This window comes from Streptomyces sp. NBC_00466, from assembly GCF_041433995.1.
Classification (GTDB): domain Bacteria; phylum Actinomycetota; class Actinomycetes; order Streptomycetales; family Streptomycetaceae; genus Streptomyces.
On sequence record NZ_CP107896.1, the window covers coordinates 3,144,053 to 3,497,500 of the forward strand.

Below are 353,448 nucleotides of genomic sequence, written 5' to 3' on the forward strand. Positions count from 1 at the left end.
CAGGTCGCGCTCGCCGAACGTCCCGGCAGCACCCGCGAAATCCTGAACGAGATCGGCGACCCCCGCACGATCGCCGCCACCGCCCTGCAGGAACTGGGCATGGGCTCCGACTCGAAGGCCCAGAAGCCCGGCCGCCGCCGGTCCCCCGCCTGGCTGCCGGTCGTGCTCCTGATCGTCGCCAACGTGCTGCCCTACGCCGGAGGCTTCAGCTTCCTGGCCATCATCGCCCTCGCCGCCGAGATCGCCGCCGTCGTCATGGTCATCCGCTCCAGCCACTGGACGTCGGCCCAGAAGCGCAACGGCCTCATCATGACCCCGATCATCCCGGTCGTCGCCCACCTCGTCTGGTACGCCGCCTTCGTCGTCCCCGACGGCAAGATCGCCGGATTCGACATCATCCGCTGGACCCTCGTCGCCCTGCTCTTCGTCCTCACCCTCATCGGCGCCAACTACCTCTGGCGCAACAAGCGCTCCTGAAAAGCAAGGCCGCGAATCACGCAGGCGAATCACTCAGCTGAACCACACAGGCGGATCAGACAGGCGCTGTCACTGTGCGGCGCCGCACAACAGCCAGCGCCGGACGGGGACTTGCAGCAGGACGCGTCCCCCGTCCGGACGGTCGGGAACCGTGACGTCCCAGGCGTACTTCGCCGCGAACGCGGCCGTCACCTCCTCGGGGAACCCGTCATGGTGGAGCTGGACCTCTCCCTCCGCGACGACGGGGACCCGGCCGTCCTCCAGCGCCAGGGACACCCGCGGGTCCTCCCGGAGAACGCGCACCTTGACCGACCCACACACGGCCGATCCGCAGCGTTTCCACGGATGTTCACTCGCAATCGTGAACATCCCATCCCTGGCCGGCATATTCCATTTGCGCCGCCCTACGTTCCGCGTGGTGGTGGTCCACATGGACGAACAGAACACACAGCCCGAAGTGCGCCGCATTGGACATCAACGACTTCGTCTACGGGGCGACGGGAACCCGCTTGCGAAGGCTGACCATGCCGGACGGAACTCATTGGTTCCCGGCGGTGGACGTGTGCCGGGAGCTCGGGTACAGCAACTCTCGGACGGCACTCCTGGATCACGTCCCAGAACAGCATCGAGACATTCTTGAGACCAGTCGAGTAGTTGACGGAATGGGTCTCGGGGGTTATCCAGACCATCCAGCGCACCGGCTCCTACAGTCTCCGGATCGCAGAGATTCAGCCACCCGAGCCCACGGCCCCAGTGGCGTACGCGATGCCGGAACAGATCGTGGAAATGATCGTCCGCCTAGAGGAGCGCAACATAAGGCTGGACGAAGAGTTCGCGGCCGCACAGCGTGAACGCCTCGCGATGGAACGGGAACACCTCGCTCTCCAGCGCGAATGCCTTGCGCTACAGCGGGAGATGCTCGCGGAGCAACAGACCGCGTCACGGTCCGCCGCGCGGATGGCGGACCGGTTCGACACCTTCCTCACCGACCCGGCCGTCACAGACGGCCGCGCCGCCCGCCCCACCGCAGAGTCCGTACTCGCCGACTGGAAGACCCGCATGTCGGTGACCGAGGACGTCTGGGCGGTGGCCGTCACCATCGCCCCCGTGCTGGTGGACAACGGCCACCCGGCGATGCCCCCGGGGCCGGGTCCCGCCGGACCCGGGATGTGCCCTCGCGGCCCTTCCATCGGGAGGCCCGCACCGGTAAGGCTGTGGTGTCGGCCATGAAAGGGAACGCCTTGCGCGCGCAGGAACAACGCAAAGACAACGCCAGCAGCCGTGGACAGGTGCGGCGCACCACCGCGCCGGGCGTACCCACCGGGCTGCAGGCCCTGCAGCGCTCGGCGGGGAACGCGGCCGTGGTCCGCGCCATGGAGGAGCGGCACACCCACGGTGCCGGCTGCGGCCACAGCCCGTCGGTGCAGCGGATGCCCGCGCCTCGGGTGCCTCCCAAGCCCGCGGAACTGGCGGGCAATCCAACCACTCCCGCGCACGGATACACGCTCACCGCCCCGGCGGGCACGATGGAGTTCTACCGCGCCGACTCCCGCGCGCCCGACGCCCTCCGGAAGACGGGCGGGATGCGGGCCTGGCGCCCGTCGTCCGCCAAGAGCGAGCTGAGCGCGTTCTTCGCCGACCCGGTCGGCTACGCCCAGGCCCATGTCAGGAGCCCCAACCAGCACCTGGTGTCCATGGCGAGCAACGAGGACTGCGGCGGATTCGCCAGCGCGGACCGGCACATCTACAAGATCTCGGTCTCCGGCCTGAACCGGTTCGACGGACCGCCCGCGCGAAGCAAGCTCCTGACCAAGCCGACCCTCTACGCCAACAGCACGACGCTGGAGTCGGCGACCGTGGTCGTCATGGGGCCGATCGGCCCGACCCAGGAGATGGACTTCTTCGGGGACATCCCGATGTCCCACATCGTCGGCTGCCGCAAGCCGGGCGAAAGCGGCTACAGCTCGCCGTGACGCCCCGGGGTCCTGGGCGGGCCGTTCTACGGCTCGCCCGTCACCCCGGACCGGAAAGCGGCCCAGGCAGCGGGTGAGACCTGGACGATGGGGCCGGCCGTGTCTTTCGAGTCCCGCACGGCTACAGCACCGGGGACGTTACGGGCCACCTCCACACAGTTGGCAGAATCGGCGCTGTAGCTGGACTTCATGAACCGGAAAACGTTCACTCGCTCATTTCCTTACTGAGACTGTCGATGAACCGGACTGAGTCGTAGGGCGACAGACCCGCCCGGGACGCCCGGTCGAAAAGGGTGGTGAAGAGGGCGCTCTCCTCAGCGTTCTCGATCCAGATCGTGGATCGTGGGGTATCCATGTGCACAACATCTACCGCCTCGTCCTCAGCGAAGGACAGAACGTGGAACGGGCCTCCGACGCAAGGGTGCGCTCCCGCCCTGAACGGCAGCACCTGAATCTGCACATTGGGCAGTTCCGCGAGGTGACTCAGATGGGCAAGCTGCCGCCCCATCACCTGGGGCCCGCCCATCAGTTGCCTGAGAGCCGCCTCCCAGATCACCGCGTGGATCTTCAGCGGATTGTCACCGTACAGTCGCGCCTGGCGCTTCGCCCGCCCGGCGACGACGTCCTCGATCTGGTCGATTTCTTCCCACATCAAATCCGCGATGCACATGGCCCTGGTGTACTCGGGTGTCTGGAACAGGCCGGGGATCAAGGCCATCTGCCACTGCTTGATCCTGAGCGCGACATCTTCCATGGAGATGTACTCAGCCTGCAGGGCCAGCGAAGGGGTGTCATTCCACCACCCCTTCACCTTGCGCCGCTCCCGGTCCGCCTTCGCCAGTTGTAGCAACTGGCGTACGACATCGGCGTCCTGCACGTCGTAGAACCGGCACAGCGCCGCGATGTCGGGGTCCCGCATCGGGACCCAGCCCCGCTCCATCTTGACGACCTTCGTCTGCGTCGCGCTCAGCGCTGCGGCAGCTTCTGCCTGGGTCTTCTCCGCCGCCACGCGCAGGCGCAGGAGTTCCCCACCCAGCTTCCGGCCCAACACCGTTGAAGCCCGACTGCCCGTTGCGCGTGCTCCGGATGTCTGCATATCGCCCTCCCGCCAACCTTGGACAGTGTGCCAGCCAGCCGCTTCCACAGGGGCCCGGTCACTCGTATGGGGAATATATGCCCCAGACGTCTTGCTCCCAGAGCTTCATGCCGTTACGTTCGTCACTCAATCGAGGGCAGAGAGTAACCAGTTGGGCGGAAGAGCACCGTTCCGAGCTCCACAAAAAGAGGAGCCGTCGCGGCATTGCCACCGCCGCACTCGCATGAGGAGGCACGTGTCATGACCGTTCGGCACGACAAGGTCAGCTACCCCCCGTACCCGCGCAGCGTCCCCCTGGCCCGCAGGCGCGTCGCCTCGCTCGTCGCCGACTGGGGGCATCCCGAACTCGCCGGTGACGCCGCCCTCGTGGCCGGTGAGCTCTGCGGCAACGCCGTGCTGCACGGGTGTCTGCGGGACCGGCTCTTCCGGGTCGACGTCACACTCAGTGGCAAGGACCTCCGGATCTCCGTAACCGATCCGCGGGGTGAACGGCTGCCCGTCCCCCGGAAGGCCGACCCGGACGACCAGTTCGGGCGCGGGCTGCTCATCGTTCAGGCGCTGGCTGCCCGTTGGGACGTACAGACCCTGACCGTGGGCAAGGCCGTCTGGGCCGAACTCGATGTGACGGCTCACACGGCCGGGACAGCCGCCTGTACTTCACCGAGGGCCTGCCGGGCGACGTAGCTGAACTCATCGGTGTTGCCCGGGTCGCTCCACCGCTCGTAGGCCATCTTGAAGGCGAGTGCGCCCAGTTGTGCTGCCACCCCGGCCGCGAGGCCGGGTACACCGCGGCGCGCGATGGCCTCCGCCATCGAAGCGGTGAGGCTCACCCCTTTCAGGGCTTCGCGCTCCTGGAGGTCGGGATGGGCATCGATCACCGCTCGCCTGCGGATCGTGAGTGCACGACGAGCGGGCGTGAAGACGTCCCGCCCGAGCACGTCGAAGCCGCACGCCAGCGCTTCGAGCGGGGTGGCCCCGGTGGGCGCCGCGGCGATTGCGGTGACGAGCTGCCCGAACAGCGCGTCCCCACCGAAGAGCACCCCGCGCTTGTCCTGGAAGTGCCGGAAGAAGGTGCTCTTGGCGAGCCCGGCCCGCTGCGCGATGTCGAGCACGGTCGTGTTCTCGTACCCGCGCTCCGCGAACAGTTCGAGGGCAGCGTCGGCGAGCCGTTGCGATGCGTTGAGTTCCCAGCGAGCCATGAGCACAGTTTACGGAACTTGGTCCTGTCACCGTGTACAGTGATGGGACCAAGTCTCATCACTGATCGTGGAGGCATGCTGTGAGTCGGGCCGTTGTGTACAAGACGTTCGGAACACCCGAGGTACTGGAGCTGTGCGAGGTCCCGGAGCCGCATGTGGGGCCGGGTGAGGTCCGCGTACGGGTGACTGCCGTCGGCCTCAACCCCATGGACTGGATCCTCGCCTCGAGGCCGGAGATGGCGGCACAGTTCGGTGTCTCCCTCCCGTCCGGCTTCGCCACCGACTTCGCCGGCGTCGTGGACGAGGTCGGCGAGGGCAGCTCCGGCTTCGCCGTGGGCGACCGCGTCTACGGAGGCGCGCTGAGCAGGGCTGCCGCCGACTTCGCGGTGGTCGATCCCTCGAAGGATTCGATCCTGCACACCCCGGCCGAGATCAGCGACGAGGTCGCCTGCACGCTCTCGGTGGCAGGAACGACCGCCTCGGCGGCGCTCACTGCGGCCGATGTGAAGGCTGACGACACCGTCCTGATCGGGGGCGCTGCCGGCGGTGTCGGGGTGCTCACCGTCCAGCTCGCCAGGCTCGCCGGTGCCCGGGTGATCGGGACCGCGTCGGAAGGCACCTTCGACTTCCTCCGGCAGTTCGGGGCCGAACCTGTCACCTACGGTCCCGGCTTGGAGGACCGGGTGCGCGCGATGGCACCCGACGGGGTGAGCGCGGCGACCGACCTGTTCGGCACGGAGACGGCCGAGGCAGCACTGGCGCTCGGTGTCCCGGCCGGAAGGATCTCCACGATCGCCGCCGGCCCCAATCCGCCCGGGGGCGTCCGCGCGACCGGCGGCTTCGATGCGGGGCCCGACGACCTGAAGCGGGTCACCGACGCCATCGTCGCGGGTGAGATCACGGTGCCGATCGCCGCTTCCTTCTCCGTCGAGCAGATCCGGGAGGCCGTCGAACTGCAGGCAGGGCGGCACGTCCACGGAAAGATCGTGGTCACCCTCTGAGTCGGACGACTCAGGCATGGAGGAGACGGCAGCCGAACGGCCCCCGGACGCACATCGCGTACCGGGGGCCGTTCAGTCGCTCGGGGCCGCTACGCCCAGGTGATCAGCCGCTTCGGCTGCTCCAGGATCGCCGCGACGTCGGCGAGCACCTTCGAGCCGAGTTCGCCGTCGACCAGGCGGTGGTCGAAGGAGAGTGCCAGCGTGGTGACGTGGCGGGGCTTGACCTTGCCCTTGTGGACCCACGGCTGGAGCTTGATCGCGCCGACCGCGAGGATCGCGGACTCGCCCGGGTTGAGGATCGGCGTACCGGTGTCGACGCCGAAGACGCCGACGTTGGTGATGGTCACCGTCCCGCCCTGCATCGCCGCCGGGGAGGTCTTGCCGTCCCGGGCCGTGGAGACCAGTTCGCCCAGTGCGGCGGCCAGTTCGGGCAGCGTCTTGGCGTGCGCGTCCTTGATGTTCGGGACGAGCAGGCCGCGCGGGGTCGCCGCCGCGATGCCCAGGTTGACGTAGTGCTTCTGGACGATCTCCTGGTTTGCCTCGTCCCAGGCGGAGTTGACCTCAGGGTTCCGCTTGATCGCGACCAGCAGCGCCTTGGCGATCAGGAGCAGCGGGTTGGCCCGCAGCCCCTCGAAGGCCCTGTCGGTCTTCAGCTCGGCGACGAGCTTCATCGTGCGCGTGACGTCCACCGTGATGAACTCGGTGACGTGCGGCGCGGTGAAGGCGCTGTCGACCATCGCCTGGGCGGTGACCTTCCGTACGCCCTTGACGGGGATACGGGTCTCCCGCGCGTCGGACGACGGGGCAGGGGCCTCGACGGCCACCTGCTCCGGGGCCACGGCCTGCGCCGGTTCCTGCGCCGCCGGGGCCACCGCCGCGTGGACGTCCTCGCGGGTGATGATCCCGTCCGGGCCCGACGGTGTGACCGTGGTCAGGTCGATGCCGAGGTCCTTGGCGAGCTTGCGGACCGGCGGCTTGGCCAGCGGACGGGACACCGTGTGGCCGTTGACCGGGGCTGTGACCGGCGCTTCGGCGGCGGGCGGCGCGTAGTACGTGCCCTCCGGCGCCGCGTCCGGCTCCGGGGCCGCGCTCTTGCGCGCCCGGCGCTTGGTCGACGCCTCCGAGACCCCGTACCCGACCAGGACCGGCTGGCGGGCGGCGGGCTTCGCCTCCTCCTGCGCGGGCTCCGGTACGGCGGGCTGCTCGGTCTGCTGCGGGGCGGCGGCCTGCTCCGGCTCCGAACCCGGTGCCCCGCCCACCGTGATGATCACCTGGCCGACATCGACCGTGGTGCCCTCCGGGAAGCGCAGCTCGCGCACCACTCCGTCGAACGGAATGGGCAGCTCCACAGCCGCCTTCGCCGTCTCGACCTCGCATACGACCTGGCCGTCGGTGACGGTGTCACCCGGCGCGACGTACCACTTGAGGATCTCCGCCTCGGTGAGTCCCTCGCCCACGTCGGGCATCTTGAACTCTCGTACCGGGCTCGCGATATCAGTCATGGTCACGGCGCTCCTCAGTACGCAAGCGAGCGGTCGACGGCGTCGAGCACCCGGTCCAGGCCCGGCAGGTACTCGTCCTCCAGGCGCGCCGGCGGGTACGGCACGTGGTATCCGCCGACCCGCAGCACGGGTGCCTCCAGGTGGTAGAAGCACCGCTCGGTGATCCGGGCGGCGATCTCCGCGCCCGTGCCGAGGAACACCGGCGCCTCGTGCACCACGACCAGCCTGCGCGTCTTCTCCACCGAGGTCTGCACGCCGTCGAAGTCGATCGGGGACATCGACCGCAGGTCCACGACCTCGACGGACTTGCCCTCCTCGGCCGCCGCCGCTGCCGCCTCCAGGCAGACCTTCACCATCGGGCCGTACGCGGCGAGCGTCAGGTCGGAGCCCTCGCGGGCCACCTTCGCCTTGTGCAGCGGGTACGGGATGGCGTCGATGTCGACCTCGCCCTTGTCCCAGTAACGCCGCTTCGGCTCGAAGAAGATGACGGGGTCGTCGCTCTGGATGGCCTGCTGCATCATCCAGTACGCGTCCGACGCGTTGGAGGGCGAGACGACCTTCAGGCCCGCCACGTGTGCGAAGAGCGCCTCGGGCGACTCGCTGTGGTGCTCGACCGCGCCGATGCCGCCGCCGTACGGGATACGGACGACGACCGGCAGCTTGATCTTGCCGAGCGCACGCGCGTACATCTTCGCCAGCTGCGTGACGATCTGGTCGTACGCGGGGAAGACGAAGCCGTCGAACTGGATCTCCACGACCGGCCGGTAGCCGCGCAGGGCCAGGCCGATCGCGGTGCCGACGATGCCGGACTCGGCGAGCGGGGTGTCGATGACCCGGCCCTCGCCGAAGTCCTTGTGCAGCCCGTCCGTGACCCGGAAGACGCCGCCGAGCTTGCCGACGTCCTCTCCCATGATGAGGACCTTGGGGTCGGTGTCGAGCGCCTTGCGCAGCGACTCGTTGAGCGCCTTCGCGATGCTCATGTTTTTGCCGGCCATGATCAGTTGCCCTCCTCGGCGGAGTCCGCGAAGGACGCCTGGTAGGCGGCGAACTGCGCGCGCTCCTCGTCGACGAGCGCATGGCCGTCGGCGTGGGTGTTCTCGAACATGGCCATCGAGTCCGGGTCGGGCATTGCCCGTACGACTTCCCGCACCCGCTTGCCGAGCGTCTCGCTCTCGCTCTCCAGGCCGGTGAAGAACGCCTCGTCGGCGAACTTCTGCTTCTCCAGGTACGTCTTCAGCCGCTGGATCGGGTCCTTGGCCTCCCACGCCTGCCGCTCGTCGTCCGTGCGGTACTTGGTGGGGTCGTCGGACGTGGTGTGGGCGCCCATCCGGTAGGTGTACGCCTCGACCAGCGTGGGGCCCTCGCCCCGGCGGGCGCGTTCGAGCGCCGACTTGGTGACGGCGAGACAGGCCAGTACGTCGTTGCCGTCGACCCGGACGCCGGGGAAGCCGAAGCCCTGGGCGCGCTGGTAGAGCGGCACCCGCATCTGCTTCTCGGTGGGCTCGGAGATCGCCCACTGGTTGTTCTGGCAGAAGAAGACCACCGGGGCGTTGTAGACCGCCGAGAAGGTGAACGCCTCGGCCACATCGCCCTGGCTGGACGCGCCGTCGCCGAAGTAGGCGACGACCGCGGAGTCCGCACCGTCCTTGACGATGCCCATCGCGTAACCGGTCGCGTGCAGCGTCTGCGAGCCGATGACGATGGTGTACAGGTGGAAGTTGTTGCTGTTGGGGTCCCAGCCGCCGTGGTTCACGCCGCGGAACATGCCCAGCAGATTGGTCGGGTCGACGCCGCGGCACCAGGCCACGCCGTGCTCCCGGTAGGTCGGGAAGACGTAGTCGTCGTCCCGCAGGGCCCGGCCCGATCCGATCTGGGCGGCCTCCTGGCCGAGCAGCGAGGCCCACAGGCCCAGCTCGCCCTGGCGCTGGAGTGAGGTGGCCTCGGCGTCGAAACGGCGGGTCAGGACCATGTCCCGGTACAGACCGCGCAGCTCTTCTGGCGTGAGATCCACTTCGTAGTCGGGGTGCTCGACGCGCTCGCCCTCGGGCGTCAGCAGCTGTACGAGCTGGGGCTCATCGGGCGCCTTGGGCGTCCGTGCGGCGCCGGCTCGCTTGCTGCTGCGTCGCGGCTTGCGCGTCGCGGCAGTGCTCTCCACGGTCACGTGCGTGCTCCTCCGTCGGTCCGGCCCCCGGGGTTGCCGGTAAAGGCCAGTGCGGCTCGCCCGAATCCGGATCCCCCGCACGGGGTGGGTGCGATGCGAACCGGGAACGGGCGTGACAGGTGCCCCGGCGAGCACCCTCCAAAAGGCACGTTACCCAGTGCGTCGCAGAACTGCGAAACCCCACTTGACCTGCGATTTTGCTTGGATTTCCAAGTAAATCGAGAAATGGGCGAACAATCACTGGTCACAGCCTTGCAGGCCGCCGGAACAGGGGCACGTTATACCGGGCACCCCGGGCACGGGAAGGGTTCATGTGTGAAACTGATTCCGTGCCCGAAGACGGAAAAATCAGCGTATTTCTCCTTGACGACCATGAAGTGGTGCGACGCGGAGTTCATGAGCTTCTGGCGATGGAGGACGACATCGAGATCGTCGGCGAGGCGGGTACCGCCGCCGACGCCCTCGCCAGGATCCCGGCCACCCGGCCCGATGTCGCGGTCCTGGACGTCCGGCTGCCGGACGGCAGCGGGGTCGAGGTCTGCCGGGAGATCCGCTCGGCCGACGAGAACATCAAGTGCCTCATGCTCACCTCGTTCTCCGACGACGAGGCGCTCTTCGAAGCGATCATGGCGGGCGCCTCGGGCTATGTGCTGAAGGCGATCCGCGGCAACGAGCTGCTTTCGGCCGTACGGGATGTCGCGGCCGGCAAGTCGCTGCTCGATCCGGTGGCCACGGCGCGTGTCCTGGAGCGGCTGCGCGACGGTGGCACCAGCAAACGCGATGCCCGCCTCGCGAGTCTCACCGATCAGGAACGGAAGATTCTCGACCTGATCGGCGAGGGTCTGACCAACCGCGTCATCGGCGAACGGCTGCATCTGGCCGAAAAGACGATCAAGAACTATGTCTCCAGCCTGCTCGCCAAACTGGGCATGGAGAGGCGCTCGCAGGCGGCTGCATATGTGGCCCGGATCCAGGCCGGACAGGAGCGGAGCGAGCACTGACCGAGCATTGACGGGGGCGCGTGGCGGGGACGCGTGGCGGGGGCGCTTGCCGACGGTGGGGAGCGCCCTGATCCGGGCGCGCGCCGGCCGGCGCACCGGTGGCCCCGGAAGGCCGGCCCGGATCGGGCGGCCTGAAATGGTTTGAAAAGGCTTCGAATGGTTTGTTCGGCCTTATTCGGGACCTACGTCCTCAATGCTCGGGCAGCTGTCCCCTTACCGGCACGGCGCCCGGGGCGGACAGTGGAAGCCATGCCCATCGAGGAACAGCGCGCCATCGCCCTGCTCAGCAGAGTGTCGTACGGCCGAGTCGCCGCCAGTATGCGCGCGCTCCCCTTCCTGGCCATCGCCCGGCACATCGTCTCGGACGGCTGCGTCGTCCTGCGGCTGCACGCGGGCCACGGACACCACGAGGCCTGCGCGGGCAGCGTCGTCGCCTACGCGGCGGACAACCTGGCCTCCGGAGAGGTACACCTCTGGTCGGTCCAGTTCACCGGGACCGCCGAGCTGACCGTCCCGGCCCCCGAAGAGGTCGCCCAGTTCGAAACGGCCCCGGCCCAGGTGAACGGCGAACCGTACGAGGCGGTCTACCTGCGCATCAAACCGCAGTTCGCCACGCTGGACCGGATGGAGTACACCGCTCCGGAAACAGCTGCCGCCTCCCGGTGATCTAACATCTGGCGAGTGCCGCGCTCATATGCACCACCGCCTGTTGCCACACCGCCTGTCGGGGAGCTGCTGCGCCGCTACCGGTCCACCGGTGACGCGCTCTCCTGCGAGCCCGTCGCCCAGGGGCTGCTCAACCGCGGCTACCGGCTCGCCACCACCCGCGGCGACTACTTCCTCAAACACCACCTCGACGGCGACCCGGCCGCGATCAGCCGCCAGCACCGCGCCACCCAGCGCCTCCAGGTGCTCGGGGTCCCCGTCGCACCGCCGCTGGCCGACACGGACGGCGACACCGTCACGGTCATCGGCGGCCGCTGCTATGCGCTGCACCCCTGGATCGACGGGCGGCACCGGGAAGGCGCCCAGCTCAGCACGGGGTGCTCCCGGCGGCTCGGCGCGCTCCTCGGGCTGGTCCACACCGGTCTTGAGCGGGTGATGGAGGCCGAGTCGGCGCCGCCCGAGCACGAGAGCGCCGACCCCGCCGACACCTTCGCGGTCATCGAGGAACTGCTCTCCAGGCTGGCCTGCCGGCAGTCCGGCCGCGACACCTTCGACGAGCTGGCCGAACACCGGCTGCGCGAGCGCCGCCGCCTCCTGGAACGCCATGCGCACCGGCGCCCGCCGCCGGGCACGGCGGGCGGCTGGGTGCACGGCGACTTCCATCCGCTGAACCTGCTGTACCGGGGCGCCGAACCGGCCGCGATCATCGACTGGGACCGGCTGGGCGTGAAGCCGCGCGCCGAGGAGGTGGTCAGGGCGGCGGTGATCTTCTTCGTGCAGCCCACGGGCGAGCTGGAGCTGGCGAAGGTACGCGCCTACGCGCGCGCGTACCGGCGGGCCGCCTCGGCGGGTCCCGCGGAGCTGGCCGCCGCGGTCCACCGGGTGTGGTGGGAGCGGCTCAACGACTTCTGGACGCTGCGCTGGCGCTACCAGCTGCACGACCGCAGGGCCGACCCGCTGTTTCCTGCGGCGTCGGCCCTGGTGGTGTGGTGGACCCGTGAGTACGAGGCGGTCTGCGAGGCGTTCTCGGGGTGAGGCGCCCGGCCGGGGCTCCTGAGCTCCCGGCCTTGCGCACCCCTCAGGCTCAGCCGCCCGACGCGCCCGCCGCTGCGTCGCCCGCGGTGCTCCCCGCCGCGGTGCCCGCCGTGGTCCCCCCGTCCGTGGTGGCGCCGCCGGCCGGGCTGCCGCCCGCGGTCGTCGAACCGCCGGTCGACGTACCGCCGTTGTCGGTGCCGCCGTCCGTCTTGCCACCGGTGGACGAGGTGCCGCCGTCCGTCGACGTACCGCCGTTGCTGGTGCCGCCGTTCGTCTTGCCGCCCGTGGACGACGAACCGCCGCTCGTCGACGTACCGCCCGAGGTGGACGGGGACGCCGGCGGTGGCGACGTGGGCGTGTCGTTGCTCGGGGTGCCCGACGGGGTGTCCGAAGGCTGCCGGGTGTACTGGCCGCCGCTGGACGTGCCGGGGTCGGTGCTGGTGTCAGGCGACGAGTCGTCCGACGGGGTGTCGCTCGGCTTGTCGACCTTGGAGTGCGAGGGCGCGGGCGACTTGTCGGTGGATGAACCACCGGAGCTGCCGCTGCCCGGCAGGCCCTGCGCGAGGACGATGCCCGCGCCGATGGCGACCACCGCGAGTACGGCGACCACCCAGATCCAGCCACGGCCGCCCCGGCTGCTGCCCCGGCCCCTGCCTCCGCCGTCGTACGAACCGTCGTCCGGGTTCATCGGCGGCAGGATCGGGCCCTGCGAGGTGTCACCGTGCTGCGGGTGGCCGAGCGCCGTGGTGGCCGCTGTGCTGCCCATCGCCGGGGTGGAGCCGCCCTCGTGCATCGCGACCGGGCCGGTGTTCCACGTACCCGTGTGACCGCCCTGCTGCTGGAGCATCTGCAGCGAGTACGCGACCAGCGCCCGCATCTCCTCGGCGCTCTGGAACCGGTCGTCCGGGTCCTTCGCGAGGGAGCGCATCACGAGCCCGTCGAGCTCCGGCGGCACCGCGTCCGACACCTGCGACGGCGGAATCGGCATGTCCTGAACGTGCTGGTAGACCACCGAGAGCGGGGTCTCCCCGGTGAACGGGGGCCGCATCGCGAGCAGCTCGTACAGCAGGCAGCCGGTCGCGTACAGGTCGGAGCGGTGGTCGACGGCCTTGCCGAGCGCCTGCTCGGGGGAGAGGTACTGGGGCGTGCCCATGACCATGCCGGTCTGGGTCATTGTCGACTGCGCGCCGTGCAGGGCGCGGGCGATACCGAAGTCCATCACCTTGACCGCGCCGCCGTCCGTGATGATCACGTTGGCGGGCTTGATGTCACGGTGCACGATGCCGTGCTGGTGCGAGTAGGCGAGCGCCTCCAGCACACCGGAGACGATGATCAGCGCCTGCTCGGGCGGCGGGGCCTCCGCGTTGATCAGCAGATCGCGGATGGTGCGGCCCTCGACCAGCTCCATCACGATGTAGGGGACGGTGTTGCCGCCCCAGTAGTCCTCGCCCGAGTCGTACACGGCGACCACGGCGTGGTGGTTGAGGCCCGCGACCGACTGTGCCTCGCGCGTGAACCGGGCCTTGGAGACCGGGTCCTCGGCGAGGTCGGATCTGAGCAGCTTGACGGCGACGGTGCGGCCGAGCCGCACGTCCTCGGCTGCGAACACCTCGGCCATGCCGCCACGGCCGAGACGGTGGGTCAGCCGGTAGCGGCCGTCGCCGACGAGTCCGCCGACGCCCCAGGACTCCGGCACGTCCGACACGCCGCCGCCTGCCTCGGATTCGGGTGCCATCAGTCCTCGCCGTCGTGTAGGTCCGCGTCAGCGGTGGATACGCGGGTGGTGCTCGGTGGTCCTCGCGGCCCAGTGCCACGCCACGCTACAGGCTCAGGGAAAGGGCCCGGTCCGGCAATGACCGGCTATCAAACCCGGAATCGCGTCACCCATGCAAATCCTGCGCCCTTCCGGTAACGCTTGCGAGACGCTTGGTACGCGTACGGTCACGGAACGGGCCCCCTGGCTTGACGTGTCAGTGGCCTCGGGCAGACTTTGCTGCGTGGGGCCGGGGTCAGCAGGCCGTCACCACATCAGTACGGGGAGCGCCGGATGAGTGCGCCATAGGGGGAGCCACGCCATGAGCCAGGACGGCGCGCAGGGGCGCTACGCGGGAGACTCGGTCGCCGGAGGGCGCTATCAGCTCCGTGACCTGCTCGGCGAGGGTGGTATGGCGTCGGTGTACCTGGCGTACGACCAGGCGCTGGACCGGCAGGTCGCCATCAAGACGCTCCACACGGAGCTGGGGCGCGAGCAGTCGTTCCGCGAGCGGTTCCGGCGTGAGGCGCAGGCGGTCGCCAAGCTGTCGCACACCAACATCGTCTCGGTCTTCGACACCGGCGAGGACACCCTCGGCGACGCGCTGATGCCGTACATCGTCATGGAGTACGTGGAGGGGCAGCCGCTCGGCTCCGTACTCCAGGCGGACATCGCGCAGTACGGCGCGATGCCGGCCGACAAGGCGCTGAAGATCACCGCCGATGTGCTGGCCGCGCTGGACACCAGCCATGAGATGGGCCTGGTCCACCGGGACATCAAGCCCGGCAACGTGATGATGACCAAGCGCAACATCGTGAAGGTCATGGACTTCGGCATCGCCCGCGCCATGCAGTCGGGCGTCACGTCGATGACGCAGACCGGCATGGTCGTGGGCACTCCGCAGTACCTCTCGCCCGAGCAGGCGCTGGGGCGCGGGGTGGACGCGCGCTCCGACCTCTACTCGGTCGGCATCATGCTGTTCCAGCTGCTGACGGGCCGGCTGCCGTTCGACGCGGACTCGCCGCTCGCGATCGCGTACGCGCACGTACAGGAGGAGCCGGTCGCTCCGTCCTCGATCAACCGCTCCATCACGCCGGCCGTCGACGCGCTGGTCGCCCGCGCGCTGAAGAAGAACCCGAACGAGCGGTTCCCCTCGGCCGAGTCCATGCGCGACGAGTGCCTGCGGGTCATGACGTCGGGGCACGCCGGCGCCGCCCCGATGGTCGTCGGAGGCGCGGCGCCGAACAGCGGCGCGGGCGTCGGCTCGGCGGTCTTCCCGCCGGTGGACTCCTCGATGCCGCAGAGCGGCCAGGTCCAGACGCCCTACCAGCCGGGCCCGTACGGCACACCGGCCCCGGCGCCTGCCCCGTCGTACGGCTACCCGCAGCAGGGCGGCTACCAGACCCCGCCGCCGCAGAACGGCTACCAGGCGCCCGCCGCCCAGCCGTACGCCGCACAGCAGTACGGGGCGCAGACCCCGCCGCCGTACGGTGCCCAGCCCGCCGCTCCGTCCTCTCCCGCCCCGCAGGGCGGCCCCGGCGGCGGGCGGCGGACGCCGATGCTCGTGGGCGCGGTCGTGGTGGTGCTGCTGGCGATCGGCGGGGTGGTGGCGGTGCTGCACTACAGCGGTTCGGACAACAACAACGCCGGCAGCTCGACGGACTCCAGCACCACGGACTCCAGTACGTCGACGAAGGCCGGGCACAAGGGGCCCGAGCGGGACCGGACGATGGAGACCACGGAGTGCTCGGGCGCGGACGCGGGCACCACGGATCCGAGCAAGATCATCCTGCCGGACTTCACCTACAAGGACATCCTGTCGGTGAAGGCGTGCGCCCAGGCGGCCGGCTGGCACATCACGACGAAGAAGGAGCCCAGCAGCCAGTGGGGCCAGGACGTCGTTCTCGACCAGTACCCGCTGGCGAACACGAACGTCAGCCCCAAGGACCTCACCATCACGCTGGGGATCTCGACGGGCGACGCGAACTGACGCACCGGCTCCGGGCGACAGGCCCAGAACGCGCATCAGGCCCAGAACGCGTATCAGGCCCAGTACACGTACGTCGTGTGCTGGGCCTTTTGCCGCTCCCGGGATGCCGGACTTGCCCTGAGATGTGACGCTTGGTCCGTCGTTCTTCTGCTTTCTGCTGCCGGCGGGCCCGGCGGGAATGAAAGGGCATCCAGTGATCGGTCTGGTGGCGCTTGCGGTGATGCTGTCCCCGGTATCGGTGGACACGGAGGCGCCACCACCGGCGGTCGGTGTCACCGCCACACAGGGCGCGTCCCCGGGGGCCGCTCCGAGCGATACGGCGAGCGCGGTCACGGCCCCACCGGGAGCGACGGCGGGCGCGGACGGCGCAGCCGCCGACGGGAGCACTGCCGCAATCACCGGTACGACCGGAATCACGGGCACGGCGGGCGATATGGGCACGGCGGGCGACGCGGACAGCGCGGGTGACTCGGGTGCGGAGACCGCCGGGGCCGGCGGCGGGCCGGGCACGGTCGGGCGGCCCGACGGCGGGGACACCGGAGGCGGCCGGGGCGGCGACAACGGGAGCGCCGGCCGCAAGGGCGACGGCGCCCCGGGAGCAGACCTCGGCGCGGGCGGTCCGAAACCGTCCGGAACCGCATCCGGCAGCACCTCCGCGCACCCTTCACCGCGCGACTCACTGGCGGGCAGCCCCGCCGGCCAGGGCCGCCCGCGGCCGGGCAGGACCTCGGGCGCCTCGCTCTCCCCCTCCGGCGTACCGAGCCTCCCCGCCCGCCCGAGCAACCCCGCCCATGTGGTCCGTCCGTCCGCCCCCATGCGGGCACCCCACCCGCCGGCCGCCCGGCACCAGCACGCCTGGACATCGGGCAACGACGAGAACACCGGGCGCGCGACGGATCCCACCGCGCCGGACAGCCCGGCCCCCAGCGCCAACGACATGGAAGCGGCAGGCCGGCACGCCACGCCGCAGGCCGATTCAGGCGCGGCGGCACTTCCGCTGAAGGTGGGGGCGATGGGCGCCGGACTTGCCCTGATCGGTCTCGGTCTGGGCTTCCTGGGACTGCGGCTGCGCCAGGCCCAGTAGCTTGCATTGATCGACATACTCGGTATACATACTGAGTATGTCGATCCGTCACGGGCTACTGGCCCTTCTGGAGCGTGGCCCCCGCTACGGCTCTCAGCTCCGTACCGAGTTCGAGTCCCGGACCGGTTCCACCTGGCCGCTCAACGTGGGGCAGGTCTATACGACGCTCGCCCGCCTGGAGCGCGACGGCATGGTGGCGCAGGACTCCGAGGACGGCGCGGGCCACGCGCTGTACGCCATCACCGACGAGGGCCGCGAGGAACTTCACAGCTGGTACGAGGCCCCGGTCGACCGCACCAGCCCGGCCCGCGACGAGCTGGCCATCAAGCTGGCGATGGCTGTCGGGGCGCCCGGCGTGGACATCCGCGCGGTGATCCAGTCGCAGCGCCACCACACGGTGAAGGCGATGCAGGACTACACGCGGCTGAAGGCACAGGCCCTGGACACCGCCCCGGCCAACCGCGACGAGGTCGCCTGGCTGCTCGTACTGGAACAGCTGATCTTCCAGGCGGAGGCCGAGGCCCGCTGGCTCGACCACTGCGAGTCCCGCCTGGTCCGCCTGGCGGCCGCGGCCCTGACGGACCCCGCCCCGGCCGCGGCGAGGAAGCCCCGCGCAAAGACACGCCGCTGACTCGGCGTTAAACCGCCGCCGGCTCGCTGCCGACCCTGGCCCGCCAGCGACCCCGCTGCTGAACCACCGCTGAACCGCCACTGACGGCCTGTTCGGGCACCCGCCACGCCCGTTCGGGAACGCTCCAAGTCCGTTCGGGCACCCGCGAAGTCCGTTTGGGAACGGGCAAGCCCGTTCGGGCAGCCGTCAGGTCCGTTCAGGAAGGCGACAGAACCGTTCGGGCACCGGACCGGGCCGACCGGGCACAGGAGCAGGCACAACCGGGCATGTACCCGACCCGTACAGCCACTTGCCATTCCGGTCCGGGCAACTGCCCGACCCGGGCGACCACTTGCCACCCAGCCGACCGATCACCCGTACCCAGGGGGGACACCCATGCCCGCGCAGTCCACCGCACCACCCGTACTGGAACTCAGGAACCTCACCCGTACCCACGGCACCGGAGTGGCCGAGGTGCACGCCCTCCGCGGTGTGAACCTCACCGTCCGGGCGGGTGAACTCGTCGCCGTCATGGGCCCGTCGGGCTCCGGCAAGTCCACCCTGCTCACGCTGGCCGGCGGCCTGGACACCGCGAGCACCGGGCAGGTGATCATCGAGGGCCAGGACATCGCCACCCTCAACCGCAGGCAGCTCGCCGCCCTGCGCCGCCGCAGCGTCGGGTACGTCTTCCAGGACTACAACCTCATCCCCGCGCTCACCGCCGCCGAGAACATCGCCCTGCCCCGCGAGCTGGACGGCATATCCGTACGCAAGGCCCGCAAGGAGGCCAGGGAGGCGCTCAGCGGGATGAAGCTGGCCGAGGTTGCCGACCGATTCCCGGACGAGATGTCAGGCGGCCAGCAGCAGCGCGTGGCCATCGCCCGCGCCCTGGTCGGCGACCGGCGGCTCGTACTCGCCGACGAACCGACCGGCGCCCTGGACTCCGAGACCGGCGAGGCGGTGCTGGCCCTGCTGCGCACCCGCTGCGACGCGGGCGCGGCCGGTGTCATGGTCACCCATGAACCCCGGTACGCGGCCTGGGCCGACCGGGTGGTGTTCCTGCGGGACGGTTCGGTCGTCGACCAGACGCTCAGCGCGGACGCCGATTCGCTGCTCGCCGCCGAGGGCGCCAAGTGAACGTGTTCACGGGCTGGCGCGCGGCCCTCCGTATCGCCCGCAGGGACGCCCTCCGCGCCAAGGGCCGCAGCGCCCTGGTCGTCGCCATGATCGCGCTGCCGGTGCTGGGCGTCACGGCGGCGGACATCACGTACCGCAGTTCGGTCCCGACGCGTGCGGAGAAATTGACCTCCGTGATGGGCGCGGCCGACGCGCTGTTCAGCGATGCGGGCATGGGTGGCGGCCCGATCGAGCAGATGCCGGAGGCCGACTCGTACCAGCAGGCCGACGCGGAGGGCAAGGGCGCATCCGGCGTGCAGGCCGGACAGCAGACCACTCCGCCGGACCTGAAAGCCGCGCTTCCCCACGGGGCGCGCGCCCTCACCCGGCAGACCGTGCTGTCAACCGTCACCACCAAGTACGGCATCAAGACCACTGATGTCACCGAACTGGACACATCGGACCCGCTGGTCAGCGGAATGATCAAGCTGGTGCGCGGCACGTACCCGAAGACGGACAGCGACATCGTCGCCAACGACGGCTTCCTCAAGTCGGCCGGGCTGCACGTCGGTTCGCACACCACGGTCCGGGGCGTCGACAAGACCTTCACGATCACCGGCGCCGTCGAGGTGCCCGCCAGTCTGAAGGACAGCTTCCTGTACGTGCGGCCGGGCGCCCTCATCAAGCCCTGGCAGCGGGCGGCTGCCGCCGACCACACCGTCACGCCGCCCAGCCCCGGCGGCCGGTCGCTGTTCGTCAAGGCCGCCGGAGCCTCGGGGGTGAGCTGGCAGGACGTCCTCGCGGCCAACAAGCACGGCGTACTGGTCGAGTCCCGCAGCGTCGTCCTCGACCCGCCGCCGGACTCCGAGGTCCCGATGGCGTCCCACATCAGGGGCACGGAGACGGGCCACGGACTCGAACTGACCGCGGCGCTCGCGACCGTCGTCGCCATGGCGATGCTGGAGATCGTGCTGCTGGCGGGTCCGGCCTTCGCGGTCGGTGCGCGCCGCTCACGCCGTCAGCTCGGCCTGGTCGGCACCTGCGGCGGCGACCGGCGGCACATCCGCGCCGTGGTGCTCGCCGGGGGAGCGGTGCTGGGCGGTGCGGGCGCGATCGCCGGTACCGCCGCGGGTCTCGCTCTGACGGTCGCGCTGCGCCCGGTGATCGAGGGGTGGTCGGGCAAGCGGTTCGGCAGCCTCGCGATCCACCCCGTGGATCTGGTGGGTATCGCGGCGATCGGCCTGGTCACCGGTGTACTGGCGGCGCTGGTACCGGCCGTCGTGGCGGGCCGGCAGCCGGTCATCGAATCGCTCACGGGCCGGCGCGGAGTGCGCCGCTCCTCACGGGTGATGCCGGTGCTCGGGACCGTCGCCATCGTGCTCGGGGGCGCGGTGGCCGTCGTGGGCGGGCTCAAGGGCCGCGCGGTGCCCGTCGCCGGCGGTTCGGTCGTCGCCGAACTGGGCGTCCTCGCCTGCATCCCGGTGATCGTGGGCTCGCTCGGGCGGCTGGGCCGCTTCCTCCCGCTCGCCCCGCGGCTCGCCCTGCGCGACGCGGCCCGCAACCGGGGCCGTACGGCACCCGCCGTCGCTGCGGTGATGGCCGCGGTCGCGGGCACCGTCGCCGTCGCGACGTACACCGCGAGCACTCAGGCTGAGCAGGCGTACAACGTCCATCTCTCGCTGCCGGCCGGCGTCGTAGCGATCAACGCCGACACCTACGCGGCGAACGCGGACCCGGCGAGGGCGCTGGAACTGGCCCGCGGGCTCGCCCGGCGCGACCTGCCGGTGCAGGGCGCGCCCGCGACCATCAGCCGGGTGTGGGCGGGCAGCGACTGCAACAGGTTCCCCGACGCGGACGCCGACGCCTGCGGCTCGTTCACCATGGCCAAGCCGAAGGCCAGCATCTGCCCGCTGCAGGCTCCCGGCGGCAAGGATCTGGCAGCCAGGCTCTCCCCGGCCGGGCACAAGCAGCTGATGAACTCGCCAAGGTGCAAGGACGCGGAGTACGCCGACGACAACTTCGGCAATGAGTCGCAGATCGTCGTCGGTGACAGCGCGACACTGCGTGTCTACGCCGGTCTGAAGGACCCGGCCGCCGCCAGGGCGCTGGCCGCAGGCACCCCTGTACTGCTCAACAACGCGTACGCCGGGCCGGACGGCAAGGTCACCCTGAGGGCAGTCCACCGCTACGCCGCCGAGGACAAGGCGAACCGCCGACGGCACCCGGGAAAGGCCAGGACGACCGTCAGCCACCTCACGGTCTACCGGGCTGCCGACCGGTACGCGGCCACCCCCGGGATCCGCATGATCATGCCGCAGGCCACCGCCGACCGCCTCGGACTGCACACGGGGCCGGTATCCGCCGTCTACCGGGTCGCGCACCCGCCGACCGACGCGGAGAAGCAGCGCTTCAACGACGGGATGTCGCAGGCCGGAAACGGTGCCTACTTCTGGCAGAACGAGAGGCCGGAACCCGACGACACCACCATGCTGATCCTCGCGCTGTTCTCGGGCGTGGTGACGCTGGGCGCGGCCGCCATCACCACGGGCCTGGCGAAGGCCGACGCGGAGGCCGACCTGACGACCCTGAGCGCGATCGGCGCCCCGCCCGGCGTACGGCGCACACTCAGCGGCTTCCAGTGCGCGGTGGTCGCGGGAACGGGCGTGCTGCTCGGGACCGCGGCGGGTGCGATGCCCGCGGTCGCGGTGCGGCTCACGGACCTCAAGCGGGCGCTGGACCAGATGCGGGCGCACCCGATGGACTCCGCGTACACACCGATCGTGCTGCCGTGGGAGACCATCGGCATCCTCGCCGTGGCGGTACCGGTCCTGGCCGGTCTGCTGGCCGCGGGATTCACCCGGTCCCGTCTGGTCCTGGCCCGGCGGGCAGGCTGACGTGGCGGGCAGGCTGACGTGGCGGGCAGGCTGACGTGGCGCGCGCGGTGGATCAACCCGGATCGGGGGTACAACCCCTCATGGAGTACGTGTGCGAGACAATGGCGGCATGGAGATGCCGAGGAGTGAACGGTCGGAACAGCCGGAGGAGCACCCCAAGGTCCTCATCGTGGGACAGGACGGGATGGCGCTCGGCGGCGGGGCCGCCGGTGACGACGAGTCGCGCGAGGTCCCAGTGACAGAAATGGTGGAACAGCCCGCCAAGGTCATGCGCATCGGCAGCATGATCAAACAGCTTCTGGAGGAGGTCAGGGCAGCCCCTCTCGACGAGGCGAGCCGGGTCCGTCTCAAGGACATCCACGCCTCGTCCGTGAAGGAGCTGGAGGACGGCCTGGCCCCTGAGCTGGTGGAAGAGCTGGAACGCCTCTCGCTGCCGTTCACCAACGAGGCCATCCCGTCGGAGGCGGAACTGCGCATCGCGCAGGCACAGTTGGTGGGCTGGCTGGAAGGTCTGTTCCACGGCATCCAGACGGCGCTGTTCGCCCAGCAGATGGCAGCGAGGGCCCAACTGGAGCAGATGCGCCGGGCGCTTCCCCCGGGCGCGGGCGGCCAGGAGGAAGAGGACACGGACGGCGGCCACGGAGCGATCCGCTCAGGCCCGTACCTCTGATCCGGTCCGCACCTCTTGCGATCGCCCTGCCCGCACCTCTCTGAATCCCGCTGTACGCCTCTTTGACCTTTCACCGAACCGAACAGCGTCACCGAACCGAACAGCCCCGAGGCCCGGCCCCCGCAGCAGTGAGCGGGGGGCCGGGCCTCGGGGCTGTGAACCTCTTTTCCGGTCCTGCGGGCGGTAGGAGACCGGAAGAGCCTTTCCGGGCCCCACACCCGCAGCAGACCAGCAGAACCATTCCGGGCCCTACACCCGCAGCAGACCAGCAGAACCTCTCCGGGCCCTACGCCTGCAGCAGGACCTTCCCCACGTGCACCCCGGAATCCAGCACCCGGTGTCCCTCCGCAGCGAGAGCCATCGGCAGCACCTGGTCCACCACGGGCTGCACCCGGCCGCCGGAAATCAGCGGCCAGACATGCTCACGGACCGCGGCCACGATCGCCGCCTTCTCGCCCAGTGGCCGTGCCCGCAACGACGTGGCAGTGACGGCGCCCCGCTTCCCCAGCAGCACCGCGAGGTTCAACTCGCCCTTCACACCGCCCTGCATACCGATCACCGCGAGCCGCCCGCTGGTCGCCAGCGCCTCCACGTTCCGGTCCAGGTACTTCGCGCCGACGATGTCGAGGATGACGTCGGCCCCGGCCCCGCCGGTCGCCTTCCGGATCTCCTCGACGAAGTCCTGCTCGCGGTAGTTGATCAGTACGTCGACGCCCAACTCCGCACAGCGGGCCAGCTTCTCGGGGCTGCCCGCGGTCACGGCGACCCGGGCGCCCACCGCCTTGCCCAACTGGATCGCCATCGTGCCGATCCCGCTGGACCCGCCGTGCACCAGAAGCATCTCGCCGGGCCGCAGATGGGCGACCATGAACACGTTCGACCAGACGGTGCAGGTGACTTCCGGCAGCCCCGCTGCCGTGACGAGATCGATCCCGTCCGGTACCGGCAGCAACTGCCCCACCGGTACGGCGACTCTCTCCGCGTATCCGCCGCCGCTCAGCAGCGCACACACCTCGTCGCCGACGGCCCACCCGGAGACCCCGGGCCCGAGGGCCGTGATCCGCCCGGAGCATTCCAGGCCGGGGTACGGCGACGCCCCGGGAGGCGGGTTGTAGAAGCCCTGGCGTTGCAGTACATCAGCGCGGTTGACGGCGGACGCCACGACCTCGACGAGGACTTCGCCCTCGCCGGGGACGGGGTCGGGCACTTCGGCCCAGACAAGCGCCTCGGGACCGCCGGGTTCGGGGATCGTGATCGCATGCATGATCGCGAGGCTACTCCGCACCGGCTCCGGCTGCCTTGGGGGAGACCCGGACAATCGCGATCACCCGGTCGGTGAGCTGAAGCGGACTGGCTTCGGGGTCGTCGTACCCGATCAGCCGGTGACCGCGCTTCACGGTGACGACCAGATCCTCCGCGTCCCGGACGCTCCGTCCCACCTCGGCCTTTATGACCGGCCGCTCGACCAGGTCGAGCCCGCTGCCCTGCTGGATCAGATCCTCCATCACGGTTCCCGCGCTCGGGCTGAGCACGGAGAGGCCGAGCAGCCGCCCCGCCGCACTGGCGCTCGTGATCACCGCGTCAGCCCCGGACTGGCGCAGCAGCGGAGCGTTCTCCTCCTCACGCACCGCGGCGACGATCTTCGCCCCGCGGTTGAGCTGCCGCGCGGTCAGCGTGACCAGTACGGCGGTGTCGTCACGCTGGGTGGCGATGACGATCTGCCGGGCGCGCTGCAACTCGGCGCGGAGCAGTACATCGCTGCGGGTCGCATCGCCGATAACGCCCGCGAAGCCCTCCGCGTTGGCGGCCTCGATGACCTTGTTGTTGGGGTCGACGACGACGATCTGCTCCCGCTTCAGGCCGGTCGCACACAGCGTCTGCATCGCGGAGCGGCCCTTCGTACCGAATCCGATGACGACGGTGTGGTCACGCAAGCGGAGCCTCCAGCGGTTCAGCCGCCACTCCTCCCGGGTGCGCTCGGTGAGCACTTCGAGAGTGGTGCCGACCAGGATGATCAGGAAGAGCACGCGCAGCGGCGTGACAACGAGGATGTTGGTGAGCCTGGCACCGTCGCTGTACGGGACGATGTCGCCGTAACCCGTGGTGGAGAGGGTGACTGTGGCGTAGTAGAAGGAGTCGAGCAGGTCGACCTTGCTGTCGGCGTTGTCGTGGTAACCATCGCGGTCGAACCAGACGATGAGCGCCGTCACCGCCAGCACCAGCAGCGCGATCAGGACCCGCCTGCCGACCTGCCGGAGGGGCCGCTCGACCACCCGGCGGGGCAGTTTCACCCGGCGGGTGACCAGCTTCTCCCCCACCTGCCGGTCGAGGGCATCATGACCGGGCAGTTTCACGTGAAACACTCCTCCGCCCACGGGAGATCGAGGATCTCCAGCAACTGGCCGACTCGCGCGCCTCCGGACGGTACGACGGCGAGCCCGTCCGCCGCGGCGATACCGCGGAGCATCGCCGGCCCATGGAAATGCAGCGGAACCACCTCGTCGGTCCGGTGCACCACTGGCACGAGCCGGGTGTCGTACGGGTGGCCGTGCACCTCTTCGCTCACGGGCATGGCATAAGCCTCCGGGGCGGCGCGGCCGGCGAGCCCGCGCAGCAGCGGATCGGCGAGCGTCAGCAGACCGGATACGGCGGCCAGCGGGTTCCCGGGCAGTCCGACGAGATGGCGTCCGTCGGCCAGCCGGGCAAGCAGCATCGGATGGCCGGGGCGCACGGCGACGCTGTCGACCAGCAGCTCGGCACCGAGCTTGTGGAGGATCGGATGGACATGGTCGACGGGCCCGGCGGCGGTGCCCCCGGTGGTGATGACCAGATCGGCCCCGGAGCCCGTGACGGCTTGCCGGAGAGCGTCGGCGTCGTCACCGAGACGCCGTGTGGCCAGGACATCGGCGCCGAGCGTCCGCAGCCAGGGGCCGATCATCGGCCCCAGAGCGTCCCGGATCAGCCCGTCGTGCGGGAGCCCGTCGGCCAGCAACTCGTCGCCGAGCACCAGTACTTCCACCCGGGGACGGGGGAGGACCGGCAGCTCGTCGTAGCCGGCCGCAGCCGCCAGACCGAGCACCGCGGGGGTCACCAGTCCCCCGGTCGGCAGAAGCTGGTCGCCGGTGCGGCACTCCTGCCCCCGGGGCCTGATGTCCTGCCCGGTGACGACTTGGCGCTGCGCGTGCAGCTGTCCGGTGCGGTCGTCCGTCCTGGCGTGTTCGGTTCGGACGACGGCGGTCGCGTCGCGCGGAATCCGGGCGCCGGTGGCGATCCGTACGGCATCGCCGTCGGCGAGCTGCCCCGTCCCGGCGTGACCGGCGAGGACATCGTCCCGGTCGCTGATCCGCCACGGCCCCGGCCCGGAGACCGCCCAGCCGTCCATGGCCGAGGTGTCGAAGGACGGCAGATCGGTGAGCGCGGTCAGCGGTCCGGCGAGGATCAGACCCAGCGCCCGGTCCAGCGGCGCCCGCCGCGCGGACACGGGGACCGCACGTCCCGCCCTCGCCGCACGGGCGCGGGCATCGGCCCAGGACGCGGCGCGGTGCTTCTCCGCTGCGGCGGGCGGCTGTCCGGGCTGCGTCCCCGACTGCTTCCCGGTCTGCTGTCCGGACTGGTTCCCGGTCTGCTGCCCCGTCTCGGCGTGGTGGTTCTCCGATGCGGCGGGCGGCGGCACGGCCGGTGGCTCCCTGCGGACCAGCGCCAGCGCTTCGTCGAGGTCGCGGTCCTGCTGTCCGGTCATCCGGCCTCGGTCCCCTTGGCCTCTCCGGCCTCGTCAGCCCACCGGTTGGCGAGCGCGGCGGCCTTGCGCGCGGCCGCGGCGACAGCCTCGGGCCCGTCCTGTTCCGCCTTCGCCGCGGCATAGCCGACGAGAAAGGTCGTCAGCGGCGCGGCCGGCCTGGCCACGCCGTGTGCGGCATCGCGGGCCAGGTCGAGGAGGACGCCGGTGTCGACATCCAGCTCGATGCCCAGCTCGGCCTTGACTGCGGTGATCCATTCATCAAGCACGTACCCATGCTCCCTGATGTGGGCCCGCGCCGACGCCACGGCCTGCCAGGTGTCGCAGTCGAACGAGGCCAGGGGGTCCGCCGTGATCCTGGCGAGGTCGAGTCCGGCGGTGAGCAGCCGCAGGGGCAGCCCGGCGAGCGAACCGTGCTCGGCGGCGAGAAGCGCGAGTCCGCGACGCAGTGCGTCGGTGCGGTAGGCGGCGACGAGCGGCTGGTCCCGGCCACCCGGATCGGTGAGCAACACCCCTTCGTGGGGCCCCGATTCGAGGGCACCGAGCAGCGCCGGCACCGTGGCCTCCCCCAGAAACGGCAGGTCGGCGGAGAGTACGAGCACGGCTCCGGCCGACACTCCGCGCACCCCGGCTCCCAGCGCCGCCAGCGGCCCGCCACCGGGCGGCTCCTCGCGGGCCCAGACCACGGGCCGTACGGTCTCCCGCCGCCCCCCGACCACAACGGTGGTCCCGGCCCCGCGGCAGGCCCCGAGCACCCGGTCGAGCAGCGTCAGCCCTCCGACGGTGAGGCCTGGCTTGTCGGCACCACCGAGCCGCTTGGCAGCCCCTCCGGCGAGCACCACGGCGTCATACAAGGTCATCCCGCGAGTATGGGCCGCGGCAGAGCTCTACGGAATGGCGCCGCTACATCCAGCAGAGACATCAAAGCCGAGACACCCAGCCAAGACATCCACCCGTGACACCCACACAACGATCGCGCAGGCGTGGCGGGGAGTCCGGTGCACCGGACTCCAGCGGCCACCGGGACCGCCGCAGTGCCCCGCCCAGGGGCTTGCCACACCGGGACCGCCGCAGTGCCCCGTCCAGGGGCTGCCACGCTGCCCACCATCCACCGCACGGCAGGCCGACCGGCTCCGCACCGGGTCCGCACCGGGTCCGCACCGGGTCCGCCACGGTGGCCCACCGGGCTCCGCCGCCCTGCCCGCCTAGACCCCCCGCAGCAGCACCGCCGGCTGCTCCACGCAGTCCGCCACGTACCGGAGGAAGCCTCCCGCCGTCCCGCCGTCGCACACCCTGTGGTCGAACGTGAGGGACAGCTGCACCACCTGCCGTACAGCAAGCTCCCCCTCGTGGACCCAGGGCTTGGGCACGATCCTGCCGACGCCCAGCATCGCGGCCTCGGGGTGGTTGATGATCGGTGTGGAGCCGTCGACTCCGAACACCCCGTAGTTGTTCAGCGTGAATGTGCCTCCCGCCAGCTCCGCCGGGGTCAGCGCCCCGCTCCTGGCCGCCTCCGTCAGCCGTATGAACTCCTCGTTGAGCGACTCCGTGGTGCGCCCGTCGGCCTCACGTACCACCGGCACCACCAGCCCGCGCTCCGTCTGCGCGGCGAAACCCAGATGGACCGACGGCAGGCGCACGATCTCCCGCGCCTCCATGTCCACCGTCGAGTTCAGCTCGGGAAAACGCGCCAGGGCCGCCGTGCAGACCCGGGCCAGCAGCGCCAGCACCGAGATCTTCGGAACGGCCGGTCCGGCCGCCGCATTCATAGCCGCCCGCGCGGCCATCAGCGCGGTGGCATCCGCGTCGACCCAGCACGTCGCATCGGGTATCTCGCGACGGCTGCGCGCGAGCTTTTCCGCGACGGCACCACGCATCCCCCGCAACGGAACCCGGCTCCCCGCCGCCGCAGCAGTCGCAGTCGCAGTCGCAGTCGCTGAGATCGGCGCAGCCACGGCCGTCACCGGTTCCGAGGCCCGGCCCGCATCCACCGGTGCGGCCCTGCCGGTCCCGTCGGCCGCAGGTGTACGTATCGCCTGCTCCACATCGGAGCGCAGAATCAGTCCGTCCGGCCCGCTGCCCGCCAGCTCCCTCAGATCCACCCCGTGTTCGCGCGCCAGCCGCCGCACCAGCGGAGAGATCACCGGAACAGGACCGGCCCGGAGCGCGGGCTGCGGGACCGGACCCGTGCGGGTGCCACCAGTCACCCGGACACGCCGCCGCCGCGCGACCACCGCACCGCCCGTCCCGTACCCCACGAGCACGTTCCCCGACGAGTCGTCATCAGCCCCCGAAGCCCCCGCGGAGTCGCCGGCACCGGCAGCACCCGTACCGCTGACACCACTGGCACCACTCGCGCTGCGCCCGGTATCCGCACCCACCTCCGGACCCACCGTCACCGTCAGCAGTGGGGAACCGACCGGCAGTTCGGCGCCCTCCTCGCCGAACCGGGCCGTCACCATGCCGGCGTACGGACACGGCACCTCTACCAGCGCCTTCGCCGTCTCGACCTCGACGACCGGCTGGTCGACGGCGACGACATCGCCGATCTCCACCAGCCACCGCACGATCTCGGCCTCGGTCAGCCCTTCCCCGAGGTCCGGCAGCTTGAATTCCAGGCAGTTCACATCAGAGGCACCAGAGGCACCAGAAGCAATGGCCATCAGCTCTGCGCCTCCCACTGCAATCGTGCGACCGCGTCCAACACCCGGTCCACACCGGGCAGATGGTGCCGCTCCAGCATGGGCGGCGGATACGGGATGTCGAACCCGGCGACCCGCAGCACCGGCGCCTCCAGGTGGTGGAAGCAGCGCTCCGTCACCCGGGCGGCGATCTCCCCGCCCGGCCCGCCGAATCCGGTCGACTCATGGACGACGACCGCCCGGCCAGTGCGCCGCACCGAAGCGCACACCGTCTCGTCGTCGAACGGCACCAGCGAGCGCAGATCCACGACCTCCAGGTCCCAGCCCTCGTCCCGAGCGGCCTCCGCCGCCTCCAGACAGACCGGAACCGAGGGCCCGTACGTCAGAAGAGTGGCGCTGCTGCCCGCGCGCCGGACCACGGCCCGGCCTATCGGCTCCACGGCGGCAGGCGCGTCCGGCGACCACTCGGCCTTCGACCAGTAGAGCCGCTTCGGCTCCAGGAAGATGACCGGGTCGTCGGAGGCGATGGCCGCGCGCAGCAGCCCGTAAGCGTCGGGGACCGTGGACGGTGTGACGACATGGAGCCCCGGAGTCGCCATGTAGTACGCCTCCGACGAGTCGCTGTGGTGCTCGACCCCGCCGATCCCGCCGCCGTACGGCACCCGCACCACGATCGGCATCGGCAGCGCGCCCCGGGTGCGGTTGCGCATCCGCGACACATGGCTGACGAGCTGCTCGAACGCCGGGTAGGCGAAGGCGTCGAACTGCATCTCCACCACAGGCCGCAGCCCGTACATCGCCATACCGACCGCCGCCCCGAGAATGCCTGCCTCGGCGAGCGGAGTGTCCGTACAGCGGTCCTCGCCGAACTCCTTCGCGAGTCCGTCGGTCACCCGGAACACCCCCCCGAGTGTCCCGACATCCTCCCCCATGACATGCACGGTGGGGTCCTCGGCCATCGCGTCGCGCATCGCCCTCTGCAGTGCCTGCGCCATCGTGGCCGGCTTCACCGCGACTGTGGTCACCGTCCGGCCTCCGCTTCCAGCTCGGCGCGCAGCTGCTCCGACTGCTCGCGCAGCTGCGGCGTCGGCGCGTCATAGATCTGCGCGAAGAGGTCCATGGGGTCGAGCAGCGGGTCGGCGTTCATCCGTCCGCGGAGATCCGCTGCCATCGACTCGGCGGCCTCGGTGGCCGCGTTCCTGCGCTCCTCGTCGAGCAGCCCGCGCCCGGTCAGCTCGCGCTCCAGGAGCCGGACCGGATCGTGTGCCCGCCAGGCCTCCACTTCGGCGTCCGCGCGATATCGGGTGGCGTCGTCGGCGTTCGTATGCGCCTCCACCCGGTAGGTCACCGCTTCGATCAGCGTCGGGCCACCGCCGGTCCGAGCCCGCCGGACCGCTTCGGAGAGCACCTGGTGCATGGCCGCCGCGTCGTTCCCGTCGACGAGCCGGCCCGGCATTCCGTATCCCACCGCCTTGTGGGCCAGGGAGGGGGCCGCGGTCTGCTTGGCGAGGGGCACGGAGATCGCGAAACCGTTGTTCTGCACGAGGAAGACGACGGGGGCGCGCCACACAGCGGCGAAGTTAAGTGCCTCGTGGAAGTCGCCCTCGCTGGTCCCTCCGTCACCGACCATCGCAAGCGCGACCACGTCATCCCCGGCCAGACGGGCGGCGTGCGCCAGGCCGACCGCGTGCGGAAGCTGGGTGGCGAGTGGTGTGGACAGCGGGGCGATACGGCGCTCACGCGGGTCGTACCCGGTGTGCCAGTCGCCGCGCAGCAGCGTCAGAGCGTCCACCGGGTCCAGTCCGCGCGCCACGGCCGCCAGGGTGTCCCGGTAGCTGGGGAAGAGCCAGTCCCGTTCCTCCAGGACCAGTGCGGCGGCCACCTCGGACGCCTCCTGACCGGTGGACGACGGGTAGACGGCGAGCCTGCCCTGCTTGGTGAGGGCCGTCGCCTGCGTGTTGAACCGCCTCCCGTGCACCAGGGCGTCGTACAGCCGGAGCAGCAGCTCCCTGTCGAACCCGGCGGCAGCTTCCGTACCGAGCACCCGGTACGGCTCCGGGTCCGGGAGCAGCGGCGCGGGGTCGGTACGGATCTTCCATGCCGGGTAGGCAGTAGCACCGGGCAGCTCTTGGACCGTCATGCCAGACACCTCCTCATGGGAGCGGGAGGGCGCACCGTCGAGTGATGCGCCTCACCTACCGATTGTTCGGTCGAAAGCGCATTTTGGCTACTGACCCCCTCAGCCTGTGGACAAACGGTTCTCCACAGCCTGGGATAGGAGCAAGCCGTCCATGGTAGAGAGGTGGGGGCAGGTGGCAGCTGAACAAATGGCCGACGAGGGCGGGCGTCCTCCCGCGCGCCCGCTGGACGCCATCGACCGCGACATCCTGCGGATCCTGCAGCAGGACGGCCGCGCGTCGATACGGTCCGTCTCCGACCGCGTCCATGTGTCGCGCGCCAATGCGTACGCCCGCATCAACCGGCTGATCGAGGACGGCGTCATCCGCGGGTTCAGCGCCCGGGTCGACCACGAGCGCGCAGGCCAGGGGTCGTCCGCCTACATCACGCTCAAGATCGTCCAGAACTCCTGGCGCACGGTCCGCCAGCAGCTCACCGAGCTGCCGGGCACCGCTCACATCGCGCTGGTCAGCGGCGATTTCGATGTGCTTCTGCTGGTGCACAGCGCCGACAACAGGGCACTGCGTGAGCTCGTGCTGACGAAGATCCAGGCGATCCCCGAAGTGCTCTCGACCCGGACTCTGCTGGTCTTCGAAGAGACGGATCTGGATCCGGCCAAGCCATCGGACGGGTGAAACCGGGCCCGGGAGCCGGGGCTCGACACGGCCGCCCCGCCCCGCCCCCGTCCCCGTTCTGCCCAGTCGCGCCCCGTCAGTGGGAGGGAGCCGTGCGCAGCCCTTCGAACGCCAGCTGTACGACGGTCTCCGCCAGCTGGTCCGCGTCCGGACCCGCGCCCGGTGCCGGGCGGACCCACTCGACCAGCGAGTTGATCATCCCGAAGAGCAGCCGGGTCGCCAGCCGGATGTCCACGTCGGAGCGGAGATCGCCCTCGGACACCGCCGCCTTCAGCAGATCGGCCACCCGCTGGTCGAACTCCCGGCGCCGTTCCATCGCCCAGCGCTCGGTCTTCGTGTTGCCGCGTACCCGCAACAGGAGCGTCACATAGGGGAGTTCCGCCATCAGCACGTCGACCGTACGGCGCGTGACGTACTCGACCTGCTGAATCGCGCGCCCCCGCGCCGCCCCCGGCTCGTCCAGAACGCCGAAGAGCCCGTCTATGGCGCGGCTGACCGCGCGCCGCAACAGCTCCTCCTTGCCCGTGACATGGTGGTAGATCGAGGACTTGGAGATGCCCGCGGCCCTGGAGAGGTGCTCCATGGACGTGCCGTCGTAGCCGCGCTCGTTGAAGATCCGCACGGCGACCGTCAACAGGGTCTCCGGTGTGTACGTGTCCCGCTTGGGGGTACTCATCAGACCGTCCCGCCCTTCTCCGGATGGACGTACGACTGCCGGTACAGCGCCAGCGACGGCGCATAGCGGCCGCTGGGCACGCGCGCGTGGAGCTCGTCGAGCAGTTCGTGCGCCCAGGCACGGCCGAGCCTGCGGCCCCATTCGACCGGTCCCAGCGGGTAGTTCACACCGAGCCGCATCGCCGTGTCGATGTCCTGCGCGGATGCGACGCCTCTGGCCAGGGCGTCCGCCGCCAGGTCCACCATCATCGCGACCGTACGGGCGACGATCATGCCGGGGACGTCCCCGATGACGCTGACCTTCTTACCGAGGCGCTGGAAGAGGCCGATGGACTGGCGCAGCGTCTCCCAACCGGTGACCTCGGACGCCGACAGCGCGATGCGAGTGGCGGACCGGTAGTCGAGCGCCAGGTCGAAGTAGACGACGTCGCGGAACTCGGCGGACGTCTGCCCGTCGGCGAGCACCAGCTGGCCCCCGCTGGGCAGCACGATCCTGCACCCCGCGTCCTCCTCGTCCTCGCGCACCGCGATCCCCGCCTCGCGGGCCATCGCGACCAGTTCGGCCGCGGGCCCGAGATCGCCTTCCACCGTGATCCCGGACGGGGCCTCGGTGGCCGGGGCCGTGTGCGGCTCGGGCCTGACCGCATCCTCCCCGTACGCGTACCAGCCGCGGCCGCTCTTCCTGCCCAGCCGCCCGGACTCCACCAGCCGCTGCTGCGCCAGCGAAGGACGGAATTTGGGGTCCTGGAAGAACGACTCCCAGACAGAGCGGGTGACCGCTTCGTTGACGTCCTGGCCGATCAGGTCGGTCAGCTCGAAGGGGCCCATCCGGAAGCCGCCCGACTCCCTGAGCACCGCGTCGATGGTGGCCGGGTCGGCGCCCCGCTCCTCGTGCACCGCGAAGGCCTCGGCGTAGAAGGGGCGGGCGATGCGGTTGACGATGAAGCCGGGGGTGTCGGTGCAGCGGACCGGGGTCTTGCCCCAGGCCTTCGCCGTCGCCGAGGCGCGTGCCGCGCTCGATTCGTCGGTGGCGAAGCCGCTGACGACCTCGACAAGAGGGAGCAGCGGCGCCGGGTTGAAGAAGTGCATCCCGACGAAACGGCCGGGGTGCCTCAGCGCGCCCGCGATGGCGGTCACCGAGAGGGACGAGGTGTTGGTCGCGAGCAGGCAGTCCTCGGTGACGATCTCCTCGAGAGTGGTGAAGAGTTCCTGTTTGACCGGGAGTTGTTCGAGGATCGCCTCGATCACGAGCGCGGCGTCGGCGAGCTCGGCCGGATCCGCGGCGGGCAGCAGCCGGCCCCGTGCGGCGTCCCGCTCCGGCGCGGCCATGCGCCCCTTCTCGACCAGCCGGTCCAGCCGGGCGGTGATGGCTTCGGCGGCCTTCTCCGCGCGGCCCGGCAGCGCGTCGTAGAGGCGCACCGGGTGCCCGGCGACCAGGGCGACCTGGGCTATGCCCTGGCCCATGGTGCCAGTGCCGACGACTGCGACGGTACGGCTCGGCGCCAGGGCGGGAAGGTGTGCGGTGGCGGTCATGGGGCGATCTTCCCGTACTGAGTTATCCACAGTCTGCGCGGACCCCCTTGTCCCGACCGATCGTTCGGTTACTCTAACTCTGTCCACCTGTCCTGCGCAGCTCGACGAGGAGTTGTCCCGCGATGCAGCTGACCGAGCTGTCCCAGACCCATCGGCCCACGCTCGACCAGGCCCTCGAAGCGATCCGTACGCGTGCGTACTGGACGCCCCACCCCGAGCACCCCAAGGCCTACAGCGGTGACGGCAAGGCCGCCTTCGACGCCCTGCTCGGCGGGCGCATCGATCTGGGCCAGCCAGGCACCGACGACTGGACGGGCGGCGAAGTATCGCCGTACGGAGTCGAGTTGGGCATCACCTATCCGCACCCCGACCTGGACGTCCTGCTGCCCGCGATGAGTGCGGGCACGGCGGCGTGGCGCGCGGCCGGCCCCGAGGCCAGAGCCGTGGTCTGCCTGGAGATCCTGGCGCGGATCAGCGCCCGTACTCCGGAATTCGCCCACGCGGTCATGCACACCAGTGGCCAGGCGTTCATGATGGCCTTCCAGGCGGGCGGGCCGCACGCCCAGGACCGCGGCCTGGAGGCCGTGGCATACGCCTACGCCGAGCAGGTCAGGACCCCGTCGTCGGCCGACTGGTCCAAGCCGCAGGGCAAGCGCGACCCACTGGAACTGCGGAAGTCCTTCACGGCGGTGGGCCGCGGTATCTCCTTGCTGATCGGCTGCAACACCTTCCCCACCTGGAACGGCTATCCGGGCCTGTTCGCCTCCCTGGCCACCGGGAACCCGGTCCTGGTGAAGCCGCACCCACGCGCGGTGCTGCCGCTCGCCCTCACCGTCCAGGTGGCCCGCGAAGTCCTCTCCGAGGCCGGGTTCGACGCCAATCTGGTCGCGCTGGCCGCCGAACGGCCCGGCGAGGGGATCGCCAAGTCCCTCGCTGTCCGCCCGGAGATCAGGATCATCGACTACACCGGTTCGACCGCCTTCGGCGACTGGCTGGAGGCCAACGCTTGCCAGGCGCAGGTCTACACGGAGAAGGCCGGGGTCAACACGGTCGTCGTCGACTCCACGGACGACTACAAGGGCATGCTCTCCAATCTGGCCTTCTCGCTCTCCCTGTACAGCGGCCAGATGTGCACCACCCCGCAGAACCTGCTGATCCCGGCCGACGGCATCACCACGGACGCGGGCCCCAAGACGTACGACGAGGTGGTCGCCGACCTCGCAGCGGCAGTGGGAGGGCTCCTCGGCGACGATGCCCGGGCGAACGCGTTGCTGGGCGCGCTGGTCAACCCTGATGTCCGGGACCGCCTCGAAGCGGCTGCGGATCTCGGTGAAGTGGCCCTCGCGTCACGGGAGATCACCCACCCCGACTTCCCGGACGCCGTGGTCCGTACGCCGGCGATCGTCAAGCTGGACGGCGCGCGGAAGCACTGGGACACGGCGGAGGCCGACGCGGCCTATCTCTCCGAGTGCTTCGGGCCTGTCTCGTTCGCGGTGGCCGTCGAATCGACCAGGTCCGCACTCGACCTGCTCCGCCGCACGGTCCGCGACAAGGGAGCGATGACGGTGGGCGCGTACACCACGTCGACCGAGGTGGAGCAGGCCGTGGAGGAGGTCTGCCTGGAGGAGTGCGCCCAGCTCTCGCTGAATCTGACGGGCGGCGTCTACGTCAACCAGACCGCGGCCTTCTCGGACTTCCACGGCTCCGGTGGTAATCCGGCGGCGAACGCGGCGCTGTGTGACGGGGCGTTCGTGGCCAACAGGTTCCGGATGGTGGAGGTCCGCCGCCAGGCGTGAGGCACCGGGGCAGCGCCGGCCCTGCGGCCCGGGGTCTCCGACGCGGGACTCCGGGCGTGCGGGCCGGGGCTTGCCCCGGGCCCGCGGCTGTCCGGGCCGTACGCGGCAGGCGGCAGGCGGCAGGCGGCAGGCGGCAGGCGGCTCGAGCCTGTCCCGGTACGCGGTGGGCGCGCTCAGTCGATCTGTGCGTACCGCTGCACCCAGGCATGCATGGCGATAGCGGCGGCCGCACCCGCGTTGATCGACCTCGTCGAGCCGAACTGCGCGATCGAGCACACCCGCTGCGCGTGCTTCCGTGCCTCTTCGGTGAGCCCGGGGCCCTCCTGCCCGAACAGCAGCACACACCGTCGCGGCAGCTCGGTCCGCTCCAGTGGCACCGCGCCCGGCAGGTTGTCGATCCCGATGATCGGCAGGCCCTCGGCCGCAGCCCACGCGGTGAGCGACTCCGTGTCCGGGTGGTGACGCACATGCTGGTAGCGGTCGGTCACCATGGCCCCCCGCCGGTTCCAGCGCCGCCGCCCCACGATGTGGATCTCCTTGGCGAGAAAGGCGTTGGCGGTACGGACGACGGATCCGATGTTGAAGTCGTGGCCCCAGTTCTCGACGGCGACATGGAAGTCGTGGCGCCTGGTGTCCAGGTCCGCGACGATCGCCTCTCGTGTCCAGTACCGGTAGGCGTCGACCACGTTGCGGCGGTCCCCTGCGGCGAGCAGTTCCTGGTCGTACTGCGCACCCTCCGGCCACGGCAGGGGGTGCGGCCCGACACCGATTTCGGGCGCGAAGGCGTCGTCGTACTGCGCCGGCTCACCGGAATGCGCCGACTGCGCGGGCGCATCCGGCGTTCCGGGCTCTCCGGGTACTTCAGGCGCTTCGCGCTCTACGCGTACTTCGGACGCTTCAGGTGCTTCGGGGGAGGGCTCGCTGGTCACCCCACGAGCGTACAGGGCTGCTCGCCCTGCTCCCCCTCGGCCGGACGCCGCCCGCCCGCCGGCCCCTTCCGCGCAGCTGCGCGCGTTCGGGCGGTCAGCATCGCCGCGCGGCCGCCCAGCCAGAGCAGAAAACCGGTCGGCAGGAAGACCGCGTCCGCCGTGATCATCGCCATCGAGAAGAACGGCAGCCCCAGCAGTACCGCGATACCGACGTGCTCCAGGATCATCGCGACCAGCAGTACGTTCTTGACGCGCCGGTTGAAGAGGGTGAAGGGGAAGGCCACCTGCACGATGACCGTGCCGTACGTCAGCAGCATCACCATCACGCCGCTGGTGGCGAGCAGCGAGGACAGTCCGGGCCAGGGCGAGAAGTAGTGCAGATGGAGCGGGTAGTACAGGGCCGTGCCGTCCTCCCAGCGGGAGCCCTGGATCTTGTACCAACCGGCCGTCGAGTAGATCAGACAGACCTCGGCCATGATCACGACGAGGCCGGCGTTGTGCGCGAGGTTGGCGACCACGTCGAGGAAGGTGCGGGGCTCACCCGACGCGTTCCGGCACACCACCCACCACAGGCCCTGGACCAGCCACATCGCCCAGAAGATCAGTTCCCAGCCGCCACTCGTCTTCCCGAGCAGTGTGACGACGACGAGTGCGATACCAAGCACGGACCAGAGCAGGGGGCCGACCCGGTCCCGGGACGGCTCGGGGGCGGAAGCGCTACTGGTGCCGTCAGCCTGCGCGGCGCGGGCCGCGCGGCGCGCATCCAGCGACCAGACCTGGGAACAGCGCGTCACCAGCAGATAGATCGCCATGATGTGGACGACGTTGTCACCGCCGTCGCCCACGAAGATGGACCGGTTCTGCAGTGACAACACACCGATCATGAACAGCGCGGAGGCGAAGCGCGTGTGCCAGCCGAGCAGCAGCAGCACGCTGGACAGCACGGCAACGGCGTAGACCACCTCGAACCACGCCGCGGAGTCCGACCACATCAGCACGGTAAACGCGTGATTGCCGGCGGTGAGCTGCTTCGCCATGCCCCAGTCCCACGGGGCGTGCGGCCCGTACAGCTCATGGCGGTGCGGCAGCTCCCGCAGAAGGAAGAGCAGCCAGGTGGTGGAGAACCCGATCCTGATCACGGCGCTCTGATAGCGGCCCAGCGGGGCTTCGGTGATGCGCTGGATTCCGCGCGCGATCTTGCTGCTGACGTCGCTGAGGTTGGGGGTGTTGCTGGCTGAGCTCACCGGTCTCCCTCTGTACGGTCCGCAGGGACAACCGCCCACCAGGGCAGGACCCGGTAGGAGACCCGTGTGTCGATCTTCTCCTGACTCCACGGGGGAGCCTTCACCGAAGACGTCGCCGAGCGGACCTGTATCCGCTCGACCGAGGAACCGCTCTGCTGCCCTTCGCTCATCCGCATGACGACGATGCGGCGGATGTACCGCTCGGACAGGTCGCCCCGCATCCCGATCGGCTGGTTGGCGTTGTTGTGCGAGCCGGTGAAGAAGTCCCAGGCGCGACGGAGCTCGTTCTGGTCGACGTGGCTGGGGAGGATGTTGTGGTGGAGGGATGCCCCGTCCTCGGCCGACAGATCGGTCCAGCCGGTGGTGGTGATTCCGCCGCTCTTCGTCCGTATCTCGGCACGGGCCTGAACGTCGATGTTCTGCTGTAGCGGATTGGGGGCGAAGAGCTTCCAGTTCTGCTCGAACTCGGGATAGATCCAGTCATTCACCGCCTTGCCGTACTGCTCGCTCACGGTGTTCGACGGCGCGACGTGCAGAAAGACCATCGAGAGGTGGACGGCGGTCAGCACCCCGATCAGCCCGAGCGCGATGGCAGCGGCCACCTGGTACGGAAAGGAGAGCGCGAGGATCCCGCGGGGTGCCCCGGCGGCTCCACGGGACTCGTGAGCCTCGCGGGGCCCGGGAGCGTCTGGGGGACCAGGTGCGTTCAGGGGGCCAGGTGCGTCCGGGGGACCAGGTACGTCCAAAAGCTCGGGAGCGTCCAGAGGCCCTCGTGGCGGGGGTGGTGCTCCTGGCCCGCTCGTTCCGGGCTCCCCACTGTCGTACGAATCCATCCCGCCCCGATCCCCTTTGGTGCCCGCCGGTCTTCAGGCCAGTTATCCACAGGGTTGACACCCTAAGGGCCCTCGCCTCACCATTGAAGTCCATGAACCGAACGATCGGTCGGTAGGGGGCACGCGATGGCGACAGTGGCGTACGGGACGGACGGGGCATCACGGCCCTCGGCGGCCTCGGGCCTTTCAGCGACGCCCGGGGCCGGGCCCGAGGAGACGAAGCAGGCCGCCTTCGACGCAGCTGTGGCCGCGGACGAGCGCATCGAGCCACGGGACTGGATGCCTGACGGGTACCGCGCCTCCCTCGTCCGCCAGATGGCCCAGCACGCCCACTCCGAAATCATCGGAATGCAGCCCGAGGCAAACTGGATCACCCGAGCCCCCTCTCTGCGCCGAAAAGCGATCCTGATGGCGAAGGTCCAGGACGAGGCAGGACACGGCCTGTATCTGTACAGCGCGGCCGAGACCCTCGGCACGGGCCGCGAAGAGCTGCTCGACAAGCTCCACTCCGGGCGGCAGAAATACTCGTCGATCTTCAACTACCCGACGCTGACCTGGGCTGATGTCGGCGCGGTCGGCTGGCTTGTGGACGGCGCGGCGATCACCAACCAGGTGCCGCTCTGCCGCTGCTCCTACGGTCCGTACGCCCGGGCCATGGTCCGGGTCTGCAAGGAGGAGTCCTTCCACCAGCGCCAGGGCTTCGAGCTGCTGCTCACCCTCAGCCGCGGCACACCGGAGCAGCACGCGATGGCCCAGGACGCCGTGGACCGCTGGTGGTGGCCGTCGCTGATGATGTTCGGCCCGCCGGACGACGAGTCCGCGCACTCCGCGCAGTCCATGGCCTGGAAGATCAAGCGGCACTCGAACGACGAGCTGCGCCAGCGTTTCGTGGACATCTGCGTACCCCAGGCCAAGGCCTTGGGGCTCACCCTTCCCGACCCCGATATCCGGTGGAACGAGGAGCGGGGCCAGCACGACTTCGGCAGCATCGACTGGACCGAGTTCAAGGAAATCCTCAAGGGCAACGGCCCCTGCAACGAACAGCGGATCACCCAGCGGCGCCGAGCCCACGAAGAGGGCGCCTGGGTCAGGGAGGCGGCGACCGCGTACGCCTCGAAGACGGCAGCCGGCTCGGCGAAGAGCGCCGGCGCAGCAGAGCAAGGGAAGGCGCGCGCATGACCGCCACATCCGAGAACAGCCCGGCTGCCGGGGACTGGCCGCTGTGGGAAGTGTTCGTGCGCTCGCGGCGCGGGCTGGCCCACACGCACTGCGGCAGCCTGCACGCTCCGGACGCGGAGATGGCCCTGCACCACGCCCGCGATCTCTACACCCGCCGGAACGAAGGCGTCTCGATCTGGGTGGTTCCCTCCACCGCTGTCACCGCATCTTCGCCCGACGAGAAGGACTCGTTCTTCGAACCGGCCGGCGACAAGCCCTACCGGCACCCCACGTTCTACGAGATCCCGGAAGGGGTGCAGCACCTATGACAGCGGCTCTCGCCCTCGGCGACGACGCACTGGTCCTCTCCCACCGGCTGGGCGAGTGGGCGGGTCACGCGCCGGTACTGGAGGAGGAGGTGGCCCTCGCCAATATCGCTCTCGACCTGCTGGGGCAGGCGCGGGTGCTGCTCTCCCTGGTGGGGGACGAGGACGATCTGGCGTATCTCCGCGAGGAGCGCGCCTTCCGCAACCTCCAGCTCGTCGAGCAGGAGAACGGCGACTTCGCGCACACCATCGCCCGCCAGCTCTTCTTCTCCACCTACCAGCACCTGCTGTACGACCGGCTGGCCGCCGGGGACGGGCCGCTCGCTCCGCTCGCCGCCAAGGCGGTCAAGGAGGTCGCCTACCACCAGGACCATGCCGAGCAGTGGACGCTGCGCCTCGGCGACGGGACAGCCGAGAGCCATGAGCGGATGCAGCGGGGGGTGGACGCGCTGTGGCGCTTCACCGGCGAGATGTTCCAGCCGGTCGAAGGCTTGGATATCGACTGGGCCGGCCTGGCGGACAGTTGGTCCAGCTCCGTGACGGAGCTGCTGGCGCGGGCCACGCTGTCCGTACCGACCGGGGCGCAGACCGGGGCCTGGTCGGCGGGGGCGGGCAGGCAGGGCCTGCACACCGAACCGTTCGGGCGGATGCTCGCCGAGATGCAGCACCTGCACCGCAGCCACCCGGGGGCGACATGGTGACCACCACACCTCTCGAAGCGGAACTGCGCCGGCTCGCCGGAGCCGTTCCCGACCCCGAACTCCCGGTCGTGACACTGGAGGAGCTCGGAGTGCTGCGCGGTCTGGAGATCGTCGGCCCCGGCCGGGTCGCGGTCGAGCTCACCCCGACCTACACGGGCTGCCCTGCCATCGAGTCGATGGCCTCCGACATCGAACGGGTCCTCCATGAACACGGCATACCCGACGTCTCGGTGCGCACAGTGCTGTCACCGGCCTGGTCGACGGACGACATCAGCGCGGAGGGCCGGCGCAAACTGGCCGAGTTCGGGGTAGCTCCCCCGCGCCCGACCGGTCCAGTCGCCCTTGCCCTGGCCATCCGCTGCCCCCACTGCGGATCGACCGACACCGAACTGCTGAGCCGGTTCTCCTCCACGGCCTGCAAGGCGCTGCGGCGCTGCGCCTCCTGCCACGAACCCTTCGACCACTTCAAGGAGTTGTAGATGTTCCATCCGCTCCGGGTCAGCGCGGTCGAACAGCTCACGGACGACGCCGTGGCCATCACCTTCGCCATCCTTCCTGAGCTGCGTGAGACGTTCCGCCACACACCTGGCCAGCATGTGGCCCTGCGCCGCATCGTGGGTGGTGCGGAGATCCGCCGTACGTACTCGATCTGCACCCCGGCAGCCGGAGCCACCGAACAACCGGTCGTGCGGGTGGGGGTGCGGCTGGTGGAGGGCGGCGAGTTCTCCACGTACGCGCTCAAGGAGCTGAGCGTCGGGGACACCGTCGAAGTCATGGAGCCGATGGGCCGCTTCTCCTTCGAGCCGCGCCCGGGCAGGTTCGTCGCGATCGTGGGAGGCAGCGGCATCACACCGGTGCTCTCCATCGCGGCGACACTGCTGGCCCGAGAACCGGATGCGCGGTTCTGTCTGATACGCAGCGACCGCACCGCGGCCTCCACGATGTTCCTCGACGAGGTCGCCGATCTGAAGGACCGCTGGCCGGACCGCTTCCAGCTGGTGACCGCGCTCTCCCGGGAGGAGCAGCAGTCCGGTCTGCCATCGGGCCGGCTCGACGAGGAGCGGCTGACGGGGCTACTGCCGGAACTTCTGCCGGTCGCGGACGTGGACGGCTGGTTTCTGTGCGGCCCGTTCGGTCTGGTCCAGGGCGCGGAACGTGCACTGCACGGGCTCGGGGTGGCCAGGACCCGTATCCATCAGGAAATCTTCCATGTCGATGACGGCACCTCCACCGCCACAGCACCCACCGGGCCGGCGTCGGCGGCCGCTCCGGCGCACAGCACGCTGACCGCGACTCTCGACGGCCGCTCTGGTACCTGGCCGGTGCGGGACGGGGATTCGCTTCTCGAAACGGTCCTGCGGAGCCGTTCCGACGCGCCGTATGCCTGCAAGGGCGGGGTGTGCGGGACGTGCAGGGCGTTCCTGGTCTCGGGTGAGGTGCGGATGGACCGCAACTACGCGCTGGAGCCGGAGGAGACCGAAGCGGGTTATGTGCTGGCCTGCCAGTCGCACCCGCTGACGCCGGAAGTGGAGCTGGATTTCGACCGCTGAAGCAATCCCGATCCCTGCGTCACCGGTGTTCCGCATCACGGCCCGTTGCCCTAATCTGACGCCGCATCAGAAATGCTTGGACAGGTTGAACAGGGCGGCGCGGGAGGACAGGGCTGTGGACTTCACCTTCACCGAGGAGCAGCAGGCGGCCGTAGAGGCGGCAAAGGCAGTCTTCTCGGGCGTCGCGCCCGACGGAGTACCCAGCCCGGCGCTCACCGCGGGCGCGGTGGCCGAGGACTTCGACCGGGCCCTGTGGGGCAAGTTGGCGGATGCGGACCTGCTGAGCCTGGTCGTGGCACCCGAGCACGGCGGGGCCGGGCTGGGGCCGATCGCGCTCTGTCTGGTCCTGCGCGAGTCCGCCCGCGTGCTGGCCCGGGTGCCGCTGCTGGAGACAAGCGCGGTGGCGATGGCCGTGCAGCGTTACGGCAGTGCGGAGTTGAGCGATGCGATCCTGCCAGCCGTGGGACGCGGCGAGCTGGTCCTCACCGTCGGCGCCAACGGCCGCACCGGCCACGATCCCGCCGAACTCGCTGTCACCGCACGGCGGGACGGGGACGGCTGGGTGCTCGACGGGCTACAGATGGCGGTGCCCTGGGCCCAGACCGCGGACCGGATCGCGGTACCGGCCCACACACCCACGGGAAGCTCCGTACTCGCACTGGTCCCCCGCGAGCAGCAGGGGCCCGCTGGGGTCACTCTGGCCGAGCAGATCTCCACCAGTGGGGAGCGCTTCGCGGAGGTACGGCTCGACTCTGTCCGCCTCGCGGACCGCGATGTCATCGAGGCCGACGGCGCCTGGGAGTTGCTGCGTGATCTGCTGACCACCGGGACCTGCGCGCTCGCGCTGGGTCTGGGCGAGGGGGTGCTGACCATGACCAGCGCCTACACGAGCAAGCGGGAGCAGTTCGGCTTCCCGGTAGCCACCTTCCAGTCGGTCGCCGTCCAGGCCGCCGACCGCTACATCGACCTGCGCGCCATGGAAGTGACGCTCTGGCAGGCAGCCTGGCGCCTCTCCACCAGCGCGGGCGGCCCACTTCCCGCGGCCGGGGACATCGCTGTGGCCAAGATCTGGGCCTCCGAGGGCGTACGCCGGGTCGTCCAGACCGCACAGCATCTGCACGGCGGCTTCGGGGCGGACACCGACTACCCGCTGCACCGGTACCACGCCTGGGCCAAGCAGCTGGAGCTCTCACTCGGCCCGGCCGCAGCCCACGAGGAAGCACTGGGCGACCTGCTGGCCACCCACCCACTCGGCTGAGCCCGCGCCTGCCGGCCCCGGCGGCGGGGCCAGCAGCGGGGCTCAGACAAACGCCAGGGGAGAGATCCCAGGCAGAGATGCCAAGTAGGGATCCCAGGGGAGATCCCAGGGGAGAACTCAGCGGGACGTCTGTCAGAGGACGTACGCCGGGTCCCCGCCGTCCGTCACCATCGGGCGCCCCGCGCCTTCCCAGGCGAGCATGCCGCCGTCGACGTTCACCGCGTCGATGCCCTGCTGCACCAGGTACTGGGTGACCTGGGCGGAACGGCCGCCGACCCGGCAGATCACAAACGCCTGCCCGCCCTCGGCCACCGCCTCGGTCACCTCACCGAAGCGCGCCACGAACTCGCTCATCGGAATGTGCAGCGCCCCCTCGGCATGCCCGGCCGCCCATTCGTTGTCCTCCCGGACATCGAGCAGCAGACCGTCGGCCGGTACCGCCGCGATATCCACCTGGGGCAGCGGGGCGAAATTCATGGATCTTGCCTTCTCTCGTACATACACGGCAGGGGTCACCGGGAACGCTACTGCACCATCTCCGCCAGCTCGGCCTCCCGCTCGGAGACCTGGGCGAGCAGCTGCTCCGCGATCTCCTCCAGCAGCCGGTCGGGGTCGTCGGGAGCCATCCGGAGCATCGCGCCGATCGCGCTCTCCTCCAGTTCGTGAGCGACCAGGGACAGCAGCTCCTTGCGCTGGGAGAGCCACTCCAGCCGGGCATAGAGCTCATCGCTCTCGCTGGGCTCAGCAGCCTCCTGGACCGGGCCGGCGGCCCACTCCTCGCCCAGCTCACGCAGCCCGGCCTCGTCCCCACGCGCATAGGCGGCGTTGACGCGCGTGATGAACTCGTCACGCCGGTCCCGTTCCGCGTCGTCCTGCGCCAGGTCGGGGTGCGCCTCCCGGACCAGCTCGCGGTAGAGCTTGCGGGCCTCCTCGCTGGGCCGTACCCGCTTCGGCGGCTGCACCGGCTGCTCGTTCAGCATCGCCTGCGCCTCGGGCGGCAGCCCCTCCGAGTCGATCCAGTCGTGGAACAGCTCGTCGACACCGGGCATGGGCAGCACCATGGCCCGTGCCTCCTGGGCCTTGGCCAGGTCCTCGGGGTCGCCACTGCGTGCGGCTCTGGCCTCGGCGAGCTGCGCGTCGAGCTCGTCCAGGCGCGCGTACATCGGGCCGAGTCTCTGGTGGTGCAGCCGGGAGAAGTTCTCCACCTCCACCCGGAAGGTCTCCACCGCGATCTCGAACTCGATCAGTGCCTGCTCGGCGGCGCGTACAGCCTTCTCCAGCCGCGCCTCCGGCCGCTGCTCGCCCATGGGCTGCCCGCTCTGGTCGTCGTCGTTCCGGGTGGTCGTGCCCCCGGTGGCATCCTCCGTCACCCGTCCAGCCTACGGGCGCCCCGGACCTACGGGTCACACTCCCGGCTCGGCGGCCATCCGCCCGCACCGCACCGCTGCCACCAGATCCGCGTGATCCGCCTCCGTACGGTCCGCGTAGGCCACGGCGAACGCGGCCACCGCCTCGTCCAGCTCCTCGTTCCTTCCGCAGTACCCGGCTATCAGCCGCGGATCAGCGCTGTGCGCATGGGCCCGGGCCAGCAGCGCTCCGGTCATCCGGCCGTAGTCGTCGACCTGGTCGGCCGCGAGGGCAGCCGGGTCCACACTGCCCTTGCGGTTTCTGAACTGCCGCACCTGGTACGGCCTCCCCTCCACCGTCGTCCAGCCCAGCAGGCTGTCACTGACCACCTGCATCCGCTGCTGGCCGAGCACGACCCGGCGCCCGTGGTGCTCCGCCCGCCCGGACGGGAAACCGGCCGCGGGCAGATACGGCAGCAGCGCCGAGGCCCGCGCCTCCTTCACCTGGAGCACCAGTGGCTCGCCCCGGTGATCGAGCAGCAGCACCACATACGAGCGGGTGCCCACGCTGCCGGTGCCCACCACTCGGAAAGCCACGTCGTGGATCGCGTACCGCGCCAGCAGCGGAAGCCGGTCATGCGGCAGGGATCCGAGGTACTCCGCGAGCGACCCCGCCACCGATGCCGCCTCCGCGTCCGGCACCCGGCGCAACACCGGGGGAGCGTCCACGAAGCGCCGGCTGCCGTCGCCGCACTCCTCCGTCGCCTTGGCGGCGAAGCGCGCACTGGTGTTGCTGCGGGCCTTTTCGGAGACCCGCTCCAGCGTCCCCGCGAGATCGTGCGCGTCCGCGTGCGAGACCAGTTCCTCGTCGGCTATCGCGTTCCACGCGTCGAGCACCGGCAGCTTCGCCAGCAGCCGCATGGTGCGCCGGTAGGCCCCCACCGTGTCGAAAGCCGCCGCCCGGCAGGTGTCCTCATCGGCTCCGGCCTGCCGTCCGGCCAGCACCATGGAAGCCGCCAGCCTCTTGAGATCCCACTCCCACGGGCCGGTCTCGGTCTCGTCGAAATCGTTCAGGTCGATGACGAGGCGCCCCCGCGCATCGCCGTAAAGGCCGAAGTTCGCCGCATGCGCGTCACCGCATATCTGCGCGGCCACACCCGTGACCGGCGTACCCGCGAGATCGTGCGCCATCAGCCCGGCCGCACCGCGCAGAAAGGCGAAGGGGGTGGCGCACATCCGGCCCACCCGTATCGGCACCAGGCCGGGGACCCGGCCCTGGTTCGACACCTCGACCGCCTGGACCGCGTCCGGGCGTCTCCCGCCCGGGGCCAGTTCACCGTGGGAGGACCTGGGGACACGGGCCCGCAACTCCTTGCCCACGCCCTTCGGTGAACGCGGCTGCCACGGCGGATGCGGGCCGGGCGGAGCACCGGCCGTGCGCCGCGCGAATCCGGCCACCGCCGGGATACGTACCTGGTCGTCCATGGAGCCCCCGCTCTCGATCAACACCGACTGCCGACGACCGTACCGCCGTCCGCCGGAACCCGTTCGAGCCTGTGGACAACTACCTGGTTGTGGACAACTCAGCTGTACAGCGGTGCGGTTCAGCACAGGAGGGGGGCGGTTCAGCGCGGGCGCAGACGCGGTTCAGCAGAGGAGAACGGGCCGTGCAGCACAGAGGAGGTGCCGTTCAGCGCGGGAGGAGGGGCTCCGGAGTCCACTTTCCACTCACACACCCACCGCTTCTTCCAGCTCCTCCTCTGCGGCTTCCTCTTCGGCTTGCTCAGCGGCCTCTTCTGCGGCCGCCCCCACTGCAGGGGCCGTCCACACGACGTCCCGCGCGGCCGACTTCCGGCGGCCCGCCTCGACCAGCCCCGCAACACCCATCACGACCAGCCCCGCCAGCAGCCAGAAGGCCAGGACCAGCAGATTGCCGCCGAGTGCGTGGCCACCGAAGTACACATGGCTGCGCACACCCTCCACAAAGCCCGCGCCGTTCCAGAAGGCGTGCAGCGCACCGAAGAATCCGGGCTGCAGCTCGGGCCGGAAGATCCCGCCGGAACTCGTGAAGTTGAGCATCACGAACAGCACCATCACGCCGAGCGTCGTCCACCGCTTCAGGAAGGTGTGCAGCCCCACACCGACGAGCAGGATGCCTGCCGAGTAGATCCACGCCATGGCCCAGACCCCGAGGAGCCCATGGTCGACCAGATGGAACACCGGCCCGGCGAAGGCGGCACCGATCGCGCTGACCACCAGTGAAGTCCCGAGCGCGAGCAGCGCCCTGATCCGCAGCGGAAGCACCCCGCCGGCCCCGCCGATCACAGCGACCGAGGCGTACGAGCCGATACTCAGGGCGACCAGCAGGAAGAAGATGCCCTGTCCGGTCGGGTCGCCGCTCGCTGTCGGCGCCACGTCGGTCACCTTGAGCGGCTCGCCCTGCTGGGCCGCGACCTGCGTGAACACCTTCTCCACCGCGGTGGCCGTGGTGTCGGACGACGCGGAGGCGACGACCAGTTCGGGGCTCGTACGGTTCGGCACAAAGGCGCCGTACACGTCCTGGTCCCTCAGCTGCTGGACCGCAGTGCCGCGGTCCGGGACGGTACGGACATCCAGCGCACCATTGCCCTTGTCGTGCAACGTCTGCGCCAGCACCTGGGCGCTCGGCCCGGAGCCGACGACCGCGACCCGCAGTTCATGCGGCTGCGGGGAGTGGAACGCCCCCAGATACGCGAGCCCCATCCCGATGCACATCAGCAGGGGCGTGACGAGATGGCCGAGGACATGGCGCAGTGCAGCCCCCGTACTGACGGCACCGTTCGTGGGACCTGCGGACATCGGACACCTCTCCTGCTGCGTGACTCGCCAGCCGGCCGCGACTAGTTGGCTTTTACAACTTCTATTTGAGTTGTACTATACAACTAATAACTAGGAGGGCGAACCATGACCGGCAAAGACCCCCGGGACCACGACGCGTCCGTCGACACCATCCAGCGCGAGCTGACGGCGTTCGCCCGGCGCGCCCGCGCTACGGCCGCCCGCCTCCACCCCGAACTGCCCCTGGTCTCCTACACGCTGCTCGCACACATCGACGACAGCCAGGGCTGCCGTGCGACCGACCTCGCGGCGCATTACATGCTGGACAAATCCACGGTCAGCCGCCAGCTCGCGGTGCTGGAGAAACTCGGCCTGGTCGAGCGGCGCCCCGCCGCCGACGACCAGCGGGTGCAGGTGCTCCACCCCACCGAAGCCGGCACGAGAAAGCTCGCCTCGTCGCAGGTCAGCCGACGCGCGGCCGTTCGCGACCGGCTGGCGGACTGGAGCGAGGAGGATCTCGACCGCTTCGCGACCTATCTACTGCGGTACAACTCGGCGGAGTTGAGCTGAGAGCCGCCCCACACCTCCGGATGAGAGACGTCCCATACCTCCCGATGAGAGACGTCCCACACCTCCGGCACGCCGTGCCGCATCTCTCACGCGACGTCCGGTACCCCTGCACGCCGGCCGCACCTTCCGCACCGGGGCCTTCGAAGAGCCCCGGTGCAGGGCCTGCCCCACAGGGCGGACCTGGTCACGACCTGATCAGCAGGGGCCGCCCGCACCCGGGAGATACGCCTCCGCCCACAGTCCGAGCTCCTTGAGAGCGGGCTCCAGCGCTCTGCCCGCCTCGGTCAGCCGGTAGGAGACGCGCAGCGGTGGCCCTTCGTCCACCTCGCGCACGAGCAGCCCCGCCGCCGCGAGCTCGGTCAGCCGGTCGGAGAGCATCCGCTCACTGATACCGGGAATGGCCCGCCGGAGATCCGCGAAGTACACCGGCTGCTGCATCAGCACAGCCACGATCAGCCCGGTCCAACGCTTGCCCAGCAGCTCGAAGACGCGCGTGATCGCCCCGCCGACCTGCTTGCACGCCCGCTCGCTGTGTTCCGCCATGCCCTCAGAGTACTGAGTGCGGACCCCCCCTGTGAGTAACTGCGAAAAAGTAAGGGACTATGCTTATTATAGGTACGCATGGTTTCCAGCCACGCCTCACTCACGCCCTACTCACGCTTTCCGCTTAATGGAGAACGACATGGCCACTCTTCTGCACATCGACTCCGCCGTCTTCCCGCAGGGCTCCGCGTCCCGTGACGTCACCGCCGTCTTCGTGAATGCCTGGCGTGAACAGCACCCCGACGGCGTGGTCGTTTACCGCGATCTCGCCTCTCACCCGCTGCCGCACCTGGACGCCGCCGCCGCGGCCGCGGGCGCCGAGTCCCCGCTCCGCGCCGAGCTCGCCAACGAACTCGCCGAGGCGGACGCCGTGCTGATCGGCGCCCCGATGTACAACTTCTCGATCCCCTCGACCCTCAAGGCCTGGCTCGATCACACGATCATCTCCGGCCACAACAGTGGCGGCGCGGAGAGCCCGCTGGCCGGTACCCCGTTCACGATCGTCGCCAGCCGCGGTGGCTCCTACGCTCCCGGAACCCCCCGGGAGACCTTCGAGTTCGTCCAGAACTACCTGGAGAAGCTCCTGACGGCGATGTTCGGCGCCGAGGTCGACTTCATCGTCCCCGAGCTGACCCTGGCCGCCTCGCAGCCCGCCATGGCCGAGCTCGTCCCGCTCGCCGAGACCTCTCGCGCCAAGGCGCTGGACGAGGCGGCGTCGAAGGCCAAGGCACTTGCCGCGCGTCTCGCGGCCTGACGGACGGCACCACCGGTCCGGCACGACAGAGGCCCCCCGGTCCAGCACGCACGGGAGCCGCACCCACAGGTCCCGGCACGCCCCAGAAGCCGTACCCCACAACAGCAGTACGCGCAGAAACCGTACGTACCAGAACGGCAGACGCAGAAACCCCCGCGCAGCTCCCATGGCCGCGCGGGGGTTTCACGTGAAACCCGAGCCTGAACGCCGAAGAGGCGGCAACTCCGATATGCCGCGGGCGCCGCGCCGGCCGGAGGTCTTGGACAGTTCCAGGCGTCCCTAGAAGGCCCCGGGCCGGGTAAGACCGAGGGCAGACCGGGAGCAGACCGGCATCAGCTCAGGTCAGACTCGGGAGCAGCTCAGCTCAGACCGGGATCAGGTCAGGTCAGACCGCCTTCGGCGCCGGCCGGACGCCGGAAGCCGTCGGCTCCGACGCCAGAGTCACGCCCGAGGGCTCCACCGACTCCACCAAGTGCGCCGCACTCGCGGCCGTTTCAGGCTCGGCGGCCGGAGCGGCGTGAGCAGTCGGCGAGGCCGCCCCCTCGTCCTTCATCGCCTTCGCCTCGCTCTTGAGGATGCGCATCGACTTGCCCAGCGCGCGGGCGGTGTCAGGCAGCTTCTTCGAGCCGAACATCACCATGACCACGATCGCCACGATGAGCAGGTGCCAGGGCTCCAGACCATTACGGAGCATGTCCACTCCACCCTTCTTCTAGTCGGCCGACGGTCCGTACCGCCGGAGGCATCTTCAGAAAAGCTTGCTACATTGCGCAACTGTACAACCATGGGGTGGGGCCGTTCGTCCCCTCTGTACGGACGGACGAATGAAAGCGCGCAGATGAAAACGAGCGATCGGACCACACGCGGCAACAAGCGGATCCCCCGGCCCACGAGCCGAGGGACGAGGAACGGCGAGAAGAACAGCGCCAACGGCCACGCGAACCACGGGACGACAGGCCACGGGACGGGTCACGGACCGCCCCACAGGGGACAGCGCGGCACCCACGGCACTCATGGCCCGGACCGGGGAGCCAATCGCCGGAAGCGCCAGAAACGCAGCCGCGTACGGCTCGTGATCGCCATAGCAGTGGCCCTTCTGGTGCTGGCCACCGCGGGCGCCGGATGGGTCTACCTCCGGCTGAACGGAAACATCAACTCCTTCAGCTCGGACGGAATCTCCGCCAACCGCCCCGCAGCCTCGACCAAGGGCCAGAACGTGCTGGTCATCGGCTCGGATGCGCGTACCGGCGGCAACAGCGCCCTGGGCGGCGGCGACAAGAACGACGTGGGCCGCTCCGACACGGCGTTCGTCCTGCACGTCTACGCCGACCACAAACACGCGCTCGCCGTCTCCATCCCCCGCGACACCCTCGTCACCATCCCGTCCTGCAAGCTGCCCGACGGCAGCTGGACGAAGCCGCAGCCCAACACCATGTTCAACGCGGCCTACTCCGTCGGCCAGACCGCCAAGGGCAACCCCGCCTGCACCCAGAACACGGTCGAGAAGCTCACCGGTCTGCGCATCGACCACACCGTCGTCGTCGACTTCGAGGGCTTCTCGAAGCTCACCAGCGTCGTCGGCGGCGTCCAGGTGTGCCTGCCGCAGAACATCTACCAGGGGGATCTCAACCCGAACCGCACCACCCGCGGCAAGCTCCTCTTCGCCAAGGGTGAGCAGAGCGTCTCCGGACAGAAGGCGCTCGACTACGTACGGATCAGGCACGGAATCGGTGACGGTTCCGACATCGGCCGGATCAAACGCCAGCAGGCCTTCGTCTCGTCCTTGATCAAGAAGGTGAAGGACGACGGATTCACGCCCACCAAACTGCTGCCGCTCGCCGACGCGGCCACCCACTCACTGACCGTCGATCCGGGGCTCTCGACCGCCGACAAGCTGCTCTCCTTCGTGATGTCGCTGAAGAGCATCGATCTGCACAACACCAAGTTCGTCACCATTCCCTGGCGTTACCAGGGAGCGCGCGTCGCCATGGTCGAACCGGCCGCGAGCGCCCTCTGGTCCGATCTCCGGGCCGACCGGACGATCGACGGCAAGGACGCCAGCGGCAAGGACCGCAAGAACGGCAAGAACCCGTCCCCCGCCCCCTCCTCGACACCGAGCCCCGAAGGGCCCGTCTCCGGCGCGGGGATCGCCGTCAGCGTCCAGAACGGCACCACGGTCCCCGGTCTCGCCGCCCGCGCCGCCCAGACCCTCACGGAGCACGGCTTCACCATCAACGGCACGGCGACGGCCGGCACCCAGGACCACACGTCCACCGTCATCACCTACGGGCCGGGCCAGCAGAGCAAGGCCGAGACCGTGGCGAGGCTCTTCGTGGGAGCGACCGTCCAGGAGGCGGGCACCGCGGCCGGTACGCCGAGCGCCGGGATCACCGTGACGCTGGGCCAGGTCTACGCCGACAACCCCTCGGCGACACCGAGCAGCGGCTCCGCACCGTCCCCCTCCTCTTCGCTGCCCTCCTCCGTGGCATCCGGCGCCCGTTCCGCGTCGGACGGACCGTGCAGCAACGTGTCCTACGGATGAAACGCGTCCCGCAGATGAGCAACCCGGCCGCGGGTACGGGAGGACCTCCGCCGTGAACCCTCAACTCACCTGCGTGTGGCGGCTGTCGTACCGGTGCCTGGTCACCCCGAGCCCCACCGCGTACAGACCGAGCACCACCAGGAGCAGGGGATAGGAGAGCGCGGGCAGCGCCGCCATGCCCAGCAGCGGCCCCAGGGGCGAGAGCGGGAGCAGAAGTCCGACGGTGGCGAGAGCGGCCGCCGCCCAGCGGACCGGACTGGTCCCGCCCCGCTCGGCGGCCCGGCGCCCCGCACGCAGCAGGAGCATCACCAGCGACTGCGTCAGCAGGTTCTCCACGAACCAGCCGGAGTGGAACACCGTCTCGCTGTCCGGGCCTCCGGGGCCGTGCACGGCGAGCGCCAGCACCCCGAACGTCGCGAGGTCGGCGACCGCGTTGAGCACGCCGAACCCGGTGATGAAACGGAGGAAGTCGCGCGACCGCAGAGTGGCGGGGCGGCTCAGCACCCCGGGGGCCGGCCGGTCGTAGGCGAACGCGAGCTGCGCGGCGTCGAAGCACAGGTTCTGCACCAGCACCTGCGCCGGAAGCATCGGCAGGAACGGCAGCAACAGACCGGCGCCGAGCATCGCGATGACGTTGCCGAGGTTGGACGAGAGCGTGATGCGCAGATACGTCGCGATGTTGCCGCTGCTGTGGCGTCCTGCCATCAGCGCGTGTTCGACGGCCGAGAGGTCCTTCGCGTGCTCGGCGAGCACCACGTCCGCGCCCTCCCGTGCCACGTCGACCGCGTCGCGCGGGCAGATCCCGACATCCGCCGCGTAGAGGGCGGGCAGATCGTTGACCCCGTCGCCGAGGAATCCGCAGACGCGGCCGTCCGCCCGGAGCGCGCGGACGATCCGCGCCTTGTGCTCGGGGGTGCAGCGGGCGAAGACGACCGTTTCACGTACCGCCGATGCCAGTTGGCCGTCCGTGAGGGCGTCCATGTCCCGGGCGGTGAGCACGGTCCCCGGTTCGAGCCCCAGTTCCTGGCAGGCACGGGCAGCGGTACCGGGGTGGTCGCCCGTGACGACCTTCACCGCCACCCCCATCCCGGCGAGCGCGGGCAGCGCGTCGGCGGCGCTCGGTACCAGCGCGTCGCGCAGGGTCACAAAGCCGCGGAAGCTGAGACCGCGCTCGTCGGCCGTGGTGTACGCCCGCTTGCGCGCCGGGCGCTCGGCGGTCGCGACAGCCAGCAGCCGGGCCCCGTTCCGTACGTGGTCCTCGGCCGCCGCGAGCAGCCGCTCCCGCTCCGCGCCCTCGAGCGCGCACCGCTCAAGTACGTTCTCGACGGCTCCCTTCACCACGAGGGTGTCGACTCCCAGCCGGCCGGGACGGCGTACGACGGCGGTCGCCATGCGCCGCACCGGATCGAAGGGCAGAGCGGCGATTCCCTCGTACGGCAGGAACTCCTCGCCGTCGGAGCCGCCTGGGCCGCCTGAGCCGGCGGACGCGTCGAGCAGCGCCTCGTCGAGCGGGTCCGGTGCGGGCAGGTCGGCCAGTTGGAGGGTCCACCAGGCGTTGACCGCGGCCCAGTGCAGCACGTCGCGGTCGTCCGCGCCGTCCGCGTCCAGCGCCCGGTCGACGACGGGCAGGTCCTGGGTGAGCGTTCCCGTCTTGTCCAGGCACAGCACGTCCACCGCGCCCAGATCGTGCAGCGCCGGCAGCCGTTTGACGATCACCCCGTGGTGGCGGGCGAGGAGGGAGGCGCCGCGCGCCAGACAGCTCGTGACGATCACCGGGAGCATCTCGGGGGTGAGCCCGACCGCCACCGCGACGGCGAACGGCAGCGTCTCAAGACCCCGCCCGCGCAGCGCCGCGTTCGCCATCAGCACCAGCGGTGGAGTGAGCAGCATGAACCGGATGAGGATCCACGAAATACCGTGCACCGACCGGTCGAAGGCGCTCGGCCCGCGCGGCCCGGCCGCACCGTGCCCGGCGGCGAACCTGGTCAGCGCCCCCGTCACCACCACGACGGCGCTGCCGCTGCCCGATACGACGCTGCTGCCCTGGAAGCAGAGATGCGCGCGGTCGAACCCGGTGTCGCCGGACGCCGGTTCGGGCAGACGCAGGGGGACGTCTGCAGCCGACTTGGCGACCGCGGCCGACTCACCGGTGAGCACCGCCTGGTTCACGCTCAGCCCGACGGCCCGCAGCAGCCGCACATCGGCGGGCACCAGGTCGCCGGGGCCCAGCCGGACCACATCGCCGGGCACCAGCTGATCGACCGGAACCTCACGGGCCACCGGAACCGCGTCCTCCGCGGACCGCCGCAGCACCGTCGCCGTACTGGCCACCAACTCCCGCAGCGCGCCCATCGAACGGTCGGCACGGTGCTCCCCCGCGGAGCGCAGCGCACAGCTCACCACCACGAGCGCGGTGATCACACAGGCGGTACCCCACGCCGCGACCAGCGACGACACCACACCGAGGCAGAGCAGCACGGCGGTGAAGGGGTCCCGGACACTGCGCAGGAACCGTACGAGCCACGGAACGGGCCGCCGGGCGGGCAGGGTGTTCTCGCCGAACTGCCGCAGCCGTGCGTCGGCCACCGCGTCCGTCAGCCCCCGCGGGCCGCTGTCCAGGGCACGCAGCACCTGGAGCGAGGTCAGCGCACCCAGATCCGGTACGGCGCCGCCGGCCGCCGGAACGCCGTCCGCCACCCGCACGGCCCGGACGGAGACCCCGCAACCGGGCTCCGGGGCCGCGGCGGCCTCAGGTGCCTGTCCCACGGAGGTGACCCACGCCGGGAGCCCCGTCACCGGCACGGTCGGCCAGCTGGCCGACCACGAGCCGTACGACGGTCACGACGTCGGGGTCGTCGACGAAGTACACCTGCCGCCGCCCCTCCCGCCGGGAGCGCACCAGACCGGCCAGTTTCAGTTTCGTCAGATGCTGGCTCACCGCGGGGAGCGCACCGCCCACCCGCTCGGCCAGGCCGCTGACATCGCTCTCGCCCTGTGCCAGCGCCCACACGATGTGCAGCCGGGCCGACGAGGCGAGCAGACCGAACGCGGCGGCCGCTTCTGCGAGTACCTCGGCGGAAGGATCCGGGAACCTCTCGACGCCTGCCGCCACTTCGCCTTCCCCCACCGCTGGACCACCTTCCGGACCGCACCAGTCTAGGTCGCCGCGAAGCTGAGCATTTGCGTACGGGCGCCGGGACCACCTAGCTTATCGGTACGAAACTGTTTCGTTTTACTGAAGCTTTGCTGGAGTGGGTATGCCGCAGCCCGAATCCCGAAGAACACGGCTGTCGCCCGAGCGGGAGGCGGAGATCTTCACCGTCACTCTCGACCTGATCCGCGAGGTCGGCTACGAAGCCGCCCGCCTCGACACCGTGGCGCAGCGCTCCCAGTGCAGCAAGGCCACGCTGTACCGGCGCTGGCAGGGCAAGCCCCGGCTGGTGTCGGAGGCACTGCGGCACGGCAAGCCGTTCACCCTGGCCGGGCTGGACACCGGCTCCCTGCGGGGAGATCTCTACGAGATGACCTCCCGCATCGGAAGGGCCAGGAAGGACCACGCCCTGATGCGCGGCATCGCCCTGGCCGTCCGGCAGGACAGCGCGCTCGCTGACGCGATGCACGAGACGCTGGTGCGGCCCGACCTGGAGGCCGCGCGCGGGATCGTGGACCGCGCCATCGCCCGCGGAGAGGTCGATCCGGCGAATCCGGCCCTCGCCTTCTTCCCCCACCTCATCCAGGGCGCGGGCTTCGCCCGGCTGTTCTTCGAACAGCGCGAGCCCGACGCCGACTACCTGCGCCGCTACGTCGACGCCGTCGCCCTCCCCGTGCTGCTCCGGGAGATCGACGGCAGCGCCACAGATACCACCTGAGAGGTACATGATGAGTTCCGCCCCCGCCGACGTGGCCGTCGGCACCATATCCCCGCCCGCCGCGCCACCGGCCCCATCGGCGACGCCGCCCCCGGCGCACCGCTGGTGGGCCCTCGTGGTCATCGGCCTCGCGCAGCTGATGGTGGTGCTGGACGCCACCATCGTGAACATCGCGCTCCCCTCGGCCCAGCAGGACCTGGGGTTCTCCAACGACGACCGGCAGTGGGTCGTCACCGCCTACTCACTGGCCTTCGGCAGTCTGCTGCTGCTCGGCGGGCGGCTGGCCGACCTCTTCGGCCGCAAGACCACCCTGCTGATCGGACTGATCGGTTTCGCCGCCTCCTCCGCACTGGCCGGAGCCGCGGGCGGTTTCACCATGCTGGTGGTGGGGCGTGCGCTCCAGGGCGCGTTCGGGGCGATGCTCGCGCCGTCGGCGCTGTCACTGCTGACGACGACCTTCACCGATCCCAGGGAACGCGGCCGTGCCTTCGGGGTGTTCGGGGCGATCGCCGGTTCCGGCGGCGCTGTGGGGCTGCTGCTCGGCGGGGTGCTCACCGAGCACCTGAACTGGCGCTGGACCCTGTACGTCAACCTCGCCATCGCCGTACTCGCGGTGGCCGGGGCGCTGCTGTTCATCCGGCGGCCCGCACCCGCCCAGCGCCCCAAGCTGGACCTGCTGGGCACCCTGCTGGTCTCCGGCGGGCTCTTCTGCATCGTCTACGGCTTCTCGAACGCGGAGACGTACGCCTGGAGCGACCGGATGTGCTGGGGCTTCCTGGCGGGCGGTGTCGTACTGCTGCTGGCCTTCATCGGCTGGCAGACCAAGGCCGTGCACCCGTTGCTGCCGCTGCGGGTCTTCGCCGACCGCAACCGCAGCGCGTCGTACCTGATGGTGTTCGCCACCGGCGCCGGAATGTTCGGGATCTTCCTCTTCCTGACCTACTACCTCCAGCAGATCCTGCATTACACACCGGTGAAGACCGGGCTCGCCTTCCTGCCGATGATCCTGATGCTGATGCTGCTGGCTCAGCTGTCCATCAACCTGCTCATGCCGAAGATCGGCCCCAAGATCATGGTGCCGATCGGCACCCTGTTCGCCGCGGGCGGCCTGGCCTGGCTGACCAGGATCGACCTGTCCAGCAGTTACAGCGCGGACATCCTGCCGCCCCTGCTGCTCATCGGCGCGGGGATCGGCATGGTGATGCCCCCGGCCATGTCGCTGGCGACGCTCGGCATCGCACCCGCCGACCAGGGGGTCGCGTCCGCGACCGTCAACACCATGCAGCAGGTGGGCGGTTCCATCGGCACCGCGCTGTTCTCCACCATGGCGACCACCGCGGCCGGCGACTACGTGAAGGACCACGGCACCTCCAAGCCGGCCCTCGCCGAAGCCGCCGTGCACAGCTACGCCACCGTCTACTGGTGGGCCGCCGGCCTGTTCGCGATCGGCTTCCTGATCGCGCTCTTCCTCTACCGCAAGGGCCGTCCGCTGGCGGCCGCACCGGCACCGGCAGTCACGAAGTCCCCCGAGGCCGCCGTGACTCCGCAGGACCGGCCGACCGCGGAGATGCCGGCCGCCGATGCGCCCGCGGGCCCGCGGGCGAGCGTGCGGGGACGGGTGCTGGGTGAGCACGGCGCTCCGGTGGCGTCGGCGGTGACGCTCATCGACCAGGCCGGCCGCCAGGTCGCGCGGGCCGTACCCGCGCCGGACGGCTCGTACGCACTGTCCGCCCCGTACGGCAGGTACGTCCTGGTCGCGTCGGCGCCGGACTGCCGTCCCAGGATCAGCGAACTCGTCCTGGGCGCGGAGACCGTCGACCACAACGTCCAGCTCACCGGGACCGGCGGACTCTTCGGCACCGTCAGCGGGACGGCCGGGCCCATCGAAGGCGCGCTGCTCGTCGTGACGGACGTGGAAGGCAGTGTGGTCGACTCCACCGTGTCGGCCGCGGACGGCGGCTACCGGCTGCCCGCGCTGCCGCCGGCCGCGTACACCCTCACCGCAGGTGCGGAGGGCCACCAGCCCTACGCCGCCCTGGTCACGGTGAACGGCTCCGCGCCCACCCGCCACGACGCGGCCCTCACGGCCGCGGCGACGGTGCGGGGCACGGTGCTCGGGCCGCAGGGGGCGCCGGTGAACGACGCCCTGGTCACCCTGCTCGACGCGGCGGGCAACGTCGTCGGACGGCACACCACAGGCCCGGACGGCGTCTACACGTTCACGGGTCTCACCGGTCTCGACTACACCCTGATCGCCGCGGGCTACCCGCCCGCCGCGTCCCAGGTCACCGTCTCGTCGGACCCCCAGGACGGCTTCGACATGCTGCTGGGGCACTCGGACTGAACCGGATCCGGGGCGGCGGCAATTCTCAGGGCCGCCGCCCCGGCCACCGGCCCTGAGACATACGGCACAAGACAGCAGAACGGCCCGCATCATGATGATGCGGGCCGTTCCGTTGGTGATACTGAACACCTTCACCGGTGTCCGATGATGGTGCGCGAGGGGGGATTTGAACCCCCACGTCCCTAAGGACACTGGCACCTGAAGCCAGCGCGTCTGCCGTTCCGCCACTCGCGCAAGTGGTGTATCCGAGGCTCTCTCACTGGTTTGTGCGAGCGCCTGGCGACATCCGGAAGATTAGCACGCTGGACAGGGTGGATTCACATCCGTTCCCCTGGGGAGACGACCGGTGCCCCGCCCGTGGAACGAGGCCCCGCTCCCCCCACTCCTCCTCAGTGCGCGCCGAGTGCGGGACACTGTTCAGGAGGCACCTCTACGATCCGTGTGAGAGGTGACACTTATCCACAGGGGAGACAAGGGGAACCAGCCGTTTTCCCCGTGCGTGGATACGATCAGTAAGCAGTACCAGGACGACAACGTCGGAGGAGGTGCCTCATGGGAGTCATGAAGAAGTTCGAGCAGCGTCTCGAAGGTCTGGTCAACGGCACCTTCGCGAAGGTGTTCAAGTCCGAGGTCCAGCCCGTCGAGATCGCCGGCGCGCTCCAGCGCGAATGCGACAACAACGCAACGATCTGGAACCGCGAGCGGACAGTCGTCCCCAACGACTTCATCGTCGAACTGAGCACACCGGACTACGAGCGCCTCAGTCCGTACTCGGGGCAGCTGGGCGACGAACTCTCCGGACTGGTCCGGGACTACGCCAAGCAGCAGCGGTACGCCTTCATGGGCCCGATCAAGGTCCACCTGGAGAAGGCCGACGACCTGGACACCGGTCTCTACCGCGTCCGCAGCCGCACCCTCGCGTCGAGCACCAGCCAGCAGGGCGCCGACCGCGGGCCCGCACCGGCCCCCCAGCGGGACGCCGGCGGTTACGGCTACCCGCCGGCCGCGGCCCCGCCCATGCCCGCCGCACCTCCGCCCGGAGGCCACCGTCCGGCAGCCGGCCGGGCGCCCTCTCCCGGGCCCATGCCGAGCACCCAGACCCGGCGCTGGATCGAGGTCAACGGCACCCGCCATCAGATCTCGCGCGCCACCCTGGTCCTCGGCCGCAGCACCGAAGCCGACGTGCGTATCGACGACCCCGGCGTATCCCGCCGGCACTGTGAGATCCGCGCCGGTTCCCCCTCGACGATCCAGGATCTCGGTTCCACCAACGGCATCGTGGTAGACGGACAGCACACCACCCGCGCTACGCTCCGCGACGGCTCGCGGATCGTCGTGGGCAATTCCACCATCGTTTACCGGCAAGCCGAAGGGTGAAGCGGGGGCAATGTCAGAGCTGACCCTGACGGTCATGCGGCTAGGTTTTCTAGCTGTTCTGTGGCTGTTCGTGATCGTGGCCGTCCAGGTCATCCGCAGCGATCTGTTCGGAACGCGCGTCACGCAGCGCGGCTCACGCCGCAACGCGGACTCCCGTCCTCCGCAGACCGCACGGCAGGCGGCCGCGCCGCCGCAACAGCGTCAGCAGCCGGCCGCCGGCCGCCAGCGCCGGGGCGCACCCACCAAACTCGTCGTATCCGAGGGATCCCTCACGGGCACCACGGTCGCCCTCCAGGGCCAGACCGTCACCCTCGGCCGGGCACATGATTCAACAATCGTGCTGGACGACGACTACGCGTCGAGCAGGCATGCCAGGATCTACCCCGACCGTGACGGCCAGTGGATCGTCGAGGATCTCGGGTCCACCAACGGCACGTATCTCGACCGGACCCGCCTGACCACCCCGACACCGATCCCGCTGGGCGCACCGATCCGCATCGGCAAGACCGTCATCGAGCTGCGGAAGTAGTCACGACAATGAGCGAGCGGAGCGAGCGAGCCGCAGCGGTTCCGGCAACGGGCCGGGGCGCGCTCCCGACCGGAGGGTGGGCAGTGTGGCTCGAGACCGGTTGTACCCGGAGCCGACAGGCGAGGTGCGCATGAGTCTGTCTCTGCGCTTCGCCGCCGGATCGCACAAGGGCATGATCCGCGAGGGGAACGAGGACTCCGGCTACGCCGGCCCCCGGCTCCTCGCCATCGCCGACGGAATGGGCGGCCAGGCCGCCGGCGAGGTCGCCAGCTCCGAGGTCATCTCCACGCTCGTCACCCTCGACGACGACGTCCCCGGTTCCGACATCCTGACCTCGCTCGGCATGGCCGTACAGCGTGCCAACGACCAGCTCCGCATGATGGTCGAGGAGGACCCCCAGCTCGAAGGCATGGGCACCACGCTCACCGCCCTCCTCTGGACCGGTCAGCGCCTCGGCCTCGTGCATGTCGGCGACTCCCGCGCCTATCTGCTGCGGGACGGTGTCCTGACGCAGATCACCCAGGACCACACCTGGGTGCAGCGCCTCGTCGACGAGGGCCGCATCACCGAGGAGGAAGCCACCACCCACCCGCAGCGCTCCCTGCTGATGCGCGCGCTGGGCAGTGGCGAACACGTCGAGCCCGACCTCTCCATCCGGGAGGTGCGGGCCGGCGACCGCTACATGATCTGTTCCGACGGGCTCTCCGGCGTCGTCTCCCACCAGACGATGGAAGAGACGCTCGCCAGCTACCAGGGCCCCCAGGAGACGATCCAGGAGCTGATCCAGCTCGCCCTGCGCGGCGGCGGCCCCGACAACATCACCTGCATCGTGGCCGACGTCCTCGACGTCGACTCCAACGACTCCCTGGCCGCGCAGCTCAACGACACCCCGGTCGTCGTCGGCGCGGTCGCCGAGAACCAGGCTGCCCAGCACGACGACGGGGCCATGCAGACCCCGGCGGGCCGGGCGTCCGGCCTCGGCCGCCAGGTGCCGCCGCCCGCGCCGGGCGGCTTCGGCCCGCCCGGAAGCGGCGACGGATACAGCGCGGCCCCCGACGGCACGTTCGGCGCGTACAGCGACGAGGACTTCCTCAAGCCGTCCGGCGGCCGCAAGTGGATCAAGCGGTCGCTGTTCGTCGTGCTCGCCCTCGCCGTCATCGCCGGCGGCCTCTACGGCGGCTACCGCTGGACCCAGACCCAGTACTACGTCGGGTCCAACAAGCAGAACGTCGCGCTCTACCAGGGCATCAGCCAGAATCTCGCCTGGGTCAAGCTCTCGAAGATCGAGACGGACCATCCCGAGATCGAACTCAAGTACCTCCCGCCGTACCAGCGCAAGCAGGTCGACTCGACGATCACCGCGGGCAGCCTCAGCGAGGCGAAGCTCAAGATCGGCGAACTCGCCCAGCAGGCCGACGCCTGCAAGAAGGACGCGGAGCGCCGCAAGATCGAGGATGCGAAGAAGCCGAAGACGGACACCGGCAAGACAACCGGAACCGCAAGCACACTCTCTTCCTCCAAGAGCGGACCGACCACGAAGCCCAAGCCCAGCGCCACACCCACGCCCGGCCCCAGCCTCTCGGAGGATGAGCAGAAGCTGGTCCCGCTGTGCGGTAAGCAGTAGAGCCGTAGGGGGCCTTTCACCACCATGAGCGTTGTCACCAACACGACCACCATCGGCGCGATCGAAGCACCGAGCCGTCGCAACACCGAGCTGCTGATGCTCGTATTCGCCGTCGCCATCTCGGTGTTCGCGTACGCCAACGTGGGCCTCGCGATCAACGGTTCGCTGCCGTCGGGCATCCTCGGCTACGGAACGGGCCTCGCGCTGCTCGCGGCAGTCGGCCACATCGTGGTCCGCAAGTTCGCACCGTACGCCGATCCGCTGCTGCTGCCGCTGGCCACCTTGCTGAACGGCATCGGGCTGGCCATCATCTGGCGGCTCGACCAGTCGCGGCTGCTCCAGCAGGCGGACCACTTCGCACCCGCCGCTCCCAACCAGCTGATGTACTCCGCGGTGGGCGTCGCCCTCTTCGTCGGTGTCCTCGTGCTGCTCAAGGACCACCGGATCCTCCAGCGGTACACCTACATCTCCATGGTGGTGGCCATGCTGCTGCTGGTCGCGCCGATGTTCTTCCCGGCCAAGTTCGGCGCCCGGATCTGGATCAACATCGCCGGTTTCTCCATCCAGCCCGGTGAGTTCGCCAAGATCGCCATCGCGGTCTTCTTCTCCGGCTACCTCATGGTGAAGCGCGACGCCCTGGCCCTGGCCAGCCGCCGCTTCATGGGGCTGTATCTGCCGCGCGGCCGTGACCTCGGACCGATCCTCGTCATCTGGGTGATGTCGATCCTCATCCTGGTCTTCGAGACGGACCTCGGGACCTCGCTGCTCTTCTTCGGCCTCTTCGTCGTCATGCTGTACGTGGCGACGGAGCGCACCAGCTGGATCGTCTTCGGTCTGATCATGTCCGCGGCCGGCGCCGTCGGCGTGGCCACGTTCGAACCCCACGTCCAGCAGCGTGTGGACGCCTGGCTCGCCCCCTTCTCCAAGGCGACCCTGGCGCAGAGCGACCAGGTCGCGAAGTCACTGATGTCCTTCGGCGCCGGCGGGACCATGGGCACCGGCCTCGGCCAGGGCCACTCGGACCTCATCGGCTTCGCCGCCAACTCCGACTTCATCCTCGCCACCGTCGGCGAAGAGCTCGGCCTCGCCGGCACCATGGCCATTCTGGTGATCTACGGGCTGATCGTGGAGCGTGGCGTACGTACCGCGCTCGCCGCCCGTGACCCCTTCGGCAAGCTCCTCGCCATCGGGCTCTCCGGGGCCTTCGCCATCCAGGTCTTCGTCGTCGCCGGCGGTGTGATGGGCCTCATCCCACTGACCGGTATGACCATGCCGTTCATGGCGCAGGGTGGTTCCTCCGTCATCGCCAACTGGGCCCTGATCGGCATCCTGATCCGGATCAGCGACACCGCACGGCGCCCCGCCCCGGCCCCCGCCCCGTCACCCGACGCCGAAATGACCCAGGTGGTCCGACCGTGAACAAGCCCCTGCGCCGAATCGCGATCTTCTGCGGTCTGCTCGTTGTCGCCCTGCTGCTGCGCGACAACTGGCTCCAGTACGTCGAAGCCGACAGCCTCAACTCCCGCACCGAGAACCGCCGCGTCGAGATCGAGCGCTACGCCCACCAGCGCGGCGACATCATCGTGGACGGCAAGGCCGTCACCGGCTCGACCGTGACGGCCGGCAGCATGTACAAGTACAAGCGCACCTGGAAGGACGGCCCCATGTGGGCGCCCGTCACCGGGTACGCCTCGCAGGCCTTCGGCGCGACGCAACTGGAGAATCTGAACGACTCCATCCTGACCGGCAACGACGACCGGCTCTTCTTCGACCGGACGCTCTCCATGTTCACGGGTGAGAAGAAGCAGGGCGGCAACGTCGTCACCACGCTGAACGCCGACGCCCAGAAGGCCGCCTTCAAGGGGCTCGGCGACAAGAAGGGCGCCGTGGCCGCCCTCGACCCGAAGACCGGCGCGATCCTCGCCATGGCCTCGACGCCCTCGTACGACCCCTCGACGTTCGCGGGCAACTCCACGACCACGGACTCGAAGAACTACACCAAGCTCAAGGACGACAAGAACGAGCCGCTGCTCAACCGGGCCCTGCGCCAGACGTATCCGCCCGGTTCTGCCTTCAAGGTGGTCACGGCGTCGGCCGCCCTGGAGGACGGCCTGTACGACAGCGTCGACACCCCGACCAGGTCCCCGCTGCCCTGGCGGCTGCCGCTCTCCACCCACGACCTGCCCAACGAGGGCAATCTGCCCTGCAAGAACGCCACGCTGGTCGAGGCCCTGCGGGTCTCCTGCAACACGGTCTTCGGCAAGATCGGCGCCGACCTCGGTGAGGACAAGATGCGTGCGGAGGCCGAGAAGTTCGGCTTCAACAGTGAGCAGTTCACGCCCACCCGCTCCAACGCCAGTGTCTTCTCCAAGAACATGGACAAGGCGCAGACCGCGCTCTCCTCGATCGGCCAGTTCAACACCTCGGCCACTCCGCTGCAGATGGCGATGGTCGCCTCCGCCGTGGCCAACGACGGCACGCTGATGAAGCCGTACATGGTCGACCGCCTCACCGCTCCGAACCTGGACACCGTCGCCAAGACCGACCCGGAGAAGCAGAGCGAGCCCCTGACCAAGGAGCACGCGCAGATGGTCCAGAAGATGATGGAGGCGGTGGTCGAGAGGGGCACCGGCGGGAATGCGAAGATCCCCGGCGTCACCGTCGGCGGCAAGACCGGTACGGCGCAGAACGGCGTCAACAACAGCGGCAATCCGTACGCCTGGTTCATCTCGTACGCCAAGACCGATCAGGGTTCGCCGGTAGCCGTCGCCGTCGTCGTCGAGGACTCCAACGCCTCCCGCCAGGACATCTCCGGTGGCGGTCTCGCCGCTCCGATCGCCAAGGACGTCATGGCCGCCGTCATCAACAGCAAGAAGTGACGACCGTGGCGGGAGGCGCACGATACCTGCCCGATACCGGTCCGATATCAGCTGGCGGTCGCGGGCTGATCATCGGTCCGTGGCCGGTAGCGTATCCGCGAACAGCACACCGCCGGACCACCCCAGGGTGCGGTCGGGACATACGGAGAGGGCTGGATTAGCTATGGAAGAGCCGCGTCGCCTCGGCGGCCGGTACGAGCTGGGCTCGGTGCTCGGCCGTGGTGGCATGGCCGAGGTCTACCTCGCGCATGACACCCGGCTCGGCCGCACCGTCGCCGTGAAGACGCTGCGGGCGGATCTCGCCCGCGACCCGTCCTTCCAGGCCCGGTTCCGCCGTGAGGCCCAGTCGGCCGCCTCGCTCAACCACCCAGCGATCGTCGCTGTCTACGACACCGGCGAAGACTACGTGGACAACATCTCCATCCCGTACATCGTGATGGAGTACGTCGACGGGTCCACGCTCAGGGAGCTCCTGCACTCCGGCCGCAAGCTGCTGCCCGAGCGCACCCTGGAGATGACCATCGGCATCCTCCAGGCGCTGGAGTACTCGCACCGCAACGGCATCGTCCACCGTGACATCAAACCGGCCAACGTCATGCTGACGCGCACCGGACAGGTCAAGGTCATGGACTTCGGCATCGCCCGCGCCATGGGCGACTCCGGCATGACGATGACGCAGACGTCCGCGGTGATCGGCACGGCCCAGTACCTCTCCCCCGAGCAGGCCAAGGGGGAGCAGGTCGACGCCCGCTCCGACCTGTACTCGACCGGCTGCCTGCTCTACGAGCTGCTGACGGTCCGGCCTCCGTTCATCGGGGACTCCCCGGTCGCGGTGGCCTATCAGCACGTACGCGAAGAACCGCAGTCCCCCAGCAACTTCGACGCCGAGATCACGCCCGAGATGGACGCCATCGTCCTCAAGGCCCTGGTCAAGGACCCCGACTACCGCTACCAGTCGGCCGACGAGATGCGCGCCGACATCGAGGCGTGCCTCGACGGCCAGCCGGTCGCCGCGACCGCGGCGATGGGCGCGGCCGGGTACGGCGGTTACGACGCGGAGCAGCCCACCACCGCCATACGGCAGCAGGACCAGGCCGACGGCCAGACGTCCATGATGCCCCCGGTCAACCCGGACGACGGCGGTTACGGCTACGACGACCGCCCCGACCGCCGGCGGGGCCGGGACCAGAAGAAGTCCAACACGTCGACGATCCTGCTCATCGTGGCGGGCGTCCTGGTGCTGGTCGGCGCGATCCTCATCGGGAAGTCGCTGTTCACCAACTCCGGCAGCGACTCCGGCAAGGTCAGCGTGCCGCAGCTGGTCGGCCAGTCCCTGGACAGGGCGAAGGAATCGGTCGCCAACTCGAAGCTGAAGCTGACCGTGGCGCAGCGCAAGCCCTGCGACAACGCGGCCAAGGGCGACGTCTGCAGCCAGGACCCGAAGTTCGGCGGCGCCACGCTCAACCAGGGCGAGACCATCTCGGTCGTCGTGTCCACCGGCGCCCCCAAGGTCGAGGTGCCCAACGTCAACGGCGAGACCGAGGACAGCGCCACCCAGATCCTTGAGGGCAAGGGCTTCAAGGTGAATCCTCAGCAGGTCGAGTCCAGCCAGGAAGAGGGCAAGGTCTTCGACCAGTCCCCGAAGGGCAACACCACGGCCCAGAAGGGCTCCGAGATCACGATCAAGATCGCGCAGTCGACCAAGATCCCGGTACCGGACGTCAAGGGCCGCACCTTCGAGGACGCCTCCAAGCAGCTGACCGACGCGGGCTTCCAGGTCTCCCGGGCCGCCGACCAGGAGTCGGACCAGACGGTCGGCACGGTGATCAGCCAGGACCCGGCCGGCGGCGAGGCCGCGAAGGGCGCGACGATCACGCTGACGGTCGCCAAGGCCAAGGCAACGCCTTCCCAGACGGCGGTCCCCGAGATCAGGGGCAAGAAACTGTCCGAGGCGAAGCAGATCCTCAACGGGGCCGGCTTCACGAACATCCAGGTCGCGGGCGGCAGCAACAACAACGACAACGCGATCGTCACCGGCTCCGACCCCGCGGTGGGAACCCAGGCCGACCCGAGCAGCACCACCGTCACGCTCACGACCATCGGCGGCGGTGGCGGCGGGGGTGGTGGCGGCGGTCACAACGGCGGCAACAACGGCGGCGGCGGCATCCTCGACGGCTGGGGCTAGTCACAGGCCACCGCAGTACTAGGCACGGGCGAAGGCCCCGGCCCCCTGGCAGGACTCCTCGGAGTCCAGCCGCTGGGGCCGGGGCCTTCGCCCGTGGTTCAGGTCTGTGCGTGGCCGGTCCGGCCGGGCGTCAGCGCAGCTCCGCCGGCGGGGTGCGCTTCGCGTCGACCTTCACCGTGCGCTCCAGCTCGCCCCACACGATGTACCGGTACCGCGACGTGTAGACGGGAGTGCAGGTCGTCAGCGTGATGTAGCGGCCCGGCTTCTTCTTGCCCGACTCCTTGGGCACCGGCTGGAGCACGTCGACGTTGTACTTCGACGTCTGCCGGAGCTCCTTGAACACCTTGTACACGTACCAGGTGTCCTTGGTCTCGAAGACGACCGGATCACCGGTCTTCACCTTGTCGATGTTGTGGAACTTCGCGCCGTGCCCGTCGCGGTGCGCGGCCAGCGCGAAGTTGCCCGTCTTGTCGGACGGGAGCCCCGCCTTGACCGGCTTCACGTAGTAGCCGGCGACGCCCTCGTTCAGGACGCTGGTGCTGGTGCCCCGCCTGACCAGGACCTCTCCGTTCTTCATCGACGGCACATGGAGGAAGCCGATGCCGTCCTTGGTGTCGAGGGCGCCGGGACCGGTGCTGCCGTGCGACCAGTTGTCGCGGATCCTGTGGCTCTGTTCCGCCGCGTGCTGGTCGGCCACGACGTTCGTCCACCACAGCGAGTAGACGACGAAGAGTCCGAGCACCAGCCCCGCTGTGATGAGCAGTTCACCGAAGACACTGACCGCGGTCGCGATCGGGCCCCGGGTGCCGCGGCGGACGCGGGGCGTGGTTGTCTGCTCGTCCTGCTCGGTCGTCGATGCCACCGCACCTGTCCCCTGTAGTCCGTAACCGTTCAGCCTCCGGTCAGGGCTTCGGGCATCCCCTTGCTCCGTGGCCGTTCATCAACCATCTTGCCCCACACGACCATTCGGTACGTACTGGTGAACTCGGGGGTGCACGTCGTCAGCGTGATGTAGCGGCCGGGCCGGGTGAAGCCGGATCCCACCGGCACCGGCTGGATCACCGACACGTTCGCCGGGGACGTCTGCGCCAGACGGCTCGTCACCTCGTAGGTGTAGTAGTCGTCCCGCGTCTCGACGACGACCTTGTCGCCGTCCTTGAGCTTGTTGATGTAGCGGAACGGCTCACCGTGGGTGTTGCGGTGGCCCGCCAGCGCGAAGTTACCCGTCTTCGCCGAGGGCATCGCCGTCTTGAGCTTGCCCTCGCTGTAGTGACCGACCATCCCGCGGTCGAGCACCTTGGTCTTGCTGACACCCTCCGCGATCGGCACGACCACGTCCAGCTTGGGGATGTGGATGATCGCGAACCCCTGTCCGGGCTCGAAAGCACCGGGCGCACCCTTCTTGTCGCCGCCCTTCGCCCAGTTGTCCTGGAGGCTGTGGGCCGTACCGTTGGCCTCCTGGTGAGCGCGTACGTTCGTCCACCAGAGCTGGTACGTGACGAACAGCAGCATCAGCACACCCAGGCTGATGAAGATCTCACCGATCGCCCGGCTGGCGATGACGGCGGGGCTGTCCTTGAGGGCACGTGCCGCGAGGCGCGCCTCCATCCGGGTGCGGGGGATGGCCGGGATGACGGGTTCGGCGGGCGCGGTGCTCTTGCGGCCCCGACCCTTGGCGGCCTTGCGGCGCTCGGCGCGGCCACCGGTCGGCGCGGGGGGCAGGTCCGCGGCGGCGGACGACACAGCTGCGGCCGACGAGGGTGCGGCTTCGGCGACCCGGAGGCCCACGGTCTCGTCGTCCCGTACGGCGGGGAAAACGGCCGTGCTCCGCTCCGGGGCCGGGCCCGGTTCCGGTTCCGGGAACGACTCCGGAGTCGCGGGCGCGGGCGCAGACCGGTGGGCCGGGGTCGCGGGGGTGGGCGTGGCTATGGGCTCGTACACCGCCTCCCGCCCGTACCAGTCCTGCGGCGGATCCTGTACGGCCCGCTCCGGCGCCGTGTCCTCCGACCGGAACCACGGCGAACCGTGTCTGCCGGTCGGCAGCGGATCCGTCAGCGGGTCGTACCCCGGGCCGGGGCGACCGGTGCCGGCGGCCCCGTCGTGCTGCCCGGCAGTCGGTCCCGCGGGTCCGGACCCTCCCGGTGGTTCCGGCGCCGCCGCTCCCGAGCCGTCCTGTTCGGGGCGCAGTGCCGTCACGCCGCGGCCTTGCCCACCACCGGCGCGAGCCCTGCCGACCGCCCGACCGCACCCTCGTCGCCGCACTGGACCAGCCAGTTGGCGAGCATCAGGTGGCCGTGCTCGGTGAGCACCGACTCGGGGTGGAACTGCACGCCCTCGACCGGCAGTTCCCGGTGGCGCAGGCCCATGATGATGCCGTCGGCGGTCCACGCGGTGACGGCGAGTTCGGGCGGCACCGTCCGGGGCTCGGCGGCCAGCGAGTGGTAGCGGGTCGCGGTGAAGGGCGAAGGCAGCCCGGCGAAGACACCGGCCCCCTCGTGTGTCACCGGGGACGTCTTGCCGTGCAGCAGCTCGGGCGCCCGGTCCACCACGCCGCCGTACGCCACAGCCATCGACTGCATGCCCAGGCAGACCCCGAAGACGGGGACCCCGGTGTCGGCGCAGTGCCGCACCATGTCCACGCAGACACCGGCGTGTTCGGGCGTCCCGGGTCCGGGGGAGAGCAGTACACCGTCGAAGCCGTCCTGCGCGTGCGCGAGGGTGACCTCGTCGTTCCGCACGACTTCGCACTCGGCGCCGAGCTGGTACAGGTACTGGACCAGGTTGAACACAAAGCTGTCGTAGTTGTCGACAACGAGGATGCGGGCGCTCAACGCACTGCCCCCATCCCCTGGTCGACCGTCACGTCGTTGAACGGAAGCAGCGGCTCCGCCCACGGGAAGACGTACTGGAAGAGCAGGTAGACGAGAACGAGCACGAGCGCGAGCGAGATGACCGCCCTGAGCCATACGTTGCCCGGCAGATGCCGCCAGATCCAGCCGTACATGCTGTCCCTTCCGTTCGTGGTACGGGCACCAGAGTAGAGGGCTGTGGCAGGCTCCCGTGGGTCACCCGCGCAAAGCGGCCGGCTTGCCCTTCGTCACGGGCTGCGTGGAGTCGAGGTGTCCCCAGGCGATGAGCCGGTGACTGCTGCCCCATTCCGGGTCGCACGTGGTGAGCGTCAGATAGCGGCCGGCCCCCTGAAAACCCGACTTCACCGGTACCGGAGCGATGACCCCGGTGTCGGACGGCACGGTCAGATAGGGCTTCTTGTCGATGCGGTACGTGAACCAGGTCGTCCCGTCCGTGAGCACCACCGCGTCGCCGGGCCGGAGCTTCGGGAAGTCCTTGAACGGGTCGCCGTACGTACGCCGGTGTCCCGCAACCGCGAAGTTTCCCGTCGCGCCGAGGCGCGCGGTCCCCGCGTAGTGGCCGAGGCCCCGCTGGAGCGTCCCTACGGCCGTGTTCTGCAGCACGGGCCTGCTCCAGTCCCGGCCGAGCCGGGGGATGTACATCACGGCGAAGGGCTTGCCCGCGCGGTACACGACGGGGACGGGGGTGGTGGCCGGCTTCGGTTTCGACGGTGCTGCGGTGCCGGAGCCGGCTGCGGGGGCGGCGGCCGCGCTGCGGGCCCACTGGTGGTGGAGGTCGTCGATCTGGTGGTCCGCGGCGTTGTCCGCTTTCACACCCGTCCAGAACAGCAGATACGCGACGAACAGCACGATCAACGCCCCCACGGTGATGCAGAGTTCGCTGAAGCTCCTGACGATCAGTCGCACCGTCACAGCCGTCCGCCTCCCTGGAACTACCCCACAGGTCCTGCGTAATGGAGATCCACTGTGCCCGAGTAACCGGGAAGAGTCATCGCCTGGTAGTCATCGACTTTCCAGCCGAGTCCGTACGCCTTCACGTACTGCAGGTAGTTCTGGATCGCCGAGGAGGCCGTGAGCGCCTTTTTCAGCTTGTCGGGGTTGCCGACGGCCGTCACCTTGTACGGGGGCGAGTAGACGCGGCCCTGGAGGAGCAGGGTGTTGCCGACGCAGCGCACCGCGCTGGTGGTGATCAGCCGCTGGTCCATGACTTTGATGCCCTTGGCACCGCCCTGCCACAGGGCGTTCACCACCGCCTGGAGGTCCTGCTGGTGGATGACCAGGTCGTTGGGCTGCGGTTCGGGGTAGCCGGGGTTGGCGGTGGTGTTCGGCGGGGCGTCGTCGAGCGTGACCGAGACAGCGGATCCGCTGAGCTTCTGCGTACCGGCGGACTTCTCCAGTGCCTTGAGTCCGGCGTCCTCCTTCTTCGTGGCGCCTCCGTCACGCTGGGCGAGCGCGTCGACATCACGGCGGACGGCGGCGGTGGAGTCGCCGAGCTCCTTGTTCTTGCCGTTGCGCTCCTGGATGAGGTCCGAGAGTTTCAGCATCGACGCATCGGTGCGGATATCGGTGCCCTTGGCGGTATTGAAGCTGGTCACGAAGATGAGCCCGGCGAGCGCGAAAACGGCGGCGGTGAGGACCCGGACCGGCCTCCAGTCGCGGTGGCGGGCGGCCCCTGTGGGAGAGTCGTCAGAATTACTCAACGTACCCTTATCTCCTTCCACACCCCGGAAGCACTACGCTAACGGACGCCCGGGGGAGGCAATGCGCCCCGTCGCATCCCGCTCCCGGCACTTCCTACACAGTTCCCCCTGCGCGGTCACGCAGCGCATCGACAGGAGAGCCCCTCGTGCCGAAGTCACGTATCCGCAAGAAGGCCGATTTCACGCCGCCGCCCGCGACGAAGCAGGCGACTGCCATAAAGCTGACCAATCGCAGCTGGGTGGCGCCTGTGATGCTGGCGTTCTTCTTGATCGGTCTCGCCTGGATCGTTGTCTTTTACGTAACGGACGGCAGTATGCCCATCAAGCCGTTCGGGAACTGGAACATCGTGGTCGGCTTCGGCTTCATCGCGGGCGGCTTCGGGGTCTCGACCCAGTGGAAGTAGCCCTGCGGGCTCCCACATCTCCTGGTGACCGTCAAGCCCTGCCCTGAGTTATCCACAGCGCTATCCACAGCCGGGGAAAACTCAGAAGATCTGTGGATAACTTTCGGGCGTTGACGCCGGTGTGACTACTCGGCGCCATACCACAACAGCGGTCGGCCCCTTGCCCTTCCTGGGGAAACCCAGGTCAGCGGCAAGGGGCACTGCTGTTCCCCACAGGATGCACAAGATCCGCCACTCGCTGTGGACAACCGGGTCCCGAACAGGTCTGCAACAGGTCTGCAGCTGGCCCACAGCGGCTCTGCAGCAGGCTCGCTGTGGCTCCGGGTAGCCATCGGGGAGGGGCCGCCTGGCCCGCTCAGTCGGCACCTGCCCAGAGGCGCGGCACCTGCCCAGGGGCGGCCCGCTCAAGTCGGCGCCGCCTCAGGGGTCGGCCGGCTCAGGTCCAGCCCGCTCAGGTCAGCATCGCGGTTCTCGCCAGCACCATGCCGATGATCGCCACCAGAATCAGCGCACAGGTCCCGAACTGCAGCAGCGTCCGCCGCTCGCGCGGGGCGTGCACCATCCCGATCGCGATGACGATCCCGGCGACGAAGCCGCCCAGATGCGCCTGCCAGGCGATTCCGCCGGTGAAAGTGAAGATCACGTTGACCACGAGTAGGCCCAAGAGCGGCCGCATGTCGTAGTTCATGCGCTTCATCAGGACGCCGGTGGCACCCAGCAGCCCGAAGATGGCGCCCGACGCACCGAGCGACGCCTCGGTCGGCGAGGCGATGAGATAGGTGAGGGCGCTGCCGGCCAGCCCGGAGAGCAGATACAGCGCGATGTAGCGGGCTCGGCCGAGCGCCGCCTCCAGCGGCCCGCCGATCCACCAGAGGCTGAGCATGTTGAACCCGATGTGCGCGTAGTTGGCGTGCATGAACATCGCCGTGACCAGCCGGTACCACTGCCCCTGGGCGACGCCCACCAGCGGCCCGAACGGCGTGGTCTGCGCCTGGCCCACCAGCTCGAAACTGGAGTCGAAGCTGTTGTTGTTCGCCACCTGCATGATGAACACCAGCACGTTGATCCCGATGAGGATCTTGGTGAGCAGGCGCGGGTCGGCGGTGACCGCCCCGCCCGCCACAGTGCGCGGCCGGCTCGCCGCGGCAGGGGTGCTCCCCGTACCCGACCCGCCGCGCACACACTCCGGGCACTGGAAGCCGACGGAGGCGCTGATCATGCACTGCGGACAGATCGGCCGCTCACAGCGGACGCAGCTGATGCCCGTCTCCACGCCGGGGTGGCGGTAGCAGTGGGGCAGACCGCCCGCCCTGGACTGCCGCTCCGGGCCTCCTGGCAACTCTTCCATCGGGTTCCCTCGTCTCGTACGGGTCGCGTACGCACTGCACCCGCCCCGCTCGTCATACGGACGAACGGTGCGGGTGGTTCCCGTACCGGATGAGGCAACGGGTTCTCTGCTCCCACCGCTCCCGCGCCCGCGGGATCCGGCGGCCGGCACCGGCCGCCGCGCGGTTCAGCTCTTGCGGGTCTCGACGCCGTCGCGGGTCTCGACGACCACCGTCTCGATGACTACGTCCTGGACCGGCCGGTCGGTGCGCGAGTTGGTCGGGGTGGCGATGATCTCGTCGATGACCCGCTGGCTCGCCGCGTCGGTGACCTCGCCGAAGATGCTGTGCTTGCGCGTCAGCCAGGTCGTCGGCTGCACCGTGATGAAGAACTGCGAGCCGTTGGTGCCCGGTCCCGCGTTGGCCATGGCGAGCAGGTACGGCTTGTCGAAGGACAGGTCCGGGTGGAACTCGTCACCGAACTCGTAGCCGGGACCGCCTGTGCCGTTGCCCAGCGGGTCGCCGCCCTGGATCATGAAGCCACTGATCACGCGGTGGAAGACGGTGCCGTCGTAGAGCCGGTCCGTGGACTTCTTACCGGTGGCCGGGTGGGTCCACTCCCGCTCTCCCTGAGCGAGCTCGACAAAGTTCCTGACCGTCTTCGGCGCGTGGTTCGGCAGCAGCCGAATCTCGATGTCGCCATGGTTGGTCTTCAGGGTGGCGTAAAGCTGCTCGGCCACGATGTGCCTTCCGTAAGTCTTCTCTGACGTTCACCGATCCTCGCACGGACGCGGAGCGCCGAGCCGCCACGCAGGGGAAAAGCACTCGGGTGACCGCCGAACCGGCGCACACCGTGCCGAACCATGGCAATGTCGGCCGCAGAACTCCCCCTTGCACCACAATGACGGATTACGTCTTTCCTGACCCGGATGCCTGATCTCACGTGCCGCGAAGGTGCAGGACGGGCATGATTTCGAAATGGGTGGACAGGCGAATGACAGAACGCCACCGATGAGGAGGAACCCGTGACCCGCATGGACAGCGTGCGCGCCGCGACCGGTACGGCGAAGGAGAACGTGCTGCACGCCGCGGAAGTGGTGGCGCCCTACGCCGGAACGGCCAAGGAACAGGCCACGCATTACGCCAACGAAGCTCGTGTTCGGCTGGCCCCGAAGGTCTCGCTGGCAGCACAGCAGGCCCGCACTCAGTACGACGCACGGCTCGCACCCCATGTCGACCAGGCCCTCACTCATGTACCGCCGAAGGTCGACGCGGCGGCGCAGCGTGCGGCCAAGGCGGCCCGGCAGGCGCAGTGCCAGCTCGCACCGAGGGTGGAGCAGGCCGTGGCAGCGGCCCAGCCCGTCCGCGAGGAGGCCGTGGCCCGCAGTGCGGCCGCCGTCGCGGCGCTGCGCGGTCAGGTCTCCGCGAAGCAGATCCAGAAGCTGGCCAGAAGGCAGCAACGATGCGCGAAGGCGGGTCGGCTGGCCAAGGGCGTCATCGTGCTCGGCGTCGTCGCCGGAGGTGCGTTCGCTGCCTGGAAGTGGTGGGACAAGCAGGCGAACCCCGACTGGCTGGTCGAGCCGCCCGCGCCGACCGAGGTCGCGGACCGGCGTCCGCCGCTCAGCGCAGTCGACGGCAGCGCCGACGCGCTGGACCCCGAGGTCAAGGCCAAGCAGGCCAAGGCCCAGGAGGCAGACCAGGAGCGTGACGACCCCCGGAACTGATCCGGCGGGCGGCGCCGCCACCGGGCCGGCAGACGCGAGCGTGCGGGGCGCCAGGAGACTCGTCTCTCCTGGCGCCCCGCACGCGTGCGCGGGCAGGACCGTGGGCGGGCAGGGCCCGTACCTGTACGTCGTCACCGTTTCACGTGAAACACCCATCCACAGCGGACCGACCATCGAGCCGTCTGCCCTGATTCACACCCCTACCGTGCCCCGAACGTCTCGGGCGGCCCCTTGAGCAAGGCATCTGCCAACGCCCAGCAGCCGCGCCGTCCTCGGCTTCTGCCCCCGTGCGGCCAGTACCGTCATCCGCCGTCATCCCGTCAGCGTGCCGAGGCAGCGTGGCCGGTGACAAGACCACGCGCCTTCGTCATGCTGAAGGCATGAGTGACATCGGGGATGCACTGTGGAACGTCGACATCGACGCCTCTGACTACTCCAGGGCCAAGGACCGGTATCAGCAAGCGATACTCGAACAGTACAAACTCTGCGTGGAGATGGCTGACCGCGTCAGCGCCCGGCGCAACCTCACCAACACCTTCTTCCTGTCACTCAACAGCGCCGTGGTGGCCGTAGTGGCCGCGCTCTCGGGCCACGCTCTGACCGGCACCTCCGTCTGGATACTGACGTCCGGGCTGCTGATCCTGTTCGCGCAGTGCGCGGCGTGGTGGGTGATGGTGCGCTCGTACCGACAGCTCAACACAGCCAAGTACGAGGTAATCGGGGCCCTGGAAGCGAGGCTGCCGGCCTTTGCGTACTCCCGGGCGGAGTGGGGGGCACTGGGCCAAGGGCTGGACTGGCGCAGATATCTGCCGCTGACACACGTCGAGCAGTGGGTGCCGGTCATCTTCGCGGTCTCCTACCTCATGGCCTTCGTCGCCGGCATCGCGATGTGACATGTTCATGAACCGTAGTTGCGCGAGTGCACTACGTTCGTCTCCATGCGGGGGCACAAGTTATGGCGCGGTATCCGTGGTGGCGGGGTGCTCATCCTCTTGGGTGTCGGCGTCCTCCTGGCCCTCGGGCTGAAACTGCTGTCCCTGCACCGGCAGTACGGCGGTTACTTCGATCCACTGACGTTCGTGCGGCCCCTGGTGTACGTCGCTCTGATCGCCATTCCCATCGCCCTCACCTGGGGGCGCTACCGGCGCACCACGCGGACGCAGATGTATCAGGAGGTACTCGGTCCGCTGGTCGGGTCCGAAGAGGAGTACTGCCTGATCCTGCGGCCGTTCGGCAGTGACGGCGAAGTCGCCCTGTCCCACGCCGGGTTCGGCGCCTCCACCATGGAGCAGGCGATCGCCCGCAGCGCCCGGAAGGCTCTCGGGCTCAAGACCTACGCGCTGGTCGACCAGGACCGCAGGCTCGCGCCACCGGGGCCGGTCTGGATGCGCTCGCCCCACGACCAGTGGCAGGGGGTCGTACGGACCCTCATCCGCCGCGCGCATTCCATCGTCCTCATCCTGCCTCCGGGGCAAGGGATCCGCGACGCTCTGAAATGGGAGATCGACCAGATCACCCAGCACGAGCTCCAGACGCGACTGGTGCTGGTCCTGCCACCGGCCCAGCTGTACAAGGCGGAATACCCGCGGGCGTTCGTGGACGCCTGCGTGATCACGGCCGCTCTCGAGGGTTTCGCGGGCTCAGTCAACGACGTCAGCACCCTCCTCGTCCACCAGTTGGAGCTGACGCTCCACGAGCGGACCCAGGTGGTGAAGTACTGCCGGACTCGCGCTGGAGACACCCCGGTGCTGCGCTGGTGGTACGTCAAGCGCAGACTGGGCCGAAGGGGGTCCGCGCGCTTCTTCCAGGGAGCGCTCACCGCCGCACTCCGCACGACCGAACAGGAACTCTCGGGTCGCAGCTTCCCGGCACGGTACCCGTGGCCGCTGTCGCCGTGACGCGGCTGTGCGGCTTACCGAGCGGGCTGAGCGGGCCAGCGGCGGGCCCGGGACAGGATCCGCCGCCCGCTGTCGAATACGGGCAGGGGTACGAGTACGGGTACGGGAGTGCAGCTGTGGCAGTGACGGTAATCGCGGTGACCGGGCACATGGACCTGACCGAGGACACCGTGCCCATGGTCCGTACCGCGCTGAAGGAACTGCTCCACTCCTACGCCGCGGCCGGCCCGCTTATCGGGGTCTCCTGCATCGCGGAGGGCTCCGACTCCCTGTTTGCCGAGGCCGTCCTGGCCACCGGCAGCCGGTTGACCGTCGTCATTCCCTCCCGGGACTACCGCCGGAAGACCGTACGTCCCGGCCATGCCCCTGTCTTCGACCGCCTCGTGGACGCGTCCGACGATGTCGTCGTCATCCCTGAGGAATCCGCCGGCCGTGCGGCCTACGCCGCCGCCAACGCACTGCTCCTGGACCGTGCCGACCGTCTCGTGGCGGTCTGGAACGGCGAACCCCCGAGCGGCAAGGGCGGCGGCACCGCCGACGTGGTCCTCGCGGCACGGGCGAGGGGAATCCCGGTGGAGATCGTCTGGCCCGATGGAGCCCGCCGGAAGGGCTGAACCGCACTTCCGGACACCGACGACCGCTGCAACGTCCGTACCAACGGCAACACCAACAAGCAAAGACCCCTCCTGACCAGCATTTCCGCAGGTCAGGAGGGGTTTTCTTGTGGAGCCTAGGGGAGTCGAACCCCTGACATCTGCCATGCAAAGACAGCGCTCTACCAACTGAGCTAAGGCCCCGTAACGGGTTGGTGCGAGAACAAGAGTAGCGGGTCACAGGGGTGATCTCACAAAAGGATTGGGACTCCCGGTCAGTGACCACTCTCCGTAGGATGCACGAGGAGGTTCGCGGCAGCGAAGCCGCCGCCTGGGGAAGCGATGGGGAGACGCAATGGACGCAGCACAACAAGAGGCAACCGCGAGAGCGAGAGACCTTCAGCGCAGTTGGTACGGAGAGCCGCTGGGGGCGCTCTTCCGTCGCCTCATCGATGACCTGGGCCTCAACCAGGCCCGTCTCGCCGCAGTGCTGGGGCTGTCCGCACCCATGCTCTCCCAGCTGATGAGCGGCCAGCGCGCCAAGATCGGAAACCCCGCCGTGGTCCAGCGGGTCCAGGCACTTCAGGAGCTTTCGGGCCTGGTCGCCGACGGGAGCGTCAGCGCGGGCGAGGCAACGGATCGGATGGAAGAGATCAAGAAGTCCCAGGGCGGCTCCGTCCTCTCCACCACAGGTCAGACCACCTCCACGACGGGCGCGCCGACCGTGCGCCGGGTAGTGCGCGAGATCCAGTCACTGCTGCGCTCCGTATCGGCTGCCGGGGACATCATCGACGCGGCGAACGCCCTCGCCCCGACCCATCCCGAACTGGCAGAGTTCCTCAGGGTGTACGGCGCCGGACGCACCGCAGAAGCGGTCTCGCACTACGAGGCGCACCAGAGCTGAAGCCGAGGCTCAGCTGGCTGAGGCGCAGCTGACAGGGGGGCGGGCACAGAGCATGGGTACAGCGCATGGGTGAGGTCTTCGCCGGGCGGTACGAACTGGTCGACCCGATCGGACGCGGGGGCGTCGGAGCGGTCTGGCGTGCGTGGGACCACCGCAGGCGTCGTTATGTGGCTGCCAAGGTCCTCCAGCAGAGCGATGCGCACACCCTGCTGCGCTTCGTGCGCGAACAGGCGCTGCGCATCGACCACCCTCATGTGCTCGCCCCCGCCAGCTGGGCCGCGGACGACGACCAGGTGCTGTTCACCATGGAACTGGTGAGTGGAGGTTCGCTCGTCCAAGTCATCGGTGACTACGGTCCGCTGCCGCCACGGTTCGTCTGCACACTGCTCGACCAACTGCTGGCCGGGCTTGCTGCCGTCCACGCGGAAGGCGTCGTACACCGCGACATCAAGCCGGCGAACATTCTGATGGAAGCCACCGGGGCCGGGCGGCCGCATCTGCGGCTGTCCGACTTCGGCATCTCGATGCGCAAGGGCGAGCCACGCCTCACTGAGAACAACTATGTGGTGGGCACGCCCGGCTACTTCGCACCGGAGCAGATGCTCGGTGCCGAACCTGACTTCACAGCCGACCTGTTCGCGGTCGGCCTGGTCGCGCTCTATCTGCTCCAGGGCGCCCGGCCCGACTCCCGGGCCCTGGTGGAGTACTTCGCGGCCCATGGCACGCCCGGCGCACCTCAGGGCATCCCCGAGCCGCTGTGGCAGGTACTTGCCGGACTGCTCCAGCCGGATCCCCAGGCACGGTTCCGCACGGCGAACGGTGCCCGCAAGGCGCTGGCCACGGCAGCGGAACTGCTGGCCGGACCAGGCCCCGCCGAGGAGCCCGTCGAGGTCTCCGACCAGATCGGCCCACTGCCCAGCGGATTCGGCCCCGAGGGCCCCGTCCGGGAACAGAACGACCCTTCTCACCAGCGCGGGTCTCAGCAAGGATCCGGGTCGCAGCACGAAACCGCGTCCCAGCCCCCGGTACCGCAGACGACGACGCAGCCAGGGGCACCGGCCCACCCCCAGACCGAACAGCAGCCCGTACCCCATCAGCAGCAGCCACAGCACCCTGCGATGTCGGAGACAGGCAGCTTCCACCTCGCCCCGCCTCCCGGGCCGGCTGCCGCCCCAGCACCGGCACCGATGCCCACAGCCACCCCCGCGGTCCCGCATGCGGCCTCCCCCCTCCCTGCTCAGGCCCTGCACGAACAACCCCACACTGCTATGTACACCGCTCAGCCGTCGCAGGTTCCCACCCAGTCGGTGCCGGTCCCGCGCACACGCCCTGGGCCGCCGCCGAAGGTGATGGTCCCGGTCCTGGTGATCGCGCTGATCTGCTTCGCGGTGGGCATCTGGGCACTGACGCAGAGCTGACCCGGAGCCGACGGAAGGCCCAGGTCCGCTGCCGCCCGCAGCACGGCACCGCACAGTCGGCTACCAGGCGGAAGGGGGCCCGTACTGCGCCGGGGACCGCCGTCCCGGCTCCTGGGCCGTCGTTCCCGCGCGCCGCCTCGCGATCAGGGTCCACACGCCGAGTCCCAGCACCAGCACTGTGCCCGCGCTGATCCCAGCGATACCCACCAGCTTCATGGCGCCGTGGCCCGCGTCCTCATCGGCCGATGTCCCGTAGTGGGGCACCGCGCCCGCGTACGCCGGCGGCGGCCCCTCCACGCCCTTGACGCCCATCCTCAGCGTCAGCCCGTACTCCTTCTCCCCGAAGCTCTTCGCGACGTCCGGGCTGAGGGTGACCGCGAAATAGTAGTCACCGGCCATCCGCATCCCGCTGACCTCGTCGCGCACGCTGTACCGATTCCGGTACGCCACCGGTGGCAACGGGTCCGACGCGGCCGATTTCGGCTTCCCGTCGTACACCGTGTAGCCCGTGGTGACCGCGGACCGGACCGGGTTGTACAGCTGCACGTCGAGGGCGCTCGCGACGAAGCCGCTGCCCGCGGAGCTACCGAGATCAGCGCTGGCGTAGAGCTGCTGCCCCCAGCCGACCGGCACCCGGTAGAAACGGGTCTGACCGGGCTTGATCCGGTCGTCCCACACACCGGGCTTCAGCACGGCAGCATCATTGAACCCTGTGCCGCCCTCGGTCCGCTGTGCCGTGCCCGCCGGCGGAACGGGCGATGCGGACGGCCAGCTGCTCGGTGCCTCCGTCGGGCCCACCGAGCCGGACTTCAGTCCGGGCTCCGCATCGACGCGGATCTCCAGCCCCCACTCGTCCTGGGCGGAGCTGCCCTTGGTGGTCCTCTCGATCAGCACGTAGTACGGTCCCGCGGACTGGCAGGAGATGCCGTCCTTCTTGACTGTGCGCGTGGCATGAGCAGCGATCGGCCGGGGGTATGCGGCAGAGCCGAACACCGCGTCGTTGTCATTCCCGCAGGAGTTCCCCTTGAGGTCCTGGAGGGACACCTTGATGCCGTCGGCGTAGTCGACCTTCTCCTGCGGCCCGAGCCTGGGCACAGCCACGGCGGAGACGTACGCGTCGGATGTGGCGTCCAGCTCGACCTGGTAATAGAGCTGGCCGCCCGGCTTGATCGAGGAGCGGTAGGTCGAGCCGGCCTTGAGCTGCTTCGCATCGGTGCTGGCCACGGCCCCCGCCACCGTCGTCGCATGCTGGTCGAAGGCGTACGGACCGGGCTCACCCCCAGCCGCCGCCTGACCCGGAAACGCCCCTACCGAGCACACCGCCGCCACTGCGGCCAGCGCGACCCGGCCGAAGCTGCGCTGCCTTTTCACCTGATTCCCCCCGTTGTCCGCCCAGCAGCCAGGCGCCGCTCCGCCCAATGACCAACCCCGAGATCACCAGCATCACGAGGGCAACACCACGACCGCGGCAACGAGCGCGGTCCCGGCCCATCCTGCCCGTCCGTCATCACGTTGTCTGCGTGCACAGCTGGATGGTCCTTGCCGTTCCTGCCCGCCGGCCGTCGTCGGCCAGCCCGTTGTTCCACGTGAAACATCAGCGCCAGGATCCGACAGCCGAGCCCGGAACAGCACCTCGCAGGAGTCAGGAGAAGGGCCCCTGACAGCGTTACCCCGCAAGGAGCCGCCACGAGGTCGAGAGAGGGTCCTCCTCGGCCCACACGGCCCTCACAGCGCCCTGATTGCGAGGCAGACCAGGGATCCGGCGTCACAGGGCGAACGCGACAGGGCCCCGGCCGCAAAAAGCGGCCGGGGCCCTGCATTCAAGACGCTGTGTCTCACACACCCGAACCTGCGGGCACGGAGTCAGTCGCCTCCGTCCACAGATCCTGCTCGGCGCGATCCGCCTGGATCTGGCGGTACACGAGGAGCCCGCCAATGGCGGCCAGTGCGACCAGGAGAAGCTTCTTCACCGCGCTACCTCGTCTTTCCTTGACGTAAGGGACTTCTGGCGCCCGACTATACACACCGGCCGATACCGATCGGTGACCTAGTTCCCGTCCAACTATCGGGCCCGGTAATGCAGTCGGCCCGGACAGAAAACTGTCCGGGCCGATCTTCGCGGTGGGGCTAACAGGATTTGAACCTGTGGCCTCATCCTTATCAGGGATGCGCTCTAACCAACTGAGCTATAGCCCCGCGCTGCCCCTGAAGATTAGCGCACTCCAGGGCCAGTCCCAAAATCGATAGCTGAGCCTCTACTCGTCCTCGGCGAGGGTCAGCTCGACACCGCCGACAAACCCGGCCGACAGGTTGTAGATGAAGGCGCCCAGCGTCGCCAGTGCTGTGGCCAGCACCACATCGATCACCGCGATGACCGACGTGAACAGCAGCACCCGCGGCAGCGAGAGGAACGACTGAAGATCGAAGCCGCTGCCGTCACTTGAGCCGGTGGCCTCGCTGATGGTCCCGCCCACGGTCGAGAAGACTCCCATGGCGTCCATGACCATCCACAGCACCGCGGCCGCCACGATGGTGCAGACGCCCAGCGCGATGGACAGCAGGAAGCTGACCTTCATGACCGACCACGGATCGGCCTTGGCTACCCGCAGCCGGGCCTTCCGCGTGCGGGGAGTCGTACGCGCCCCGGTCCGTGGCCGACGTACTCCTGGCTGCGTACCGCCGCCCGTACGCTGACCACCCTGCGTACCGCCTGCCGACGGCGACGGGTAGGCCTGCGGAGGCTGGTACGGCTGCGACTGGTACTGCGGCTGGGCCCCACGCGTGTCCGTCACCGTTCCCCCTTGAGAGTCCGCGGCAGGGCCACGGGCACTGCGTGCTCCGGCTCCGGAAGCGGCCGCTCCGTCGCCCGTGGCTCCACTCACGTTCTACTCCTCGTGCTCCCCTGTCGAAGGCTCGGTGCCTTCGACTACCGCTTCGACCGTGTCAGCGCCGACCGAACCACTGTCGACCGCATCCGCTTCGCCGTCGACCGCGTCAATCTCTTCGGCCTCTCGGCCGGCCTCGGCGTTGCGAGCGATACCGACCACGGCATCGCGCTTGCCCAGGTTGATCAGTTGGACGCCCATGGTGTCACGGCCCGTCTCCCTGACTTCATTGACTCGCGTACGAATCACACCGCCGCCGAGCGTGATGGCGAGGATTTCATCCGTGCTCTCGACCACCAGCGCGCCGACCAGCGAGCCCCGGTCCTCCACGATCTTGGCAGCCTTGATACCCAGACCGCCGCGGCCCTGGACGCGGTACTCGTCGACGGGGGTCCGCTTGGCGTACCCACCGTCAGTGGCAGTGAACACGAAAGTACCCGGCCTGACGACATTCATCGAGAGCAGTTCGTCGCCCTCTCGGAAACTCATGCCCTTCACACCGGATGTCGCGCGTCCCATGGGCCGCAGCGCGTCGTCCGTCGCCGTGAACCGGATCGACTGAGCCTTCCTGCTGACCAGCAGCAGATCGTCCTCGGCCGACACCAGCTCGGCGCCGATCAGCTCGTCGTCGCTGCCGTCAGGGGTCTCCCGCAGGTTGATCGCGATGACGCCGCCGGAACGGGGCGAGTCATAGTCCTTGAGCGGTGTCTTCTTCACCAGGCCGCCCTTGGTGGCGAGGATCAGATACGGCGCCGCGTCGTAGTCACGGATCGCCAGGATCTGCGCGATCTGCTCGTCCGGCTGGAACGCCAGCAGGTTGGCGACGTGCTGGCCGCGCGCGTCACGGCCCGCGTCCGGGAGTTCGTAGGCCTTCGCCCGGTACACCCGGCCCTTGTTCGTGAAGAACAACAGCCAGTGGTGGGTCGTGGAGACGAAGAAGTGGGCGACGATGTCGTCCTGCTTCAGCTTGGTGCCCCGCACGCCCTTGCCGCCGCGCTTCTGCGAGCGGTAGTCCTCGGTCTTGGTGCGCTTGACGTAACCACCGTTCGTGATGGTGACGACAATGTCCTCTTCGGCGATCAGGTCCTCGATGGACATGTCACCGTCGAAGGGCACCAGCTTCGACCGCCGGTCGTCGCCGAACTTGTCGACGATGACCGCCAGTTCCTCGCTGACGATCTGCCGCTGGCGCTCGGGCGAGACCAGGATCGCGTTGTACTCGTTGATCTTCGCCTGAAGCTCGTTGTGCTCGGCCGTGATCTTCTGGTGCTCCAGTGCGGCCAGTCGGCGCAGCTGCATCTCCAGGATCGCGTTCGCCTGGATCTCGTCGATCTCCAGCAGGCCCATCAGGCCCTCGCGGGCGACTTCGACCGTCTGGCTGCGCCGGATCAGCGCGATGACCTCGTCGATCGCGTCGAGCGCCTTGAGCAGACCGCGCAGGATGTGGGCGCGCTCCTCGGCCTTGCGCAACCGGAACCTGGTGCGCCGGACGATGACCTCGATCTGGTGCGTCACCCAGTGACGGATGAACGCGTCGATCGACAGGGTGCGCGGTACGCCGTCGACCAGCGCCAGCATGTTGGCGCTGAAGTTCGACTGGAGATCGGTGTGCTTGTAGAGGTTGTTCAGCACGACCTTGGCGACCGCGTCACGCTTCAGCACAACGACAAGGCGCTGCCCCGTACGCGAGGACGTCTCGTCCCGCACATCGGCGATCCCGCCGACCTTGCCGTCCTTCACCAGGTCGGCGATCTTCTGCGCGAGGTTGTCGGGGTTGGTCTGGTACGGAAGCTCCGTGACCACCAGGCACTGGCGGTTCTGGATCTCCTCGACCGCGACCACAGCGCGCATCGTGATGGATCCGCGCCCGGTGCGGTACGCCTCCTCGATGCCCTTGCGCCCCACGACCAGGGCGCCGGTCGGGAAGTCCGGGCCCTTGATCCGCTCCAGCAGAGCGTCCAGGAGGTCCTCGTGCGAGGCCTCCGGGTTCTCCAGATACCACTGGGCGCCGGCCGCCACCTCGCGCAGGTTGTGCGGAGGAATGTTGGTGGCCATGCCGACCGCGATACCCGCGGAACCGTTGACCAGCAGGTTCGGGAACCTGGCCGGGAGAACCACCGGCTCCTGGTTACGGCCGTCGTAGTTGTCCTGGTGGTCGACGGTCTCCTCGTCGATGTCCCTGACCATCTCCATGGACAGGGGCATCATCTTGCACTCGGTGTACCGCATCGCGGCCGCCGGGTCGTTGCCGGGAGAGCCGAAGTTCCCGTTCGAGTCCACCAGCGGCATACGCATCGACCAGTGCTGGGCCAGCCGGACCAGGGCGTCGTAGATCGAGGAGTCGCCGTGCGGGTGGTAGGTGCCCATGACGTCACCGACGACACGGGCGCACTTGTAGAAGCCCTTCTCGGGCCGGTAGCCGCCGTCATACATCGCGTACAGCACCCGGCGGTGGACGGGCTTCAGACCGTCCCGCACGTCCGGCAGCGCACGGGACACGATGACGGACATCGCGTAGTCGAGATACGAACGCTGCATCTCCGTTTCGAGCCCCACCGGCTCGACACGCATACCGATGCCGGGGACAGCGGGCGGCTGTTCGGGCATCACAGGGGAATTCTCGTCGGCCATTGCTGGTCAAAGTCCTTTCAGTGCGGTCAGCCGAGACCGACTCAGATGTCGAGGAACCGAACGTCCTTGGCGTTGCGCTGAATGAACGAGCGCCGTGCCTCGACGTCCTCGCCCATCAGCACCGAGAACAGATCGTCGGCCTGTGCCGCGTCGTCCAGAGTCACCTGGCCGAGCACTCGGTGGTCCACGTCCATCGTCGTGATGCGCAGTTCCTCGGCGTTCATCTCACCGAGACCCTTGAAGCGCTGGATCGAGTCGTCCCTGACCCGCTTGCCACTCTGCTTGCCGAGCTCGACCAGAGCGTCCCGCTCCGTGTCCGAGTACGCGTACTCGAAGTCGTCCCGACCCCACTTGATCTTGAACAGCGGCGGGCGCGACAGATACACGTGCCCGGCCTCGACCAGCGGCCGCATGAACCGGAAGAGGAACGTCAGGAGCAGCGTGTTGATGTGCTGACCGTCGACGTCGGCGTCCGCCATGAGAATGATCTTGTGATAGCGCAGCTTCTCGATGTCGAAGTCCTCGTGGACCCCGGTACCGAACGCTGAGATCAGCGCCTGGACCTCGGTGTTCTGGAGGATCTTGTCGATCCGCGCCTTCTCGACGTTCAGGATCTTGCCGCGGATCGGCAGGATCGCCTGGTACATCGGGTTGCGCCCGGACTTCGCCGAACCACCGGCGGAGTCACCCTCGACGATGAAGATCTCGCACTTCGTCGGGTCGTTCGACTGGCAGTCGCTGAGCTTGCCCGGCAGCGAGGCACTCTCCAGCAGGCCCTTGCGCCGGGTCAGGTCACGTGCCTTACGCGCCGCGACCCGTGCCGTCTGCGCCTGGATGGCCTTGCGGATGATGTCGACGGCCTCGTTCGGGTTCCGGTCGAACCAGTCCGTGAGGTGCTCGTAGACGACCTTCTGCACGAAGGTCTTCGCCTCCGTGTTGCCCAGCTTGGTCTTCGTCTGGCCCTCGAACTGCGGCTCACCCAGCTTCACCGAGATGATCGCCGTCAGACCCTCGCGGATGTCTTCGCCGGAGAGGTTGTCGTCCTTCTCGCGCAGCAGCTTCTTCTCGCGCGCGTAGCGGTTGACCAGGCCCGTCAGAGCGGCCCGGAAACCCTCCTCGTGGGTGCCGCCCTCATGCGTGTGGATCGTGTTCGCGAAGGAGTACACGCCCTCGCTGTACTGCGAGTTCCACTGCATCGCGATCTCGGCCGAGAGGAGGCGCTCCTTGTCCTCGGCCTCGACGTCGATCACGGTCGGGTGGATGAGATCACCCTTGCGTGAGTTGAGGTACTTCACGAAGTCGACGATGCCGCCCTCGTAGTGGTACGTGACGGTGCGGACCTGCTCTTCCTCCGCGATCTCTCCCACGGTGTCCGCGCCCGCGGTGGCCTTCGCCGACTCGCGCTCGTCGGTCAGCGTCAGGGTGAGGCCCTTGTTGAGGAACGCCATCTCCTGGAAACGCCTCGACAGCGTCTCGAAGGAGTACTCGGTCGTCTCGAAGATGTCCCCGTCGGCCCAGAAGGTGACGGTGGTGCCGCTCTCCTCCGTCGCCCCGTTACGGGCCAGCGGCGCCGTCGGGACACCGAGCTTGTAGTCCTGCGTCCAGCGGTAGCCGTCACGCTTGACGTCCACCGAGACCTTGGCGGAGAGGGCGTTGACGACGGACACACCCACACCGTGCAGACCACCGGAGACGGCATAACCGCCGCCGCCGAACTTGCCACCGGCGTGCAGCACGGTCAGGACGACCTCGACGGCCGGCTTGTTCTCCGAGGGAACGATGTCGACCGGGATACCGCGGCCGTTGTCGACCACGCGCACCCCGCCATCGGCGAGGATCGTGACATCGATGGTGTCCGCGTGCCCGGCCAGGGCCTCGTCGACCGAGTTGTCGACGACCTCGTACACCAGATGATGGAGTCCACGCTCACCGGTCGAGCCGATGTACATACCGGGCCGCTTGCGGACCGCGTCCAGCCCCTCAAGGACAGTGATCGCGCTGGCGTCGTACGAGGCGGTTACCTCGCCGTGCTCACCGACAGTGGACGGGGGGATCTCATTGGGGTTGCCGGAATCGGCCACGAAGCGCCCTTTCTGGCACAGCACAGGCCTCTCCAGGGCAGGCAGGAGCGGCTGCGTCGTTCGACTTGTTCCGCGAGTGGCGGGATTGTCTCTCAGTCTACCGGTAGCGCAGACATCAATGGGGGTTTGCCGGTACCTGAGTCCACATGTGCCGCCCTGAACCGGCGCCGAACGACTCCCCATATCCAGGAAGGGGCTCCAAGAGGCTCACACGGGCTTTCAGCGCCTCGGGCTGTCAACCTCCCGCTACGGTGAGGGACACCCTCCGAGCAGTGCCCCATCCGGCACAATCCGACTGTGTGCTGTTTCACGTGAAACAGCACACATTTCGGTCTGGATCACAGAGGCGACCGGTGCGGAAACGGCGCCAGGGACAGGCCTCGCCGGCATCAGCCGTAGGTATCGCCCGGGCCCTTACTCCCAGGCGCCCGCAGCGGTCCGAACCGGCGTGGCGGCCCACCCGGCCCAAGAACCTTCAGCAGCTTCACCGTGCCATGACCCAGATCCGCGTTCAGCCGGGCCACCAGTTGCGGTGCCAGCAGCCTCAGCTGCGTCGCCCATGCAGTCGAATCGCACTGCACGGTCAGCACCCGGGCGTCCTCGTCGTAGCGCTGGGGGACACAGTGGTTCGCGAGGTCCTCGCCCACGATCTGCGGCCAGCGGCCCATCACCCCGCCCACCGCGGCCGGTGTCTCCCAGCCGCGCTCAGTGATCAGCCGGTTGATGGCGGCGCCCAGCGGCAGAGGGTCGCGCCCGTCAGCCCGCGCACCCGAGCGCAGTCCACCGCGCTTGGCCTGCTTCTTCTGCTGCGCGGCCGCCCCTCGCGCTTTCGCCTGCTCCTTGGCCGCCCGCAACGCAACCCGTGCCAGGTCGATCCCCGAGGACTCCGGAACCTTCGCCGATTCAGGCCCTGGTGGGAGGACGGGGCCGGGGCCGCTCGGTTGCCCGCCGTCCTCGCCCGGAAGGGGAGATCCACTCATACCCGGTCCACCGCCCCGTCCGAGACCGCGAACCGCACTCCCGCCAGGACACCCGGCACATCGTCGTCCACTGCCGCCGTCACCAGCACCTGTTCTCCCGGCGCCACCAGCTCGGCAAGCCTTTCCCTGCGCCGTACGTCCAGCTCCGCGAAGACATCGTCGAGCACCAGCACCGGCTCGTTGCCCTCGGTCCGCAGCAAGTCGTACGAAGCCAGCCGCAGCGCCAGCGCATACGACCAGGACTCACCGTGGCTCGCGTATCCCTTGGCCGGCAGCCGGCCGAGCTTCAGCACCAGGTCGTCACGGTGCGGACCGACCAGGGTCACGCCGCGCTCGATCTCCTGTTTACGGACCCCCACCAGGGCGGCGATCAACTGCTCGTACAGCTCGTCCTTCGACTGGACCGGATCGATGCCCTCACCCAGCGAGCTCCGGTACTCCAGCACAACCGGCCCGCCACCGGGCGCCACCTGCTCGTACGCCTTGTCGGCCAGCGGCTGCAACGTCGAGATCAGGTCCAGCCGCTGCGCCAGCAACTCGGCGCCCACACGCCCCAGATGCTGGTCCCAGACGTCGAGTGTGGACATGTCCATGGACCTGCCGCCGTGCCTGCGGGCCATCGCCGCGGACTTCAGCAGCGTGTTGCGCTGCTTCAGTACCCGCTCGTAGTCGGAGCGCACACCGGCCATCCGCGGCGAACGCGTCGTGATCAGCTCATCCAGAAACCGGCGGCGCTCACCCGGATCGCCCTTGATCAGGGCTAGATCCTCGGGCGCGAAGAGCACAGTCCGGACGATCCCCAGGACATCGCGCGGCCTGACCTGCGAAGACCGGTTGATCCGGGCCCTGTTGGCACGGCCCGGGTTGAGTTCCAGCTCGACGAGCTGAGACCGCTCGCCCTGGGTGACCGCGGCACGGATCACAGCCCGGTCGGCCCCCATCCGTACCATCGGCGCGTCGGAGGAGACCCGGTGGCTGCCGAGCGTCGCCAGATAGCCGACCGCCTCGACGAGGTTCGTCTTGCCCTGGCCGTTGGCGCCCACAAACGCGGTGACGCCCGGATCGAGAGGCACCTCGACCCGGGCGTACGAGCGGAAGTCGGCCAGCGACAGATGCGTGACGTGCATGAACCTGCGCCGACCTTCCCTACTGCTGGCTTACTTCTTGTTCTCGACCGCGTGGCCACCGAACTGGTTGCGCAGTGCGGCGATCATCTTCATCTGCGGAGAGTCGTCCTGGCGCGAGGCGAAGCGGGCGAAGAGCGACGCGGTGATAGCGGGCAGCGGAACCGCGTTGTCGATGGCGGCCTCGACCGTCCAGCGTCCTTCGCCCGAATCGGCGGCGAAACCGCGGAGCTGGTCCAGGTGCTCGTCGTCGTCCAGTGCGTTCACGGCGAGGTCGAGCAGCCAGGAACGGATGACCGTGCCCTCCTGCCAGGAGCGGAAGACCTCGCGCACGTCGGTGACGGAGTCGACCTTCTCCAGGAGCTCCCAGCCCTCGGCGTACGCCTGCATCATGGCGTACTCGATGCCGTTGTGGACCATCTTGGCGAAGTGGCCGGCGCCGACCTTGCCCGCGTGGACCGAGCCGAACTCTCCTTCGGGCTTGAGCGCGTCGAAGACCGGCTGCACCTTCGCGACGTTCTCCGCGTCCCCGCCGTACATCAGCGCGTAGCCGTTCTCCAGGCCCCAGACGCCACCGGAGACACCGCAGTCCACGAAGCCGATGCCCTTGATGCCCAGCTCGACCGCGTGCTTCTCGTCGTCGGTCCAGCGAGAGTTGCCACCGTCCACGACGACGTCGCCCGGGGAGAGCAGGTCGGCCAGCTCGTCGACGGTGGATTGGGTCGCGGCACCTGCCGGGACCATGACCCACACGACGCGGGGGCCCTTGAGCTTGCCCACAAGCTCTTCCAGGCTGTGGACATCGGCTACGTCCGGGTTGCGGTCGTAACCGATGACGGTGTGACCAGCGCGGCGGATGCGCTCGCGCATGTTCCCGCCCATCTTGCCGAGGCCGACGAGACCGAGCTCCATCAGAAGATCCTTAGTGACGTGGTGGCGTTTCGTACCCGCGTCCGAGCGTACGCCGGGACACCGGTACACACCTGCGGGGTAAGCCGCTCAGACGTACGGCCGCGAACCGGCTCAGCCCGACAGCCGCACGGGCATGATCAGGTACTTGTAGGCGTCGTCCGCCTCGGCATCGAGAGCAGGCCGGCCGCTGAGCAGCGCGGGCTTGGTCGACGTCGTGAAGGAGAGCTGGGCGACGGGGGAGTCGATCGCGCTGAGACCGTCCAGCAGGAAGGTCGGGTTGAAGGCGATCGAGATGTCGTCGCCGTCGAGCTTGGCGTCCACCCGCTCCACAGCCTGTGCGTCGTCGCTCGATCCGGCCTCCAGGATCAGCACACCCTGCTCGAAGCTGAGCCGCACCGGGGTGTTCCGCTCGGCGACGAGGGAGACACGCTTGACGGCCTCGACGAACGCGGGCGTCTCGATCACGGCGATCGAGTTGAACTCGGTCGGGAAGAGCGTCCGGTACTTCGGCAGGTCGCCTTCGAGGAGCCGTGTGGTCGTACGCCGGCCCGCGCCCTCGAAACCGATCAGACCCTCACCGGCGCCGGACCCGGACAGCGCGAGCGTCACGGTGTCACCGCTGGTCAGCGACTTGGCGGTGTCCAGGAGCGTCTTGGCGGGCACCAGCGCGACCGCGGATGCCTCCGGGTCCTCCGGCTTCCACAGGAACTCACGGACCGCGAAGCGGTAGCGGTCGGTGGACGCCAGGGTGACCCGGTCGCCCTCGATCTCGATCCGTACACCGGTGAGAACGGGCAGCGTGTCGTCACGGCCCGCGGCGATGGCCACCTGGGCCGCGGCAGAGGCGAAGACCTCACCGGGGACGGTGCCCGTCGCGGTCGGCATCTGCGGCAGCGCCGGGTACTCCTCCACAGGAAGGGTGTGGAGGGTGAACCGGGAGGAGCCGCAGACCACGGTCGCCCTGACCCCGTCCGTGGAGATCTCCACCGGGCGGTTGGGGAGGGCACGGCAGATGTCGGCGAGGAGCCGGCCAGAAACGAGGACGGTGCCGTGCTCCTCGATCTCCGCGTCGACCGAGACCCGCGCCGAGACCTCGTAGTCGAAGCCGGAGAGGCTCAGCGTGCCTTCCTCGGCCTTGAGCAGCAGGCCCGCAAGAACGGGCACCGGCGGACGGGCCGGAAGGCTGCGGGCAGCCCAGGCCACCGCCTCCGCGAGTACATCGCGCTCCACCCGGATCTTCACCGGAACCGCCTCCTGCTGTTGCTCGCTCGCCCTGCTGGCCTTCGTCGTCGGCTTCTCGCCGGGGACCAGTCTGACGTACGCCGCCGACAGTCGGTGCGCGTCGGGGTCAAGTCGTGCCGGGCGGCACCTGGGGCCCCGGCGGCGAGTTGTGCACAGCGCCCACTTCGAAGCCAATTCCCCGGTAACTCCAGGGGGTAGTAGTAGTAGGTGCTGTGGAAACCGTGGATAACCTCGTTTGCACAGCTCAGAGGCGCTTTTTTGTCCACCGCGCCTGTGGGTGGAGCCGGTGGAAAAGTGCGCGGGTCTGTGGACGGCGAAAAGTTCTGCACACCCGGTGCACAGGGGAGGGGGACTTCTCCCCAGCTCCGTCCCCAGCTTTACCCACCTTGCCCACAGCCCAACCAACCACCTTGGTGTGACGGCTTTCACTCGACCCGGTGATCGGGGGTGTTTCGTTGCCGAACAGTGGACAAGGGTGTGGAGAAGCTGGGGACAACAGGGCCCTGCCTGTGGGCCGACAGTGGACAACGAATCCCCAGGCCTGTGGAAGAAAAATCTGTCCACAGGCTGTGGACAGGAGTTGGCCACAAATCCACAACTGTCTGACCTGGCCTGATGGAGTCTCAGGCACTTCTCCTGTGGACACAATCTGGACAACTGATCAGTCCCCAGGGTGTGGACGGCCCATCCCCCTCAATGCTGTGGAGAACATACGCGCGCAGCCCCGTATTCGAACACCGTCGGTGTGAGGAACATGCGGAGAACGCCGGGGAACGACGAAGGGCGCCCCGGGAATCGAGTCCCGGGGCGCCCTTCGGAGGTTCTGGAAGCTGCTCGGTCAGCCGTTCTTGATGCGGTTGGTGAGCTCCGTGACCTGGTTGTAGATGGAACGCCGCTCGGCCATCAGCGCACGGATCTTCCGGTCCGCGTGCATCACGGTCGTGTGGTCACGGCCGCCGAACTGCGCCCCGATCTTGGGCAGTGAGAGATCCGTGAGCTCACGGCAGAGGTACATGGCGATCTGGCGGGCCGTCACCAGGACGCGGCTGCGCGAGGATCCGCAGAGGTCCTCGATGGTCAGCCCGAAGTAATCGGCCGTCGCCGCCATGATGGCGCTCGCGGTGATCTCCGGGGCCGCGTCCTCACCACCGGGGATCAGATCCTTCAGAACGATCTCGGTGAGCCCGAGATCGACCGGCTGGCGGTTGAGCGAGGCGAACGCCGTCACCCGGATCAGCGCCCCCTCCAGCTCGCGGATGTTGCGCGAGATGCGGGAGGCGATGAACTCAAGTACCTCCGGCGGGGCGTTGAGCTGCTCCTGGACCGCCTTCTTGCGGAGGATCGCGATCCGCGTCTCCAGTTCCGGCGGCTGCACATCGGTGGTGAGGCCCCACTCGAAACGGTTGCGCAGCCGGTCCTCCAGGGTCACCAGCTGCTTGGGCGGCCGGTCGGAGGAGAGCACGATCTGCTTGTTGGCGTTGTGCAGCGTGTTGAAGGTGTGGAAGAACTCCTCCTGCGTCGATTCCTTGCTCGCCAGGAACTGGATGTCGTCGACGAGGAGGATGTCGACATCGCGGTAGCGCTTGCGGAAGGTGTCGCCCTTGCCGTCGCGGATCGAGTTGATGAACTCGTTGGTGAACTCCTCGGAGCTCACGTACCGCACCCGGGTCCCCGGATAGAGGCTCCGGGCGTAGTGGCCGATGGCATGGAGCAGGTGCGTCTTGCCGAGCCCGGACTCCCCGTAGATGAAGAGCGGGTTGTACGCCTTGGCCGGCGCCTCGGCGACAGCGACGGCGGCCGCGTGCGCGAAGCGGTTGGACGCGCCGATGACGAACGTGTCGAAGAGGTACTTGGGGTTCAGCCGCGCCTGCGGCTCCCCCGGGCCGGGCGCCGGAGCGGGCTGCGCCGCCAGCGGTCCGGGAGCTCCACTGGGGGCGGGCAGGTGGCGCTGTGAGGACTGCGGGTCGCGGAGGTCGTGGCGATCGGGCCGCTGCTGCTCGTACTGCTGGTGGTCGGGCTGCCTGTAGTCGTGCTGGGACTGGGAGCGCGGGCCGGTGTAGGGGTCGCGCTCCTGGAAGCCGCCGAGCCGGGGCTGCTGCCAGGAGAGGTCCTCCTGGATGCGGGGCCAGGCTCCGGGGTCGGGCCGCTGCTGCTGATAGTCCGGGTATGCGGGCCGGGCCGTCGGCATTCCGTCGTCCGCCGGGCGGTGGCCGTATCCGTCGTACGTGTCGCCGTGCCGGGGCTCGTCGTGCTGCGGGTGCTGGTAGCGGGGCTGCTGTTGCTGCTGGGACTGCTGCATTGGCGGGGCCGGCGGGGAAGGCTCACCGATGGTGTCGTCCACCGTGATGGCGATCCGGATCGGGCGGCCGCATTCATGACTCAGCGTCTCGCTGATGAGGGGGGCGAGGCGCCCTTCGAGGACCCGCTTGCCCCATTCATTGGGGACGGCGAGAAGAGCGGTGTCCGCCACGAGAGCCAGAGGCTGGCAGCGCTCGATCCACTGCTTGTCCTTCGGCTCGATGTTTTGCTGGCCCTCGCCGAGGAGACGTTCGAGGACTCGTGGCCACACTGCGGCAAGATCGGCAGGTACGTCAGCCACAGGGCACGCTCTCTCGCAGGTCCCACGAATGTGTGGTTCTCGGGACGGGGGGTGAAGACAGGCAGGAAAAAGACTTGGGAGTTCCGCCAAGGTAGTCAGGGCGACCCGCACGGTTCAAGTTGTTGTCCACAGCCTGTGCACAGTGGGGGCCGACGTAAGGGCCGGTTTGACCGGATGGCGTAGCCGCGCGTACCGTGACCAGGTCGAGTTGTCGATGGCTGCTGCCGCCTGCCTCCGATGGGCAATGATCACGATCTGTGGTCGTGAAGCGGTGCACACGGGCGTATTCGCGAGCTACTCGTGGGCGCACGGTGACAGCCAGGCGATGTCCCGCCATCACCCGATTCATTTCTGGAGCCCCCGAGTGAGCAAGCGCACCTTCCAGCCGAACAACCGTCGTCGCGCGAAGACCCACGGTTTCCGTCTCCGTATGCGTACGCGCGCCGGTCGCGCCATTCTGGCGACCCGCCGTGGCAAGGGTCGCTCCCGCCTGTCCGCCTGATCTCGTACAGGTCATGACGTGCTGCCTACCGAGAATCGGCTGAGGCGGCGCGAGGACTTCGCAGCCGCAGTACGACGAGGGCGCCGAGCCGGTCGCCCGTTGCTCGTCGTCCATCTACGCAGCGGTACAACGGACCCGCATGTGCCTGGGGAGAGCACTCCCCCGACACGTGCGGGTTTCGTCGTAAGCAAGGCAGTGGGCGGAGCAGTCGTCCGCACCGCCGTGAAGCGGAAGCTTCGCCATCTGGTGCGTGATCGGCTCTCTCAGCTGCCCCCCGGTAGCCTGGTTGTCGTACGGGCGCTGCCCGGCGCGGGCACCGCCGACCATGCACAGCTGGCCCGAGACCTGGATGCCGCCCTGGCGCGGCTACTGGGAGGGGGCGCGCGATGAAATACCCGCTGCTGGCTCTCATCAAGTTGTACCAGTGGACGATCAGCCCGCTTCTGGGGCCTGTCTGCAGGTACTACCCGTCGTGTTCCCACTACGGATATACGGCTATCGACCGGCACGGTGCGGTGAAGGGAACGGCACTGACGGCCTGGCGCATCCTCCGATGCAACCCCTGGTCGCCGGGTGGCGTGGACCACGTTCCGCCGCGCAAACGTCCGCGTTGGCACGAACTGCTGCGCAATGCGTGGCGGACAAGCAAGGGCGGGCACTCCGGCCAGGAGACCGGCCCGGCCGCAGAGACCTCGCCCAATGCTCAAGGAGCCTGATTAGTGGACACGATTGCCAGTCTGTTCAGTTTTATCACTACCCCAGTTTCGTGGGTCATCGTCCAGTTCCACTCGCTGTACGGAGCCATCTTCGGCCCTGACACCGGCTGGGCCTGGGGCCTGTCCATCGTGTCCCTGGTGGTTCTGATCCGGATCTGCCTGATCCCGCTCTTCGTGAAGCAGATCAAGTCGACCCGTGGCATGCAGGCGCTCCAGCCGAAGATGAAGGCGATCCAGGAGCGCTACAAGAGCGACAAGCAGCGTCAGTCCGAAGAGATGATGAAGCTGTACAAGGAGACGGGTACCAACCCGCTCTCCTCGTGCCTGCCGATCATCGCGCAGTCACCGTTCTTCTTTGCGCTCTACCACGTGCTCTCTGCCATCGCCAATGGGCAGACGAAGGGGTACATCGACAAGCCGCTCCTGGAGAGCGCGCAGAAGGCGCACATCTTCGGTGCCCCGCTGGCCGCGAAGTTCTTGGACAGTTCGGACAAGGTGGCGGCGCTCGGTGCCTCGCTGACCGACGTCAGGATCGTCACCGCGGTCATGATCATCATGATGTCGGCGTCACAGTTCTACACGCAGCGCCAGCTGATGACGAAGAACGTCGACATGTCCGTGAAGACGCCGTTCATGCAGCAGCAGAAGATGCTGATGTACGTCTTCCCGCTGATGTTCGCCGTGATGGGTGTCAACTTCCCCGTCGGTGTCCTCGTGTACTGGCTCACCACCAACGTGTGGACCATGGGGCAGCAGATGTTCGTGATCCACCGGAACCCGACGCCGGGCAGCCAGGCACAGTCCGGCCTGCTGGAGCGGATGCAGAAGCACCTGATCGCGCACGGTGCGACGCGGACGCGTCACCAGCGCAACATCATCAAGGGCATTGCGTCCAAGGAGACAAAGGACCGCAACGAAGCCGAGCGTAAGTTCATCACTACGCTGAGCAAGTCCGGCCTTGTGGCCCAGGCCGATGGCACGGTGGAGAAGAGCGACGCGGCTGTGGCTGCCGAGGCCGAAGGCGTCACCCTGGCAGAGGCCGCGCCGAAGCGTCAGCAGCCCAAGCGCCAGACCAAGGCGAAGCGCCAGACGGGTGCTACCCAGGCGGGCCATGCGCAGACCGGTGAGGCGAAAGCCTCGGAGAAGCCCGCTGGCACCAAGGCGGCCGATGCTTCTTCCGAGAAGACCTCGCTGGACAAGGGCGAGGCGCAGGCCGACTCCGAGCCGGACTCCAAGCCCGCTTCCCGTAATGCACGCCAAGCCAAGTCCGGGCAGCGCAAGGGCCAGCAGCGCCCCAAGCACCCGTCCAAGAAGTAAGAAGGAGTCCATCCCGTGACGGAAGGCACCACCACCTCCGCCGCCGCTGAGGGCGACACACTGAGCAGGCTGGAGCAGGAAGGCGAGATCGCGGCTGACTACCTCGAGGGCCTGCTCGACATCGCTGACCTCGACGGTGATATCGATATGGACGTCGAGGCCGACCGTGCTGCGGTCTCGATCATCAGTGATGCGAGCAGCCGCGATCTTCAGAAGCTCGTGGGACGCGATGGTGAGGTACTGGAGGCCCTCCAGGAGCTCACCAGGCTCGCGGTGCACCGGGAGACCGGGGACCGCAGCCGGCTGATGCTGGACATCGCGGGCTTCAGGGCCAAGAAGCGTGAGGAGCTCGCCGCGCTGGGCGCCAAGGCGGCCGATGAGGTGAAGGGCTCCGGTGAGCCGGTCAAGCTCGACCCGATGACGCCGTTCGAGCGCAAGGTAGTGCACGACGCGATCGCTGCTGCCGGGCTGCGCAGTGAGTCCGAGGGCGAGGAGCCGCAGCGCTTCGTCGTTGTGCTTCCGGCCTGACCGGAGCATTGTTCTGTCGGCCCCGTCTGTTCGCAGGCGGGGCCGATCTTTGTCAGCCTGTTGTCAGCCATCCATGCGGTATCGCGCGGTAAGGAAGGACGGTCCCCGTGACCGAGTCAGCGGAGCTCCCCCAGGCGCCGGCAGTGGCGCATGAGGTTTTCGGGGAGTTCTTCCCGGAAGTCGTTCGGTACGCGGAGTTGCTGGCAGACGCGGGGGTCAAGCGCGGGCTGATCGGACCGCGTGAGGTGCCGAGGCTCTGGGAGCGGCACCTGTTGAACTGCGCGGTGCTGTCCGAGGTGGTTCCTCAGGGAGTGACCGTCTGCGATGTGGGCTCCGGCGCCGGGCTGCCGGGCATCCCACTGGCCCTGGTGCGCAGGGATCTGAAGATCACGTTGCTGGAGCCCCTGCTGCGGCGGACCAATTTCCTGCAGGAGGTGGTGGAGCTGCTGGGGCTCGACCATGTGACGGTTGTCCGTGGCAGGGCAGAAGAGGTCCTGGGCAAGCTTCCGCCGGTCCATGTAGTGACGGCCCGCGCGGTAGCTCCGCTGGACCGGCTTGCCGGGTGGGGTGTGCCGCTGTTGCGTCCGTACGGGGAGATGTTGGCTCTCAAGGGCGATACCGCTGAAGAGGAGATCCAGGGCGCGCGGGCAGCACTGAGCAAGCTGGGTGTGGTCGAGACTTCGGTGCTTCAGGTCGGAGAGGGGATCGTCGATCCGCTATCCACGGTGGTGCGGGTCGAGGTGGGGGAGAGCCCCGGAGGTGTGCGCTTCGCTGCGAAGCGGGCGAAGGCGGCTCGCGTGAGCCGGACCCGCAGGCGCCGTTAGGCGGGTGTGATGCCAGCAATGCCGCTAAAGCTGCTAAATAGGCTCAATTCGGAGTGTCGTGACGCTGTGACGTGACGGCGAGGGCATCTTGTTTCACGTGAAACGTCGCTCTCTGCTGCATGGGATCATCAGTCGCAGTCGCGCGGCCTCCACGCCGCGTGACCGTAGGCCCTTCGGGGTCACAGAGTTGTCCACAAAGGTGGATTCATCCACAGAAGAACATGCCTCGCTGGTTCACAACCCCGAAAGCATGGCAGGCTCTGTGCATTGTGAGCCTGAAGTCGAGGAGAGTGAATCCTTGCGGTCCGACGCCAACATCGCGGGACCGATGACCGATCCGGTCCCCGGTCCCCGTACCGAGTCGGCGGCAGAAGATGTTTCACGTGAAACACCGCCGCCGATGGACGACACCCCTATTGGTCGCGCTGCCCAACTGGCTGTAGAAGCTCTCGGTCGTGCCGGAGAAGGTCTGCCCCGGCCGGAGCAGACGCGCGTCATGGTGGTCGCCAACCAGAAGGGCGGCGTCGGTAAGACCACAACAACGGTCAACCTCGCCGCCTCACTCGCGCTGCATGGCGCGCGTGTGCTGGTGATTGACCTGGATCCTCAGGGAAACGCCTCCACGGCACTGGGGATCGACCATCACTCCGAAGTTCCATCGATCTATGACGTCCTTGTAGACAGCCGGCCGCTCTCCGAGGTGGTCCAGCCCGTTCCCGACGTCGAGGGTCTCTTCTGTGCCCCGGCCACCATCGATCTCGCGGGCGCTGAGATCGAGTTGGTGTCCCTCGTGGCGCGGGAGAGTCGCCTCCAGCGAGCGCTCCAGGCGTATGAACAGCCACTGGACTACATCCTTATCGACTGCCCACCATCCTTGGGCCTGCTGACTGTCAACGCGATGGTGGCGGGCGCTGAGGTGCTGATCCCGATTCAGTGTGAGTACTACGCACTTGAGGGGCTGGGGCAGCTGCTGCGGAATGTCGATCTGGTCCGGGGGCATCTCAACCCCGAGCTTCATGTGTCGACGATTCTGCTCACCATGTACGACGGTAGAACTCGTCTTGCCTCGCAGGTGGCAGATGAGGTGCGCAGCCACTTCGTCCGCGAGGTCCTGAAGACCAGCATTCCGCGGTCGGTTCGTATCTCGGAGGCCCCGAGCTATGGGCAGACGGTCCTCACCTATGACCCCGGGTCCAGCGGTTCGCTGTCGTACCTTGAAGCGGCCCGTGAGATCGCACTGCGAGGCGTCGATGTGCACTACGACGGCCGGCACGCACAAACGGGCAGTCAGAACAGTCAGCAGAGCATCTCGGAGGGGATCCAGTGAGTGAGCGACGCAGGGGGTTGGGACGTGGACTCGGTGCGCTGATCCCCGCCGCACCGCAGGAGAAGGTGGGGCTCGCAGGTGGCGAGGCATCGTCCACTGCCGGGGCTGCACCGGTGATGACAGCAGAGCGGGGTGTGGCGGCAGCGAAACTGGCGGCCTTGCCTACCGGGGCTGTTTCACGGGAATCGATTGTTCCTGCGCAGGAGTCGGCGCCCGTAGCCGTGGCGGAACAGGTGGGCCCTGCCGGTGCTTACTTCGCCGAGCTTCCGCTTGACGCGATCACCCCCAACCCGCGCCAGCCGCGTGAGGTGTTCGACGACGACGCTCTTGCTGAGCTTGTCTCCTCCATCAGGGAGGTGGGCCTCCTGCAGCCTGTCGTTGTACGTCAGGCCGGCGCCGAGCGCTTCGAGCTCATCATGGGCGAGCGGCGTTGGCGGGCCTGTCGTGAGGCGGGTCTGGAGCGCATCCCGGCGATCGTCCGGGCCACGGATGACGAGAAGCTCCTTCTGGACGCGCTGCTGGAGAACCTCCACCGTTCTCAGTTGAACCCGCTTGAAGAGGCCGCGGCTTACGATCAGTTGCTCAAGGACTTCAGCTGCACACACGATCAGCTCGCTGACCGGATCGGTCGCTCCCGGCCTCAGGTGTCCAACACATTGCGGCTGTTGAGGCTCTCGCCCCCGGTGCAGCGCAGGGTGGCTGCCGGAGTCCTGTCCGCAGGACATGCCCGGGCGCTCCTGTCGGTGGACGACTCCGAGGAGCAGGACCGGTTGGCGCACCGCATTGTGGCGGAGGGGCTCTCAGTCCGTGCGGTCGAGGAGATCGTCACGCTGATGCAGTCGCGTCCGCAGAGCTCTCCGAAGGCCAAGGGGCCGCGGGCTGGAGGGCGGGTGTCGCCGGCGCTCTCCGACCTTGCTTCACGGCTGTCGGACCGTTTTGAGACGCGGGTGAAGGTCGATCTGGGACAGAAGAAGGGGAAGATCGTCGTCGAGTTCGCTTCGATGGATGATCTGGAACGGATCCTCGGTTCGCTCGCTCCCGGCGAAGGACGAGTCCTGGAGAAGCGGCTCGCAGACGAAGCCGAAGCCGTCGAAGAGGACGAGGGCTGAGTCTGCGGCTGGCATCTGTTCAGAGGGCGGGGCGTCTCCGGTAGGCCGGAACACGCTCCGCCCTTTGCTTTCTCACGGTATCCGTCTGATCGCCGGGATGGATACGATGCGTTCTGGTATGGCGCATCCACCTTGATCCATCGCGGAGGGAGGGCAGGGGCCCATGCGAACGGTGAACCGCAGCCGACTGGTGACTGCTGGACTGGGGCTGGGAGTGGTCGGCGGATTCGTCGGCAGCCTGCTCAGGGAGTGGAGCGTGCTGAGCGCCGCTTGCGAAGCGGCGGGTGAGAGAAGTGAGGAACACCGTTCATGGGGCGTCGGCTCGTACCGCTCACGCTGGACAACCTTCCGGACCTTCCCAAGCGTTGCCGTTCATGTGTCTTCTGGGAGCTCGACCCAGTCAGTGGGGAAGCCGCGATAGAGGCCGGCACGCCGGAGCTGGAGAAGGAAGCATGGATCTCGGCCGTGCTGCTGGAGTGGGGTTCCTGCGGCCGGGTCGTCTACGTCGATGACATGCCGGTGGGTTTCGTTCTCTATGCGCCGCCCGCCTATGTGCCGCGCTCGCTTGCTTTCCCAACGAGTCCCGTCTCTCCCGACGCCGTGCAGCTGATAACGGCATGGATCACGCCGGGGTATCAGGGCCAGGGACTGGGGCGGGTACTGGTGCAGACGGTAGCCAAGGATCTGCTGCGAAGAAACTTCAAGGCGATCGAGGTATTCGGCGATGCTCGGTGGAAGGAGCCCGCGTGTCTGCTTCCTGCGGATCATCTGCTGGCGGTCGGGTTCAAGACGGTCCGGCCGCATCCGAACTACCCGAGGCTGCGGCTTGAGTTGCGTACAACTCTGTCCTGGAAGGAAGACGTGGAGCTTGCGCTGGACCGCCTTTTGGGCGCAGTCAAGAAGGACCCAGTACTGCGTCCGTTGTGAGGATCGCTCTCACAGAAGCCACCACAGCGCGAAAACAGGGGCCGCCCTTGAGGGCGGCCCCTGTTTCACGTGAAACATAGATGATGTCAGGCCTTGGTGGCCTCGTCGCTGATGAAGCCCCCAAGGTCGCGAATGATCGCGGCCTTCGGCTTGGCGCCGACGATGGTCTTCGCCACCTCGCCGCCCTGGTAGACATTGAGCGTCGGGATGGACATCACGCCGTACTTTGCGGCAGTGCCCGGGTTCTCGTCGATGTTGAGCTTGACGACCTCGATCTGGTCACCGTACTCGGCTGCGATTGCCTCGAGAGACGGAGCGATCTGGCGGCACGGACCGCACCAGGCGGCCCAGAAGTCGACCAGTACGGGCTTGCCGCTCTTGAGTACATCCTGTTCGAAGGAGTCGTCAGTCACGTTCTTCAGGGTGCCGGCCACGGCGGGCTCCTCTTTCTTCACGGGGGTTCGGGTTGGGGAATGCGGTGATCAGATGCTGGCGATCTTCTCGGGCTCTGCGGCCTTCTTGCTGTCGGCCAGGGCCGCCAGGAAGCGCTCGGCGTCGAGGGCGGCGGAGCAGCCGGTCCCAGCAGCCGTGATGGCCTGCCGGTAGGTGTGGTCGACGACGTCACCAGCGCCGAAGACACCGGTGAGATTGGTCCGGGTCGAAGGCGCATCGACCTTCAGGTAGCCCTCGTCGTCCAGGTCCAGCTGGCCCTTGAACAGTTCGGTGCGCGGGTCGTGGCCGACGGCGATGAACAGGCCCGTCACCGGCAGCTCGGAGGTCTCTCCGGTCTTGGTGTTGCGCAACGTCAGGCTGGAGAGCTTCTGCTCGCCGTGGATCACAGCCACCTCGCTGTCCCAGGCGAACTTGATCTTCGGGTCGGCGATGGCCCGATCCTGCATGGCCTTCGAGGCGCGCAGGGTGTCCCGGCGGTGGACGATGGTGACGGACTTGGCGAACCGGGAGAGGAAGGTGGCTTCCTCCATCGCGGTGTCGCCGCCGCCGACGACGGCGATGTCCTGGTCCTTGAAGAAGAAGCCGTCGCAGGTAGCACACCAGGAGACGCCACGCCCGGAGAGGGCGTCCTCATTCGGCAGGCCCAGCTTGCGGTGCTGCGAGCCGGTCGTGACGATGACAGCCTTGGCCTGGTGCACAGTGCCGGCGGTGTCGGTGGCGGTCTTGATCTCGCCACTCAGGTCGACGGCCACGATGTCGTCAGGAACCAGCTCGGCACCGAAGCGCTCTGCCTGGGCACGCATGCTGTCCATCAGGTCGGGTCCCATGATGCCGTCCTGGAATCCGGGGAAGTTCTCCACCTCGGTGGTGTTCATGAGCGCACCACCAGCGGTGACTGCACCTTCGAAGACCAGCGGCTGCAGTGACGCGCGCGCGGTATAGAGCGCGGCGGTGTAACCGGCGGGCCCGGAGCCGATAATGATCACGTTACGGACGTCGCTCACGGGTTTCTTCCTCGTCTCTGCGGACTGCTTGCTGCCTACTGGGGCCAGGTCCAGCGGACTCTCACCCCACCCAACGGATCCTACGGGGCGTGCATTCCCGTCAGGGTCAGCCGCGAGGATAGACGTGGGTCAGGAGCACCTTGCCGCGAGTGGACGGCGTGGCATGGACGCATGCCGCGTCTACGACATACGCCTGGACCCGGGTGTTGTCAGTGGGGTGCGGCAGCACGACGAGGAAGGCGTCGGAACCCTTGTAGGTGCCCTTCTGGGCGGCGATCGGACCTTCAGCGCGTCCTATGCCCTTCTCGACACAGGGCGGTACGACCACGTCGAGCCCGCTCTTGAGCGTCGTCGGGCCGGAGTCCATGTGGACCGATGGAGCCTTTTTCTCCTGTGGGGAGACGGTGGACGCCGTGGCATTCGAGGCGAGCAGGGAGTGCACCTGGCCCTGCAGGGCGGCATCAACGAATACGGGAGTTCCCCCGCGCTTCGAGGTCTTTCCCGCGGCACTGGTGTCACCGCTCGACGCGGTGGGCGACGACTGCAGGAAGAACACACCGATACCGATGACAGCTGCCCCGAAGGCCGCGCTGAGAGCAGCGACGTGACGTCGTCGCCGCGCCGTACGGGTTCGGCCGGGGCCTGTAGCGGCACGGGGACGCCCTGACGGGCGGTTGCCGTGGACGGGTTCCGCGCTGCGGGACGGGAGTGATGTTTCACGTGAAACATGAGCCCCACCTTCGTGCGGGGTGGCTCCGATCAGGGACTCCGCGGCCAGAGCTGCGTCCATACGCTCAGCGATGTCGGCCGGCATGAGCGCCGGCCCGGGCGCGGTAGCGAGCAGCTCCTGAATCTCCTGGAGGGAACCGCTGACATCGGAACAGAGTGAGCAGGCGTCGATGTGCTGCTGCATCTCCACTGCGCGGGATGGCGCAAGGAGACCCTCAGCGAGATCGGCGATCTCCGAGACATCGGGATGCTGAGACGTGTCAGCTGTCGATGTCATGCGCGTCCACCTCCGCCCTTCACTGCAGCAGGATTCTGTGGTCCCGCGTCCTTCGGTCTCGACGCAGGTGGGACGGATGCTCCCGGCATCCGGTTCCTTCCCCTGTCGGCCGGGGTGTCGTTTCCTGTCTCTGCCGGTTGCGGGCGGAGGTGCGCGAGGAGTGGCAGGAGTCTCGCCCGCCCGCGTGCACACCGACTCTTCACGGTGCCTGTAGGCACATCAAGGATCTGCGCGGCCTCAGCCACGGGGTACCCCTGCATATCGACGAGGACGAGGGCGGCGCGCTGTTCCGCGGGGAGGGTGCCCATGGCTTTGATCAGTTCGCGGTGCAGGTCCTGGCGCTCTGCTGGTGCCTCGGCGGATTCATGAGGTTCGAGGAGCTGATCGAGGCGCTCCGTGTCATCGACGGGCGAGGTCTTCCGCGTCGCGGCTTTACGGGCCCGGTCGAGGCAGGCGTTGACCGTGATGCGGTGCAGCCAGGTGGTGACGGCGGACTGGCCGCGAAAGGTGTGTGCGGCACGGTAGGCGGAGACCAGGGCGTCCTGGACGGCGTCGGCAGCCTCCTCGCGGTCGCCGAGCGTACGCAGAGCGACGGCCCAGAGCCGGTCTCGATGGCGCCGTACCAGCTCACCGAAGGCGTCGGCGTCGCCGGCGACGTGGGCAGCCAACAGCTCCTGGTCGCCGGCGGTACCGAGCGCGGTGTCGTCCAACGGTGAGCCCCCTCCCCTGTCCCTGATCAGCCGGAGAACTTCACATCCGTAATGGCCTGCTTGTAACCCGCTTCGCTGTACTGGTCTCCGGGTGAATCCGGCATGGCCGTGATCCAGACCAGTACATAACGCGTGTTCACCGGTTTGTCTGCCTTGAAACGCGCTGAGGTGCCGTTGGTGCTCGTGGAAGTGATCTTCTTCATCGAGCTCAGGGACGCTGAGGAGGACAGCGAATCGGCTGCGTACAGGGAGATCGCGGTCTCGTTGCCCGAGTAACGCAGCCCTATGGAGGCAGCCGACACGTCCTTCGCGGAACCCAGGTCGTAGACGATCCCCACCCCCTGCTTGAAGGGGGCCAGCTGGGGGCCGTCCTTGAAGGAGTAGGTACGCCAGTACGTCGAGCTGTCACCGTCGTAGGTCTTCCCGACATCGCCGGGGTGCTGGGGCTTACCGTCCGGGTAGTACTCGGCTGCGTCCTTCACCGGGAGCGGCTGAAGAGCCTTCTGCTCGGCGGTGCCATTGTTGTTGCCGTTGTTGGTCTGGTTGGTGCCCGTACCGCCGGAGTCCTTGCCCCGGTCCAGGAGCGTATCGGCGAGCTGCCAGCTGCCCAGACCCAGCGCGGCGATCAGCAGCGCGGACACGGCCCACTTGAGTACCTTGCCGGTGCGGCCCTGGAGCGGCGGCGGAGGAGCGGCCACCGGCTGAGCCGGTGCCACCCTGGCGCCGGTGGCCGGACGGCCATAGGTGCCCTGCTGGTAGTTCGTGCGCTGATACTCGGGCGGCGGGGTGTAGGCGGGCTCCGGTGGCCGGATCCGCGGCATGGCGGCGACGGCCTTGGCGAGCTCGTCGGGGGTGGTGCAGGGCGGTTCCTGACGAGATGCGGTGGCGCCGTCATTGGCCAGGGCGCGCATGGCGATCTCTGCGAGGCCGCGGTTGACGCCGGCCCGTACCTGGTCCGGGGGGATCAGGCCGACGCCCTTGGGCAGGCCGGAGAGACCGTAGGCATCGGTGTCGTAGGGCCAGCGCTGGGTCAGCGCGGCATACAGCAGGGCGCCGATGGCCTCTGTGTCGGTCCGCTGCGGGGTGTCAGAGGTGATGCCGCGAAGGGCTGCGTTCACCGCGAGGCCGCGGATGCGGTACTGGCCGGATGAGGTACGCAGGACCGCGCCGGGCGTGAGCCTGAGGTGGGACAGGCCCTCGCGGTGCGCGGCGGCCATGGCTTGCGAGACCTGGCTGACCAGCTGGTAGGCGTCGTGCGCCTCCAGGGGGCCGGAAGCGAGCAGCGCGGTGATTTCTGTCGCGTCGGGCAGCCATTCGTGCACGACATAGACGAGATCGTTCTCCTCGACGGCATCCAGGACCTGCACGAAGCGGGGGTCGCCAAGGAGGGCCGAGGACCGAGCGGCCGCGAGGACGGCGCGCGCCCGGGCGTGATCAGCGGGAAGCAGATGCACACCGACAGCGCGCCTGAGCTTCTCGTCGACCGCACGCCAGCTGCTGAAACCGTCCAGACGGGTGACGCACTCCTCAAGCCGGTAGCGTCTGGCGAGCTTGTGCCCGCTGTGAAGCTCGGGCGCTGCCTCGGGCTCCGTCGGCTTCTTCGCGCTCTCCTCGTCCTGGGTGCCTTCACCGGCCGTGGTGTCAGCCGTTTCCTGAGGTTCCACCGTGCCGTCGGCCGTGGCCTTGTCCGCCTTGGCGGCCAGCGGCTTGTCGCCACTGTTGTCAGCCACGTCGACGGCAGCCGTGCTACGTTCCGCCACCGTCGTTCCTGCCTCCCCATCCGTTGCGCGCTGTCGGCCAGTCTGCAAAGCCATGCCAATTGTGCCCACAGTCCGACGCTATGCACGACACGCGGCGTCGGACGATGGTTGTGCGATCCGGTCGGCGCCTAGCGGCCGAGGCGACCGCGCACCATGGCAACCATTGAGTTGAGCTCGGCGATCCGCATGCGCTTCGCGGCGATGAAGAACACACCGAGAAGTACCGCGCTGCCGACGATCAGCGCTGCCAGCGAGCCCAGCACACCCACTCCGAGCACCCGGATGATGCCGAATCCGACGGCCCCGCCGACGACGGCTCCCGGGAGGGAGGCCAGCGCCAGGCGGGCGTACGTGCGAAGGATGTGCGTCCCGTCCAGGTCGCCGCCCAGACGGTTGCGCAGCCTCCGCCAGGCAATCCCGACACCGACCGCATAGGCCAGACCGTAGGAGGCGGCCATGCCGACCACCGCCCACTGTGCGGGGAGGACGACGTAGCAGAGTGCGGAGGCCGCGGCGTTGACTGCGGCGACGATCACCGTGTTGTAGAAGGGGGTGCGGGTGTCCTCGTACGCGTAGAAGCCACGCAGGACGACGTACTGCACCGAGTAGGGGATCAGGCCGAGGGCGAAGGCCATCAGGACGTAGCCCATGGACTCGGAGGCCTGTACGCCGCTGGAGGCGAACAGCAGGGTGCAGACCGGTACGCCCAGGGCCAGGAATACGAAGGAGACCGGAACGATCGCCACGGCGGAGTTCCGCAGTCCCTGTGAGATGTCGTCGCGGACCGCGCCGACATCGCCGTCGTTGGCGGCGCGGGAGATCCGAGGCAGCAGGGCGGCCATGACGGACACGGTGATGATGGCCTGGGGCATCCCCCAGATCAGCTGTGCGTTCGAGTAGGCCATGATCCCCGCTCCGGACCGCCCGGAGGCCTTGCCGGCCGCGGTGGCGAGCTGGGTGACCACCAGGACACCCGCCTGGTTGGCAAGGACGAACAGGACCGTCCACTTGGCGAGCTTCACGGCCTTGCCGAGACCGTGTCCGCGCCAGTCGAAGCGCGGGCGGAAGCGGAAACCGGCCTCACGCAGGTACGGGATCATCGACAGGGCCTGGACGGTCAGACCCAGCAAGGTGCCGATTCCGAGCAGCCGCACCCCGTCCGCAGGGATGGTCGTCACCTTCATGTGGGAGTCGGCGGAGGTGCCATAGACCCAGATGAACAGCCCGAAGGTGAAGATCATGACGATGTTGTTGAGGACCGGAGTCCACATCATCGCGCCGAACTTTCCGCGGGCGTTCAGGATCTGCCCCATCACGACGTGCACACCCATGAAGAAGATGGTGGGCAAGCAGTAGCGCGCGAAGGTGACAGCGACGTTGTTGGCTGCCGGATCGTCGGCGATCGGCAGGGACATCAGCCGGATCAGCAGCGGCGCCGCGAAGACCGCGATACCGACGATGATGCCGAGGGCCACCATGACGACGGTGAGCAGGCGGTTGGCGTAGGCCTCGCCGCCGTCGTCGTCCTCCTTCATCGAGCGCACGAGCTGCGGCACGAACACGGAGTTGAGTCCGCCACCCACGGTCAGGATGTAGATCATGGTGGGCAGCGTGTAGGCCACGGTGAAGGAGTCGCCGAGCGTCGCCGCACCGAGTGCGGCAGTGATCACCATGGTGCGTACAAAGCCGGTGAGGCGGGAGACCAGGGTTCCCGCGGCCATCACCGCGCTCGATTTCAGCAGGCCGGATGCTCCGCCCGACTTCTCGGGGGGAGCGGCTGGGGCGGGCTCCTGCGGGCCCCCGGGGGGCGGAACGGGGGCGGCCCCCTGCTGGTCCCGGAAGAGATGGGCGAACGCGTCCTGCTGTTCCGGTTCGTCGGCTGCCTGGGTCACCAGGTCGTCGACCCCGACGAACTGGGTCGTCGCGTCATCCCCGTACGGAAGGTAGCGGGACGGGCCGTCGGGCTCGGGGGCCGGTGTCTGTGCCCATACCCGGGGGTCCGGCGGGTACTGCGCTGCAGGCGGCTGCTGGTACATCGGCTGCGGCTCGGTGTAGGTACCGGGGGGAGGCGGGGGGTGGGACGCACGGTCGTAGAGCGCCTCCGCCACCGGGTCCTGGGCACCGAGACCGTTCGCCCCGTACGGGTCGTAGCTGTAGGCGTCCTGGACATACGGATCCGGGGCAGGCTGATTCTGGCCGGCTGCAGGGGGCTCGAGGGGCGTCCCACCGGAATACGCAGCCCCGCCCCCAGCACCCTGGTCACGGTCACCGTCGTACGGCGCGTTCATTGGTTACCCCACCTCATCGTCCCCGGCCGGCCGGCCACGACATCGCTCAACGGTCCACTTTCTCACCCGTGCCCGGCGGGTTACCGTTTTCCGCTCCGGTGTCCGTCTCCGGGTCACTCGGCTGCTCCGGGTCATCGCCCCCGGCAGCGGCCGCCCGTGCGGCGGCCCGCTTGCGATGCGTGTACATCCGGATTCCGGCGAGCACCAGAAGCAGTAGACCTCCGGCGATCACCAGCATGACCGTCAGTGTCATCTCCGAGACTGTCACTGTGAAGGGCATTGCCTTCGCAGTGCCGTACGGCGTGCCGTCCTCGGTGAAGAGCTGGGCGTACACCCTGACGGGACCGTTGGCGTTGATCGATGTCGTGAACTTCACGGTCTGGCTGTGACCGCCCGCGATCTCCAGGGGCTGCTCGGCGACCGCCGCCTTGTCGTCTCCGAGCTGCAGACGGTTGGGGCTGGTCGAGCGCAGCTTCAGCACCAGATGCTTGACGGGCTGAAGCAACTTGTTCTGCACAGTCACCGGGATCGTCGCACTGCGTCCGGACAGCGTCATGTCGGACTTCTGGACGATCTGCACCTCGCCGGTGAGGCTCAGCAGATAGGACTGGACCCCGCTTCGGTAGGCCCTTGCACCCTTGGCATCCCCGCGCCACGAGGTCGCCAAGGAGCGGTCCATGGCGTTACTGAACGGCGTCACCACCCGGTCCGGCTGACTGAGGATGATCTTGAAGTTGTCGAGCGTCGACTGCGTGGTCCTGACGTCCTGGAACGCCTTTACCGGCAGTTCCTGTCGGCGCAGGGACGACGGGTACGCCGATGAGCTCGGCACCGTCGTCGTGGCGCTGGGATCCGCCTTGGCTTTGGCCGCGTCGATGAGGTTGAGGGGCTGGGTCCAGCGGTCCTCGTCCAGAGTGCGCAGGGCGCTCGCCATCGACTGTGCCTGGCTGACGGAGGGCATCCGCTGGGGGGCGACGACGACGCTGCGCTGCTTGGACGGCTCCTGCAGGTTCAGAGCCAGGGACTGGGCGAGGTAGTTCTGCACCGCGAGCGTGGAGGCACCTGCCTCGGCCATGTCGCCCTGGAAGGCATTGGAGAGCCGGGAGTCGGAAACCACCGCCGTGGTGCCGCCGCCGATGGGCCGGGCCGATGTGGGGGTGTACGGCAGTCCGGCCGTCTCCTCCAGACTGTCGCTGCTGGTGATCACGTTGTGCGCTCCGGCAGAGGTGGCCACATCAACGATTGAAGGGTCGATCGCGCCACTGGCCGGCCAGGCGAAATCGGTGGACGCCTTCACATGCAGGATCGTCTGCACGGTCGTGCCGGCGATCTCGGTGGCCGACTGCAGATGGCTCAGCGCGCCGGGGACGTTCTTGCCGTGGTGGGCCAGGGAGGCAAGGTCGGGATCCGCGAACGGCAGCGCGACGACCTTCTGGCCCTTTACCGCGTTCTCCAGGTCGCTCAGCCATTTCTTGGCGACGGCCTGGTTCTTGCCCGCGACCTGGGTGTCTCCGACCTGGATCTGATAGTTCCGGGTCATCGCGTCGACGCTCGCCAGCAGATCCGGGTCGATGACCCAGGTGACCGGCAGGGAGCGGCCCAGCGAGACCATCTGCTCCAGTCGGCCGCCGGGCGCGAGCTCCTCCGCCAGGTCGTCGTTCTCGAAGACCGGCGTCTGCTGGGCGTCGGTGCTGGTCTCGGCCCGCAGATGGATCTTCGAGATGAGCGGCCACACCGAGGTGATCTGTGTCTTCATGCTCTGCGGTGTGGGCTGCCAGGGCAGGAAAGTCCGCTGGATGCCGAGCACCTGCTCGTACGGGGCGCCGGCCGTCTGCCCGGAGAGCGAGACGCCGAGCTGGTACACGCCGTCCGCGCCGAGATTCATCTTGCTCACGGGAACCGAGATCGAGAAGTCCTCGCTGATCCCCGGGGGCAGCTTCGCGAATTTCGCCGTGTACTTGCCGCCGACCTCCTGGGGGTCTGCACCCGTGAGGTCAGAGGAGTGCTTGGCCGCGTCATCGATGGCGGATCTGCTGGCCAGGCGAGGTCCCACGCGAACACCGACGTGGGCGTTGGTGACGGTCTCCTTGCGCTTGTTCGTCACCGTGCCCGTGATGGTGACGCTGTCGCCCTTCACCGGCGCGCTGGGTGACAGCGCATCGAGACTGACGGCTACGGCGCCGGTGCTCCGTGCGGTGACGGCGGCCTGTGCAGGGGCCGCTGCCGGGCCGTAGAAAAGGCCCGCCATGAGCGTTCCACCGGCGAGCAGCGACGCTGTGCGCCGCAGCCACCGGCGGGCAGGAGAGGTAGTCATCTCCTGGAAGTGTGCCGCCTCGGCCACGCGCTTGCCCGTCCCTCGTCTTCGTCAGCTGATTCGGTGGTTCTCGGTTCTGCGTCCACGCATGGTAACGATGTGCTCTGGGCCTAAGTGCCGCGGACTGCTCCACGTGATCAGAAGAGCGGTCACAGCTGCCGGGAAATCGGGACGCTCCGGTCGGCACGGGCACGTACCCTTTTCTGTTGTGCCGAACGCCAATGATGACAATCCCAGTGCACTGAGTCAGGTGCAGCACCGCGCGGTCACAGAACTGCTGCGGGTGTCCCCGGTCGCAGACGACCTCGCCCGCCGTTTCCAGGATGCCGGACACAGCCTCGCGCTGGTCGGAGGGTCGGTCAGGGATGCGCTGCTCGGCCGGCTCGGCAATGATCTGGACTTCACCACCGACGCCCGACCCGACGACGTACTGAAGATTGTCCGGCCCTGGGCCGATGCGGTGTGGGAAGTCGGAATTGCCTTCGGAACGGTCGGCTGCCAGAAGGACGGCTATCTGATCGAGGTCACGACGTACCGCTCCGAGGCGTACGACAGGACCTCGCGTAAGCCTGAGGTGTCCTACGGCGACTCCATCGAGGAAGACCTCCTGCGTCGCGATTTCACAGTCAATGCGATGGCAGTCGCTCTTCCGGAGAAGGCATTCATCGATCCGCACGGCGGTCTGGAAGACCTTGCCGGACGGATGCTGCGTACCCCCGGTACGCCGGAGGATTCATTCTCAGACGACCCGCTGCGCATGATGCGAGCTGCCCGGTTCGCGGCTCAGCTGGACTTCGAGGTCGCGCCCGAGGTTGTCGCCGCGATGACGGCGATGTCCGAGCGCATCGGGATCGTCTCGGCGGAGCGCGTACGTGACGAGCTCAACAAACTGCTGCTGTCCGCGAGCCCGCGCAAGGGCCTCGCGCTCCTTGTCGACACCGGCCTCGCCGAATGGGTGCTCCCTGAACTTCCCGCGCTGCGTCTGGAGAGTGATGAGCACCACCGGCACAAGGACGTCTACGAGCACTCGCTGACCGTGCTGGAGCAGGCCATCGACCTGGAGCAGGACGGTCCTGATCTGGTGCTCCGGCTGGCGGCCCTGCTCCATGACATCGGTAAGCCCAAGACGCGGCGCTTCGAGAAGGACGGCGGCGTCTCCTTCCATCACCACGAGGTGGTGGGCGCGAAGCTGACCAAGAAGCGTCTGACCGCACTCAAGTACTCCAATGACATGGTGAAAGACGTCACGAAGCTGGTGGAGCTCCACCTGCGGTTCCACGGCTACGGGACCGGGGAGTGGACCGACTCCGCTGTGCGGCGCTATGTGCGTGATGCCGGACCGCTGCTGGAGCGGCTGCACAAGCTCACGCGATCGGACTGCACCACACGTAACAAGCGCAAGGCCAATGCCCTCTCGCGTGCGTATGACGGGCTGGAGGAGCGCATCGCGCATCTGCAGGAGCAGGAAGAACTCGACTCCATCCGTCCAGACCTGGACGGCAACCAGATCATGGAGATCCTGGATGTCGGGCCGGGGCCTGTTATCGGCAACGCCTACAAGTTCCTGCTTGAGCTGCGGCTGGAGAACGGGCCGATGGAGCATGACGTAGCGGTGGCAGCGCTCAAGGAGTGGTGGGCCGCGCAGAACTGAGGTCATGTTTCACGTGAAACATGACGGACGGCACAGCGAAGGGGCGGTGTTTCACGTGAAACACCGCCCCTTCGCGACCTATCTGCGGCGGGCTACTTCTTGTAGTCCGTCAGGCAGAGAGTGAAGTCCTTGCTGCCGCCGGTCTCGGTGTACGAGTTGTACTTGGTGCGGTCGCAGGTCTCGTCGCCATCCTTCTTCTCGGCGACCTTGTACTGGGCCTTCGCGTCACTGCAGTCCACGACCTCAAGCTTGGGGTCGGTGTCGCTGGAGCTGCCTCGGTGCATGCAGTCGCCGACCTTGGCCGTGTCGGCGTCGTCCTGATGGCTGGAGTACCAACCGAAGGCCGCCACGCCGATAACGACCACGGCGATGACGATCCTCAGGATCTTCTTGCCATTGCCGGGAGGCGGTGCCACCGGAGCCATCGGTATCTGGCCACCGCCCTGGTTGAAGTACGGCGACGGCTGCTGCGGGACACCCGGCTGTCCCGGCTGTCCGTACGGGCCGGGCTGCTGCGGCTGCTGTCCGTATGGATTGCCGCCCTGGGGCTGTCCGTAGGGGGTATTGGGCTGCTGGGCGTATGGGTTCTGGCCCTGGGGCGGCGGAGTAGACATGGTTGGGGTCCCCCTTGAAGCGGTGCGCGTATGCGCAGTTGTCAACGCCCGTAAAATAGCGGGCCGCTCCGGTATTTCTGTCACCGAGCAGGAGTCTGTGGCTCTGATGTGACACATACGTGCATCGAAAACGGGCCATAGACGCAGCAAACGTTGCGCAGTTGAAGGTCGCTGTGCCAAAGGGCGGGGGCTGAGAGCGAGCTCCGCACGGGGGTCACGGGTCCTGCGCCAGGACATGGGAAGAGCCCCGGACAGGCTGTCCGGGGCTCTCAACGGTCAGTGGTCGACCGTTCTCAGAGTGCGCTTCAGCGCTCGACCTCACCCTTGATGAACTTCTCGACGTTCTCGTAGGCCTCGTCGTCGAAGTACTGCACCGGCGGCGACTTCATGAAGTACGAGGAGGCAGAGAGGATCGGGCCGCCGATACCGCGGTCCTTGGCGATCTTCGCGGCACGCACGGCGTCGATGATGACACCGGCGGAGTTCGGGGAGTCCCACACCTCGAGCTTGTACTCGAGGTTCAGCGGAACGTCACCGAAGGCGCGGCCCTCAAGGCGCACGTACGCCCACTTGCGGTCGTCCAGCCAGGCCACGTAGTCCGAGGGGCCGATGTGGACGTTGTCGGCGCCCAGGTCACGGTCACGGATCTGGGAGGTGACCGACTGCGTCTTGGAGATCTTCTTGGACTCCAGGCGGTCGCGCTCCAGCATGTTCTTGAAGTCCATGTTGCCGCCGACGTTCAGCTGCATGGTGCGCTCGAGGCGCACACCACGGTCTTCGAAGAGCTTGGCCATGACGCGGTGCGTGATGGTGGCGCCCACCTGCGACTTGATGTCGTCGCCGACGATCGGCACGCCCGCCTCGGTGAACTTGTCCGCCCACTCCTTGGTGCCGGCGATGAAGACCGGGAGAGCGTTGACGAACGCGACCTTCGCGTCGATGGCGCACTGCGCGTAGAACTTCGCAGCGACCTCGGACCCGACGGGCAGGTAGCAGACGAGGACGTCCACCTGCTTGTCCTTGAGGACCTGGACGATGTCGACCGGAGCCTCGTCCGACTCCTCGATCGTCTCGCGGTAGTACTTGCCGAGGCCGTCGTGGGTGTGGCCGCGCTGGACCTTCACGCCGGTGTTCGGCACGTCGGCGATCTTGATGGTGTTGTTCTCACTGGCGCCGATGGCATCCGCGAGGTCGAGGCCGACCTTCTTCGCGTCGACATCGAAGGCGGCGACGAACTCGACGTCACCTACGTGGTAGTCGCCGAACTGGACGTGCATCAGGCCGGGCACCTTGCCGGCCGGATCTGCGTCCTTGTAGTACTCGACGCCCTGCACCAGCGAGGCGGCGCAGTTGCCCACGCCGACGATGGCTACGCGAACCGAACCCATTCCGGTTGCTCCCTGTGTGTTCTCGACGAAACCCTGCGGACGCAGAGCTTCACTTAGCGATGTCCTCGGACGGATCCGGCGGGGTGGTACCCCGATGCCGGGGCAGGCCGCCCGTATCTCCTGTTATGTCCTGCTGAGCGGCGTCGGCGTCGGGGGATCGTCGCTGATCCCGGCCCGCACGCTCGCTCTCGATGAGCTCGTTCAGCCAGCGCACTTCGCGCTCCACGGACTCCATGCCGTGCCGCTGCAGCTCAAGCGTGTAGTCGTCCAGCCGCTCACGCGTCCGGACCAGAGAGGCGCGCATCTTCTCCAGGCGCTCCTCCAGCCGGCTGCGGCGGCCTTCCAGCACTCGCATCCGCACCTCGCGCTCCGTCTGCCCGAAGAAGGCGAAACGGGCAGCGAAATGCTCGTCCTCCCAGCTGTCGGGTCCGGTGTGCGAGAGGAGCTCTTCGAAATGCTCCTTACCGTCCGCGGTCAACCTGTAGACGATCTTGGCGCGGCGTCCTGCGAGTGAAGCCGCTACCGCGTCCTCCGGGGCGCTGCCCGGTTCCTCGATCAACCAGCCGCTGGTGACCAGCGTCTTGAGGCAGGGGTAGAGGGTCCCGTAACTGAAGGCCCTGAAGATCCCCAGTGAGGTGTTCAGACGTTTGCGCAGCTCATAGCCGTGCATGGGGGACTCTCGGAGCAGGCCGAGTACGGCGAATTCGAGGATGCCGGAGCGCCTGCTCAACCTTCGCCTCCTCTGTTGTCCGGGTCACTTATGCCGTGCTGATGTATCGAGTCGATACATCAGCACGATAGAACGACCTTGCGTTTGCGACAAGCGGAGCCATCGTGAGCGGCGTCACATCATCGATTCGCAAGCATCAACTTGCCTGATTTGAGCCGAACCTCGGCACTGGGAGGGTTTTGCGCGTGCGTAGTCTGTGCGGCATGCAGACCGCCGGGGACCGAGTGACACCTGGGGACGTCAGCCGTCTCGGTCCACGGAATGCAACGCGTACGGGCCCGGCCGAGGGTCTGTGCGTACTGCGGATGCGCCCTACCGAGGGGCTGTCCGCGCATCGGGGGGACCGGAACTCAACTGCCGTTTCCAGGCGTTAGTGCCTGCCCGAGGAGTAGTCGTTCGATGAGCGAGCACCGTCGCAAACCGCCACAGTCGCAGAGTGGTGGACGTGCCGCGGCCAGGCGAGACGCCCAGCAGCCTCCCGGCCGCCGCGCAGCTCCCCCGCGAACCACCACCGGGTCACCTTCTGGTTCCCAGGATGAGGAGGAACGCCCCTACGGCGGCCGCGCCGAAGCAAGACGGGCTGCCCAGCGCAGCGGTGGCGGACGCCGTCGTGCCGCTGAAGCAGGTGGCGGCCGCGGCGGGCGGCGCGGTGCCGGCGGCAGTGGCCGGGGCGGTCGCGGGGGTCACGGCAGTGGCCCGGAAGGCGGCGGTGGCCGGGGCCCGAACAAGAAGAGGTTCATCGACTACCCGCGGGCGAACCTGCACGGCTGGCGCCACTGGGTGCCGTCCTGGCGGCTCGTGACCGGGCTCTTCGTCGGCTTTGTCGGCAGCATTCTGGCCGCGGGCACCATCGCGTACGCCATGGTCGGCATCCCGGACGCCACTAAGACCTCGCAGGCGCAGAACAACGTCTACTACTGGTCCGACGGCAGCCAGATGGTCGCCACGGGCGGTGAGATCAACCGGCAGATCGTGCCGCTCGCGCAGATTCCCAGCGCGATGCAGAACTCGGTGGTCTCGGCCGAGAACAAGTCCTTCTACAAGGACAAGGGCATCGACCCCATGGGCATCGCGCGCGCCGTGTTCAACATGGCCAAGGGCGGTCAGACCCAGGGTGGCTCGACGATCACCCAGCAGTACGTGAAGAACTCACGGCTCGGCCAGGAGCAGACGCTCAGCCGAAAGTTCAAGGAACTGTTCATCTCCATCAAGGTCGGCGCCAAGATGAAGAAGAACGACATCATGAGCGACTACCTCAATACGTCGTACTACGGGCGGGGTGCCTACGGGATCCAGGCCGCGGCCCGTACGTACTTCGGGGTGGACTCCGAGAAGCTCAACCCGAGCCAGTGTGCGTTCCTCGCCACGCTGCTCAAGGGCGCCAGCTACTTCGACCCGGCGGGTGCCGTCGAGATCGACCCCGCGGCGACGCCGAAGGCCAATCTCCAGCGGGCCACCAACCGCTGGAGCTGGATCCTCGACCAGATGGTCAAGGACGGCCGCCTTCCCGCAGCGGAGCGGGCGAAGTACAAGACGTTCCCGAAGGTCGACCCACCGAAGAAGGACGCCCAGCTGGGCGGCCAGACCGGCTACCTCGTCGACCTCGCGAAGTCGTATTTCGTCAACAACAACAAGCAGGGCATCACGTCCGAGGACCTCGCCAAGGGCGGCTACCAGATCCACACGACCTTCGACAAGAAGAAGGTCAAGGAGCTGGAGTCGTCCGTCGAGAAGGTCCGCAAGGCGAAGATCAAGCCCGGCGTACGGCCGAAGACGGACACCCACGTCCAGTTCGGCGGAGCGTCGGTGAACGCGCAGACCGGCGCTATCGCTGCCATCTACGGCGGCGAGGACGCGACGAAGCACTACACGAACAACGCCGACTACACCGGCGCGCAGGTCGGGTCGACCTTCAAGCCCTTCGTGCTGGCAGCCGCCCTGGAGTACGGGAAGCGCAATCCGGCCCTCGGCGCGGACCAGTCCGAATCGGACCGCACGATCGTCTCGCCCAAGAGTCTCTACAGCGGCAAGAACGACCTGAAGATCAGGGACTTCGACGGTTCCGTGTGGAAGAACAAGGCGGGCAAGGAGTGGCTCCAGCAGAACGACGGCCAGGACAACGTCGGCCCGGCTCCGGACTACCGCATCGATCTGCGTGAGGCCATGCGGGAGTCCGTGAACTCCGCCTATGTTCAGCTCGGCATGGATGTCGGCACTGACAAGGTGCGCCAGGCGGCCATCGACGCCGGTCTGCGCGACGACAAGCAGAGCATGGCCAGTTCGAACTACCCCTCCTTCTCCATCGGTACCTCCAGCCCCAGCGCGATCCGGATGGCCGGCGCATACGCCACCTTCGCCAACAACGGCCGGCAGAACGAGCCGTTCTCGGTCACCAAGGTCACCAGCGAGGGCAGGACGGTCTACCAGCACAGTCAGGTGGAGAAGTCGGCGTTCTCGACGGCCATCGCCAGCAATGTCACCGATGTGCTGAAGACCGTGGTCGACAAGGGCACCGGCACCGCGGCCCGGATTCCCGGCCGGCAGGTCGCGGGCAAGACCGGAACCACTGACGGCAACAAGTCCGCCTGGTTCATCGGCTACACCCCGCAGCTCTCCACGGCCATCGACATGTACCGCTTCGACGACAACGCGAAGGGCCAGAACCGCCAGTTCGAGGAGATGTACGGTACCGGCGGCGAGAAGAAGATCCACGGCGCCTCGTTCCCGGCCCAGATCTGGCACAGCTACATGGCGCAGGCGCTCAACAACACACCTGCCACGGACTTCCCGGCGCCCGAGCCGATCGGGAAGGTCGTCTACGGCGGCGGCGTCGCGAGCCCGAAGCCGACGCCGGTCGATACGCCGACCCCGACCCCGTCGCCGTCCAGTCCGTCGCCCTCTCCGTCCGACACGCCCTCCCCGACGCCCTCCCCGACCGAGTCCTGCAACAAGTGGCAGGACTGGACCTGCGGAAACGACGGCGGGGCCAATGCGGGAACGGGCGGGGGAACCGGCGGCGGCGCCAGTCCCAGTCCCACCGACACCTCCGGCACCGGCGGACAGCACGGTGGAGGAGGCGGCGGCGGTGGCGGTGGTGGCGGCGGTCTGTTCGGCGGGCCGGGCGGATGACCGTCCTCTGAGCCCGGTCACCTGATCCGGGCTCCGTCCACACCCGAGGGCCGCCACCGCTCATCTGCTGTGGCGGCCCTCGGGCTGTGCGGCCCGGCTGTGGCGGCCCTCCCCGCGGGCACAGCCGCGTACGGCAGGATGTGCGCCATGACGAGCGCGCACGAGGACCGGCCCGCACCGAAGACCGCAGAACCCGTGGTGCGGCCCACTCAGCAGGACGAAACCGCCGCGGCGGGCAGCGAGCTGATCGGGGGCCCAGCCGGGCGCTGGGCCCGCGGCGTCAGCAGGCTCACACCTGTTCGCGTCATCGCCCTGGTCGCGATCGGCATGTTCGCTCTCGGCATGGTGCAGAAGATGCCCTGCTACGACTGGGCGTGGTTCCAGGGGGCAACATCCCAGTACAACCACGCCTGCTACTCGGACATCCCCCACCTCTACGTCGGACGCGGTTTCGCCGACGACCTCGTCCCGTACTTCGACCGCATCAACGGCGACATGTCGTACCTCGAATACCCGGTGCTCACCGGCCTGTTCATGGAGGTCGCCTCCTGGCTCACCCCGCACGGGGGCACCATCCAGCACCGCGAGCAGATCTACTGGATGGTCAACGCGGGCATGCTGCTGGTCTGCACAGCCGTCATCGCGGTCTGTGTCGCCCGCACCCATCGGCGCCGCCCCTGGGACGGCCTGCTGGTGGCCCTCGCACCCGCCTTCGCGCTCACCGCCACCATCAACTGGGACCTGTTCGCGGTCGCTCTCACCGCTGCGGCGATGCTGATGTGGTCGCGGGGGCGCGCGCTCGCCTTCGGTGTCCTGATCGGCCTCGCGACCGCCGCCAAGCTCTATCCGGTGCTGATCCTCGGCCCGCTCCTCGTCCTGTGCTGGCGTGCCGGAAAGTGGCGTGAGTACGGATGGGCGGTGTTCGGGGCGGCGGCGGCCTGGCTGGTCGTGAACCTGCCCGTCATGTTGCTCGCCCCCGAGGGGTGGAAGAAGTTCTACACGTTCAGCCAGGAACGGAACGTCGACTTCGGTTCCTTCTGGCTGATCATCACCCAGCGCACCGGCAAGCCTCTCGACGTGGGCAACGTCAACACCTGGGCGATGCTGCTGGTGATCCTGGCGTGCGCCGGGATCGGGGCCCTCACCCTGACCGCCCCGCGCCGCCCGCGGTTCGCACAGCTCGCCTTCCTGGTCATCGCCGCCTTCATCCTCACCAACAAGGTCTACTCGCCGCAGTACGTCCTGTGGCTGATCCCGCTCGCGGCCCTGGCCCGGCCGCGCTGGCGTGACTTCCTCATCTGGCAGGCCTGCGAAGTCATGTACTTCCTGGGTATCTGGCTGTACCTCGCGTACACGATGAGCGGCGACAAACCCAAGGGGCTGCCGCCCGAGGGCTACCAGTTCGCCATCGCCCTGCACCTGATCGGGACGCTCTACATCTGCGCGGTGATCGTGCGGGACATCCTGATGCCGGAACGCGACGGCGTACGCAAGGACGGCTCGGACGATCCGTCGGGGGGTGTGCTGGACGGCGCGGAGGACGTGTTCGTGCTCGGCGCGGCCGCCCATCCGGCGCGGCACGCCGCCCACCACTACGAGGGCCCGCAGGTCGAGTGGGGCAGCCGCTCGGTGCGCGAGTAGCCGGACGGGCGACCGCCGGCCGGTCGTACAGCGGAGGCGGGTACCGGTGTGCCGGTACCCGCCTCCGCTGTTCTGCCGTGCTCCTCCAGGTCTGCTGCTGCGGTCCGGAGGAGGTGTGCTGCCGGTGTGTTGCCGGTCCGGGCCGAGGGGTTCAGTGATCGACGAGACGGTCGAACTGTGTCGTCGTGTGCCGCAGATGGGCCACCAGCTCGTCGCCCACCCTCGGTTCCTGTGCGTCCGAGGGGACGAACAGGATCGACACCTGCATGTGCGGTGGCTCCGCGAACCAGCGCTGCTTGCCCGCCCACACGAAAGGCGACAGGTTCCGGTTCACCGTGGCCAGGCCCGCACGCGCGACGCCCTTCGCCCGCGGCATCATCCCGTGCAGCGCCTTCGGCGCCTCCAGGCCCACTCCGTGCGACGTACCGCCCGCGACCACGACCAGCCAGCCGTCCGAAGCGGTCTTCTGCTGCCGGTAGCCGAAACGGTCACCCTTCACGACCTGGGTGACATCCAGGACGGAGCCGCGGTACTGCGTCGCCTCGTGGTCGCCCAGCCACAGCCGGGTACCGATCCTGGCGCGGAAGCGGGTCTGCGGGAACTGCTGCTGCAGCCGCGCCAGTTCCTCCGCCTTCAGATGACTCACGAACATGGTGTGGAGAGGCAGCCGCGCGTTGCGGAGCCTGTCCATCCAGGCGATGACTTCCTCGACCGCGTCGGAACCGTCCATGCGGTCCAGCGGGAGGTGAAGTGCGAACCCTTCCAGGCGTACGTCGTCTATGGCGGCGTGGAGCCGGCCGAGGTCCGCCTCGGAGACGCCGTGGCGCTTCATCGAGCTCATGCACTCGATGACCACACGGGCGCCCACCAGGGCGTGCACGCCGTCGACCGACGAGACGGAGCGGATCACCCGGTCCGGCAGCGGTACGGGCTCCTCGCCGCGGCGGAACGGTGTGAGGACGAGCAGATCACCGCCGAAGGAGTCCTTCATCCGGGCGGCTTCATACGTGGTGCCGACCGCGATGATCTCGGAACCGAAGCGCGTCACCTCGTCCGCGAGCCGGCCGTGGCCGAAGCCGTAGCCATTGCCCTTGCAGACCGGAACGATCCCCGGGAACTGGTCGATCACGGACTTCTGGTGCGCCCGCCAGCGCGCGGTGTCGACATAGAGGGTCAGCGCCATGGCCGGACCGGAACCTTTCTCGGAGCTGCGGTGTATCAGAGGTATGAACGGAACGAGCGGAATGAATGGAACGATCGGATCCAACGGGTCTAACGGGACTGACTTGCCGGACAACGGGCCGGTACGAAGCCCCGTGATCCCGCCTGACGGAGTGCCGCCGGACGGGATGATGCCGAGCCGTTCGGCGCCGAACGGTACGGCGCCGAGCGGGACGACGGAACCATCATCACCCTTAACGGCGCGACATATAGATGTCGAGCGCCTTGTGCAGCAGCTTGTTGAGCGGGAAGTCCCACTCACCGATGTACTCCACGGCCTCGCCGCCGGTGCCCACCTTGAACTGGATCAGACCGAAGAGGTGGTCCGTTTCGTCCAGCGAATCGGAGATGCCTCGCAGGTCGTAGACGGTGGCGCCCATGGCGTAGGCGTCCCGCAGCATCCGCCACTGCATGGCGTTCGACGGCCGCACTTCGCGCTTGTGGTTGGCGGAGGCGCCGTAGGAGTACCAGACATGTCCGCCGACGATCAGCATGGTGGCAGCGGCGACGTTCTCACCGTCGTGGCGGGCGAAGTACAGCCGCATCCGGTTCGGGTCCTCGGTGTTGAGGACCGACCACATGCGCTGGAAGTACGAGAGCGGGCGCGGCCGGAAGTGATCGCGCTCAGCGGTGATCTCGTACAGCCGCTGCCACTCCGCCAGGTCTTCGTAGCTGCCCTGGACGACCTCGACACCGGCCTTCTCGGCCTTCTTGATGTTGCGCCGCCACAGCTGGTTGAAGCCCTTGAGGACGTCGTCGAGCGAGCGGTTGGCCAGCGGGACCTGGAAGACGTAGCGAGGCTGCACGTCACCGAAACCGGCGCCGCCGTCCTCGCCCTGCTGCCAGCCCATCTTCCGCAGCCGGTCGGACACCTCGAACGCCCGCGGCTCGATGTGTGTGGCCTCGACGTCGCGCAGCCGCTTTACGTCCGGGTCCTGGATACCCGACTTGATCGCCGCCGCGTTCCACCGGCGGATGACCACCGGCGGCCCCATCTTTACCGAGAACGCGCCCTGCTCCTTGAGATGGGCCAGCATCGGCTGGAGCCACTCGTTGAGATTCGGGGCGTACCAGTTGAGGACCGGCCCCTCCGGGAGGTAGGCGAGATAGCGCTTGATCTTGGGGAGCTGCCGGTAGAGCACCAGGCCCGCACCGACCATCTGGCCGTCCTTGTCGAACCAGCCGAGGCTCTCCGAGCGCCACTCCGTCTTCACTTCCGCCCATGCGGGGACCTGGCAGTGACTCGCCGCCGGCAGGCTCTGGATGTACGCCAGATGCTGCTCGCGGCTGATGGTCCTCAGGGTCAGGCTCATGCGGGGCGCTCCTCGGCAGGCGTGTCCCCATGGGTACAGGGGCGTCGGCTCTCCCGCCGAAGCCTACTGCTGCCGTGGAGCGCCCCGACTGGCCGTATCGGACAAGTAGCGCAGCGGCCCTCAGCCGCCCACCACCCCACCGAAGAGGCCGCCGTGCGCCATGCCGATGTAGAAGCCCACCGCAGAGGCACCGATCCCGAGGATCACGATGAACCGCTCACGTGTCGTGATCGAGATGAACATTCCGTAGGCGCCGACCAGGATCCCCACCAGCCCTGCCCAGGAACTCAGCAGATGCAGATTGTTGAACCCGGCCGCGACGAGCGCCAGCACACCCAGTACGAGGGCCACCACGCCCAGGCTGTCTTCCAGCGGGTGAGGCTTGCCGTCCGAGGCGAAGAGAGAGGTGACGGCGTTGTGTCGCGTCGAAGGGTTGTGTCGCGCTGCCTGAGACATCAGGCACCTCCTGGCATAAGGCGGCGTACTGTAACGCCGCTCACATCCCACACCTAGAGAGTCTGCCCTGTGACCGCCGGATTTCAACCGGAAGCGGGTGTGCAGGTAGTCTGTACGGTCTGCACCGGTGTCTGCCCAGTCCAGTGAACAATCCCTTTCTTCGCGAAAGTGGATTGTCAGTGGCTGCCGATACCGTTGCGTACGCATCACGACCCTCCTGCCACGGAACGACCGTGGCCGCTGAGTCCAAAGGAGGTGGGTTCCACATGCGTCACTACGAAGTGATGGTCATCCTCGACCCCGAACTCGAGGAGCGCGCTGTCTCCCCGCTGATCGAGACTTTCCTCTCCGTCGTCCGTGAGGGCGAAGGAAAGGTTGAGAAGGTCGACACCTGGGGCCGTCGTCGTCTCGCTTACGAGATCAAGAAGAAGCCCGAGGGCATCTACTCGGTCATCGACCTGCAGGCCGAGCCTGCGGTCGTCAAGGAGCTCGACCGCCAGATGAACCTGAACGAGTCGGTCCTCCGGACCAAGGTCCTCCGCCCCGAGACCCACTGAGCATCTAGCTCAGCAGTCATCGGGTCCGAGTAGCACCAAGCAGCCAAGCAATCCCCGCCGAGAGGTTCACCCATGGCAGGCGAGACCGTCATCACGGTCGTCGGCAATCTCGTCGACGACCCCGAGCTGCGCTTCACCCCGTCCGGTGCGGCGGTCGCGAAGTTCCGTGTCGCGTCCACTCCCCGCATCTTCGACAAGCAGACCAATGAGTGGAAGGACGGCGAAGGCCTGTTCCTCACCTGCTCGGTCTGGCGTCAGGCGGCGGAGAACGTCGCGGAATCGCTTCAGCGAGGCATGCGCGTCGTCGTGCAGGGCCGGCTGAAGCAGCGGTCCTACGAGGACCGTGAGGGCGTCAAGCGCACGGTCTACGAGCTGGACGTCGAGGAAGTCGGCCCCAGCCTCAAGACGGCCACGGCCAAGGTCACCAAGACCACTGGTCGAGGCGGTCAGGGCGGCCAGGGTGGTTACGGCGGCGGCGGTGGCCAGCAGCAGGGCGGCGGCAACTGGGGCGGAGCCCCCAGCGGAGGCCAGCAGGGCGGTGGCGGTGCACCCGCCGACGACCCGTGGGCCTCCAACGCGCCGGCCGGCGGTGGCCAGCAGCAGGGCGGGGGCGGCTGGGGCGGAAGCTCCGGCGGTTCCGGCTCCGGCGGTGGCTACTCGGACGAGCCGCCCTTCTAGGGCAGCTCGTACCCCACTTCTTGATCACACAGGAGAAACACCATGGCGAAGCCGCCTGTGCGCAAGCCTAAGAAGAAGGTCTGCGCTTTCTGCAAGGACAAGACCCAGTACGTGGACTACAAGGACACGAACATGCTGCGGAAGTTCATTTCCGACCGCGGCAAGATCCGTGCCCGCCGCGTTACCGGCAACTGCACGCAGCACCAGCGTGACGTCGCCACGGCTGTCAAGAACAGCCGTGAGATGGCGCTGCTGCCCTACACGTCCACTGCGCGATAAGGGAAGGGTGACCGAAAAATGAAGATCATCCTCACCCACGAGGTCGCTGGCCTCGGTTCCGCCGGCGACGTCGTTGACGTCAAGGACGGTTACGCCCGCAACTACCTGGTCCCGCGTGGTTTCGCGATCCGCTGGACCAAGGGTGGCGAGCAGGACGTGGCGCAGATTCGCCGCGCCCGCAAGATCCACGAGATCGCGACCATCGAGCAGGCCAATGAGGTCAAGGCCAAGCTCGAGGGCGTGAAGGTCCGTCTGGCCGTTCGCTCCGGCGACGCCGGCCGCCTCTTCGGTTCCGTCACCCCGGCCGACATCGCCTCGGCGATCAAGGCTGCCGGTGGCCCCGTGGTCGACAAGCGTCGTGTCGAGCTCGGTTCGCCGATCAAGACCCTGGGTGCCCACCAGGTGTCCGTGCGTCTGCACGCCGATGTTGCCGCACAGCTCGGCATCGAGGTCGTCGCCGCGTAACTGCTGCGCTCGGCAGAGCATGGAAAGGGCCGTCTCCTTCGGGAGGCGGCCCTTTCGCCGTTTCACGTGAAACACCCGGCGACCGCTCTGCTGCGCAGCCTGCCGCCGCGAGTCCGTTGCGTGAGCCCGCCGCGTGAGTCGGCCGACCGAGTCGGCCAACCGATTCGGCCGGCTGGGTCCCTAACCGAGCCCGCTAACCGAGTCCGCTAACCGAGTAGGCCAGCCGAGTTCGCTGGGTTCAGCCCGCGGGTCAGCGGGTGGCGCCCGTGACGATCCAGCGGCCCGAGCGGGCCCGGAGCCAGAGAGTCACCGTCCGGACCGCCATCATCAGAGCCATCGCCCACCACAGTGCGGTCAGTCCGCCGCCCAGTGTCGGCACCAGGAGGGCCACCGGGGTGAAGACGGCCAGAGTGACGACCATGGCCCAGGCCAGGTAACGGCCGTCGCCCGCGCCCATCAGTACACCGTCCAGGACGAAGACGACCCCGGAGATCGGCTGGGTGACCGCCACGACCAGCAGGGCCGGCAGCAGTACGTCCCGTACCGCCTGGTCGCCGGTGAACAGCGGGACGAACAGCGGTCGGGATGCCACGACCAGCGCGCCCAGTACCACTCCTGAGGCGATGCCCCACTGCACCATGCGGCGGCAGGCCTCCTTCGCCCCTTCGGCGTCACCTGCCCCCAGATAGCGGCCGATGATTGCCTGTCCGGCGATGGCGATGGCATCCAGGGCGAACGCCAGCAGGCTCCAGAGGGAGAGCACGATCTGGTGTGCGGCCACATCGGTGTCGCCCAGATGGGCCGCCACAGCGGTCGCTGTCATCAGGACGGCCCGCAGCGAGAGCGTACGGACCAGCAGGGGGACCCCGGCCTGGGCGCAGGCCCGTATCCCGGCTGTGTCCGGGAGCAGGGAAGCGCCATGCTTCCTCGCCCCCCGTACGACCACCACCAGATAGACGGCGACCATGGCGAACTGGGCGATCACCGTGCCCCAGGCGGATCCGGCGATACCCATGCCGACCCCGTAGACGAGCGTCACGTTGAGTGCGGCGTTGGCTGCGAAGCCTCCGATCGCTACGTACAGCGGAGTCCTGGTGTCCTGGAGCCCACGCAGCACACCGGTGGCCGCCAGCACCACCAGCATCGCGGGGATGCCGATGCTGGAGATCCGCAGATAGGTGACCGCGTACGGGGAGGCGTCGGCCGAAGCTCCGAAGAGGCCGACCAGCCAGGGGGCGGTGGGCAGGACGACAGCGATGACGAGAGCGCCGAGCAGCAGGGCGAGCCAGATGCCGTCCATGCCCTGTCGGATGGCGGCCTGCAGATCTCCCGCGCCCACCCGCCGCGCCACAGCGGCTGTCGTGGCATACGCGAGGAAGACGAAGACGCTGACTGCTGTGCTCAGCAGGGCTGCCGCGACCCCCAGCCCCGCCAGCTGACGGGTTCCGAGGTGGCCCACGATGGCGCTGTCGGCCATGACGAAGAGCGGCTCGGCGACCAGGGCGCCGAAGGCGGGCACGGCAAGCGAGATGATCTCTCGGTCGTGCCGTCGGCGGCTGGGGTTCGGTGCCGTGGAGGCCTGTGTCATGCGGGACAATCTAATCTTCCACAGGTAAGAGATGCAATAGGGCTGAGACCCTTACGATTCTTATCGTTCCGGCTTGGGCTGTGTGCTGTTTGTCGTGATCTTGGTCCAGTCGGAAAAGTTTTTCTCCCCCACAGCCGGTGGATGGCGAATGTGCAGGTCAGGTGGGTGGTGGTGGTGGTGTTATGAGTTTGTCCACAGCGCTGTCCCCCGACCCGTGCACAGGTTTTGGCGAGTTACCCACAGGCTGGGGTCCGTCACCCACAGGGCCTGTGGATAACAAGATTGGCTGACGGTGTCTGCGGGCCTACCGTGGACCGGCGCCCGACGCGCCGTTCGCGGAGTCGGGCCCCTTGTTTGTCGGTGCCGTGCCGTAAGAAAGAGTCGCACGGTTAGGTCCGCGGAGCGGACGGGAGGAGGTGGCCCGGTGAGCATTCCCGAGCCCTTGGACGACCCCTGGGCCGAGAGCAGTCCGGGTGACCGTCTGCCCGTCTCCCGCCAGCGCCGCGGTGACGGTGCCGGGGGCCGGGACCAGCACGACCGGGGCCGGGAGAACGGCTCCTGGGAGGGCGGATCGCCCGCGTTCGAGCGTGTCCCCCCGCAGGACATCGATGCGGAACAGTCCGTCCTGGGCGGCATGCTGCTCTCCAAGGACGCCATCGCCGACGTCGTCGAGGTCATCAAGGGCCAGGACTTCTACCGCCCCGCACACGAGACCGTCTACCAGGCCATTCTCGACCTCTATGCGAAGGGCGAGCCCGCCGACCCGATCACGGTCGCTGCCGAACTGGTCAAGCGCGGCGAGATCAAGAAGGTTGGCGGGGCGCCCTACCTGCACACACTCGTCCAGTCGGTTCCGACAGCCGCCAACGCCGAGTACTACGCCGAGATCGTCCATGAGCGCGCGGTACTGCGCAGGCTCGTCGAGGCCGGCACGAAGATCACGCAGATGGGATACGCGGCGGACGGTGACGTCGACGAGATCGTCAACTCGGCCCAGGCCGAGATCTACGCCGTAACCGAGCAGCGCACCTCCGAGGACTATCTGCCGCTGGGCGACATCATGGAGGGTGCCCTCGACGAGATCGAGGCGATCGGCTCGCGCAGCGGCCAGATGTCCGGGGTGCCGACCGGTTTCACGGACCTGGACGCGCTGACGAACGGTCTGCATCCCGGCCAGATGATCGTCATTGCGGCCCGTCCCGCTATGGGTAAGTCGACGCTGGCGCTGGACTTCGCCCGGGCCTGTTCCATCAAGGCCGCGCTGCCGAGCGTGATCTTCTCGCTCGAAATGGGCCGCAACGAGATCGCGATGCGTCTGCTGTCGGCGGAAGCGCGGGTAGCGCTTCACCACATGCGGTCGGGCTCCATGACGGACGAGGACTGGACCCGCCTGGCGCGGCGGATGCCGGACGTCACCGCCGCGCCGCTCTTCATCGACGACTCCCCGAACCTGTCGATGATGGAGATCCGGGCGAAGTGCCGGCGGCTCAAGCAGCGCCAGGACCTGAAGCTGGTCGTGATCGACTATCTGCAGCTGATGCAGTCCGGCGGTTCACGGCGCCCCGAGAGCCGCCAGCAGGAGGTGTCGGACATGTCGCGAAACCTCAAACTGCTGGCGAAGGAGCTCGAAGTCCCGGTCATCGCGCTCTCGCAGCTGAACCGTGGCCCCGAGCAGCGTACGGACAAGAAGCCGATGGTGTCCGACCTGCGTGAATCGGGCTCGATCGAGCAGGACGCGGACATGGTGATCCTGCTCCACCGAGAGGACGCGTACGAGAAGGAGTCCCCGCGTGCGGGCGAGGCCGACCTCATCGTGGCCAAGCATCGTAACGGTCCGACGGCGACGATCACCGTCGCGTTCCAGGGTCACTACTCGCGGTTCGTGGACATGGCGCAGACCTGATCCCGGTGGCTGTCTCAAATCCAGCTTCATAGTCTGAGCGCCGCGGCACTGCTGATCGGGACTGGCCCATCGAGCAGTACGTCCACCGACGACGAACCCTGCCGAACCCTGCCGGCCCTCGTACGCGAAACCGGCATGAGCACCGCGAACATGGCCCGCTGGGCCCACACCCACAACATCCCTAGATGATCAATTCCAAGGGGTCAGCGGATGCGCGGGGGAGATTTTGCGTCCGGCGACCCGTTTCGATCAGTCCGGTCCGGCGGCTACGCGTCGGCCCCGTACGTCCCGTACTTCGGAAGGCCCGTCGACTCGTAGACGTGCACCGCAATTCCGCTCGGCGTCGTCTCGTTGTGCAGCAGGCGCAGGCCGGCCGGGGTGCCGCCGTCCGGAAACAGGTGTCGTCCGCTGCCCACGACCACCGGGGCGATCGCGAGCCGCAGCTCGTCGATCAGGCCGGCGGCCAGCAGGGACTGGCCGAGCCGGGCGCTGCCGTGGATCTGGAGCTCACGGCCGGGCTGCCGCTTCAGTTCGGCGACCTGGGCGGGGATGTCGCCGGACAGGATCGTGGTCGGCTCCCACCCAGCCTTGGGCAGGCTCTGGGAAGCGACGTATTTCGGCAAGCCGTTCAGAACGCGGGCGTTCGGGTGGTCGGTCATCTCCGGCCAGTCTCGAGCGAAGTTCTCGTACGTACGGCGGCCGAACAGAAACGCGTCCGCCTTGCCGAGCCAGGTGGCGGCCACCCGGTCGAATACCTCGTCCAAGTGCGGCACGAACCAGCCGCCCTGGGCGAACCCGTCGCTGGTGTCCTCGTCTGGGGAACCGGGCCCCTGGGAGACGCCGTCCAGCGACAGAAACTCCTGCAGTACCAACCTCATCGCGCACCACTTCTCTCTCGGGCAAGGAGACATTCGTCCCCGCCCTTTCAGACTTCGTGACGTGCGGGAACTCATCGGTCACCCCGCGGCGCATCCTCGGACAATCAAAGGGTGTCTGCGGAGACGTGGACGAGGGTGTCCAAGATCGTTGTGTGACGAACAACCTGGACACCCTCGCGACAGCACTCTATGTGAGGACCGACGATCTGCTGAAGGAGCGACCGGAGTGGGCTCCGTGGCGGCCGACTGTAGGGATCGCGCCGCAGCTCACGCACGCCGAGCTGGTCACCCTCGCGATGATGCAGGCCATGCTCGGCTTCACCTCCGAGGCCAGGTGGCTCCGGCACGCCCGAGCCCACCTGCGGCACCTCTTCCCGTACCTGCCGCAGCAACCCGGCTACAACAAGCGGCTGCGCAAGGCCGCCGAACTGCTCCGCCGGGGGTCACCCGGATCCTGGCCACCAGCACCTCGGTATGGACCGACGACGTGTGGATCGTGGACTCCACGCCCGTGGAATGCGGCCGTTCGCGGGAGACCGTTAAACGCTCCGACCTGGCCGGATGGGCCGAGTACGGCTACTGCGCCAGCCACAGCCGCTTCTTCTGGGGCCTGTGCCTGCACCTGGTGTGCACCCTCCAGGGCCTGCCCGTCGCCTTCGCTCTGACCGGGGCCAAGGCCGACGAACGCGAAACCCTGCTGGACCTGCTCGCGGCCGAACCGCACCTTGCCGCCGGCCGGCCCGGCCAGACACTGATCGGCGACAAGAACTACTTCGGCCGCGACTTCGAACGCGAACTTGCCCAGCTGGACATCCAGTTGCTACGGCCGACCCGCAAGGGCGAACGGCAGCGGCCCGGCGGATCCCTGTTCAAGCCGTTGCGGCAGGTTATCGAGTCGGTCAACGAGACCTTCAAGGGACAGCTAGACCTCGAACAGCACCGAGGGCGCACACCCTGCGGTGTCATCGTCCGCGTCATGCAGCGCATTCTCGCGCTGACCGCTGTCATCTGGCACAACGACCGCACCGGACGAGCCACCCTCCGCTCGCTCACCTCGTACGATCAGTGACCCCTTGGAATTGATCATCTAGAGTCCAACAGCGAAGGAGGGAAGATGGCGCTGAACAAAAAAGGTTCACGGCGCATCACCGTTGACGGGATCGAGTACCGCTGGCGGATCTGCAGGAAGCCCTCCTACATGCAGGGTCTTTGCTGGACACCGATGACCTACGCGGTCGAAGCGGCAGGCGGCAGCCAGCCGGGCATGGTCTTGGTCGTCACCAGCGGCCAGGCTCATCCCAGTAACTGGGTGGGCGTCGAGACGGAGCCCATTCGCCCAGCCCACGTTGCTGCCAGCATTCGAGAGGCACGAGATCGAGGCTGGGAGCCAACCCGGGGGGTTCGCCTTTCCAGCTTGACCGATCCGCAGGATTCAACGCCCAGCCATGACACAAAGCGGAGGAGCGCAGCAGGCCCATGACGCCGGCCTCCTCGATGAGTACGACAACAGGTTCGGCATCACAGCTGAACTGCCCGTGTCAGAGTGGGAAGGGCATGATCCGGAGCAGCTCACCTCCGAGGAGTTCGAGGAGGTCTGGGACACGGCCCGTAGACAGATCTCAGCTCGGCCAGCCTGACTCCTGACCAGCTGACCAGAACCGCCCGCACGCCGGGGGGAGCTCAACCCCACATCAGCACGATGCCCTGGGACACGAGCCGCGAGATCCTGCAGTGATGCAGGAGCCCAGACTCTTCCGTGGCGCTCCGAGCGGTTGTCCGCTCTCACCCCATTGTGGTTGGGCAGGGGGCTTCGGCGGATCAAAATCCAGTGCTTATGAGCCGGTTCACACTCCTATACTCGTGCGAGCTCATGGAGGGGGAGGCGGAGACAGTGAAGCTTGCTGAGGCACTGGCAGAACGTGCGGAGGCGGCGCGCCGGGCAGAACAGCTGCGATCGCGCGTCGTCAGCAGTGCGCGGTACCAGGAGGGGGAGACACCCGCCGAGGATGCAGCTCAGCTGTTGGCGGAGGCCGGTGAGGTACTGGACGGTCTGGAGACGTTGATACGGCGGATCAACCGGACCAACGCCACCGTGGAGATGGGTCCCGACGGCACGCTCACCGATGCCCTTGCACGCCGGGATGTCCTGCGGTTGCGGCACTCCGTGGTCACCGCGGCGGCGGACGCGGCGGCGGGAAACGGCGAGCGGGGATATGGCCGACAGCTTCGGTCCGAGCTGATGATGCTGTCCGCGCTTCCGGTCGCGGAACTGCGCGGTCAGGCGGATGCACTCGCCCGGGAGATCCGAGAGGTCGATGTGCGGATCCAGCGTACGAACTGGGAGGTCGATCTGCTGGACTGAGTACTCCAGCAAGCTGGGGACGATGTGGAGCAGGTAGCAGCTCCGGAGGCGTGCACACACCGAGGGCCGGCGGTTTCCGGCCCACTCCTGGCGCGTGAAGAGCAACGCGGGGTTCGACTCCCCATCAACAGTGCAGCTCAGCACCGCGTACAGGTAATGGTGCACATCGCACAGCACATCACCACGTGCAGATCCGGGGCGGCGAGGGCGGGTTCGGGGCTTTCCACATCGCAGCACCATCGAGAACGGCGAATCTCCGGCGGGTACCGCTGGCGATTTTGCCGGCGCTCCTGCGTACATCGTGGACGGGACTTCCGCGGAAGTCAGGTCGTCGCAAGGTCGTCTCTCTGAGAACGCCGGCCGCCGGTGGTCTCGAACGGCCTGGCAACCGCGCAGGTCAGCAGCCCACCGCAGGCCAGACGCAGTGCGACAGGACGGTAGGTCGCTCGTACCTCGTCCGCGTTGAAACGCCGGCGCCTGGAAGGACAGGTGTCCGGAGCGGGAACAGCCGGTCCGGCCGGCGCGGTTGCACCGACCGGGGGACCGGCGCCGCACGGCGGGGAGCACGGAGACCACAAGGTCGTCCGCCCCACCAGGATCCGGCCCCCGGGATTCGCGGCACGCCCGCCGCGCACTCGGACCAAGACGTAACCCGGGCCAAGACGTAATCCGGACCCACACGTATCTCGGACCAAGACGTATTTCTGCAGGAGGACTGTTTCATGACTGACCGGCCCTTGACGCTCATGGCGGTACACGCACACCCCGATGACGAGGCCACCAGTACCGGAGGGGTCCTCGCCCGGTACGCGGCGGAAGGCATCCGCACGGTTCTCGTGACGTGTACCGACGGCGGTTGCGGTGACGGAGCGGGGGGTGTCAAGCCGGGCGATCCCGGGCACGACGCGGCGGCCGTCGCGTCGATGCGCCGTCAGGAACTGGAGGCGAGCTGTGACGTCCTGAAGGTCAGCGATCTGGAGATGCTGGACTATGCCGACTCCGGGATGACGGGCTGGCCGAGCAACGACGCCCCCGGATCCTTCTGGCAGACCCCCGTGGAGGAAGGCGCCGCCCGGCTCGCGGAACTCATGCGGCACTACCGGCCCGATGTGGTCGTCACCTACGACGAGAACGGCTTCTACGGCCACCCCGACCACATCCAGGCCAACCGCATCACGATGGCGGCGCTGGAGATGACCGAGCTGACACCGAAGGTGTACTGGACGACGATGCCCCACTCGGCGATGCAGCGGTTCGGGGAGACCATGCGCGAGTTCCAGGAGGACATGCCGGAGCCGGACCCTGCCGAGGCCGCCGCGCTGGCCGAGATCGGCCTCCCCGACGATGAGATCACCACGTGGGTGGACACCACCGCATTCCACGGTCAGAAGTTCGATGCGCTGGCCGCGCACGCCAGTCAGGGCGAGAACATCTTCTTCCTCAAGATGGGCAAGGAGAGGTTCGGCGAGTTGATGGGCATGGAGACCTTCGTACGCGTCAAGGACGCCACCGGCGCGGCCGTACCCGAGAACGATCTCTTCGCCGGTCTGCGCTGATCCGCCCGTCCGGCGCGGGGGCCCGGGGGTCCGCCGGCCCGAGGGTCCGGGGTCCGGGAAAGCTCACCGGCCGAAGGACGCGATCGAGCGGGTCATCCACCCGGAGGCTTGTCCGAGCGAGTTCTGCTGTCTGGCCGCCCCTCGTCGTCATTGGGCCGGCTTGTTCCCCCATGGCTCAGGGGCATTGATGGTGTTACGGGCTGTCGTACGGGCCGGAGCCGGTCCGCTGGCGGAAGGTGCGGCGGTAGGTGTTCGGGGGTACGCCGACCGTGCGGTGGAAGTTCCGGCGCAGCGTCGTGGCGGTGCCCATGCCGGTGGCCGCCGCGATGGTCTCGACACTGTCGTCGGTGGTCTCCAGCAACTCCTGGGCGTGGCGTATCCGTTGAGTCAGCAGCCATTGCAGTGGGCTGGTGCCGGTCACCGACCTGAAGTGGCGGCCCAGCTGGCGTGAGCTCATCCGCGCGTGGCGGGCCAGGTCCTCCACGGTCAGCGGGTGGTCCAGCCGTTCGATCACCCAGGGGAACAGTTCGGCGAGCGGGTGGTGGTCCCGGGCGGGCACCGGGGTGGTGACGAACTGGGCCTGGCCGCCGTCCCGGTGCGGCGGCACGACCAGGCGGCGGGCGACCGCGTTGGCGATGGACGAGCCGTGGTCGAGACGGACGAGGTGCAGGCACAGGTCCATGGCGGCGGCTTTGCCGGCGGAGGTGAGCACGCTGCCGTTGTCCACGTAGAGGACGTCCGGGTCCACCTTCACCTGGGGGTGGCGGGCCGCCAGGGCTCCGGTGTGCGCCCAGTGCGTGGTCGCGCGCCGTCCGTCCAGCAGGCCGGCCGCGGCCAGCACGAATGCGCCGGTGCACAGGGAGGCCACGCGCGCGCCGGCCGTGTGGGCCGCGCGCACCGCCTCGACCAGTTCGGCGGGTGGGTCCTCGTCGACGTCGGCCCAGCCCGGGACGATCACGGTGTCGGCGTGCGGGAGCCGGTCGAGTCCGTGATCGGGCTCCAGCCCGAACCGGCCGGCCCGCACGGCGCCCGGCCCGCAGACGACGAGGTCGTACCAGGGACCCGGTACACCGGCCGGGGCGGCGCCGAACACCTCGCACGCCATGGACAGTTCGAAGTGCAGCATCCCGTCGGTGATGGCCAGCGCGACAGTTTTCACGTCCGGAATTGTACGGGTCATGGCGTTCCGGACACTCGTGCAGAGCACCCTGCCGTCGACAAGATGTCCACGACAGATCGCAACGGATCATTTGTGTACGGGGGAGTCTCAATGACGAAGTCAAGCCGCTTGCGCGACCGGTGGGGCGGAGGTGAAGACCCGGTCGTCGCGCAGAAGGGCCCACAGGACACCGGCCCGTCGGCGGGCGAGAGCGATAACGGCCTGGACGTGTTTGCAGCCCTCGCCACGCTTCTTGAGGTAGAAGTCCCGGTTGGGTCCGTCGCGGATGATGCTGGTCTGCGCGGACATGTAGAACACCCGGCGCAGGCGTCGGCTGTATCGCTTGGGCCGGTGCAGGTTGCCGGTCCGGCGTCCGGAGTCGCGGGGTACGGGCACAAGCCCGGCGGCGGAGGCCAGGTGGCCGGCGTCCGCGTAGGCCGTCAGGTCGCCCGCGGCGACGACGAACTCGGCGCCGAGTATTGGTCCCATGCCGGGCAGGGATTCGGTGATCTCGGCCTGCGGGTGGCTGCGGAAAGTCTCACGGATCTGCTTGTCGACGCGTTTGAGCCGGTCGTCCAAGTCCAGAATCTGGGCGGCGAGATCGGCAGCGAGCTGGGCGGCGACTTCTTCTCCGGGCAGCACGGTGTGCTGGGCGTCGGCGGCTTCCAGCGCGGTGGCCGCGACCGCGTCGGCGCCTCGCACACTGCGGTGGGCCAGCCAGGCCGTCAGCCTCGCGCGGCCTCGGCGGCGGAGGGCGGCCGGGGTCCGGTAACCGGTCAGCAGCACCAGCGCGCCCTTGTGGGAGCTGTAGTCGAAGGCCCGCTCCAGAGCGGGAAAGACGCCGGTCAGCACATCCCTCATCCGGTTGATCATCCGCACCCGGTCGGCCACCAGGCCGGAGCGGTGAGCGGTCAGCAACGCGAGGTCGGCGGCGAGCTGGGCAGGCACACCGATCGTGGTGACGTCGCGCCGGTGACGCGCGGTTTCGGCGATGACGTAGGCATCGCGGGCGTCGGTCTTGGCCTCCCCTCGGTAAGCCCCGGACATGCGGTTGACCGTCCGTCCGGGCACGTAGACGGCCTGTTGGCTGTGGGCGGCGAGCAAGGCCAGCAGCAGCGCGGAGGACGTGCCGGAGATGTCCACCGCCCAGCTGACCTCGTCGGCCAGGTCCAGGATCTCGCCCAGTGCGGTCAGGATCGCTGTCTCATCGTTGTCGATCTTCTTCGACCACAGGGTGGCGCCGGTCTCGTCGACCACTGCCGCCCAATGGTGGCCCTTGCCTGCATCGACGCCAGCCCAGAGCCGGACGCGTCGGTTGCTCATCTGCCCCTCCTCGTTCCGCGCAGCCTGCTGCCAGCCGGAGGGACACCCCGCTGTCATCTCCGTAATCAGCGACCGAAGCGCACATCTCAATCAGCAGCCAGGGCGCCCAAGAGAGCCGGGCGACCACTCCTTCGAAGCCACTGAAGGCAAGAACCCATCAGCCACACCCGGCCCTCCCGGGCCGCCTAACAACTTACGGAGAACCCATGGGATCAGGTCTCAAGGTGGCGGTGTTCGGTGCGTACGGGCACACCGGGCGCTTTGTGGTGGCACAGCTGCGGGAGCGCGGGTTCGTCCCGGTTCTCTCCGGGCGGGATGCCGGCAAACTGAAGGTGCTGGCGTCCGAATACGGACTGGCCGACCGGCCGGCGTCGGTCGATGACCCGGCCTCGCTCGACCGCGCACTGGCCGGTGCGGCGGCCGTGATCAACTGCGCGGGACCGTTCGCGACGACGGCCGAGCCCCTGATCGAGGCGGCACTGCGCGCCGGGATCCCGTATGTGGATGTGGCGGCCGAGATCGAGGCCAACGTCGATACGTTCACGCACTTCACGGACCGCGCCCGCGCCGCAGGAGTGGTGATAGTCCCTGCGATGGCCTTCTACGGCGGCCTCGGTGACCTGATGACCACCGCGGCGATGGGTGACTGGACGGCGGCCGACGAGGCGCATATCGCGTACGGGCTGAGCAGTTGGCACCCCACCCCCGGGACGCGTAGCGCGGGCGCGGTCTCCCGGCAGCGGCGGGGCGGCGGACGTGTCGTGTACACGGACGGGCGGCTGCAGCACCGCCATGACACCCCGCCGGCCCTGGAGTGGCCCTTCCCCGAACCGCTGGGCCCCCGGGCCGTCATCGGGGAGTTCACGATGGCCGACGTCGTCACCGTTCCCAGCCACCTGTCCATCCCCGAAGTACGCACCTACATGACGACTGAGGCGGCCGGCGAGGTGTCGGCCCCGGACACCCCGGCACCGACTGCGGCCGACGGGAGCGGGCGGTCCGCGCAGACCTTCCTCGTCGATGTCGTCGTACGCTCCGGCGGCGCGGAACGGCGCGCCGTGGCGAAGGGCCAGGACATCTACGCCGTCACCGCGCCACTTGTGGTGGAGGCGGTCGACCGCATCCTCACGGGGCGGACCAAAACGGTCGGCGTCGCCTCCGCCGGCGAGATCTTCGACGCGCCCGACTTCCTCCGCGCGCTGTCCCCGCACCTCTCCGTCGACCTGCCGGCCTGATGTGGACTCCGTCGGGCTCCCCCAGAAGTCCGGCGCGCGGTCACCACGGTGATGTCCTCCACCGCGGCCACCACGGTGGAGGACACCACGACGTACAAGAACCTCCTTGTGGTGCGGCTGCGACCCGAACCGGCACGACCCGCCTGAACTGACCCGAGGTTCAGGGGGTGTTGTCCGGCCGGTCCAGGCCGGCTGCCTTGAGCGCGCGCCGGGCGAAGACGTCTTCGCTTCCGTCCGCCATCTGCCGCAGGGCGTCCTTGCGGTCCCGGCTGGAGAGCCGGTCGAGATACGTGTGGCCGAAGAGGTGGTCGGTCTCGTGCTGCAGACACCGTGCGAAGTACCCCGTCCCCTCGATGACGAGGGGGTTGCCGTCCTTGTCGAGCCCGCGAGCGACGGCGCGATCGGTCCGGGGTACGGCCATGGTGGCGCCGGGCACGGACAGACAGCCCTCGGAGTCGTCGACGAGCCGACGACTGCCCGGACTGGGCACGTCCAGAACCGGGTTGACGATGTGGCCGACATGCCGGACTCCGTGGTCGTCCGGGCAGTCGTACACGAACAACCGCAGATCGACACCCACCTGGTTCGCGGCAAGACCGGCGCCGTCGGCCGCGTACATCGTCAGGAACATGTCGTCGATCAGACTCGACAGCCCGGGGGAGCCGAACTGGGTCACGTCGCGGCACGGGCGGCTCAGGATCTCTTCGCCCACCACCGTGATCCGGCGCACCGCACCCCGTTCCGCCTCGCTCGGCAGCGCCGGATACGAGTCGACCGGGCGGCCTTGCACACGGACCCGCCGGTCGACGGGGCGGGAATCCTCGTGACGAACGGACATCGCTGTCCCCCCTTTCTGCGTCAGCGACTTGTGCCTCTACCTCTTCTGCGTACGTCACAGAGGCCACGGACGGAACTACGGACGGAAGTACGGGCCGAAGCACAGGCCGCTTGCCAAGTTCTTTGCAAACTAGCAGACTTTGCAAAGTGACCGAAGATGACCTCCACTCTCCGCAGGGCCGGCTCGACAGGCGCGAGCCGCAGCATCGGCTCGACGGCCACGACCGGTCGCGCGGTACCGGCGCGGGGCTGCGCCCGCACGAGGTCCGTACAGCCCTGCTGGCCCTGCTCGCCGAGGTCGGTGCCGTCACGGCCACCGAAGCGGCCACCCGGCTCGGGTACAGCTCCGGCCTCTGCTCGTTCCACCTGCGGCAGCTCGCGCGCCACGGATACATCGAGGAGGCCCCTCACAGCGGGGGCCGGGTGCGTCCCTGGCGTCTGAGGCGGCCCGCTTCCGATACCGGCGGGCCCGCGGACGAGCAGTTCGCCGACCTGGCAAGGGGGTTGGAGGACGAGAGCTGGCAGCGATGGCTGACCCAGCGGAACGTGGCGCCCCCCGCATGGCGCCACGACGATGCCTTCAGCGCCGTGGCCTACCTGACGCCCGAGGAGATGAACCGGGTGGCGGACGCGATCCGGCAGGCGCTCGCGCCCTACCAGGACCGTGAACAGCGGCCGCTGGCACGGCCCGACGGTGCTCTGCCGGTGGCCCTCGTCGCCCGGTTGTTCCCCCTGCTCCCCCACCCGCGGGGCGACGGGGACCAGGGCTGACGGGGAACTGATGGGGCGGGCGGCCACGACGGTGCCCCGGAGCGAGCTCGCCGGATCTGATCTGGAATCAGCGTGGTTGGCGGGTTGTGTCGTGGTTTCGTAACGGAGTCGGGCGGGTGCAACGGGCGGGGCGGACGGTCCATCTGGGTAGTCAGCAAGGCGCATTGGGCGTCTTCGCGCAGGGGTTGGGTCTCGCCATGAGGGGAGATCCACGGGAGGGAAGTCCATGACCAGGACGGAGAAGACCGGGATGAGGGTTCGGGGCGGCCGGGTGGCTGTGCTCGGTGCGCTGGGTCTGGCCTCGGTGGCGCTGGCCGCGGCGCCGGCGTTCGCCAAGGGCAGTGTGGAGATCACGGCGCCGCACACGGCCCATGTCGGCAAGACCATCACCGTCAAGGCGCACGGTGACGACGACAGCGCCGGCTTCCTGCATCAGCTGTGCCTGGAGGAGAACGGCTTCGGTGAGGGGTGGCACCAGGAGAACTGCAGCGCTGCGGTCAAGGGCGACGTGGCGGTCACCGCACACGGCACGTCCGCGCGCCGCGGCAACCTGGAGTTCCGTGCGGTGCTGTACGGCCTGACCAGCAAGCACGACCACCACCCCGTGCGGCTGCACGGCTCCAGCGTGGTGACCGTGCACGTTCGCTGATCCCAGCAACGCGGCCACGGCCGCACGTGTGTTCCTGACCTCACGTGCTGCCGTCGGCAGCGATTCGCCCCGCCGGGATGGTGTCCGGCGGGGCGAATCGCTGTCAGGTGGGGGTGCGGGTGTGAGCCCGCGACATCGACACGCTCGCCGTACGGCAACCCCCGTACGACAACGTCGGCCTTCAAGACCACGATCTGGTCCTGAAGGCCGACGTCACGCCAGGCCCCGCATCAGCCAACGGCAGCGCCCAGGGGCGCCGGGGCGCTGCCGGAGGGGCTCGCTGATCAGCGCACGGTCACGGTGAAGACGGGGGAGACCGTGTTCCCGCTGACGATGCGCAGCTGGTTCTTGCCCTTGATGCCGAGCTTGACGCCCAGCGAGTAGGAGCCGTTGTGGTTGACGGGCGCGGAGGCGGGCAGCGAGACCCACTTGCTGCCCTGCTTCTGCTGGAGGGTCACCTTGGCACCCGCCTTGAGGCCGGTCGTGGTGCCGGTGACCCGGAAGAGCTGCCAGGCCTTCACCGAGCTCACCGACGGCTTCGCCGTGATGGAGGCCTTGGCGGCGACGACCGTCTGCGCGACGGGGGTGCTGGGTGCGGTCGGGGCATCGGCCATCGCAGCGGTGCCTGCCAGCGCGACGGTCGCGGCGGCGAGCGTGCTGACGGCGGCAAGGCGCAGGGAGTGGCGCTTGGTGACGATCATGAGTGTCCCTTTCGGTGAGGATCTCTGATTTCACACAAAGGTGAGACAAATACTGTTGGTGTGGGTCTCACATGAAAAGACGATGGGTTGCCCGGATGCGTTGTTGGCTCTGTGTAACCGTCCTGTAACAGGCTCGCCGCCCTCGTCCTCCCCGCTCTCAGCCTCCCCCTCCTCACTCTGCTCCCTGTTCTTCCCGCTCGCCTCCTCGGAGCAGTGGCCCACCCCCGGAATGCCGTCGACGGGCTGGGGCCCATCTGGTAGGTCTCGGGCCATGACTTCTTCAGAATCCGTACCGGACTCCTTCGCGGAACTCCTCCCCGCCACCAGGCGGGCGCTGCTGCACCGCATCGCCGTCGCGCAGTCCGAGGGGCGAGTGCCGTCACTGGTCGCGGCGGTGACGCGGGACGGGCGGATGGTGTGGTCCGGGGCGCGCAGTTGCGTGGACGGCCATGCGCCGGACGCGAACACGCAGTACCGGATCGGCTCGATCACCAAGCCCTTCACCGCGGTCGCGGTGATGCGCCTGCGGGACGAGGGGCTGCTCGATCTGGCGGACCCGCTGGAGAAGTACGTTCCGGGCACCGGGGCCGGCGAGGTGACGATCGCTCAACTGCTCAGCCACACCGCGGGTCTGGCGGCGGAGACCCCAGGCGAATGGTGGGAGCGGTCGTCGGCCGCGCTGCGTCCCGGTCTTCCGGATCTGCTCGGTGAGCGGCCGCAACTGCATCCGGCCGGGCGGCGCCACCACTACTCCAACCCCGGATACGCCCTGCTCGGAGCGGTGGTGGAGGCGCTGCGCGGTGCGGCGTGGGCGGACGTGGTGCGGCGCGAGATCTGCGTACCGCTGGGAATGGACCGTACGAGCGCCCAGCCGGAGGCGCCCCATGCCGGCGCGTGGGCGGTTCATCCGTGGGCGGACGCGCTGCTGCCGGAGCCGGCCGAGGACCTGGGGCTGATGGCGCCTGCGGGACAACTGTGGTCGACGGCCGCCGACTTGTGCCGCTTCGCCGCCTTCCTGGCGGAGGGCGACGACCGGGTGCTCAGCGCGGAGACCGTACGGGAGATGCGCGCGCCGGCGGCCGCGCCGGAAGCGGGCGCGTGGGACGGCGGGTACGGGCTCGGCATCCAGCTCGCACAGCGCGACGGCCGGACGCTGGCCGGGCACACCGGATCGCTGCCGGGATTCGTGGCCGGACTGTGGGTCAGCGTGGCGGACGGGGTGGCTGCGGTGGCGCTCTCGAACAGCACATCGGGGGTCGGGCCACAGGTGGCCGCCGAGCTGATCCGGATCGTGGCGGACGCGGAACCCGCCATTCCGAAGCCCTGGCGTCCGCTGCCGGAGGTCGATCCCGGTCTGCTCGAACTGGCGGGCCCCTGGTACTGGGGCACATCGGTGAGCGGTCTGCGTCTTACGGCGGACGGCGGGATGGAGTTCGGGCCGCTGTCCGGCGGCGGGCGGAGTTCCCGGTTCCGCGCGGAGCGGGCCGGCAGCTGGACCGGGCTCGACGGCTACTTCGCCGGGGAGACGCTGCGGGTCGTACGGCGGGACGGCGAGGTGAGCCATCTGGATCTGGGCTCGTTCGTCTTCACGCGGCAGCCGTACGACCCGGGGGCGCCGGTGCCGGGCGGCGTGGACGAGGGGGGCTGGCGCGGGCTGCCGTAACGGACGGGGGCCACCGGACTCACTCACCGCCGTACGAACCGCCGTACGAACCGCCGTACGAACCGCCGTACGAACCGCCGTACGAACCGCCGTACGAACCGCCGGCCTTCCGCTGTGTCCGCTTCGCCGGTCCGTCCGCTTCGCCGGTCCGTCGGCTTCGTCAGCCCGACAGTTCCCGCTCCAGCGGAGTCCGGAACCGTGGGGTGATCCGTGCGTCCCCCACCCACTCGGTGAGCCGTGCGGCCTCCGCCCCGACCGCCTCGGTGGCCGCCTGCCCCGGATCGGTCAGCAGGCGCCACACCACTTCGCCGTTCGCGCGCTGCGCCCAGCCGCCGACGATCCGTCCGTTCCACCACACAGTCGGGCCGATGTTGCCCGAGCGGTCGAAGAGCGCCGGGCGGTGGCCGGCGTCGAGGTGGAAGGTGCGGTCGGCCCAGCCCATGGCGCTGGGGTCGAGGCCGGGGAGCAGGGCCGCCCACGGTTCCGTGGCCGGTTCGGGAGCGGTGTCGCCCGGGGCGACGAATCCGCGTGCCCCGTCGTCCAGTTGGACCTCCTCCGCGCCGATCGCCGCGAGTGCCCTGCGGGCGTCCGTCAGAGTCCACCCCGTCCACCACTTGAGGTCCGCATCGGTCGCGGGACCGTAGGAGAGCAGCCAGCGGCGGGCCAGCTCGGCCTTGGCCTCGGGGACCGGGAGGACGGGCCAGGGCGTTTCGGCCGTCCAGCGGAACTGGCTCGATGTCCAGGAGCCGCGTGGCCGGTCGCGGCGGATGCGGCCGTCGGCGGCCATCAGCCGGATGACCCGGGTGGCGACGCCCTGGATGGCCTCCCACTTCTTGCCCGGAAAGACCGTGATCTTCGTACGGAGAGCGGGAACCGCGGCGGAGAGTTCGCTGCCGGTGCAGGGGCCGCGTTCGGCGAGCGTGGCCAGCGTCGCCGCCTCGGCTTCGGCCAGCCAGCGTTCGTCCAGGCCGCCGCCGTCATCCACGAGGTGTTTGAGGAACGTCCTGCGCTCCTTGGCCGCGATGGCGCGGGCCGTGGACGCGTCGACGCAGGGGGCCACGTCCCGCGACATCGCGAAGAGCGTGTTGCGCAGGGAGAGCAGCCGGACCAGGGAGACGTCGTCGTACAGGGCGTGTTCGAGGGCGGCCGGACTTGCCTCGGCCAGTCGTGCGCAGACGGAGAGACAGAGCGTGGCCGCGTCGGTGGCATGGAGTGCGACGACGGCGTCGGACACCTCGACGGGGGTGGCGGCCCGCACGGAGGGTGCGAGGCGGTGGCGCCGGACCAGGCGGACGCGGCGCTGCTCGTTGCTGATCCGGTGCATGGCCGGCGTGCCTTCCCGTTCCGTGGGGCTCTCGCTGGTTCTGGCTTCGGCTTCTCTCGCGGTGCCGTTCTTCGCTCGCGCTGTTCTCCGTCCGGCGCTGCTGGGTCGGAGCTGGAGCGTGAAACGTCGGAGCTGGAGCTCGAAACGTCAGAGCTGGAGCTTGAAGCCGAGGTGGCTCGCGGTGAAGCCGAGCCTCTCGTAGAAGCGGTGGGCGTCGGTCCGGGTGGCGTCCGATGTCAGCTGGACCAACTGGCAGCCCTGGCTGCGGGATGTGTCGACGGCCCACTCGATGAGCCGGGTGCCGAGACCGCTGCCGCGCTCGTCGCCGTGGATGCGTACGCCTTCGATGATGGAGCGGGTGGCGCCCCGCCGGGAGAGTCCGGGGATGACGGTGAGCTGCAGGGTGCCGACGACCCGGTCCTCGCGCACCGCGACGACCAGGTGCTGTTGCGGGTCGGCGGCGATCCGCCGGTGCGCCGTGATGTACGGGGCGAGGTCGTCCGGGGACTCACGCCGGGCGCCGAGGGGGTCGTCGGCCAGCATCGCCACGATCGCGGGGATGTCGTTCTCGTGCGCGGGGCGGATCTCCAGGTCGCTCATGGTGCGCAGAGTACGCGGGCACGGGTGGCGGCAGGGCCCCCGGCCGGATCAGGCCGACTGGTTGAGCTCCTCGACCGCGCGTACGAGAGGTCCCAGTTCCGGGTCGGCCGCGGCTTCGTCGAGCGCCTCGCGCAGCGCGCGGGTGTTGGTGGGGCGGGCCTCCTCCAGGAGCGCGAGGCCGGCTTCGGTGACATCGGTGTAGATGCCGCGGCGGTCGGTGTCGCAGAGGTAGCGCGTGAGCAGTCCGCGGTTCTCCTGGCGGGTGACGAGGCGGGTGGTGGCGCTCTGGCTGAGGACCACGGCGTCGGCGACCTGCTTCATCTGGAGATGGCCGCCGGGGCCGTCGTGCTGACGGCTGAGGGTGTCGAGGAGCGAGTACTCGCGCACGCTGAGCCCGTGGCCCCGCTGGAGGGCCTTTTCGATATGCGCCTCGATGCGGCCGTGCAGCAGGGAGAGAGCGCACCAGCCCTGGGCGAGAGCGGTGAGCGCGGGGTCGGTCGCTGCCATGAGTGGTCTCCTCCGTCGTCCTGCACCGCCGCCTGCTGCTGAACCGGCCCGCCGCTGACCTGCCCCGTGCAGTGCTGCGGGGCGGTGCCCCGTGGCGGTGCCGCGGGGGTGCTCCGGGGTGGGTGGGCACCAGGATAGGCCACGGTCCGAGATAGTCCGCGCTTGCAAGTAATGCGCGCATGCAAGTATTGTCTCTGCGTGTAAGGCGCTCGTGCAAGCAAATCTCTTGCTTCGTCCCGGAAGGTGAACCCCATGCCACTCGCGCTCCTCGCCCTAGCCATTGGGGCGTTCGGGATCGGAACCACCGAGTTCGTGATCATGGGGCTGTTGCCGCAGGTCGCGGATTCCTTCCAGGTCTCGATCCCCACGGCCGGGTTCCTGGTCACCGGTTACGCGCTGGGGGTGGTCGCCGGAGCTCCGCTCATGACCGTCCTCGGCACCCGCGTGCCCCGCAAGAAGATGCTGATGCTGCTGATGGGGCTGTTCATCATCGGCAACGTGGTCTCCGCGACCGCCCCGGTGTTCGGCGTGATGCTCGCCGGGCGGATCGTCGCCTCGTTCGCCCACGGCGCGTTCTTCGGTATCGGTTCGGTCGTGGCCGCAGGTCTGGTGGCACCGCAGAAGAAGGCGGGTGCCATCGCGATGATGTTCACCGGGCTGACTCTGGCCAATGTCGTCGGTGTGCCGCTGGGCACCCTCATCGGCCAGGACATCGGCTGGCGGCTGACGTTCCTGCTCGTCGCCGGGCTCGGCGTCGTGGGACTGCTGGGTGTCGCCAGGCTCGTACCGGAGCAGCCCCGACCGGAGGGTGTCAGGCTGCGGCATGAGGTCGCCGCCTTCCGCAATGTGCAGGTGCTGCTCGCGATGGCGATGACGGTTCTCGGCTTCGGTGGGGTTTTCGCCGCGATCACCTACATCTCGCCGATGATGACCTCCGTCGCCGGATTCTCCGAGGGCGGTGTCACCTGGCTGCTGGTGCTCTTCGGCCTCGGCATGGTCAGCGGCAACCTGATCGGTGGCCGCTTCGCCGACCGCGCGCTGATGCCGATGCTGTACGTGTCGCTGGGCGGGCTGGCCCTGGTCCTGGCGCTGTTCACACTCACCGCGCACGACCGGATCGCTTCGGCGGTCACGATCTTCCTGATCGGCGGGCTCGGGTTCGCGACCGTTCCGCCGCTGCAGAAGAGGGTGCTCGACCAGGCGTCGGGGGCGCCGACGCTGGCCTCCGCCGTCAACATCGGAGCCTTCAACCTCGGTAACGCGCTCTCCGCGTGGCTCGGCGGGATCGTCATCGCCGCGGGTCTCGGCTACACCGCCCCCAACTGGGTGGGGGCTGTCCTCGCCGCGTCCGCGCTGGTCCTCGCGCTGGTCTCCAGCACGCTGGAGCGGCGGAGCGGGCCTGCGGTCCCGGCCGGGTCCGTGGGCCGGGTCGTGGCCGGCAGCGCGCCGGCCGAGCCGTCGCCTCAGACCGAACCGGCACCTCAGGCCGAGCCGTCGCCGCAGACCGGGCGGGTCCCGGAAGTGTCTGCGGACCGCTGAACGGCGCCCGGCTGCCGGCTGTCAGCCCGCCGCGACCGACAGGGGCGTGAAGCGGCGGGTCCAGTCGCCCGGCAGATCCGGGATCTCCCGCGTCATCACGGTGTTGAAGCTCACCGGCTCCATCCCGCAGGACTTGACCCAGCCGAGGAGTTCCGCATGGCGTACGTCGATGTCGGCGCGCAGCGGACGGTCGGTGCCCGCCGCGAGCGAGGCGATCAGGGCCTGTGCGGTCGCAGTGTCACGGGCGATCAGCGGTCCGACCACATGGCTGTCCGTGCTGGGCCAGGCTGCCGCGTAACCGGTGATGCCGTCGGCGTCCTCCACGACGCGCAGCTGGTCGGCGAAGGCGGGCAGTCGCGTGATCATGTGGGTGCGGTCCTCGCCGAAGACCTCGTGGTCGAGGCGCAGCATCGCGGGCAGATCGCCGGCCGTGGCCGGGCGGGTGGCCACGGCGGGTGCCGGGCCCCGGGGGTGGAAGCGGCCGCGGACCATCTCGGCCCGGCCCACGGCCCGGAAGCCGAGCTTCTCGTAGAGCGGCCGGCCGAGTTCGGTGGCGTGCAGAGTGAGCGGAATGCCGTCGAACTCTGCGATGGCATGGCGCATCATCCGCTGCCCGGCGCCCTGTCGTGCGTACTCATCGGCGACCAGGAGCATGCCGATGGCAGCCAGCCCTGGGCCGTACGAGGTGACGACACACGCGGTCGCCAGCCCCTTGCCCACGGGGTCGTCGATTCCGTAACCCGTCCCGGCTGCGAGCAGCAGCCCCCATTTGTGATCGTCGCGCGGCCAGCCGCGGTTCTCCGAGAGATCGGCGCAGGAGGTGAGATCGGCGATGGTCAGGCGGCGGATGGGCAGCTCGTTGAGGGATGAGGGCATGGTGGTCAGGCTCGCTGATGGGTGCGTACGCCGTCCACTGCTTTCCGGGATGTTTGCCGCTTGTTCCGGTACGCCCGTCCGCGTGCGGTCAGGCCCCACGGTTTCAGCACAGAGATAGCTGTCATGAAGAAGTACGCGGTGGAGGCGACAGTGGGAGCGGCGATCAGGCTCAGGTCGGGATGCCCGGCTGCGGCAGCCCCGTTGATCTGCGGGCGGAGCGCCAGGGCGGAGGCGGTGAGGGTGACGAGGGTCAGCCAGAACTTGATCCACACCCAGCGGTAGCGGGCCAGACCCCAGTGCGTACCGAGGGAGAGCACCACGCCGCTGATCAGCGTGAGCAGCCCGATCGGGATGACCAGCCAGTCGCCGAAGACCTTCATGGACCGGTATGCGGTCTCCGTCATGGATGCGTCGGCGCAGGTGTACGCGGTGACCCCGAGCGCGAGCAGCCCGACGGTCAGGCCCAGCCAGCCCACCGATACGGCGACATGGACCACGAGGACACCCCGGCGTACGGAGCGGGTCAGAGGTTTCACGTGAAACACGGTGCCGTGTATCCAGGTCCAGGGCGTCCGGCAGGGGGAGTAAGCGGCTGTACTAGCCTCGGCGTACATGGCGCGCTTGCATCTCTTCGACCTTGACGGAACCCTCATCCGTGGCTCGGCCGCGCCGGTGGAGATATCCCGCCAGTTGGGGCTGCTGGAGGAGATCGGCGTGCTGGAGCGGGATCTGGTCTCGGGGCGGATCGGCCCACCGGAGTACGCGGTGGAGGTGCATGCGCTCTGGTCCGGGCTCACCGCGGACCATGTGGCGGCCGCTTTCGACGCCGCGCCGTGGCTCGCCGGGATCAAGGAGGTCTGGCGGGACATCAGGGAGCGCGGCGACTACTGCGCGGTCATCTCGCTCTCGCCATCGTTCTTCGTGGAGCGGCTGCTCGGCTGGGGTGCCCATGCGGCGTACGGCTCACGCTTCCCGGAGGTGCCGTTCAGCCGGCCGGTGGACCCCTCGGGCATTCTCAGCGCGGCCGCGAAGGTCCGGATCGCGGACCGGCTCTGCACGGAGTTCGGCGTCGGACGGGCGGACTGCATCGCCTACGGGGACTCGATGTCGGACGTGGAACTCTTCGGAGCGGTATCCCGGTCGGTCGCGGTGAACGCGGACGGCCATCTGGCGGGACTGGCCACGCACAGCTACGCGGGCGGCGATCTGCGCGAGGCCTATGGGCTCGTTGCCGGGACCGACGGGAACTGACGCGGTACTGACGCTGTAGTGACCCGGAACTGACCGGTGCTGCCAGCACTGACCGGCACTCACCGAGACCGATGTGCAGGCCCGCCGATCGCTGCCTGCTCTGCCCTGCCCCGGCCCAGCAGCCAGGACTCATCCCAGGTCTGCGGCCTGGAGCGCCCGGACCCCTTCGATGTTCCCGTCGAGATAGTGCCGCAGTGAGAGCGGTACCAGATGGACGGCCGCGATCCCGACCCGGCTGAACGGGACCCGGACGATTTCGTACTCGCCGCAGGGCTCTTCCATCTCGGGCCCGTGCCGCAGGGCGGGATCCATCGACGCCAGCCGGCAGACGAAGAAGTGCTGCACCTTCACGCCCGCCACCCCGCCTTCGGGGATGTGCTCGACGGTGTCGACGAAGCAGGGCACCACATCGGTGATCTTGGCACCGAGTTCCTCGTCGACCTCACGGTGCAGGGCTTCGACCACGGTGGAGTCCTCGGCCTCCACCCCGCCCCCGGGTGTCACCCAGTACGGTTCCACGCCGGGCTTGGTCCGCTTGATGAGGATCAGGTGGTCGCCGTCGAGGAGCACGGCGCGGGCGGTGCGCTTGACCACTGGACGTTCGGTCATGGAAGGAGATTGGCCCGTGAAACCGGTTCCGAAACGCATCACCTGCCCCGGAACCCTCCCTCAGGACCAGTCGGAGGCCGCCCGCAGTAGCCACTCCTGGGCCCGTGCGATATGCGGAAGCGCCAGCGTGCCGGTGCGTACGGCGAGGAAGTAGGTGCGCAGCGGCGGCACCGGCGGATCCAGCAGCGCCACCACCTCGCCCCGCTCCAGGGCGTCCTGGCAGAGATAGCGCGGCAGTACGGCGAGCCCGGCGCCTGCCACCACCGCCTGCTGGACGGCCCGCAGATCGGGTGCGACGACCGCGCCCGTCTCGACGGGGCGTGCGTCGAAGACGGTGCTCCAGTAGCGGGAGACGAACGGCAGCGACTCATGGACCTCCACCACGGGCAGGTCCTTCAGTACGGATGGCCCCCGGTGCCGCAGTGTGCCCGGGCCGATCCGGGCGGCCCAGCGGGGAGAGGCGACCAGGACGTGTTCCTCGTCGCAGAGCGCGGTCGCGGTCAGGAGCTCACCGCGCGGCCGTGCCGTGGTGATGGCGAGGTCGTGGTGTCCGGCGCCGAGCCCGTCCAGGGCCTCCTCGGTGTTGCCGAACGAGGCTCGCAGCGCGATGCCCTGCGGAATCAGCGAGGTGAGCGCGGGCAGGGCGCGCACCGCGGTGAACTCCGGCGGCCCCGCCAGGTGCAGGGTGCGGCTGCCGGCCTCCTCGTCGATGCCCGTCTCGGCGATCTCCGCGAGCGCGTCCAGATGCGGTGCCGCACGGTGGGCGAGTTCGTCCCCGATGGAGGTGGGGGTGACGCCACGGGCCCTGCGCAGGAACAGCGGCCGCCCCAACTGCCGTTCCAGCGTGCGTATCTGGCTGGTCACCGCGGGCTGGGAGAGCCCGAGCAGTGCGGCGGCGCGGGTGAAGGACCCGGCCCGGTGCACGGCGACGAAAGTGCGGAGCAGGGCCAGATCCATGTCCGTACCGTCCCGTTCTGGCTGTGGTGAAGTGTCCCGGCCCCCGGCAAAAGTATAAATAAGTCGATAGGTCGCTGCCGCTACTGTGATTGGACACTGACGCAGAGTCAACTAGCCTTGTACAGGCGGTTCTTCGCGCGTCGACCGGGGAACCGGGACGGTCCGAGCCATGAGGGGGGAGGCTCGGACCGTCCGCAAGCACCGTCGCGGAGGCGCCCGCGCGGCCCGGGTGCCGCCAGGTGTCGCCCGCTACTGCTGCCGCGCCGCCTGGTCCAGGGCCCTCAGGACGTCCGCCACCAGATCGTGGGTGTCCTCGACGCCTGCGGAGAAGCGGATGAACCCCTCCGGTACGGCGTCGCCACCCCAGCGTCCGCGCCGCTCGGCGGTGGAGCGGACGCTGCCGAAACTGGTCGCGTCGTCGGCCAGCTCCAGTGCGTCGAGAAAGCGTTCCGCATGGTCGCGGTCCGGCAGTACGAACGAGACCACGCAGCCGAAGCGGCGCATCTGGCCGGCCGCCGTGGTGTGCGAGGGGTCCGAAGCCAGCCCGGGATGGCGCAGGCCCTCGATCTCCGCGCGTCCGGACAATGCCTCGGCGAGCGCCAGGGCGTTCGCGGACTGCCGGTCGGCGCGCAGCTGGATCGTGGCGAGCGAGCGGTGCGCGAGCCAGGCCTCCATCGGCCCGGGGATGGCTCCGACCACCTTGCGCCACTTCCGTACCCGCGCTGCGAGCTCCGCGTCACGGCAGGTGACATAGCCGAGCAGGATGTCGCCGTGCCCGGTGAGGCCCTTGGTGCCGCTGGCCACGGAGAAGTCCGCGCCGAGGTCGAGGGGCCGCTGTCCGAGCGGGGTCGCGAGAGTGTTGTCCACCGCGACCAGCGTCCCGCCGGCGTGCGCGGCCGCCGCGAGCCGCCGTACGTCGCAGACGTCCAGACCGGGATTGGACGGGGTCTCGATCCACAGCAGCCGGGCCCCGGCCAGGGCGCCCAGCTGTGCGTCACCACCGGTCGGCGCGGTCCGTACCTCGACGCCGTACGCATCGAGCTGCTCCCGTACGAGTGGCAGCGCCTGGTATCCGTCGTCGGGCAGCACCACCGTGTCGCCCGCGCGGGCCTGGGAGAGCAGGACGGCCGACACGGCCGCCATACCGGAGGCGAAGGTGACCGTCTCGGCCGGCTCGTCCGGTGACTCCAGCTCGCTGATGGCCGCTTCGAGGTGTGTCCAGGTCGGGTTGGTGTCGCGACCGTAGGTGTAAGGCCCGGTGGGCTCGCCCGGCAGGTGGTAGTGGGCGGCGAACACCGGCCCCGGCAGGGTCGGTTCGTACTTCACCGGCGCGGGCAGCCCGGCCCGTACCGCTCGTGTTCCGTCTCCGGGGCCCGTGGCGGGTGCGTTCATGGCGGATGCGTTCATGTCGGGGGTGCTCATACGGACTCAGTCCTCGTCGGGCAGGACGACGTTCATGGCCCACGAGACGACCGAGATGATCAGGCCGCCGAGTACAGCGGTCCAGAAGCCGTGCACATGGAAGGAGAGGTCGAGCTTCCCGGACAGCCAGGAAGTGAGCAGCAGCATCAGGGCGTTGATCACCAGAGTGATCAGCCCCAGTGTGAGGATGAACAGGGGGAAGGCGATCAGCTTCACGATCGGCTTGACGACGAAGTTCACCAGGCCGAAGACCACCGCGACGATGACCAGGGTGAGTGCCTTGCGTCCGGTGGAGTCGCCGCTGAGCGTGATGTCCTGAAGGAGCCAGATGGCTACGAAGAGTGCTGCGGCGTTGGCAATCGTCTTGACTACGAAATTCTTCATGTGTCTGATCGTGGCAGACACGATCGGTACGAGTGCAGGGGCTGACAAGCGATGAAAGCATTCCGGCTGGATGAACTGGAGGCGGAGCGTGCTGCCAACGACGGCGCGTATCTGCAGTTCCTGCGCGAACGGAACATGTCGGTAGGGCTCTACGCGCTGGACGCGGGAGCGACCGACCGCCAGCAGCCGCACGGCCAGGACGAGGTGTACTTCGTGGTGAGCGGCCGGGCTTCGATCACGGTCGGTACGGAGACGACCGAGGTGGCGCGGGGCGGGGTGGTGTACGTACCGGCCGGGGTGACGCACAAGTTCCACCACATCTCCGAGGACCTGCGGGTTCTTGTGGTCTTCTCGCCGCCCGAGAGCTGACCCCGGGGCCTGGACGCTGCCGTCCCGTAGGGGGCGCATCAGGGGATTCCAAGGGCTGCGTGGCCGCCGCCGAGCCCTCCGGCGCCTTTAGCATCGAAAGCAGAGCACCCGGAGTGGCCGGTGTGGTCCAGGAAGATCCAGGAAGAGGTAGGACGATGGCGGTCCGAGAGATTTTCGCGGGAATGCCGTGGTGGGTGAAGTGGGTAGCGGTGCCCGTTCTCGTGCTGATCGTGTTCGGCGGTCTCATCGCGACCGTGATCGGCTTTGTGATCGGGCTGCTCTTCAAGGCCCTGCTCCTGGTGGCGCTCGTCGCCGGACTGATCTACGTCGTAAGGAAGTTCACCTCGTCGTCCTCGCGGAACGACTGGTAGACCGGCGCGACCGGCCGGCGCGACCCGTAGTACGGCGCGACTGGCAGAAGGATGGGGGACCCGGGCTGGTGTACCCGTGCGGTCGTTAGCCCGGCTGAGGGACGGGGGCAGCGAATCCCCACGCCCGGACGGAGGCTGTGGCTACAGTGAGAAATCCCTGCCGCCTCCTCGGGAAACCGGCCTGAAGAAGGCGCTGACCAGCGGATTGTGCGCGGCGGGACCCACGGGGGAAGCCCTCGCGGGCAGTGATCCGCCGTCGGCATGCTGGGGGTGACCCTTTGGCCACAGCACCTCACACCGCTGCGCCGACACTGATCGGCTCGGTGCAGCGCGCGCTCAGACTGCTGGAGGCCGTCAGCTCCCACAGCGGCGGAGCCCCCGCGAAACAGCTCGCCAGGGAGGCAGGACTCCCCCTCCCGACCGCCTACCACCTGCTGCGCACCCTGGCCCACGAGGGCTATGTGCGGCGGGAGAACGGCGTGTTCATCCCCGGAGCCGCCGCCGAGCGGCTGGCCGGCCGCTGCGCCGCGCGGAACCGGCGCGCCGCGCTGGTCGAATCGCTCAACTCCTGGCGGGACGCGCTCGGGGTGCCGATCTATTTTGCGGCGTACCGCGAGGGTGAGATCGACCTCGTCGCGGTCGCCGACACACCCGCCGCGCCCGCCGTCGAGGAGTGGGCGGACTTCCGGGAAACCGGTCATGCACACGCCCTCGGCCAGTGCCTGCTGAGCCAGCTCGACGCAACCTCCCGCAGAGATCATCTGGACCGCCATCCGGTGCGTCCGCTGACCCGCTATTCGGTACGTGACCGGTGCGTCCTGCTGCGAAGACTGGCTGCGACGGAACGGATACAGCCGGTGGTCGAGCAGCAGGAGTACGCCCTCGGAACCGTCTGTGCGGCCACCCCGATCACGGTCGGTTCAGGCGCTGCGGCGATAGCTGTTTCAGGCCCGGTGCACCAGCAAGTGCGGTTGCTCTCCGCTGCTAAAACGTTACGTTCCGAGGCCGGAGCTTTGCTCGATTCGCTTGCGTTCTCTATCAGTATCTGAAATATCACTCCTTGTGATCTGTTTGCGCTTACAGCACGATTACGTCAAGAGGGTCCGGCGGTACATTTCCCGGCCATCTTGTGAACCAACACAGCGTCTACTGCGGGGTAGGGACATGAGCGAATCGGTCCAGGCAGAGGTCATGATGAGCTTCCTCGTCTCCGAGGAGCTCTCCTTCCGTATCCCGGTGGAGCTGTGCTACGAGGTGAGCGATCCGTACGCGGTCCGGATGACCTTCCACCTTCCCGGAGATGCCCCGGTGACCTGGACGTTCGGTCGTGAGCTGCTTCTCGACGGGATCAACGCCCCCACGGGGGACGGCGATGTGCACATCGCGCCCAGTGATCCGGCAGGGCTGTCCGCCGTCCATCTGCGCCTCCAGGTCGGGGCGGACCGCGCGCTGTTCCGGGCGGGCAGCGCCCCGTTGGTCGCCTTCCTGGACCGCACCGACAAGATCGTCCCGCTCGGCGAGGAGCGCAGTCTGGGCGACTTCGACGGGCATCTGGAGGCAGCTCTCGGCCGGATCCTCGCGGAGGAGAACGCGGGCTGAGGGGCGAGACCTGAGGCCCGGGAACTGAGGCCCGAGGCTGGGTCTGCGAACTGGGTCTGCGAACTGGGTCTGCGAACTGGGCCTGCGAACTGGGCCTGCGAACTGGGCCTGCGAACTGAAACCTGAGCGCTGAGGCCTGAGCGCTGAGGCCTGACCGAGCGCGGAGAGCCGACGGCTCAGTGCTTGCGACGGCGGCCCCCGCCGCCCCGCGCGAGGCCCCCTCCGGAGAGCGCCCAGCCCGTCCCGCGGCCCGGACGGTCGGTCCCGTGGCGGTCGGTCCCGTGGCGGTCGGTCCCTTGGCCCGGACGGTCGGCCGAGACCACGAGTGCGGCGAGCGCCGTGGTCACCGGCACCGAGGCGACCAGCCCGATCGAGCCCACCAGGGTCCGTACGATCTCCTCCGCGACCAGCTCGGAGTTGGCCACCGTCCCCACACTGCTCTGTGCGATGGAGAAGAGCAGCAGCAAGGGCAGCGCCGCACCCGCGTAGGCCAGGACGAGCGTGTTGACGACGGACGCGATGTGGTCGCGGCCGATCCTGATGCCTGCCCGGTAGAGCCCGCGGGCCCCCATTGTGGGATCGGCCTGGTGCAGTTCCCAGACGGCTGAGGTCTGCGTGACCGTCACGTCGTCCAGCACCCCGAGCGATCCGATGATGACGCTCGCCAGCAGCAGCCCGCTCATGTCGATGTGCGGGTAGAGGCCGTGGATCAGACCGGTGCTGTCGTCGGTATTGCCCGTCAGGCTCGCCCAGCCGATGAAGAGCGAACCGAGCAGCCCGATCAGCATCAGCGAGATCAGCGTGCCGATGACGGCCACCGAGGTCCGCGCGGTCAGGCCGTGGCAGGTGTAGAGCGCGATCAGCATGATGGCGCTCGCCCCGATCACCGCCACGACCAGCGGATTCGACCCGTGCAGGATCGCCGGCAGGATGAACAGCGTCAGCACGGCGAAACTGACGGCCAGCGCGACCAGTGCCATCAGCCCGCGCAGCCGGCCCACGGCGACCACCACCAGCGCGAAGATTCCGGCGAGCAGCACCATCGGGAACTTCCGGTCCACGTCGGACACCGAGTACTGCAGGTCACGAGGTGCGTCGGGGGCGTACGCCACGATCACGCCCTGTCCCCGGTGCAACTGGCGCGGGGAGTCCGGCTGGACGATCTCGGTGAAGGTGCGGCCTTTGTCCTTGCCGCTCGTCACCTCGATCTTCGCCTTCTTGCACGGGGTGCCCTGCGGGGACGCACCGGCGCCGGACTGCGGTTCCGGAGTGCCCCCGGCCGCGCTCCCGCCGGCCGTCGACGACTGACTCGCGTGCACGTCCTGGCAGTTGACCGGAGTGAGCTCCGCCACATTGCCCTGCTGCGTCTGCCGGTCGAACCCGACACCGCTGCGGGCATGGTGCGGCGCACCGCCCGGCCAGAAGACCGCGAGACCGACAACAACCGCCGCCGCGAAGGGAATCAGCACCGCCGCGATGACCTTGCGCAGATGCTTGGACACAGGCGCGGCGGGGCCGTGGCTGTGCGTGTGGCCGTGCCCGCCGGGAGGTGGTTCGGGGAGTGGGGTCACCGCCCGATCATCGCAAGAACGAGGAGGCCCTCTGTTCAGTGCGCGGCGAATGGCGTTAGCGTGGGGGCACCTTTGCACACGCGGGAGCTCGGAGCACCGGGCTGAGAGGGCGCTGACCAGCAGACTGCTGTGAGCTGCGCCGACCGCCGAACCTGTTACCGGGTAATGCCGGCGTAGGGAGTAGGTCTCATGACCACAGTGGATGCACGCACGCCTGCCACCGACCAGGACGAGCGCAAGCCGGGCTGGCACAAGGGATACGTAGCGGGCCCGGAGGGCTCGCGCGCGGATCTCAGGGTGCCCGTCAGGCAGGTGCACCTCACCAATGGGCAGGACGTGACGCTGTACGACACGTCAGGCCCGTACACCGATCCCACCGTCGAGACCGATGTACGGCGTGGGCTCGCCCCGCTCCGGGAGAACTGGATCATCGGTCGCGGCGACACCGAGGAGTACACGGGCCGCCCGGCCCGTCCCGAGGACGACGGGATCAAGCACACATCGCCGCGCGGGGGACTCCGTAACCTCGACGCGGTCTTCCCCGGCCGTCCCCGCCAGCCCAGAAGGGGGCGCGAGGGGCGCGCGGTGAGCCAGCTCGCGTACGCCGTGCGCGGGGAGATCACCCCGGAGATGGAGTACGTCGCGATCCGGGAGAACGTCTCCCCCGAGGTCGTACGGGAGGAGATCGCCGCGGGCCGGGCGGTCCTGCCGGCCAACGTCAACCACCCGGAGATCGAGCCGATGATCATCGGCAAGCGGTTCCTGGTGAAGGTCAACGCCAACATCGGTAATTCCGCCGTCACTTCCTCCATCGAGGAGGAGGTGGACAAGATGACCTGGGCCACCAAGTGGGGCGCGGACACGGTCATGGACCTGTCCACCGGGCGCAATATCCACACCACCCGCGAGTGGGTGCTGCGCAACTCCCCCGTCCCGATCGGCACGGTCCCGCTCTACCAGGCCCTGGAGAAGGTTGACGGCCAGGCCGAGGAGCTGACCTGGGAGATCTACAAGGACACGGTCATCGAGCAGGCCGAACAGGGCGTCGACTACATGACGGTGCACGCGGGGGTGCTGCTGCGGTACGTGCCGCTCACCGCACGCCGCAAGACCGGGATCGTCTCGCGCGGCGGTTCGATCATGGCCGCCTGGTGCCTGGCGCACCACAAGGAGTCGTTCCTGTACGAGAACTTCGAGGAGCTGTCGGACATTCTGGCCTCCTACGACGTCACCTACTCGCTGGGTGACGGGCTGCGGCCGGGGTCGATCGCGGACGCCAACGACGAAGCGCAGTTCGCGGAGTTGCGCACCCTCGGGGAACTCAACACGGTCGCCAAACGTCATGGTGTACAGACGATGATCGAAGGTCCCGGTCACGTCCCGATGCACAAGATCAAGGAGAACATCGACCTCCAGCAGGAAATCTGCGAGGAGGCCCCCTTCTATACGCTCGGCCCGCTCACCACGGACGTGGCCCCGGCGTATGACCACATCACCTCCGGCATCGGGGCGGCGATGATCGCCTGGTGGGGCACGGCCATGCTCTGCTACGTCACGCCCAAGGAGCACCTGGGGCTGCCCAACCGGGACGACGTGAAGACCGGCGTGATCACGTACAAGATCGCGGCCCATGCGGCGGATCTGGCCAAGGGGCACCAGGACGCGCAGAAGTGGGACGACGCGCTCTCGGACGCACGCTTCGAGTTCCGCTGGGAGGACCAGTTCAATCTGGCTCTCGACCCCGACACGGCAAGGGAGTTCCATGACGAGACGCTGCCGGCCGAGCCGGCCAAGACCGCGCATTTCTGTTCCATGTGCGGGCCGAAGTTCTGCTCGATGAAGATTAGTAAAAGCATCACAGAGCAATTCGCCCCTGACCTGCACTCTTCCGCTTCGGACGACGAGATTGAAGCGGGGATGTTGGAGAAGTCCAAGGAGTTCGCAGCGAGCGGTAACCGGGTGTACCTGCCGCTGGCGGACTAGCACAAGTAGGGCTACTCGCCTGTTCTGCCCGAAGCGCCCCGGCACTCTTGCTTGCCGGGGCGCCGTCTTCAAACCAGGAGACGGGACGGGCCCGAGCCATTTATGCGGCTGGTCAGAACGGAAGCTCTGGCGTGCTCGCGCCACGTGTGATGGTCAAGATCCGTTCGTGGAAGTCGCGCGTGGACGCCTCCCGGGGGAAGCGGGCGCGGAGTTCCTTGTCCAGCTCGTTGGCGACCAAGAGAAGGGAGGGGAGAGACTTCCGGTCGGCGAGTAGAGCCGCAGTGCCCATGCCTACGGCTTCTTCGATCTCGCCGGTCCGGGCGGCGGCGACTCCGAGTGTGAGTCGGGCTTCTGCGGCACGCATGGGGGAGATCTCGGTTCCGTCGGGGCCGGTGCTCATCCGGATTACCGACCGGGCGTGGACGGCAGCGCGCTCGTCGTCTCCGAGTAGCCGATAGGCGTCCATCTCGTAGAAGTCCCACTTGTCCGGGTCGATGATGAAGTGGTGTTCGGGGTGATCAGGACGGGCGAGGCGGTCCAGTCGGGCGCGCCCGGCGTCCAAGGAGTCGCGGACCATTCGGGCGTCTCCCATCCGGGCGGCGGCGCGAGCCTTGTGCGCGTACAGCTGCACGCCGACGGAGTGTGTCTGATCGGCGACGTGCCCGGCCTCCACTGCGTTGAGCATGTCCTGCCATCGGCTCTGCGTGAGGGCGAACCATGCCTCGATCTCCCACGCCCACGCTTTGATCTCGCCGTGCCCGGCTTCTTCGCCGATCCGGAGCGCGGCGGCCTTGCTGAGGTTGGCGGCCTCCCGCTGGCCCCGGTCGTACTGGACACAAGCGTTGAGCAGGAACAGCCATCCGGCGTCAACGAGTAGTTCCCGGTGCTGGCGCAGCGTCATCCGGCTCTCAAGCTGCTTGGTGACGAACTGCAAGCCGTTCCGCGTGCGCTGGTGCAGGTAGTCGGCATCGGCGTACGGGTAGGCGCGGGCCAACTGGTCGATGCCCTGCTCAATCGACTCCAGGGCGGCGCTGTTGATGCTGGACATTTCCGTTCGCCGCAGTAGCTCGGCTATGTCCCACAGTCCCGCACCCCCCTCAGCGAGCAAGGTGCTCGGGTCCTCTGGCTGGGCCGTGTTCGCCCTTCGCTCCAACTCCCACGGCCGTGGGGAGAGACCAGCGAGGTGGCCGGGAATGCGTAGCCCGTCCACCACTTCAAGGATCTTGTGGTACTGCGTGATCCGGGGCCGAACGCCCTTGCCCTCGGTCTCGTCCTTGGCCATCTTGCCGATGTGCTCGCGCTTGTAGCTGACGGCCTCGGCGATCTTGGCGTAGCTGATCTTGCCGTGCAGCCTGGCGAGTCTGAAGACCTCACCGAAATCGTGGCTGGCAATCGCAGAGCGGACGTCGGCGCGTTCCAGCACATGCGGCGGCAGTGCTGCTGGCGTCGGAGCAACTTCGGCCATCCCACTTCCCCTGGTGATTGACCTGACAACTCTTCGGGGTGCGCCTGATCGAGTGTACCCACGAGGGGGGTCCCCAAGAGGGGGGAGCGACAGCCGGTACAAGGGATGCATCCTCGGGCCACCCTGCCGGGAGCGACCCGGTAGACGTGACCGAGGACGGCGATCGTGTCGTGGAAACCGGAAAGATCGTACGAGGCTTACTCCCGGCAGCAGAGGCGGGAACCGTCGGGCGTGCTGAGGTAGCGGCAGCGGGCCGCTTCCGTGCGCTGACACTCTTCACGGACGCGGAAGACGCCCCACAAACCGCGCGGCGTATGGCGGTCGGGACTCTCACGAGCTGGGATCTGGGCGACCTGGCCGAAGACGTTGAACTGTGCGTCTCGGAGCTGGTTGGCAACGTGGTGCTTCACGTGATCGCCGACCGCTACTCGGCGGAGCCCGGTCACCGCCCGGTGGTCACGCTCACTCTGCGGTCTTGGCCTCGGTGGCTGTTCGTGGAGGTGACCGACGAAGACTCCGACCCGCCCACACTGCCGCTCGGCGACGGCTTCGGCCCGGAGTTGGCCGAGGACCTGCCGGAGGCGCTGCTGCCTGATCACGGGCGGGGGTTGCACATCGTGCGCACGCTGGCCGACGGCTTGTGGTGGACCCCTGGTGAGCGCGGCGGTAAGAGCGTCTTCTGCCGCTTCGATCTCGGTGGCGGCTCTGGCGGAGCGCTGCCCGTGGCTGCTGGTGAAGGGCGGTGGGCGTGATGGCGCGCTTTTTGGCGCTGCGGGTACGGCGCGGCGACGTGATCAGCGACCGGGGCCGACAGCGGGAGGTCAAGGCAGCGCGCACGGACCGGCGTGCCGCTGGGCGACCGGCGGTAGTGCTGGTCTTCAAGTCGGGGCCTGCCCGGCGGGTGAATGCGACAGACGTGGTGAGTGTGGAGCGCGGACGCGGTTCGGATCGGAGGGGACGGAGATGACGACGCGGGAGGTATGGCGCTTCGTGAACTGGGTCTTGAGCGCGGACACCTCTGGAAGCGGGCCGATCTACGTGGCTGAGTGCACGACGTGCGGGGACGGCTCGGAACCGGCTGACGGGACGGAAAGGCCAGAGATCTGGTGCATCAACCACGCCGGTCGGACAAGTCACACAGGCTTTCGGAACATCATCACCAGCTTCTCGCGGGCCTCCCTGGTGGAGGGGCCGCGCTGATGTCACCGGCGCCTGTCACGTAGGACCAGATCGCGTACGACAACCACATACGAGACCGGACCACCCCCGCGCCTGGCAGCAACTGGGGTGGTCCGGATGGGGACACTGCGGCCCCCGGTGCCTGATGGTACCGGGGCCGCAGTGCTGCGTTTCTGCCCTGGACCAAAAGAAGTTGATGACCCGTTATCTAGATCAGGGCAGAGGTGGGCAAGGTGACCGGCACAGGCGGGGACTGGCTGAGGGACGGCCTCGATGTCGCGGGCGCGGACTGCGGTCTGTGGGTGCCTGGAGTCGACTACGTGGCGGGCTGGCGCGAAGCCCGGGAGGCTGCGGACCGGCTGAACCGGGGGCTGCTCGGTGCCGGGTTCGAGCTGTCGGAGGTACGAGCAGTCGCCTCTACAAATGAGGACGGGCGCGGTGTGGTGCGGGTGACTGGCTGGCCGAATGCGGTGGGTCGGCTTGCCGGGCTTCTGGAAGCGGTCACGGGTAACGAGGGCGGTGCGGTATGAGATGCCTTTCGCCTGGTGAGCGCCGCGCGTGGGCACGTCGCCGGCCGCAGAGGCTTTGGGCGGTAGCTGCCATGGGGCGAGTGAACAGGGGGCCTTACGCTGGCCCGGCGAATCGGGCAGGTACTGAACCTGCCCGCTGTTGTGCCCGATTGGCCCCCTGTTCTTCGAGGCTCGCCCCATGGGAGCTGCCTAAAGCCTCGGAGGCCGTCGACCCCCAGCCCCGTGGACCCCGGCTCCAGCCGTCCGGTCGACGCCTCACGCGCCTCGGCGCGATGCGGCACAGGGCGCCGGGCGACCGGCCGGGACCGGCGGCCACGCCGCACGCCCGGCCGGGGCGGCCGGGCTGCCCGGCGCGCCGCAGGCGCGCCCTTGAGGAAGTGGAGAAAGTTTCGACCGATCTGCGGTTCTCAGGCACCGGCACGCCGCGCGGGCTCCTTGTCGGCGGTGATCCGGTAGGCGAGTTCGGCACAGTCCGCACCGACGCGGAACTCTTCGAGAATCAGCGGGCGATCGTCGGTGCCGTGAGTTACGCGGGCAAGGTCCAAAACTGGTGTTGCATCCGGGAGTCGGAGGGCGAGCCGTTCCTCAGGCAGAGGCATGCGGGCGCGTACCCGCTCGGACCACCACAGCTCGTGTCCGGCCTGCGTCAAGATCGCGAAGACTTCGGCGAGAGATACCTCAGGGCTCTCGGCCAGTGCGGGTACGGACTCGGCCAACTCGAATGGAATCAGCGTGCGATGCAATGCATGCGTACCGCTCGTCGGGTCGAACAGGAGCCGGTCGTCCACGAGAAGGGCCTCTTCCTCGCCGAGTTCGAGCAGTGCGCCTGTGGCCTTCGTCGTCCGAGAGCGGTACCTCTTGATCTCGACTACCCAGTTAGTGCCGTCAGGCATCCTGACTGTGGCATCGATGCCCATCTCGGGGGCGGCGGGGACAGCAGCGGGGGCATCGGGCGTTGTGTACTTGCCGCTGCGGGTGCGCTTCACCCAGCGCTCGAAGGTGACGGCTGGTTGGCCGTCGGATCGCACGTAGCTGCCCTTGCCGTGGCGGACCCCGATGAGCCCTTCCGCGCGCAGTGCCGCGATGGCGTTGCGGACCGTCGGACGAGAGACCTTGTACCGCTCAACGAGTTGAGCCTCGGAGGGGAGCGGAGAGCCGGGTTCGTACTCGCCCGAGAGGATCGCTTCCCGGACCGCAGCGGCAACCTGCTGGTAGAGCGCTCCTGGTCGTTGGATCTCCGCCATCTCGGCACCTTCGGGTTGAAGTCGTAGGCACGTCGCACGCGCGACATCACTCGTCAGCATAAGTACTTGACCTCTCGCCGTACAGCGCTTCATAGTCTCAACTCGTAAGGACAAGTGACGTCAGCATAAGAACTGACGTCCTCAAGTGGCCTTGGAGGCCCGAACCATGCAGTCCATCCCTGTGGACACGGCACGACTCGGCGTACTGCGGTGTGCCATCGCGCCCGAAGCGAAGATCAGCAACCCCGAGACCCAGGAGGTGAAGAAAGACCGGGACGGCAACACGATCTACACCGTGGCCGTCACCGTGCGGCAGGACCGGCGGCGAATCTCCGTGATCGAGATTTCTGTGACCGGTGAACCGAAGGGCATCGAAGAAGGCCAGATTCTCAAGATCACGGGTCTGACGGCGTTCGCCTGGTCGATGGGTGACAGGCACGGAATCAGCTTCCGGGCCGACGCGATCACCCCGGTTCCGTCGGTCACCGCGGCCCCGGTCAAGGGCGGTGGCGCGTGATGGGAGCAATCCTTATCGCCTTGGCCCTGGCCGTGCTCGCCTGGGTAGTCGTCGTGGCTGACCTGTTGCGGCGCCACCGCCCGGCCTGGCACTGGTACCTCACCGGCTACCCGCTGACCGTGTGGCGGGTGCTGGCCACCTGGCGCAGGGTCGCGATGCTCAACGATCTTGCGGTGTCCCGTCGTCCGCCGCGCGGGCTGGTCGGGGATGTGGTGGTCAAGGGTGATCCGCTGCGGCCGATCGCTCCGCGCATCTCGTTTCCCCGGGCTACCCGCATGGGCCTGACAGCGGTTGTACGGCTGCATGCGGGACATACCCCGGCGACGTACATGAAGGCGGCTGACGCGCTCGTACATGCGTGGAAGGTCCACGCCGTACGGGTCACCTCTCCTCAGCGCGGCTTCGTGCTCCTGACGGCGACGGCAAGCGACCCGTTGGAACGGCCCGGTTTGGTGACCGCTCCCGCCGTGCTGCTGTCGGCGCTCATCGGCGCTTTGGAGAGTGGCGGGGCCTGGGTGATGGATCTCAGGACGGTGCCGCACTGGCTCATCGTCGGGGCCACGCGCTCGGGCAAGTCCACCTTGCTTGCCCGGCTGATCACCCAACTCGGTCCGCAACCCGTCGCTTTGATCGGCATCGACTGCAAGGGCGGGATGGAGCTCGGTCTTTTCGCCGATCGCCTGAGCGCGCTTACGACGTGCCGACGTGAGGCGGTCGCCGTGCTCGCCGCGCTCGTCGTCGACATGCAGGACCGAATGCGCGCCTGTCGGACGGCGGGCGTCCGATCGATCTGGGAACTGCCCGACAAGCTTCGCCCCATACCGGTCGTCGTGATCGTGGACGAACTGGCGGAGCTGTACCTCTCCGACGGCACGCGCGAAAGCAAGGCAGAGGCGGAGCAGTGCTCCACGCTCCTCCTCCGCCTGGCCCAGCTCGGTGCCGCGCTCGGGGTGCACCTGGTCGTTGCCGGGCAACGCGTCGGCTCCGACCTTGGGCCCGGGGTCACCGCGCTGCGCGCCCAACTCGGCGGCCGGGTCTGCCACCGGGTCAACGACCCCGGAACGGCTGAAATGGCTCTCGGTGACCTCAACAAGGACGCCGTAGCCGTCGCCCAGTCGATCACCGCTGAGGAACAGGGCGTGGCGGTCTGCACAGGGGCGGACGGCGGTTGGAGCCGCGCCCGATCGCATCTGACAACGACCGAAGAAGCCATGGCGATGGCCCGGAAGCACTCGGCGATGACTCCGGAACTCCCCGTCATAGACCGCGTACTCGCGGCACTGGAAGGAGACGACAAGTGATCAGCGAAGGTACGGCGTTCGGGTTCGCGGTGATCTTCGGGATCATCACCGTCCTCCTCGTCCGCTCGCGCGACATGCGGGCCTGGGAAGCCGTCTGCGTCGGGCTCTTCGGGGTCTACCTCGGACAGACGCCCGTGGTCTTCACCATCCACGGTCTCGTCACCTGGGTCATCAGCGGCTTCTCCCACACCTGAACTGGAAGGACAGACATGCCCATGAGTCGCGTGAGGTGCCCCAACTGCAAGGGCGAAGGGGCCCGGAGGACCTGGACCGGAATGCGCCATCGCTGCCGCGTCTGCCGGGGTACCGGAACCATCCGCTGACCTGAGATCGACACGACCGACCACACACGCAAGGAGCACGAGCCATGGACGACAGCGCGCCACCACCCACCAACCCTGCCGCTTCGGCGGCCCACCCCGGAAGGCCCCCACCATCACACCCGACTTCACTCCGGCTGACAGGCGCGCCGCCCTCGACCGCGCGGCGCGCCTGCGTCAGCTCTCCGAAGCAGATCGCGACGCAATACGACTCGCCCAAGCACCCCAATTTCGGCGCTGGTTGGAGCAGGTCGCCGCTACGGGTGGCTGCGCTCACCCGGTCCATCTCTCTGGCTCGGCGACCACGCGAGACGCAGCCACGGGCGAGGTCCTGCACCACTACGACACCCGCGACGAACCAGGCGAACGGCTCTCAGTCCGCTGCCGCAACCGGCGCGCAACTGTCTGCGTACCGTGCTCCCGCCTTCACGCGGGAGACACCTTCCACCTGGTCCGCGCTGGCCTCCTCGGCGGCAAGACCGTACCCGCGACAGTCCGCGACCGCCCCCGGCTCTTCATCACGCTCACAGCCCCGTCCTTTGGGCCCGTGCACCGGGCCGGGGACCGCTGCCGACCGCGCCGTGTACGTGCAGAGTGCGAGCACAGTCGTCCCCTCGGCTGCGGCGCTGTTCATGGGACAAACGGCTCACTCGTCGGGCAACCCCTCTGCGTCGCCTGCTACGACTATCCGGCCCACGCGCTGTGGCACGCGCACGCGGGCAAGCTCTGGGACCGCTTTGCCGTTGGCGTCCGGCGCTACCTCGCCTCGGCGGTGGGCCTGGCGCAGTCCCGCTTCCCGGACCATGCGCGGCTGTCCTTCGCCCGGGTCGCCGAGTACCAGAAGCGCGCTGCCGTCCACGTGCATGCGGTTATGCGCCTCGACGGCCCGGCCGGACCGGACGACGAACCCCCGGCATGGGGCACCACGGAGCTGATGTCCGATGCCGTACGAGCCTCCGCGCACCGCGTCGTAGTACGTACCGCCTACAGCCCCGCTGTCGGGGAACTCGCCCTCCGCTGGGGTGTTCAGGTCGACGCCCGCCCTCTGCGCGCCGACGGCCTCGGCCCGGATGACGAAGCCGTGGCCGCGTACGTCGCGAAGTACGTCACCAAGGGAGCGGGCGAGACCGGCGCCGGCACGGATTACCGGCTCGCCACCTCGGACGACATCGACGCCGCTCCGGTCGCCGACCATGTGCGCGCACTCATGCGGACCTGCTGGAACCTCGGCGTATTGCCTGAGTACGGGCCCCTGCGCCTGCGGGCATGGGCTCACACCCTCGGATACCGGGGCCACATTCTGACCAAGTCCCGTGCCTACTCAACGACATACGCAGCTCTGCGCGCTGACCGAGCGGCGCACGTTGGGGTGGAGCCTGAGCCTGGCACGGTCACTGAGGCGCACTGGCGCTACATGGGCTCCGGTTACACCCCAGGCGCGGCACTAATTGCTTCGGGTATCGCTGACGACCTCGCCCTGAGTCGGGAGTTCGCGCGAGACGAGATGCGGCCTGCGGGCGGTGGTGCTGCCTGAGCAGGCCGGGAACCGATCACTTCGTCACGGAGCTCGACGAAGCGGCAGCCATCAGCGCATGGATCGAACGACATCTACGCGAATCTCCCCCACTCTCCGATGATCAGTTGCGGAGCGTGGGGGAGATCTTGGGGCTCCAGCTCATCCGCCGGAAGCCCGCCACACAGGCTTGAGGAGATCTGGATCGAAGGTCTTGTTGCCCTTCCCACCCGGCACTGCGACCACAGCACCCAGGACTTTCTTGATCGCATCGCGTTTTTGCGTGAGCGTCTTCGACTTCCACGACTTAGCGATGTCCTCTTGAGCAACCTCGGCCTCGGCCTTCAAAGCTTCGTGCTTGGCCTTGTCGACACGCAGTTCCTTGATCCGTCGCTCTAGGACCGGGAGGTTACGGAAGAACGTCTCATCGTCGATGTCTGTGTCTTCGTCGTCGTGCCACCGTCGCTCCAGCTCCTTGCGGCTCCTGATCACTCGCTCCAGCGACTCGGCCTTGTCCCAATCAGGCACCTCTTCGGCCTTGCTGGCGGCGTCCTTCTCCAGCTTCGCGATCACGAGCTGCTCGATGATGACGTCCGTCTTGTCGCCCCGCTTGTAGGTCTTGTTGCAGCCGCCGTCCACGGTCCTCTTGCACATGTAGGCGTGCTCATACTTGAGCCAGTCGTTCGCCTTGATCCCGATCATCTTGTTGTTGCAGGTGGTGCCGTCCTCAAGCACGTTGCCGCAGCGGAGAATCCCGGTGAGCAAGTACTTGTGGACCAAGCCACCGCGCGGCACGCCTGCCCCCCGCCCTCGCTCCCGGATCTTCGAGATGATGGCGTACCACTCTTTGGGCGTGACGATCGCGTCCCACTCGCCCTTGATCGGCTGGTCGTCGCCGTCACGGACCAACTCGCCCTTGATCTCCCGGTAGCCGCAGGTACGGGCATTCACAAGTACCTGCTTGACGGTCGCGTACTGGAAGGCGTTGCCGCGACTCGTGATGAACTCGGCTTCCTTCCACTGGCGCGTGATCTCGGAGATAGAGGCACCCGCGATCACGTCGTGCACAGCCGTTCGGATCGCGTCGGCTTCTACAGCGCGAAGGGTGATCTTGTCGTCCTCCCACCCGAACGGTCGCCAGGCCGAGACGGACTGACCTCGGATCGCCCGGCTGCGGTGGCTGTTCCGGGTGCGGCGCTGTTTCTTCCGCGTCTCGCTCAAGGACATGGCCACGCCCACGAGCCCTTTGATCTCGAACCCCTCGGCGTAAAGATCCTGTACGCCATTCGAATCGTGGTAGACGCGCCCCTCCTGGGACGTGAACGCCTTGAGATACCGCTCCCAGTCGCTGGGGCGGCGGTACAGGCGGTCGTCGTTCACCGCCATCACGCCGTGCACTGGGTAGCCCTCGGGGGTCACGCCCGTCATGAGGTCGGTGAGCAGCTGCTCGAAGTCGTCCCGGACTACGGTCTCTTTGCTGGCGCTCTTGTCGTTGTCCGTGTAGCGGTAGACGACCAGCCACCCGAGGCGACGGGCGGCGTCGGCCATATCGCGGTGTTGATCTTCAATGCCATGAGCGTCCTTCACCCGGCCATCGAACGAGATGCGCGCGTAGCAGATGACGCACTTGAGGCCAGGGTCTGCGGCCAGCATGGTCCGTACTTCCTCGACGGACGGTGTGTCCTCGGGGACTCCCCGCAGCTTGCTGATCGTTTCTTCGCGCTTGCCCACAGTGGCCCCCTCGGTCCGTGGAACGGCTTGTTGAGACGACCGTAGCGTATGGGGTATCTATTTATGTTCTGCTCGATGAAGATTTCCCAGGACATCCGCCGCGAACACGGCGGAAGCCAGGAGGAGATCGAGTCGGGGATGGCGGAGAAGTCGAAGGAGTTCGCGGCGAGCGGCAACCGGGTGTACCTGCCGATCGCCGACTGACCACGCCCCTTGCCGGGCCCGGGCCCCGTACCGGCCGGTCCCACCGCGGACCGGCCGGTGTCACCAGGGTTTTGACGTCAGGGTGGCGCCACCAGAGTGGTGTCACTCCGGCTGGTGGTCCGGGCCGCCGAAGTCCGGGCTCGTGAAGTCCGGGCTGGTGAAGCTGGGGCGCTCGTGGGCCGACGTCTCGCCCGCGTCCGGACTGGCGAAGTCCGGACGGCTGTACCCGAGGCTGGGTATCCGGCCCGTCGGCCGGTACGGGGCAGGCGCCGCCGGGTCCACGCTCGGGTCGGCCAGCGCAGCGCTCAGGAACGGGACGATGCCCCGTTCCAGCAGGGCGTGGCGCCAGGCGTCCCGGGCGCGGGCGACCTCTTCGGAGAGCTCGTCGTCTCCCTCCTCCGTCTCGGGGTGCACCTCGGTCGAGCCGTTGCGCAGCGCCGTCAGGAGGAGCCCGATCGCTGCGGCCAGGATGGCCGCGGCGGTGAGGGCCGCGAAGAACCAGCCCGCGGTGACCATGGTGTTGCCGAAGGCGGGTGCGGGATTGAGCGCCTTGAGCAGGTAGCCCACCAGCAGGAAGATCGCGGCGGCGGTGCCCGCAAGCACCGGCGCCAGTACGGCCAGTACGGCGGCGAGGCCCGCGCCCGCGTTGGGGCCGCCTCTGACGGGCGCGAGGACGGACGCGCGCACCGACTCCGGGGCGGGCCCGCGCAGTTCGGCGCGGACCGTCACGAAGTGGTCGTACTCGGCTGCCGCGGCCGATGTGACCAGGCTGTCGGCGTCGAGCACCATGGTGCGCAGCTGCTCGCTGTTGAGCCGCTGCCCCAGCTCGGCCAGGTCCGGTCGGTCGGGCGCGGTGCGCAGTGCGTCGTCGAGGAGCCGCTCGAACTCCGGACGGTCCTCTGTCAGCAGGTGCGAAGCGCTGTTCATGTGCATCCCCCGATGCTCCGTCGGGCCGTACCACCCACCGTCTGACGGGCAGTTGGGCGTAAACGGAGGAGAGCCTGCTACGGATAACCCGATGGTAGAGCTGTTATGGCACGGGGTAACAGAGGGTTTCCGGAAATCGCCTTCAGGTGCGCTGTTCAGTTCGGCAGCGGCAGCTGCACCACGAGCAGCTTTCCGGCCATGGTCACGCCGCCGTCCATGGCGACGGCGAGCCCGTCCGCGTACACGTGCGGGCCCTCGATAACGGTGCGCGGACCGTCCTCGCCGTCCTCGCCCCCGACCTCGCCCAGCAGGTACGGGATGGGGCTGTGACCGTGGACGATCCGGTGGCCGCCGAAGACTCCGAGGAGCTCCTGCACGGCCTGCGGTCCCGAATCGTCGCGGAACGCGAAGCGCTTGGTGAACTTGCGGAACAGGTCCCAGCATTCGTCGGCGTCGTTACGGGTGAGCGTCTCGCGGACGGTGTCGTTGACCGCTTCGAGCGAGTCGCCGTAGTCGAGATAGGCGGTGGTGTCGGAGTGCACCAGGAGGTGGTCGTCCTCGAGCTCCATGGCGTCGAGCCGCGACATCCACTGGAGGTGGACGTCCTGCAGCCGGTCCATGTCGGCCTTCTGGCCGCCGTTGAGCAGCCACGCCGCCTGGAAGGTCGCGGTACCCGCACCGGAGTTGACCGGGGTGTCCCCGAAGCGCTTGGCGCCGATGAGCAGCAGTTCGTGGTTGCCCATGAGGGCCTTGCAGTAGCCCCCGGCGGCCGCGGCCTCGGCGGACAGCCGCATCACGAGGTCGATGACGCCGATCCCGTCGGGACCGCGGTCGGTGAAGTCGCCGAGGAACCAGAGGCGGGCGTTGCCGGCGGCCCAGTTGCCCTCGGTGTCGATGAGCCCCTGGGCGCACAGGGCGGCCAGGAGTTCGTCGAGGTACCCGTGGACGTCCCCGACGACGTAGAGCGGCCCGAGCCCTCCCTCGCCTTCGGGAGAAGCGGGGAGGGGCTGGGGTTCGGGCACGATCGGTACGACGACCGTGTCACCGGGGCCGCCGCGGCTGATGACGGGCAGGTCCCGCTGGGTCGCCGTATACCCGTCCGGCTCCTCACCGGCGGCGTACCGCGGCGCCTTCCCGGCATCGTGGACGTGCTCGGACGCGGGCAGGGGCGGTACGCGGAAGCCCCGCACTGTCGCCGTCCGCATCGCGGGTTCCAGACCGGCCCCCTGAGTCATCGACCCCTCCACCACCGTCGCGCGCCGTGCACCGGTCGGACCTGCCTGTTCGGGGAGCCCGCGGTGTCGTGCGCCCATCATAGGAATGCGACTAGCACTCTGTGACGCACCAGGGGTGCTGAATCCGGACGGTCTGCCGCCCCACCGCCCGTTTCGCACCTATTGAGGTGGTCAGTCCGGCGCCGGGGAGCGGGGTGGGCTGACCGTGGTGCGCGGCGGGCGGCGCTGCGAGGAGGTCCGGACGATGAGTTCGGTCGGTATTACCTGCTCGACCGGGTGATCCTCATTGATCCCTTCGATGGCATCGATGAGTAACTGGATGACCGCCGTACCGATCCGGCGGGGCTTGAGCGAGAGGGTCGTGATGGGCGGCTCGGTGCTCGCGTACACGGTGGATTCGCTGCAGCAGACCAGCAGCAGGTCCTCCGGGACGCGCAGTCCGTACCGCCGTGCTGCCGCGAGCAGGTCGGTGCCGTTGGGGTCGAAGAGTCCGTAGACGGCATCCGGGCGGTCGGGGCGGGCGAGCAGGCGGTCAGCGGCGACGGCTCCCGCGCACGGGTCGTGGGCGGGGTAGGACTCGTACACCGGATCCTGTCCGACTCGCTCGCACCAGCGCAGATACGCGGTGGTGGAGAGCCGGGTGTAGGTGTCCGTGGTGGTGCCGGTGAGCAGTCCGATACGGCGGGCCCCGGCTGCGGCGAGATGGTCGAGCAGATCGAGGACCGCTGCCTCGTGGTCGTTGTCGACCCAGGCCGTGACGGGCAGGGTGCCCGCCGGGCGGCCGTCGGAGACGACGGGGAGACCCTGGCGTACGAGTTCGGTGACGACGGGGTCGTGGTCGGAGGGGTCGATGACGACGGTGCCGTCGAGGGCGACGTTCGACCAGACGTCGACCGCGCTGTGGCGCGAGGTCGCGGGGAGGATGACGAGTGCATAGCCGCGTGCGAGCGCGGCGGAGGTGGCGGCTCTGGCCATCTCGGCGAAGTACGCGAATTCGGTGAAGGTGAAAGGTTCATCCCCGTACGTGGTGACGGTCAGGCCGATGAGGCCGGACTTTCCGGTACGGAGGGTTCGGGCCGCGGCGGAAGGGCGGTAGCCCAGCCGGTCGGCGACCTCGCGGACATGGCGGCGAGTGGCGTCCGGGAGCCTGCCCTTGCCGTTGAGCGCGTCGGAGACGGTCGTGATGGACACACCGGCTGCGGCGGCCACGTCCCGGATGCCCGCTCGTCCCTGCCGGTTGGCCCTGCGAGGAGTCTCCGCCCGGCTCACCTGGTGCTTCCCTGCTGCTGTCATGGCGAGCCGATAGTAGGGCGATGAGGGGTGGTTGAGCTGAGCGCATATGCACGCGTTGACAGGCACGTTTCTGCATGATCATTTAGCATCAATCACCTTTGAATACAGGGGATTTGGGGGGCCTGTCAAAAGAGTCTCGGGTGTCGGTGGGTGTGTACCTGGCCCATGGCTGATGTTGCGATGAGGTCTCAACTCACCTCTTCGGGGGACGCGCGCCACGGCGCAAGCCATGGGCGCGTGGCATGTCCGGCAGCACGCCCCCCCGTCGGCGCCCGCCATTCGCACGGAGCTGCGCTCCTCATAGGGTGGGTTCATCCGAGTCGAGGAGGACCCGCTGTGAGCCAGAAGAGCCCCAAGCTGCGCGCCGCGCTGGACGGCATTCCCGCGTACGTTCCGGGCAGGCCGGCCGCCGCGGGCGGTCCGGTCGCCTACAAGCTGTCCTCCAACGAGAACCCGTATCCGCCGCTGCCGGGTGTGATGGAGAGCGCGATCGCCGCGGCCGGAAGCTTCAACCGGTACCCGGACATGGCCTGCACCGTCCTGGTCAACGAACTGGCCGAGCGCTTCGGGGTGCCGGTCTCGCATCTGGCGACGGGCACCGGGGCGGTCGGCGTCGCCCAGTCGCTGCTCCAGATCACCTCGGGCCCCGGCGACGAGGTGATCTACGCCTGGCGGTCGTTCGAGGCGTACCCGATCATCACGCGGATCAGCGGGGCGACCGCGGTGCAGGTGCCGCTGGACTCCGGCGATGTGCACGACCTGGACGCGATGGCGGACGCGATCACCGAGCGGACCCGGGCGATCTTCGTCTGCAACCCCAACAACCCGACCGGGACCGTGGTCCGCAGGGCTGCGCTGGAGCGCTTCCTGGACCGGGTTCCCTCCGACGTCCTGGTGGTCATCGACGAGGCGTACCGGGAGTTCAACCGGGACATCGAGATGCCCGACGGCGTCGAGCTGTACCGGGACCGCCCCAATGTGGCGGTGCTGCGGACCTTCTCCAAGGCGTACGGGCTGGCCGGGCTGCGGGTCGGCTTCGCCATCGCCCACGACCCGGTCGCGGCCGCGCTGCGCAAGACCGCGGTGCCCTTCGGGGTGAGCCAGCTGGCGCAGGACGCGGCGGTCGCGTCCCTGCGGGCCGAGGACGAGCTGCTGGGCCGGGTCGGCTCCCTGGTCGCCGAGCGGACCCGGGTGTACGAGGGGCTGGTCGGCCAGGGCTGGACGGTGCCGGAGACACAGGCGAACTTCGTATGGCTCCGGCTGGGCGACCGCACCGCCGACTTCACGGCGGCCTGTGAGAAGGCGGGGGTGGTCGTGCGTCCCTTCGCGGGCGAGGGCGTACGGGTCTCCATCGGTGAGACCGAGGGCAACGACCTCTTCCTCCAGGCGGCGGCGGCCTTCCGCAAGGAGCTGTAACCCCCTTCCGTACAGGGTTCGAACAGGGCGGGGTGCCATGGGGGCACCCCGCCTTCGTCATGCCTGAGGTGCTTTCGTAGTATTGCTTGTGAATGTGAACGCTTTCACAAGCGCGTCCTTTTTCTTCCGGGCTGTGTGGGATCAAAGGGACGGAACACCGCTGTGACCCCGGCCACGTAAGGAGAGTGACGACGTGGAACTAGCTCTGTCGCCGGATACCCTGGCGCGCTGGCAGTTCGGGCTGACCACCGTCTACCACTACCTGTTCGTCCCCCTCACGATCTCCCTCGCCGCGATCACCGCGGGCTTCGAGACCGCCTGGGTGCGGAAGGGTGCGGAGAAGTACTTCCACGCCACGAAGTTCTGGGGGAAGCTCCTGCTGATCAACCTGGCGATCGGTGTTGCCACCGGACTCGTCCAGGAGTTCCAGTTCGGGATGAACTGGTCGGACTACTCGAAGTTCGTCGGTGACGTCTTCGGGGCGCCGCTCGCGATGGAGGCGCTGATTGCCTTCTTCTTCGAGTCGACCTTCATCGGGCTGTGGATCTTCGGCTGGGACAAACTTCCCAAGAAGATCCACTGTGCCTGCATCTGGATGGTGGCGATCGGTACGACCTTCTCGGCGTACTTCATCCTGGCGGCCAACTCCTGGATGCAGCACCCGGTCGGGTACACCATCGACCGGGCCACCGGTGTCGCGCACCTCGACGACATCTGGCGCGTGCTCACCCAGAAGACCGCGCTGGTGGTCTTCACCCACACCATGACCTCGGCATTCCTCACCGGCGGCGCCTTCGTGGTCGGCATCGCCAGTTACCACCTGTGGAAGATCAGGCGGGCCAGGGCCGCGGGCACCAGTACCGACACCAAGCGCACCCGCGTGATGCGCACCTCACTGCGCATGGGCCTGGTGATGACGGTGACCGCCGGAATCCTCACCGCGCTCTCCGGCGACCAGCTGGGCAAGGTGATGTTCGAGCAGCAGCCCATGAAGATGGCCGCGGCCGAGGCGCTCTGGGAGACCCAGGCACCGGCGCCGTTCTCCGTCTTCGCGGTGGGCAACGTGGCGGCGGGCCACAACTCCGTCGAGCTGTCGATCCCGGGGATACTGTCCTTCCTCGCCCACGACGACTTCCACACCGCGGTGCCCGGCATCCACCAGACCGCGAAGGCCGAGGCCGCCAAGTACGGCGGCAGCCCCGACGACTACGTACCCAACATCTTCGTCACCTTCTGGGGATTCCGGCTCATGATCGGGATCGGGCTCACGGCTTCGGTGGCCGCGGCCGCCGGACTCTGGCTGACCCGGAAGAAGAAGTGGCTGCTGCCGGAGCACCGGACCGGCGACGACGAGGCGCCCAAACTGATGCTCACGGCGGGCCGGGAGCTGAACCCCTTCTTCACGAAGTGGGGCTGGCGCGTGGGGATGGCCTCCCTGGTCTTCCCGCTGATCGCCAACTCCATCGGCTGGGTCTTCACCGAGATGGGCCGGCAGCCCTGGGCCGTCTTCGGCCTCTTCAAGACCGCCGACTCCGTCTCCCCCGGTGTCTCCCAGACGGAGATGCTGATCTCGCTGATCGTCCTGGTCACGCTCTACGCGATTCTCGGCTGGATCAATGTCCGGCTGATGAAGAAGTACGCGGTGATGGGACCGGACACCGACGAGCAGCCGCCCGCCAAGGACCCGCGGCTGCGCGGCCCCTTCTCAGGGCCCGGCGGGCCCGGAGACCGGGACGACGACGCCGACAAACCCCTGACCTTCGCGTACTGAGAGGAGAGACGTCATGGGCCTCAACGACTTCTGGTTTCTGCTGATCGCCGTGCTGTGGACCGGGTACTTCTTCCTCGAAGGCTTCGACTTCGGGGTCGGTATCCTCACCCGGCTGCTGGCCAGGGACCGGCGCGAGCGCCGGGTGCTGATCAACATCATCGGTCCTGTCTGGGACGGGAACGAGGTGTGGCTGATCACCGCGGCGGGCGCGATGTTCGCGGCCTTCCCGGTCTGGTACGCCACCTTCTTCAGTGGCTTCTATCTGCTGCTCGTACTGATCCTGGTCCTGCTGATCGTGCGGGTCCTGTCCTTCGAGTACCGCCACAAGCGGCCCGAGGAGAGCTGGCAGCGCAACTGGGAGTGGGTGCTCTTCACCACCTCGCTGCTGCTGCCGTTCCTCTGGGGGCTGATCTTCGCCAACATGGTCCACGGGGTGCCGGTCAACAGCCACCAGGACTACGCCGGTTCGTTCGGGGACCTGCTGAACGGTTACGGGGTCCTCGGCGGGCTCGCCTTCACCGCGCTGTGCACCCTGCACGGGGCTGTCTTCACGGCGCTCAAGACGGTGGGCGACATCCGGGTGCGGGCCAGGGCGTTCGCGGCCAAGGCCGCTGTCGTCACGGCGGCTCTCGCTGCGGCCTTCCTGATCTGGCTGCAGGCGGACCGCGGCGACGCGTCCACACTGACGGCGCTCTGCGTGGCGCTGGCCGCGCTCGTCGCGGCGTTCGTGATGAACGCCCGGGCCCGGGAGGGCTGGGCCTTCGCCTTCACGGGGGTGGCCATCGCGGCCACGGTGGCCGCGCTGTTCCTCTCGCTGGCGCCGGATGTGATGCCGTCCTCGCTCAACGCCGCCTGGAATCTGACGATCGACAACGCTGCGTCCGGCCATTACACGCTCAAGGTCATGACCTGGGTGGCGGGCATCATGACGCCGCTGGTCCTGCTCTACCAGGGCTGGACGTACTGGGTGTTCCGCAAGCGGCTGGGCACCCAGCACATCGCCGATGCCCACTAGGGGAGGGTGTTTCACGTGAAACCGATCGACCCGCGTCTGCTCCGGTACGCCGGTGCCACCCGTCTCTTCCTGGGCGCCGTGGTGGTCCTCGGACTGGCCGGCGCGGGTCTGGTCGTGGCCCAGGCCATGCTGATCGCCGATGTGGTGGTGGGGGCGTTCCAGCACGGCCTGGACGGATCAGGGCTGCGGACCTCGCTGCTGCTGCTTGTGGCGGTGGCGCTGGGCCGGGGGCTGGTGGCCTGGCTGACCGAGCTGGCCGCGCACCGGGCCGGCGCCGCGGTCAAGTCCGAGCTGCGGCGGCGACTTCTGGAGAGGTCCGCGGAGCTGGGGCCGCAGTGGCTGACCGGCCAGCGGACCGGGTCGCTGGTCGCCCTCGCCACCCGGGGTGTCGACGCTCTGGACGACTACTTCTCGCGCTATCTCCCGCAGTTGGGGCTCGCGGTGGTGGTGCCGGTGGCGGTGCTGGCGCGGGTCGTCACCGAGGACTGGGTGTCGGCGGCCATCATCGTCGGGACGCTGCCGCTGATCCCGGTCTTCATGATGCTCATCGGCTGGGCCACCCAGGCCCGCATGGACCGTCAGTGGAGGCTGCTCTCCAGGCTGTCGGGGCACTTCCTCGACGTGGTGGCGGGACTGCCGACGCTGAAGGTGTTCGGACGGGCCAAGGCGCAGGCCGAGTCGATCAGGACCATCACGGACGAGTACCGGAAGGCGACGCTGCGGACGCTGCGGATCGCCTTCCTCTCGTCGTTCGCGCTGGAGCTGCTGGCGACCCTGTCGGTGGCGCTGGTCGCTGTCGGTATCGGGCTGCGGCTCGTCAAGGGGGAGCTGGACCTGTACACGGGGCTGGTGATCCTGGTGCTGGCGCCCGAGGCCTATCTGCCGCTGCGGCAGGTGGGAGCGCAGTACCACGCGGCGGCCGAGGGGCTGTCGGCCGCCGAGGAGATCTTCGCGGTGCTGGAGACACCACTGCCGACGGGAGGGACCCGCGAGGTCCCCGGCTCGCTCCGGCTGGAGTTGGACCGGGTGACGGTGCGCCATCCCGGCCGTACGGAACCGTCGCTGGAGTCCGCTTCGCTGGTCGTCGGGGCCGGAGAGACGGTCGCGGTCACCGGGCCGAGCGGGGTCGGGAAGTCGACGCTGCTCAATGTCCTGCTGGGCTTCGCGGCGCCGGACGAGGGGCGGGTCCTCGTCGGGCCGGCGGGACCGGTCCCGATGGCGTCCGGAGGGCCGGCCGGAGAGGGCCGGGAATCCGCTGTCGAGCTGGCCTCGCTCTCCCCCGAGCGGTGGCGCGAGCAGATCGCCTGGGTGCCGCAGCAGCCGTATCTGTTCGCGGGCACGATCGCGGAGAACGTACGGCTGGCGCGTCCGGACGCCGATGCGTCCGCGGTGCACGGCGCTCTGCGCGATGCCGGGGCGTACGACTTCGTCGCCGCGCTGCCGGACGGGGCTGACACGGTACTCGGCGAGGGCGGTGCGGGGCTTTCGGCCGGGCAGCGGCAACGGCTCGCGCTGGCCAGGGCGTTCCTCGCCGACCGGCCGCTGCTGCTGCTCGACGAGCCGACGGCGGCGCTGGACGGCGAGACGGAGGCAGGCATCGTCGACGCGGTACGGCGACTGGCGGCCGGCCGCACCGTGGTGCTCGTGGTGCACCGGCCGGCCCTGCTGGCTGTGGCCGACCGCGTGGTCGCGCTGGCGCCCGGCACATCGGCGGCTGCCCCGGCCGGTGGTGACGCTCTCGTGCCGCAGGCCGTTGCCGTGCCCGTACCGCGTGCGGAGCAGATGACGGCCCAGGAGACAGCGGCGACCGGCGTCGTCACGGCCGCCCGGCCCGGACGGCGGAACCCGCTGGCGCGGGTGCGGGAGACCGCCGGTGCGCTGCGGGGGCGGCTGTTGCTGGCCCTGCTGCTGGGAAGTCTCGCGCTGGGCTCGGCCATCGGGCTCATGGCGACATCGGGCTGGCTCATCTCACGGGCCTCGCAGGAGCCGCCCGTGCTCTATCTGATGGTCGCCGTCACGGCGACCCGGGCCTTCGGGACCGGGCGGGCCGTCTTCCGCTATGCCGAGCGGCTGGTGTCGCACGACGCGGTGCTGCGGATGCTCGCCGATCTGCGCGTGGCCGTCTACCGCAGGCTGGAGCGGATCGCACCCGCCGGGCTGAGCCGGGTCAGGCGCGGCGACCTGCTGTCGCGGCTGGTCGCCGATGTGGACGCGCTGCAGGACTACTGGCTGCGCTGGCTGCTTCCGGCCGCGGTCGCCGTGGTGGTGGGAGCGGTCACCATCGGGTTCACGGCCTGGCTGCTGCCCGCTGCAGGGGCGGTGCTCGCGGCAGGGCTGCTGATCGCCGGGGTCGGGGTGCCCGCGCTGAGCGGCCTCTGCGCCCGGCGGGCCGAGCGCCAACTGGCGCCCGCGCGCGGGGTGCTGGCCAGCCGGGTGGTCGATCTCCTCATGGGGACCGCCGAGCTGACGGTCGCCGGTGCGCTGCGCGGGCGGCTGCACAGCACCAGGGATGCGGACCGGACGCTGACCCGGATCGCCTCACGGGGTGCCACCGCCACCGCGCTCGGTGGCGGGCTGACCGCTCTCGTCTGCGGGCTGACCGTCGCCGCCGCGGCGTTCGTCGGCGTACCGGCGGTCCACGACGGCAGGCTCGCCGGTGTGGAGCTCGCGGTGGTGATGCTGACTCCGCTGGCGGCTTTCGAGGCGGTCACCGGTCTGCCGCTCGCCGTGCAGTACCGGCAGCGGGTCAGGAGGAGCGCGGAGCGGGTGTACGAGGTGCTGGACGCGCCCGTCCCCGTACAGGAGCCGGTACGTCCGGCAGCGGCGCCCCGGTCGCCGTTCCCGCTGGAGGCGCGGGGGCTGACCGCGCGCTATGCGGGGCAGTCGGGATACGCGCTCGAGGGGGTGGACCTCAGGCTCGAAGCGGGGCGCCGGGTCGCCGTCGTCGGTCCCTCCGGGTCCGGCAAGACGACGCTCGCGCAGGTGCTGCTGCGCTTCTTGGACCCGGAGGCGGGGACGTACACGCTCGGCGGGGCGGACACCGGCGCGCTGGAAGGGGACACGGTGCGCGGACATGTCGGGCTGTGCGCCCAGGACGCGCACATCTTCGACAGTTCCCTGCGGGAGAACCTCAGGCTGGCCCGTTCCGGTGCCTCGGACGGCGAACTGCGCGGGGCGCTCGCCGGGGCCCGGCTGTTGGACTGGGTGGACGGGCTGCCCGATGGGCTCGACACTCCGGTGGGGGAGCACGGTGCGAAGCTCTCCGGCGGGCAGCGCCAGCGGCTGGCACTGGCCCGCGCGCTCCTCGCCGACTTTCCCGTACTCGTCCTGGACGAGCCGGCGGAACACCTTGACCTGGCGACCGCCGACGCGCTCACGGAGGATCTCCTGACCGCCACCGAGGGGCGTACGACCCTACTCATCACCCACCGGCTCCGCGGGCTCGACGCCGTCGACGAGGTGCTCGTGCTGGACGGCGGGCGGGTCGTGCAGCGCGGACCTTACGCGGAGCTGGCAGCTCTGGAGGGGCCGTTGCGGCGGATGCTGGAGCGTGAGCGGGCGGGCGATCTGCTCGGCAGCCAACTGAATCCGACTTTCCAGTCTAAATAGGACTTACTAGGCTCTGGGGTATGTCAGCTCCGGACCCCACTGATCCCCCGGAAGACTCCCCCGCGGAGAACTCTCCGGAGGAGGACTTCGGCCGGCACGGGCTCTCCGCCGAGTTCACCGCGCGCGTACCGCAGCTGCTGGCGGCCATGCGCTCCATCGGTACGGGCCTCGAACTGCACGCGACCCTGAACAGGATCTGCGAGACCGCCGCCGGGCTGACCGGTGCGCGGTATGCCGCGATCGGCGTCGTGGACCAGGAGCGCGGCGGCCTCAGTGAATTCGTCACCCATGGTGTGCCGGACGATGTGGCCGCACGGATCGGCCACATCCCGGACGGGCACACCGGGCTCCTGGGCGCGCTGATCGAGGATGCCCGCGTCGTGCGGCTCGCGGATCTGACGACCGACCCGAGATTCGCCGGCTTCCCTCCGTACCATCCGCGGATGCGGACGTTCCTGGGCGCCCCCGTGCAGGTGCAGGGAGAGACCCTCGGCAATCTCTATGTCGCGGAGAAGACCGACGGCAGCCGGTTCACCGATGGTGATCTGCACATGGTGCAGGTCCTGGCCACCGAGGCCGGCATCGCGATCAACAACGCCCGGTTGTACGAGGCGGCCAGGCAGCGCGAGCGGTGGATCGACGGCTCGGTGGCTGTCACCACGGCGCTGCTGGCCGGCGGCGACGCGGACGAGGCGCTCACGGTGGTCGCCGAACAGGCACGCCACCTGGCGGAATCGGCCGCCGGAGTGGTCATGCTGCCTGCCGCGGAGGGCGGACTGGAGGTCGTCGCCGTCTCCTGCGACCAACCCAGTCAGGTTCTCGGGCTGATCGTCCCGCCGGAGAGCGGGGTCGTGGCGACACTGCTCTCCGGCGCTCCGGTGTTCGTGGACGACTCGGCATCCGATCCACGGATGATCACTGAAGTGGGCAAGCGGTTCGGGCCGAGCATGATGCTGCCGCTGCACAGCGGCGGCCGTCTGCTGGGCGTGCTGGCCACGCCGCGCGAACGCGGCGCCCGGCCCTTCACGGCGGCCGAACGCTTCCTGGCCTCGCGGTTCGCCTCGCAGGCCGCGCTGGCGCTGATGATGGCGGACGCCCAGCGCGACCGAGAGCGCCTCGCGGTCTTCGAGGACCGCGACCGGATCGCCCGTGACCTCCACGACCTGGTCATCCAGCGGCTGTTCGCCACCGGGATGATGCTGGAGGGCGCCCACCGGCAGTCGGCGGCGCCGGGGGTGCGCGAGGGTGTGGACAAGGCCGTCGGGGAGCTGGATGTGACGATCCAGGAGATCCGTACCGCGATCTTCGCGCTGCAGCAGGGGCCCGCCGAAGCGCCTTCGGGGCTGTGCAGACGGGTGCTGCGGGAGATCAACATGGCGGCCGTACCGCTGGGGTTCAAGCCCACGCACCGCTTCGTGGGCCCGGTCGACTCGGGGGTCGGTGAGCTGACGGGGAAGAACCTGATCGCGGCGCTGCGGGAAGCGCTCTCCAACGCGTTCCGGCATGCCGCTGCCTCCCGGATCCATGTGGAGGTCGATGCCGCGGCGCAGCTGGACGACGGCCGCCCGGCGGTACGCCTCACGGTCTCCGACGACGGGGTCGGCATCCCGGAGGGCGGCAGGCGCAGCGGGCTGCGCAATCTCAGCCGTCGCGCGGAGGCGCTGGGCGGATCGAGTGCCTACGGGCCGGGGCTGGGCGACGGGGGCGGTGGCACGGCGGTGGTGTGGGAGGCGCCGCTGTAGGTGTGCGGGTGTGCGGGTGTGCGGGTGTGCGGACGCGGTGGGCGGAGTGGATGTGCGGATGTGCCGGTGGGGCGGTCCGGGCCGGCCGGGGCGGCGGCCGGGGATGTGGCAGCGGCCTCGCCCGGTCAGCGGGCCTTCAGGATCTGCTCGATGACGACCGCGACGCCGTCGTCGTTGTTCGCGACCGTGCGCCCCGAAGCGGCGGCCACCGCTTCCGGATGCGCGTTGCCCATCGCGTACGAGGTGCCCGCCCACCGCAGCATCTCGACGTCGTTCGGCATGTCCCCGAGGGCGACGACTTCGGAGGGCGAGATGCCGCGCTCCGCACAGCACAGCGCCAGCGTCCCGGCCTTGGAGACACCGGGCCCGCTGATCTCCAGCAGGGCGGTCGGGCTGGACCGGGTGACCGAGGCGCGGCGGCCGACAGCTTCGCGGGCCAGGACGAGGAAGTCGTCGGGTGCCAGTTCCGGGTGGTGGGCCAGCACCTTCAGTACGGGCTGGTCCGCGAGGTCGGAGTCCGTCGCGAGCAGTTTCTCGGCGGGCGCGACGCACGATGCGGCGTCGAACTGCAGGGGCGGGTAGGCCGACTCGTGGTGGATGCCGCCGGTCCGTTCGACGGCGAAGGACGTGCCCGGGGCGGCGGCCCGCAGAATGGAGACCACGTCGAGGGCGTCGGTGCGCTCCAGCGGGAGGACCTTGACGAAGGTGTGCCCGCCCTCGTCGCCGCGGAGGTCGACCACAGCGGCGCCGTTGCCGCAGATGGCCAGGCCGTGGCCGTGGACATGGTCACTGACGACGTCCATCCAACGGGCCGGCCGGCCGGTGACGAAGAAGACGTCGATGCCCGCCTCCTCGGCGGCGGCGAGCGCCGCGATGGTGCGGGCCGAGACGGTTTTGTCGTCGCGCAGCAGGGTGCCGTCCAGGTCGGTGGCGATCAGCCGGGGCGGAAGGGGGGCGGCGGGGCCGTTAGCTGAGGTCACCCGGCCATTCTCCCGTACGGAGGGTCCGGAGCGCACGGGAGTGCGAAGAGCCGCACAGATGAGTACGCACGCGGGTGTGCCGGGGCGGCCGGCGGCGGCCGGATCCGGGCGGGGGCAGAAGCTCGGTGGGCGATCGCCCCGGTCCGGCGGTGACGAGAGCTACGGCCTGAGGGAGCGGGCACCCGTACGACGTAGGGTCGTGGTCATGCGTCTGAGTACCGTGATTCTTCCCGTTCGCCGGTGGAGCGAGGGTGGCCGTGAGCAGTGGGTGCGCGCCGAGGAGCTGGGCTTCCACACCGCGTACACCTACGACCACCTCTCCTGGAGGGTGCCGTTCCGCGACGGGCCCTGGTTCGGGGCGGTCCCGACGCTGACCGCGGCGGCCGCGGCCACCGCGCGCGTCCGGCTCGGCACACTGGTCACCTCGCCGAACTTCCGGCACCCCGTGACGCTCGCGAAGGATCTGCTGTCGCTGGACGACATCTCGGACGGCCGGATCACCCTGGGCATCGGCGCCGGAGGCACCGGCTTCGACGCCACCGCGCTCGGCCAGGAGCCGTGGACACCGCGCGAACGGGCCGACCGGTTCAGCGAGTTCGTCCCGCTCATCGACCGGCTGCTGACCGAGGACACGGTCTCCCACCGGGGCGCCCACTACTCCGCCGAAGAGGCCCGCAATATCCCGGGCTGTGTGCAGCGGCCGAGGCTCCCCTTCGCCGTCGCGGCGACCGGACCACGGGGGATGAAGATCGCCGCGCGGTACGGGCAGAGCTGGGTGACGACGGGCGATCCGAAGATCTTCGAGACGGGCACGCCGCAGGAGTCGGTCGAAGCCGTCCGCAGCCAGATCGGCAGGCTCGGCACGGCGTGCGAGGAGATCGGCAGGGATGCCGCCACGGTGGAGAAGATCCTGCTCACCGGCTTCACGCCCGACGAGGGCCGCCCCATGGAGTCCCTGGACGCCTTCGTCGACTTCGCTGGGAAGTACTTCGCGCTCGGTATCGACGAGATTGTGATCCACGCGCCGATCCCCGGCACCATCTTCGCCGCCGAAGAGAAGGTCTTCGAGCAGATCGCGACCGGGGCACTGGCGCAGCTCGGGCAGCACTAGGCAGTACAACCAGGGAATACAACCAGGACCTGTCGTTGGATCAGGGGCCTTTCGTTCGGTCAGCATGGGAGGCGGCCGGGGGCGCGTGCGCCGGTGTGCATCCGAATTACCTTTTGCGCCCCCTGAGTTAGGCATGATCCACAGGCAAGGTGACTTATCCACAGGCTATTTGGCGATTCTGTGGACAAAGGAAGGGTGATCTACGGCCTTTGGTCGCTTTGCCGGATTCCTTGCTGTGGAAGAGTCAGTGCGTCCAACGCCCTTGCCTGAAGCTCCCGTTCGGTGGCACCGGTGATGAACGCGGCGGCATTCTCCCGGCCCACCAGCCTCTCCACCGCGGTGAGCGTGGCCGCCGGGACCGGTACGGGCGAGGCACCTCCCGGTTGCGCCGGCGGGCTCTCGGGGCCGAAGTGCTGCTGGAGATGGCGGGTGGCGAACAGCCGCATGGCCCGGGCCAGTTCGGCATCGACGCTCTGCTGGGCCAGCGGGCGCAGCCGCCGCACCAGTGAGGCGGCCTCCGCCACATGCGCGTCGGTGGGCCGGGCGGAGGTCAGATAGCGCGCGAAGACGTGCTCCGTCGTGAACTCCAGGAAGCGCGAGGCGATGTGCTCGACCTGGCCGCGCAACTCCCGCAGATGGACCGAGATGGCCTTGAGCGGCACGCCGGCCGCGTGCAGTTCCACCGCCACGGCCAGCTCCTGCGGGCTCGGCACCAGGAACTCGTCGTCGCTGCCGGGCACCCGTTCCAGCACGCCCAGCGCCACCGCGTCGGCGACCGCCTCGTCGTCGGGCACCCCGCCGAACCGCGCGTCCAGCTCGGCACGGGAGATCCGGTCCGCTTCCTCGTCGGTCCACGGGCCGCTGACCTCGGCGACCAGCCCCAGCACCCCGCCGAGACCGCGCCCGGCGTCCCACGCCTCAAGGAGTTCCTTGATGGAGGCGAGGGTGTAGCCGCGGTCGAGCAGCTCGGCGATCTGGCGCAGCCTGGCCAGATGGCTGTCCCCGTAGACGTTCGACCGGCCGCGCCGCTCCGGTTTGGGCAGCAGGCCGCGGTCCTGGTACGCGCGGATCGTACGGACCGTGGCGCCGCTGTGGTGCGCCAGATCCTCGATCCGGTACTCAGGTCCGGCTTCCGCCGCGCGTACCTCTGCCGCCGGTGCTTCTGCCGCTGGTGCTTCTGGCGTCGGCACCTCTGACGTCGGCATTCCTGGCGCGGGTACCTCCGACGCTCTCACCCCGGACACGGCTGCCTCCTTCTGCTTTCTCGGCCTGGCAGGGCTACGGCATGGCCGCGCGGCCTATCGCGCCTGCGGCCGCGCGAGCGGCGGGCGAGGCTGCGAGGTACTCGACCGCCCTGCGCAGCGAGCCCTCCTGGGAGGGATGGTACGACCGCCTGAAGTAGCGGGGTATCGCCGAGCCCAGCTCGCCCCAGGTGGGCAGCAGCCCTCTGGCGACCGCCCGGTTGTGCTTGCGCAGCGAGTACCTCGGCCTGCCCGCCGGCCCGGGGCCCTGGCGCAGGAGAGCGGGGTCATGGCGCATGAGATACGAGCCACCCCACACCCACAGCCACAGCAGCACCGGAGTGACGACGGCCATGCCCTCGATCCGGCGGGCGTAGCGCGGCAGCCCTGCGCCGCCGCAGTGCTGGTACATGTCGAAGGCCACGGCCCGGTGTTCCACCTCCTCCGCGCCGTGCCAGCGCAGCAGGTCGAGCATGACGGCGTCTGACCCGGCCCTGTCGAGGTCGTCGGCGCCCAGCACCCAGTCCCCGAGGACCGCGGTGAACTGCTCGATCGCGGCGATCAGCGACAGCCGGAAGCGGAGCCACTCCCGCGCCGGGACCGGTATGCCGAGCGGCGGCTGCTCACCGAGCAGTTTCTCGAAGAGGAAGTCGACATGCCGGGTGTACGCCGCGGTGTCGAGCCGCTGGGAGGCCAGGTGGTCCAGGACATGGGAGTGCTGCACGCTGTGCGTGGCCTCCTGGCCCATGAACCCCTTGACGTCCTTGAGCAGTCCGGGGTCGTCGACGAGTGGCAGAGCCTCCTTGAAGACCTTCACGAACCACCGCTCGCCCGCCGGGAGCAGCAGATGCAGCACATTGATCACGTGGGTGGCGGTGGGCTCGCCCGGTATCCAGTGCAGCGGGGTGTTCTCCCAGTCGAAGGAGACCCGGCGCGGCGCGATGACGTATGGCCCGGGCTCCGGACGGGCTCCCGGCTCCAGGCGCGCTCCCGGTTCCGGATGCTCACTCGGATCTGTGTGCTCACCCCGATCCGCGTGCCCTCCCCGATCCGCGTGCCCTCCCGGATCCGTGTGCGGTTCCCTGTCCGGCGGCGGCCCCATGGACGCTTCCGGGCCCTGTCCGTCGCTCACAGCGGCGGCTCCATCCGGGCGACGGCGCGCAGGGCCTTCGGTGCGAACCGGGACATGAAGCGGGCGCCTCGTGCCTCGGGTGTCACCGGTACCACCGCCCGGTTGTTCACCACGGCGGAGAGAATCGCGTCGGCCACCTTCTCCGGCGGGTAGTTGCGCAGCCCGTACAGCCGGGACGACTTCTTCTGCCGGCGCTTCTCCTCCTCAGCCGATACGCCCGCGAACCGTGCGGTGGACGTGATGTTGGTGTTCACGAGGCCCGGGCATATCGCGGTGACCCCGATGTCCTGTCCGGCCAGTTCGGCGCGCAGGCACTCGCTCAGCATGAGTACGGCGGCCTTGGACGTGGAGTAGGCCGGGAGCGCCTTCGAGGGCTGGTACGCGGCTGCCGAGGCGGTGTTGACGATGTGGCCGCCCTGGCCGCGGTCCGCCATCTGCCTGCCGAAGAGCCGGCAGCCGTGGATGACGCCCCACAGATTGACGTCGAGGACCTGTTTCCAGTCCTCGCTGGTGGTGTTCAGGAAGGAGCCCGAGAGCCCGATGCCCGCGTTGTTGACCAGGACATCGACCGTCCCGTACTCGGCGGCGACCTTCTCGGCGAGCTTCTCCATCGCCTGTTCGTCGCTGACGTCCACCTCCTCCCCCCAGGCGTCGGGGGAGCCGATCAGCCGCGACATCTCCGCGGTGCGTGCCGCCCCTTCCGCGTCCCGGTCGACGGCCACGACCCGCGCTCCCGATTCGGCGAACGCGAAGGCGGTGGCCCGGCCGATCCCGCTCGCGGCGCCCGTCACCAGGACGAGGCTGCCGCTGAAGCGGTCGGCGTACTTGCCGGTCGCCGCTGTCTGCGGGGCGGGCCCCGGGGTCTCGTTGGCGGCGACGAAATCCCCGATCCAGGCGGCCATCCGGTCCGGCCTGGTGCGTGGCACCCAGTGCTTGGCCGGCAGGGTACGGCGCGTCAGCTGCGGTGCCCAGTGCTCCAGTTCGTCGTAGAGGCGCTCCGAGAGGAAGGCGTCCCCGGTGGGCGTGATCAGCTGGACGGGTGCGTGCGCGTACGCGTCACTGCGCGGCCTGCGCAGCCGGGACCGGACGTTGTCACGGTAGAGCCAGGCGCCGTGCGCGGCGTCCGATGGCAGCGAAGCCGTCGGGTAGTCGCCGGACGGCACCTTCTCGATCCGCTCCAGGATCTTCGGCCACCGTTTGCCGAGCGGTCCGCGCCAGGCCAGCTCCGGCAGCACCGGCGTATGCAGCAGGTACACGTACCAGGACTTGGCTCCCTGGCCGAGCAGTTGGGCCGTCATGCGCGGGGTCGGCCGGGACATCCGCTTCTTGATCCACTGGCCGAAGTGGTCGAGCGAAGGACCGGAGATCGAGGTGAACGACGCGATCCGGCCCTCGGCGCGCGGCACCGTCACGAACTCCCAGGACTGCACGGATCCCCAGTCGTGGCCGACGAGGTGCACCGGCTCGTCGGGGCTGACCGCGTCCGCCACGGCCAGGAAGTCGTCGGTCAGCTTCTCCAGGGTGAAGCCGCCGCGCAGCGGTACCGGCGCAGACGACCTGCCGTGGCCCCGGACGTCGTACAGCACCACGTGGAAGCGCACGGCCAGTTGCGCCGCGACCTCGGTCCAGACCTCCTTGCTGTCCGGATAGCCGTGCACCAGCAGTACGGTCGGCCGGTGCGGGTCGCCCAGTTCGGCGACGCACAGCTCGATGCCTCCGGTACGGACCCAGCGCTCGCGCGCCCCTTCGGTTCCCTTGCTCATGCGGCCTTCTCCTCTGCCCAGCGCCGCACATGCGGCAGGTCGTCGTCCAGCCAGAAGGCGCTCTGCTCGGGGTCGGCCGAGTCGGTGACGACCAGGATCTCCTCGAACTTCGCGCCCGTGCCCCGGAATCCGAGGTGGGGCTCGACCGCCCACAGCCCCGGCCGAGGCGGGTGGTCGGAGAACTTGTACGGGCTCCACAGCGGCGACCAGCCGTCCCGGTGGCCGTGCAGGGCATCGCTCGCCAAGCCCTTCAGGGACTGGGTGCCGAACCCGAACACATGGGGCGACCAGCGGCGTTCCTTGACCTCGTCGACCTTGTGCGCGATCACGCCGAACGGATAGGCGCGGTGCCGGTTCGCGTACCCCTGAGCGGCCATCAGCCGCTCCACGTCCTCGTAGATCGTGCGCAGCGCGCGTTTCTCACGGACCTCCCGCAGGATGAGGTCGCGGTGCGCTTCCAGGTCGGCGAGCAGCTTGTCGTGCACGGGGTTGAGGCCGAGGCAGCCCGAGTAGCCGATATCGGCGGTGAAGCCGCGGAAGACAGGGGCCATGTCGAGAATGAACGGCATCCCGGCTTCGAGCCGCCGGTTCGTCGGGAAGAACTGCAGCGGCACTCTGAACCCCGCGAAGGCGGTCCGGTCCCCGAACCAGGCGAACGGCAGGTGGAACCAGTCCCGTACACCCCGCCGGTACAGCCACTCGCGCTGCATCCGCGCCGCATCGCGTTCGGTCACCCCCGGTCTGAGCTGCGCGGCGACAGCCTCTGCGCAGGCGTAGGCGAGGGTCTGCACCTCTCTGAACCCCCGCAGCCGCGCGGCCTCCCCGCTGCCCTGCGCGAACGGCCGTGCGGCCGGGCCACCTGCCCACCGCGCTGCTGCTTTCACCCCTGAGGCCATGCCACCTGTCCGTCCCGTCCGTGTGCGGTACGTGCTCGTAACTTGACACTGATGAATGTGACAATGCCCGGCGGCTACGTCAAGGGCACCGCCTGACCTGTGGACAACGGCCTGTGGACAACTCCTCCCGGGACGCCCCCTGTGCCGCCCCCTACCCTCCTTCTCCCCCTCCCGTATCGGGCCCCTACGGGTCCGTACCTCTGGAGGGGGACAGGGATCCAGCCGTCTGGGCTGACGCCCGGCCTGAGCCGCGCCACTACCTTCGGAAGGTGACTGTGATCGCGACCGAAAGCCTGAGCAAGCGGTTCCCGAGGGTGACCGCGCTTGACCGGCTCTCCCTGGACATCGGACCCGGTGTGACCGGACTGGTGGGATCCAACGGAGCCGGCAAGTCCACGTTGATCAAGATCCTGCTGGGTCTGTCCCCCGCCACGGAGGGCCGGGCCGCCGTGCTCGGGCTCGATGTCGCCACCAGTGGCGCCGAAATCCGTGAGCGCGTCGGGTACATGCCCGAGCACGACTGCCTGCCGCCCGACGTCTCGGCCACCGAGTTCGTCGTCCACATGGCGCGCATGTCCGGACTGCCGCCCACCGCCGCACGGGAGCGCACCGCCGACACGCTGCGCCACGTCGGCCTCTACGAAGAGCGCTACCGCCCCATCGGCGGCTACTCGACCGGGATGAAACAGCGCGTGAAGCTGGCCCAGGCGCTGGTCCACGACCCGCAGTTGGTGCTGCTCGACGAGCCGACGAACGGCCTGGACCCGGTCGGCCGCGACGACATGCTCGGGCTGATCCGCCGGGTGCACACCGACTTCGGCATCTCGGTCCTGGTCACATCGCACCTGCTCGGCGAGCTGGAGCGGACCTGCGACCACGTCGTCGTCATCGACGGCGGCTCGCTGCTGCGCTCCAGCTCCACCAGCGACTTCACGCAGAGCACCGCGACGCTGGCGGTCGAGGTCACCGACTCCGACACCCATCCCGACGGGACGCGGGCACTCCGCGAGTCGCTGGCTGCGGCAGGCGTGACGCTGCACGAGGGCACGGAGGAGGGGCTGCCGGGCGCGGGCCACATCCTGCTGGTCGAAGCGGCGGGCGAGGAGACGTACGACCTGGTCCGTGACACGGTCACCGACCTGGGGCTCGGCCTCGTACGGATGGAACAGCGCCGCCACCACATCGCGGAGGTCTTCCGCACCGACCAGCAGAACCAGTCACGGGACCAGCAGCAGAACCACCCGCCGGCCCAGCCCGGCCAGCCGAAGCAGGAGGTGCAGGCGCGATGAGTACCGAGACCAGTCAGATCCACAACATCGGATACCGGAACTACGACGGACAGCGCCTGGGCCGCGCCTACGCCCGCCGTTCGCTCTTCGCGCAGTCGCTGCGCGGCGCCTACGGTCTGGGCCGCTCGGCCAAGTCCAAGGTGCTGCCGATGATCCTCTTCGCGGTGATGTGCGTGCCCGCGGCGATCATCGTCGCGGTGGCCGTGGCGACCAAGGCCAAGGACCTGCCGCTCGACTACACCCGGTACGCCATCCTCACGCAGGCCGTCATCGGGCTGTACCTCGCCGCGCAGGCCCCGCAGGCCGTCTCCCGCGATCTGCGCTTCAAGTCCATCCCGCTGTACTTCTCCCGGCCCATCGAGCGCGTCGACTACGTCATCGCCAAGTACGCGGCGATGGCGTCGGCCCTCTTCATTCTGACCGGAGCGCCCCTGGTGATCCTCTACATCGGGTCGCTCCTCGCCAAACTCGACTTCGCCCACCAGACCGAGGGATTCGGCCAGGGGATGGTCTCCGTCGCGCTGCTCTCGGTGCTCTTCTCCGGCATCGCGCTGGTGGTCGCCGCGCTCACCCCGCGCCGCGGCTTCGGGGTCGCCGCGGTCATCGCCGTTCTGACCATCACGTACGGCGCGGTCTCCACGGTGCAGGCCATCGCCTTCAACCAGGACGCCGCCGGCGCCGTCACCTGGCTCGGGCTCTTCTCCCCGATCACGCTGATCGACGGCGTGCAGACCGCGTTCCTCGGCGCCACCTCCGCCTTCCCGGGCGGGACCGGTCCGGGAGCGGGTGCCGGCGTGGTCTACCTGCTCGTCGTTCTCGCGCTCATCGCCGGCTCGTACGCCGTCCTGATGCGCCGCTACCGGAAGGTCGGGCTGTGACCACGATCAACATCGACCACACCTCGCGCTGGTTCGGCAACGTGGTGGCGGTCAACGACATCACCATGACGGTCGGCCCCGGGGTGACCGGACTTCTCGGCCCCAACGGCGCCGGAAAGTCCACCCTCATCAACATGATGGGCGGATTCCTCGCTCCGTCGACGGGCACGGTGACACTCGACGGCGAGCCGATCTGGCGGAACGAGAACGTCTACCGGCAGATCGGGATCGTGCCGGAGCGGGAGGGGATGTACGACTTCCTCACCGGCCGCGAATTCGTCGTGGCCAACGCCGAACTGCACGGCCTCGACGAGCGCGCCGCACAACAGGCGCTCGCCACCGTCGAGATGGAGCCTGCGCAGGACCGCAAGATCGCGACGTACAGCAAGGGCATGCGGCAGCGCGTGAAGATGGCGTCCGCCCTGGTCCACAACCCCAGCGTGCTGCTGCTCGACGAACCCTTCAACGGCATGGACCCGCGCCAGCGCATGCAGCTCATGGAGCTGCTGCGGCAGATGGGCGCGGAGGGCCGCACGGTGCTCTTCTCCTCGCACATCCTGGAGGAGGTCGAGCAACTCGCCTCGCACATCGAGGTGATCGTGGCGGGACGGCATGCCGCGTCCGGCGACTTCCGCCGGATCCGCCGTCTGATGACGGACCGGCCGCACCGCTATCTCGTACGGTCCAGCGACGACCGGGCCCTCGCCGCCGCGCTGATCGCCGACCCGTCGACCGCCGGTATCGAGGTGGACATCACGGAGGGCGCGCTGCGCATCCAGGCGGTCGACTTCGGCCGGTTCACGGCGCTGCTGCCGCGCGTCGCCCGTGAACACGGCATCCGGCTCCTCACCGTCTCGCCGTCGGACGAGTCCCTGGAATCGGTCTTCTCGTACCTCGTAGCGGCCTGAAAGGAGCTGTGACGCCCATGTACAACCCCACAGTCGCCCGGCTCACCTACCGGGCCCTGCTCGGTCGCCGCCGGGCCGCGATCCTCTTCGTGCTGCCCGCGCTGCTGATCGTGATCGCCGCCGCGGTACGCACCTTCAGCGGCGCCGACGACCAGGTCGCCGCCGATGTGCTCGGCGGGTTCGCCATGGCCACGATGGTGCCGCTGATCGGCGTCATCGCGGGTACGGGTGCGATCGGCCCGGAGATCGACGACGGTTCGATCGTCTATCTGCTGGCCAAACCGGTGAAGCGCCCCACGATCATCTTCACGAAACTCATCGTGGCGATCGCCGTGACGATGGCGTTCTCCGCGATTCCGACCCTCATCGCGGGCCTGATCCTCAACGGTAACGGCCAGCAGATCGCGATCGCCTACATGGTCGCCGCGCTGGTCGCGTCCATCGCGTACGCCGCGGTCTTCCTGCTCCTGGGCACGGTCACCCGGCACGCGGTGGTCGCGGGGCTGGTCTACGCCCTGGTCTGGGAGGGCCTGTTCGGCAACCTGGTACCGGGTGCGCGCACGCTGAGCATCCAGCAGTGGTCGCTCGCCCTGGCGGAGAAGATCGGCGCGCCGGGTGCGGTCAGCTCGGACGTCGGACTGCCTCTGGCCGTGGTGCTGCTGGCGGGAGTCACCGTGCTCGCCACCTGGTACGCGGGCCAGAAACTGCGACGGCTGACGCTGGCCGGCGAGGAGTGAGACCTGGGGGCCGGGGGCGGGAGCGACGGGGTGCCGTCGCTCCCGCCCCCGGCCCCTTTATCGGGCTTCCTCGGGGCTTTTCCTCGGTGGGGCTCTCCCCGCGCAGGGCTTTCAGCGCCGGCGACGACGTCGGCGCTGCCGGCATTGCTGCGGCGCCTGGTCTGCCGGGTGCGGCAGTCGGCGCTTGACCTCAGCCATGTCCTCGCTGAGATCCGACAGCCGTACGCTCATGGCACCGACGACACGGTTCGTGGCGTCGAGCCGTCGGTCCAGCGCCTCCAGGCGGTCCGACATCCGGGCCAGTACGGGGCCCAGCTCCCGCAGCGCGGGGCCGACCTCGCTCATCGCGGACTCCAGCTGTGTGACGCGGCGGTCGAGCCCGTCGAAACGGGGGTCCGACACCGGCGCCCGGTGCTGCTCCTCGGTGTCGAGGAGGTAGCCCGTCACACGACGGGCGACTTCGCTGTCGCGCAGGAGCATGGCGATGTTGAGGACAGCGCGGCGGGGGAAGAGACGGAGGCGAACCAACCCCTGTGGATAACTTTTCGCTTCACCGCGGGATGAGGTGGTCAAAACGACCACTTCATGTTCCCGCAGCTCATCGCCGGTAAGAGTGAACAATCCACTGCTCGCCAGCTCGTCACGATGGCGCCGGACGATGCTGTGCACAGCCTCCCTGTGGACACCGAAGTACTGCGCGACACCGTCCGTGGTGACGTGCAGTCCGTCCGGTAGCAACTGCAATGCCTTGACCTTGTCCAGGACGTCGACGCGCCCCAGATGGTCTGCGCGCAGCGCGCGCGATTCGAGCAGGGCGATTTCGGTTGGCATGGATGAGCCTGCCGTTCATGGTCATTCGGTGCATGACAGTGACGGCCCTCTCCCCGGGCTTCAGGGGTGGAGATCCGCTCATCTACGCCACGTACTCAATGACCGGCCCGGCTTCCGCCTCGGCACCGGCACTCCCCGACTTCACGCGCTCTCGTCGCCTCGAACCCCAGTTGCCTCCACGCGCACTGACCAACGACCTGACAGTCGTACAAGTCACGCGTCCGCGCTCACCCGGCGGCCTGGACCTTCCTGTCCCGGGCAGCGAGCAGGCCCACCACCAGGGCCGCCGCACATACCCCGAGCACCAGGGCGATCGGCAGGGTCCAGCTGCCCGTCGCCTGGTACACGGCGCCGGCCGTCAGCGGGCCGACCGCGGCGAGGAGGTAGCCGACCGTCTGCGCCATCCCGGACAGCCGCGCCGCCGTCTGCGCGTCGCCCGACCGCAGCACGATCAGCGTCAGGGCCAGCCCCACCGCGCCGCCCTGCCCGACACCCAGCACCGCCGACCACAGCCAGGCACCCGACACCGGGGCGATCATCAGGCCCGCGTAGCCGACAGCCACCATCGAGGTGACCAGCACGATCAGCGGGCGCTGACTGCGCATGCGGCCGGCCAGCAGGGGTACGCCGAAGGCCCCGGCGACCTGGACCAGGTTGTTGAACGCGAAGATCACGCCCGCTGTCGAACGGCTCATCCCGTGGTCGGTGAAGATCGTCGGCATCCAGGCGATCAGCACGTACGACCAGAGCGACTGAAGGCCCATGAACAGCGTGACCTGCCAGGCCAGCGCCGAGCGCCAGATGCTCCTGGCCGGTCCCGCACCCGCCGGAGTGACGCGCACCTCGTGGCCGGTACGGCCGCGGGTGATCAGCACCTGCGGCAGCCACGCCACGGCGGCGACCGCGGCAAGCAGCGACCAGCAGGCCAGCGAGGCCTGCCAGCTGTTTCCGAACGCCTTCTCCAGCGGGACCGAGGCCGCTGCGCAGAGGGTGGCGCCGCCGATCATCGCGCCCGTGTAGACCGAGGTCATCGACGCGGCCCGGTCCGGGAAGTCCCGCTTGATCAGCCCTGGCATCAGGACGTTCAGCAGGGCTATCGCGGTGCCGGCCAGCACTCCGCCGCCGTACAGGGCGAACACGGACGGCAGAACCCGCACGAGAATGCCGACGCCGAGCAGGATCAGCGCGCACAGCAGAACCGCTTCGGTACCGAAGCGGCGGGCCAGCCAGGGGGCGATCATCGCGCCCACTCCGAGGAACAGCACCGGCACGGAGGTGACCAGGCTCGACGCTGTCGACGAGAGGCCGAACGTGCTGCTGATCTCGCCGATGAGAGGTGACACGCTCGCCAGCGCCGCCCGCATGTTGAGCGAGGCCAGCACGATGCCGATGAACAGCACCGCGGGGTGCGCGATCAGAGCGCGCCGTGCGGCGGCCCCTTCACGGGACGGCCGGACGTCGGCCTCCGCGTCGGGAAGCAGTTGTTCCAGGTCCGGGCGGGACACGTCGGGCACCTCTCAGCGTTTCTGTTCGTGTGTCGGTGGTTGTGGGCGGTGGTGCGGGTGAGGTGCCTGGTCAGCGGCCCACCAGTCGGCGGACGACGTCTATCGGTACCTGGAGCAGTGCGCGGGCAGCCTGTTCCGCCGCTGCCGGGTCACCGCTCTCGACCGCGTCGACCAGCGCCTCGTGGGCGGTGAGGTCGATCGGCGGCATCTGCTGGTCGCCGAGGGCGGTGACCAGGGATTCGTGTATCTGGGTCGAGAAGAAGCGGTAGACCTCGGCGAACGTGGCGTTGTGCGTGGCCTCGACCACCCCCAGGTGGAAGGCGAGGTCGGCGTCGGCCGCCCGGTCGCCGTGCTCGTGGAGGTCCCCGAGGGCTTCCCGCAGCCAGTCGAGGTCCGCCGCGTCCCTGCGGACGGCTGCCAGCCTGGCGGCCTCCGTCTCCAGGGCGACCCGCAGCTCCAGGATGTCCAGCACACCCGCGTGGCCCATCGTGCGGAGCACAGCGGAGGGGTCGGCGGTGGAGCGCACGAAGGTGCCGTTGCCCTGGCGGGACTCCAGGAGCCCGGCGTGCACCAGGACGCGTACCGCCTCGCGGACGGTGTTACGTCCCACGCCGAGCTGCTCGGCGAGGTCGTGCTCGGTGGGAATGCGGTCGCCCACTGACCACTCCCCGTCGGTCAGCTGGTCCCGCAGTTGTTGGACGACGGTGTCCACGAGGGAGTGCCGTCCTGCCGCGCGCAGTGCCATCTCGTCGCCCCATGTTCGTCTGGCGTGGTGTCCGGGTCACCCGGTTGCCCAGTCATCCTACAACTGACTTCATAGAGCTGAGGGTCACCCGACCGGTCGCCCATTTGTTCTGCCGGTCACCCGGCCAGCCGGTCACTACGGCGGCCACCCGATCACCCGGCCAGCCGACGCCCCGCCCAGCCGGTCAGCCCCCTAGCCGCTCAGCCACCCAGCCGTTCAGCCCTGGAGCAGCCGTTCCAGCACCACGGCGATGCCGTCGTCCTCGTTGGACGTGGTGATCTCGTCCGCCACGGCCTTCAGGGAGCTATGGGCGTTGGCCATCGCCACCCCGTGCGCAGCCCAGCCGAACATCGGGATGTCGTTGGGCATGTCCCCGAAGGCGATCGTGTCCGCGGCCGTGAGCTTCAGGCGCCGGGCCGCCAGCGACAGACCCGTCGCCTTGCTCAACCCGAGCGGCAGGATCTCGACCACGCCCTCACCCGCCATGACCACGTCCACCAGGTTCCCGACGGACTGCCGTGCGATCTCCGCCAGCGCGTCGTCGCCCAACTCCGGGTGCTGTATGTAGACCTTGTTGATCGGCGCGGACCACAGCTCGTCCCGGTGGTTGAACCGCGCCACGGGGAGCGGCCCTTCATTCACCCGGTAGTCCGCACTCACCACCACCTCGCCGTCGAGGCCGTCCCGGCTCGCGGCCAGCGCCAGCGGACCGGTCTCCGTCTCGATCTTGGCGAGCGCGACAGCGGCCAGCCTGCGGTCCAGGGTGACGGAGGTGAGCAGCCGGTGCTCACCCGCGTGGTAGACCTGCGCCCCCTGCGCACACACCGCGAGGCCCTCGTAACCGAGGCTGTCGAGGATGTGCCGGGTCCATGGAACCGCCCGGCCCGTGACGATGATGTGCGCCGCCCCCGCCGCGGTCACCGCGGCGAGTGCGGCGCGGGTGCGCTCGGAGACCGAACCGTCGTCACGCAGCAGCGTGCCGTCGAGGTCCGTGGCGATCAGCCGGTAGGGCAGCACGGGGGTCGTCACTTGGACGCGGGCTCCAGAGTCTCTCGTCCGCCGAGGTAGGGCCGCAGCACCGGCGGGACCCGGACCGAGCCGTCGGCGAGCTGGTGGTTCTCCAGGATCGCCACGATGGTGCGCGGTACGGCGCAGAGCGTGCCGTTGAGCGTCGACAGCGGCTGGACCTTCTTGCCGTCGCGCATCCGGACCGACAGGCGCCGCGCCTGGAAGCCGTCGCAGTTGGACGCCGACGTCAGCTCGCGGTACTTGCCCTGCGTCGGGATCCACGCTTCGCAGTCGAACTTCCTGGAGGCCGACGCCCCCAGGTCGCCGGTCGCCACGTCGATCACCTGGAAGGGCAGCTCAAGGCTGGTCAGCCACTGCTTCTCCCACTCCAGGAGCCGCTGGTGCTCGGCGGCCGCGTCGTCGGGGTGCACGTACGAGAACATCTCGACCTTGTTGAACTGGTGCACCCGGAAAATGCCCCGGGTGTCCTTCCCGTACGTGCCGGCCTCGCGGCGGTAGCTGGGGGAGAACCCCGCGTACCGCAGCGGCAGTTCAGCGGCGTCGATGATCTCGTCCATGTGGTACGCGGCGAGCGGGACCTCGGAGGTGCCGACCAGGTAGTAGTCGTCCTTCTCCAGGTGGTAGACGTTCTCGGCGGCCTGGCCGAGGAAGCCCGTGCCCTCCATGGCGCGCGGGCGGACCAGCGCCGGTGTCAGCATCGGGATGAACCCGGCCTCGGTGGCCTGCGCGATCGCCGCGTTGACCAGCGCCAGTTCGAGCAGTGCGCCGATGCCCGTCATGTAGTAGAAGCGTGAGCCCGAGACCTTCGCGCCGCGCTCCGTGTCGATGGCCCGCAGGGACTCACCGAGCTCCAGGTGGTCCTTGGGTTCGAAGCCCTCGGCCGCGAAATCGCGGATGGTCCCGTGCGTCTCCAGGACGGTGAAGTCCTCCTCGCCGCCGACCGGGACGTCGGGGTGGACCAGGTTGCCGAGCTGGAGCAGCAGGCGCTTGGTCTCCTCGTCGGCCTCGTTCTGCTCGGCGTCGGCCGCCTTGACGGCGGCCGAGAGCTGCCCCGTCTTCTTGAGCAGCTCGGCCTTCTCGTCTCCCGAGGCCTTGGGGATCAGCTTGCCGAGCGTCTTCTGCTCGGAGCGGAGTTCGTCGAACCGGAGTCCGGACGACCTGCGCCGCTCGTCGGCGGAGAGCAGGGCGTCGACGAGGGCGACGTCCTCTCCACGGGCGCGCTGGGAGGCGCGAACACGGTCGGGGTCCTCACGGAGCAGGCGAAGGTCAATCACCCCACCAGGCTACCGTTGCCCGCTTCCCGTACTCGACTTGATATTCACTGTGCTGCATCTCCAGTGACGCTTTGTCCGGATTGATGCACTATCTATGGAATGGTGGAGCGGGGCGGGATATCCCGGCGACGGCGCTGTGTGCCCCTCGCCGGCCGGAGGTCAATAAAGGTGACCGATTCCCCGGAACGAAGCATTCCGGGTGAAACCGTTGACTCATTTCCCTTGCGCCGGGCGGGACTTGGGCTCGCTTGTCCACAGGGATCCACAGCTCGGATTAGTTATCCACAGGCTGTGTGGGAAATCTGTGGATGGCGAAGGAGATGGTTCCGAAAGCCCCACAGTCAACCGACTGTTTGCTGGGATTTCCCCTTCAAACCCCCTCTGCAAGCTCATTCAGGTGGGAATTGATCGCTCTGAAGGGTTGATCGGCGGAATTGGGGTGACAGCTCCCCACCTGCTGAACTGTGGACGGAAGTGCCGTCACTAGGCCGATTTGTCGACCATGTCGGCTTGCCCTGTCGACTTGTCCCCAGGTCGAGACAGGACCTGTGGATAACTTTTCCGGAGTGCGGAAATCAGGACGTACGACGATTACGCGCGGCGATTACGTATGACCATGACGTTCGGGGCACGTACGGCGGTCACCTCCAGCAGCCACCTACGACGGTGACGTCCAGCAGCCACGTCCAGCAGCCACGTCCGGCGTTCACGTACGCCGACATCAGGCCCGTCCAGGCCCGTTCAGGCCCAGATCAGGCACCCGGGTCAGGCCCAGGTCAGGCCCGGCCGTCCTCGCTGCGCGCCAGCCAGTCCGACGCCGCCACGAACTCCGCGTCCGATGTGCCGGACCGCAGTGCCCGCACGTCCTGCGCCGTCACCCCGGCCCGCGGGTACGAGCCGAGGAACCGCACCTCCGGGCAGCTCCGCTTGAGCCCCATGAGCGCCTCGCCCACCCGGCGGTCCGAGATATGGCCCTCGGCGTCGATGGCGAAGCAGTAGTTGCCGATGCCCTCGCCCGTCGGCCGGGACTGGAGCAGCATCAGGTTGACCCCCCGCACCGCGAACTCCTGAAGGATTTCGAGCAGTGCACCGGGGTGGTCCTCGCGCTGCCAGACGACCACCGATGTCTTGTCGGCGCCGGTCGGTGCCGCGGGCCGGGCGGGGCGCCCCACCAGGACGAAGCGCGTCTCGGCGTTCTGCGCGTCGTGGATCTCGGTGATCAGCGGTTCGAGCCCGTACGTGGCGGCGGCGAACTCACCGGCGAAGGCCGCGTCGTACCGGCCTTCCTGCACGAGCCGTGCGCCGTCCGCGTTGGAAGCGGACGACTCCCACACCGCTTCGGGGAGGTTGGCCCGCAGCCAGTTCCGTACCTGGGGCTGGGCGACGGGGTGTCCCGTCACCGTCTTCACCTCGCTCAGCTTCGTGCCGGGCCGCACCAGCAGCGCGAAGGCGATGGGCAGCAGCACCTCGCGGTAGATCATCAGCGGCTCGCCGCCCGACAGTTCGTCGAGGGTCGCCGTGACGCCGCCCTCGACGGAGTTCTCGATCGGTACGAGCGCAGCTGCGGCCTCCCCCGTCCGTACCGCGTCGAGCGCGGCCGGTACGGACACCATCGGGACGAGTTCGCGGGTGGCGGCCTCGGGGAGCGTGCGCAGGGCCGCCTCGGTGAACGTGCCTTCGGGGCCCAGATAGGTGAAGCGAGTGGCTGACATACGGTCACCCTAATGGGCCGAACGCCCCGCGTCCGGGGGCGCCGGACAGGAGCCACCGGGTACCGGCCTGTCGGCGCCCCGCCACCGCGTACCGCTCGGCGCCGGCCACCGCGTACCGCTCAGCGCCCGGCCGCGGGTCCTGTGCTCAGTGGCCTTCGAGGAGGCGCTGGCCCACGTACTCGCCGGGCCCGGCCGCGCCAGGTACCGCGAAGAGTCCGCTGGCCTCGTGCCGGATGAACGTGGACAGTGCGTCGCCGCGGTCCAGCTTCCGCTGCACCGGTACGAAGCCCTGTGCCGGATCGGCCTGCCAGCAGACGAAGAGCAGCCCGGCGTCCGGTGTGCCGTCCTGGCCGATCCCGTCGTGGTACGAGAAGGTGCGCCGCAGCAGCGCGGCACCGCCGTTCTGTTCGGGGGCCGAGATCCGGGCATGGGCGTTGTCGGGGATGACGAACTTGCCGTCCGGGCCGACCTTGGTCAGATTCATGGCGGTCGTCTCGGTGCCTCCTGTCAGCGGGGCGCCGTCCTTCTTCCGCCGCCCGATCACCTGCTCCTGTTTTCCCAGCGGGAGCTTCTCCCAGTCGTCGAGGAGCATCCGGATCCGGCGTACGACGGCGTACGAGCCGCCCGCCATCCACTCCGGCTGCGCGCCGGCGCCCTTGCCGCCGGCCGCAGGGACGAAGATGCGCCGGTCGAAGTCGCTGTCCGAGGGTTTGGGGTTCCCCGTCCCGTCGATCTGGCCCATCAGATTGCGGGTGGTCATCGGCTTGGCGGTCGCGCCGGGCGAACGGTTGAAACCGTTCATCTGCCAGCGGACCCGGGCCGCCGAACCCGCCTCGTTCTGGAGTGCGCGCAGAGCGTGGAAGGCGACGAGCGGGTCGTCGGCGCCGATCTGCACCCACAGATCGCCGTTGCTGCGCCGGGCGTCCAGGTGGTCGGAGGAGAAGTCCGGCAGCGGGTCGAGCTGGGTGGGGCGCTGCACGGTCAGTCCCGTACGGCCGAAGAAGGACCGTCCGAAGCCGAAGGTGACCGTGAGGGAGGACGGACCCGCGTCGAGCGCGATTCCGGTGTCGTCGGCAGTCGGCTCGCCCGCCATCATCCGCTGCGTACTCGCCGACCAGCGGCGCAGCAGCGCAGCGGCCTGGGTACGGCCGGCGCCGGCTGCCAGGTCGAAGGCGATCAGATACCCGGTGGACTGGGCGGGAGTGATGATGCCCGCCTGGTGCGCGGACCGGGTGGAACCGCTGGTCTTCCCCGGGCTGTGGAAGGCCACCTCGGTCGAGCCGACAGTCGTCAGCGCGGTCGCCGGAGCCGACTCGGCTGCCGCGTGCGCCGCGGCTCCGCCGGCGGCGCCCACCACGAGACCGCCCGCGCCCACAGCGCCCGCGGTCCCGAGCAGCCGCCTCCTGGAGATGTCGTTCATTGCTGGTCAGCCGATCTCCACCGTCTTGTTCACGGTGGTCTCGTCGATGTCGGAGGTCCGCACGGTCACCGCGACGTCCCACTTGCCCGCCATCGGGATCTGGACGCCGTCCGCGCTCCAGTGTCCGGTGAACAGGTGGTCGGGGACGACGGGCAGCGGCCCGATCTTCTTCGCCTTGAGGGTGAGGGCGATCCTCACCTCGGGGACGTCGTACGGCTTGCCCGCGGGAGTGTTCACGAAGAGGTGCAGTTGGTTGGAGCCACTGCGGCCCGGGGTGAGTTCGAGGGCCACCGTCCCCTTGCCCTTGGGGCCGCCCGTGTCGAACGGGAGGGTGATGTCGACCGGCCCCGAAGGCACCGTCGCCGCGGCGGATGAGGAGGAGTTCCGTCCGGCTTCCTCCTCGGTCCTGCCCGGCTCGGTGGTCGTCAGGACCGTCGTCACGGCCAGCAGTGCCACGGCGACCACGGTCTCGGCGAGCACCGACTTCCGGAGCCCGGTGCGGTGCGGGTCGGCGTCCCGTACCCGCTTCTCGCGCACCACGGTCCTGGCAGCCTGCTGCCGGGCGAGCTGGGCGGCGCGCTGCGGATCGGCGGGGACGGTGACCTGTTCCTGTTCCTGTTCCTGCTCTGCGGTGCCGGTGGCGCTGCCCTCAGCAGCAACAGCAGCTTCACCAACAGCAGCTTCACCAGTCGCAGCTTCACCCACAGCCGTCTCCGAGAGCCGCGCCGTCCAGCGCCGTGAGAAGAACGCGATGCAGACGACCACCGCGACGAGCCCCACCTTGACCATGAGCAGCTGCCCGTACCCCGTACCGAACAGTGCGGACCAGGAGCCGACCTGCCGCCATGACTGGTAGAGGCCGGTCGCCGCCAGGGTGCAGACGGCTGTGAAGGCGATACGGGAGAACCGCTGCACGGCGGCGCGTTCGATGGACGGAGTACGGAACAGGGCGACGAGCAGCGCGGCAAGACCGCCGAGCCAGACGGCGACCGCGAGCAGATGCACGATGTCGACCGGCATCGCGATCCCGGGCTGGAGGCCGACCGACGCGTGCTCGGTGAGCGCCCAGGTGGCGGCGATCCCGGCGGCGACGACGGTCCCCCCGAGGCCCAGACCGAAGGTGAGGTCCTTCCGTTCCTTCGCCGCTTCCGGCTCCGCGGAGGCCGTACGCCGGGCGTACGCCCCGAAGAGGACGGCGACGAAGACCGCGGAAGCGCCGAGCAGCAGCAGTCTGGAGACGAGCGCGGCGCCGGGTTTGGTCTGGAGTACGCCCTTGAGCGCGCTCAGGTCGAAGACGTCCGCGAGGTGCCCGGAGCCGGTGTAGGGGGCCCTGAGCAGCAGAAGGACGAGGGTGGCAGCGGTCAGCGTCAGCCAGCCGCGTACGACGAGCCGTTGCAGCGGCCGTTCGTTCGCCCCGCGCTGCCAGCAGGCGACGACGAAGGCGGCGCCGCCGACCAGGACGATGAATCCGGCGTAGGAGGCGTAGCGCGCGGCGCCGTAGAGGACACCGACGAGTCCGCCGCCGACCTTCTCGCCGGTGGCGGACACGGTGGTCTTGGACGGGGCGCCGATGGAGAAGGTGAAGGCCCCCGAAACGGGGTGGCTGTCGGCGGAGATGGCCTGCCAGGCGACGGTGTACGTGCCCTTCGCGAGGCCGGGGCGCAGGTCGACACCGTAGATGACGGTGCTGCCCTTGGAGAGGTTGCGGAGTCTGGCGGTGTCGGAGCGCTTGCCCTTCGGGTCGAGGACGCGGATGGACTTGTTGTCCATGGCGACCTGTTCGGAGAAGGTGAGCGCGACGTCCGCCGGAGCCTTGGCGACCACCGTTCCGGCTTTCGGGTTGCTTCCGAGCAGCGCGGCGTGCGCGGAGGCGGGGGCGGCCGCGGCGAACAGTGCGCCGAGGACCGCCGCCGCGACGAGCAGCAGCCGTACGAGCGGAAGACCGGAGCGCGGTGGAGCGGTGGTCGCCGTCATGGTGTCAGCTCCTCAACTGTGCTGCGGGTTGTAGGTGGGCTGTTTGACGGGAAGTTCGGCCTTGAGCACGCCGCCCTTCGCGAAGTGCAGCTCCACGGCCACCTTCTGGCCGCGCTTGGGCTGCTTCTTGAGGTGCATGAACATGAGGTGGTTTCCGCCGCGCTCCAGGTCCAGTTCGCCGTGGGCGGGGACCGGGAGCGACTTCACCGCGAGCATCTGCTGGTTCTTGGTCGTGTGCATGGTGATGTCGTCGGAGAGTCCGCTGGTGACGGAGGTGAGCCGGTCCGCGGTGGCACCGCTGTTGGTCACGGTCACGAACCCCGCGGCCATCCCGCTGCCGCCGACCGGCTCGGGCATGAAGGACTCGGTGACCTTCAGCTCGGGCTTGCCGCCGGCGCGGTTGTCGGCCGAGCCGGAGCCCGAGCCCGACCCCGAACCGGACCCCGAGCCCGACCCCGAATCCGATCCGGACGAGGAACAGCCGGCCAGCGCCAGAGCCGCAGCGGCGGCTATGGCGCACACGGCGGTCGCCCGCGTACGCCGGCTCACGGCTTCTCACCCTTGACGATCTTCGGGAGGTCCTTCGTGTAGTCCTTGACGGTGGCGTCCTCGCCGTACAGGAGGTAGCCCTTGTCCGTCTTCGGCGAGAAGGCGATGACCTGCGCCCCGTGCATCGAGACGATCGTGCCGTCCTTCTCCTTCTTGGTCGGGGAGATACCGATGCCGATCTGGCGGGCCCCCGCCTGGATCGTCTTGAAGTCGCCGGTGAGCCCGATGAACGACGGGTCCTGCGCCTTCAGCCACTTGCCGAGCTCGGACGGGGTGTCGCGGGCCGGGTCGGTGGTGACGAAGACGACCTGGAGCTTCTTCTGCTCGGCCTCGGGCAGCGCCTTCTTGGCCACGGCGATGTTGCCCATGGTCAGCGGGCAGATGTCGGGGCAGTGCGTGTAGCCGAAGTAGATCAGCGTCGGCTTGCCCTTCGTCTCCTTGCGGAAGTCGAACTTCTTGCCGTGCGTGTCCGTGAGGACGAAGTCCGGCTTCGTGAACGGGGTGTCGAGCACCGTCGCTGCCTGCGTCTTGTTCTGGCCGGAGACATCGGCCACCGGGCTCTTGCCGGAGCTGCTGCCGTTGTCGCTGCCGCAGGCCGCGAGGGAGAAGGCGGCCGCCACCGCGAGGGCGGCGGCCGTCAGCGACTTCTTGTACGTGCTGCGTGTCGTGCTGTGCATGGAGGAACGTCCCAAGTGCTGTGGAGGGTAGGGGCCCGTCAGGCGGTACGGCGGCGGCCGGCGAGGACACCGAAGGCGACGCCCGCGATGCCGATGACGATGCCGATGACCCCGAGGATCCTGGCGGTGTTGTCACTGCCGTCCGAAGACGAGGCGGTGGCAGTCTTGGCGGGCGCGCCGTTGCCGCCCGGTGCGGATGTGGCGCCGGACGCGCTGTCCGTCGTATCGGCGGCCGGGGTCAGCTTGAGCACCGGCGCGGGGTTCTGCGGCTCGGCGGCGCCCGGCTTCTGCTCCTCGATCCAGCGCACGACCTCCTTGTTGGAGTACGTCTGCAGAGCCTTGAAGGTCAGCTGGTCGGTGTTGGTGGGCAGCTGGCCGACGGACAGCGGGAACTGCTGGAACTGTCCGGGCTCGATCTTCCCCCCGGTCCAGGTGACCTTGGTGACCGCCTTGTCGATCTGCTTGCCCTCGATGGTCAGCGGCTTGGGCAGCTTCGACGTGGTGACGTCGACCTTCCAGCCCGGCACGGGCTCCGGCATCACCGAGGCGAGCGGGTGGTCGGCCGGGAAGTTGACCTCGACCTTGGTGGTCGACGCGTTGTCCTGCTCGTTGGGCACTTTGAACGCGATCGTCGCGTAGCCGCCCTTGGCCGCGTCGCCCTGCGGCTGGACGGTGACGTGCGCGAAGGCGGTACCCGACAGCAGCAGGACGGAGGTGGCGGCGATGCCACCGACCACGGCGATACGGCGGGTACGGCCGGGGCCCCGGCTCTCGGTGCTCTGGCCCTCGGTGCTCTGACTGCCGGTGCCCTGACGGGTGTTGCCCAGCAGGTCGGCGTTCAGCGGGTTGATGCTCATGAGGAACACACTCCACGGTGCGTAAGGAAGGGTGGCAGCCCGCGCGCCGGTGCGCGCGGACAGCACGGCACCCGCTCCCGTCGCTTCTCGCGTGGGGCGGTGCCGCGTCAGGCTGCGAACGCGTATGCGGCGGGCGGACCGCGCCTGATCACCGTGTGCTGGAGTGCTTCGCCCGCCGTCCACAGGGGCGCGGGGAGAGGTGCGTACCCGGCGCGCGGCCCCTGGGCGGGCGCTGCCGGTAGTCCGGAACGCAAGGCGCGTACCAGCGCGAGCGCGGCGCGCAGATTGCGTACGAGCGCCCCCTCGGCGACACCGTGCGACTGCCGGGTCAGCCGGAACAGCGCGATCTCGCCGCGCCGCAGCACCCAGCCGGTCGCCAGGGCTGCCAGCAGATGGCCGAGCACCATGGGAAGGCTCGGCAGCATGAAGAGGCTCGTCGAGGCCGCGCCCCCCGCCATGTGGTGCGGTGCGGTCTGGGCGGCGCTCGCCGACGGGTCGACGCCTGCCGCGGTGACGATGCTGTGGGCCTTGGCCGCGCTCAGCGGGGCGGCCCCGGCGCCGCAGACCAGCTTCCCCGCGAGCAGGACCAGGGCGGAGGTGTCGCCCGCGGGCTCGCCCGTACCGCCCGTTGTGGCCGTCGTGTTCATGGAGCCCATCGCCATGGCACCGTGCTGGCCGAGCCCGAACACGGTGTGCAGTGCGAGCTGGCCCACGGTCAGTGCCGCGGCGATGCCGGGCAGCGAGCGCTCCCGCCCGGCGAAGGGCGCGGCCACGACGAACAGTCCGGCGAACCCGAGTACCAGCGGCCACCACGGGACGGCCGCACCGGAGGCCAGCGCGTGTCCCACCCCGGCCAGCACGACGCAGACCGCGGTGAAGACCGCGGTCCTCAGGAGCCGTGGACCGGCTCCGGCGCGTACGGCAGAGGTAAGCATGGCCGGGCCATCATCGCACTGGGCCCGCGGCCCGCATACGGCAGGTCCGGAAGGTCAGCATCCGTCCCGGTGAGTCCGCGCGCGCCGTTGGAGGTCCCGGGACATGCCTGCCGCCGGCCCGCGAACGCCCCGCGATTCGCGTGCGGCACCCCAGCGCCGGACCTGCGGCAGCCCCGCGCGGGACCTGCGGACATCTGCGCCGGACCCGCGATGTGTCCACGCCGGACCCGCGATATACGTCCGCTCGCCGGACCTGCGATACACCTGCGCACGGGATACGCGCGTCCGCCGAATGAGCGTTATCACGTCAACTGTGTGCTTACGCCCCCCGTACCGCGGCAATACGTAACCGTAATGTCGAGCCGCAGCCAGGAGGCTGGAGCATGAGCATCTGGTGGTCTCTGCATTTGCGGCGTGAAGCCGCGAGCGTTCCGCTTGCCCGCCGTCTTCTGCTCGGTGCCATGGAGACCGCGGGCGTTGACCCCGACATCTCCTTCGATCTGTCACTCGCGCTCAGCGAAGCCTGTGCGAACGCGGTGGAGCACGGTGGAACCGGAGGACCGGGCGCCACTTCCCCGGGGTACCGGGTGACGGCGTTCCTGGACGGCGAGCGGTGCCGGATCGAGGTCACTGACTCCGGGCCGGGCTTTCCCGCACGGCAGAAGCGCCGCACCGCGCCGCAGAACGTACTGGCACACCCGACGGCGCCGGTCTCCGCCGAGAGCGGCCGGGGCCTGGGTCTGATCGCGGAACTCTCCGACCACGCCGATTTCCGCAACAGGCCGGGCCGCGGCGCGATGGTGCGCTTCGACAAGGTCCTGAAATGGCGCGAGGACGCGCTGCTCAGGGCCTCGTGACCGTACTGCTCTGAGCGGCGCGTCCCCGGCTCCTGCGGGTCTGTCGGGTTCTTCCGGGTCCAACGGGTCCATTGGATCTGTCGGGCCTGCCGGGAAGGTCAGCCCTGCTTGACCGAGGCCATCCACGCCTCGACCTCGTCCGCCCGGCGCGGTAGCCCCGCGGACAGGTTCCGGTTGCCGTCGGCGGTGACGAGGATGTCGTCCTCGATCCGGACCCCGATGCCGCGGTACTCCTCAGGCACCGTCAGGTCGTCCGCCTGGAAGTACAGGCCGGGCTCGACCGTGAGGCACATGCCGGGCTCCAGCGTGCCGTTGACGTACGCCTCGGTGCGCGCGGCGGCGCAGTCGTGGACGTCGAGACCGAGCATGTGGCCGGTGCCGTGCAGGGTCCAGCGGCGCTGGAGACCCAGTTCGAGCACCCGCTCCACGGGCCCCTCGACCAGACCCCACTCGACGAGCTTCTCGGCGAGTACGCGCTGGGACGCGTCGTGGAAGTCGCGGTAGGCGGCGCCGGGCTTGACGGCCGCGATACCGGCTTCCTGGGCCTCGTACACCGCGTCGTAGATCTTGCGCTGCAGCGCGTTGAAGCGGCCGTCGATGGGGAGCGTGCGGGTCACGTCGGCCGTGTAGAGGGAGTGCGTCTCCACACCGGCGTCGAGCAGCAGCAGCTCGCCGGGGCGGACGTCGCCGTCGTTGCGCACCCAGTGGAGCGTGGTCGCGTGCGGGCCGGCGGCGCAGATCGAGCCGTAGCCGATGTCGTTGCCCTCGACGCGGGCGCGCAGGAAGAAGGTGCCCTCGATGTAGCGCTCGGAGGTGGCCTCGGCCTTGTCGAGGATCTTCACGACGTCCTCGAAGCCGTGCACCGTCGCGTCGACGGCCTTCTGCAGCTCGCCGATCTCGAAGTCGTCCTTCACCGCGCGCGCCTCGGAGAGGAAGACGCGCAGCTCTTCGTCGCGCTCGGCGGTGACCTTGTCGGTCAGCGCGGACTCGATGTCCGCGTCGTACCCGCGGACTGCGCGGACCGGCCCGGTGGCCGCGGTCAGCGCGGCGGGCAGCTCGCGGACGTCCTTCGCCGGAATCCCGAGCAGCTGCTCGGCCTCGGCGAGCGAGTTCCTGCGGCCGACCCACAGCTCGCCCTGGCCGCTCAGCCAGAACTCGCCGTTCTCACGGTCGGAGCGGGGCAGCAGGTAGATCGTCGCGGTGTGCCCGCCGTCCGCGGCCGGTTCGAGGACCAGGACGCCGTCCTGCGTCTGGTCACCGGTGAGGTACGCGTACTCGCTCGCGGCACGGAAGGCGTACTCGGTGTCGTTGGAGCGGGTCTTGAGACGGCCCGCCGGGACCACCAGGCGCTCACCCGGGAAGCGCGCGGAGAGCGCGGCGCGGCGGGTGGCGGTGTGTGCTGCCTGGGCGATCGGCTCCAGGCCGTGCAGCTCGGTGTCGGCCCAGCCGGACTTCATGTTCTCGGCGAGCTCCTCGGACACGGCTGGGTAGAGGCCGTTCTTCCGGGGCTTGACGGTCTCCGCCGCCGGGGTCTCCGGGGATTCCGGGGTCTCGGTCTCCGGGGTCTCCGGTGTGAGCTCCTCAGACACGTTTCTGTCTCCTTGATACGACGCTGGGCCCCTTGATACGAAGCCGGCCCCCTCCATCGTACGGGTGTACGGAAGGGGGCCCAGTGCCGAAAGGCCTCTTACCCGGACTGCCCTGGACCCGGCCGGAGCTCAGTCGAAACGGGCCGCCAGAATCACCAGGTCCTCGGCGCATTCCTGCTGGTCGAGGCCTTCGGGCAGCAGAGTCCGCAGGACGTGGTCCGCGATTGCCGCAGGGTCGTCGCGCAGCGGTCGGGGCAGGTTCGCCGCCGCCGAGTGGAGCCGGGCGAACGCACGGTCCGTGGAGTCCCCGGTGCGGCGCAGCAGCCCGTCGGTGCAGAGCAGAACCGTCTCTCCTGGTGCGAGTGAGAACTCCACGCTCGGCGCTTCCCAGCAGGAGAGCATCCCCAGCGGCGCCGACAGCGAGGTCTCGACGAACTCGGTGCGCCGGTCGCCGATGATCAGTGGCGGGGTGTGGCCGGCGCCGGCCAGCACGATCTTGCGCTGTGCCGGTTCGCAGTAGGCGAAGAGCGCGGTCGCCGAGCGGGCGGGTTCGGTGAGCCGCAGCAGCAGTTCGAGGTCGGAGAGGACCGCCACCGGGTCCTCGCCCTCCATGACGGCGTACGCCCGCAGCCCGGCCCGCAGCCGTCCCATCGCGGCGGTGGCACCGGGGCCCGAGCCGGTGACCGATCCGACGGTGAGGCCGAGCGCGCCGTCGGCCAGCCGCAGCGCGTCGTACCAGTCGCCGCCGCCGCGCGGCCCGGTGCGGTGGCGGGCGGCGAGCCGCACTCCGGGCACCCGGGGCAGCCGGCGGGGCAGCAGTTCGTCGGTGAGGGTGGTCACCCGGGCGCGGGCGCGGGTCAGTTCGACCAGCCGGGCCAGGTGTTCGCTCGCGTACCGCGTGTAGAGGCCGACGAGACGGCGGTGGCGTTCCGCGGGTACGGCGGGTTCGTCGTAGAGCCAGACGGCCGCGCCGAGCGGCCCGGCCGTCGCGGCCGAGAGCGGGACGGCGTAGCTGGCCGCGTAGCCGACGCGGGTGGCGACCTCGCGGTGGCGCGGGTCGAGTTGCTTGTCGCCGAGGATGTCGGGGGTGGCGATGCCGCCGGCGGGGGCGGTGTCGGCGCCGCTCTCCCCGCTGGTCCCTGTGCTGCTCCCCGCGCTACTGCCTGCGCTGCTCCCCGCGCTGTTCTGCGTGCCGTTCTGCGTGCCGTCCTCCGCGCCGGAGCGTGCGCCGGGGGGCGTGCCCGTGCCGTCGCCTTCGAGCATGCGTCCGTACGCGGTGATGCTGCGAGGAACCGTTTCGATGTGGCCGAGTTCGGCGTGGGTGAGCCCGAGTCCGACGGTGCGGGCGGGGCAGGGGCCGTACGCCGCTCCGTCCGGTGCCGGGGCGCCCGCGGGCTCCAGTACGACCAGGCCGCGGCGGGCGCCCACCAGTGAGGCGCCCGCCCGCAGGAACTCCTGGAGCGCGTCGTCCAGGGTGCTGGTGGCGGCCAGCCGTTCGGTGAGTTCGTGCAGCGTGGTGAGGTCGAAGACCCAGCCCGCCAGCCGGTCCTGGATGAGGGCGCCGGGGGCGGCGGCAGGTACGGGGGCGGGGAGTGGTGCGGCAGTGTGCGCGGGGGCCGGAACTGTGGAGTCGATTCCAGCCACTTTCGGCAGGTGAGGTGCGCTCATGGCAGCCGGCTTTCTGACTGGTGTGTTTCGCTCAATAGCATCGCAAACCCTCATGTCATTCTGCGTAGCTATCAATGGATCCACATGTACACGCAGAAGCGAGGAGATGTCCAGCATTGTCCCCTTGGGGTCCCTGGTGTCCACGGGAGGAAACTGTCTCCCTCCAGTAGATAACCAACTTGGCCGGAAAGTGCCCCCCTGTGCGGCTATTTGATGTCGACTGAGGTCGTTCGGCAGAGCGTCACACCGACTGCGGTGGGTACGTAACCGGTGATGACCAGGGGCAGTTGACTCGGCCCCGGAACCTGGCGGCAGGCCTGCGCGTCTATACCGCCGTGGGTCGCGCCTCAGCCCCGAATGGCGGGGTTCGCACAAGCGGCACAGTGGCACAGCGATTCAGCGGCACGGCGATTCACCGGCACAGCGCACAGCACAGACAGCAAGCACACACAGCACGGGACAAGTACGCGCCACGCACGCGCCACCCCTGGCCATGCTTGAGCAGTGAACTCGGACCAGGCTCCGCCCTGCCGGTCATCAACACCGCAGGCCAGCAGCGTGTGTACGTACCGTCACGCGACGTATCCATGGCGCGATGCGGACCTCGGCGTTCAACGGAAAGGAACGAGCGCTCATGCGCGAGATCCTCGGAAGGCGACGCGGACTCCGGTTCCGGCGCAGCGGGAGGCACGCCCAGCTCGATGCGGCGCTGACCTGCGCAACCGGCTGGCAGTGGCCCGTCGTTCCCGGCGTGGGGCACATCGCCTCCGCCGGCCGGGAGCGCAGCTGCGGCTGCCCCGACCCCGAGTGCGTCGTACCCGGCGCACACCCCTTCGACCCGGGACTCCTCGCGGCGACCACGGACGAGCGCATGGTGCGCTGGTGGTGGACCAGCCGTCCCGACGCCCCGGTGGTCATGGCGACGGGAGGCCGTGCGCCGTGCGCGCTCAGTCTGCCCGCCGTCGCGGGCGCACGCGCCCTGGTGGAGCTCGACCGGATGGACCTGCGGATCGGGCCGGTCGTGGCGACGCCCACCCGCTGGTCGCTGCTGGTCGCCCCGTACTCGCTGGAACGGCTCGGCGAACTGCTGCACGCCAAGGACTGGGTGCCCAGCTCGCTGCGGTTCCACGGCGAGGGCGGCTATCTGGTGCTGCCGCCCTCCGAGACGGGCAAGGGTCCTGTCTGGTGGGAGCGGGCTCCTTCCCCGGCGGCACGGTCGCTGCCGGGTGCGGGAGGCTCCGTCGGTGCTCGCGGTACGGCGGCGCCCTGGCTGCCGGATGTCGAGGCGGTGGTGGACGCGCTGGTCGAGGCGAGCACCGGCGCTCCCGGTGGCGGCAGCAAGCTCGCCTACTGACGGCCGAGGGGCGCACCGCACGCGTACACCCGCACGCGTGCACCCTGGTGCGTACGCCCGTATGCGTACGCACCGTGAGGGCGCCGGGCGGCCGGACCGTGGTGCCGGCCCGCGCGGTCGGCTCCGCAGGAAGGACTCGCGCCCCGCGTGAACCGGCGTGCGGAACGCGCACGGAGTGCGGAGCCAGCGGCTTGTGTCGCGGGGGCGGGCGGCGCCGGGGCGGCGCGCTGCGGGTCTGCTCCGGAAGCAACTCCGCGCTCCCCACCGGGCATTGACAACCCGGGCATGGAAGGGCCCGGCCGTTGGCGACGGGGGATGCACCAACGACCGGGCTACTAGAACGGTAACAAGAGATCGGCGGTTCGCAAATTCGATCTCATGTATTCGGACAGCGACTTACCCGCGCGTACGGGCAGTTGTGACTGGAGTCACCTGCTGTTCCGTCCGGCTCGTCACTCTCAGCTGAGCGTCACTTGGCGGTTGGTGAGACCGCCGCGGGCCCGGCGCTCCTCCGGAGTGAGCGGAGAGTTGGCGGCCAGAGCCCCGGCGAGCCGTTCCGCGAACTCGGCCGCGGGCTTCTCGCATTCCTCGGCGTTCATCGCGCTCGGCAGGTCCCAGACCGGCACGGTGAGCCCGTGCGCCCGGAAGGACCCGACCAGCCTGGTGCCGGCGCCGAGCGAGGAGGTGCCCGCGGCGTGCAGCCGGGCCAGGGCGTCCAGCAGCTGCTCCTCGGGGTGGAGCATCACCCAGCGCAGATGGTTCTTGTCGGGGGTCTCGCACCAGTACGCGGAGTCCACCGAGGCGAGCCGCACGGTGGGGATGACCGCCTCGTTCGCGCGCTCCAGCGAGGCGGAGACCTCCGGGGTGGCGTTCTCCGAGTCGGGCACCCAGAACTCGAACCCGGGGTGCACCACCGGCGCGAAGGGGGCGCCTGGGTCCAACAGGTCCTGGAGCCGGGGCCCGTCGGGTGCGGCCTGCCGGCCCGCGACCGGGGTGCCGGGCTCGGCGGCCAGTGCCCGCTGGAGGGTGTCGGCCAGGTCGCGGCTGAGGTCGCCGGACGGGGTGTCGTTCTGCAGGCCGAGCAGGACGGAGCCGTCGTCACGCCGCAGCGCGGGCCAGGCCATCGGCAGCACGGTCGCGAGCGTCACGGACGGCACGCCGTCGGGCAGCCCGCCCTTGAGGGTGAGCTCCACGGTCGCCGCCGGCACCAGTTCGCGCAGCGCGACCCAGTCGCCCTCACCGGGCAGACCCTCGAAGGGGCGCTGGACCAGCTCGGCCACGGCATGTGCGGCAGCCCGGCCGTGACAGGCCTTGTAGCGGCGGCCGGAGCCGCAGGGGCAGGGCTCACGGGCCCCGACCACGGGGACGTGCTCAGCGGCGCCTGCGGAGCGGGCCCCGTTGGTTCCGTGAGGGGCCTTCGTCTGAGGACGCTTCTTCGCCATGGTGCGGCTCTCTCCCGACTGCGCTGGTCCTGTGTGTGGCGCGAGCCTATGGGATGTCCGCCCGATCGTGCGGGGGCTCACGGAGACCGGACCGCCGCTCCCCACCCGTCCGGCGCCGGATCAGTCGACTCCGTCGAAGACGTCCGGGACCGAGACGTCAGGGAAGTCGGAGACCTCGGCGAACTCCGGGAAGCCCGCGACAGCCGGCACGGCCGACGCGGCCGGGGCCGGGAAGTCCCGCCCGCCGGTGGGCCTGCCGACGGGCCCGCCGACGGTGAAGTCCTCGCGACGCGCCTCGGTGAGGAGCACCCAGACGGTCACTTCGCCCGACGCGTTGTCCCGTACGCCCCACTCCTGGGCCAGCGCACTGATGATGTTGAGTCCGCGGCCACCTCGTGCCGTGACCGACGGAGTGGCTGGAACCGGTCGGGTCGGACCGCCCCCGTCCGTCACTTCCACGGTCAGTCTGCCTGCCTTGTCCACGCGCCAAGCAGCCCGGACGTCGCCGTCGCCGATCTCCGTCCGGCCCAGCGGCCTGCCGTGCCGGCAGGCGTTGCTGAGCAGTTCGGAAAGGATCAGTACGGCGTCGTCGACGACCGAGTCGGACACCCCGGTCCTGCGCAGCTGATCGCGCATCCGGTGTCTCGCTTCTCCCACGCCCGCAGGGCCATGGGGTACGGCCATGCTCGACGACGCGGGCACTTCCTGTGCCACCACCAACGCCACCCCCGAGACCTCCTTTGCCCCCACGCCACCGATTGGATGCCCCGGTGTACTGGACCGGAAACCGGCCAAAGGGGGCCCGGTGACGCACTCGACGTGCTCGAATACGGACCGAACGCGCCGGTGCACTCCCTGTGACAGCATTAATAGGGATTGAATCGGATTAAAAGGGACTAGTCAGCCACAGGGTGCCAATCATGACTAACCAGCGCTAAAGGCGGCCCAGTTGGGACAGAACCTGCTTCGGGCGGTTGGTGATGATTGCGTCCACGCCCAGCTCGGCGCAGAGCGCGACGTCCTCGGGCTCGTTCACGGTCCACACATGCACCTGGTGCCCGGTCCGGTGCAGCCGCTCGACGTAGCCGGGATGGTTGCGCACGATCCGCATACCGGGACCGGCGATCCCGGCACCGGCGGGCAGCCGGCCGTCGCGCAGCCGCGGTGAGAGGAACTGCAGCAGATAGACGGTGGGGATGGCGGGCGCGGCGGCGGCGACCCGGTGCAGCGAGCGGGCCGAGAAGCTCATGATCCTTACGGGCGACGAGTCGCCCGGCGACGGCGAGTCCAGGCCGAAACGCGCCAGCGACGCGAGCAGTTTCTCCTCCACCTGGCCGGCCCACCGGGTGGGGTGCTTGGTCTCGATGGCCAGCTCCACCCGGCGGCCCGAGTCGTGGACCAGCTCCAGCAGCCGGTCCAGGGTGAGTACGGACGTACTCTCCCGGTCCCAGTCCGGGGACTCCTCCGGGTCCTTCCAGTCCCGCCAGGAACCGAAGTCGAGGGCGGCGAGATCGGACAGCTCCAGAGCGGAGACCGCACCGCGGCCGTCGGACGTGCGGTTCACCCGGCGGTCGTGCACACAGACGAGATGGCCGTCGGCGGTGAGCCGCACGTCGCATTCGAGAGCGTCGGCGCCGTCCTCGATGGCGCGCATGTACGCGGCGAGGGTGTGCTCGGGGGCGTCCTCGGACGCCCCACGGTGAGCGACGACCTGGATGCTGTGCTGTCGTACATGGGTCACCGCGTCATGGTGCCACCGTGGCGGGGTAGGAGGACGCAGAAGAGTGTGGGCAGGTGTGTGAAGGTGCGGGCGGCTCACCCCTCTCATGCTTCTCATCCGAAATAAAGGATGTGCGGGGAGCGGGCGGGGAGAAGGTCAGTGGGACAACCCGAAGGACAACCGCAGAACGACGCAGTAGAACGACCCAGCAGGACGACCCACTGATAAGCCGAAGACGCACAGCTCCCGTTTACAGTGCCCCGACGTGCTGTGGGAAAAGCTGTCCGCAGACACTTGCACAGCGGGACTCTGACCGAGACGACGTGGAACCGAGGAGAAAGAGCTGTGAGCACCGAGAACGAGGGCACCGAGGGCACGGCGGCCGAGACCGCACCACCCGCCCCGTCCGCACCTCCCGTGCCGGTTGCCGCTCCTGAGGGCACGCCCGCTTCCGCCACCGAAGCCACTGCGCAGCTCCCCGGGCCGGTGCCCACCGACGCGCCCGAGCCCGTCCGGGCCGCGGACGCCGGCTGGCCCCCGCCGCCGCCGTCGTTTCCCGTGTACGGGGGCGGCGGCAACGGTGGATACGGGGAAGGCGGCGGCCCCGTATGGGGTGCGCCCGTACCGGCTCCGCCCGCCGCGCCGAAGAAGCGCGCGGGCGGTCTGATCGCAGCGGTGGTCGTCGCGGCGCTGGTCGCGGGCGGTATCGGCGGCGGCATCGGGTACTTCGCCGCCGAGCACAGCGACAACGCGACGGGCTCGACGACCGTGTCGGCGCCCGGCAAGGCGCAGGACGTCAAGCGCTCCCCGAACACCGTGGCGGGCATCGCTGCCAAGGCGCTGCCGAGCGTGGTGACCATAGAGGCGAAGAGCGGCAACGGCGACGGCGGCACGGGCACCGGCTTCATCTATGACACCCAGGGCCACATCCTCACCAACAACCACGTGGTGGCGGAGGCGGCCGACGGGGGCACCCTGACGGCGACGTTCTCCAACGGCAAGAAGTACGACGCCGAGGTGGTCGGCCGGGCGCAGGGTTACGACGTGGCCGTCGTCAAGCTCAAGAACGCCCCCTCCGGGCTGACCCCGCTGGAGCTCGGCAACTCCGACCAGGTGGCGGTCGGCGACTCGACCATCGCGATCGGTGCGCCGTTCGGCCTGTCCAACACGGTGACGACCGGCATCATCAGCGCCAAGAACCGCCCGGTCGCCTCGGGCGACGGCTCGGGCAGCAAGGCCTCGTACATGAGCGCCCTGCAGACCGACGCCTCGATCAACCCGGGCAACTCGGGTGGCCCGCTGCTCGACGACCGCGGCGCGGTCATCGGTATCAACTCGGCCATCCAGTCGGCCAGCAGCGGCAGCCTCGGCGGCGACTCGCAGGCCGGCTCGATCGGCCTGGGCTTCGCCATCCCGATCAGCCAGGCGAAGAACGTCGCCCAGCAGCTGATCAAGACAGGCGAGCCGGTGTACCCGGTGATCGGCGCCACGGTCGCGATGGACGAGCAGGGCAACGGTGCCAAGATCTCCGACCAGGGCGCGAGCGGCACGGCCTCGGTCGCGGCCAACGGCCCTGCGGCCAAGGCCGGCCTCAAGCCCGGCGACGTGATCACCAAGCTGGACGGCACGGCGATCGACAGCGGCCCGACCCTGATCGGCACGATCTGGACGCACAAGCCGGGCGACAAGGTCCAGCTCACCTACAAGCGCGACGGCAAGGAGCACACGGTCGAGGTCACCCTGGGCCAGCGCAAGGGCGACAGCTGACGCGCTAGTCTGTTTCCCGCATCACCCCGACGGGGTGATGCGGGGTGGGTTGCCCGAGCGGCCTAAGGGAACGGTCTTGAAAACCGTCGTGGCGAGAGTCACCGTGGGTTCAAATCCCACACCCACCGCTTGCAGGTCGAAGGGGCGCTCCCGTTCACGGGGGCGCCCCTTCAGCATCCCTCTCCACCGTGGGCCTTCTCCCCCTCAGCGCGAGTAGACCGCCACGAAGTCCCGCGTCGCCTGGTTGTAGTAGCGCTCCGGCGGGTTCTCGAAGTCGAGGATGTTCGTCGGCTTCGGGTTGGCGGGGTCGGCCTTGCCGTCGTAGCTCATGAAGGACGGCCAGGCGCGGTTCATGTCGAGCGGCATCGCGCGTACGGCGCCGGCGCGCTGCATCAGGTCCGCGAGCGTGTGGGCCGTCAGTGCCTGGCCGACCACCATGATGACGTCGCCCTTGGCGGTGACACCCACGCCCGAGCGCTCCACGAACATCTTGCTCTGGTCGGTGGCGCCCCACTTGGAGTCGCTGTCGATGTCCGGGACGACCTTCCCGCCGTCGACCATCAGCTCCAGGCACTGGCGTACGCCGACGACGTCCGGTGTCATCCGTACGTCGCGGCCCCAGACGCCGAGCTTGATCGAACCGTCGCGGTAGAAGACCTCGGAAGCGGCGCCGTTGCGGAGCGATCCGGCGGTACGGCCGTTGAGGTAGAAGCCACCGTTGGAGCCGCCGTCGGTGATCTTGAAGCCGCCGTTCCAGGTGGCGACGAGTCCGGTGCGCTGTCCCTTGGGGATGTTCGGCGGCACCGAGAAGGTGCCGCCGGGCTCCCGTACGCCCGGGTGGAGCTGAAAGCGCGCGTTCTTGGTGTTGATCCAGGCGACGGCCGCCTCGTACGACGTGTGCGACGCGTCGGGCCGCACGTACGTCCCCTGCACGATCGGCCGCCCCTTGCTGTCGCTGGCCAGCGTGCGGTAGACGCCCTCGCCCTTGAGCGCCGGTGAGACCATCGGGCGCATCGGGGTGCGCAGTGGTACCTCGGGGTGGGCGCCGCGCGGGGGCGCCTGGGCGGCCGCGGTCTGGTTCATGCGGGCCTGGGCGTCCGCCGACAGGGCGCCGCCGACCTTCGGTGGGTCGAGGTCGTACCTGATGTTCTCCAGCTTGTCGACCACAACGCCCAGGTAGTGCTCGCGGGCCCAGCCCGCGAGCCGTGCTGCCGTGCTGTCGTCGCCCGGGTAGGTCAGGGCGCTGCTCACGGACCAGCCGAGGGCTCCGACGCAGGCCAGGAGGGCCGCGAGCACCGCGCGGGTGGCCTTCCTGCGGGGGCGCAGGCGGCCCTTCCGGGGGCCGGGATCCGTTGCCTGGGACATGACGCTCCTTCGCCTGACACGCACACATCTGACATCCCATCGGAACCCGTCAGCGGAAATCTGCCCACCCGGGAGGGGCCAACCGGGTGGTGTTCATCCGAAGAACACCACTTCCTGTGCGTTGGTCCCTGTCTGTCCGGACCCCATCCGCATCATGTGAAAAGTACGTAGAACGTCCCACCGTAAAAACCGCTTCACATCACAGAAATGAGGGGTCGTCATGACCAGCCAGGCCAAGAAGGTGTGGGCCGCCTTCAGCACCGCGTTCTTCGCGCTCGTCGCGATGCTCGGATTCTCCACTTCGGCTCGCACGGCCACCGCGGCCGTCCCTGCCGGGGCCCCCGCCCCGGTCCCCGCCGACCTGGCGGGCCGCACCGTCCGTACGACGGGTATCCCTGCCGTACGAACGGCTCCGGATGCCGCGGAACCGGCACCCGCAGCGCCGGCACCTGCGCCGGCAACCGTCGAACCGGCGCAGATCGCCTGGTGGGCGCTGCCCAAGGACCGTGCGCTGCCCCCGACCATCAAGCAGCGCATCCGCGCCGAAGCGCACGGATCCACGCCCAGCACGCGGCACCTCCCGCTCGACACCGACGCTTCGTCGGAGGACGCGGTCACGGACGCGGCGGTCGGTGAAGCGGTTCTTCAGCCGGCCTGATCGTGCGACCGATGCCGTGGGTCCGACCGAGCCGCACCGGCTGCCGGGACCGCACGGATCGACACGGAGGTCGCGCTGATGACCGAGGCCCTACTGATGACGAATTGCCGTACTGATCAGGCAGGCCGTACTGGTCACGCAGGCCGTACCGATAATTCAGGTCACGCAGGCCCTACTGATCATTCACGTCACACAGGCGGTACTGATCACGCAGGTCGTGCAGGTCGCACTGATCACGCCGGCCGCACAGGTCAGACAGGCCGCACAGGTCAGACAGATCGCACAGGTCACACAGATCGCACCGATCGCGGTGCGGGCATCGTCAGGCGGGCTGCCGAGGCGATGGTGGCACGGGCTTCATGCTCGGTGAGTCCGGTACGGACAGCCGCACGAGTGAGCCGGTCGGCGAGTTGGTCGCCGAATCCGTTCTCGTAGGCGCGGCAGGCAGCCCAGAACAGACGGGTGTTGCGCTGCCCCTCATGGGCGGCGAGTACGAAATGCACCAGGCCACGGCCTTGAGTGGGCCGGCCGGTGGAGTACGGGGAACGCGCGGGAGGCGTGAGCAGACGGAGCAGAGTACGAGGACAGGGCGCGGGCGAGAGATGTGCCGTGCCGGGCGCGAGGCGGTAGACCCCGTGGGCCGTGAGTGAACCGGGCCCCACGAGATAACCGCCGGCGCCCCGGACGTCGATGCCGGGAGCGAGCCGGCTCACCGAGTTGGGGACGACCCTGTCGGGTGGTCCGGTCAGCCAGAGGTGGCTGCCGCCGCTCGGGGTGAGCACGGTGACGGTCTCCGGGATCGTGAACAGATGCTTGAGTGCGAGGCGTTGCAGAGCGGCCGTGGAGTCGGTCTCCGCCTTGGTGTCGAGGTCGATGCCGATCAGATGGTGCGGCGGCCGGCCGCAGGCGATGCCGTAGCCGGTGGCCCAGGGGGCGGCGGCGAACAGCGCGCGCACGGCTGCGGGGTCGGCCGTGGCGTCGTGGACGCCGTGACCCGTGCGGCCGCAGGCGCCGCGGCAGCGGACCGGGCCGGCCTCCCCGTGGTGCGGCGAGGGGATCGCCGGGAGCTTGGTGCGGGACAGGGGGATGACGGGGAGCCCGAGCTCGGCGGCGGAGAGCGCGTGGGCGAGGGCCAGGGTGGCGGAGTGCCTGTCGATGGCAGCCATGCGTTCATTATCGTCCAGGTGTTCGAATGAAGAAAGTGGGGCGAGGAGCTCTTTCGCGCCCACCCGGAAGAAGTGCAGGAACGCTTCACCTCCTGGGGCGCCCGGGTTCTGAGCGTGAGGGCCCTTCGTTGCGCAGGTTCGTGACATGTTGGGGGTTTATCGACTTAACGTCACGCTTGCGAGGGAATCAGGTCTTCCAGGCTGGTTCAGCGGGGGTCCGGTGGGCAACTCTGATCTTGCGACAGTCGTGAACCACTTCACCGGGGCGGTCGGCCAACTGCCTCGGAAACAGCCGCACTTCTGGTTCCTGGAGGAAATGACATGGCACACATCCGTACCGTTCGCGTCCTTGCCGCCGTCGCCGCCCTGCCGCTGGCAGCGGCCCTCTTCACGGGTGTGGCAACCGCGGACAACGGCGCCGTCGCGGGCAGCGGATCCAACGCCAGTGTTGCCGGGGTCGTCGGCAGCGGCGTCGGGCACAACAACAACGGCAACTCGACCACCACGCAGCAGGTTGCGACCGGCTCCGGGGCGTCGAACCAGAACAGCACGGCCAGTGTGAACGGTTCGGCGTTCACGTCGATCGACCAGGCCCACTACACGGTGAACTTCAGCCGGCTCTGGTGACATACGGCCCGATGGGGGTCGGGGGTGTGGGGGCCGTGCGGGAACCGCACGAGTACTGCACGGGGTGAATGACGGTCCGGGCGACGGTGCTGAGGCATCGCCGCCCGGACGGCTTTCCGCATTCTGCGGCGGCAGTTGCGGTCTGGCTCCGGCCCTGACGCCGGGCTCCGGGTCTGGCGCCGGGCTCCGGGTCCTGGACCGGACTCCGGGCTTGACACCGGACAGGTATCTGACGGACAGTCAGAAACCCTGATCCGGATGCCCGGGAGGCCGCCGACGTGCACCTCGCCCCTACGGAACGGCAGTTGGAACTCCGTGCCGAACTCCGTTCCTATTTCAGTGAAGTGATGCGCCAGGGGCCTGGCGGCGACTCCCCTCCGGGCGCCGGCGACCCTTCTCCGGATGCCGGCGCCCGTTCTGCGGGGCAGCAGCGGGCGCTGCTGCGGCGCATCGGTGCCGACGGAATGCTGGGGCTCGGGTGGCCAGTCGAGTACGGAGGCAAGGGCCGCGGGCCTGATGAGCAGTTCGTCTTCTTCGACGAGGCGTACCGCGCGGGTGCGCCCGTTTCCATGGTCACGCTGAACACCGTCGGGCCGACCCTGATGAAGTACGGGACGCCCGAGCAGAAGGACTACTTCCTGCCGCGCATCCTGACCGGCGACGTCGTCTTCGCGATCGGCTACAGCGAGCCGTCGGCCGGTACCGATCTCGCCTCGCTGCGCACGCGCGCGGTGCGGGAGGGCGACACGTGGGTGATCGACGGACAGAAGGTCTTCACGTCCAACGCCCAGAACGCCGACTGGATCTGGCTGGCCTGCCGGACCGATCCGGATGCGCCCAAGCACCGCGGCATCTCGATCATCCTGGTGCCGACCGACGCCCCCGGCTTCTCGTGGACCCCGATCGAGACGGTGGGCGGGCAGACCACGACCGCCACGTACTACGACGGGATCCGGGTGCCCGTGGGGAACCTGGTCGGTGTCGAGAACGCCGGCTGGAAGCTGATCACCAACCAGCTCAACCATGAGCGGGTGGCGCTGGCCGCGATCGGTATGCAGGCGGAGGACGCCTACGCCGAGGTCCTGGCGTACGCCCGCACACCCGATCCGGACACCGGCGCACGACCGGCCGACCGCGCGTGGGTCAGAGCGCGGCTCGCGGAGGTGCACGCCCGGCTCGCGGCAGTCAGATTGCTCAACTGGCGGCTGGTCGGGGACGTCGGGGCCGGGACTCTCGCACCGGGTGATGCGAGTGGGGTCAAGTTTCTGGGAACCGAAAGCGCCGTAGAGGTGTATCGAATGTGTCAGGAAATTGCGGGGGAGACGGCGTTGATCCGGGCGGGGGCTCCGGGGGCGTTCGGGGACGGGGAGCTGGAGCGCATGAACCGGGCCGCGCAGATCAACACGTTCGGGGGCGGGGTGAGCGAGGTGCAGCGGGAGATCGTCGCGACGATGCGACTCGGGATGAGGAGCCGGAAGAGGTGAGTGGTGAGGTGGTGAGGGACGACGCGATCAGCGGTGGGGCGGCCAAAGGTGGGGCGGTCAGCGGTGTGGGGGCCAGTGGTGCGGCGGTTGGCGGTGAGGAGCCGGGCGCGAAGGATCTGCTGTACGAGCGCTTGAAGGTGTACGAGGGGCGCCCGGCTGCGACCTCGGGGGTGGGCAAGGACACGGTCAACGAGCCGATGATCAGGCACTGGTGCGAGGCGATGGGGGACGCGAACCCGGCCTATCCGGCTGTCGCGCCGCCGACGATGCTCCAGGCCTGGACGATGGGCGGGCTCTCGGGGCACACGGGCAGGACTGCCGCATACGACGAGCTGTTCGCTCTGCTGGACGGTGCGGGGTGCACGGCGGTCGTCGCGACCGACTGCGAGCAGGAGTATCTCCGGGATCTGCGGCCCGGTGACCGGATCACTTTCGACGCGGTGATCGAGTCGGTCTCCGAGCGCAAGAAGACCGCGCTGGGGACCGGTTATTTCGTCACCACGCGGATGGATGTGCGGGGCGAGGGCGAGCTGGTGGGGACGCACCGGTTCCGGATCCTCAAGTACGCACCCGGGGCGAGGGCGAAGACACCGGCAGCGGTCGCTACGGGGCCTGGCAGCAGAGCGGCTGCCGGGTCCGGCGGCGCAGCCCGTACTGAGCCCGGCAGCAAGGTCGTTACGGGCCCGCAGGCGGCCGGGGGCGGGCGGCCGGGGGCGAGGCGGCCGCGCCCGGTGGTCAACCGGGACAACGCCGGGTTCTGGGAGGGAGTGGCCCGGCACCAGCTGCTGATCCAGCGGTGCACCGCCTGTTCGGCGCTTCGGTTCCCCTGGCTGCCGGGCTGCAACGCGTGCGGATCGCCGGAGTGGGACACGGTCGCGGCGAGCGGGGCCGGGACGGTCTATTCGTATGTGGTCATGCACCATCCCGCCTTTCCGGCCTTCGACCCGCCCTATGCGGTGGGCCTGATCGAGCTGGCCGAGGGAGTGCGCATGGTGAGCAATGTGATCGGGGTGCCGTACGACAAGGTGCGGGTCGGTCTGCCGGTGAGCCTGGAGTTCCTCCGTGTCGACGAGGACCTGGAGCTTCCGGTGTTCAGGGGAGGCGGGGGCTGACATGGAGTTCACACCGACGGAGGAGCAGGAAGCCGCGCGGGACCTGGCCGCAAGCATCTTCGCGGACCTCTCCACGCATGAGCGGCTGACGGCGGCCGGCACGGGGACGGACGCCGGGTTGTGGAAGGCGCTGGGCGCGGCGGGGCTGGTGGCGGCGGCCGAGGAGACGGGGCTGCTCGGTCTGGTGCTGCTTCTGGAGGAGCAGGGCCGGACCACGGCCCAGGTCCCCTTCACCGCGACCTGTGTGTACGGGCTGCTGGCGGTGGCCACCCATGGCACGGCCGAGCAGCGCGGGAGACTGCTGCCCGCGCTGCGGGAGGGGACGGCGGTCGCGACGGGTGCGCTCCCGGCGCGGGGAGGGGTACGGGCCGATGCGGACGGGAGGCTGAGCGGGAGCGTTCCGTTCGTGCCGTGGCTGCGGGACGCCACTCTGGTGCTGGTCGCCGACCAGGACCTCGGGCTCTGGCTGGTACGGGTGGCGGACGCGCGGACGGAGCCGGTGGAGAGCACCGCGCCCTGGTCGGGAGGGCGGCTGACGCTGTCCGGGACACCGGCCGAGGCGCTGGGCGGCTCGGGGGCGTACCAGCAGGTGCTGGCCGTGGCGCGGATCGCGTTCGCGGGACTTCAGGCCGGTGTGTGCGTGGGTTCGCTCGCGCGCGCCGTCTCGTACACCTCGGAGCGTGAGCAGTTCGGGCGGCCGCTCTCCACCAACCAGGGGGTGCTGCTGCGGGCGGCGGACGCGTACATGGACACCGAGGCGATACGGGTCACGGCGTACGAGGCGGCCTGGCGGCACGACGAGGGGCTGTCGTTCGCCACCCATGCGCTCACCGCGGCGTGGTGGGCGTCGGAGGCGGGCAAGCGGGTCGTGCACGCGGGCCAGCATCTGCACGGCGGGCTGGGCTCCGACCTCGAACACCCCGTACACCGGCACTTTCTCTGGGGGCGGCAGCTCGACGCGTATCTGGGCTGCGGCAGCGAAGTGCTGGACGAGTTGGGCACGTTGCTCGTGGACGGCGATGCGGGAACCGCAGAGATGGAGGAGCCGGTATGAGAGTCGGCGATGAACTGGCGCCGTTGGAGATCCCGATCACCCGCACCCTGATCGTCGCGGGCGCCGTCGCCTCCCGCGACTACCAGGACGTGCACCACGATGCCGAGGCTGCCAGGGAGAAGGGCTCCCCGGACATCTTCATGAACATCCTGACGACCAATGGGCTGGTCGGCAGATTCATCACCGACCACTTCGGCCCCGGATACAGACTGCGCAAGGTCGCGATCCGGCTCGGGGCTCCCAACTATCCGGGAGACACGATGGTGTTGACGGGCAAGGTCACCGCGGTCGAGGGGGACGACGCGGAGGTCCGGATCGTGGGCACCAACGGGATGGGCCGCCATGTCACAGGGAGCGTGACGGTCACTGCTCCGGGCGCGGAGAGGGGGATGGGCGCGGAGGGGGGCGCGGATGCGGATGATGCCGTGCACACCGGCCCGGGCGCCGGCTCAGACACCCGCTGCTCGGACACTCGCCCCGGCTCAGACACCCGCGGCGCAGACACCCGCGCCTGCTCCGGTGCGGATTCCGGGAGCGGGTTGGCCGTATGAGCAGGGACAGGCGCGACTCGCTCGGCGGGAAGGCCGCCATCGCCGGGATCGGGGCGACCGAGTTCTCCAAGGACTCCGGGCGCAGCGAGCTCAAACTCGCTGTGGAAGCGGTCCACATGGCCCTCGACGACGCGGGGCTCACGCCCGCCGACGTGGACGGTCTGGTCACTTTCACCATGGACACCAGCCCCGAGATCACGGTCGCCCAGGCGGCCGGGATAGGGGAGCTCTCCTTCTTCTCCCGCATCCACTACGGAGGTGGCGCCGCCTGCGCCACGGTGCAGCAGGCCGCACTCGCCGTCGCTGCCGGAGTGGCCGATGTGGTCGTCTGCTACCGGGCGTTCAACGAGCGCTCCGGGCGGCGGTTCGGCTCGGGGGTCCAGCACAGGGAGCCGTCGGCCGAGGGGGCCGCGCTGGGCTGGGCGCTGCCGTTCGGGCTGCTCACACCGGCCTCCTGGGTGGCGATGGCCGCCCAGCGGTATCTGCACACGTACGGCCTGTCGTCCGAGGTGTTCGGCCATGTCGCGGTGACCGACCGCCGGTATGCGGCGCGCAACCCGGCGGCGTACTTCTACGAGAAGCCCATCACCCTCGCCGATCACGCCGCATCGCGGTGGATCGTGGAGCCGCTTCGGCTGCTCGACTGCTGCCAGGAGACCGACGGGGGACAGGCGATCGTCGTCACCAGCGCCGAGCGCGCCCGTGATCTGCGCCGTCCCCCGGCGGTGATCGTGGCCGCGGCGCAGGGAGCGGGCCGGGCACAGGAGCAGATGACCAGTTTCTACCGGGACGATCTCAGCGGGCTGCCCGAGATGAACGTGGTGGCCCGGCAGCTCTGGCAGAGCTCCGGGCTGCGGCCGTCGGACATCGACGTGGGCATCCTCTATGACCACTTCACTCCGTTCGTGCTGATGCAACTGGAGGAGTTCGGCTTCTGCAAGCCGGGTGAAGCAGCGGCCTTCGTCGCCGAGGACGCGCTTCCGCTGAACACCCATGGGGGCCAGCTGGGGGAGGCGTATCTGCACGGCATGAACGGCATAGCGGAAGCCGTACGGCAGGTGCGTGGCACATCGGTGAACCAGATACCCGGTGCGGTCACGGCCCTCGTCACCGCGGGTACCGGCGTACCCACATCCGGGCTCATCCTCGGCACGGACGGCTGACACTTCGGCGTGGGCATGGGGTGGTCCGGGCCGGCGGGCCGTTCACTGCGCCCTATGCAACGACAAAAGATGTTCTTGTCCCATCTTCTGGGCGCAGCTGTCCTCCTGGCGCTCGCGGCTCCGGCCGCAGACGCCGCACCGGACGTCACCACTCCCCTGCCGGGAACCCCGGCCAGTACAGCAACTGGCACGCAGACCGGCACGCAGACGGGTGCGCAGAGCGGTACCCAGTCGGGTGCGCAAACCGGTACCCAGCCGGGCGCCCGGACCAGTACGGGGACGGCTGCCCCGACCGGTACCCGGGGGGCCGGCCAGGCGCAGGCCGGGAAGACAGGTGCTGGCGAGGCGGGCGCCGGCAGCACAGGCGCCGGCAGGGCGGGCGCCGGCAGCACAGGCACCGGCAAGTCGGGCGCCGTAGCACCGGCGTCGGTTGCCGCCGCTGACACCGACCAGTTCGACGGCTGGGGGTTCGACACCTGCGTCACCCCGTCCCTCACGACCATGCGCGCCTGGAAGTCGTCCAAGTACCGGAGCATCGGCGTCTACTACGGCGGCCGGGGCCGGGGCTGCCCGAACCAGCCCGAGCTCAGCAAGAACTGGGTGTCCAGCGTGTACGGGATGGGCTGGAAGGTCCTGCCGGTGTTCGTCGGCTCGCAGTCGCCGTGTGTGGCGGCCGAGGCCAAACGGAAGGTCACGATGGGCGACGACCCGGTCGGCGAGGGAACGGACGAGGCGCAGGAAGCGGTCGAGCAGGCCCGAGCGCTCGGCATGGTGGAGGGCTCACCGCTCTATCTGGACATGGAGGCGTACGACCAGAACGACAGCGACTGCGCCGCCACCACCCTCTCCTTCATCCGCTCCTGGGACCGCGAGGTGGAGCGTCTCGGTTACGTCTCCGGCTTCTACAGCAGCGCGGACTCCGGGGTGGCGCAGCTCGGGGCGGAGCGCAGGGCGGGCACGTCGGACCTGCCATCGGTGATGTGGTTCGCCCGCTGGAACGACCAGCCGTCGGTGACCGGGGAGCCGTCCCTGCGGAGCCAGGACTGGTCGCCGCATCTGCGGATCCACCAGTACGCGGGCGATGTGACGGAGGAGCACGGCGGCCAGGAACTCAGCATCGACCGGAACCGGGTCGACGCCCCGGTGGCCCGTATCGCCGACTAGTGAACGTGCCGGACCGGACCGCCCTTTCCCGGCGCCCTCCCCGGAATCCTTGCCCGGTCCAGCACCGGAACCCCGAGGAGGGGAGGGCCGCCCTCCACCTTCAGGAGGTGGGGGTACCACCACTCCTACAACCTGAGGGGGATTCGCCTTCGGCACCTCTGGGCGATCTGTTCAAGGGGGTTCGGCTCCTAGCGTGGAGTTATGACCACGCCAGTCTGTACCAGCGCAGCGAAGGTGGCGACGCCGTACTCGTCGTTCGCCACCTACATGCGGGCCCGGGGGCCCGTTCTGCTGCGTACCGCCCGTTCGCTGACCGCCAATCCGAGTGATGCCGAGGACCTGCTCCAGACCGCGCTGACCAAGACCTACGTCGCATGGGAACGGATCGAGGACCATCGCGCCCTGGACGGCTATGTCCGGCGGGCGCTGGTGAATACCCGTACGTCGCAGTGGCGCAAGCGCAAGGTCGACGAGTTCGTCTGCGACGACCTGCCCGAGCCGGAGGCCGCGCCCGAGCCTGATGCGGCCGAGCAGCAGGCGCTGCGCGATGCGATGTGGCACGCGGTGATGAAGCTGCCCGACCGGCAGCGGGCCATGCTGGTGCTCCGCTACTACGAGGACCTCAGCGAGCAGCAGACCGCCGAGGTGCTGGGGGTCTCGGTCGGTACGGTCAAGAGCGCGGTCTCCCGCGCCCTCGGCAAGCTGCGCGAGGACCCGGAGCTGTCCCCCGCCCACTGAGCCCACCCGCCCGCAGGGCATGGCGGAGCCTCGCAGCCCCGGAGCAGTACTGGAGCACTCCAGGGGGGTAGTCCAGGGGCAGTACAGGGGCAGTACGGGGGGCAGTGCCAGGCAGGACGGGGCGGGAGGCGGCGGCGGATTTCCTGACGACGGGTAGTGACATACCGATTGGTATGTGCGCAGAATTGCGACACATTACCCATGCGTAGGCAACGCTGCCCCTCCAGGAGGACGCCGTGCTGAGCACGATGCAGGACGTACCGCTGACAGTGACCCGCATTCTCGTCCACGGAACGCTGGTGCACGGGGCCTCCCGGATCACCACCTGGACCGGCGACGCCGCAGCGCCGCAGCGCCGTACCTTCGCCGAGACCGGCGTACGCGCCGTGCAGCTCGCCAACGCGCTCCGCGACGAGCTGGGGATCGACGGGGACCAGCGGATTGCGACCCTCATGTGGAACAACGCCGAGCATGTCGAGGCGTACTTCGCCGTTCCCTCCATGGGCGCCGTTCTGCACACCCTCAACATCCGGCTCCCCGCCGAGCAGCTGATCTGGATCGTCAACCACGCGGCCGACCGCGTGATCATCGTCAATGGCTCCCTGCTGCCGCTGCTCGCCCCGCTGCTGCCGGACCTGCCGACCGTCGAGCACGTGGTGGTGAGCGGCCCCGGGGACCGCTCGCTGCTCGCCGGGACCTCGGCGACCGTGCACGAGTACGAGGAACTGATCGCGGGCCGCCCGACGCGGTTCGACTGGCCCGAAATCGACGAACGCCAGGCCGCCGCCCTCTGCTACACCTCGGGCACCACCGGCGAGCCCAAGGGAGTCGTCTACTCGCACCGTTCGGTCTTCCTGCACTCCATGCAGGTCAACTCGGCCCAGTCGATGGGGCTCACGGACCAGGACACGACGCTCGTGGTCGTGCCGCAGTTCCACGTGAACGCCTGGGGTCTGCCGCACGCGACCTTCATGTCGGGCATCAACATGCTCATGCCCGACCGTTTCCTGCAGCCCGCGCCGCTCGCCGAGATGATCGAGCAGGAGAAGCCGACGCACGCGGCGGCCGTGCCCACCATCTGGCAGGGGCTGCTGGCCGAAGTGACCGCCCATCCGCGGGACCTGAGCTCGATGAAGCGCGTCACCATCGGCGGCGCCGCCTGTCCGCCGGCGCTGATGGAGGCGTACGACAAGCTGGGCGTCCGGCTCTGCCACGCCTGGGGCATGACGGAGACCTCACCGCTGGGGACGACATCCAACCCGCCCGCCGGGCTGACCCCGGACGAGGAGTGGCCGTACCGCGTCACGCAGGGCCGCTTCCCTGTCGGCATCGAGGCACGCCTGGCCGGACCGGGCGGCGACATCCTGCCCTGGGACGGCGAGTCGGCCGGTGAGCTGGAGGTGCGCGGGCCGTGGATCGCCGGTGCGTACTACGGCGGCGCGGGCGGCGAGAACTTCCGGCCCGCCGACAAGTTCAGCGCCGACGGCTGGCTGAAAACCGGCGATGTCGGTGTCATCAGCCAGGACGGCTTCCTGACGCTCACCGACCGCGCCAAGGACGTGATCAAGTCCGGCGGAGAGTGGATTTCGAGCGTCGACCTGGAGAACGCGATCATGGCGCATCCGGCGGTCGCCGAGGCCGCTGTGGTTGCCGTCCCGGACGAGAAGTGGGGCGAACGGCCGCTCGCGACGGTCGTACTGAAGGAGGGCGAGAGCGTCGGGTACGAGGAGCTCAGGGCCTTCCTCGCGCGGTCCGTCGCCAAGTGGCAGCTGCCCGAGCGGTGGGCGATCGTACCGTCCGTGCCGAAGACGTCGGTCGGGAAGTTCGACAAGAAGGTGCTCAGGAAGCAGTACGCGGACGGCGAGTTGGACACGACCCACCTCTGACCCCCGTCGGCACCGAAGCCGAAGCCGAAGCCGAAGCCGAAGCCGACGCGGGCCCGGTCCAGGGTCGGCGCCGGTCCAGCCTGATCTGGTCCGGCCTGATCTGGTCCAGAGCGAGTCGGCTCGGATCAGGCTGATCCAGGACGACCTGGCTCAGATCAGGCTGGTTCAGAACGAGCCGGCTCCGTTTCAGTTGGTGCCGATCTTCGCCAGCAGGTCGACGATCCGGCCCTGAACCTCGGTGCTGGTGGAGCGTTCCGCGAGGAACAGCACGGTCTCGCCCGAGGCGAGCCCGGACAGTTCGGACGCGTCCATTCCGGCCGAGGTGTAGACGACCAGCGGGGTGCGGTTCAGCTGCCCGTTCGCGCGGAGCCAGTCGACGATCCCGGCGCGTCGGCGGCGTACCTGCATCAGGTCCATCACCACCAGGTTCGGCCGCATCTGGGAGGCCAGGGTGACGGCCTCCGCGTCCGTCCCGGCCCGGGCCACCTGCATCCCGCGCCGCTCCAGCGTCTCCGTCAGGGCGAGCGCGATCTCCTCGTGCTCCTCGATCAGCAGGACGCGCGGCGGGTGCTGCTCGGTGTCGCGCGGGGCCAGCGCCTTCAACAGGACGGCTGGATCGGCCCCGTAGGCCGCCTCCCGTGTCGCCTGCCCGAGTCCTGCCGTCACCAGTACGGGAACCTCGGCGGCCACCGCCGCCTGACGCAGTGACTGCAGCGCCTTACGGGTGATCGGCCCGGTCAGCGGGTCGACGAAGAGCGCTGCGGGGAACGCGGCGATCTGGGCGTCGACCTCTTCCCGGGAGTGCACGATCACCGGGCGGTAGCCGCGGTCGCTCAGGGCCTGCTGGGTGGAGACGTCGGGCGCGGGCCAGACGAGCAGTCGGCGCGGGTTGTCGAGCGGCTCGGGAGGCAGCTCGTCGTCGACGGGCTGCGGCTGCGGCCGGTTGGCCACCTCCACGGCGCCACCGGGACCGTCCAGCGGTTCGGGCCCCTCCGCCCCCTCGTCGGGGGCCCCTATGGCGTACGAACGGCCCTCCGACTGGGGCGAGAGACGCCGCTGAGTCTGCTGGGAGGCCTGAGTCTGCGGGGGAAGCGGGACCTGCTGTGACGTGGGAGCCGACGGGGACATCCGGCCCTGCTGGTTCACCCCGTGCTGGTTCGACCCGTGCTGATTCGACCCCGGCGGCGTGTGGCCCTGCGGGGAGTGGCTCGGTTGGGGTGCGCCCTGCTCGCCGGTCGCCTGCGGATGCGGCCGGGCCGCCGGTTCGGGGCGTTCGCCCTCCGGCGGGGCCGCGAGCTTGCGCCGTCGGCCGGAACCGAGCGAGTGGGGCTGGTTCTGCTGTGCCGCGATCTGTTCGGCGAACGGCACGCCCTGGCCGAGCGTTCGCACGCTTATGGCGCGTCCCTGCGCGCTGTCCGCGAGCAACGGCTCCTCGGCGGGCAGCGGCTGGGCCGCGGCCCCGTCGGCTGTGGGCCGCTCGGTGACGGAGGGCCAGCCCTCGGGCGACGCGTACAGCGTGCCGTCCTTCGGCTGCTCCTCGCTCGCCCCCGGATGGTGCAGCGACCCGACTGAGCCGACCGAACCGACCGAGCCGTCGGACGGCACCGGCGCCGCTTGCGGCTGCCCTTGCCCCTGTCCCCGGTCGGCGTCCGCGGGAGGAAGCGCGAACGGCGTACGCGGGCGCTCGGCCTCCGCGGCCGCTGAGGCCGAAGCGGTTGCGAGAGCCCGGCGTGCCCGGCGGCCGGGAGGCGGCGTCTGTCCTGCCGGTGTCTGTCCCGCCTGTGTCTGTCCTGCCGGTGTCTGTCCTGTCTGGGGCTGGCCCGGCTGGCCGTGTGCCGTGACCCCCGGCTGTGGTGCGGGTCCCAGGGCGGGGCGGGCGCTCTCGATCTCGCGCACGCCCTCCGCGCGCCGGGCACGCCGTCCGGTGGGCACCGGCGCATCCGCCGGTACACCCTGCGGCGGCACGGTCGCCCCGCGCTGCGGGTGCCCCGCACCGGGCGCGTTCGCCCGGGCGTTCTCGGCGGAGGTCACCACGGAGCCCTCTGTCGGCAGTCCTCCCGCGGGAGGTACCGCGCCCTCGGGACCCGCGGTTCCGCCGGACAGTTCCGTACGTCCGCGCCTGCGGCCCGACCCGCCGTCACCGGCGCCGTTCTCCTGCGCGGGAATCGCCGGACCGGGGCGGCCTGCACCGGGTCCGCCCGCAGGACCGGAAGCACTCGCGCCCGACCCATCCGTACGGGCAGCCCCCGCGGTGCCCCCCGAAGCAGAAGCCGACGGAGCCGACGGAGCCGACGGAGTAGATGAAGCCGACGACTGAGCAGGGATCGGTGCGGGAAGCGCCGCCGGAACAGCCCCGGAAACAGGCGCGGGAGCCGCACCAGGACCGGCTTCCCCCCGGCGCGCCCTGCGGCGCCCCGTGGGCGGCTCCGGCGCGCCGGCACCCGTGGCGTCCGCCGGGCTCGCGCCCCCGGCGCCGCCGGAGCCCTCCAGGAAGGCATCGGTGGACGAGCGCCTGCCCCGGCGCCGCCCGCCGCCCGATGTGGCGTTCGGCTGGTTCGTCGGGCCGGGCGCCGGACCGCCGGCCGCCTCCGACGCCGCGGCGGCCGGATCCACCGTCCCCGAACCGCCCCCGAGAGGCAGCTCCAGAACGTACGCACTGCCGGTCGTCCCCGGCACCTCATGGGTCTGGAGCACGCCACCGTGCGCCCGGACGATCCCGCGCACGATCGGTTCGTGCACGGGGTCGCCGCCCCCGAACGGCCCGCGCACCTCGATCCGTACGACCTTGCCGCGCTGCGCGGCGGCCACCACGATCGTCGAGTCCACATAGGCGCCGCCCGGGGCGACCCGTGCCTTGCCCGTGGCGTCGACGCCGGCCACATCGGCGATCAGATGCGCGAGAGCGGTCGCCAGCCGCCCCCCGTCGACCTCGGCCTCGATGGGCGGCGCGTGCACCGCGAACTGCACCCGGCCGGGGCCGATCAGCTCGACCGCGCCCTCCACACCCGCTGCCACCACGGTGTCGACCATGGCCTTCGTCCTGGTCAGCTCCTCCGTTCCGGCGGCGAGCCGCTGGAAGCCGAGCACGCTGTCGACGAGCGTGGTCATCCGCGCGTAACCGGCGGCCAGATGGTGCAGGATCTGGTTCGCCTCGGGCCACAGCTGACCGGCCGGGTCGGCGGCGAGCGTGCCCAGTTCGGCCCGCAGCTCCTCCAGCGGCCCGCGCAGGGCGTCGCCGAGCACCGCGGTCAGCTGCTGCTGCCGCTCTTCGAGCGCCTCGTACTGTTCCGTCCGCGCCGACAGCTCGGTCTCGTACTGTTCCGTCCGCGCCGAGAGTTCGGCCGCGTGCTGCTCGTCCCGGGCCGCGAGCTCTTCCGTGTGCCGTGCCTCGGCGGCGGCGTTCCGCTCGTCCTTGGCCCGGAGTTCGTCGGCGTGCTGCTTCGCCTGCTTCTCGTACGGGCGGCGGTCCGCGAAGGTCAGCACCGCGCCGACGAGCTGCTCGCCGTCCCGGACCGGCGCCGTGGTCAGGTCGACCGGCACCGGGCTGCCGTCCTTGGCCCACAGCACCTGTCCGCGCACCCGGTGCTTGCGCCCGGACCTGAGCGTGTCGGCGAGGGCGCTCTCGTCGTACGGGAAGGGCTCACCGTCGGCGCGGGAGTGCTGCACCAGCGGGTGCAGTTCCTTGCCGCCGAGGTCGCTCGCCCGGAAACCGAGGATCTGTGCGACGGAGGGGTTGACGAGCACGACGCGCCCGTCGGTGTCGGTCCCCACGACGCCCTCGGACGCCGCGCGCAGAATCATCTCGGTCTGCCGCTGCGAACGCGCCAGTTCGGCTTCGGTGTCGACGGCACCCGACAGGTCCCGTACGACGAGCATCAGCAGCTCGTCACCGGTGAATCCGCCGCTGTAGGTGTCGTAGGCCTCCCGGCCGTCCTCCAGACTCGCGCTGGTCACCTCGACGGGGAACTCCGCGCCGTCGGTGCGCCGCGCGAGCATCCGCGTCGGCTTGGTCCTGCCCTGCTCGTCCGCGCCTTCGGGCCGCCGCATCGAGCCCGGGATCAGCCGGGAGTCGAACTCCGGCAGCAGATCGAGCAGCCCACGGCCGACAAGCGCCGTGCCCGGCGTCTCGAAGGCTTCGAGGGCGATGGAGTTGGCGTTGACGACCGTTCCGTTGCAATTGACGAGCAACAGCCCGTCCGGGAGGGCGTCAAGTATGGCTGCGAGGCGAGCAGCGCCTCGGGATGGCCTGCTGCTCACGACGACGCTTCCTCCCTGAACTACTGCACCTTGCTGACAACCTGGCCCATCTTGCCCCTCGGGCCATGGCGTGTCACTGCTGGAAGTCTAAAGGCAGGCGCTCCGGACATCGGCGGATGAGGGGGAGCTCTCACCAAGGTTGTGTGGAAGAACGGCTGGGGCGGCCTCAGCCGACGGTGTGCGGAAGGACGGGTTCGAGGGCGTCCCAGCGGGAGATCTCGCACCCATTGGTACGCCGGAACGTCGCGTCGACGGTCTGCCCCCGCCAGACCCCGGTGATGTGCGCGGTGGCCGGACCGCCGTACTGCATCGTGCACATCATGGTGCTGGGAACGGGCGCGAACGGCGCCCGCCGGTCGGCCGCGAGCTGGTCCAGCCGGTCGCAGGCCTGCTGCGGCGAGGCGTGCGTCCCCCCGGCGGGGGCGCAGACCAGGCGGTGCGTGCCGTCGGCGCCGGGGATGCCGGAATCGGCGACGGTGATGGTGAGCCGGTCACGGACCCAAGGATTGGGAAGCCGGTGGCCGGGCTGCGCCACGGGGGCGGGGAGCGGGGTGGCGGCAGGGACGGCGGTCGCGACAGGGCCGGCGGGGGCGGCGGTCGCGGCGGGGGCGGCGGCCAGCGCGGAAAGACAGGCGACGGCGGTGAGAGCGAGGCGGCGAAGCATGACGTGACTCCTCATGACAGAACTCCTCGGCAGAACGGATCAGCCGACCCGGGGCACCGACAGATCGGGACATCAGCAGATCCGGGACGACATCAGCAGATCCGGACATCCATCGATCCGGTTCCATGGATACGGATCGGCAGACAGGGATCGGCAGACAGGGATCGGCTGACAGGGATCGGCAGACGCGGGTCAGCGGATACGGGTCAGCGGTACGGCTCAGGGGCGGTGCCCCTGCCTCCCTAACGCTCCTGAGCGCCGGGCGTTGCGCGACACGAACGACTTTGCTCTGCCACCCCACGGCCTAGTACCGTGGGGCGCGATTGGTGACGGCCCGCAAGGCTGTGTCATCATCTGCACGCACCACTTCGCGCTCGCGCGACTGTGTTCGGTGTGCTGGAGGCGTCGCCTAGTCCGGTCTATGGCGCCGCACTGCTAATGCGGTTTGGGTTTTACGGCCCATCGAGGGTTCAAATCCCTCCGCCTCCGCCAGTTGGATCACTGAAGCCCCGTCCACGATGGACGGGGCTTCAGTCGTCCCACGGCGGTGCCCGCAGGGGCGCAGGAGGGTGTGTCTTCGCAGCTCAGCGGGGATGCGGCCAATGGATTTCACCTGACGCCGCAGGTCATGTAATGTTGTTCTCGCAACGCCGACGGGGAAGAAAAGCCCGGAACGCCAAGCACTCGTAGCTTAACGGATAGAGCATCTGACTACGGATCAGAAGGTTGCAGGTTCGAATCCTGCCGAGTGCACACACTGAGGAAGCCCCCTGGAGATCATCCAGGGGGCTTTTTCGTGTGGTCCGCCAGTGCTGCGGAGTCTGGGAATCCTGTCGCCTATCGAGTGAACTTCCCTTCTTTCGGGGGGAGTTGCATATGCCTGCGGCTACGTTCCGGGGCGGAGGTGGTGCTCGATGCGCGAGCAGGACACGCCGGAGGACGAGCCGGTGGCCTACGGTCGGGACGCGGTCGACGTCAGCGACTTCGTGTACGCGGCGACGGGCGCGCGGGTGCGGCGGTTGACGCTGCCCGACGGGGCGCACTGGTTTCCGGCGGTGGATGTCGCAAGGAATCTTGGGTACGCCAACACCCGGCAGGCTCTGCTGTGGCATGTCTCCCCGGACTGCCGGCAGAGCCTCGGCGATCTTGCGAGAGGTGTCTACGGGTCAGACGCTTCGCGCAGGATTGCTGGTCACGGCCTCAAGAGATCCATGAAGATGGTGACGCTCGCCGGGCTCGTCCAACTCGTCAACGGCTGTACGAAGCACGAGTGCGCGCCCTTCAGGAGATGGGTGGCCGACGTGGTGGCCACGGTGCAGCGTGAGGGTGCGTACGAACTCGTACCGGCCCCCGTCCAGCCCGACGGTCCGCGCACCGCCTATGTCATGCCGGAGGAGATCGTCGACGCGATCGTGCGGCTGGAGGAGCGGAGTATCCGGGCTGAGGAGGCGTGTGAGGCCAGGGAGGCGGAGCGGCATCTGCTCCTGCGCGAGGCCAATCGGGGGCAGGATCTGCTGACCCAGGCCTTTCACCGGATCGCCGATTCGCTGGACCGGCTCGCCGAGCGGGGGCAGCCGGGCGGATCCGCGGCTCCCGCGTCGGCCGGCACGCCTCAGGAGCTGCTCGCGTGCTGGCAGGACAGAAATCTGGTCATCACCGAGGACGTCCGTACGGTCGCGGCCGTGCTGGCGCCCGGTCTCGTCGAGGGCGCTGCTCGCTGCAGTGCGGAGGAGATCGCCACGCGTACCGGCCTGTCCCCCGCCCGGGTTCAGGACTGTGTCCGGCATCTGCTGCGGCGCGGATGCATACGGCAGTCGGGGTGCGCTCCGGACGGTTCGCCGGTCTACGTCCTCGTGTGAGACGTGCGAGTGAGGTGTGCGAGCCGCCTCCGTCATGGGCCCGGGGGCCACTGTCAGTGGTGGGTGTCATGCTGCGAGTGACGCGGATTCGCCGTCCGCGTGCGGGCTGATCAAGGACGCGGGCTGATCAAGGAAGGGGGGTGCGGAGCCATGTGGCGTTCCGGTGGGCTGCGGTGGGGGGACGAGGGCCCCCGGCTCGTGTGGGAGGGGCGGGCGCGGGCCAGTCCGCTGGTGTACGGGACCGGTGTCGGCTTCCGGGTCGAGGAGGCGGGGGAGCGTACGTGCGTGGGGGCGCGGGGCCATGCCTGTCCGGTGCGGGCTCAGGTGCCGGGGCGCGGTACGCAGGCGCGCTGCGGGGAGTGCTCCCGGCTCGACAGGGCGCACTCGGTGGCGGCCGACACGATCGCCGACGACCCCCGGGTCTACCGCGTCTACCTCGCCTGGTTCGGGGCCGGGATGGTCAAGGTGGGGATCACGGCGGAGGAGCGCGGTCCGGCGCGGCTGAGAGAGCAGGGGGCGGTGGCTTTCAGCTGGCTGGGGCGGGGGCCGTTGATGGCGGCACGGCGGACCGAGGAGCTGTTGCGTACGGCGCTGGGTGTGCCGGACCGGATTCCGTACGCGGACAAGCGGGCGGTGCGGGCCCGGCTGCCCGGACGGGAGGAGCGTGCGGCCGAGGTACGTGAGGTGCACGCCCAGGCTGTCGCGCTGGCCGGGTGGCCGGATTCGCTGGAGCGGCTGGTGTGCGAAGTGGCCGATCACAGGGAGGTGTTCGGGCTGGCGGGACTCGGTGACCCCGCGGGGGTGGTGAGCGAGCTGGTGGCGGGCGGGGCCGTCGCCGGGCGACTGGTGGCTGCCGCAGGGCCTGATCTGCATCTCGCCGGGGGCGACGGTGCGGTGATCGTCCTCGATACGCGGCTGATGGCCGGCTGGGGGCTGACGGGCGCGGAGCCCGGTGCGGGGGTGACCGTGCCGGTGCGGGTGACCCCGGCGGAACCGGAGGTGGAGCAGCCTGGGTTGTTCTGAGAGCGGGGTAGCGGTGAAGTGGGGTGGGGACGTTGGGTGGTGCGGCCTGATCTTGGGTGGGGTTATGCGGTGGCCTGGGCTGGGCCGGCGTGTGCTGGGGCTCGCTCGGATTGGCCTGGCCTGGCTTGGGCCGGTTTGGCCGGCCGCTGGCTCAGGGCGCTGTCAGTGCCTTCAGTGCTGCCTTGAGCTGCGTGGTGAGGTCCGGGTCCGTGATCTCGCCCGTGTCCCGGTCGAGCCTGGCGCCGACGGTTCCGACCATCAGGCAGGCCTCATCGATCACGGTGCCGGTCATCATCCGCAGCGTTTCGCGCAGTTGGGTGTTGGCGTAGTCGCCGCCCGCCGGGTTGGGTGACGCGGTGATCACAGCGACCCTGCGGTCGATGAACTCGCCGCTGCTGACCAGCCAGTCCAGGGCGTTCTTCAGTACGCCAGGCACGCCGTGCGCGTACTCGGGGCTCACGATCAGCACGGCGTCCGCCTCGGCCACGGACTTCCGCAGGGCCGCCACCGGGGCCGGGGGCATGGCGCCCTCGCCGTCGAGGTCCGGGTTGAAGTGGGGCAGTCCGCCGATGTCGGCGGTCGTGACGGCCGTCCCCTCGGCTGTGGCCAGGGACCCGGCCGCATGGAGCAGGGCGCCGTTGGTGGAACGGGCGCGCAGGCTGCCCGACAGGGTGAGGATCCGCATGGAGGGGACCGTACGGCAGCCCGGGCGACCACGCGTCAGCGCGGGCAGGCGGGGGAGTCCGGGCGGGCGGGGCAGCGCGGGCCGTTGGGCAGCGCCGGCCGAGTAGGAGCACCACGGCCGGGGCGCGCCGGACAGGTGCCGCGTGCGGGTGGGCGTTTCTCAGGAATTTCACAGGTTGGGGAAAGGGGGCTCTCAGAGGTCGCTCGGAGGCTGGGCCCATGACGACGACCTCGCCCCAGGGGCGTACCGAAATGTGCAGGCCCGACGGCAGCGCGGTGCGCGTTCTCGTCGTGGACGACGAGGCCTCGCTCGCGGAGCTGCTCTCCATGGCGCTGCGCTATGAGGGCTGGCAGGTGCGCAGCGCCGGTGACGGGGCCGGAGCCGTGCGGACCGCGCGGGAGTTCCGGCCCGACGCCGTGGTGCTCGACGTGATGCTCCCCGACATGGACGGTATCGCCGTGCTCGGCCGGATGCGCCGCGAGCTGCCCGATGTGCCGGTGCTCTTCCTGACCGCCAAGGACGCCGTGGAGGACCGGATCGCGGGTCTGACGGCGGGCGGTGACGACTACGTGACCAAGCCGTTCAGCCTGGAGGAGGTCGTGGCCAGACTGCGCGGGCTGATCCGCCGGTCCGGTACGGGCGCTCAGCGCAGCGAGTCGACGCTCGCCGTCGGTGACCTGACCCTCGACGAGGACAGCCACGACGTCACCAGGGGCGGGACCAACATCCATCTGACCGCGACCGAGTTCGAGCTGCTGCGCTTCCTGATGCGCAACCCGCGCCGGGTGCTCTCCAAGGCGCAGATCCTCGACCGGGTGTGGTCGTACGACTTCGGCGGCCAGGCCAACGTCGTCGAGCTCTACATCTCGTACCTGCGGCGCAAGATCGACGCGGGGCGTTCGCCGATGATCCACACCCGGCGCGGGGCCGGATATCTGATCAAGCCCGGGGAGTAACCGGTGTCGGTGCGGCGGCGCTGGTCGCTGCGTACCCGGCTCGTCGTCTCGGCCGTGGCGCTGATCGCCGTGGTGGTGGCCGTGATCGGTACGGTCACCACGATCGCCATGCACTCCAATCTGGAGCGGCAGCTCGACAAACAGCTGATGGCTGCGGCCCAGCGGCCCGACCACGACCCGATGGGCGGCGACCGTTCCATCGTCCAGCAGCCCGGGCTGCCGATCGGGACCGTCGGCGGGCGCACCGTCGTCGGCGGTGACGGACTGGTCGACGGGGTGAAGAGCGTCGCCACACCGGGCGCCCGGCCCGACAGCTCGCCGCTCGGCGACGATCAGCTCGGCGCACTGGAATCGGTGCCCAGGGACGGGAATGCGCACACCGTATCGCTCCCCGGCCTCGGCGACTTCCGGGCGATCTCCTCCAGCAGCGGCACGTTTGTGCTCGGCTTTCCGCTGACCGGCGTCCAGTCCACCGTCACCACTCTGATCGTGGTCGAGGTCTGTGTCACGGCGGCCGGGCTGCTCGCGGCCGCCATCACGGGGACCGCGCTGGTCGGGATGGCGCTGCGCCCGCTCAGACGGGTCGCGGCGACCGCCACCCGGGTCTCCGAACTCCCGCTGCACAGCGGTGAGGTGGCCCCACTGGAACGGGTCCCCGACGCCGAGGCCGATCCGCGGACCGAGGTCGGGCAGGTCGGCGCGGCGCTCAACCGGATGCTTGGTCATGTGGGTTCGGCGCTGGCCGCCCGGCAGCAGAGCGAGACGCGGGTACGGCAGTTCGTCGCCGATGCCAGCCATGAGCTGCGGACCCCCCTGGCCTCCATCCGCGGCTATGCCGAACTCACCCGGCGCGGCGGCGAGGAGACCGGTCCGGACACCCGGCACGCGCTGGGCCGCATCGAGTCGGAGGCCCGGCGGATGACCGGCCTGGTGGAGGATCTGCTGCTGCTCGCACGACTGGATGCGGGACGCCCGATCTCGTACGAGAGCACTGATCTGTCCCCGCTCACATACGAGAGCACCGATCTCTCCCCGCTCGTGGTCGACGCGGTGAGCGATGCGCGCGCGGCGGGCCAGGGCCACACCTGGCGGCTCGAACTGCCCGACGACCCCGCCCTGGTGCCGGCCGACGGGGCCCGCATCCACCAGGTCCTGGTGAATCTGCTGGCCAACGCCCGTACGCACACCCCGCCCGGTACCACCGTCACCGCACGGGTACGGCGGGAGGGGGGCTGGGTGGTGGTGGAGGTGCTGGACGACGGCCCGGGTATTCCGGCCGAGTTGCTCCCGTACGTCTTCGAACGGTTCGCCCGCGGGGACGCCTCACGGTCACGGCACGCCGGTTCGACCGGGCTCGGTCTCGCGATCGTGCAGGCGGTCGTGGTGGCGCACGGCGGGGCGGTGACCGTACGGAGCGTGCCGGGCCGCACGGAGTTCGCGGTCAGGCTGCCGGCTGCTCCTGGGGTGCCGGGGGCGCCTGCTGCCCCGGTAGCTCCCGCGGCCCCGGCAGCCCCCGCAGCCCCGGTAGCTCCCGCGGCCCCGGCAGCCCCCGCAGCCCCGGCAGTCCCCGCGGCCCCGCCCGTCCCCACGATCCCGGCGCATCCCCCCACCGGCTCGGAAGCCTCCCACCCGCGCCACCAGCACCACCCGCAAGCCCCCCATCCGCACCACCCGCAAGCCCCCCACCCACATCCCACCCACCCACAACCCACTGCCCCGCACCCCCCGACTCACAGCCCCCCGACTCACAGCCCCACCACAGGCTGACCACACAGGGGTGACAGCGCCGCTGGCGAGTGTCGTCGGTATGCGAACCGACACTTCTCCGGGCACCCTGCCGGCACGGGAGCATCTCCCCGTGACGGCAGCCGACGCCCCGGTGCTCGATGTGGTGATCCCCGTGTACAACGAGGAGAAGGACCTCGAACCGTGTGTGCTGCGGCTCCGTGACCATCTCGCCGGGACGTTCCCGTACAGCTTCCGGATCACGATCGCCGACAACGCGAGCACCGACCGGACCCCCGAGGTGGCCGCGGGACTTGAGGCCATGCTGGACGAGGTACGGGCCGTCCGGCTCGACCAGAAGGGGCGCGGGCGGGCGCTGCGGAGTGTGTGGTCCGCGTCCGACTCCCCCGTCCTCGCCTACATGGACGTCGATCTCTCCACCGGCCTCAACGCGCTGCTGCCCCTGGTGGCCCCGCTGATCTCCGGGCACTCCGATCTGGCCATCGGCTCCCGGCTGGCGCGGAGTTCGAGGGTGGTGCGCGGTCCCAAGCGCGAGTTCATCTCGCGCGCGTACAACCTGATCCTGCGTTCGTCGCTCTCCGCCCGGTTCAGCGACGCCCAGTGCGGGTTCAAGGCCATCCGCCGTGATGTCGCGCAGCGGCTGCTGCCGATGGTCGAGGACACCGGGTGGTTCTTCGACACCGAGATGCTGGTGGTCGCCGAACGCGCCGGGCTGCGGATCCATGAGGTGCCGGTCGACTGGGTCGACGACCCGCAGTCCACCGTGCACATCGTGCGGACGGCCGTCGACGACCTCAAGGGCGTCTGGCGGGTGGGGCGCGCGCTGGGGGTCGGTGCGCTCCCGCTCGACCGGCTCGCGCGCCCCTTCGGGGACGATCCGCGCGACCGTGAACTGACGGGCGTGCCCGGGGGACTCGCCCGCCAGCTGGTCGGTTTCTGCGTGGTCGGCGCGCTCTCCACACTGCTCTATCTGCTGCTGTACTCCCTGTTCCGTACGGAGGTGAGCCCCCAGCTCGCCAACGCGGGCGCCCTGCTGGTCTCGGCGCTGATCAACACCGCCGCCAACCGGAGACTCACCTTCGGCGTGCGCGGGCGCGACAGCGCGGTACGCCATCAGGCCCAGGGTCTGGTCGTGTTCGCGATCGGCCTCGCCCTCACCAGTGGGTCCCTCGCCGCGCTCGGCGCGGCGTCCGACGACCCCTCGCACGGCACCGAGCTCGCGGTGCTGATCGCGGCCAACCTCGCAGCGACGGTGCTGCGTTTCCTGCTCTTCCGCGCCTGGGTGTTCCCCGAGCGGCGCACCGACGACCCGAGGACTGCACGATGACCACCGCCGATATCCCTACTCATCAGATCCCGGGGGCTGTTGCGCCGCCGTCGGGGCAGCCGCGCATCGCCCGGCTGTGGCGCGGGCGTGCCGAGGATCCGCGCTGGGTGCGGCCCGCGTTCCTCGGGCTGCTGCTGCTCACCGCCGTGGCGTACCTCTGGGACCTCAGCGCCTCCGGATACGCCAACTCCTTCTACTCCGCGGCGGCCCAGGCCGGCGGGGTGAGCTGGAAGGCCCTCTTCTTCGGCTCGCTGGACTCGGCCAACGCCATCACCGTCGACAAACCCCCGGCCGCCCTCTGGCCGATGGCGCTCTCGATACGGATCTTCGGGCTGAGTTCGTGGGCGATCCTCGTCCCGCAGGTGCTGATGGGCGTCGGCACGGTCGGGGTGCTGTACGCGGCGGTACGGCGCCGGTTCAGCGCCGTGGCGGGGCTCATCGCCGGTGTGGTGCTGGCGACGACGCCGGTCGCCGCGCTGATGTTCCGCTTCAACAACCCCGACGCGCTGCTCGCGCTGCTGATGACGGTCACCGTCTACTTCGTGCTGCGTGCGCTGGAGGACGGGCGGACCAAATGGCTGGTGTGGGCGGGCGTGGCGATCGGCTTCGCCTTCCTGACCAAGACGCTCCAGGCGTTCCTGATCCTGCCGCCGCTGGCTGTCGTGTACGGGGTGTTCGCGCCCACGACGGTACGCAGGCGGCTGGGCCAGATCGGCTTGTCCGCAGGGGCGATGGTGGTCGCGGGCGGCTGGTGGACGGCGATCGTCGAACTGTGGCCCGCGTCCTCACGTCCGTACATCGGCGGCTCGCAGAACAACTCATTCCTTGAGCTGACCTTCGGCTACAACGGGCTCGGCCGGATCAGCGGCGACGAGACCGGCAGTGTCGGGGGCGGTGGCGGCGGTGGCGGCCGGGGTATGGGTGGCGGCGGCTGGGGTGCGACCGGTCTCGACCGGATGTTCAACTCTGAGATCGGCAGCCAGATTTCATGGCTGCTGCCCGCCGCGCTCATCCTGCTGGTCGCGGGGATCGTCATCACCTGGCGGGCGAAGCGTACGGAGACCGCGCGCGGGGCGTTCCTGGTGTGGGGCAGCGCGCTGCTGATGACCCTGCTGATCTTCAGCTTCATGGCCGGGATCTTCCACCAGTACTACACGGTGGCGCTGGCGCCGTACATCGCCGCCCTCGTCGGGATGGGCGTCACGGTCCTGTGGGAGGAGCGCGGCCGGTTCGGGTGGTCGGTGGTGCTGGGTGTCGTGGTCGCGGCGACCGCGGTCTGGGCGTACGTGCTCCTCGGCCGGACGCCGGACTATCTGCCCTGGCTGCGCTGGGCGGTGCTGGTCGTCGGGCTCGCCGCGGCGCTCGGCCTGGCGGTGGCCGGCCGGCTGGACCGCGGGTTCGCGCTGAGCGCCGCGGGCGTGGGGCTGGTGGCTTCGCTGGCCGCGCCGTTCGCGTACACGGTGTCCACGCTGAACACCGGACACACCGGGTCGATCGTGACGGCGGGTCCGGCGGGCGCGAGCCGGATGGGCGGCATGGGCGGCTTCCCCGGTCGGGGCGGCCGGGACGGCGGTGGCTGGGGCGGCCCGAGGATGGGCCAGGCGCCCACCGGGAAGGCCGGCCAGACGGGGAAGGCCGCCGGTCAGGCCGGTACGAATGGGCAGACCGGGGCGAACGGTCAGGCCCCGGGTAACGCCCCCGGCGGCGGGATGGGCCTGCCGCCGACCGGCCAGCAGGGGAACAGCCCGCAGGGGAACGGTCAGCAGGGCCAGGGCCAGGTGCGGAACGGCCGGGGCCAGACGGGCCGGGCGCCGGGCGGCTGGATGGCCGAGCGCGGCTTCCGGGGCGGTGGCGGCATGGGCGGTCTTCTCGACGGCCAGCAGGTCAGCGCCGAGGTCAAGACCAAGATCAGCGCGCACGCCGACGATTACACCTGGATGGCCGCTGCCATCGGCTCGCAGAACGCCGCGAGTTACCAGCTCGCGACCCAGAAGCCGGTCATGGCGATCGGCGGCTTCAACGGCAGCGACCCCTCGCCCACGCTCGCGCAGTTCAAGAAGGACGTGGCCGACGGGAAGATCCACTACTTCGTCGCAGGCGGCGGAATGGGCGGCGGAATGGGTGGCGGATCCGGCAGCGGCGCCGCTTCGAAGATCTCGTCCTGGGTCGAGGGACGGTTCGTGAAGGTGACGGTGGGGTCGGCGACTCTGTACGACCTGACGCAGGTGAAGGCCGGCGCGAACACTTCCGGCGGCTGAGGAACGCAGCCGGTACGCGAAGGAAGTTAACGGGGGAAAGGAAGGGGTGGGGCGGGGAGAGATTCTCCCCGCCCCACCCCTTCCTCGTTTCTCCGCGCCTCGCCTACCGCTTCAGCGACAGGTCCGCCACGATCGGCCGATGGTCGGACGCGAGCGTGTCGGGCACCTCCGCGCCGCGTACCCCCACCCCGCGCGAAACCGCCACATAGTCGATCCGCTCCACCGGCTTCAGCGCCGGGAACGTCAGTGCGCCCGGGTCCACGTCCGTCAGCTCGTGCCAGAGCGGTGCCAGCTCGGGTGCGTCAGGGGTCGCGTTGAAGTCGCCCAGGAGGATCTTCCGGTTCCGGTCCCGCCCCATGATGCGGCGGGTTTCCGCGACCTGGCTCACCCGTACGGAGGGGTCGGCGCGGTAGTCCAGGTGCGTCACGTACACATGCAGCGGTACGCCCTTCACCCGCAGCTCGACCTCACCGAAGCCGGGGGCCGGCGCCGGGACCGGATTCGGGTCCTGGGTGGAGAGGCGGGTGATCTCGTGGTTCACGGCCTTCAGGATGCGGTACTTCGAGAGCACCGCCACCCCGAACTCCCGCCCGTCGACGCTGTATATCGGGGCGAAGAACACATGCATCCCGAGCCGTTTCGCCAGCTCGCCCGCCACATCCCGCCATTCGCTGCGCGCGGCCCAGTGGACGTCGACCTCCTCAAGGCCGATCACGTCCGCGTGCATCGCGCGCAGGGCCGCCTCCTGTCGGTCGAGGTCGAAGACGTTGTCCATCCCGGCACCCGCATGGATGTTGTACGAGGCGACCCGCAGCGGCACGTCATGGGCGGCGCGCGCGGGGGCGTGCGCCTGTGCCGGGGGCGCGATCGTCGCGGCCAGGACACCTGAGACCAGAAGCACTTCAGCAACACGAGCAGTCAGCTTCATCGGACGTAACTACCCGAAAGCAACTCGGCGCAAAACGAATGTACACCGTAGAATACTTTCCTATACGGTGTATACGACTCCATGGCTTCCGCGCAGTCTCCGCCCCGCCACCGCGCACCCCGCCCACGAATCAGGAGCCCGGCATGACGACCACCGCCGCCGAGCACGAGAGCACCGCCATCCGGCACCCCCAGCGCTGGGTGATCCTCGGCGTGATCTGCCTCGCCCAGCTCACCGTGCTGCTCGACAACACCGTCCTCAACGTCGCCATCCCCTCGCTCACCCGCGACCTGCACGCGTCCACCGCCGACATCCAGTGGATGATCAACGCGTACTCGCTGGTGCAGTCGGGTCTGCTGCTCACCGCGGGCAGCTCCGCCGACCGGTACGGCCGCAAGAAGATGCTGATCGCGGGCCTCACGCTCTTCGGGGCCGGGTCGCTCGTCGCCGGGCTCGCCCAGTCCACCGGACAGCTGATCGCCGCCCGCGCGGGCATGGGCGTCGGCGGCGCGCTGCTGATGACCACCACCCTCGCCGTCGTCGTCCAGATCTTCGACAACACCGAGCGCGTCAAAGCCATCGGCCTCTGGTCCACGGTCAACTCACTCGGCTTCGCCGCCGGACCGCTCATCGGCGGGGCGCTGCTCGACCACTTCTGGTGGGGTGCGATCTTCCTGGTCAACATCCCGGTGGCCGTCATCGCGCTCGCCGCGGCCGTCACCCTCGTACCGGAGTCCAAGAACCCGGCCGGTGACCGCCCCGACCTGCTCGGCGCGCTGCTCTCCACGGTGGGCATGACCGCGGTCGTGTACGCGATCATCTCGGGCCCCGCGCACGGCTGGGCCTCCCCCCATGTCCTCGTCGCGGCCGCCATCGGCGTGGTCTTCCTGGCCGGGTTCGTCGCCTGGGAGCTGCATATCCCGTTCCCCATGCTGGACATGCACTTCTTCCGCAACCAGCGCTTCGTCGGCGCCGTGGCCGGGGCGGTCCTCGTCACCTTCGGCATGGGCGGTTCGCTCTTCCTGCTCACCCAGCACCTCCAGTTCGTGCTCGGATACGGGCCGTTGGACGCGGGGCTGCGGACCGCACCCCTGGCCCTCACCATCGTGGCGCTGAACCTCACCGGGGTCTCGGCCAGACTGCTGCCCCGGCTGGGCACGCCCGGCACCATCGCCGCCGGGATGACCGCGCTCGCCGCCGGTCTCGTGGCCATCGCGCTACTCGGCGGTCACAGCTATCCGGGGATGCTGCTCGGCCTGGTGGTCATGGGCGCGGGTATCGCGTTCGCCATGCCCGCGATGGCCAACGCGATCATGAGCGCGATCCCGCCGGAGAAGGCCGGGGTCGGCGCGGGTGTCAACGGCACCCTGGCCGAATTCGGCAACGGCCTGGGTGTCGCCGTGCTCGGCGCCGTACTCAACTCCCGCTTCGCCGCCCTGCTGCCCGCGGCGCTGGGCGTGGCCTCGCTCCCCGCGGCTCTCGCCGCAGCCGACGGGCCCGGCGAGCGCGGCAGGGTCGCGGACGCCTTCGCCTCAGGTCTGCAGACCAGCCAACTGGTGGGCGCCGTAGCGGTACTTGCGGGTGGGCTGCTCGCCGCGGTGCTCCTCCGGCGTGCCGAGCGGGCGGATGCACCGGGAGCAGCGGCCTAACATCGGTACCGGTACCGGTGGATCCACACGTTCCGGAGGAGGCGCGCCATGGTGACTGCGGCCGACCGCGCGAAGGGTCCCGCGCGGACCAGTGTCTGGCTCGGCGGAAAGGTGACGCGCACCCGCAGAACGGATCAGCCGGACGGGCTCGACCTGGACAAGATCACCGCGGCGACGGTGCGGCTGCTGGACTCCGAGGGTCTGGCGAAGTTCTCCATGCGCCGCCTCGCCGCCGAACTGGGCGTCACCGCGATGTCGGTCTACTGGTACGTGGACACCAAGGACGACCTCCTCGAACTGGCCGTGGACGCGGTGATGGGCGAACTGGTGCTGTCCGGAGCCGAAGTCGGGTCTGACGGGTCTGACGGATCCGAAAACGGACCCGAAGTGGGGTCTGACGGCTCCGAAGTCGGGTCTGACGGGCCTGACCGGTCTGACGACGGCGCCGACTGGCGCGTTCAGCTGCGCAGTCTCGCCGCCGGATACCGCGGCATCCTGGTGCGCCACCCCTGGCTCTCCCCGCTCGTCGGCGTGTTCCTCAACATCGGCCCGTGCGCGCTGAAGTTCTCCGAGGCGTCCCAGGACGTGATGCGCAGGGCCGGTCTTCCGCTGACCGGGCAGACCGGCGGCCTGGCCGCGGTCTTCCAGTTCGTGTACGGATTCGGCACCGTCGAGGGCCACTTCAGGGACCGCTGCGCGCGGGCGGGGATGACGCAGGACGAGTACTACCAGCACGCCATGGGCGGGATGAGCGAACAGCCCTCGCTGCGCCGGACGTTCGAGCAGGCCCAGGACGTGATGGCGGCGCGCGGCGGTGACACCGTCGAGGAGATGCGGGAGCGCGACTTCGGCTTCGCCCTCGATCTGCTGATCGCGGGCATCGAGGCCAAACGCGGCGCAGGAGAAGAGACAGGACCCGGTTCCGTGCCGCCCGCCGGACAGTGAGCGGGCGATGAGCGGACAATGAACCGTACGGTGCTGCCGCCCAGGAGCAGTGCGCGTAGGGGGAGTTGGCACATGCAGAGCACGAACGGCGGGCCCGTGCCCGTCATACGCGCTGTTTGACACGCGCCCGGCCCGGCCGGCCTGCGCCGGTCCGGGCCGGTCCGGGCCCACGTAATGCCCCAGGGCCCGCCCGAGAGCGGTGTCAGCTGTCCTCGGCCAGCCGCGCCGGGAAGCCGCCGGTTGCGATCGGACTCCACCGCTCCGGGGTGATCCGGATGATCGACTTGCCCTGCTTGACCATGGCCGCGCGGTACTCGTCCCAGTCCGGGTGCTCACCGGAGATGTTGCGGAAGTACTCCACCAGCGGCTCCACCGAGTCCGGTGAGTCGATGACCTCGCCCGCTCCGTCCACCTGGACCCACGGGCCGTTCCACTCGTCCGACAGCACGATGACGCTCACCCGTGCGTCGCGCCGGACATTGCGGGTCTTGGCGCGTTCGGGGTAGGTCGACAGGACGATCCGGCCCGCGTCGTCGACCCCGCAGGTCAGCGGGGAGCCCTGGGGGCGGCCGTCGGAGCGGGTGGTGAGCAGGATCGCCCGGTGCCTGGGGCGTACGAAGTCGAGCAGTTCGGGCAGTTCCACAGGGGTGTTGGTCGCGATGTTGGGTGCCATGGCTGCACGATACGTCGCACCGCACGGCCGGGCCCGGCAGCACACGGCCGCCCCCTCCCCCGCCGGGCACCCGTCCCGGGCAGCAGAACGCCCGGCCCCGCAGCGCACACAAGGAGTGCGGCGCCGAGGGGCCGGGCGGGGGCCGTGAAGACCGGTACGGGCTGATGCTGGCTGATGCGGGCCGGTACAGACCGATAAGGCCAGTACAGGGACCGCTGCGGGCAGGCCCGGCCGGTTACGCGGTCGGCAGCGAGTCGCCCTGGACGGCCTGGATGTCCAGCTCGACCTTGAGCGTGGTGCCGATGGCCGAGATGCCCGCCTGGACGACCTGGTTGTAGTTCATCTTGAAGTCCTCGCGGCGCAGTTCGGCCGTCGCGTGGAAGGCCGCGCGCACGCCGCCCCACGGGTCGGGACCCGTACCCAGGTAGCTGAGGCTCAGGTCGACCTCGCGTGCGACACCGTGCAGCGACAGCTCGCCGTGGACCGTCCAGCGGTCCGGTCCCGCGGGGGTGATCCCGGTGCTGCTGTAGGTGATCTGCGGGTAGCTCTCGACGTCCAGGAAGTCCGCGGACTTCAGATGGCCGTCGCGCATACCGTTACCCGTGTCGATCGAGGCCGTCGCGATGACCGCCTCGACGCGCGACTTCTCGACGTCCTCGGCGATCTCGATGCGGCCCACGAACTCCGTGAACCGGCCGTGCACGCTGGAGATGCCCAGGTGCTGGGCGACCGCGGCCACCGACGAGTGCGCCGGGTCCAGCGTCCAGGTGCCGGGCGGCGGGAGTTCCACGCCGCCCTGCCTGGCCAGTACCACCGTGCCGACGTCGGCACGGCCGCTCGCCGTGACGAAGGCCGTGGACGCGGCGGGCGCGTAGCCGACGGCCGTCACGATCACGGTGTGCGGACCGGGGGCCAGGGCCGCGTCGTCGCTCACCGTGCCGTCCTCGCCCACCTGCGCTCGCAGTACCTGGGCACCGGTCATGTCCGTCACGGTCACCACGGCGTGCTGGACCGCCCAGCCGTCGCGCGTCCGTACCTGTGCGCGAAGTCCCATTCCCGTTCTCTCTCCTTCAAAAAAGTGGGCCCCGGGCGGTGGTGGCGGGCCGTCCCCTGCCCGCCACCACCACGTCCGGGGCTTGGAGGGGCCGGTCGGACCGGGCCCCTCCGCGCCCCGCATCCGCTGGGGCAGCCTGGTGACTACTCGCCCGGGTGGGCCAGTTGGATGTCGTGTCCGTCGATGCCGCTTCCCGCGACGGTCAACGAGCCCGCCACCGGCGGGTAACCCGTCGCGATGACCGTGTACTCGCCGGAGTTGAGGTCGGCGAAACCGTAGGCTCCGTCGGTCCCGGTGGTCGCCGTGGCCACCACGTTGCCCGCGGCGTCCACGAGCGTCACCCGGGCATCGGGCAGCGGGCGCCGGTCGGCTCCGCCGCGTACGACACCCTGGACCAGCGAACCGGACTCCAGCGCGACCTCGACACGGGTCACACCCTGGCCGCCGACGTCGACCGGCAGGGCCATCGGCCGGAAGCCGGTCGCGTTCACCGCGACGGTCACCGAACCGGGGATCATCTCGCTGAAGGTGAACTCGCCCTGCGCACCGGACGTGCCGGTGGCCAGCACGTCGCCGCGCACATCGGTGACGACGACCATCGCGCCCTCGACGGCCTTGCCGCCGTCGGCGGACTTCACGGATCCGGCGAGACCGCTCGTACCGGAGAGGAGGATGTCGTACGACAGCGCCTCGTCCCCGACGGACACGGTGGAGGCCTGCGGCTGGAAGCCGTCGGCGGACGCGATCAGGACGTACGAGCCGGAGCTCGGCGCGTCCACCGCGTAGCCGCCGTCACCCTGCGCCACCGCGCGGCCCAGCTGGCGCCCGGCCAGCGAGATCAGCGTGATGGCCGCCTGGCCGACCGGTGCGCCCTCGGCGCCCCTGACGACACCGTGGATAGTGATACCTGGGGTGGGGGCGGACTGCATCGGCATCGTCTCCTCAGTGGTCGGGCCACTTCCGTACGAAGTGGCGGGGGCCGGCAGGGAGCCGGCCGGAACGGCGTCGTTGACAGGGACAGTCTCCGCCACCGCGGCTGAAGCGACTGCGGCGGGTACCTCCTGCTCGGGCGCACCCACGGCGCGGGTACGCAGCGGTACCTCCTTGATGAAGTGCGTCACCAGGAACGCGAGCAGCGCGCAGGCGGCGGCGTACAGGAAGACGTTGGCGACGCCGTGCCCGTACGCGCTTTCCATGATGGAGCGAAGCGGCTGCGGCAGAGCACCGATGTCGGGAACCGATCCGTCGCCCATCCCCTTTCCGGCCAGCGCCGCGCCCTTCGGGCCGAGGTCGTGCAGACCGTCGGTGACGAAGTGAGTGACCCGGTTGGCGAGCACCGCGCCCAGCGCCGAGACGCCGACCGCACCGCCGAGGGAGCGGAAGAACGAGACGGTGGAGGACGCCGAACCGAGGTCCCTCTGGGAGACCTGGTTCTGCGTGCAGAGCACCAGGTTCTGCATCATCATGCCGATGCCGAGACCCATCAGGGCCATGAAGATCGCCACGTGCCAGTACGTGGTGTCGTACCGGATGGTGGAGAGCAGGCCGAGCCCGGCGGTCACCAGCACACCGCCGCTGACGAGCCAGATCTTCCACTTGCCGGTCCGGGTGATGAACTGCCCCGAGACGGTCGAGGAGATGAACAGGCCACCGATCATCGGGATCGTCATCACACCGGACATCGTCGGCGACTTGCCGCGCGCAAGCTGGAAGTACTGGCTGAAGAAGACGGTGCCGGAGAACATCGCGACACCGACGAACAGCGAGCCGATGGAGGCGAGGGTGATCGTCGGGTTGCGGAAGAGCCGCAGCGGGATGATCGGCTCGCTCGCCTTGGATTCGACGAGCATGAAGAGCAGCCCCAGAACGATCGAGCCGCCGACCATGGCGCCCGTCTGCCAGGACATCCAGTCGTACTTGTCACCGGCGAAGGTGATCCAGACCATCAGCAGGGACACGGCGGCGGCGATGAAGAACGCGCCGCCCCAGTCGACCTTGACCTCGCGCTTGATGACGGGAAGCTTCAGGGTCTTCTGCAGAACGATCAGCGCGATGATCGCGAAGGGCACACCGACGTAGAAGCACCAGCGCCAGCCGAGCCAGCTGGTGTCCGTGATGACACCGCCGAGGAGCGGCCCCGCGACGGTCGCGACCGCGAAGGTGGCGCCGAGGTAGCCGCTGTACCGGCCACGCTCACGGGGGGAGATCATCGCGGCCATGACGATCTGCGCGAGGGCGGAGAGACCGCCGACGCCGATGCCCTGGACGACACGGAAGATGATCAGCGTCGACGAGTTCTGCGAGAGACCGGCTGCCGCCGAGCCCAGGACGTAGATGATCAGGGCTATCTGGACGAGCAGCTTCTTGCTGAACAGGTCGGAGAGCTTGCCCCAGAGCGGGGTGGTCGCCGTCATCGCCAGCAGGGACGCGGTGACGACCCAGGTGTACGAGGACTGGCTGCCGTGCAGATCGGAGACGATCTTCGGCAGCGCGTTGGTGACGATCGTCGACGACAGGATCGCGACGAACATGCCGAGCAGCAGGCCCGACAGGGCCTCCATGATCTGCCGGTGCGTCATGGGCGCACTGTCGTCCGGGGCGGGATTCCCCCCGTGCTTGGCGTGGCCGCCCCGCACACCGGCTGGTGTGGTCGTAGCCATGGAATTCCTCTGTCTCTACTTACGCGCGGTGGTACGCGAGTGGTACGCGGGTCTGTGCGGATCTACGAAGATCTGTATAGATATGTAGAACTCTGTAGATCGATGAGTTTCTGTGCGGGTTTGCGCGGTTCTGGGTGGTCCTAGGCGGACGTACGGGCCTGCTCGTGGTGTCCGGTCCAGGCCCGGCAGTCGCCGAAGCTGGCGCGCAGGCGTTCCAGGAGCACGTTGAGCTGCCCGACCTCGTCGTCGGACCAGTCGCTGAGAGTGCGAGCGAGAGAGTCGATGTACCGCTCGGCGAGGACGCCGAGCATGTCGTTGCCTGCGGGGGTGAGCCGCAGGATGCGGGAGCGCTTGTCGGCGGGGTCCGGGGACCGCTCGATCCAGCCGCGCTCCGCGACGTGGGCCACATGCCGGCTGGTCACCGACATGTCTACGGCGAGCAATTCAGCGAGCCTGCTCATCCGCATCTCGCCGTGCCGGCCCAGCAGGGACAGCGCGGCGGCTGATCCGGTCGGGCATTCCGGCGGAAGTATGCGGGAGAGGCCGCGCTGGACGGCGCCGATGGCACTCAGCTGCCTGGCCAGTTCTTCGTACTGACTCTGCGCTGCCACGGACACCTCCCTGTGGGCTTCCTGTGAGCGCTCTATGTTGTTGCTCCAGGCAACATTAAACCCGTTGGTTGCTGCAGGCAAATTAAATGTCGCCGGGAAAGGTAAAGGAAAATTAAAATGTTTGCAAGTGTGAGTTCAATGAGGTGACGGAAGGGTGTTCGAAAGGTGTCGCCCTTCGCCCGGGGGTTGGGCGGAACCGCAGGGTTCGCTAGGGTCCTGCGTCATGGCACATAACCCCCAAGCGCCCCAAGGCCCCGAGGGCAACCACGACCCCGCGGGCAGCACTCAGATGTTCCGCGCCTTTGTCGATGACGGCGCACCGCAGGGCGCCACCCGGCCCGCGGCCGCTCCGCAGCAGCAGTCGGGCCCGAGGATCGGCGTGATCGTCGGCGTCATCGCCGTGATCGTGGTGCTGGCCGCCGTCGCGTTCCTCGCGCTGGGCTGACCGTCCCGTTTCCTGCTCCACCGGGGCCCCGGCGCGTCCGGAACTCCGGTCCGTAGGCAAGTCCGGGCCGTGCGGGGTCACTTCCAGCTGACGGAGGCCTTCCGGGTCTCTATGTGCATCCCCAGCGGCACCCGCCAGTCGTCCACGCACACGGTGTACGTCTTCGACTTGGCCGCGCCGGCGGCGATCGGCCCCGGCAGCGGCTGAGTCGACGTCCGGGTCGCCCAGTCCACTCCGAGCCCGCCGATGATGTGCGTCGAGAAAGTGACCGTGCCCGAAGCGACCGGTGCGCCACCGGTGTTGCTGAAGCGCACGGTCACTTTCTCGCACCAGCGCTTGTCCGTCGTGGCGCGGTCGAGGGCGCCGACGATCTTGAGTACGGCGGGCCCTGCCGGAGGGGCGGGCGATGTACTGCCCGAACCGCCGCCGGATCCCCCCGAAGAGCCGCTTCCGGAGCCGGGCGTGGGCGGGGTGGAGGTGCTGCCGCCGCCGGTGTGGCCGGGTGCGCCCGGGGTGGCCGATCCGTCTGATCCGCCTGGTCCCTCCGATCCGGCCGGACCGCCCGGTGTTCGCGAGGCGCCTGATGTCGCTGGGCCGCCCGAGGTGCCCGTCCCGGCCGAATCCGGTGGCTGGTGACCGGAGTTGGCCCCGCCGGGCGCGGAGGGGCTCTGTGCGCCCTCTCCGGCTGCGGAACCACCGGGTCCGGGTATCTTCCCCGCGCCGTGCCCCGCGGCCGTTCCTGGCCCGTCCAGGGGCGTCAGGGTGACTTTCCCGGAGGGCGGTACGGGTGTGGTGAGCGCCTGTCCGGGGCCCGCGGCGCCGACGGCGGCGTAGCCGTGGTGTGCGGTGCCGCCCGCGCAAGCGGCCACCAGGCCGCCCAGGCAGAGGGCCGTTGCGGTGGCGGCGATGGCCGCGTGCTGGCGTCGCATCGCGCCAGTGTGTCTGACGGACCGTCAATTAGGAACCCGGCGGGCGTGGAAGAGAAGAACGGAGGGGCCCGTGAATGGCCGAGCCCCGCCTGTTCCTGCCGCCGTTCCCGCCGGCTTCCGCCTACTCCCCGATCAAGCCCTCGCGCAGCTGCGCCAGCGTCCGCGTGAGCAGCCGGGACACATGCATCTGGGAGATGCCGACCTCCTCGCCGATCTGCGACTGGGTCATGTTGGCGAAGAACCGCAGCATGATGATCTGCCGTTCCCGCGGGGGCAGTTTGGCCAGCAGCGGCTTGAGCGACTCCCGGTACTCGACTCCCTCCAGCGCCGTGTCGTCGTAGCCGAGACGGTCCGCCAGGGACCCCTCGCCGCCGTCGTCCTCGGGGGAGGGCGAGTCGAGCGAGGACGCGGTGTACGCGTTGCCCACCGCCAGCCCGTCGACCACGTCCTCCTCGGAGACGCCCAGAGCCAGGGCGAGTTCGGGGACGGTCGGTGAGCGGTCGAGCTTCTGGGCCAGTTCGTCACTGGTCTTGGTCAGCGCGAGCCGCAACTCCTGGAGGCGGCGCGGTACCCGTACCGACCACGAGGTGTCGCGGAAGAAGCGCTTGATCTCGCCGACGATGGTCGGCATCGCGAACGTCGGGAATTCGACGCCGCGTTCGCAGTCGAACCGGTCGATCGCCTTGATCAGGCCGATCGTGCCGACCTGGACGATGTCCTCCATCGGCTCGTTCCGGCTGCGGAACCTGGCCGCCGCGTAACGCACCAGCGGCAGGTTGAGCTCGATCAGTGTGTCCCGTACGTAGGTGCGCTCCGGGCTGTCCGGTTCCTGGGAGGCCAGTATGGCGAGCCGCAGGAAGAGGGAGCGGGACAGAGTGCGGGTGTCGATGGCGCCAGAGCTCGGCAATTCGGAGCTGAGTGTCTCCGGTGCGTCTTTCGTGAGCACCTTCGAGCTGCCCTGTTCTGCGGACATGCCACCCCCTTGAGGTCGCGGACGGTCGCGGCGGACGCTCCCGTCGGAGGAACGCAGCCTCCACCTGAATACCGGAGGGTGGACTGCGGCAAACGCGGTTCCAGCAGAATGTCACATGTCGGCAACGCGCTGTAGCGCCAAGTCGACAAATGTGCGCTGGAAAGAGGGGGTGTGAGGCATTTCTTCTTCAGGTGAGGATCACCCGTACTGGTTACGCCTCGATCCGGTTTGCGGATCGGAGCCGCGCGAAGCTTCTGGCCAGCAGTCTTGAGACGTGCATCTGGGAGACGCCCAGTTCCTGGCTGATCTGGGACTGCGTCAGATTGCTGTAGTAGCGCAGCATCAGGATCCGCTGCTCCCGCTCGGGCAGCTGGACGAGCAGATGCCGGACCAGATCGCGGTGCTCGACTCCGGCCAGTGCCGGGTCCTCGTAACCGAGCCGGTCGAGCAGCCCCGGGAGCCCGTCGCCCTCCTGGGCGGCCTCCAGCGACTGCGCGTGGTACGAGCGGCCCGCCTCGATGCAGGACAGGACGTCCTCCTCGCTGATGCGCAGCCGCTCGGCGATCTCCGCCGTCGTGGGGGACCGTCCGTGCATCGTGGTGAGGTCCTCGGTGGCCCCGGTGACCTGCACCCAGAGTTCGTGCAGCCGCCGGGGGACGTGGACGGTCCGTACGTTGTCGCGGAAGTAGCGCTTGATCTCGCCGACGACGGTCGGCATCGCGAAGGTCGGGAACTGCACCCCCCGCTCCGGATCGAACCGGTCGATGGCGTTGATGAGCCCGATCGTGCCGACCTGGACGACGTCCTCCATCGGCTCGTTGCGACTGCGGAACCGGGCGGCGGCGTACCGGACCAGCGGCAGATTCGCCTCGATCAGTGCCGAGCGCACCCTGGTGTGCTCGGCACTGCCCGGCTCGACCCCCTTGAGCTGGGCGAAGAGCACCTGGGTCAGCGCCCGGGTGTCCGCACCGCGGGTCCTGGCGGGCGGAGTCTCCTCGACCGTGGCCCGAGTGGCCCGAGTGGCCTGAGTGGCCTGAGTGGCCTGAGTGGCCTGAGTGGCCTGAGCGGGCTGGGGCTGGCTGTCCTGGGGCAGGGCGGTCTGGGGCGGTACTTCAGGCGCAGTACTGGCCGGCACGGTCACGCCACCCCTTTTTCGTCGACTTTTTGGTCAACTCATCCGTCAAAAGCGGTCATAGCATCACAAGACATGTGCACTGTGTGCAAGCACCTCATAACGTCGTGTTGACGTTAAAAAGTGCTCTAAACCAGCCCAAACGCCAAAAAGCCCCCCATCGGAAATGATGGGGAGCCGTACGCGCGAAGGGCTCAAGCGGGACTCAGGGGTGGTACGGGGATTGACTCAGAAGGGGTAGTCGGCGATCACCCAGGTGGCGAACTCGCTCCACTGTCCGACGGCCGCCTGGTGGGCAGGGTGCTCGATGTAGCGCTTCAGCGCTTCGGTGTCCCGGACGGCCGAGTTGATCGCGAAGTCGTAGGCGATGGGCCGGTCGCTGATGTTCCAGGCGCACTCCCAGAACTCCGCCTCCGGGATCAGCCCGCCGAGCTCCGCGAACGCCTTGGCGCCGGCCGCGACCCGGGGCTCGTCACGTGAGACGCCCTCGTTGAGCTTGAAGAGGACCAAGTGGCGGATCAAGGGACACTCCTTACGGAACGGATGTACGGGCTCAGCTCACCAGTTCGGTCATAAACTTACCGACGCTTTTAGCGGCGTTGGAGACCCCTTCGAACCCTACCTGTACGAGGTCGGCGGACCTGGCCGGCGAAGTGATGATCGTGTACAGCACAAAGACGACTGCTATATAGAGAATGATCTTCTTCACTGGCACCGTTCGGCCCTGCTTCCCCTGAGGTCCCTGAGCAGTCGCGAGAGTCTAACCGGACGGGGCGCCCGGGGATCAAGGGCCGGTGTGCGCGGGCCTGAGTACGCGTCACGGCTTCACCCGCTCACGGCATACGGGCCGCGCCCGCCCGTGACATACGAGCCGCACCCACTCACGGCACGCGGGCCGGATCAGCCCGCGGCAGGCGGCTCCCCGCCCGGCGCGTACGGTTTCGTCCGGCCATGACCGTACGCAGTGGGACCGCAGGCGCTGGGACCGCACGCGCTGGGACCGTACGAGATGCGGACGTACGCGGTGGGACCGAGCCGTGGCGCAGGGGAGCCAAGTCCGGGCGGCGGCGGTTATTTTCCCGCGCCGACCGGGTCGACGGAGACGACGGGGCCGGACTGGGTGGCGGGGATGTTGATGCCCTCGGGGATGGTGTGCGAGTGGGTCTCGTTGGGCGGCGTGACCACCAGGCTGGTGAACGTGACACCGGAGCCGCCGGTGTGGTTCGGCGGGTAGTGCAGGGTGAAGCGGGTTTCCTGGCCGGGCGCCACGCTGACGTCGTGCGCGGCGAGCTTGCTGCGGGTGGCGCTGATGGTGCCGTTGTGGCCCTTGAGGTCCACACCCGGGAAGCCGTGCAGCGTGCAGGTGGCGGCGCCGGTGTTCTTGAGGTTGACGATCAGTTCGCCCTCCGCCATGCCGCCCGAGGTGGTGAACCCCAGGTTCGCGGTCCGGCAGGCGTTGCCCGAGGCGGAGCCGGACTTGTTGGTGACGTTGGTCCCGGTCCCGCCGGCGGCGGAGCCGCTCTCGGCCGAGCCGGCCTTGCTCTGGCTGCCAGAACTGTCAGAACTGCCGGAATTGCCGGAGGTGCTGGAGCTTGAGCCGGCGGGGGCGCTGGAGCTGTCGCTGCCCTTGTCGCAGGCCGTGAGCGAGAGCCCGGCGGCTACGGCGACGAGAGTGAGGACCGAGATCTTCTGGATGCGCATCTACTGCTCCGTAGGTCGAAAGGTTCGAAGTTCCCTGCCAGGCAGGTCGTTCTTCCTACTCCGATACGGGCGGCACCGATCGGGTTCACGGGGTGGACCCACCAGGACACTCCTGTGACACGAGGGTGGGCTGCCCGTGACCTGCGGCGGAGATATGACCGGAAATGCCTCGATATGGAGCCATGGGGCGAGCGTGCGGGCGCGGGAACCGCACCAACGCCGCCTGCCCGGAACGCAAAACACCCCCCTGACTGCGTTTCCGCAGATCAGGAGGGTGTGAGAGCGGTAGCGGAGGGATTTGAACCCTCGGTGAGTTTCCCCACACTCGCTTTCGAGGCGAGCTCCTTCGGCCGCTCGGACACGCTACCGAGAGAGAGCTTAGCCCAAGGTCGGCCGTGGTCAGAAATCGGCCTTCGGGAAGGGGGCCGGAGGGGCCGCTAGCGGTCGCGGAAGAAGGACGTCAGCTGGTCCGCGCACGCGTCCGCGAGTACCCCGACGATCACTTCGGGGCGGTGGTTGAGCCTGCGGTCCCGTACGACGTCCCAGAGGGAGCCCGCCGCTCCCGCCTTCTCGTCGAGTGCGCCGAAGACGACCCGGTCCACCCGCGACTGGACGATCGCGCCCGCGCACATCGTGCAGGGTTCCAGCGTGACGACGAGCGTGCAGCCGGTCAGCCGCCACTCGCCGAGCGACGCCGCGGCCCGGCGGACCGCCAGGATCTCGGCGTGTGCCGTCGGGTCGCCCGTCGCCTCGCGTTCGTTGTGGCCCGCCGCGACCGGCGTGCCGTCCGGGGCCAGCACGACGGCGCCGACCGGCACATCGCCGGCCACCGCCGCCTGTGCGGCCTCGGCCAGGGCCAGTCGCATCGGCGCGGCCCAGGGATCACGTAGGGGATCGGTCATCTGCTCGTCTGTTCGGTGGTGTGCCCGATGACGGTGTACCGGCAGCGGTGTGTCCGGCTGTCGTTGCACCTGCGGTGGGACGGCCGGGTACCTGGGTACGTCAGCCGGGCACCTGGGGTAGGTCAGCGGACAGTTTCCAGGACCTCGGCGGCGCCCAGTGCGTCGGCGATGTCAGCCAGTGCGTCGGTGCCGAGTGTCAGGAGCTCCTTCTCCGTCACGCCGAGGTCGGCGAGGATCGTGATGTCCCCGAGCGGTCCCGGCGGTACGGCTTCGCTCTCGTCGTCCGGGTCGTCCCCGTCCTCCTCCAGCTCACCGTCCTCCGTACCGTCGAGATCGACAAGTTCTTCCAGGGCGTCCGGGTCCTGCGGCTCCCGGCCCATCAGCTCGTCGGTGAGCAGGATCTCTCCGTACGAGGAACGGCTTGCGGCTGCGGCATCCGAGACGTAGATCCGTGGATCATCCTCGCCGTCGACCCGGACGACGCCGAACCAGGCGCCCTCCTGTTCGATGAAGACGAGGACGGTGTCCTCGTCCCCGGAGGCTTCCCGGGCGAGATCGGTCAGATCACTGAGGGTTTCCACATCGTCGAGCTCCGTGTCGCTCGCTTCCCACCCGTCTTCGGTGCGCGCGAGCAGTGCGGCGAAGTACACCGTGACTCTCCCACTGGTCTTAGGGGTGCCAATCGAAAGGGGCGCTGTGCGCCGCCCAGTGGGAATCGTGGCAGAAACATGGCGTTCGCGAGAGGTCTTCGGGCTCAGGTGTGCGTGTTGCTTCCCGGAGGCGGTAAAACATTGGTACGCCGCTACCAGCGGAACGTACGCATGCGCATGGCATGTCGCAGCCTTGCGACCTTGGCGCGCCTGGGCTGCACGCGGTCGCGCAGTTCCTTGGCCTCGTTCAGCTCACGGAGAAACTGCGCACGGCGTCGCCGCCGGTCGGCGGCGCTCTCCGGGACGCCGGTCCCGGCCGCGCTTCGGGCGCCCGGCTCGTACGCGGGCTCACTCGCCTGCTCGTACGCGGGCCCGTTCTCCGGCCGGTTCCCCGCCTCGTACGCGGATCGGCTCACCGGCTCGTCGCCGGCCTTGCTGCGGGCCGCGTTCGCGGGCTCGGACTCGGGCATCGGCCACACCACCTCCGTACCGGCCCACCTTCCCCGCGCCGGGCGTGTTGATGCCAGCGCGGGCCGGTCCGGGGCCCGGTTACCGTTGTCGTATGCGTATCCACGTCGTCGACCACCCGCTGGTGGCGCACAAACTCACCACGCTGCGCGACAAGCGCACCGACTCCGCCACCTTCCGGCGCCTCGCCGATGAGCTGGTCACCCTGCTCGCGTACGAAGCCACGCGCGATGTGCGCACCGAGCAGGTCGACATCGACACCCCGGTGACGGCGACCACCGGCGTGCGGCTGTCGTACCCGCGCCCCCTGGTCGTGCCGATCCTGCGGGCGGGGCTCGGCATGCTCGAAGGAATGGTGCGGCTGCTGCCGACCGCCGAAGTGGGCTTCCTCGGCATGGTCCGCGACGAGGAGACGCTGAAGGCGTCCACCTACACGTCACGGATGCCCGACGACCTCTCGGGGCGTCAGGTGTACGTACTGGACCCGATGCTGGCCACCGGCGGCACGCTGGTCGCCGCGATCCGCGAGCTGATCGCGCGCGGCGCCGACGACGTCACGGCCGTCGTGCTCCTCGCCGCGCCCGAGGGCGTCGAGGTCATGGAGAGCGAACTGGCGGGCACCCCGGTCACGGTGGTCACCGCCTCCGTCGACGAGCGGCTCAACGAGCAGGGCTACATCGTGCCGGGGCTCGGCGACGCGGGCGACCGGATGTACGGGTCGGCCGAATAGCCACGCCCCGCGCCGGGGGCACGTCGCGCGCCGGGGCTCCGGCTTCCGCCCTGGCCCCGACTGCGACTCCGGCTTCGACTGTGGCTCCGACTCCGACTCCGACTGCGGCTTCGGGGCGGGTGGCGGCAGTGCTACTTCACGGCGTCAGCACTTCCCGGCGGGCGCCGGCTGGGGGTGGGCCAGTACGGTCAGCGCCTTGGCGGCGTCCTGTTTCGTGTCCAGGGCCTTGAAGCCGGTGCCGATGATCAGGTCGACGTCGCCGGTCTTCCGGGTGTCGGTCTTCTGCGTGGCGCCCTTGACCTGCGTACCGAGTACGGAGAACGACGCGCCCGGGGTCCTGGCCGAGCCCAGCAGCAGCGCGGTGCCGGGGATCTTCTTGTCGAAGGCGGCCGGGGCGTTGCCCACCTTGCCGATAGCGAAGCCACGCTTCTTGAGCTCGTCGGCGGTGGACTTGGCGAGTCCGCCGCGCGGGGTCGCGTTGTAGACGTTGACCTTGATCGTCGCGGGCTTCGGCAGTGCCTTCGGCGGCGCGGTGGAGGCGGGCGAGGCGCCGGCTTTGCAGTCGTGCTGCTGGCCCGCGGCCGACGCCTTGTGGGAGCCGCCGGTGAAGAGGTGGATGAGCTGCAGCGATCCCCAGCCGACCAGGCCGAGGGCGACGACTGCGGCCACGATCCCGAAGACGAGTCGGCCACGCCGTCGGGGGCGGTGCATCCTCGGGTACTTGTCGCCCGTGATGCGGTACTTTCCGCCCATGCCGGGGGGTGTGAGCATGCTCATGAGCGCAGCGTAGTGCGGTGGGGCAGCGATGCGAACTGAACGATCATCTGATGACCGCCGGATGGGCGAAAATGGCCCCAAAAGGACCAGTAAACGGCTCTGGCCAGGGTGGATTCCCGGTCCCCGGCGAGGGATTCGAGTCGGCGGGAGTCACTGGACTGCCGGTGTGGGTGTGCCTGCGGACCGGCAGAGGGCCTGGTCCCGCTTGTCTGTGAGTCGTCAGCCCATGTCGAGGACGCGGGCATGCAGGACCTGCCGCTGCTGGAGTGCGGCTCGTACGGCCCGGTGCAGTCCGTCCTCCAGATAGAGGTCACCCTGCCACTTCACGACGTGCGCGAAGAGATCCCCGTAGAAGGTGGAGTCCTCGGCGAGCAGCGTTTCGAGGTCCAGCTGGCCCTTGGTGGTCACGAGCTGGTCCAGCCGGACCGGGCGCGGCGCTACATCCGCCCACTGGCGGGTGGATTCCCTGCCGTGGTCGGGGTACGGGCGTCCGCTTCCGATGCGCTTGAAGATCACACGGAAAGCCTACCGGGGAAGCGCCTCCGGGCGCAGCCACGGTGTGGCGGTGGTATCGCAGTCCAAAGCTCTTATCTGGTGACATATCGGGAGTGAATCGGGAGTGAACCAGGATCGGAACCACTCCCTCCGGTGACCCTGTGGCCAAGATTGCGGATGGGCACCTGGCCTTCACTGTTCCTGCACTGGGTGCACTCAATCCAGGAGGCGCTGGCCGGCCGTTCCGTGACGGCTCGCAGGCGACTCGGTGCGCGGTGCGTGGTGTGGGTGCCCGGTGCCGATGCCCGGTGTGCGGTGCCGGTGTGCGGTGTCAGTGAGCGCACGTCGGATGCGTACGTCCCCACGGCGTCGGCCATGACGGCGATGTTGATGCCGAACGCCTTCATGTTGATGTTCTTCAGGGTGTCGCACGCCAGGTGATAGCAGGCGTCGAGCGCGACTCCCGCCTTCCCGCCGAACTTCTTGGCCTGCGCGGCGGTCTTGATCTCCTCCGCGCCGGTGAAGGTGCCGCCCGACGGGATACCCGCGGCGATGAACGGGCCGTAGTCGGAGCGGCCGTCGAAGTCCGTGCTCTCATGCGGCACGTGTCTGCGGTCCAGGAAGGCGGTGATGCCCCGCTCCAGCGGGCCGGACCCCGCCGGACCCGGCCCGGCGCCCTTGCCGTCGGAGTTGTCGCCGTCGTAGACGAGCTGGGCGTAGTTCGGTGAGGCGATCATGTCGAAGTTCAGATAGAGGGCGAGCTGTTTCCGCTGCGGGGCGGTGAGGCTCCTGACGTACGCGGAGGAGCCGCGCAGCCCCAGCTCCTCCGCCGACCACCAGGCGAACCGCACCTTGTTGGCGGGCTGTTGGCGGATGCGGGCGAGCTGCTGGGCGACCTCGATGAGGCCGGCCGAGCCCGAGCCGTCGTCGTTGATGCCGGGTCCCGCCGTGACCGAGTCCAGGTGGGCGCCGAGCATCACGGTGTGGGCCGGGTCGCCGCCCCTGGTCTCGGCGATGACGTTGCGGGTGGTGCGCCGCTCCTGGAGCTGACGGATCTCCAGCGAGACGGTCACTGCCTTGGTGTTGGTGTTGGGAGTGGGGCTGGTGTTGGGGTTGGTGTGTGGTCGGGCAGTGGCCCGGTTCGCTCGGGCGGCCAGTGCTGTGCCGTCCGTCTGTGAGATGCCGCCGGTGGGGATCTTCACGCCCTTGGGGGATCCGAGGGTGCCCGACAGCGCGCCGGCGGTGTTGTTGGCGATGAGTGCGGCCACCGCACCCGCACCGGCCGCCGCCTTCTGCTTCTGGGTGAACGTGCAGCCGCCACGGCGGATCAGCGCGATCTTGCCGGTGTAAGCCCCTGCGGCGTAGTCGGCCGGCTCGCATCCCGTGGTGGCGTCCACCGGTACGACGGCGAGTGCGGCCGTGATCCCGCCCACCGGGGTGGACCTGGTGTACGAGAGCGCCGAGACCGCCAGTTCGCGCGGGGCGGGCGTGACGACGGCCAGCTTCTCGGCCCGGGTCTCGATGTAGGTGATGGGGAAGGGCTGGTACGAGACCCGGTAGCCGGCCTTCCGTAGGGTGTCGTGGACGTACTGGGCCGACGCCTCGTGGCCGGGCGTTCCGGCGGCGCGCGTGGAGCGGTGTGCGTCGGCGAGCGACTGGAACTTCCGCAGCTGCCGGTAGGCGCCCCGTGCGGACGAGGCCCGTACCAGCTCCCGGGACAGCTGCGCGGCCTGCTTCGCCGGATCGGGGCGTACGGGGTACGGCGCCGCGGTTGCGGGTGCGGCTGTCGAGACCAGGGCCAGAGAGGTCAGGGCCAGAGAGGCCAGGGTCAGGGAGGTCAGGGTCAGGGAGACCAGGGCAAGAGAGGCGGAGGCGGTGGTGGCGTTGGCGTTGACCGTGCGGTGTGTTGTGCTGCTGCGTGTCGTGGTCACCCGGGATCCTTCCCGCGCGTCCGCGCACGGTGAACGCCGGTGTGGCGTTCGGGTGCCGGCAAGAGGACTGTCAGCGCACGGCGGGCAGCCCGGCGGCCAGTGCGGACAGGGTGCGCCGCAGCGTCGCGAGCAGTGCGGGCCGGACGGCTGCGAGTTGGGGCTCCTGGGCGTACAGCTCGGCCAGTACGGGCGGCGGGGTGGCCATCGGGTAGAGCGTGCCGGCGAGAGCCCCGGCGGTCGACACCAGGTCGGTGCACTCGTGTTCGGTCAGCCCGGGGCGGGCCCGCGCGACGTGGGCGCTGAGCGAGGAAATGGCGGCGAGCACGGTGTGCTTGTAGGCGCGGGCCGCTTCGAGCGAGATGTTGTGTTCCAGGATCGTCGCGGTCTGGCTGAGCAGATCGCAGAAGAGCGGCCGTTCGGCGAGGGTCTCGGCGAGCGCGCCGATGGCCTCCTCACCCGCGTCCAGCCGTGCGGCCACCTCGCTTCGCCATTCCTGCCAGTCCTCTGCCGCGAGCACCAGGAAGATCTCTTCGCGGGTCCCGAAATACCGGATGACATTGGACTTGGCGAGCCCCACGGCGTCGGCGACGCTGCCCAGGGTCACCCGTCGCACCCCGTGTTCCAGTGCAAGACGGCGGGCGGCCGCGAGAATGGTCTCGCGCCGCTGCTGCTTCTGCTCCGGTCTGCGGGCCCGGAGAAAACTCTCTGATGGCATGACTCGGTCAGCATACGAGAGCGGGAAAGCGGTCGCCTTCTCTCCATACAGAAACGTAGGTCTGTTATTGCTGCCGGTTCTGTTGGCATCGCGACGGTGACGTAATTCGGCGCCACCAGGACTTCGCGGATTTCTCGTCGCTCGGCGGAATTTCGGTGATGCCGATGCACCCCCATGCATATGTGTTCCGGTCCGGGTATATCCAGTCATCGCACGCTGGGGTATGGGAAATGCCGGTGCTTGGGCCGTACGGAGGTCAATCGAGTGGCGCGGAGCGGTCGCTGATCTTCCTGCTCGGTGCGCACTATGTTGAGTGGAAAGGGGATGCGCGCCAGGCGAGATGGAGGTCATGAGGTGCGGTTCACGAGACGCGCTTCACGAGGTGCAGTTCACGAGGTGCAGTTCACTGGGTGCAGTTCATGAGAAGCAGTTCTTGAGATGCAGTTCATGAGCGTCACGAGAGGGAGTTCCCATGCGTGTGACCGGCTTCGACCACCTTGTCCTCAACGTTGCCGATGTCGAGCGCTCTCTTGAGTTCTACTGTGGCCCGCTCGGTCTCGAACCGGTCCGGGTGGAGGAGTGGCGTGCGGGTAAAGCGCCCTTTCCGTCCGTACGGGTCAGTCCTGTGACGATCATCGATATCGTCCGTGCGCCGGAGAGCCCTGGGGCTGGGCCGGGTCCGGTGGGCGGTGGTGCCAATGTCGACCACATCTGTCTGGTCGTCGAGCCACTCGACTGGCAACAGGCCATTGAGGCCGGAGAGTTGTCCCAATTCACCGTGGAGGGCGGTCCCGGTGAGGGGTTCGGCGCCCGGGGGAGCGCCCAGTCGGTGTACGTGCGTGACCCGGACGGGAACACCGTCGAACTGCGCTGGTACCCGCAGGACGCCTGACGGAACAGAGCTGTTGGCATCGGCCGCCCGGCGCTGAGTGGTGTGACAGCCCACGGGCGCCGGGGAGTTGGACCGGCCGCTCGCCTCAGTTGCCGGTGCTGCCGAATCGTTCGGAGAGGGCCTGTGCCGCCGCGTACGAAGGAATGCCGGACGTCCCGGCGGGGAGGGCCGTGCTCTCCGCCACGGCCCTGGCCGTGTTGACCGCCGCGTGCAAAGCCGCCCGGAACAGCAGGGAGCCGCAGCTGATCCGGCGTACCCCCAACGCGGCGAGCCCCTCGGCGGAGGGCCCGCCGGGCGACACCAGGATGTTGAGCGGAACGGCGAGGTCCCGGATCAGTGCGCTGATGGCATGTCCGTCCTGGAGGCCCGGGACGAACAAGCCGTCGGCGCCCGCGCGTTGGTAGGCGTCCGCCCGGCGCGCGGTCTCTTCCGTGTGCCCGGGGAGCCAGTAGGTGTCCGTACGGGCGTTCACGAAGAGCTGGGGCGCCGCGTCCTTCACGGCCCGGATGACCTCGCACTGCCGGTCCTGATCGGCGAGCGTACCGTCGGTCCGCCCGTCCTCGATGTTGACTCCGACGACGCCCGCGTACGCCAACTCAGCGGCGAACCGTCCGACTTCGGCCGGGTCGGTGCTGAATCCGCCCTCGATGTCCACGCTGATCAGGGCGTCCAGCCGGACGAGTCCCAGCGCGAGCTGCACGGTCTCCGCGCGGGCGTTGCCGGTGGCGTCCGGCTTTCCCGCCGCTGCCGCGACCCCGAGACTGGTCGTCCCGATGGCGCGGAACCCGGCCTCCGCGAGTGCGGCCGCCGAGGCGTGGTCCCAGGCGTTGGGCAGCACGAGCGGCCCCTCGGCGGTGGGCTGGTGCAGGGCGCGGAACTCTTCGAAGGGGTTCATCGGACGCTTCCTTACGCCGGGTGCGGGTGCGGGTGCGGGTGCGGGTGCGGATGTGGGTGTGGATGTGGTTGCGGGTGAGGCGCGGTACGGGTTGTTTCCACCGTAGGCCCCTGGCTGGTCGATGGTGGTGGACTGGAGGGCGGAACGGCCGTCAGACGGCGGAGACCGGGCGTGGGGTGCCGTGGAAGACCTGGCTGGTGTGCCAGGAGCGGTGAGCCGCCGCGACGGGGAGTGCGCCCGGTTGCGGTCCGGCGAGCGGACGGCCGGCGAGCGCGATCACTTGCCGGCGGGCGGTGGTGCTGTGGCCGACGAATCGCTGCGAGACCAGGATGCGGTGGTCCTCGCCGATACCGAGGACTCCCTTGTCGAAGAGCTTGTGGTGCAGCGAGCACAGGCACAGTCCGTTGTCGACGGCGTCGGGGCCGTCGAACGCCCACCACCGCACGTGCGCGGCCTCCAGCCCGACCGGCACCGCGCCGATCCTGCCGTCGTAGCCGCAGAAGGCGCACTGGTACTCGTACGCCGTCAGCACCAGTTCCCGCATCCGCCGGTCCCGCTGCCGCGGCCCGGTCGAGAGCTCTCCGGTCGGGAGCAGACCGGTGGAGAGCTGTCCGGTCTCCGCCGGTTCCAGCTCCAGGCCGACGGCTTCGCAGAGTTCGGTGTGGAGAGACGGCGGGAAGTTCAGGTCGAGCAGTACCCGTGCCACGCGTCCGAGAAGCGACGGCTCCCGCCTCAGCGCCGCCCGCAGTTCCGGCGCCAGCCGCCCCGCGGCCCCCGCCGCCCGCAGCTCCCGCACTCCGCTGCCGGGACTGCCGGGCCCACGATCAGTCCGTACTTCCCACACGCCGTCGCTCACGAGGTGGTGGAACGGGTAGGAGGGCGTGGTCCGGTTGGACGGCCCGTACTCGGTCAGCAGCTCCTTGAGGTCCTTCTCGACGGCGCTGTACCGCAGTTCGCTGTCGGCATCCTGCTGGAACCGGCCGAGTGCGTAGAGGAACAGCAGCGGCTTGTGCGGAGCGCGATTCCCGCTTCTGGTCCACAGCCTCAACTTCGCGGTGCGCTCAAGCCAGTCCATGCCGGGATGTTAGGCCGTGTCCGCAGAGTCGCGCCGTACGCCGGTCTGTCAGGGGCGGGAAGCGCTCCCTGCGCGCAGCCACTCGTCGAGAGCGGCGAAATCCGCGTCGGTGACGCCGTAACGGTGGTCGACGCGGCGGAGGAGGGTTCGGGCGGGGTGGTGTTCCTCCACCCAGGCCCGGTCGGTGTCGGTGATCTCGTCGTCGAGCCATGCGAAGGGGCGGCCGTCGGACCAGTCGAGCAGGGTACGAGTCTTCCAGTGGAGGCCGCCGTACTCGTCTTCGCGGAACGGCTCCGGCCAGGTGACCACGGGGAGTTGGGGCAGGCCCAGGAGCGGCGCGAGAACCCTGTTGGCCTCGGTCTCCCAGGTGGTGGCCCAGACCAGCTCGCACGGCAGCGCCATCAGCCGGGGCCCGAGCGCGGGGTTGACCCGGGCCAGCAGCGGATGAGCGCGGCTTCCCGCTGCATGTAGGTCGGGTAGCCGTCCGGATACTGCTCCGGCGTCGCCCCGAAGGGGATGAGCGGCCCGTCGACGTCCAGGAAGAGGAGGGGCCGCAGCCGCAGCGGGGAACCGGTCACGGCTGCACCGTAACGGCCGCTGGTCAGCTGTCGTCGACATTCGCGCTGTCTGCGCTGTCTGCGCGGGCCGTACGGTCCGTGCTGGCTGTGCCGTCCGCGGTCGTGTCTCCGGTGCGCTCCGCGGTGGCCGGCTCGCCGCCCGCCCGCAGGGTGAGCAGGGTGATCTCGCTCGGCGCGAAGACCCGGAAGGGCGGCCCCCAGAAGCCGGTGCCGCGGCTGGTGTAGAGCTGGGTCCGCTCCCCGTGCCGGCTCAGACCGTGCACCACCGGCTGGTCGATCCGGACGAGGAAGTTGAACGGCCAGATCTGGCCGCCGTGGGTGTGCCCGGATACCTGCAGGTCGATGCCGGCGGCAGCCGCCTGCCGGACGTACTTGGGCTGGTGGGCGACGAGCAGGACCGGCCGGTCCGGGTCCGCCCCCGCGAGCGCGCCGGCCAGGTTCGTGCGGTGTCCGGCCAGACCGGAGGACTCCGCTGTCACGTCGTCCACGCCCGCGAGTACGAGAGAGTCCCCGCCGCGCTCCACGACGACATGGGTGTTGTGCAGCGGCTCCCAGCCCAGTTCCGCCATGCGGTCCAGCCAGCCCTGCGCCTCCCCGAAGTACTCGTGGTTCCCCGTGACGTAGACCTTCGCCAGCCGTGACCGGATCGTCCCGAGCGGCGCGGACTGCTCGCGGCGCTGGGCGGGTGTGCCGTCGGCGATGTCGCCGGCGTGGACCACGACGTCCGCGTCGAGCGCGTTGACCGCCTCGGCAACCCGCGCCGACCAGCCGGCCCGGTCGATCGGCCCGTAGTGGGTGTCGGCCAGCACGACGACATGGGTCCCGTCCAGACCGGCCCCGAGCCGTGGGACGTGGACGTCCAGCCGCTTCACCCGGGGCACGCGCATGGCCTCGTGGTGTCCCCAGGCCAGCAGCCCGGCCGAGATCGCGGCGACGGCCACGGCGATGGCCCTGGCCCGCTCGGCGCCGCCGACGCCGAGTCCCATCAGTACGAGGTGCACCAGGCCGCCCAGTACCGACCAGGTGAACAGCACCCAGATCACCCCGAGGCTGCTGTCCGCGACGCGAGCGGCCCGGTCGGCCCGCCGGTGCCCGTGGCCCGCGGCCATCAGGAAGGGGAAGGCGACCAGCCAGGCGGCGAAGACGACCGTGCCGGCCAGGAAAACCGGGAACGGCCAGTCGGCACCGGAGGCGAACAGCGTCCACCAGGGCAGGAAGAACAGCACCGCAAGGACGAGAATGACAACGGCCCCGCCCAGTCGCCGACGCAGGGACCGCCGGGGGTTCGCGCTCTCGCTCTCGCCCTCGGGCTCGACGCCGGGCTCGGGTGCCGACCCGGCCTCAGCCCCGGACCGGGTAACGGCCACGACGCTCTCCGGCGCCCCGCCGGCCGACCGGGGGTCCGGCTCCGACCGGATGGATTCGCTGTCTGCCACTGCGCCGCCCCTCATGTCCGCTGTTTCGTATCGCTGTCCCGCGTGAGCTGTCCCGTGTCCGCTGTCTCACCGCTGCTCCCCATCATCCGGCACGCGGTGTTCCATGGAACGGGAGTGTCCTGTTGGGGTGCCTCGGCTCCCGGCCGAGCGCCTGCCGGTGTGCCCTGGTCGTACGGAGTGATGGCACAAGGGTCCCATCACATATGATGGATCCATGAGTCGGTGGGAACCAGGGGCGCGCGAACGTCTCGTCGTGGCTGCTGTGGACCTGTTCACCGAGCAGGGGTACGACGGCACGACGGTCGCGCAGATCGCCGAGCGCGCCGGGGTCACCAAAAGCACCTTCTTCCGGCACTTCCCCGACAAGCGCGAGCTGCTGGTGGCCGGGCAGGACGCGCTGAGCCGGCTGCTGACCGAGGGGATCGCCGAGGCGCCCGGTAGCGCGAGCCCGCTGGAGGCGGTCGCTGCCGGTCTTGAGCGCGCTTCGAGTGCGATGGGCCCCGTGAATCGCGAGCTCGCCCCTCGGCTGAAGGCGGCCGTGGCCGCCAGCGCCGAACTCCAGGAGCGTGACGCCCTCAAGAGCGTCAGCCTCGCGGCCGCGATGACAACCGCTCTGGTCGCCCGCGGCGTACCCGATCCGACTGCGGCTCTCGCGGGCGAGTTGGGGGTCCTTGCCTTCAAACGGGGCTTCGCCGAATGGTCCGACGGCGACCGTGATGCCAAGGGTGAGCTCGCCGGGTACACCCTGGCGGCCCTGGACGAACTGCGTACGGCGAGCGCGTCGCTGGGCTGACCGAAGACGGAGACCGCCGACGTCGAAGGCCCCGCGGTATCCGGGCGGCTTCCAGGGACCTCGCACGGCTCGGCTCCGTACGGCTCGGTCCCGCCCGGCTCGGCTCCGCCCGGCTCGGCTCGGCCCCGTACGGCTCGGCCCCGTCCGCCAGATCCGCCCAGGACGTAGGCCCACAGACGCCATTGACTCTTGCGGGCGCTGCCCCCACCCTCCCGGCATGACCGCATCCCAGCAGGCCCCGTTCGCTCCGTGCGCCGGCGAGAGCTGGCGCTCGCCGTGGGAGATGTACGCGACACTGCGCGACGCGCACCCCCTGCACCACGTCACCGACGGCGACTACTGGGTCCTGTCCCGGTACGCGGATGTGCTCGCCGCCGCCCGCGACACCGACCGCTACTCCTCCGCCGACGGCCTGACCATCACCTACGGCGAGCGAGAACGCCTCGGCATCACCGACGCCGCCCCGATGGTGATGCTGGACCCGCCCGAGCACACCGAGTTCCGCCGGTTGGTCACCCGCGGCTACACCCCGCGCCGGGTCGCCGGTATCGAGCCGGACGTCCGCGCCTTCGTCCGGGCCCGCCTGGACCGCATCGCCGATCTCGGCGATAGCTGCGACATCGTCGCCGAACTCTTCAAACCGTTGCCCAGCTACGTAGTCGGCCGCTATCTCGGCGTCCCCGAACACGACCGCGCCCACTTCGACGGCTGGACCCACGCCATCGTCGAGGCCAATGCTCTGGGCGACCCGCTCATCGCCGCCGAAGCCGTCACCAGCCTCTTCGGCTACTTCACCGAGCTGATCGAACGCCGCCGCACCGAACCCGCCGACGACACCGTCTCCGACCTGGTCGGCCTGATGCCGTCCGACGACGCCAACACCCTGCTGCGCATCCTCGGCTTCGCCTTCACGATGGTCGCCGGCGGCAATGACACCACCATCGGCCTGCTCGGCGGCGCCGCCGAACTCCTCACCGCTCACCCCGGTCAACGCCGCGCCCTCCTGGACACCCCCGACCTGCTCCCCTCCGCCATCGAGGAATTCCTCCGGCTGACCTCACCGGTCCAGGGTCTGGCCCGCACCGTCACCGAAGACACCACCCTCCACGGCCGGACCGTCCCCGCCGGCCGCAAGGTCCTCCTCCTCTACGCCGCCGCCAACCGCGACCCACGCGCCTTCGGCCCCACCGCCGACCACCCGGACCTCACCCGCGAGGGCCCCCAGCACCTCGCCTTCACCCACGGCCCGCACCACTGCCTGGGCGCCGCCGCGGCCCGTCTGGTCTCCCGAACGGCCCTGGAGGAACTCCTGGCCCGCTTCCCGGACTTCGAGGTCGACCCAGCAGCGGGCACCTTCGCCGACGGCAACTACGTCCGGCGTTACGCGTCCCTGCCGTTCGCCGCGACCGGAACCTGAGCGGTTTCGTACGGACCATCCGTACGGGTCGTTCGTACGGGTCGTTCGTACGGGTCGTTCGTACGGATCAACGGGTGGGGGGCGCTCGCCATGCCGCCCCGACGGGCCGCTCCGGAAGATGGGCGTGCCAGCCATCTTGTCGAACACCCGACCCCTCGACATGCTGCGTACATGACATGTCTGGGCGCCCGCCGCGTCAGGACGGGCCGACGCACGTCGGTACCGCGCCCCGGTGCTGTCCTGTCCCATCGGAGGCGGTGCCGAAGCAGGCGAAAGACCGCCTATCCCCCAAGGAGGTCGGGCGAATGCGCTTGAGTCGGGCAAGACGGCGGCGCGGCGGGTGGAGGAGAGCGCTCAAGCTGCTCCCTGTCGTCGCCGTCACGGTGGCGACCACCCTCGTCGGTTCGTCGAACGCCGGGGCGACGGTGCCCTCGGCGCCGTCGGGGTTCACCCTCACCTGGAGCGACGACTTCAACGGTGCCTCAGGCACTGGCATCGACCAGGGCCTGTGGAAGTACGACACCGGTGCGGGCAGCACGTTCGGCACCGGTGAGATCGAGACCATGACCAGCAGTACGTCCAACGTCTACTACGACGGCCAGAGCCATCTGGTGCTCCAGGCCCTGCACTCCGGCTCCGACCCGGCGAGCGGCTGGACGTCCGGACGAGTGGAGACCCAGGCGGCGACCTTCGGCGCCCCGGCCGGCGGCGTCGTACGCATCGAGTCCGTCCTCCAGCAGCCCAACGTCAACACCGCCAACGGCGCGGGCTACTGGCCGGCGTTCTGGATGCTCGGCTCGACGCTGCGGTCCGGCGTGACCTGGCCGAAATCCGGTGAGGTCGACATCATGGAGGACATCAACGGCCGCAGCTCCGACTTCAGCACCATCCACTGCGGCGTGAACCCGGGCGGCCCGTGCAACGAGTCGACCGGCATCGGCTCCGGCGAGCGCGCCTGTGCGGGCTGCCAGACCGGCTTCCACGACTACGCGGTGGAGATCGACCGCTCGGTCTCGCCGGAGCAGGTCCGGTTCTACCTCGACGGGTCCAACTTCTTCACCGTCAACGCCAACCAGGTCGACGCGACCACCTGGGCCGACGCGATCGACCACCCCTTCTTCATCATCTACGACCTGGCGATCGGCGGCGGCTTCCCGGCCGCGTTCGGCGGCGGTCCGAATGGGGCCACCGTCTCCGGCGGCAAGCTCGTGATCGACTCGGTGGCCGTCTACAACAAGGGCCCCGGCTCCGGGAGCGGCGGTTCGGTGACCGGCCAGACGATCACCGGCCCGGGCGGCAAGTGCGTGGACGTGGCGGGCGACGACACCGGCGGCGACGGCACCGCGGTCCAGCTCTGGGACTGCCAGACTGCGGCGAAGGACCAGCACTGGACCTGGAGCGGCCAGACCCTGCAGACCCTCGGCAAGTGCCTGGACATCGCCGGCGGAAACAGTGCCGCTGGTACCAAACTTCAGCTCGCTACCTGCAACAGCGGCGGCTACCAGAACTGGGTGCGCCAGGGCAACGGCTCCCTGAAGAACCCGACCAGCGGCCGCTGCATCGACTCCCCGTCAGGCGCCACCGCCAACGGCACCCGGCTCCAGATCTACGACTGCAACGGCGCGGACGCCCAGAAGTTCGCCATCGGCACCCCGATCTACGGCCCGGACGGCAAGTGCGTGGATGTGGCGGGCGACGACACCGGCGGCGACGGCACCGCGGTCCAGCTCTGGGACTGCCAGCAGACGACCTCGCTCGACCAGAAGTGGACCTGGAGCGGCCAGACCTTGCGCACTCTCGGAAAGTGCTTGGACATCGCCGGCGGCATCAACGCCAACGGCACCAAGCTCCAACTGGCCACCTGTAACAGCGGCGGCTACCAGAACTGGGTCGTCGACGCCGACGGTTCGATCTCCAACCCGACCACAGGCCGCTGCATCGACTCCCCGTCAGGCGCCACCGCCAACGGCACCCGACTCCAGATCTACGACTGCAACGGCTCGCCCGCCCAGAAGTTCACCCTGGCCTGAACCCCAGCCTCTCTCCCTGTACGCCGAAGGGCCCCACCGCGAACGGCGAATTCGAGGGGCCCTTCGGCCGCAGCGTGGCCGGCTGCGCGAGTGGTTCCTCAGGAACCGTCGCGATGTGGAGGCCCGTGATGGCCTGCGCAGCGGTGCCGATCTCTTCCTGCGAAGTTGAGGTCATGACGGTGATCTTGGCGAGCAGTCCGATGGCGAGTGCCAGTTCGGGCACCCGGCGCCGTGCGAGCAGCGGCAGCGCGCTCACCGCGGCCATCAGCAGATTCGCCCAGGGAGCGGCCGGTCCCATGTAGGGGTTCTGGACGCTGTTCACCACCGCGAGCAGCAACGCGACGACCGTCAGCACCAGATCCATGGCGCGCGGCAGGCGGGGCGAGCGCGGTACGGGCCGCGCCGCGAGGCTCTGCGCCGTGCCTCCGTCGCCGGAGGGCAGGAGCGCCCAGCTCCGCAGCGTGTCCCCGGGCTGGGGAAGGCGACTGGTGGTTCTCACCTGGCGAGGATAGGTGGTGCCGGATCATGGCAAGTGGCCCAACTGCGGCCCCCTGCAACGACGCCGGGCCGGACAGGGGTGCTGTCCGTCCCGACGCCTGCCCTGCCGGGCAACTGCGGAGGATGTGGGATTCGTATCGGTGAGGGGTTGCCCCCAACATGCCTTCCACATGTTCGTGCCCACCGCCACCGCCGGCAGCGTCTCCCAGCGCAGTATCGCCCCCAGCTGTCGGCCGGTCGCGCCGATCCTGCGCGGCAGCAGGAACTCGCCGCGGCGGGCGCTCGTCGCCAACACTGGCCCCTCAGGCTGTCTGGCCTGCGGCGAAGGCCCGGACCAGGTTGTGCAGGAAGTAATGGCCGGGGACCGGCTCCTGGAGGAGGTTGGCGTCGGCGAGGCTCTCCATGTGGGTCTCGGCCTCGCGGGGTGTGACGCCGGCGAGGATCGCGGCGGTCTGAACGTCGATGTCGGGTACCTGGCGCAGTCCGAGGACGCGCAGCATGCGCCGCTGCGGGATGGACAGGCGCTGATAGGAGAGCTGGAGGGACGGGGCGACTCCGTAGGCGGCGATGGAATGGCCCGAGGACAGGCGCTCCGCCAGCTGGTTCAGGCTCCGGCCCGGGTGGCCCCGCAGCCAGGCACCGGCGAGTTTGACAGCCAGCGGCAGGTGTCCGCAGTGGTGGACGACCGATTCGACCAGTTGGACGGGCTCGGCTTCGATGCGGTGCGGACCGACGACGGCCGCCAGCAGTTGGGCGGCCTTGGCCTGGTCCAGTACGTCCAGGGTCAGCAGCCGCGCCTGGTCCAGGCGGGCCAGCCGTCGGCGGCTGGTGACGATGACCCGGCAGCCGGGCGCGGTCGGCAGCAGCGGCTGGACCTGCGCCTCGTCCGCTGCGTCGTCCAGTACCAGCAGCATCCGCCGGTCCCGCGTCAGACTGCGGAAGAGCGCCGCGCGGGCGCCCTCGTGCGGCGGTATCTCAGAGCCCGGCACACCCAGTGAACGCAGTACGAGTTCCAGCGCGGCGGCCGGTTCGACTGGGCACTTGGGCTGCGCGAAACCCCGGAGGTCGACGAAGAGCTGGCCGTCCGGAAAGCGGGGGGCGAGCTGATGGGCGAGGTGCACCGCGAAGGCGGTCTTGCCTATGCCCGCCATACCGTCCACCACGCAGACCGTGGTCCGGGACACCCGCTGCGCCAACAGGTCACGCAGTTGGCTCAGCTCCTCCTGACGCCCGATGAAGTCACCCGTATCCGCGGGAAGTTCGTCGGGGACGGTGACACGGGCCTTCGCCGCGAGTGTCGTCGAGGTGGAGCGCAGGGGCAGGTTCAGCGTCGGGTCGTTGGTGAGGATCTGCTGGTGCAGAAGCCTGAGTTCGGAACCGACGGCGATTCCGAGCTCACCCCGCAGCCGTTCACTGACCTGCCGGAACGCTTCGAGTGCTTCGGCCTGGCGGCCCTGCCGGTAGAGCGCCAGCATCAGCTGTGCCCAGAAGTGCTCCCGCCACGGGCACGTGCGCACCTCGTCGCGGAGTTCGACGACGACCTCGCGATGCGCCCCGCGTGCCAGATCGAGGTCGATGCGCTGCTCCAGCGCGCTGTAGCGGCGTTCGGCCAGCCCCGGGACGAAATCGCGGTGCAGGGCGTCCGAGGGGACGTTCGACAGTGCGGGCCCGCGCCACAGGCCCAGCGCCTCGCGCAGCAGTGCGCTTTCCCGTCGGTGGTCCCCGTCGGCAGCCACGCGCTGGGCCATTGCCAGCGTGCTGCGGAAACGCAGCAGGTCCAGCTGGGAGTCGTCCGCGGTCATGAGATAGCCGCCCGGAAGGGTACGGATCGGCTCCAGCCGCTCGTCGGAGGACGAGCACAGTACCCGGCGCAATCTCATGACATAGGAGCGCAGCGTCGTATGGGCGCTTCGGGGTGGTTTTTCACCCCATAGATTTGCGGCCAATTCATCCATGGAAACCGTTTGATTGGCACGCAGCAGCATCGACGCCAGCAGGATTCTCAACTTCGCTGCGGGTACGGGCACTTCCCGCTCTCCGTGCAGCACACGCAATGGCCCAAGTAAGTGGAAGCTTAAGCTGCTTTCTTCCTGCCTCACCATATCGCGTCCCATCTACGGGCCCCTGTGCCGCTGTGCGGCACGGAGCGTGAATAGGCGGCCGAGCGAATGCATGCTGCCAGGTGCTGACGCCACCGTCCAGCCACGGGGACGCCACAGGGGCCTGAGATTCTTCAATGCGGACGCGGTCCGCGTTCGATGCAAGTCGTCTTTCGGACATTCTGTAACCACAACGACGGAGTGGCCGAGAGTTGCCGCAGGTGCCCTGAGGAACCTCACGAAGGAAACCCAAGGAGTGGGCGTGTACGACTCATCCATGCTGGTCAAGGAGATCTCTGGCTGGTTGTCAAGGCCTGCCGACGAGGTGGACCGACAATTCACAGGATCGGAACGTGACAGGATAAGGGCGGCAGTTGCCGAGCTGAACGACAATGCCTTGTCCGGAGATGCGGAGAGCTTTTATCACCAACAGCTGCTGCTGTCCCGCATCTACCACCTGATCACGCGCATCCCGGACGCGGAGACAGCAGAGGGCTCGATCGCGGTCCATGAGGTGACCCGGCTGCTGGAGCAGGCGACGCTGCTCGGCGAGGACCGGCAGCTGGACGCCACGCTCCTGGAGGACCTGCCCGCCGAACCCGGTGAGTTCCTTTCCTGGCTCAAGGGACAGGCCAGGCAGCACCGCGTTTTCAAGCACCCGTACTACATGGACTTCATCCGCAACCACGCCACCGCGGCGGACGTGCGCACGTACATGATCCAGGAGTCCGTGGTCGACGGTCGGTTCGACGACCTGCTGGCTCTGATGCAGGTGGGCACCAGCGGCCCCGCGAAGATGGAGATCGCGTCCAACTTCTGGGACGAGATGGGGAATGGAAAGCCCGAAGAGGTCCACACCACTCTCTTCAACCAGATATTCGACGTGTTCGAGGTGTCCGAGACGGAGATGGAGGAGTCGCTGACCGCCACCGCCCTCCTGAGCGGAAATCTCGCAGTGCTCCTCAGCCGGTACCGGCACCGGTATCCGGAGGCCGTCGGTTTCCTGGGCATGACGGAATGGCTGGTGCCGGACCGCTTCGTGCAGGTGGTGGGTGCGTGGGAACGACTCGGCCTGCCGGACGTGGGAATCGTCTACCACCGTCTGCACATCACCATCGACTCCCAGCACGCCGCGGGCTGGTTCCACAACATTGTGAAACCGGCCGCGCCGTCGGAGTACATGCGACTGGGAATCGCCCGCGGGGCGTTGTGGCGGCTCAACTCCTCGGCGCGCTATCTGGATGAACGGCTGGCCGAGGTGGCCGGTGAGAATGTGGAGGACCGCGTCGCCGCGGGGACATCCGCGCTCGTCACCGGCTGACGTGGCACGGAGCCCCGACCGACGGACCCGGGTCTGCACCCGTACCCGGACCCGGAATACCTCGTGGAACAAGCCTCACGGAAATGAAAGGCGAGTCGTATGCCACTGACCGACCAGCGTTTCTCGGTCATCGACATCCCGGCGGTCCAGCCGAAGGTGCTCGACAGCTATGACAACTGCCCGGTAGACGAGTACATGGGCAACGGCACCCGGTACAAACGGTTCTCGCAGTACCGCATGAGTTTCACGGAGAGTGCCGGTTGGGGTTTTGAACTCCTGCCGCACCGGGACTACACCACGTTCAAGAAGTTCAATAACGTCGCCGGTGGTGTCCGCCGGGGATATCTGCCGATCGAGGTGGATTTCACGCCGCTCATCCGGGCCGGGGCCGAGGGATTTCCCCTGGACACCACGGAAGAATGGCAGATCAACGTCCATCAGAACCGCACCCGGGCCACCGGTGAGAAGCCCGGCCCGCTGACGCCGGAGGGCGTGCACCACGACGGGCACGAATTCGTCATGATCGCCGTCCTGCGGCGCAACAACGTCGCGGGCGGTCTGACCCGGTTGTGGAACCCCGGCGCGGAGGAGCCGTTCTGGGACGGCACCCTGGATGCCGGTCAGGCTGTGCTGCTGGACGACCGGGCGCTCGCACACGACGTCACCGACGTGCTCTCCGCCGACGGCGGTCCCGGGCACCGGGACATCCTCATCGTCGCCTTCTCCCGCTGGAGCGAGAAGTGGTACGGCGACCAGCACGACGAGGCGGCCCTGAACGACGCGCCGGAGACGTCGGCGATGTAGGGACGCGGTCTGGGTCCGGACCGCTGGGGGCCGCACACCGTACGAGCATCTCTCGTCGGTGTACGGCCCCCGAGCGGTCGGGCGACAGCCGGTCGGGCACCGTCACGACTCCCGGAAGCAGGTGGCACGTGTACGACTTCGTGAAGTACCACGCACTGGGCAACGACTACTTGGTCATCGATCCGCAGCGGATCGACCTGCTGGGGCTGCCGTCCACCGCGCAGGCAGCCCGCCTGCTCTGCGACCGGCACTTCGGCATCGGTGCCGACGGGGTCCTGCTGGGACCGGTCGGCGCGGTGAGAGCCGGCGAGCCGGTCGTCCTGCGCGCCTTCAACTCCGACGGCAGCGTCTGTGGCAGGAGCGCCAACGGACTGCGAATATTCGCCCTCTACCTGTCCCAGTACCACCAGGGAGCGCGGGACGTCCTCATCCGTACGCTCGCGGGCGACACCGCGGTGCGGATCGAGGACTTCGACGAGGGCATCGCCCGGGTGGAGATGGGCCGCCCCACCTTCGCGGCGGCGGACATTCCGGCGCAGGACCTGCCCGGCCCCGTCGTGGCCCGGCCGCTGGACGTGGCAGGGCGCCAGCTCCAGGTGACCTGTCTGAACAACGGCAACCCGCACACCGTCGTCCCGCTCCCCGAGGTGTCCGCCGCGCTGGCACATGAGGTGGGGCCGCTGATCGCGGGCCATCCGGCCTTCCCCGAGCGGACCAACGTGCAGTTCATGCGCGTGCTCGACCGCGAGACGGTGGAGATCGAGATCTGGGAGCGTGGCGCGGGCTACGCCCTGGCCTCCGGCAGCAGCGCCTGCGCCGCGGCCAGCGCCGCTCATGCCCTGGGCCTGGTGGACCACGTGGTACGGGTGCGGATGCCCGGCGGTGCCTTCGAGACGGCCATCGACGCGCAGGGCGCGGTCACCCTGTCCGGCGCCTCGGAGCAGGTCGCGGCCGGATTCCTGGCACCGCGGCTCCGAGCCCGTCTCGGACTGCCCGCCGTACCGGACACGGCCGTACCGGACACGGCCGTACCCGACCCGCCCGTAACAGGCACGCCCGCACCGGACACGGACACCAGCAGGCCGACCGCCGCGGCCTCGGCCGCGCAGGGGACTGCCGCATGACGCCCCTCGACGCCGGCACCGCCGCCAAGTCGGTCTACTCCATCGCCCGTTGGACGTTCGTCGACTCCGCCGGGCGCTACGACGTCGACCTCGGCAACAGCTACGTACCGAGCCGCAGACTGTCCGACCTGGCCGTCCCCGCGGACCTCAAGCTCGACTACGGCACCGACCGGGGCACCACGGAACTGCGCGACCGGATCGCCGGACTGTACGGCGGTCGGCCGGAGTCGGTCACTGTCACGCACGGCGCGCAGGAGGCGCTGTTCCTGCTGTTCGACGTGCTGCTGCGGCCCGGCGACCAGGTGATCGCGTTCAACCCCGGATGGCAGCCGCTGCTGGACCTGCCGCCCCGGCTCGGCGCGAGCGTGACGGTCCTGCCGTACGGACCGGATCTGTCCGTGGACGCCGCCGCCGTGACCGCGGCGGCCGGAGAGAACCTGCGGCTGATCGCGCTGAACTCGCCCTGCAACCCCACCGGCCTCCGGGTCGGGGAGGAGGAACTGCGGGCGCTGGTGGCGCTGGTGGCGGAGCGGGACGCCTATCTGCTGGTCGACGAGGAGTACGCGATCGATCTGTCGCGCTCCCCGGCCGTGGGCCAGGACCGGGTGATCTCGGTCTCCGGTCTGTCCAAGACCTACGGCCTGCCGGGCCTGCGCACCGGCTGGGTGTACGGCGCGCCGCAGGTGGCGGAAGCCTGCGCGGAGCGCAAGTTCCTCACCTCGATCGCCAACTCCGTGCTGTGCGAGGCCCTGGCCTGCTCGGCGCTGGACCGGCACGAGGACTACGCGCGGGAGTACCACCGGCTGTGCGCCCCGGGCCTGGGGCTCGTCGAGAAGTGGGCTGCCCGCCACCCGGATGCCGTCCGGCTGGTGCCGCCGCAGGGCACGCCCTTCGCATGGATACAACTGCGTACCGGTGAGACCTCCTTGGCGCTGTGCCGCCGGGCGCTGGAGGCCGGTCTGTTGCTGACCCCCGGGGAGACCATGGGATCGGACGAAGGCTTCCGGCTCGGCTTCGCCCGCGACGTCGACACGGTGACCGAGGGCCTGCGGCGGCTGGACACCGTACTGCTGCCGGACGGGCCGTCCGGCGGGGACGGGCCGTCCGGCAGTTGAGGGCTGACCGGCCTTCCTCAGGGTCGCGCCGGTTGCACGGTCCCCTCTTCCTCCTCCTCGGCTTCGGCCTTGGCCCCAGCCACCGGACGTGACGGCGCGGTGCGGGTCAGCAGTACGCCGCTGACGATCAGTACCGCGCCCACCACGGTGTTCCAGCCCAGCGACTCGTTGAGGAAGAACACCCCGACGATCGCCGCCCACACCGGAGTGAGATACGCAACCGTGGAGGCGACCGTCGAGCCCACGGCGCGGATCACCGACAGGTTCCACATGTACGCGAGCCCGGTGCCCACGGCGCCGAGCATCACCATGGCGGCCATCGGCCCCGTCCCGCCCCAAATGGGTGCCCCGCTCAACAGTGGGGCGGCCACGGCAAGTTCGAGGGCCGCCCAGCTGACCTGAATGGCGGTCAGGGTGATCGCGGGGATGTCTCCGCCGGACAGGAAACGGCGGGTGTAGGTGTAGCCCAGCCCGTACGAGGCGGTGGCGACCAGGCAGATCACACTCCCCTTCATCAGCGAGGACTGCCCGCCCGACCACACGCCGAGCACCACCAGGGCGCCGCCCAGGCCGGTGCCGATGCCGAGCAGCCGCCGCAGGGTCGGCTTCTCGTCCGGCAGCATGATCACTACCCAGACCAGGGTGAAGAGGGGAATGGTGGAGTTCCACACGCCGGCCGTGGCGGAGTTGATGTACTGCTCGCCCCAGGCGAACAGGGTGAAGGGGAAGGCATTGAGCACCGTCCCCACCACCAGGGCGTGCCCCCACACCCGCAGGTCACGCGGCACTCCCAGCCGCCGCACCAGTACCAGGCCCCACAGCACCAGTGCTCCGAAGAAGCACCGCCAGAAGGCGACCCAACCCGGTTCGATACCGGCTTCGCCACCGATCTTGATGAGCGCGAACCCGGATCCCCAGATCATCGAGCAGATGACGAACTGAGGTACCCACGACTTGGCCGGTACAGCGGATAAGGCGTCTACGGAGCTTGCCACTTCGAGTCCTTTCGAATTGCCGTGCGCTTCTTGTCGCGCGTTCTTGCTGTGCGTTTCACGGGGGCGGACCTGTGCCCCTCGATCACGTCTCCGCGCTGCGCCCGACCGCCGCCGAGGCGAAGGCGCGCACCAGGGGATGGGGCCGGGAGGTGTCGTCGGCCAGTTCGGGCTGGAACAAAGTGGACAGGAAGAACCGGTGCCCCGGCAGTTCGGCGATGCGGGGGTGGCCGTCGTCGTCGTGGCCGGTGAAGCGCAACCCGTGGTCGCGCAGGGTGCCGGCGTACCGGGGGTCCAGAGCGTGCGTGCACTGGTAGCGCTCCACGGTCGTACGCGCGCCGAGCGCTTCCTCGGCCAGTGAGCCGGGCTCGATGCGGACAGTCCCCTCATGGCCCGCGAGGTCGCGTGACAGCGGCACGATCAGCGGAAGCGGGCTGCCGGGGGAGTTCTCGGCGTGGGCGGCACCCTCCAGCGCGCAGACGTGGCGGGCGAATTCCAGGAGGACGTGCAGGAAGCCGCCGCAGGTCGCCAGCAGGGGGATGTCCCGCTCGCGGGCCGTGCGCACAGCGCTCACCGCTCCGGCCTCGCTCAGGTACGGGCTGCCCGGCACCAGCCAGATGCCGTCGAAACCGGCCAGGTCCCGAGGGCCGTCGAGCTGCGCGGTTGACACCCAGTAGGCGTCCACCAGCAGCCGTTCGCGGCGCCACAGCGCCTCCAGCATCGGCGCGTAGCGGGTGTGCGCGGGCACGCCCGCCGACCGCTCGCCGACGAGCGCGATCCGGGCGGGCCGGGTGCGCGAAAGGTCCGGGCCGGCCTGGGGGCGTGGTGCGACGGTGGTGGGCACGCCGGAATCATCCAGCGGCCACCACAAAAGGACAAACGATAGCTTCTGATTCCTCGATAAGTAATGCTGATCCAGTGGACCCGCGCCTGCTCAAGACCTTCTCGGCCGTCATCACGCACGGCTCCTTCTCCGACGCCGCCCGGGAGCTGGGCTATACGCAGTCCGCGGTGTCCCAGCAGATCGCCTCGCTGGAAGGGGAGTTGGGCGTCGAGTTGGTCTGTCGGCGGCCAGTCGGCCCGACGGAGGCCGGTGCCCGGCTGATGGACCACGTGGCCTCGATCCTCCTGCGCATCAACGCCGCACGCGCGGAGGTCCAGAGGGCGAAGGGCGGAACCACCGGGCGGCTGACCGTCGGCATCTGTCCACTGGCGGCCACCGCACACGCACTGCGGATCATCGGCGAGGTGGCCCGGCGTGCCGGTGCGCACGAGCTGACGGTACGTACGCTGCCTCGCCAGGCGGTCGCCGAGGGCGTCGCCACCGGCGAATTGGACCTCGGCCTGGTCGACGGCTTCGCCCTGCCCGATGACCCCCTGCGCCCGTCCCGGGTGGCCGGGCTGCGTGGCGTACCGGTCTGCCGGGAGCCGGTGGTGGTGGCCCTGCCGCCCCACCACCCCCTGGCACACCGCGCGGATCTGCGGCTGGCGGACCTGATCGACGCCCGGTGGATCGACGCACCGGGCGTGAGCGCCCCCCTGGCGGACCTGTGCGCCATGGTCGGAGACAGCCCCCACCTGCGGGTGGCCCTGCGGTACGACGGCCACGACGTGCGTACGTACACCGAGCTGCTCGCCGGAGGACAGGGCCTGGGTCTCCTCCCGCGCTTCGCGCTCGCCGGGCGGCAGGACCTGGTCGGCATCCCACTGTCACAGCCGGAGCTGTCCCACCGCGTCGAGGCCCTGCGCGTCACGGGCGGCCCACCGGTGGTGGACGACCTGGTCGCATCGCTCACCGAACCCGTCGAACGCGTCGAACGCGTCGAACGCGTCGAACCCGTCGGCACCGAGATCCAGCCGCGAAGCTGAAGGAGGACGGGAAAAGACGAAGGCCCGGACCGTTCGCACGGTCCGGGCCTTCTGCCTGCGGAGGATACGAGATTCGAACTCGTGAGGGGTTGCCCCCAACACGCTTTCCAAATGTTCGTCCGGGGGTCCTGGGGCGTACGGGAACGTCCTGACCTGTGGTGGAGAAGGTAAGGAAGGGACGCCTGAACAGTGCTGTACGGAGGTGAATGCAACCAGAACTGCAACCAGGCCACGGCCGCTCCGAGGGCGACACGCCACAGGTCTCAACCGTTTGCATACGCCGCAGTCGATCCGGTGGCCAAGCCATGCCCCGAGCAGGGTAGGGCATGTAGCCCCTGAACGGGCGCGGCCTGACGACCTGGCGAAAGTGCATGTAGGGCTAGGTTCGATCGGGCAAGAGCAGTCTTATGCAACGTTGTTGACTAGCTGTCAGGGGGCGGATGTCCTCCCATCTGCATTCGCTTGCGCAACCTCAGATGTTCCTCAAATCGAACATAATCGCTACTCAGGAGCACGGTGTGTGCGCTTATGATCACACTGCAAAATTCATTCCGTCACGGGGGGGCCACGTGCCGTTACCGGTGGTGGAACGTGTTTTAAGACGGAGGGGGAATATGAACAAGTACCACAAGATCGCCGCAGCCGCCGCAGGTGCAGGAGTCATCAGCCTGATCGCCATCGCGCCCGCCTTCGCGGAGGGCAGCCGTAGCACTCACATCGGTGGATGGGGGACGGGCAAGGAGTCGAGCCACTGGGAGGACAAGAACCTCGACTCGACCTCAACGTCGGTGAAGTTCTCCGGCTGCAACACCGGTTCGACCCCGAACCGGTTCTCGTATGCTTCGCTTCAGCTGAAGAAGGCGCGCGCCGCCCTCCCTGACCCTGTCGTGAACCGGGACAACAACTACTGCGACACCAGTAGCTTTGGGGACAAGGCCGCCGGGACCTACTACTTCAACTACGCGGGGCTCAACGGCACTGACCAGCCGGGGTACAAGCTCAACGTCTCTAGCGTGACCATCAAGTACTGATTTGCAAGTATTGTGCCCGGGCCCGCATTTGAGCGGGGCCGGGCACAATGCCCTTCTCATCTCGTTCCGCCTGACCACCTGGACGTGCTGTGCCGCTCCGCTTCACTGATTGCTCGTTCGCGTACCGCGCTGGAGTCCCGGTGCTCGACCAGCTGACCCTGGAGTTCCCTTCCGGGTGCACCGTGCTGCTCGGCCCCAACGGGTCTGGCAAGTCGACTCTGTTGTCCCTGGGGGCTTCCGTTCGGTCCCCCGACTCCGGCCGCGTCCAACTGGGTCGTCTGGACAGTGCAGAGAGACGGCACCGGAAGGTGTTCCGTCAGAGGGTGGGGTGGCTGCCGCAGCAGATCAAGTCTGTTCCGTCTCTGACGGTGCGAGAGCAGGCCGCCTACGCGGGCTGGCTGAAGGGGCTGTCGAAGTCCGAGGCGTGGGAGCGTTCCGCCCGGGCCCTGGAGCAGGTCCGCCTGACGGAACTAGCACAGCGGCGCAGCCACGAGTTGTCCGGCGGACAGCTGCGTCGGTTGGGGATCGCGCAGTCCCTGATCCATGAGGCGGACGTCGTCCTGCTCGATGAGCCGACGGCCGGCCTCGACCCTGTGCAGCGCGGAGTCTTCCGAGACCTGCTCGCTGAGCTGTCAGGCTCCGTCAGCTTCGTGGTGTCCACACACCAAACCGAGGACCTGGCAGACGTGTACGACACGGTCATAGTCCTGGACCGGGGACAGAACATGTTCCAGGGCACGGTGGGCGAGTTCTTCGCCCGGGCTCCCGAGGATGTGGCGGTCGAGCGGCGCGCGGAGAGCGCCTACCGCGCCATGGTCCGTGGGGAGGTCTGAGTCATGCGGATCAACACGCTGCTGCGGTCAGGCCCGGCTGCCTGGATCGCACTCATCCTCGTTCCCGTCCTGTTCTGGTTCGGCGCACAGAACACCGACTCTGTGATCGAGTACTGGGAGTCTGCAACCACACAATCCCTGATCGTTCTGGGCTTCGTCAGTGCCGCTTGTGGTGCGTGCGCAGCCTGGGAGGCATCAAGAATTCACCGCGCCGGGGTGGATAGCTGGGCACCGGCCCGCAGCGGCCTCCAGATCGCGTGGATGCACCTGGCCCCCGTTGCCGTGCTCGGGGCTCTGGGGCTGCTGGCTTCGCTCCTCGCTATCTCCACCGCGGCTGTAGGGGCACCCGGCTTTCCCAGCCTGGGAGTCCTGGTCACCGCCTACACGGTGGTCCTCTCCCACATCGCGCTCGGCTGGCTCATCGGCCCGTTGATGCCGCGGATGCTGGGAGCGGCCGTCATGCTCATCTTCGGCTACCTCTGGGGGTTCTGGCCGGCCGCTCTGGGGGAAGTACCGTGGCTGCGCCATCTCAACGGCCAGGGTGTCGTGGAGTGCTGCGGTCTCAACCAGACCGCCTCTGTGCGCAGCATGGCGGCCACGATCACCTTCTCCGCCGGGCTCGTCGGGGCCGCCGTCCTGGCCGCGGTCTTCGGGACAAAAAAGGGCCGTCACCGTGCCTACGTGCTTTCTTCCGTGGTTGTGGGAACAGCCGTCTCGGTCGGGCTGGCGGTTCCGCTGGAGTTCCAAGGAACGCAGGCTCGGGACCACCATCTCCTGAAGTGCTCCGGTGCCCGACCCGCGGTGTGCGTATGGCCAGAGCAGTACGACCGCCAGAAGGAAATCTCCCAGTGGGCCCAGGACGCCACGCGTCGCGTTCGCGCAGTCGGCGTTTCCACCGCACCGCGACTGGAGTTCGGCCAGCCCCGGCCGACGGAAAGTAACGTTCGCTCAGTTGCGGCCACCAGCATCCTTCCCCACGAGCCCCCCGCCTGCGCGATGCAGCCCCAGGCCGATTACCCCGGAGATGCCGCCCAGACCGCGATCTACGCGTGGCTCGCGCTGACGGGCGGCGAACCCAAGGCCGATCTCATGCAGCACTGGGTAGGCGGCGCTGTCACCCTTGCCGAGCACGTACGCATGCTGAGCCCCGCACAGCAGCACGCCTGGTTCGAGCGCAACATGCGCTCCGTCCTGGACTGCGCAGTGAAGCCCGACCTCAACCCCGCGTCCTTCCAAACCTTGCCTGCGGGGCCGTCGTGATCTGGTGGCTGCGTGTCCATATGGCACGTACCTACGGCGCTGTTCTGCTCGCGACCTTTGCTGTTGCTCCCCTGCTCGCGGGGTCCGCCTTGCCCATCCCTTCTCTCCTCGGGGGCCTGGGAAGGGGAATCCCCGTCCCCCTTGCCCTCCCCGTAGTGCCTGCCTGCGTGCTCCTGCACGCGCTGAGCAGGGCGCCGTGGGAGCCCGACGCCGTAGCCGTTCGACCCGTTGCGGCGTATCGGACAGCCGTGGTCGCTGGAACCGCTCTGGTAGCTCTGGTCTTTGGGTTCATCGAGATGCGATGGCTCGACTTCGACCTGGCGCCCGGCGTCGCCCGCAACCTGGTCGGGTACATCGGTGTGGGACTCATCGTGCAGAATTTCTTCGGAGCGAGGTTCGGCCCTCTGGCTGTGGCCTTGGTCCCCGTGGGGTGTGCGCTCGTCGGATTGGGCCCCGGCCAAAGGCCGTACCCGTGGGCTTGGCCATTGCACGAGAGCACCTCGGCACTCTCAGCGATCGTAGCGTTCTGCCTCTTCGCGATCGCGGCCTATCTGAGCACGAAGGCCGCGGGGGAGAAGCGCCACGGACGACAGTCCGACATCTGACGTAGTGGGGGCGGACACGGCTTCTCAGCGGAACGCCGCTGATCGGAACGCATCGCGTTGGTCTGCACCACGATGCTGTCGGCGGCGCGGGCCGGCTGTTGGAGGAGGCCGACCTTGTCGGTGTACGTCGGCTGAACCTCGGCACGCCTGAGCGGTGGGCGACGCCTGCCTGGTCGTTCGAGACCGACTTTTACCCGGACCTTCCGGGGCGCTGGCACACTACTCGGCGATCTGGCCAGGAAGTCGAAGCCCAGTCCAGCCGCGTCCCTCCCACTCGTCGGTGCCGGGGAGCATATGGCGGCGCTGCTCTGCGGGGAGGTCCTTGTTGGCCTCCTCTGTCTCGGCAGCCATCTTGAGGAACCCCAGGAAACTGAGCTGCTCCAGGTATTCGAGGCTCGATACGCCGTCGTCGCGCAGGACATTGCAGTAGTTCCAGAGACGGTCGACGAGACGGCGTGCTTCCGGCTTCAATCGGAGGCAGCCCTCCATCACGTGGACGGTGGCGCCGCCCGGAACGTTCTCGCTGAGAGGGACCCGGATGTCCTCGCGCTGCTCCGGGACCAGACTCACTCCTCGAACAGAACAGGACGCCATTCCTGGATGTCCTCGTCGAAATTGCCGTTGTGCACGTCACGTAGGGCCGTCGCGTATCCGACCTCGATGGCCTCGGCGATCAACTGCTGCAGCCTGGGCGGGGCATACAAGAGGTCAGCGCCGGCGCCGGAGCACAGGTTGGCCGCAGCATGGCCGGCTGCGCGAGCATGTTCATCAGGGACCGTCGCGATGTGGAGGTCCGTGATGGCCTGCGCCGCGGTGCCGATCTCTTCCTGCGAAGTTGAGGTCATGACGGCGAGTATCGGCATGTTTGCGGTGGCAGGGAATGCCGCTTCCGAGCGCGCGGCTTCCATGAAGCGACGGCAGTTGGTGTGTACGACCCTCCCCGTGGCGCTACCAACGCCCGGGAATGCCTCCATGCTTCAGAGGTAGACCGTGTCGCCGCGCTGGCGCGATTGGACGGCGGGGCGCGATTACGTCCGACGACGCCATGGCAGCGGTTCGGGGTGCCGGTGCCACCACCAGCCCTTCCCGTTGTCTGTTCGCGTCTCCCCGAGCAGTTGCCGGATGAGCAAACCCTGGTTGTCCTCGATGGTGAGCGTGGCGAAGGTGGCGTCCAGTTGTTGCAGGACTGCCTGGAGGCTCGCTGCTACAGCAGGTGGTAGTTGCCGGGGGAGGTTTTCGAGGTCGTCCCGGGCTTCGAGGCGTCGTCGGTAGAGATCAGGAGGACACCATCCTGAGCCTTCCCAGCCGCTTGCCATGTGGTTGACGAGCTTCTCCCAGGCGCCCAGCCCGGTCCATGCCTCCCACGCAACGCTGCCCGGCTCATCGGGCGATGCCGGACCCTGCAAGCCGGCTTCGGTGACTGCGGAAGCCCGCAGTTGTGCCACGAAGGCGTCCCTGCGCGGTGTGGCGATGGGCAGCTCCGGGACGACTTCCGGGATGAGCGCGACCTCAGCCGAAGGCAGTTGCGTGACGTATTCCTCGACAGCATCGACGCTGTAGCTCTGGTCATCGTCCGAGACGAGCATGCGGGCCCGCGTGAAGCGGCCTTCCGGGGTGGCGGCCCAGTACGCGCTCGGCGGATCCGACTCGGCGGGGAAGAGGACCGCGGCTCCGGTGGCGGAAGCAAGCCGCGACGCCATCTCGGCCTCCGAGGGCCTCTGCGACAGCTGATCTTGCACGTAGATATCCAGTGACCAGGCAAGGTCGCCACGGACCGCCTTGTAGTCGCAGAGGACTAGCGCCTCCCAGTTCCGTACGTCGGCGTCACCATCGGCATCCGCGACGTCGACATCCCCGGCGGCTACGCCCAGAGCGGCACCCAGGGCGGGAGCCAGGCGATCAGGGGTGGCCGTTTCGGTAGCGATCAAGTTGTAGGTCATGGGTAGATCCCGTTGTAGATCTTCAACGCCTTTTGGACGGCTTCTGGGTTGTTTGTGAAACGCGGATTTCTGGTGAGCTGAGGAGCGGCAGAAATATCTCCCTTTGCCTTGGTGACCTGTTGGAGCGCCGCGTATTCGTTTCTGTCGAGTTTGGCGATACCTGGCCCACTGTCCGGGTAGACCGTTCCGCTTCGCTCCACGCCGTAGGTGCGCCCGTTGACTTCGTAGCGGTCAGTGTCTTTGATGTGCTTCGCCTTGCCTTGCGCTATATCGCTGACGTCTTGTGCGACCTCCCGCTCCTGTCCCCGCAGGATAACGCTGTTACTCTCCTTGACTTCACCGCTTTTCGAGCCGGATACGGTGTGCCGGGAATTCGGGAATCGCAGTTGCTTACCGGCTGCCGGACCCTTGATGTCATCGGTCGCCTGCCATGGCCCCTTTCCCGGACCAGAGCTGGCAGACCCGTCGGCTGAGGCCGACGAGCCCGAAGACTGACCGCCTTCACCACCACCATCGGCCCCATGGGCGCCTTGCGCCATCAAGAGCACCCCTGCTGTGCCAAGGGCTGCGGCCTGCGCTGCTTCCACTGACGCGGCGCCGGCCAGGATTCCGCCGCCGGCAAGCACGAGCCCGCCGGGTGGGAAGAGCATGATCAGGGCGGCGAGAGCGAGGATGGTGAGGGCGATGCCCGCATACAGTTCGAGGTTTTCCAGAGCCGCAAGCAGCATCGCGAGGGAATCGGTGACGTCACCGTTCAAGGGGGTGCCGCGATAGCGAGCTGCGAGGAGCAGGCCCGTGGTGAGAGTGGAACCGACGGCGGTGAACACGCGCCGCACAACGGCTTGAGGCTCGGCCAGGGGCGGCCGCGAAGTGGTCCGCCAGGCCCGTAGCAAGAGCGCCAACTGGATGAGGGCCCAGATGAGTGCGGCTATGCCGAACCACATCAGCAACGTTGGGCCTGCACCCGTGGTGAAGTGATGTTGAAGGCCCTTGGTAGAGGTGAATGAGCCAAGAGCCAGGAAAAGCAGGGAAGGCGTCATGAGGACGAGCGGGATGACCAGGAGAGGCCAGCGCCGTCGCCACGGGCGGCTGGGGCGAACTTCTCTGAGGTAAGCCCGTATTCGCTCCGAATCCCATGCCCTGTCCTGGTTAACTGCGTCGATCCGTGCGGCCGTGTCTGCGACTGCCGTATGCAGCAGTTCAAGGCGTGCGGGGTCTGTGCGTCCAGCGGCGTAGAGGAGGGATCTGCGCATGCGGGCGAAGCGCAGCGCGATGAGCGCTGTCCATGGAAGGCACTGTGCACCGAACGTGGTCAGGGGGCCGATGGCGGCGTTCCCGGTGCGTTCCGCGTTCAGGAGGACGGCGGGCATGGCCTGTTTGCCGCGTTGCAGCTGGGCGAAGTCCAGGACCATGGCGATGGCCAGACAGATCAGCGGCGCGTACGTCACCAGGCCGTTGGCTGTGCCGAGCAGGGAGGTTGTCCAGCCGGGTGGGTGGGCGTCGCGGCTGCCCGTGTAGTTGACCAGGGTGTGGTGGCCCATCGCGTAGGCGATCGGCAGCAGTCCGAACAGGCGTCGCCAGCCGCGGCCGCGCAGGAGCAGCCCGGCGCCGAGTGCTCCGATGGCTCCCCAGGCCAGGTGGAGGTTGGTGTCCAGGCTGGGCTGGGTGAAGCTGAGATCCAGGCTCCCCAGCGAGGCCGGCAGCCAGGTGGTCAGTACGGTGTGCAAGTCGGGTATGTACGTGGAGCTGAGGCTCAGGCCCCCGGACAGCATCCAGCCACCGTAAGGATACGGGGCAGCGCGCTGAGCGTCGAGAAGATGGCTCAGGAGTACTTCGTACAGGCCAAGCCCTGCGCCCGTTGCGGCGCCGAGGATCACGTAGTCGCTCAGGCCGAGTTGGTAGCGGATCTTGATATTGAGACCCGCGAGCAGCAACGGCGCGAGCTTGGCGAGCTCCTCCAACACCGGGACAAGGGTGTAACTGCCCCGTCCCATGGCTTCGACCAGTGGCTGCGTGGCGCTCGATGCCATGACGTGGGCGTAGCCGAGTTCGATGAGTGCGGCCACAACTCCGCTGCCCTAGACGCCGACGGCGACCGTCAGCACCACGGTCGACAACCGCAGCGACCTCACCGGCGATGCGATCACGGCGAGTTGCAGCACTCCGTAGACCGCCGCCGCAACCATGATGACCGACACACGAGCCCCCGTTTGGCCATGGCGTCACGGACAGAAATCACGACACTACAAGACGTGTGAAGGGTTGCTGCGACGAGGCCCTAGCGGGGGTGTGCTGCCGCTTCAACGAGGGCAATCTCTATGAGGCGGGGAGCAGGGCGGTGACGGTCGACTGGACGAGTTGGGCGGCGGCCAGGATGCCTGGGATGCCTCCGCAGCGCTCGACGAGATTGCGGAGCATGTAGCGCAATGCACTTGGGTCACGGTCAGGTTCGTCGATGCGTGGAGTGATTTCGTCCAGGTCGCGCAGGGCACCATCGGCGTCAGGGTGTCGGCCTCGAAGCGCCTCCAGGTCCTGGCGTAGGGCCTCGATGCTCTCTCGGGCCGCGTCGGTGGCGGCCGGACTGATGTTGTTCGTCTGGCTGGCGTTCTGGGAGAAGGGTGCGGCCTGGGCGCCACTCATGTGGCCGCTGTTGACGATGCCGAAGTTCGTGCCGGCGGGGAACGAGTCGGGCTGGTGGCGGTTGGGCATGGCAGCGGCTCCTGATTGCTGGTGGGCTAGTTCGTCGAGGCGTCGTGTGAGAACGGAGCGGCCTGGACAGGACCGCTCATAGTGCCGCCGTTCATCACGCCGAAGTTGTAAATGGCGGTGGACTGCTGGCGATACGCGGCGATGTCGACGTTGTGGTCGCGCAGGAAGATTTCGGTGGAGTCGAAGACTCGGCGCTGCATCATCTGCACGTAGTAGCGGGCGTCGTCGTTCATGTGCATGTCGTCGATCCAGCGGACGCTGTAGACCTCACGCAGGCTGACTGGTCCGGTGCCGGGGTCGAGTTCCGGCCGTGGCCTGGGACGTCGTCGCGGTAAGCGGGAGAGGCCGACTACGACATCCACAGTGGCGTTGAAAGCGGCTCTTCCCAGCCACTTCAGTCGTGCAGGGTCGGCAGGCTTGAGCCCGGTTACCGCAGGGTTCAAGGGGGCCATGATGTGTGGTCGCACCGTGACGCGCAGGAAGCCGCCCTGGTAGGCGAAGTGAATGAGGATCGCGGCGATGAGATCGCCGTTCCATTAGACCAGGATCGTGTCCTGAGAGGTCGAGAGCAGCTTGGAGTCGTTCCGGGGTGAGTCCGCCTTCTGCCAGGCGACTTCGGCGACGAAGTTGTTCTCCCCGAGCTCCTCGTCGAGAACGACGCGGCACCGGTGCGACTCCATGTGGTCGAGATGCACCCACACAGATGCGTCGTCCGCGAGTAGTGGCCTGATCTGGCGGATCCGATCCCGCAGGAGGGTGAGCCAGATCGAGTGCGTGATGTTGTCCTCGTACTGGGCGAACGCCTGGCCCGTGTTGAAGGGCGGGTCGATGTAGACCAGCTTGACCTTCCCGGCGTACTTCTCGGAGTATGCCGGGATCTTGGCGAGTGCGTCCAGCGCGTGCATCGCATCGCCGGTGATCAAGAGGTTGTCGGTTGTCGGTTCAGGCAATTCCGCCGGGCGGCTCGCAGGTGTCGGCGCCTCGACTCGGTCGGCCTCGTGGAGGAGACGAACTTCGGAGACCCGGTAATCCGTCGGGTCGACGAAGGTGTAGTCGTACCTGCCGTCCCCAGTCGACAGGAGCGTCTTGTCCTTGTCGGTCCAGGTCAGTTCGAGACGGCCCTGGTGCCGGGGCGTCGAGTTCGAGGCCATGCGGTGATCCCTTGCGATGTGGAGATGACGTGGTCCATATTGTCGGAGTCCCGGCGTCCGCGATGGTGAACCACGACACTGACCAGGTGCTATGCGGCTGTCTAAGCCGCCCCGCGAAGTCGAGCGCTGATCCTTCAGGAAGGGGCACGCGCGCCGGGGTGGGAGCGCAACAAACGCGCCGCGCTCCTTGCAGGCTCACCGGAGCCGACGGGCACATCAGGCCAAGTCCCTCCCCTCCCAACAATCCCGGAACCAGGCCAGCGTCGCGAACAGGCGCTCTCTATTTCCGTCGTCTTCCAGCGCAGATAGGCGGAAGCTGGGGCGCAGTTCCAGCTTGCCCTCCGGGATCGAGACGCCCTCCAATTCGTTCAGCCGGTTCAGTAGCTCGGCGCGCAGCGCGCGGTCTGTGAAGGGCTCGCGGTTCGACAGGTAGACGAACACGACCTCCGCTGTGCCGCCGCGTCCGCCGCCGGGGTAGAGCGTCAGTGGCCAGATGCCGCGGCCCGGTGCCCCTGCCTGTCCCAGCATGAGGAACGCACTGGTCATGACATCGCCGGCGCCATATCCGATCCATCCCCCGAGCTTCTCCCAATGGGCGAAAAGCTCTCGGACGGCGGAGACGGTCGCGGGGGTGTCGTCCGCCGCGAGTTGGTGAAGGAACCGCGCAGCCCGGGTCTCTTCTCCTTGCTGCTCAGGTTGGGGCAGCGAAGCAGTTTCCGCAGATTGGTCCTCGGCGCCGTCGAGGAGCAGGGCGAGATCGTCCACGCTGAGGCGCTGTGCTGGATCAGCTGCTCCGGTGGCAGTGAAGTGGATACCGTCGGCGCCCAGCCGGGCACGCACGTCGCCGCCGTCGGATCCGGTCCAGCGGAAACCATCTGCGATCTTCCCATCCGCATTCAGCACCCGGTAGGCGTTGACCACGCCATCGGTGTTGGCCAGGTGGACGCCCACGGCCTGCGCCCCCGAGCCGATGCACGCGGCAACGTCTCCGTAGGACGTCCAGGTGCCGTGTGGAAGCGCGGCGAGCACTTGATGGGCGAGGCGCCAGTCCCGGCTGCGCTCGGCGCGTCCAACGCCAGCCAGAGGAGCGGGCCACATGCGGATAGCCCGGTCGGTGAGATCGCCGGCCCGCGCCAGGATCTCCTTGACGCCCCATCGTTCGGTAGCGGCAATGCGCCGGTTCATCTCCAGGTGGCTGCCTTCGAGCAGCCCTTGCTTGCGTTCGAAGGGATGGTTCGACAGCTCTGAGTTCACACCGGTCAGCGTCAGGTTGCCGAGTGTGTGCTGCAGCCGGGCATGCAGGTCTTCCGCACTCTCGCCCTGGGTGGCGTCGTCGTCCAGCATGCGCATCCACTCGTCCCCGGGCGACTGCGGCATCACGTGCTCGATGGTCAGCTGCGCCGACGCGAAGTCGACCGGCTCGGGATGGTCGTAGCTCTCCTCCAGCCGCTGGAGCACCAACCGGCGTTGGTTCGGCCGCCCGTACTGGTAGAACGGCGCGGTACGGATCTTCTCGCGCAGCTCCTCGTCATCGGGCCACAAGCGGTTCTCGGCGGAGAGGAGTTGGTGCAGCCCGTCGGCCACGCCCACGTCCTGAGGAAGCTGTGCGGGCACGGACTGGAAGATCCTGTTGAGGTTGTTGGTCGGCACCCGGCAGATCGTCCGCCGCACCAGAAAGCTCTCGACATAGGACAAGGCCTGGGCTGCTTCGGCGGAGTCGACATCTCCTTGATCCCGCCGGTCGAGTATCAGCATCAGTGCGGGATAGGTCACCACGGCCTGCCAGTTATGCAACCGCTTCAGGTGGCCGCGGACCAGAGGGTCCGGCTCCTCCTCGGGGCGGATCATCTTACGGAAGTGCGCACTGCGGCGATGCAGCTCCTTGATGTACGCCTCGACATCCGCTTCAGCCTGCGCTCCACTCAATGCCTGGCGCTCGAAGCGCTGCTGCTGTGCGGTGTACAGGTCCTGACGGCGTACCCGGTCGTCTCCGTCGAGGACCAACTGCAGCCACATGAGCTGTTCGAGCTCGTCGTTGCTCAGGCTGCTCTGCAGCGGCAGCCAGTGGGTCTCGTACACCTGCTCGTCGCGGGTCGGCAGGCGCATGAACAGGTAATTGCGCAGCAGGTCGGCTTGGCTGAGCTTCAGGCCGGTGTTGTTGAGGGACTCGAAGATGCGGTGCACGTTGTCGCCGCGCTCCGCGGTCACAGTGACCAGCGTGAGTCTCGACGTGATGGCCTGCTCGATGCGCAGCAAATCCTGCGAGGCTGCAGGATCGTCCGTCTCGACGAGCTCCACAAGCTTGCGACGGAAGAAGCGGTAGGCCCCCGCGACCCTGTCTCCCGACGACTGCTCCGACTGCACACCATGTACGTGCGCGGCGTACTGCGGCCGGTCCGCCTGGGTCGGCAGTAGCCGAAAGCGGTCTGCGCCCTTCTTGCGCTTGTTGATGAGGTATTCCTCGTCGATGCGCTCCGCCTCGTCCGGCTGTGTGCCGGCGATGTGGTCACGTATGGCCGCCAGCGCGAGGGAGAGAGTGGTCAGCCGCTGCTGACCATCGACGACAAGCCACCGCGGGAACGTAGCTTCGTTCTGAGGCGAGGGCGCAAGCACGACAGAGCCGAGGAAGTGGGTGCTCGCTGTCGCATCCGCATCCACCAGCTCGGCCTGGTCCAGGATGTCGCCCCACAGCTGCGCGAGCTGCTTGTCCGTCCAGGAGTACGTCCGCTGGTAGAGCGGGACCTGGAACTGCTGGGCTCGCCCCTGCACGAGGTCGGCGAAGTGTGATTCCTCAGCCCGCATCTGGTGTCCGACCTCCATGGTCTCGGTCCCGTTCGAATCCTGGGAAACGACGATATGGCTGAGCACTGACAAGCGCGCCGTTTTCGCTGAGCGCGCCCCTGCGATCAGTCAGGTGGAGGCGCCAGGCAGGCAACTGCAACCAAAACTGCAACCACGCAACGACGAAGGTCCCTGCCGCTGAGCGGCAGGGACCTTCGTTTGCCCTGATGGGCGGGTGCGGAGGATACGAGATTCGAACTCGTGAGGGGTTGCCCCCAACACGCTTTCCAAGCGTGCGCCCTAGGCCACTAGGCGAATCCTCCGCGGCAAACAATACAAGACGTTGAGGAGTGCTAGCGAACTCGATTCCACCCCGGTGGATCAGCTAGGGTGTGGGTCAGCCCCTCACGTGGCGCTATCTGACTGAACTCCCCCAGGGCCGGAAGGCAGCAAGGGTAGGTTGGCTCTGGCGGGTGCGTGGGGGGCCCTTTGCGTTCCGGGGCGTTCCCGGGCGCGGGCCGCTCGGGGCGTGGGTTGTCGGTGGGCCCCGATAACCTCGTACATGTGTCGTCCCTTGCGCTGTACCGCCGCTACCGTCCCGAATCGTTCGCCGAGGTCATCGGGCAGGAGCACGTCACTGCCCCGTTGCAGCAGGCTCTGCGGAACAACCGGGTCAACCACGCGTATCTGTTCAGCGGGCCGCGCGGCTGTGGCAAGACCACCAGTGCGCGGATCCTGGCCCGCTGTCTGAACTGTGAGCAGGGGCCCACTCCCACGCCGTGCGGTGAGTGCCAGTCCTGCCAGGACCTCGCGCGCAACGGGCCGGGGTCGATCGATGTCATCGAGATCGACGCGGCTTCGCACGGTGGCGTGGACGACGCCCGTGACCTGCGCGAGAAGGCGTTCTTCGGGCCGGCGAGCAGTCGTTACAAGATCTACATCATCGACGAGGCGCACATGGTCACTTCGGCGGGGTTCAACGCCCTGCTGAAGGTGGTCGAGGAGCCCCCGGAGCATCTCAAGTTCATCTTCGCGACCACCGAGCCCGAGAAGGTCATCGGCACCATCCGGTCGCGTACGCACCACTACCCCTTCCGGCTTGTGCCGCCCAGCACCCTGCGCGACTACCTCGGCGAGGTGTGCGGGCAGGAGGGCGCCCAGGTCGCGGACGGCGTGCTGCCTCTCGTCGTGCGGGCCGGGGCGGGATCCGTGCGGGACTCCATGTCCGTCATGGACCAGCTGCTGGCAGGCGCGGGCGAGGAGGGTGTGACGTATGCCATGGCCACCGCCCTCCTCGGCTACACGGACGGGACGCTCCTCGACTCCGTCATCGACGCCTTCGCCTCCTCGGACGGCGCTGCCGCCTTCGAGCTCGTCGACCAGGTCATCGAGCGCGGCAACGACCCGCGCCGGTTCGTGGCCGACCTTCTGGAGCGGCTGCGCGACCTGGTGATCCTGGCCGCCGTGCCGGATGCGGGGGAGAAGGGGCTGATCGACGCTCCGGCGGATGTCGTCGCGCGGATGCAGGCGCAGGCCTCCGTCTTCGGCGCCGCCGAGCTGAGCCGCGCGGCGGACCTGGTCAACACCGGGCTCACCGAGATGCGCGGTGCCACCTCCCCGCGGCTCCAGCTCGAACTGATCTGTGCGCGGGTGCTGCTCCCCGCCGCCTTCGACGACGAGCGCTCCCTGCAGGCCCGGCTGGACCGTCTGGAGCGCGGCGGCGCCTTCGTGCCCGGCGGGCAGGGGCCCGCCATGGGGTACGTACCGGGCGCCGAGGCACATCCGACGATGGCTGCGCCGACTGGTGGGCCCGGTGGGCCTGTTGGGGCTGCGGGTCCTTCCGGGCCGGGCATGACGGTCGCGCCCGGCACGGGACCCGCCGCCGCTCGCGCCGCGGCCCGGGGGGACAGCCTGGGTGCGGGGGCCGGCGGTGGCGCGGTGCCCGGCGCCGGTCCCGCGGCTGCCCCGGCTCCTGCCCCAGCCGCTCCTCCTGCTGCTCCTCCTGCTGAGGCTGCGAATGCCCCCTCGGCTGCTCCGTCCGCTCCGTCCGCTCCGTCCGCTCCGTCCGCTCCGCCCGCCGCTCCCGCGCAGCCTCCCGCCCAGGCCCCGGCCTCCGCTCCCGCCGCCCGGCAGCCCGGCGCCTGGCCCGGTGCTGCCGCCCCCGCAGCCCAGCCTCAGCCCCAGTCTCAGCGCCCGGCGGGCAGCTGGCCGTCCGCCACCGCTCCGGGGCAGGGCCAGCCCGCGCAGGCGGCCCCTCCCGCCGCGTCCGCCGCCCCGTCCTCCGCGCCCCCCGCCGCGCCCGCGCCCGGTATGGCGCAGGGGGCGGCCCAGGTGCGGAACATGTGGCCCGACATCCTCGAGGCCGTCAAGAACCGGCGCCGCTTCACCTGGATCCTGCTCAGTCAGAACGCCCAGGTCGCCGGTTTCGACGGGACCACCCTCCAGCTCGGCTTCCCCAATTCGGGCGCCCGGGACAACTTCGCGTCCAGCGGCAGCGAGGACGTACTGAAGCAGGTCCTCGCCGACCAGTTCCATGTCCAGTGGAGAGTCGACGCGATCGTCGACCCCTCCGGCGGTACGCAGCCTCCGGGCGGCAGCAACCACCCCGGCCCCGGCGGTTCCTCCCCCGTGCCGCAGCGCCCGGCGCCCCAGGCCGGAGGCGGTTCTGCCGCGCCCGGGCCGGTCCAGCAGCCGCCCGCTCCCGAACCGCCGCAGCGCCAGCGGCCGCAGGCCTTCCGGGAGCCCGAGCCGCCGCCGGTGCCGGACGGTCCGCCGCCCGTCTCGCTGGAGGACGACACCCCGGAGGACGACGATCCCGACCTGGTCGACTCGGCGCTCTCCGGCCACGATCTGATCGTGCGCGAGCTGGGGGCGACCGTGGTCGAGGAGTACACGAACGAGTAGACCGAGCCGCAGGAGCAGCCGGTCGCGTCGCGTACGTGGAGAAAACTACGAACGCGTGCGTCCACCGCTTTCGGTGGCCCGCACAAGGCCCGCGCCGGGCCGGCCCCGGTGCGCGGGCTAGGCTTCGCACCGTGAAGGTCCTTGTCATCGGCGGCGGCGCCCGCGAACACGCCCTGTGCCGCTCTCTTTCCCTCGACCCCGAGGTCACCTCCCTGCACTGCGCCCCCGGCAACGCGGGCATCGCGGAAGTGGCCGAGCTGCACGCGGTGGACGCGCTGGACGGCGCGGACGTCGCCCGGCTCGCGGTCCGTCTCGGCGCCGGGCTCGTCGTCGTCGGCCCCGAGGCGCCTCTGGTCGCCGGTGTCGCCGACGCCGTACGGGGCGCGGGCATCCCGTGCTTCGGCCCGAGCCGCGAAGCCGCGCAGCTGGAGGGCTCCAAGGCCTTCGCCAAGGACGTGATGGCGGGGGCGAACGTCCCCACCGCCCGCGCCTATGTCTGCACCACCCCGGCGGAGATCGACACGGCGCTCGACGCCTTCGGCGCCCCGTACGTGGTGAAGGACGACGGCCTGGCCGCGGGCAAGGGCGTCGTCGTGACCGAGGACGTCGAGGCCGCCCGCGCCCATGCGCTGGCCTGCGGCCGGGTGGTCATCGAGGAGTTCCTGGACGGCCCGGAGGTCTCGCTCTTCGCGATCTCGGACGGGGTGACCGTCCTCCCGCTCCAGCCCGCGCAGGACTTCAAGCGCGCGCTCGACGGCGACGAGGGGCCCAACACCGGGGGCATGGGCGCGTACTCCCCGCTCCCCTGGGCCGACCCCAAGCTGGTCGACGAGGTCATGCAGACCGTGCTCCAGCCGACCGTCGACGAGCTGCGCCGCCGGGGCACGCCCTTCGCGGGGCTGCTGTACGCGGGCCTCGCGATCACGTCACGCGGGGTGCGGGTCATCGAGTTCAACGCCCGGTTCGGCGACCCCGAGACCCAGGTGGTGCTGGCCAGGCTGAAGACGCCGCTCGCCGGTGTCCTGCTGAACGCGGCCAACGGCACCCTCGACACGGTCCCCCCGCTGAACTGGCGCGACGAGGCTGCCGTGACCGTCGTCATCGCCTCGCACAACTACCCGGACACCCCGCGCACCGGTGACCCCATCAGCGGGCTCGACGAGGTGGCGGCCCAGGATGCGCCCCATGCGTACGTTCTGCACGCCGGTACCCGGCAGGACGGCGACGCGGTGGTGAGCGCGGGCGGCCGGGTGCTCTCGGTGACCGCCACCGGCGCCGACCTGGGCGAGGCCCGTGAGCGCGCGTACACCGCGCTGGGCAGGGTGCGGCTCGACGGGGCGCAGCATCGTACGGACATCGCTGCGAAAGCAGCAGCCATCTGACGGTTTCTCGTCAGCACCTTTACCCAAAGCCATTCCATCGAGTGACGACTGCCCCATCCGGATGACGCTTGCCGGGACCCCAACTAGTCTGCGGCGCAGGCATTCCGGCACTTGGCCCACCGGCATTGCGATGTCAGTGACGGGTGCCACAGTGGGGGAGTGAGCAAAGCCGTCGCAGGGCAGAGGGGGGTGACGTCCAACCGTGTCCGACAACCGTACGAGTGATGCGCGTGTGAATCCGCGGGGTAAGCGGGGTGCGCAGGGCGCACGCGCCCATGCGCTGGCCGTTCTGGCGGTCCGGGGCAGGGCCCTGGCCGTCGCGCTGCTGCCGGCCGCCGTCGCGGTCGTGCTGTTGGCGGGCGGCGCCATGGGCCGTCTCAGCGGCGGAAGCTGGGACGTGGCGCGGTGGGTGGTGACGGGGTTCGCCCTGCTGGTGGTGGGGGTGGCCGCAGTCGTGGGCACCGTGATCGCCAGGGCCGGGCCCGCCGTCAGTCCGACGGTGGCGCTCACCGAGTCGTCCGCGCCCGACCTGCACCGGATGGTGCGGGACCTCGCGGACCGGCTCGAAGTGCCTGTCCCGTCGGCCATAGCGCTGACGCCCGACTGCGACAGCTGGCTGGAGGACCGTTCGCACCCCGCGGCGCAGTCCATATCCGGCGGACCGCTGGGTGCTGTGCGCGGAATACGGTCGATACGTGCGCGCCGGGTGGCGGACGCCCCCGTGCTGGTCATCGGCTCGCCCTTCCTGTGGTGGATGCGGGTGGCGGAGCTGCGGGCTCTCCTCGCGCCGGTCATCGCCGGTACGGGACCCTCGGCGCACCCCGACATCGCGGCCTCGCGCCGGTTCGTACGGGGTCTGGACGCGGCGGTCGCCGTCTCGTCCCGGGCCGGGCTCGGCCCGGTGCGGCGGATCGCGTACGGCTTCATCGGCTGGACCGCGCGACTGCTGCTGCGCAGTTGCCGCGGCCATGCGGCCGAGATGGAGCGCGGCGTCGCGGCTGCCGCTTCGGACCGTGCGCAGGCTGTGGACTACGGGCTGCGGATCGTCGCCCAGGAGCAGGTGGGTCTTGCCTACGCGGGCTGGGACCGGCTGCTGACCCGTGTCGCGCTGCCCGCCTGGCGGATGGGCCGCTGGCCCTCCCGTCTCGACGCCGGAGTGGTCTCCGCGCTCACCGAACTGTCGCGCAGGGACCGGCTGGCCGAGGGCTTCACCTCCCGGCTGGGCGAACGCCCCGCCTGCGACCTGCTGGAGGAGCCGGGCGCGGTCGACGCGGCCACCTCCCTCCTCGCGGCCAGGCTCTTCCACGGCGGCCCGGCCGACACCGGCCCCGACTGGTCCCCGGTGGACTGGCAGCAGTACCCGGAAGAGGTCACCGACCGGAAGTGGCGTACGGAGGCGGCCAGGCTGCACCGCGTCCTGGACCAGCTGGGCGTGCGCCGCACGGCCGAAGCGGGTCAGGCCGCCGAGGAGCCGGGCGGCCCCACCCTGGCCCGCGTCCTGGACCATCTCGTCGCCGACGACACGGAGGCGCTGGCGGCTGCCGTCACCGCCGAGGTCGCCCGCGAGGAGGCCGCGGCGCCGGCACCTGTGCCGGGCGGCATCCTGGAGGGCGAGGAGCTCTGGGACACCGGGGCGATCCCGCTCTTCCCGCTCCAGCCGCCCCGTATCGGGCGTGATCTGCTGGCCGACCATGTCACCGCGATGGTCTGCTGCGCGGCGGTGGACACGGCCGGAGCGGCCCCCGGCCTGGACTGGCTGGACGGGCCCGCGCTGCTGGTGGACGGCGAGCGCAGGGCGGACCTGGGCGGGCACGTGATGAGCCTGGTGGAGGACGGGGACGGAGAGCCGTTGCGGGGGTGGCTGACGGCGGTGGGAGTGCGCGCGGAGAAGCCGGTACGGCTGGTGTGACCGGGGGCGCGGCCGACGTGGGGCGGGCGGTGATGGCCCTCCTCTGAACTTCTTGGGATCTCCCTGGATCATTCCACGAATTCGGCACTCTCCTCGCCAATTCGCGACGAACAGTGACGGAGTGAGTGCCTTATGTGATGTGCTGGGGCCGGTCGCTGACAGTCGGTGCATCACTGTTGTGCCTGAGTGGCCGAGGGAAGGGGAGCCGCATGGGGGCGGAGCAGATCCGGCGCTGGGAATCGGGGGCCCTCGCGCACGCCGTCTCGGATCCGTTCGGGCAGGGCCCGCTGCCCTGGCTCCGCGGAAGCGAGCACTACCTGGACGACACCGGTCATGTCGTCCCCTGGTACGCCCCGGATGCCCCGCACCACCGCTCCAGCGGTCCGCGCACCGCCGACGACGTGAAGAAGCAGATCAAGGGGTTCGCGTCGAACGGCGCGGCCGCCCCGGGCGAGGCCATCGACTTCCATGTCACGGTCGACCCGCCCCAGCAGTTCTCCGTCGACATCTACCGCATCGGTCACTACGGCGGCGACGGCGCGGCCAAGATCACCACCAGCCCGCGGATCTCCGGGATCGTGCAGCCGCCCCCGCTCACCGCCGACCGCACGGTCTCCTGCCACCACTGGTGGCTCTCCTGGCGGCTGCAGATCCCTTCGTACTGGTCGATCGGGGCCTATGTCGCGGTGCTGACCACCGTGGACGGCTACCGCTCCCACATCCCCTTCACCGTCCGGGACAGCCACCCGGCGGATCTGCTGCTCCTCCTGCCCGACGTGACCTGGCAGGCCTACAACCTCTACCCGGAGGACGGGCACACCGGCGCCAGCCTCTACCACGCGTGGGACGGCGAGGGCCGACTCCTCGGCGAGGAGGACGCCGCCACCACGGTCTCCTTCGACCGGCCCTACGCGGGTGCCGGCCTGCCCCTGCACGTCGGCCACGCCTACGACTTCATCCGCTGGGCCGAGCGCTACGGATACGACCTCGCCTACGCCGACGCCCGCGATCTGCACGCCGGGCGCATCGACCCCACCCGCTACCGCGGCCTGGTCTTCCCCGGCCACGACGAGTACTGGTCGGTCCCCATGCGGCGTACGACGGAGGCCGCCCGCGAACACGGCACCTCCCTCGTCTTCCTCTCGGCCAACACCATGTACTGGCAGGTCGACCTCGCCCCTTCCCCGTCCGGTGTCCCTGACCGGCTCCTCACCTGCCGCAAACGCCGCGGTCCCGGGAAGCCCACGCTGTGGCGCGAGATCGACCGGCCGGAACAGCAACTCCTCGGCATCCAGTACGCGGGCCGGGTCCCCGACCCGAGCCCGCTGGTCGTACGGAACGCCGAACACTGGCTCTGGGACGCGACCGGAGCGGGGGAGGGTGACGAACTCGACGGTCTGGTCGCGGGCGAGGCCGACCGCTACTTCCCGCGCACCGCGCTCCCGCAGCACGAGAGCCGGATCCTGCTCGCCCACTCGCCGTACGAGGACAGCGAGGGGGTCATGCGGCACCAGGAGACGTCCCTGTACCGCGCCCCTTCCGGCTCGCTCGTCTTCGCCTCGGGCACCTTCGCGTGGTCGCCCGCACTGGACCGCCCGGGCCATGTGGATCCCCGGATCCAGCGCGCGACAGCCAACCTCCTCGACCGCATCTGCAAGCGCGACTGATCAGGCGCCCGGCCCGCCGAGCAGCCGCCCGGCCCCCCACCCAATGCTGTCCGGTAGCCCCTGTCCGGCAACGCCCCTGGGCTGCGGGCCGACCCTGGCGGGGCCCGTACGCAGCGCATACGGGAGAATCAACTCCGACCCCACCGCTTGGACAGAACCACGGGGAGGAACCGTGTCCGGATTCGTAGAAAAGCCCGAGCCGCTGGAAGTGCCGGGCCTGGTACACCTGCACACCGGCAAGGTGCGCGATCTGTACCAGAACGAGGCGGGCGACCTCGTGATGGTCGCCAGCGACCGTATGTCCGCGTACGACTGGGTGCTGCCCACCGAGATCCCCGACAAGGGCCGGGTGCTCACCCAGCTGTCGCTGTGGTGGTTCGACCAGCTCGCCGATCTCGTACCGCACCACGTTATCTCCACCGACCTGCCGGCCGGCGCCCCCGCCGACTGGGCGGGCCGCACCCTGGTCTGCAGGTCGCTGCGGATGGTCCCGGTGGAGTGCGTGGCCCGTGGCTACCTCGCCGGGTCGGGTCTGCTGGAGTACGAGGCACACCGCACCGTCTGCGGTCTCGCGCTGCCGGAGGGGCTGACCAACGGTTCCGAACTCCCCGCGCCGATCTTCACTCCTGCCACCAAGGCGGCCGTCGGTGACCACGACGAGAACGTGAGCTACGAGGAAGTCGCCCGCCAGAACGGCGCCGAGACCGCCTTCGATCTGCGCCGTACGACCCTCGACGTGTATGAGCGGGCCCGGGGCATCGCGCGTGAGCGGGGCATCATCCTCGCCGACACGAAGTTCGAGTTCGGTTACGACGGCGACCAACTCGTCATCGCCGACGAGGTACTGACTCCGGACTCGTCCCGCTTCTGGCCCGCTGCCGACTGGAAGCCGGGCCGTGCGCAGCCCTCGTACGACAAGCAGTTCGTGCGCGACTGGCTGACGTCGGACGCTTCCGGCTGGGACCGCAAGGGCGAACTGCCGCCGCCCGCACTCCCGCAGGAGATCGTGGACGCGACCCGGGCGAAGTATGTGGAGGCGTACGAGGTGCTGACCGGTACCCCCTGGTCGTAGCCCCGTCGTAGCCCCGCCGTAGGCCGGGCGGTGGTGGCCGTGCGGTGGTGGCCGTGCGGTGGCTGCGTCTCAGCCGTGCCGCGACCGCGTCGTGGCTGTGCCCGGTGGCGTCCGGTCTGGGTAGTACCGCTGGTGCGCGTCAGTGCGAAGGGCCCGAAGCCGGTTGGCCGCGGGTTCAGGGCCCTTCGTACGCTCCCGGGCTGGGCCGGCGGGCCCCGCGCGCGGAGAAGCCCCCGGCCGGAATCCGGCTGGGGGCTTCTCTTTCCTGCTGCTGAGCGGACGACCAGGTTCGAACTGGCGACCTCAACCTTGGCAAGGTTGCGCTCTACCAACTGAGCTACGTCCGCATGCGCTGTGCGCGGGATCCACTATACCCAACCTCGCTCCCGTGCGAGACGCACCGCGGTATGACGGTTCTCCGCTCCCAGCTTCGACGCGGCCGACGACAGATAGTTGCGCACCGTCCCCTGCGACAGCGAGGCCCGTTCGGCGATCTCCGCGATCGGTGCGCCGTCCGCGGCCAGCTCAAGCACCTCCACCTCCCGGGCCGTGAGGGGCGAGTCCCCCGCGGAGATCGCGTCGGCTGCCAACTCCGGGTCCACATAACGCCCTCCGGTCCGCACCGTCCGGATGATCTCGGCCAGCCGTTGTGCGGAAGCGGTCTTCGGAACGAACCCCTTCACCCCGGCGGAGAGCGCCCGTTTGAGATGGCCGGGCCGCCCATGGCTGGTGACGATCATGCAGCGGCACTCGGGAAGAGCGGTGCGCAGGGATGTGGCCACGCTCACACCGTCGGCTCCCGGCATCTGAAGGTCGAGCACCGCCACGTCGGGCCGGTGCGCCCGCGCCATGGCGAGCGCTTCGGGCCCGGACGCGGCCTCGGCCACGACCACCAGGTCGTCCTCCAGCCCGAGCAGCGCGGCGAGCGCTCCCCGGATGAGGTGCTCGTCGTCCGCGAGCAGCACGCGTATCGGCACGGAGCCGGATGCGGGAACCGGCGGAGGGACAGGCGCGGGTGCCGGCGGAGGGACGTGCGCGGGAACCGGCGGAGGGACAGGAGCGGGTACGGACGCCGGTACGGATGTGGCCCCGGGCACGGGCACCGGTGACGGGTCGGTCATGCGGTTGCCTCTCCGGTTGCTTCTCCGATTGCTTCTGCGGTGGAGGCGAGTGCGGGGGCGGGCGTGCGATCTGTGGTGCGGGCGCGGGCGGGCGGCTGCGGGCCGGTCTCCGGTCGCCCCGGTCCGTCGGCTGGTGGGACCTCTGGTCCGTCGGCGGGCGGTACTGCCGGTCCGTCGGCCGGCGGTGCCCCCACCCCGTCGGTGTCGGTGTCGGTCAGTGGTACCTCCGCGGTGAGGCGGAATCTCCCGCCGGGGGCCGGGCCTGCTGTCAGCGTGCCGTCCACAGCGGTCAGCCGCTCCCGCAGCCCGGCGAGCCCGGTGCCCGGTGAGGCGCTGCTGCCGCTCCCGGCGGCCGCTCCGTCGTTCTCGACGGTCAGAGTCGCGTCGGCCGCCGATCTGGCCACCGCGATGGTGCAGCGCCGGGCGTCCCCATGGCGCAGGACGTTGGTGGCGGCTTCCCGGACGACCCAGCCGAGCGCCGACTGAACGTTCGCCGGAAGCCCGTCCGGCGGTCCGGTGACGGTGCACTCGATACCCGCAGCCTCCAGCACACCCTGAGCCCCGCCCAGTTCCGTGGCGAGGTCCGCTCCCCGGTATCCCCGCACCACTTCACGAACCTCCCGCTGCGCTTCGTGGGCCATGCGCTGTACCTCGGTCATCTGGTCCACTGCCTCCGGCCGCCCCCGCCGGGCCAGCTGCACCGCAAGCTCGCTCTTCAGCGCGATCACCGCGAGATTGCGCCCCATCACATCGTGCAGATCCCGGCCGAACCGCAGGCGCTCCTCCGCGACCGCCAGCCGCGCCTCCACGTCCTTGGCCTCGTGCAGTTTCCACATCACGCCCAGATGCCAGGCCGAGCAGCGGGTGGTGATGGCGTACCACGCGGGTCCGCACACCATGCAGGCCATGCAGGCACCGACGAGCTGCCGGCTGCCTCCGAGCAGCAGGACCGCCCCGCACACCGCGGCCAGGGCGCCCAGCTGCACCAGGGCCGACACTCGCTTCCGAACAATCAGGCTGTGCGCCATCGTGAACGGCATCACAGCGGCGCACAGCACCACCGCCACCCCGGGGAAGTCCCGCAGCCCGACATCCGAGGCGAGCACCAGAACAGCCACCAGATTCATCACCATCAGACCGGCCCCGAAGGCCAACAGCCGCCGGGAGAGCGTGCTCTGGCCCAGATACTCGGCCAGAGCGCCGGAGGCCAGCGAGGTGCAGTACACCCCCTGTGCGACCGCGAGCAGGCAGGACGCGGCGATCAGCGCGACGGGCACCCCGGAGTGACGGACCGGGCGCGTCACGCTGAACATCACCTGCAGGGCGACGGCCAGCCACAGCAAGGCATATATCGTCGCGCGCGAGTAGAGGTCGGCCTGTGCGAACCCGCCGCGCTTCCGCCATCTCCGTAGCCACTGCATCACGCACCCCCATGTTCCTGGCTGTCCCCGGCCTCCCCGGCCGTCGCGGGCTTGCCATCCCCGGACGGGTCGTTCCCTGCCGGACCGGCCCTGCCCTGACCGGCCCTGCCCTGACCTGACCGGCCCTCCCCTACCGGCCCCCGCCCCGCCTGGGCCTCCGCCCCCGGCCACCTCCGGCCAGGGTCAGCGGCGTGGCTCCCAGCGGAACCATCGGCGTACAGCAAACACCGAGAGCAGCGTCCAGGCCACCGCCGTCAGGACATGCCCGAAGGCGTCGTGCGCGGACATCGACCCGGTCCAGGCGCCCCGTACCAGCTCCACCACCGGGGTCAGGGGCAGCAGCTCGCACAGCGACGCCAGCCGGGCGGGGAATATCTCCAGCGGGACGAACACGCCCGAGCCTGCCATCGACACCAGCATCAGCGGGATGACCGTCAGCTGGGCCGCCTCGGCGGACTTGGTGATGCCTGCCGTCGCCGCTCCCAGCGCGGTCAGCATCACCACCCCCAAGACAATGCCCACGAGCAGCAGTTGCGGCGCGGGAGGCAGGCCCATGTCGAAGATCACCGCGCAGCCCGTTGCCAGGACCGTGCACTGCCCGAGCGCGATGACCACCGAGGGCAGGGAGGCCCCGGCGAGTATCTCTGTGTCCCGGGCCTCTCCCGTACGCAGCCGCTTGAGCACCAGCTGCTCACGGCGGACCACCATGACCCCGACCACGCCGTTGTACAGGGCGAAGAGCAGGCCGAACGCGATGGCCCCGGGCAGCAGCACAGCGCCGGCCGACAGTCCGGCCTTGTCCAGGGCCTTCTGGTCGGTCGTCGACGAGATCATGAAGGTCATCGCGATGGGCACCACCAGCATGGTGACGAGCGAGGCCTTGCTGCGTCCCAGCAGTGTCAGCTCGGCGCGGGCGAGCGCGAGCATCCGGCCCGTGCTGAGCGTCCGTACCCGCCCGCCGTCCCCGGTTCTGGCCCCCACAGCCCCGAAGGTCCCTGCCCCGACGGCCCTGATCCTGGCCCTGGCCTCGACGGCCCCAGCCCCGGTTCGGGTCTCTGCCGTGTGTCCCCCTGCGGCCTGCTGGGCCGTCGTGCGTTCCCCCGTCGTGCTCACCGTGTGACCTCCTGCTTCTGTGCGATACCGAGAAATGCCTCTTCCAGCGAGGCCGACCGGACATCGAGCCCCCGCAGCTCGACCTCCTTGTCCCTGGCCCACAGCAGGAGTTCGGTGGCGGACCGCTGCAGCTCGTCGGTGCGCAGCCGGATTTCGCCGCCCGTACGGACGTACGTCCCCAGCGGCGGCAGATCGCCCACCGCCATCCCCGCGGGCAGCGAGAAAGAGATGTGCGAGGGCTGTGCGGCCACCACCTCGTCCACCCGGCCTTCGGCTGCTATCCGGCCCTCGTGCAGGATCGCCAGGCGGTCGGCCAGCACTTCGGCCTCCTCCAGGTAGTGCGTGGTCAGCAGGACCGTCGTACCGCTGTCGCGCAGCTCCCGCACCAACTCCCAGGTCTCCCTGCGCCCTTCGGCGTCGAGGCCCGTCGTCGGCTCGTCCAGGAAGAGCACCTCGGGGCGCCCCAGAAGCGCCATCGCCAGGTCAAGCCGCCGCTTCTCGCCGCCGGACAGCTGCTTCACCCGTATGGCCGCCCGCCCGCCGAGTCCCACCATCTCCATGGCCTCGCCGACGGGCCGCGCCCTGCTCGTGCAGCCCGCCCACATCCGGACCGTCTCGGCCACGGTCAGCTCGGGGGAGAAACCGCCCTCCTGGAGCATGACGCCGGTTCTTGGCCGGATGGCGGCGCGCTCGCGGTACGGATCGTGCCCCAGCACACGCACCCGGCCCCCGCTCGGCGGAGCCAGCCCCTCCAGAAGCTCCACCGTGGACGTCTTCCCCGCGCCGTTCGTCCCCAGCAGCGCGAACAGCTCCCCGGCGGCCACGGAGAAGGAGACGCCGGCCACCGCCTCGTACCCACCGGCATAGCTGCGCCGCAGGTCTGCGACCTCAATCACATCTGTCATGCATCCAGGCTGCCCCCGCCCCGGGCCTCCGCCCGATGACATATGTCATCAGAGCGGAGCCACGAAGAAGCCCGAGCCGACACACGAAGAAGCCCGAGCCGAAAGCCGAGCGATCACCCGCCGAGCGACCACCCGCGAAGGGAAACACCCGCCAAGGAACCAGTCAGGAAGAAGCCGGAACCACGGAGAAGCCCCCGGTCGGAATCCGACCGGGGGCTTCTCTTTCCTGCTGCTGAGCGGACGACCAGGTTCGAACTGGCGACCTCAACCTTGGCAAGGTTGCGCTCTACCAACTGAGCTACGTCCGCAGATTGCACCCGACCGGCTTTCACCGGGCGGTGCGAACACCACTCTACCCGACGGTCCGAGTGGACCGTTCCGGAGAGCGATGCAGAGCGGGTGACAGGAATTGCACACTGCGCCTTCCCCCTGGAAGGGGGATGTTCTACTACTGAACTACACCCGCACGCTGCTTCGAACGGGGCCTTTCGGCCTCGCCCTTCGGCGTGCTCCAGACTCTAGCTGACCAGCAGGGGTGGAATGCAAGTCGGGCACTCCGAGGGGGAGTCGACCGTCGGCCGACCACGAGTCAGCCGGGAGCCGGCCACGCGCCGGCCATGAGCCGGCCCCCGGGACGATCACGCCCGCCGGCCGGTCCGGAGCGGGTCAGCCGGCCGCGTTGAACGCCTCGTAGACCTTCTTCGGGATGCGGCCTCTGGCCGGTACTTCCATCTTGTTGGACCGGGCCCAGGCGCGGACCGCCGCCGGGTCGGGTGCCACCGAGGTGTGCCGGTAGGCCTTGCCCGACTTCGACTGCTTTCGAGCCGCCTCCAGGAACGGGGCCAGCGACTTGCGCAGTTTCTTTGCATTGGCGGTATTCAGGTCGATCTCGTACGACTTCCCGTCGAGACCGAAGGTGACCGTTTCCGCCGCTTCTCCGCCGTCGATGTCGTCGGAGAGCGTGACCACTACTCGCTGAGCCACGGACTTCGGTCCTTTCCTTCGACATCACCGCGCCTGCCCGGTGCCACGTAGGCGTGCCGCCGTGCTGGCGTGCAGCGATGTCGGCCTTACGGCTGATTTTTAGTTACGCCAATTCCTTTGTACAGCGGAAGGCGTCGCATTGTGAAGCCCACCCAATTACATGCGCGTGTCCGAGTGCAATCCGGTAGGCGGATTTTTTCGAGGATTTTCCACCGGTGTTGTCGGTCCGTTGTCGGTCGGTTGTCGGTCCCTTGTCCCGGCCGATATCTGAACGTGATCGGCCCGGCCCGATATCTACCCGCGTAGATTCTGTGGGCAGGTAGTGTGATGGGACCGCCTTCGCACCACACACCGGGAGTGCCAGTGGCACGCGTCGTAGTCGACGTCATGCTCAAGCCGGAGATCCTCGACCCGCAGGGACAGGCGGTGCAGCGTGCACTGCCCCGTCTCGGTTTCGATGGAATCGCCGACGTTCGTCAGGGAAAGCGTTTCGAGCTGGAGGTCGATGGGCCGGTTGATGACGCCGCCCTCGCCCGTATCAACGAGCTCGCCGAAACGTTCCTCGCCAACACCGTCATCGAGAACTTCACCGTGAAGGTGGAGGCAGAGAAGTGACAGCTCGTATCGGAGTCGTCACTTTCCCGGGCACGCTCGACGACCGGGATGCCCTGCGCGCCGTGCGGATCGCGGGCGCCGAACCCGTTTCGCTCTGGCATCGCGACAAGGGCATCCAGCAGGTCGACGCGGTCGTCCTCGCGGGTGGTTTCTCGTACGGCGACTATTTGCGGGCCGGTGCCATCTCGCGCTTCTCGCCGGTGATGGAGACGATCATCGAGCAGGCGAAGGCCGGTCTCCCGGTCCTGGGTATCTGCAACGGTTTCCAGATCCTCACCGAGTCGCATTTGCTGCCGGGTGCGATGCTCCGGAACAACCATCTCCACTTCATCTGCCGCGACCAGAAGCTGCGCGTCGAGAACGCGGAGACCGCCTGGACCGCCGACTACACCGCCGGTCAGGAGATCTCCGTACCCCTCAAGAACATCGACGGCCGCTACGTGGCCGACGAGCGGGTGCTCGACGAGCTGGAGGCTGAGGGACGGGTCGCCTTCCGGTATCTCGACGGCAACCCGAACGGTTCGCTCCGCGACATCGCCGGCGTCACCAACGCCGCAGGCAACGTGGTCGGTCTGATGCCGCACCCCGAGCACGCCGTGGAGCCGCTGATCGGTACGGGGCGTACCGACGGCATCGGATTCTTCTCCTCGATTCTGAAGAAGCTGGTCAACGCATGACGACTGAACGAAACGAGAGCGCCGCCAAGGGCCGCCTCGACACCGTCAAGCACGCCGCCGAGACCCCCGAAGCCGAGCAGCCCTGGAAGGAACTCGGCCTCAAGGAGGACGAGTACGCGCGGATCCGCGAAATCCTCGGCCGCCGTCCGACCGGCGCCGAACTCGCCATGTACTCCGTGATGTGGTCCGAGCACTGCTCGTACAAGAGCAGCAAGGTGCACCTCAAGCAGTTCGGCGAGAAGGTCCCGGCCAACGACGCGATGCTCGTCGGCATCGGGGAGAACGCCGGTGTCGTGGACGTCGGCCAGGGTTACGCGGTCACCTTCAAGGTCGAGTCGCACAACCACCCCTCGTACATCGAGCCCTACCAGGGCGCGGCGACCGGCGTCGGCGGCATCGTCCGCGACATCCTCGCCATGGGGGCCCGTCCCGTCGCCGTCGTCGACCCGCTGCGGTTCGGCGCTGCCGACCACCCCGACACCCGTCGGGTGCTGCCGGGTGTGGTCGCGGGCATCGGCGGCTACGGCAACTGCCTGGGGCTGCCGAACATCGGCGGCGAGGTCGTCTTCGACGCCTGCTACCAGGGCAACCCGCTGGTCAACGCGGGCTGCATCGGTGTGATGAAGCACGAGGACATCCACCTCGCGAAGGCTTCCGGCACCGGCAACAAGGTCATCCTGTACGGCGCCCGCACCGGCGGCGACGGCATCGGCGGCGTCTCGGTCCTGGCGTCCGAGACCTTCGAGTCGACCGGCCCCGCCAAGCGTCCGGCGGTCCAGGTCGGCGACCCCTTCCAGGAGAAGCTCCTCATCGAGTGCACCCTGGAGATCTTCAAGGAGAAGCTGGTCGCGGGCATCCAGGACCTCGGCGGCGCCGGGCTCTCCTGCGCGACGTCCGAGCTGGCGAGCGCCGGTTCGGGCGGGATGCGCGTCGAGCTGGACACCGTTCCGCTGCGCGACTCCTCGCTCTCGCCCGAGGAGATCCTCATGAGCGAGTCGCAGGAGCGCATGTGCGCGATCGTCGAGCCGCAGCACGTCGAGCGGTTCATGGAGATCTGCGAGAAGTGGGATGTCATCGCCACCGACATCGGTGAGGTGACCGAGGGTTCGCAGCTGGAGATCTTCTGGCACGGCGAGCAGATCGTGGATGTGCCGCCGCGTTCGGTCGCCCATGAGGGACCGACGTACAACCGGCCCTATGCCAGGCCCGACTGGCAGGACGCCCTCCAGGCGGACGACGCCAACAAGCTTCCCCGGCCGGCCACTCCGGCCGAGCTCAGGGAGCAGGTCCTGAAGCTCGTCGCGTCGCCGAACCAGGCGTCGAAGGCGTGGATCACCGACCAGTACGACCGTTTCGTGCAGGGCAACACGGTGCTCGCGATGCCCGAGGACGCGGGCATGGTCCGGATCGACGAGGAGTCGAATCTGGGCGTGACCATGGCGACCGACGGCAACGGCCGGTTCGCGAAGCTCGACCCGTACGCGGGTGCGCAGCTTGCGCTGGCCGAGGCGTACCGCAATGTCGCCACCACCGGTGCGAAGCCGCTCGCCATCTCCGACTGCCTGAACTTCGGTTCGCCCGAGGACCCGGCCGTCATGTGGCAGTTCGCCGAGGCCACCCGCGGTCTCGCGGACGGCTGCCTGGAGCTGGGAACACCGGTCACCGGCGGCAATGTGTCGCTCTACAACCAGACGGGCGACGCGGCCATCCACCCGACGCCGGTCGTCGCGGTGCTCGGTGTGATCGACGACGTCAACCGCCGTACGCCGATGGCGTTCGCGGAGGAGGGCCAGCTGCTCTACCTCCTCGGGGACACCCGTGAGGAGCTCGGCGGTTCGGCCTGGTCGCAGGTGGTCCACGACCACCTCGGCGGGGTGCCGCCCCGGGTGGACCTGGGGCGCGAGAAGCTGCTCGCGGAGATCCTGATCTCGGCGTCGCGCGACGGGATGATCGACGCCGCCCACGACCTGTCCGACGGCGGTCTGATCCAGGCGGTCACCGAGTCCTGCCTGCGCGGCGGGAAGGGTGCGCGGCTGATCGTCCCCGACGGCCTGTCCGCGTTCACCTTCCTGTTCTCGGAGTCGGCGGGGCGCGCGGTCGTCTCGATCCCGCGCAGCGAGGAGCTCCGCTTCAACGACATGTGCGGGGCGCGGGGTCTGCCGGTCACCCGTATCGGTGTGGTGGACGGCGAGGAGATCGAGGTCCAGGGCGAGTTCAGCATCGCGCTGAGCGAGCTGAGGAGCGCGCACGAGGCCACGGTTCCGGCGCTGTTCGCCTGAGCCCCCGTGGTGTGATGCGTGGCCTGCGTGATGCGCGGCCCGCGTGACTGTGGGCTTGTGTGACAGGTCGGCCCCCAGGACCCGTTGTGGTCCTGGGGGCCGAGGCCGTTTCCGGCTGGTTCCCTGCGTCACCGCCCGCCCGGGCCGGATCAGTAGCCGGCGACGGCCTTCGGGTCGGGCCCGTGGGAGTTGCTCTGCCGCTCACCCTCCAGGACGAGGAAGACGAGCAGGATGATCCAGCCCACCAGCGGGACGAGCGCGATGAAGATCCAGCCGCCCGACCTGCCGGTGTCGTGCAGGCGGCGCACGGTCACGGCGAGCGTCGGCAGCAGGACGGCGAGGGTGTAGAGGCCGCTGAGCCAGTTGCTGTCGAGCACAGCCATGGAAATGATCGCCAGCACGACGCTGATGATGATGCTGAACAGCGTGAACATCCAGTACTCCTGGCGCCGTGCGCGCCCGCTGAAGCCCACGTAGTTCTTGAGCACATCGAGATACCAGTTCACTTCGGTCCCCCCAAAGTCCCGCCGAGCGGCCCGTCTTGGTTGACGGGCCGGACCGCAGAACTTATGTGGCTTGATGTGGACGGGTCAAGATGCGGTGTATGACGCACAGATGACCGAGCGAGGACGGGCTGATGTCGGACCCAGCCCCTAGGCTCATTTCATGCCGCCGTCCCAGAAGCGCACCCGCCGCTACGACTTCGTCAGGACCCGCACCGCCGTGCTGGCCCAGTTCGAGCATGTGAGGAGCGCGGTGACCGCCCTCGCGCCCGACCGGCTCGCGCTGCCCACCCGGCTCGGTGACTGGACCGTGCGCGAACTGGCCGCACATCTCACCATGGCCGTGGAGAGCGTGAGCAGATGCCTCGACCAGGAGGCTCCGGCCGCCCAGGAACTGACCCTGCTGGAATGGCCGTTCGCCACCGCCCAGGTCGCCGGCCAGATCTCGGACGACGTCAGGGCGCTCGCCGCGGCCTCCACTCCGGAAGAGCTGTTCAGCCGTACCGCCGCCCGGATCGCCGAGCGGCTGCCCGGCGCCGACGGCGAGCGGCTGCTCGCCACCCGCGTCGGCGCCATGCGCCTCTGCGATTACCTGGTCTCGCGCTGTGTGGAACTGGTCGTCCACACCGACGACCTGAATGCCGCCGCCGGGCTGGAGATCCCGTACGACCGCCAGGCCCTGGCCGCCTGTACCCGGCTCCTCGCGGACGCCCTCGCGGTCAAGGCCCCGGGGGCGTCGACGGAGGTGCGGGTCCCGCCGTACGCCGTCGTCCAGTGCATCGAGGGCCCCCGCCACACCCGCGGCACCCCGCCCAACGTCGTCGAGACCGACCCGCTCAGCTGGATCCGGCTGGCCACCGGGCGTACGGAGTGGCAGACGGCGGTCGACAGCGCGAAGGTCGCGGCGAGCGGTGAGCGTGCCGACCTCTCGGCTCTGCTGCCCGTCATGAGGTGACACATGAGCCGGCACATGAGGTGACACAGGCGGGCTGAATGAGGCGACGCGGGCTGAGTGAGGCGACGCGGGCGGGCTGAGTGAGGCGACGCGGGCTGCGGGGGAGCTGCGGGGGAGCTGAGGGGGAGCTGCGGGGAAGGGGAACCGGACACCCCACCCGCCCCGTCCCATCGCCATGCTCACGCAACGTACCGCCGTAGCCGCCCTGGCCCTCTTCACACTGGCCGCCTGCGGCACGGAAAAAGGATCAGCGGGTTCGAGTCACCCGGCCGACCCGGACGTCCCCCTCACCGGGACCGGCTGGACCGTCGACAGCGTCTCGGCGGGCGGCACCGTGCGGAAGGCCCCGGCCGGTGCCGACATCGCATTCGAGAAGGGGCGGGTGAACGGCTCGTCCGGCTGCAACCACTTCAGTGCGCCGGTCACTGTCAAGGACGACACCCTCACCGTCGGCCACGCCACCAGCACCCTCATCGGCTGTCCGAAGAACCTGCAGAGCTACGAGACCGGCCTCCGCAAGACCCTCACCGGCAAGCTCACCGTCCATCTCAGCGGCGGGAAGCTCACTCTGCGTACAGAGAAGGGCGACTCCGTGACTCTCACGCGGAAGCCCGCGGAGCGGACCCCTCCGCTCGTCGGGACAGCGTGGAAGGTGGACGCGCTGACCGAAGGCGCGAGCATGTCCACCCTCCCGCGGGGCACGGCAGGGAAGGCCCGGCTGACCTTCGCCAAGGACGGTTCCGTCCACGGAAACCTGGGCTGCAACAGGGTCAGCGGTATGGCAAAGGTCACGGGGAGCACCGTCACCTTCGGGCCTCTCACCACCACCCGCATGATGTGCGGGGCGCCGGCCATGTCCCTGGAGAGGCGGCTGCTCAAGGTGCTGCACGGGCCTGTGCGCTACGGAATCCAGCACCGCGCGCTCACGCTCACGGCCCACGACGGGACCGGAATCCGCGCCACCGCATAGCGTCGCGTATCGGTCAGAAGGGGCATCCGGGCGGATCCCCAATTCGGACCAGTGGTCGATCTCGCCTACACTCGGTGGCGTGCCTCGTGGTGATGGACGACTCAACCACGACCTGCTCCCCGGAGAGAAAGGCCCCCAGGACGCTTGTGGCGTCTTCGGTGTCTGGGCTCCGGGCGAAGAGGTCGCCAAGCTCACCTATTTCGGACTGTATGCCCTGCAGCACCGTGGACAGGAGTCCGCGGGCATCGCAGTGAGCAATGGGTCCCAGATCCTGGTCTTCAAGGACATGGGTCTGGTCTCACAAGTCTTCGACGAAACCTCTCTCAGCTCTCTCCAGGGCCATATCGCGGTGGGCCATGCCCGCTACTCCACCACCGGAGCATCGGTGTGGGAGAACGCGCAGCCCACCTTCCGTGCCACCGCGCACGGATCGATCGCACTCGGTCACAACGGCAACCTGGTCAACACGGCCGAGCTGTCCGCGCTGGTCGCCGAGCTGCCCAAGGAGCACGGCCGCTCCACCCAGCTGGCCGCGACCAACGACACCGATCTGGTCACCGCGCTCCTCGCGGGCCAGACGGATGACGACGGCAAGCCTCTGACGATCGAGGAAGCCGCCCCCAAGGTGCTGCCCGCGGTCAAGGGCGCCTTCTCGCTCGTCTTCATGGACGAGCACACCCTCTACGCGGCCCGTGACCCGCAGGGCATCCGCCCGCTGGTCCTCGGCCGTCTGGAGCGTGGCTGGGTGGTGGCTTCCGAGTCCGCCGCCCTCGACATCTGCGGTGCCGCCTTCGTCCGCGAGGTCGAGCCCGGCGAGCTGATCACCATCGATGAGAACGGTCTGCGTACCGTTCGATTCGCAGAAGCGAAGCCCAAGGGCTGTGTCTTCGAGTACGTCTATCTGGCGCGCCCCGACACGGACATCGCCGGCCGGAACGTCTACCTCTCGCGGGTCGAGATGGGCCGGAAGCTGGCCGCCGAAGCTCCGGCGGACGCCGACCTGGTGATAGCGACGCCCGAGTCGGGCACACCCGCCGCGATCGGTTACGCCGAGGCCAGCGGGATTCCGTACGGCTCGGGCCTGGTCAAGAACGCCTATGTCGGCCGGACCTTCATCCAGCCGTCCCAGACGATCCGCCAGCTCGGTATCCGCCTCAAGCTCAACCCGCTCAAGGAAGTCATCCGCGGGAAGCGCCTGGTGGTCGTCGACGACTCGATCGTCCGCGGAAACACCCAGCGCGCCCTGGTCAAGATGCTCCGTGAGGCGGGTGCCGCCGAGATCCACATCCGGATCTCCTCCCCGCCCGTGAAGTGGCCGTGCTTCTTCGGCATCGACTTCGCCACCCGGGCCGAGCTCATCGCCAATGGCATGTCCGTGGACGAGATCGCGACCTCGATGGGCGCCGACTCCCTGTCGTACATCTCCATCGACGGCATGATCGAGGCGACGACCATCGACAAGCCGAACCTGTGCCGCGCCTGCTTCGACGGCGTGTACCCGATGGAACTGCCCGATCCCGAGCTGCTCGGCAAACAGCTGCTGGAGACCGAACTCGCGGCCGGACCGGCGAGCACCGCCGCCGCCGAAGCGCTCCGTCGCCCGTAAGCCCCGCAGGACGACACGAAAGTCCCAGAACCATGTCTGCTGAATCTTCCGAGCGCGCTCCGCACCAGGCCACCGGTGCCAGCTACGCGGCTGCCGGCGTCGACATCGAAGCCGGTGACCGCGCCGTCGAGCTGATGAAGGAGTGGGTGAAGAAGACGCAGCGCCCGGAGGTCGCGGGCCTCGGCGGCCTCGGCGGCTTCGCCGGCCTCTTCGACGCCTCGGCCCTGAAGCGGTACGAGCGGCCGCTCCTCGCCTCGGCCACCGACGGCGTCGGTACGAAGGTCGACCTCGCCCGCAAGATGGGCGTGTACGACACCATCGGCCACGACCTCGTGGGCATGGTCGTCGACGACCTGGTCGTCTGCGGTGCCGAGCCGCTCTTCATGACCGACTACATCTGCGTCGGCAAGGTCTTCCCCGAGCGTGTCGCCGCGATCGTGAAGGGCATCGCCGAAGGCTGTGTGCTGGCCGGCTGCGCGCTGGTCGGCGGCGAGACCGCCGAACACCCCGGGCTGCTCGGCGAGGACGACTTCGACGTCGCGGGCGCCGGTACGGGCGTGGTCGAGGCGGACCGGCTGCTGGGTCCCGAGCGGATCCGCGAGGGTGACGCCGTCATCGCGATGGCCTCGTCCGGACTTCACTCGAACGGGTACTCGCTGGTGCGGCATGTCGTCTTCGACCGGGCCGGCTGGGCGCTGGACCGGGAGATCGCGGAGTTCGGCAGGACGCTCGGCGAGGAGCTGCTGGAGCCGACCAGGATCTACTCGCTGGACTGTCTGGCGCTGACCCGTACGACCGAGGTGCACGGCTTCAGCCACATCACCGGCGGCGGCCTCGCCAACAACCTGGCCCGGGTGATCCCGGACCACCTGCACGCCACGGTCGACCGTTCGACCTGGACCCCGGGCGCGGTCTTCGACGTCGTCGGCAGGGCCGGACAGGTCGAGCGCCTGGAGCTGGAGAAGACTCTGAACATGGGGGTCGGCATGATGGCCGTCGTCCCCGCGGAGTCGGTGGATACGGCACTGGCGACCTTCGAGGACCGGGGCCTGGACGCCTGGGTCGCGGGAGAGATCACCGGCCGCGGCGATCACGCCACGGGCGCCGAGCTGACCGGGGACTACGCCAAGTAGGCGGCCGGGTACGGGTCAGGACAGGCACGGGCCGGGACAGGTCGCCGGGGTGCGCGCCAGGTCACACGCCGGGTCGGTGCGGACGCGGCGGACCCGCCGTACCGCACCGGCAGCCCGGCGGACAGTGTGGACAGCACTGAACCCGGTCCGTGGCGCAGGCCCTGGACCGGGTCAGTGTGTCAGCGCAGCCGCAGGCCGCGCCGGGAAATGCTGTGAGGTGTTGTACGTCAAGCGCCGCGGCGCTGAGACGAAGGACCGGACTCGTCGTCCTCGTCCTGATCCTCGTTATAACGATCCGCGTACTGTGCGTACGGGTCATCTTCCTCTTCGTCGTCCTCGAACGGCTCCGCGTTCGGTGGCTGACTCGTAGGAGATGCGCCCAGCTCATTGGCCAGACGTGACAGGTCCGTTCCGCCGCTGCTGTACTTCAGCTGGCGGGCGACCTTCGTCTGCTTGGCCTTTGCCCGGCCGCGCCCCATGGCTCGACCCCCTCGGTGACGGGGCTCGACGGCCCCAGAGTCTTGACACCCGTTCATGATTCGGAACGGACTCTCCGTGAAGAGTCCGGTCCGTAGGGCTTCAACGGTACCTGCTTCCGCGGCCCTACGGTACGCCGCCCGCAGCCAGCGCCGCTTCACAGAACCGGCGAGGAGCCCTGTCCTCGCTGGTCAGCTGCGATTTTAACCTCTTCTGGGCGGCCGACCCGCCGACGGGGGTGAGTCACGTCTCCCCGACGGCGGGTCACTGGGTGCGCGCGGTCAGTTACTGCCGGAACGGGCCGCCGACATGCGCTGCTCGGCGATCCGGTCGGCCGCCGCGGCCGGCGGAATGCCGTCTTCATTTGCACGTGCGAATATAGCCAGCGTGGTGTCGAAGATCTTCGCCGCCTTCTTCTCGCACCGGCCGAAGTCGAAGCCGTGCAGCTCGTCGGCGACCTGGATCACCCCGCCGGCGTTCACCACGTAGTCGGGGGCGTAGAGGATGCCCCGGTCCGCGAGGTCCTTCTCGACGCCGGGGTGCGCGAGCTGGTTGTTGGCCGCGCCGCACACCACCTTCGCGGTGAGCGCGCGCACCGACGCGTCGTTGAGCGCGCCGCCCAGCGCGCACGGGGCGTAGATGTCGAGCCCTTCGGTGCGGATCAGTGCCTCGGTGTCGCCGACCGTGGTGACCCGGCCCGGGTGGCTTTCGGTGACGCGGCGCACGGAGTCCTCCCGTACGTCCGTGACCACCACCTCCGCGCCCTCTGCCAGCAGATGCCCGACCAGGTGGTGGCCGACCTTGCCGACGCCCGCGACGCCGACCTTGCGGCCGCGCAGCGCGGGGTCGCCCCACAGGTGCTGGGCGCTGGCCCGCATCCCCTGGTAGACGCCGAAGGCGGTCAGTACGGACGAGTCGCCGGCGCCGCCGTTCTCGGGGGAGCGGCCGGTGGTCCAGGCGCACTCGCGCGCCACCACGTCCATGTCCGCGACATAGGTGCCGACGTCGCAGGCCGTCACGTACCGCCCGCCGAGCGAGGAGACGAACCGGCCGTAGGCCAGGAGGAGTTCCTCCGTCTTGATCAGCTCGGGGTCGCCGATGATCACGGCCTTGCCGCCGCCGTGGTCCAGGCCGGCCATGGCGTTCTTGTACGACATTCCGCGCGCGAGGTTCAGCGCGTCGGCGACGGCTGCCTCCTCGTTCGCGTACGGGTAGAAGCGCGTACCGCCGAGGGCCGGGCCCAGGGCGGTGGAGTGGATGGCGATCACGGCCTTGAGGCCGGTGGCGCGGTCCTGGCAGAGGACGACCTGCTCGTGCCCGCCCTGGTCCGAGTGGAACAGGGTGTGCAGCACGTCCGCACGGGCGCCAGGAGCGTCCGGGGCGTCGGGGACGAGTACGCCGGTCATATCGGTCACGGTGGTGACTCCCAAGTACGAGGCGGCGGCCCTCTTACGGGTGGAGAGGGCCGGATGGCAGCAGATTAGGCCCTGCGTCCGCGTGGATCAGGCGCAGTGCCGAGGATCACCCCCTCGTGGCGCAATGACATGGGACGATCACCTTATGGCGGTGGTGTCCTCAGTGATCGTGCCCTATACGTCCTACCTGCGGGTGTACGAGCCCTTGGCGGCTTTCCCGGAGGCCGAGCGCGACCACTGGGCCCGCTATGCGCGGCGCAGCGATCTGCCGACGGCGCAGGACGAACTCCGGCGCTCGCTGGCCGATCTGCTGCCGACGCCTCCCGTCGCCGTTCCGGTGCACGAGAGCGCCGACGCGTTCGTCGCCGAACTGGACGGTGTGGTCTGCGTCTGCCCCTGGCGGACCAGGCTGCGCGGCTGGCAGGCCCTGGAGGCGATGGCGGGGCAGTACCCGGAGCCGGTGCTCGACGTGGTGCTCCCGCCGGTGGTGCGTCTGCAGGCCGTCGCCGACTATGGGCGCTGGCTGGAGCGGAACCCGGACGCGCGGCCGTGGATCCGTACGACGGTCTGGCATGTCCCGGTGCGCTGGTTCACGCTCTTCGACGACGAGGAGCGCGAGTACGAGAAGGCCGGTCCCGCCGAAGGGGCGGTCCCCGGGGCGCCGCCGGTCATGCGCTACCGGACGCCGATGGTGCAGGCGAGGCGCCGGCTGGCCCGGTCGCTCAAGACGCTGCGGGAGCACTTCGAGGAGGGGCCGCTCACCGAGGGTCTTGTCGACGTCGGGAAGTGGCTGGAGGATTTCCATCCCAGGTCGCTGGTCGAGCTCGACTACGGCGGCCTGGTGCACGCGCTCTCCGACGAGCAGCTGGAGGAGGACCGGTCGGCCGCCGATGTGGCGGCTGCGGTGGCCGCGCTGCGTGCGGGCGACGAGGAGACGGCGGACGCCGCCTACGAGCGTCTGGCGGACCGCTGGCGGGCCGTCCGGGCGCGGCAGACCGCGAACTGACGGGGTCGCTCTTCCGGGGGACCGCCCGGTCGGGGACCTAGGTCCTGATCCGGGCCTTTAAGTCAAGCGTGACGGACCGCACTAACCGGGGCCTTGCGCCCATCCCCCACCCTCGTGTCAAAATAGGACAAGGAGTCCGGGGAGGGCTCCGTCCGTCCAAGTGAGGGCGGATTCCTCGGCATTGCACGCTATGGGGGGTCTCATGACTCCTGATGACCATGTGACTGATCGTCACTGACGCATGACTGTCCGCTATGACATGGTCCATCGGGCTTCGGCCGCTGATGAGCACCTGAGAGGGCAATTCCATCGGTTTGGCCGACGTGGCTGGACGGATGGTGTAGTTGTAGTGCCGAAGACAAGCCGTTCGTCCTATAACCGACTCGGCCCGTGTCCGCCATTTCGGGCAACGCGGGTCAAGGTGCAGAATTTAGAGGAAAGAACCGAGATGGTTCGGTTCTCCCGAGGAGGCCGCTCATGACCGCTCGCACCCCTGATGCCGAGCCGCTGCTGACCCCGGCTGAGGTTGCCACGATGTTCCGCGTGGACCCGAAGACGGTCACTCGCTGGGCGAAGGCGGGCAAGCTCACGTCCATCCGAACGCTGGGTGGGCATCGCCGGTACCGCGAGGCAGAGGTCCGTGCTCTGCTCGCGGGCATTCCGCAGCAGCGCAGCGAGGCCTGAACACCCTAATAAATCGGGCGTTTTCGGGTCTCCCAACCCGATTCGGCCCGTTATAGCTCCACTTGACGGCAGTCCGCCCCAACGGACTTCCGTTTTTGATCGCGCTGGACTCCGCCGGGTCCAGCGCGATCTTTTTTGTGTCCTGCCCCACCCGGCGCCGTGATGGGCCGCGCTGTCCCGCCCGCCGGCCGCCCGCCGGGTGCTCGTACGGGGCCGTCTGCCGGGCTCTCAGGGCCTGTTGGGGAGTGCCCGATTCCGCCCTGTCGTCCCGTTGTCGGTGCCGTGCCGGAGGCTCAGCGTGTGCCGCCGGTTACGTCTCGCACAGCCGTGCAATTGCACATATTAAATTGGGTGGTTGTAGGGAGGGGTTAAGTTCACTACTTTTCAAAACTCTTTGCGTGACACCCGTCACATGGCAGAGCACTTGCCAAACGTGAGCCTGTCACGGAAAGACCCGGCGGGCCCCATGGTTCACCGGCGCGCCGGTGAGCGGTCCTCGTCGTTCTCGTCGGCGGTGGACGGCTCCATGGCGAGCCGCAGCAGCCGGTGGCAGACCGCGCAGTGCCGGGTGAGGTGGCGGTAGCCCACAGCGGCCGCCAGATGGGCGCGCAGCAGCGCCCGCGTCTCGTGCCGTGTCGCCGTCGCCATACGCCGACCTCCTGCCGCCGCCCGGGCCCCGCCGCCCGGTGAACCCCGGCCGCCCCCGCGAGCCCCGGCCACCCTGCGAACCCCTGCTGTCTGAGTACCCGCGTGCGGGACGCGCCGTCAAGACGCGTGCGCGGGCGACAGAGGAACCCGAACAGCAGAAAGGCCCGCATCCGGTGAGGATGCGGGCCTTTCTGCTGTGTTGTTCTACTGCGGTCCTGACGGGATTTGAACCCGCGGCCTCCACCTTGACAGGGTGGCGAGCACTCCAAACTGCTCCACAGGACCAGGTTTCGCAGCCCCGCTGTACGAGAAACTCGTACGGTGTCGCTTCCGCTTGGCTGCGAGACAGACTGTACAGGAGGTCGGGGCCCCCGGTCGAACTGGCTGCGGGCGGCGCTGGGGACGGTGCCGGGGGCCCGCTGCGGGCGGCTCAGCGGACCCCGGCGACCACCGCGTCGATCGCCTTCACGATGCGCTTGTCCGAGACCGTCTGAGCCGTGCCGAGGGCGTGCGCGAAGTAGCTCACCCGCAGCTCCTCGATCATCCAGCGGATGTCGAGCGCCTCCTTGGGCACCGGCCGCCCCTGCGGCAGCTGCTCCAGCAGCCACGCGTACTCGTCCTGCATCTCGTGGACCTTCGCCATCCGCGTGGTGTCGCGCTGGACGGCCGTCGGCATCTGCTGGAGGCGGCGGTCGGCCGCGACCAGGTAGCGCATCAGGTCCGGCAGCCGGCGCAGCCCGGTGGCGGTGACGAAGCCCGGTTTGATGAGCGTCGCCAACTGGGTCCGCACATCCGCCAGGTTGGCGACGAGCACCAGGCTGGTGGTGGCCTTCAGCCGGCGCTCGGCCGCCTGCCAGGCCGCCAGGATCTGCTGGACCTGGTCGACCGTCCTGATGGTCGTCTCGACGAGGTCCGCGCGCACCTTCTCGTACAGCTTGCGGTACGACTCCTCGTCCCAGGCGGGCCCGCCGTGGTCGGCGATCAGCTGGTCCGCCGCCGCCATGGCGCAGTCCTCGAAGAGCGCCTGAACCGAGCCGTGCGGATTGCGGGACAGGGCCAGTTTCGCCTGGTTGCTGAGCCGGTCGGACGCGAACTTGGCCGGGTTCACGGGAATGTTGAGCAGGATGAGCCTGCGGGTGCCCCGCCACATCGCCTGCTGCTGCTCGGCCTGGGTGTCGAAGAGCCGTACGGACACGCTGTCGCCCGCGTCGACCAGCGCCGGGAAGGCGCGGACCGGCTGGCCGGCCCGCCTGGTCTCGAAGACCCGGGAGAGCGTACCGACCGTCCAGTCGGTGAGCCCGGTCCGCTCGACCGACTCGCCGGCCGGGCCCGCCGTCGCCGCTGCCGCCTTCGAGATCGCCTGGCGGGCCCTGGGGCGCAGCCGGAGCTTGAGCGCTTCCAGGTCCTTGTCCTCGGCCACGTTGCGGCGCCGCTCGTCCACGATCCGGAAGGTGATCTTGAGGTGGTCCGGCACCCGGGAGAGATCGAAGTCCTCGGCGGTGACCGGGACGCCGACCATGCGCTGGAGCTCCCGGGCGAGCGTCAGCGGCAGCGGCTCCTGGAGGGGCACCGCGCGGTCCAGGAAGGCCCCCGCGTAGTTCGGCGCGGGCACGTAGTGGCGGCGGATCGGCTTGGGCAGCGAGCGGATCAGCTCGGTGACCACTTCCTCGCGCAGCCCCGGGATCTGCCAGTCGAAGCCCTCGGGCGTGACCTGGTTGAGCACCTGGAGCGGGATGTGGACCGTGACGCCGTCCGCGTCCGCGCCCGGCTCGAACTGGTACGTCACCCGGAACTTGAGCTTTCCCTGCCGCCAGGAGTCCGGGTAGTCGTCCTTGGTGACGGCCCCGGCCTTCTCGGTGATCAGCATCGAGCGCTCGAAGTCGAGCGCCTCGGGCTCGTCCCGCTGCTTGTGCTTCCACCAGGAGTCGAAGTGGGCGCCGGATACGACGTGTTCGGGGATCCGCCCGTCGTAGAAGTCGAAGAGCGTCTCGTCGTCCACCAGGATGTCGCGGCGCCGCGCGCGGTGTTCCAGCTCCTCGACCTCGGCCAGGAGCTTGCGGTTGGCGGCGAAGAACTTGTGGTGCGTGCGCCAGTCGCCCTCGACCAGTGCGTTGCGAATGAAAAGCTCCCGGCTGGTCTCCGGGTCGATCCGGCCGTAATTGATCTTGCGCTGGGCGACGATCGGGACGCCGTACAGCGTGACCCGCTCGTACGCCATCACCGCCGCCTGGTCCTTCTCCCAGTGCGGTTCGCTGTAGGTGCGCTTCACCAGGTGCTGGGCGAGCGGTTCGATCCACTCCGGCTCGACCTTGGCATTGACCCTGGCCCACAGCCGTGAGGTCTCCACCAGCTCGGCGGACATGATGAAGCGCGGCTGCTTCTTGAAGAGCGCCGAGCCGGGGAAGATCGCGAACTTCGCGTTGCGGGCGCCCAGATACTCGTTCTTCTCCGTGTCCTTGAGCCCGATGTGCGAGAGCAGCCCGGCGAGGAGCGAGGTGTGCACCGCCTGTTCGGGCGCGTCCTCCTCGTTCAGCCGGATGCCCATGGTCCTGGCGACCGAGCGCAGCTGTGCGTAGATGTCCTGCCACTCGCGGATCCGCAGGAAGTTCAGATACTCCTGCTTGCACATCCGGCGGAAGCTGGAGGAGCCGCGCTCCTTCTGCTGGTCGCGTACGTAGCGCCAGAGGTTGAGGAAGGCCAGGAAGTCGGAGGTCTCGTCCTTGAAGCGGGCGTGCTGCTGGTCGGCCTGCGTCTGCTTCTCCGCAGGGCGCTCGCGCGGGTCCTGGATGGAGAGCGCGGCGGCGATGACCATCACCTCGCTCACACAGCCGTTCCGGTCGGCCTCCAGGACCATCCGGGCCAGCCGCGGGTCGACGGGCAGCTGGCTGAGCTTGCGCCCTTCCTGGGTGAGCCGCCGCTTGGGGTCCTTCTCCTTGGGGTCCAGCGCGCCGAGTTCCTGGAGCAGCTGGACGCCGTCGCGGATATTGCGGTGGTCCGGCGGGTCGATGAAGGGGAACTTCTCGATGTCGCCGAGGCCGGCCGCGGTCATCTGGAGGATGACGGACGCCAGGTTCGTACGGAGGATCTCGGGGTCGGTGAACTCCGGGCGGGTGAGGAAGTCGTCCTCGGCGTACAGCCGGATGCAGATGCCGTCCGACGTACGGCCGCAGCGGCCCTTGCGCTGGTTGGCGCTGGCCTGCGAGATCCGCTCGATGGGCAGGCGCTGGACCTTGGTGCGGTGGCTGTAGCGGGAGATACGGGCGGTGCCCGGGTCGATCACGTACTTGATGCCGGGGACGGTCAGCGAGGTCTCGGCGACGTTGGTGGCGAGCACCACCCGTCTGCCGCCGCCGGAGGGGCGCTGGAACACCCGGTGCTGCTCGGCGTGCGAAAGCCGCGCGTACAGCGGCAGCACCTCGGTGCGCCGCAGGTTCCGTTTGTTCAGCGCGTCGGCGGTGTCCCGGATCTCGCGCTCGCCGGAGAGGAAGACCAGCACATCGCCCGAGCCCTCGTCCTGGAGCTCGTCGACCGCTTCGCAGATGGCGGTGATCTGGTCCCGGTCGCCTTCGTCGCCCTCCTCCTCGAGGAGCGGGCGGTAGCGCACCTCGACCGGGTACGTACGGCCGCTGACCTCGACCACCGGGGCGTCGCCGAAGTGCCGGGCGAAACGCTGCGGGTCGATGGTGGCCGAGGTGATGACGACCTTCAGGTCAGGTCGCTTCGGCAGCAGCTGGGCCAGGTACCCCAGCAGGAAGTCGATGTTGAGCGACCGCTCGTGCGCCTCGTCGATGATGATCGTGTCGTACGCGCGCAGCTCGCGGTCCGTCTGGATCTCGGCGAGGAGGATGCCGTCCGTCATCAGCTTGATGAAGGTGGCTTCCTGGTCGACCTGGTCGGTGAAGCGGACCTTCCAGCCGACCGCCTCGCCCAGCGGGGTGCTCATCTCGTCCGCGATGCGCTCGGCGACCGTGCGCGCGGCGATCCGGCGGGGCTGGGTGTGGCCGATCATGCCCCGGACGCCGCGCCCCAGTTCCAGGCAGATCTTCGGGATCTGGGTCGTCTTGCCCGACCCGGTCTCACCGGCGACGATCACCACCTGGTGATCCCGTATCGCCTCGGCGATCTCGTCCTTCTTCCGGCTGACCGGCAGCTGCTCGGGGTAGCTGACAGTGGGCACCCGGGCAGCCCTGCGCGCCAGGCGGGCGGCGGACTTCTCCGCGTCGGCGGCGATCTGGTCCAGCGCGGCCTGCCGGGCCTCTGGTTTACGGATACGGCGGGCGCCCTCCAGGCGTCGGCCGAGCCGGTGCGCGTCGCGCAGCGACAGCTCGTTGAGCGTGGCCTGGATATCAGCGAAGGAAGTAGACATACCTGAACCAGGATCTCACCCTGTGCAACCCGCTGGCGAACGGATTTGGCTGCCCGGATCTGGGTGCGTATGTCCGTGATGTGTGGTTTAGCTTGGTTCCATGCCCGACGAGACGGAACACCACGGCGCCCACGGCGCCCACGGCAGGCATCCGACCGGGGCCGAGCGGTGGGAGGAGTTCCGGAAGTCGCCCTTCGTGCCGGCGACCGTCCTGCTGTTCATCCTGGCGGCCGCCGCCGGGCTCTTCGCCGGTTCGTACACGTACTTCATGGCGAACCCGACCCCGCACCGCGTGCCGACCGCCGTCGTCGGCCCGTACACGTCTCCCACCGGGCAGCGGTTCATCGACGGGATGGAGAAGGCGCTCGACGCCTCGCTGAAGCTGCAGGTGTACTCGACCGACGCCCAGGCGCGGCGGGCCGTGGACCAGCAGAAGGTCTTCGCGATCGTGCATGTACGGAGCAGCGCGGTGCAGCTCGATGTGTCAGGGGCATCCGGCGCCTCCGTCGCGCAGGTGCTCGTGGAGTCCACGCCCGCGGTGGCGAAGGCGACCGGTGTCCCCGTCCGGGTGACGGACATCAACCCGCTCCAGAAGGGCGACCCGCGGGGACTCGCGCTCTTCTACATCTCGCTGGCCGCGGTGATCGTCGGCTTCGTCGGCGCGATCCAGCTCTCCGTGCACGCCCGCGGCCTCAACCCGGCGGAGCGCATCGCGTACATCATCGCCAACGCGCTGCTCGGCGGCTTCGCCATCGCGGCCGTCGTCGACTGGTGGCTGGGCGCGCTGGATCTGCCGTTCACGGAGTCGTGGCTGATCCTGGCCTTCACGATGTTCACGTCCGGCATGGTCTTCACGATGTTCAACACCCTCATCGGCCGCTGGGCGATGCTCCCCACCTGGGGGCTGATGGTGCTGCTGGGAAACCCGTCGTCGGGCGGCGCGGTGTCCTGGCCGCTGCTTCCTTCGACGCTGGGCCACATCGGGCAGTGGCTGCCGCCGGGCGCCTCGGTCAACGCCCAGCACACCGCCGTCTACTTCCGCGGTTACCAGCACGCCTTCCCGTTCCTGGTGCTCGCGGGGTGGTCGCTGGTGTCATGTGCAGTCTTCTGGATCTGGCGCCACCGGCACCCGGGCGGGCGTACGGTGCTGGGCGGCCGGCGGATCTGAAAGGTGCAGGAGTGGGCCTGACATGCGAAAAGCCCCGACGCGCGGTCGGGGCTCTCGAAGCGGTGGCTGGGGCCGGGATCGAACCGGCGACCTATCGCTTTTCAGGCGATCGCTCGTACCAACTGAGCTACCCAGCCACGCAGCCTAGGCTGCAGCGGTCCTGACGGGATTTGAACCCGCGGCCTCCACCTTGACAGGGTGGCGAGCACTCCAAACTGCTCCACAGGACCAAGCAATGTGCGAGAAATATTCTCGCACACAGTTGTGCGTGCCCCCAACGGGATTCGAACCCGTGCTACCGCCTTGAAAGGGCGGCGTCCTGGGCCACTAGACGATGAGGGCTAAGGGCCCGCCTGGGCGCTTTGCAGCGCGTCGGGGACGTCCGAAGCATATGGGATGGCGGCGCGGTTCGCCAAAACGGTTTAGCGCGCCGTGGGCGAGGCCTTCGCTCCGGGCAGGTTGCCGGCCGGCAGATGCCTGCTGACCTCGGCCGTCGTCAGGCCCAGGCCGCCCAGCGTGATCTCGTCCCAGGCCTGCAGCCGCCGGGTCGACCGGTCCAGGTAGAGCACCGATGCGAGCACCTTCTCCGGGTGCTTGTTCTGTACGGCGCGCAGCCCGCCGCCGCCCGTCGAGCCCTCCACCTTCAGCCGGGTGCCGAGGGGGAGCATCAGGTTCTCGCGGTGGTGCACATGCCCGGCGAGCACCAGCGGGACCGTGCCGTCCGTCTCGCGGGCCGCCTGCGGCTCGTGCGCGACCGCGATGTCGACGGGGGTGCCGGCCCGCTTCTGGTCCTCGATGGCGGAGGCGAGCCGAATTCCGGCCAGCCGCTCCGCCGCGTCACCGCCGGGTACGACCGAGCGGTCCGGGGTGAACTGCGGGTCACCGGTCCCCGAGATCCGCAGGCCGCCGACCGTCACGGCACTGCCGTTGTCGAGCACATGCACGTTCCTGAGGTGCTTCAGATACTTCTGCGTGGTGGCCGAATCATGGTTGCCGCGGACCCACACGTACGGTGCGCCGAGATCCGGCACCGGGTCGAGGAAGGCGTTCTCGGCGGCGCTCCCGTGGTCCATCGTGTCGCCGGAGTCGATGATCACGTCGATCTTGTACTGCTTCACGAGCGAGCCGATGATCTGCCACGACGCCGGGTTGAGATGGATGTCGGAGACGTGCAGCACCCGGATCGTGCCGGGGTCCGGCTGGTAGGCGGGGAGGGTCGACGTGGCGTCGTACAGCTTCGTCACGTTGGTGACGAGTCGCGCCAACTCCTCCTGGTAGACGTTGAAGTCGGTGACGATCGAGCGAGCGTTGCCGACCACCTGCGGGGCGGACGAGAGCAGCCCGGAGAACTTCGGCTCAAGCACCGACTTGGGGTTCCAGGTCGCGTACGCGGTGGCGCCCGAAGCCGCGAGGAGTACGAGCGCGAGACCGCCGGCCGCCAGGGCGCGGCGTGGCCTGCGGTAGACGACCAGGCCGAGCGCGGTGGCGCCGATCACCACGGCGGCGCAGGAGCGTACGGCCAGGTCGAGGGTGCTGTGCTCGACGTCGTGGGCGATCTCGGTCTGGAGGCCGGAGATCCGCTCGGGGTGTTCCACCAGGGCCCGGGAGCGGACCGGGTCCAGGCGGTCCACGTCGACGTCGAGCCGGATCGGAGCCGTGTGCGAGTCGAGTTCGAGCGCGCCGAGCGGCGAGACGTTGATCTTGGTGCCGCCGGTGAGGGAGGGGCGCAGCGTCATGGTGGTGTCCATGGGGCCGACCTGCGACCGGACATTGCCCACGACCAGCAGCCCCAGCCAGGCGCCGAGCAGCACGACGGCCACCATGGCGGGTCCCCGGAGCCAGGGGCGCGGGCGCGGGGCGAGGGAGAGTTCGTGCGGCGCGGAGCGGGGGCGGCCAGTGGTCCGGGTGCCGCTCATGCGCGGCCGTCCGGCGCGTGGCCCCCGGATGCGGGAACGGCGCGCGCTCAGTGCCCGGACGGTGCGCAGCGCCCGGAGTTGCCGTAGTCGGTCGGCGGCGGCCATTTGTGCGGTATGCCCACGCGGCGGAAGTCCCATGCGGACCCGGCGCATACGAGGGAACTACGGGACAATGGGCGGGTGCTGGAGATGACGCGTGAGGAGTTCGAGGAACTGGTCGCCGAGGCGCTGGACCGCATCCCGCCGGAGCTGACCCGGCTGATGGACAACGTCGCGGTGTTCGTCGACGACGAGCCCGGGCCCGACGACCCGGAGCTGCTCGGTCTCTACGAGGGGACACCGCTGACGGAGCGCGGCGAGTGGTACGCGGGTGTCCTGCCGGACCGGATCACCGTCTACCGGGGGCCGACGCTGCGGATGTGCTCATCGCGCGAGGCGGCGGTGGCCGAGACGGAGATCACCGTGGTGCACGAGGTCGCGCACCACTTCGGGATCGACGACGAGCGGCTGCACGCGCTGGGGTACGGCTGAGCGACGGGCGGCGGCACGCACGGGGTACGGCTGAGCGGCGAGCGGTCGCACGCGCTGGGGTACGGCTTGCCGGGGGCGGAGGTGACCGTGCGTACGGACCGGACGCCGGGCGTGTCCCTTCCGGGGGCCGGGGAGTTGGGCAGGGCGGTCCCAACCGGTCCGCTCCCGCAAGACCGCTCCCCCCGGAGGTGCGCCCCGTGCGCCAGTTGCCTGTCCCCGCCCGGTTGATCGCCGCCGTGATGACGGTGGCGGCTTCGGCGGGCTGTATGAGCGTCACCGACCACCCCGGCAGGCCCGCGCCGTCCGCCACGAAGGGGACGCAGCGCACGGACGCCCGGCCGGACGGCGCGGGCGCCGCCCCCGACAGCGGTGGGCGCGACCGGGTGCACGGCGGCACGGCCGACGGGAGTGACGAGGGCCCTGACGGACGGTCGGCGCAGGGGGATTCCGCCCGGAAGACCGCGAGCGGGAGCAAGGCCGGGACCGCGGGGAAGGACGGCGCGGGCGCGGACCCCTCGGCGGACCCGTCGGCGCCGGGTGCCCGGCGGTCGCCCCGGCCCGGACACTCGCGGCCGCCCGCGGGCGGCAGGCCGTCCGGCCGTCCGGCGCCGCCCGCGGGCAGTGCCTCGCCGCCCGGGCAGCCTTCGGACCCGCCGCGTACCAGCCCCACACCCGGTCCGGGCAGCTCGCCGCCCGGGGCCACGACGACCCCGTCCGTCGGCCCCGCCAAGCGGTCCGAAGCGATGCTCATCCCGCTGGCATCGCCGCAGGTGGGGCCCATGCAGCAGGCCGGGTTTGCCAGAAAGGGGGAAGGGTGAGTATGGTAGTAGATCGTTTGATCCCATTGCCCGGCGCCACTGTGTCTCTTGATCAGCAAGAGGCGAAGAGCGCCCCGAGGCGCGTTCTCTCCCTTACCGTGACTGGTCCGCATTGAGGCGGTCGAAATAGCGATTCACGGAGTTATGGGCGCGTGCCGAAACTCCGGAAGGTTTCGCATTTCGCATGTCCAATTTCAGTTCTGACCACGCCGTCATGCCCGAGAACGACGAGATCGTCGCCGACGCCGAGGCTGTCGTGGTCGAGGCCGAAGAGGCCGTCACCGAGGCCGTAGCCGCCGAGGACACCGCCACTGAGGCCGCAGTCACCGACGAGACCGCCACCGACGAGACCGCCGCTGGTGAGTCCGTCGCCGACGAATCCGTCACCGACGAAGAGCCCGCCGAGCCGACCGTGACCTTCGGGTCGCTCGGTCTGCCCGACGGCATCGTCCGCAAGCTCGCCCAGAACGGCGTCACCGCGCCCTTCCCGATCCAGGCAGCGACCATCCCGGACGCCCTGGCCGGCAAGGACATCCTGGGCCGTGGCCGTACCGGCTCCGGCAAGACCCTCTCCTTCGGTCTTCCGCTGCTGTCGACGCTCGCCGGCGGGCACACCGAGAAGAAGAAGCCGCGCGGCATCATCCTCACCCCGACCCGTGAGCTCGCGATGCAGGTCGCGGACGCTCTCCAGCCGTACGGCGACGTGCTCGGCCTGAAGATGAAGGTCGTCTGCGGCGGTACGTCGATGTCCAACCAGATCTACGCCCTGGAGCGCGGTGTCGACGTCCTCGTCGCCACCCCGGGCCGGCTGCGCGACATCATCAACCGTGGCGCCTGCTCGCTCTCCAGCGTCCAGGTCGCCGTCCTCGACGAGGCCGACCAGATGTCCGACCTGGGCTTCCTGCCCGAGGTCACCGAGCTGCTCGACCAGATCCCCGGCGGCGGCCAGCGCATGCTCTTCTCCGCCACCATGGAGAACGAGATCGGCACGCTGGTCAAGCGCTACCTGACCAACCCGGTCAGCCACGAGGTGGACAGCGCCCAGGGCAACGTCTCGACCATGTCGCACCACGTCCTCGTCGTGAAGCCGAAGGACAAGGCGCCGGTCACGGCCGCCATCGCCGCCCGCAAGGGCCGCACGATCATCTTCGTACGGACCCAGCTGGGCGCCGACCGCATCGCCGAGCAGCTCGTCGAGTCGGGCGTCAAGGCGGACGCGCTGCACGGCGGTATGACCCAGGGCGCCCGTACCCGTGTGCTCGCCGACTTCAAGGACGGTTACGTCAACGCGCTCGTCGCGACCGACGTCGCCGCCCGCGGTATCCACGTCGACGGCATCGACCTGGTCCTGAACGTGGACCCGGCCGGGGACCACAAGGACTACCTGCACCGTTCGGGCCGTACCGCCCGCGCCGGCAAGTCCGGCACGGTCGTCTCGCTCTCGCTGCCGCACCAGCGCCGCCAGATCTTCCGGCTGATGGAGGACGCGGGCGTCGACGCCACGCGCCACATCGTCCAGGGGGCCGGGGCCTTCGAGCCCGAGGTCGCCGAGATCACCGGTGCCCGTTCGCTGACCGAGGTCCAGGCCGACTCCGCGAACAACGCCGCCAAGCAGGCGGAGCGCGAGGCCAAGGACCTCACCCGTGAGCTGGAGCGCATCCAGCGCCGTGCGACCGAGCTGCGCGAGGAGGCCGACCGCCTGGTGGCGCGTGCCGCCCGCGAGCGCGGTGACGACCCCGAGGCCGCTGTCGCCGAGGTGCTGCAGGCCGCCGAGGCCGAGATCGCGGCCGCCGTACCGGAGCAGCCGAGGGCGGAGCAGCGCGAGGAGCGCCGCGACGACCGCGGCAACTTCGGGCGCCGTGACGACCGTGGCGGCGACCGTGGTGGATACCGCGGCGGCGACCGTGGTGGTGACCGCGGCGGCTTCCAGCGCCGTGACGACCGCGGTGGTGACCGTGGTGGTTTCCAGCGTCGTGACGACCGTGGCGGCAACGGCGGTTTCCGTCGTGACGACCGTCCGTCGGGTGGCGCCGGTGGTGGTTTCCGTGGCGGCGAGCGTCGTGACAACGACCGTCCGTCCGGTGGCTTCCGTGGTGGCGACCGCCGCGACGACCGTGGTGGCAACGGCGGCGGCTTCCGCCGTGACGACCGTCCCTCGGGCGGTTTCCGCGGTGGCGAGCGTCGTGACAACGACCGTCCGTCCGGTGGCTTCCGTGGTGGCGACCGCCGCGACGACCGTGGTGGCAACGGCGGCTTCCAGCGTCGCGACGACCGCCCCTCCGGCGGCCACCGCGGCAGCGACCGTCCGTTCAACCGCGACCGCCGCGACGACCGCCCCACCGGCGGCTTCCGCTCCGGCAGCAGCGACCGTCCGACCGGCCGCCGCGACGACCACCGCACGACCGGTACGGGCACCGGTACCGGTTCGTTCGGCCGCCGCGACGACAAGCCGCGCTGGAAGCGCAACGGCTGAGTCACCTGCCCGGCGTGAGCCGGAACCGGTGAGCTGCCGAATCCGGCTCGACCAGAGAAGCGGGCTCCTCCTTCGCGGAGGGGCCCGCTTCTCTTTCTCCGCGTCCGGTGCCGGCCGTTGGCTTTCGCCGCCCCCGATGACTTTTGACCTCGCGGGCGGTCATGACCATGTGGGCGCAGCCGCGCCGCACACAGGCGAGCACGACCGAAGACGAGAGGGAGGCACACCTCATGGCAGCCCCTGGCAACATCAACGGACTGGGCGTCATTCTCGGCAGTACGGACCCCGAACCGCTCATCGAGTGGTACCGCGCCGCGCTGGAGCCGCTGGGGGCCCGCTGGGAGGGCCACATGCTCGTCGTCGGGCAGCAGGCGATCATCGGATTCGACCGCCGCGACGACGTGGCGGACAAGGCCGCGGAACCCGGCAGGCAACTGGTCAACCTCATGGTGCGCGACATCCGTGCGGCCGAGAAGCACTTCAACACCCTCGGCGTGACCTGGATCAGGCCGGTCGAGGACACCGGGGGCGGCTGGTTCTTCTCCACCCTGCTGGACCCGGACGGCAATTACCTCCAGGTACTTCAGGGCCCCGGGACGCCCTGAGCCGCAGTACCCCCGTCCCACGACTCCGCCGACGGCCCGCACCGGCCGACGGCGGAGTCCGACGTGCCCGGCGGGGGATACCCGATCGGCTGCTGGGCACGCTCCCGCTATGCTCGGGGGGTGCGTCAGCACGGACCGTTAGCTCAATTGGCAGAGCAGTGGACTTTTAATCCATTGGTTGTGGGTTCGAGTCCCACACGGTCTACCGCTCGACAGGCCCCTGCCCTGCGCGTGAATGCGCAGGGCAGGGGCCTGTTCGCGTGTGCGGCGCCACCGGGATCAACTCCGTGCGGCCGAACGCGCGGTAATGGTCAGAACCACCCCCGCGCATGGCGTAGAGTTGTGTTTACCGACGCGGGGTGGAGCAGCTCGGTAGCTCGCTGGGCTCATAACCCAGAGGTCGCAGGTTCAAATCCTGTCCCCGCTACTCAAGATCGAAGGCCCAGCACATCACGTGCTGGGCCTTCAGTCGTTTCTCAGCGCTGCTGCCCGTTTCTCCCTTCCCCCACTTGGTCGATGCCGAATCGCACACCGGCGTGGGTGCGGCCAGCCTGGTGGGGCGCGGTACCGTCCGCCGCTTTGTGGACCGGGCAGGAGGGTACTGGTGGGGCAGCGAGAGGACTCGGGCTGGGCGCGTCGGTTCGTCCGGGCGCTGCCTGCCGTGCTGATCGTGGGCGGGGTGGTCTTCGACCAGCTGACGCCGGCCGCGTTCACGGCTGCCCCGTTCTTCGTCGCCGCGCCGGTGATCGCCGCCCCGCTCTTCTCGTACCGGGCCACGCTGATCACGGGGATCACCGCGGTGCTGGCTCTCGTGGGGCTGCATGGCTACGACGACACCTCGGCCAAGGCCTCGGCGGTCACGGAGCTGATCACCGTCGTCACGCTGTCCGTCGTCGCGCTCGTCATCAACCGCGTCATCCGGGTCAGCGGCGAGGAGCTCGCGTCGGCGCGTGTGGTGGCGGAGACCGCACAGCGTGCGGTGCTGCCGGTGCCTTCCGAGCGGATCGCCGGGCTGCACATCGCGGCGCGGTACGAGGCGGCGCAGGCCGGCACCTTCATCGGCGGCGATCTCTTCGCCGTGCAGGACACCCCGTACGGGGTCCGGCTGGTGGTGGGTGACGTGCGGGGCAAGGGGCTCGGCGCCGTCGAGGCGGTGGCCGTGGTGATCGGGGCCTTCCGGGAGGCCGCCGAGCAGGAAGCGACGATCGAGCAGGTCGCACAGCGGCTGGAACGTGCGCTGACCCGTGAAGGCGTGCGGCGGGAGGGACTTGACGCCTTCGAGGGGTTCACCACTGCGGCGCTCGCCGAGATCCCGCGCGGCGACCAGGGCCGGATCCGGCTGCTCAACCGGGGCCACCCCGAGCCGCTGCTGCTGTACGCGGACGGGGGCATCCACGTCCTCAGGCCGACCGACCCCGCTCTGCCGCTGGGGCTGGCCGATCTGGCGGCCTGGCCGGACCGGGCGGACGAGACGGAGTTCCCGCCGGGGGCCACGCTGCTGCTCTACACCGACGGCCTGTCCGAGGCGCGGAACGCGCAGGGGGACTTCTACGAGCCGCAGGAGCGGCTGCGCGGCCGGATCTTCCCGGGGCCCGAGGAACTGCTGACGGCGGTGACCGATGACGTGCGGCTGCACACGGGCGGGCGCTCCACGGACGACATGGCGCTGCTCGCGGTGGGCCGTCCGGGCCTGGGGCAGCCGGACCGGAGGAGGACGGTGGGGATCGTCCACCGGGAACAACACGATGCGTAGTCGAAGGACACCCCTCCGCATAACATTTGACGCACCATCAGGAACTCGATGTTTCGCGGCGACTCCTGAAGAGTGATCAAGTCGCCCGAATGCGCCCCTCTATGCCCCGTTAAGTGCAGGCCAAAGCCGTTAACGATCAGTCGGAACAGCTTGGAATCCGGCCCTCGCGTCTATTAACGTTCGATAACGCAGCGCGGTTGTCCCAGTCGTCGAAGAGGCGGCACCGCGCGCACGCGCCGAATCCCGCAAGGGAACCGGGGAACCACCAATTGGGGTGAATCGGGCTTCTCCGTAAGGGCTGCCCGTAGGAGACCTTCCTGCTCCGAACCCGTCAGCTAACCCGGTAGGCGGTAAGGAAGGAAAGGAGTGCGCCTCCGTGGCGTCCAACAACCCTGCCCCCGAAACGCTTTACTTCCCGAACGACGATGCTCCAGGTTTCGGCGGTGAGGACGGCACGTTCGACGAGTGGAACCCCACTGAGGATTCCCTCCGTTCGGTCCGTGGTAAACACCGTGTCGCCAAGCAGCGCGGCGGACTCGCCCGCAGTTCGACGGTCCTCGGCGTCGGCGTGATCGCAGCCGTCGGCGCGGGCGGCATGGCCAGCGCTCAGAGCAAGCCGCCGGTCGCGATCTCCCTCCCCGACCTTCCGCAGTCCGTCAAGGACAAGCTGCCGGACGCCGAGTCGCTGCCCGGCGTGGGGACGCTGATCTCCGACATCGGCGGCGGCTCGTCGCACCACGGCGGTACGGAGACGGGCGCCGCCGACGCGGCGCTCACCACCGCTGCGGCCAACGGCAAGAGCGGCGCGGACGCGGGCGAAGCCCTCCGTGCCCGGATTCTCCAGCAGGCCGAGCAGCAGCAGGGCGCGGTCGAGGACGAGGCCAAGGCGGCAGCCGAGAAGGCAGCTGCGGAGAAGGCGTCGGCGGAGGCCGCGAAGAAGCAGGACGAGGCGGCTGCCAAGGAGAAGGCGGCCAAGAAGAAGGCCGAGGCGGAGGCCAAGGCCAAGGCGGAGAAGGAGCGGCTCGCCAAGCTGGCGGCCAGTTACTCGCTCCCCGTCTCCTCGTACACCCTCACCTCGCGGTTCAACGACGGCGGTTCGATGTGGTCTTCGGGCCACCACACCGGCCTCGACTTCGCCGCCCCGACCGGTACCCCGATCAAGGCCGTGCACAGCGGGACGGTCAAGTCGGCCGGCTGGGCCGGGGCGTACGGCTACCGCACGGTCATCACGCTCGACGACGGTACGGAGCTGTGGTTCTGCCACCAGTCGTCGCTGGGGGTCAGCGCCGGCCAGAAGGTCAGCACCGGCGAGGTCATCGGCCGGGTCGGAGCCACCGGCAACGTCACAGGACCGCATGTGCACCTGGAGGTCCGCCCGGGCGGCGGCGACCCGATCGACCCGATGACCTGGCTCCAGGGCAAGGGCCTCAACCCGTAACCCCCAGCGGGTGACCGGCTGAACTCCCGCACGGGCTTCCAGCCCCCGCGCGTACCGCTGATGTACGGCGTCCCCGCACCCCGGCAGTCCTGACGGCACATCCCCCGACGTCAGGGCTGCCGGTTCGCTGTATGCGGGCATGTACCCGGGTCCGTCCCATGCGTACGCCCGGTCCGTCCCGCGCGTACGGCCGGCCCGGCTGAAACAGCGGAATAGTGCCGGGCCGCCGCGGGGTTGACCGGCATATGACTTCTCTGCGCGCACTCGGCTCTTCCGGCCTCAAGGTCTTCCCGCTCTCCCTCGGTGGCAACGTCTTCGGGTGGAGCGCCGACGAAGACCAGTCCTTCGAGGTGCTCGACGCCTACACCGCCGTCGGCGGCAACTTCATCGACACCGCGGACACGTACTCGGCGTGGGTGCCCGGAAACAAGGGCGGCGAGTCCGAGACCGTCATCGGTAACTGGCTGGCCGCGCGGGGCAACCGCGCCGACGTGGTGGTCGCCACGAAGGTCGGTATGCACCCCCAGTACCGGGGGCTCTCGGCCGGGAACATCAAGGCCGCCGCCGACGAGTCGCTGCGCAGGCTGCGCACCGACTACATCGACCTCTACTACACGCACCTCGACGACGAGTCCGTCCCCGTCGAGGAGATCATCACCGCTCTCGACGATCTGGTGAAGGCCGGCAAGGTGCGCGCCATCGCCGCGTCCAATGTGAGCGCCGAACGGCTCGACGCCTCCATGGCGTTCTCCGAGGCCGAGGGGCTCGCCCGGTACGTCGCTCTCCAGCCGCACTACAACCTGGTCTCCCGCGACACCTACGAGGGCGGTCTCCAGGACGTGGCGGACCGGCACGGTCTGGCGGCCGTGCCGTACTACGCGCTGGCCTCCGGATTCCTCACCGGCAAGTACCGGCCCGGTGTGGACGTCGACAGCGTGCGGGCCGGCGGTGCGGCGCAGCACCTGGAGACCGAGCGGGGGCCGAAGGTCCTGGCCGCACTCGACAGGGTCGCCGCGGCGCACGGGGCCGAGGTCGCGACCGTCGCCCTGGCGTGGCTGGCGGCCCAGCCGACCGTCGTCGCGCCGATCGCTTCGGCGCGTACGGTCGGGCAGCTGCCCGCGCTGACCGCCGTGGCCGAGCTGACGCTCACCGACGCCGAGGTGGCGGACCTGACCACGGCCTCCGCCTGAGGAACCGGATCCGGGCGGAATCCGGATCGGGGCGGGAACCGGATCCGGCCCGTGGTGCCGCCGGGGTCAGTGCTGGTACGGGTTGTAGCCGCCGTAGTGCAGATGCGGTGGTGGCACCCGTACCCGCCCGGTCGCCTCCGCCGCGTAGAGCAGCGCGGGTCCTGCGATCTCCTTGCGCTGCCAGAGGTGGTGCAGCAGTTCCTGCTCGCGCGCCTCGAAGTCCGGGGCGGGCACGCCCCGGTGGGCCCGGTGCCGCAGAAAGGCGAGGGTCGTCGCGAAGGCCTCGTACTCGGAGACCGCGCGGGACGCGGCCCTGGCCCGTGACTTCGCGTCGGCGTGTGCGGGCGGCCGGTGGTACGGGCTCCGGCCGTACGGATCGGAGGGGTACGGGCCCGGGCCGTGCGGGGCCGGGTGGGGGCCCAGGTACGGGCTGGTCGCGCCGAACCCTCCGCCGAACGTACGTGCCGCGAAGCTGCGCGCCATGGCGCGCGCCCGCATCGACGAGAGCGCGAGCGGCTCCGCCGGGGCCAGCCAGCCCGCCGCCGCGTACGCGGGCAGCTCGGCCGATATCGTGCGCAGCTCCCGCTGGCGGGTCCAGATCGCCAGCCAGGTGATCGTCCCGAAGAGCGGGAGCATGAAAGCGCCGTAGACCAGATAGAAGCCGTAGGTGCCGAAGGCCGACGAGCTGTTCCACAGGGCGTGCATGCCCATGGCGCAGAGGAGGCCGAGCAGCGGCGGTGCGGTCCGGCGCAGCCGCTGGTGCTCGGCGGCCAGCGCCGCGATGCCGAAGCCGATGCCGGTCAGCACGGTGAACAGCGGGTGGGCGAAGGGCGAGAGGACGACCCGGACGAAGAAGGTCGCCGCCGTCACGGACGGAACGCCCGAGAACCCCAGCGACTTGTCCTCGCCGAAGGCGCTGCCGAGATACAGGATGTTCTCGGTGAAGGCGAAGCCGGTCGCGGTAAAGCCCGCGAAGACCACACCGTCCACGATCCCGGTGAAGTGGCGTCTGCGGAAGAGGAAGATCAGCAGGATCGCCGTGGCCTTCGCGCTCTCCTCGACGATCGGCGCCACCACTCTCGCCCCGAGGGTGTCCGCGCTCTTCGGATCCGCTGTGGCGGTCGCTATCCAGTGCGTGGCGAAGGAGTTGGCGATGATCGCGACGAGCGCGGCGGCGCACGCCCCCCAGGCGAAGGCGAAGATCAGGTTGCGCCAGGGCCCCGGATCGACCCGGTCCAGCCAGCGGAAGGCCGCCATGAGCAGCGGCACCGGGAGCACGGCCAGACCTATGCCGACGAGGAAGCCCTCGGTCCCGGTCTGTTCGCGGACCAGCGAGAGGATCAGCAGGCCGCAGATGGCGAGAACGATGATCACCGCTGTGGCGCGCAGCGCCTTGCTCCGCCAGAAGTCCCTGCGGGGGGCATAGCGCCAGTGTGCACGCGGTGGAACGGCGTCGAAGCGCGGCTGCTCCTCGTACACCGGGACCACCGGATGGGCCGCCCCGGGCGGCACGCTCGACTCGTACACCCGATTGAGCCTAACGAGCGGCACTGACAACCGCGACGCCGTACCGGGATTCCGTGCTGGGCCCGGCGGACAGGCCCTAGTCGGTGCTGTGGCCGCTCGGGCGGTCGTTGCGGCGGAACAGCAGGTCGTGGACCGCGTGCCCCTTGTCGAGTCCCTGGCCCTCGAACCTGGTCAGCGGCCGGAAACCGGGCCTCGGTGCGTAGCCGCCGTCCGGCGTGGTGTTCTCGAAGCAGGGGTGCGCGGTGAGCACTTCCAGCATCTGCTCGGCGTACGGGACCCAGTCGGTCGCGCAGTGCAGGACGGCGTCCGGCGCGAGCCGGGCCGCGGCCAGGTCGAGGAACTCGGGCTGGATCAGCCGCCTCTTGTGGTGGCGGCTCTTGGGCCACGGGTCGGGGAAGTACACCCGCAGTCCGGCGAGCGAATCCGGCTTCAGCATCTCGCGGAGCAGGATGATCGCGTCGCCGTTGGCCACCCGGATGTTGGACAGCCCGTTCCGCTCCGCGAGACGCAGCAGGTTTCCCTGGCCTGGGGTGTGCACATCGGATGCGAGGATCCCGGTCGACGGGTCGGCCGCGGCCATCTGCGCGGTGGCCTCGCCCATGCCGAAGCCGATCTCCAGGACGACGGGGAGCCCGTCGAACAGGCTGGGCAGATCGAGGACCCGCTGTCCGTCGATGTCCAGGCCCCAGCGCGGCCACAGCCGTTCCAGAGCGTCGGCCTGCCCGGTCGTGACGCGGCTGCGGCGCGGCTGGAAGCTGCGGATCCGGCGCTCGTGGTGGGAGCCCGCGGGGTCGGCCGCGGGCCCGCCGGGGAAGCGCGGCTCGCCCTTGGCGCGGTGGGGCGGCGAGGGCTCGGGTGAGGGGTTCAGGAGATCGGACACAGTGCCCCCGATTCTACGGTCCCGGCCTTCAACGGTCCTCAGGCCCGTACGCCCACCGAGGCCAGCGCCCTGCGGGCGATCTCGCGGCCGATCGGCAGGGCTGCCGTCGCGGCCGGTGAGGGGGCGTTCAGTACATGGACCGTGCGCGGTGCCTCCCGGATCAGGAAGTCGTCGACCAGCGTGCCGTCCCTGAGCACCGCCTGGGCCCGCACCCCGGCGGGCGCCCGGCGCAGATCCGCCTCATCGACGGCGGGCAGCAGCCGGCGTACCGCCTCGGTGAAGGCGCGCTTCGACAGCGAGCGGTGCAGCTCGCCCGCCCCGTACCGCCAGTGGCGGCCCGCTATCCGCCACGCGCCGGGCCAGGCCAGCGTCGTACCCAGCTCGGCGGGGCGCACGGTGCCCCAGTCGTACCCCTCGCGGGCCAGCGCCGGTACCGCGTTCGGCCCGACGTGGACCGTGCCGTCGGTGCCACGGGTCAGATGGACACCGAGGAAGGGGAAGGCCGGGTCCGGCACGGGATAGACGAGGCCGCGCACCAGGCCGGGGCGGGTCAGGGTGTAGTACTCCCCCCGGAAGGGCACGATCCGCATTCCCGGGTCGTCGCCCGCGAGCCGTGCGATCCGGTCGCAGTGCAGCCCCGCGCAGTTGACCAGGGCCCGGGCCCGGATCACCGCTCCGTCGGACGTGGCGACCGCGACGCCTTCCGGGCGCCGCGCTATCCGGACGGCCTCGGACCCGCACCGGACCTCGGCCCCCGCCGACTCCGAGAGCTCCGCGAGGCGCGCGGCCACCGCGCCGTAGTCGGCGATCCCGGTGGTGGCGACCCGGATCGCGGCCAGTCCCCGTACCTCCGGCTCGTCCTCGGTGATCTGGGCGGGGCCCAGCTCCCGCACCGGAATCCCGTTCTCCCGGCCGCGCTGGGCCAGGGCGTGCAGCCGGGGCAGCTCGTCCCGCTCCGTCGCGACGATCAGCTTGCCCGTCACCGCGTACGGCAGGGAGTGCTCCGCGCAGAACTCGGTCATCTCCGCCGCGCCGCGCACCGCGAACCGCGCCTTCAGGGAGCCGGGCCGGTAGTAGATCCCGCTGTGGATGACCCCGCTGTTGCGGCCCGTCTGATGGCGGGCGGTGCGCTGCTCCTTCTCCAGCACCACGACCCGTGTGCCCGGCGCGGACCGCGTCAGGGCGTACGCCGTCGACAGGCCGACGATCCCGCCGCCGATGATCAGCACGTCGCAGTCGAAACCACGGCTGTTGCCGGCACCGCCGTGGCCGCCACCGCTGTAGCCACCGCGACGAACGCCACCGCCGCCACGAACGCCGGTGCCGCCGCGCGTGCTGCCGTTCCCGAAAGACATCGCACCTCCTCCCTGCCCCGATAGTGCACTGGCCCACTGACAATGCCCTCAAACCAGGGGGAAGGACCGTTCTACGCGGGCGCCACCAGAAGTGGTCTGGCCCGCTCGCGTAACTCCACCACTCTCGGCTCGTCGCCGTACGGCTCAAGACGGTGCAGCAGATCCCGTACGTACTCCGTGGTGCGCGCCGACGAGATCCGCCCCGCGACCTCCACCGCCCGGGTGCCGGCGGCGCACGCCGCGTCGAGGTTGCCGGACTCCAGCTCCGCCACCGCGCTCACCACAAGGCGCAGCCCGTGCGAGCGGACGAACTCCTCGGTCGGCTTCGACAGCGCCTGCTCGGTGAAGCGCCGCACCTGACGCGGGGCCTTGAGGTCGTGGTAGCACTCGGCGGCGTCGGCGGCGAAGCGGTCGTACGAGTAGAAGCCGAGCCAGGACGGATCGGCGTCGCCTTCGCGTGAGCGCTCCAGCCAGCCCTCCGCCGCCTTCAGTGCCGCGCCGGCCGCCGCCGAGTCACCGGCGCGCGCGTGCGCCCGTGCTTCCACCAGTCGGAAGAAACTCATCGTGCGGGCCGTCGCGAGGCCCCTGTTGCGCTCGACCGCCGCCTGCGCGAGGTCCACTCCCTCGTCCCCGAAGCCGCGGTAGACGGCCTGGAGGGACATCGAAGCCAGGACGTATCCCCCCAGCGGGACATCGGCGGCGGCGCGGGCGAGCCGCAGCGCCTGGATGTAGTAGCGCTGGGCGGCCTCCTGCTGGCCGGTGTCGAACGCCATCCACCCGGCGAGCCTGGTCAGTTCGGCGGTCGCGCCGAACAGCCCGCGGCCCACCTCGTCGGAGTACGAGCCGAGGAGCAGCGGAGCCGCGTCCACCCGCAGGCACTCGGGCACCATCGACGAACGCCAGTCCCCACCGCCGTACTTGGAGTCCCAGCGCCGCGCGTCCTCGGCGGCCTCCCGCAGTTTGGTCACATCGCTGTGTCCGACGCGCAGCGCGGCCGGGTCCGCCAACTCGTCGGCGCCCCGCTCCACCGAGGAGTCGGCGGGTGTTATCAGCCACCGTGATGCGGGTGTCGCATATGCCGTGACCGCGAACGATCCCGCGAGCGACTGCCATATCCCGCCACTTCCGGCCCGGCGCCCAGCGAGATCCAGCCGGTACAGATCGGTCGCCGACACCACGGCCGAGCTGACGTCGCGGTGGAAGGCGAGCCCGACCTCGGGGGCCGGATCCGCGTCCGCGAGTCCTATCTCGTGCAGCGGTACGGGCCGGCCCAGCTTGGCGCCGATCGCCGCCGCGATCAGATGGGGCGCGGCGCCCTGGGGCACCATGCCCTTGGACACCCACCTGGCCACGGACGTCTTGTCGTACCGAAGCGTCAGGCCGCGCTGGGCGCCGAGGTCGTTGACCCGTCGCGCCAGTCCGGCGTTGCTGATTCCCGCGACGGCGAGAACGGTGCCGAGTTTGTCGTTCGGCCCGCGTAGCTCCCTGGACATGCGCCACCCCTCGACACACAGACGGCCGCCGTGTCGCGGCAACTCCTCTTGTCCGAGAAGCCGTGCACGGCATTCGTAAACCCAGCGTAGTTCGCCGCATCCCTACCGTTAAGGGGTGATGTTCCGGATGGCGGGATTGTTGCCCGCACGGAGCGCTCTCAATCGCGGCCCGTGCTCCCGGTGTGTGGCCGTGCGCCCGGCCGTGCGCTCTGGCCCGGCCGTTCGGCGAGGTCTTCCATGTGGAGTGCGTGGGTCGGCCCACTGCACAGGATCCAGTGGGCTGGGGGATACGGCCGCCTCAATCCCCGCGGGCGGCCGGCCGGTCCGGGAGGCGTGTGGCGTCTCCCGGGCCGAAGCGCTGTACGGCCTTTCGGTCACGGGTCCTGCACAGATGCCACTCCGCCAGAATGGCCGGATCACGACCCTCGTTGGGCAAGACCGATTGGCCTTTGCCGGGGGCGCATTCGCATCTGGGTGCGCGCTTCCGTACCCCCTCCGGTACGCCGTTGTCATGGCAGCATGGTCCTGAACGCCCTCGGCGTTCAGTTGTCCACAGCCTGTGGAGGCGGCGATGCGGTGGTTGGTGGGGTGGAGCAGTACTGCCGCGAGCTTCGGCACGGCCGGTTCGGTGGGCGGCCCGGACGAGGGGCGCACGGTCCACCCCGTGGGCTCGCAGCTGCTGTGGGGCGATCCCGACCCCCTCTGGGCGGTCGGTGACTGGCGGCCGGACGAGGTGCGGGTCATCTCGGTCGACCCCTTCACCCGCCTTGCGGTACTGGGCTGTTGCGCCGCGACGGACGAGGAACTGCGGGTCGGCCTGTTCGCCGCGCGCGGCGGCGCGCTGCGCCATCTCACCGCCTGGGCGGGCAGTTACACGGTCGTCGTGCAGTCCGGGCGCCGAGTCACCGTCATCGGCGACCTGGCCGGTGCGCGGCCCGTCTTCCACACCCCCTGGGCCAACGGCACCGCGTACGCCACCGCGGCCCTCCCCCTCGCCGACCTGGTCGAAGCCCAGCTGGACATCGGCCACTTGGCCGCGCTCCTCGCCTGCCCCGACGTGCCCGAGGCGCTGCGCGACTCGACGCCCTACGCCGGGGTGCGGCGCATCCCGCCGGGCCACGCCCTCATCCTGCGCGACGGCTCCCGGGAGATCACCGGGTACGAACAGGTGGCCTCGCTCGCCGTGGCCGCCGCCCAGGTGGACCCGGACCGGGCCGTGGACGGCGTACGGGACGCGCTCGTCGAAGCCGTACGCGCCCGGCTCACCGCCCCGCGCCACGCCCCCGAGACGCTGCCGCCCGATCCAGGACCGGTCCCGGGGATGGGCCCGGCCGAACGGCGCGCCGCCCGCGGGGCCCCGGCGCCCGCCGCCGGTATCGGCGCCGACCTCTCCGGCGGCAGCGCATCCGCCACCCTCACGCTCCTCGCGGCCGGGCTGCCCGGAGTGCCGGGCACGATCCTCGGCCACGGCACGGGCGCGGGCGAGCGCCTCCTCGCCGTCACCTTCAACGACCTCTCCGCGCGGGGCCACGGGCCCGAACTGGAACGGGCGGGCGCCATCGCGGCCAACCCGAGACTGCACCACGTGGTCGTCGCGGGCGGCGAAGAGGCCCTGCCGTACGCCGATCTGGAGTCGGGCCCGCTGACCGATGAGCCGGGCCCTTCGCTCATCACATCGGAGCGCCACCGCCTGCGGCTCACCGCGGGCAGCGCGGACCACCTGGTGGGCGACGGCGCACGGCAGGTGCTCGACGCGCACCCCGCGCGCCTGGCCGACCTGCTGATGGACCGCCGCAGACGTCATCTGGTCAAACCTGTTGCCGCGTTGGCCAAGGCGGACGGCTCCGTCCTCATCCCCTTCACCGTCTACCGCGCCGCGCGCAGACTGGCCCGCACCCCGTACCGCGCGGGCATCGAGGAGGCGGCCGTCCGGCTGCGCGACCGCGATGTCCCGTACGCCGCCGAGGGTTCGACGCTGGACGCCTCGCTGGCCGCCCTCACCTGGTCACGGCCGGGGCCCGCGGCCCGCTGGCTGACCGGTGAGGCGCTCGCCGAAGTCTCCGTACGCCTCCAGGAGTCGGCGCTGCGGCCCACCTCGGTGCAGCGCCCCGGCGAGGCCCGCGCCCGCGCGGCGCTCGCCCGGTACGCGGCGGACCACCGGATCTTCGAACAGGCGGCGGAGGTACGGAGCCAGCGGCTGCACGCGCCGTTCCTCGACAACCAGGTGGTACGGGCGGCCCGGCTGCTCCCCGAATCGCTGCGGGTCCAGCCCGGCGCGCGGGCCGAGATCCTCCGTACGGTGCTGGCGGGCGCGGGCATCCACGATCTGCCGGACGGCTGGGGTGCCCCGTCCCACACCACCGCGAAGGCCACGTTCCACCGTGGGCTGCGTGCCTCGCTCCCCTCGCTGATCGCCCTGTTCGACGCCCCGCTGCTCGCGGACGCCGGCCTGATCGAGGCCCGGGTGGTCCGCAAGGCGCTGCGTGCGGCGGCGGAGGGGGAGCGGCTGCCGCTCGACGGGCTGGCCGACCTGGTCTCCACGGAGCTGTGGCTGCGCAGACTGCTGGCCAGGCGCGGCAGTTGCTGGACGGGGACAGCGGCACCGAAGCAGCGGGCGGTGGCGGGCGGGGTCGTACCCCGGCGGAGCCTCTGAGGGCTCGCGGGGCTCGCGGGGCTTGAGGGCTTGCGGGCTTGCGGCTAAGGGGGCTCGCGAGGCTGCGGGGCCGGGGTGGGTCCCGGTCAGCTGCAGCTGATCTGTGACTGCGCCCAGTCGGCCACCGCCACCGAGCCGAACGGTCCGCTCCGTTCGACCACCAGCCGGAGCGTCCGGTGGCCCGCGATCCCGACCCGCACGTGCACGGCCGGATCCCTGCCGTGCACCACGGGCGAACTCCACAGCAGGGACCCGTCCCCGTACACCGAGAAGCGCACCGCACCGAGCCCGAGCGACATGTCGTCGATGCCGGCCAGCGCTTCGTAGGTGGAGCACTGGCGGTTGAGCTGGACGGTCACGCTGGACGGGGCGTGCACGCTGATGCCGCGGTTGTACTCGGTCCCGCGCATGGACAACTGACGGCGCTGCCACACCGGGCCGCTGTCCTTGAGGCTGAGCTCGGGATCGGTGTGGTCGCCGATGAGCGAGTACGCGAGCGCGGCGACCTGGTAGACGGCCGGTACGGGCGGCGGCGTCGGAGCAGGGGTGGGCTTCGGCGGTGGTGTGGGTTCGGGCGTCGGAGCCGGCGTCGGCCTGGGGGGCTTGGGCACGGCCTTCGGGGGCGGCGGCTTCGGCTTCGGCTTCGGGGTGGGCTTGGGCGCGGGCGCCGGGGGAGCGGGCGGTGCCTTCGGCCGCGGGGGCGGCGGCGTGGGCTTGGCCGGTACGACGGGCTGAGCGACCGGGGGCGCGGCGTGCGGCACCGGCCGGGGAGCGTCGCTGCCCGACAGCGCGAATGCCAGACCGGCGGCCGCCGCGACGACGACACCGGCGGCGATACCGGCCTTGGCGGGCACACCGAGCCCTTCGGACGCGGCAGCCGCCCCACCCGCCGAACTCCCGCCCGACGCCGCGGCGGCACCTGCCCCCGCGGCGCCCGCGGCCCCGGCAGCGCCGCCGGCGACGAGCCCGGCGGCCTTGAGGGCGGACCCGCCGGCGAACCAGCCGATGACCGCGATCGGAACGAGCCCGGGAATCCCGGCGTTGACGTCCTTGAGCTCGCCCGCCGCGAGCCGGCACTTGGCGCACTCCTCCAGATGCTTCCGCAGCCCCCGCTCGGCCCGCATCCGCAGGCCGCCGCGGGCGTACGCCCCGAGCCGGTCGGCGTACTGCGCGCAGTCGCCGCCCGCGGTGAGCGTCTGGCTCACATGGGCCTGGAGATAGGCCTGCTTGAGCCCTTCACGGGCCCGGCTGGCCAGGACCGCGGTGGCATTGGCCGTCAGCCCGAACAGCGGGGCGACGTCGCTCGGGGACTCCTCCTCCACGGTGGTGTGCCAGAGGACCGCCTGCCAGCGCTCGGGCAGCGACCGGAACGCCTCCATGGCCAGCGACTTCTCGGCGATCCGCATGGCCTGGACATCGGCGCCCAGATCCAGCGTGTCCTGGTCGGACACCTCGGACGACGAGGACCTGGCGGCCTGGTCGGCGAAGACGGCGAAGTCCTCGACCAGCTGCTCCCGCTTGGCGGTCTTCGTCCACGCCGCGGCGACCCGGCGCACCGTGGTCAGCAGATAGGCCCGCACCGCCTGCTCGGGTCCTGCCCCGCCCCGTACCGCCTGCAGCGTGCGCGCGAACACCTCGGCCGTCAGGTCGTCGGCGGTGTGCGCGTCGCGGCAGCAGGTACGGGCATAGCGGCGCACCGCGTCGGAGTGCCTGCGGAACAGCTCCTCGTAGGCGCTGTCGATGCCGTCGGCGCCGTCGGTGCCCTCCCGCATCTGCGCGATCAGCTCGGCGTCCGACGGCGGCAGGTCCAGGGAGCGCGGCGGCGGAAGTACTCCGCTGCCGCCGCCCTCACGCTGCTGGGGCACCGACCACTCGCCGCCCGGAGGCGGCCCGCCCTTCCCGGTTGCTTCTCCGGACACCTTCCCGGGCGGCTGCCCCGGGTCCTGTCCGGGCAGCGGCTGCGCTCCGCCGGCCTCGCCGAGTGGCTCGTCCCGCCCTTCAACGCTCATCGCGGAAAGCCCCCGTACGTACCTTGGACCAGAACACCGGCCAAGAGTGACACAGCGGGGGCTATAACCGGCCACCCGCGTTCGGCAACCACTCATCCGGGGAGTCTTCCCGAATCGGAGCACTAACTGTCACCCGTTAGGGGAAGGCTCAACCAGTTGTCCCCAGAGCCCGATTCTCCGCAGAGCCCGGATGAGTGATGCCGAGGCAACCGGCCGACTGCACAGCAGACGACTGGGACACAGCCCACTGCGAGGCAGCCGACTGCGACGCGGGTGCCGCCGATCAGGCCACTGCCGATACGCGCGCCGCCGACGCGGGTACGCCGTCAGCCATCAGCCATCAGCCATCAGCCGCACCCCGCGCTCACGCCGGACGCGACCGCAGACCCTCCAGCAGGATGTCCAGCAGCCGTGAGGACGCGGCCGCCTGCTGTGCCGAGTCGGGCAGTGTCGGCGCCGCCGTGGCTATCACCAGCAGGACGTCCGCCACGGTCACATCGCCGCGCAACTCACCCGCTGTGTGCGCCCGGTCCACCAGCCGGCCCACGACCTCCAGCAGCTCCACGGCCCCCGCGCTCTCGGCCGAGAGCCCGGGCAGCGCGCCGGTCGACGGCGGTTCCCCGGCGATCCGGGAGGCCGACCGCTGATGCGGTACGCGCGTCTCGTCCGTGGAGGCGTCAGAGCCCGCCAACGGGGGCCCGCCGAGGGCGCCGTCACCGATCTCGGCCGCTTCGGCCACCCCCACGCGCAGCACCTGGGGCGGCAGCAGCCGTCCCGCACCCGAAGCCACCGACGTCCGCAGGAATCGTGAGAGCGCGGACCACGGCTCGTCCTCCTGCCCAAGTGCCGTACGGGCCTGCTCCGTCAGGCGGGCGGTCTCCTCCTCGGCTATCCGGCTGACCAGGACGTCCTTGCTCGGGAAGCGGCGGTACACCGTGCCGACCCCGACTCGCGCCCGGCGTGCCACGTCCTCCATCGGTGCGCCGTACCCGAGCTCGCCGAACACCTCGCGGGCTGCCCGCAGTACGTGTTCCAGATTGCGCTGTGCGTCCACGCGAAGGGGCGCCGAGCGCGTGCCGGCGCCTGCCCGTCCATTGCTCTCGGCCGGGACAGCGGCCTGCCAACGAGCGTCCTGAATGTGCATATGCGATCCCCCGGTAATGATGTCTCCCCCCGGAGACTCCCCGCCTGGTCCCGCCGGGACCCAGACCCCACACCCCGGCGAACTACGAACATAGTTGAGCAAGGGGCGATTCAGAAGGGGGTAGTTCCGCACGGAGCGCCCCCCGATCGGAGTATGGGCCTGGACTCTCCCTATTCCACCCCGGTGACCACTGACCGTCCCCCCTGCTGACCTGCGGCCCTTCCCTTCACGAGGGGAAACGCTCCGCTGCGGCGCGCCGGTGTTCTCCGGTCACACAATTTGTCGGGCCTGTGGACAAAGTCGAGCGCCCGTTGCCTCATGGGACAGTGACTGCTCCCCTCTCCCCCGAGACGAACCCCGGGCCCGGCCAGGGACCCCGGACCGGCACGCGCATTCTCGTGGTCGGCGGCGGCTACGTGGGTCTGTACACGGCGCTGCGTCTCCAGCGGAAGCTGAAGGACGGCGAAGCGGAGATCACCGTGGTCACTCCCGACCCCTATATGACGTATCAGCCGTTCCTCCCCGAGGCCGCCGCCGGTTCCATCTCGCCCCGCCATGTCGTCGTGCCGCTCAGAAGGCTCCTCGACAAGTGCCGCATCGTCATCGGCGAGGCCACCGCCGTCAATCACGCCGAGCGCACTGCGACCGTGACCACCCTCGCGGGCGCCGATGACGGCACCGGCGCGACGGAGATCGCCTACGACGAACTCGTGCTGGCCCCGGGCTCCGTGTCCCGTACCCTGCCCATCCCGGGCCTCGCCGAGTACGGAATCGGCTTCAAGAGCATCGAAGAGGCCATCGGCCTGCGCAACCACGTCATCGAGCAGATGGACATCGCCTCGTCGACCCGCGACCCCGCGATCCGTGACGCCGCCCTCACCTTCGTCTTCGTCGGCGGCGGCTACGCGGGCGTCGAAGCGCTCGCCGAGCTGGAGGACATGGCGCGCTACGCGTCGCGTTACTACCACAACGTCGACCGCGAGGACATGAGCTGGATCCTGGTGGAGGCCGCCGACCGCATCCTCCCCGAAGTCGGCCAGGAGATGGGCGAGTACGCGATCCGGGAGCTGCGCAACCGCAACATCGACGTACGCCTGGAGACCCGGCTGGACAGCTGCGACCACCGGGTCGCCGTGCTGAGCGACGGCTCCCGCTTCCCCAACAGGACCCTCGTCTGGACCGCGGGCGTCAAACCGAACCCGGTCCTCGCCGCCAGCGACCTCCCGCTCAACGACCGCGGCCGGCTGCGCTGCACGGCGCAGCTCACCGTCGAAGGGACCGCCCATGCCTGGGCGGCGGGCGACGCGGCGGCGGTCCCCGACCTCACGTCGGACGAGCCCGGCGCGGAGACCGCGCCCAACGCACAGCACGCCGTGCGCCAGGCGAAGGTCCTCGCGGAGAACATCGTCGCCTCACTGCACGGCAGGCCGCTCAGCAACTACGAGCACACGTACGCGGGTTCGGTCGCCTCGCTCGGCCTCCACAAAGGTGTCGCCCACATCTACGGACGCAAGGTGAAGGGCTACCCTGCCTGGTTCATGCACCGCGCGTACCACCTGAGCCGTATACCCACCTTCAACCGGAAGGCCAAGGTCCTCGCCGAGTGGACGCTCGCCGGACTCTTCAAGCGCGAGATCGTTTCGCTCGGTTCGCTGGAACACCCGCGGGCCGAATTCGAATGGGCCGCCGGCGGCGACCGCCCGAAGCGGGACTGACGCCGACAGTGTCACCGGTCACACGGGGCGTGTGACCATAGGTGGGCCCAGACCCGCACAGAACACCCCGTACGACCCGGATTTCCCCGCCGGGTGAGCAGCAGGTCCCAGCCGTCCCGTCACGACAAACGAGGCTTGAAAAGCAGTGAACTTCACGCGCTGGAGCGCCCGGCTCCCCGGAACGCAGCGCCGCGCCGCCGCGCGGACCGACCACAGTTCCGTGCCAGCAGCCCGCGGTGAGTCCGGCCGGCCCCCGGACCGGGAAGCCGAGTTGACCGCTGACACCGACCGGCTCCCGGCGCTGGACGAGCTCTCCGTACGGGAGATCCTCGGCAGTCTGCCCGCACTGGTCGCCCTGGTGTACGGAACCGAGCACCGCGTCGCCTACGTCAACGACGCCTACACCGCGGCCTTCGGCCCCCGCTCCACCGGCGGGTGCGCGGCCGACGAACTGCCCGAACTCGCCGAGCTGGGGCTCCTCCCGCTGATGGACCAGGTACTCCGCAGCGGAACCCCTCGTACCGTCAAGTCCCGCCGGGTGCAGGCCGGTCCGGGCGCGGGCTCGTACAGGGTGACCTGCACTCCGGTCCCCAACCTCCCGGAGCACGGCGGGGTTCTCGTCTTCGCCGCCGATGTCTCCGACCACGCCGACGCCGCCGAACGACTGCGGACCAGCGAGCGCAGACAGCGCGAGACGGCAGTCACCCTCCAGCGCTCACTGCTTCCCCAGGAGCTGGAGCAGCCCGACGACCTGCGTATCGCGGCCACCTACCAGCCGGGCGGCACGGACGCGGCCGTCGGCGGCGACTGGTACGACGTGATCACCCTCGGCGCCGGGCGCACGGCCCTGGTCATCGGCGATGTCATGGGCCGCGGGGTCAGGGCCGCCGCGGTCATGGGCCAGCTCCGCACGGCCGTCCGTGCCTATGCCCGGCTGGACCTGCCCCCGCACGAGATCCTTCAGCTCCTGGACGGCCTCGCCTCCGAGATCGACCCCAACCAGATCGCCACCTGCCTCTACGCGGTCCACGACCCCAATGAGGGCCGCCTGGTCTACGCATCGGCCGGCCATCTGCCGGTACTGGTCAGGGACGAGGACGGCACGGTACGCCGCGCCGCAGACCCGACAGGTCCGCCGCTCGGGACGGGCGGCTGGCAGCACACGTCGGACTCGATCGCGCTGCCGCCCGGCTCCGCCGCCGTGCTCTACACCGACGGTCTGGTCGAGCGCCGGGGTGAGGACATCGACGAGGGCGTGGCCGCTCTGGAGCGCGCACTGTCCGGTGCGTCCGGTGCCCCGCAGGTCGTCTGCGACCGGCTGATCCGCTCGCTCGGCGTCACGGCCGAGCACGACGACGATGTCGCGGTGCTGGTCGTCCAGCACCCCGCGCGTACGGGCCCGGCCGCCGAGCTGTTCCACAACGCGGCGCTGGACCTGCTGGGCGGAGTGGAGGCGGCTCCCCGCGCCCGGGCCTTCGCCTCCGGCGTGCTGACGTCCTGGAGGTTTCACGTGGAACTTCACGACCTGGGAGTCCTGGCCGCCAGCGAACTCGTCGCCAACTCCCTCCAGCACGGCACCCCGCCGATGCGGCTGCGGCTGCGCAGGACCGACCGCCGGCTGATCATCGAGGTGACGGACGGCGATGACCACCTGCCGCGCCGCCGCCGCGCGGAACCCGCCGACGAGGCGGGCCGCGGTATCTCGATCATCGCGACGATCGCCTCGTCCTGGGGCTCCCGCCGTACACCGGGGGGCGGGAAGGCGGTCTGGTGCGAGTTCGCCCTCCCCGACAACACGGCGAACCGGCCGGCATCCCGCCCGTAGCCCCTGTATGCGGGCTGCGAGGGGCGAGGTGCCGGGGGCCGGCTGTCAGTGCGGGGCGGCCGCGGCCTCCGGCACATGCGTCGCCACGACCCGCGAACCGTGTCCGAGCGACGGATTGTTCTGTACGGGGGTGAGCCGCCGCCCGAGCCGCAGCGCCAGAGTGGTGATCCCGAGGGAGAACACCACGAAGGTCGCGATGTACAGCAGATGCATCGACGCCCCCATCGGCCCGCCGACCGCGGGCCCGATGGCCAGTGCCAGCTGCTTGACCAGGGCGAAGGCCGAGTTGTACTGACCGACCATGGAATCGGGCGCCAGATCGGCGACGAGCGGCGCGACGGTCGGCGACAGCATGGACTCACCGAGCCCGAACAGCGCGTACGTCGAGATGAACGCGGCCGTCGCCATGGCCTGGCTGCCGTGACCGAGCCCCGCGTACCCCGCGATGACCCAGGCGAAGGCCCAGATGAGCCCCACCGCGGCGATCACCCGCGAGCGCCGCCGCTTCTCCACGACCTTCAGCACCACGAACTGCGCGACGACAATCACGGCCGTATTGGCGGCCAGCGCGATTCCGAGCGTCGAGGGCTGAATTCCGGCGGCCTCGGTCCCGTATGCGGCAAGCCCGGACTCGAATTGGCCGTAACAAGCGAAGAAGACGACAAAGCCGAGCACGCAGAGCTGCACCATGGCGCGGTGCTGCAGCAGCGCACGCACTCCGCCGCCCTTGGGCTGCGGGGCCAGTTCCAGCCCCGGAGCGCGCGGCAGCCGGACGGACGCCGCGATCCCGGCGAGCGCCAGGAACATCGCGGCCTCGATGGCGAAGAGCAGCGTGAAGCTGCTGGGCCGGCTCGCGTCGACGATCTGCCCGCCGACGAGTCCGCCGATACCGAGCGTCAGGTTCTGCAGAAAGAACTGCATGGTGAAGGCGCGGGTCCGGGTGGACG

At 69.4% G+C, this 353,448-nt stretch carries 306 protein-coding genes, 17 tRNA genes, 1 other RNA gene, 4 pseudogenes and 2 riboswitches (2 of these 330 only partly in view); of the genes and pseudogenes, 157 read left to right on the plus strand and 171 right to left on the minus strand.

The features are described from left to right. Positions 1-477, plus strand: the 3' portion of a protein-coding gene (locus tag OG210_RS13870) for a hypothetical protein (RefSeq protein ID WP_328329115.1). Its footprint begins 114 nt before the window's first position; only the last 477 of its 591 coding nucleotides appear in the window; the start codon falls outside the window, past its left edge; the stop codon is at positions 475-477. 69 nt (positions 478-546) lie between these two features. On the opposite strand, the gene OG210_RS13875 is transcribed toward OG210_RS13870, so the two are convergent. Next, a complete protein-coding gene (locus OG210_RS13875; RefSeq protein WP_371536710.1) occupies positions 547-753 on the minus strand; it encodes a hypothetical protein in 207 nt (68 codons plus the stop codon). A gap of 248 nt (positions 754-1,001) precedes the next feature. Between OG210_RS13875 and OG210_RS13880 the strand changes: the two genes are divergently transcribed. From OG210_RS13880 to OG210_RS13890, 3 genes are read left to right on the plus strand one after another with little or no spacing between them, the layout of a single operon-like run. After that, the gene (locus OG210_RS13880) at positions 1,002-1,328 is read left to right on the plus strand and encodes a Bro-N domain-containing protein (RefSeq protein ID WP_371540281.1); all 327 of its coding nucleotides are present in this window, start codon (positions 1,002-1,004) and stop codon (positions 1,326-1,328) included. Next, on the plus strand, positions 1,243-1,707 hold the full coding sequence (locus tag OG210_RS13885) for a hypothetical protein (protein WP_328329109.1): 465 nt from the start codon (positions 1,243-1,245) through the stop codon (positions 1,705-1,707). Before OG210_RS13880 ends, OG210_RS13885 begins: the two co-directional genes overlap by 86 nt. Further along, positions 1,704-2,450, plus strand: coding sequence for a hypothetical protein (locus OG210_RS13890; protein ID WP_371536713.1), 747 nt, complete (start codon positions 1,704-1,706; stop codon positions 2,448-2,450). Before OG210_RS13885 ends, OG210_RS13890 begins: the two co-directional genes overlap by 4 nt. A 26-nt stretch (positions 2,451-2,476) precedes the next feature. Here OG210_RS13890 and OG210_RS13895 read toward each other — a convergent pair whose 3' ends face one another. After that, the gene (locus tag OG210_RS13895; protein ID WP_371536716.1) at positions 2,477-2,659 is read right to left on the minus strand and encodes a DUF397 domain-containing protein; all 183 of its coding nucleotides are present in this window, start codon (positions 2,657-2,659) and stop codon (positions 2,477-2,479) included. Then, positions 2,656-3,546, minus strand: a complete 891-nt coding sequence (locus tag OG210_RS13900; RefSeq protein ID WP_371536719.1) for a helix-turn-helix domain-containing protein — start codon at positions 3,544-3,546, stop codon at positions 2,656-2,658. Before OG210_RS13900 ends, OG210_RS13895 begins: the two co-directional genes overlap by 4 nt. A gap of 240 nt (positions 3,547-3,786) precedes the next feature. On the opposite strand from OG210_RS13900, the gene OG210_RS13905 reads away from it, so the two are divergent. Beyond that, complete coding sequence (locus tag OG210_RS13905; RefSeq protein WP_328329103.1) at positions 3,787-4,230, plus strand: ATP-binding protein; 444 nt, start codon at positions 3,787-3,789, stop codon at positions 4,228-4,230. On the opposite strand, the gene OG210_RS13910 is transcribed toward OG210_RS13905, so the two are convergent. Continuing rightward, a complete protein-coding gene (locus OG210_RS13910; protein ID WP_371536721.1) occupies positions 4,176-4,745 on the minus strand; it encodes a TetR/AcrR family transcriptional regulator in 570 nt (189 codons plus the stop codon). The two genes, OG210_RS13905 and OG210_RS13910, sit on opposite strands and share 55 nt — an antisense overlap. Before the next feature lie 80 nt (positions 4,746-4,825). Between OG210_RS13910 and OG210_RS13915 the strand changes: the two genes are divergently transcribed. Continuing rightward, the gene (locus OG210_RS13915) at positions 4,826-5,746 is read left to right on the plus strand and encodes an NADP-dependent oxidoreductase (RefSeq protein WP_371536725.1); all 921 of its coding nucleotides are present in this window, start codon (positions 4,826-4,828) and stop codon (positions 5,744-5,746) included. 89 nt (positions 5,747-5,835) lie between these two features. Here the strand turns inward: OG210_RS13915 and OG210_RS13920 are convergent, their stop codons facing one another. Genes OG210_RS13920 through pdhA (OG210_RS13930) form a run of 3 tightly spaced genes read right to left on the minus strand, consistent with a single transcriptional unit; the run spans position 5,836 to position 9,409 of the window. Beyond that, positions 5,836-7,248 (minus strand): dihydrolipoamide acetyltransferase family protein, encoded by a 1,413-nt coding sequence (locus OG210_RS13920; protein WP_371536728.1) that lies wholly within the window; start codon positions 7,246-7,248, stop codon positions 5,836-5,838. Positions 7,249-7,262: 14 nt separating this feature from the next. Continuing rightward, positions 7,263-8,243: an alpha-ketoacid dehydrogenase subunit beta gene (locus OG210_RS13925; RefSeq protein ID WP_328329095.1), complete on the minus strand. Its 981-nt coding sequence runs from the start codon at positions 8,241-8,243 to the stop codon at positions 7,263-7,265. Between the two features lie 2 nt (positions 8,244-8,245). Further along, the gene (gene pdhA / locus OG210_RS13930; protein WP_371536733.1) at positions 8,246-9,409 is read right to left on the minus strand and encodes a pyruvate dehydrogenase (acetyl-transferring) E1 component subunit alpha; all 1,164 of its coding nucleotides are present in this window, start codon (positions 9,407-9,409) and stop codon (positions 8,246-8,248) included. Between the two features lie 329 nt (positions 9,410-9,738). Here pdhA (OG210_RS13930) and OG210_RS13935 point away from each other — a divergent pair, with 329 nt between their 5' ends. The 3 genes from OG210_RS13935 (at position 9,739) to OG210_RS13945 (ending at position 12,111) form a co-directional block, all read left to right on the plus strand. Beyond that, on the plus strand, positions 9,739-10,410 hold the full coding sequence (locus OG210_RS13935; RefSeq protein ID WP_328329091.1) for a response regulator transcription factor: 672 nt from the start codon (positions 9,739-9,741) through the stop codon (positions 10,408-10,410). Positions 10,411-10,659: 249 nt separating this feature from the next. Then, the gene (locus tag OG210_RS13940; RefSeq protein WP_328329089.1) at positions 10,660-11,076 is read left to right on the plus strand and encodes a pyridoxamine 5'-phosphate oxidase family protein; all 417 of its coding nucleotides are present in this window, start codon (positions 10,660-10,662) and stop codon (positions 11,074-11,076) included. Positions 11,077-11,091: 15 nt separating this feature from the next. Then, positions 11,092-12,111, plus strand: coding sequence for a phosphotransferase (locus tag OG210_RS13945; RefSeq protein ID WP_328329087.1), 1,020 nt, complete (start codon positions 11,092-11,094; stop codon positions 12,109-12,111). A gap of 49 nt (positions 12,112-12,160) precedes the next feature. Here OG210_RS13945 and OG210_RS13950 read toward each other — a convergent pair whose 3' ends face one another. Next, positions 12,161-13,846: a protein kinase gene (locus OG210_RS13950; protein ID WP_328329085.1), complete on the minus strand. Its 1,686-nt coding sequence runs from the start codon at positions 13,844-13,846 to the stop codon at positions 12,161-12,163. 340 nt (positions 13,847-14,186) lie between these two features. Between OG210_RS13950 and OG210_RS13955 the strand changes: the two genes are divergently transcribed. The 6 genes from OG210_RS13955 to OG210_RS13980 all read left to right on the plus strand — a co-directional run bounded on the left by OG210_RS13955 (position 14,187) and on the right by OG210_RS13980 (position 22,228). Then, positions 14,187-15,854 carry a protein kinase gene (locus tag OG210_RS13955; protein ID WP_328329083.1) on the plus strand — a complete coding sequence of 556 codons (1,668 nt, stop codon included), beginning with the start codon at positions 14,187-14,189 and terminating at the stop codon, positions 15,852-15,854. Between the two features lie 193 nt (positions 15,855-16,047). Further along, positions 16,048-16,938 carry a hypothetical protein gene (locus tag OG210_RS13960; protein ID WP_371536738.1) on the plus strand — a complete coding sequence of 297 codons (891 nt, stop codon included), beginning with the start codon at positions 16,048-16,050 and terminating at the stop codon, positions 16,936-16,938. 37 nt (positions 16,939-16,975) lie between these two features. Beyond that, positions 16,976-17,569 carry a PadR family transcriptional regulator gene (locus OG210_RS13965; RefSeq protein WP_328329079.1) on the plus strand — a complete coding sequence of 198 codons (594 nt, stop codon included), beginning with the start codon at positions 16,976-16,978 and terminating at the stop codon, positions 17,567-17,569. A 375-nt stretch (positions 17,570-17,944) separates the two neighbouring features. Beyond that, entirely contained in the window at positions 17,945-18,685 is a 741-nt protein-coding gene (locus tag OG210_RS13970; RefSeq protein WP_328329077.1) for an ABC transporter ATP-binding protein, read from the plus strand. Continuing rightward, positions 18,682-21,558 carry an FtsX-like permease family protein gene (locus OG210_RS13975; protein WP_371536741.1) on the plus strand — a complete coding sequence of 959 codons (2,877 nt, stop codon included), beginning with the start codon at positions 18,682-18,684 and terminating at the stop codon, positions 21,556-21,558. The genes OG210_RS13970 and OG210_RS13975 overlap by 4 nt, the downstream gene beginning before the upstream one ends. 109 nt (positions 21,559-21,667) lie before the next feature. After that, on the plus strand, positions 21,668-22,228 hold the full coding sequence (locus tag OG210_RS13980; protein ID WP_328335529.1) for a bacterial proteasome activator family protein: 561 nt from the start codon (positions 21,668-21,670) through the stop codon (positions 22,226-22,228). Between the two features lie 286 nt (positions 22,229-22,514). Here the strand turns inward: OG210_RS13980 and OG210_RS13985 are convergent, their stop codons facing one another. The 7 genes from OG210_RS13985 to pdhA (OG210_RS14015) form a co-directional block, all read right to left on the minus strand. Beyond that, positions 22,515-23,492, minus strand: a complete 978-nt coding sequence (locus OG210_RS13985) for an NAD(P)H-quinone oxidoreductase (protein WP_371536744.1) — start codon at positions 23,490-23,492, stop codon at positions 22,515-22,517. Between the two features lie 10 nt (positions 23,493-23,502). Continuing rightward, a complete protein-coding gene (locus OG210_RS13990; protein ID WP_328329071.1) occupies positions 23,503-24,582 on the minus strand; it encodes a potassium channel family protein in 1,080 nt (359 codons plus the stop codon). Continuing rightward, positions 24,579-25,967 carry a molybdopterin molybdotransferase MoeA gene (locus OG210_RS13995; protein ID WP_328329069.1) on the minus strand — a complete coding sequence of 463 codons (1,389 nt, stop codon included), beginning with the start codon at positions 25,965-25,967 and terminating at the stop codon, positions 24,579-24,581. Before OG210_RS13995 ends, OG210_RS13990 begins: the two co-directional genes overlap by 4 nt. After that, positions 25,964-26,824: an NTP transferase domain-containing protein gene (locus OG210_RS14000; protein WP_328329067.1), complete on the minus strand. Its 861-nt coding sequence runs from the start codon at positions 26,822-26,824 to the stop codon at positions 25,964-25,966. Before OG210_RS14000 ends, OG210_RS13995 begins: the two co-directional genes overlap by 4 nt. Positions 26,825-27,169: 345 nt before the next feature. Next, positions 27,170-28,627 (minus strand): dihydrolipoamide acetyltransferase family protein, encoded by a 1,458-nt coding sequence (locus OG210_RS14005; protein WP_371536748.1) that lies wholly within the window; start codon positions 28,625-28,627, stop codon positions 27,170-27,172. Continuing rightward, the gene (locus OG210_RS14010; RefSeq protein WP_371540283.1) at positions 28,627-29,601 is read right to left on the minus strand and encodes an alpha-ketoacid dehydrogenase subunit beta; all 975 of its coding nucleotides are present in this window, start codon (positions 29,599-29,601) and stop codon (positions 28,627-28,629) included. Before OG210_RS14010 ends, OG210_RS14005 begins: the two co-directional genes overlap by 1 nt. Before the next feature lie 26 nt (positions 29,602-29,627). Beyond that, complete coding sequence (pdhA, locus tag OG210_RS14015; RefSeq protein WP_371536751.1) at positions 29,628-30,746, minus strand: pyruvate dehydrogenase (acetyl-transferring) E1 component subunit alpha; 1,119 nt, start codon at positions 30,744-30,746, stop codon at positions 29,628-29,630. A 151-nt stretch (positions 30,747-30,897) separates the two neighbouring features. On the opposite strand from pdhA (OG210_RS14015), the gene OG210_RS14020 reads away from it, so the two are divergent. Then, a complete protein-coding gene (locus OG210_RS14020) occupies positions 30,898-31,419 on the plus strand; it encodes an Lrp/AsnC family transcriptional regulator (protein ID WP_371536754.1) in 522 nt (173 codons plus the stop codon). Positions 31,420-31,495: 76 nt separating this feature from the next. On the opposite strand, the gene OG210_RS14025 is transcribed toward OG210_RS14020, so the two are convergent. Further along, positions 31,496-32,095 carry a TetR/AcrR family transcriptional regulator gene (locus tag OG210_RS14025; RefSeq protein WP_328329057.1) on the minus strand — a complete coding sequence of 200 codons (600 nt, stop codon included), beginning with the start codon at positions 32,093-32,095 and terminating at the stop codon, positions 31,496-31,498. Continuing rightward, the gene (locus tag OG210_RS14030) at positions 32,095-33,627 is read right to left on the minus strand and encodes a 3-hydroxyacyl-CoA dehydrogenase (protein WP_328329055.1); all 1,533 of its coding nucleotides are present in this window, start codon (positions 33,625-33,627) and stop codon (positions 32,095-32,097) included. The genes OG210_RS14025 and OG210_RS14030 overlap by 1 nt, the downstream gene beginning before the upstream one ends. Before the next feature lie 122 nt (positions 33,628-33,749). On the opposite strand from OG210_RS14030, the gene paaN reads away from it, so the two are divergent. Next, positions 33,750-35,423: a phenylacetic acid degradation protein PaaN gene (paaN, locus tag OG210_RS14035; RefSeq protein ID WP_371536758.1), complete on the plus strand. Its 1,674-nt coding sequence runs from the start codon at positions 33,750-33,752 to the stop codon at positions 35,421-35,423. 173 nt (positions 35,424-35,596) lie between these two features. On the opposite strand, the gene OG210_RS14040 is transcribed toward paaN, so the two are convergent. From OG210_RS14040 to OG210_RS14050, 3 genes are all read right to left on the minus strand, one after another. Continuing rightward, positions 35,597-36,193: a TrmH family RNA methyltransferase gene (locus OG210_RS14040; RefSeq protein ID WP_328335528.1), complete on the minus strand. Its 597-nt coding sequence runs from the start codon at positions 36,191-36,193 to the stop codon at positions 35,597-35,599. A 155-nt stretch (positions 36,194-36,348) separates the two neighbouring features. After that, the gene (locus OG210_RS14045; RefSeq protein WP_371536760.1) at positions 36,349-37,596 is read right to left on the minus strand and encodes an HTTM domain-containing protein; all 1,248 of its coding nucleotides are present in this window, start codon (positions 37,594-37,596) and stop codon (positions 36,349-36,351) included. Next, on the minus strand, positions 37,593-38,198 hold the full coding sequence (locus OG210_RS14050) for a DUF5819 family protein (protein ID WP_328329049.1): 606 nt from the start codon (positions 38,196-38,198) through the stop codon (positions 37,593-37,595). Before OG210_RS14050 ends, OG210_RS14045 begins: the two co-directional genes overlap by 4 nt. Positions 38,199-38,555: 357 nt before the next feature. Here OG210_RS14050 and paaA point away from each other — a divergent pair, with 357 nt between their 5' ends. The 6 genes from paaA (at position 38,556) to OG210_RS14080 (ending at position 43,422) form a co-directional block, all read left to right on the plus strand. After that, complete coding sequence (paaA, locus tag OG210_RS14055; protein WP_328329047.1) at positions 38,556-39,608, plus strand: 1,2-phenylacetyl-CoA epoxidase subunit PaaA; 1,053 nt, start codon at positions 38,556-38,558, stop codon at positions 39,606-39,608. Further along, positions 39,605-39,916 (plus strand): 1,2-phenylacetyl-CoA epoxidase subunit PaaB, encoded by a 312-nt coding sequence (paaB, locus tag OG210_RS14060; RefSeq protein WP_328329045.1) that lies wholly within the window; start codon positions 39,605-39,607, stop codon positions 39,914-39,916. The genes paaA and paaB overlap by 4 nt, the downstream gene beginning before the upstream one ends. Then, entirely contained in the window at positions 39,913-40,614 is a 702-nt protein-coding gene (gene paaC / locus OG210_RS14065; RefSeq protein WP_328329043.1) for a 1,2-phenylacetyl-CoA epoxidase subunit PaaC, read from the plus strand. The genes paaB and paaC overlap by 4 nt, the downstream gene beginning before the upstream one ends. Next, positions 40,608-41,093, plus strand: a complete 486-nt coding sequence (gene paaD, locus OG210_RS14070) for a 1,2-phenylacetyl-CoA epoxidase subunit PaaD (RefSeq protein ID WP_328329041.1) — start codon at positions 40,608-40,610, stop codon at positions 41,091-41,093. Before paaC ends, paaD begins: the two co-directional genes overlap by 7 nt. After that, the gene (locus OG210_RS14075; protein ID WP_371536765.1) at positions 41,094-42,164 is read left to right on the plus strand and encodes a 2Fe-2S iron-sulfur cluster-binding protein; all 1,071 of its coding nucleotides are present in this window, start codon (positions 41,094-41,096) and stop codon (positions 42,162-42,164) included. 115 nt (positions 42,165-42,279) lie between these two features. Next, complete coding sequence (locus OG210_RS14080; protein ID WP_371536769.1) at positions 42,280-43,422, plus strand: acyl-CoA dehydrogenase family protein; 1,143 nt, start codon at positions 42,280-42,282, stop codon at positions 43,420-43,422. A 132-nt stretch (positions 43,423-43,554) separates the two neighbouring features. Here OG210_RS14080 and OG210_RS14085 read toward each other — a convergent pair whose 3' ends face one another. The 4 genes from OG210_RS14085 to OG210_RS14100 form a co-directional block, all read right to left on the minus strand. Then, positions 43,555-43,899, minus strand: coding sequence for a rhodanese-like domain-containing protein (locus OG210_RS14085; protein WP_328329035.1), 345 nt, complete (start codon positions 43,897-43,899; stop codon positions 43,555-43,557). Positions 43,900-43,946: 47 nt separating this feature from the next. Continuing rightward, entirely contained in the window at positions 43,947-44,792 is an 846-nt protein-coding gene (locus OG210_RS14090) for a hypothetical protein (protein WP_371536772.1), read from the minus strand. Positions 44,793-44,825: 33 nt separating this feature from the next. Further along, the gene (locus OG210_RS14095) at positions 44,826-46,253 is read right to left on the minus strand and encodes a DUF2252 domain-containing protein (protein WP_328329033.1); all 1,428 of its coding nucleotides are present in this window, start codon (positions 46,251-46,253) and stop codon (positions 44,826-44,828) included. A gap of 243 nt (positions 46,254-46,496) precedes the next feature. Next, positions 46,497-47,606, minus strand: a complete 1,110-nt coding sequence (locus OG210_RS14100) for a hypothetical protein (protein ID WP_328329031.1) — start codon at positions 47,604-47,606, stop codon at positions 46,497-46,499. 105 nt (positions 47,607-47,711) lie between these two features. On the opposite strand from OG210_RS14100, the gene OG210_RS14105 reads away from it, so the two are divergent. Next, a complete protein-coding gene (locus tag OG210_RS14105; protein WP_328329029.1) occupies positions 47,712-48,155 on the plus strand; it encodes a MarR family winged helix-turn-helix transcriptional regulator in 444 nt (147 codons plus the stop codon). A gap of 195 nt (positions 48,156-48,350) precedes the next feature. Here OG210_RS14105 and OG210_RS14110 read toward each other — a convergent pair whose 3' ends face one another. Continuing rightward, complete coding sequence (locus OG210_RS14110) at positions 48,351-48,698, minus strand: helix-turn-helix domain-containing protein (protein WP_328329027.1); 348 nt, start codon at positions 48,696-48,698, stop codon at positions 48,351-48,353. Between the two features lie 139 nt (positions 48,699-48,837). Here OG210_RS14110 and OG210_RS14115 point away from each other — a divergent pair, with 139 nt between their 5' ends. Further along, positions 48,838-49,452 carry an NAD(P)H-dependent oxidoreductase gene (locus OG210_RS14115; RefSeq protein ID WP_328329025.1) on the plus strand — a complete coding sequence of 205 codons (615 nt, stop codon included), beginning with the start codon at positions 48,838-48,840 and terminating at the stop codon, positions 49,450-49,452. Positions 49,453-49,837: 385 nt separating this feature from the next. Here OG210_RS14115 and tatA read toward each other — a convergent pair whose 3' ends face one another. Next, positions 49,838-50,146, minus strand: a complete 309-nt coding sequence (gene tatA, locus OG210_RS14120; RefSeq protein WP_371536778.1) for a Sec-independent protein translocase subunit TatA — start codon at positions 50,144-50,146, stop codon at positions 49,838-49,840. A 378-nt stretch (positions 50,147-50,524) separates the two neighbouring features. Between tatA and OG210_RS14125 the strand changes: the two genes are divergently transcribed. After that, positions 50,525-51,994 (plus strand): LCP family protein, encoded by a 1,470-nt coding sequence (locus OG210_RS14125; RefSeq protein WP_328329021.1) that lies wholly within the window; start codon positions 50,525-50,527, stop codon positions 51,992-51,994. A gap of 60 nt (positions 51,995-52,054) precedes the next feature. Here the strand turns inward: OG210_RS14125 and mgtA are convergent, their stop codons facing one another. Both mgtA and OG210_RS14135 read right to left on the minus strand, forming a co-directional pair. Further along, positions 52,055-54,760 (minus strand): magnesium-translocating P-type ATPase, encoded by a 2,706-nt coding sequence (gene mgtA / locus OG210_RS14130; protein WP_371536781.1) that lies wholly within the window; start codon positions 54,758-54,760, stop codon positions 52,055-52,057. Beyond that, a complete protein-coding gene (locus OG210_RS14135) occupies positions 54,744-55,106 on the minus strand; it encodes a metalloregulator ArsR/SmtB family transcription factor (RefSeq protein ID WP_328335525.1) in 363 nt (120 codons plus the stop codon). Before OG210_RS14135 ends, mgtA begins: the two co-directional genes overlap by 17 nt. 145 nt (positions 55,107-55,251) lie before the next feature. Here OG210_RS14135 and OG210_RS14140 point away from each other — a divergent pair, with 145 nt between their 5' ends. Both OG210_RS14140 and OG210_RS14145 read left to right on the plus strand, forming a co-directional pair. Next, the gene (locus OG210_RS14140) at positions 55,252-55,863 is read left to right on the plus strand and encodes a TetR/AcrR family transcriptional regulator C-terminal ligand-binding domain-containing protein (RefSeq protein ID WP_328329019.1); all 612 of its coding nucleotides are present in this window, start codon (positions 55,252-55,254) and stop codon (positions 55,861-55,863) included. A gap of 10 nt (positions 55,864-55,873) precedes the next feature. After that, the gene (locus OG210_RS14145; RefSeq protein WP_371536784.1) at positions 55,874-58,207 is read left to right on the plus strand and encodes a DHA2 family efflux MFS transporter permease subunit; all 2,334 of its coding nucleotides are present in this window, start codon (positions 55,874-55,876) and stop codon (positions 58,205-58,207) included. 148 nt (positions 58,208-58,355) lie between these two features. On the opposite strand, the gene OG210_RS14150 is transcribed toward OG210_RS14145, so the two are convergent. Further along, positions 58,356-58,441: transfer RNA gene (locus OG210_RS14150), tRNA-Leu, on the minus strand. Positions 58,442-58,759: 318 nt separating this feature from the next. Between OG210_RS14150 and OG210_RS14155 the strand changes: the two genes are divergently transcribed. The 6 genes from OG210_RS14155 to pknB all read left to right on the plus strand — a co-directional run bounded on the left by OG210_RS14155 (position 58,760) and on the right by pknB (position 66,801). Beyond that, a complete protein-coding gene (locus tag OG210_RS14155) occupies positions 58,760-59,584 on the plus strand; it encodes a DUF3662 and FHA domain-containing protein (protein ID WP_328329015.1) in 825 nt (274 codons plus the stop codon). 10 nt (positions 59,585-59,594) lie between these two features. Continuing rightward, positions 59,595-60,113 carry an FHA domain-containing protein gene (locus OG210_RS14160; protein ID WP_328329013.1) on the plus strand — a complete coding sequence of 173 codons (519 nt, stop codon included), beginning with the start codon at positions 59,595-59,597 and terminating at the stop codon, positions 60,111-60,113. 130 nt (positions 60,114-60,243) lie between these two features. Next, positions 60,244-61,737 (plus strand): PP2C family serine/threonine-protein phosphatase, encoded by a 1,494-nt coding sequence (locus OG210_RS14165; RefSeq protein WP_328329011.1) that lies wholly within the window; start codon positions 60,244-60,246, stop codon positions 61,735-61,737. Positions 61,738-61,761: 24 nt separating this feature from the next. Next, complete coding sequence (locus OG210_RS14170; RefSeq protein WP_328329010.1) at positions 61,762-63,156, plus strand: FtsW/RodA/SpoVE family cell cycle protein; 1,395 nt, start codon at positions 61,762-61,764, stop codon at positions 63,154-63,156. Further along, on the plus strand, positions 63,153-64,616 hold the full coding sequence (locus OG210_RS14175; RefSeq protein WP_328329008.1) for a penicillin-binding protein 2: 1,464 nt from the start codon (positions 63,153-63,155) through the stop codon (positions 64,614-64,616). The genes OG210_RS14170 and OG210_RS14175 overlap by 4 nt, the downstream gene beginning before the upstream one ends. Positions 64,617-64,779: 163 nt before the next feature. Beyond that, on the plus strand, positions 64,780-66,801 hold the full coding sequence (gene pknB, locus OG210_RS14180; protein ID WP_328329005.1) for a Stk1 family PASTA domain-containing Ser/Thr kinase: 2,022 nt from the start codon (positions 64,780-64,782) through the stop codon (positions 66,799-66,801). A gap of 130 nt (positions 66,802-66,931) precedes the next feature. On the opposite strand, the gene OG210_RS14185 is transcribed toward pknB, so the two are convergent. The 6 genes from OG210_RS14185 to OG210_RS14210 all read right to left on the minus strand — a co-directional run bounded on the left by OG210_RS14185 (position 66,932) and on the right by OG210_RS14210 (position 71,371). After that, the gene (locus OG210_RS14185; RefSeq protein ID WP_328329003.1) at positions 66,932-67,663 is read right to left on the minus strand and encodes a class E sortase; all 732 of its coding nucleotides are present in this window, start codon (positions 67,661-67,663) and stop codon (positions 66,932-66,934) included. Positions 67,664-67,692: 29 nt separating this feature from the next. Beyond that, entirely contained in the window at positions 67,693-68,997 is a 1,305-nt protein-coding gene (locus OG210_RS14190) for a class E sortase (RefSeq protein ID WP_371536790.1), read from the minus strand. Next, the gene (locus OG210_RS14195) at positions 68,994-69,632 is read right to left on the minus strand and encodes an aminodeoxychorismate/anthranilate synthase component II (RefSeq protein WP_328328998.1); all 639 of its coding nucleotides are present in this window, start codon (positions 69,630-69,632) and stop codon (positions 68,994-68,996) included. Before OG210_RS14195 ends, OG210_RS14190 begins: the two co-directional genes overlap by 4 nt. Then, complete coding sequence (locus OG210_RS14200) at positions 69,629-69,805, minus strand: hypothetical protein (protein ID WP_327296448.1); 177 nt, start codon at positions 69,803-69,805, stop codon at positions 69,629-69,631. Before OG210_RS14200 ends, OG210_RS14195 begins: the two co-directional genes overlap by 4 nt. A 61-nt stretch (positions 69,806-69,866) precedes the next feature. Continuing rightward, complete coding sequence (locus tag OG210_RS14205) at positions 69,867-70,583, minus strand: class E sortase (protein WP_371536793.1); 717 nt, start codon at positions 70,581-70,583, stop codon at positions 69,867-69,869. 20 nt (positions 70,584-70,603) lie between these two features. Beyond that, positions 70,604-71,371, minus strand: coding sequence for a DUF881 domain-containing protein (locus OG210_RS14210; protein WP_371536797.1), 768 nt, complete (start codon positions 71,369-71,371; stop codon positions 70,604-70,606). 146 nt (positions 71,372-71,517) lie between these two features. Here OG210_RS14210 and crgA point away from each other — a divergent pair, with 146 nt between their 5' ends. Continuing rightward, entirely contained in the window at positions 71,518-71,775 is a 258-nt protein-coding gene (crgA, locus tag OG210_RS14215) for a cell division protein CrgA (RefSeq protein WP_328328992.1), read from the plus strand. A gap of 451 nt (positions 71,776-72,226) precedes the next feature. Here crgA and OG210_RS14220 read toward each other — a convergent pair whose 3' ends face one another. Together OG210_RS14220 and OG210_RS14225 are read right to left on the minus strand one after the other, a co-directional pair. Continuing rightward, positions 72,227-73,123: a rhomboid family intramembrane serine protease gene (locus OG210_RS14220; protein WP_328328990.1), complete on the minus strand. Its 897-nt coding sequence runs from the start codon at positions 73,121-73,123 to the stop codon at positions 72,227-72,229. Between the two features lie 165 nt (positions 73,124-73,288). Next, positions 73,289-73,840, minus strand: coding sequence for a peptidylprolyl isomerase (locus tag OG210_RS14225; RefSeq protein ID WP_328328988.1), 552 nt, complete (start codon positions 73,838-73,840; stop codon positions 73,289-73,291). Positions 73,841-74,134: 294 nt separating this feature from the next. On the opposite strand from OG210_RS14225, the gene OG210_RS14230 reads away from it, so the two are divergent. From OG210_RS14230 to OG210_RS14245, 4 genes are all read left to right on the plus strand, one after another. Next, positions 74,135-74,824 (plus strand): DUF5324 family protein, encoded by a 690-nt coding sequence (locus OG210_RS14230; RefSeq protein ID WP_371540285.1) that lies wholly within the window; start codon positions 74,135-74,137, stop codon positions 74,822-74,824. A gap of 380 nt (positions 74,825-75,204) precedes the next feature. Then, positions 75,205-75,717 (plus strand): hypothetical protein, encoded by a 513-nt coding sequence (locus tag OG210_RS14235; RefSeq protein ID WP_328328984.1) that lies wholly within the window; start codon positions 75,205-75,207, stop codon positions 75,715-75,717. A gap of 45 nt (positions 75,718-75,762) precedes the next feature. After that, the gene (locus tag OG210_RS14240) at positions 75,763-76,722 is read left to right on the plus strand and encodes a hypothetical protein (protein WP_328328982.1); all 960 of its coding nucleotides are present in this window, start codon (positions 75,763-75,765) and stop codon (positions 76,720-76,722) included. A gap of 122 nt (positions 76,723-76,844) precedes the next feature. Then, positions 76,845-77,336 carry a hypothetical protein gene (locus OG210_RS14245; RefSeq protein ID WP_328335524.1) on the plus strand — a complete coding sequence of 164 codons (492 nt, stop codon included), beginning with the start codon at positions 76,845-76,847 and terminating at the stop codon, positions 77,334-77,336. 110 nt (positions 77,337-77,446) lie between these two features. Here OG210_RS14245 and OG210_RS14250 read toward each other — a convergent pair. Further along, positions 77,447-77,519 (minus strand) — tRNA-Ala (locus OG210_RS14250). Positions 77,520-77,670: 151 nt separating this feature from the next. On the opposite strand from OG210_RS14250, the gene OG210_RS14255 reads away from it, so the two are divergent. After that, on the plus strand, positions 77,671-78,219 hold the full coding sequence (locus tag OG210_RS14255) for a DNA-binding protein (RefSeq protein WP_328328980.1): 549 nt from the start codon (positions 77,671-77,673) through the stop codon (positions 78,217-78,219). Positions 78,220-78,284: 65 nt separating this feature from the next. Next, positions 78,285-79,637: a serine/threonine-protein kinase gene (locus OG210_RS14260; RefSeq protein ID WP_328328978.1), complete on the plus strand. Its 1,353-nt coding sequence runs from the start codon at positions 78,285-78,287 to the stop codon at positions 79,635-79,637. Between the two features lie 60 nt (positions 79,638-79,697). Here OG210_RS14260 and OG210_RS14265 read toward each other — a convergent pair whose 3' ends face one another. The 11 genes from OG210_RS14265 to dnaA form a co-directional block, all read right to left on the minus strand. Then, positions 79,698-81,008 carry a hypothetical protein gene (locus OG210_RS14265; RefSeq protein WP_371536804.1) on the minus strand — a complete coding sequence of 437 codons (1,311 nt, stop codon included), beginning with the start codon at positions 81,006-81,008 and terminating at the stop codon, positions 79,698-79,700. Between the two features lie 464 nt (positions 81,009-81,472). After that, complete coding sequence (locus OG210_RS14270) at positions 81,473-81,607, minus strand: DLW-39 family protein (protein ID WP_003958712.1); 135 nt, start codon at positions 81,605-81,607, stop codon at positions 81,473-81,475. Positions 81,608-81,759: 152 nt separating this feature from the next. Continuing rightward, positions 81,760-81,833, minus strand: a tRNA-Ile gene (locus OG210_RS14275). 59 nt (positions 81,834-81,892) lie between these two features. Next, positions 81,893-82,429, minus strand: a complete 537-nt coding sequence (locus OG210_RS14280) for a DUF3566 domain-containing protein (RefSeq protein ID WP_328328974.1) — start codon at positions 82,427-82,429, stop codon at positions 81,893-81,895. Between the two features lie 93 nt (positions 82,430-82,522). Continuing rightward, positions 82,523-85,153: a DNA gyrase subunit A gene (gyrA, locus tag OG210_RS14285; protein ID WP_328328972.1), complete on the minus strand. Its 2,631-nt coding sequence runs from the start codon at positions 85,151-85,153 to the stop codon at positions 82,523-82,525. A gap of 41 nt (positions 85,154-85,194) precedes the next feature. Then, on the minus strand, positions 85,195-87,258 hold the full coding sequence (gyrB, locus tag OG210_RS14290; RefSeq protein ID WP_371536820.1) for a DNA topoisomerase (ATP-hydrolyzing) subunit B: 2,064 nt from the start codon (positions 87,256-87,258) through the stop codon (positions 85,195-85,197). Between the two features lie 365 nt (positions 87,259-87,623). Continuing rightward, positions 87,624-88,214, minus strand: coding sequence for a DUF721 domain-containing protein (locus OG210_RS14295; protein ID WP_371536823.1), 591 nt, complete (start codon positions 88,212-88,214; stop codon positions 87,624-87,626). Further along, a complete protein-coding gene (gene recF / locus OG210_RS14300; protein ID WP_371536826.1) occupies positions 88,211-89,341 on the minus strand; it encodes a DNA replication/repair protein RecF in 1,131 nt (376 codons plus the stop codon). The genes OG210_RS14295 and recF overlap by 4 nt, the downstream gene beginning before the upstream one ends. A 30-nt stretch (positions 89,342-89,371) precedes the next feature. Beyond that, positions 89,372-90,250: a phosphogluconate dehydrogenase (NAD(+)-dependent, decarboxylating) gene (gene gnd / locus OG210_RS14305; protein WP_266855223.1), complete on the minus strand. Its 879-nt coding sequence runs from the start codon at positions 90,248-90,250 to the stop codon at positions 89,372-89,374. A 111-nt stretch (positions 90,251-90,361) separates the two neighbouring features. Further along, complete coding sequence (gene dnaN, locus OG210_RS14310) at positions 90,362-91,492, minus strand: DNA polymerase III subunit beta (protein WP_266855224.1); 1,131 nt, start codon at positions 91,490-91,492, stop codon at positions 90,362-90,364. A gap of 838 nt (positions 91,493-92,330) precedes the next feature. Further along, entirely contained in the window at positions 92,331-94,091 is a 1,761-nt protein-coding gene (gene dnaA / locus OG210_RS14315; RefSeq protein ID WP_328328961.1) for a chromosomal replication initiator protein DnaA, read from the minus strand. Positions 94,092-94,455: 364 nt separating this feature from the next. Between dnaA and rpmH the strand changes: the two genes are divergently transcribed. From rpmH to OG210_RS14360, 9 genes are all read left to right on the plus strand, one after another. Then, a complete protein-coding gene (gene rpmH, locus OG210_RS14320; protein ID WP_030990579.1) occupies positions 94,456-94,593 on the plus strand; it encodes a 50S ribosomal protein L34 in 138 nt (45 codons plus the stop codon). 18 nt (positions 94,594-94,611) lie between these two features. Next, on the plus strand, positions 94,612-94,983 hold the full coding sequence (gene rnpA / locus OG210_RS14325) for a ribonuclease P protein component (protein WP_328318504.1): 372 nt from the start codon (positions 94,612-94,614) through the stop codon (positions 94,981-94,983). After that, positions 94,980-95,309 carry a membrane protein insertion efficiency factor YidD gene (gene yidD, locus OG210_RS14330; protein ID WP_250302354.1) on the plus strand — a complete coding sequence of 110 codons (330 nt, stop codon included), beginning with the start codon at positions 94,980-94,982 and terminating at the stop codon, positions 95,307-95,309. The genes rnpA and yidD overlap by 4 nt, the downstream gene beginning before the upstream one ends. A 3-nt stretch (positions 95,310-95,312) precedes the next feature. Beyond that, the gene (yidC, locus tag OG210_RS14335) at positions 95,313-96,626 is read left to right on the plus strand and encodes a membrane protein insertase YidC (RefSeq protein WP_371536832.1); all 1,314 of its coding nucleotides are present in this window, start codon (positions 95,313-95,315) and stop codon (positions 96,624-96,626) included. 15 nt (positions 96,627-96,641) lie between these two features. Continuing rightward, positions 96,642-97,154, plus strand: a complete 513-nt coding sequence (locus OG210_RS14340; RefSeq protein ID WP_328328957.1) for a R3H domain-containing nucleic acid-binding protein — start codon at positions 96,642-96,644, stop codon at positions 97,152-97,154. 107 nt (positions 97,155-97,261) lie between these two features. Beyond that, entirely contained in the window at positions 97,262-97,978 is a 717-nt protein-coding gene (rsmG, locus tag OG210_RS14345) for a 16S rRNA (guanine(527)-N(7))-methyltransferase RsmG (protein ID WP_328328955.1), read from the plus strand. A 250-nt stretch (positions 97,979-98,228) separates the two neighbouring features. Continuing rightward, positions 98,229-99,305, plus strand: coding sequence for an AAA family ATPase (locus OG210_RS14350; RefSeq protein WP_328335523.1), 1,077 nt, complete (start codon positions 98,229-98,231; stop codon positions 99,303-99,305). Beyond that, positions 99,302-100,414: a ParB/RepB/Spo0J family partition protein gene (locus OG210_RS14355; protein ID WP_328328953.1), complete on the plus strand. Its 1,113-nt coding sequence runs from the start codon at positions 99,302-99,304 to the stop codon at positions 100,412-100,414. The genes OG210_RS14350 and OG210_RS14355 overlap by 4 nt, the downstream gene beginning before the upstream one ends. 309 nt (positions 100,415-100,723) lie before the next feature. Next, positions 100,724-101,341, plus strand: a complete 618-nt coding sequence (locus OG210_RS14360; protein ID WP_328328951.1) for a GNAT family N-acetyltransferase — start codon at positions 100,724-100,726, stop codon at positions 101,339-101,341. An 86-nt stretch (positions 101,342-101,427) separates the two neighbouring features. On the opposite strand, the gene trxA is transcribed toward OG210_RS14360, so the two are convergent. From trxA to OG210_RS14395, 7 genes are all read right to left on the minus strand, one after another. Then, entirely contained in the window at positions 101,428-101,775 is a 348-nt protein-coding gene (trxA, locus tag OG210_RS14365) for a thioredoxin (RefSeq protein WP_328328949.1), read from the minus strand. A gap of 48 nt (positions 101,776-101,823) precedes the next feature. After that, positions 101,824-102,798 carry a thioredoxin-disulfide reductase gene (gene trxB, locus OG210_RS14370; RefSeq protein ID WP_371536839.1) on the minus strand — a complete coding sequence of 325 codons (975 nt, stop codon included), beginning with the start codon at positions 102,796-102,798 and terminating at the stop codon, positions 101,824-101,826. Between the two features lie 106 nt (positions 102,799-102,904). After that, positions 102,905-103,354: a hypothetical protein gene (locus OG210_RS14375; RefSeq protein WP_328328945.1), complete on the minus strand. Its 450-nt coding sequence runs from the start codon at positions 103,352-103,354 to the stop codon at positions 102,905-102,907. 446 nt (positions 103,355-103,800) lie between these two features. After that, positions 103,801-104,514 (minus strand): RNA polymerase sigma factor SigM, encoded by a 714-nt coding sequence (sigM, locus tag OG210_RS14380; protein WP_328328943.1) that lies wholly within the window; start codon positions 104,512-104,514, stop codon positions 103,801-103,803. A 26-nt stretch (positions 104,515-104,540) separates the two neighbouring features. Then, on the minus strand, positions 104,541-106,274 hold the full coding sequence (locus OG210_RS14385; RefSeq protein WP_328328941.1) for a protein kinase family protein: 1,734 nt from the start codon (positions 106,272-106,274) through the stop codon (positions 104,541-104,543). A gap of 128 nt (positions 106,275-106,402) precedes the next feature. Further along, entirely contained in the window at positions 106,403-108,562 is a 2,160-nt protein-coding gene (gene murJ, locus OG210_RS14390) for a murein biosynthesis integral membrane protein MurJ (RefSeq protein WP_371536843.1), read from the minus strand. Between the two features lie 46 nt (positions 108,563-108,608). Beyond that, the gene (locus OG210_RS14395) at positions 108,609-110,903 is read right to left on the minus strand and encodes a DUF6049 family protein (protein ID WP_371536846.1); all 2,295 of its coding nucleotides are present in this window, start codon (positions 110,901-110,903) and stop codon (positions 108,609-108,611) included. A 181-nt stretch (positions 110,904-111,084) separates the two neighbouring features. Here OG210_RS14395 and OG210_RS14400 point away from each other — a divergent pair, with 181 nt between their 5' ends. Beyond that, positions 111,085-112,527: a CCA tRNA nucleotidyltransferase gene (locus OG210_RS14400; protein ID WP_328328934.1), complete on the plus strand. Its 1,443-nt coding sequence runs from the start codon at positions 111,085-111,087 to the stop codon at positions 112,525-112,527. A gap of 92 nt (positions 112,528-112,619) precedes the next feature. Here the strand turns inward: OG210_RS14400 and OG210_RS14405 are convergent, their stop codons facing one another. The 3 genes from OG210_RS14405 to OG210_RS14415 all read right to left on the minus strand — a co-directional run bounded on the left by OG210_RS14405 (position 112,620) and on the right by OG210_RS14415 (position 115,259). After that, on the minus strand, positions 112,620-113,141 hold the full coding sequence (locus tag OG210_RS14405) for a hypothetical protein (RefSeq protein WP_371536850.1): 522 nt from the start codon (positions 113,139-113,141) through the stop codon (positions 112,620-112,622). Between the two features lie 305 nt (positions 113,142-113,446). Beyond that, a complete protein-coding gene (locus OG210_RS14410; RefSeq protein ID WP_266855238.1) occupies positions 113,447-114,529 on the minus strand; it encodes an inositol-3-phosphate synthase in 1,083 nt (360 codons plus the stop codon). Between the two features lie 49 nt (positions 114,530-114,578). After that, entirely contained in the window at positions 114,579-115,259 is a 681-nt protein-coding gene (locus OG210_RS14415; protein ID WP_328328928.1) for a PadR family transcriptional regulator, read from the minus strand. A gap of 399 nt (positions 115,260-115,658) precedes the next feature. Between OG210_RS14415 and OG210_RS14420 the strand changes: the two genes are divergently transcribed. Both OG210_RS14420 and OG210_RS14425 read left to right on the plus strand, forming a co-directional pair. Then, positions 115,659-118,388 (plus strand): transglycosylase domain-containing protein, encoded by a 2,730-nt coding sequence (locus OG210_RS14420; protein WP_328328926.1) that lies wholly within the window; start codon positions 115,659-115,661, stop codon positions 118,386-118,388. A 138-nt stretch (positions 118,389-118,526) separates the two neighbouring features. Next, on the plus strand, positions 118,527-120,029 hold the full coding sequence (locus OG210_RS14425; protein WP_371540288.1) for a glycosyltransferase family 87 protein: 1,503 nt from the start codon (positions 118,527-118,529) through the stop codon (positions 120,027-120,029). A 151-nt stretch (positions 120,030-120,180) separates the two neighbouring features. Here OG210_RS14425 and OG210_RS14430 read toward each other — a convergent pair whose 3' ends face one another. The 3 genes from OG210_RS14430 to OG210_RS14440 all read right to left on the minus strand — a co-directional run bounded on the left by OG210_RS14430 (position 120,181) and on the right by OG210_RS14440 (position 123,019). Further along, positions 120,181-121,212: an alanine racemase gene (locus tag OG210_RS14430; protein WP_328328924.1), complete on the minus strand. Its 1,032-nt coding sequence runs from the start codon at positions 121,210-121,212 to the stop codon at positions 120,181-120,183. Positions 121,213-121,444: 232 nt separating this feature from the next. Next, entirely contained in the window at positions 121,445-122,563 is a 1,119-nt protein-coding gene (locus tag OG210_RS14435) for a peptidoglycan bridge formation glycyltransferase FemA/FemB family protein (RefSeq protein ID WP_266855242.1), read from the minus strand. Between the two features lie 120 nt (positions 122,564-122,683). Beyond that, positions 122,684-123,019: a hypothetical protein gene (locus tag OG210_RS14440; RefSeq protein ID WP_328328922.1), complete on the minus strand. Its 336-nt coding sequence runs from the start codon at positions 123,017-123,019 to the stop codon at positions 122,684-122,686. A gap of 266 nt (positions 123,020-123,285) precedes the next feature. On the opposite strand from OG210_RS14440, the gene rpsF reads away from it, so the two are divergent. The 4 genes from rpsF to rplI all read left to right on the plus strand — a co-directional run bounded on the left by rpsF (position 123,286) and on the right by rplI (position 124,998). Further along, on the plus strand, positions 123,286-123,576 hold the full coding sequence (rpsF, locus tag OG210_RS14445; RefSeq protein WP_164258274.1) for a 30S ribosomal protein S6: 291 nt from the start codon (positions 123,286-123,288) through the stop codon (positions 123,574-123,576). A gap of 72 nt (positions 123,577-123,648) precedes the next feature. Further along, a complete protein-coding gene (locus OG210_RS14450; protein WP_328328921.1) occupies positions 123,649-124,254 on the plus strand; it encodes a single-stranded DNA-binding protein in 606 nt (201 codons plus the stop codon). A gap of 42 nt (positions 124,255-124,296) precedes the next feature. Next, the gene (rpsR, locus tag OG210_RS14455; RefSeq protein ID WP_003967857.1) at positions 124,297-124,533 is read left to right on the plus strand and encodes a 30S ribosomal protein S18; all 237 of its coding nucleotides are present in this window, start codon (positions 124,297-124,299) and stop codon (positions 124,531-124,533) included. 18 nt (positions 124,534-124,551) lie between these two features. Further along, the gene (gene rplI / locus OG210_RS14460; protein WP_328328919.1) at positions 124,552-124,998 is read left to right on the plus strand and encodes a 50S ribosomal protein L9; all 447 of its coding nucleotides are present in this window, start codon (positions 124,552-124,554) and stop codon (positions 124,996-124,998) included. Between the two features lie 250 nt (positions 124,999-125,248). On the opposite strand, the gene OG210_RS14465 is transcribed toward rplI, so the two are convergent. Next, positions 125,249-126,586 carry an MATE family efflux transporter gene (locus tag OG210_RS14465; protein WP_328328917.1) on the minus strand — a complete coding sequence of 446 codons (1,338 nt, stop codon included), beginning with the start codon at positions 126,584-126,586 and terminating at the stop codon, positions 125,249-125,251. Positions 126,587-127,010: 424 nt separating this feature from the next. Here OG210_RS14465 and dnaB point away from each other — a divergent pair, with 424 nt between their 5' ends. Next, the gene (gene dnaB, locus OG210_RS14470; protein WP_328328914.1) at positions 127,011-128,489 is read left to right on the plus strand and encodes a replicative DNA helicase; all 1,479 of its coding nucleotides are present in this window, start codon (positions 127,011-127,013) and stop codon (positions 128,487-128,489) included. A gap of 266 nt (positions 128,490-128,755) precedes the next feature. On the opposite strand, the gene OG210_RS14475 is transcribed toward dnaB, so the two are convergent. Next, complete coding sequence (locus OG210_RS14475; RefSeq protein ID WP_328328911.1) at positions 128,756-129,367, minus strand: dihydrofolate reductase family protein; 612 nt, start codon at positions 129,365-129,367, stop codon at positions 128,756-128,758. 152 nt (positions 129,368-129,519) lie between these two features. Here OG210_RS14475 and OG210_RS14480 point away from each other — a divergent pair. The 4 genes and pseudogenes from OG210_RS14480 (at position 129,520) to OG210_RS14495 (ending at position 133,285) form a co-directional block, all read left to right on the plus strand. Further along, positions 129,520-130,436, plus strand: a pseudogene (locus OG210_RS14480) (IS982 family transposase). A 45-nt stretch (positions 130,437-130,481) separates the two neighbouring features. Then, a complete protein-coding gene (locus OG210_RS14485; RefSeq protein ID WP_328335719.1) occupies positions 130,482-130,847 on the plus strand; it encodes a hypothetical protein in 366 nt (121 codons plus the stop codon). 411 nt (positions 130,848-131,258) lie between these two features. Continuing rightward, positions 131,259-131,729 (plus strand): DIP1984 family protein, encoded by a 471-nt coding sequence (locus tag OG210_RS14490; protein ID WP_328335521.1) that lies wholly within the window; start codon positions 131,259-131,261, stop codon positions 131,727-131,729. A 722-nt stretch (positions 131,730-132,451) separates the two neighbouring features. Continuing rightward, the gene (locus OG210_RS14495; protein ID WP_328328909.1) at positions 132,452-133,285 is read left to right on the plus strand and encodes a PIG-L family deacetylase; all 834 of its coding nucleotides are present in this window, start codon (positions 132,452-132,454) and stop codon (positions 133,283-133,285) included. Positions 133,286-133,478: 193 nt separating this feature from the next. Here OG210_RS14495 and OG210_RS14500 read toward each other — a convergent pair whose 3' ends face one another. Both OG210_RS14500 and OG210_RS14505 read right to left on the minus strand, forming a co-directional pair. Continuing rightward, complete coding sequence (locus OG210_RS14500) at positions 133,479-134,444, minus strand: helix-turn-helix domain-containing protein (protein ID WP_328328907.1); 966 nt, start codon at positions 134,442-134,444, stop codon at positions 133,479-133,481. Between the two features lie 120 nt (positions 134,445-134,564). Continuing rightward, positions 134,565-135,767, minus strand: a complete 1,203-nt coding sequence (locus tag OG210_RS14505) for an IS110 family transposase (RefSeq protein ID WP_328328906.1) — start codon at positions 135,765-135,767, stop codon at positions 134,565-134,567. Positions 135,768-135,973: 206 nt separating this feature from the next. Between OG210_RS14505 and OG210_RS14510 the strand changes: the two genes are divergently transcribed. Next, positions 135,974-137,002, plus strand: a complete 1,029-nt coding sequence (locus tag OG210_RS14510) for a saccharopine dehydrogenase NADP-binding domain-containing protein (RefSeq protein WP_328328905.1) — start codon at positions 135,974-135,976, stop codon at positions 137,000-137,002. A 160-nt stretch (positions 137,003-137,162) separates the two neighbouring features. Here OG210_RS14510 and def read toward each other — a convergent pair whose 3' ends face one another. Continuing rightward, positions 137,163-137,840 (minus strand): peptide deformylase, encoded by a 678-nt coding sequence (gene def, locus OG210_RS14515; RefSeq protein WP_328328903.1) that lies wholly within the window; start codon positions 137,838-137,840, stop codon positions 137,163-137,165. Between the two features lie 146 nt (positions 137,841-137,986). Between def and OG210_RS14520 the strand changes: the two genes are divergently transcribed. Both OG210_RS14520 and OG210_RS14525 read left to right on the plus strand, forming a co-directional pair. Further along, the gene (locus OG210_RS14520) at positions 137,987-138,610 is read left to right on the plus strand and encodes an ArsR/SmtB family transcription factor (protein WP_371536866.1); all 624 of its coding nucleotides are present in this window, start codon (positions 137,987-137,989) and stop codon (positions 138,608-138,610) included. 226 nt (positions 138,611-138,836) lie between these two features. Beyond that, positions 138,837-139,259 (plus strand): hypothetical protein, encoded by a 423-nt coding sequence (locus tag OG210_RS14525; protein ID WP_328328901.1) that lies wholly within the window; start codon positions 138,837-138,839, stop codon positions 139,257-139,259. Between the two features lie 284 nt (positions 139,260-139,543). Here the strand turns inward: OG210_RS14525 and OG210_RS14530 are convergent, their stop codons facing one another. Beyond that, a complete protein-coding gene (locus tag OG210_RS14530) occupies positions 139,544-139,960 on the minus strand; it encodes a hypothetical protein (RefSeq protein ID WP_328328900.1) in 417 nt (138 codons plus the stop codon). Positions 139,961-140,231: 271 nt separating this feature from the next. Here OG210_RS14530 and OG210_RS14535 point away from each other — a divergent pair, with 271 nt between their 5' ends. After that, positions 140,232-141,623 (plus strand): serine hydrolase domain-containing protein, encoded by a 1,392-nt coding sequence (locus tag OG210_RS14535; RefSeq protein WP_328328899.1) that lies wholly within the window; start codon positions 140,232-140,234, stop codon positions 141,621-141,623. Between the two features lie 160 nt (positions 141,624-141,783). Here the strand turns inward: OG210_RS14535 and OG210_RS14540 are convergent, their stop codons facing one another. The 3 genes from OG210_RS14540 to OG210_RS14550 all read right to left on the minus strand — a co-directional run bounded on the left by OG210_RS14540 (position 141,784) and on the right by OG210_RS14550 (position 144,054). Next, positions 141,784-142,947, minus strand: a complete 1,164-nt coding sequence (locus tag OG210_RS14540; RefSeq protein ID WP_328328897.1) for a winged helix DNA-binding domain-containing protein — start codon at positions 142,945-142,947, stop codon at positions 141,784-141,786. Positions 142,948-143,094: 147 nt separating this feature from the next. After that, a complete protein-coding gene (locus OG210_RS14545; RefSeq protein WP_328328895.1) occupies positions 143,095-143,547 on the minus strand; it encodes a GNAT family N-acetyltransferase in 453 nt (150 codons plus the stop codon). A gap of 48 nt (positions 143,548-143,595) precedes the next feature. Then, complete coding sequence (locus tag OG210_RS14550) at positions 143,596-144,054, minus strand: MarR family transcriptional regulator (RefSeq protein ID WP_328328893.1); 459 nt, start codon at positions 144,052-144,054, stop codon at positions 143,596-143,598. 252 nt (positions 144,055-144,306) lie between these two features. Between OG210_RS14550 and OG210_RS14555 the strand changes: the two genes are divergently transcribed. Continuing rightward, a complete protein-coding gene (locus OG210_RS14555) occupies positions 144,307-145,593 on the plus strand; it encodes an MFS transporter (RefSeq protein ID WP_328328891.1) in 1,287 nt (428 codons plus the stop codon). A 21-nt stretch (positions 145,594-145,614) separates the two neighbouring features. On the opposite strand, the gene OG210_RS14560 is transcribed toward OG210_RS14555, so the two are convergent. Beyond that, a complete protein-coding gene (locus OG210_RS14560) occupies positions 145,615-146,469 on the minus strand; it encodes a GNAT family N-acetyltransferase (protein WP_328328889.1) in 855 nt (284 codons plus the stop codon). 5 nt (positions 146,470-146,474) lie between these two features. Next, complete coding sequence (locus OG210_RS14565; protein ID WP_328328887.1) at positions 146,475-147,005, minus strand: DUF2269 domain-containing protein; 531 nt, start codon at positions 147,003-147,005, stop codon at positions 146,475-146,477. A gap of 76 nt (positions 147,006-147,081) precedes the next feature. On the opposite strand from OG210_RS14565, the gene OG210_RS14570 reads away from it, so the two are divergent. After that, positions 147,082-147,720, plus strand: a complete 639-nt coding sequence (locus OG210_RS14570) for an HAD-IB family phosphatase (RefSeq protein WP_328328885.1) — start codon at positions 147,082-147,084, stop codon at positions 147,718-147,720. Positions 147,721-147,849: 129 nt separating this feature from the next. On the opposite strand, the gene OG210_RS14575 is transcribed toward OG210_RS14570, so the two are convergent. From OG210_RS14575 to OG210_RS14590, 4 genes are all read right to left on the minus strand, one after another. Further along, positions 147,850-148,329 carry an NUDIX hydrolase gene (locus OG210_RS14575; protein ID WP_328328883.1) on the minus strand — a complete coding sequence of 160 codons (480 nt, stop codon included), beginning with the start codon at positions 148,327-148,329 and terminating at the stop codon, positions 147,850-147,852. A gap of 60 nt (positions 148,330-148,389) precedes the next feature. Continuing rightward, positions 148,390-149,286 (minus strand): LysR family transcriptional regulator, encoded by an 897-nt coding sequence (locus tag OG210_RS14580; RefSeq protein ID WP_328328881.1) that lies wholly within the window; start codon positions 149,284-149,286, stop codon positions 148,390-148,392. Between the two features lie 249 nt (positions 149,287-149,535). Continuing rightward, entirely contained in the window at positions 149,536-150,708 is a 1,173-nt protein-coding gene (locus OG210_RS14585) for a cystathionine gamma-lyase (RefSeq protein ID WP_371536873.1), read from the minus strand. 6 nt (positions 150,709-150,714) lie between these two features. Further along, positions 150,715-151,092, minus strand: a complete 378-nt coding sequence (locus OG210_RS14590; protein WP_328328879.1) for a phage holin family protein — start codon at positions 151,090-151,092, stop codon at positions 150,715-150,717. Between the two features lie 51 nt (positions 151,093-151,143). Here OG210_RS14590 and OG210_RS14595 point away from each other — a divergent pair, with 51 nt between their 5' ends. The 4 genes from OG210_RS14595 to OG210_RS14610 all read left to right on the plus strand — a co-directional run bounded on the left by OG210_RS14595 (position 151,144) and on the right by OG210_RS14610 (position 153,431). After that, a complete protein-coding gene (locus tag OG210_RS14595) occupies positions 151,144-151,461 on the plus strand; it encodes a cupin domain-containing protein (RefSeq protein WP_266855268.1) in 318 nt (105 codons plus the stop codon). Positions 151,462-151,616: 155 nt separating this feature from the next. Beyond that, positions 151,617-151,832 carry a DUF5326 family protein gene (locus tag OG210_RS14600; RefSeq protein ID WP_328328877.1) on the plus strand — a complete coding sequence of 72 codons (216 nt, stop codon included), beginning with the start codon at positions 151,617-151,619 and terminating at the stop codon, positions 151,830-151,832. A gap of 278 nt (positions 151,833-152,110) precedes the next feature. Then, positions 152,111-152,881, plus strand: a complete 771-nt coding sequence (locus tag OG210_RS14605; protein ID WP_371536877.1) for an IclR family transcriptional regulator — start codon at positions 152,111-152,113, stop codon at positions 152,879-152,881. 115 nt (positions 152,882-152,996) lie between these two features. Then, a complete protein-coding gene (locus tag OG210_RS14610) occupies positions 152,997-153,431 on the plus strand; it encodes an SsgA family sporulation/cell division regulator (RefSeq protein ID WP_371536880.1) in 435 nt (144 codons plus the stop codon). A gap of 176 nt (positions 153,432-153,607) precedes the next feature. On the opposite strand, the gene OG210_RS14615 is transcribed toward OG210_RS14610, so the two are convergent. Then, positions 153,608-155,002: a YibE/F family protein gene (locus OG210_RS14615; RefSeq protein ID WP_328328869.1), complete on the minus strand. Its 1,395-nt coding sequence runs from the start codon at positions 155,000-155,002 to the stop codon at positions 153,608-153,610. A gap of 70 nt (positions 155,003-155,072) precedes the next feature. Further along, positions 155,073-155,199, plus strand: a riboswitch (TPP riboswitch). On the opposite strand from OG210_RS14615, the gene thiC reads away from it, so the two are divergent. Next, complete coding sequence (gene thiC / locus OG210_RS14620) at positions 155,192-156,985, plus strand: phosphomethylpyrimidine synthase ThiC (protein ID WP_371536883.1); 1,794 nt, start codon at positions 155,192-155,194, stop codon at positions 156,983-156,985. It overlaps the preceding riboswitch by 8 nt. 112 nt (positions 156,986-157,097) lie before the next feature. Here the strand turns inward: thiC and OG210_RS14625 are convergent, their stop codons facing one another. After that, the gene (locus OG210_RS14625) at positions 157,098-158,450 is read right to left on the minus strand and encodes a tetratricopeptide repeat protein (protein WP_371536885.1); all 1,353 of its coding nucleotides are present in this window, start codon (positions 158,448-158,450) and stop codon (positions 157,098-157,100) included. Positions 158,451-158,596: 146 nt separating this feature from the next. Between OG210_RS14625 and OG210_RS14630 the strand changes: the two genes are divergently transcribed. Both OG210_RS14630 and OG210_RS14635 read left to right on the plus strand, forming a co-directional pair. Beyond that, positions 158,597-159,202 (plus strand): ATP-binding protein, encoded by a 606-nt coding sequence (locus OG210_RS14630; protein ID WP_371536888.1) that lies wholly within the window; start codon positions 158,597-158,599, stop codon positions 159,200-159,202. 660 nt (positions 159,203-159,862) lie between these two features. Continuing rightward, positions 159,863-160,159 carry a hypothetical protein gene (locus OG210_RS14635; protein ID WP_371536890.1) on the plus strand — a complete coding sequence of 99 codons (297 nt, stop codon included), beginning with the start codon at positions 159,863-159,865 and terminating at the stop codon, positions 160,157-160,159. A gap of 407 nt (positions 160,160-160,566) precedes the next feature. Here OG210_RS14635 and OG210_RS14640 read toward each other — a convergent pair whose 3' ends face one another. Next, positions 160,567-161,403 carry a GntR family transcriptional regulator gene (locus OG210_RS14640; protein ID WP_371536893.1) on the minus strand — a complete coding sequence of 279 codons (837 nt, stop codon included), beginning with the start codon at positions 161,401-161,403 and terminating at the stop codon, positions 160,567-160,569. 166 nt (positions 161,404-161,569) lie between these two features. On the opposite strand from OG210_RS14640, the gene OG210_RS14645 reads away from it, so the two are divergent. The 4 genes from OG210_RS14645 to OG210_RS14660 all read left to right on the plus strand — a co-directional run bounded on the left by OG210_RS14645 (position 161,570) and on the right by OG210_RS14660 (position 165,075). Next, complete coding sequence (locus OG210_RS14645; RefSeq protein WP_371536896.1) at positions 161,570-161,920, plus strand: hypothetical protein; 351 nt, start codon at positions 161,570-161,572, stop codon at positions 161,918-161,920. After that, positions 161,920-163,221: an FtsK/SpoIIIE domain-containing protein gene (locus tag OG210_RS14650; RefSeq protein WP_371536899.1), complete on the plus strand. Its 1,302-nt coding sequence runs from the start codon at positions 161,920-161,922 to the stop codon at positions 163,219-163,221. Before OG210_RS14645 ends, OG210_RS14650 begins: the two co-directional genes overlap by 1 nt. Continuing rightward, a complete protein-coding gene (locus tag OG210_RS14655) occupies positions 163,218-163,415 on the plus strand; it encodes a hypothetical protein (protein WP_371536902.1) in 198 nt (65 codons plus the stop codon). Before OG210_RS14650 ends, OG210_RS14655 begins: the two co-directional genes overlap by 4 nt. A gap of 298 nt (positions 163,416-163,713) precedes the next feature. After that, the gene (locus OG210_RS14660; RefSeq protein WP_371540290.1) at positions 163,714-165,075 is read left to right on the plus strand and encodes a replication initiator; all 1,362 of its coding nucleotides are present in this window, start codon (positions 163,714-163,716) and stop codon (positions 165,073-165,075) included. A 141-nt stretch (positions 165,076-165,216) separates the two neighbouring features. Here OG210_RS14660 and OG210_RS14665 read toward each other — a convergent pair whose 3' ends face one another. Further along, entirely contained in the window at positions 165,217-166,785 is a 1,569-nt protein-coding gene (locus OG210_RS14665; RefSeq protein WP_371536906.1) for a recombinase family protein, read from the minus strand. A 75-nt stretch (positions 166,786-166,860) separates the two neighbouring features. Here OG210_RS14665 and OG210_RS14670 point away from each other — a divergent pair, with 75 nt between their 5' ends. Then, the gene (locus OG210_RS14670) at positions 166,861-166,989 is read left to right on the plus strand and encodes a hypothetical protein (protein WP_371540585.1); all 129 of its coding nucleotides are present in this window, start codon (positions 166,861-166,863) and stop codon (positions 166,987-166,989) included. Between the two features lie 102 nt (positions 166,990-167,091). On the opposite strand, the gene OG210_RS14675 is transcribed toward OG210_RS14670, so the two are convergent. From OG210_RS14675 to OG210_RS14685, 3 genes are all read right to left on the minus strand, one after another. Next, positions 167,092-167,922, minus strand: a complete 831-nt coding sequence (locus OG210_RS14675; protein ID WP_328328865.1) for a hypothetical protein — start codon at positions 167,920-167,922, stop codon at positions 167,092-167,094. Positions 167,923-168,071: 149 nt separating this feature from the next. Further along, complete coding sequence (locus OG210_RS14680; RefSeq protein WP_328328863.1) at positions 168,072-169,151, minus strand: metallophosphoesterase; 1,080 nt, start codon at positions 169,149-169,151, stop codon at positions 168,072-168,074. Positions 169,152-169,322: 171 nt separating this feature from the next. Next, positions 169,323-170,444 (minus strand): LacI family DNA-binding transcriptional regulator, encoded by a 1,122-nt coding sequence (locus OG210_RS14685; protein WP_328328861.1) that lies wholly within the window; start codon positions 170,442-170,444, stop codon positions 169,323-169,325. A gap of 336 nt (positions 170,445-170,780) precedes the next feature. Here OG210_RS14685 and hisC point away from each other — a divergent pair, with 336 nt between their 5' ends. The 5 genes from hisC to OG210_RS14710 all read left to right on the plus strand — a co-directional run bounded on the left by hisC (position 170,781) and on the right by OG210_RS14710 (position 179,997). Next, a complete protein-coding gene (gene hisC, locus OG210_RS14690; protein WP_328328859.1) occupies positions 170,781-171,860 on the plus strand; it encodes a histidinol-phosphate transaminase in 1,080 nt (359 codons plus the stop codon). Between the two features lie 193 nt (positions 171,861-172,053). After that, entirely contained in the window at positions 172,054-173,631 is a 1,578-nt protein-coding gene (locus OG210_RS14695) for a cytochrome ubiquinol oxidase subunit I (RefSeq protein WP_371536911.1), read from the plus strand. 13 nt (positions 173,632-173,644) lie between these two features. Then, positions 173,645-174,646, plus strand: coding sequence for a cytochrome d ubiquinol oxidase subunit II (gene cydB / locus OG210_RS14700; RefSeq protein ID WP_328328853.1), 1,002 nt, complete (start codon positions 173,645-173,647; stop codon positions 174,644-174,646). Between the two features lie 15 nt (positions 174,647-174,661). Next, a complete protein-coding gene (gene cydD, locus OG210_RS14705; RefSeq protein WP_328328851.1) occupies positions 174,662-178,255 on the plus strand; it encodes a thiol reductant ABC exporter subunit CydD in 3,594 nt (1,197 codons plus the stop codon). 20 nt (positions 178,256-178,275) lie between these two features. Next, positions 178,276-179,997, plus strand: coding sequence for a GAF domain-containing protein (locus OG210_RS14710; protein ID WP_328328849.1), 1,722 nt, complete (start codon positions 178,276-178,278; stop codon positions 179,995-179,997). Positions 179,998-180,122: 125 nt separating this feature from the next. Here the strand turns inward: OG210_RS14710 and OG210_RS14715 are convergent, their stop codons facing one another. Continuing rightward, positions 180,123-180,977, minus strand: coding sequence for an HAD-IIB family hydrolase (locus OG210_RS14715; protein WP_328328847.1), 855 nt, complete (start codon positions 180,975-180,977; stop codon positions 180,123-180,125). A 199-nt stretch (positions 180,978-181,176) separates the two neighbouring features. Here OG210_RS14715 and OG210_RS14720 point away from each other — a divergent pair, with 199 nt between their 5' ends. Beyond that, the gene (locus OG210_RS14720; protein WP_328335518.1) at positions 181,177-182,088 is read left to right on the plus strand and encodes an LLM class flavin-dependent oxidoreductase; all 912 of its coding nucleotides are present in this window, start codon (positions 181,177-181,179) and stop codon (positions 182,086-182,088) included. A 200-nt stretch (positions 182,089-182,288) separates the two neighbouring features. Here OG210_RS14720 and OG210_RS14725 read toward each other — a convergent pair whose 3' ends face one another. The 4 genes from OG210_RS14725 to OG210_RS14740 all read right to left on the minus strand — a co-directional run bounded on the left by OG210_RS14725 (position 182,289) and on the right by OG210_RS14740 (position 187,120). Further along, positions 182,289-183,200 carry a MerR family transcriptional regulator gene (locus OG210_RS14725; RefSeq protein ID WP_371540294.1) on the minus strand — a complete coding sequence of 304 codons (912 nt, stop codon included), beginning with the start codon at positions 183,198-183,200 and terminating at the stop codon, positions 182,289-182,291. Positions 183,201-183,366: 166 nt separating this feature from the next. Further along, positions 183,367-184,461 (minus strand): metal-dependent hydrolase, encoded by a 1,095-nt coding sequence (locus OG210_RS14730; RefSeq protein ID WP_328328843.1) that lies wholly within the window; start codon positions 184,459-184,461, stop codon positions 183,367-183,369. Continuing rightward, positions 184,458-186,224: an SDR family oxidoreductase gene (locus OG210_RS14735; RefSeq protein ID WP_328328841.1), complete on the minus strand. Its 1,767-nt coding sequence runs from the start codon at positions 186,222-186,224 to the stop codon at positions 184,458-184,460. Before OG210_RS14735 ends, OG210_RS14730 begins: the two co-directional genes overlap by 4 nt. Next, complete coding sequence (locus OG210_RS14740; RefSeq protein ID WP_328328839.1) at positions 186,221-187,120, minus strand: M24 family metallopeptidase; 900 nt, start codon at positions 187,118-187,120, stop codon at positions 186,221-186,223. The genes OG210_RS14735 and OG210_RS14740 overlap by 4 nt, the downstream gene beginning before the upstream one ends. 269 nt (positions 187,121-187,389) lie before the next feature. On the opposite strand from OG210_RS14740, the gene OG210_RS14745 reads away from it, so the two are divergent. From OG210_RS14745 to OG210_RS14760, 4 genes are read left to right on the plus strand one after another with little or no spacing between them, the layout of a single operon-like run. Continuing rightward, positions 187,390-188,409: an ABC transporter ATP-binding protein gene (locus OG210_RS14745; RefSeq protein WP_328328837.1), complete on the plus strand. Its 1,020-nt coding sequence runs from the start codon at positions 187,390-187,392 to the stop codon at positions 188,407-188,409. After that, positions 188,406-189,287, plus strand: coding sequence for an ABC transporter permease (locus OG210_RS14750; protein ID WP_328328835.1), 882 nt, complete (start codon positions 188,406-188,408; stop codon positions 189,285-189,287). Before OG210_RS14745 ends, OG210_RS14750 begins: the two co-directional genes overlap by 4 nt. Continuing rightward, complete coding sequence (locus tag OG210_RS14755; RefSeq protein ID WP_371536917.1) at positions 189,284-190,195, plus strand: ABC transporter ATP-binding protein; 912 nt, start codon at positions 189,284-189,286, stop codon at positions 190,193-190,195. Before OG210_RS14750 ends, OG210_RS14755 begins: the two co-directional genes overlap by 4 nt. Before the next feature lie 17 nt (positions 190,196-190,212). After that, positions 190,213-190,932 (plus strand): ABC transporter permease, encoded by a 720-nt coding sequence (locus tag OG210_RS14760; protein WP_328328831.1) that lies wholly within the window; start codon positions 190,213-190,215, stop codon positions 190,930-190,932. Between the two features lie 111 nt (positions 190,933-191,043). Here the strand turns inward: OG210_RS14760 and OG210_RS14765 are convergent, their stop codons facing one another. The 12 genes from OG210_RS14765 to OG210_RS14820 all read right to left on the minus strand — a co-directional run bounded on the left by OG210_RS14765 (position 191,044) and on the right by OG210_RS14820 (position 204,440). Next, positions 191,044-191,763, minus strand: coding sequence for a hypothetical protein (locus OG210_RS14765; RefSeq protein ID WP_371536920.1), 720 nt, complete (start codon positions 191,761-191,763; stop codon positions 191,044-191,046). A 227-nt stretch (positions 191,764-191,990) separates the two neighbouring features. Beyond that, a complete protein-coding gene (locus OG210_RS14770; protein WP_371536924.1) occupies positions 191,991-193,268 on the minus strand; it encodes a CynX/NimT family MFS transporter in 1,278 nt (425 codons plus the stop codon). A 70-nt stretch (positions 193,269-193,338) separates the two neighbouring features. Continuing rightward, complete coding sequence (locus tag OG210_RS14775; RefSeq protein ID WP_371536927.1) at positions 193,339-194,013, minus strand: FadR/GntR family transcriptional regulator; 675 nt, start codon at positions 194,011-194,013, stop codon at positions 193,339-193,341. A gap of 216 nt (positions 194,014-194,229) precedes the next feature. Next, a complete protein-coding gene (locus OG210_RS14780) occupies positions 194,230-195,042 on the minus strand; it encodes an HAD family hydrolase (protein ID WP_371536930.1) in 813 nt (270 codons plus the stop codon). Next, complete coding sequence (gene serS / locus OG210_RS14785; RefSeq protein ID WP_328328820.1) at positions 195,039-196,316, minus strand: serine--tRNA ligase; 1,278 nt, start codon at positions 196,314-196,316, stop codon at positions 195,039-195,041. The genes OG210_RS14780 and serS overlap by 4 nt, the downstream gene beginning before the upstream one ends. Before the next feature lie 776 nt (positions 196,317-197,092). Further along, the gene (gene pheA / locus OG210_RS14790; RefSeq protein WP_328328818.1) at positions 197,093-198,028 is read right to left on the minus strand and encodes a prephenate dehydratase; all 936 of its coding nucleotides are present in this window, start codon (positions 198,026-198,028) and stop codon (positions 197,093-197,095) included. 145 nt (positions 198,029-198,173) lie between these two features. After that, complete coding sequence (efeB, locus tag OG210_RS14795; RefSeq protein ID WP_328328816.1) at positions 198,174-199,448, minus strand: iron uptake transporter deferrochelatase/peroxidase subunit; 1,275 nt, start codon at positions 199,446-199,448, stop codon at positions 198,174-198,176. Between the two features lie 6 nt (positions 199,449-199,454). After that, the gene (locus OG210_RS14800; RefSeq protein ID WP_328328814.1) at positions 199,455-201,422 is read right to left on the minus strand and encodes a copper resistance protein CopC; all 1,968 of its coding nucleotides are present in this window, start codon (positions 201,420-201,422) and stop codon (positions 199,455-199,457) included. A 12-nt stretch (positions 201,423-201,434) separates the two neighbouring features. Further along, positions 201,435-201,971, minus strand: a complete 537-nt coding sequence (locus OG210_RS14805) for a copper chaperone PCu(A)C (protein WP_328328812.1) — start codon at positions 201,969-201,971, stop codon at positions 201,435-201,437. Continuing rightward, positions 201,968-202,648 (minus strand): SCO family protein, encoded by a 681-nt coding sequence (locus OG210_RS14810; RefSeq protein ID WP_328328810.1) that lies wholly within the window; start codon positions 202,646-202,648, stop codon positions 201,968-201,970. The genes OG210_RS14805 and OG210_RS14810 overlap by 4 nt, the downstream gene beginning before the upstream one ends. A 38-nt stretch (positions 202,649-202,686) precedes the next feature. Beyond that, positions 202,687-203,505, minus strand: a complete 819-nt coding sequence (locus tag OG210_RS14815) for a YcnI family protein (RefSeq protein WP_328328808.1) — start codon at positions 203,503-203,505, stop codon at positions 202,687-202,689. Between the two features lie 107 nt (positions 203,506-203,612). Beyond that, a complete protein-coding gene (locus OG210_RS14820) occupies positions 203,613-204,440 on the minus strand; it encodes a hypothetical protein (protein WP_328328806.1) in 828 nt (275 codons plus the stop codon). A 383-nt stretch (positions 204,441-204,823) separates the two neighbouring features. Here OG210_RS14820 and OG210_RS14825 point away from each other — a divergent pair, with 383 nt between their 5' ends. Continuing rightward, a complete protein-coding gene (locus tag OG210_RS14825) occupies positions 204,824-205,297 on the plus strand; it encodes an ATP-binding protein (protein WP_328328804.1) in 474 nt (157 codons plus the stop codon). A gap of 98 nt (positions 205,298-205,395) precedes the next feature. Here the strand turns inward: OG210_RS14825 and OG210_RS14830 are convergent, their stop codons facing one another. Next, the gene (locus tag OG210_RS14830) at positions 205,396-206,886 is read right to left on the minus strand and encodes an aminopeptidase P family protein (protein WP_328328801.1); all 1,491 of its coding nucleotides are present in this window, start codon (positions 206,884-206,886) and stop codon (positions 205,396-205,398) included. A 129-nt stretch (positions 206,887-207,015) separates the two neighbouring features. Continuing rightward, on the minus strand, positions 207,016-208,671 hold the full coding sequence (locus tag OG210_RS14835; protein WP_371540297.1) for a PP2C family protein-serine/threonine phosphatase: 1,656 nt from the start codon (positions 208,669-208,671) through the stop codon (positions 207,016-207,018). 517 nt (positions 208,672-209,188) lie between these two features. Between OG210_RS14835 and OG210_RS14840 the strand changes: the two genes are divergently transcribed. Continuing rightward, entirely contained in the window at positions 209,189-209,908 is a 720-nt protein-coding gene (locus tag OG210_RS14840; protein WP_328328799.1) for a bifunctional DNA primase/polymerase, read from the plus strand. Between the two features lie 458 nt (positions 209,909-210,366). Here the strand turns inward: OG210_RS14840 and OG210_RS14845 are convergent, their stop codons facing one another. From OG210_RS14845 to OG210_RS14855, 3 genes and pseudogenes are all read right to left on the minus strand, one after another. Further along, entirely contained in the window at positions 210,367-211,350 is a 984-nt protein-coding gene (locus OG210_RS14845; protein ID WP_328328797.1) for a DUF5926 family protein, read from the minus strand. A gap of 120 nt (positions 211,351-211,470) precedes the next feature. After that, positions 211,471-212,164 (minus strand): annotated as a pseudogene (locus OG210_RS14850) (ATP-binding protein). A gap of 120 nt (positions 212,165-212,284) precedes the next feature. Then, positions 212,285-213,091, minus strand: a complete 807-nt coding sequence (locus OG210_RS14855; RefSeq protein ID WP_328328795.1) for a glycerophosphodiester phosphodiesterase — start codon at positions 213,089-213,091, stop codon at positions 212,285-212,287. A 324-nt stretch (positions 213,092-213,415) separates the two neighbouring features. Here OG210_RS14855 and OG210_RS14860 point away from each other — a divergent pair, with 324 nt between their 5' ends. Continuing rightward, on the plus strand, positions 213,416-214,837 hold the full coding sequence (locus OG210_RS14860) for a S1C family serine protease (RefSeq protein WP_371536938.1): 1,422 nt from the start codon (positions 213,416-213,418) through the stop codon (positions 214,835-214,837). 43 nt (positions 214,838-214,880) lie between these two features. Further along, positions 214,881-214,965 (plus strand) — tRNA-Ser (locus OG210_RS14865). 76 nt (positions 214,966-215,041) lie between these two features. Here the strand turns inward: OG210_RS14865 and OG210_RS14870 are convergent. Beyond that, complete coding sequence (locus tag OG210_RS14870) at positions 215,042-216,202, minus strand: phosphodiester glycosidase family protein (RefSeq protein ID WP_328328791.1); 1,161 nt, start codon at positions 216,200-216,202, stop codon at positions 215,042-215,044. Between the two features lie 220 nt (positions 216,203-216,422). Here OG210_RS14870 and OG210_RS14875 point away from each other — a divergent pair, with 220 nt between their 5' ends. Continuing rightward, positions 216,423-216,860: a DUF6344 domain-containing protein gene (locus OG210_RS14875; RefSeq protein ID WP_328328789.1), complete on the plus strand. Its 438-nt coding sequence runs from the start codon at positions 216,423-216,425 to the stop codon at positions 216,858-216,860. A gap of 287 nt (positions 216,861-217,147) precedes the next feature. On the opposite strand, the gene OG210_RS14880 is transcribed toward OG210_RS14875, so the two are convergent. Then, entirely contained in the window at positions 217,148-218,026 is an 879-nt protein-coding gene (locus OG210_RS14880) for a bifunctional DNA primase/polymerase (protein ID WP_371536942.1), read from the minus strand. 321 nt (positions 218,027-218,347) lie between these two features. On the opposite strand from OG210_RS14880, the gene OG210_RS14885 reads away from it, so the two are divergent. The 9 genes and pseudogenes from OG210_RS14885 to OG210_RS14925 all read left to right on the plus strand — a co-directional run bounded on the left by OG210_RS14885 (position 218,348) and on the right by OG210_RS14925 (position 227,805). After that, positions 218,348-218,653, plus strand: coding sequence for a hypothetical protein (locus OG210_RS14885; protein ID WP_328328785.1), 306 nt, complete (start codon positions 218,348-218,350; stop codon positions 218,651-218,653). A gap of 278 nt (positions 218,654-218,931) precedes the next feature. Continuing rightward, the gene (locus OG210_RS14890) at positions 218,932-220,137 is read left to right on the plus strand and encodes an acyl-CoA dehydrogenase family protein (RefSeq protein WP_328328783.1); all 1,206 of its coding nucleotides are present in this window, start codon (positions 218,932-218,934) and stop codon (positions 220,135-220,137) included. 65 nt (positions 220,138-220,202) lie between these two features. After that, positions 220,203-221,249, plus strand: coding sequence for a bifunctional MaoC family dehydratase N-terminal/OB-fold nucleic acid binding domain-containing protein (locus tag OG210_RS14895; protein ID WP_371540300.1), 1,047 nt, complete (start codon positions 220,203-220,205; stop codon positions 221,247-221,249). Position 221,250: 1 nt separating this feature from the next. Then, a complete protein-coding gene (locus tag OG210_RS14900) occupies positions 221,251-222,303 on the plus strand; it encodes an acyl-CoA dehydrogenase family protein (protein WP_371536946.1) in 1,053 nt (350 codons plus the stop codon). After that, a pseudogene (locus OG210_RS14905) lies at positions 222,300-222,680 on the plus strand (MaoC family dehydratase); the annotation flags it as partial. The gene OG210_RS14900 and the pseudogene OG210_RS14905, both read left to right, overlap by 4 nt. 170 nt (positions 222,681-222,850) lie before the next feature. After that, complete coding sequence (locus tag OG210_RS14910) at positions 222,851-224,017, plus strand: lipid-transfer protein (protein WP_328328779.1); 1,167 nt, start codon at positions 222,851-222,853, stop codon at positions 224,015-224,017. A 75-nt stretch (positions 224,018-224,092) separates the two neighbouring features. Further along, complete coding sequence (locus tag OG210_RS14915; protein WP_371536950.1) at positions 224,093-225,181, plus strand: DUF1906 domain-containing protein; 1,089 nt, start codon at positions 224,093-224,095, stop codon at positions 225,179-225,181. Between the two features lie 201 nt (positions 225,182-225,382). After that, positions 225,383-225,919 carry a SigE family RNA polymerase sigma factor gene (locus OG210_RS14920; protein WP_328328775.1) on the plus strand — a complete coding sequence of 179 codons (537 nt, stop codon included), beginning with the start codon at positions 225,383-225,385 and terminating at the stop codon, positions 225,917-225,919. 236 nt (positions 225,920-226,155) lie between these two features. Beyond that, complete coding sequence (locus OG210_RS14925) at positions 226,156-227,805, plus strand: long-chain fatty acid--CoA ligase (protein WP_328328773.1); 1,650 nt, start codon at positions 226,156-226,158, stop codon at positions 227,803-227,805. Positions 227,806-227,991: 186 nt separating this feature from the next. On the opposite strand, the gene OG210_RS14930 is transcribed toward OG210_RS14925, so the two are convergent. Then, a complete protein-coding gene (locus OG210_RS14930; protein WP_371536954.1) occupies positions 227,992-232,062 on the minus strand; it encodes a PAS domain-containing protein in 4,071 nt (1,356 codons plus the stop codon). Positions 232,063-232,228: 166 nt separating this feature from the next. Continuing rightward, positions 232,229-232,726, minus strand: coding sequence for an SSI family serine proteinase inhibitor (locus tag OG210_RS14935; protein WP_328328769.1), 498 nt, complete (start codon positions 232,724-232,726; stop codon positions 232,229-232,231). A 398-nt stretch (positions 232,727-233,124) separates the two neighbouring features. On the opposite strand from OG210_RS14935, the gene OG210_RS14940 reads away from it, so the two are divergent. The 4 genes from OG210_RS14940 to OG210_RS14955 all read left to right on the plus strand — a co-directional run bounded on the left by OG210_RS14940 (position 233,125) and on the right by OG210_RS14955 (position 235,608). Next, positions 233,125-233,218, plus strand: a tRNA-Ser gene (locus OG210_RS14940). Between the two features lie 188 nt (positions 233,219-233,406). Further along, positions 233,407-233,479, plus strand: a tRNA-Arg gene (locus OG210_RS14945). 161 nt (positions 233,480-233,640) lie between these two features. Then, positions 233,641-234,585, plus strand: a complete 945-nt coding sequence (locus tag OG210_RS14950) for a BRO family protein (RefSeq protein WP_328328767.1) — start codon at positions 233,641-233,643, stop codon at positions 234,583-234,585. Positions 234,586-234,735: 150 nt separating this feature from the next. Further along, on the plus strand, positions 234,736-235,608 hold the full coding sequence (locus OG210_RS14955) for a DUF2797 domain-containing protein (RefSeq protein ID WP_371536959.1): 873 nt from the start codon (positions 234,736-234,738) through the stop codon (positions 235,606-235,608). A 151-nt stretch (positions 235,609-235,759) separates the two neighbouring features. On the opposite strand, the gene OG210_RS14960 is transcribed toward OG210_RS14955, so the two are convergent. Next, positions 235,760-236,293, minus strand: a complete 534-nt coding sequence (locus tag OG210_RS14960) for an NADPH-dependent FMN reductase (RefSeq protein ID WP_371536962.1) — start codon at positions 236,291-236,293, stop codon at positions 235,760-235,762. 218 nt (positions 236,294-236,511) lie between these two features. Here OG210_RS14960 and OG210_RS14965 point away from each other — a divergent pair, with 218 nt between their 5' ends. The 4 genes from OG210_RS14965 to OG210_RS14980 are packed head-to-tail and all read left to right on the plus strand — an operon-like array spanning position 236,512 to position 242,580. Then, positions 236,512-237,249, plus strand: a complete 738-nt coding sequence (locus OG210_RS14965; RefSeq protein ID WP_328328761.1) for a response regulator transcription factor — start codon at positions 236,512-236,514, stop codon at positions 237,247-237,249. 9 nt (positions 237,250-237,258) lie between these two features. Next, positions 237,259-239,016, plus strand: coding sequence for an ATP-binding protein (locus tag OG210_RS14970; RefSeq protein WP_371540303.1), 1,758 nt, complete (start codon positions 237,259-237,261; stop codon positions 239,014-239,016). A 40-nt stretch (positions 239,017-239,056) separates the two neighbouring features. Further along, positions 239,057-240,322, plus strand: a complete 1,266-nt coding sequence (locus tag OG210_RS14975) for a bifunctional glycosyltransferase family 2/GtrA family protein (protein ID WP_328328759.1) — start codon at positions 239,057-239,059, stop codon at positions 240,320-240,322. After that, positions 240,319-242,580 (plus strand): ArnT family glycosyltransferase, encoded by a 2,262-nt coding sequence (locus OG210_RS14980; protein WP_371536965.1) that lies wholly within the window; start codon positions 240,319-240,321, stop codon positions 242,578-242,580. The genes OG210_RS14975 and OG210_RS14980 overlap by 4 nt, the downstream gene beginning before the upstream one ends. 103 nt (positions 242,581-242,683) lie before the next feature. Here OG210_RS14980 and OG210_RS14985 read toward each other — a convergent pair whose 3' ends face one another. Beyond that, complete coding sequence (locus OG210_RS14985; RefSeq protein WP_371536967.1) at positions 242,684-243,508, minus strand: endonuclease/exonuclease/phosphatase family protein; 825 nt, start codon at positions 243,506-243,508, stop codon at positions 242,684-242,686. 143 nt (positions 243,509-243,651) lie between these two features. Between OG210_RS14985 and OG210_RS14990 the strand changes: the two genes are divergently transcribed. Further along, entirely contained in the window at positions 243,652-245,157 is a 1,506-nt protein-coding gene (locus OG210_RS14990; RefSeq protein WP_371536970.1) for an MFS transporter, read from the plus strand. 48 nt (positions 245,158-245,205) lie between these two features. Further along, positions 245,206-246,102: a TetR/AcrR family transcriptional regulator gene (locus OG210_RS14995; RefSeq protein WP_371536973.1), complete on the plus strand. Its 897-nt coding sequence runs from the start codon at positions 245,206-245,208 to the stop codon at positions 246,100-246,102. Positions 246,103-246,304: 202 nt separating this feature from the next. Here the strand turns inward: OG210_RS14995 and OG210_RS15000 are convergent, their stop codons facing one another. From OG210_RS15000 to OG210_RS15015, 4 genes are all read right to left on the minus strand, one after another. Continuing rightward, positions 246,305-246,775 carry a PPOX class F420-dependent oxidoreductase gene (locus OG210_RS15000; RefSeq protein WP_266855329.1) on the minus strand — a complete coding sequence of 157 codons (471 nt, stop codon included), beginning with the start codon at positions 246,773-246,775 and terminating at the stop codon, positions 246,305-246,307. A gap of 235 nt (positions 246,776-247,010) precedes the next feature. Then, positions 247,011-247,829: a YceI family protein gene (locus OG210_RS15005; protein ID WP_328328749.1), complete on the minus strand. Its 819-nt coding sequence runs from the start codon at positions 247,827-247,829 to the stop codon at positions 247,011-247,013. A 143-nt stretch (positions 247,830-247,972) separates the two neighbouring features. Further along, positions 247,973-250,489, minus strand: a complete 2,517-nt coding sequence (locus OG210_RS15010; RefSeq protein ID WP_371536978.1) for an MFS transporter — start codon at positions 250,487-250,489, stop codon at positions 247,973-247,975. Positions 250,490-250,629: 140 nt separating this feature from the next. After that, positions 250,630-251,100 carry a MarR family winged helix-turn-helix transcriptional regulator gene (locus OG210_RS15015; protein ID WP_328328744.1) on the minus strand — a complete coding sequence of 157 codons (471 nt, stop codon included), beginning with the start codon at positions 251,098-251,100 and terminating at the stop codon, positions 250,630-250,632. A gap of 223 nt (positions 251,101-251,323) precedes the next feature. On the opposite strand from OG210_RS15015, the gene OG210_RS15020 reads away from it, so the two are divergent. Continuing rightward, the gene (locus OG210_RS15020; protein ID WP_328328742.1) at positions 251,324-251,545 is read left to right on the plus strand and encodes a hypothetical protein; all 222 of its coding nucleotides are present in this window, start codon (positions 251,324-251,326) and stop codon (positions 251,543-251,545) included. A 77-nt stretch (positions 251,546-251,622) separates the two neighbouring features. Here the strand turns inward: OG210_RS15020 and OG210_RS15025 are convergent, their stop codons facing one another. The 9 genes from OG210_RS15025 to OG210_RS15065 all read right to left on the minus strand — a co-directional run bounded on the left by OG210_RS15025 (position 251,623) and on the right by OG210_RS15065 (position 258,302). Continuing rightward, positions 251,623-252,474: a hypothetical protein gene (locus tag OG210_RS15025; RefSeq protein ID WP_371536981.1), complete on the minus strand. Its 852-nt coding sequence runs from the start codon at positions 252,472-252,474 to the stop codon at positions 251,623-251,625. A 121-nt stretch (positions 252,475-252,595) separates the two neighbouring features. Further along, positions 252,596-253,447 carry an RNA polymerase sigma factor SigF gene (locus OG210_RS15030; protein WP_328328738.1) on the minus strand — a complete coding sequence of 284 codons (852 nt, stop codon included), beginning with the start codon at positions 253,445-253,447 and terminating at the stop codon, positions 252,596-252,598. A gap of 211 nt (positions 253,448-253,658) precedes the next feature. After that, positions 253,659-254,540, minus strand: a complete 882-nt coding sequence (locus OG210_RS15035; protein ID WP_371540306.1) for an RNA polymerase sigma factor SigF — start codon at positions 254,538-254,540, stop codon at positions 253,659-253,661. Positions 254,541-254,807: 267 nt separating this feature from the next. Continuing rightward, positions 254,808-255,101: a Dabb family protein gene (locus OG210_RS15040; protein WP_328328734.1), complete on the minus strand. Its 294-nt coding sequence runs from the start codon at positions 255,099-255,101 to the stop codon at positions 254,808-254,810. A gap of 549 nt (positions 255,102-255,650) precedes the next feature. After that, entirely contained in the window at positions 255,651-256,280 is a 630-nt protein-coding gene (locus OG210_RS15045) for a DUF4232 domain-containing protein (RefSeq protein ID WP_328328732.1), read from the minus strand. A gap of 283 nt (positions 256,281-256,563) precedes the next feature. Next, a tRNA-Ser gene (locus OG210_RS15050) sits at positions 256,564-256,648 on the minus strand. A gap of 69 nt (positions 256,649-256,717) precedes the next feature. Continuing rightward, complete coding sequence (gene tadA, locus OG210_RS15055) at positions 256,718-257,182, minus strand: tRNA adenosine(34) deaminase TadA (RefSeq protein ID WP_328328730.1); 465 nt, start codon at positions 257,180-257,182, stop codon at positions 256,718-256,720. 122 nt (positions 257,183-257,304) lie between these two features. After that, positions 257,305-257,832 carry a hypothetical protein gene (locus OG210_RS15060; protein WP_328328728.1) on the minus strand — a complete coding sequence of 176 codons (528 nt, stop codon included), beginning with the start codon at positions 257,830-257,832 and terminating at the stop codon, positions 257,305-257,307. A 152-nt stretch (positions 257,833-257,984) separates the two neighbouring features. Then, on the minus strand, positions 257,985-258,302 hold the full coding sequence (locus OG210_RS15065) for a hypothetical protein (protein ID WP_328328726.1): 318 nt from the start codon (positions 258,300-258,302) through the stop codon (positions 257,985-257,987). A 92-nt stretch (positions 258,303-258,394) separates the two neighbouring features. On the opposite strand from OG210_RS15065, the gene upp reads away from it, so the two are divergent. Then, entirely contained in the window at positions 258,395-259,030 is a 636-nt protein-coding gene (gene upp / locus OG210_RS15070) for a uracil phosphoribosyltransferase (protein WP_328328724.1), read from the plus strand. Between the two features lie 144 nt (positions 259,031-259,174). On the opposite strand, the gene OG210_RS15075 is transcribed toward upp, so the two are convergent. The 4 genes from OG210_RS15075 to OG210_RS15090 form a co-directional block, all read right to left on the minus strand. After that, on the minus strand, positions 259,175-259,807 hold the full coding sequence (locus OG210_RS15075; RefSeq protein WP_328328722.1) for a LytR C-terminal domain-containing protein: 633 nt from the start codon (positions 259,805-259,807) through the stop codon (positions 259,175-259,177). 219 nt (positions 259,808-260,026) lie between these two features. After that, the gene (locus OG210_RS15080; protein ID WP_164262735.1) at positions 260,027-260,323 is read right to left on the minus strand and encodes a type II toxin-antitoxin system VapB family antitoxin; all 297 of its coding nucleotides are present in this window, start codon (positions 260,321-260,323) and stop codon (positions 260,027-260,029) included. Positions 260,324-260,394: 71 nt separating this feature from the next. Then, a complete protein-coding gene (locus OG210_RS15085) occupies positions 260,395-262,119 on the minus strand; it encodes a M28 family metallopeptidase (protein WP_371540308.1) in 1,725 nt (574 codons plus the stop codon). Positions 262,120-262,303: 184 nt separating this feature from the next. After that, positions 262,304-262,948: a TetR family transcriptional regulator gene (locus tag OG210_RS15090; protein WP_328328720.1), complete on the minus strand. Its 645-nt coding sequence runs from the start codon at positions 262,946-262,948 to the stop codon at positions 262,304-262,306. A gap of 472 nt (positions 262,949-263,420) precedes the next feature. Here OG210_RS15090 and OG210_RS15095 point away from each other — a divergent pair, with 472 nt between their 5' ends. Next, entirely contained in the window at positions 263,421-263,840 is a 420-nt protein-coding gene (locus OG210_RS15095; RefSeq protein WP_328328718.1) for a VOC family protein, read from the plus strand. Positions 263,841-263,925: 85 nt separating this feature from the next. On the opposite strand, the gene OG210_RS15100 is transcribed toward OG210_RS15095, so the two are convergent. The 4 genes and pseudogenes from OG210_RS15100 to OG210_RS15115 all read right to left on the minus strand — a co-directional run bounded on the left by OG210_RS15100 (position 263,926) and on the right by OG210_RS15115 (position 267,659). Then, the gene (locus OG210_RS15100) at positions 263,926-264,735 is read right to left on the minus strand and encodes an isocitrate lyase/phosphoenolpyruvate mutase family protein (RefSeq protein ID WP_371536991.1); all 810 of its coding nucleotides are present in this window, start codon (positions 264,733-264,735) and stop codon (positions 263,926-263,928) included. 151 nt (positions 264,736-264,886) lie between these two features. Continuing rightward, complete coding sequence (locus OG210_RS15105; RefSeq protein WP_371536994.1) at positions 264,887-265,810, minus strand: phosphorothioated DNA-binding restriction endonuclease; 924 nt, start codon at positions 265,808-265,810, stop codon at positions 264,887-264,889. Positions 265,811-265,858: 48 nt separating this feature from the next. Further along, positions 265,859-266,388: pseudogene (locus OG210_RS15110) on the minus strand (HAD domain-containing protein). Positions 266,389-266,411: 23 nt separating this feature from the next. Beyond that, a complete protein-coding gene (locus tag OG210_RS15115) occupies positions 266,412-267,659 on the minus strand; it encodes a metallophosphoesterase (protein WP_371540310.1) in 1,248 nt (415 codons plus the stop codon). A gap of 379 nt (positions 267,660-268,038) precedes the next feature. Here OG210_RS15115 and OG210_RS15120 point away from each other — a divergent pair, with 379 nt between their 5' ends. The 3 genes from OG210_RS15120 to OG210_RS15130 all read left to right on the plus strand — a co-directional run bounded on the left by OG210_RS15120 (position 268,039) and on the right by OG210_RS15130 (position 272,064). After that, positions 268,039-268,617 (plus strand): helix-turn-helix domain-containing protein, encoded by a 579-nt coding sequence (locus OG210_RS15120; protein ID WP_328328710.1) that lies wholly within the window; start codon positions 268,039-268,041, stop codon positions 268,615-268,617. Between the two features lie 217 nt (positions 268,618-268,834). Then, positions 268,835-270,034 carry a cytochrome P450 gene (locus OG210_RS15125; protein ID WP_371536998.1) on the plus strand — a complete coding sequence of 400 codons (1,200 nt, stop codon included), beginning with the start codon at positions 268,835-268,837 and terminating at the stop codon, positions 270,032-270,034. Between the two features lie 305 nt (positions 270,035-270,339). Beyond that, positions 270,340-272,064 (plus strand): ricin-type beta-trefoil lectin domain protein, encoded by a 1,725-nt coding sequence (locus OG210_RS15130; protein WP_371537001.1) that lies wholly within the window; start codon positions 270,340-270,342, stop codon positions 272,062-272,064. Here the strand turns inward: OG210_RS15130 and OG210_RS15135 are convergent. Beyond that, entirely contained in the window at positions 272,051-272,563 is a 513-nt protein-coding gene (locus OG210_RS15135) for a hypothetical protein (protein WP_328328704.1), read from the minus strand. The two genes, OG210_RS15130 and OG210_RS15135, sit on opposite strands and share 14 nt — an antisense overlap. Before the next feature lie 301 nt (positions 272,564-272,864). Continuing rightward, entirely contained in the window at positions 272,865-274,676 is a 1,812-nt protein-coding gene (locus OG210_RS15140; protein WP_371537005.1) for a BTAD domain-containing putative transcriptional regulator, read from the minus strand. A 382-nt stretch (positions 274,677-275,058) separates the two neighbouring features. Between OG210_RS15140 and OG210_RS15145 the strand changes: the two genes are divergently transcribed. From OG210_RS15145 to OG210_RS15160, 4 genes are all read left to right on the plus strand, one after another. Beyond that, entirely contained in the window at positions 275,059-275,982 is a 924-nt protein-coding gene (locus OG210_RS15145; RefSeq protein ID WP_328328702.1) for an iron-containing redox enzyme family protein, read from the plus strand. A gap of 99 nt (positions 275,983-276,081) precedes the next feature. Beyond that, positions 276,082-276,786, plus strand: a complete 705-nt coding sequence (locus OG210_RS15150; RefSeq protein ID WP_328328700.1) for a 2OG-Fe dioxygenase family protein — start codon at positions 276,082-276,084, stop codon at positions 276,784-276,786. Between the two features lie 128 nt (positions 276,787-276,914). Further along, positions 276,915-277,910, plus strand: a complete 996-nt coding sequence (gene dapF, locus OG210_RS15155; protein WP_328328698.1) for a diaminopimelate epimerase — start codon at positions 276,915-276,917, stop codon at positions 277,908-277,910. Further along, on the plus strand, positions 277,907-279,025 hold the full coding sequence (locus OG210_RS15160) for a pyridoxal phosphate-dependent aminotransferase (protein WP_328328696.1): 1,119 nt from the start codon (positions 277,907-277,909) through the stop codon (positions 279,023-279,025). Before dapF ends, OG210_RS15160 begins: the two co-directional genes overlap by 4 nt. A gap of 17 nt (positions 279,026-279,042) precedes the next feature. Here OG210_RS15160 and OG210_RS15165 read toward each other — a convergent pair whose 3' ends face one another. Both OG210_RS15165 and OG210_RS15170 read right to left on the minus strand, forming a co-directional pair. Next, positions 279,043-280,020, minus strand: coding sequence for a DMT family transporter (locus OG210_RS15165; protein ID WP_371537010.1), 978 nt, complete (start codon positions 280,018-280,020; stop codon positions 279,043-279,045). Positions 280,021-280,102: 82 nt separating this feature from the next. Beyond that, positions 280,103-280,861, minus strand: coding sequence for a hypothetical protein (locus OG210_RS15170; protein ID WP_328328692.1), 759 nt, complete (start codon positions 280,859-280,861; stop codon positions 280,103-280,105). A gap of 74 nt (positions 280,862-280,935) precedes the next feature. On the opposite strand from OG210_RS15170, the gene OG210_RS15175 reads away from it, so the two are divergent. The 5 genes from OG210_RS15175 to OG210_RS15195 all read left to right on the plus strand — a co-directional run bounded on the left by OG210_RS15175 (position 280,936) and on the right by OG210_RS15195 (position 285,615). Next, on the plus strand, positions 280,936-281,886 hold the full coding sequence (locus tag OG210_RS15175) for a LysR family transcriptional regulator (protein WP_328328690.1): 951 nt from the start codon (positions 280,936-280,938) through the stop codon (positions 281,884-281,886). 614 nt (positions 281,887-282,500) lie between these two features. Further along, a complete protein-coding gene (locus OG210_RS15180; RefSeq protein ID WP_328328688.1) occupies positions 282,501-282,917 on the plus strand; it encodes a hypothetical protein in 417 nt (138 codons plus the stop codon). Between the two features lie 140 nt (positions 282,918-283,057). Continuing rightward, positions 283,058-283,750, plus strand: a complete 693-nt coding sequence (locus OG210_RS15185; protein ID WP_371537013.1) for an ATP-binding cassette domain-containing protein — start codon at positions 283,058-283,060, stop codon at positions 283,748-283,750. A gap of 3 nt (positions 283,751-283,753) precedes the next feature. Next, positions 283,754-285,010, plus strand: coding sequence for a hypothetical protein (locus OG210_RS15190; protein WP_328328685.1), 1,257 nt, complete (start codon positions 283,754-283,756; stop codon positions 285,008-285,010). A gap of 20 nt (positions 285,011-285,030) precedes the next feature. Next, positions 285,031-285,615, plus strand: coding sequence for a hypothetical protein (locus tag OG210_RS15195; protein WP_328318363.1), 585 nt, complete (start codon positions 285,031-285,033; stop codon positions 285,613-285,615). Positions 285,616-285,834: 219 nt separating this feature from the next. Here the strand turns inward: OG210_RS15195 and OG210_RS15200 are convergent, their stop codons facing one another. From OG210_RS15200 to OG210_RS15240, 9 genes are all read right to left on the minus strand, one after another. Further along, the gene (locus OG210_RS15200; protein ID WP_371537017.1) at positions 285,835-286,185 is read right to left on the minus strand and encodes a type I restriction-modification system subunit M N-terminal domain-containing protein; all 351 of its coding nucleotides are present in this window, start codon (positions 286,183-286,185) and stop codon (positions 285,835-285,837) included. Further along, a complete protein-coding gene (locus OG210_RS15205; RefSeq protein WP_328328683.1) occupies positions 286,182-286,523 on the minus strand; it encodes a hypothetical protein in 342 nt (113 codons plus the stop codon). Before OG210_RS15205 ends, OG210_RS15200 begins: the two co-directional genes overlap by 4 nt. Before the next feature lie 120 nt (positions 286,524-286,643). Next, positions 286,644-287,555, minus strand: a complete 912-nt coding sequence (locus tag OG210_RS15210; RefSeq protein ID WP_328328681.1) for a hypothetical protein — start codon at positions 287,553-287,555, stop codon at positions 286,644-286,646. Beyond that, positions 287,552-289,621: a hypothetical protein gene (locus tag OG210_RS15215; protein ID WP_328328679.1), complete on the minus strand. Its 2,070-nt coding sequence runs from the start codon at positions 289,619-289,621 to the stop codon at positions 287,552-287,554. The genes OG210_RS15210 and OG210_RS15215 overlap by 4 nt, the downstream gene beginning before the upstream one ends. 250 nt (positions 289,622-289,871) lie before the next feature. Then, positions 289,872-290,264, minus strand: coding sequence for a hypothetical protein (locus OG210_RS15220; RefSeq protein ID WP_328328677.1), 393 nt, complete (start codon positions 290,262-290,264; stop codon positions 289,872-289,874). Positions 290,265-290,290: 26 nt separating this feature from the next. Beyond that, complete coding sequence (locus OG210_RS15225) at positions 290,291-290,707, minus strand: hypothetical protein (RefSeq protein WP_328328675.1); 417 nt, start codon at positions 290,705-290,707, stop codon at positions 290,291-290,293. A gap of 93 nt (positions 290,708-290,800) precedes the next feature. Next, positions 290,801-291,415 (minus strand): site-specific DNA-methyltransferase, encoded by a 615-nt coding sequence (locus OG210_RS15230; RefSeq protein ID WP_328328673.1) that lies wholly within the window; start codon positions 291,413-291,415, stop codon positions 290,801-290,803. A gap of 216 nt (positions 291,416-291,631) precedes the next feature. Further along, on the minus strand, positions 291,632-294,283 hold the full coding sequence (locus OG210_RS15235) for a DUF262 domain-containing protein (protein WP_328335511.1): 2,652 nt from the start codon (positions 294,281-294,283) through the stop codon (positions 291,632-291,634). Between the two features lie 151 nt (positions 294,284-294,434). After that, positions 294,435-294,519: transfer RNA gene (locus OG210_RS15240), tRNA-Ser, on the minus strand. A gap of 74 nt (positions 294,520-294,593) precedes the next feature. On the opposite strand from OG210_RS15240, the gene ffs reads away from it, so the two are divergent. From ffs to OG210_RS15270, 6 genes are all read left to right on the plus strand, one after another. Beyond that, positions 294,594-294,688, plus strand: an RNA gene (gene ffs / locus OG210_RS15245) — signal recognition particle sRNA small type. Between the two features lie 72 nt (positions 294,689-294,760). Continuing rightward, positions 294,761-297,100 carry a DNA polymerase III subunit gamma and tau gene (locus OG210_RS15250; protein WP_371537023.1) on the plus strand — a complete coding sequence of 780 codons (2,340 nt, stop codon included), beginning with the start codon at positions 294,761-294,763 and terminating at the stop codon, positions 297,098-297,100. A 131-nt stretch (positions 297,101-297,231) separates the two neighbouring features. Further along, the gene (gene purD / locus OG210_RS15255; protein WP_328328669.1) at positions 297,232-298,482 is read left to right on the plus strand and encodes a phosphoribosylamine--glycine ligase; all 1,251 of its coding nucleotides are present in this window, start codon (positions 297,232-297,234) and stop codon (positions 298,480-298,482) included. A gap of 232 nt (positions 298,483-298,714) precedes the next feature. Further along, entirely contained in the window at positions 298,715-300,391 is a 1,677-nt protein-coding gene (locus tag OG210_RS15260) for a hypothetical protein (protein WP_328328667.1), read from the plus strand. Positions 300,392-300,600: 209 nt separating this feature from the next. Continuing rightward, on the plus strand, positions 300,601-302,058 hold the full coding sequence (locus tag OG210_RS15265; RefSeq protein ID WP_328328665.1) for a N,N-dimethylformamidase beta subunit family domain-containing protein: 1,458 nt from the start codon (positions 300,601-300,603) through the stop codon (positions 302,056-302,058). Positions 302,059-302,230: 172 nt separating this feature from the next. Next, positions 302,231-303,130: a phosphoribosylaminoimidazolesuccinocarboxamide synthase gene (locus OG210_RS15270; protein WP_328328663.1), complete on the plus strand. Its 900-nt coding sequence runs from the start codon at positions 302,231-302,233 to the stop codon at positions 303,128-303,130. Positions 303,131-303,404: 274 nt separating this feature from the next. On the opposite strand, the gene OG210_RS15275 is transcribed toward OG210_RS15270, so the two are convergent. The 8 genes from OG210_RS15275 to OG210_RS15310 form a co-directional block, all read right to left on the minus strand. Beyond that, positions 303,405-303,477 (minus strand) — tRNA-Gly (locus OG210_RS15275). A 21-nt stretch (positions 303,478-303,498) separates the two neighbouring features. Next, a complete protein-coding gene (locus OG210_RS15280) occupies positions 303,499-304,107 on the minus strand; it encodes a response regulator transcription factor (RefSeq protein ID WP_328328661.1) in 609 nt (202 codons plus the stop codon). 140 nt (positions 304,108-304,247) lie between these two features. Continuing rightward, complete coding sequence (locus OG210_RS15285; protein WP_371537029.1) at positions 304,248-305,594, minus strand: histidine kinase; 1,347 nt, start codon at positions 305,592-305,594, stop codon at positions 304,248-304,250. Between the two features lie 261 nt (positions 305,595-305,855). Then, a complete protein-coding gene (locus tag OG210_RS15290) occupies positions 305,856-306,599 on the minus strand; it encodes an ABC transporter permease (RefSeq protein WP_328335509.1) in 744 nt (247 codons plus the stop codon). Positions 306,600-306,781: 182 nt separating this feature from the next. Continuing rightward, a complete protein-coding gene (locus OG210_RS15295; protein ID WP_328328659.1) occupies positions 306,782-307,690 on the minus strand; it encodes an ABC transporter ATP-binding protein in 909 nt (302 codons plus the stop codon). A gap of 235 nt (positions 307,691-307,925) precedes the next feature. Further along, positions 307,926-307,998 (minus strand) — tRNA-Gly (locus OG210_RS15300). 86 nt (positions 307,999-308,084) lie between these two features. Then, positions 308,085-308,156 (minus strand) — tRNA-Gly (locus tag OG210_RS15305). A 200-nt stretch (positions 308,157-308,356) separates the two neighbouring features. Further along, positions 308,357-308,674 (minus strand): Lsr2 family protein, encoded by a 318-nt coding sequence (locus OG210_RS15310; RefSeq protein WP_266855404.1) that lies wholly within the window; start codon positions 308,672-308,674, stop codon positions 308,357-308,359. Positions 308,675-309,037: 363 nt separating this feature from the next. Here OG210_RS15310 and purS point away from each other — a divergent pair, with 363 nt between their 5' ends. From purS to purL, 3 genes are read left to right on the plus strand one after another with little or no spacing between them, the layout of a single operon-like run. Beyond that, positions 309,038-309,289, plus strand: a complete 252-nt coding sequence (gene purS, locus OG210_RS15315) for a phosphoribosylformylglycinamidine synthase subunit PurS (RefSeq protein WP_266855405.1) — start codon at positions 309,038-309,040, stop codon at positions 309,287-309,289. Next, positions 309,286-309,966, plus strand: a complete 681-nt coding sequence (gene purQ / locus OG210_RS15320) for a phosphoribosylformylglycinamidine synthase subunit PurQ (RefSeq protein ID WP_328328656.1) — start codon at positions 309,286-309,288, stop codon at positions 309,964-309,966. Before purS ends, purQ begins: the two co-directional genes overlap by 4 nt. Then, a complete protein-coding gene (purL, locus tag OG210_RS15325) occupies positions 309,963-312,245 on the plus strand; it encodes a phosphoribosylformylglycinamidine synthase subunit PurL (RefSeq protein WP_328328654.1) in 2,283 nt (760 codons plus the stop codon). Before purQ ends, purL begins: the two co-directional genes overlap by 4 nt. A gap of 149 nt (positions 312,246-312,394) precedes the next feature. Here the strand turns inward: purL and OG210_RS15330 are convergent, their stop codons facing one another. Then, complete coding sequence (locus OG210_RS15330) at positions 312,395-312,751, minus strand: DUF805 domain-containing protein (RefSeq protein ID WP_371537035.1); 357 nt, start codon at positions 312,749-312,751, stop codon at positions 312,395-312,397. A gap of 160 nt (positions 312,752-312,911) precedes the next feature. On the opposite strand from OG210_RS15330, the gene OG210_RS15335 reads away from it, so the two are divergent. The 4 genes from OG210_RS15335 to purM all read left to right on the plus strand — a co-directional run bounded on the left by OG210_RS15335 (position 312,912) and on the right by purM (position 317,412). Further along, positions 312,912-313,703 (plus strand): sterol carrier family protein, encoded by a 792-nt coding sequence (locus OG210_RS15335; protein ID WP_328328650.1) that lies wholly within the window; start codon positions 312,912-312,914, stop codon positions 313,701-313,703. Between the two features lie 175 nt (positions 313,704-313,878). Beyond that, positions 313,879-314,673 (plus strand): META domain-containing protein, encoded by a 795-nt coding sequence (locus OG210_RS15340; RefSeq protein WP_328328648.1) that lies wholly within the window; start codon positions 313,879-313,881, stop codon positions 314,671-314,673. A gap of 79 nt (positions 314,674-314,752) precedes the next feature. Beyond that, positions 314,753-316,279, plus strand: a complete 1,527-nt coding sequence (gene purF, locus OG210_RS15345) for an amidophosphoribosyltransferase (protein ID WP_328328646.1) — start codon at positions 314,753-314,755, stop codon at positions 316,277-316,279. Positions 316,280-316,311: 32 nt separating this feature from the next. Next, entirely contained in the window at positions 316,312-317,412 is a 1,101-nt protein-coding gene (gene purM / locus OG210_RS15350) for a phosphoribosylformylglycinamidine cyclo-ligase (RefSeq protein WP_328328644.1), read from the plus strand. 227 nt (positions 317,413-317,639) lie between these two features. Here purM and OG210_RS15355 read toward each other — a convergent pair whose 3' ends face one another. Then, positions 317,640-317,891: a DUF3073 domain-containing protein gene (locus tag OG210_RS15355; protein ID WP_164263978.1), complete on the minus strand. Its 252-nt coding sequence runs from the start codon at positions 317,889-317,891 to the stop codon at positions 317,640-317,642. Positions 317,892-318,170: 279 nt separating this feature from the next. Beyond that, entirely contained in the window at positions 318,171-319,295 is a 1,125-nt protein-coding gene (locus OG210_RS15360) for a Glu/Leu/Phe/Val dehydrogenase dimerization domain-containing protein (protein WP_328335508.1), read from the minus strand. Positions 319,296-319,449: 154 nt separating this feature from the next. Here OG210_RS15360 and OG210_RS15365 point away from each other — a divergent pair, with 154 nt between their 5' ends. Beyond that, entirely contained in the window at positions 319,450-320,310 is an 861-nt protein-coding gene (locus OG210_RS15365; RefSeq protein WP_328328642.1) for a hypothetical protein, read from the plus strand. A 477-nt stretch (positions 320,311-320,787) separates the two neighbouring features. Continuing rightward, on the plus strand, positions 320,788-320,994 hold the full coding sequence (bldC, locus tag OG210_RS15370; protein WP_003949541.1) for a developmental transcriptional regulator BldC: 207 nt from the start codon (positions 320,788-320,790) through the stop codon (positions 320,992-320,994). Between the two features lie 471 nt (positions 320,995-321,465). Here bldC and OG210_RS15375 read toward each other — a convergent pair whose 3' ends face one another. From OG210_RS15375 to hrpA, 3 genes are all read right to left on the minus strand, one after another. After that, positions 321,466-321,642, minus strand: a complete 177-nt coding sequence (locus OG210_RS15375; protein ID WP_328328640.1) for a DUF6274 family protein — start codon at positions 321,640-321,642, stop codon at positions 321,466-321,468. Positions 321,643-321,852: 210 nt separating this feature from the next. Beyond that, positions 321,853-321,927 (minus strand) — tRNA-Asp (locus tag OG210_RS15380). Positions 321,928-322,072: 145 nt separating this feature from the next. After that, positions 322,073-326,008 carry an ATP-dependent RNA helicase HrpA gene (gene hrpA, locus OG210_RS15385; RefSeq protein ID WP_328328638.1) on the minus strand — a complete coding sequence of 1,312 codons (3,936 nt, stop codon included), beginning with the start codon at positions 326,006-326,008 and terminating at the stop codon, positions 322,073-322,075. A 100-nt stretch (positions 326,009-326,108) separates the two neighbouring features. On the opposite strand from hrpA, the gene OG210_RS15390 reads away from it, so the two are divergent. After that, complete coding sequence (locus OG210_RS15390) at positions 326,109-327,176, plus strand: ABC transporter permease (RefSeq protein WP_371537042.1); 1,068 nt, start codon at positions 326,109-326,111, stop codon at positions 327,174-327,176. Between the two features lie 63 nt (positions 327,177-327,239). Here the strand turns inward: OG210_RS15390 and OG210_RS15395 are convergent. The 4 genes from OG210_RS15395 to OG210_RS15410 all read right to left on the minus strand — a co-directional run bounded on the left by OG210_RS15395 (position 327,240) and on the right by OG210_RS15410 (position 329,092). Then, positions 327,240-327,313 (minus strand) — tRNA-Phe (locus OG210_RS15395). A gap of 18 nt (positions 327,314-327,331) precedes the next feature. After that, positions 327,332-327,406, minus strand: a tRNA-Asp gene (locus tag OG210_RS15400). 39 nt (positions 327,407-327,445) lie between these two features. Further along, a tRNA-Glu gene (locus OG210_RS15405) sits at positions 327,446-327,518 on the minus strand. Between the two features lie 80 nt (positions 327,519-327,598). Further along, positions 327,599-329,092, minus strand: coding sequence for a metallophosphoesterase (locus tag OG210_RS15410; protein WP_328328634.1), 1,494 nt, complete (start codon positions 329,090-329,092; stop codon positions 327,599-327,601). Between the two features lie 180 nt (positions 329,093-329,272). Here OG210_RS15410 and OG210_RS15415 point away from each other — a divergent pair, with 180 nt between their 5' ends. The 9 genes from OG210_RS15415 (at position 329,273) to OG210_RS15455 (ending at position 337,900) form a co-directional block, all read left to right on the plus strand. Then, positions 329,273-329,623, plus strand: coding sequence for a metallopeptidase family protein (locus OG210_RS15415; protein ID WP_328328631.1), 351 nt, complete (start codon positions 329,273-329,275; stop codon positions 329,621-329,623). Between the two features lie 197 nt (positions 329,624-329,820). Beyond that, complete coding sequence (locus OG210_RS15420; RefSeq protein WP_328328629.1) at positions 329,821-330,441, plus strand: hypothetical protein; 621 nt, start codon at positions 329,821-329,823, stop codon at positions 330,439-330,441. Positions 330,442-330,625: 184 nt separating this feature from the next. Then, a complete protein-coding gene (locus OG210_RS15425; RefSeq protein WP_328328627.1) occupies positions 330,626-332,914 on the plus strand; it encodes a DEAD/DEAH box helicase in 2,289 nt (762 codons plus the stop codon). Between the two features lie 230 nt (positions 332,915-333,144). Continuing rightward, on the plus strand, positions 333,145-333,519 hold the full coding sequence (locus OG210_RS15430) for a VOC family protein (protein WP_328328625.1): 375 nt from the start codon (positions 333,145-333,147) through the stop codon (positions 333,517-333,519). Positions 333,520-333,651: 132 nt separating this feature from the next. Next, positions 333,652-333,724, plus strand: a tRNA-Lys gene (locus OG210_RS15435). 148 nt (positions 333,725-333,872) lie between these two features. Beyond that, positions 333,873-333,946, plus strand: a tRNA-Met gene (locus OG210_RS15440). A gap of 177 nt (positions 333,947-334,123) precedes the next feature. Continuing rightward, positions 334,124-335,272, plus strand: a complete 1,149-nt coding sequence (locus OG210_RS15445; RefSeq protein ID WP_328328623.1) for a PP2C family protein-serine/threonine phosphatase — start codon at positions 334,124-334,126, stop codon at positions 335,270-335,272. A gap of 224 nt (positions 335,273-335,496) precedes the next feature. Further along, positions 335,497-335,637, plus strand: a riboswitch (cyclic di-AMP (ydaO/yuaA leader). Positions 335,638-335,648: 11 nt separating this feature from the next. Then, a complete protein-coding gene (locus tag OG210_RS15450; RefSeq protein ID WP_328328621.1) occupies positions 335,649-336,710 on the plus strand; it encodes a M23 family metallopeptidase in 1,062 nt (353 codons plus the stop codon). A gap of 245 nt (positions 336,711-336,955) precedes the next feature. Next, positions 336,956-337,900 (plus strand): aldo/keto reductase, encoded by a 945-nt coding sequence (locus OG210_RS15455; protein WP_328328619.1) that lies wholly within the window; start codon positions 336,956-336,958, stop codon positions 337,898-337,900. Positions 337,901-337,966: 66 nt separating this feature from the next. Here the strand turns inward: OG210_RS15455 and OG210_RS15460 are convergent, their stop codons facing one another. From OG210_RS15460 to OG210_RS15475, 4 genes are all read right to left on the minus strand, one after another. Continuing rightward, positions 337,967-339,427 (minus strand): PrsW family intramembrane metalloprotease, encoded by a 1,461-nt coding sequence (locus tag OG210_RS15460; protein ID WP_371537049.1) that lies wholly within the window; start codon positions 339,425-339,427, stop codon positions 337,967-337,969. A gap of 76 nt (positions 339,428-339,503) precedes the next feature. Further along, complete coding sequence (trmB, locus tag OG210_RS15465) at positions 339,504-340,307, minus strand: tRNA (guanosine(46)-N7)-methyltransferase TrmB (RefSeq protein WP_328328617.1); 804 nt, start codon at positions 340,305-340,307, stop codon at positions 339,504-339,506. A 38-nt stretch (positions 340,308-340,345) separates the two neighbouring features. Next, the gene (gene lhgO / locus OG210_RS15470; RefSeq protein ID WP_328328615.1) at positions 340,346-341,662 is read right to left on the minus strand and encodes an L-2-hydroxyglutarate oxidase; all 1,317 of its coding nucleotides are present in this window, start codon (positions 341,660-341,662) and stop codon (positions 340,346-340,348) included. A gap of 71 nt (positions 341,663-341,733) precedes the next feature. Further along, the gene (locus OG210_RS15475) at positions 341,734-343,155 is read right to left on the minus strand and encodes an MFS transporter (protein WP_328328613.1); all 1,422 of its coding nucleotides are present in this window, start codon (positions 343,153-343,155) and stop codon (positions 341,734-341,736) included. Between the two features lie 571 nt (positions 343,156-343,726). Here OG210_RS15475 and OG210_RS15480 point away from each other — a divergent pair. Then, positions 343,727-345,808: an asparagine synthase-related protein gene (locus OG210_RS15480; protein ID WP_328328611.1), complete on the plus strand. Its 2,082-nt coding sequence runs from the start codon at positions 343,727-343,729 to the stop codon at positions 345,806-345,808. Between the two features lie 86 nt (positions 345,809-345,894). Here the strand turns inward: OG210_RS15480 and OG210_RS15485 are convergent, their stop codons facing one another. Both OG210_RS15485 and OG210_RS15490 read right to left on the minus strand, forming a co-directional pair. Then, positions 345,895-347,817: a sigma-70 family RNA polymerase sigma factor gene (locus OG210_RS15485; RefSeq protein ID WP_371537055.1), complete on the minus strand. Its 1,923-nt coding sequence runs from the start codon at positions 347,815-347,817 to the stop codon at positions 345,895-345,897. Positions 347,818-348,181: 364 nt separating this feature from the next. Next, positions 348,182-348,961, minus strand: a complete 780-nt coding sequence (locus OG210_RS15490; protein WP_328328607.1) for a helix-turn-helix domain-containing protein — start codon at positions 348,959-348,961, stop codon at positions 348,182-348,184. A 326-nt stretch (positions 348,962-349,287) separates the two neighbouring features. Between OG210_RS15490 and OG210_RS15495 the strand changes: the two genes are divergently transcribed. Both OG210_RS15495 and OG210_RS15500 read left to right on the plus strand, forming a co-directional pair. Beyond that, a complete protein-coding gene (locus tag OG210_RS15495; protein ID WP_371537058.1) occupies positions 349,288-350,676 on the plus strand; it encodes an NAD(P)/FAD-dependent oxidoreductase in 1,389 nt (462 codons plus the stop codon). Between the two features lie 145 nt (positions 350,677-350,821). Next, on the plus strand, positions 350,822-352,501 hold the full coding sequence (locus OG210_RS15500; protein WP_328328605.1) for an ATP-binding SpoIIE family protein phosphatase: 1,680 nt from the start codon (positions 350,822-350,824) through the stop codon (positions 352,499-352,501). Positions 352,502-352,546: 45 nt separating this feature from the next. On the opposite strand, the gene OG210_RS15505 is transcribed toward OG210_RS15500, so the two are convergent. Next, positions 352,547-353,448, minus strand: the 3' portion of a protein-coding gene (locus OG210_RS15505) for an MFS transporter (RefSeq protein ID WP_371540314.1). The gene runs 367 nt beyond the window's last position; the window shows 902 of its 1,269 coding nt (coding positions 368-1,269); the start codon falls outside the window, past its right edge — the gene reads right to left on this strand; it ends in the stop codon at positions 352,547-352,549.

Excerpts from the sequence above, each read along its gene's own strand:
- OG210_RS14220 (WP_328328990.1), bottom strand. The coding sequence starts at position 73,123 with ATGGAAGAGTTGCCAGGAGGCCCGGAGCGGCAGTCCAGGGCGGGCGGT.
- OG210_RS14685 (WP_328328861.1), bottom strand. The coding sequence starts at position 170,444 with ATGACAGCAGCAGGGAAGCACCAGGTGAGCCGGGCGGAGACTCCTCGC.
- OG210_RS13940 (WP_328329089.1), top strand. The coding sequence starts at position 10,660 with ATGCCCATCGAGGAACAGCGCGCCATCGCCCTGCTCAGCAGAGTGTCG.
- OG210_RS14760 (WP_328328831.1), top strand. The coding sequence starts at position 190,213 with ATGTACAACCCCACAGTCGCCCGGCTCACCTACCGGGCCCTGCTCGGT.
- OG210_RS14475 (WP_328328911.1), bottom strand. The coding sequence starts at position 129,367 with ATGAGGTTGGTACTGCAGGAGTTTCTGTCGCTGGACGGCGTCTCCCAG.
- OG210_RS14160 (WP_328329013.1), top strand. The coding sequence starts at position 59,595 with ATGTCAGAGCTGACCCTGACGGTCATGCGGCTAGGTTTTCTAGCTGTT.
- OG210_RS14230 (WP_371540285.1), top strand. The coding sequence starts at position 74,135 with ATGGACAGCGTGCGCGCCGCGACCGGTACGGCGAAGGAGAACGTGCTG.
- hrpA (WP_328328638.1), bottom strand. The coding sequence starts at position 326,008 with ATGTCTACTTCCTTCGCTGATATCCAGGCCACGCTCAACGAGCTGTCG.
- OG210_RS15430 (WP_328328625.1), top strand. The coding sequence starts at position 333,145 with ATGGCAGCCCCTGGCAACATCAACGGACTGGGCGTCATTCTCGGCAGT.
- OG210_RS14260 (WP_328328978.1), top strand. The coding sequence starts at position 78,285 with ATGGGTGAGGTCTTCGCCGGGCGGTACGAACTGGTCGACCCGATCGGA.
- bldC (WP_003949541.1), top strand. The coding sequence starts at position 320,788 with ATGACCGCTCGCACCCCTGATGCCGAGCCGCTGCTGACCCCGGCTGAG.
- OG210_RS15045 (WP_328328732.1), bottom strand. The coding sequence starts at position 256,280 with ATGCGCATCCAGAAGATCTCGGTCCTCACTCTCGTCGCCGTAGCCGCC.
- OG210_RS14110 (WP_328329027.1), bottom strand. The coding sequence starts at position 48,698 with ATGGCGGAACACAGCGAGCGGGCGTGCAAGCAGGTCGGCGGGGCGATC.
- OG210_RS15105 (WP_371536994.1), bottom strand. The coding sequence starts at position 265,810 with ATGGACTGGCTTGAGCGCACCGCGAAGTTGAGGCTGTGGACCAGAAGC.
- OG210_RS13900 (WP_371536719.1), bottom strand. The coding sequence starts at position 3,546 with ATGCAGACATCCGGAGCACGCGCAACGGGCAGTCGGGCTTCAACGGTG.
- OG210_RS14545 (WP_328328895.1), bottom strand. The coding sequence starts at position 143,547 with ATGAGCGACCTGGAGATCCGCCCCGCGCACGAGAACGACATCCCCGCG.
- OG210_RS14525 (WP_328328901.1), top strand. The coding sequence starts at position 138,837 with ATGACCAGGACGGAGAAGACCGGGATGAGGGTTCGGGGCGGCCGGGTG.
- OG210_RS14650 (WP_371536899.1), top strand. The coding sequence starts at position 161,920 with ATGGGAGCAATCCTTATCGCCTTGGCCCTGGCCGTGCTCGCCTGGGTA.
- OG210_RS14885 (WP_328328785.1), top strand. The coding sequence starts at position 218,348 with ATGGCACACATCCGTACCGTTCGCGTCCTTGCCGCCGTCGCCGCCCTG.
- OG210_RS14580 (WP_328328881.1), bottom strand. The coding sequence starts at position 149,286 with ATGGATCTGGCCCTGCTCCGCACTTTCGTCGCCGTGCACCGGGCCGGG.
- paaB (WP_328329045.1), top strand. The coding sequence starts at position 39,605 with ATGACCGCCACATCCGAGAACAGCCCGGCTGCCGGGGACTGGCCGCTG.
- OG210_RS15290 (WP_328335509.1), bottom strand. The coding sequence starts at position 306,599 with ATGCTCGCGCTCGCCCGCGCCGAGCTGACACTGCTGGGACGCAGCAAG.
- OG210_RS14735 (WP_328328841.1), bottom strand. The coding sequence starts at position 186,224 with ATGAGCAAGGGAACCGAAGGGGCGCGCGAGCGCTGGGTCCGTACCGGA.
- OG210_RS13950 (WP_328329085.1), bottom strand. The coding sequence starts at position 13,846 with ATGGCACCCGAATCCGAGGCAGGCGGCGGCGTGTCGGACGTGCCGGAG.
- OG210_RS14435 (WP_266855242.1), bottom strand. The coding sequence starts at position 122,563 with ATGAGCCTGACCCTGAGGACCATCAGCCGCGAGCAGCATCTGGCGTAC.
- OG210_RS15455 (WP_328328619.1), top strand. The coding sequence starts at position 336,956 with ATGACTTCTCTGCGCGCACTCGGCTCTTCCGGCCTCAAGGTCTTCCCG.
- OG210_RS15360 (WP_328335508.1), bottom strand. The coding sequence starts at position 319,295 with ATGACCGGCGTACTCGTCCCCGACGCCCCGGACGCTCCTGGCGCCCGT.
- OG210_RS14000 (WP_328329067.1), bottom strand. The coding sequence starts at position 26,824 with ATGACCTTGTATGACGCCGTGGTGCTCGCCGGAGGGGCTGCCAAGCGG.
- OG210_RS15095 (WP_328328718.1), top strand. The coding sequence starts at position 263,421 with ATGCGTGTGACCGGCTTCGACCACCTTGTCCTCAACGTTGCCGATGTC.
- OG210_RS14935 (WP_328328769.1), bottom strand. The coding sequence starts at position 232,726 with ATGCTTCGCCGCCTCGCTCTCACCGCCGTCGCCTGTCTTTCCGCGCTG.
- OG210_RS13905 (WP_328329103.1), top strand. The coding sequence starts at position 3,787 with ATGACCGTTCGGCACGACAAGGTCAGCTACCCCCCGTACCCGCGCAGC.
- OG210_RS15490 (WP_328328607.1), bottom strand. The coding sequence starts at position 348,961 with ATGCACATTCAGGACGCTCGTTGGCAGGCCGCTGTCCCGGCCGAGAGC.
- OG210_RS14835 (WP_371540297.1), bottom strand. The coding sequence starts at position 208,671 with ATGCTGGACATCTCCTCGCTTCTGCGTGTACATGTGGATCCATTGATA.
- OG210_RS15425 (WP_328328627.1), top strand. The coding sequence starts at position 330,626 with ATGTCCAATTTCAGTTCTGACCACGCCGTCATGCCCGAGAACGACGAG.
- OG210_RS13925 (WP_328329095.1), bottom strand. The coding sequence starts at position 8,243 with ATGGCCGGCAAAAACATGAGCATCGCGAAGGCGCTCAACGAGTCGCTG.
- OG210_RS13955 (WP_328329083.1), top strand. The coding sequence starts at position 14,187 with ATGAGCCAGGACGGCGCGCAGGGGCGCTACGCGGGAGACTCGGTCGCC.
- OG210_RS14810 (WP_328328810.1), bottom strand. The coding sequence starts at position 202,648 with ATGCACAGCACGACACGCAGCACGTACAAGAAGTCGCTGACGGCCGCC.
- OG210_RS14510 (WP_328328905.1), top strand. The coding sequence starts at position 135,974 with ATGGGATCAGGTCTCAAGGTGGCGGTGTTCGGTGCGTACGGGCACACC.
- OG210_RS14560 (WP_328328889.1), bottom strand. The coding sequence starts at position 146,469 with ATGCCCTCATCCCTCAACGAGCTGCCCATCCGCCGCCTGACCATCGCC.
- OG210_RS14995 (WP_371536973.1), top strand. The coding sequence starts at position 245,206 with ATGGTGACTGCGGCCGACCGCGCGAAGGGTCCCGCGCGGACCAGTGTC.
- OG210_RS15130 (WP_371537001.1), top strand. The coding sequence starts at position 270,340 with ATGCGCTTGAGTCGGGCAAGACGGCGGCGCGGCGGGTGGAGGAGAGCG.
- OG210_RS15190 (WP_328328685.1), top strand. The coding sequence starts at position 283,754 with ATGCGGATCAACACGCTGCTGCGGTCAGGCCCGGCTGCCTGGATCGCA.
- OG210_RS14800 (WP_328328814.1), bottom strand. The coding sequence starts at position 201,422 with ATGACGGCGACCACCGCTCCACCGCGCTCCGGTCTTCCGCTCGTACGG.
- OG210_RS14025 (WP_328329057.1), bottom strand. The coding sequence starts at position 32,095 with ATGAGTACCCCCAAGCGGGACACGTACACACCGGAGACCCTGTTGACG.
- OG210_RS14910 (WP_328328779.1), top strand. The coding sequence starts at position 222,851 with ATGAGCAGGGACAGGCGCGACTCGCTCGGCGGGAAGGCCGCCATCGCC.
- purM (WP_328328644.1), top strand. The coding sequence starts at position 316,312 with ATGTCTGCTGAATCTTCCGAGCGCGCTCCGCACCAGGCCACCGGTGCC.
- OG210_RS14155 (WP_328329015.1), top strand. The coding sequence starts at position 58,760 with ATGGGAGTCATGAAGAAGTTCGAGCAGCGTCTCGAAGGTCTGGTCAAC.
- OG210_RS15410 (WP_328328634.1), bottom strand. The coding sequence starts at position 329,092 with ATGAGCGGCACCCGGACCACTGGCCGCCCCCGCTCCGCGCCGCACGAA.
- OG210_RS14610 (WP_371536880.1), top strand. The coding sequence starts at position 152,997 with ATGAGCGAATCGGTCCAGGCAGAGGTCATGATGAGCTTCCTCGTCTCC.
- OG210_RS14625 (WP_371536885.1), bottom strand. The coding sequence starts at position 158,450 with ATGGCCGAAGTTGCTCCGACGCCAGCAGCACTGCCGCCGCATGTGCTG.
- OG210_RS14985 (WP_371536967.1), bottom strand. The coding sequence starts at position 243,508 with ATGAAGCTGACTGCTCGTGTTGCTGAAGTGCTTCTGGTCTCAGGTGTC.
- OG210_RS15090 (WP_328328720.1), bottom strand. The coding sequence starts at position 262,948 with ATGCCATCAGAGAGTTTTCTCCGGGCCCGCAGACCGGAGCAGAAGCAG.
- OG210_RS15010 (WP_371536978.1), bottom strand. The coding sequence starts at position 250,489 with ATGGCTACGACCACACCAGCCGGTGTGCGGGGCGGCCACGCCAAGCAC.
- OG210_RS14840 (WP_328328799.1), top strand. The coding sequence starts at position 209,189 with ATGCGCGAGATCCTCGGAAGGCGACGCGGACTCCGGTTCCGGCGCAGC.
- OG210_RS14550 (WP_328328893.1), bottom strand. The coding sequence starts at position 144,054 with ATGGCAGCGACCGACCCCGCGCTCACCGCTCTCGCCCAGGGCTGGTGC.
- OG210_RS14555 (WP_328328891.1), top strand. The coding sequence starts at position 144,307 with ATGCCACTCGCGCTCCTCGCCCTAGCCATTGGGGCGTTCGGGATCGGA.
- OG210_RS14440 (WP_328328922.1), bottom strand. The coding sequence starts at position 123,019 with ATGTCTCAGGCAGCGCGACACAACCCTTCGACGCGACACAACGCCGTC.
- OG210_RS13995 (WP_328329069.1), bottom strand. The coding sequence starts at position 25,967 with ATGACCGGACAGCAGGACCGCGACCTCGACGAAGCGCTGGCGCTGGTC.
- OG210_RS14360 (WP_328328951.1), top strand. The coding sequence starts at position 100,724 with ATGGGGCGTCGGCTCGTACCGCTCACGCTGGACAACCTTCCGGACCTT.
- OG210_RS15020 (WP_328328742.1), top strand. The coding sequence starts at position 251,324 with ATGGCACATAACCCCCAAGCGCCCCAAGGCCCCGAGGGCAACCACGAC.
- def (WP_328328903.1), bottom strand. The coding sequence starts at position 137,840 with ATGTCCGTTCGTCACGAGGATTCCCGCCCCGTCGACCGGCGGGTCCGT.
- OG210_RS14675 (WP_328328865.1), bottom strand. The coding sequence starts at position 167,922 with ATGCACATGAACAGCGCTTCGCACCTGCTGACAGAGGACCGTCCGGAG.
- OG210_RS15295 (WP_328328659.1), bottom strand. The coding sequence starts at position 307,690 with ATGACAGATGTGATTGAGGTCGCAGACCTGCGGCGCAGCTATGCCGGT.
- OG210_RS14880 (WP_371536942.1), bottom strand. The coding sequence starts at position 218,026 with ATGGCTGCCATCGACAGGCACTCCGCCACCCTGGCCCTCGCCCACGCG.
- OG210_RS14530 (WP_328328900.1), bottom strand. The coding sequence starts at position 139,960 with ATGATCGTCACCAAGCGCCACTCCCTGCGCCTTGCCGCCGTCAGCACG.
- paaA (WP_328329047.1), top strand. The coding sequence starts at position 38,556 with ATGGCGACAGTGGCGTACGGGACGGACGGGGCATCACGGCCCTCGGCG.
- OG210_RS14350 (WP_328335523.1), top strand. The coding sequence starts at position 98,229 with ATGGCAGGCTCTGTGCATTGTGAGCCTGAAGTCGAGGAGAGTGAATCC.
- OG210_RS13890 (WP_371536713.1), top strand. The coding sequence starts at position 1,704 with ATGAAAGGGAACGCCTTGCGCGCGCAGGAACAACGCAAAGACAACGCC.
- OG210_RS14255 (WP_328328980.1), top strand. The coding sequence starts at position 77,671 with ATGGACGCAGCACAACAAGAGGCAACCGCGAGAGCGAGAGACCTTCAG.
- gnd (WP_266855223.1), bottom strand. The coding sequence starts at position 90,250 with ATGGAGCTCGGTCTCGTCGGCCTCGGCAAGATGGGCGGGAACATGCGC.
- OG210_RS14170 (WP_328329010.1), top strand. The coding sequence starts at position 61,762 with ATGAGCGTTGTCACCAACACGACCACCATCGGCGCGATCGAAGCACCG.
- OG210_RS14955 (WP_371536959.1), top strand. The coding sequence starts at position 234,736 with ATGTGGCGTTCCGGTGGGCTGCGGTGGGGGGACGAGGGCCCCCGGCTC.
- OG210_RS15265 (WP_328328665.1), top strand. The coding sequence starts at position 300,601 with ATGGGGGCGGAGCAGATCCGGCGCTGGGAATCGGGGGCCCTCGCGCAC.
- OG210_RS15140 (WP_371537005.1), bottom strand. The coding sequence starts at position 274,676 with ATGGGACGCGATATGGTGAGGCAGGAAGAAAGCAGCTTAAGCTTCCAC.
- OG210_RS14960 (WP_371536962.1), bottom strand. The coding sequence starts at position 236,293 with ATGCGGATCCTCACCCTGTCGGGCAGCCTGCGCGCCCGTTCCACCAAC.
- OG210_RS15195 (WP_328318363.1), top strand. The coding sequence starts at position 285,031 with ATGGCACGTACCTACGGCGCTGTTCTGCTCGCGACCTTTGCTGTTGCT.
- rpsF (WP_164258274.1), top strand. The coding sequence starts at position 123,286 with ATGCGTCACTACGAAGTGATGGTCATCCTCGACCCCGAACTCGAGGAG.
- OG210_RS14575 (WP_328328883.1), bottom strand. The coding sequence starts at position 148,329 with ATGACCGAACGTCCAGTGGTCAAGCGCACCGCCCGCGCCGTGCTCCTC.
- tatA (WP_371536778.1), bottom strand. The coding sequence starts at position 50,146 with ATGCTCCGTAATGGTCTGGAGCCCTGGCACCTGCTCATCGTGGCGATC.
- OG210_RS15120 (WP_328328710.1), top strand. The coding sequence starts at position 268,039 with ATGAGTCGGTGGGAACCAGGGGCGCGCGAACGTCTCGTCGTGGCTGCT.
- OG210_RS13910 (WP_371536721.1), bottom strand. The coding sequence starts at position 4,745 with ATGGCTCGCTGGGAACTCAACGCATCGCAACGGCTCGCCGACGCTGCC.
- OG210_RS14100 (WP_328329031.1), bottom strand. The coding sequence starts at position 47,606 with ATGTCCGCAGGTCCCACGAACGGTGCCGTCAGTACGGGGGCTGCACTG.
- upp (WP_328328724.1), top strand. The coding sequence starts at position 258,395 with ATGCGTATCCACGTCGTCGACCACCCGCTGGTGGCGCACAAACTCACC.
- OG210_RS14645 (WP_371536896.1), top strand. The coding sequence starts at position 161,570 with ATGCAGTCCATCCCTGTGGACACGGCACGACTCGGCGTACTGCGGTGT.
- yidD (WP_250302354.1), top strand. The coding sequence starts at position 94,980 with ATGAAATACCCGCTGCTGGCTCTCATCAAGTTGTACCAGTGGACGATC.
- OG210_RS14485 (WP_328335719.1), top strand. The coding sequence starts at position 130,482 with ATGGCGCTGAACAAAAAAGGTTCACGGCGCATCACCGTTGACGGGATC.
- OG210_RS14670 (WP_371540585.1), top strand. The coding sequence starts at position 166,861 with ATGAAGATTTCCCAGGACATCCGCCGCGAACACGGCGGAAGCCAGGAG.
- OG210_RS14465 (WP_328328917.1), bottom strand. The coding sequence starts at position 126,586 with ATGACACAGGCCTCCACGGCACCGAACCCCAGCCGCCGACGGCACGAC.
- OG210_RS13980 (WP_328335529.1), top strand. The coding sequence starts at position 21,668 with ATGGAGATGCCGAGGAGTGAACGGTCGGAACAGCCGGAGGAGCACCCC.
- OG210_RS14980 (WP_371536965.1), top strand. The coding sequence starts at position 240,319 with ATGACCACCGCCGATATCCCTACTCATCAGATCCCGGGGGCTGTTGCG.
- gyrA (WP_328328972.1), bottom strand. The coding sequence starts at position 85,153 with ATGGCCGACGAGAATTCCCCTGTGATGCCCGAACAGCCGCCCGCTGTC.
- OG210_RS15000 (WP_266855329.1), bottom strand. The coding sequence starts at position 246,775 with ATGGCACCCAACATCGCGACCAACACCCCTGTGGAACTGCCCGAACTG.
- OG210_RS15485 (WP_371537055.1), bottom strand. The coding sequence starts at position 347,817 with ATGAGCGTTGAAGGGCGGGACGAGCCACTCGGCGAGGCCGGCGGAGCG.
- pknB (WP_328329005.1), top strand. The coding sequence starts at position 64,780 with ATGGAAGAGCCGCGTCGCCTCGGCGGCCGGTACGAGCTGGGCTCGGTG.
- OG210_RS15355 (WP_164263978.1), bottom strand. The coding sequence starts at position 317,891 with ATGGGGCGCGGCCGGGCAAAGGCCAAGCAGACGAAGGTCGCCCGCCAG.
- paaC (WP_328329043.1), top strand. The coding sequence starts at position 39,913 with ATGACAGCGGCTCTCGCCCTCGGCGACGACGCACTGGTCCTCTCCCAC.
- OG210_RS14010 (WP_371540283.1), bottom strand. The coding sequence starts at position 29,601 with ATGGCGCAGGCACTGCAGAGGGCGATGCGCGACGCGATGGCCGAGGAC.
- OG210_RS13985 (WP_371536744.1), bottom strand. The coding sequence starts at position 23,492 with ATGCATGCGATCACGATCCCCGAACCCGGCGGTCCCGAGGCGCTTGTC.
- OG210_RS14030 (WP_328329055.1), bottom strand. The coding sequence starts at position 33,627 with ATGACCGCCACCGCACACCTTCCCGCCCTGGCGCCGAGCCGTACCGTC.
- OG210_RS13965 (WP_328329079.1), top strand. The coding sequence starts at position 16,976 with ATGTCGATCCGTCACGGGCTACTGGCCCTTCTGGAGCGTGGCCCCCGC.
- OG210_RS15100 (WP_371536991.1), bottom strand. The coding sequence starts at position 264,735 with ATGAACCCCTTCGAAGAGTTCCGCGCCCTGCACCAGCCCACCGCCGAG.
- OG210_RS14870 (WP_328328791.1), bottom strand. The coding sequence starts at position 216,202 with ATGTCCCAGGCAACGGATCCCGGCCCCCGGAAGGGCCGCCTGCGCCCC.
- OG210_RS14200 (WP_327296448.1), bottom strand. The coding sequence starts at position 69,805 with ATGTACGGCTGGATCTGGCGGCATCTGCCGGGCAACGTATGGCTCAGG.
- OG210_RS14430 (WP_328328924.1), bottom strand. The coding sequence starts at position 121,212 with ATGGCGCTGACCCTCTATGTCGACACCGCGCGCTGGCGGGCGCACCAG.
- OG210_RS14965 (WP_328328761.1), top strand. The coding sequence starts at position 236,512 with ATGACGACGACCTCGCCCCAGGGGCGTACCGAAATGTGCAGGCCCGAC.
- OG210_RS13920 (WP_371536728.1), bottom strand. The coding sequence starts at position 7,248 with ATGACTGATATCGCGAGCCCGGTACGAGAGTTCAAGATGCCCGACGTG.
- rplI (WP_328328919.1), top strand. The coding sequence starts at position 124,552 with ATGAAGATCATCCTCACCCACGAGGTCGCTGGCCTCGGTTCCGCCGGC.
- cydB (WP_328328853.1), top strand. The coding sequence starts at position 173,645 with ATGGGCCTCAACGACTTCTGGTTTCTGCTGATCGCCGTGCTGTGGACC.
- OG210_RS14950 (WP_328328767.1), top strand. The coding sequence starts at position 233,641 with ATGCGCGAGCAGGACACGCCGGAGGACGAGCCGGTGGCCTACGGTCGG.
- OG210_RS14680 (WP_328328863.1), bottom strand. The coding sequence starts at position 169,151 with ATGACTCAGGGGGCCGGTCTGGAACCCGCGATGCGGACGGCGACAGTG.
- OG210_RS15075 (WP_328328722.1), bottom strand. The coding sequence starts at position 259,807 with ATGAGCATGCTCACACCCCCCGGCATGGGCGGAAAGTACCGCATCACG.
- OG210_RS15005 (WP_328328749.1), bottom strand. The coding sequence starts at position 247,829 with ATGGGACTTCGCGCACAGGTACGGACGCGCGACGGCTGGGCGGTCCAG.
- OG210_RS15160 (WP_328328696.1), top strand. The coding sequence starts at position 277,907 with ATGACGCCCCTCGACGCCGGCACCGCCGCCAAGTCGGTCTACTCCATC.
- OG210_RS14820 (WP_328328806.1), bottom strand. The coding sequence starts at position 204,440 with ATGCTTACCTCTGCCGTACGCGCCGGAGCCGGTCCACGGCTCCTGAGG.
- OG210_RS14775 (WP_371536927.1), bottom strand. The coding sequence starts at position 194,013 with ATGGCACTGCGCGCGGCAGGACGGCACTCCCTCGTGGACACCGTCGTC.
- OG210_RS15340 (WP_328328648.1), top strand. The coding sequence starts at position 313,879 with ATGCTCACGCAACGTACCGCCGTAGCCGCCCTGGCCCTCTTCACACTG.
- OG210_RS14105 (WP_328329029.1), top strand. The coding sequence starts at position 47,712 with ATGACCGGCAAAGACCCCCGGGACCACGACGCGTCCGTCGACACCATC.
- OG210_RS14765 (WP_371536920.1), bottom strand. The coding sequence starts at position 191,763 with ATGCCAACCGAAATCGCCCTGCTCGAATCGCGCGCGCTGCGCGCAGAC.
- OG210_RS15125 (WP_371536998.1), top strand. The coding sequence starts at position 268,835 with ATGACCGCATCCCAGCAGGCCCCGTTCGCTCCGTGCGCCGGCGAGAGC.
- OG210_RS14410 (WP_266855238.1), bottom strand. The coding sequence starts at position 114,529 with ATGGGTTCGGTTCGCGTAGCCATCGTCGGCGTGGGCAACTGCGCCGCC.
- OG210_RS14420 (WP_328328926.1), top strand. The coding sequence starts at position 115,659 with ATGAGCGAGCACCGTCGCAAACCGCCACAGTCGCAGAGTGGTGGACGT.
- OG210_RS14740 (WP_328328839.1), bottom strand. The coding sequence starts at position 187,120 with ATGGCCTCAGGGGTGAAAGCAGCAGCGCGGTGGGCAGGTGGCCCGGCC.
- OG210_RS15030 (WP_328328738.1), bottom strand. The coding sequence starts at position 253,447 with ATGTCCGCAGAACAGGGCAGCTCGAAGGTGCTCACGAAAGACGCACCG.
- OG210_RS14825 (WP_328328804.1), top strand. The coding sequence starts at position 204,824 with ATGAGCATCTGGTGGTCTCTGCATTTGCGGCGTGAAGCCGCGAGCGTT.
- OG210_RS15150 (WP_328328700.1), top strand. The coding sequence starts at position 276,082 with ATGCCACTGACCGACCAGCGTTTCTCGGTCATCGACATCCCGGCGGTC.
- OG210_RS13885 (WP_328329109.1), top strand. The coding sequence starts at position 1,243 with ATGCCGGAACAGATCGTGGAAATGATCGTCCGCCTAGAGGAGCGCAAC.
- OG210_RS15180 (WP_328328688.1), top strand. The coding sequence starts at position 282,501 with ATGAACAAGTACCACAAGATCGCCGCAGCCGCCGCAGGTGCAGGAGTC.
- OG210_RS14005 (WP_371536748.1), bottom strand. The coding sequence starts at position 28,627 with ATGGCCATTGCTTCTGGTGCCTCTGGTGCCTCTGATGTGAACTGCCTG.
- paaN (WP_371536758.1), top strand. The coding sequence starts at position 33,750 with ATGCAGCTGACCGAGCTGTCCCAGACCCATCGGCCCACGCTCGACCAG.
- OG210_RS15475 (WP_328328613.1), bottom strand. The coding sequence starts at position 343,155 with ATGTCCAGGGAGCTACGCGGGCCGAACGACAAACTCGGCACCGTTCTC.
- OG210_RS14540 (WP_328328897.1), bottom strand. The coding sequence starts at position 142,947 with ATGCACCGGATCAGCAACGAGCAGCGCCGCGTCCGCCTGGTCCGGCGC.
- OG210_RS15220 (WP_328328677.1), bottom strand. The coding sequence starts at position 290,264 with ATGCCCAACCGCCACCAGCCCGACTCGTTCCCCGCCGGCACGAACTTC.
- OG210_RS15375 (WP_328328640.1), bottom strand. The coding sequence starts at position 321,642 with ATGGCGACGGCGACACGGCACGAGACGCGGGCGCTGCTGCGCGCCCAT.
- OG210_RS14815 (WP_328328808.1), bottom strand. The coding sequence starts at position 203,505 with ATGAGCATCAACCCGCTGAACGCCGACCTGCTGGGCAACACCCGTCAG.
- OG210_RS14115 (WP_328329025.1), top strand. The coding sequence starts at position 48,838 with ATGGCCACTCTTCTGCACATCGACTCCGCCGTCTTCCCGCAGGGCTCC.
- OG210_RS14875 (WP_328328789.1), top strand. The coding sequence starts at position 216,423 with ATGACCAGCCAGGCCAAGAAGGTGTGGGCCGCCTTCAGCACCGCGTTC.
- OG210_RS15365 (WP_328328642.1), top strand. The coding sequence starts at position 319,450 with ATGGCGGTGGTGTCCTCAGTGATCGTGCCCTATACGTCCTACCTGCGG.
- OG210_RS14990 (WP_371536970.1), top strand. The coding sequence starts at position 243,652 with ATGACGACCACCGCCGCCGAGCACGAGAGCACCGCCATCCGGCACCCC.
- OG210_RS14450 (WP_328328921.1), top strand. The coding sequence starts at position 123,649 with ATGGCAGGCGAGACCGTCATCACGGTCGTCGGCAATCTCGTCGACGAC.
- murJ (WP_371536843.1), bottom strand. The coding sequence starts at position 108,562 with ATGAACGCGCCGTACGACGGTGACCGTGACCAGGGTGCTGGGGGCGGG.
- OG210_RS14020 (WP_371536754.1), top strand. The coding sequence starts at position 30,898 with ATGGTAGAGAGGTGGGGGCAGGTGGCAGCTGAACAAATGGCCGACGAG.
- OG210_RS14920 (WP_328328775.1), top strand. The coding sequence starts at position 225,383 with ATGACCACGCCAGTCTGTACCAGCGCAGCGAAGGTGGCGACGCCGTAC.
- OG210_RS15065 (WP_328328726.1), bottom strand. The coding sequence starts at position 258,302 with ATGCCCGAGTCCGAGCCCGCGAACGCGGCCCGCAGCAAGGCCGGCGAC.
- OG210_RS14600 (WP_328328877.1), top strand. The coding sequence starts at position 151,617 with ATGGCGGTCCGAGAGATTTTCGCGGGAATGCCGTGGTGGGTGAAGTGG.
- OG210_RS14710 (WP_328328849.1), top strand. The coding sequence starts at position 178,276 with ATGTCAGCTCCGGACCCCACTGATCCCCCGGAAGACTCCCCCGCGGAG.
- OG210_RS14900 (WP_371536946.1), top strand. The coding sequence starts at position 221,251 with ATGGAGTTCACACCGACGGAGGAGCAGGAAGCCGCGCGGGACCTGGCC.
- OG210_RS14975 (WP_328328759.1), top strand. The coding sequence starts at position 239,057 with ATGCGAACCGACACTTCTCCGGGCACCCTGCCGGCACGGGAGCATCTC.
- OG210_RS15205 (WP_328328683.1), bottom strand. The coding sequence starts at position 286,523 with ATGGAAGCCGCGCGCTCGGAAGCGGCATTCCCTGCCACCGCAAACATG.
- OG210_RS14235 (WP_328328984.1), top strand. The coding sequence starts at position 75,205 with ATGAGTGACATCGGGGATGCACTGTGGAACGTCGACATCGACGCCTCT.
- OG210_RS14845 (WP_328328797.1), bottom strand. The coding sequence starts at position 211,350 with ATGGCGAAGAAGCGTCCTCAGACGAAGGCCCCTCACGGAACCAACGGG.
- OG210_RS15390 (WP_371537042.1), top strand. The coding sequence starts at position 326,109 with ATGCCCGACGAGACGGAACACCACGGCGCCCACGGCGCCCACGGCAGG.
- pdhA (WP_371536751.1), bottom strand. The coding sequence starts at position 30,746 with ATGACGGTCCAAGAGCTGCCCGGTGCTACTGCCTACCCGGCATGGAAG.
- recF (WP_371536826.1), bottom strand. The coding sequence starts at position 89,341 with ATGCACGTCACGCATCTGTCGCTGGCCGACTTCCGCTCGTACGCCCGG.
- efeB (WP_328328816.1), bottom strand. The coding sequence starts at position 199,448 with ATGAACGACATCTCCAGGAGGCGGCTGCTCGGGACCGCGGGCGCTGTG.
- OG210_RS14640 (WP_371536893.1), bottom strand. The coding sequence starts at position 161,403 with ATGGCGGAGATCCAACGACCAGGAGCGCTCTACCAGCAGGTTGCCGCT.
- OG210_RS15210 (WP_328328681.1), bottom strand. The coding sequence starts at position 287,555 with ATGACCTACAACTTGATCGCTACCGAAACGGCCACCCCTGATCGCCTG.
- OG210_RS14405 (WP_371536850.1), bottom strand. The coding sequence starts at position 113,141 with ATGTCTACTCCGCCGCCCCAGGGCCAGAACCCATACGCCCAGCAGCCC.
- OG210_RS15335 (WP_328328650.1), top strand. The coding sequence starts at position 312,912 with ATGCCGCCGTCCCAGAAGCGCACCCGCCGCTACGACTTCGTCAGGACC.
- OG210_RS14295 (WP_371536823.1), bottom strand. The coding sequence starts at position 88,214 with ATGAGTGGATCTCCCCTTCCGGGCGAGGACGGCGGGCAACCGAGCGGC.
- OG210_RS15480 (WP_328328611.1), top strand. The coding sequence starts at position 343,727 with ATGCGGTGGTTGGTGGGGTGGAGCAGTACTGCCGCGAGCTTCGGCACG.
- OG210_RS15025 (WP_371536981.1), bottom strand. The coding sequence starts at position 252,474 with ATGCGACGCCAGCACGCGGCCATCGCCGCCACCGCAACGGCCCTCTGC.
- OG210_RS14140 (WP_328329019.1), top strand. The coding sequence starts at position 55,252 with ATGCCGCAGCCCGAATCCCGAAGAACACGGCTGTCGCCCGAGCGGGAG.
- thiC (WP_371536883.1), top strand. The coding sequence starts at position 155,192 with ATGACCACAGTGGATGCACGCACGCCTGCCACCGACCAGGACGAGCGC.
- OG210_RS14750 (WP_328328835.1), top strand. The coding sequence starts at position 188,406 with ATGAGTACCGAGACCAGTCAGATCCACAACATCGGATACCGGAACTAC.
- OG210_RS14165 (WP_328329011.1), top strand. The coding sequence starts at position 60,244 with ATGAGTCTGTCTCTGCGCTTCGCCGCCGGATCGCACAAGGGCATGATC.
- OG210_RS14585 (WP_371536873.1), bottom strand. The coding sequence starts at position 150,708 with ATGAGCACCCCCGACATGAACGCATCCGCCATGAACGCACCCGCCACG.
- rpsR (WP_003967857.1), top strand. The coding sequence starts at position 124,297 with ATGGCGAAGCCGCCTGTGCGCAAGCCTAAGAAGAAGGTCTGCGCTTTC.
- OG210_RS14590 (WP_328328879.1), bottom strand. The coding sequence starts at position 151,092 with ATGAAGAATTTCGTAGTCAAGACGATTGCCAACGCCGCAGCACTCTTC.
- tadA (WP_328328730.1), bottom strand. The coding sequence starts at position 257,182 with ATGACCGATCCCCTACGTGATCCCTGGGCCGCGCCGATGCGACTGGCC.
- OG210_RS14095 (WP_328329033.1), bottom strand. The coding sequence starts at position 46,253 with ATGGACGACCAGGTACGTATCCCGGCGGTGGCCGGATTCGCGCGGCGC.
- OG210_RS13880 (WP_371540281.1), top strand. The coding sequence starts at position 1,002 with ATGCCGGACGGAACTCATTGGTTCCCGGCGGTGGACGTGTGCCGGGAG.
- OG210_RS14145 (WP_371536784.1), top strand. The coding sequence starts at position 55,874 with ATGAGTTCCGCCCCCGCCGACGTGGCCGTCGGCACCATATCCCCGCCC.
- OG210_RS14570 (WP_328328885.1), top strand. The coding sequence starts at position 147,082 with ATGGCGCGCTTGCATCTCTTCGACCTTGACGGAACCCTCATCCGTGGC.
- OG210_RS14425 (WP_371540288.1), top strand. The coding sequence starts at position 118,527 with ATGTGCGCCATGACGAGCGCGCACGAGGACCGGCCCGCACCGAAGACC.
- OG210_RS14075 (WP_371536765.1), top strand. The coding sequence starts at position 41,094 with ATGTTCCATCCGCTCCGGGTCAGCGCGGTCGAACAGCTCACGGACGAC.
- OG210_RS14505 (WP_328328906.1), bottom strand. The coding sequence starts at position 135,767 with ATGAGCAACCGACGCGTCCGGCTCTGGGCTGGCGTCGATGCAGGCAAG.
- purL (WP_328328654.1), top strand. The coding sequence starts at position 309,963 with ATGACGACTGAACGAAACGAGAGCGCCGCCAAGGGCCGCCTCGACACC.
- OG210_RS14085 (WP_328329035.1), bottom strand. The coding sequence starts at position 43,899 with ATGAATTTCGCCCCGCTGCCCCAGGTGGATATCGCGGCGGTACCGGCC.
- OG210_RS15230 (WP_328328673.1), bottom strand. The coding sequence starts at position 291,415 with ATGGCCTCGAACTCGACGCCCCGGCACCAGGGCCGTCTCGAACTGACC.
- pheA (WP_328328818.1), bottom strand. The coding sequence starts at position 198,028 with ATGTCAGCCACTCGCTTCACCTATCTGGGCCCCGAAGGCACGTTCACC.
- OG210_RS14535 (WP_328328899.1), top strand. The coding sequence starts at position 140,232 with ATGACTTCTTCAGAATCCGTACCGGACTCCTTCGCGGAACTCCTCCCC.
- OG210_RS14495 (WP_328328909.1), top strand. The coding sequence starts at position 132,452 with ATGACTGACCGGCCCTTGACGCTCATGGCGGTACACGCACACCCCGAT.
- paaD (WP_328329041.1), top strand. The coding sequence starts at position 40,608 with ATGGTGACCACCACACCTCTCGAAGCGGAACTGCGCCGGCTCGCCGGA.
- OG210_RS14240 (WP_328328982.1), top strand. The coding sequence starts at position 75,763 with ATGCGGGGGCACAAGTTATGGCGCGGTATCCGTGGTGGCGGGGTGCTC.
- lhgO (WP_328328615.1), bottom strand. The coding sequence starts at position 341,662 with ATGTCTTTCGGGAACGGCAGCACGCGCGGCGGCACCGGCGTTCGTGGC.
- OG210_RS14595 (WP_266855268.1), top strand. The coding sequence starts at position 151,144 with ATGAAAGCATTCCGGCTGGATGAACTGGAGGCGGAGCGTGCTGCCAAC.
- OG210_RS13970 (WP_328329077.1), top strand. The coding sequence starts at position 17,945 with ATGCCCGCGCAGTCCACCGCACCACCCGTACTGGAACTCAGGAACCTC.